We start from the raw sequence: 461,373 nt of genomic DNA on the forward strand, positions 1-461,373 counted from the left end.
GCGAAAAGCTTTTGACCCTCGTCGATGACAGCGGGAGAACTTAAGTCAGTGCTTGCATTTGCAGTACCGGTGCTGAAGGCAGCATAAGCGCCACCGGTTGCAACGAGACCAATCAGAATCAAGGCAACGGAAGCAAGTGGGCCGCGACGTCCTTGACGAGCAGATTGTGCAGACTTCTTGTTAAACATGAACTATTTCCGTCCGTTAATTACTTGAGTACGTAGATGACAAGGAACAGGCCAATCCAAACAACGTCAACGAAGTGCCAGTAGTAGGAGACAACAATTGCGCTTGTGGCTTCTTTGTGACCAAAGTTTTTGACGGCAAATGCGCGACCAATGACCAAGAGGAAGGCGATTAGACCACCGGTTACGTGGAGTCCGTGGAAACCTGTGGTGAGGTAAAAGGCTGTTCCGTAAGCATTTCCGTTGAGCGTAATTCCTTCGCTCACAAGCACGGCGTATTCATAAACCTGACCGGTTACGAAGATCGCTCCGAGAACATACGTGAGGAAGAACCACTCGACCATTCCCCATTGTGAAAGTTTCCATCCAGTTGAACGTGGCTGCATACGTTCTGCAGCAAAAACACCAAATTGTGCGGTTACAGATGAGAGAACCAGGATGATTGTGTTCGTCAAGGAGTAGGGAAAGTTGAGAACTTCAGACCCTGCAGCCCACTGTTCTGGGGCTGCAGTGCGCAAAGTGAAGTAAATCGCGAACAAGCCAGCGAAGAACATAACTTCGCTACCAAGCCAAACGATTGTTCCAACCGCAACAGGGTTGGGTCTGCTCACAGTTGGAGTAATAGATGCTGAGTTCATAGTGGCTGCTGTCACCTTTCTATTATGGCGGAAATGACAAGTGGCGTGGGCCCAATCGACGACCGCCACGCTGTACAAGTAGCCTGTTACCTATGAGCGAAAACTACTCGTGGCCACAAATCCTCACTTCACTTCTTGATGGCACTGATTTGACCATTTCTGAAGCGGAATGGGCAATGAACCAGATCATCACTGGAAATGCAACAAATGCCCAAATTGCTGGATTTTTGATTGCATTGCGCTCCAAAGGTGAAGCGGTACACGAGCTAGTTGGATTCCGCGACGCTGTTCTTTCTAATGCCCTGGAACTACCTGTGCCTGCAATGGCTCTAGACATCGTTGGTACGGGCGGAGATCGTCACAACACAGTGAACATTTCTAGTTCAGCAGCCATTGTCTGTTCTGCAGCAGGTGTTCCAGTGGTTAAGCATGGAAATCGTGCAGCAAGTAGTGCCTCTGGTTCCTCAGATGTTCTATCTGAACTCGGAATTAATCTTGCTCTTTCCAATACCCAAGTGGCTGAGGTATTAGACAAAGTCGGAATCACTTTTGCGTACGCTGCAGCATTCCATCCAGGATTCCGGCACGTTGCAGAAGCGCGACGTGATTTAGGTGTACCGACAATCTTCAATATCCTTGGTCCCTTGTGTAACCCTGCACGTCCGGAAGCATCTGCTGTAGGAGTTGCCCATTTGGATAGGGTTCCCCTGATTACTGGAGTTTTTCGCACCCGTGATGCAACAGCTCTTGTCTTCCGCGGCGATGATGGTCTCGATGAGCTGACGACCACCGGTCACAGTCACATCTGGGAAATATCACGGGGCCAAATTGTTGAGCACGACCTCGACCCGTCCGATCTCGGTATCCCACGCGCCCGTCTTGAGGACATTCGAGGTGGTGAACCCAGTTACAACGGACAGGTGCTCAAGAATACTTTTGCAGGAGAAACAGGACCAGTGAGAGACATCGTGTTGCTGAACGCGGCAGCTGGCTTAGTTTCCTATGAGCTTGCCCAAGATTCGTCTCAGGTTCTGCGACCCATCGCTGAAAGACTTCACGAAAAAATGGAGATTGCAGCACAAGCAATTGATTCAGGTGCTGCGATTTCCAAACTCAACGACTGGGTTCAGGCAACACAAATTTAATTCTGGGGAGAGTCAATGTCTACCCAATTAAGACTCTTTTCTACTGCCTTATTCCACACTCGCAGGAGACGCGATCTCTCTTCCTCCGAGAATCTAGGTTCCCACCTAGTCTGTTCTTGCCACAGGGCTCGAAGTTCAGCTGTGCTCTGCCAATAGCCAACTGCTAAACCAGCGGCATAGGCAGCTCCTAGTGCGGTTGTTTCTGCGATGACCGGTCTGACGACAGGAACGCCCAGAATGTCTGCTTGGAATTGCATTAACAAATTGTTCGCAATCATTCCGCCATCAACTCGTACTTCTCTGAGTGGAAGACCTGTATCCGCATTGGTCGCATCAAGAACTTCTCGAGTCTGGAATGCAACTTCTTCCAAAGCTGCACGTGCAATATGTGCTTTGTTGACGTAGCGGGTAAGTCCGACAATGACTCCACGCGCGTCAGGCCTCCAGTGTGGGGCGAATAAACCACTAAACGCGGGAACAAAATATGCGCCCCCGTTGTCTTCAACGCTTGCAGCCAATTCCTCGATTTCACTTGCACTCGAGATTATGCCGAGGTTGTCACGCAACCATTGAACCAGCGACCCGGTTACCGCTATTGAGCCCTCTAAAGCGTAATTGGCAGGTTGTTCTCCCAACTTATAAGCAACAGTGGTGAGAAGACCATTACGTGAATGCACAATGTCGTGCCCGGTATTAAAAATCAGAAAATTACCAGTTCCGTAAGTGTTCTTAGCTTCTCCAGAGGAAAACGCTGCTTGGCCAAAAGTAGCTGCTTGCTGATCCCCAAGAATTCCCGATACAGGCACACCAGGAAGAACCTCGTGTGCAAGCCCATATATTTCTGAGGAGGATCTTATTTCAGGCAATATTTCTTGCGGAATATCAAAGAAACTTAGTAATTCCGCATCCCATTCAAGGGTGTGAAGGTTCATCAACAGCGTCCGAGAAGCATTAGTGACATCAGTTGCATGGACGCCGGTGAGATTCCAGAGCAACCAAGAATCGATAGTGCCAAACGCGAGCTTGTTTTGCGCCGCTAATTTACGAGCAAGAGGCACATTCTCAAAAATCCACATAATTTTCGTGGCAGAGAAATAGGAAGCTAGAGGCAATCCCGTTTTTTCTTTGAGCTTATTGAAATCAAAAGAACCATCAGCATTTGCGGCTAGACGATCAACTAATTGTTGAGTTCTCGTGTCTTGCCAGACAATCGCGTTGTAGAGCGGGTGGCCAGTTTCTTTATCCCAAATAACTGTTGTTTCACGCTGGTTTGCAATACCAATCGCGCGGATCTGCTCCGGTTTTACCCCTGCATCTTCTACAGCAAGCTCAATGACCTTTTTTGTATTTGCCCAAATTTCCTTGGGGTCGTGCTCCACCCATCCACTGTGAGGAAAGATTTGAGTCGTCTCTAACTGTCCCGTGCCGCATTTATTACCCATGCGATCGAAAACTATTGCTCGTGTACTGGTCGTTCCGTTGTCAATGGCAAGAACATAAGAGTCACTCATGGCTGAAAACTATCAGTAAAGACTGTAAATTACTGATTTTTTTGTGGCTCTAAAGGCTTTGCTGCACCTGCGAAAAAAACCGCACAAGCTACAAATAAAGCGAGTAAATAGAACATGTTGAGAAGTCCCCACGCCTGACCGATAAATCCCAAAAGGGGAGGACCTACTAAAAACGCTGCATAACCAAAAGCAGTAACGGTTGCTACACGTTGAGATGAATTTTCTCCGTCTGCTGCAGCAGAAATAAACAAAGGGAATCCCAGAGCTACGCCCGCACCCCACAGGGCAGCTCCTAGCCAAGCAAAATAGATTGTGGGGGAGAGAATGACAAGCAAAATTCCGATAACGCCAGCTGTTCCCAACACGCGCAATGCGAATACTCGTCCAAATCGATCCACTAAACGACCGCCAGAGAATCGAGTAACAACCATGGCTAAAGTCATGATTGCAAATGTGATGCCTGCAGTCGTTGTATCAAGACCATAGTCGTCTACAACTGACAAAGCTAACCAGTCATTCGAGCCACCTTCGGCAAGTGATAACCCCATGATTCCAAGACCGAGAAATACTATTCGTTTGGACAGCACGACCGGTTCACGATGTGCTTGTTTCTCGCTGTTGGAAATATGGGTTCGCCCCGTGGATAGGGGAAGATTCCTGTAGGTAAACCATGCAATCGCTGTTGTAATTACTGCAATGACAATCATTTGGATAACCAGGGAGAAATTCGTGACGATGGCCAAGGTCCCTATGCCAGCTCCGGCGAGTGCACCCAAACTATAGGCACCATGAAGCTGGGGAAGTAGGCTTTTACCACGAAGTTTTTCTAGTTCTGCACCCTCGACGTTGATGCCGACATCTCCGATACCGTATCCCAATCCGGCGATAAGGCCACCGAAAGCAACACCAACAGATGATTCTTCAATCAAGGAGAGTGCTTGAACAACTTGGCCAATGCCTAGGGTTGTAAAGCCAACTACCACTGCGGTGCGAGCACCAAATCTTGCAACGAATCGGCCAGAGGCAATGAGTGCAGTCATTGCCCCTATAGAGCCGGCAAAAAGAACCCATCCCAAAATTGATGTAGAAACATCAATGAAACTTCGAACATCTGGCAGTCTGACTAGCCAGGAAGCACCGCCGACACCGAAAACAAAAAAATATAAAAACAGAATGATTGCTTGCGCGCGCAATGATTTACCATCTGGAACGACAGTGTTCATAGTAGTATTTAACCACATCTATCGACGCGCGTCGACAATTGAATGGGTCCTTGTTGCTGAATTGAAGAACATACCTGAAAGCAGAAGCAAGAATGGAACGAGGAATGCGGTAAACAGACCCGCAACCTGACCAATAAAGCCCAGAAGTGGGGGACCAGCTATACCCGATGTGTTACTCGCAATTACGAGGACCCCAACACGTGTGCCAGCCAATCGTGGATCTTCTGAAACTGCAGAGACGCACAGGGGGAAACCAATTGAATTGCCAAGGCCCCACAAAGCAGCTCCAACCAGGGGCAGTGCAATCCAACCAGTTAAAATCACAATCAGAATTCCCAGCGCGGTTATTGCGGCAAATGCAAGCAGGGCCTTAGAGCGTCCTAACTTGTCAACTATCGGGCCGCCCGAAAGGCGTCCTACTGCCATTGCTCCAGCAAAAACAGTGTAAGAAGCCGTAGCAATCGCCGCTGAAAGTCCAGCATCCACAAGTGCGATTGGGAGCCAGGTACTTGCTGTTCCCTCTGCAAGATTAAACCCAATCACAATAAAAGCAACCATAAGAGTCTGTGGTTCACGCCAAACCCGACGACGATCTCGGGCCGTTGCTATTGTCTGAATTTCTTCAGTATTCATATCTGCATGAACATGCTTTCCAGAGTTTTGGGGAAGTGGGATGCAGACAATAAGGGTGACAATTAGAACGAGAGCAGACATTCCTAAGAAATTTGTAAAGACGCTGATTCCCGCGACAATTGCCAGTGTTCCGATAGCGCCACCAAGCAATGAACCAAGACTGAAAGCTCCATGGAGGGAGGGGAGGAGGCTTTTTGTTGATTCACGGTCAACATTTGCACCCTCAATATTGATTGCGAGGCCACCAGAGCCGCCAGATAGGCCCACTAGAACAATCGCAATAGTGGACAGGGGAAGCAATCCCAATTCTGCAAAGAAGCCTAGAGCTGCTAGAAATACTGCTCCTGCTGAGTATGCGCAAATGAGGACAATTCTTGTCCCAAATCTGGCAATGATAGGACCGCTAATAAGCAAGCCAGAAAGTGAACCTAATGCCATTGCGAGAGAAAATAAACCCATCTGGGCTGTATCCAATTTCAATAACTTTTGAATTTCTGGAGTTCTGCTGACCCAGGTAGAGAAATACAGACCTTGGACGCCGAAGGCTGCGAATGTTAGCCAGTACCAAGTTCTGCCTGAGATTCTCTGTTTGCTCACCTCTATAGCGTAGGGGATGTAGAAATTGAAATATGAACTGACATAATGTGTATTATCCGTTATATTCAGGTTTTTGTGTTCTCATGAACCAACACCAAAAACAGTGGCGGAACTACTGCAGTATGAGCCAAATTTAAAATTTTGTCCGCTGAGCCCAGCTATCAATACAGAAATATGGCTTGTTTGCTGATTCAATTTTCAAACTGACATCAATTTATGTTGATAGGTAGAAACACCTGTTGTGCTCAAATTCAGCGAGGAATGCCAACTGTGTTCCTCATGCGGCTTTATAGTGTGAAGGCGCTTATCGCAAAATTAAGGAGAAAAATGTCTACCCCAACCCCAGATCTTCAGGGTTTTGCCTTCTATGGAGACGGCCACGAAAACTCTAAGCAAGCAGTAAAAGTGATTCAAACTGGTCTTTGGATCGGTGCAGTTCTAGCCGGTTTATTTGGAGGCATGATCCTCGCTTGGCCTGGTGCGACACTTTTAGTCATAGCGGTATTGCTTGGTTTGTACTTCCTTATCCGAGGACTTGTACGCCTCGTGGTCGGAATTTTTGCACCGGGTCTCACCGCTGGTGGACGCGTTCTCAGTATCGTTCTTGGAATTCTTCTTATTGTTGTGGGTATCTTCGCAATGAGAAACCCAGGAACATCGCTTGAGTTGCTTGGAATTCTGATAGGTCTTTCTTGGATCCTCGATGGAATCGCGACCCTTATCGAATCTGGTCGTGCTGCTTCCCGTGGTTTCGCAATCTTTGCAGGAATTATCGGCATTGTTGCTGGTATCGTCATGCTCTTTGTGCCACTCGGTGGAGTCGCCGTTTTGACTATGGTTGCGGGAATCTTCTTGATTGCACTTGCAGTTGTTCAGGTCATTGGAGCAATCGTTATTGGTGTCCAGGCCAAAAAGGCTGGAATTTAGAAAATATCGAATAGGAAAGGCCCTGGTTTATTCCAGGGCCTTTCTGTTTATTTCAGTGAAATTGCTTGATCTATGAGCTCAAACAGGGGTTCTGGTGAATATTGTTCCCCTGATGAGGCCAACTCAGGTTTAGTCCACCAGCGAATGTCAGTTATGTCTACAAACTCGTTTTCCATCCAGTTGTCATTAACTGGCTGGAAAGATTCTGTGTGAACAACAAAGAACTCACTGTAGGTGGTCTGAACATGTCCATCACTGAAAACTGATTCACTACTGATAGACCAAATTGGTTCGCCCACACTATCAATGCGTAAACCTGTCTCTTCATAGAGTTCACGTCTAGCACCATCTGCATGACTCTCGTGGTCCTCTACTCCCCCACCTGGAGTAATCCAACGAGTTCTGGGTATAAGTAGATTTGGAGAATGCGTTTTGAACAAGAGGAAACGATCCTCGGGATCAAGCAAGATAACGCGAGAAACGCGCCTGTGTGCAGGTCTTGACATGATTATTCAGCGACGAAAGAACTGACATCTCCAACGAGTCTGGTGTTATCAGCGGGAACGGGCTCAACTGCTGCGAGAGCAACTTCAGCGGCAAATTCGCTGACGTTGTAAAGCTTTCCGGCTGATTCCTTTCGAGCATTAATTGCGCCTGGATTAGCTCGTTCCAGCAACGTAGCAGTAATTGTGCCTTCAATCATGTCGCCAGAAACTACCGTAAAACCGATTCCACGCTCTTCTAGCAACGGAATCATCTCTCGGAGGGCATCCTCTCCGGCGCGCTTAGAAAGCGCAACAGGAAGATACTCATCCATAGTTGGAGTAGTACGAATGAAGTGTGCTTGATGGCTAGTCACGAACACCACGCGAGCCCCATCTGCAAGGACATTCAGTGCTTCAGTTAGAAGATTCACTTGAGAATCACGGTTGAGTTTCATTGCGTAATCCTCGCCCATGCCAGCCTCCATACCTCCGGAGGCATTCATGACGAGGATATCTAGCCCGCCAAAAGCTTCTTGTGCTTGAGCAAACATTGCGGCGACAGACTCTCTGTCAGTCAAATCTGCTCCAACGGCAATAGCCTCTCCCCCGTTGGCATTGATTGCATCAACAATTTTTTGAGCACGTGCTTCTTTGTTTCGGAAGTTAACAACTACCTTTGCACCGGCTTCAGCAAAATAGTTGACAGTATCGGCACCAATACCACGGGAAGAACCGGTAACAAGGGCACGTTTTCCAGCAAGTGAACCAGGTGCAAGAGGATTAGACACGCAAGACTCCTTTATAAATACTCAAATAGCAGACTAGCAAGCATCTGGAATGTTAGCCTCGAGCCGTGCACGCATATTCACAGCTTCCAAGTCCCTGCATTTTGGCGCATCAAGGTCTGTGGCAGACGTCCACACCGAACACACTCGAGGCATTCTCGCGAGCGATTGAATTCGGTGCTGACGTTATCGAGACAGATGCACACTCCTCGAAGGAAGGAATTGCAATCCTGTTTCACGATGACATGTTCAATGGCAAGAACATCAACAAATTCAGTATGGATGAACTTCCTGATTTTGTTCCAACTTTGGACGCTGCTCTGACGTCATTTCCAGAAACTCTCTTCAATATCGATATCAAGTCTTCAGATGCAGAAGATGCAGTTGCACGAACAGTCGCTAAACGCAATGCGCAGAAAAGAGTACTCATTACCTCATTTAGCGCACGGCGAAGGAAACGAACAATAGAACTAGTTCCGGGGGTAGCTCAGTCCCCTGCCCTGGCTGAGATGCTTCGCACAGTTTTATGGTCATCACTGGGTGCACGCAAGCGAGCAATAAAGATTCTGAAACAATTTGATGCCGTTCAAATCCCAGCCAACGCATACGGAATCAATTTGGTTTCGCCAAAAATGATGAAGATTTATCGTGAAGCCCAAGTTCTGGTTCATGTGTGGACAATTAACGACCCTCAAGAAATGAAAAAGTTATTTTCTATCGGTATTGACGGCATTGTGACGGATAGAACTGATCTGGCACAGGAAGTTCGACGTACCTATTTCGACAAATGATCCTTAATTGCCTGAGCTAACGCCAACGAAATCAATGGAGTAGATGCAATTTCTTCCACCGTAGCTTTTCTCAGTTGCGACACAGAGCCAAAAGTTTTCAGTACCGATTTGACCTTTGCAGGTCCCATGCCAGGGACTTCAGTGAGAATTGTAGAGATGTCACGTTTGCGGGTTGAACGTTGAAAAGTAATTGCAAACCGATGTGCCTCATCGCGTAACTGTTGCAACAGAAACAACGCTTCAGAATTTCTTGGAAGTATGGTTGGGAATTTGTCATCTGGCAACCATAGTTCTTCAAGCCGCTTTGCTAGACCCACCACAGGAATGTCTGTAATTCCCGCCTCTTTGAGGGCAAGTGCGGCCGCTTTAGCTTGTGGAGCAGCTCCGTCGACAAGAAATAATCCAGGGGGATAAGAAAAGCTCGACCGCGATGTTGCTTCTTCCTTGCTTTCGACTAAATATGCTGCCCTTCTTGCGAGCACTTGGTTCATCGCATCGGTATCGTCCCGTGCTTGAGCAATGCTGAATTTGCGGTAATCGCTCTTCTTTGGCAGACCATCTTCAAAAACAACCATGCTTGCAACAATTTTCGTGCCACCAAGATGAGAAATATCGAAACACTCGATTCGCAAAGGTGAATCTTTCAGTCCTAGGGCAAGTTGAATGTCCCCCAAAGCTTTAGTGCGTGAGACGTAATCGTTGCGCCGCTTAGTTTTGTAGAGAACAAGTGACTGTTGAGCGTTGAAAGAGACAGTGCTTGCCAAAGCCGCTATGTCCCCTCGCTGTGCTTGCTTCAGTTTGACAGAAGTCTGTCGAGAATTTTGAATACGTTCATGTCTGATGTTTGTAAGCCATGATGTTATTGCTTCAGCGTCCTCTGGTATTCCAGGAACATAGATGGATCTGGGCGGAACTAGTTCTGATTCATATGCAGTTCGAAGCATATTATCGATGAGCTCATCTGAGTTCACATCAAGTTCTGTGTCAACATTCCATGAATGTACACCACGAATACGGCCTTCTCGAACAATAAACATCTGGACTGCGGCTGAGAGTTCATCTTGCGCAATGCCAAAAATGTCAGCATCTACTTCGTCGCTAAGAACTACGGCACTCTTTGAAGCAACTGTTTCTAATGCGACAATGTTGTCACGAAATTTCGCTGCTAACTCATAGTCCTGCTCTTTAGAGGCACGCTCCATTTTGTCGCGCAATTCCATGATGTATTCAGAATTCTTACCGGTCATGAAGTTGGCAAAATCTAAAGCTAATGATCGATGTTCTTCTGGAGTTATCCGTCCGGCACACGGAGCGGCACAACGCCCAATATCACCCAAAAGACATGGGCGCTGAGCTCTCTCTGCTTTCTTATAGACGCCTTCAGAGCATGTGCGTACAGGAAAAACCGGAAGTAACAAATCAAGTGTCTCTCTGATTGCCCATGTTTTTGTGTACGGCCCAAAATATCGAGCATGTGGAATCTTTTTTGTACGCGTAACCATCACACGCGGAATTTTCTCACCAAGTGTTATCGCCAAATAGGGATAACTCTTGTCGTCTTTAAATTGAATATTGAAAGGTGGATCAAACTCTTTGATCCAGGTGAATTCCAGTTGAAGTGCTTCAAATTCAGTTGAGACTATCGTCCATTCAACTTTGTGTGCAGAGGTGACCATACGTCGCGTACGTTCATGAAGTGTGTTCAGCGGTGCAAAGTAACTTGTGAGACGAGCGCGTAGATTTTTGGCTTTGCCGACGTACAGCACACGACCATTACTATCCTGGAAGCGATAAACGCCAGGATTGGTAGGGATGTCACCCGTTTTGGGGCGGTATGGGACTGTGTCGGCCATAGACTTACTTCACTGCAATGATCTCTCTGAGGAAGATTCCCGTGTGACTGCGCGTGTTTGCAGCTACCTCTTCTGGCGTTCCTTCAGCAATAATCTCGCCACCACCAGATCCACCCTCAGGGCCCAAATCGATGATCCAGTCTGCACTCTTGATGACATCGAGGTTGTGTTCGATGACTATCACGGTGTTCCCTTTGTCCACAAGAGAGTTCAGCACAAGGAGAAGTTTACGAACATCTTCAAAATGCAAACCAGTGGTGGGTTCGTCGAGAACGTAAATACTTCTTCCGTTACTACGTTTTTGCAGTTCTGTGGCTAATTTGACGCGTTGAGCCTCTCCACCTGAGAGCGTTGTTGCACTTTGACCCAAACGGACGTATCCCAAGCCGACATCTACGAGAGTCTGGAGATAGCGATGTATTGAAGAAATGGGCTCGAAGAACTCAGCTGCTTCTGCAATGGGCATATCGAGTACTTCAGAAATGTTTTTTCCTTTGTAACGTACTTGCAGCGTTTCACGGTTGTAACGTTTGCCGTGACAGACCTCACAATCGACATACACATCGGGAAGAAAATTCATCTCAATCTTGAGCGTGCCATCACCAGCACAGGCTTCACAGCGCCCCCCTTTGACGTTGAAGCTAAACCGTCCCTGTTGATAACCGCGGGTCTTTGACTCAGTTGTTTCTGCAAAAAGATTACGAATCTTGTCAAAAACGCCAGTGTATGTGGCTGGGTTTGAACGTGGGGTCCGACCAATAGGGTTCTGGTCCACGTGGATTACTTTGTCGAGATGTTCCAGACCAGTGACACGTGTGTGCTTGCCAGCAACGGTGCGAGCACCGTTGAGTTTATTCGCGAGCACCTTGTAGAGAATGTCATTGACGAGGGAAGATTTTCCAGAACCTGATACACCTGTTACTGCGGTAAGTGTTCCAAGCGGAAATGTTGCAGTGACATTCTTGAGATTGTTCGCCTTTGCACCAACTACTGTCAATGCACGATCCTTATTATGAGGCCTTCTGGTTTTAGGAATTTCTATCTGAACCCGTCCGGATACATAGTCCGACGTGATTGATTTGGTGTTCTTAAGTAGGGATTCGTAATCGCCAGAATGAACCACTTGCCCACCATTGACGCCTGCTCCTGGACCAATATCGACAATCCAGTCGGCGGTGTGAATTGTGTCCTCATCATGTTCGACAACTATGAGGGTATTACCTAGATCACGGAGCTTGATGAGAGTCTCTATCAATCGACGATTGTCTCTCTGATGCAGTCCGATAGAGGGTTCATCGAGGACATAAAGTACTCCAGTTAGACCAGACCCAATCTGTGTTGCCAGACGGATTCTTTGTGCCTCTCCCCCAGATAATGATCCGGCGGAACGGGAAAGATTGAGGTAGTTCAAACCAACTTCAATGAGAAAGTTCAAACGTGCACGTATTTCTCGGAGCACTTGAGCAGCGATCATCGCATCTCGGTCATTCAAGGTGAGCGAATCCATAAAGGCACGTGCCTCCGACAACGGAAGCTCAGTGAGGTCAGAGATAGACAACCCATTGATTTTGACTGCTAACACTTCAGGCTTCAACCTTTGGCCGTTGCATTCAAGACAGGGAACTTCACGCAAATATTCAGCCCATCGAGCACGTTGAATATCGGTTTCAGCTTGCAGGTATTGGCGTTCGATGTAGGGAACTACGCCTTCAAAGCCTGAACTGTATTGGACTTCGCGCCCATATCTGTTCTTCCACTTCACCCGTACGCTGAAGTTGTTGCCATTCATGACAGCTTCACGGATTTCTTCATCGAGTTCTTGCCAGGGAGTATTCAGCGAGAACTCTAAATCGTTTGCCAACCCCAACAGGAGTTTTTCATAGTACTGAAACAATCCCTTTCCTTGGGTCGCCCAGGGGATAATGACTCCTTCATTAATTGAGAGGTTTGGATCTCCCAGAAGTAGTTCTTCATCGACTGACATCTTTGTCCCCAGACCAGAACAAGCAGGACAAGCTCCAAAAGGGGAATTGAAGGAGAAAGTCCGAGGTTCAATCTCTGCAAGTTGGATGGGATGCGCATTGGGGCATGAGAGTTTCTCACTGAACGATTGCCACGCCGATTCTCCCTCTTGATCCACGAAGTTAATATCGACGGTTCCATTTGTCAGCTTGAGGGCTGTTTCCAAAGAGTCTGTTAGGCGGTTAAGAATGTCTGGACCGGAAACCAGACGGTCAATCACGACGGAAATATCGTGCTTGTAACTTTTCTTCAAGGCAGGTGCCTCGCTCAGCTGAATGACCTTACCGTCAACTATCACCCGAGAATAACCACTGGCAGTAAGTTCAGTGAACAGGTCAACGAATTCACCTTTTTTCTGCGACACGACTGGTGCAACAACCTGATATCTAGTGCCCTCTGGCAGATCCATTAATTGATCTGCAATCTGCTGCACAGTCTGAGATTGAATGATTTCGCCGCACTCAGGACAGTGCGGCACACCAATGCGTGCCCAGAGAAGGCGCATATAGTCATAAATTTCGGTAATGGTACCTACTGTTGAGCGAGGGTTCCGATTAGTGGACTTTTGATCGATTGAAACGGCAGGTGAAAGACCTTCGATGAAATCAACATCGGGACGGTCTACCTGGCCCAAAAACTGTCGTGCATAAGCAGATAATGACTCAACATAACGACGTTGTCCTTCGGCAAAAATGGTGTCGAAAGCTAAAGAAGATTTGCCAGAACCAGAAAGACCTGTGAATACAACTAAAGAATCACGAGGAATTTCGAGGTCAACGTTTTGAAGGTTGTGTACTCGAGCCCCCTTCACACTCAGATGAGAATGAGTAGTCATAGATTTAGGCATGGCCAGCTTCCTTCATGATTCGAAGCTCACGTTTGAGCTCTGAAAGTTCATCCCTTAAACGAGCTGCGAGTTCGAATTTAAGTTCAGCTGCAGCTATGAGCATTTGCTCATTGAGATCAAGAATGATGTTTTCTAATTCTTCGGCACCCTCAGAACCAATGAGACGAGTGTGTGAACTAGGTGCAGGAGTTGATGCGGTTCCCCGCTTAGATTTCTTTGTTGTCTCTGAAAGAAGCTCAGCTGTATCTGCTTCCTCACGCTGAAGCATTGCTGTAATGTCCGCAATCTTCTTCCTGAGAGGTTGTGGATCAATACCGTTAGCGTTGTTGTAGGCAATTTGTTTTTCACGTCGGCGCGTTGTCTCTTCAATCGCTTGCTGCATTGATTTAGTTACCACGTCTGCGTACATGTGGACTTCACCTGAGACGTTTCGTGCTGCACGACCAATTGTTTGAATTAGGGAGGTAGCTGATCTGAGGAAACCTTCTTTATCTGCATCCAAAATAGCTACAAGTGAAACCTCCGGGAGATCAAGTCCTTCTCGCAGTAAGTTGATTCCAACCAACACGTCAAAGACACCTTGACGGAGTTCTGTCAGAAGTTCAACGCGCCGAAGTGTGTCGACATCCGAGTGGAGGTAGCGGACACGCACACCTGCTTCTGTGAGGAAGTCTGTGAGTTCTTCAGCCATCTTTTTTGTCAACGTGGTCACCAACACACGCTCATCTTTAGCGGCACGAACTCGGATTTGTTCAAGAAGATCATCGATTTGACCACGGGAGGGTTTGATGACAATTTGCGGGTCGACTAGACCTGTAGGGCGAATGATTTGTTCGACAACACCGTCTGCAATCCCCAATTCATATTTGCCAGGTGTTGCTGAAAGATAAACAGTTTGCCCAACACGCTCTTTGAATTCGTCAAAACGAAGAGGCCTGTTATCAAGTGCTGATGGAAGACGAAATCCGTGTTCAACTAGAGTTCTTTTCCTTGACGCATCGCCTTCATGCATTGCACCAATTTGTGGAACTGTGACGTGTGACTCATCAATGACACAAAGAAAATCATCAGGAAAATAGTCCAAAAGACACTGAGGAGCCTCTCCTGGCTCTCGTACATCAATATGGCGTGAATAGTTTTCGATTCCGGAACAAAATCCAATCTGTTCCATCATTTCAAGATCAAAAGTAGTACGCATTCGCAGACGCTGAGCTTCAAGAAGCTTATTTTGCTTCTCGAGTTCAGCAACGCGATCTTCCATCTCTTCTCTGATGGTGATGATTGCCCGTTTCATAATGTCTTCACTGGCCACGTAGTGGGAAGCAGGAAAGACGGAAACCATGTCGAGCTTTTCTACGACATCGCCAGTCAACGGATGAAGACTGTAGAGAGCTTCAATCTCATCTCCGAACATTTCTATGCGAACAGCAAGTTCCTCGTACATAGGAATAATTTCGATGGTGTCACCACGAACCCTAAAATTACCTCGAGAGAAATCAATATCATTGCGTGCGTATTGCATTGAAACAAATTGGCGCAGGATCGCATCACGTTGAATCCGCTCACCGACCTGAAGAGTGATCATTGCTTCGAGGTATTCCTGAGGCGCACCCAGGCCATAAATGCAGGACACAGTTGAGACAACGACAACATCTCTGCGTGTCAATAATGAATTCGTAGTTGAGTGTCTCAGCCTTTCAACTTCAGCATTGATAGAACTATCTTTTTCGATGAATGTATCTGTCTGGGGAACATACGCTTCTGGCTGGTAGTAGTCGTAGTAGGACACAAAATATTCGACGGCGTTTTCAGGTAGTAGTTCACGGAACTCAGTGGCAAGCTGAGCTGCCAGAGTTTTGTTGTGAGCGAGTATCAATGTGGGACGTTGAACAGCTTCTACTAACCAGGCGGTCGTAGCAGATTTTCCAGTACCAGTTGCTCCCAGGAGCACGACATCGGTCTCACCTGCATTGATGCGGTTTGCTAATTCAGAAATCGCAGCAGGTTGGTCTCCACTCGGTGAATACTCACTTACGACCTTGAAAGGCTTCTCAGATCGTCTAGGTTCCACTCCCCTATTCTACTTTCGTTAGCTCCTGCCAGAGTGCGTCAACTTGATTGTATGTATGGAGTAGATCACCGCTTGTATCAATAACGTGATTGGCTAATCGAAGACGCTCTTCCTCGGTAGCTTGTGACTGAATTCGCGCAAGGGCTTCTGATTCAAGCATTCCACGGTGTTCCATCAACCTCTCAACGCGAACATGTTCAGGAGCTGAAGCGACGACGATGGCGTCGAAAGTGTAAGAGTTATCGCTCTCAACAAGTAACGGTACATCGTAGACAACAATCGAATCTTGTGGAGCTTGAGAAATCAAGAGGGCAGTTCTTTCACGAACAGCAGGATGAACAATTGCGTTCAGTTTTCTCAGCGCTTCAGCGTCGGTAAAGACAATATCCCCCAAGGCGCCTCTATTGAGACTTCCATCCTCAGTGAGAATATCAACGCCAAATAGTTTTACAAGTTGGGCAAGTGCCGTAGATCCAGGTTCAACGACTTCGCGGGCCACCTGATCGGCGTCGATGACATGAGCACCATGTTCTGCTAAACGGCGGGCAATAGTTGACTTTCCTGAACCTATACCGCCGGTGAGGCCAATGAGCTTCATATTTCCATGTTAACCACTTATGGGTGAGGCCATGTGGCCTCACCCATAAGTAGACACAACTATTAGTTGTTTGCGAGCTTTTCGCGAAGAGCCGCTAGAGACTCGTCATCGGCAAGAGTACCTGCGGATTCTGCTTCACTGGAAAATGATGTGCTTTCTACAGCTGGTGCAGGTGCGTCAGGAATGTTTGCCTCTGCTTCAAGGGTTGCCTTGACCTGAGTCTTGTGGAGTTCCCAGCGTGCCTGAGCTGCTGCGTAGTCCAGTTCCCACTTCTCGCGAGCGGCATCAAAGCCTTCACGCCATTCGTTGGTCTCTGGGTCGAAGCCTTCTGGGTACTTGTAGTTGCCGTTTTCGTCATACTCAGTGAGCATGCCGTAGAGGGCGGGATCAAACTCAGTACCTTCGGGGTCAACACCCTCGTTTGCCTGCTTGAGGCTGAGCGAGATGCGACGGCGTTCGAGATCGATGTCGATGACCTTGACAAAGACGTCGTCTCCAACAGAAACAACCTGCTCTGCGAGTTCGACATGCTTCCCAGAGAGTTCCGAGATGTGAACAAGGCCTTCGATACCGTCTGCGACGCGAACGAATGCACCAAATGGAACAAGCTTGGTGACTTTACCGGGAGCAACCTGACCGATTGCGTGGGTGCGGGCAAATACCTGCCATGGGTCTTCCTGAGTTGCCTTGAGCGAGAGCGATACACGCTCGCGGTCCATGTCAACCTCGAGAATTTCGACGGTAACTTCCTGGCCAACTTCAACAACTTCAGAAGCGTGCTCGATGTGCTTCCAAGAGAGCTCAGAAACGTGGACGAGACCGTCAACGCCACCGAGGTCAACGAATGCACCGAAGTTGACGATCGACGATACGACACCCTTGCGGATCTGACCCTTCTGAAGGTTAACCAGGAAGGTGCTGCGGCTTTCGGACTGTGTCTGCTCAAGGAGTGCACGGCGAGAAAGAACAACGTTGTTACGGTTCTTGTCCAGCTCAAGAATCTTGGCTTCGATGTCCTGTCCGAGATAAGGGGTCAGGTCGCGAACGCGACGAAGCTCGATGAGAGACGCAGGAAGGAATCCACGCAGACCGATGTCTACGATCAGACCACCCTTAACAACTTCGATAACAGAACCGGTAACGATGCCGTCTGCGTCCTTAATCTTTTCAACATCTCCCCATGCACGCTCGTACTGTGCGCGTTTCTTGGAGAGGATAAGACGACCTTCTTTGTCTTCCTTCTGAAGAACAAGTGCCTCTACAGTGTCGCCAACCTTGACGACCTCGGAAGGGTCAATGTCGTGCTTAATGGAAAGTTCGCGGGAAGGAATAACACCTTCGGTCTTGTAGCCAACGTCAAGGAGAACCTCGTCGCGATCTACCTTGACAACGGTTCCTTCAATGAGGTCACCATCGTTGAAAAACTTGAGTGTCTTTTCGACAGCGGCGAGGAAGTCCTCAGCAGAACCGATGTCGTTGATTGCAACCTGAGTGGCTGCTTTCTTTGCTACAAGCGTCATGTAAAACGTGCTCCAGTATTTATTTAATTCGGGCCTTGAGACACAGCAAGCTGATTCAATTGTCTTTTGGGCAGACGGATAGGGCGCACAAATGTGCAATCATTAGATTACTGGACTAGAGACTTCCGCGCAAACTCGCGGAAAGATGACTAGTGGGCTGCTGCGTTCCAATTGTGTCCAAGACCGATTTGAACGTCGAGGGGAACACTCAATTTGGCTGCGTGGGACATTCTGTCAACAACTATCTTTTCAACTTGTTCACGTTCAGATTCCACAATTTCTAGCACTAATTCATCATGAACTTGAAGCAGGAGTTGAGATTTCAGATTTAATGCTTCAAGATCTTGTTCAATTCCAATCATTGCAATCTTCATGATGTCTGCAGCTGTTCCCTGCATCGGTGCGTTGAGCGCGGCGCGTTCTGCGTTGTCGCGCAGTACACGATTGGGGCTTGTAAGATCAGGAAAAGGTCTTCTGCGCCCAAAAAGTGTTTGCGTGTAGCCCTGAGCTCGTGCTTCTTCTACAACGCTTCTGAGGTAATCACGCACTCCCCCGAATCGTTGGAAGTAATCCGCCATCAGTTTCTTGGCGGCACTGTTGTCAATACCTAGCTGCCTGGCTAAACCGAAGGCGCTGAGGCCATATGCCAGGCCGTAGCTCATTGCCTTGACCTGGCTCCTCATATCTGAAGTGACATCGGCTGGTCGTACGCCGAAAACTCTCGCGCCAACAAAGCGGTGTAAGTCTTCCCCTGAAATAAAGGCTTCGATGAGGCCCTCATCTTCAGAAAAATGCGCCATGATACGCATTTCGATTTGTGAATAGTCAGCCGTAAATAGAGTGTCGAAACCGTCTCCAACTTCAAACGCTTCGCGAATACGGCGACCGTCGGCGGTACGTATAGGAATATTTTGAAGATTGGGGTTCGCCGAAGAAAGTCGCCCAGTACTGGTTCCTGTTTGGCCATATGTGGTGTGAATACGTCCGTCTGGGCCAATTGCTTGGATTAGGGTTTCAACTATTTGTTTGAGCTTGGTGACATCACGATGTTCTAATAGCAAACCTAAGAATGGATGCGGGTTTGTAGCTTGAAGGTCGGCTAATGCAGTGGCATCGGTGGTGTATCCCGTTTTTGTAGCACGTGTTTTTGGCATGCCTAGCTGATCAAACAACACTTCTTGCAATTGTTTTGGTGACGCAAGGTTAACTTCGCGGCCAATAACTGCAAATGCCTCTTGTTTGGCTTTTTCAGCACGATCACCAAGTTCACGTGAAAGATTTTCCAGTTTTGCTTTGTTCACGGTAATGCCACGAAGTTCCATGGCTGCCAAAGTTGTCAACGTTGGAAGCTCAATCTCCAAAAACAATGCAAGTGTTGCCGCATCCATAACCGAACGAATAGCCTCATCGATTCGACGAATAAACCACGCTCGGCCCGCAACGTCTAGTGCTGAATCATCAGGAACAAGTTGATTTGGGTCAGGCTCGGGCAAAATTTCGTTGAGATATAACTTTGCTAAATCGCCAAGTTCTCGTTTTGAGGAATCTGGCCTCAAAACCCAATCGGCAATTTCTGTGTCGAAGCCAAGGCTCTCAAAAACGACCCCTGCTGCAAATAGCGTCTTGAGTTGTTCTTTAGCACCATGAAAAATCTTGGGAGTCGGTGATGCCAGCCAATCTATCAAGGGTTGAATATCAGCGAGCACTGGGGACCAAGGAACGAGAACAGTTTCATTCTCAGTGGCTAGACCGACTGAGGCAATTCCAGAGGCATACACCTCAACTTCAACAGCAATACCTTGTGGCGACGAATCTGATGCGCGGTGGAGCCATGCAGCAAGTTCTTCATCAAGTATCTGTTGGGAACGCGGAGGTATTGCATCGTTTATAGGCGACGAAGGAGTCACCGGAGAAAGAGCTGGTTGGCTGTTCTGAGATGGTGTAACTGGCGAAGCTTGACGTGGCGTACCGTCTGTTTCTCCAGCAAGAGTCAACACTCTTGTGAGTAAGGATTTGAATTCCAAGCGACCGAACACGTCTTTAACAGCTTCAACATCAAAGGGTTGACGTTCTAAATCTGCTGGACCAACTGGGAGGTCGACATCGCTAACAAGTCTGTTGAGCTTTCGATTTCTGATGGCGTTGTCTTTGTACTCTCTGAGACTTTCGCCGACTTTGCCACCAATCTCGTCTGCGCGCCGAAGAATTTCATCTAAAGAGCCATACTCGTTGATCCACTTAACCGCAGTCTTTTCGCCAACCTTGGGGACACCAGGCAAGTTATCGCTGGTTTCCCCGACCAGGGCAGCAATCTCTGGGTATTGGTGAGGTTGGATTCCATAGCGCTCAAACACTTTTGTAGCGTCATATCGTGTGAGTTCTGAAACCCCCTGCTTGGAGGGATAGAGCAAGGTGACGTTGTCATCAATGAGCTGAATAGTGTCACGATCGCCGGAGACGACAAGAACTTTATAGTTCTGAGCAGAACCTTGAGCAGCCAGAGTTGCCAAAATATCATCAGCTTCGAAGTCTTCTTTGGTGAGTGTTGTGATCCCCATTGCGTGAAGTGCGTCTTGAAGGAGTGGAACCTGACCAATAAATTCTGGTGGCGTTTCACCACGTGTTCCTTTGTATTCGGGGTATTCCCGGGTGCGAAAAGAGAATCGTGAGATGTCGAAAGCTACTGCTAAATGTGTTGGCTTCTCTTTGGCCAACAGATTAAGCATCATCGAAATGAAACCATGAATAGCGTTTGTGTGTTGACCGTCTGCGGTTTTGAAACTGTCTACTGGAAGAGCATAAAAGGCCCTAAAAGCGAGGGAATGACCATCTATAACCATCAAGGTAGGCTGAGCTGTATTCGACACGTGCCCAGCCTACACAGCGGGCAAGACCTATTCAGGAGGAAACCGGATGTCAGCTGAATACGTTCGTCCCCCCGTTCTCAACCTTGAACAGTTCAGAGGTTTCTCTGCAGGACCATTGTGGGAAAAAATGGATATTCAGCTTCACGAACTCTCTCCCGAATACGCCGTAGCCACAATGCCGGTTGCTGGTAATACACAATCCGTTGGAATACTTCATGGTGGTGCCTACGTGGTTATTGGAGAAGGTTTAGGTTCGATTTGCGCAAATATGTTTGCCGGCGAAGGGCGAGTAGCGGTAGGTATTGAAGTAAACGCAACTCATACAGGGAGTGCGCGTGAAGGCTATGTGATTGCGACCTGCCGGGCACTTCACTTGGGAAGAACCCTTACTACTCACGAAATTGTTTGCACTGATCAAGAAGGCCGCAGGTTATCGACTGTCCGATTGACCAACTTCATCAAAGATAAAAAGTAACTACTTCGTTTTTTTGTTGTCGGACCCAAGTTGCTCAACGATAGTGATGGCAACGTCTTTCATTGTCAGTCGACGGTCCATTGAGGCCTTTTGAATCCAGCGAAAAGCTTCTGGTTCTGTAAGTCCCATTTTTTCGTTGAGAATTCCCTTTGCAATATCCACAATTTTGCGCGTTTCAAAGCGCTCAGATAGATCTGCTACTTCGTTTTCTAGAGCAACTATTTGCGCCCAACGAGAGAGTGCAATTTCTACAGCAGGAAGGAGATCGTTGGGAGTGAATGGCTTGACGACATAGGCTAATGCCCCAGCTTCTGTTGCACGCTCTACGAGTTCTTTCTGGCTAAATGCCGTCAGCAGCACAACGGGAGCAATGTGTTCTTTGTTGAGCTGATCTGCAGCTGAAATACCGTCCAACTTAGGCATTTTCACATCCATGACGACCAAATCTGGACGGAGTTCCTTTGCTAGCGCTACTGCAGCTTCGCCATCCCCTGCTTCGCCGACCACATCAAACCCGTTATCTCGAAGTGTTTCGACAATATCCATACGGATAAGTGACTCATCTTCTGCAACAACAACTCGACGTTTCGTGGGAGTTTGGATTTCTTGGTCAGCCATGACTCAAGCCTAGGATATTCTTATAGATGTTAAGAGCCGAATTGGCGGAATGGCAGACGCGGAGCACTCAAAATGCTTTGTCTTCGGACGTGTGGGTTCAAGTCCCACATTCGGCACAAACAAGAAAAGCCCCTCATATGAGGGGCTTTTCTGATGTGTTCTAGAGGTTTTCGTATGCGGGAGCTGCTGCGTTACGCGCATCTCCAACTTTGTGAACACGAAGGTCGTTTGTAGAGCCTGCGATTCCGGGAGGGGATCCCGCAATAACGACGACCTTGTCACCGGCTTCAGCCAGCCCTTCACCGAGAAGGAGGTCATCAACCTGACCGAACATCTGGTCTGTGTGAGTTACTGCATCCACCAAGTAAGACTTGACGCCCCACGTCAGAGCCATGCGGCGACGAATGTGTTCATGAGGGGTAAGAACAATCATGGGGATGTCTGAACGAAGACGAGCCATACGACGAGCTGAATCACCAGACTCGGTAAATACACATAGATACTTCGCATCAACGAATTCAGCAACTTCCTTTGCTGCCAAGGTAATCGCTCCACCCTGGGTGCGAGGCTTGGTGCCAAGCTCAGGAATACGCTCAATACCGTGGTCTTCAGTTGACTCGATGATGCGAGCCATGGTGGCAACAGTAATCGTGGGAAATTCACCAACACTAGTTTCGCCAGAGAGCATGACAGCGTCAGTTCCATCCAGCACAGCATTTGCACAGTCAGAAGCTTCAGCACGTGTCGGACGTGGGCTAGAAATCATGGATTCGAGCACCTGAGTTGCCACGATGACGGGCTTTGCCCAACGACGAGCGAGTTCAACGGCACGCTTCTGGACGATGGGAACTGCTTCCAGAGGAAGCTCAACACCAAGGTCACCACGAGCTACCATGATGGCGTCAAAAGCATCAACAATTTCTTCTAAGTTATCGACAGCCTGAGGCTTTTCAACCTTGGCAATAACAGGAAGGCGAACGCCTTCCTCGTCCATGATTTCGTGAACACGTTTGATGTCAGCAGCATCACGAACAAAGCTCAACGCGATGAAATCCGCGCCCAAGCGAAGACCCCAACGAAGGTCTGCTTCGTCCTTGTCAGAAAGAGCAGGAACGTTCACAGCAACACCGGGAAGGTTGATTCCCTTGTTGTTGGAAACAGGTCCAGGAACCTCAACAACAGTGGTCACTACGGTTCCATCGGTCTCCAGAACGCGGAGGGTGACTTTACCGTCATCAATGAGGAGAGGATCACCAGGCTTGACGTCCTGAGGGAGACCCTTAAACGTGGTGGAGCTGATTTCTTTGTTACCAACGATGTCTTCAATGGTTATCTTGAAGATGTCGCCTTCAGCAAGATCGTAGGGACCACCTTCGAACTTGCCAAGACGAATCTTGGGACCCTGGAGATCAACCAGGACAGCTACGGGCTTGCCTACATCTGCAGCGGCCTTGCGAACGTTGCGGTAAACCTCTTCGTGAACATCGTAGGAACCATGCGAGAGGTTCATACGTGCCACGTCAACACCAGCTTCGATGATTGACTTCAGGCTTTCATAGCTAGAAGTTGCTGGACCTAAGGTCGCAACGATTTTGGCGCGTCTCATGAAATGTCTCTTTCGTTTCAGTGGTGCCAGGTCGCAGGAGGGAGGTGCGACTGTTTTTATCGTACTAAACCGCGAAGCCGCGGTCTGTGGGTGCTACCGGAGCTGGAAGCAACGTTTCACCTTCAAGGTAGCGGTCAACTGCTGCTGCAGCTGCGCGACCCTCTGCGATTGCCCAGACAATCAGTGATTGTCCGCGCCCAGCATCTCCAGCTACAAAAACGCCAGGTTCAGCTGTTGCATAGTGTTCATCACGGTTGATGTTGCCACGCTGGTTGAGGCTTACGCCGAGTTCTGAGGTGGCGATGTCACCTTCAGGGCCTGTAAATCCAAGCGCAAGCAGGACCAAATCTGCTGGGATTTCACGTTCAGTTCCTGCCTTAGGAACACGGGCTCCGTCAAGGAATTCAGTTTCAGCAACGCGAACTGCGCGAACATTACCGTCCTTGTCACCTAAGAACTCAACTGTGGAGACTAAGTACTCGCGTGTGCCACCCTCTTCGTGCGCACTTGCGACTTCGAAAAGGTTCGGGAAAGTTGGCCATGGCTGAGAATCAGGGCGCTCAGTCGGTGGTTGCTTCCCAATGGCCAAGTTGGTCACAGAAGCTGCCTGATGGCGGTGAGCGGTACCAATGCAGTCAGCACCCGTGTCACCACCACCGAGAATGACAACATGCTTGCCTTGTGCGTGAATCTGGTTGGGAACATCCAGACCATCAACTGCACGGTTGGATTGTGCAAGGTACTCCATAGCAAAGTGAACTCCGTTGAGGTCACGGCCTGGAATAGGAAGGTCACGAGGAACCATGGCACCGGTAGCAACGACGACGGCGTCATAACGCTTGCGCAGGTCTTCCCACGAAATGTCTGTGCCAATGTTGACTCCTGGACGGAAACGAGTACCTTCCGCTTCCATTTGGGCAAGACGACGATCGATGTGGATCTTTTCCATCTTGAAGTCTGGAATACCGTAGCGAAGGAGACCACCGATCTTTTCGTCACGTTCATACACGGCAACAGTGTGACCTGCGCGGGTGAGCTGCTGCGCAGCAGCAAGACCTGCAGGGCCCGAACCAACAACAGCAACAGTTTTACCTGAAAGGCGTTCTGGAATAAGTGGTGTCACCCACCCTTCATCGAAAGCTTTATCGATGATGGATACTTCAACCTGTTTGATCGTCACAGCAGGCTGGTTAATGCTCAGCACACAGGAAGATTCACAGGGCGCAGGACACAGTCGTCCAGTGAATTCTGGGAAGTTATTTGTCGCATGCAGACGATCAATTGCGTCTTTGTCATCTCCGCGCCACGTGAGGTCATTCCATTCGGGAATGAGGTTGCCTAATGGGCAGCCTTGGTGACAGAACGGAATTCCACAATCCATGCAGCGACCTGCTTGACGAACAAGCGTCTCACGATCACCTGCTTCATATACTTCTTTCCAGTCCATAAGGCGGATAGGAACGGGGCGACGTGCAGGAAGTTCACGCTGACGTGTATTCAAAAAACCTTTGGGATCAGCCACCGGTCACCTCCATAATCTTCTGCCAGGTTGCATCCCCGTCTGGATCAATGCCTGAATTTTCAGCATCTTGACGAATTTCGAGAACGGCCGCGTAATCACGTGGAACGACCTTGGTGAAGTCGATTACCGACTTCTCAAAGTTGGCAAGAAGTGCGGCAGCTCGGGGTGAACCGGTCTCAGCGAGATGAGACTCAAGAATGTCCTTAAGGATTTCTGCATCTGCGCTTCCCAAAGTCTCCAAACGAAGCTCACCAGATTCACGCGAATCAGCATTAACCTTGTTGGGGTCTAGGGAGTACACATACGCAATACCACCTGACATACCGGCACCGAGGTTACGGCCGGTTGAACCGAGAATGACTGCCAGACCACCGGTCATGTATTCGAGAGCGTGGTCTCCCACACCTTCAGCAACAGCGGTAGCACCAGAGTTTCGAACTAGGAATCGTTCACCGACAAGTCCACTGATGAAGATAGAGCCACTGGTAGCGCCATAACCAATAACATTTCCAGCGATAACGTTCTCTTCCGGAGCAAAGCTCGCAGAGGGTGAAGGCTTTACAACGATTGAACCGCCCGAAAGCCCCTTACCCACGTAGTCGTTCGAATCTCCTACCAGACGTAGGGTGATTCCTGCGGGAACGAAAGCACCAAAAGACTGGCCAGCTGTTCCCGTTAATGTGATGTCGATAGTGCCATGTGGCAGAGCATCCTGACCAAACTTTTTGGTCAGTTCGTGACCTAGCATGGTTCCCACCGCACGTTCGGTGTTGCGGATAGGAAGCTCAATCGAAACAGGCTTGCCCTCAGACAAAGCTGCACGAGAAAGATTGATGAGCTCGTTGTCAAAGTGTTCTTCGAGTTCGTGGTCTTGTGCTCGTGCACGGATACGAGGTTCATCAGCAAGGAACTTTGGGCCAACTAGGATTGGCTCAAGGTCAAGACCTTCAGACTTCCAGTGTTCGACAGCGTCATTGACGTTTAAGAGATCATTACGGCCAATGATTTCGTCAAGGCTGCGATAGCCCAGCTCTGCAAGGTATTCACGAACTTCCTGGGCGATGAACTCAAAGAAGTTGACCACGAACTCTGGCTTACCCGTGAAGCGTGCACGAAGTTCAGGATTCTGTGTTGCGACACCAACAGGGCAGGTGTCGAGGTGACACACACGCATCATGATGCAGCCAGAGACCACAAGTGGTGCGGTTGCGAAACCAAACTCTTCAGCCCCCAGAAGAGCAGCAACAATAACGTCGCGGCCGGTCTTGAGTTGACCATCTACCTGAACAGAAACACGATCACGCATGCCGTTGAGCATGAGGGTCTGCTGGGCTTCTGCAAGACCTAACTCCCAGGGTGTGCCAGCGTGCTTGAGCGAGTTCAATGGACTCGCACCCGTACCACCGTCATGACCTGAAATGAGAATGACGTCAGCAAGTGCCTTGGATACACCTGCAGCTACGGCACCGATGCCTGACTGGCTCACGAGCTTCACATGCACGCGAGCAGCGGGGTTCGCGCGCTTCACATCGAAGATCAGTTGCTTGAGATCTTCAATGGAGTAGATGTCGTGGTGTGGGGGTGGTGAAATCAACCCAACACCTGCAGTCGCGTGACGTGTGCGCGCGATCCAGGGGTAAACCTTGTTGTTGGGGAGCTGACCACCCTCACCGGGCTTCGCACCCTGAGCCATCTTGATCTGGATGTCATCTGCGTGGGTGAGATACATGCTGGTGACACCAAAACGACCCGAAGCAACCTGCTTGATGGCAGAACGGCGTGTGGGTTCAAGGAGTCGGGCGACGTCCTCTCCGCCCTCACCCGTGTTACTCTTTGCTCCGATGGAGTTCATCGCAATAGCGAGTATTTCGTGGGCCTCAGGAGAAATCGAGCCATAACTCATTGCACCAGTTGAGAATCGCTTGACGATGGATTCAACAGACTCAACCTCATCGAGAGGTACTGGGTTACGCTTGCCTGTTTCAAGCGTGAACAGACCGCGAAGTGTCATCAACTCACGAGTCTGATCGTCCACAAGCTTGGTGTATTCCCGGAAAGTGTCGAAACGACGTTCACGGGTGGAGTGCTGAAGCTTGAACACCGTTTCTGGATTAAACAAGTGCGGCGCACCATCACGACGCCACTGGAACTCGCCACCGGTGGTCAAGCGTTCAGTAGTCAGCGGCGCACCATCAGAAGGATAGGCAGAAGAATGGCGTGCGAGGTTTTCAGCAGCAATAACATCGATTCCTACTCCCCCGAGCTTGCTGTTAGTTCCCGTGAAGTACTGGTCAACAAATTCCTGTGAGAGCCCAACAGCTTCGAAAGTCTGTGCACCGGTGTACGAGGAGACGGTGGAAATACCCATCTTCGACATCACCTTCAGAACACCCTTACCAAGTGCCTTGATAACGTTTTTGGTTGCCTTCTCCGCAGTCACGCCCGTGATGAATTCATCACGGACCAGCTGCTCGCAGGTTTCCATCGCGAGGTAGGGGTTGACTGCAGAGGCACCATAACCCAGCAATACAGCGACGTGGTGAACTTCACGAACATCGCCTGCTTCAACAACAATGCCGACTTTGGTGCGGTTTTCCGTACGAATCAGGTGGTGGTGAACTGTTGAAACCATCATCAGGGATGGAATAGGCGCCATATCTGAGTTTGAATCACGGTCTGAGAGCACGATGAATTTGATGCCCTGAGCAATAGCTTCATCAACTTCTTCACAAAGCTGTGCCAGACGCTTCTCCATGGCACGAGGGCCTTTGTTAACTTTATAGAGACCCTTGAGCTTGATGCCTTCACGGGTGCCGTTCTTTCCGCGAATGTGGAGAACCTTTGCCAGCTGATCGTTATCAATCACAGGGAAATCAAGAACTACCTGTTCGGTGTGCTCGGGACCGGCAGCTAACAGGTTGCGTTCAGGTCCCAGTCCCAGCTTCAGACTGGTCACTACTTCTTCACGGATGGAGTCCAGTGGCGGGTTTGTAACTTGGGCAAACTGCTGAACGAAGTAATCGAAAAGCAAACGTGGTCGAGATGAAAGAACAGCGATAGGAGTATCTGTTCCCATTGCACCAAGAGGTTCGGTACCGGTTTTTGCCATGGGGGCAAGCATGATGCGGAGTTCTTCTTCTGTGTATCCGAAGGTGCGCTGACGGCGAATCACTGAACTACGAGTGTGCGCAATGTGCTCGCGCTCTGGGAGTTCCTCTAGGTCAATACGCGACTGATCAATCCATTGCTGCCAAGGACCAGAAGCGGCAAGTTCACTCTTGATTTCTTCATCAGAGATTATCCGACCAGCAACGGTGTCAACAAGCAACATTTTGCCGGGCTGCAAGCGTCCCTTCTGGACTACTTTTGCGGGGTCAACGTCATAGACACCGATTTCTGAACCCACGACGATGAGGCCATCATCGGTGACAAGGTAACGTCCAGGCCGCAGACCGTTACGGTCAAGAGTTGCACCGACAAGAGAACCGTCAGTAAAGCAGATAGCAGCAGGGCCATCCCAAGGTTCCATCAACGATGAGTGGTATTCATAGAACGCACGTCGGCTGGGGTCCATATCTGGCTGGTTTTCCCATGCCTCGGGAACCATCATCATGATGGCATGAGGAAGTGAACGACCAGCCAATGTGAGAAGTTCTACAACCTCGTCGAAAGACGCGCTGTCCGAAGCACCTGGCGTGCAAATAGGAAGAAGATCCTTCATGTCGCCAAGAAGTTCAGACTCTAGTTGAGACTGTCGGGCACGCATCCAATTTCGGTTTCCTTGAACGGTGTTAATTTCACCGTTGTGGCAGATGAAGCGGAAGGGGTGGGCCAGGGGCCAGGAGGGGAACGTGTTCGTCGAATATCGCGAATGCACCAGTGCAAGTGTGGAAGCGAAACGTGCATCGCTCAAATCTGGATAAAAAGGCTCCAGCTGCAAGGTAGTAACCATACCCTTGTAGACAAGGGTACGAGAGGACAATGATGCGAAATAGATTTCGCATTCGCGTTCAATGCGCTTGCGCAAGCGGTAAATCAAGCGATCAAGCTCTATGCCGGACAAATCTCCAGAAATTGATGTGACGAAAGCCTGTTCAATGGCGGGCATTGCTTCGCGGGCAAGCTTTCCCAAGTTTTCCGGCGCAGTTGGAACAACGCGCCATCCCAATACCTTGAGACCTTCACTGTGTGCAATTTCTGCAAAACGTGCCTGAATAGCAGCCCGATCAGAATCTTTTAGAGGCAGAAAAGCATTACCTACGGCAAAACTTCCTGCAGCGGGGAGGTCGAAATCAACGACCTGACGCAGAAATGCATCAGGAATTTGCGTCAAGATACCGGCCCCATCCCCAGTACCAGCGTCAGAACCCACAGCACCACGATGCTCGAGGTTACGAAGCGAGCTCAGTGCGACATCAATGATGTCGTGTCCAGGAATTCCCCTCAAAGTAGCGACCATGGCTAAACCACAGGCATCCTTCTCAAGGGCGGGGTCATAAAGACCTTGGGCCGCGGGTGCCAAGGAAAAGCGTTGATAGGGAGTCGCTAGCGACATGGAACCCTCCTCTCGAAACAGATAATCGGGAGGGACGACACTGGCCCTAAAGTCATCTTGAATAGTGAAACGCGAGAGCTTGTCGCTCGTGTGAACTCCCGGGCCGCTTGTGGCGGGTTGAAGTGGTGAAGTTACATCGATAACGGGGGCATCTTTACCCGGATCCGAGTGAGATAACTTACTTATCTAACTTTACAGCAGGACCGCCCTCTACGTAGACACTGAGCTCCTTACCAGGATGGCGTCGGTTCTGAATGAAGATAATCACTAGTCCGACAAGAACCGCAAGAAGTGCCGCCCACACGTTAGTTCGGATAGATAAGAACGTTTCGCTCGAATCCAGTCGATATGTCTCAAATACAGAACGCCCAATTCCATACCAAATGAGATAGACACCAAAAGCTTTACCCCAGCGAAGGTAGAGCTTTCGTTCCAGCACAATGATGACAAACGCACCCAAAAGGTTCCACAGAATTTCATAAAGGAACATGGGGTGGAAGAGAGTTCCTTCAGGTAAGCCAGCTGGGAATGCAGGGTTTGTCGATTCAATTTCGAGCCCCCAAGGCAACGTGGTGGGCTGACCGAAGAGTTCGTGGTTGAAATAGTTTCCAAGGCGACCTGCTGATTGTGCGATCAACATCGCAGGGGCAAGGGCATCCGCAAATGACCAGAAGCGAATCCCAGTTTGCTTACATCCAAACCAGGCACCTACTGCACCACCCAAGAGCGATCCGAAGATAGCGTTGCCGCCCTCCCAGATATAAAAAACTTTCAGGAGGTCTGCGCCATCATAAAAGTAGTCAGCTGGGTGAGTGAAGACGTGATAGAAACGTGCACCAATGATTCCTAGCGGCACTGCCCACAAGATGATGTCGAGGACAACACCTCTTTCAGCACCCCGCTTAGTAAGGCGAGCATCTGTAATCCATGTTGCCAGAGCAATGCCGGCAAGAATACACAGCGCATAGATGTGGATGCGCAATGGACCTAACTCAAAATATTGAATTGTGGGGCTTGGAATACTCGTAATTAGGTGCATAATTCCAGCTTAGGTTGGAAAGTGGGCAATGAGTTACTTACCTAAAGCGAGTTCTTCAGCGACTGAACGAAGTGAATCAATACCGCCATCGTTAAGTGACTTGACAAGTGCAGACCCAACTATGGCACCATCGCCGTATGCCAGTACCTCGCTCACTTGAGCACCGTTCGAGATTCCCACACCAACACCTACGTGAGTAGCGCCTACCGAGCGCAGACGTGCAACGAGAGATTTCGCGGCTACATCTACGTCTTGACGTGCTCCTGTAATGCCCATAGTTGAAACTGCATAAACAAATCCTCGACTGTTCTGTACCGCCTGAGCTAGGCGTTCATCTGTGGAGGATGGAGCGGCCAAGAATACGCGATCAAGGTCGTACTTATCAGCGGCTGTTAACCACTCGCCCGCCTCATCTGGGATGAGATCTGGAGTAATCAGACCCGCACCACCTGCGGCAGCCAGATCTGAAGCAAACTTGTCCACACCATATTGAATAACGGGGTTGAAGTAGGTCATCAATAGAACTGGAATATCAACACGAGAGGTGATTTGCTTCACTGCTTCGATAGCTTGGGGCAGTTTAAATCCGTTTGCTAGGGCAACCTGAGTTGCTTCTTGAATGACCAAACCATCCATGACTGGATCTGAGTAAGGAACCCCTAGCTCGAGAATATCTACGCCACTTTCAACTAGTGCTACCGCGGCTTCAATGCTTTCTTGAAGTGTGGGGAATCCAACAGGAAGGTAACCAATCAATACTTTGCCTTTAGCAGAGATAGCTGCTTCAACTTTGGAAGTCATTTTGATCCCCCATCGAGAATGCCAAAATACTTGGCAGCCGTTTCCATGTCTTTGTCTCCACGACCAGAGTTATTCACCAAAATGATTGAGTCGGGACCGAGCTCGTTACCCAACTGCAGGGCGCCAGCAAGCCCATGAGCGGTCTCGATCGCAGGAATGATTCCTTCAGTGCGTGCGAGGAGTCTCAAAGCATCCATTGCCTCTGCATCCGTGATGGGGCGATAGTGTGCTCGACCAATGTCATTCAACCAGGAATGCTCTGGACCAACACCGGGGTAATCCAGGCCCGCAGAGATGGAGTGCGACTCAATGGTCTGTCCATCTTCATCTTGGAGCATGTAGGAACGTGCACCGTGAAGGACACCTGGGCGACCTTTGGTAATGGTTGCAGCATGTTCAGGCGTATCTACACCTCGACCAGCTGCTTCAAAACCGTAGAGACCAACCGAAGGATCATCCAGGAACGCATGGAAGATGCCGATGGCGTTTGAACCACCACCAACACACGCAGCAACTGCAGTTGGAAGTTGTCCGGTGAGTTCAAGCATTTGTTCTCGTGCTTCTTCACCAATGATTTTGTGGAAATCACGAACCATGACGGGGAATGGATGTGGCCCAGCAACGGTACCCAGCAAGTAATGAGTTGTGTCCACGTTGGCAACCCAGTCACGAAGTGCCTCATTGATGGCATCTTTAAGGGTGCGAGAGCCGGTTGTTACAGGGATAACTGTGGCACCGAGTAATCGCATTCGGGCCACATTGAGTGCCTGTCGCTCAGTATCAACTTCACCCATGTAGACAACACATTCGAGCCCAAATAGTGCCGCTGCGGTGGCACTGGCAACACCATGCTGGCCTGCTCCCGTCTCAGCAATAATGCGGCTCTTTCCTAGACGCTTCGCTAAGAGGGCTTGCCCCAAAACATTGTTGATTTTGTGACTGCCAGTGTGATTGAGGTCTTCACGCTTGAGGAAGATTCGAGCCCCTCCGGCGTGCTCTGCAAAACGAGGAACTTCAGTAATGATGGAAGGCCGACCGGTGTAGGTGCGATGAAGATCCGCTAATTCTTGCTGAAAACCGGGGTCACTCTTGGCAAGTTCATACGCGACCGAAAGCTCATCAAGGGCAGCAATGAGAGATTCGGGAACAAAACGTCCACCGTATTCACCGAAGTAAGGACCTAGTTCTTCACGAAGAGCCATTTATACCGCCAGGAAGGATTGGAGGGTTGCTGCAGGATCTGAGGTGACGAGTGCTTCACCTACGAGAACAACATCAGCACCTGCGTCTCGATAATGCTGAACATCTGTTGCGTTTCGTACAGCTGATTCTGCCACTTTGATGACGTCAGATGGAATCTCGCCCACGAGTGATGCAAATAAATCTCTGTCCAACTCAAAAGTGTTGAGATTACGAGCGTTAATTCCAATTAGCTTCGCATCAATATCTAGTGCCCGATGCAGTTCTTCCCGTGAGTGGGTTTCTACCAAAACAGAAAGACCTAGTGAAAGAGCAAACTCGTTAAGTTCTGCCAAAAGTTCTTGATCAAGTGCGGCAACAATAAGCAGAACAATATCCGCTCCGGCAGCTCGAGCTTCGAGGATTTGATACCTCTCCGCAATGAAGTCTTTACGTAAGACCGGGACAGAAACCTCTGCGCGAACGGCACGCAAATCATCGAGAGTTCCTTTGAATTTGCGACCTTCAGTGAGGACACTAATTGTGGATGCTCCATTTGCTGCATAAGTACGCGCAAGGGCAGCAGGATCAGCAATTGGAGAGAGATCTCCTCGTGATGGGCTTGCTCGTTTTACTTCAGCTATGACTTTGATGTGATTGCTAGGTGCAAGAAATTCAAGAGCATTTAGAGCTGGAACCTGAGCAAGGGCTGCTTTTTCAACCTGTTCATATGAAGCATATTCACGACGTGCAGCCGCATCCGCCAATGCGCCAGCTGTTAGGTCGGACAGCATTTAGTAGTGGTGTGTCTTGGGGGTGAACTTAGGACCGTTCACGCCGTATCCAAGCTTTGCCAGCAGGAACCCAAGTCCCCATCCGACAAAAATACCGACGACAGAAGCCCAGACGAGCCATTCAATCGCAAGAAAAAACGCGGTTGTCCCAATGACAAAAAATACCAACATTGAAATTACGGCAGTCCACGCTGCGGGCGAGTGGCCCTCTCCTGGATCAACGATGTCGTTGCTCATGTCACTCCTCAGTATGAAATCTTCACTATTAATTCTAGTTGATGGTTGGGTCGATTCCGTGGCTCAAGGAGTCCCAGGCATCGATATTGAGCGAAGAAGTATCCTCGTTGTTCTGAGCATCGGCTTTTTCACCAGCGTTTTTTGTTGAAATCCTGTTGTTTTTAACATTACGGTCGAACTTTCGACTACCGGTTCCCCATTTGCCCGCAGTGAACATAATCACAATTCCTAGAGGAATGAATAATGATCCTGACACAGCTGCTATACCCGGCCAGGCAGTTGCTGTAGTTGCAATAACAAGAGTTCGCAGGGTGTGAATATCGCTGATGGCACTCAGTGCTGTCAGTTGAGCAGAAGCCGCAAACACAGGATCACTCCAAGCAACAAAACTTACGAGGACAATAAACATTCCCAGGACTACACAAAGCGAACCAAGAATTCGTGTCATCAGAATGGACGACAGTGAGAGGGCTGCTGTAATTGCAAAACCAGCGAGACCCAGCGCGCTCAAACTTGGTGCAGCTATTTGTCCTGATATTGCCAATTCATCAGAGTTCTCCGTGGGAAAAGTAACTTCAAGGAAAAACCAATTTTGTGACCAACAAAGAAGAATCATCGATGACAAAAAGAGGGTAACAAACAATGAGTATGTCTTGAACTTACGAAAGTTCATGATCGTACCTTCTTCAGTTTGTTTGCGATGGCCACAGCTCTTAACGGAGCTGCAGCTTTGTTTTGAGTTTCGAGATATTCGGATTCTGGTATTGAATCCATCACGAGCCCGGCACCTGCTTGGACATATGCTTTGTTGTCTTTGAGGACAACAGTTCGGATAGCAATGGCTAAATCTGCATCACCAGCGAAGTCGAAATATCCAACTACTCCCCCATAAACGCCACGTTGAACTGGTTCGAGGTTATCAATGATTTCAAGAGCTCGGGGTTTAGGTGCACCGCTCAGGGTGCCAGCAGGGAATGTTGCACGAAAAACGTCAACAGGTCCCTTTTCTGAAGCTAGGTTACCTTCAACTGAACTGACGATGTGCATGATGTGCGAGAAACGCTCTACACGCATGAATTCAGTAACTTCAACCGAACCGGCATCACAGACTCGCAAAAGATCATTACGAGCAAGGTCTACGAGCATCAAATGCTCAGAACGTTCCTTCGCATCGGCGAGCAAATCAGTTTCTAACTCGAGATCTTCTTCTGGATTAGCACCACGCGGTCTGGAACCTGCAATCGGGTGCGTAAAGACACGACCATTAGACACCTTGACAAGTGCTTCTGGACTCGACCCCACAATCGAATATGGAATGCCATCTACAGTTTCAAGGGCCAACAAATACATGTAGGGGCTGGGATTCAAGCTCCGGAGAACTCGATACACATCTTCTGGAGAAGCTGAATTATCTGCATCGAAGCGCTGTGAAATAACTACCTGAAAGACATCACCATCAACAATGTGTTTCTTGGAGGTCACTACTGCATCAAGGAATTCTTGTTTGGGAGTGCGAAGACGAGGTTCGGCGATTGTTTCAAGATCAATGTGCGCCAAACCAACGGGCCCTGGCACCGAGAGTCGGTGTTGTAGATCATCTAAACGCGCTTGTGCACTAGTGAATAGTTCTTCAGCTGAAGGTGAATCACCCAAAACAAGAACATTCGAGATCAGAGTGACTGTCCCAAATTTGTGATCGAGAACGATGACCTCGCGAGAAAAACTCAGACCCTGTCGAGGAATAGAAAAATCGGCAGGAGGAGCACTTGGAAGATTTTCTAACTCTCGAATGGCTTCCCACCCGATAAAACCAACGAGTGCACCAGTTAACGGCGGCATCCCCTCAATGTGAGGTGTCTTCCAATGACGGTAGAGAGCATCCAGTGCACTGAGACCAGTGGATGGAATCTCACCACCAAAAGCATCCTGTGAGGAAAGACCAAAATCTTGCCACTGCGGAGTTCCGCCATGATCAGTAATGACTCCGTAGCTTGATATTCCCACGAAGGAGAATCTGGACCAAATACCGCCCTGTTCTGCAGATTCGAGCAGGAACGAACCAGGTACTCCTGATGCAAGCTTGCGATAAATACTGATGGGTGTTTCTGCATCAGCAAAAAGTGAGCGAGTGACAGGAATTACTTTGTGCCCCTCAGCAAGCAATGAACTGAATGCGTTCAAGTTGGTGTCATGCGTAGCCATTACTCCCCCTGTCCAGTCACGGAGGATTCAACGTCGACGACTGCTGGAACGTCATAGTCTTCGAAGCAGGAGCGGGAACCGGTGTGGCAGGCTGCACCACGCTGTTCAACACCAATGAGTAAAGTATCGGCATCACAGTCGTGGTGAACTGAACGAACGAACTGAGCGTGACCACTGGTGTCACCTTTTCGCCAAAATTCCTGACGGGATCGAGACCAGAAGGTGACGCGCCCCTCAGACAGTGTTCTGCGCACGGCCTCAGCATTCATGTAACCAAGCATCAACACATCATTGTTTTCAACATCTTGAATGATGGCGGGGATCAAACCCTGAGAGTCATACTTCAAGCTGGATGGATCGAAAGCTGACATCTATCGCACCTCAAATCCATCGTTTTTCAAGACTGACTTTACTTCTCCAATAGTGACAACTTTTGAGTGAAAAATACTTGCCGCAAGCGCAGCATCTGCTCCAGAGAGAATAGCTGGGGGAAAATCTTCTGCAGAACCGGCGCCTCCACTGGCAATGACGGGAACAGTACTGATCTCCCTTATCGCAGAGATTAATTCGAGGTCGAAACCATCCTGTGTTCCGTCTGCATCAATTGAATTCACGAGAAGCTCACCAGCGCCGCGATTAATTGCTTCTCTCGCCCATTCAAGCGCGTCAATGTCTGTGAGTTCACGACCACCATGGGTCGTTACAACGAAACCGGAGGGAGTAGACGAAGAACGGGTGATGTCCAAGGACAAAACGAGTACTTGTGCACCATAACGGCCTGAGATTTCGTCCACCAACTCAGGTCGTCGGATGGCAGCGCTGTTCACGCCGACCTTGTCTGCACCGTGAGCCAGTAATTGGGCAACATCTTGAACGGTTCGAATACCGCCGCCAACAGTGAGGGGAATAAAAACTTCGTCTGCAGTGCGTGCAACGACGTCAAACATGGTGGAACGGTTTTCAACCGTTGCCTTAACGTCGAGAAATGTAATCTCATCTGCACCTTGCTCGTAGTAGTACCGTGCGAGTTCAACTGGATCTCCCTGGTCTTTGAGGTTCAAGAAGTTGACACCTTTGACTACTCGACCATCAGCTACGTCGAGGCAGGGAATAATGCGAACAGATACAGACATGGTTACAGACGTGCAGCATGAATCGCAGAGACAAGAATAGCTCGAGCACCCAGGTCATACAGCTTGTCCATGACGTCATTACGATCCGAACGGGGAACCATGACGCGCACAGCAACCCATTCTGGGTCGTGCAGTGGACTTACAGTGGGTGACTCAATACCGGGTGCAATCGCACAAGCGGCATCAAGATACTTCTTTGGAACGTCATAATCCATCAGTACGTATTGTTTAGCTACGAGAACGCCCTGTAAACGACGCATCAGTGTACTGATTCCCTCGATGGATGCATCGCGACTAATCAACACCGCAGTGGACTCAAGGATGACAGGGCCAAAAATGTCTAAGCCCGCCTTTCGCAGAGTTGACCCAGTCGATACAACATCGGCAACAGCGTCTGCGACACCTAAGCGAACAGCCGATTCAACAGCACCGTCCAACTTGACCAGGTGGGACTGCACACCTGCTTGTGCCAGGAATGAGCCAACGAGGCCTGGGTAGCTGGTCGCTACTCGCTTACCTGCCAGATCTGCGAGATCAGCAAAACATCCTGCAGGACCTGCAAAACGGAAGGTGGAGTCGCCAAATGAAAGTTCTGCTATTTCTTTAGCTTCAGAGTGGGAATCTAGAAGGAGATCACGCCCAGTAATACCCACATCAAGAGCCCCTGAACCAACATATGTAGCGATATCTCGTGGACGGAGATAGAAGAACTCAACCCCGTTACGGGTATCGGAATAGTGGAGATCCCTAGGATCTTTTCGACCGGTATAACCGGCTTCGTAGAGCATTTCTGCTGAAACTTCAGCGAGTGAACCTTTATTTGGAATAGCTATGCGCAACATGTGAATAAACCTTTGTGAAGTGGGAATGAGACTCAGCGATTAGAGATGATGGTTGACCTCGTCGAGAGTGATGCCTTTGGCAATCATCAAAACCTGCACATGGTAGAGAAGTTGAGAAATTTCTTCGGCAGTTGCCTCGTGAGATTCGTATTCAGCAGCCATCCAGACTTCAGCTGCTTCTTCCACGATTTTCTTACCAATAGCGTGAACGCCAGCATCAAGTTCCGCGACAGTGCGCGAACCTTCTGGTCGCTCTACTGCCTTGGCGGAGAGCTCAGAGAAGAGGGAATCAAAGGATTTCACCCCTTAAGGCTACCCTGCTTGAACTAGTGTTTGTGCGCAGTGAGAGCTGCAGCACGCAATCCTGCGATGGCCTGTTCAGGATTTCCCGAGTTATAGACACTAGAACCAGCCACAAAAGTATCTGCACCGGCTTCAGCAGCAATCACGATGGTGTCCAGAGTGATGCCACCGTCTACTTGAAGCCAAACATCCAAACCTGTTTTCTTACGTGCCTCATTGAGCAACCCAAGCTTAGGCATAACGTCAGGGATAAACGATTGACCACCAAAACCCGGTTCAACCGTCATCACGAGTATTTGATCAAATTCCGACATCAGTTCCAGATATGGCTCAACCTGAGTCCCAGGTTTCACCGCTAAACCGGCACGGGCACCAATTTCCCGCAAACGGCGCGCTACCGCAACGGGATTGTCTGTGGACTCGGCATGGAAGGTCACCGAATACGCTCCTAGTTCTGCATAGCCGGGTGCCCACCGTTCAGGGTTGTCAATCATGAGATGAACGTCAAGAGGAATGGGGGAAACATCATGGATTCGACCGACCATCTGAGGACCAAAAGTGAGGTTAGGAACAAAATGATTGTCCATCACATCGACATGTGCCAAATCAGCTGTCGCAATGGCACCGAGGTCTCGCTCCATGTTAACGAAGTCAGCAGAAAGAATACTGGGATTGATCCGAATGGTCATGTTCTCACCCTATTCCGACTTGGTTAGAAGTGAGATGAACATGGCGTCTGTCCCATGTCGATGGGGCCACAGCTGAACAGAAAGCGTGTCCCCAGCAATATCCATTTGTTCCATTGCTATATCCGACAAAACGGCGCGCGCATCTAGTTCTGTAACATTCTGATTCTTTCGAAAGGCACCTTCGACTATTGCTCTTGTTTCCGCAAGATGAGGAGAACATGTGACATAGGCAAGTACTCCCCCAGGCTTGAGTGTGTGAAGGGCGCTTGTGAGAAGTTGTGCTTGGAGAGCGGTGAGATCACCAACGTCTCTTGGAGATTTTCTCCATCTGGCCTCGGGGCGACGACGCAGAGCACCCAAGCCCGTGCAAGGGGCATCAAGAAGAATACGGTCATAGGTATTCGGCTGATCCAGTCCAATATCAACACCGTCTCCGGTTACTACGTCGACGTCAGGAAGTATGGCTAAGGCTTTACGAACCAGGTCTGCACGTGCAGGAATAACTTCATTGGCAGTGAGGATTGCGCCACCAAGTGTTGCCTCTGCTGCTAAAAGCGCAGCTTTACCTCCAGGGCCAGCACACATATCGAGCCACTTCTCCCCTGCTGTGATGTCGTGGTGACGAGAGAGCACAAGTGCTGCAAGTTGAGAACCTTCATCTTGAACGCGAACGACACCTTCGCGCACACGAGCAAATCGTGTGGGGTCACCACCAGTATTCAGTGACATTCCCAAAGGAGAGTAGCGGGTGGGTTCACCTTCAACGTCATCGTTGGTATCAACAAAACCTGGAAGCTCAACCAGTGTTACACGAGGATTGACATTGTCACTTGAGAGAAGTTTCTCAATTTCCTCGCCCCTGCCCTCTGCCTCCAGGCTCTGCTTGAGGGCACGAACAATCCACACAGGATGCGAATACAGTGCTCCAAGTTGTTCGTCAGCATTCGAGATGTCTTTGGTGATGAACTCTTGCCAGTCTTCAAGATCGTGACGACTTATTCGGCGAAGTACTGCGTTGACAAAGCCAACCGCCCCTAATGAAGCCTTATGTTCAGCAAGGTTTACGCTTTCATCAACTGCCGCATGTTGTGAGACACGCATATTGAGAAGCTGATGAGCTCCCATACGAAGAATGTTCAAGACAGTGAGATCAATGGTGTCAATATCTCGTGCTGCTGCATTAGCAATCACGCGGTCATAAAACCCTTGCATGCGCAATGTGCCATAGGTGAGTTCTGTAGCTAGGCCAGCATCATTTGAACTGAGCCCATACTCTTTGATCTTTGCGGGCAAAGCCAGATTCGCATAGGCGTCGTCAATATCTACGGCCATGAGAACTTCAAAAGCGACCAAACGTGATGGGGTAACAGGTCTCGAACGTCTCGGTCCTTTTGTGTGTGGTCTTTTGTCGTTGCTCACGAAACGTGTACTACTTCCTGCCTGAGGCCACGGAACCAGTCCATGGCAGACATTGCTTGTTTACCTGCGGGTTGAACGCTGAGCAGTTCGACTGAACCAGCAGCACAACCCAGATAGAGCTTTTGTGAAACTGAAGAGATGGTGGAAGGGTTTATTGCTGAATCTGATCCCAAACGTGCATCAATAATCTTTATGCGCTCTTCGCCCATCATCACAAAAGCACCAGGTTCTGGGGTGACTCCTCTGAATTGGTTATAGACCACGACAGAATCAGAGGCGAGATGAAGGTGTCCATCTTCTGAAGAGAGTTTTCTTGCGAAGGTTGACTCTCCCCGCTGAGGCATACGTTGCGCATTTCCTGAATTGAGTGAATCCACGACATCCAGCACCTGCTGTGCACCAAGAACCGAGAGCCGCGTCAGCAACTCTCCCGCAGTTTCGTCTGGAAGAATTGGCCACTCTCGGGTCTCAAACACATCACCAGCATCAAGTTCTTCAACAAGGTGAAAGACAGAAGAACCAGCATGAGTTGCCCCTGAAATCACCTGCCACTGAACAGGTGCAGCACCTCGCCAATGAGGTAAGGAAGAGAAGTGAAGGTTGATCCAGCCCTTTTTTACTGAATCTAGAGTTCGCTGAGGTAGTAGAGCACCGTAAGCGACGACGACACCTAAATCGGCATTGCATTCATCGATGGATTTCTGTACCTCTTCATCTATTCGATTGGCGTAGATAACTGGAATGCCTTGAGCAATTGCAACCTGTGCAACCTGAGAGGGAGTAAGGATTCGTTTGCGGCCTTGAGGTGCATCAGGGCGTGTCAACACAGCAACAACTTCGAAATCACTTCTGAGAAGAGCTTCTAAAGTGGGAACAGCAGCTTCGGGGGTGCCTGCGAAAATGATCTTCACAACACCCACCTCACAGGAGACAACATTTAGAGCGAGTCGATATCGGGATCGTCGAAACGCACTCTCAGTCTAAGCACTCGAGCAGCTCGGTCCGAATAAGAAGGCTTCTTTGAGCGAGTGGCGGATGAAATAACGGCTGCTCGAAGATTGGTTGCAAGTTTTTCGCCATCCTTATATTCAAAGAAGATGAGCGCGCGCGATGATCCATCTACTTGACTTACTGGACCGAGAACACGATGTCCTGCAAGTGGAGGGATTTCATCACAGGTTGTCCGAACCATCTCTACAGATCCAGAAACAGAAACTACACGCACAGCTGGGGGCAGGTGTAGTTCCATTCGATCTGCTAATTCATGTGCCGCCCATCGAACCTGAGCAGACTCTAGGAGTGTCTGACCGAGAACTTGTCCAGCACCGTTGATGAAAACAGTGGCATCAGACTTGGCCAGTGCAATGGTGTTGCTCCAATTACGTAGGACATCTTCATCCACACGAAATGCTTCTCTGCCTCTGAGGCGTTCACCGTCCAAGAGCAAGATAGCTGCATAACCGCCCTCGGCAAGAGGTTCCGCACCAGGGGTCGCAACGATTATTGCTGGCTGCTCTGGAACGGAAGTGATGATGTGCTGGCCGTCCGCAACAATGACTTTCACTCCGGGGAATGCTCGACCTATTTCATCAGAAGTTCGCTCTGTACCTGCAGCTATAGGACGAAGTTGCGTTCCTGCACAACCGTCACATGTCCATGCAGCGTTGAGATTGCCACACCAACGACAACTGGGAGAAGAATTGCGGTGTGCAAGATGCAAAGGTCCATGGCATGAAGCACAGGTTGCTCTCTCCTTGCACGCGCTACACACAAGCGCCGGCGAAAATCCGGGACTTGCAACTTGTACAAGCACTGGGCCACGTTCTAGGGCTTTCTTTGCGCCCAACCATGCCGCACCAGGAATTCGTGAAGGGGAGGTTCCTTCCTCAAGATTGGCATCTGTGAGAACAATCTCAGGCTGCGCAACTTCGTCAACTGGTGCTTCAGTGAAGAATCCCAATTTAACGAGCCTCTGGGTTTCCAAAGATCGTGTGTGAGAGGCAAAAAGCAGAGAACATCCAGATAGTGACTGGCGAACTAAGGACACATCACGTGCATGTGCATACGGACCAAGAGGTTCCTCAAAGTTGTGGTCTCCGTCATCCCATACAACGAGGAGTCCTAGATTATGAGCTGGAGCCAGTGTTGCTGATCTGTTTCCCAGAATGATGAGTGGTTCTTGGGTGAGAGACCGGAGGTAATTGACGTATCTCTGTTGGCCAGAAAGCTTGGCGTCAACTCGAATGAAATGCTTTTCCAGTCCCGCCACAACACAAGCCTGTTCAAGCTTTTCTATATCTCTAAAGTCCGGAACTGCAATAACTGTACTAAAGCCTTTAGCAAGCTGTTCAGCCGCAAGTGCAACGAAAAGTTTCACCCAATTTGATGAGGTCAGTCCCGAGGAGACCTCAAGCCTGGGTGGCACTTTGAGTGCAAATCTCGAACCAAAAGGGATATGAAGCGGGTTGAATTCTTCAGGTTTGGAAGGAATGTCACCACTGAAATCATTGGGCTTGAAAGGTTCTGCGAGAAAAGCCTTTTCCGCTCGAACATAACGGGCCGGAATGATCAAACGAAGAACATCCATGGCAGATCCGGCTTGTCGATCCGCTATTTTGCGAGCCAATTGAAGAGTGTCAGGCTTCAACAGCGTGACGGGAGAAATGACGTTTTCAATGAACTGAAGATCACCGGTGAATTCTGGTTTCTCGCTGATTGCGGTGACATACGCATCTGAAAACCGAGCACCAGATCTCAGAGGAACAGAGACTTTTGAACCCACACGAACTTCGCCCTTGAGAGCCTCGGGAATGCGATATTCAAAAACGTGGTCAAGCTGAGGTAAGGAGGTGTCTAGCAACACAGTCGCAAACCCAGGTTGAGAGTTCACGTATTACAGACCAGCCAAACGTCGAAGTTCATCAACCTTGTCGAGCTTTTCCCAGGTAAAGTCGGGAAGTTCGCGGCCAAAGTGACCGTAAGCAGCTGTCTGACGATAGATCGGACGAAGAAGATCTAATTCACGAATGATGCCAGCAGGGCTGAGATCAAACGTGTTTCGAATTGCCTTGATAATTACGGCGTCATCAACCTTGCCCGTCCCAAATGTCTCAACATAGAGTCCAACTGGCTGTGCAACACCAATGGCATACGCAATTTGCACTTCAAGTTTTTCTGCAAATCCCGCAGCTACGGCATTCTTAGCGACATGGCGCATTGCGTAGGCCGCCGAACGGTCTACCTTTGAAGGATCTTTTCCAGAGAAAGCACCCCCACCATGGCGACTTGCCCCTCCATAGGTATCCACGATGATTTTACGGCCAGTCAGACCAGCATCACCTTTGGGGCCGCCAATTTCAAACTTTCCCATAGGGTTGACCATGAATTTAGTATCAGCAGAGTTGAACCCAGCATCGGCAAGAACTGGGCGAATGATCTGTTCAATCACATCTGAACGCAGGATTTCTAGGGACTCATCTTCCTGGGGCGAATGTTGTGTTGAAACAACGACAGTCTCAATGGTTCGAGGAATGATTCCTTCATAACCAACAGTGACCTGAGTTTTTCCATCAGGACGAAGATAACCGAGCTGTCCGCTCTTGCGTGCTTCGGTCAAGCGTTCAGCAATGCGATGTGAGAGATAAATCGGCAAGGGCATTAACTGTGCAGTTTCTGTGGTGGCATATCCAAACATGATGCCCTGGTCGCCAGCACCCTGTTCCTCTTGACCAAATACAAGGTTCGCGATGTCCGGCGACTGTTGGCCGATAGAAACAGAAACACCACAGCTATCACCGTCAAAACCAATATCTGAGGAGATGTAGCCGATGTCCTTCACCACATTACGGACGATTTCAGGGATTTCTGCATAGCCTTCGGTTGTTACCTCACCGGCAACGTGGACCAGACCAGTAGTAACAAGGGTTTCAACCGCTACTCGACTGCCCCTGTCCTGTTCAAGCAGATTATCCAGAATGCTGTCTGAAATCTGGTCACAAATCTTGTCGGGGTGACCTTCGGTGACTGATTCGGAAGTAAATAGTCGTAAAGCGCTCATGGCGATTAGTCCTCTCGTACGTAGACGTTGGATTGTGCCACGCGAATTACGCGTTGTGGAATGGCGATGTTGCGATGCAATCGAGAATAGTGTCCGCTACAGACATCTTGGATCCGGTTGCAGTATCCAGAATATCGCCACCAGCAGCTAGGACGGTGACGGTGTTACTTTCTGTTCCGAAACCTTGTTCCCAGTCGACCTGATTGAGGACCAATAAATCGCACCCCTTACGGGCTAGTTTTTCCTGACCGATTCGAATCAGCTCTGTTTCTGTTGCTGTTTCTGCTGCAAAACCAACAATGATTTGCTGTGTTGATTTGGACGAAACCAATTCTTTGAGGATGTCTGGATTTTCAACCAGTGTGAGGTGAAGCTCTCCCCCGTTGTCAGCTTTCTTCAATTTCGAACCAGAGACAGAATCCATGCGATAGTCAGAAACAGCCGCTGCCATGATGACAACGTCAAAATCAGCTGACATTGACATCACTTTTGCATGCATCTCTGCAGCAGTGGAAACAGTAACAAGAGAGACACCAGCAGGGGCTTCAACTTCGAGATGAGCTGCTACGAGAGTGACCTCAGCACCACGGTTCGTTGCACGTTCAGCGAGTGCAACTGCCTGTTTACCCGAAGAGCGATTTCCAATGTAACGAACAGGATCGAGTGGCTCACGCGTACCACCGCCGGTAATCAAGATTCGCTTACCAAGGAGGTCATGATGGGCCTCTCCAGAAACAGCCTCATAAGCTTCCCTGACGATGTCTTCAGGTTCACACATTCGTCCAGGGCCAGAATCTGAACCTGTGAGTTGTCCCACACCAGGGCCAACTACGACAACCCCACGAGAGCGCAAAATGGAGATATTCGCCTGAGTTGCAGTGTTTTCCCACATCTCTGTGTGCATTGCAGGAGCAACAACGAGTGGGCCGCGACGAGCGAGAACGGTATTTCCCAGAAGATCTGGAGCTAATCCAGCTGCAAACTGGGCAAGTGTGTTCGCTGTTGCCGGAGCGACGACGATGACATCTGCTTGCTGACCCAAGGCAACATGGCGAACTTGTGCAACATCGTCATACAAACCCACGTGTACGGGGTTACGACTGAGTGCTTCAAGCGTAGGGCGACCCACAAATTGCAGTGCAGCTTCGGTTGCAATCACATCAACATGGTGTCCGTCTTTGACGAACTCGCGAACGACAGAAACTGCCTTATACGCAGCAATGCCGCCGGTAATCCCGACGACAATGCGTAATGGTGTGCGCGACACTTCAGGTGTCGTTTCGAGAGTTAGGCCGAAAGTGGACGAGCGATCAGCTTGTCTTCGTTGATTTCATGCAGAGCAACGGAGAGTGGCTTGTCGTCAATATTGGAGTCAACGAGGGGGCCGACGTTGTCGAAGAGGCTTCCTTCGTGCAGGTCAGAGTAGTAATCGTTGATTTGGCGAGCACGCTTAGATGCGAAGATAACCAGTGCGTACTTTGATTCAACCTTCGAGAGCAGGTCGTCGATTGGTGGGTTGATGATGCCTTCGAGCTTGGTAGCCATTTTTACTCCTTGATAAGTCCCATTAAGTCTACGACCTGTTGGGCAGCTTCGGTGACGTCTCGGTTAATGATCCGAACGTCAAACTCATCTTTTGCAGCAAGTTCGCCGTATGCGGTTTCTAATCTGCGTTGAATTTCTTCTTCAGATTCAGTTCCACGTTCACGCAAACGTCGAACAAGTTCATCCCAATCGGGAGGCAATAAGAAGACAAGTCGTGCCTCCGGCATAGTTTCGCGAATCTGCCTAGCCCCCTGTAGATCGATCTCCAAAAGCACACTTCTGCCCTGAGACAGTGCATTCTCTATAGGTCCACGAGGTGTTCCGTATTTGTGTTGACCGTGGACTTCCGCCCATTCCAGGAGTGTTTCTGAATAAATCATGGCGTCGAATTCTCCATGATCGATGAAGTAGTAGTTCACTCCATCTATTTCTCCTGGGCGAGGATCGCGCGTGGTTGCAGAGATGGAAAGATGAACTTGTGGATGATTCCGCACAATGTGGCTCACAACTGTTCCTTTGCCCACACCAGAAGGACCTACCAGAACAACAGCTTTCGGCGCCCAAGATTCGTTACGTTTTGCTTGGTAAGAAAGAATCCATTTACGCAATCCTGCACGCTGATGCTTTCCCAACCCCCCGAGGCGTTTTCGTGGAGAGATATCTAACTCTTCAAGAATGCGAGGAATTTTATTCACCCCAACACCGCGCAATGATTTCAAGAAATCCGTGACCCGGATAGTTGCTTCCGAAGAGGAAGGATCAATCGTGGCAACAACAAAAACGTCTAACGCAGATCTGCGGCCCTCAAAAACATCTGCCTTGATTGCAGCACGTTTGCGACGTGCCACGACTCCCGCCTGCGCTGCAGCGCGGCGGTCGACCTCAGGCATGACGTTAGGCAAGGGCGGAAGCAACCTCTCCTGCGCGACGAGTGACTGATTCAACTACGCCCTCACGCCCAGCTGAAAGCACACTTCTCGTTTCTGACACAATCAAGTTTGTCGAGAGGTTTCCGAACAAACTCTTGGCATCCTCTACGCGAGCACCCTGGAAACCGAAACCCGGTGCTAGTACAGGCAAGGCTGGATAGTCATCAGACTGAATACCCAAGCTGGGAAGGTTGAGAGTTGCACCTAGAACTGCACCGACAGAGTTGTGTGGCGTCGCTTCTGTTGCCCACCTGGCAACGTCACTCAACATGGCAGCCGCGACGGTCTTACCCTGATGAACACCTTGGGTTACCTGTGCAGTCTGCAACAGTGCTGCTTCCGGGTTACTGGTCGCGGCAAGAATAAAGACACCCTTATTGTTCGAGAGGGCATAGTCAACAGTCTGAGAAAGTGCACCTGAACCCAAGTAGGGGCTGACAGTAATGGCATCAGATTCCAGATTCCATCCAGGTGTCAGCCATGCTTGCGCATAGGCCTCCATGGTGCTGCCAATATCACCACGCTTGCAGTCTGAGATGACTAACAAGCCAGCTTCACGCGCTCGACGAATGATGTATTCGAGTGCTTCCATGCCTTTGGCGCCATGACGTTCATAGAAGGCAACCTGAGGCTTGATAATGCCCACATGTCCAACACAAGCATCAATGACACGAAGGGAAAATTCGCGCAGGCTCACAAAGGTGTCGTCAAACTCCCACTCGTTGAGCAGGAACGGGTGTGGATCAATCCCCACACACAAGTGCCCAAACTGCTGGAAAGCAGCTTGGAGACGGTCTCCGAAACCTAGTTCATTCATACGATAGCCAAAGCCTCACGACGCTTGATGGCGTATTCCTGCAAACTACACACATCAAAACCTTCGCGGATTGTGTCGATAGATGCAACAGCAGCACTGACCTGAGCCATGTTGGTAAACAATGGCTTATCGGCAGCAATAGCTGAAGCACGAATCTCGTAACCATCAGCGCGAGCGGCTGAGCCACTTGGAGTGTTGATAACGATATCGACCTCGTCACGGTTAATGAGTTCCACAATGGTGTCATCACCGAGCTTTGCGCTGACCTTTCCAATAACTGTTGTAGGAATACCGTTGCGCTGAAGAATTTCTGCCGTGCCTTCGGTCGCCACAATGGTGAAGCCTAGTTGCGAGAATCGAAGTGCAGGCAAGATGATGTTGCGCTTGTCACGATCGGCAACTGAGATAAATACAGTTCCCGATGAAGGCAAACCACCATATGCGCCAGCCTGAGCCTTTGCAAAGGCAATGGGGAAGTTCACATCCATACCCATAACTTCACCAGTTGAGCGCATTTCTGGGCCGAGTAGGGAGTCCACAACCTTACCTTCAAGAGTGCGGAAACGCTTGAACGGAAGCACAGCTTCCTTCACCGCGATGGGTGCATCCATAGGAACAACAGAGCCATCTTGAACCGGAAGCAGACCCTCAGTGATTAGATCCCGAATACTCTCCCCCACCATGATGCGGCTCGCTGCCTTGGCCAGTGGAATACCCAAAGCTTTTGAGACGAAGGGAACAGTACGAGAAGCACGTGGGTTAGCTTCAAGGACGTAGAGAACTCCTGCACCAATCGCGAACTGAACGTTGATCAGACCCTTGACGCCGATTCCCTTGGCAATAGCCAAGGTTGCTTCACGAACGCGGTCGACATCCTTCTTGCCCAAAGAAATGGGTGGAAGAGTACAGGCAGAGTCACCAGAGTGAACACCAGCTTCTTCAATGTGTTCCATCACACCGCCGACATAGAGTTGTTCTCCGTCATAAAGTGCATCTACGTCAATTTCGATGGCGTCATCGAGGAAGCGATCGACCAATAGTGGTGAATCTGGACCAACAATGGCTTGGCCATCGATGCGCACGAAGTAATCGCGAAGAGTGGCGGTATCGAAGACAATCTCCATACCGCGTCCCCCGAGCACATACGACGGACGCACAAGAACGGGATAGCCGATTTCCTCTGCAACCTTCACTGCACCTTCAACATCTGTTGCGGTTCCATTTCGAGGAGCAAGCAGGTTAGCTGCGTCCAAGATACGGCTGAATTCACCACGCTCTTCGGCAAGGTCGATAGCTTCTGGTGTGGTTCCCAAAATGGGCACACCTGCAGCCTTGAGACCCTTTGCGAGACCAAGAGCGGTTTGACCACCGAGTTGAACAACAACTCCGACAAGTTCACCCGACTGACTCTCTGCATGAATAACCTCGAGAACATCTTCCAAAGTGAGGGGCTCGAAGTAAAGGCGATCACTGGTGTCATAGTCGGTTGAAACGGTCTCGGGGTTGCAATTGATCATGATGGTTTCATAACCAGCATCTGAGAGCGCAAATGATGCGTGGACACAGGAGTAGTCAAACTCAACACCCTGGCCGATACGGTTCGGGCCAGAGCCGAGAATTACGACCTTTTTTCGATCACTCGGCATCACCTCTGTCTCGAGGTCATAGCTTGAGTAGTGATATGGGGTGAGGGCCGGAAACTCTCCAGCACACGTGTCCACAGTCTTGAAAACAGGGCGAATATTGAGGGCGTGACGCTGGTTGCGCACCTCTTGCTCGTTCAGACCGCGAAGCTCTGCAATTTGAGCATCTGAGAAACCGAAGTCCTTGGCGTAGCGAATGACAAATGCATCTAGAGAAGGCGCTGCCTGCACTTCAGCAGCAACTTCATTGATCAAGATAATCTGGTCAATGAACCATGGGTCAATCTTGGTTGCATCAAAGACCTGTTCCAGAGTTGCACCCTTACGAAGTGCCTGCTGAACAGTCACAATACGTCCGTCAGTAGGAATCTTGGAGATAGTAAGCAGTTCATCAACAGAACGGGTTTCCTCACCCCAGTGGAAGGAGCTTCCACGTTTCTCCAACGAACGCAATGCCTTCTGCAATGCTGTGGCATAGTTGCGACCGATAGCCATTGCCTCACCAACAGACTTCATGGTGGTGGTCAATGTCGCATCTGCTGCAGGGAACTTTTCGAACGCAAAGCGAGGAACCTTCACCACGACATAGTCAAGGGTTGGCTCAAAGGAAGCAGGAGTCACCTTGGTGATGTCGTTGGGGATTTCATCGAGGCGATATCCGATAGCCAACTTCGCAGCAATCTTGGCAATAGGGAATCCTGTTGCCTTTGATGCCAGGGCTGAGGAGCGAGAAACACGAGGGTTCATCTCGATCACAATGACACGGCCATCCTTGGGATCGATGGCGAACTGAATGTTACAACCACCCGTGTCCACGCCTACGAGACGAATGATTTCAATACCGATATCACGCAAGTTCTGGTACTCACGGTCCGTAAGTGTAAGAGCAGGTGCAACAGTGATGGAGTCACCGGTGTGAACACCAACGGGGTCAACGTTCTCAATCGAACAGACTACAACAGTGTTGTCGGCGGTGTCGCGCATCAGCTCGAGTTCGTATTCTTTCCATCCCAAGATGCTCTCTTCGAGGAGAACTTCACTGGTTGGGCTGGAATGAAGGCCATCACCAGCGATGCGGATGAGATCTTCCTCGTTGTAAGCGAAACCTGAACCCAACCCTCCCATAGTGAAGGACGGACGAACAACGAGTGGGTAACCCAAATCCTTAGCTGCTTCGATGCATTCTTCAAGAGTGTGTGCGATGTAGGACTTTGCAACATCAGCGCCAGAGGCAAGAACTAGGTCCTTGAAAATTTGGCGGTCTTCACCCTTACGGATGGCTTCAACCTTGGCGCCGATGAGCTCAACACCGTGGCGCTCAAGTGCTCCATTTTCGTGGAGAGAAATTGCAGCATTGAGAGCTGTCTGACCACCAAGGGTGGGCAGAATTGCATCTGGCTTTTCCTTAATGATGATTGCTTCAATGACCTCAGGCGTGATGGGCTCAACGTAGGTGGCATCAGCGAAGTCGGGGTCCGTCATGATGGTGGCAGGATTCGAGTTAACCAGGATTACTCGAATACCCTCTTCACGTAGCACACGGCATGCCTGTGTACCTGAGTAGTCAAACTCACAAGCTTGACCGATCACAATAGGACCGGAACCAATAACGAGGACGGAGTTGATGTCTGGACGACGTGGCATTAGTTCGATGCTCCCGAGATAGTAGAGGATGCGAGGACCATGTCGCGGAAACGGTCAAAGAGATAGTTGCTGTCATGAGGTCCCGATGCAGCTTCTGGGTGGTACTGGACAGAGAAAGCATTGATATCTAGGCAACGCAAGCCTTCAACAACCTGGTCGTTCAGGCTGTAGTGGCTTACCTCGACGCGGCCGAATCCAGCTGGAGAGTCAAGAACCCCCTCAATGGGAGCATCCACGGCGAAACCATGGTTCTGGCTGGTGATTTCAACTCGACCTGTTGCCTTGTCCAAAACAGGCTGGTTGATACCTCGGTGTCCGAACGGTAGTTTGTATGTGCTGAAGCCAAGCGCGCGTCCTAACAACTGGTTGCCAAAGCAGATACCGAAAAACGGGATTCCAGCCTTCAGAACGGTTCTTAAGAGTTCAACATGTTTATCACTTGCTGCTGGGTCGCCAGGGCCGTTGGAAAAGAACAAAGCGGAGGGCTTCATGGCAAGAATCTGTTCAGCAGTCACGGTCTGTGGCAGGACATGAGCATCGAATCCGCGCTCGGCGATGTAGTTGACAGTAGAGGTCTTGACACCGAGGTCAAGGATTGCAACAGAACCGATCTTCTCCCCCACTGCAGGAACGACATATTCTTCCTGAGTTGAGACCTGGGCAGAAAGATTCTTTCCAGCCATCTGGTCAGCTTCGAGGACCTTAGCGAGTTGAATATCAGCAGACTCGGCCGCAGCTGCTCCAGAGAAGATTCCCGCGCGCATAGCTCCCTTTGATCGGATGTGACGAGTAACTGCACGGGTGTCGATGCCTTGAATACCGACGATGCCTTCGTGTTCAAGGTCGTTATCGAGGCTTCGTTCTGCACGAAAGTTTGAAACAATGCGTGACGCATCTCGAACGGCATAACCGGCGACCCAGATACGACGAGACTCCATATCCTTATCGTTCATGCCCGTGTTGCCGATGTGTGGGGCGGTCATCAGCACAATCTGACCTGCATACGAAGGGTCGGTTAGTGTCTCCTGGTAACCAGACATGCCTGTAGCAAAGACGATTTCACCGAAGGTGGCTCCTTCAGCGCCATAAGCACGTCCTTCGTAACGTGAACCGTCCTCGAGTACTAATACGGCATTGGGGGTCGTGAGACTCACGAGGCTACCTCTTTCGATGTGGCGTTGGGGAAACTGGTGGTCAGTGCGTTCTCGCATGCGAGACGAACCTCAGGAATGGAGAATCGGAAGAAGGATGTGAACTCTACGAGTTCTTGCGTGGTGGTGTCCCACGCAGACCATGAGATCGCGGTCAGTCCGTCTTTCTCAACTGCCTTGTCGATGGCAACCTGTGTGCGGTGAATCTGAAGGATTTGGGCTGCAGGGATAAAAGTAGGCTTTTCACCACGAGGAGCAATGGTCACACCATCACGACTGACCAATATATGAGCATCGGCTCGAAAGGATAATCCTGGCAAGGTCACTCGCTGGAGAGGATCCACGGCAAGAGTCGTTGCGACATAGAGACCAGAGAATTCTGCAGGAGCGTTGCTGTGGTTAACCACGGAAGCACCAGGGACTACAACCTGAAAACGTGCGTCGCGAGCTACTCTCTTGCGCCATGAAAAAGTCATCCCTGTAATTGCCAGTACGACAAGTGCAAGTACGAGTACTGTGACGATTATGTTATCCACGTGCCACCAACTCTGCATGTGCAGCTACGGTCTCTGCATCTAAGACATGTCGCTCTGTCGCGGTGAGGTATCCCTGGTGGATGGTTGCTACAACTTGACCTGCAAGCTCGATACCGAGGTATGGAGTGTTGTGAGAAAGGCCTGCCAAATCTTCAACACTGAAGTTGCGGCGCGTAGATGGATCAACAAGTACAAGTTCAGCCTGAATACCTGGCTCAATCTTCTGCCCGTGTGTCGTGAGACCACCGATACGAGCAGGGGCTTCTGACATCACTCGCGACACCTCTGCCCAGCCGATTAAGCCGGTTTCAACCATCGTTGTTTGGACAACGGCCAGAGCAGATTCGAGACCAACCATGCCAAAAGCTGCAGCGCCCCATTCGCAATCCTTGCTCTCAACTGGGTGTGGAGCATGGTCAGTAGCGACAATGTCAATGGTTCCGTCAGCAAGGGCTTCACGCAGTGCCATCACATCTTCAGCGCGACGCAGAGGCGGGTTTACCTTGAAGCGAGCGTCATAACTTTCAGCACGTTCGTCCGTCAGGAGCAAATGGTGAGGTGTGACTTCAGCGGTGACATTAATTCCACGCTTCTTTGCCCAGCGAATGACATCGACAGAACCCGCCGTAGAGAGGTGGCAGATGTGTAGACGAGAGTCAGTATGTTCGGCCAGGAGAACGTCGCGAGCAATGATGGATTCTTCAGCAACTGCTGGCCAGCCTGCCAAACCGAGGCGAGCGGAAACCTCACTTTCGTTCATCTGTGCGTCAACGGTGAGGCGTGGTTCTTGCGCGTGTTGAGCAATAACGCCGCCAAATGTCTTCACATACTCAAGTGCACGTCGCATGATGAGTGGGTCAAAGACACACTTTCCGTCATCGGAGAATACGCGGACTGCTGCGCGTGAGTTAGCCATGGCTCCTAACTCAGCAAGCTGCTGGCCCTCCAGGCCTTTCGTAACTGCACCAATAGGGCGTACGGTTGCATATCCGGCTTCATCACCTAGCCGAAGCACCTGTTCAACGACACCTGCGGTGTCCGCAACTGGAAGTGTGTTTGCCATGGCAAAGACGGACGTGAATCCACCCAGTGCCGCAGCTTGTGTACCTGTAAGTACTGTTTCTGACTGCTCGTATCCAGGCTCACGAAGGTGAGTGTGGAGATCAACCAAACCGGGAAGCACGATGAGACCTTCAGCATCAATCTTCGTCGCAGAGACAGAGCTGAGGCCTTTGCCGACAGCAGTTACGCGAGTCCCTTCAACCAAGATGTCTGCCCGAGAACCATCTGGGAGGGTCGTTCCAGTGATGAGTAAATCTGGATTAGTCATGAGTTACCTCTCGTTCACCGGTGAGAACCATATATAGCGCTGCCATGCGCACAGAGACACCATTGGCAACCTGTTCTAACACTGTTGATTGTGGGGAGTCCGCTGCTACAGAGCTAATTTCTAGGCCGCGGTTCATGGGGCCGGGGTGCATCACCATTGTTTTTGCTGGAAGTGAGAAGAACCGCTCCTGGGTGAGTCCCCACATATTCGAGTATTCGCGCTCGTTGGGGAAGAAAGCATCGTGCATGCGTTCTTGCTGGATACGCAACATCATGACAACGTCAGGTTTGCTCTGAGCAAAGGCGTCGTCGAGGTCGTAACTCACCGACACTGGCCAGGTGTCGACTGCGTGAGGCAGAAGTGTGGGTGGAGCCACGAGTTGCACCTCTGCACCAAGTGTTTGCAACAGCCACACGTTAGACCGCGCCACGCGAGAGTGCAGGATATCCCCCACGATTGTCACTTTGATGCCGTCGAGACCCTTACCGCGTGAAGAGGCACCATGTATACGCTTGCGCATGGTGAAGGCATCAAGAAGTGCCTGTGTAGGGTGTTCGTGGGTACCATCTCCAGCGTTGATGACGGGAGCATCAATCCAGCCGCTTTGAGCAAGTACTTGTGGAGCTCCTGATGCGCCGTGACGAATGACGACCGCATCAATTCCCATTGCTGCCAGGGTTTGAGTTGTGTCCTTGAGGCTTTCGCCCTTAGACACGCTTGAACCTTTTGCTGCAAAATTAATGACATCTGCAGAGAGTCGCTTCTCAGCAGCTTCGAATGAGATTCTGGTGCGAGTGGAATCCTCGAAAAAGAGATTTACCACCGTTTTTCCACGCAATGCAGGAAGTTTTTTGACCTCCCGGTCGTTGACTGCTGACATATCTTCAGCAATATCGAGGAGCTGAATAGTGTCTTCACGTGAGACATCGCGAGTACTCAGGAGATGTTTCAAGCGCTCATCACCTCTTCGATTTCTACGCCATCTTCACCGTCATGTTCCACAAGACGAACATTGATGCGCTCGCCGTGTGCAGAGGGAAGGTTCTTACCAACGAAATCAGCACGTATGGGAAGTTCTCTGTGTCCACGATCTGCAAGCACTGCCAAACGAACGACTTTAGGGCGCCCGAGGTCAGTGAGAGCATCTAGTGCCGCTCGAACAGTGCGGCCACTATAAAGGACATCATCGACCAAGACGACTGTCGCATCATCTATGCTCACGGGGACTTCTGTGGGCGCTGTGGAACGGGTGGGTTGCTGATAGAGGTCGTCACGATACATCGTGACGTCCAAAGACCCAACGGGAACTGAATTACCGGGAACGATGGATTCGAGAATAGACGCAAGGCGATGTGCGAGAGTAACACCCCGTGTAGGAATGCCAAGAAGGATCAGTGACTGTACGCCTCGATTCGATTCGAGGATTTCGTGAGCAATCCGCGTCAGTGCGCGTTGCATGTCAGTCGCCTGCATGATGGTTCGTGCAGTCATTCTGACCTCCTTCCCCGCCTCTCTGGACGGAAATTAAAGGATGTCTAATAGTCTTAGTGTATCAGTTTGCCGTGGAAGCGATAGTAGCTAACAAACCATTTACAAATCCGGCAGATTCGTCCGTTGATAAGGTTTTGGCAGCTTCAACAGCTTCATCAACAGCGACTGCCGCTGGAACGTCAGTGTTGTAAAGAATTTCCCACACAGCGATGCGAACTATGGCACGATCAACCGCAGGCATACGCTCTAAAGACCAACCACGGGAATAGGTTTCAATGGTTTCGTCGATTTCCACACCGTGGTCAATGACACCGTCGATGATTTCGCGAGCGTAGAGCCACGAAGTTGCACGATCGGGTTCGTTTGCTGCTCTTTCTGCTTCCGCTTCAAGAGCTTCTGTCAGTGAGATATCTCTCACATCAGCAGAAAAGAGCACATCCAGTGCGCGCTTACGCGCTTTTGTTCGTGCGCTCATGAATTAGTCGTTTACGCGACCCTGGTAGGAACCATCGCGCGTGTCAACCTTCACCTTGGTGCCGATTTCCAAGAACAGTGGGACCTGGATTTCTAGACCTGTTTCAACTGTCGCAGGCTTGTTGCCACCGGTCGAGCGGTCACCCTGCAGACCAGGCTCGGTGTAGGTGATTTCGAGAACAACTGTTGCGGGGAGGTCAACATAAAGTGGAGAACCTTCATGCAACGCAATTTGAACATCCTGGTTTTCCAGCATGTAGTTTTTTGCATCTCCGACAACTGCAGCTGAAACAGGAAGCTGTTCGTAGTTGTCTTTATCCATGAAAACATACTCGTTGCCATCGTTGTAAAGGTATTGGAAGTCGCGACGATCAACATTTGTGATGTCAATCTTTGTGCCAGCGTTGTAGGTCTTGTCGACGACTTTGCCAGTCATGAGGTTCTTCATCTTGGTGCGGACGAAAGCACCGCCCTTACCAGGCTTTACATGCTGAAACTCGATGATGGTCCAAAGTGCACCATCGATGTTGAGAACGATTCCGTTCTTTATGTCAGCAGTCGTTGCCATGAGTAATCCTTAAGATGTGAGTAAACGCGGTTGGGCGCTTAGTTTTCAGCGCCCAAAAGACAATTCTATGTCTGGACTGAAGGGTAGAACGAAACCTCAGAAATTAACGGGTGAGTTGTGTGAGCGCTAGACGGTAGGAATCAAAACCAAATCCAGCAATGACGCCTGTTGAAACTGCGGAAATAACACTGTTATGGCGGAAAGCTTCACGAGCATGAGGATTGGAAATATGAACCTCAATAAGCGGGATACCCGCACTAGTTACCATTGAAACTGCATCTCGCAATGCATATGAGTAGTGGGTGAACGCGGCGGGATTCAAAATAACCGGTGTGCGGGTGTCCGCTGCTTCATAAAGCCATGACATGAGTTCTGGCTCAGAGTCTGTTTGGCGCACATCAACTTCAACACGTGGTGCGTCAGAAGCAAGTACCTTGCGTAAATCATCAAGATTTTGAGAACCATAAACTTCTGGCTCTCTGGTTCCCAGACGACCAAGGTTGGGTCCGTTCAGTACGAGTATTCTTGCCATGAAGTTAGACTAACGAAATTATTCCGAGAGCTCTTGGTATGCGGTGTAGAGAATTGACGTGTCTGGCACGTTCAAAACAGTTGGTTGGGCTATGTCTCTGAGAACAACAAAACGCAACATTGAGCCACGAGCCTTTTTATCCCGTTTCATCGTGCCCAAGAGATGTTCCCAGGCCTCAGATTTGTATGTCGTTGGCAAAGTTAGAGATTCGAGAATCTTCTTTTGTCTATCAACGACAGAATCAGGAAGGTTCTGGGTCATACGAGAGAGTTCAGCGGCAAACATCATTCCGATACTTATAGCTGCGCCATGGCGCCATGTGTAGCGTTCTGCATGTTCAATGGCATGGCCTAACGTGTGACCGTAATTGAGAATTTCTCGTTGCCCCTGTTCAGTGAAGTCTTCTGATACGACGCGGGCTTTAACTCCTACAGACAATTCAATGAGCCGCTGAAACTCTTGCGATGCAGGATCTGTTGCCCGGTCAATATCTGCCTCAAGGATTGTCAGTATCTCTTCGTCTGCGATGAAGCCACACTTGACGATTTCTGCAAAGCCTGCCAGCAACTCATTCCGGGGAAGATTTTCAAGAACATCAAGATCGCAGACAACAGCGTGTGGGGCATAAAAGGCGCCCACCAAATTTTTACCCTCAGTTGTGTTAATTCCCGTCTTGCCGCCTACAGAGGCGTCGACCATTGCAAGAACAGTAGTTGGTATGTGAATGAGCTTTACGCCACGTAACCAGGTAGCAGCAACGAAGCCCGCAAGATCTGTAACAGCACCACCGCCCAAACCGATAATGGCGTCAGACCGAGTGAAATCGGCTTGTCCAAGAATTTGCCAGCAAAAAGCAGCCACTTCAACCCGCTTCGCATTTTCAGCATCCGGGACTTCAGCTAACAGTACTTCTCTATCTACAAGTAAGTCTTCACGTAGTTTGGCAGCAACAGCCCCCAAAGTTGGCGGGTGAATAATGAGAACTTTGTGGACTGCAGTCCCAAGAATTGGTCCCAAGAAAGTCTCAGCATCGGAAAGCATGCCACGACCAATATTGACCACATACTCTCCGCCGCCAGTTACAGTAATTTGCGAAACAGTCAAGACAAGCTACTTTCTCGTGGGTATCCTGCACGAATCCATTCTGATACCCGGTGGGCAACACCGTCCAAATCACCAGCTGAGGTATCGAGAGTTAGCCAAGCAAGATCTTGGTAAATCGGCATACGTTCAGAAACTAGTTTTTTCCATGCAGAAATACCATCTCGAAGTAAGGGACGTTTTGGGTCCAAAATTCGGTCAGCTACAGCACCTTCGCTTACAGTGAGAAGAACGACAGGTACTCTTTTCAGTTCATTTTGGGTATCGGCGTTGAGAACTGCACCCCCACCTAAACTCACTATTGCTTCCTCTTGAAGTGCATTTTTGACAGCGGCGCGTTCGTAACCCCTAAATTTTTCTTCCCCTTGATGGTCAAAAATGTCAGAGATTTGTCCGTATTGTGCAACAACGAGTTTGTCTGTATCTATGCGAGGAACGTTCAGTTCTAACGCAACACGTTTCGCTACTTTTGATTTACCGGAAGCAGGAGGACCGATAAATACAGCGAGTGGGATAGCCATATTGGCTACTTAGCTACAACCGTGTGTACTGAAGAAGGAATATTTGCGAGATATCCCTCTAGGTTGCGCTTTGTTTCAGAAATGTTATCGCCACCAAACTTTTCCAAAACTGCGTTGGCCAAAGTCAAAGCAACCATCGCCTCTGCAACAACACCTGCTGCAGGAACAGCACACACGTCGGAACGCTGATGATGTGCTGGTGCAGCTTCACCAGTTGACGTATCTATTGTGCGAAGAGCGTGTGGAACTGTAGCAATTGGTTTCATTCCTGCACGAACTCGCAGGACTGTTCCAGTGCTCATTCCGCCTTCAATACCTCCGGCGCGATCTGTTTCTCTCAATATTCCCGCTTCGGAAGCAAAGAGTTCATCGTGAGCTACCGAGCCACGACGTCTGGTCGTTTCGAATCCGTCACCGACTTCAACACCCTTGATGGCTTGAATTCCCATCAAGGCAGCAGCTAGTTGCGAATCCAAGCGCCTATCCCAGTGCACATGTGATCCAAGCCCTGGAGGAAGACCATATGCAAGAACCTCGACGACGCCACCAATGGTGTCTCCGTCCTTGTGAGCCTGATCTACCTCGGCATACATCAGCGCACTAGTTTCCTTATCGAAACAGCGCAGTTCATCGGCGTCGAGTGTGGCAACATCTTTTGCTCGTGGGAGCGGTTTACCTTCTGGAACAGAAACCGGACCGATCGCGATGGTGTGGCTGACGAGAGAAATTCCAAGTTCGGAAAGAAAAGACCGAGCAACCGCACCGAGCGCTACACGAGCTGCAGTCTCACGAGCACTTGCTCGTTCAAGAATGGGACGAGATTCGTCAAAATCATACTTTTGCATTCCGACAAGATCTGCATGTCCGGGACGTGGACGAGTAAGGGCGGCGCCTCTTCCGGATTGCAAAACAGCTGGATCTACTGGCGCGGGATTCATGACATCGACCCATTTGGGCCATTCACTGTTTCCTACCCGTAAGGCAATAGGACCGCCCAGGGTTTTGCCATGACGGACTCCCCCAGAAATGGACAATTCATCCTGCTCAAACTTCATTCGAGCGCCACGGCCGTAGCCCAGTCGACGTCGCTGTAGGTCAGCTTGGATATCTTCAGCAAGTACGGGCACACCAGCAGGAAGACCCTCAAGTATTGCAACTAGTTCTGGGCCGTGAGATTCACCTGCAGTAAGCCATCTAAGCATGTTTCAATTTTGTCACAGTCAAGGAGAAGTATTGACCGACTTGTTCCTAGCTTCAGAGTGAAACCGATTCAAACATTGCTCTTTTCACTGATTCTTCGTTTGGCAGCTTCACAAATGGATTTCCCTGAACAAATATCCTCACCTGTATCAGGGCCTGGTGTGCAAGCATCCGCAGGCCACTGATAACCTCTCCACCAGAGCTAGCCCATTCAGTCCCACGCCGGCTTGGCCAAGGGCTGTATGCCACATCAAGTAGCGCAGCATGTGGGGTACGGGAAAGGTGTTGAAGAGACTGGTCGACTTCACCTGGCAGAGTAGAAATGGCTAAATTCACAGGAGATACTGTCTCAATTTTCGACAGAGGAGTTACCGAAACATTTACACCTGATCGTTGACCGACTTGTTCAAGATGGAACGCTTTTTGTGGGGTGCGTGCAATGACAGAAACATGTTCAGCCCCCAATTCTGCAGCCGCTACAACAGCGGATGAGGCCGTTGCGCCGCTTCCAATAACAGCAACGTGGCGAGCCGAAACGACCCCCACGTCATGACTGGCATTAACAATTCCAGAAACATCTGTATTGAAACCGTGTGTTGTGCATTGCCCAGAAGAGTGGTCGAACAACAACGTATTCACTGACTGTGTCTGTTCAGAAATGAGATCAATGTCATCAGCTATTTCGAGCGCTGCTGTTTTATGCGGCATGGTAACCGATAAGCCCCTGAGCGTGTCATCGGTTGAATCAATAAACTTGCTCAATTCTCCGGGTTGAACATCAACTGCCAGGTACTTCCAGTCAAGACCAAGTTCCTGGTAAGCGGCTTGGTGAAGTACTGGTGAGAGTGAGTGACCAATTGGATGACCAACGACAGCCAGGGTCGTTATGGATGTCATGACTTATTTCACTGCATTCGGGTTGTCGCGACGCCATTGCAAGTATTGTTCGACAGCCGCATCGTGCTCAGCAGAAGTTTCTGAGAAAACTGTCTCTCCAGTGGTGAGATTAACAGTCACAAAGAACAACCAGGGACCATCCGCTGGGCGATAGGCAGCGTCGATTGCAAGAGCCCCAGGGTTTGAAATTGGCCCAATCGGAAGCCCGGGAAGAACCCGAGTGTTGTATGGGTTTGTTGTGTCATCCAGAGCTGCTTGTGTGATGTCTAGGCAAGCAATTCCGGTTAAGCCCGCTCCGTAGCAAGTCGTAACGTCTGAACCGAGAACTTCACCGATATCTAAACGGTTGTGAAATACCCGGGAAACTTTGTAAGCATCTCCCTCAATGGGGCCACTTTCTCGCTGAATGATGGAAGCGAGTCGGATAACATCCCAACGCTCTTCAACTGGCACACCAACTTCATCGAGAGTTGCAATTGCTTTATCCACGAGTGTGTGCAGAACTGTATCCGCAGTTACACCGGGTGAAAAAGTATAGGTAGCAGGGAAAAGGAAACCTTCAAGATTGGATGCTTCGGCGGGAACATTGAAGTTGGAAGGAGTAGCCCCAGCAGATTCAAAATCTGCGAGAGGAATTCCTAGCTCTTCTGAAAGAATTTTGTAAACGTTCTTCAGCGTTGTTCCTTCAGGAATTGTTGCTTTAAGCTCGACTCTGTTTGCCGGGTCTTGGAGCGCATCGAGAGCTGACTGTGCTGACATCTCTTTCTTGAGTTTGTAAACACCAGGAATAAAGACAATCTCTGGTTGCTCTAAAAGTAATGAGTAGAAAGCATCGAAACTTTTAGTGACGCCAGATTCCACGAGATTACTTGCGATGGCATCGCCATATTCGCCTTCACTAATGGTAAAGAGAACTTCACCTTGGCCGCTACCGGCGTAATCGTCCTGTTCGGAGCCTAGAATCCCAGCAGCAAACAAGCCACCAATGACAGCGCCAACCAGGGCAAATAATGCCAAGAAAGATCCAACAACAACAAAGATCTTCTTTGACTTATTCATTGATTGTCCTTCAGATAAGTGTTGTGGCACAGAAACACCCTTATGTGATCTATGTCGTGGACTCATTCCAGAAGTTTTCTCTTCCACAGTCCATCCCAACTTTGTAGCAATCTACCTTTTGAGAGTACACAACCTTTTCAGGCTTGCTCTGGAAACTCGCTGAGAGCCTTACCAGCCAGTTGTCCCGTTGATCGTTCGGAATCCAGGGCTTGTTGCAAAATCAGAACTGCAGCAACTTGGTCAATAACAGGGCGTGATTTTTTCTGATTTTTACCAACGGCTTTCATTGCCGAATGCGCAGATACAGTTGTCAATCTCTCGTCTATCAACCTAACTGGAATCTTTGTAACAGACGCTATTGCTCGCGCAACTTCAAGTGCATCATTAGTCGATGCAGTGTGTTCTCCAGATAATGAGAGTGGCAATCCAATAACAATCTCGAAAACCGAAATCTCTTCAAGAATCATTGAGAGTCTGTGCAGGTAATCTGAGTTTCTCTCCAGAGTTTCATAAGGTGTTGCCAACAGGCCATCTTTGTCGCTGCGAGCAATGCCTATTCGAACTGTGCCAACGTCTATTCCAAGACGAACACCTTCACGCATTAGAGAGATCGTAACTCCGCGAGAACAGCATCCAGAGCCGTCGGGAGCTGACCGGTATTGGCACCTCCGCCTTGAGCAAGGTCGTCTCTACCGCCGCCACCGCCACCGAGAACACCGGCAGCCAATTTGGCTAAAGCGCCTGCTTTAGCACCTTTGTCACGCGCCGCTTCGGTAGTAGCAACGATGACAACAGGCTTGTCCTCAACGACTGCACCAAGAGCAATTACTGTGTTAGTTGATTGAACTTTCTCGCGGACTCCAGTGACCAAATTGCGCAAATCATCCACTGAAGCAACCCCTGAAACACTCTCAACAATTGCCGTGACATTACCCGCGGGAGCGGCGGCATTGACCAGAGCGGGAATCTGTTCACGCACGGCTGCTGCCTCGAATTCAGCGATTTTGCGCTCTGCTGCTTTCAAGCTCGTCATCAGATCTGCAACACGAGTGATGACCTGATCGCGTGGCGCTTTGAGCGAAGAACTGAGTTCGTGCACGATTGCACGTTCAGCGGCGAGAGACTTGAAAGCGTCAGCGCCAACAAGTGCTTCTACACGGCGGTTGGATGATCCGACAGAGGATTCACTGATCAAGTTGATCAGCCCAACTTGTGAAGAGTGAGAAACATGGGTGCCAGCACACAACTCCCGTGACCATGGGCCGCCGATGTCCACCATACGCACGGTTTCACCGTATTTCTCACCAAAGAGGGCCATTGCGCCCATCTTTTTAGCTTCTTCTAAGGCCATTTCTCGAGTAACGACGTCGTAATCTGCCAAAATTGCTTTGTTTGCAATCTCTTCAATTTCTGTCTTCGTTTCAGAAGACAATGCATCGTTCCAGGAGAAGTCAAAGCGCATGTATCCAGCTTTATTCAACGATCCCGCCTGGTGAGCTGTTTCGCCGAGTACTTCGCGAAGAGCAGCGTGGACGAGGTGGGTTGCCGAATGTGCAGCAGCAGCTGCAGCTCGGTAGTTCTTGTCAACAACCGTAGTTGCGGCAGCACCAGCATTAACCTGGCCACTGCGTACCTCAACTGTGTGAGAAACAAGTCCCTTAACTGGTTTCTGAACGTCGAGAACTTCAAGATCAAACCCGTCACCAATGATGGAACCTGCGTCTGAAACCTGACCACCAGATTCAGCATAAAGTGAGGTGGCGCCAACAATAACTTCGACAACATCACCAGCGGATGCGCTCTGAACAGGCAGACCGTCCTTGAGGAGACCCAAGATGCTGGTTTCTGTTTCGAGATCGGTATAACCGGTGAAGACAGTCTCGCCCTTTGCCCGAAGGTCGGTGTAGATCGACAGGTCTGCAAGGATCGACTTCTTTGCTTTCGCGTCAGCTTTAGCTCGTGTTCGCTGATCAAGCATTAGTTTGTCAAAAGCGGCGCGGTCAACACTCAAACCTGCTTCTTCAGCCATTTCAAGAGTGAGGTCAATGGGGAAACCAAAGGTGTCATGAAGGAGGAACGCAGTATCTCCAGCAAGTGCTTTAGCACCTGACTTCTTGGTCTCAGAAACAGCAGTATCCAGAATGGTTGTTCCGGAAGCCAGGGTCTTTAGGAATGTCTCTTCTTCACCGTAGGCAATTTGAGAAATTCGAGCGTATTCACTCTCCACATCCGGATATGCCGCCTTCATAGCATCGCGTGAAGCAGTGAACAACTCCGGGAAGGTTGCTGCATCAACACCCAGTAGACGCATCGCTCGAACGGAACGACGCAGCAGTCGGCGCAAAATATAGCCGCGGCCCTCGTTGGATGCTTGAACCCCATCAGCCATGAGCATCAAGGCTGAGCGGACATGGTCAGCTACAACACGCAAACGAACGTCGTTTTCTTGGTTGGCACCGTAAGTGACACCTGCTAAATCTGCAGCACGGTCAAGCACAGGGCGAACCTGATCAATTTCATACAGGTTTTCAACACCCTGTTTGAGGAAAGCAACGCGCTCCAGCCCCATGCCAGTGTCAATGTTCTTATTGGGAAGTTCGCCTAAAATTTCAAACTCGGTCTTACTGGTTCCTTCACCACGCAAGTACTGCATGAATACGAGGTTCCATATTTCGATGTAGCGATCTTCATCGGCAACTGGGCCTCCTTCGATGCCGTAGGCAGGACCGCGGTCAAAGTAAATTTCTGAACATGGTCCAGCTGGACCAGGTTGACCAGTGGACCAATAGTTGTCTTCCTTGCCACGACGTTGAATGCGTTCATCTGGCAGGCCAGCGGTCTTCTTCCAGAACCCGATGGCTTCATCATCATCTTCGTAGACAGTTACCCAGAGGTCCCTCTCAGCAAAACCAAGACCACCATCTGCTTCAGAAGTTGTCAGGAGCTCCCATGCATATTCAATTGCCTGTTCTTTGAAATAGTCGCCAAAAGAGAAGTTACCGTTCATTTGGAAGAACGTGCCGTGGCGAGTAGTTTTACCTACTTCTTCAATGTCCAGAGTACGTATGCACTTCTGAACACTTGTTGCGCGTGGGTATGGGGGTGGAACAACTCCCGAGAGATAGGGAATAAACGGAACCATTCCTGCAACGGTAAAAAGAAGGGTGGGATCGTCGCTCACGAGGGATGCTGAAGGCACAACTGTGTGACCACGGGCAGCAAAAAAATCAAGCCATCTCTGGCGAATCTCAGCAGTCTGCATGATTAATTGTTGCGGTTTGCGCGAAGTTCAGCTTCACGCTCTTTATAGCCGTCGACGAGAGCATCAGTGAAGTCACGAGTTTTTGCATCAAGATTGGCAAAGAAAGCCCTACCCTGCTCTGTTTCGTTCACCTTGTGGGCGACGATAAAGCCAGCAACTAAGCCGATAATGAGCCAAAAAAATTGCTTCATGATTTCTCCAGAGAACTTACGCACATGCTGAAAACCTAGTCTATGCGAGCAAAGGTCGAGAGTTAAACGCAGAAGGGTGTTGATCCAAAGACCAACACCCTTCGAGAAGGTTTGTCTAGCGGGCTGCGTAGTACTCAACAACCAACTGAACGTCACAAGTGACGGGGACTTCTGAACGCTTGGGGCGGCGCACCAAAGTTGCGTGAAGCTTATCAAGTTCAACATCGAGGTAAGCAGGTACCGGAGGAAGAACTTCAGCGTGACCACCAGCTGCAGCAACCTGCAAGGGCTCAAGAACCTCAGAGCGTGGCTTAACATGGATGAGCTGTCCAGGCTTTACGCGGAAAGATGGGCGGTCAACCAGCTGACCGTCAACGAGAATGTGACGGTGCACAACAAGCTGACGAGCCTGAGCAGTGGTACGTGCAAAACCTGCACGCAAAACGAGTGCGTCAAGACGCATTTCGAGAAGCTCAACCAGGTTTTCACCAGTCAAACCCTGGGTCTTGCGAGCTTCTTGGAAGACATTGCGAAGTTGAGCTTCACGGATACCGTACTGAGCGCGTAGACGCTGCTTCTCACGCAGACGAACTGCGTAGTCAGAGTCAGCCTTGCGCTTGGTGCGGCCGTGCTCACCTGGGGCGTATGGACGCTTTTCCAGGTACTTTGCTGCCTTAGGAGTCAGTGCGATGCCGAGGGCACGCGAAAGACGAGTTTTGCTGCGGGTACGTGACTTAGTAGACACAATTTCCTTTTCGATTGAACAAACAAAATGAACACGCCAAAAATGGCGAAAATCGAGGGATTTGCCACGGTGCCCGGCTACAGGGCGATCCAATTCTTTCGCTACTGTGTTGCAGCCGCGCTACACAGTCGAAATAGACGTCTAAAGACTATCACGAGATTTAGTCTGCGGAGAATCCCGCCTGGTGATTGCTCGGAGTTTTTCAAGACGAGCACGAATATCACGTTCACTGCCGTGTTCAGTAGGGTCATAGTAAATACGACCCATCAACGAATCTGGCAGGTATTGCTGCTGTACAACTCCAAGAGGATTGTCATGAGGATATATATATCCCTTACCGTGACCTAGTTTCTTCGCTCCTGGATAGTGAGAATCACGCAGATGGTTGGGAACAACACCGGTTTTCCCGGCATTGACGTCACTAAGAGCAGCATCGATTGCTAGGTATGCAGCATTTGATTTAGGTGCCGTAGCCAAATACACCGTCGCTTCAGCTAAAGGAATACGGCCTTCTGGCATTCCAATGAAAGCCACAGCGTCCGCCGCTGCAGTGGCGACACTCAGTGCATGAGGATCGGCTAAACCGATATCTTCTGAAGCAGATATGACCAGCCGACGAGCAATAAATCGAGGGTCCTCCCCCGCTGCAATCATTCGAGCCAGGTAATGAATAGCTGCGTCAGGGTCTGATCCACGAATTGACTTAATGAATGCACTGATGACGTCGTAATGTTCATCACCATTGCGGTCATATCTCAACAGAGCACTGTCCACTGCAGCTGCTACGTGTTCGGCGGAAATATTGAGTTGTTTCGACTTCTTTTTTGACGTTTGCTGAGCGATAGAAGCGGCTGCTTCTAAAGAAGTGAGCACACGACGTGCATCCCCCGAAGCAAAACGAATTATCGCCTGCGAGGCATCATCTTCGAGAAGAAATTTGTTATTGAGACCATAAGGTTCCGAAAGTGCTCGCTCAATTAATGAAAATAATGCTTCATCGGTCAACGGTTCAAGACGGAGAAGTAAAGAACGAGAGAGTAATGGTGTCACAACACTGAAAGAGGGGTTCTCTGTAGTAGCAGCAATGAGGGTAACCCAGCCGTTTTCAACTCCTGGTAGGAGAGCGTCTTGTTGCGCCTTGCTAAATCGATGAATTTCGTCGAGAAAGAGAAGAGTTCTCACCCCATAGAGGTCACGTTGATTTTGTGCCTCGTCCATTACTAAACGGACATCTTTAACACCGGCTGTTACCGCTGAGAGTTCAACACAGCGCCTGTCAGAAGATGCCGCAATAGCGTGGGCCAGTGAAGTCTTCCCCGTACCGGGTGGACCCCACAGAATAACTGAAACTGAACTAGTGGACCCAGGTTGAGCTAAAGCATGAAGCGGGGACCCTGCTGTCATTAATTTTTCTTGACCTGCAATCTCAGCTAAGTTTCGTGGTCTCATCCGAACCGCAAGAGGGGCAGTGTTTCCGCCGAGTGTCGATTCGCCTTGAGCCATACTCACAGATTAGCGTTGACACCTATGGCACAGAAGAATGAAAACCGCGTATCTAAAGATGTTTTGAACAGAGCAAAAACGTATGAAGAGCGTAAAGCGGCACACGAAAAGGCACTTCAGAAGAAAAGGCGCATTCAGAAAACTGCAGTCTGGTCTTCTGCACTCGTTGTTGTCCTGGCATTAGGACTTGGGATTTTCTCTGCAGTCTTTACAACACTTAACCCAGCACCTCTTCCCACCGCATCAGAGACAGGAGTATCTGCACCTGATCCCACGTTGAGCGAAAATCGTACATGGACAGGTTCAATGAATGTAGCTGGTGTACCTATCACTTTTGAACTCGATGGGGCCGCATCGCCTCAGGCAGTTGCTAGCACCGTTTCCCTTGTGAACAGTGGCTTCTATGAAGGGATAAGTTGCCACCGCCTCACAACCGAAGGCATTTACGTGCTTCAATGTGGAGACCCTAACGGGGATGGTTCTGGCGGACCAGGCTACAGCTATGGGCCAGTAGAAAATGCTCCAACAGATGATTTCTATCCCGCCGGAACAATTGCAATGGCTCGCCAGGGCGGCAACGGTTCTTCAATGGGTAGTCAATTCTTTATTGTGTACCAAGACAGCACTATCCCCAGCGATGACGCCGGTGGGTATACCGTGATTGGTCGAATTACTTCCGGACTTCCAGAACTCATCTCAACGGTGACAAGTCAGGGAACGGAAAATGGTGGTACCGATGGGAAACCGAAGGTTCCTGTGACCATTACATCAATATCTGTACAGTAACGACAATGTTGAAACGTGACTCAGTGACATAGGCTTTAAGCTCACGTTCTTTATTCACAACTTGAGGTAGAAAAAATATGTCTGAAAAGACACAAGTACGCGTTGATTCTGATGGCAACGTTTATGTTGTTGAGGGTTCCAACGAACGGCTGGTTGGTCAATACCCAGATGTATCTGCCGAAGAGGCAATTGCCTACTTTGAACGTAAATTCAATGACACAAATTCCGCGCTCGTTCTTCTCGAGCAACGTGCTAAAAATGGTGCATCAGCCTCAGAAATTGCCGAAAGCATTTCTAAAATTTCTGAACAAATTGACGCACGGGCAGGAATTGGAAACTACGACGCACTAGCTGAACGTGCCAACAAACTCTCAGCATCTTTAGATGAGCTTTCTGCTGCTGAAAAAGAAAAGCACGTCGAGGCTCTTGAGAAGGCTAAAGCCGAACGTGAAGCTATCGTCTCTGAAATGGAAAAGCTAGCAGCCATTGATTCCCAAAAAATTCAATGGAAACAAACCACAAAAAAGGTTGATGAACTTTTTGCCCAGTGGCAGTCGGCGCAAAAATCAGGACCCCGCCTTAGCAAGACAGAAGCAAATGAGCTCTGGAAGCGCTTCCGAGATGCTCGTCATCAACTCGACCAGCACCGTCGAGCATTCTTTGCTGAATTAGATGCGAAAAACAAAAGCGCAAAATCCGCTAAAGAAGAACTCATTTCACAAGCTGAAGCACTCGTTGCTGATGGCAAGGGAAATGTTACTGCTTACCGATCTTTGCTAGATAAATGGAAACTAGCCCCACGTGCTGGCAAAAAGATAGATGATGCACTCTGGTCACGATTCAAGGCCGCAGGTGATGCCATTTATGCTGCAAAGAAGTCAGCTGATGAGGCGGAGGATGAATCATTCGCTGGCAACCTTGAGGTCAAACTTGCATTACTCGTTGAAGCTGAAACACTTCTCACAGCTACCGATCGCGTGGAGGCTCGTTCGAAACTCAATGCAATTCAAAAAAAGTGGGATGCAGCAGGGAAAGTTCCTCGCGCACAATTTAAGAGCACAGAAGACCGCATGCGGAAAGTCGAACAAGCAGTTCGGGCCTTGGAAGACACTCACTGGAATGCTTCCAATCCTGAAAAAATTGCTCGATCTGAAGGTCTCGCCGGACAAATTCAAGACAAAATCGCAACTCTTGAGTCTGAGCTTGTATCTGCAAAAAACGAAAAGAACACAGCAAAAATTGCCGATTTAGAAGCAGCGATAAAGACTCAAAAAGAGTGGCTCGCTGTTCTCTCCAAATAGTTTCCACAATTTGAATTGTTTCTCGTAGTTGTTGTTCAGAATAAACAACAATGTGCGAATGGAACTTGCTGTAAATACATTCGAATATTCGCCTGCTGAACTTTCCAGTTTCAGACTTGATGGTGAAATTATTGGCGACTTTCTCGTAGATAGCTCACTCGATTGGCTGGATAAAAGTCAGAGTGTGTTAGCTCAGGAAAACGTCCCGATGGTACTTACTAGTTTTGCGGCGTCATGGGCATTGGGAATTGGGATGAAACCTCAACGTCCAACAGCAAGCGTGGTTGGACCGCACAGGCTACGAGAGGCACAGAACATCGAAATATGTATTGAAGAACGAACTTTAGCCTCGCATCATTACTGGATTGAGGGAAAGAGTGGAGTTACAACACCACTTCGAACTATTTCAGATTTACTTCGATGTCCAGTTCAAGACTGGTTTCGCGCCAAAAAACTCGTATCTGAGCTCATTACGCATTATCAGTTGTCTATAGGAGACATCGAGATGTTTATTCATGAAAGAGGGATCATTCCGCATAAACAAGTGGCACTTCACAGAGTACGGGAGATAAATTATCCCTCGGATACGCGGTAAACATCGTAAACAGCATCAATGCGTCGAACAGCGTTCAAGACACGATCAAGATGCGTAACGTCGCTCATTTCAAAAACAAAACGGCTTAACGCTAAGCGATCTTGCGACGTGCTGACCGTCGCAGAAAGTATGTTGACATGATGTTCTGAAAGAACACGGGTAACATCTGAGAGCAAACCAGAACGGTCTAAAGCCTCAATTTGAATTTGTACGAGGAATACGCTCTTCGACGAAGGTGACCATTCGACCTCAATCATCCGTTCAGGTTCGTTGAGCATATTCTGCACATTGTGGCAACTCGTTTGATGAACAGAAACCCCCTGGCCGCGTGTAACAAAACCAGAAATCGCATCTCCAGGAACAGGGGTGCAGCACTTGGCCAGTTTGACCAAAATATCTGGCGCCCCCCTCACCAACACTCCAGAGTCGCTGTGCAGTAGCGGTTTTGAGGGTCCGCGTGTGGGGAAAACAAATTCGACTTCTTCCGTGTCTCCATCTTCATGGATGCTGGAAAGAATCTTTTCAATCACAGACTGAGTTGAAACGTGACCTTCCCCAACAGCTGCATAGAGCATCGAAACATCTTCATAGCGAAGAGTACTGGCTACTTCTGCTAGAGAATCTTGTGTCATGAGCTTCTGCAGTGGAAGATTTTGTTTGCGCATTGCTCGCGCAATGGCATCCTTGCCTTGCTCTATAGCTTCATCACGGCGTTCCTTTGTGAACCACTGTTTGATCTTGTTACGTGTCCGCGTGCTCTGAACAAAGTTCAACCAGTCCTTACTCGGACCTGCATCTGGGTTCTTTGAAGTAAGAATTTCGATCACATCGCCGCTAGAAAGTTTGCTTTCAAGCGGAACGAGTCGGCCGTTGACTTTGGCGCCCATCGTCCTGTGGCCAATTTCCGTGTGTACAGCATATGCAAAGTCGATAGGAGTTGCACCTGAAGGAAGGCCGATCACACGGCCTTTGGGAGTGAATACATAAACCTCTTTGGCGCCAATTTCAAAACGTAGAGAATCAAGGAACTCGCCTGGATCCTCTGTTTCTGCTTGCCAGTCTGAAATGTGTGCAAGCCAAGCCATATCTGTGTCCTGAACCGATAGCTTGTCATCACTCTTTCCAGTGGCCATTCGGTCTTTGTACATCCAATGTGCGGCTACACCGAACTCAGCACGATGATGCATTTCAGGTGTACGTATCTGGATCTCCACCGGACGTCCCTTGGGCCCCATGACAGTGGTGTGCAGAGATTGGTACAGGTTGAATTTAGGAGTTGCGATGTAGTCCTTGAAACGACCAGGAATGGGATTCCACCTGGCATGTATGGAACCCAAAATTCCATAACAGTCGCGAACGCTATTGACGATTACTCTGATACCAACGAGATCGTAAATTTCATCAAATTCGCGACCTCGAAGCACCATCTTTTGATAGATCGAATAAAACTGCTTTGGGCGCCCCTTGACTTCACCACGAATACGAGCAGCCTTGAGGTCTTGTTCAACGTCCCTGATCACAGACTGGACAAAAGACTCTCTTTCGGGAGTTCGTTGAGCGACGAGATTCTCAATTTCTTGATAGATCTTGGGGTGGAGCACTGCAAATGAGAGATCTTCGAGTTCCCATTTCAATGTTTGGATTCCCAAACGGTGAGCGAGAGGGGTATAAATTTCCAGTGTTTCCCGAGCTTTACGCTGGGCCGACTCGACGGGCATAAATCCCCATGTGCGAGCATTGTGAAGTCGGTCTGCCAGCTTGATAACCAGAACGCGAATATCCTTGGACATCGCCACGATCATTTTGCGAACTGTCTCTGCTTGGGCGCTGTCACCATATTTCACTTTGTCGAGCTTTGTTACCCCATCGACCAACATGGCGACTTCAGCACCAAACTGTTCCCTGCACTGTTCAAGGGTGTAGTCCGTGTCTTCAACAGTGTCGTGCAGCAAAGCAGCAATAACTGTTTTGGGCCCAATTCCCAATTCCGCAAGTATCTGGGCAACTGCTACCGGATGGGTGATGTATGGCTCACCAGAGCGACGTATTTGGCCTTCGTGAGCCTGATAAGCAACTTGGTATGCTTCCTCAAGTTGTAGAACATCAGTACGTGGATGGTGTTGTCTAACAGTTTTGACTAGACGTTCAAAACCACCTGTTGGCTGTGCCTTGCTAAATATTCGAGGCACAAGGCGTCTCAGTGATACTGAACTTGTTGTATCAACCATAGCGCCTCCCTGAAGTTTCTATTATCTCGGGAAAACCTGAGAACTATGCTGAAGTTTTGGACTGTTCAGCAAGTACCTTCTTGTCATACTTTTTGATTGCTGGCTCATTTTGACGCATCTGCACATACAGTGGCGTTGCCAAGAAAATTGTGGAGTAGGTTCCCACAAAAATACCAATCAGCAATGCAAGTGAAATATCACGGAGGGTACCTGCACCGAGAACAAAGGCGCCGATGAAAAGAATTGCGGCTACAGGCAATGCTGCTACGACGGAAGTATTGATTGAGCGAACCAAAGTTTGATTAACAGCAAGATTCACTTGGTTAGCAAACGTCAATGACGCTTCTTTGGTGGATCCTTGAGTATTTTCGCGAATCTTGTCGAAGACAACAACGGTGTCGTAAAGGGAATAGCCCAATATTGTCAACAAACCAATCACTGCACCAGGTGTTACTTCGAACCCGGTAATGCCGTAAATTCCAGCAGTAATCACCAGGTCATGAACAAGAGCAACAATGGCGACAAAGGACATCTTCCAGGTGCGGAAGTAAAGTGCCATTACAAGAGAAGCAAGTACGAGGAAAACTAAGAGACCGCGAATAGCTTGCGTCGTGATGTCAGAACCCCAACTAGCCCCGATATATGAGCTTGTGACGTTGCTAATTGGTACTGCGTAAGCATCTGCCAAATTGACTCGAATTTCACGGTTCTGTTCAGCAGTGAGCTGTTCAGTCTGAACACGAATGTTTGAATCCCCCAAAGTTGACACTTTAGGAACCATGTTGGGTTCGACTTCTTGGACGGCCAGAGTAGCTTTCGTTTGCGACATATCTGTCACATCAGAAACAACGAATTCACTTCCACCGGTGAATTCAATACCAAAGTTAAAACCACCCTTGAGAATGGGCCCAATGATGCTGACGAGAATCAGCACTGCAGAGATTGTGTACCATATCTTGCGCTTGCCAACGATGTTAAATGAACGTTCGCCTGTGTAGAGGTCATTACCGAACTGAGTAAAACTAGCCATTAGTTGTCCTCCTTCGTTTCAGAGGATTGTTGCGCTTTACGTTCGGCAATTGTTTGACGCTTCAGTGCTTCTTTAGAAGACTTAGCGAGCTTTTCAGAAGAGACACGTTGAGCAGGAGCAAATTGTGCACGCCCGCGATACGTGGCTCCCAAAGCCGAAGGATTCAGGCCGGAGAAGGTGCTACCACCGTTGAAAAATCTCGTTTGTCCCATGAGCTGAAGCATGGGGTGGGTGAACAGGGCAACTACGAAAAGATCAACGATTGTTGTCAAACCTAACGTCAACGCAAAACCACGTACGTTTCCAACAGCGAGAATGAACAGAATGACTGCCGCAAGGAAGTTCACGGTGTCGCTCGCAACAATGGTTCGTAATGCGCGCTTCCACCCAGCTTCGATAGCAGATTCAAGTCCACGTCCGTCACGTAGCTCATCTCGAATTCTTTCAAAGTACACAATAAACGAGTCAGCCGTGATTCCGATGGCAACAATCAGACCTGCAACACCTGCGAGAGAGAGTCGATACCCCTCACGCCACGACAAAATAGTGACAAGAAGGTAAGTCAACAGTGCCGCTACAGCCAACGAAGCAACAGTTACCAAACCCAGAGCGCGGTATTGGATCAGTGAATAAAGAACAACCAGAATGAGTCCTATAGCTCCGGCTAATAGACCGCTCATCAATTGAGTAGAACCCAGTGTCGCTGAAATTGTTTCGGAAGATTGAACCTGGAAACCGATGGGAAGAGCGCCATATTTCAGCTGATCAGCAAGAGTTTTTGAGCTCTCTTGCGTGAAGCCACCAGTAATTTGAGCGCTACCAGTAGTAATTGCAGCGTTTGTAGAAGGAGCTGTAAGCACACGTCCGTCAAGAACAATAGCGAATTGATTTTGAGAACCGGTAAGACCAAAAAGACGGGTTGTCACATCACCAAACGCCTTGGTGCCTTTGTCATTGAAGGAGAGATCTACTGCCCACTGGCCCGTACTAGCTCCCGTTGAAGATGTCACCATGCCAGAGGAAGCATCAGAGATATCGGCGCCCGAAACTTCAACCGGTCCCAATAAATACTTCACTGTGTTTGTGAAGTCACAAGTAATCAATGGCTGGTCTTCGGGAGCTGTGCTTGCAGCCTGAATATTTTCATCCGTGCACTCGAATTGCTCATACTGTGCCTGAAGAGCTGGGGTAATCCAATTCAGATCGCTTCCATTTGAGGGGGCAACAGCAGGAACAGAAGACAGATTTGGGTCAATCGGCCCCTGTGGAACGGGGGTAGCAGTTCCATCTGCTCCAACAACTGAAGTTGTCGGTGCACCGGCGATTAATACTGCGCGGAAATCGAGCTTTGCTGAGGCTTCAATACGAGCCAAGGTTGCGTCATCAGGTTGTCCAGGGATTGAAACAACAATGTTTTGATTTCCCTGTGTATTGATTTCCGCTTCAGAAACGCCCGCGGAGTCAATTCGTTGGCGAATGATGGCAACTGCCTGTGCCATTTGTTCTTCAGATACCTTCTGGCCGCTTTCGAGTTTGGGAGCGAGAACAATCTGTGTACCACCCTCAAGATCGAGAGCTAACTTAGGGGTCCATGAGCCCCCGCCCCAGATAACACCAGCAGCGTTAATTCCGACCAAGCCGGCAATCAGAACAAGAAGCCACGTAAGAGACCGAAGTGCCTTACGCGTAGTTTGGGAACGCGCCATTACTTTTTGTTATTAGGCTTACGCTCACCAAATTGAGGATCAATTTCGAGAGAACCAGCTTCTGCCTCTGGGTCCAGAGCAAGTTTGGTGATGTCTGCGCCGATAGATTCGCCAGCGGTTGGAGCGACAGCAGCGTTTTCAACAACGCGTGCGATTGCTTGGCGGTGAAGCTTCAGTGTGTTTTTCGGAGAAGTCTCGAGAACAACAATGTTCTCTGCGTCATCGATGGACTTAATGGTTCCGTAAACACCAAAAGTGGTCATCACGTGTGCCCCTGGAACCACGGTCTTCTGAAGCTCTTCAGCAGCTTTCTTTCGCTTTTGTCCATTGCGGAACATGAAGAAAACCAAAACGGCCAACACAGCCATCATGAATAATGTCATGGGATCCATGAAAAAGTCCTTAGGGAATCAAAACCGATGCAGATACATCTCTAACGAGTATAGGTCACAGAAGCTAAGGGTTTATTGAGGGAGGAGTCAGACCCAAATGGGCCCATCCTTGAGAAGTAGCAATGCGTCCACGATGGGTACGACTCATGAGTCCTTCTCGAATAAGAAATGGCTCGACTGTGGCCTCAATCGTTTCTGATTCTTCACCGATTGAAATTGCAAGAGAATTCACACCCACCGGCCCCCCATTGAAGCGTTCAACGAGAGCTGAAAGCACGGAGCGGTCTAGACGATCGAGTCCACGTTCATCAACGTCATAAAGAGCTAATGCACGTTCTACAGCGTGTGCAGCATCTTCACCTGCATGAACGGTCATGTAATCACGAACTCGACGTAACAGGCGGTTAGCGATTCGTGGTGTTCCCCTGCTTCGACGTGCAATTTCGAGTAGAGCTGTTTCTGGAATGTCGATTGATAACAGTTGAGCTGAGCGTGTGAGAACTGTCTTGAGTTCTTCGACCTCATAAAACTCAAGATGAGCAGTAAACCCAAAACGGTCCCTCAGCGGACTCGCTAGAAGTCCAGTTCTCGTGGTCGCGCCTACGAGTGTAAATGGGGGTAAATCAAGAGGAATTGAAGATGCCCCCACCCCTTTTCCAACCATGATGTCAATGCGAAAGTCTTCCATGGCGAGATACAGCATCTCTTCTGCAGATCGTGCCATGCGGTGTATTTCATCAATGAAAAGAACTTCACCAGGAACAAGCGAAGAAAGCAATGCTGCTAAGTCGCCTGCATGGCTAATGGCGGGGCCACTAGACATGCGTAGCGAGCGACCAGATTCATGCGCAACAATCATGGCAAGCGTAGTTTTACCTAAGCCAGGTGGTCCAGACAACAGGATGTGGTCTGGTGTTCGAAAATCCATCTCAGCAGCCTGAAGAAGCAAACCGAGTTGACTGACAACTTTTTGTTGTCCAACAAATTCAGATAGTGATTGAGGGCGAAGTGCACCTTCAAAATCCCGTTCACCGTCGTTGAGTGGTTGACCAGAAGTCACAGTGTCGCCAGACATTTACTTTTTCCCTGCCAAGAGAGCCAGCGCTTCTTTGAGGAGAACTGAAGATGATGAACGGTCTACGGAAGTGCCTGAGAGGCTTTGTAATGCTTCTTGGGCTATTTTTTCGTTCCAGCCCAGACCTACCAAAGCATTGAGAACAACTGCTTCCGCTTCCGTGGATGGGTGAGGCGAGGTGAAAGCATTTGAAGAATGTGCCAAGGAACTGATCTTTCCGGCGAGTTGAACAATAATCAGTTTTGCTGTTTTGGGACCAATCCCAGAAACTTTTTTGAAAGCTGCATCATTCTCATCAACAACAGCTGTCAATATTTCTACTGGAGATAACTCAGAAAGAATAGCCAAAGCAGATCGTGGGCCTACACCAGAGACAGAAAGTAATACTTCAAAAATTTCTGTGCTTTCGGGAGACTCAAATCCATATAAGGTCATCGAGTCTTCACGAACCACAAGTGAGGTGAAAAAGACATTTCTCTCCCCCACTGACAAAGTTCTCTTGTGTCCTAAGGTGATGTTTACGAGATAACCGACACCGTTGACATCGACGATGCAGGTTTGGTCTCGCACAGCCGTAACTGTGCCACTGAGAGAGGCAATCACGTGCTCAGCATAGAGCGGTTATCCTCGTTTTTTAGACTGACGCTCCGCCTCACGCCAACGTTGCTGAGCTGGAGTGAGTGCACCCTGAGGAACAGTCAGTGAACCGCCACGCCACGCGTTACAAATTGCCAAAGCCAGTGCGTCAGTGGCATCGGGAAGAAGTTTGCCTTCAGGCAAGACCAAAAGTCTCCCCACCATCGAAGCGACCTGAACCTTGTTTGCTCGGCCTGTTCCTGTGATTGATGCTTTTACTTCACTGGGAGTGTGAAGATCCACAGGAATACCTCGCTGTGCCGCTTCGAGAAAAGCCACAGCGCTGGCTTGTGCAGTTCCCATCACCGTCCGAAGGTTGTGCTGCGCGAAAACCCGTTCAACAGCAATTCTTTGGGGTTCATATTTATCAATTAGTTCCGCTAATCCCCTTTGTAAGAGAAGAAGGCGCTCCGGTAAATCGAGTTGTTTATCAGTGGCAAGCACCGAAACATGAACGAGGGATACTGAACGGTCTGCTTTCGCATCAATCACGCCCACGCCACAACGGGTGAGTCCCGGATCAACTCCGAGAATTCGCAAGTTAGTCCTGCTCTAATTCTGCAAGAACAGATTCGCTCAAATCGAAATTGCTGAAGACATTTTGAACGTCATCAGAGTCTTCAAGTGCGTCAATGAGCTTAAACACTTTCCGGGCCGTGTCAGAATCAATTTCCACTTCAAGATTGGGGACAAACTCTGCATCAGCAGAGTCATAATCGATGTTGGCAGCCTGTAATGCTTCGCGCACCGCAACGAGGTCTTGAGGCTCAGAAATGATTTCAAATGATCCGTTGTGACTAGATACATCCTCGGCACCGGCATCGAGTACTGCAGCAAGGATGGTGTCTTCATCTACTCCAGCCTGCGCTGAAACTCTGATCACGCCTTTACGGCTGAAGTTATAGGCGACAGAACCAGGATCTGCCATGTTGCCGCCATTACGGCTCATTGCAGTGCGAACCTCTGCCGCGGCACGGTTTTTGTTATCCGTCAGACATTCAATGAGTAGGGCTACACCATTAGGACCGTAGCCTTCATACATGATGGTGGTGTATTCAACTGAGTCACCAGTCAGGCCCGCACCACGCTTGATAGCGCGGTCAATGTTGTCGTTAGGAACGCTTGTTTTTTTAGCTTTCTGAACTGCATCAACAAGGGTTGGGTTTCCAGAAAGATCAGCGCCACCAAGTTTTGCTGCAACTTCAATGTTCTTGATGAGCTTCGCAAACGACTTTGCGCGACGGGCATCAATAACAGCTTTTTTGTGCTTAGTGGTAGCCCACTTGGAATGTCCAGACATGCCTTAAATCTTAGCTTTCTTCTTTTCAACGTATTGAGATACGCGCCCAAGGAAATATTCATGAACACGAGTATCGCCGTTGACTTCCGGATGGAATGAAATTCCTAGTAAGTTCCCTTGTTCAACTGCGACGATTCGACCGTCATGAAGTTGTGAGATGACACGAACTCCTTCACCAACACGTTCAACGATTGGAGCACGAATAAATGTGGCAGGAATGAGTTCTTCCGAAACGCCTGGCATTGTCAAATCAACCTCAAAGGAATCAACTTGGGTGCCAAAAGCGTTACGTCGAACATCCACATGAAGGCCGCCTAGAGATTCTTGCTCAATGATGGCGTCGACAATGTTGTCTGCCATCATGATTAATCCAGCACATGTTCCAAAAACCGGGAGACCATCCGCTATTGCAGCCCGTAGGGGCTGCTGCATTCCAAATTGACGTACCAGTTTGTCCATCACACTGGATTCACCGCCAGGAATAACAAGTGCATCTACCGAAGAAAGCTCCTCCGGCCGACGAACTTTGATGACCTGTGCACCCAATGCACAAAGCACCTGCATATGCTCACGGACATCACCTTGGAAGGCGAGAACTCCTACTCGGAGATGGGAATATTTACCAGCCACGTTCAGCGAGTCGATGTGGAGCAGGAATGTCTGCGACATTGATGCCGACCATAGCTTCGCCCAAACCACGAGAAGTTTCAACAATAACCTTGGGGTCATCGAAGAAAGCCGCAGCCTTAACAATCGCCTTGGCGCGAGCAGCTGGGTCTCCCGACTTGAATATTCCAGATCCGACGAATACACCATCAGCACCGAGTTGAAGCATCATTGCTGCGTCAGCAGGGGTAGCGACACCGCCTGCGGTGAATAGTGGAACAGGAAGCTTGCCTGTGGAAGCAACCTCAACAACGAGGTCGTAGGGTGCCTGAAGTTCCTTAGCAGCAACATAGAGCTCATCTTTGGCCAAAGAAGAAAGCCAGCGAAGTTCAGCATTGATTTTACGAATGTGCTTTGTTGCCTCGGAAACGTCACCTGTTCCGGCTTCACCCTTCGAACGAATCATTGCGGCACCTTCATTAACTCGACGAAGAGCTTCGCCGAGATTAGTCGCACCGCACACAAATGGAACGTCAAAAGCCCACTTATCAATGTGGTTGACGTAGTCAGCAGGGCTCAATACTTCAGACTCGTCGATAAAGTCAACATTTAGCTCGGCAAGAACTTGCGCTTCAACAAAGTGACCGATGCGAGCTTTAGCCATCACCGGAATGCTAACAGCGGCCTGGATGCCCTCAATCAAATCAGGATCACTCATGCGAGCTACGCCGCCCTGAGCGCGAATATCGGCGGGTACACGTTCGAGAGCCATCACCGCAATAGCTCCAGCATCTTCCGCGATGCGAGCTTGTTCAGCGGTGACTACGTCCATGATGACGCCACCCTTGAGCTGTTCTGCAAGACCACGCTTAACACGGGTGCTACCAGTAAGTGGAGTGTTGTTCTTTTCAGTCATTTTTCGCTTCTCTTGAGTGGAGGATCTGTTAGAAGTTTAGTTCTGTTCACGCCAAGCTGCTGCGACCGCTGATCGGACATCTCCGAGTAGTGCAGTTATCGCTTTACTCTTGGCAATGATGGGAAAGAAATTTGAGTCCGTAGCCCATCGTGGCACTACGTGTTGGTGAAGATGATCGGCAATTCCGGCACCAGCAACTCGGCCTTGGTTCATGCCAATGTTGTAACCGTCATTGCGAGCAACTTTTTTCAAAACTCGCATTGCTTCCTGAGTCAGACTAGCGATTTCTGCCGTTTCTTCAACAGTGGCTTCGTCATACATTGCAACGTGACGATAGGGACAAACCAGAAGGTGTCCACTGTTGTATGGGTATAAATTCAGCAAAACAAAGGCGTGAGTGCCCCGGTGAACAATAAGAGCCTCTTCATCCGACATTTCCGGTGCAAGGCAAAAAGGGCAGTCATCTTGCGATGGTTGCTGGCCATTTTCGATATATGCCAAACGATGTGGTGTCCACAAACGTTGAAATTCGTCAGGCACAGCCCCAAAAGTAGAAGCTGAACGAAGGTCTACCCCCTCGAACTCTTCTGCTCGGTAATGATTCATAGGTCCTCTGCACTCATTACCTGACGGTGGTCACGTACGGCGGTAACAAGAAGATCAATGGCTTCTGCGACCGGGATGCCGTTTCGCTGGCTTCCGTCTCGGAAACGGAAACTCACTGCACCATTTGCCCTGTCTTCTTCACCAGCAATGATTTGAACCGGAATTTTTTGTGCAGCAGCATTACGAATCTTCTTTTGCATTCGGTCATCGCTGGCATCAAGTTGAACACGGAGCCCTTCAGCTTTGAGCTGGCCAAGAACACTTGAGAGGTACTCCTCGTATTCTTCTGCAACAGCAATACCGACGGCCTGTACAGGCGCCAACCAGAGTGGGAAAGCGCCGGCGTAGTGCTCAGTGAGTACACCGAAGAAACGTTCTATAGATCCAAACAAAGCTCGGTGAATCATGACAGGACGATGGCGGTTTCCGTCAGAACCTGTATATTCCAAATCGAAACGTTCCGGCAGGTTGAAGTCCAGTTGGATGGTCGACATCTGCCAGGTGCGACCTATCGCGTCACGTGCCTGAACAGAAATCTTGGGTCCATAGAAAGCAGCACCGCCTGGATCTGGGACTAAGGTCAAACCTGAATCTTCTGCGACTTGTCGCAACGTCTCGGTGGCTTCGTCCCAGATAGCGTCATCACCGACATACTTCTTGGGGTCCTTGGTAGAGAGCTCAAGGTAGAAGTCATCAAGGCCGTAGTCACGTAGCAAGGACAGCACGAAGTTGAGAACATTTGTGAGTTCTTCTTTCATGTTCTCGCGGGTAGTAAAGATGTGAGCATCGTCCTGAGTCATTCCGCGAACACGAGTGAGACCGTGAACCACACCAGATTTCTCATAGCGATACACAGAACCAAACTCGAACAATCGTAAAGGCAGTTCACGGTAGCTCTTGGAGCGTGACTTGAAGATCAAAATGTGGAATGGACAGTTCATTGGTTTGAGGTAGTAATCAACGCCTTGTCGAGTAACTTCACCTGCCTCATTGCGAATTTCATCCAATTTCATGGGCGGGAACATTCCATCCGCGTACCAATCCAAGTGCCCGCTGGTTTCAAACAGGTTCGACTTGGTGATGTGTGGAGAATAGACAAACTCGTATCCGCCTTCTTCGTGGCGACGACGAGAGTAGTCCTCCATGGTTCGGCGAATCACACCACCCTTGGGATGAAATACAGGCAAACCCGAACCAATTTCTTCGGGAAAACTAAATAGGTCAAGTTCATTTCCCAGGCGACGGTGGTCACGTTTGGCAGCTTCTTCTAGACGTTCTTGGTATGCACGAAGATCTGCTTTTGAGGGCCAAGCGGTGCCATAAACACGCTGGAGTTGAGGGTTGTTTTCTGAACCTCTCCAGTAAGCAGCTGCCAACCGGGTAAGAGCAAAACCATCACCAATCATGCGGGTATTTGGAACGTGTGGCCCACGGCATAGATCCTTCCACACGGTCTCCCCCGTGGATGGATCAACATTGTCGTAGATGGTCAGTTCTGTTCCGCCAACTTCAACACTCTCGTTGTCGTCTCCTGTATTACCGCCTTTGAGACCGATGAGTTCTAGTTTGTATGGCTCAGAGGCAAGTTCTGCTCGAGCTTCATCTTCGGTGACAACTCGGCGCATGAAGCGCTGTCCTGAACGGACGATGCGAGACATCGCCTTTTCTAAGGACTTCATGTCTTCTGGTGTGAATGCTTCCTCGACATCGAAGTCGTAGTAGAAACCGTCTGTGACGGGTGGTCCAATGCCCAATTTTGCTGTGGGGTTCACGTTCTGAACCGCTTGGGCGAGAACGTGGGCAGCTGAGTGTCGAAGAATGTTGAGTCCGTCTGCGGAATCAACATATACGGGTTCAACTTCATCTCCTGGCTGCAAGATATGAGCTAGGTCACGTAGCTCACCGTTGACGCGCATTGCAACAATGCTGCGGTCCGTGTAGAGCGCGAAGCCATCACTGGAAGCTTGAACGGTGAGTGAACCGGAAACGTCAGACACGAAGTGGACTCCTCTAATAACTTTCTCGACTTACAGCCTAGCCAAAAGAAAAACCCCCGGAAATCCGGGGGTTTTCAGTGAGCGATACTGGGATCGAACCAGCGACCTCTTCCGTGTCAGGGAAGCGCGCTACCGCTGCGCCAATCGCTCAAAGCCATGTCCGAAAACGTGGTTTTGGAGGTGGATACCGGATTCGAACCGGTGTGGACGGCTTTGCAGGCCGCTGCCTATCCTCTCGGCCAATCCACCGTAGGTGGTTACCCACGCTAACAATGAGTCGGCCGTAGGACTGACCACACTCGAGCGGATGACGAGATTCGAACTCGCGACCCTAACCTTGGCAAGGTTATGCGCTACCACTGCGCCACATCCGCGTTGCACTCTATTGAGTACCTTGGAACTTTATCGAGAAGTTAGCGTGAACGCAAAACCTGACACGAATTTTTTAGTAGTCGTAACTCTCTTCACCGTGCATGACGAGGTCAATACCAGCAAGCTCATCTTCATTTTTGACCCGGAATCCGATGGTCTTGTCAATCACCCAACCAATTGCAAACGAAAGAGTAAATGAATAGATCAGAACGCTAAATGCTGCGATAGCTTGCTTCCCAAGTTGGTCGAATGAACCCGAGTAAATAAGTCCAACTTCACTGGCAAAGAATCCGAGGAACAAGGTTCCAATCACCCCACCGACGAGGTGAATTCCCACAACATCGAGAGAGTCATCGAAGCCAAAAGTAAATTTGAGTTCAACCGCAAGTGCACACAAGACACCGGTGAGCACTCCCAGAACGAGTGCCCAGCTCGGGGTGAGGTAGGCGCAGGAAGGTGTAATCGCAACAAGACCTGCTACAGCACCTGAGGCTGCACCGACTGAGGTTGCCTTTCCATCCTTAATTCGTTCGACAATCAGCCATCCGATAATGCCGGCTGCCCCTGCTGCCATAGTGTTAATCAATGCAATGGCAGCAACACCATCTGCGGCAATCGCAGAGCCAGCATTGAAACCAAACCAACCAAACCACAGCAGACCGGCACCCAAGAGTACGAATGGTACGTTGTGGGGCTTATGAACACCCTTTGCGAAACCAATTCGTTTTCCAAGCACTAAAGCAAGTGCCAGCGCAGCGGCACCAGAGTTGATTTCGACTGCTGTTCCGCCTGCGAAGTCAAGGGCACCAACGTTGTAGACCAACCATCCACCACTGGTTATTTCACCGTCTTCAACAGTGAAATTAAAGATCCATGAGGCTACAGGGAAGTAGACAATGGTTACCCACACACCGGCAAACACCATCCATGCACCAAATTTTGCACGGTCAGCGATCGCTCCAGAAATGAGCGCAACAGTAATCATCGCGAATGTGGCTTGGAAAGCGGCAAAAACAAGGGGAGGGACTGTTGCCCCGTCTGGAACTTCGATGAGATTTTCTAATCCCATGTGAGCTAAGTCGATGTTGAATACACCGGGGATTCCGTAGGTTGCAGGTCCCCCTAAGGCGGGAAATGCGATGGCGTAGCCATAGATAATCCACAAAACGCCAACGATAGCCATCGAACCAAAACTGAGCATCATCATGCTGATGACGCTCTTTGCACGGACAAGACCGCCATAGAAGAACGCAAGTGCTGGTGTCATCATCAAGACCAGCGCGGTGCAAATAATCAGAAAAGCGGTATTACCTGTATCCATGAAAACCTCCAGAGGAGATTCTTTGGCATACGCGTTTCAGATATGAAGCGTTTATGTTTCGAACATATTAATCGTGTCTAGGCCCTGCAGAAAACTACAGGGCCTAGCACGCGGCGTGATGAGACTAATTCAAGGTTTATGCCTCCTGAAGCGCATAACCCTCTTCGCCGTGGACAATTGTGTCGATACCAGCGAGCTCGTCCTCGTTTTTGATTCGGAAGCCCATGGTCTTCTCGATGATTGTTCCGATGATGTAACTGAGAACGAACGAGAAGATCAGTACGGTAAAGGCGGCAATAGCCTGCTTTCCGAGTTGTTCGAATGAACCAGAGAAGAAGAATCCAACTTCGGTTGCGAAGAACCCGAGGAACAAGGTTCCGATCAAACCACCCACAAGGTGAATACCGACAACATCCAGAGAGTCATCGAACCCGAAAGTAAATTTGAGCTCAATAGCAAGGGCGCACACAGCACCAGCGATGAGACCCAACAGAATTGCCCACATTGGTGTCAGGTTTGCACATGCAGGAGTGATTGCGACCAAACCAGCAACAGCACCGGAAGCAGCGCCTACTGACGTGGCCTTACCTTCCTTGATGCGCTCAATGAGCAACCATCCCAGGACAGCTGCTGCGGGTGCAGCGATCGTGTTGATGAATGCAAGGGAGGCGACTCCATCCGCTGCGAGTTCTGATCCTGCATTGAATCCGAACCAGCCAAACCAGAGCAATCCCGCACCGAGAAGAACAAGTGGCACATTGTGAGGCTTTGCAACACCCTTCGCGAAACCAATTCTCTTGCCCAAAACAAGTGCCAATGCAAGGGCTGCAGCTCCAGCGTTGATGTGAACAGCCGTGCCACCTGCAAAGTCGATTGCACCTAGGTTGTAGGCAATCCAACCACCGTCAACAATCTTGCCGTCCACGATAGTGAAGTTGAAAACCCAGGAAGCTACTGGGAAGTAAACAATTGTTGCCCAAATACCGGCGAATACAAGCCAAGCACCAAACTTTGCTCGGTCAGCGATCGAACCGCTAATTAGAGCAACAGTGATGATTGCAAAAGTGGCCTGGAATGCCGCGAAGGCCAAGGGCGGGAATGCTGCACCCTCGGGAGTTTCTAATAAGCCTTCAAGGCCGATGTATGCGGTATCGATACCGATGATTCCATCTATGCCATAAAACGTCGATGAGCCTTCATTGGCGAATGCGATGGAGTATCCATAGATAACCCATAAGACACCAATCAGCGCAAGAGAGCCAAAGCTCAACATCATCATGCTGACGACACTCTTTGCCTTGACAAGACCGCCATAGAAGAACGCCAGGGCGGGAGTCATCAGGAGTACGAGTGCTGCACTGATGAGCACGAAGGCGGTGTTGCCTTGATCCATTTCAACCTCTTTCACGAATGGTGACGGATAGTTCACCGTCTCTATTCATGAGTGTGAATGAGGTTCGTTACCGCAGGTATTCTTCGAGGTGACGTCAGTGTTACAAATAATGAGGTTGTGTTTCAAACAGATTTCTAAAGTTAGAAATTGGTCAAGGCAATGAGACGTGAAACGCAACGAAGATACTTCTTGCGATATCCACCATTGACCATGTCACCACCAAACACATCAGAAATTGGTGTACCTGAAGCGATGATAGGGATTTGAGCGTCATACACACGGTCGATGAAAGCGACTAAACGAAGAGCGTCGGTCTGCCCCATAATGACGTGAACATCTTCAAGGACTATGGCGTCTACGTTGTCCAAAAGGCGAACATAGACAGAAGGGTGCACAGTTGCAAGGTGAGCCAGCAGAGCATCAAAGCGGTCAACCGTCACGGTGGCACCTGCTGCGCGTTGTTCCGAAATGTAAGCCGCTACCTCTTGAGGTGAGGAAACTCGCGATACACCTTCAGCAGCACGTTGGCGATAGTCAGTACCGTCAATGCGAATCGTCCTGAAGTTTGAAGCAAGAGCTTGAATTTCTCTCAGGAAGTCTGCGGCGGCAAAACGCCCCTCACCCAATGCCGCGGGAGGAGTGTTGCTTGTTGCTGCTACACGCGTTCCGCCAGCTACCAATTCCCCTAGCATTCGCGTCATCATCATCGTGTCGCCGGGATCGTCCAGTTCAAATTCGTCTATACAAATTAAACTGGCTCCCTTGAGCGCTTCAACCGCTTTGACATAGCCCAGTGCACCCACAAGCGAGGTGTATTGCAAAAATGTTCCAAAATACTTTTTTCCGGACGCAGAATTCCATGCTGCTGCCAGCAAGTGGGTTTTGCCAACACCAAAACCTCCGTCAAGGTAAACGCCGGGAGGCTGTTCCTCAGTTTTCTTGTTTCGACTAAAGAGCTTTGCCTGCTTGAGAACTGCAGTGTTTCTTCTGGCAAATTCTTCAAGAATGGTGCGTGCTTCTTCTTGCGAGGGATACTCAGGGTTAGGAATGTAATTGTCGAAGCGCGCCTGCGTGAATTGTGGAGGAGGAACCAGGCTGCTGACTATTGCACCCGCATCAAGTGTTGGGTGTAATTCAACAAGGGACTGCACAGAAGTCATTTTCCTGAAATATTCCTCAACATAAGCACAAAATCGGGGGTGTGGGGTTGGCACATAACGAATCTCTACGTAGTCTCGAAGGTGCAGCACAAGCCTATTGCGTATCCAGAGCAATGCTTGGTGTCATGAAATCAAACCTGAGTGAAAAGTGGAGCCATGAGCGTACCTATTGATTCGTCTGAAAAGTTTGCAGAATACGCACATCCTGAAGCCATTGTGAGCACTCAATGGTTAGAGGAAAACCTAGGTAATCCTCAACTTGTCGTTGTCGAATCCGATGAAGATGTTCTGCTCTACGAAATTGGTCACATCCCTGGAGCAGTGAAAATTGACTGGCATACCGATCTCAATGACCCCGTGCTTCGAGACTATGTCCAGGGCCCACAGTTTGCTGAATTACTCAGCTCAAAGGGTATCTCTCGGGACACAACGGTAGTGATTTATGGGGACAAAAGTAATTGGTGGGCAGCTTATGCCCTTTGGGTATTTAAACTTTTTGGACACGAAGACGTTCGCCTCCTTGATGGAGGACGTGACAAATGGATTGCTGAAGGTCGCGACCTAACAAAGGAACAGCCAGAAATTTCACCAAGTACTTATCCAATTGTGGAACGCAACGATGCTCCTATTCGCGCTTATCTTGCCGACACTCTTGCACACATTGGTAAGCCAATGATTGATGTACGAAGCCCTGAAGAATACTCAGGTGAACGTACTCACATGCCTGCATACCCAGAAGAAGGTGCACTTCGTGGCGGTCACATTCCTGGTGCCGCAAGCGTCCCTTGGGCGAAGGCTGCAAACGAAGACGGAACGTTTAAATCACGTCAGGAACTCGAACAGCTTTACCTAGTAGAGGCAGGCCTCAAGCCAGGAGATGACGTCATCGCCTACTGCCGAATTGGTGAGCGTTCTAGTCACACCTGGTTTGTACTGAACTACCTCCTTGGCTTTACCGGTGTTCGTAATTACGACGGATCGTGGACTGAATGGGGTTCTGCCGTTCGAGTTCCCATTGTCAAAGGCACTGAACCCGGTGTGTTAGTCGGCTAATTACTCGAGTGCAGAGGGATTATCTCTGTGCATAACTGAGATGATGGAAGCATCATGACTGAACTTCCACAGGCACTCGCTCAAACTCAAGAAGATTTCCTTGACCTTGGTGACAAGGACAAAATTCAACTCCTCATTGAGTTCGCAGAGGAACTTCCTGATTTACCACCTGAATATCAGGATCACCCTGAGCTTCTTGAAAAAGTCGAGGAATGTCAGTCTCCTGTTTATATCTTTGTTGACGTTCACGATGGCCGCGTGGATGTGCACGCAACAGCGCCAGAACAAGCACCAACCACTCGAGGGTTTGCCAGCATCCTGGTGCAAGGACTGACGGGCCTGACAGTGCAAGAAGCATTGGACATTCCCGATGATTTCCCCAGCACTCTTGGACTTAACGCACTCATTTCCCCACTTCGTGTGCGCGGGATGACTGGCATGTTGTGGCGTATGAAACGTCAAATTCGAGAGAAATCCGTTTAGAAACATGGTTGAGAGTTCCACGCTTACCGATGTACAACTTTCACAAATATATGCGTGGCCCTCATCTCTGACTTTTCGTCTCAACATGCTAGTTGGGCCAACTGGAACAACCACCGGAGATGACGGGACATCAGTAAGCCTGACCTCTGCACAGGACCGGAGAATCCTTCGACTTATTCGTGAGGACGCAGACGTAGTGTTACTGGGAGCAGAATCAGTCAGAAAAGAAGGGTGGTTCTTCCCACCAGGTGGGCGCATGATCGTTTTGAGTAAGTCAGGAAATATCCCTTTAGAAACTTGCCCACACCCGGAGAGATTGTTTATTGCACACAGCTTGAGCTCTGCACTTCATAATTTGCGTAAAAACGAACACAAGATCCTTTGTGAGGGAGGCCTCACTACCGCAGAACTTTTACATCACAACGCATTTTTTGACGAGATAGCGTTGACATTTCGACATGAAGATTCCTCAGCTCCTGAATTTATTGATTTCTCTGAGTATCAACTTCTCTCAGAACTATCTGAGAAATCAACTGAGATGACATTCCGTTTTTGGCGGCGAGCCGCTAAGCCGCACTAATTCGCGAACTTTAGGGTCGTATATGTGACCACAAATCAGAATGCTCCTGAAGAATTTCAACGCGCAGTAAAGAGCATTTCTTCCGTCGCATTTCGAGAAGAACTTACAGTTCGGGTCATTGATTCTCCATCGGGAGTTGCGCCATACAGCTATGCTCTCGCAGCAGATGTTCTCATTGCCGAGCATGAACACGAATCCCAACATGGCACAGGACGTTTTATCCTCCTTTACGACCCAGAAGAACCCGAATCTTGGGGCGGTGCTTTCCGTGTAGTCGCATATGCCCAAGCCCCATTAGAAGCCGACATTGGACTTGACCCGTTCTTAGCCAATGTTGCTTGGTCATGGTTGGTCGATGCCCTCGCAACACGCAAGGCCAAATACTTCAATCCTTCTGGCACAGCTACTCGAATCCTTTCGACAGGTTTTGGTGAGCTTGAAGATGCCGGTGATGGTGCGCAAATCGAACTTCGGGCCTCGTGGTCTCCTGCCTCCTCAGAAATGGGTGATCAAGCAGATGCATGGGGTGAACTTCTGTGCATGCTTGCCGGCTTACCTCCCACAGCAGAAGCTGTCAGTTTGACTGCACGCCGCAGGGAGCGTGGTTAGGGTTCACGTCATCGCTTCACCTGAAGATTTTCTCGCCGCGTGCGAAGTGATTTCTCAAGGAACTGGCCCAATCGCCATCGATGCGGAACGGGCATCTGGATTTACCTACTCGCAACGTGCATATCTCATCCAAGTTCATCGTCGCGAAGCAGGAACGTTTTTATTTGACCCTCCAGCAATTGGGGACATGTCAGAGTTATTTCGACGAAATGACACAGAAGAATGGGTTCTCCATGCAGCCAGTCAGGATCTGGCGTGTTTGCGAGAAGTAGGAATTGCTCCGCAACGTATTTTTGATACGGAACTCTCTGCGCGCTTGTTGGGTCTTGATCGGGTAGGACTGGGTTCTGTTATTGAAGAATTATTGGGCGTCCATTTGGCTAAGGAACATAGCGCTGCTGATTGGTCGACCAGACCGCTACCAGAGCCTTGGTTGACCTATGCGGCACAAGATGTTGAATTACTCGTCGACCTGAGAGACGAAATCGAAAAACTGCTCATCGAGTCCAACAAACTCAGTTGGGCTCACGAAGAGTTTCAAGCAACGCTCGATAAACCTGAGAAAGTAATCAGCACAGAGCCCTGGAGAAAAATTTCAGGTCTTCATACCCTTCGCTCCCCCAGGCAACTTGCTGTTGCACGGGCGCTCTGGAATGCAAGGGATTATGTTGCACAGACGAAAGACATTTCACCGGGTCGGCTCATTCCAGATAGCTCGATTGTGGCCGCAAGCAAACGAACTTTTTCCAATAAGGGTGAACTTGCAGCGTGTAAAGAATTCAATGGTCGGGCAAGCCGCAGCTTGCTCGAGGTGTGGTGGGAAGCTGTGCTTAGAGGGAATGCTGACGAAAACCTTCCTGCAATGCGCATTCCCTCTGACACCATTCCCCCCCCACGTGCATGGGCTGATAAACGTCCCGATGCTTTAGAACGCCTGAATACGGCAAAGGAAAAACTGAGCGCCCGGGCTGAGGAACTGAGTATGCCTACTGAAAACCTCCTCACTCCAAGTATTTTGCGTGAACTTGCTTGGGCACCACCTTCCACAATTACTGTCGTCAGCATTAGTGCTGGACTGAAAAAATTGGGCGCCAGGGCATGGCAGATTGCTGAAACCTGCGCTCTGATCTCTAATGCTTTTGTGGAAGCCGACCAAAAATTTAACCTCGAACCCCAAGAATCTTCGTAGGGACTCACAGCTGGGTTTCACAGCTGAATCCCACGAATTAGCATCAAGATAGCAACGAGGCATCGAGAGGACATCATGACCGCCGGAAAACGTGTTGTATTTGTCGACGGAGTTCGCACCCCGTTTGGTCGCGCAGGCGAAAAAGGTATTTTTTGGCAGACTCGTGCAGACGACCTCATCGTGAAAGCAATGATGGGATTGCTTGAGCGTAATCCACTGCTTCCGACCGAAGAAATAGATGATGTTGCGATTGCCGCTACCACTCAGCAAGGCGACCAAGGCCTCACCCTCGGAAGAACGGCAGGAATCTTGGCAGGTCTCCCTCGCCATGTTCCAGGGTTTGCCATTGACCGCATGTGTGCAGGCGCGATGACAGCAGTCACCACGACAGCAGGAGGAATCGCAATGGGTTCCTATGACCTAGTCCTTGCTGGTGGTGTCGAACATATGGGCCGCCATCCCATGGGATTCAATGCCGATCCGAATCCTCGATTCTTGGCAGAAAAACTCGTCAGTGCTGATGCATTGAACATGGGAGCAACTGCAGAGCGACTTCATGACAGGTTCCCACATCTCACTAAAGAACGTGCCGATGCGTACGCATTACGTTCTCAACAAAAAGTTGCGGCAGCCTACGCTGCTGGATTCATCCAACCTGATTTGATTCCCGTCTCTGCTAAAACTGCTGAGGGATGGACACTAGCCACTGTCGACGAAGCTCCACGTCCAGAGACAACAATGGAGGGACTCGCAGGCCTGAAGACACCATTCAGACCTCATGGTCGTGTGACCGCAGGAAATGCAAGTGGCCTCAACGACGGAGCAACAATCTGCCTACTAGCCAGTGAAGAAGCGGCAGAACGCTATAACCTCGGCATCAAAATGTCGATGGTCTCTTTTGCTTTTGCTGGCGTTGAACCTGAAGTGATGGGAATTGGCCCCGTTCCTTCTACAGAAAAGGCCCTTCGCAAAGCAGGTCTGACTATTGACCAAATTGGCCTGTTTGAAGTGAATGAAGCCTTCGCAGTTCAAGTATTGGCGTTTCTCGATCATTTTGGCATCTCTGATGATGACCCTCGGGTCAACGAATATGGTGGCGCCATTGCTTTAGGTCACCCATTGGCTAGCAGCGGGGTTCGACTAATGATTCAATTGGCGCACCAATTTGAACGTCACCCTGAAGTCAGATATGGCATAACCACAATGTGTATTGGACTTGGACAAGGTGGAACTGTTATTTGGGAAAACCCACACTGGAATGGTGCAAAGTAATGACGAACTACGACAGCATTGATTTTTCAGACCTCATTGCTCTGAGCACTGAAGAGGTTGTTACTCACAGCTACTCTCAGGACATCACCCTTTCCAGCGGCAAAGTCATCGCATTGGTGACTCTTGATAATGGAATGGACTACAAGCGTCCGAACACTCTTGGCCCTCAAGGGCTACTCGAGCTAGATCGACTTCTTGTCTCGCTCAGTGATCGCGCCGCTGCAGGAGAAATTGACGCTGTTGCTGTGACCGGCAAAGAATTCATCTTGGCAGCAGGGGCTGACCTCAGCAGAGTGAGTGATGTGCCGAGTAAAGAAATGGCCGTTAAGCTCGCGCAACTAGGCCACAGAACTCTTGGCCGGTTGGGTGAACTGGGAGTGCCTTCTTTCGTCTTCATCAATGGCTTAGCGCTCGGTGGAGGCCTTGAAGTGGCACTCAACGCCTCATACCGCACAGTCGATGCAACGGTGGGTGCAATTGCGTTGCCTGAAGTATTTCTTGGCTTAATTCCCGGATGGGGCGGCGCTTATCTTCTTCCTAATTTGATCGGTATAGAGAATGCACTCAAAGTCATCATCGAAAACCCTCTGAAGAACAATCGAATGCTCAAAGCTACTGATGCTTACGAGCTTGGAATTGCTGACGCCATGTTTGGTTCAGCACGATTCCTGGAAGAGTCCTTGCAGTGGGCAGATGCTGTGCTTAATGGTCATGAGGTACACCGCCCACACCAACCTGGCAAAGTTGAACGTCTTGCTAAGTGGAACTTGGCAGTCAACATTGCGCGAAAGAGTGTGGAAGAAAAGCTGGGAACCGTTGCCGCAGCGCCTTATGTCGCTCTTGACCTTCTTGAACAGGCTCGAAAAGTTGATAAAGAAGCAGCCTTCGCTCGAGAAGACGAAGCTATTGCGTCACTTATTGTTGGTGACCAGTTCCAAGCATCAATGTATGCATTCGATTTGGTTCAAAAACGTGCCAAGAAGCCAGCAGGAGCACCTGATCCAAAGCTTGCACGCCCGGTTGGCAAAGTGGGTGTTATTGGGGCTGGATTAATGGCCCGACAGTTTGCGCTTCTATTCGTGCGCAAGCTCAAAGTGCCTGTGGTACTCACTGACATCAACCAAAACAAACTCGACGAAGCTCTGACTTACATCCGTGCGGAAATTCAGTCCATGCATGACAAGGGTCGCATCTCCTCCGATGAGAATAAACGACTTCAGGCGCTTGTGAGCGGAACGACCAATCCTGCTGCTTTCTGTGACGCTGATTGGGTCATTGAAGCAGTATTTGAAGAACTTTCGGTGAAACAAGACGTCTTTGCGAATATCGAGCAATACGTAACAGAGGACGCCATTCTGGCGACAAACACCTCCAGCTTGTCTGTCAACGAAATCGGCGCGAAATTGAAGCACCCTGAACGATTAGTTGGCTTCCACTTTTTCAACCCTGTTGCGATAATGCCTTTGATTGAGGTTGTGAATGCCCCACAGACAAACGAGGTAGCACTGGCCACCGCGATGGACACGGCCAAGAAACTAGGAAAAACAGCGGTCATCACAGCTGACTCCCCTGGTTTCGTCGTGAATCGCTTACTTGCTCGACTACTGGGTGAAGCAATGCATGCAGTGGATACCGGCACACCTTTCAAAACTGTGGATGAGTCTGTCGCATCGTTCGGAATGCCGATGGCACCGTTTGAACTTCTAGACCTTGTTGGGCTGAAGGTAGGAGCACATGTTCTAGACACCCACCATGCAGCATTCCCTGATCGTTTTTTCCGAAGTGACAATCTTCACAAGCTAGCTGAACATGGATCCATCATTGTTCGTGGCCGCACCGGCAAAATCACGGGTTATGACCGTGGCGCAGAAGCAATCGTCAAGGGTGGCACTTCACCCATGACCGCGGATCAAATCCGTCAGCGTATCGAAGATGGTCTAGCAGATGAAATACACCGCATGTTGGAAGAAAAGGTCGTCAGTGCGGCCCAGGACATTGATTTGTGCATGATTATGGGCGCAGGATGGCCATTCCAGATGGGTGGTGCAACACCGTTCCTTGACCGTATTGGCGCTAGTCAGCGCGTCTTTGGAGCTACCTTCCACAATCCGATGATTGCAGGACCTAAAAACTAAACGTTTTTGTCCTGGAATGTTTCAGAAACTGCGCTTTCGTCAGGTAATGGGCGTGCAACAGGTATCTTGCTGCCAAGAACTTGAGCGACAACATCTCGTGCGATGTCCTGTGCGGTGAGCCCCGCATCGGCCAAAATTTCATTCCTGCTCGCGTGATCAAGGAATTCATCTGGCAATCCCAGCTCGTCAACCGCAGTGTCTACACCAGCGCTTCGTAGTTCCTGCCTGATACGTGTTCCGATTCCTCCAACACGAACACCATCTTCTAAGGAAATCACGAGACGGTGGTCGCGAGCCATGTCAATTATGCTTTCAGGAACTGGAACAATCCAACGTGGGTCAACAACTGTTGCTCCAATACCCTGTTGAGCAAGACGATCAGCAACGTCCAGACCAAGTTGGGCGAAAGTTCCAATGGCAACAATGAGGACATCTTTGTGTGGTGCTTCGCGTAAGACATCTACACCGTCAACGCAGCGACGAACAGCTTCGATGTCGCGTGAAACAGACCCTTTAGGGAATCGGATGACAGTAGGCCCATCTCCGATAGAAATTGCCTCTGTAAGTTCCTCGCGCAGGCGTGCAGCATCACGAGGTGCCGCTAATCGGATGTGTGGGACAACTTGAAGTATGGACAAATCCCAGACTCCGTGGTGACTAGGCCCATCTGGACCGGTGACACCTGCTCGGTCAAGCACAAAAGTTACTCCTGCTTTATGTAGGGCAACGTCCATCAGCACTTGGTCAAACGCACGGTTAATGAACGTGGCATAAACCGCCACGACTGGATGCAGGCCGCCAAAGGCTAGTCCTGCCGCGGATGCAACAGCATGCTGTTCAGCAATACCAACATCAATAACTCGGTCAGGGAAGCGTTCGAGGAGCTTGTGAAGGCCCGTAGGTCGCAACATCGCCGCAGTGATGCCAACAATGCTGTCGTTGGTTTCAGCTAGCGAGACAAGTTCATCACCAAAGATATCCGTCCACCCAACAGCTGAGGATGTAGAGATAGATTTTCCTGTGACGGGATCAATCTGACCGACTGCGTGGAATTGATCGTCGATATCTCGTTGAGCAGGTTCGTAGCCCTTACCTTTTTGGGTAATTGCGTGAACAATGACAGGAGCTCCATAGTTCTTAGCCTGAGTGAGAGCCGATTCCATTGCCTTGACATCGTGGCCGTTGACGGGGCCGAGATATTTGATGTCGAGATTGGCATAAAGGTCTTGATTGTTGGTGAACCTAGAGAGAAAACCGTGAACACCGCCACGAACACCACGATAAAAAGCACGCGCGTAGGGGCCCATGCTGGCAAACATGCGACTACTCGTGAAGTGGAGATTGCGATAACTCTTTCGGGTTCGAACTTTGTCGAGGTATCGAGCCATTCCTCCAATAGTGGGAGCGTAACTGCGGCCGTTATCATTCACGATGATGACAAGATTGCGTGCGTTGTCATGGCTGATGTTATTCAGAGCTTCCCACGTCATACCACCCGTCAGAGCGCCATCACCCACAACAGCGACGACGTGCCGATCATCTTGACCAGTCATGTTGAACGCACGAGAGATGCCATCTGCCCAGGACAGAGAGCTTGATGCATGAGAACTTTCAACGATGTCATGAACAGATTCAGAACGTTGTGGATATCCGGCTAAGCCACCCTTTTCACGGAGTTTGGAAAAGTCCTGACGTCCGGTGAGGAGTTTGTGCACATAAGACTGATGTCCTGTGTCAAAAACAATGGAGTCTTTGGGTGAGTCAAAGACACGGTGAATAGCAATGGTGAGCTCGACTACACCAAGGTTCGGCCCGAGGTGCCCGCCGGAGCGGGCAACCTCTCGGACCAAAAACTCTCTAATTTCGGCAGAGAGTTGAACGAGTTCCTCTTGGCTCAGTCGATCGAGGTCCCGGGGACCGTGAACTGTTTCAAGAATTGCCATGGCTCGAGTCTATGAGGAAACGAACCAGTTTGTGCTGAGAATTCGTCGACTAAGCGACGAGCGAACGCAGCACGTACTGAAGGATTCCACCATTACGGTAGTAGTCAGCTTCACCAGGGGTGTCGATGCGAACTACAGCGTCAAATTCGATGGTTTCCTTACCTGCAGGTGAGTTATCTGAAGGAGCGGCAGTTACACGGACAGTCTTAGGCGTAACGCCCTTATTGAGTTCCTCAACACCACTGATTGACACAATTTCAGTTCCATCGAGGCCCAAAGATTGCCAGCTTTGCCCAGCAGGGAACTGCAAAGGAAGGACACCCATGCCGATGAGGTTTGAACGGTGAATACGCTCGAAGCTCTCAGTAATGACCGCCTTCACGCCCAGAAGAGCCGTTCCCTTAGCAGCCCAGTCTCGGGATGAACCAGAACCGTATTCCTTGCCACCGAAGATGACAAGAGGAGTTCCAGCTGCCTGGTAGTTGGCGCTGGCGTCGTAGATGAAGGACTGAGGACCATCGGGCTGAGTAAAGTCTCGAGTGTAACCACCTTCAACACCATCGAGAAGCTGGTTCTTCAGACGAATGTTGGCGAATGTTCCTCGAATCATCACCTCGTGGTTTCCACGGCGCGAGCCGTAAGAGTTGTAATCAGCGCGAGCTACACCGTGCTGGTCGAGGTAGACAGCAGCTGGCGTACCAGCCTTAATGTTTCCAGCAGGCGAAATGTGGTCAGTGGTAACCGAGTCGCCTAGGGTTGCCAAAACGCGTGCTCCGGCAATGTCGGTAACCGGTGTGGTTTCCTTTTTCATTCCCTCGAAATAAGGAGGTTTGCGCACATAAGTGGACTTCTCATCCCAGTCGAAGGTCGCACCGGTTGGAGTGGGGAGGTTACGCCAGCGCTCATCACCGTTGAAAACAGACGAGTACTCGTGGTCAAACATGGCCGTGTCAATGGACTCGCCAATAACCTTTTCAACCTCTGCAGTCTCTGGCCAGATGTCCTTGAGGAATACGGGGTTGCCATCAGAACCAGTTCCTAGAGCATCCTTTTCAAAGTCGAAGTCCATCGAACCAGCTAGTGCGTAGGCAATGACCAAGGGAGGGCTTGCCAGGTAGTTCATCTTCACATCGGGGCTGATACGACCTTCAAAGTTTCGGTTACCTGAAAGCACAGCGGTCACAGCGAGGTCGTTGTGGTTAATGGCAGTGGAAATCTCTTCTTTGAGCGGGCCTGAGTTTCCAATGCATGTCATGCAGCCATAACCAACAGGGTAGAACCCGAGCTCGTCGAGATACGGCGTAACACCGGCTTTCTCGTAGTAGTCGGTGACAACCTTGGATCCAGGAGACAGGGTGGTCTTCACCCAAGGCTTGGTCTTAAGGCCCTTCTTCACCGCGTTGCGTGCGAGAAGTCCAGCAGCAAGCATGACCGAGGGGTTTGAAGTGTTGGTGCAGGAAGTGATAGCTGCGATGGTAACAGCACCATTCTTCAGCTCGAATTCTTCTCCCCCATCAACGCTGACTTTGACAGCGTCACCGTGGGTGTAGTTCTTGACGTCCTCATTGAACTGCTTCTGCGCCTTGGAGAGTTCAATACGGTCCTGCGGACGCTTGGGGCCCGAGATCGAGGGAACTACAGTTGAGAGGTCAAGTTCCATGTACTCAGAGAAGTTGGGCTCGTTGCTAGGGTCGAACCAAAGCCCTTGAGCCTTAGAGTACGCCTCAACAAGAGCAACCTGCTCTTCAGAGCGGCCGGTCAGTCGCAGGTAGTCCAAAGTGACATCGTCAACGGGGAACATTGCTGCGGTAGAACCGAACTCAGGACTCATGTTTCCGATAGTTGCTCGGTTAGCCAAAGGAACTGAGGAAACACCGGGTCCGTAGAATTCAACGAATTTGCCAACGACACCGTGCTTACGGAGCATTTCGGTGATGGTCAACACCACGTCGGTAGCGGTTACACCAGTGGGAATGGAACCTGAAAGCTTGAAACCGACAACCTTAGGAATGAGCATGGAGACGGGCTGACCGAGCATAGCTGCCTCAGCCTCAATACCGCCGACACCCCAGCCGAGAACACCCAAACCGTTGACCATGGTGGTGTGAGAGTCAGTACCAACGCAAGTATCAGGGTATGCCTGAAGAATGCCAGCAACTTCACGAGCCATAGTGACACGAGCCAAGTATTCAATGTTGACCTGATGGACGATACCTGTTCCAGGGGGAACAACCTTAAAGTCATCAAACGCGGTCTGACCCCAGCGCAGGAACTGGTAACGCTCACCGTTGCGCTCATATTCGATTTCAACGTTCTGCTCGAGAGCATCGGCTGTTCCATAGAGGTCTGCAATAACCGAGTGGTCAATGACCAGTTCAGCAGGTGCAAGAGGATTGATCTTGGTTGGATCACCACCGAGCTCGGTCACTGCCTCGCGCATTGTGGCAAGGTCTACAACACAAGGAACACCTGTGAAGTCCTGCATGATCACGCGTGCAGGGGTGAATTGAATTTCTGTGTCTGGCTCAGCAGAGGGAACCCAGTTCCCTAAAGCCTTGATCTGCTCTGCTGTAACGTTGGCGCCATCTTCAGTACGCAAAAGGTTTTCAAGAAGTACCTTAAGGCTGTAGGGCAACTTGTCATGACCCTGTACGGAGTCGAGGCGGAAAATCTCATAGGACTTTCCAGAAACCTCGAGTGTGCTCTTGGCTCCAAAGCTGTTTACTGCCGACACGTGCTGCTCCTCCGTTGGGCGTTTGACGCAGGTGAAAATGGTGTGTTGCTCAATCAGAAACAAAAGTCTCTTGATATCAAGATATATCTTATCCTGACATTTTGTCACTACGTTCTATGAACTTGAGGTTTTTTCACGGTAGAGCGAACGAACGATGAGCCATGTCAGTGCGAGAACAGGAACATAAAGCGGAAGACCGAGAAGTAGTTTTGCGGTAGCCAAACCTTCAACGTTGCCAGCAAGATACAGCGGATACTGAACGATAAGCCTCAGTGCGAACATGCCAAACCAGATGGCTGTAACTGCGCTGTAGACACGCAAATGATGCTTATTCTTTCGCCAAGAAAAACCTTCGCCACGAATCAGACCAACTGCAACACCGATAATCGGCCATGTAGCAAGGATCGAAACCAATAACACGACTGAATATGCCGCATTAGTGAAGAGCCCAGGGACGAAATTATCTTCAGGTCGATTAGTCAATAGAGCCAAGACTGCAGAAACGACCACACCAGCTAAACCAACCAGAGCCTGGGTAACAGCTTGTCTGCGAATCAATCGATATGCAGTGAATAAGACTGAGACGGCCACAGAGATTCCGATCGCGAGCCAAGGATCGCGAGTTATTGCTAAAACGACGACAAAAATAAGACCAGGAACAACTGTCTCAACAATTCCTAGCCATCCGCCCATTGCGGCCCACAGTGGATGTTTGCCCTCTCCAGCCCCTTCAGGATTCAGAGCAATTGAAGAAAGACCTGATTTTCCGGCCATCGTTAGGCGCCTGTAGGTGTAGCACCAGAGGCTTGTTCAGGAACACGAAGCGGCAGTAATTCACGAGGTGGAACTGGCTGTTGTCCACGAACAACAACAATGTCTCGGAAGAGTTCAATCATTGTTGCCCTCTTGTCTGTTTCCACAGCAGCAGGTCCAGCAATCACACCGCGAAGGAACCAGCGTGGCCCATCCACACCAATGAAGCACACATCTTGGAAGACTTGCTTGCCCTCAACCATCGCAGGAACGCGAGTCAACAAATCTGGACCAATTTCGGTCAGTCCCTCTGTAACCGAACCACCTTGAGCTGCAATCTGCTCAGAGAGTTGGTGACGTACTTCGTGCCACAAACCACCAGAGCGCGTGGAGGCAAAAACCTGAACTTGGAGGGTTGAGCCCTGAAAATCAAGAGCAACCGCAATAACACGACCGGTTCCATCTTCGACCTCAAGTCGGAGATTAAGTCCCTCACGAGGGATGAGCTTGATAGAACCAAGATCAACATATGGGCGAACGCCACTAACTTCAGATTCGTCAAAAGGTCCCAGCGTGCTTCTATCTGTCGGAGCACTTTTTGCTTCAGAAATTGATTCACTCATTGGGCTTGTTCCGTTCTGTGAGCAATTCCGGTAGATCCGAAACCAGACTCGCCGCGTTCACTTTCCGGCAGTTTGTCAACCGGAATAAAACGAGCTTGGACCACTGGCATCACAATCATTTGGGCAATGCGATCACCCTTGTTTATCGTAAATGGCTCACGCAGGTCGGTATTGAGCAACGTTACTTTGAGCTCGCCGCGGTATCCCGCATCAACTGTTCCCGGTGAATTAACTACGGTAATTCCGTGTTTTGCGGCCAATCCAGAACGAGGAACAACAAACACAACAAACCCAGCAGGAAGTGCAATTGAGACTCCTGTGGCAACAGTTGCTCGCTCTCCAGGATGCAGAAATAAATTTTCCGCAGAGGATAAATCTGCTCCTGCGTCTCCGGGATGAGAGTAAGTGGGGATGGTCTCAGCATTAATGAGAACTTCAATTGTTTGGTCCACGTGTCGAGGGTAGCCCAGATTTAGTGGTCGAATAGATGTATGACATCGTTTCGTGAAGTTTTACGACCATCTGCGTGGATGTATTTTGCAGCCACATTCATGATCCCCACCGTAATTTTGGTGTGTGCGCCTTTCAACCTCACCCTGGGCGTCATCCTTTCGGTGGTCATCTATCTCGCAATTGTCATCCCTATGTTCGCTCTGTCACCGGTTATTGAGCTGAACGATAAGGAGCTGAGAGTTGGTAAAGCTCACATTTCTCGCGAATTTATTGGCAGCGTAAGCGCATACTCAGGCAACTATGCCGTTGCTGCACGAGGCCCAGAACTCGATGCCCGAGCCTGGATTTTTCTTCGCGGGTGGATCAATCCTGTAGTCCGCGTAGACATTAACGATCCTGGAGACCCCACTCCCTACTGGCTCTTTTCTACGCGCAAGCCAGAGCAACTCGTTGCCGCCTTACGAGCAGGACGCAAGCAATAAAAAATAATGGCCGGCAATCATGCCGGCCATTACCAATACAGTTCCTAGAAGGCACATTCCTTACAAACAGGGCCTAATTTTTCTTCGTGATCTACCTGAGAACGGTGCTTGACAAGGAAACAACTCACGCAGGTGAATTCATCGTCCTGTGGGGGTAGAACAACAACATCAAGCTCGAGGTCTGAGAGATCTGCACCTGCAAGCTCAAAACCACCAGGGTTATCTGCATCCTCACCGTCAACAGCGCCAGAAAGCTTGTCCGGCACGCGTTCCTTGAGCGCTTCAATGGACTCGGTGTCGTCATTGTCAGTTTTGCGAGGTGCGTCGTAATCAGTAGCCATCTTTATGTTCCAAATCGTCACGTCACCGGCTCAAAAATACGCCGGCGCGGACAGTTTGCCTGATTGTGGCCAGAAATACAAAATCTTCTTAGGCGTGTTGCTTCTCACACAGCCAATTAGGTCGGCACGCGCAGAAGTTAAGGAGAAGAAATGTATTTTCGTGGAATTCTCTTCTCATACACTTTTGCCCAAGGAGCTAGCAAATATGCGTGAACTGAAAGTCATCGATGTCGATGGTGCAGATCTCATCATTGCTGACGACGAGGGTGAGGAGTACCGGGTAACGGTTGACGAAACCTCGTTACGCCGTCTACGTCACTCGCGCGCCACTGTTGAAGGCCCACGCGTCTCCCCCAAGGACATTCAGGCACATCTTCGTGCAGGTCTCTCCAATGAAGAGATTTCAGCGCTCACTGGGGCCAGCCTTGATTTGATTCAACGTTTTGAAACTCCCGTACTTGCTGAACGCGAATTCATCATTTCTTCTGCACTCGCTGTTCCCACCCAGGACACAGTTTCAACAGATACCGGCAATCTCAGTTCCGCCTTTGGCTCAGTGATTACTCAACGCCTCCACAGCCTCGGAGCATCCTCTGAGCGTTGGGCAACCTGGAAAGAAGAGTCTGGTAACTGGATTATCAAACTCGAGTTCACAGCAAACGGAATCGACCACGATGCAAGGTGGTCTTTCGAATCCCGAAAGCGAACCCTAAGCCCCGTCAACAGTGACGCCTCTACCTTGTCTCAAAAAGGTGACCTCTCCAGTGGTTTGATACCGAAGCTTCGTGCAGTGGCGGTGGATACTTCGGCGCTCGAAGTTACTCAACCCCTCACCCCAACAGTTGAAGCACAAGTTTCTGCTGCCCCTGTTGTGTCAGCGCAGGAGGAGGCTGCAGCTGATTCGCGTGAACACAGCCCCACTGCAGATCTTTTGGAAGCACTTCGTAAGCGTCGCAATGAACGCGAATCAACCCCTGCATGGCTCAAAGACGAGGTCTCTGCAAGCACGGATGCCCAGGAGAGCATCGCGCAAGAAGACACCATTATTTCTGGCGTTACAGTCGAATTGGATTCGACTTTGACTTTCACTGAACCTTTTGAAGTATCCGCGCCTGAGGATGAACCCTCACACGCAAACGACTCAAAGCCTGTGAACAAAACCGGACGGCCCACGATGCCGTCCTGGGACGACATCGTCTTTGGCACACGATCTGACGATGACCCCGCTTAGTTGCGAGCAAAACCTGCAAGTTTGATGGCAGGAATGTGCATCTCGCTATCCGAAATTCCCCCGTGCTGCCCGACCATGGAACGTCCTTTTAGCGTGGTATCGCGATCGTCATAAAACACAACGTTCTTGTTTGACAAAACAAATATGTCACCTGCACGAGGGGCAACTTCTTTACTGAATTCAGGAATTAGTCCTGATTCAATAATCTGTTCCTGGGTAAGTACCCAGGCATTCGCGTCTAATTCTTTTTGCCACTGAGCAATGAATTCTGTTTTGTCCTCCGGCGATAGAGAATCCGCAAAATACAACTGGGGGCAACGTGGTTCACCGCCAATTGAAACAATGCTGTCAATATGCGAAGAGTTGTTGCCTAGTAGAAGGTGTTTAGATTGCGGAATGTCAATCACTCCATGATCTGCGGTGACAAACAACCCAACATCGCTAGGCAGTTGGGCAGTAAGTGCCAAGATAGCCGCATCTACATCCTCGAGCGCAGTGGCCCACTCTTGCGAATCCACCCCTTTTTTGTGCGCAATCTCATCGAGCTCAGAAATATAGACAACACCTAACCGGGATGAACGGTCAGCGATCATGGTCAATGACTGCGCCATACGGTCAACAAGAGCATTTGCAGGAACATAGTTGGCACCTTGGTAAATCACACTCGTCAATGTGGAATCAGCAAACCTGGAGTGTCCAACCACGACTGAGGAGCACCCCTGTTTGGCCGCATGAACAAATAACGGTTTAGCTTTGAGCCAGTGTTGTGGGTTCTCAATCGTATTGAGACCTGAGAGTTGATTAATGAGATCGCCGCTTTCAGGATTTCGTATCTGATAACCGAGCATGCCATGAACGCCAGGAAGCACTCCTGTAGTGAAGGACGCTAGTGCCGCAGCAGTGGTACTTGGAAAAACGGTTTCTAACGGATCCGATTCCATCGCTGCCTGAGCCAGAAATCTTGCATGACCACGAGCATTAAGAAGATTGTGAAGACCTAAACCGTCTATCACGACGACGATAGCTGAACGAACAGGAGGTAAATGCAGTGAGTTTTCGAATCCGCTGAGTCCCATGCTGGAAAAGCAACTTGGCAAAACCTCGGCAAGGCTCAACAGGCCGGAATTGCGCGTCGGTAGCATATTGGACATCGAGGTCAGTCTGCCATAGTTCCCCTACAAGGTGCGGAAAATCCTCTCGAGTACAACGGAAGTATTGAGTATGTCCCCCAACTCCAAGCAGCACGATTCTGTTGAGCGCATTGAAGAGATTGATGTCTCGATAGAGATGCGGGATTCCTTCCTTGAATATGCCTATTCCGTTATTTACTCCCGTGCATTGCCAGATGCCCGAGACGGGCTCAAGCCCGTCCAACGTCGCATCTTGTTCATGATGAACGAAATGGGGCTCCGCCCTGACAAGGGGCACGTAAAATCAGCGCGTGTAGTTGGTGAAGTTATGGGAAAGCTTCACCCACACGGTGACGCATCCATTTACGATGCTCTCGTGCGCTTGGCCCAAGATTTCTCCTTGCGTCTTCCACTTATTGATGGGCATGGCAACTTTGGTTCTCTGGACGACGGACCTGCTGCGGCGCGTTATACAGAAGCGCGTCTGGCTCCCTCCGCTTTGGCAATGACGGCCAATTTGGATGAAAACGTAGTTGATTTTGTCCCCAACTATGACAATCAATTTCAACAACCTGATGTACTCCCCGCAGCGTATCCAAATCTGCTTGTTAACGGCGCTAGTGGAATTGCGGTTGGTATGGCTACCAACATGGCGCCACATAACCTCATCGAAGTTATTGAAGCGTCAATCCACCTTCTGAAGAACCCACAGGCAACTTTGGATGAATTGATGGCTTTTGTTCCAGGGCCAGATCTTCCCTCCGGTGGCATCATCATGGGTTTGGATGGTATCCGTGAGGCCTACGAAACAGGTCGAGGAAGTTTCAAAACTCGCGCCAGGGTAACCATTGGAAGCGTTTCCGCACGAAAAATGGGAATTACCGTTACTGAATTGCCTTATTTGGTTGGACCCGAGAAGGTCATTGACAAAATCAAAGACGGTGTGACGAGTAAGAAGCTCAACGGAATTTCAAATGTGATTGACCTCACAGATCGCCATCACGGCCTCAAGCTTGTGATTGAAATCAAAACAGGCTTTGACCCCGAAGCAGTACTTGAACAGCTCTACAGGTACACCCCGCTCGAAGATTCGTTCAGTATCAACAATGTTGCGCTTGTTGATGGTGGGCCCCACACTTTGGGGCTGCGTGAGATGTTATCGGTCTATGTTTCCCATAGGAAATCGGTTGTTGAACGTCGTTCGCAATTCCGTTTGGCAAAGCGTCAAGACAGGCTTCATCTAGTTGATGGCTTGCTCATCGCAATTATGGATATCGATGAGGTTATTCAACTCATTCGGCAAAGCGATGACACTGATCAGGCACGTCAGCGCCTCATTGAGGTATTCGAACTTTCTGTGGCTCAAGCAGATTACATTCTCGAATTACGCCTGCGCCGCCTGACCAAATTTTCTCGCGTTGAGTTAGAGGCAGAAGCGGATGAGCTTCGTAAAGAAATAGCTGCCCTCGAAGAAATTCTTTCTTCCGAAAAAATGTTGATTGATGTTGTAGTTCAGGAGCTTTCAGAAACAGCTAAGACTTTGGGCACACCACGCCGGACGGTGTTATCAACATCTACAATCATTCCGGCGACTACGACTGCGCGTGCAGCTGCACGAGAGCCCGAAGCTCTCCAGCTGGAAGACACACCGTGTCGAGTACTACTTTCCAGCACAGGCAAGCTTGTACGAGTTGATCTTGCGGATGCTGACGAGCGCATTACTCAAGGAACCCATCGCACAGCAAACGATGGAATCCGATCTGATGTGCTCACTTCACGCAGAGGTTTTATTGGTGCCGTAACAAACACCGGTCGACTTCTGCAGTTCTCCCCCGTCTCACTTCCCGGGGTACCAGCATCCAGTGTTTCCCTTTCAGCTGCTGTCAACAGCTCCGACTACATTGAGCTTGAATCACAAGAACACATCGTCGGGTTAGTGCCCTTGGGCACTGCCGATGTCTTCGCCTTAGGTACGAGTCACGGTGTAGTTAAGCGTATTCAAGGTGAAGCTTTCCCAGCTAAATCAGGAAATTCCATCATTGCGCTGAAAGACACAGATCAGGTTGTGGGAATTTGTGTAGCCTCTGATTCTTCAGAGTTAGTTTTTGTTACTTCTGACGCTCAACTTTTACGCTTTGGCGCTGACAACGTACGCCCTCAGGGTTCAACAGCTGGCGGTATGGCAGGTATTCGGCTATCTGACAATGCGCGTGTAATTTATTTCACCGCAGTAAATGCTCAGGACGCACAGGTGGTCACCATCTCTGCGACGCCCAACACTCTGTTAGGAACAGATGCGGGGCGAGCGAAAATCTCTCTGCTAGCAGATTTCCCCCAAAAGGGTCGTGGCACCGGAGGTGTTCGTGCTCAAACCCTCCTTAAGGGCGAAGACTCCCTCGCAATTGCCTGGGTCGGGGTTGGATCTCCACGAGCAAACTCTCTCGATGGAATGCCTCGTGAGTTGCCTGGGGATATTTCTAAGCGGGATGCTTCGGGAACACTGCTCGAAGCAGATATTGCATATATCGGATCAGCAGTCAGTGACTAACTAGACGTCAATTCGGTCACGAGATAAGCCGGATGAACCTTCGATGATGAAATCTCGTCGTGGGCCAACATCGTTTCCCATCAACAGTTCAAAGACTGTATCTGCCATTGCAGCATCCTCAACACCCACGCGACGGAGTGTTCTTGCAGAACGATCCATGGTTGTTGTTGCAAGTTGATCTGCATCCATTTCACCCAGGCCTTTGTAACGCTGGATAGGTTCCTGATAGCGTTTGCCTGCCTTTGCCAGACCGGCCAAAACTGATTGCAGCTCAGTTTCAGAATAGGTGTAAATCGTTTCGTTCGGCTTAGTTCCTGGGTTGATCACGACAACTCTGTGGAGTGGAGGAACAGCAGCGAAAACGCGACCGGCTTCGATCAGAGGCCTCATGTAACGGAAAAACAGCGTCAGGAGAAGTGTTCGAATATGAGCGCCATCCACATCTGCGTCAGACATCAATATGATCTTGCCGTAGCGTGCCGAATCTAGATCAAAACTGCGTCCAGAACCCGCACCAATAACCTGGATAATCGAAGCGCATTCAGTGTTATTGAGCATGTCGGAAACTGATGCTTTTTGAACGTTGAGGATCTTTCCACGAATGGGCAATAAAGCTTGATATTCGCTATTGCGCGCAAGTTTCGCAGTTCCTAACGCAGAGTCACCCTCAACTATGAACAGCTCTGATTGCTCAACATCATTACTGCGGCAATCAACTAACTTTGCGGGAAGGCTTGACGTTTCCAGTGCATTCTTTCGACGCTGAGTTTCCTTGTGAGTGCGAGCCGAAATGCGACTCTTCATCTCAGAAACAATCTTTTCCAACAACAACGCAGATTGAGTTTTGTCATCACGTTTTGTCGAAGTAAGTCGTGCAGAAAGCTGCTTGTTCACAACAGAGGAAACAATGGCTTTGACTGCCGGCGTCCCCAAAACTTCCTTGGTTTGACCTTCAAACTGTGGTTCAGGAAGCCGAACGGTGACGACAGCTGTGAGACCAGCAAGGACATCATCTTTTTCGACCTTGTCATTACCAGCTTTGAGCTTGCGAGAATTAGCTTCGACCTGGGAACGAATGACTTTCAGGAGTGCTTGCTCAAAACCTTGCTGGTGAGTACCGCCCTTGGGTGTAGAAATAATGTTCACAAAAGTCTGCAGCTCGGTTTCGTATCCAGTGCCCCAACGTAAAGCAATATCTACGCCACAGGTACGCTCAACCTCTGAGAGCGCCATGTTGCCATCCGGGCCAAGTACTGGAACGGTTTCTGTGAACTGTCCTTCACCAGTGAGCCTCCAAATGTCAGTGACCGCTGCATCTGGGGCGAGATATTCAACAAACTCGCTAATTCCACCGTTGTAAGAAAAACGTGATTCGAGTATTTCTGGGCCACGCGCATCAACGATGTGCATTTCAAGACCAGGCACTAAAAAGGCAGTTTGACGTGCGCGCGCTTCCAAGTCTTCAGTTTGGAAAGTAGCTCCAGGAGTGAAAATCTGTCGATCCGCCCAGTAGCGAACTCGTGTACCTGTCACACCTTTAGCAACCTTGCCTTTTATTGTCAGAGAACTGCCGTCCTCAAAAGGGGTGAAGGGATTTGAGGGCGAGATACCTGTGCTGTCATCAAAAATGCCCGGTTCTCCACGACGAAAAGACATACTCCATGTCTTTCCATCACGATCTACTTCAACATCGAGCCTTTCAGATAGCGCATTCACTACTGACGCGCCAACACCATGCAATCCACCAGAAGCCGCATAGGATCCTGATCCAAACTTCCCACCTGCGTGGAGTTTGGTAAAGACAACCTCAACACCTGTAAGACCTGTTTTGGGCTCAACGTCGACAGGAATTCCACGCGCCTTGTCACGAACTTCAACGCTGGAATCAGAGTGAAGCTGAATTTCGATGGACTTACCGAAGCCACCTAAAGCCTCGTCAACAGAGTTGTCGATAATTTCCCACAGACAGTGCATCAATCCACGAGAGTCTGTTGTACCTATATACATTCCAGGACGCTTACGAACCGCCTCTAACCCTTCAAGTACGGATAAATGGCGAGCGGAATACTCAGATGAACTCACACGACTCCTCAATAACAATGTGACGCACTTGAACAGTAGTTTGCTGGCAAGCAAAAACATTGATGCCACGACGAGCATTGCTATACGCGGTCAGCGAAATGCCCTGCCATTCCAGCGTTTTTTTCAGAACTTCATGGTTATATGTGGTTAGTACTTCATAAGGAGGAGCCACCATGACTACAGCAACTACTGAACCCAGTGAAGTTGCTTCTGAGCTAACAAGCCTGGACCGTTGTGACAGCTGTGGCGCACAGGCATATGTTCGTGCAACGATGCCTGCTGGTGGAGTACTGCTGTTTTGTGCGCACCATGCAACTAAACACCGTGAAAAACTCACTGGTTTGGGAGCACAGTGGCACGATGAAACAGCCAAACTGCATGCGTCTAACGACCGTTCAATCTAAGAACCTAAATGAAAATGGCCCGGAAATTTCCGGGCCATTTCTGTAACATAAGCGATTTATTCGAGGTAATCACGCAGTGACTGAGAACGAGATGGGTGGCGTAATTTCGCCATCGTCTTTGATTCAATCTGGCGGATTCGCTCACGGGTGACTCCGAAGGTGTCACCAATTTGATCGAGGGTTTTAGGAATTCCGTCACCGAGACCAAAGCGCATACGAATAACCCCAGCTTCGCGCTCAGAAAGTGAATCAAGAAGAGACTCGAGCTGCTTTTGAAGCATCGTGAATCCAACAGCGTCAGCGGGAACAACTGCTTCGGTATCTTCAATGAGGTCGCCAAACTCACTATCTCCATCTTCACCCAGTGGCGTGTGAAGAGAAATGGGCTCACGCCCGTACTTCTGAACCTCGACAACCTTCTCAGGAGTCATATCTAATTCGCGCGAGAGTTCTTCAGGAGTTGGTTCTCGGCCAAGATCTTGAAGCATTTGACGCTGGACACGAGCAAGCTTGTTAATTACTTCAACCATGTGGACAGGAATACGAATGGTTCTGGCCTGGTCCGCCATTGCGCGGGTGATTGCTTGACGAATCCACCAGGTTGCATAAGTGGAGAACTTGAAACCCTTGGTGTAGTCAAACTTCTCAACAGCACGAATCAAACCTAGGTTTCCCTCTTGAATGAGGTCTAAGAATTGCATTCCACGGCCGGTGTAACGCTTGGCCAGCGATACAACTAGACGGAGATTTGCGCCCAACAAGTGGCTCTTTGCGCGCTGTCCGTCACGTGCAACCCAGCGAAGTTCGCGTTCGAGCTGCTTGGGAAGATTCTTTTTGGTTGCGAGGCGGTCTTCAGCGAAGAGTCCCGCTTCGATGCGCAGTGCTAGTTCAACCTCTTCGACTGCATTGAGAAGAGGGACTTTACCAATTTGCTTGAGGTAGTCCTTAACCGGATCAGCTGTAGCACCGGTGATGGCTGTTGAAATTACAGGAATGTCATCGTCATCATCAGCCATCGACAGCACGATTGCACCGGTAGGCAATGGCTCTTCTGTTACGGCTGGACGGTTTGGCTTTTCTTCGTCATCTTCGAGAACATCATCCTCAACGACTTCGACAACAACTGCTTCGATCACAACGTCGTCGTCTAGCTCTTCTGCATCGACTTCGTCTTCAGCATCCTCGTCAGCTGCTTTAGCTTTACCGCGGCTCTTCTTGGGTGCGATTACAGCTGGAGCTTCCTCCTCGGCAAGAAGAGCGTTTGCCATTTTCTCTAACTCTGCTTTAGTCGGCTTCTTTGCTTTTGCTGCAGGCTTAGCTTCTTCAACTGGCTGAGACTTTGCAGCCCCTGCAGAGACTTTCGGCGCAGTAGCCTGAGGTGCAGATTTGGCAACTGGTGCTTTGTCCGCTGTTTTTGCTGCAGGAGTTTTGGTTGCTGCAGTAGCGCTGTTAGCGGTTGACTTTGAAGCAGCTTGGGTCTCTGTCTTGGCAACAGGCTTTGCAGCAGCTTTAGCGGCGGGTGCTTTTGCGGGAGTTTTAGCTGAAGTTGCTTTTGGGGCAGCTTTCGCGGGTGCTTTAGCAGCTGCCTTTGCAGGCGCTTTAGCAGCGGTTTGCTTTGCAGTAGCTTTCACTGGTGCTTTAGGAGTGGAAGCTTTAGCAGCAGGCGCTTTGGCTGTGGGTGCTTTAACAGAGGCCTTAGCAGGAGTCTTGGCAGGTGTTGCAGGAACTGTTTTCTTCGCGGCAGGAGCCTTCACTGATGCAGTACTTTCTGAGGCAGGCTCGACAACAGCGTTTTTGGACTTCCCAAATAACGACGCAATCAGCGACTTTGGTTTGGGGTTTGTCTTTTCTGTTGCCATGAGCAGTGCTCTCCTGTTCGGGGGCATAACTTGGACCCTTGTCAAGTCCCTCGGAGAGGGGATGACTGGGTCCTGCATCTATTATCGCATGTCTCCAGGCTCTTCTGAACCACGGCGGTATGCCAAGAATTCTTCGAGTTCAGCAGCAATCTCATCTGCAGTTGGCAACTCTCCTTCGACATCTGTTAACGGAGAGCGAACTCCGTTTTCTTTCATATATGAGTCGTACCGCTGCTCGAGAGTGTGAACAAGTTTGCTGAGTTCCTCATTTGTTTCAACTTGTTCATCGATTTTTGAGATGAATTCACGACCTTCTTCGCGCAATTGGTCTGTGGGAAAAATAAGTCCTGTTGACGAACTGACGCTTTCGAGGGCAGTCAATGCCGCTGAGGGAAATTCAGTATCTGCAAGGTAGTGCGGAATGAGCAGAACGAATCCCACAACTTCTTGCTCTGACTCTTGCAGTCTGTATTCCACCAAATGCATGGCATTTGCCGGAACTTGAGTGTGTGGCTTCCAGACCGAATATTGGTCAATGAGGTCTCCCCGATTACCACTGACCGTAGTTCCAATAGGTCGGGTGTGTGGAACAGGCATTGGAATTGCATGAACCCAAGTGGTGTGAGAAATGTTGAAACGCTCCACAAAAGACAAAACTTGGCGGCTAAAAGCTTCCCATTTGAAGTCTGGTTCATAGCCCGCTAGCAAGATAAATGGACGATTAATTTCGTCGTTTACCAAATAGAAGGCTAATCGTGGTGGCTCAAACCCTGTGAGATGGTCTTGGTCAAAATAGATGGTTGGGCGCCTGGCGCGGTAATCGAGAAGTTCGTCAGGATCAAACTCAGCAATGAGTTGTGAATCCATGGTGTCGACTATGTAGTCAGTAAACGCCGTAACTGCTGAACCAGAATCAGCAAAACCAGTTAATCCTGCAACAAGTGGAAGACCATGTGGAATGAGCTCTTCATCCATTTTGAAGTGAAGAAGTTGAAAATGCTCAGGCATGGTTACATTCTACGTTTGCGCCAAGTCTTCTCCGTCCACGCGTGGGACAAACACTTCTGCTCGTCAACTACATAGTCTGATTTTGTGAATAAACCCTCTTGTGTGCTCGTTAACAAACCTTCTTCAGGATCAGTGGTTGTGGTGGGAGCATCCGTTTCCAAGAAAACAATCTCACTCTCTGGTTCGTATTCATCAAGTACGCTCGCATCCCTGAGTGCGCCACTAGGAATTACTGGCGAAGCAGATACTTTGACGCGTGTGGTTGACCCCACCAATCCCAAACGTGTTCTTGCCATTGTGGGCATAGGCCCCACTCCTCTGTCGCCACATGCACTGCGCAATGCAGCTGCCGTAGCCTCACGACGCTTGGCCGATAGCTCAAAGATCACTTTTGACTTTGGGGCAGAGTCAGAGGAGGACATTGAGGCTATCGCCGAAGGAGCTCTTTTAGGTTCCTACAGCTACCAGAAATACAAAAGTTCCTCCTCAAGCTCATACAAACTGGAACGTATTGAGATCATCGCGCCCAAGAAATTAACTCCAGCTCTCTCACGCAGTGAAATAACTGCTTCATCGGTTGCTTTAGTCAAAGATCTTGTGAATACTCCCGCGAATGACCTCTACCCCGCTAGCTTTGCAACAGCTGCCCAAGAAGCAATCAAGGGTTTGCCAATTAAGGCCACAATCTGGGATGAAAAGGCCCTCGCAAAAGATGGATTTGGGGGAATTCTTGGAGTGGGTCAGGGTTCATCACGTCCACCCCGCTTGATGAAACTTGAATACTCACCTCGTCAAGCACAAAACAAAATAGCTCTGGTCGGTAAGGGTATAACTTTCGACACCGGTGGACTATCGCTCAAATCCGGTGCCGGCATGATCGGCATGAAATATGACATGACAGGTGCCGCTACAGTGCTTGCTGTCATTCGTGCTGCAGCTCAGCTCAAACTCAAAGTACAAATCACAGCATGGTTGTGTCTTGCAGAAAACATGCCTTCAGGGACTGCTACCCGACCCAATGATGTCCTAACTATTCGTGGCGGAAAAACTGTTGAGGTACTCAACACTGATGCTGAGGGCAGGCTTGTTCTAGCTGACGGTCTTGCTGCGGCCAGTGAAGAAAAGCCCGACCTCATTGTTGACGTGGCCACTTTAACCGGTGCAGCTACAACCGCTCTGGGAACGAGGTATACCGGTGCAATGGGAGATGAGAAATCAATTTCCCACCTCGTGGAACTCGGCAAAGCAGTAGGCGAAACCTTCTGGCACATGCCATTACCGGAAGAAATCCGCGCATACCTGAATTCAGACATTGCAGACCTTGCAAACATCAAACAGGGAAACACCGCTGCAGGAATGCTCGTGGGAGCAACATTCCTCCAGCAATTTATTGGTAAAACTTCCGACAAGGATGATGCACAACTCATACCGTGGATTCACCTGGATATCGCAAACACAGCAAACAACTCCGGGGCCCCATTTGGTGTTGTTGCATCAGGTCCCACAGGTGTTGCCGTGCGCACGCTGATCAAGCTCTCTGAGAGTTTTGCTACGGCGTAGTAGTCTCTATGAGGTTAACTTCCTCGAAGTTCCAGAGTTTTATCGTTCCTCATCGAACACAAAATCCCCCTCTCTAAAGGAAAAGAATCTTGGCTGAACTCAACTTTGATCTCGTAGTCCTCGGTGGCGGTAGCGGTGGTTACTCCGCCGCAATTCGCGCAGCTGAACTCGGAATGTCTGTTGCTCTGATTGAGAAAAACAAGCTTGGGGGCACCTGCCTTCACGTCGGTTGTATCCCTACTAAGGCCATGCTGCACGCTGCTGAGGTTGCTGATAACGCACGTGAAGCACACGAATGTGGCATCAATGCGACATTCGCTGGTGTAGACATGGACCGTGTCAACGCTTTCCGTGAGGACATCATCACCAAGAAGTTCAAGGGACTCGGCGGTCTCATCAAGGCACGCGGTATCACCGTTATCGAGGGCGAAGGTCGTCTTGTTTCACCCAACAGCGTTGCTGTTGGTGCTGACACCATCGTTGGAAAAAACATTGTTCTTGCCACCGGTTCTTACTCCAAATCACTTCCCGGTCTTGAAATCGGTGGCCGCGTTATCACCAGTGAGCACGCCCTTCAGATGAACTATGTGCCCAACAAGGTTGCCATTCTTGGTGGCGGTGTTATTGGTGTTGAGTTCGCCTCTGTATGGAAGAGCTTTGGTTCTGAGGTCGTCATCATTGAAGGTCTACCTCACCTTGTTCCCAACGAAGAAGAGAGCATTTCCAAGGCTCTTGAGCGTGCCTACCGCAAACGCGGAATCGACTACAAGCTCGGAGTTCGCTTCCAAGGTGTCACTCAAAATGATTCTGGCGTTGTTGTCACCCTTGAAAGTGGCGAAACCGTCGAAGCTGACCTTCTCCTTGTCGCAGTGGGTCGTGGACCTGCAACCGCCGGCTGTGGTTTCGAAGAAGTCGGCATCACCATGGACCGTGGTTACGTCATCACCAACGAACGACTTGCCACCAACATCCCTGGCGTTTACGCAGTTGGTGACATCGTGCCTGGCCTTCAGTTAGCACACCGTGGTTACCAGCAGGGCTTCTTCGTTGCAGAAGAAATCGCTGGCCTTAACCCTGTTGTCATCAGTGACACCAACATTCCCAAGGTCACCTATTGCGAGCCTGAAATTGCATCAGTTGGACTCACTGAGGCAAAAGCTGCAGAACAGTATGGTGCGGACAAGATTGCTGCCTACGACTACAACCTTGCTGGCAACGGTAAGAGCGAAATCTTGGGAACTGCAGGTTCTGTGAAGGTAGTTCGCCTGGTAGATGGCCCCGTAGTCGGGGTTCACATGATTGGTGCTCGCGTTGGCGAACTGATCGGTGAGGCTCAGTTGGTTGTCAACTGGGAAGCACACCCAGAAGACATAGCTCCACTTCTTCACGCTCACCCAACTCAGAACGAGTCTTTGGGTGAAGCATTCTTGTATCTAGCAGGCAAGCCACTACACACCCTGTAGACCACCCACTAAGCATTAGTAAGCTAAAAGCAACAGCTAACGAGGAGATTCATTCCATGAGCGAGTCAGTAAGCCTTCCCGCACTCGGCGAAAGCGTCACCGAGGGTACCGTTACGAGGTGGCTCAAAAACGTCGGAGACCGCGTAGAGGTTGACGAACCCTTACTTGAAGTCTCTACCGACAAGGTAGACACTGAGATTCCTTCACCTATCTCAGGTGTTGTAGAGGCCATTCTTGTCCAGGAAGATGAGACAGTTGCCGTTGGTACTGTCCTGGCGCACATCGGTGATGGCTCTGGCTCAGCAGCTCCTGCAGCTCCTGCGGCAGAGGCACCTGCAGCAGAACCAGTAGCTGTTCCTGTTGAAGCTCCCGCCCCTGCTGCAGCTCCAGTTGTTGAAGCACCTGTTGCAGCTGCCCCTCCGGTTGTTCAGGCACCTGTTGTAGCTCCCCCAGTTGTTACACCTCCGGTTGTGGCACCTCCTGTAGTGAGCACCCCTGTGGTTGCGCCTGCAGCATCAGCTGCACCCGCAGGAGGACACGCCAGCAATGCCGGTTATGTAACACCTATCGTTCGCAAGCTTGCTAATGAGAACGGTGTTGACCTGAACAGCATTGTTGGTACTGGAATCGGTGGCCGCATCCGCAAGGAAGATGTTCTTTCTGCAAGAAGCGGCTCTGCTCCAGCTGCAAAGACACGCACTCCACTTGAAGTTTCTCCACTTCGTGGAACCACAGTTCCCATGTCACGACTTCGCAAGGTTGTTGCTGAGCGTGCAGTTATTTCGATGCAAAGTACTGCTCAACTCACCAGTGTTGTTGAAGTCGATGTGACTCGCATCGCCGAGCTTCGTCAGCGCGTACAGTCACAATTTGTTGCTGCGACCGGTGGCAAGCTCAGCTTCATGCCGTTCTTTGCTCTCGCAGCAACTGAAGCCCTGAAGGCATTCCCCATTATCAACGCAACGGTTGAGGGCGACAACATCGTCTACCCCGGTTACGAGAACGTTTCCATCGCCGTTGACACCGAGCGTGGCTTGTTGACACCTGTTGTGAAGAATGCAGGCGAGCTCAACATTGCTCAGTACTCTATGGCAATTGCAGATGTTGCTCTTCGTACCCGAGAGAACAAACTGCAGCCAGATGAGCTTGCGGGTGGAACTTTCACGCTGACAAACACTGGTTCACGTGGAGCCCTGTTCGACACACCCGTAGTCTTCTTACCTCAACTAGCAATTCTGGGAACTGGTGTCGTCACCAAGCGCCCAGTGGTAATCCAAGCCGATGGTCAGGAAGTTATCGCAATTCGTTCAATGGTCTACTTGGCGCTGTCTTACGACCACCGCATCATCGATGGTGCAGACGCAGCACGATTCCTAGGTGCAATCAAGGAACGTTTGGAAGAGGGAGCGTTCGAAGCAGATCTCGGCATCTAGTTTCACTGGGGATCAAACACCTCACGTATTCGCCACGTTGCTCCTGTCTTTTGCAGAAGCAACGTGGCGAATGTCGTTAACTCCTCGTTTGTGCGAAGTGACACTTCGACCAAAACAACTTCCCCGCTTTGACTTACCACAGTTGCATGAAGATCTTCAGAGGTAACCCCTTCAGGGATTGTAAGTTGGGACAAACTTCCGCCCCGAACAAAGTCGAGGGCAGCTTGTGTCGGATCCTGGATATTTTCATCTGCTGATGGGGAGCTGGGCGTATGCGTTGGAATGTGTTCAGTTGAAGGCTGATTTCCGGGCATGAAAACTATGCCAGTAACAATCAACGACGAGACAAGTCCTAGGAAAAACAAGACACGTTTGTTTTTTGCTAAGGGTGCGACTTTCGCAATAAAGTTCACATCCCTGATAGTTTCATTGCCTTCGCTAGGCAGCTTTGCTTCATGTTGGACGGGGTCAAAGCTTCGAGGGAGCAAAGAAAATTCTTGTTCGAGTGTTTTGCCTTTCAGTGTTTGTGCAGTTGTTGCGCTTTCTTCGCAGGTTGATATCCAAACGATCTCACCATCAGAGCTACGTCCCACATCTGTTGCTTCCAATTTTTGAACGCAAATAGATAACTCATGTTCTACCTGCTCACCATTTATCTGGGCGATACCAACAATGGAATTAACTGACACATCAGCCCTATCGACCTGATAACCGACAAAGTACTTTCGTTCAAAGTGTGGGGACATAAACTCAGCTTTGATCATTCAATCAACGTAGTTATTCAGCTCCCAAAAACTGGTGGAAAGCACTGCGCTACGGGGGTTGTGGAGGATTGGCCTGAACTCAACCCTGTAGGATTTAAGCCATGTTGGAAGTTGATGTTCTCGGCTTAGGTGACCATGCGGTCCCCTATCGCGAAGCCTGGGAAAAGCAACGTGATGTTCATCGTCAAGTAGTCTCTGGCGAGCGTCCAAACACCCTACTCCTTCTGGAACATCAGTCTGTTTACACAGCTGGAAAACGAACAGAAGATTCTGAACGTCCAACTAATGGAACTGAAGTCATCGATGTAGATCGCGGCGGAAAAATCACCTGGCACGGCCCAGGGCAGCTGGTGGGCTACCCCATTACTCGCCTTCAAGAACCCATGGATGTGGTTGCCTACGTGCGCACTATTGAATCTTTGCTCATCGATGTATGTGCACGATTTGGCGTCACAGGAGAGCGTGTCGAAGGACGCTCTGGGGTCTGGGTCAATCGCGGATTGACCCACGACAAAGTTGCCGCTATTGGCATACGAATCAGCGAAGGTGTGTCCATGCACGGCTTCGCCATCAACTGCAACAACTCGCTTCAGGCATATGAAAACATCGTGGCATGTGGCATTCGTGATGCTGGCGCCACAACACTGAGCCAGATTTCTGGGAACGATATCTCCCCTTCGGATGTTGTCCCAGTTGTAACAGATCTTTTTACCCACTATTTTGAGGACTCCCATGTCAGCTGACGGCCGCAAACTGTTGCGCCTTGAGGTTCGCAATAGCGCAACCCCGATAGAGAAAAAGCCCGAATGGATTCGCACAAAAGCCAAGATGGGGCCGGAGTATCAAGCACTGCAAAAACTCGTCAAGAGTGAAGACTTGCACACCGTCTGTCAAGAAGCAGGTTGTCCCAACATTTACGAATGCTGGGAAGATCGCGAAGCGACTTTCCTCATTGGCGGATCTCAGTGCACCCGTCGTTGCGATTTCTGTCAGATTGATACTGGTAAGCCTGATGCTTTTGATCGAGATGAGCCTCGACGTGTTGGTGAATCAGTCGCACAAATGAATCTTCGCTACGCCACCGTTACAGGAGTAGCACGCGATGATCTTGAAGATGAAGGTGCCTGGCTGTACGCCGAAACCATTCGCCAAATTCACGCACAAAACCCCAATACGGGTGTCGAGATTTTGGTTCCAGATTTCTCTGGAAATCCAGAACATTTAGGTAAAGTTTTCGAAGCAGCACCGGAAGTTTTCGCTCACAATGTAGAAACTGTTCCTCGCATTTTTAAGCGTGTACGTCCTGCCTTCACCTACGAACGCTCCTTAGACGTTCTGAACCAGGGTCGCAACGCCGGAATGATTACCAAGTCCAACCTCATCCTGGGAATGGGCGAAACTCGTGAAGAAGTCAGCCAAGCCTTACAAGATCTGTATGACGCCGGTACAGACATCATCACCATCACCCAGTATTTGCGTCCTAGTGCACGTCATATGCCCGTAGACCGTTGGGTTCACCCAGAAGAGTTTGTTGAGCTCAAAGACGAGGCAGAGGGAATCGGGTACCTCGGCGTTCTCTCTGGGCCACTTGTTCGCTCCTCATACCGCGCAGGTCGACTCTACGCGCAGTCCATGCGGGCAAAGGGTCGTGAGATTCCCGAAAGCCTCAGCCACTTGGCAGACGCTGAATTAGGTTTCTCACAAGCCGTCTAAATCACATCCACCTCGTGGTTGGTCCACCAACCTCTGCAAGATAGGTATTCTTTTCACCATGGCACGCACAAAAAAGCCCAAAGGCCCTTCACGCATTAAGCAAATGTGGCAGGTCTTCCAAATGACCCGCCGCTACGACAAGAGCGTAGTTCCACTGATATTGCTCGCATTCTTCGCCCCCACCGCAATTGGAACCGGTGCAGGTATCGCTCTGAGCAATGGAAACATCTTCATCCTGGTGTTGTGGATACTCATCGGCGTGATGACGGGTGTGCTTGTTGGCATGATTGTCCTGGGGCGTCGCGCCGAGCGTGCTGCCTACTCACAAATAGAAGGCCAGCCAGGAGCAGTTGGAGCGGTATTAAAGTCTGCACAGCGACGCAGTTGGATTGGCGAAGAGACACCCGTTGCCATCAACCCCAAGACTAAAGATGCGATCTATCGTGCAGTTGGTCGCGGTGGTGTTGTCCTGATTGCTGAAGGCCCCATAGCTCGTACACAGCGACTCGTTGATGATGAGCGTCGTAAGACCGCCAAGGTTCTGCCCAACGTTCCCATTACAGTGCTCACGGTCGGTCCTGACGAAACTTCAGTCAAGCTGTACAAACTTGGTTGGCAAATGACAAAAATCAAGCATGCATTGACCAAGAATGAAGTTCGTATTGTGGCTAACCGTTTGTCGTCATTAGGAACAAACGTTCCTATCCCCAAGGGAATCGACCCATTCAAAGTGCGCCCATCTCGCGCACGCTAAGAAAAGCATTCCAGTGAAGCCCGCATCGCGGGCTTCACTGCGTTAACTGGATTTCAGAAGAATCGTTCCAGCGATCTTGTCGTGAAAACCTCGTTGATCTGAATCCCACACCAAGGCAGGAACTACCAACGCCAGCAGCACACTGCGCACGATAGGACGCCACCAGTCGAGTGCACCGCCCGAAATGTTCACTAGATACAAGCGGAAAATGCGGTGCCCCATACTTCCTCCAATAAACCAGATGCCAAGTATTTGGAGTACGACAAAAACTCCCAATAACTGCAATTGACCTGCTGCTGAAGAAGATAAGGTCAAATAGTCTTTTCCGGTTACCAGCATCAAAACAAGCGCTGAAATAACCCAGTCCAGAGTAATTGCGAGTAGGCGACGACCTACACGTGCTACTGATTGTGGACCAGATTCAGGTAAACCCAGCCTTTCCCCCGGGTAGGAACTCAGGGGGATGTTGTTGTCCTTATTTCCTGGACCTGAATGAGAAGTCATATGCCAAAGTTTACGGTCGTTGAGCTTGTAACATGAATGAAACAATTGCGATACAGCACTGCAACGCCAGACTCATACATTTAAGTCATCGCTACACACACGTAGTAACGCTATATCCATCAAATTTGGAGCACATAAAGCATGTTCAAAGATTCCTCCGAGGTTCTCAAGTTCATCAAGGACACTGACGTTAAGTTCCTTGATATCCGTTTCACCGATTTGCCCGGTGTCCAGCAGCACTTCAACATTCCTGCCTCAACCGTGGATGAAGAATTCTTCACCGTAGGCCAAATGTTTGATGGCTCTTCTATTCGCGGCTTTGCTTCGATTCACGAGTCCGACATGCAGCTCATTCCAGACCCCACCACCTGCTACATCGATGAGTTCCGTACTGAACGCACTCTTGTGATGCTCTTTGACATCTACAACCCACGTACTGGTGAGATCTACCACCGTGACCCCCGTCAGGTTGCTAAAAAGGCAGAGAAGTACCTGGCATCCACTGGAATCGCAGATACAGCATTTTTCGCTCCTGAAGCTGAATTTTTCATCTTTGATGACGTGCGCTACGAAGTAAACCAGCAAACTTCCTTCTACAAAATCGACTCTTCTGAGGCTCCCTGGAACTCTGGCAAGAAGATTGAAGGCGGAAACCTCGCTAACACCACTCCCTACAAGGGTGGCTACTTCCCCGTCTCCCCCGTTGACCAGCACGCTGATCTCCGCGATGACATCTGCCTCAAGCTCATGAACGCAGGCCTTATTCTTGAGCGCAGCCACCACGAGGTTGGAACTGCAGGTCAGGGTGAAATCAACTACCGATTCGACACCATGGTGCGCGCAGCTGATGACATCCTGAAATTCAAGTACATTGTGAAGAACACCGCTAATGAGTGGGGCAAGACAGCAACATTCATGCCTAAGCCTCTCTTCGGTGACAACGGTTCAGGTATGCACACCCACCAGTCGCTGTGGAACGACGGCAAGCCTCTGTTCTACGACGAGAACGGGTACGGCGGTCTTTCAGACATCGCACGTTGGTACATCGGTGGACTGCTCAAGCACGCAGGTGCTGTGCTTGCATTCACCAACCCAACCGTGAACTCCTACCACCGCTTGGTTCCTGGCTACGAAGCTCCTGTAAACCTTGTTTACTCCGCTGGTAACCGTTCAGCTGCGATTCGTATCCCCTTGACCGGTAACAACCCTAAGGCAAAGCGCATCGAGTTCCGTGCACCAGATGCGTCAGGTAACCCTTACCTTGCATTCGCCGCACAGATGATGGCTGGACTTGATGGAATCAAGAACCGCATCGAACCTCACGAGCCTGTTGACAAGGACCTCTACGAATTGCCCCCCGAGGAAGCAAAGAACATTCCTCAGGTTCCTGGCTCTCTCGAAGATGCTCTTGTTGCACTCGAAAATGACCACGAATTCCTGCTCGCAGGCAACGTGTTCACTAAGGACCTCATCGACACCTGGATTTCGTACAAGCGTGATAACGAAATCAAGCCACTGTCGCTTCGTCCCCACCCCTTCGAGTTCGAGCTCTACTACGGCGTTTAGTCCAAACAGAGAAAACTCTCAGAATGCCGCTCCTTCGGGGGCGGCATTCTTGGTTTCTAAGAAAAATCAAAAAACACGCGTTCTACAACCTGGCGAGATCGCCGAGTAATGGAAAGGTAATCCTCTTCGAGGCGGCTTGCGGATCCTGGCGGATAATTCAATAGTCGGGCAATGCCTTCTAGGTCTCGAGTGTCTTGGGGCAGCACGTCGGTAGCTTTATCGGCCCAAATAGTAATTCCAGACCTCACCCGTGAAGCAAATATCCATGCCTCGATGAGCTTTGAGGCATCATCTTGTGAAATGAGTTGTTCTTCGGCGGCAACCCGAAGTGCACTGACCGAAGAGGTGGTCTGCAATTGGGGGAACTGATGTGCATACTGAAGTTGGAGTAATTGGACCGTCCACTCAACATCACTCAGTGATCCACGACCTAATTTCACATGACGTGAAGGATCAGCGCCCTGTGGCAAACGTTCTGCCTCCACGCGCGCTTTGATACGCCTTATTTCGCGGACATCATCGATGCTGATTTCCGCGGGATAACGAACACTGTTGATCAGCTCCATCATGTCTGATTGAAGTTGTTCAGGACCGAGAACGGCGCGTGCTCGCAACAAGGCTTGCGCTTCCCACATTAGAGACCATCGCGCGTAGTATGCGGCGTAGGAGTCCAGAGAACGCGCAATGGCTCCATTCTTTCCCTCGGGGCGGAGATCCGTATCAATGTCGAATGGCAGTCTTGGGTCTTCTGCTAGCTCCTTAATTCGAAGAATGATCCGTTCAGCACGTTTCTGGGCCACCTCCCCGTCACACTCTGGTGTACCGCGATAAACATAAATCACGTCAGCATCGCTATCGAAGCCGAGTTCTTGCCCTCCGTAACGCCCCATCGCAATCACGACAAACTCTGGATTGTGCTGAGATTCCCGCAGTGCGATGCCTAAGTATCCGCTTAACGCAGCGGTAGTGACGTCACTGAGGCCTTGGCTTATCTGGTCAATGGTGAGGACGTTGAGAATTCCGCCAATTGCTAAACGTAATACTTCACGGCGACGCATTGATCGCACAGCTTTACGGGCGGCTTCATCGTCCTCGTGGTGGCGGGCCAAGATTGATAGCACTTCCGCACTAAGTACTTCTTCCGTGGTCGGCTGCAATTCTTCATCACCATCAAACCAGGCTGCTGATTCAGGTATGAGTTCCATCAGATCGGAGACGTAACGTGACCCGCTGAGGACTTGTGTGAGGCGTTGTGCCGCACCTGCAGAATCTCGCAGCATACGAAGGAACCAGTGCGACTCTCCTAATTGTTCACTCAGCAATCGGAAACTCAACAGGCCATGATCTGGATTTGCGCCTTCGGAAAGCCATTGCAACATGACCGGAAGTAATGCGCGTTGAATCGCTGCACGTCTGGAGACACCAGATGTGAGTGCGGCTATGTGTTTCAGTGACCCCCTTGGATCTCTGAATCCAATAGCAGCAAGACGAGCTTCAGCTTGGTCACTCGTGAGCTGGTGAGTTTCTTCAGGCAGCTTCGCTACTGCAGCAAGCAAGGGCCGGTAGAAGAGACGCTCATGGAGTTCACGGACTTCGAGTTTGGTTTGTTGCCAATTGGCGACAACTTCTGCGGCCGTGTTCCACAAGCCAGTAGCTCGAGCTAATACACGCTGTTCTGCTTCATCTCGGGGCATGAGGTGTGTTCGAGTCAGATCTCGTAATTGCATGCGATGTTCTAACAAACGCAAGAACCGATAATCAGCTGCAAAGCTTTGTGCTTCGTCTCGACCGACATAACCAGCCTGTGACAGGCGTTGGAGCGACTCTAGGGTGCCACGAGTGTGAACAGTGTCATCAACAAGGCCGTGTACGAGTTGGAGTAATTGAACAGTAAATTCAATATCCCGAAGGCCACCTGGACCGAGTTTGATTTGATACTCCACATCGTCACCAGGAATATTCTCGGTGACTCTTTCGCGCATGCGCTGTACTTGTTCGACAAAGTTTGACCGGTTTGCACTTGACCAAACCTTAGGTGCAACGCTTGCAATGTATTGCTCTCCCAGTTCTAGACTGCCAGCCAGCGGTCTTGCTTTGAGGAGAGCCTGGAATTCCCAGTCTTTCGCCCAACGGTCGTAGTAGGCCATATGTGACTCGAGAGTTCGAACAAGAGCACCGTCCTTACCCTCCGGACGCAAGTTGGCATCTACTTCCCACAAGCCAGGTTCTTTGGAAACTTCATAGATGCTTCGAGCGGTGTGCTGAGCCAGACGTGTAGCAATGGTCAACGCCTGGTCTGTTGACAAAGCTGCCTCGTCACGTGAGCGGGCAACATAAATGACATCGACATCGCTGAGATAGTTCAGTTCTCGAGCACCGCACTTACCCATACCGATGATGGCCAGATCAACAAGAGCAACCTCATCGGCACTGAACTGCCCGGCTACTTCAGCCCGAGCTACAGCAAGGCCAGCTTCCAATGCTGCTCCTGCAATATCTGACAGTGCGCCAGTGATGACCTCAATTTGTGAAAGCGGGTCTTTATGGTTGAGGTCCCAGAGCGCAATAGCCAGCAAGTGTTCCCGGTAGCGAATACGCAGTGCATCGCGTGCTTGATCTGCCGTAAGCCCTGCAATTGATTTGGTGGCTTGAACACTGTCTAACAGAGAAGCCCGAAGCTTTTCCTGATCCCCAGGTAGCTGGGGTTCTTTCAAAAAGACATTCAGGGTTTGCGGATGTCTCTCAATAAACTCTGCAAGCCCACGAGAACCACCCAAGATGTTTAGTAAGCGAGTGGTGGCTTCTTCTTGCCTCAGAATCTTCTTCAGCACAGTCGAAGCAGAATGAGTTTGTCCAAGCCGGACAAGCCAGGTTAATGCTCTATCGGGATCAGCGCTTGAAGAAACTGCTGAAAGAATGAGCTCAGGTTGCGCACCTGTGATTGCAACCACCGAGTCGACGCACTCCAACGCTTCACTGAGTTCAGTGAAACCAGCCTTTGCGAGCTGAGTGCGCGACAGTGCCACAAGAAGCGAAAAAGTTAAAGAGTTTCGAGGTTGGAACGCAGCTCGAAATTCGTGACCTGGTTGCGGTAATCTGCCCACTCCTGACGCTTGTTTCGCAGAACATAGTCAAACACTTTAGATCCCAGCGTCTCGGCTACGAGCTCAGACTCCTCCATCAAGCTGATGGCATTGTTCAAGCTAGAAGGAAGTGGTTTGTACCCCAGCGCTTTACGCTCAGTGTCCGTGAGCTCCCAGGCGTTCTCTTCAGCTTCTGCTGGAAGATCCATGCTTTCCTCGATGCCCTTCAGGCCCGCGGCGAGGAGCACAGAGTAGGCAAGGTAGGGGTTCGCTGCAGAGTCGATAGCGCGATATTCGATACGAGCGCTTTGACCCTTTCCGGGTTTGTAGACAGGTACACGAACCAGTGCAGAACGGTTGTTGTGGCCCCAGTTTGCAAACGCAGGAGCCTCACCGCCACCCCAAAGACGCTTGTACGAGTTGACGTACTGGTTAGTGACCGCAGTAATTTCAGGGGCATAGTGCAACAGACCGGCAATAAACTGACGCCCCACCTTGGAGAGTTGGTGCTTAGCGCCTGCTTCGAAGAAGGCGTTGTTATCGCCCTCAAATAAGGACATGTGAGTGTGCATACCACTACCTGGGTGTTCAGCAAATGGCTTGGGCATGAACGTTGCATAAACGCCCTGTTCCATAGCAACTTCCTTGATAACGGTTCTGAAGGTCATGATGTTATCTGCGGTGGTCAAGGCATCTGCGTAGCGGAGGTCAATTTCATTTTGTCCAGGACCAGCTTCATGGTGACTGAACTCAACTGAAATACCAATGTCTTCAAGCATCCGTACAGACCGGCGACGGAAATCGTGTGCCGTGCCGCCGGGCACATTGTCAAAGTAGCCGGCGTGGTCAATGGGTTGAGCACCGCCATTTGCCCAGTCGGAATCTTTCAGGAGGTAAAACTCGATTTCAGGGTGTGTATAGAACGTAAACCCACGTTCTGCAGCTTTTGCAAGCGTGCGTTTGAGTACATTTCGTGGGTCTGAGACTGCAGGCTGCCCATCAGGGGTGTTAATGTCACAGAACATTCGGGCAGTAGGGTCGATTTCTCCACGCCAGGGCAAGATCTGGAAGGTTGAGGGATCTGGGTGTGCAAGGACGTCAGCCTCATAGGCGCGAGTCAGTCCTTCGATAGCAGACCCGTCTATACCGACACCTTCAGCAAAGGCACCTTCGACTTCAGCAGGCGCAACAGCAACAGACTTGAGGGTACCGTTCACGTCAGTGAACCACAGTCGAACGAACTTAACACCGCGCTCTTCAATAGTGCGCAATACGAAGTCTTGTTGCTTGTCCATGAGAACCCTTTCCTATCGCTACTAGGCTACTTGTTATGCCGATTCTTCGCTTGGCTCTTGCCCAGACAAACCCTCGTTTAGGGGATTTTTCTCACAATTCTTTACACATTGTTAACACAGTGAGGCAGGCCTACGATCACGGAGCCGATCTGGTTGCTTTCGGAGAAATGGTGCTGACTGGGTACCCCATCGAAGATCTTGCGACCCGACCGGATTTCTTAAATGAATCATGGGTTGTTTTGCAACGCGTTGCCAAAGACATTGCTGATGCAGGCGCCGGCAGCATTCCTGTCCTCGTGGGCTTCCCCCACGGCCCAGTTGATGATGTAGAGCATTCAGCCCACTCCCCTTCAGCTATCGCACACAACTCGGTCGCGGTGTTGCAAGATGGCAGAGTTATCGGAATTTATAACAAGCACCACTTACCCAACTACTCAGTGTTCGATGAATACAGAATCTTTCGTCCTGGCCACAATGCAGTAGTCGTGCACGTTGCCGGAGCAGATATTGCTTTAGCTATTTGTGAGGATATTTGGCGGGAAGGCGGACCTGTAGCTGCTATTGCAGAGGTAAAACCGAGCCTATTGCTGGTGATGAACGGTTCACCCTTTGAGCGAGAAAAGGACGAAGTTCGCCTACCTCTGGTCCAACGTCGCGCAGAACACATCAATGCTCCTGTTGTCTACCTCAACATCGTGGGAGGTCAAGACGATCTCGTCTTCGATGGTGGCAGCTTTGTAACAAACTCTTCAGGAAAACTATTGGCGCGTGCCCACCAATTCGTTGAACAAACCATCGTGATGGATATCGATCTGAAGGAATCTTCCAGTCATGGCGCTCAGCTTGGCCCTGGTGTTGCTGTTATAGATGCAGGAAATGGTCACCCACACCGTGCATCACGAACACCTGTTGAGGCAGAAATAGCTCCCCAACTTGAAATCAACGAGCAAATCTGGGACGCACTTGTTTTGGGCATGCGTGACTATGTGGAAAAGAACGGCTTCAGCTCGGTCATTTTGGGTCTTTCTGGAGGGATAGATTCTGCGGTGTGTGCAGCACTCGCTGTGGATGCAATCGGACCCGAGCGGGTCTTTGGCGTATCCATGCCCAGTCGATATTCCAGTGATCATTCACGCTCTGACGCTGATGACCTCGCAGAGCGTTTAGGAATCCACATCCGCACTGAACCTATTGCCGATCTTGTCTTCCCCGTAGAACAACAGCTTGACCTCGAGGGAATTTCAGCCGAGAACCTCCAAGCACGAATTCGCGGAATCATTTTGATGGGCTTGAGTAATGCCGAAGGTCACCTGGTGCTCACCACAGGTAATAAGACAGAGATTGCTGTCGGATACAGCACCATTTATGGAGACAGCGTGGGAGGCTTTGCCCCCATCCGTGATGTCCCCAAAACCTTGGTGTGGGAATTGGCAAAGTGGCGCAATGAACACGCTCGAAAAAAAGGCCTCATTGCGCCCATTCCAGAGAATTCCATTACTAAACCGCCCTCGGCAGAATTGCGCCCAGGGCAGGTCGATCAAGACACCCTGCCAGAATATGAGGTTCTGGATGCCATTCTCGATGCGTACATCACTGAACGCGTAGGACGAGATGTCATCATCGGGCGCGGGTTTGAGCCAAACATGGTCGATCGTGTGATCACTTTGGTAGACCGCGCGGAGTGGAAGAGACGCCAAGGCGCTATTGGCCCAAAAATTTCTCAGATGGCCTTTGGGCGAGATAGGCGGCTGCCCGTCACTTTCACCCGTAACTAGACTGAATCTATGAGTGTTCACCCAGATCCCACCTCAGAAGCTGTCCTGAAGCGTGTTCGCACGCGTCATTTTGCCCAAGCTAAAGCTAACGGCATCAAAATTACTGGGCTGACGAGCTATGACACTTTGACCGCCCAGATCTTCGATGAAGCAGGGATAGATTTCCTGCTTGTCGGTGACTCGGCAGGAAACACTGTCCTGGGATATGACTCGACCCTTCCTGTGACGGTGGATGAACTCATCCCATTGACGCGCGCGGTTGCGCTGTCAGCTAAGCGTGCATTCGTGATTGCAGATATGCCTTTTGGGTCCTATGAGGAAGGCCCTGAACACGCACTGCGCACGGCAATGCGGTTCATGAAAGAAACACATGCTCACGCGGTCAAACTCGAAGGTGGAGTTCGTAGCTCTGATCAAATTCGCCGCATCGTGGAATCCGGCATCCCCGTCATGGGCCACGTTGGATTTACGCCTCAGAGTGAGCACGGCTTGGGCGGCCATATGATTCAAGGTCGCGGTGAGGCAGCTGACCGTGTATTCGCAGACGCCCAGGCAGTTGAAGCAGCCGGTGCATTCGCTGTAGTTCTTGAGATGATTCCTGCGGAGCTCGCAGCGCGCATCACAGCAGAGTTAAGTATTCCCACCATCAGCGTTGGTGCTGGTGCCCACACAGACGGACAGCTTTTAGTCTGGACAGACTTTGCAGGCATGAACACTGGACGCGTTCCCAAGTTTGTTAAGCAATACGCTCAGCTTGGTACTGTCCTCAGCGAGGCAGCAGCGGCCTTCAAAGCAGATGTGGAATCAGGTACCTATCCAGGGCCCGAACACAGCTACCAGGACGACTAACTAGTTGCCTTCGCGTTCGGCGCGCTCTTCAGCTTCCCAACGCTCACTGTTTTCACGCAGTTTTTCCATTGCGTGCTCTGCTTCATGTGCTGTCTCGAAAGGGCCAACGCGCTCAGACGAGGGCGACAGGTAGCCTTTTTCAACAGACTTGGTGTGCAGGTTGTACCAGAACATTTCACTTGGCTTCTCAGACATAAACTTAACCTTATGCCTAGAGATGCCACAGGGGTTCTTATCCCCGGAGTTTTGAGTCCAGAACGTCACGTTCCCTCAAACATTATTCGGCCTCCCTATGTTGGAAAAACCACGCCACCAGCCCACACAACAGGTGATGTGTATGACGCTGAAACGATTGAGAAAATTCGTCGCGCTGGAAAAATTTCTTCCCAAGCATTAGATCTGATTGGTTCTGTTATCAAGCCAGGAATGACGACAGATGAGATAGACCAAATCGGTCATGACTATGTCATCAGTCACGGCGCTTATCCTTCAACCCTGGGATATCGCGGATATCCCAAATCGTTGTGTACCAGTGTGAACGAAGTTATTTGTCATGGCATCCCTGATGACACCGTTATTCAAGAAGGAGATCTCGTCAATGTGGACATTACGAGTTATCTTGAAGGCGTCCATGGCGACACAAACAGAACATTTATCGTCGGTGAAACCTCACCTGAGGTTCGAGATCTTGTCGAACGAACCCACGAGGCGCTCAACCGCGGCATCAAGGCTGTTGCTCCGGGGCGCGAGGTCAATGTCATCGGCAGAGCAATTGAGTCCTATGCCAAACGCTTTGGTTACGGCGTTGTCAGGGACTTCACTGGTCATGGTGTGGGAACAAGTTTCCACTCCGGTTTGATCATCCCCCACTATGACTCTTCTCCGCTCTACAACGACATTATGGAAGTAGGCATGGTCTTCACCATAGAACCCATGCTCACCTTGGGAACCCATGAGTGGGATATGTGGGCAGATGATTGGACGGTCACAACCAAAGACAAGTCCTGGACTGCCCAGTTTGAACACACTCTCGTTGTCACCGAGACTGGTGCAGATATCTTGACCCTGTCCTAACCACGATTGATAAGGAATTCATGAACGCGCGCGCAATCGGTATCGATATTGGTGGAACTGGCATCAAGGGTGGATTGGTTGATGTTGATTCCGGAGAAATCATTGGGGAACGCATCCGGGTCGCTACGCCTGTCGGAGGTGAGCCTGAAGATATAGCTCGCGTTGTCAAGGATGTCGTTGAACAGCTCAATGTGGGCGAAGATGTTCCGGTTGGAATTTGTTTCCCCAGCTCCATTCGTCACGGTGTTACCACACTTGCAGCCAATATTTCCAAGCGATGGATTGGATTTGAAGCAGAGAAGTTTTTTGAAGAACAACTTGGACGCAACATTCACTTTGTGAACGATGCTGACGCTGCAGGCTATGCCGAAGTTGTCTATGGGGCGGCCAAGGACCAAGAAGGGCTAGTCATCATGACAACCTTAGGCACCGGCATCGGTGGAGCAATGATCTATAACGGCGTCTTGATCCCTAATGCTGAACTGGGGCATCTCGAAATTGACGGAGTAGACGCTGAGAAGCGTGCTGCGGGGGTTATACGTGAACGTGAGGGCCTTACCTACGAGGAATGGGCACAGCGCCTTCAGCGCTACTACAGCCACGTTGAGATGTTGTTCTCCCCCGAGCTCTTCATTGTTGGTGGAGGTATTTCGAAAAGCCACGAACAGTTCTTGCCCCTACTGAACCTGCGCACACCCATAGTTCCAGCCAAGCTACTCAACAAAGCAGGCATTATGGGTGCCGCAAAGTTGGCTTACGATTTAGCCGAATAGGAGAATGGGCCGGCTAATACGCCGGGTTCTGTCGGTTTCCCGTGACGGCCATCTATCTCGAAATTACGTTGCCGCAATTTTCTAGCGGTCTACCCGAGAACTCAGCGAGTAGCTTCACCGTTCTCTGTCTGACCTTGCTCCGGGCGAGGTTTACCTAGCCAGTCTGGTCACCCAGGCTGCTGGTGGTCTCTTACACCACCGTTTCATCCTTACCGCCGGCGAACCGGAGGCGGTTTACTTTCTGTTGCACTATTCTCGCGGGTTACCCCGGGTGGGTGTTACCCACCGCCCTACTCTGTGGAGCCCGGACGTTCCTCGGTGATGAAGGAAACTTCACCAACGCGACCGTCTTGCCGACCCATTCTTCTTCAGCTTTCAGTCTAGGACAGTACTTCAGGCCTGAAAAGAATCGCGAATATCCATTGATTTATTGGCTGCAGCATCAGCCAACGCATTTTGTAGTCGTGGAACCCATTCGTAGGTGACAGCCCTGTTACCAATAACCTCGCGAGCTTGTGCTGCCATTTGCGCCATATCAGGATGTTTTATCTTCCAACGGCCAGTCATTTGCTCAACAACTAGCTTGGAGTCCATGCGAACGTGGACGAGAGCACCTGGGTCGATTTCGTAGGCGCGAATCAAACCGGCAAGTAATCCGTTGTATTCCGCAACATTGTTGGTAGCAACGCCGACGTACGCCCCGACAGTGGCAAGAACCTGCTGGCTTTCGCCATCAATAACTACCGCTCCACCAGCAGCAATTCCGGGGTTACCCCGAGAGCCCCCATCTGCCTCAATAATGAGTTGACGTGGCATGTTACAGACCAGACTCATTAGTTCGCACGAGAATGCAGGAGCTGTCTGGGCAGATCACAACATCATCGGGTGCGGCAGCACGAATAGCATCGAGATCTGTGGAAGTAAGTTCAACCCCACTACCACCGGTGACGCGTCGGGTGAGTAAAGCTGCTCCGATGCCATAACGAGCGCGTTGGCGTTCATACAGCTCAATCAGATCTGCAGGAAGTGACTGCGCCAACGCTGCTCTTTCACTTGAAACTTGAGCAATCTCGCGGTCATATTCTGCTTCTTTGCTGGCAATAGCTGCGGCCAGCTCGCTTCGCTGAGCATCCAGTGCATCACGCTGGGCAATGACGGAAGCAACTTCAGCCTCGGCATCTTCAACATTTTGCATCACAACAAGCTCAGCATCTTCAAGGTTTGATTTGCGAGTTGCTAGTGAAGCGAGCTCTGCTTCGAGCGCTTGAACTTCCTTTGCTGACACGGCACCGCTTTCACGTTGTTTGTCTTTTGCGATGCGCTCATCCACAACGCGTACGTCATCTTCGATTCGAGATAGTTCAACCTTTGCGTCATCGAGCACACCTTGGGCAGCAATGAGTTCCTGAGAAAACTCACGCAACCGAGTCTGAAGTTCCGCCAACTCTTTCTGCTCGGCAATATGTGCACTAGCATGTGTCAGTTGGGCAATGCGGTTGTCCTGCTCCTGCAGTGTGAGCAGAGCTAACTGATTTTCGGGGCTTGCTTTCACTGGAACTTCTCTCTTGAACTGTGTGGGGAGCGATACTTCTACTGTACGACGAGGAAATCCCAGGGGTCTGTTCTCACATCCGAGACTTCTATGTGAATATTCGGAAATGCTTTCTTCAATTGCGCACCGGCGACATCAAGCCATAACCATTCAGCAGCCCAATGTGAAATATCAATCAGCGCAGGGCCTGACCCAAGAAGTGCTTGTTCGCGGAATTCTTGTGCTGGGTGGTGACGTAAATCTGAGGTGATGTACACATCAGAACTGAGCACTAAGTGGTTAGAAAGCAAAGAATCTCCTGCTCCACCGCAGAGCGAAATGGTGGAAACCTCTTGATCAAAATTTCCCGAAACCTTTACTCCACCAGCAGTGTGAGGAAGCACAGTTGCTAGATGTTGAGCTAGAGCACCTAGGGTCATAGGAGAAGAAAGCTCACCGGTGCGACCAATGCCAGTTCCTACCTCACTGGAGGCAACTAATGGCTTCAGGTTACTCAACCCTATTCGCTGAGCTATAACATCGGAGACCCCGTCAGTGACCACGTCTGCGTTTGTGTGTGCTGCGAGCAACGCAACACCAGAGCGAATGAGCTTCGAAACCAAATGCCCCTTATAGCGATCCTCAGCTACGGAGGTTACAGAGCGCATCAACAACGGGTGGTGGGTGAGTAACAGGTCTGCATTGATGTCACAGGCTTGAGTGACAGTTTCGGAGACTGCGTCGACTGCGAGAAGAATCCGTGTGACTTCTTGATTGAGGGAACCAACCACAAGTCCCGGTGCATCCCACTCCTCTGCGCCAGATAGAGGCCACAGTGTGTGGGCATAGTCAACAACTTCTCGAAGGGTGGTCACGATTCGAGCCTAGTCGTCAGAATTCGCTCCGAAAACGAGTTCATCAAAAGTCGGACGTGGTGCAAATGAACTCAGTGGGTTATTTGAGCGAACGCGAGGAACCTCAGTTTCCGCAACAACATCCACTTCAAGAACTTCTTCAACTACTTCTTCCACAACAGGGACGGAGTACTCAACAGGTGGCGCCTCTTGAACCGGAGAAATGAGAACAGGAGGAGCAACGACAGGGACTGGTTGGCTCACTAAGACTTCACCAAACATCTGTGGAATGGGTTCGGGACCGGCGGTTTCTGCAATAGTGGTAGCAACGACTAGCCCGTCGACACTGATCTCGGAGAGAATACGTTCGGCAATCACCTGAGCATCTTCGACGACGTCTTCAACGAGGACATCTTCCACCACTACGTGATCATCAATCACAGCTGCCGTGACAGTTTCCTCAGCAATGTAGGTGATGGGCTGAGTGTGTTCCAGGGTTGATTCGTCAACCACGGGCTGAAACTGCTCGACGACCGTTTCTTGAACGACGACAACCTCGGAAGTGTCCTCCAAGAGAGCGCCAAAAAGCTCATCAATGCCGGTGTCTTCGGCCTCTTCCGCCACGTCAACCTCAGGACCAGGGCTCTCCACAAATGGGCTAGGGGTAACCTCAACTTGCTCAGTGGGAGGAACTGGTGTTTGCGCTGCTGGCGCAGTGCCTCGCATGAGGCGCATCTGCTCTTCTAGCAAGTGAGCGAGCTCCTCGTCAGAGTGGGGTTGAAATGATGGCTGTTGTTCTTCAGACACGATCGCACCTCCTCAGACGACAGGGGGAAATCCCCTCAAAGCACCCTACTTGAACTCAGTAGGTTTTCCTAAAACCTCGAACCCGGGTGTTGAAAAAATAGAAAAAGCGCCACTTTTCAGTGACGCTCTTTCGCACGAGTGGGCCCTACCGGGCTCGAACCGATGACATCCACGGTGTAAACGTGGCGCTCTACCAACTGAGCTAAAGGCCCGTGCAGAAAACCATATTACAGGTTTTCCACCAGCTCTTTGTACGCTGCCAAATCACGAGGAGCTCCGGGCTCAGTAACGAACTGGCCTGCGAGGTTTCCGTCTTTATCAATTACGAAAGTTCCCCGGTTTGCAAAACCTTTGTCTTCGAGGAAGACGCCGTACTTTGATGCAACTGCGCCGTGTGGCCACATATCAGAAAGAAGAGAGAAGTCGTAGTTTTCTTTTTCTGCAAAAACTCGCAGCGTGGGGCTGGAATCAACAGAGATGGCAAGCAGTTCAACATTGTTGTTGTTAAAAACTGAAATGTTGTCACGCAGTTCACACAGTTCGCCCGTGCAAATGCCAGTGAAAGCAAGAGGATAGAAAACCACTACGACGGGTTTCACCCCACGGAACTGTGAGAGGGAAATTTCCTCGCCAAATTGATTCTTCAGTGTGAAATCTGGTGCGGGTGCTCCTACGGTGAGGGCCATCTCAATACTCCTGTGGTTTGTGGACTGTAGATAGAACAATCCTAAATGTGTTGTGGCTTGTCTCTGCCACCAAGTTAATGTCTAGGGCTTGCTCTCGATAGAGTGTTACACAGCATTCTGTTTGTAATCCAGGCAATGCACTCCCTCCCCTAAATGCATAGGCATGATCTGCCTAAAGAAAGAGGTTGTTGTGACGGTTAACGACCAAGATCCATATTCGGTCACTAACTATGACGCAGATCCCCAAGAAACTGCCGAATGGAAAGAATCTCTTGATGCAGTAGTCGAGGCTCAGGGACACGAACGTGGTCGCGAGATCATGCTCAGCCTCTTGCGTCGCTCCAAGGAGCTTCACCTGGGCGTCCCCATGGTTCCGACAACCGATTACCTCAATACCATTGCCCCTGAGAATGAACCAGCGTTCCCCGGCGATGAAGAAACAGAACGTCGTTACCGCGCCTGGATTCGCTGGAACGCCGCCATGATTGTGCACCGCGCACAGCGTCCAGGTATTGGTGTGGGTGGCCACATCTCGAGCTACGCCTCCTCTTCTTCGCTCTACGAAGTGGGCTTCAACCACTTCTTCCGCGGTCAAGATCACCCCGGTGGTGGAGACCAAATCTTTGTGCAGGGGCACGCATCCCCCGGTGTGTACGCCCGTGCATTCCTTGAGGGACGCCTGAACGAAAACCAACTTGATGGTTTCCGCCAGGAAAAGTCTCACGCCGGCGGAGGACTATCCTCGTACCCACACCCTCGCCTGATGCCTGATTTCTGGCAATTCCCCACCGTGTCGATGGGTCTTGGCCCAATCAACGCGATTTACCAGGCACAACTCAATCGTTACCTCACCAACCGTGGCATCAAGGATGCTTCTGACCAGCAGGTCTGGGCATTCCTGGGTGATGGTGAAATGGACGAGGTCGAATCACGCGGACAGCTTCAGGTAGCTGCCAACGAAGGACTCGACAACCTCAACTTCGTCATCAACTGCAACTTGCAGCGTCTCGATGGTCCCGTGCGTGGTAACGGAAAGATCATTCAGGAACTCGAAAGCTTCTTCCGTGGTGCTGGATGGAACGTCATTAAGGTCATCTGGGGTCGTGAATGGGATTCACTTCTGGCAAACGACCATGATGGTGCCCTGCGCACACTGATGAACGTCACTCCTGATGGTGACTTCCAGACCTACAAGACTGAAGATGGTGCCTTTGTTCGCGAGAACTTCTTTGCTCGAGACCCACGCGCACTCAAGCTGGTAGAACACATGAGCGACGACGACGTCTGGAAGCTCAAGCGCGGTGGCCACGACTACAACAAGGTTTACGCTGCATTCAAGGCTGCTTCCGAGCATAAGGGTCAACCCACCGTCATCCTGGCTCACACCATCAAGGGATACGGCCTAGGTAAGCACTTCGAAGGTCGAAACGCGACCCACCAGATGAAGAAAATGAAGCTTGACGATCTCAAGCTCATGCGTGACTTCCTTAAGATCCCGATCAGCGATGCGGTTCTTGAGGAAAACCCCTACATGCCTCCCTACTACAAGCCTGAGGAACATGACCCCAGCCTGCAGTACATGCATGAACGTCGTCGTGAACTCGGTGGATACCTTCCAGAGCGTCGCACGAAGTACACACAAATACCCCTGCCTGAGCCAAAGACTTACGAAATTGCGGCAAAGGGTTCCGGTGTGCAAGAGGTGGCCACCACGATGGGATTTGTGCGCCTCCTCAAGGACATGATCAAGGACAAGGAATTTGGTCCTCGCATCGTGCCCATCATCCCTGACGAGGCTCGTACCTTCGGTATGGATGCATTCTTCCCCAACGCAAAGATATACAACCCCAACGGTCAGCACTACATGTCCGTGGACCGTGATCTTCTTCTTGCTTACAAGGAAGACCCTGCAGGAACCATCATTCACGTAGGTATTAATGAGGCTGGTGCTCTTGCCGCATTCACTGCAGTGGGTAGCTCGTATTCCACACAGGGTGAAATACTCATTCCGATCTACGTCTTCTACTCGATGTTTGGATTCCAGCGCACAGGAGATGCCTTGTGGCTCGCGGGTGACCAGATGGTCCGAGGCTTTGTAATCGGCGCAACTGCAGGTCGCACCACACTGACCGGTGAGGGCCTCCAGCACGCTGACGGGCACTCTCCGATTCTTGCTGCGACAAACCCCGCAGTGGTGACCTACGATCCTGCCTACACTTACGAAATCGGACACATCATGCGTGATGGTTTGCAGCGTATGTATGGCGGAACACATCCCGACCCCAACGTAATGTACTACCTCACGGTGTACAACGAGCCCATCGTTCAGCCAGTTGAGCCAGAAGGTCTTGACGTTGAAGGTGTTCTGCGCGGCATCTATCGTTTGCAAGAAAACGACATGCCCGGAACCAAGGCTCAAATCTTGGCTTCTGGTGTGGCTGTTCCCTGGGCTCTTGAAGCGCAGAAGCTGCTTGCTGAAGACTGGAACATCTCTGCTGATGTGTGGTCCGTCACCTCGTGGAGTGAGCTTCGCCGAGACGGTGTTGCCGCAGACCACTTCAACATGATGAATCCAGAGTCCCCAGCACAGGTGCCCTACGTTACCCAGAAGCTCTCTGGTGCCGAAGGTCCATTCGTTGCTGTCACTGATTACAACCACATGGTTCCGGACATGATTCGCCCCTATGTTCCAGGTGAGTATGCAACCTTGGGTGCTGATGGGTTCGGATTCAGTGACACCCGTGCTGCTGCGCGTCGTTTCTTCACCATTGATGGCCCTTCCATTGTGGTTCGCACTCTCGAGCAGCTTGCCAAGCAGGGCAAGGTTGATCACGGTCTGATTCGCCAGGCCATTGAGAAGTACCGTCTCTATGACGTCACAGCAGGTACAACCGGATCTGCTGGCGGCGAAAGCTAACAACACAGCCATGGCTGCACAACGGAGCAAAGCAGAAACACTTGCTTGGCTCAGGACAATATCTGGAGAGCTTTCCACCTTGACGGTGAAAAGGCTTGAGGACACCCTTCCGTGGTACCGGGACATGCCCCCTGGACGTCGTTCTGCTGTTGGCCTTGTCGCACAAAACGGTATTACTTCCTTCATTACCTGGTTCGATGACCCCTCAACCACGCCGTGGATTGCATCAGATGTGTTTGGTGGAGCTCCACGTGAGTTGTTGCGTTCAGTAACCCTGCAACAAACTCTCCAACTCATTCGTTGCACCGTGGAAGTCGTGGAAGAACGCATCAAAGGACACGGCGAGGAGTTGCGCGAAGCAATCTTGTTGTATTCGCGTGAGATCGCTTTCGCAGCGGCTGATGTTTATGCCCGCGCAGCAGAAGCACGTGGTCTGTGGGATGCTCGCCTGGAGGCTCTCGTGGTCGACAGTATTCTCTCGGGAGAATATGATGACGAATTGCCCAGCAGAATTGCAGCCCTGGGCTGGCAAGGCCGCGGTGAAGTGTGTGTTGTTGTGGGCCGCTCCCCTCGCATTCTGGACGTGGACCGACTGCGTCGAACTGCCCGCCACCTTCATGCAGACATTCTCATTGGAGTGCAGGGAAACCGTCTGGTTGTTGTCATTGGTCGTGCTGAGCCATTAGAGGACGACAAAGAACATTCCACGATGAGCTTTATGGAAATTACAAAACACCTCGAAGAGGATTTTGGTGAAGGCCACTTAGTGGTGGGGCCTGAAGTTCCCTCACTGGTTGATGCAGTCACCTCCGCACGTGCGGCACTTGCCGGATATTCCGTCGCGAGCTCATGGCGCGGAGCAACCAGACCAATCGCTGCAGATGATTTACTTCCAGAACGCGCACTTGCCGGTGATCCTCTGGCCCGCGCAACCCTCATCGAGCGAATTTACCTGCCTCTGAGTGATCAGTCTGCGGAACTACTCACCACGTTGCAGAGCTACTTAGACAATGGCCGCAGCCTCGAAGCAACTGCACGTGACCTATTCGTTCACCCCAACACGGTCCGTTACCGCCTCAAGCGCGTAACTGAAGTGATTGGTTGGGATGCTACTGGTCCTCGAGAGGCAATGATTTTGCAGTGTGCTCTAATTTTGGGTTCCATTAAAGGACCAGTACCTAAGCAGCGTAAAGCACAAAGAAATCTCCCCTGAACTAGTTTCGGTCGTGTCAAATCTCTCAAAATGTAGAGACTCGACAACGATTCTCGCGATAGTGTGTCGATGAGTGCACAGAAATTAGCACCAATGATTGGAAGACTTTACAGGTGATAGTTGTTGTCTGCCCTGGTCAGGGCTCTCAGACTCCCGGATTCCTTGAACCCTGGATTAATGATCCTCAAGCCAAAGCTCTTCTTGAAACCCTCTCTGATGCAGCAGATGTCGATTTGGTCAAACATGGAACCGTCAGTGACGCCGACACCATTCGTGACACGTCCATCGCACAGCCACTGATTGTTGCCGCTGGAATCCTGACCCTAGATGCACTTTCCGAAAGTGACCACCTCGCAAAGACCTCGGGTATTGCAGGTCACTCTGTGGGCGAATTCACTGCAGCTGCTGGTGCAGGAGTCCTGGACGCAACAGATGCTGTTCGTTTGGTTGGAATTCGCGGACGCGCCATGGCTGATGCTGCCGCGCTCATCCCTACCGGTATGAGCGCAGTTATTGGCGGTGAGGAATCTGAGATTCTGGCAAAGCTTGACCAACTAGGACTTTTCCCCGCTAATTACAACGGCGGCGGACAGCTAGTGGTTGCTGGCGAACTCTCCGCACTAGCGACACTCGCAGAGGAGCCACCTGCAGGTACACGAGTGATTCCTTTACAGGTCGCCGGTGCTTTCCACACCAGCTACATGCTCGATGCCGTGGAGACCCTGCGCGAAGCTGCTACAGAAGTGAACACTAATGACCCCATCAAAAAGCTGTGGACCAACAAGGATGGTTCTGTCGTGACCAAAGGTGATACTTTTCGCGACCTTCTAGTCGGGCAAGTATCTTCCCCCGTCCGTTGGGACAAGTGCATGGATAGTTTCGCCGCAGCTGGCGTAAGCGGAATTATCGAAATTGCACCTGCAGGGGCATTGGTTGGTCTAGCCAAGCGTGCACTCAAAGGCGTTCCCACCGTGGCCATTAAGACTCCCGAAGATCTTGTGGCAGCCCGCGAACTGATTGACTCTGTCGCCTAAGCGGCCAGAGAAAGAAAGTACCCATCATGACTCACGTGAATCTCAAACAGTCCGAAGGCGCCAAATACTCACGCATTTATGCCATGGGAGCAGCGCGTGGCGACCTCACAGTAACGAATGACGACATTGCTGGCCCCATCGACTCCAGTGATGAATGGATTCGCCAGCGCACAGGTGTGATCACCCGCAAACGTGCCTCTGCAGGAATCACTGCAGCAGACTTAGCTACCCAAGCTGCAAATGAGGCTATTTCCAAGGCAGGAATTAAGCCAGAAGAAATTGATGTGGTACTCATCTCCACCATCAGCAACTCAGTTCAAACCCCCTCCATGGCTGCACTCGTGGCTGACCGGATTGGGGCAAACCCGGCTGCAGCCTACGACATTTCAGCAGCATGCGCGGGATACACCTACGGTATTGCCCAGGCAGACTCTTTTGTCCGCTCAGGTTTAGCAAAGTATGTGCTCGTCATCGGTGCTGAGAAGCTCAGCGAAATCATTGAGCCCACAGACCGCACCATCAGCTTCTTGCTCGGTGACGGAGCAGGTGCTGCTGTGATTGGACCTAGCGACTTCCCCGGTATTTCGAAGAGCGTCTGGGGGTCCGACGGCTCCAAGTGGGATGCAGTGGGCATGGACCACACCCTGATTGAATACCGCGACGGACACGGTGAAGTCGCATGGCCAACACTGCGCCAAGAAGGACAAACGGTGTTCCGCTGGGCAGTGTGGGAAATGGCGAAGGTCGCACAAAAAGCTCTCGAGGAAGCTGGAATCACGAGCGATCAGCTTTCGGCGTTTATCCCCCACCAGGCAAACATGCGCATCATCGACGAATTCGCTAAGCAGCTGAAATTACCGGAATCAGTTGTGATTGCTCGGGACATTGAAACAACAGGAAACACTTCTGCAGCATCAATCCCGCTTGCAACGCATCGCCTGCTTGAAGAACACCCTGAACTCAGCGGTGGCCTTGCCCTTGAAATCGGCTTCGGTGCCGGTCTCGTATATGGCGCACAGGTCGTCGTTCTGCCGTAAATGCCTCAATTGGCCGGTAAACTAAACCAGTCAAACGAACCCCCAACAAGGAGATAACAATGGCACTGTCCACCGAAGAAGTACTTGCAGGTCTGGCTGAGCTCGTTAACGACGAAACCGGCATTGCAACCGAAACGGTACAGCTGGACAAGTCTTTCACCGACGACCTCGACATTGACTCGATCTCGATGATGACCATCGTCGTGAACGCAGAAGAGAAGTTCGACGTAAAGATCCCCGACGAGGAAGTAAAGAACCTCAAGACCGTCGGTGACGCAGTTAACTTCATCGTTTCTGCATCTTAAGGAATTCGTAAGCGAGGGTCGGTAACGAAAGTTCCGGCCCTCCTTACAATCCTCCAGCTTTCCCCTCTTCCCACAGAAAGACTGAACTTATGAGTAAGAAGATTGTCGTCACCGGTATCGGTACCACGTCTCCTTTGGCCGGCAATGCCCCAGAGACCTGGGCAGCTCTTCTTGCTGGTAAGTCTGGCGCTCGCTCACTCGAACAAGAGTGGGTTGAGAAGTGGGATATCCCCATCACTTTTGCGGCACAAGCTGCCATCCCTGCAGAGGAAATCCTTGAACGCGTCGAGACCAAGCGCCTTGACCCTTCCTCTCAGTTTGCGCTTATTGTAGGCCGTGAAGCTTGGTTAGATGCCGGAAGCCCCGAAGTTGACCCTGGTCGCCTCGCTGTTGACTGGTCTACCGGTATCGGCGGAGTGTGGACTCTCCTCGACGCATGGGACACCCTGCGCGAAAAGGGACCACGTCGCGTTCTGCCCATGACTGTTCCGATGCTGATGCCTAATGGACCTGGAGCAGCTATCGGTATGGACCTGCACGCTCGTGCAGGTGTGCGCACCGTCGTTTCTGCTTGCGCCTCCAGCACCGAAGCCATCGCCAACGCCTATGAACACCTTCAGGCTGGTCTAGCTGATGTCATCATCGCCGGTGGTTCTGAGGCTGCCATCCACCCACTCCCTATTGCCTCGTTCGCTGCTATGCAGGCACTGTCCAAGCGCAATGATGATCCTGCTGGCGCTTCTCGACCCTACGACGTCAACCGTGACGGTTTCGTGCTCGGAGAAGGTGCAGCTGCATTGGTTCTTGAAACAGAAGAACACGCACTTGCTCGGGGAGCAAAGATTTACGCCGAGGTTGCTGGAGGAGCTGTAACTTCTGACGCGTATCACATCACCGCACCAGACCCCGAGGGTTCCGCGGCTGCTCGCGCCATGATTCAAGCCATCGAACAAGCAGGCGCCAGTATCGAAGATGTTGTTCACATCAACGCCCACGCCACATCAACACCTGTTGGTGACATCGCCGAATACAATGCTCTGCGTCGTGTATTCGGTGACCACCTGGACAATATTGCTGTGTCTGCTACGAAGTCGTCTACAGGTCACCTTCTCGGTGGTGCTGGAGCTATTGAGGCAATGTTTACTGTCTTAGCTCTTCACAACAGAACCGCTCCCCCCACCATCAACTTGGAAAACCAGGATCCTGAAATCAAGCTCGATGTTGTCACGAGTCCTCGTGAACTTCCTTCCGGCGACATCGTTGCTATTAGTAACTCCTTTGGTTTTGGAGGCCACAACGCGGTTGTTGCGTTCCGCAGCTACAACTAACCCTTTCACCAAGAATGCCCCTGCAAATGCAGGGGCATTCTTCGTTTGACGCTAACCAACTTGATGGAGCCAGCGCACCGGAGCAATATCTGAGGCATATCGGAAGGTGTCTAATTCTGCATCCCATGCTTCACCCAGGGACCTTGAAATACCAGTTCTCAAGAGATCGGCATCGTTTCCGGCGAAATCCAACACAGCTCGAAGCCTGTTTTCGGTAATTACCATGTTCCCTGCAGCATCAACGGGTGAATGAAAGATTCCCAAGCTTGGAGTGTGGCACCAACGACCACCATCAATTCCTGGAGCGGCATCTTCTGTGACCTCAAAACGCAGCTGTTCCCACCCCAAGAGTTCGGACGCGATTTTGCTTGCTGATCCCACAGGACCTTGCCACGCGTATTCGGCACGCTGTGAACCAGGGAGTATGGGTTGAGGACTCCACGACAATGTGATTCCTTTACCCAAGACACGACTAATAGCCCACTCCACATGTGGGCTCAACGCGCGAGGCGAGGAGTGGACATAAACCACTCCTGTCGACACTGCAGTCATCTCATCATCCTTTTCTACTGTGGTGCGTCTTCCCCTACGACCACACAGATGAGAGTTATTGATTGTGTATCTCACGCTTATTTTGTTGTGACACTAGTGTGACACAGCTAACTTCGGCATAACAACAAGGGTTTATTCCCTCACAGCGAGTTTTCAGCTTCTGTTCACTCAGTAGAGTGTTTTTATGGCTGTTCGCGAAGCACTACTCGGGATCCTTACTCTGGGACCGGCATATGGTCTTCAGTTGCATGCTGAGCTTGGCGCACGCGCTCCACACCGCGCCAAGACCAATGTGGGACAGGTGTACGGCACTTTAGATCGCCTCACCTCGGCCGGTCTCGTGATGCACCATGGACTCACCGAAGACGGCCTTCCGCTCTACGCCTTGACAGATTCTGGTCGCGATGAGGCAAACAACTGGCTCTGTGGAGCTACTGTGACATCACTGCCAGAATGGGCAGATCTTCAAGACATGGTGCTCATTAGCTCCAGCGTGCATAAAGTTCACGCAACCGCCTTAATTCAGAACCTAAAGAGCTACCTCAGAAACGATGAAGAGGAGACAGACATTACTCCTGCACGTCGGCTCCATGCCAAGGCCACAGTTCGTTACCACGAAGCCGTAACGAACTGGCTTGCAGACGTAAGCGCCTCAGACGTGCAAGAACAACCCCACTACAGCCTCGGTCGTCCAAAGCGTGGACGCCCTGCAAAAGTTAGTGCAGGAGCTCGCCAGCTTTATTGAGCACATTTTTCTCCCCAGCCTCAACTGCAAAGGGGAAACGGTTCTCTTCCGGTGGCATAGGACAGTTGAAGTTGTAGCTAAATGCACACGGAGGAAGGTAGGCGCGGTTGAAGTCCAAGGTGATCGTGCCATCAGGGTTTGGTGCAACCATAAGGAAGCGGCCCACACTGTAGGTCACCGGCCCCGAGGTGGCGTCCGAGAACACAATCATGAGCGCCCGACCTTCTTTGAAGGCAGAGGGCGCATATTCCACACCGTCGACAGTGAAACGGATGTCTCCGGGGATGACCTTATCTCGTCCAGCACCTTGATCTTTAAGATGTGACACCTCTACGGCACGACCACCCTCAATAGGAGTGAAAGTTCCGGTTATGACCCAGTCAGGGTTGTAATCAAAAGCATCAATAGAGCCGAAGTTCTGGAGGTCTTCAGAGTTACTGTCCCAGACTCTCAGCGCATATTTGCCATCTTCGCCCTTGATAACAGTTCCAGTTTTTGTCTCGTCAAAAACGATGGTGGAAGCAGATTCAGAATCTTTACCTGTCACAACAACTGTTCCATCAACGAGAACCCCGTCAACAAAGATGTTGTCAGAAGCAGATGCAGTCAGCTGAATACCTTGTCCCCCCTCAGGAAGAGCAGACCAAAGACCGTTGACACCCCAAATGCTCTCGCTCTCCCCCGGAGCACCATAGAACCACTGGGTATTCACCAAAGCGAGTGAGCCCTGTGGCAATAAAGCCATCTCATGGCGTCGACTGCGGAAGAAGGCATAGGCGTCTTCAGGAGTTTGCGGGTTTACGGCGGCGATATCTGCAGGCACAAATCCCAGATTAGTTTGTTGCAGCTTTGCTGGGCTGTCACCACACCAGGATTGTGGCCTCTGAGCCCAATAGCCGATTTATTTGCCATCAAGGGGAATCTGAAGATTGAGTTGAACACCACCTGGAACACTCTCTAGCAAATAGTCCAATGCAACACTAGTGATGAATGCTGATCCTAAGCCTGAAGTATTTTCTGAACTCAGTGGTGTTCCGTTATTTCTCAAGACCACGTTCAAAATCCCCGTATTGGGCATAGTCAACTGTGCTGTTATTTTTGTCGCCGCACCATGTTTAAGGGAATTGTTTTGAAATTCACTCAGGACATCTTCCAAGACACCTAAACCAACAAAATCATTTTCAATAACACGCAACGTCTCGGGCGAAACAGATACATCCATCGTGATGAGACCTGCCCAGTTGCTGTTAATGCGCTCAACTACTGCTTTTAGTGTCCTGTTTCTCGAATGATATTCACCAAAATTGATACTGCGGGAAATCAATTCTCTAATTTCTGGCAATGAATTGTTTGCTGTCTTCTCGCCTCGATCTAGAGCTGCCTTAAGTTTGAGCGCAGCTGCGAGCAGTGTTGCTTGAACATCGTTGTGCAATGTCAAAGCGAGGCTTTTCTGATCGAACCATAGCTCGGATTGAATGCGAGCATTTTGCCAGGCTAATTCTTCGTTTATCTGCTTGATTTCATCAAGCATTTCGAGCCGAGCAGATCTCATTCCGGCCGATGAGGCCATGAGCCACCCCAAAACAGCACCCAAAACTAATCCATAAAATATCGTTTCGAGGGTAAAACCTGTCTGATTAGTGGTTTGTTCCAGAGCTACTTGTGCAAAAAACAAAGCTGGAGCTGCATAAACGACAGAGATAAGTAAAAAGCGAGTAATCAAATTCATTGAGGCCAAATGAGGTGAGAGATACCTTCTGGCCAACTCAACAGAGCCAAAAATCAGTCCGAGGGACAGAAGCCATAAGCCGGTATAGCTCAGATCAAAATTCACTATCAACGAAGGGAATGAAAGTAATGCTGCCATGGAAAAGTAAAGCCCCGGCCTAAAGGGCGCTACGAGAGAACTTCGTCGAATTACTGTCATGAGAGAAATTCGAGGCGGTTTTGAAGTTGAGGTGTCCGGAGAAAGATTCAACGGATTTTCGAATAACTGATGACTCAGAGGTCTGACGGTTTCTTCGGCAACCACGTAAAGATTCTGAATAATTTTTAGATATTCAGGAGATGTTTTTTCAGTCTCGGTCAAGACACTGCGCAATGCCTTTTCGAGTTGTTCACGTGTTATGCCGACTAGTTGGTCTCGAGCACGAATAAGGTTTTCCGTCGAGGTCTCAACAATTAATTGGAGTTGGACTCGTCGGGTATATAAATCTTTATAAGCATTTCGATAAGAAGCAGAATCGTTGACGACCGTCGATACCAACGCGAAAATCACGAGTCCCGATGTCAGCGCGGCTACAACTCTGAAATCCCATTGTGGGTTCGTCGTCAGCCCAAGCCCTTCTGCAAAAACTTGGATTAGAACTGCACGTAACAGCTCTGTAGTGGCGTATAAAAACCCAATCGAAAAAGTGCGAAGGCTACCTAACTGCCCTGCCACACGATTGATAATCCAGCCCAATACCGTAAAGTACACTCCTGCGCACATCAGTGCAGCAAATGAAATTCGCCAAATAATGATTCGAGTATCTGAGCTTTCTTGAATCCCAGTGCTACCGATATTTAGAGACAGGAGAAGTAGTAAAGGCCAAACGATTTTGGGTGAAGTGGCTTCTCTTCCGCCGAATCTAAATCGTCTGTTTTTGAGTTCAGACCGCTGAAAATATTCGTCTATTACCGCAGTTTTAGTCACTAAATGCTCGTGAAAGAGTTGAAGGCCGAGTTGTGTCCTGCAAAAACTCCAAAACTGCGGCTACACGTGCATTCTTCCCTTCAGGAATACCGAGTGCGTCATAAATAGCGATGAGGTGGTTGCCTACAGAGTTAACTGCTATTCCCAAACTGGTCGCGATGGTTTGATTGCTGTCTCCGCGGGCTACCGCACGAAGCACTTCAAATTGTCGGTTCGTCAACGAGGAAACGCCGGTTCCTGGACGAGCCTGCGAACGGTTCACCAAGGACGGATCAATAACAGTTTCACCACGAGAAGTTGCCCGAATGGCGGAAGCTAAAGAATCTATAGACTTCGTCGCACTCTTGGTGAGGTAGCTCCACCCTTGTCTCTCCTGTTTCGGTAGACCAAGGATGAGCTCGAGCATGTCCCTATCAGAGAGCAGGACCACGCCGAGATGAGGATTAAGGCGACGCATAGTAATTCCGAGACCAACACCGTTTCCATCTGGAAGCTCAATGTCGAGGATAACCACGTCAAGATTTTCAGGCTGAAACCACTTTTTAGCTTCAGCGACATTGTCGGCAGTCGCGACAATTTCGAGATCCTCAACCTGCTCTAAGGCAGAACTCATGAGCTGCAGAAAGAGACTATGGTCTTCCACAATTCCTATACGTAAAGGCTTCATTGAATTCACGCTCTTAGTATCCGCTATTGGTTGAGGGACTTTTCCCTAGTTTTGGATATTCTGACCAAACAAAAAAGAAACAATTATATTTACTCTCTAACAATGTTAGCCCCTATTTTTCGGGGAAAAATATACTAATTGTTTACTTTTTGACGGGGCCACACAGAGCAGAAACTGTCAATTCGGTAGCAAGGTTGTTCCAGGCCTGACCAGAGCATTGGGCGGGATCAATTTCATAAACAAGACGACCATTAACCATTCCGGTGTACCACACGGAAAAAGCCATTGTGTCTAGTTCAGGCAAGACCCAGCCTCGTTCCTGTGCAAAGTTCAAAGCCGAACTCAATAAGTCATGTGATTTTCGCTGTGCTGCAGCGACCGCACTCTTGAGCTTTGGTCTCGACATTGCACTACCCAAAACATCGGCCCGGACTGCCCGAGTTGAATAGCGATCATCGGAAAAAACTAATGCAGTCACTTCACGTATGACAGCAATGAATTCTTCTATATTTGAACAATTCCGCACTTGTTCGTCGAAAACTTGAGTTAATTCCAATAATCCTCTGGTGTAACGAAATGCTTGTGCTTCTTCAACCAGTCCATCGCGATTGCCAAAAAAATGGTAAACCGACGGCACTTTTACCCCAGCCATGGCAGCTACATCACGTATCTTCAGTTCCTTGATTCCAGCGCTATCAATGACATCCACCGCTGCCTTTAATAGGCGATCATGAGTTCTTAGGTTGTCTGTCATTGTTCAATGCTACAAGCGTGAATTAACTGAAGGAGGATGTGGAATCCACCGAAATACCACCTATCGGTCACTATGAGAGAAGTATTCAGACTTCTCTCACAGTGCTTTAGGTAGAGTAAATATTAGGCTTCGAACAATATGGAGGACACATGTCTGACGAAAGCAAATGCCCCTACATGGGTGGAACTTCCAGCTCAACTGGAACCTCAAACAATAATTGGTGGCCTAACCAGCTGAATTTGGATTCGCTGACCCACAACTCCCCTAAGTCTGACCCTATGGACTCAGACTTTGACTACGCCACAGAGTTCAAAAGCTTGGATTTGGCAGCAGTCAAGAAAGATATTTACGCGCTGATGACCTCGTCACAAGACTGGTGGCCTGCTGACTATGGTCACTACGGCCCCTTCTTTATCCGTATGGCGTGGCACAGTGCTGGCACCTACCGTATCAGTGACGGTCGCGGAGGCGCGGGCCAGGGCCTCCAGCGCTTTGCACCATTGAACAGCTGGCCAGATAACGTCAACCTTGACAAGGCACGACGCTTGCTGTGGCCCGTGAAGAAGAAGTACGGCAAGAAGCTCAGCTGGGCTGACCTCATGATTCTTGCTGGTAACTGTGCTATCGAAGACATGGGTCTGAAGACTTTTGGCTTCGGCGGTGGACGTGCTGACGTCTGGGAAGCAGATGACACCTACTGGGGCCCTGAAGCTGAATGGCTCGCTAACAAGCGTTACAGCGGTGAACGAGACTTAGAGAACCCCCTCGCTGCAGTTCAGATGGGTCTGATTTACGTCAACCCTGAAGGCCCAGACGGCAACCCTGACATCCTTGCTTCTGCACGAGACATTCGTGAAACCTTCGCCCGGATGGCGATGGATGACGAAGAAACTGTTGCCCTAATCGCCGGTGGTCACACTTTCGGTAAGGCTCACGGAGCTGCTGATGCAGATAAGTATGTTGGCCCCGAACCTGAGGGAGCCCCAATCGAAGAGCAGGGACTTGGCTGGAAGAACAGCTTTGGAACTGGCAACGGTGCTGACACCATTTCCTCTGGTCTCGAAGGTGCATGGACTCCCAATCCCACCAAGTGGGACAATGGCTACTTCGAAACCCTTTTTGGTTACGAATGGGTCATGACAAAGAGTCCAGCTGGCGCAATTCAGTGGGTTCCTTCTGACGAGTCAGCTGCCTCAGTGGTTCCTGATGCACACATTCAAGGAAAGACACACGCTCCAGTTATGTTCACCACTGACTTGGCACTGCGTACTGACCCTGCATACGAGAAGATCTCGCGTCATTTCCTGGAGAACCCCGATGCCTTTGCGGATGCTTTTGCCCGCGCATGGTTCAAGCTCACTCACCGTGACATGGGACCCATCTCGAGGTACCTTGGACCCGAGGTTCCTGCAGAGCAGCTCATCTGGCAGGACCCTGTTCCTGCGGTTGATCACCCTCTGGTTTCTGATGCAGATGTTGCAGAAATCAAAAAGCAGGTGCTTGCTTCCGGTCTCAGTGTTTCTCAGCTGGTTTTCGTCGCATGGGCTTCTGCCTCCAGCTATCGCAACAGTGACAAGCGCGGCGGGGCCAACGGTGCCCGTATTCGCCTCGAGCCACAGCGCAACTGGGCCGCAAATGACCCACAAGCACTCGCTCCTATCTTGGCGAAGCTGGAATCCCTGCAGAGTGATCTGGCCGCAGCAGGCAAGAAGATCTCGCTTGCGGACCTCATCGTTTTGGCTGGTTCCGCAGCAGTTGAAAAGGCAGCAGCAGATGCTGGTGTGAACGTCACTGTTCCTTTCCACCCTGGTCGCACTGACGCAACTCAGGAGCAAACAGACGTCAACTCCTTCGCTGTTTTGGAGCCGGTAGCTGATGGTTTCCGCAACTACGCAAGCAAGGGCCACGGTCCAGTTGCTGAGCGTTTGTTGGTTGATCGCGCTAACCAACTCAACCTCACCGCACCAGAAATGACTGTTCTGGTGGGAGGTTTACGTGTGCTTGGAGCCAACACCGGTGGTTCAACTGTCGGGGTATTCACCAAAACTCCTGGTGTACTCACGAATGACTTCTTCGTGAATCTGCTAGAACTTGGCAACACCTGGCACCCGCAGTCCGGCGACACCGGCCTCTTTGACGCTCGCGACAATGCCACCGGCGCTGCAAAGTGGACCGGAAGCCGCGCAGATCTCGTATTCGGTTCGAACTCGATTCTGCGTGCTCTTGCAGAGGTTTATGCAAGCGACGACGCCAAGACCAAGTTTGTCAACGACTTCGTTGCCGCCTGGGTCAAGGTCATGGAGAATGATCGTTTCGATCTAGCCTAAGAACCAATCAAGAAAGGGACCCCATCACGGGGTCCCTTTTTTTGTAGGGCGGACGGGACTTGAACCCGTGACCGACGGATTATGAGTCCGCTGCTCTAACCGGCTGAGCTACCGCCCCTTGTGAGCCGATAGTAAAAGTTTAGTCGTCTGTGAGCTCTGGGTCTGGATCTACAACTTCTTCGCCACGATACAGCGCTTCGAAGGTGTCCAGCGTGCGAGTGATGTCGTGACCGCGAATGAACTTGAGAGAGTTATTCTTCATACGAAGTAGCTCATCATCATCCGCGGTGAGAACTTTCACGAGCTTGTCTCTTAAATCTTCGACGTTGTTGGGCTCGAACAGGTAACCGTTTTCACCGTCGTGAACAAGGTGAGGCAGGGCCATTGCGTCCGCACCAACGATAGGAAGTGCGGTGGCCATTGCTTCCATTGTGGCGATGGACTGCAGCTCAGCAATGGACGGCATTGCAAAAACTTTTGCCCTGGTGAGAGCGGCTTTGAGCTCATCATCACTGACATAGCCTGAGAAAAAGACTTTGTCATCAAGACCCAAGTGCTTGACCTGTTGCTTCATTTGCTGAAGCAGGTCTCCACCGCCGACGAATTCCAAAGTTGCATTGAGCTCGGGGGGAAGTTGGGTAAATGCTTTGAGGAGAACATCGAGCTTCTTTTCACCGGTGATGCGACCAACGAAAAGGATGCGGTTCTCCCCCTTGGTGTCGAAGTTAGGTGTGTAGTGGTGCGCGTTAATTCCACACGAAATGGCATGGACATCAGTGAGGTGCGTGTACTCCTCGAGGAAGTTGGCAGCGCGACGTGTAGGTGTCGTGACAGCCTCAGCGCGGCTAAAAGTTCTGTAAGCAGCCTTCCAGACCAAACGAATAACGCTCTTCTGGGTGGATTTTGGTAAAAGCGTGAATTGCATCATGTTTTCAGGCATGAAGTGGTTTGTGCCAATAATGCGAATTCCTCGAAGCTGAGCTTCTTTAGTCAATCCGCCACCAACAATGAGATGGGATTGAAAATGCACGACATCAGGTTTGAAACTGTCCAAGATTCGCGCGCTGTTGTGACGTACACGCCAAGGAAGCATGTAGCGAAGCCAGTCGTGTGGATACCAACGCCAGCTCTTGATGCGATACATCATCATGGGTTGGCCTTCATGGGTTTCAACCCATGTTCCAGACTTTCGTCCAGCCGCCGGAGCCATTACTCGAACGTCGTGACCGCGTTCGACCAAGCCTGCAGCCAACCGCTCCGCAAACTTTGCAGCGCCATTAACGTTTGGGCCGAATGTGTCACATCCAATGAGGATGCGTAATGGTTTCGGCATAGTGCCTTTAGTCTACGGACTTAGCCTTCTTGATCGCTTCTTTCGCGCCGTGTGCCGCTGCATTGACCTTCGCCTTGGACTCGGCTTTTGCGCTCTGGAATCCCGCTTTTGCCTCTTTACTCGCTGCTGAAACAGGATCATGTGCGTCAGGGTGATATTTCGCTAGAAGGAAGACACCGATGATGGCCAGAACGCCCGCCAGTACATAGCTGACTATGGCCCAACCTGGTGCCTGTGAGGCTTCATCGAGAATCAAAATACCAATGGCTACAGCAACGATCGGATCAATCACAGTAAGCCCTGCAATTACGAGATCAGGAGGGCCTGTTTGATAAGCATTTTGCACAAACAGAGCACCCAGTACTGTCGCTGCAAGCAGGGCAGCCAAGCATGCCCACGTCAGCCAGTCTGTTGCACCGTGAATCACACTTGTTATGACTACCTTTGCAAGGGTTGCCACGAAACCGTAGAGCACACCGGCTCCTACGATGTAATACAAGGCTGAAAGATGCTTGCGGTAAATCAGGAACAGCACACCAAAGATAGCGAGGACAACAATTAATATGACCAGGATTTCAGCCAGGTCAGCTGAAGTCATCGGCGCATTGATTGCTGTAAAGGCTGCGATGGAAACGAAAATACCGATACCGCCGACCGAGAGAGCAATAGCAACAATCGATTGTGTATTCAGTTTTGTTTTCGTCACGCGGGCGTTGAGCACCGCCGTGATAACAAGTGCAACGGCACCAATGGGTTGAACCACAATCAATGGCGAGAAGCCCAGCGAAATGAGCTGGAAAATAATGGCAGCGCCTAAGAAAACTGTGCCGGTTAGCCACGAAGGTCGCTTAAACAGTGCAACAAGCTGCTTGAGATTGAGCGCAGACTTTTCGTCTTCTCCATCGCCGACTTTGTTAACACCGCGGTGCTGCAACTGAGCACCCACCGACATGAGGATGGCGCCCACGAGAGCAAAAGGAATACCGATAAGTTGAGCCGGCTCAAACGAAACCTGTGCAAGATCAGTGAGGTCGTTGAGCTGCATACCTCCACGCTAGCGTGGACTCTTGCAAATAAGCTGAAGGCATGACCGTACTGCCCATTGTGATTTCTGGTGATCCTGCATTGCACAAACCTGCCGAACCCGTCACCGTGTTTGATAGCGAACTGGAAACCTTGGTTGCCGACATGTTCGAAACCATGGATGCCGCCCCAGGAGTTGGTCTGGCAGCACCACAGGTGGGCGTGAGCCTTCAGGTGTTTGTCTATGACTACCCAGAGGATGATGGCACTCCACGCCGTGGCGTAGCCATCAACCCTGAACTCTACATTTCCCCTGTAGAGATCCGTGACACCACTGATGCTGATGAGGAGGGCTGTCTCTCCTTTCCTGGGGAACGGTTCCCTTTAGTTAGGGCTGACAAGGCGCTACTTCGTGCCAGGAACCTTTCAGGCATCCCTTTTGAAATCGAGTGCGAGGGTTGGTTTGCGCGGATAATGCAACACGAATACGACCACTTGTTGGGGTATTTATACCTGGACCGTTTGGACTACGAATTCAATAAGCAAGCCAGCAAAATTGAACGCAAAAAAGGGTGGGGTAAACCTGGTAAATCGTGGATGCCCGGAGTAGATAATCTCGAAGGCTAAGCCATCCAGCCCAGATTACGCAGCACGACAGCCACCACTCCGGCAATTGCAACCACAATGATGAAGGGCACCCGGAAACTAAACAGGATTGCCGCCAGGATGACCGCAGGAACCCGAGCATCGAACACGACTGCTTGTCCTGCACCCAAGGTTTGAACGGCAACAAGTGCTGCCAGCATGGCCACAGTCAACAGGTTTGTAATTCTGGTGAAAGTGGGCTTCTCCAAAAGCCGTTGCGGAATGATGTAGCCGATGTATTTCACTGCAAAAGAAAGTACTGATGCGGCGATAACTGTTGTCCACAGTGTCATGGCTTCACCTGCCCATGATCTGGGTGATAGCCAGGCGTATCCCCTGGTTCTGGCAAGTCATCAGGCTGAGTTGTCTGGGCATCTGCAGCTGGTTCTCGATGTAACCAGTTTGTCAAGCCAAAAACCACAGCAACCACCGCGGCAGCGAGTACCGGTACCCCCGGTAGGGTCAACGGGATGAGGAATGCTGCCAAAACCGCCGAAACCATTGCTACAGCGGCTGCCTGGAGTTGTTGCAATCGTGGCCACAACAACCCAACAAAGGCAGCTGCTGCAACTGCATCGAGTCCGAAACGGCTGACATCGCCAACTAAATTGCCTAACAGGGCACCGGCAAAAGTTGCTAGATTCCAGCCGATATATATCGCTATCCCGGTTGCCCAAAATCCGATGCGCTGCGCGCTTTTCTCCTCTTGCGCTATCGCCACAGCAGTTGATTCATCAATAGTGATTTGTGCGGCTGCCAGACGTTTCCAGAATGGAACCTCCCCCACAATCGGAGCGACCCTCATAGAGTAAATGCCGTTGCGAAGTGCAAGGAACGTGCTGGAAGCGACCGCAGGAATTCCTGCGCTTGCTCCTCCGGTGGCAAGAATGCCAATCACAGCAAACTGTGACCCACCAGAAAACAGAACAAGACTGAGGAAACAGGTTTGCCAAATGTCTAAGCCCGCGGCGACACTCAAGGCCCCGAAAGAGACACCATAAGCAGCAACCGCGATACCGACAGAAATACCAGTTCTCAAGGCACGCTTTTCAGCGACAGTAAATGCCACAGTGCCTCCAGTTTTTGCCGACACCCACAGCTTATGCGGTCTGTGAGAAGTAAAAAGCCCCTGGTCGTGGAGGACCAGGGGCTTAGCTCCCCGACATGGACTCGAACCATGAACCTACGCATTAACAGTGCGTTGCTCTGCCAATTGAGCTATCGGGGATTGCTGTGAGGCGTATTTATATTACCCCAAATCTGAGGTGGCAAAAAACCGTCACAGAGAAGCTGAATTTAGTATCCGGCCTCGGTATCAACAACTCCCACGAATGGCTCACCTGAAAGGAAAGCGGCAACGTTGGTAGAGATTCGATCCGCTAATAAGGGTGCTGTCATGTCTGGAGTGTCGGCCATATGCGGCGTAATCAACACGTTTCGTGCACTCCACAATGGGTGTCCATCTGGCAGAGGTTCGGGCTCGGTTACATCCATGGCAGCACCGAGAATACGCTCCTGGTTCAGCGCTTCAATCAGTGCTGCCGAGTCAACTAAAGGGCCTCGCGCAATATTGACGAGCACTGCGCTGGGTTTCATCAGCGCCAACTCTTGCGCTCCTATGAGGTGTGTGGTGTCGGGTGTGAGTGCAGCGGCAATAATGACAACGTCAGATTCAGGGAGAACTTTCTTCAGCCGGTCTGTCGTCACCGTGCTGAATGCACCTGGAACTTGGCCTGCAGAACGACGAACTATGGTGATCCGAACATCAAAAGGCTGCAAAAGGCGAATGAGTTCACGGGCGATGCCTCCGGCACCAATAATGGTGACGTTCTTCCGATAGAGCGAGATACCTTTGGGGACAGCATCCCAACTTTGAGCCCGCGCTCTGCGTGGGAACAGTCGCATCAAAGCCAAGGTCATCCCCAGTGCGTGTTCTGCGACAGGCTGCGCATAAGAGCCCTTCGCACTTGTGAAAACGAGACCAGGTCTGGCAGACGCCGCTAATACATCCGAATATGCATCTACACCTGCCCACGGCAGTTGGACCCAAGTCAATTGTGGGTTAGATGCAAGAACTTCTCCCAGCTCGGCTGATTTCTTATAGGAGAGCCAAATCAAACCCCGAGTTTTCTCATTGAGTTCAGTTATGACTCCACCGGCGTCACTGACTGCAGAGCGAAAGACTTCACTGCCACCACGGGTGGAATCATCGTGAGATTCAGGAAGCACAGCAATCGGTCCAGATTCAACACGTGGAGCTGCAACTGAAGCACGTTCATCTCCGAGGACAGCAGCATGCTGTGGAATTACACACACGCAATCTTTCTGACGAATTTTCATCGACTAGTCCTCACGCAGTTGTCGGCGTTTGGTTTCTAATTCCAATAGTTCACGTTGAATCTCGCGACTGACTTCACCCTGGTCAACACTGGTTCGCTGCAAACGCCCAACAAGTTCAGATTTGCGACGAACCAGGTCACGCTCAATGAGAGAAACAACCACGCCACGACAATAGGTCTGGGTTTGGTCCTCGTTTTTTTGAGGCAGTGGGGCCACAGCAAGTTGAGTTACCAATGGCTTGAAGTCCTGAGGAAGATCGTTCTGGATCCGATCCAGCCAGGTCTCCCCACCCAACTCGTTGACGTTTGCTCCGATTGCATCTCGAACGGTGGCCAAATTGGGGTCAAGGATGGCTGATTGAACTGCATCCGTTGCAAGGTCACTGCCAACCAATTCGGGAAATTGAATCAGAGCCATCAATGCTTCTCGTTCAAGACGCGTTGACGGATCATTTTTGAGCTCAAAGACGCGGGGACCTTCGGGGGCACTCTCTGCGAAAGCTTCTGGTTGCTCAGAACCAGCCGGAACAGGTCGTGCTGTGGGAGTTCCGGCATAACCGGTGCGCGCACCCTCAGACGTCGTCTGCATACCTTTTGATCGTGAGGCTTTAACCGCATTAGAGACAGCAACCTGCGCCTCTGACACGTCAACACCCGTCAAGCGCGCAAGTTCTCGCGTGTAACCCGGACGAAGCGCAGAGTCTCTGATATCTGCCACCACGGGTGCTGCCTCACGCAGTGCGGCAACACGACCCTCGACAGTGTCGAGGTTGTAGTTACTGAGCATTTGCCTAATGACAAACTCAAACATGGGGATTTTCGAATCCATCAAGTCCCGCACAGCCTGCTCACCTTGAGCAAGACGCAGATCGCAGGGGTCGAGGCCATCTGGGGCGACGGCGACAAAGGTTTGAGCAGCAAATCGTTGTTCTTCAGCAAAAGCACGCAGTGCTGCTTTCTGCCCTGCAGCATCAGGGTCGAACGTGAAAATCACTTCACCTAGACCTGAGTCATCGCCCATGATGCGGCGAATGAGTTTGATGTGATCTACACCGAAACTCGTTCCGCAGGTGGCTACTGCAGTGGTTACGCCAGATAGGTGTGCAGCCATCACGTCGGTATACCCCTCCACCACAACAACACGACGCGACTTAGAAACGTCTCGTTTGGCAAGATCTAAACCATAAAGCACCTGTTGCTTGTGATAGACCGGAGTCTCTGGGGTATTCAAATATTTAGGACCCTGGTCATCGTCAAAGAGTTTGCGCGCGCCAAAACCAATCGTTTGACCGGTGACATCACGAATAGGCCAGATCACTCGGCCGCGGAAGCGGTCATAAACACCTTTGTCCCCCTGCGAGAGCAACCCCGCCTGCAACATTTCTTCTTCCGTGAAGCCTTTGGTCTTGAGGTGATCACGAAGCTCGTTCCACGCTTTGGGAGCGAAGCCAATACCAAAACGTTCAGCGGCTGCTTTATCGAAACCGCGCTCTCCTAAGAACTTTCGCCCTGCTGCAGCACCTGGTGTGGCTAACTGCGCAACATAAAACTCTGCAGCCGCGGTATTGGCTGCCAAAATGCGAGTTCTGTTGCCTGCCTCTTGAGACTTTCCTGAACCCTCTTCATAGTGAAGTTCAAAGTTGATGCGCTGTGCCAAGCGTTCAATGGATTCAGTGAAGCTGAGATGGTCCATTTTCTGCACGAAAGTGTAGACATCTCCTGATTCACCGCACCCAAAGCAGTGAAAGTATCCCACCGTGGGGCGCACGTGAAAGCTGGGTGAGCGTTCATCATGGAAAGGACACAGACCCTTCATGGAACCCACACCTGCAGATTTTAAGCTCACATAATCACCAATGACATCAGCAATGTTGACACGTTGCTTGAGTTCTTCTACATCTGCTTGACGAATACGGCCGGCCATTAGGACACCACCGTCACAGTGTTGTTTCCCCCACACAGCCGGTTGTGCAAGGCGAATGCAGATTGATCGGTCAAGCTCGCGACCTGGTCAATCACGATGCGGCGGCGCACCGCCTCATCGGTTGTAGCGTTCCAGTCGTCGGCGAAGTGACGGTCCATTACTTCTGGCCCACGCTCATATAGGGCGTTGCACAAATCTGTGAGCACTTCGCGCTGCTGAGTGTAGACAGGCTGGCGTGAATTAGTGGTCATCACAAAAGCGGCAACGATTCCCTTGAGCACAGCAATCTCTGCACGTACCTCATCGGGAACTATCACATTTCCACCAAAACGCACCAAGCTCTGCTGAGAATACGCCTCTCGAGTGGCATGAACAGCTGCGTGAGCAAAACGACCAATGAGTTGGCTCGTGAGGTTTTTTAGTTTGGCTTGGGCAATACGCGAGCCATCCCAGGTGTCCACCCACACATCCAAATTATCGAGTCGATCAAAGGCAGCGATGAGCTCATCGTGAGAGAACTCACCCCCAATCCACTCAAACATGGAGTCCACCAGTTCATCATGGTTTACTCGAGCACCGAGCTCTCCCGCATCCACATAGCCATTGAAAATGGCATCTTCAAAGTCATGCACGGAATAGGCAATGTCATCACTGAGATCCATAACCTGAGCCTCTATGCAACGCTGTTTATCCGGTGCATCCGCGCGCATCCACGCGAAGACATCAAAATCATCGGCATAGAAACCAAACTTTGCCCGACCAGTTGGATCAATAACTGCCTGTTGTTCAGGCCAGGGGTATTTTGTGCTGGCATCAAGACTTGCGCGCGTGAGGTTGAGCCCAAAACTGCGTCCATCAGTTCCGAAAACTTTTGGCTCCAGGCGAGTCAACAAACGCAGAGTTTGTGCATTTCCTTCGAAGCCCCCAATGTCTAAACTCCAGGAGTTCAACGCCTTTTCACCGTTGTGACCAAATGGTGGGTGACCTATGTCGTGAGCCAAACTCGCAGTATCAACAACGTCCGGATCTAGTCGAAGACGGCCAGCGATTTCCCGGCCAACCTGTGCCACCTCCAGCGAGTGCGTGAGGCGGTTTCTGGCAAAATCTAATCCTGCCGTAGGACTGAGGACCTGGGTCTTAGCAGAGAGTCTGCGCAGTGCGCTGGAGTGAAGCAAACGGGCACGATCTCGGGCAAAATCAGAGCGACGAGAGGAGTGGGTTTCCTTCAACATTCGTTCAGCATCAAACTCTGAATAACCGGCCGTCACGGTTGGTATGGTTGCCGTTTCAACGTGGTGGTCTGACATTAGCCACCACTCGCATCGATTTCAGCATGGGCAACAACAGCTTTTTCCGCGTCGCTAAGCTCCTGAGATTCCAGCCATCTATCTGGCAAAGAAGGTCGCTTCGGAGTCCCTTGACGACCGCGCTGACCTTCAGCATCCGCTCCCGGATAGGGCGTAGACCAATCAAGCTGGCCGAGCAGATCATCGAGGTGTTGCAAGCTGGTGACTTGAGCCAGTTGAGAACGAACATCTCCCCCAACCGGGTACCCTTTGAAATACCAGGCCATGTGTTTGCGGATGTCACGGCAGGCATGCTCTTCTGAATCAAAGAACTCAATTAAGAGCTCAAGGTGACGGCGCAAAGTGGTTGCAACATATCCCAGTGTGGGTTCAATTCTGTTGCCAGGTTTTTGGAGTCCCGCACGCTCGCGGAACGCAGCGTCTAATTCGGCGAAAAGCCAGGGACGCCCCAGGCAGCCACGCCCAACAACGACTCCGTCACAGCCGGTTTCATCCATCATTCGAAGAGCATCTTCGGCAGACCAAATGTCTCCGTTACCTAGAACAGGAATACTTGTCACGGCTTGCTTGAGTTCACCGATTGCATTCCAGTCAGCATGCCCCGAATAAAACTCGGAGGCTGTTCTCCCGTGCAAAGCAATAGCGGCAACCCCTGCCCCCTCTGCTGCTTTACCAGCTTCAATAAACGTGAGGTGGTCAGCATCGATGCCTTTTCGTATCTTGATGGTCAGTGGAATATCACCAGCAGCCTTAACTGCTTCTTCGACAATCTCCCGGAACAAGTCTTTTTTCCAAGGCAATGCCGAACCACCACCCTTACGAGTGACTTTTGGGACAGGACAACCAAAATTGAGATCAATGTGGTCTGCACGGTCTTCAGCCACAAGCATGGTGACAGCTTCACGGACCGTTTTTGGCGCCACTCCATATAGCTGGATGGAACGGATTTCTTCACTGGGGTGTGTTTGGATCAAGTGCATCGATCCAGGCGTACGCTCTACCAGAGCCCGCGAAGTGATCATCTCGGAGACAAAAATTCCTGAACCTTGCTCACGACACAGCCGACGGTAGGCCATGTTGGTAATGCCAGCCATAGGTGCGAGCACGACAGGAACTTCGGCCTGAATGGGCCCAATGTTCAAATTGCCCGCCCGGGCACCTGTCTTCACACTCGTCATCGTCATTTCTCCTGTGAAACAAGTATCCCATGTTGCACACCGGGACTGTAGCTCAAATGAAAGACTTAGGCCCTGTTTTCTGAAGCTTCATTCAGTGCAGCAGCGAATGTTGCCGCATCCTGCGCACCAGAGATTCCATATTTGCCATCAATGACATAAAACGGCACACCATTGATGCCATATTCCCGAGCTTGCGCCATGTCTGCCTTCACTGAAGAGAGATACTCTTCAGCATCCAAACTACGCAACACATCCTGCTCGTCTAAACCAATCTCGCCAGCTAGCTTTGCTAAATTTTCGCTCTTGCCTACATGCTCACCATCGATGAAATAAGCCTTGAGGAGGCGTTCTTTCATCTCATGTTGTTTGCCGTGTGCTTTGGCGTAATGCAACACCTCGTGAGCTTTGATGGTGTTGGTTTGGTGAACAGCGTCATAGTTGTAGTGAAGACCCACACTTTCGGCTATTCCAGTAACTCGCTCAAGCATGTGGTGTACTTGCTCAACGGGAATGCCTTTGCGCTCACTCAGATACTGAACTGGATCTCCCTCATAATCCACCGGTGTATCTGGTGCTAACTCGAAGGAGTGGTACTCCACCTCGACAGGCTTTCCATAGAGCTTGGCACCTGCTTCAAACTTTCGTTTTCCGATGTAACACCAGGGGCACTGTACATCAGACCAAATATCAACCTTGATGGGTTCGGTCATGAATAATCCTTTGCAACGAGCTCAATAATTGTTTGTGCGGCAGTTGCTGGTTGAGGGCGCACGGCGTGAACCAAGGCAGCTATCTGCTCAGTGCGTTCGGGCAGGGTTCCAGCTTGTGCCTCAGAAATGGCCTGTTCAACCTGTTCCATGGTGTGGACTTTCACAGTGGTAGCTTCAGCAATCTTGCCCAAAGGTGAAAACTCCCAGTGATCGGGTTTCTCCCAGAAAATTGCTGGTTTTCCCGTCACTAATGGATATTCCCCAATGAATGACACACCGTCAGTGACCATAGCATCCGAGGCAAGCAGAATGCTTGTAATCGGTGCACCTAAATCAGTAAACGTGTTGGGCAAAGCGTCCCACTTCGAGCGCCACTGATCCAACTCATCCTGAGTCATGATGTCGCGGTCTGTGAGCGTTCCAAAGAGGAATGGGTGCGGCCGGAAAACGATATCCATTTCAGGATGTGTTCTGGCAAACGCAAGCATAGGTTCGCATTCGTCACTGAAGTGACCGAAGTTCAGCCATCCTTGGTCATAACTATGGTGGGGAGCCCACAGGAGCCTAAAGGGCTGCTGAGTTGGTTGTAGCTCACGATGAATTGGCCACACAGGCTCAACCGTGTCCTTCGCAGCGAGCAGAGCATCAATCTTGGGAGTTCCCGTCAGGAAGGCATTCTGGCGGCCTTCTCTATCAAAAGCAGCTTTGGTGTCTTTATCTTGAAGGAAGACCATGTGTGAGAGTTGATGCGTGGGCTGAATGTACTGATGAGGAGCGACACCCTCCTGACCAGGCTCTTGCACTAACGAGGTGGAGAAGTAAGGAACGTAACAGACCTTCGTAAACTCAACAAGGTGTTCAATCTGGTAGTACTTCTTGTAATTGCGTTGCCAGGGGTAGTTCAAGAACACATAGTCAGGAGCTAGCTCTTTGAGCCTGGCAAGTCCGTCCTTGCTTTTCTTGAATTTGAAACGTTCGTGAGAAATACCTTGAGCATCAAGGTAGGCACTCATTTTCTTCTCATCGCGAAACTTGTCGTAACCGGTGAGTTTCCGAGGAATTGTCACCACAATGGGTTCAAAACGTGGGTCGGCTAACATTCCTCGATACACAGCATCGAGAGCATCCCAGGCTTCAAAATAGAAGACGAAAAAAACCACGCGTATCGGTCGGCTCATGCCTCGACTTTATGCGCTGAATACTGAGAATGTGCCCTATTTCGCGCTGGGCTTATCTACTGCTCCACCGAAGCGTCGATCTCGACCGATGTATTGCTCAATGGCATCCCACAAATCCGTTCGAGAGAAGGCTGGCCACAGTTGGTTGAGAAACACCATCTCGGCGTATGCAGACTGCCACAGTAGGAAGTTGGAGGTGCGCTGTTCCCCACTAGATCGCACAAAAAGGTCCACATCTGGCATATCGGGTATGTAGAGATTTTTCGCAATGAACTTCTCTGTCACCTTGGAAGGATTGATTTTTCCAGAGGCTACATCTGCCGAAATTTTACGAACTGCATCAGCGATTTCGGTGCGGCCACCATAATTCACGCACATGGTCAAAGTGAGGGTTTTGTTTTTCTTGGTCAGTTCTTCAGCAAACTGAAGTTCCTCTATGACGGAAGGCCACAACTTGGGTTTACGCCCAGCCCAACGCACCCGGACATCCCACTCATTGAGTTGATCTCGACGACGGTGCAGAACATCACGGTTAAAGCCCATCAGAAAGCGAACTTCTTCCGGTGATCTCTTCCAGTTTTCTGTACTGAATGCATACACGCTCAGATGCTTCACCCCTGCTTGAATAGCCCCGGCAACAACATCAAGAAGTGCTGCTTCTCCTGCCTTGTGCCCCTCAACACGAGTCAGACCTTGCTGATTTGCCCAACGGCCATTACCGTCCATCACGATGGCAACGTGATGCGGGACAGAGCCTGCCGGGAACGAGGGCGGATAGATTCCAGTCCAGTCCACAGGCCTGTACTCGACTGCGTCTTTGTGCGTGTAGGGCTTACTCATCGTGCTACATGCTCCAAAGATCGAAGCGTCCGTTCCAAGTGCCACTGGGTATAGGCAGAAACAAGGGCGCTGGCATTACTCCAGTATTCAACAGGTACTGCCTCTGCGACATCCCACTCGCCACGAACCAGAGCATCGAGGAGAAGAACTACCTGCGGCACGATGTGTGCAGACCCGGGAGGTGCACACTGCGTGCAAACCATTCCACCGAGTTGAACGATGAAGCTTTCATGAGGGCCTTCAGCACCACATTTGGCACAGCCATCAAAACTAGGAGCCCAACCAGCCATGCTCAATGCACGAAGCAAATATGAATCAAGAGTTAATTCAGTGGGGTGTTCCTGACGAGACAAGGAACGCAAAGCCCCAATCAGCAAGAGATATTGCTGTGAGGAGCTTTCAAGCTCAGTAACTTTGTCCGCTGTTTCGACCATGACATTGGCCGCCGTGAAGCGAGCATAGTCATCCACGATGTCTGCTCCGTAGGAGGCAATAGTTTCTGCTTGCTGAATCGTGTCCAGGCTTCGACCTTGATAAAACTGGATATCCGCGACCATAAATGGCTCCAAGCGGGCTCCAAATTTGGAGGAAGTTCTCCGAACGCCTTTAGCCACTGCACGAACTTTGCCACGCGTTTTTGTCAGCAGCGTCACTATTCGATCAGCTTCACCGAGTTTGTGCGTGCGCAACACCACGCCCTCGTCGCGGTATAGCGGCATTAGAGATCCCGCGGAGTTTCGATGGGGCCAGTCAAATCAGTAGGGCGCACCAGTTTCGGGTTGCGCAATGACTTCAACATGCGCTGTTCAGGCAAGGACCAGCCAAAACGCACTGCGAGCAATCTCAGAATTGTTGTCACAGCGACGCTGAGTGGAACACTCACTTCCAAACCAATGTTTGCTTCGTTACACAACAGCAAAGCAATCGATCCCGCCGCTGCAGCAATGGCATAGAGCGATCCCACATGCATGACAGAAATAGGCATATTGAGAAGTAAATCTCGGATAAAACCACCGCCGACAGCGGTAATGACGCCCACAAAAAGGGCTGGAACGAAAGGCAACCCTGACACGAGCGCAGCAGTCGTGCCCAACGCGCCAAACAAACCAAGTGCCAAGGCATCCAACGCCGTAATGAGCCAGTCGACTCTGCGGATCAGGCGTGCAAGCAACATTCCCAACAACGCTGCAACGACAGCAACGATGATGTACCAGTTCTCAGTGAGAGCGATAGGCAAACGATTGAGCAGGATATCTCGAAGGAATCCACCACCTAGACCAGTAGCGATACCGATAACGGCGATACCAAAGAGATCGAGCCTACGGTCGCGAAAACCAGAAGCATAGATCGCACCCTGAAGGCTACCAACGCCAATAGCGAGCGCATTTACCCATCCGGGCACATCTAGAGGCTCAGCAATCAACACAACTACAGGCTACGCCCAAGACACCTCAGCACTACAACTACTTCCCGAACGTTGGAGAAAAAGACTGTAACTTAGGTGAACTCTTCAACAAATGAAAGACGGAGGCACTTAGCCAACTTGATTAACAGTCAGGATGGTTGCTGGGATGTTGGGAACGTTGTACGCGCTGTTCAAGCTTGTCCCACCGTCAATGACGACTCCAGTGCCGCTAGAGACAATCATGATGGCGAAGTAATCACCTGGTACGGCGTTGACAAAATAATTTAAGACCGCGACATTTTTCTCAGAGTCAGCTGCAGTTCCAAGAATGTAATCCGTTGAGGATTCGCTCATCCACTGTGCTTGTGAAATCCCATTCTTAGATAGCCAAATAGTGACGTTTCTGCGGCCATTACTGTTGTTTTTTAATTGCGAGGAAAACATGATGTTGTATTTTCCTGCGTTGGCAAAAGTTACCTTGTAACCATCAACAACACTGACTCCCTGCGCAAAATCAGTTGTTGAGAGTTCAATTGGTGCAACAACTCCCTGTGTCAAGTTTTGATCTGGAAAATGGTAGAAGCTTCCATAAGCTCCGAATCCACCTGCTGGACCCTGAATACCTTGGATTCCCTGGATTCCTTGAATACCCTGTGGTCCGGTTGCCCCAGTGGGGCCGGGCGAACCTGACGGACCAATCGGTCCGGCAGGCCCTTGTGGACCTGCATCTCCAGCAGTACACACCCCAGGAATTCCTTGCTGGCCGGTTGCCCCGACTAGGGAATCAAGGAAGTCTTGTGTAGTTCCCGTGTTCCCAAGGGATAACCACAATTGATAGGCGCTCAGGCCATTAAGACCGTTAAGTCCATCAGCGCCGGCAATGGAATTTAAAAAATCTTCTGGAGTTCCGGAGTTCCCACCATCCAGCCACAATTGATACGCGCTTGCACCGGGTGCACCGGGTGCACCCGGTGCACCCGGTTCGCCATTAACACCGTCTGCACCGATGTAGCCATCTTCGCCTTTTTCTCCAACAAGTGCGTCAAAAAAGTCTTGCAGCGATCCTGTGTTCCCCTGGGTAATCCACAGTTCGTATGCACTAAGTCCTGTGGTGACAGCGCGTTCGCAGGAGTCAGCAGAAGTGGGAATCACATCTGGTGTTTGGTTGCTGCACGAAGAAAGCAACACAGCAGAAACCAGTGCACTCGTAATGAGTGATAACTGAGTTCTTTTCTTTTTCATCAAACCCCCTGAACATTCGTCACAATACTCCTCATGGCGCAATAGTTCAGCTGAATTCGAGTTAGGCAAGCTCCACAAGGTCTGCGTATTCCTTGTTCCAGTGATCTTCAATTCCATCTGGAAGGATCAGGACTCTCTCAGGATTCAACGCCTCTACAGCACCTGGGTCGTGAGAGACCAAGACCACGGATCCTTTATAGGTCGCTAGTGCGCCCAATATCTCTTCACGAGAGACTGGGTCGAGGTTGTTGGTTGGCTCATCAAGTAACAAGACGTTTGCGCTCGAGACAACAAGCATGGCCAATGCCAAGCGTGTCTTTTCACCACCGGAGAGAACACCGGCTGGTTTGAGAACATCATCACCAGTGAATAGGAAAGAACCCAGAACTTTGCGGCATTCGGTTTCAGTCATGTGAGAAGCGGCAGAAACCATGTTTTGCAGGACTGAATCTTGAACTCGGAGAGTTTCATGCTCCTGGGCGTAGTAACCGACCTTGAGTCCATGGCCTTCAATCACGTGCCCGGTGTCTGGCTTATCCACCCCTGCCAGAATGCGCAGCAGCGTAGTTTTACCTGCACCATTGAAACCCAGGATTACCACTCGTGATCCACGGTCTATAGCTAGATCTACTGCCGTGAAGATTTCCAAGGACCCATACGATCTCGAAAGGTCTTCCGCCATAAGCGGGGTCTTTCCACAAGGAGCTGGATCAGGGAATCGCAATTTCGCAACCTTGTCGCTTTGACGCACTTCGTCCAAGCCAGCAAGCAGGGTTTCAGCTCGACGTGCCATCTGCTTTGCCGCTACCGCTCCCGAGGCTCGCGCACCCATCTTTGCTGCTTGTGCCTGCAGTGTAGAAGCTTTTTGTTCTGCATTGGCACGCTCTCGCTTACGGCGTTGCTCATCTTGTTCGCGCTGCTTCTGGTAGTTCTTCCAGTTCATGTTGTAGATATCAATGACTTGGCGATTAGCATCAAGATAGAAGACTCGGTTGACCGTTTCGCCCACCAGCTCCACATCGTGGCTGATGATGATTAGTCCCCCCTGATATCCCTTGAGAAATTCGCGAAGCCAGACGACTGAATCTGCATCCAAGTGGTTGGTCGGTTCATCCAAGAGCATCGTGTCTGCCCCTGAAAACAAAATTCGTGCGAGTTCGATTCGTCTACGTTGACCACCCGACAGAGTCTTGAGAGGTTGATCGAGGATGCGGTCAGGCAATTGCAGGTTGGATGCAATCGACGCAGCCTCTGCCTCAGCCGCATAGCCTCCCAAGGCATCGAAACGGTCAGCTAATTCGCCGTATTTGCGCATTGCTTCCGCGGCAACTTTTTCACTAGAGTCACCCATCAGGAGACTGTTCTCAGCCATACCCTGAACTAACGAGCCCAGGCCGCGCGCATTAAGAATGCGGGTTCGAGCTAGCTCTTCAGGATCGCCGGAGCGGGGGTCTTGAGGGAGATAACCAATCTCACCTGAAATCTCTATGGTTCCCTCAGCTGGCTGCAAGTCGCCTGCGAGTGTTTTCGTCAAAGTGGTTTTACCAGCACCGTTACGGCCGACCAAGCCAATCTTGTCACCGTGTGAGACGCGGAAAGAAACTTCCGACATGAGCACTCGGGCGCCTACGCGCAGCTCAAGGTCTTGGACATTGAGCACAGGCTTTTCCCGATTCTTTGTTACTTCTATCTAAGCCAAGTGGCTTCTACTCCCCTAGTATATTTCTATGTCGAACATCACTCTTGCTGCCTCACGCCCAGTTCTCGCTGACCGCCTTGGTGCGCGCAGCATCGCAACCGACATCGCTTTCATTGCTGCAGGTGCCGCACTGACTGCTGGTGCCGCTCAGATTGTTATCCCGATGTGGCCTGTTCCTATCACCGGACAGACTTTTGCTGTGCTGTTCGTCGGCGCAACCCTCGGCTCATTACGCGGCGCACTTTCCATGCTTCTCTACATCGGCCTTGGTGTTGCAGGTCTCCCTGTCTTCGCGGAGGGTGGCGCAGGCCTGGCTAAGGTACTTGGCCCCACCGGCGGATACATGATTGGCTTTGTTCTTGCTGCCGCCCTTGTTGGTTGGTTGGCACAGCGCGAATGGGACCGAAAAGTTCTTGGCACCATCGGCGCGTTCCTAGCTGGAACCGTTGTGATTTACGCGGTTGGTCTGCCCTGGCTTTCTGTTGCCCTCGGTCAGCTGGGATACCCCAACGACCTTTCCGCAACCTTGCAGGCAGGTCTTTACCCCTTCATTCCTGGAGACATCCTCAAAGCACTGATCGCAGGTGGACTTCTGCCATTCGCTTGGAAGCTCGTCAACCGCGCCAAGTAATCGAATTACAAAACGAAGGCCCCCGACATTATCGGGGGCCTTCGCTTTTCAATACAGGTGAAATGTCGCAGGGGTGCGACGAACACATCAACCTGTAAGTCTGTGCGCGAGTACGCCACATGATTACAGCAGAGAATCTAATGCTTGCGCAAGGTCTTCAATAAGATCATCGATGTCTTCGATTCCCACACTGATGCGAACCAGGTTTGATGGAACCTCAAGTGCAGTTCCTTCAACGGAATGATGTGTCATTAACCCAGGGTGTTCAATCAGTGATTCCACTCCTCCGAGAGAGGGAGCAAGAGTAAAGAGCTTGGTGCGAGTAAGCAGTGTTGTGGCAGCTGCTTCTCCCCCAACAAGCTGTATGGACATCATGCCGCCGAATGCAGACATTTGCCGAGATGCAATTTCGTGACCTGGGTGAGAACTCAAACCCGGATAGAGAATGTGTTCTACAGCTGCATGACCTTCAAAACGTTGAGCCAAGGCGAGAGCGTTCTCTGAGTGGCGCTCCATGCGGATACCGAGGGTTTTGATACCGCGCATGGTCAGATAGGCATCAAAAGGTGAGGAGATAGCACCCATCCAGTTTTGAATCTGGGCTACCTTCTCAGCAAGTTCTGCATCCTTGAGAACGATGGCACCGCCGACAACATCGCTGTGACCGCCGAGGTACTTTGTTGTGGAGTGCAATACGACATCTGCGCCTAGTTCAAATGGGCGCTGCAGAGCTGGGGTGGCAAAAGTGTTGTCGACAAGTACAAGTGCACCATGACGATGTGAAATCGCAGCAACTGCCTCGATATCAACAACACTCATCAGTGGGTTGGTGGGGGTCTCGATACGAACAACCTGGGGTTTCGTGGACGCAATGAGGTCTTCTACCTGGGTAAGGTCAGCAAAATCAATGGTTGAGTGACCAATGCCGAGAGGTCCATACACTTGCGCTATCGCGCGATACGAACCACCGTAGGCATCATTACCTAGAACAATGTGATCACCAGGCTTGAGAACTGATCTGAAGAAGGCATCTTCTGCCGCCATGCCGCTGGCAAAAGAATAGGCAAGCAATCCACCTTCCAGCGAGGCTAGATTTTGTTGTAGCGCTGTGCGCGTGGGGTTATCACATCGTGAATACTCGAAACCGTTGAGTGGAGTTCCAGGAACGTCCTGTTCGAAGGTTGAAGACAGATAAATCGGAGGAACAACTGCCCCTGTGGTGGGGTCGGGAGTTTGACCTGCGTGAATCGATCTGGTGTTAAAACCCTGTGCCATGTTCTTTAGGCTACGCCGGCTTGATTACTTGTGGAAAATTTCTTCCCAGAAATGTTACGACGCAACAAGGCGGGCAAATCTAGATTGAGAAACCCAATGCGCGCATCATGTCGCGGCCATCATCAGTAATCTTCTCTGGACCCCATGGTGGCATCCACACCCAGTTGATGCGGAAAGCTTCAACAACACCATCTAGTGCTTCAGCCGTTTGCTCTTCAATGACATCAGTCAGAGGGCATCCAGCACTGGTGAGAGTCATGTGGATAATCAGTGCATCGTTTTCGTCATCCCACTTGAGGTCATAAATCAAGCCCAGGTCAACGATGTTGATGCCCAGTTCAGGGTCCATTACCTCTTTGAGCGCATCAATGCATTGGTTATAGCGCTCGTCGGAGAGTTCAGAGGACATTGTTACGCAATCTCGAGGTAGCGGTCGTAGCCCTCGTTCTCGAGGCGTTCTGCCAGTTCGGGGCCACCTTCTTCGGCAACTTTACCGTTGACAAATACGTGGACAAACTGTGGCTTGATGTAGCGGAGAATGCGGGTGTAGTGCGTGATGAGCAGAACACCAAGGTTATTGTTTTCCTTGGCACGGTTCACGCCTTCAGAAACAATCTTCAAAGCGTCAACGTCAAGACCGGAGTCTGTTTCGTCCAGTACAGCAAACTTTGGCTTGAGAAGTTCAAGCTGAAGAATTTCGTGGCGCTTCTTTTCTCCGCCAGAGAATCCTTCATTGACGTTGCGCTCAGAGAAACTGGCATCCATACGAAGGTTTGCCATTGCTTCACGCACATCCTTTATCCAGGTGCGCAGAGCAGGTGTTTCACCGTCAATGGCGGTTTTTGCCGTACGAAGGAAGTTGGTGACGGTGACGCCTGGAATCTCGACGGGGTACTGCATAGCCAGGAAGAGACCTGCCTTGGCACGCTCGTCAACACTCATCTCAAGAACATCTTCACCGTCGAGGGTGATGGACCCACTATCCACGGTGTACTTAGGGTGGCCAGCAATTGTGTAGGCAAGAGTGGATTTACCCGAACCGTTAGGACCCATGATGGCGTGGGTTTCACCGGAATTGATCTCTAAGTTGACGCCACGCAGAATCTGCTTGGTGCCCTGTTCGGTCTCCACGCTGACGTGCAGGTCGGTGATCTTCAGAGTTGACATGACTTAGATCTCTTTCGTAACGGTGGGGTCAATAAATACTTCGCCGTCAATTACTTCAACGACAAAAACTGGGACAGGTTCGTAAGCGGGCAACGTCAGTGGCTTGCCAGTGGTGAGCTCAAATTTGGAACCGTGAGCCCAACATTCCAGAGTGTTGTCCTCAACGAAACCTTCAGCCAAGGAAATATCTCCGTGTGTGCAGGTATCACCGATGGCATGAATATCTCCAGCGGAGTCCAAGACGAGTGCAATAGGAATTCCCCCCACAACAACGCGCTTTGCCTGATCTTGAACAAGCTCAGACACGGCACAAACTTTTTCAGCAGCCATCGCTAAACACCAGCCTCCAGCTTGTTGTTGAGGTATTCCTCAATACGTTCTTCCAATGCAGGGACCTCAAGCTGTTGAACAATCTCGTTCAAGAATCCACGGACTACCAGGCGGCGTGCATCTGCTTCGCTGATCCCACGAGATTGGAGGTAGAACAGCTGTTCGTCGTCGAAACGTCCTGTAGCGGAAGCGTGACCAGCGCCAGCAATATCCCCGGTTTCAATTTCGAGGTTAGGGATCGAATCCGCACGGGTTCCTTCAGTGAGAACCAAGTTGCGGTTTTGCTCGTATGAGTCAGTTCCTAAAGCCCTGTTACCAATCAGGACGTCACCAATCCACACGGTGCGAGCACCCTTCCCTTGCAGCGCTCCCTTGTAGTTGACACGGCTCTTGGACTGAGGCGCATCATGGTTGACATAAACCTGCTGCTCAATGTGCTGTCCAGCATCAGCGAAGTAGACACCGTTGAGGACAACGGAAGAGCCAGCATCCGCCAAAATGGCGGAGGGATTGACTCGAATGACATCACCGCTCAGGGAGACAAGTGTGTGCTTGAGCTCAGCATCTTTGCCGATAGAAGCAAAGTGGCTACCCAAGTGTAAGGCGTCGTCGTTCCACTCTTGAACGGAGACGAGGTTCAGACGAGAACCCTCGCCGAGAACTACTTCCAGGTTTTCAACTAAACGAGCATCACCTGAGTTTTGCAGGATGACGGTTGCCTGTGCATGTGGAGCTGTAGTGATCAGAATGTGGGCTGCACGAGGTGTAGTTCCTAGCCCTTCACGCGTAATGGTGATTTCGCTGTGTTCTTCTGAGGTAGCCGAAATGAGTAGAACTTCCCCAGCAGCCTTCCAAGCGTTGGCGGAAGCCTTGTCCTCAGGCATGCCTGCAGCGCCCACACGAGCATCGCTGGAAGAAATCCAGGAGACCTCGAAACCAGCAACCTCTGGAGCGCTGTAGGGGAAACGTGAACCGTCGAGTGGGCCTGAAATTAGCTCCTGCAGCTTAGCTACGGGAGAGAATTTCCAATCCAATTCGCGTCCGGTAACCGTTTCAAAATCTTCTGGGTTGGTCGATTTTGGGCGCGCGGAACGGATTTGTACGGGGATGCTCATTACTAGCCCACCGAGCCTTCCATGCCGAGTTCAATCAGCTTGTTCAGTTCCAGGGCATATTCCATGGGAAGTTCACGGGAGATGGGCTCGATAAAACCACGAACAATCATGGCCATAGCCTCGTCCTCAGCCATACCTCTACTCATCAGGTAAAAGAGCTGGTCTTCACTGACTTTAGAGACGGTTGCTTCGTGGCCTAGCTGAACATCATCAACACGGATATCAATTGCTGGGTAGGTGTCAGATCGGGAGATGGTGTCTACCAGAAGAGCATCACATCGGACAGTGTTGGCCGAGTTGTGCGCGTTCGCATCCATACGAATTTCACCGCGGTAACCGGCACGTCCCCCGCCACGAGCAATGGACTTGGAGACAATGGAGCTCTGGGTATTGGGAGCCATGTGAATCATCTTGGCGCCGGCGTCTTGGTGCTGCCCAGGGCCAGCAAATGCGACAGAAAGGGTCTCGCCCTTAGCACCCTCACCCACGAGGTAGACCGAGGGATACTTCATGGTGACCTTGGAGCCGATGTTGCCGTCAATCCACTCCATGGTTGCACCCTCGTGCGCAATGGCACGCTTGGTTACCAGGTTGTAGACGTTGTTGGACCAGTTCTGGATGGTGGTGTACCGAACGCGAGCATTCTTCTTGACCACGATTTCGACAACTGCTGAGTGAAGGGAGTCGCTCTTGTAGATGGGTGCAGTACATCCTTCGATGTAGTGAACGTAACTTCCTTCATCAGCGATGATGAGCGTGCGCTCAAATTGACCCATGTTCTCCGTGTTAATGCGGAAATATGCCTGAAGAGGAATCTCAACATGGACTCCGGGTGGAACATAGACGAAAGAACCACCCGACCACACAGCTGTGTTCAGCGCAGCAAACTTGTTATCTCCGGCAGGAATGACAGTGCCGAAGTATTCTTCGAAAAATTCAGGGTGCTCTTTCAGAGCAGTATCGGTGTCCATGAAGATGACACCCTGGCGCTCGAGCTCTTCGTTGATCTGGTGGTAGACCACTTCAGATTCATACTGTGCTGCAACACCCGCAACCAAACGCTGACGTTCAGCCTCAGGGATACCGAGCTTCTCGTAGGTGTCTTTGATTTCGTCGGGGAGATCCTCCCAGGTTTGAGCCTGACGTTCCGTTGACCGGACAAAATACTTGATGTTGTCGAAGTGAATTTCAGACAGGTCAGCGCCCCAGTTAGGCATGGGCTTACGACCGAACATTTCGTATGCCTTGAGGCGAGTCTTGAGCATCCACTCTGGCTCGTTCTTGAGGCCAGAGATGTCTTTGACAACGTCCTCGTTGATACCGCGGCGAGCGCTGGCACCTGCGGCGTCCTTATCGTGCCAACCGAATTCGTACTGGCCAATGCCCTCAAGTTCGGGCCGGTCGATCAGGATGTCTGACATGGCTCTCTTTCTGACGAATCTAGACTTAAGAAGAGAACAGAAACATTGGCGCAAAACATCGCGTCAATCTCGCTTGTTCTCGCCCTCGAGTTATCGGCTTTCGCTCGATTTCAACTAACGAACTTAGCCTAGCCTTAGTTCATTGGATTAGACAGGGTAAATGCGTTCTTCTTCAGCGAACAACATCAAACAGAGTAGGTATATTCCCACGTGAGTAAATTCGTGAATTGGTTCCCCACTTCCGTTGACCGCAAGGTTCGTATTGCGGCATGGGCAACTTTTGTTGCACAAACACTCATTGTGGTCACCGGTGGCGCTGTTCGGTTGACCGCAAGTGGTTTAGGCTGCCCGACCTGGCCTAAGTGCACGGAAGATTCTTTTGTCTCCACTCCAGAAATGGGTATTCACGGAGTAATTGAATTTGGTAACCGCCTTCTCACATTTGCTTTGGTCATCATTGCCGTCATTACTTTCGCGCTGATTTTCCGCATGCGTAAAAACCGTCGAGATCTGTTCTGGCTAGCTCTCGTGATTGGTTTGGGTATTCCTGCCCAAGCAATCATCGGCGGTATTTCAGTTCTCACCCAGCTCGACCCCTATGTTGTTGGGTTGCACTTTGTGGTGTCTATCGTGATGGTGGCTCTTTCAACCATGTTGGTGTACCGCGTTTATCACGGTAATGCCCCTCGCACCTGGGTCATTGAACCATCGAGTTCAAAGATTCCACTGATTGTGTGGTTGGTTGCAGTTTTTCAAATAATCACGATCATCTTTGGAATTTTGACGACAGGATCTGGACCTCACGCTGGTGATGCAGATGCACGCAGGAACGGGCTCAATGGAGAAATCCTGCAACATCTGCACTCATACCCTGCCTACACCGCTGTCGCACTCACCCTGTTGGCCATCGTGATGGCCTCTCGAGCTCGATTATTTGCTCTGCGTCATTCCTTGATTCTGCTCATCATCCTCAACGGGGTGCAGATCACTGTAGGAATCATCCAGTCTCGAACCGGACTACCTCCGTTGTTGGTGGGTATCCACATGTTGCTAGCTTGCCTGGTTAGTGCTGCTAGTACGTATGTGCTTTTGAAGCTACGAAAGGTTGCCTAGAACGGCAACAGTGCATCGATGGCTACAGCTAGGAAGATAACCGACAGGTAGCCATTTGAAAAGTGGAACAAACGCATTGGCTTGGGGTCTATCTGGCGCAAGGCTCGTGAATAAAGCAGGTGGCTCTCCACAATGAACCATGCACCCGCCACAAAAGCAACAGCGGTATAGGTCCAACCCATCTCTGCTACCGGCACAAGTAAAAGCGTGGCAGCAACGGTTGCCCAAGCGTAGAGCACGATTTGGAGGCCAACTGTAACGCGGCCACGCACCACAGTGAGCATAGGTACATTCGCATTTTTGTAGTCGTCGCGGTATCGCCAAGAAAGTGGCCAATAGTGCGGTGGTGTCCACAAGAAAATGATGAGGAACAAAATCACCGGAGCCCAGGACAGTGAGCCTGTTACCGCTGCCCAGCCAATCAGTACTGGGAATCCCCCCGCTGCACCTCCCCAGACAATGTTTTGTGGAGTTCGGCGCTTGAGCACGAGGCTATAAACAATGACATAGAAAGCTATTGCTGAGACGGAAAGCGATGCTGCGAGCAGGTTGGTAAAGAGCAAGAACCATACAGTGGAAATAACTGCAAGGGCCCACGAGAAAATGAGGGCTTGTCGGTCAGTGATTTCGCCTGTGACGAGTGGGCGCCCTTTGGTGCGATTCATCAAACGATCGATATCGCGATCGATATAGCAATTGAACGACCCTGCCGAACCGGCACTCATCATTCCACCGATCAGTACAGCAAGAACCAGCCACAAGTTGGGGACGCCTTCTTGGGCCAAGAACATTGTGGGAATTGTCACTGCTAATAGCAGTTCCATCACCCGAGGTTTTGTCAGTGAAACGTAGGCAGCAACTGTGCGCTTAAAGCCGACCGTGGACACAGCAGTGGTGCCTGATTCGGAAGCGTTCATGAGTCCTCAGAGAAGTTGGGCCTTGGTGTCCAAGTCTACGGGAGGTAACGCTGTGTCATTTGGCACGTTCCCCGAGGGCGTAAGCCCAGCAGTGCCTATACTTAGAGGAGCCGTTATTCGGCGTGTGTGGCCTATTTTTCCGGCCATCGTAATTTTCTCCCTCACCTCCCCTCACGGAAAAACGGAAGGCCGATAAAAAACATGGCGCAGCTCGACTGGTCCGATTTAGATAACAAGGCAGTTGACACCGCGCGTGTTCTTGCCGCAGACGCAGTCGAGAAGGTGGGTAACGGTCACCCTGGAACCGCTATGAGCCTCGCACCGGCCGCCTACTTGCTATGGAACAAGGTCATGCGTCGCGACCCACTTGATGACCAGTGGATTGGCCGCGACCGTTTCATTCTTTCCGTGGGCCACTCTTCGCTCACTCAGTACGTTCAGCTGTACTTGAACGGTTACGGCCTCGAGCTCGATGACCTCAAGGCTTTGCGCACCTGGGGCTCACTGACCCCTGGTCACCCCGAATATGGCCACACCAAGGGTGTGGAAATCACCACCGGCCCCCTCGGACAAGGCCTCGCTTCCGCTGTTGGCTTTGCTTACGCTTCTCGCTTCGAACGTGGTCTATTTGACCCCAATGCAGCACCAGGAACTAGCCCTTTTGACCATTTTGTCTATGTCATTGCTGGCGACGGCGACCTACAAGAAGGTGTCACCGCTGAAGCGTCCTCGCTTGCTGGCCACCAGCAGTTGGGTAACCTCATCGCGATCTACGACTCCAATCAGATTTCGATTGAAGATGACACCACCATTGCGTTCACCGAAGACGTGGCCAAGCGTTATGAGTCCTATGACTGGCATGTCCAGACTGTGGACTGGAAGAAGACCGGTGTCTATGTTGAAGACGTCGCTGCCCTCAATGATGCTATTGAGGCAGCTAAGGCTGTGACTGACAAGCCTTCGCTCATCATTCTCAAGACCATCATTGGTTGGCCAAGCCCAAAGAAGCAGAACACTGGAAAGATCCACGGTTCTGCACTCGGTGAAGATGAGCTCAAAGGCCTCAAGGAAGTTCTTGGGTTTGATCCCGAGCAAAGCTTCCAGGTAGCTGACGAAGTCTTAGAGCACACCCGCAAGGCTGTGGCCAAGGGAGCTGCTGAACGCGCTGAATGGCAGAAGAGCTTTGACGCGTGGGCTGCAGCTAACCCTGAGAACAAGAAACTTCTTGACCGCCTCGAAGCAGGCCAGCTTCCTGAAGGTGTTGAAGCGGCTCTGCCTGTCTTCGAAGGTGGCACCGAGGTCTCTACCCGTGCCGCTTCGGGCAAGGTACTCAATGCTCTAGGTTCCGTGATTCCTGAACTCTGGGGGGGATCTGCTGACTTGGCAGAGTCCAACAACACCACCCTTGAAGGAGCAAAGTCCTTCGTTCCTGCTCAGTGGTCAACCCACGAGTGGACAGGTCACAACTACGGTCGCGTTCTTCATTTCGGTATCCGCGAACACGCCATGGGCGCAATTCTGAACGGTATAGCCCTTCACGGTAAGACCCGCGCTTATGGCGGAACCTTCCTCATCTTCAGTGACTACATGCGCCCCGCAGTGCGCCTAGCAGCACTCATGAAAGTCCCTTCGATCTTTGTGTGGACACATGACTCGGTTGCTCTCGGTGAAGACGGGCCCACCCACCAGCCCATTGAGCAGCTCGCCACTCTGCGCGCTATACCTGAGTTAGATGTAGTTCGCCCCGCAGATGCGAACGAAGTTGCCTATGCCTGGAAGACGATCTTGGAGCGTCGAAACGGGCCTGCAGGTATTGCTCTGACTCGTCAGAACATCCCCGTGTTCACCCGCGGAGAGGGCGTTGCAACTGGTGACACTTTCGCTCACGCTCGTGAAACAGCAAAGGGCGCCTACATTCTCGCTGACGCACCAAACGGCAAGCCTGATGTGATCTTCATCGCCACCGGTTCTGAAGTTCAACTTGCAGTAGCAGCTCGAGAACAACTTGCCGGCGAAGGAATCCATGCTCGTGTGGTTTCGGTCCCCTGCCTCGAATGGTTCTATGAGCAGCCTGCGGCATACCAAGAGAGTGTTCTTCCTGCGGCAGTGAAGGCACGCGTCTCCATCGAGGCCGGTCTGTCGCTGACCTGGGACAAGATCGTCGGCTCCGCTGGTCGTAGCGTTTCCATCGAACACTTCGGCGCATCGGCTGATTACAAGACCTTGTTCACCAAGTTTGGCATTACCACTGAAGCCGCTGTCGCCGCCGCAAAAGAAACTCTTGCTGCCCAGAAATGATCCACCCGGGGTCAAGAACAACCTTTCTGGCCCCGTATTACAACTTCAAATTTGACCACCCATCAAGGAGAATCCAGGTTCATGTCGAACTCCCCCACCGCACAACTGTCCGCAGCCGGCGTCAGCATTTGGCTCGATGATCTCTCTCGGGAGCGCATCACCTCTGGCAACCTCCAAGCACTTATTGCTGAAAAGAACGTCGTGGGTGTGACCACTAACCCCACCATTTTTGCTGGTGCACTTACCAATGGTGAAAGCTATGCAGCTCAGGTGAAGCAGCTAGCTGCTGCGGGAGCAGACGCAGAAGCTGCAGTCTTTGAGATCACCACCGACGATGTTGCAGATGCCTGCGACATCTTCCGGGGTGTATTCGACGCAACCAACGGTGTGGATGGTCGTGTCTCTATTGAGGTTTCTCCCACTCTTGCTCACGATGCTCCAGGCACCGTTGAGGAAGCAAAGCGTCTGTGGGCAAAGGTCAACAAGCCCAACGCGTTAATCAAAATTCCAGCAACCCTTGCCGGCTTGGATGCCATTACTGACGTGATTGGCGCGGGCATCTCGGTGAACGTCACCCTGATCTTCTCGCTGGAGCGCTACGAAGCAGTTATCAAGGCTTACCTTGCAGGTCTGGAGAAAGCGAAAGCTAACGGACACGACCTTTCCCGGATACACTCTGTATCTTCCTTCTTTGTTTCCCGCGTAGATACTGAGGTGGACAACCGCCTCAACGCCATTGGCACTCCTGAAGCTCTAGCTCTCAAGTCCAAGGCAGGCCTGGCTAATGCACGCCTGGCTTATGAGCTTTATGAAGCACAGTTCAACACACCACAGGCAGTTTCTTTACTTGCAGACGGCGCCAACGCGCAACGCCCACTCTGGGCCTCTACAGGTGTGAAAGATCCTGCTCTTCCCGACACTCTCTACGTCACCGAGTTGGTCGCTGCTGGCATCGTCAACACCATGCCCGAGAAAACTCTTCAGGCAACATTTGACCACGGAGTCATCACCGGTGACACCATCACAACCAATTACGCCGATGCCAAGGCAGTCTTTGCAGCACTGGCTGCAGCTGGCATTGACTTTGATGACGTCACGAATGTCCTTGAATCAGAGGGTGTCTCTAAATTCATCATCTCCTGGGGCGAACTCCTCGAGACCGTCAACACCGCACTAGCAGGAGCATAAATGTCTTTTCGCATCAAAGTATCCGGAGCAGCAGAAGCTGCTGTTGAAAAGCACGTCCCTCAGCTCGTTTCAGACATGGTCGCTTCGAGCATCACCGCTCAGGACCCAGCGCTCTGGGGTGCCGCAGCAGAAGCTGAATCTGCGATTCGCTTGGGATGGACAGAATCAGTTGCAATCTCACGCCCTCTCGTTGCAGAGATTGAAGCATTACGTGATGAATTGCGCGAAAAAGGTGTCAACCACATTGTCCTTGGTGGTATGGGAGGCTCCTCACTCGCACCTGAAGTAATTACCGCCACGATGCAGGCCGAGTTGACCGTTTTAGATTCAACCGAACCAGGCCAGATTCAAGCAGCAATTACTGATCGTCTTGAAACCACTGCAGTAGTTATTTCCAGTAAGTCTGGTGGAACCGTTGAAACAGATAGCCAGAAACGTATTTATGAAGCAGCGTTTGCTGCGGTGGGCATTGATCCACTCGAGCGGATCATTGTTGTAACTGACCCAGGTTCACCGCTTGATAAGTCTGCTCGTGAAGCGGGATATCGTGTCTTCAATGCTGACCCTAACGTGGGTGGACGCTTCTCTGCACTGACCGCTTTTGGCCTTGTTCCTTCCGGACTTGCTGGTGTGGACATCACCGAACTACTTAACGAAGCAGAGGCTATCTCTATCGACCTCGCTGTTGACCAGCCTGAGAACCCAGGTTTGATTTTGGGTGCTGCCATCGCGGGAACTTCTCCCCTGAAAAACAAGCTTGCCCTGGTCACAGACGGGACACACCTCGTTGGTTTCCCCGATTGGGCCGAGCAGCTCATTGCTGAATCAACAGGTAAGGAAGGAACGGGAATCCTTCCTGTTGTTCTGGATGTTGTCTCTCCTGAACTGAGTGCTGGATATGAAGATGTTCAAGTGCTTCGTCTAGTCGATGATGCTCACGAATTCCACCTGCTCAAGCACGACCGCCACGAGGGTGAAATCCTCGTCTCGGGAACCTTAGGCGCCATGTTCCTTGTTTTCGAATATGCAACCGCTGTTGCAGGTCGCCTGTTGGCCATCAACCCCTTTGACCAGCCTGATGTGGAGTCAGCAAAGGTTGCTGCTCGTGCGTTGTTGGATAACCGCCCTGCACCCACTGCCCCACTGTTCACCGACAAAGGCATCGAAGTTCGTGCTCATGGCGATCTGGGAGATGCTCACACTGTTCGTGAAGCGATTACTGCGGTGCTCAAGCAATTGCCCAGTGATGGCTATGTTGCTATTCAGGCCTACATTGACCGCGTGAACTTCCCCGAGGTACACGGCGTTCGTGATCTTGTTGCCGCCCGTGCTGGTCGCCCTGTCACCTTCGGTTGGGGGCCTCGCTTCCTGCACTCCACAGGGCAGTTCCACAAGGGTGGTCCCGCCGTTGGTGTGTTCATTCAAATCTTGCAGAAGCCTGCAGGTGATGTCGTTATTCCTGAGCGCCCCTTTACATTTGGTGAATTGATCGCTGCTCAGGCGGCAGGTGATGCAGCTGTTTTGGCAGAACATGGTCGTCCCGTACTCACGCTCACATTGACGAACCCCGCCACTGAACTCGAACACCTGTTCGCAGCCTTCAACTAAAGAGGAAACCATGTCACCTGTTGACATCACGGCCGATCACAACCCACTTCGAGTTGCCGAAGACCGCCGACTCAACCGCATTGCTGGACCGTGTGGTCTTGTCTTGTTCGGCGTTACTGGCGACTTAGCGCGCAAGAAGCTCATGCCTGCGGTCTATGACCTCGCAAACCGAGGTTTATTACCTCCTGGGTTTGCCTTGGTCGGTTTTGCTCGTCGCGACTGGGTCGATCAAGACTTTGCACAGGTCGTGCATGACTCCGTGAAGCAATATGCGCGTACGGAATTCCGTGAAGATGTGTGGCAGCAGCTGGCAAAGGGTATTCGCTTTGTTCAAGGTGAATTCAACGATGACAAGGCCTTTGAACGTCTGAAAAAAACAATCGCAGAGCTCGACGAGAAACGCGGAACCATGGGTAACCATGCGTTCTATCTTTCAGTTCCTCCACGCTCCTTCCCCGAGGTAGTTTCTCAGCTTAAGCGTGCAGGGCTTGCAGATGAGGTTGAGGGTCAATGGCGTCGCGTCGTCATTGAAAAGCCATTTGGTTCAGATTTGAAGACAGCTCGTGAGCTCAATGACGTCGTGGAATCTGTCTTCCCAGCGGATTCTATTTTCCGCATTGACCACTACCTCGGTAAAGAAACAGTTCAAAACATCCTTGCTTTGCGTTTTGCCAACCAACTGTTTGAACCACTGTGGAATGCTGAGCATGTTGACCATGTCCAAATCACCATGGCTGAGGATATTGGCGTGGGTGGTCGTGCCGGTTACTACGACGGTATTGGCGCAGCTCGCGACGTCATTCAAAACCACCTCTTACAGTTACTTGCTCTGACCGCCATGGAAGAACCCATATCTTTCGATGCAGAAGACTTAAGGGCTGAGAAAGAGAAAGTTCTTGCTGCTGTTCGCTTACCAGAAAACCTGGCGCACTCAACCGCTCGTGGTCAGTATGCCAGTGGCTGGCAGGGTGGTGAAGAAGTAGTTGGCTTCCTCGATGAGGAAGGCATGAACCCCAAATCTGTGACAGAAACTTATGCGGCAATGAGGCTGGATATTGGAACGCGACGCTGGGCGGGTGTCCCCTTCTATCTGCGAGCAGGTAAGCGCCTGGGGCGTCGCGTGACAGAAATCGCTGTCGTATTCAAGCGTGCGCCGCAATACTTGTTTGCCGACCACCAAACCTCTGCACTGGGCCAGAATGCGTTGGTTATTCGTGTGCAGCCTGATGAGGGTGTCACGATTCGTTTTGGCTCGAAAGTCCCGGGTGCGGGCATGCAAGTACGTGACGTAACTATGGACTTTGGTTATGGTCATGCATTTACAGAGGCAAGTCCTGAAGCATATGAGCGCCTCATTTTAGATGTGCTGCTAGGTGAACCGCCACTTTTCCCACGTCACGAAGAGGTGGAATTGAGCTGGAAAATTCTTGACCCCATCGAAGAATTCTGGGCAACCCAGGGCCAACCTGAGCAATATGCCCCTGGAACGTGGGGACCTGCCTCAGCCGATGAATTGATGGCCCGTGACGGCCGTGTTTGGAGACGTCCATGATCCTCGAACTTCCTGACACAACAACGGCAAAGGTTGCTAAAGAACTCGTGAACCTTCGCGAAGAAGGCGGTGCGGTTGCTCTTGGCCGCGTTCTGACTCTCCTGATTTCTACCACTCTCGGTGAAGAAGAAGTTGCCATTGCTGCTGCAAATGAAGCATCCCGTGAGCACCCTATGCGCGTCATCGTGCTCTCAGTCATCGAACCGGAACATTCCATTTCTAATCGCTTGGATGCTGAAGTTCGTGTTGGCGGCGACGCTGGTGCCAGCGAAGTTATCGTGCTCCGCGCATACGGCAAGGTCGGTTCTGACCAACAAGGTTTGGTTACTGGGCTGCTCCTACCAGACACTCCTGTTGTTGCGTGGTGGCCTGGGGCAGCACCAAAGAAGGTTTCTGAATCGGCGCTGGGCAAAATTGCACAGTGTCGCATCACCGACTCTGCCGCTCAATCAGAACCTCTGCAGGCTCTTAATGATTTGTCCAGAACGTATTCACCCGGTGATGCTGACTTTGCATGGACAAGGCTAACTCTGTGGCGTACACAACTGGCTGCGGTTCTTGATCAGCCACCGTATGAGCCCATCATTGAGGCTCATGTCACGTCCACGCCAGATTTCCCTGCAGCAAAAATGCTTGCAGCCTGGCTGCAACTCCAACTTCAAGTTCCCGTCACCTGTGATCTCACTCACACTGGTTTGAATTGGCGAGGGATTCACGGCGTTCGCCTGGTGCGCAAATCTGGCGACATCGAACTCACTCGCGTTGAGCCGACAACAGCTCGCCTGAAACAACCAGATCAACCCAATCACGACATTTCCATGCCACTGCGAAGCCTGCGTGACTGTCTCGCAGAGGAGCTGCGCCGCTTGGACCCCGATGAAGTTTATGGGCGCGTGGTCACTGAAGGTCTCCCCCAAATCAAAATGGTGACCACGTGAGTGAAGAAACCACGCTTGAGGCATATGCCGATAAGCAAGAACTCATTGACAACATCGACGAAATCTTCGAAGAATCGGTCAAAGATCTTCTTCTGCAACAAGAGAGCGTCCACGTTGTCCTCACTGGAGGAACTGTCGGTATTGCTCTGCTGGAAAACATTGATCCCACCCACAAATTGGATTGGAAAAGAATCCACCTATGGTGGGGAGATGAACGTTTTGTCCCTGCGGGCCACCCCGACCGCAATGAGGGCCAAGCAACAGCTGCTCTGATTCACCGCTTGCCCATCCCAGAGGAGAATGTTCACCGCATGCCTGCTTCGGATGCAGGCTTGACGCTGGATGAAGCAGTGGATTCCTACGACGACGAGCTCGCACGATTCTGGCCTGAGCTTCCTGAGTTCGACATCACCTTCTTGGGAGTTGGGCCCGATGCCCACATCGCGAGTTTGTTTCCAGGTCTTGAAGGTATTGAGATCGATGACCGCGCTGTGATTGCGGTGCGTAATTCTCCTAAACCACCAGCAGAACGCATCAGCCTAACGCTTCCTGCTCTCAATAACTCTAAATTCGTCTGGGTTGTCGCCTCCGGAGCTGACAAAGCAGATGCCATCTATGCCGCGTTTACCTCTGAAAGCGCCTCAGAAGCGCCCGTGAGCGCCGTTGAGGGCAAAGAGGAAACTGTGTTCTTTACCGACGAAGCAGCTGCTTCTCGATTGATTGACGAAGACGAATAGTCGCGTTTCTTCTCAACTTATGCAAAGAACCCCCACTCATGCGAGTGGGGGTTTTTGGGCTGAAAACTACTTGGTAGGCTTCACCGTTCCGCGACGAACGCGAAGTTGGTGGAGAGCATCCTCAAGAATCTGCTCAGCCTCTTCTTCTGTGCGACGTTCCTTCACGTAGGCAAGATGAGTTTTGTAGGGCTCAAGCTTTGCCAGCTCGGGTGGGTTTTCCTTGTCGCGACCAGCTGGGAGCCCAGACTGTGGGCAATCAATAATCTCTGGAATTTCTTCCTCGGGAAGATTTGCCGCGAAATAACGAACAGTCTCGTTACCGAGCGCATCCCAGTAAGAAATTGCGATGCGTTCTGCGTGAATACCGTGATCTTGTTCACCCATGGGTCCCGCGCCGACGCGCGATCCACGAATTGCACTACCGCCAGATGCCATTGTTATGCTCCCTGGAACTTAGTAATGAGGCCGAGAAGGACGATGCACGTAATCCACACCAGCCCCAAAATGATGGTCAAACGATTGAGGTTGCGTTCTGCAACTCCGGAGGATCCGAGAGTTGAGCTCATACCGCCACCAAACATGTCTGAGACACCTCCACCGCGACCCTTGTGAAGAAGGATCAGCAGAGTGAGGAGCAGGCTGGTAAGAGCAAGCAGTACCTGCAAAACAATCTCGAGAATTAGCATATGTAAAGTCTACCCGACTAAATTACGTGCTTTTGGAATCGAGCAATGCTCGAGAACTCAGCAACATCAAGGCTTGCGCCACCGACGAGTGCACCATCAATGTTGGGCTGACGCATGAATCCGGCAATGTTGTTGGCCTTTACTGAGCCACCGTAAAGAATACGTGTGCGCTGTGCAGCAGCGTCGCCGAGAACTTCACCGAGAGCTACGCGAAGAGCTGCGCAAACTGCTTCCGCCTGCTCTTCGGTTGCAACCTTGCCAGTACCGATGGCCCAGACAGGCTCATAAGCAATCACAATGTCAGCATCCTGAGAAACACCCTCGAGCGCCTTCTTCAGCTGTGCGACAGGAACAGCAGAAGGACCGAACTCTTCAAGTTCTGCCTCGGTTTCACCAATACAGAGGACAGGAACAACACCGTGCTTGAGAGCAGCCTTGACCTTGTTTCCCACGATCTCATCAGTTTCACCGTGGTACTGACGACGCTCAGAGTGACCAATAATGACGTAGGAGCAACCCAGTGCCTTGAGGAATCCCCCAGGGATTTCGCCAGTGTATGCGCCCGAGTCGTGCATGGACACGTCCTGTGCACCGTACGCAAGCTCGAGCTTGTCTGCTTCAACTAAGTTCTGCACAGAGCGAATGTCGGTAAAGGGCGGGAAGACAGACACCTCAACGTCGGTGTACTTGTGACCGGCATCCTTGAGAGTCCAAGCCAGCTTCTGTACGAAGGCGATTGCCTGGAGGTGATCCAGGTTCATCTTCCAGTTGCCCGCGATGAGCGGGGTACGAGTGTTTACCATCCAAGGACCTCCAGGCCAGGTAGACGCTTGCCCTCGAGGAATTCGAGGCTAGCTCCACCACCGGTTGAAATGTGACCGAACTGGTCATCTGTGAAACCAAGAATGCGCACAGCAGCAGCTGAGTCACCGCCACCGACAACGCTGAGGCCGTCGACTTCGGTTAGTGCCTGAGCAATTGCGCGGGTGCCTTCAGAAAAGGCAGGAATTTCAAACACGCCGGCAGGGCCGTTCCAGAACACTGTCTTGGAAGCTTTGATCTGGTCGGTAAATGCTTTACCAGTCGCAGGTCCAATGTCGAGTCCCATACCGGTTGCGCCGAAAACAGTGTCTTCGAGAGCATCTGCCGAAGCAACAACGTGCTCTGCATCAGCACCAAACTTGCTCGCCATCACGATGTCTGTGGGAAGAATAATCTTCACGCCACGTGCTTCGGCATCGGCGATGTAGCCGCGGACGGTGTCGAGCTGGTCAACCTCGAGCAAACTGGCACCGACCTTGTAACCCTGTGCAGCAAGGAAGGTAAATACCATTCCTCCGCCAACCAGGATCGTGTCAACGCGCGGAAGCAAGTGAGAAATCACACCGAGCTTGTCAGAAACCTTCGAACCACCAAGGACAACGGTGTAGGGGCGCTCAGGGTTTTCAGTCAGGCGGTCGAGAACCTCGAGTTCAGTCTCGATGAGCAGACCTGCTGCGCTGGGAACCAGCTTGGCCAGGTCATAGACCGAAGCCTGCTTGCGGTGAACGACGCCAAAACCGTCAGAGACGAGCACGTCACCAAGCTCGGCAAGCTGTGCAGCGAATGCGCCACGCTCAGCTTCGTCCTTGGAAGTCTCCCCTGGGTTAAATCGCAGGTTCTCTAGGACAGCAATCTGGCCATCAGCCAGTGTAGAAACAGTTGCCGTTGCGGACTCACCTACCGTGTCGGCGGCGAAGGCAACGGGCTTGCCGAGCAATTCACCCAGGCGAATGGCGGCAGGTTCGAGGCTGTACTTAGCCTCGGGAGCTCCGTCAGGGCGCCCGAGGTGGCTCATCACCACAACACGGGCTCCCTGATCGAGCAGAGCGGTCAATGTTGGCAGCGACGCACGAATACGTCCGTCGTCAGTAATCACACCGTCCTTCAGCGGAACATTAAGGTCACAGCGGACCAAAACGCGCTTGCCAGCAAGCGAACCGAGTGAGGAAAGGGTGCGAAGTGCCATATTGAATTACTTTCTTTAGAGCTTGGCGCCGACGTACTCTGTCAGGTCAACCAGACGGTTGGAGTAACCCCACTCGTTGTCGTACCAGCTGGAGATCTTGACCTGGTTACCCAGAACACGTAACAGACCAGCATCGAAGATTGACGAATGTGGGTCAGTCACGATGTCGCTCGAGACAATCTCGTCCTCGGTGTACTTCAGAATGCCCTTGAGGTGGCCTTCCGCAGCAGCCTTGAATGCAGCCTTGACCTGATCTTCAGTCACTGGCTTCTCTACCTGAATCGTGAGGTCAGTGATCGAACCGGTTGGAACGGGAACTCGCAGTGCGAAACCGTCGAGCTTGCCGTTGAGTTCAGGCAGAACCTTACCGATGGTCTTTGCAGCACCAGTGGAGGAAGGAACGATGTTGATTGCTGCAGCGCGTGCGCGGCGCAGGTCAGAGTGAGGGCCATCCTGGAGGTTCTGGTCAGCGGTGTACGCGTGAACAGTGGTCATCAAACCGGTGATGATGCCGAACTCCTTATCAAATACCTGCACGAGTGGTGCGAGGCAGTTGGTGGTGCAGGACGCGTTCGAGATGACGTGATCGTTAGCAGCGTCATATTTCTCGTTGTTGACACCCATCACAAAGGTAGGAATGTCATTGCCGGTGGGAGGAGCTGAAATCAGAACCTTCTTTGCACCAGCTGCAATGTGCTTCTCGGCGTTTGCACGGTCAGTGAAACGACCGGTGGACTCGATGACTACGTCAACACCGAGCTTGCCCCAGCCGAGGTCAGCAGGGTCGCGCTCTGCGAGAACCTTGATCTTCTTGCCGTTAACAATGATGTTCTCGGCGTCGTGTGAAACTTCAGCGTCCAGACGACCGGTTACCGAATCATACTTCAACAGGTGTGCGAGCACCTTGGTGTCGGTGAGGTCGTTCACAGCGACAATTTCAATGTCAGCGCCCTGTGCGAGTGCAGCACGGAAATAGTTACGTCCAATACGGCCGAAACCGTTGATTCCAACTTTGACAGTCACTTCGTCTCCAAGTGATGTTAGGGAGCATGTTGCTCCAAGGGTGGTGAGGGTGGAGGGAGGGTATTACTTTGATGAAAAATCAGTAGGAACGGGTGCCCCGAAAAGTTTCGAGACACCCGTTGTCAACTACTAAGAGAATAGCAGGACGCTGGATGCGCCCTTGCGAGCGGCGTCAAAACGCGCCGATACGTCTGACCAGTTGATGATGTTCCAGAACGCTGTGACATAGTCGCCCTTCACGTTCTTGTAATCCAAGTAGAAGGCGTGCTCCCACATGTCGAGCATGAGCAGAGGAATAGTTCCAGCTGCAATGTTGCCCTGCTGGTCATACAGCTGCTCAATAATGAGGTTCTTGCCCAGTGCATCCCAAGCCAAGAATGCCCAGCCAGAGCCCTGAAGGCCAAGTGCTACCGCGTTGAACTGCGCCTTGAAAGCGTCGAATGAACCGAAGTACTCATCAATGGCAGCAGAGAGTTCACCTGTGGGGCGCTCTTCAGAACCTGGTGTGAGGTTCTTCCAGAAGATGGAGTGGTTAGTGTGACCACCCAAGTGGAATGCGAGGTCCTTCTGGAGCTTGTTGATGTTGGCAAAGTCGTTCTTCTCGCGAGCCTCTGCGAGCTTCTCAAGTGCAGTGTTTGCGCCATCAACGTAGGCCTTGTGGTGCTTGCTGTGGTGCAGCTCCATGATGGTTGCACTGATGTGAGGTGCGAGAGCTGAATAGTCATAATCCAGTTCGGGCAGTGTGTAATTAGCCACAGGTGTTCTCCTTAGAACGTGAGGTGGGGGTCTTACTGGTGTTAACCGTCTCGGCAATTATTTTATTGCCGATGAGGAAAGTTAATTCTGGGAATTTAGGCGTCAATATCTTCAGGAACAGCAGATTCAGTTCCGGGTACGCCCAACTCTTGTGCTCGTTTGTCGGCCATAGCCAACAGTCGACGGATACGTCCGGCAACGGCATCCTTTGTCATTGGTGGGTCTGCATGGTGACCCAACTCATCCAAACTTGCATCTCGGAAGTTTAAGCGAAGCTCACCTGCATACTTGAGGTGTTCAGGAATGTCATCACCAAGCAGCTCCAATGCACGCTCCACGCGCGCGCAGGCGGCAACGGCTGCCTGCGCAGAGCGACGAAGGTTCGCGTCATCAAAATTGACGAGGCGGTTTGCTGTGGCACGCACCTCGCGGCGCTGTCGTAACTCTTCCCAGTTCTTGACTGTTTCGGTCGCCCCCATAATGGTGAGCACGGACGAGATTGCCTCATCTTCACGAATGACCACACGGTGCACACCACGCACTTCACGAGCTTTGGCAGCAAATTGAAGACGGTTGGCAGCCCCAACGAGGGCCATGGCGGACTCATTCGTGGGACAGACGATTTCGAGTGCAGCGGAGCGACCTGGGTCCGTCAAGGACCCGGCCGCGAGGAAAGCTCCACGCCATATTGCGGAAAGATCTTCCAAGTTGCCTGTGGTGAGTTTATTGGGAAGACCACGAATGGGGCGACGACGCGCATCGAGCAAACCAGTTTGACGAGCAAGTGTTTCCCCGTCAAGTACGCGAACAAGGTAGCTGGGGGCATTCTTTCCACCCGAGCTAGGGGTGAGGCGCCCTTCGGAGCGGACACCGTAAATTTCAGCCAAATCCTTGCGAACCCGAGTTGCGAGCTCTTGAGAATCCAACTCTGCCTCAACCGCGATTCGTCCTGAGATGGTATGCAAGCCCCCAGCAAAACGAAGGATTGTCGCCAACTCTGCAGTGCGCACACTAGTCTTGCCAGCGCCCACGGTGATGAGTTCTTGTTTGACGTTCTCAGTTAAGCCCATGTCCCCTAATTCCTTCGTGTTGCTCAAAATCGCGTAGTGGTGATTGCCGCTATTCGCGGCCAAAGTCTCGGTGTTTAACTCGCACAACGACCCCTGGAAGCTTTTCCAGATGCTTGGCGAGCTCTTCGGTCAACGCGACCGAGCGGTGCTTGCCACCAGTACAGCCAATGGCGATTGTTACGTGGCGTTTGTTCTCTCGCTGATAACCCGCAAATACTGGGGCTAAAGCAGCCGCATAGGTTTCAACAAACTCGCGTGCGCCAGGCTGACTCAAGACATAGTCAGAGACATCCTTATCCATGCCGGTATTTCCGCGTAATTCAGGAATCCAGAATGGGTTGGGCAAGAATCTGCCATCCGCAATGAGATCAGCATCAGATGGAGTTCCGTACTTGAAGCCGAAACTCATCAGATTCACTCGAACACCGGCAGTTTCTTCTTGAGCAAACTGTTCCGTGATGAGTGTGGAGAGCTGGTGAATGTTCAAATCGCTCGTATCAATGACGATGTCACTGAACTCACGCAATGCTGTCATCCGGGAACGCTCAGCTGTGATGCCATCGATGATGGTGCCATCACCCTGGAGGGGGTGGGGCCTTCGCACAGACTCAAAACGTCGAACGAGTGACGCATCGGTAGCGTCCAAGAACAAAACTCGGACAACCGTTGCTGCCGGCATCGACTGAATGATTTCTTGAAGATTTTCAAAGAAATCACGACCGCGTACATCCACCACGGCAGCAATCTTGGGCAGGTTTTCACCTGCTTTGTCTGCGAGTTCAACAAGTGGGCGAAGCATCTGCGGGGGCAAGTTATCGACGACGTACCAATCAAGATCTTCCAGGGCATTTGCCACTGTCGATCGACCTGCGCCAGACATTCCGGTGACGATGAGAACTTCCTGCTTATTGCGGGATAGTTCAGGCATGATCACTTCCTTGATTTCCGGGGCGTGTTACGGCGTGTCGTACCAGACTAACCATAAGCGACACGCCGGGAAACTCTGAAGCCTCAAACCTTGGGGCAGAAGTTGAAGGTTAGCCTGCTGCAAGCACGTCAAGCGCATGCTGAAGGTCTGCGGGATACGGTGAAACAAACTCGACATATTGCCCCGTTGAGGGGTGAATAAATCCAAGTTTGTGGGCATGCAACCATTGCCTAGTCAGCCCTAATCGTGCGCTGAGAGTGGGATCTGCCCCATACAACGCATCTCCCACACACGGATGCCGCTGTGCTGCCATATGAACTCTAATTTGATGGGTTCGGCCGGTTTCAAGTTTGATTTCCAGGAGGGAGGCAAACGGAAATGCTTCCAAAGTTGTGTAATGGGTCACTGCGTGTTTGCCATCACTGGTGACGGCAAACTTCCAGTCCGAGCGGGGATGGCGCCCGATAGGCGCATCAATGGTACCCGCCAAGGGGTCTGGATGTCCCTGAACGACGGCGTGATATATCTTGTTGACTTCGCGGTCATGAAAGGCGTGTTTGAGCGCGCTGTAGGCCTTCTCGCTTTTTGCAACAACCATCAAACCTGAAGTACCAACATCGAGTCGATGGACAATTCCTGCTCGTTCAGCAGCCCCAGAGGTGGAAATGGTGAAACCCGAGGCGGCAAGAGCACCCAGGACTGTTGGTCCATCCCAGCTTGCAGCCGGGTGTGCGGCGACTCCGACAGGCTTATCCACGACAACGATGTCGTCATCGTCATAGACAATGGAGAAGTCAGGAACCATCATGGGAACTATTTCAGGTCCGCGTTTTTCTTCCCACGAGACAGTCAAAGTGGCCTCTGCGCGAAGCTTGTCCGATTTGCCCAGAGTGACACCGTTTTGCTCTACGCCCCCTGCTTCTGCAATCTCTGCCGCCTGAGTTCGTGAAAATCCGAAGAGTCTGGCCAGACCTGCATCGACCCGTACACCGTCGAGGCCGTCGGGAACTGGTGTGGATCTAGTTTCCACCAGCTCCACCTGCTCCGCCGTCGCCAAGGCCACCCAGACCAGTTAGACCCCCCTGCAATGTGACAGTAGGGTTTGAACCTATGGGTGTCTCGTTTTTGTTCTTTTTGCGAGGATCTCTTGTTCCATCGATGTGAATTCCAGACAGGGTCAGAATGACGAGCAAACACATGCTGGAAACGATGGCAATGTCTGCGATGTTATAAATCGCAGGCATCATCCAGGGGGTGTAAATAAAGTCAATAACGAGCCCGTGCCCGAATTCGACCACACCCTCGGCATTTTGTTGGGTTAGCCGGTCAGTCAGGTTTCCGAGAGTGCCACCCAATAAAAGACCAAATACGACTGCCCACGCTATTGAGCGATTTTTGCGTGCGAACACAATAATGACAATCGTGACAATGGCAGCAAGGATGGAAAAAATCCACGTACTGCCCGACGCAATCGAGAAAGCTGCCCCGGGGTTTCTGACGAAGTAGAACTGTAGGAAATCTCCCACAACAGGATTGCTCACACCCTCAGGCAGGGTGTTTTTGACCCAAAACTTACTCAGTTGATCTGCAAGGTAGACAACAACGGCGCAGACGCCCAGTAGGGTCAGAACAGCCCACACGGGCCGCTTAACCGCCACGATTAGTTCTTGGGAGTGGTTCCAGCTGTATTGAGCTCGTCAAGCTCCACCAGCTGGCTGGAGATGTAACTGCGCAACTTCTCGCGGTATTCCTTTTCGAAGCTGGACAGCTCTGCGATTTCACCTTTGAGCTTGGATTTATCTGCCTCGAGAGCCGAAAGCTGCGACTTGACCGTCGCTTCTGCCTCTGAAACCAGTCGGGTAGCAGTTTCATGACCCTCAGCGATGAGTGCGTCACGCTTCTCCACACCTTCACGCACGTGCTCTTCGTGCAAGCGACGAGCAAGCGTCAGGAGGTCATTAGCACTTGCTGTTGCACTGGAGTCATCGACAACAACAGGGGCAGGGGTAGCAACAGGCTTTGCTGGTGCAGCGGATTCTCCACCTTCAAGGCGAGCTTCTGCTGCCTCGAGCTTCGAACGGAGATCTTCGTTCTCAGCACCTAAGCGGCGCAATTCAACGACGATTTCATCAAGAAAATCGTCAACCTCGTCCTGGTCATATCCTTCACGGAACTTGGTCTGTTGAAAGCGCTTGTTTACTACGTCTTCTGGCAGTAATGCCATGGGGTGCCATCCTCTTAGTGAGAGCTACAAAAAATGGTTATCTCAGGTGATAACTCACTAACGCTATCAAAATACTCAACAGCGGTGGAACCGGAGAGAAAAATTACCCGATTTTCCTAGAGAATCATCAGATACTCGGCGATGTACATCGCAACTATGGCCGCCAGCATGACGACTGTCCATCCAAAATCTAGGGCAACCGCTCCAAAGCTGACTGGTTTAACCCATCGACGAACCAGATTCATGGGGGGATCAGTGAGTGTGTAAATCACGCCGCTGAGAACCAGCACGAAAGAGGGAGGTCGCCATCCTGGCTTGAAGGCTCGAATAAAGTCGAGAATCAGTCGTCCCCACATGGCAAAAACAAAGACCAAGAGGGCGTAATACAGGACTAAACCAACGAGACCAATAACGGACATCTCTACTCCTCAGCCACGCTGGTGGCGTGAGCTTATTCGCCGAAGAAAGTGGTGTCTACTTCAGCGGTTTCTGCTGCTGCATCACCAGACACGGCAACGTGTGCGGGTGAAAGCAGGAATACCTTGCTGGTAACACGTTCAATCTTGCCGTAGAGACCCTGGGAAAGACCTGAAGCAAAATCAATCAGGCGACGAGCATCAGTCTCGGTCATCTGCGAGAGGTTCATGATAACGGGAACACCTTCGCGGAAGTTTTCTGCGATGACCTTGGCATCGGAGTACTGCTTGGGGTGTACGGTGACAATTTCATTCATGTCGCTAGCTGCCTGGTTCTTTGCGGTGTTACGGCGAAGGGGGGTTACCTGCGCACGACCAGCGGAGACAGGGGCTACCTGAGGTGCTGCAGCGTAGGCAGGTGCATCGTAGGTCGTCTCCTCATCAGCGAGACCGAGATAGACCATGGTCTTCTTGAGTGGATTGGCCATTGAGTTACCTCCAGGTAATAAAAAATCGTCTAATTGAGATTAACCGGCAATGGGCCTGTTCCCGGTGATTGCCGAACCAATGCGAAGGTGTGTCGCACCTTCGGCAATTGCCGCGGCATAGTCATGAGACATCCCCGCAGAGATGAAGCTCGCTTGCGGGATGACCGTTTGCACGCGTTCAGAGGCGGCTTTCACTCGAGCAAAAGCAACGCGAGGTTCTTCATCCAGAGGAGCCACTGCCATGACTCCCAAAAGATTGAGGCTGGGTTGAGCCGCAACCAGTTCAGCAAGTTCAACCACATCTGCGGGTTGAACTCCCCCGCGTCCAGGGTCTTGGGTGAGGTTGAGCTGAACAAAGCAGTCCAAAACCTCAACGGCATTGTTTTCTGGAAGTCCCTCAGGGGTCATTACAGCATTCGCCAAAGCATTTACCAAGCTTGGACGATCAACTGAATGGAGCACTTCAGCGTATTTGCGCACAGCTCGTGCTTTGTTTGATTGCAACTGGCCTATGAAGTGCCACGTGAGATCCAGATGTGCAAGCTCAGCAACTTTAGCTTCAGCCTCTTGGTGCCTATTTTCTCCGACATTGCGCACACCAAGGTCATAAAGATCGCGAACTAACTGCGCAGGATGGAACTTCGTCACCACAATCGTGGTGATGTCATCTACGTTGCGCCCTGCTGCGCATGCAGCATCCGCAATGCCCTCATTGACGAGCGCTACACGTTCGCCAAGCGTCGTATCCACTACTTCAGGAAGTCGGGGATGTCGAGGTCGTCATCCTCGTCAACGTAGGAAGGTGTGACGCTCACGTGGCTGGTTGTTGCAGGGGTCGTCATAACAGCGGCGAGTTCGTCATCCGCAAAAACACCGGTTGTTGAGGAAACAATCGGGGTCTCTGCGTAGATGCTTTCACCTGCAGGGAGGACTGATCCAGTGTCGGTGGAGGTGAACGCACGACGTGGCATTGGCTTGTGGGTGGGTTCACCACCATCAAAACCAGCGGCGATAACCGTGACGCGAACTTCATCACCAAGGGTGTCATCGATGACAGCACCAAAGATGATGTTCGCCTCAGGGTGTACGGCCTCGCCGACCAGTGCAGCAGCGTCATTGATCTCGAAGAGACCAAGGTTGGATCCACCCTGAATGGATAGAAGCACACCACGCGCTCCTTCAATACTGGCCTCAAGCAGGGGTGAGGCTACGGCCAGCTCGGCTGCCTTGATCGCGCGGTCTGCACCGCGCGAGGAGCCGATTCCCATCAGGGCAGATCCAGCGCCCTGCATTACCGACTTCACGTCTGCGAAGTCGAGGTTGATGAGACCTGGGGTGGTGATGAGGTCTGTAATTCCTTGGACACCAGCAAGCAAAACCTGGTCTGCTGTGGCGAAAGCTTCTTGTACCGAGATGCTGCGGTCGCTGATTTCGAGGAGGCGATCGTTGGGAACAACAATGAGAGTGTCAACCTCGGCGCGCAGAGCAGCAACACCGGTGTCTGCCTGAGCCGCGCGACGCTTACCTTCGAAACCGAATGGCTTGGTCACAACACCAATGGTCAGGGCGCCAATGGACTTGGCAATCTTGGCGACAACTGGAGCAGCACCTGTTCCAGTTCCACCACCCTCACCTGCGGTGACGAAAACCATGTCAGCACCGGCCAGTGCTTCCTCAATTTCTTCGGCGTGATCTTCGGCGGCTTTGCGGCCAACTTCGGGGTCAGCACCTGCGCCGAGGCCACGGGTCAGTTCTCGACCAATATCGAGTTTGACGTCAGCTTCGCTGAGGAGAAGTGCTTGAGCATCGGTGTTGACTGCGATGAATTCAACACCCTTGAGGCCCAGCTCAATCATGCGGTTTACTGCGTTGACACCGCCACCACCGACGCCGACCACCTTGATGACGGCGAGGTAATTCTGATTCATTGACACGTTATGGCCTCCGCTAGAACCCTAAAGTTCAAGTCGAACCTTAAAGTTATGCTCAGTATGCATTTCTTGATTTGAGAGTAGGTCGAAGCACTCCACTCCCTAGTGCGACACGCCTAGAGAGTCTCAGATCAGAGAAAAGTTTTAACGCACAACCGCTGTCTTGGGTGAGGAAACGTCGTACTCACTGACAGAGCCAACTGGGTTCAGCGTCAATAGCTGAGAGAGAACTCGGTTCTTCATTGCCGCGTTTTCAGGACCACCCCAGAAGACGCGGGCTCCCCCGGTCAAAATGAGTGTGACATCATCCGTGGTGTTGGCAATGACCTCGTCAAGCTGGCCAGCTAATCCTGCTGGCAAAGAATTAATCACATCGATAGCCGCGGCGAAACCCTTGGATCGCGCGGAGTCACCTTCCACCGTGAACAGTGGCAAGCCAGGAACGCGCTCAGGGGTTTCCTCGATGACCACCCCCGCAGGGTCGACCATGATGAAACCATTAGGCGAGGGCAGGTACCCAACTGGGGCTCGTTCAACAACTTTCACCACCAGGGTGTGTGGTGGCACAGCGACGGTGGAGTAGCTCTTGACCAGGGGTTGCGCTTCGACCGCCTTGCGCACGGCACCCATATCTACCAAAGGCAGTGGCTTGTTGAGTTCAGGCTGGAGGGAGGCAATGATTTGATCTGCAGGAACCCGGGTTGCCCCCTCAACCACAATATTTTGGAGCGCCAGTATGGGCGTAAACATTCCCACGGCCACAAAGATCAAGATGGCGACGAAAGAACCAGCGATGGAAGCCCACACAATCCGTCGACGACGTAAATGGGCAGTGAAGCGTCGAACTTCGTCACGTTCAAACGCTTTGCGAGCCTTAACAGCTTCTTTGAGCTTGCGCCTAGCCTCGAGCGCTTCTTGCTGTGAGGCAGTGAGTTTGCGTGCGGCTTTCGTAGTGCGTGAGGCGGAGGTATCTAATTGTGCAGAGTTGGATTTCGACCGCGCAGGTGCACCAACGGGCCTGAGAGTGCCCTGAACGCGACTGCCGGTTGACGCTGTAGCGGCTGGGGAAGGAGGTCGTGTGCTGCTGCGCGATTGCGAGGCAGCTGAAGACTCTTTTTGTTTTTTGAGATCGGCCTTGTTCTGCTTGCGTTCAGCGCGAGAAGGTCGTGCCGAAGTACCTTTTTGTGCACGGGTAGGCGGTTGAGGTTTCGCTGGCTGTGGTGCAGCTTGTGAACTGTGCTGAGGCCGAGACTGAGGTGTCCCTGGCGGTCCTTGTGGCCGTTTCATGAGCTAGCTTGTAGCTTCGAGTGAAGCCAAAATCTGAGGAATGATGCGGTACACATCGCCACACCCCAACGTGATGACGTAGTCACCAGGTCGCGCGATGCGGGCAATGTGATCAGCTGCTTCTTGCCAATCGGCGATAAAAGCAACCTTGCTTTGGTCCGAGAATTTTTCTGAAACGAGGGCTCCCGTTACGCCCGGCACAGGGTCCTCACGTGCCCCGTAGACATCAAGAACAACCGTGAGGTCAGCATCTGCTTCGAGAGTCTGAGCAAACTCTCCACAAAAATGTTGAGTGCGGCTGTAGAGGTGAGGTTGATGCACCGCAATTACACGACCTTCACCCACAACGGTTCGTGCTGCAGTGAGAACCGCATTCACTTCAGTGTGGTGGTGAGCATAGTCGTCATACACACTTACTCCCCTGCGCACCCCGTGAAGCTCGAAACGACGTTCGGTGCCCCCAAATTCAGAGATTCCCGCTAGAGAAGACGCAGGGTCAAAACCCAGACCGACGAGGGTAGCAAAAGCACCTGCCGCGTTGAGGGCATTGTGGCGGCCTGGAACCTTGAGCTGAGTGGTGTATTTGGTTCCCAAGTACTCAACAGTGAATGTCACGCCACCGGTGGTGGTATCAATGTGTGCCAGTCGGACGTCGGCCGAAGCGGCCTCTCCGAAAGTCATAACAGCAGGGCCTGAAATCTTGCTCCCCACGCGAACAGCTCCTGGATCATCGCTCGAGATGACAACCAGCTCATGCGCGGCAGAAGCAAAGTCAACAAATGCCTGATCAAAAGCTTCAAGAGAACCGTAATGATCCAGGTGATCTGCATCAACATTAGTGATTAATGCCACGGCAGTGTCATAGAGCAAGAAGGAGCCATCCGACTCATCTGCCTCAATGACGAAAAGCTCCCCCTCGCCAAAGGCAGAGCTCAATCCATAAGACTGAACTACTCCGCCGTTAACGAAACTGGGGTCTGCGCCTAACTCCCGCAAACCGGTCACAATCATTCCAGTTGACGTGGTTTTTCCGTGGGCACCAGCAACAGAAACTAATCTGGATCCCCGAGTGAGCCATTCCAAGGCCTGTGAGCGATGCAAGATCGTCAGGCCGCGTTCTTGAGCCAGAACATACTCTGGGTTGTCTTGCCACAACGCGCCAGTGACAACCAAAGTTTGTGCATCGCCGAGGTTGGCAGCGTTGTGGCCAATGTGAACCTCAACCCCCAGTTCACGAAGTGTCTGAATATGCGAAGAATCTCTCACATCAGTGCCAGTTACCGTGATGCCGTTTGCCAGAAAGAGCCGAGCTATGCCGCTCATCCCTGAGCCACCGATGCCCACCATGTGCACGGTCCCCAAATCTTCTGGGGCGACAACTTTAGGGTCTGGCTTAATCACGGGTCACTCTTTCGATCGCACACGCGAAAAACGCGCTGACTACCGTTATAACGTAGAAAGCTGGGCCTAAGCCGATGACAGGGCGGCATCGATGAGATTGATCATGCGCGCAGTCCCGTCTCGCATTCCCACACGGGCAGCAGCATGAGCCATCTGCTCTAAACGTGCTTCATCCCGCATCAGAGGCACAAGGTTCTGACGTATCCATTCCGGAGTGAATTTGTCATCCTTAACGAGAATTCCCCCACCAGCGTGAACGACTCCTGCGGCGTTGAACTGTTGCTCTCCATTACCAACGGGATAAGGCACATACACCGCTGGTATGCCCAACGCAGAGAGCTCAGAGACGGTTGCAGAACCGGCTCTGGAAACTACGAGTTGCGCCGCAGCTAGGGCAAGGTCCATTCGGTCGCAGTAGTTCACAACGACATAACCAGGAATCTGTGGCAGCACCTCAGGTTTGTTTTGGCCAAGAATGTGAAGAACTTGATAGCCCGCGTCGACGAGCTGTTGAGCGGAGGCGGCAATTGCAGTGTTGATAGACCTCGCTCCCAGAGAACCACTGGTGACAACCAAGACTGGACGATGATGCTCCAAGCCAAAATAAGCGAGTGCTGCTGATCGCTGAGCTGGAATATCCAACGTCTCAATTTCCTTGCGCAGCGGGGTACCCACCGTCACTGCATGTGGCAGTGGAGTTCCCTCAAAGGTCACGCCTACAAACCGTGTGGATCTTGCTCCCCAGCGGTTGGCCAAACCCGGCTTGGCATTTGCTTCATGAATGACGTAGGGGATGCGAGTCTTCTTCGCTGCAGCATACGCAGGAGCGGCCGCATAGCCCCCCACCCCAATAACAACATCAACCTTGCGCTGGGTAATCACATCAACAACGGTGGCTACTGCTGTGGGCCAGCCGGCAAGAAATATCCGAGAACTCGAAAGGAAATGACGAGCGCGCGGAAAAGGGATTCGGGGAATCGTAATGAGTTCATATCCTCGAGACGGAACGAGTTGTGCCTCTAGACCCTCCGCTGTTCCCACACAGATAATGGTGGCCTCTGGCTCACGCGTTCTGAGCGCATCAGCGATAGCGAGCATGGGGTTGACATGCCCTGCAGTCCCCCCACCAGCTAAGAGATAGGTGGTCATCTGCGGCGCCCTAAAGGTTTCTTAATCGGCTTTTCTTCTCTGGTAAACGATAAGACAACACCGATGGCTAGCAAGGTCATGACCAAAGCCGAACCACCCGAACTGAGCAAAGGAAGAGGCACCCCGAGAACCGGAAGCAGTCCCACAACAACACCAATGTTGACGAATGCCTGGCCAACAATCCAGATCATGATTCCGCCGGTAGTGATTCGAACAAGTGGGTCTTTCGCACTTCGAATAATGCGTGTGAATGTCACTGCCATCACAACAAACAACACGATGATCAGCAAAGCACCGATTAGCCCCAGCTCTTCACCAATGATGGCAAAGATGTAGTCATTATCTGCTGCTGGTAGCCAGGACCATTTTGCTTTGGATTGGCCAAGGCCCACGCCAAAAATTCCTCCGTTAGCTAGAGCCCATTTACCGTGCAGGGGCTGCCAGCAGGCATTGGTGTAGTCGGTGCAGTTCTCACTGAGGAAGGACATTATTCGGTTCATACGGTTAGGGCTTGTGACAACGTAAAACGCCACTACAGCAGTCACAGCAACTGTCGGGAGGATAATGACCCGATCTGCGACCCCAGAGAAGGCTATACACCCCATGATGATGGCAAAGATGATGATCGTCGTTCCCAAGTCTCCGCCGAGCAAAACAAAGAATGCAACGCCATATACCGGGAAAATCGAGAGGAAAATGCGGAAGCTGTATGGTCCCACGCGATTGATAATTTCTGGAAGATTGACGCCCAGCCATATCGCAACGGTAAGTTTGATAAATTCTGAGGGCTGTACCTGAATACCGATATCAACCCAGTTACGGTTACCACCAGATTCAACACCCAGTGGCGTGAATACCAGCAGCTGAAGAGCACCAGAAGCAATGAGCACTAACAATGCCCATCTGCGATAGATCTCAAGAGGGAACCTACTCACAAACAACATCAACGGAATAGCAATGATTGCGGAACCAGCTTGCTTGAAGAAACTGCCAAAAAACCCGCCCTGAGTCAGGAACGAATCAACCGCTGATGCCGAAAGCACCATGATCAAACCGATAAGAACCGTCAGCAGTGTCACACCAGCTAGCCAATAAAAGTTCGGAGACTCAGCCCTGAATTGTTGACCTAGGTTGAAGCGTGTGGCCAACAGGCCTTTGGCAGCAGGCGCAGAATGCGGAGGGGACTGCCGGGATCGAACAGGAGCAGAAGCAGGCCTTCGGCCCTGAGGGTTAGTGCGAGGCGGATTCGCCATCCGCCTCACCTCCCAGGTTTGCTTTCACGGCCTCGGCGAACATTCGTCCCCGTTCGGCATAATCCGTAAATTGGTCCATCGAAGCTGCAGCAGGAGCCAAAAGGACAACATCGCCCGATTGTGCAAGTTCTGCGGCTAAGGTCACAGCCGTAACCATGACATCACTAGTGTCCGCTGACTCCACCTCGCGAACGCTCACCCCAGGCGCGTGTCGCTCGAATGCTGAGATAACCTCGGAACGGTCAACCCCAATAACAACTGCGCCTCGCAAGCGATCGGCATGTTGGGCTACAAGCTCATCTATATTGACGCCTTTGAGTAATCCACCAACGATCCAGACAATGGAGTTGTTTGCCGCCAACGATGCCGAAGCCGCGTGAGGATTAGTTGCTTTGGAGTCATCAATCCAGGTAATGCCGTCTTGGACAGCAACAATTTCAATCCTGTGAGCATCCAGACGAAAGCTCTTGAGAGCTTCTGAAATAGCTTCAACAGGAACTCCGAAGGATCTAGCTAGGGCACTGGCAGCTAGGACGTTGGCAACGATGTGAGGGGAGCCCAAACCACGCGCTTCTAGCTCTGAGACGGTAGTAATTTCTAATGCAGTGTTGTGTCGCTCATCTAAGAATGCTCGGTCACACAAGATTCCGTCCACGATGCCAAAATCACTGCGGCCTGGTGCGCCGAGATCAAATCCAATAGCCCGAGCACCCTCTTGAACATCTGCGTTTTCAACCATGCGCTCGGTCTGTCTGTCTGCTTTGTTATAGACACAGGCAACCTGTGTTCCCTCAAAGATGCGGGCTTTAGCGGCAACATATGCTTCTAGCGAGCCATGCCAATCTAAGTGATCGTCAGCGATGTTCAGCACTGCAGCGGCATAGGGCTGAACCTTCTGCATCCAGTGAAGCTGATAACTAGAAAGTTCAACAACGAAGACGTCAAAGCCCTGAGGGTCTCGAACTGCATCCAGAACAGGAACACCAATGTTGCCGCAGGGTGCAACCCGATATCCGGCTGTGGCCAACATTGCGGAGGTGAGTTGGACTGTGGTCGTTTTTCCGTTGGTTCCCGTCACGGCAATCCATGGCGCCGGAGTGCCAACTTTGTCCCGAACGCGCCACGCTAATTCGATATCTCCCCAGATAGGGATGTTTCGGGAGGAGGCCCACTGCAAAATCGGGTGGTCGGGATGATACCCAGGTGAGACCACGAAAAGCTCAGGGGCAAACTCACTGAGCTCATCTGGAATAGCACCGTCGACAGGCTCATGAACAAATGTCCCACCGATAACTTCAAGCATTTTCAGTCGAAGTTCATCAGCTTGTTGCGCACTAACCATTACCTGAGCACCCAGTTCAGACAGTGTGTCCGCCACCGAAAAACCGGTGACTCCCAGGCCCAAAACAGCCACGCGCAGTCCAGCCCAATTGGAGTGCCAGCTTGTGAGCTGAGAAAGATCTCGTTGTTCAGACATCACAAAAGCTTTATTGGGTCAGCCACTCGAGGTAGAACATACCAACACCGGCAATCACAAACAGAGCGGAAATAATCCAGAATCGAACGACGACGGTAACTTCAGGCCAGCCCTTGAGTTCAAAGTGATGATGGATGGGCGACATCAAGAAGATGCGCTTTCCCCTGGTGAGCTTGAAGTATCCGCGTTGGACAATCACTGAGCCTGTGTCAATGACAAAAAGACCAGCAAGGATAACCAGGAGAAGTTCGGTTTGGCTCAGAATAGCCAATGCAGCTAATGCGCCACCCAGTGCCATGGACCCGGTATCTCCGAGGAAGATTTGTGCAGGAGAGGTGTTCCACCACAAGAATCCAATCAAACCTCCGACAATGGCAGCTGCCACAATGGCCAAATCCAGAGGATCACGGACGTCATAACACTTATATGCAACCTGAGGGTCTAGTCGTGACGAGAAACATGACTGGTTTTGCTGCCAGAAGTTCATGATGACGAAAGAACCGATTGTGAAGATTGAAGCACCCGTGGCTAATCCATCTAAACCGTCTGTCAGGTTCACCGCATTAGATGTGCTGGTCACAATCAAAATAATCCAGACCAAGAACAGGAAGATTCCCAAACCGGCACCCAGCGCAGCAAAATCAAGATTGGTATCGCGAATAAACGAGATACTCATGGAGGCTGGAGTGATGCCATTTTCGTCAGGGAAATTAATGGCAAGCAGGGCAAAAATGACCGCAACAATGATTTGGCCCACAACCTTTGGCCAGCCGCTTAGACCGAGGGAGCGTCGTTTGTGAGTTTTGATGAAGTCGTCAATAAATCCAACGAGGCCCAAGCCGGTCATCATCAACAAGACCAAAATGGCGGGAAGCTCAACACTGTGACCGGTGAGGGGTGTTGCTATGAAGTACGAAACAAGAACACCAACGATGACGACAATGCCACCCATTGTGGGGGTTCCTTTTTTAGCGTGGTGCGCATCCGGGCCACCATCGCTGATGAACTGACCCCAGCCAATTTTGCGAAACAACCGAATAAACACCGGCGTCATGAGCAGGGTGAAGATAAGTGAGAGTGCACCGGCTAGAAGTAGGGTACTCACGCGTAGGCCTCTCCTAATCGATCTCCTAAGAACCGGAGCTTCGCCGAGTTAGACGATTTCACCAGAACTATGTCTCCTGCGCGAAGCAGGCTCGATAGGTAATCGTAGGCCTCATCAGGGGTTGAGAAGAACTTCGACTCACCATCCCACGAACCCTCGTTGATGGCAGAAATATGAAGTCTGCGTGCCCCATCACCGACAACGACGAGTTGATCGATACCTAAACGAACAATGAGCAAGGCAAGCTTGTCTTGTTCTTCACCGGAAAACTCGCCCAGTTCGGCCATTTCACCCAGCACAGCAATAGTGCGGTTCTCGTCTGTCGCAATCTGTCGCAACGTCTTTATTGCAGCTGCCATCGAGTCTGGACTGGCGTTATAGGCATCGTTAATGATGACAACGTCATCATTGCCTAGAACTTGCATTCTCCAACGTTCAGCTTGCGTTACTGACTCGAGGCTGGTCGCGATGTAATCCAGGGGGAACCCTAATTCCACTACAACAGCAGCTGCCGCTGCCGCATTCATGACGTGGTGCTCTCCCAAGACAGAAAATGCAACGTGAGTAAGTTCTCCCGAGCTCAGACACAGATCGAACTGCGTGCCTTGCATACTCGAAGTCACATTCTCCACGCGGACGGTAGCATGTGCGGCATAACCAAATGTTCGCACTGCTCCCGGGGCGGCAGAGGCCATTGACATCACGCGGTGGTCATCAGCATTCAATATTGCGACGCCCTGAGGCCCCAATGCTTCTACGATTTCTCGTTTGGCAACAACAGTGGTCTCTACACCGCCAAATTCTCCTGCGTGTGCAAGCCCAATCATCAGGACAACGCTGATATCAGGTTGCACCATATCGGTTAGCAGCTTAATGTTGCCTGGACCACTAGCTCCCATCTCCAGGATCAGATACTCGGTGTCTTCGCGCACCTGCAACATCGTGATGGGTGCGCCCACTTCATTGTTGAAGGATGCGCGCGGAAAAACGGTCTGACCTTTGCCACTACACAGGGAAGCAACAAGATTCTTCGTGGTGGTTTTTCCGTTAGAACCAGTTATGGCAACAACTTTGAGTTTGCCCAGGGAACGAACGCGGGCAACCACCTCACGAGCAAGTGCGCCCAGTGCGACTACGGCGTTGCTAACAACAATCTGAGGAATAGAAACCTCAACGGTGTGCTCCACGATTGCCAAGCTGGCACCGTTTTCGAGTGCAGCCGCAACGAAGAGGTGCCCGTCTGTCTCTTCCCCGGGCTTAGCAATAAAGATGTCACCAGGAGTTATCAAGCGAGAGTCTGTGTCGGCAACACCACTGATAACGGTGTTTTCAGTAGCGCCAGAGTCTCCCAGGTAAAGCTCACCGTCAATAGCGAGTGCTATGTCAGCAAGGGTGAGTTCAATCATGTTCTTATTCTGGTGCTTAGAAGCGCACAGCAAGCGCAGGAGATGCAGAAGTTGAAGGTTGAATTCGATATTCCTTGATGACCTGAGCCATCACGTCTCGAAATACCGGTGGGGACGCCATGAATGTGTTTCCATCTGGATAGGCAATCACTACGTAGACAACGTATTGCGGATCATCGGCGGGAATAAGACCCGCGTTGGAGACGATGTATTTCTCGCCATATTTTCCACTGCCGTCAGACTGCTGTGCTGTACCCGTCTTGAGTGCACTGCGATAGCCCGGAATTTGCACCACGGAGGTGAGGGCGCCCTGGGTGACCACGTTTTCTAACATGTCTAAAGTGGTGCGGGCTGCTTCAGGTGAGACAACCTGTGTTCCCTTTGATTGCTCAGGCTTGACCACGGTTCCATCTGCTTTGACGCACTCTTCGACAAGCGAGGCAGGTAAATGCACTCCCCCGTTGCCAAGAGTTTGATACGCCCCTGCAACCTGAACTGCGGTGGTAGCTAAGCCTTGGCCAAACATGGTGTTGTAGGTGGTTTGGTTGTCCCACTCTTCGTAGGGATGCAAAATACCGCCGGACTCACCAGGAAAGTTCACCGCTGAGGTCTCGCCAAAACCAAAAGCACGGAGATAGTCGTAGCGGGTTTTCGCATCAAGCGCTTGGCCTAGTTGCGTAATCCCGGTGTTAGAGGATTCTTGAAGAACACCTGTAAGCGTCAACGGCCAGGAACCGTGGGGCACAGCATCGTTGACTTTCGCTCCGTTAGGGAATGTGAGGGCGTATGGAGCAATTACTTGAGTTGAAGGATCTGCGGCGCCGGAGTTGATTAATCCAGCAGCGGTGAGTGCCTTAATCGTTGAGCCCGGTTCGTAGGGAGAGGTAAAGGCGCGAGAACCTCGAGCACTCTCGTCAGAACCATTGACGTTATTGGGATCAACGGTGGGATAGTCCGCAACAGTCAGCAGCTTTCCTGTTTTGACCTCTTGAACGATAACGATTCCCCACTGGGCGTTGGTTTCAGTTACACGCTTGGCCAACACCTGCTGGGAGTACCACTGCAGGTCAGAGTTGATGGTCAGTTTGAGACTTCCACCGTTTTCTGCAGCAACACTGGTGACAGTGCTGCCAGGAATGCGAATTCCATCAGCACCGCGCTGATATACCTCTTCCCCATTGGTGCCGGCGAGACAGTCGTTCTGAGCTAGTTCGAGTCCTGCCTGCGGCTGTCCGTCTTGACCTACATAACCAAGCAGGTTTCCGCCCACAGCTCCTGCAGGATAAGTACGCCCGGGTGCCTGTTCAAAAAACAGCCACGGTATCTCCAGGGCATAGAGTGCTCGGAAAGTATCGACATCAACAGCTTTTTTGATGTACGCAAAGTCAGACTTGGGGTTTTGTGCCAGAGCATCTGCAATGATCTTGAGAATTTCCTCTGGCTTTTGACCAGTGATGGTTCCAATCTCAATAGCGGCCTGCTGCGGCGTGATGGTGACCTCAGAACGGTCAGTTTGGCGAAGGAAATCTTTGGCATTCTTGGGGGAAACCGTGATGTTGTAACGCAGAACGCTTTCAGCCATCACTGTCCCCTTGGCATCAGTAATCGTTCCGCGTTTCGCCAACACAGTGGAAGGAATAGAGCGCTTCCCTACCGATTCTTCGTTATATGCAGAAGCTCTGATGACTTGAATATCAACAAGTTTGATGACGAACAAACCCACAAATATCACGACGAAGAGCATGACGAGGAATGCTCTAAATCGGATGGGGTTTCGCTTCACTGATATTCCTTAGCAGGGGCGTAATCGCGACCTGTAATTAGTGGGTTGCGATGCCTGGCAGTCCGTTTGTCAAAGCTACTGGACCGGCAGGGACAGCTGCCGCAGGCGCGCTGTCAGTTACTGGGGCAACCTTGGCAGCTTCGGCAGCAGCCTTCTTTGCTGCTTCTGCTTTAGCTTCAGATTCTTTCTGAGTAACCAGTGAGACTTCTGAGAGCAAAGAGTTTGGAATTGCTCCGGCTGCAGACCCTGCAATCACTCCAGCATTGGCAGCAGCGGGAACAGGTGTCCCGAGAACTGCTCCGTCAGAAATACGAAGATACACGGGAGTGTTATTGATCACCATGCCCAATGCTTCCGCATTGGCTGCAAGATTTTGGGGTGACGAAAGCCGATCTAGATCTTGATTCATGGTTTGGTAGGTGCGAGAAAGCTCTTTATTCGACTGCTGTAAGGACGCAATCTCATAGGCACCTGCAGAAACAGCCACAGAAAGAAGAAGTTGAGCGACAATGATGCCAAAAACAACTCCCATGCTGACCAGAGCGTAAAAGACTCGTGGTCGGGCTTTGCGCTGAGCCCGGGTTGCCACAACCTGTATGGAGGGACGCCACTGAGCTGCCGAGGAGAGAGTGGAACGAGCCTTGAGTGCCAAGTTGCCCTGGGTTGTGGTTGTTGATGATTTACGAGCCTGGTTCGCCCGTGAGGAAACCTGCGGACGAGTCTGCGGACGGTTCATCCGAGTGGAGTTGACGGAGCTCATGCCGCCTCCTTGATTCGTTCGGCTGCACGCAATCGCACAGGTGTGGCACGAGGATTACGAAGCTTTTCTTCATCACTGGCTAGTTCGGCACCGCGAACAAGCAAACGTAGCTCTGGTTTGTGCTGTTCAAGCTCGACGGGAAGCCCCACAGGTGCCGAAGAGGAAGCAGCGGTTTGGAAAAAACCTTTGACAATGCGGTCTTCGAGTGACTGGTAGGACATCACCACGATGCGACCACCGAGGGCAAGTTTGCTCAGCGCTGCAGGAATCGCTCGTTCTAGGACGGAAAGTTCTTGGTTGACCTCAATGCGGAGCGCTTGAAAGATACGCTTGGCGGGGTGTCCCGCGTGAGAAAGGGCTGCGGGGGTGGCAGCAGTGAGAATGTGCACAAGTTGGCCAGAGCGCGTAATGGGCTCCACCTCACGCTGCGTAACGATAGCTCTGGCATAGCGAGCAGATAGTTTTTCATCACCGTATTTGTGGAATATGGTTCGAAGTTCCTGCTCACTGTAGGTAGCAATCACCTCAGCTGCTGTCAAACCCTCTGACTGGTTCATACGCATATCCAGTGGGGCATCTTGTGCGTAAGCAAATCCGCGTTCGGGACGATCGAGTTGCAATGAAGAAACACCGAGGTCAAAGAGAATTCCGTCGACGGCTGAGATGCCCAATTCATCCAACGCCTCTGCGATGCCGTCATACACAGTGTGAACAAGGTGAACACGGTCACCAAAGCGAGAAAGGCGCTCACCGGCTATTGCGAGTGCATCTGTGTCTCGGTCTAGTCCAACAAGGGTGAGTTCGGGGAAACGAGCGAGAAAAGCTTCCGAGTGTCCGCCCATTCCCAAAGTGGCATCTACGAGGACCGCACCTGGCTTCTCCAAGGCAGGAGCTAGTAGTTCAACGCAACGCTCGAGAAGGACGGGGGTGTGGATCTGATTGAGTTCCATAACAATTGAGGCCCGAGCCTTAGATTCTGGTTCCCCTCCAGATCAACCTGCTTCCGGGGAAGTGGATTCAGGGTGATACGGCTGGGAGCCGGAATCTAAGGATTAGAAAAGACCAGGAATCACCTCCTCCGTGGTGTTGGAGAAAGCTTCTTCGTGTGAAGAGAGGTATGCATTCCAGGCGTCGGTGTCCCAGATTTCAACACGGTTACCGGCACCAATGACGGTGAGGTCGCGATCAAGTCCTGCGTACTGGCGCAGGTTTGCCGGAAGAGTGATGCGGTTTTGGCTATCTGGCGTTTCCGCGCTTGCTCCGGAAAGGAATACACGGAGGAAGTCTCGAGCTGACTTGCTGGTCACGGGAGCCTGTCGAATCTTCTCGTGAAGGTCGTTGAACTCAGCAGCGCTGAAAACGTACAAACAGTTTTCTTGACCGCGGGTGACAACAATTCCTTCGGCTAATTCGTTGCGGAATTTAGCGGGAAGGATGACGCGCCCCTTGTCGTCGAGTTTGGGTGAGTGGGTTCCGAGGAACATCTGCGTCACCCCCTTTCACAACCGGCCTTGTGGTGATTTCTCCACTTTACTCCACTTTCAACCACATATGTTAAAAATTTGCACAAATTTGCGGTCGGCGTGTCGATACTTCCGCTAATTTACAGGGTTTAAGTAAGTGGAGGGAAATGGAGCAATGGGGATTAATTGAGAGCAGCATTGAGAAACAAAAAAGCCGCCATTTCTGGCGGCTTAGTGTGAAGCTACGTAGATATTACAAACGGCCGTTGTCTCGCTCGTCCCAGCGCTGTTCCATGCGCTTGATGAAGGATGATCCGGAAGACTTTTGTGAACGCGTGCTTGTTGATGGTGCTGGAGCAGGCTCTCCAGGGCGAGACGCAACAAGGACCCCAGCGAACATCGCGGCAAAACCTGCGATACCAATGAAAACGTTCTGGAGCATGACACCAGCAATCAACCCGCCCAGACCGGCGAGCGCAATAATTACTCCCAGGATGATGGCACGGTAGTTCGGCCGCGGCATTCCAACGAACGAGGTTGAGGTGACATCTGCATCGTGGCCATAGAGATTGCGTTCCATTTCATCAAGTAGGCGCTGCTCATGCTCAGATAAGGGCATTGTGACCTCCTCAAGTTTTTCGAAATGGTGGTGCGGATTCCAAGTGTACCCCCGCTGGCCTAGATAGGCTAGGCGCATGCGTGACCAGGACACTTGGGTTGAGCGAGTCAATGCTCGAATCGAGCACTTCATCACTGACCGTGAATCTATTGTGCTTGAGGTTTCACCCGATTTGAAACCATTTATTGAGTTTTCACGGCTCTTTCTCAGCGGCGGAAAACGTTTCCGCGCACGCTGTGCACTCCTGGGCTACGGTACACAACATGACCAGACCCCTGAAAATGTCATCGATGTCGCAAGCGCGCTTGAAATCTTTCATGCTGCAGCCTTAGTCCACGACGACATCATGGATAAGTCTGATACTCGTCGTGGAGCACCTTCAGCGCATCGTCGTTTTGAGTCTTTACATCAGCAATCAGGTTGGGCAGGCACTGGGGATGACTTTGGGACATCCTCGGCGCTTCTACTAGGTGATCTGTTGCTGGCATTTAGTGATGAACTGTTTTCACAGGGACTATCGGCATCAGGAAACATTACTGCAGCCCAAGCCTCTCGGCGCGAATTTGACCGAATGAGAATTGATGTCACGGCGGGGCAATATCTCGACATTGTCGAAGAGCGAGCATGGCCTGTGGTCGACAAACTTGATGCCCTCACTCGAGCTCAACGGGTTGTCGTATATAAGTCAGCCAAATACTCAATCGAAGCCCCCTTGGTTATTGGGGCCGCCTTGGGCGGCGCTAGCATCCAGCAGCTGACGTCTTTGCGTGAAATTGGCCTACCCCTGGGTATAGCTTTCCAGTTACGTGATGATCTTCTTGGAGTTTTTGGTGACCCAGCCGTAACGGGTAAGCCAGCTGGAGATGACCTTCGCGAAGGTAAACGAACCGTGCTGATTGCCTTAGCACAACAGGAACTTACCTCTACTGCCATCCGACTGATGGATGAACTTCTCGGCGATGAATCCCTTGATGGCAAGCAGATTGCTACGCTGCAGGCCACCCTTACCAACACAGGGGCAGTGGACAAACTTGAAGCAATCATTGAGGAACAAGTTGCACTTGCCCGCTCGGTTATTGCACAAGCAGGTTTCAATCAGGATGCAACCACAGGGTTACTCAATCTTGCCGAGTTAGTTTCTCAGCGCTCTGCTTAGGGTTGCCCTAGAGAAGTGCTTGAGCAACTCGGCGCACTTCTGCCTTACGTCCAGCCTTGAGTGCATTTACTGGTGAAGTTCCCAGAGATTCTTCATCTGTGATGAGCCACGTGACAAGTTCGTCACCGTCGAAACCGCAATCACGCAATAAAACGATTGTTCCTTGAAGCGGATGAAGCGGCTCGCCCTCGTGAATGAAGTCAGAGGGCACTTTGAGAACTCCATCAACTCGCGTTGCAGCCAACACATTGTCTTCGAGCATGCGACGCACATTGCTTTGGGTAACACCAAGCAGTTCGACGAGATCTGGAACGGTGAGCCATTGAGTTTCGGGGTGTTCTTGAGCTTTAACCACAACACAAGAGTGCCACAGGTCGCGCAGGAGAACGAACTGAGGCCTTTTTTCGACACGCCGAATTCACTCACACTTAACCTTCAAGTTAAGGTAAAGACTTAGCCAATCTTTTAATGGGGAGAGGAGCGTGCACATGGCTGAACATACCTATCGTTCAAACCACGAAACGCTTTCTTCCTCGACCCCTCGTAAAGCTAAGAAATTCAGGAAAATAGCTGCTATCCCCGTCGCCATTGCGACCGCGACAAGCATGCTTTTCACTGTCCAATCTGCCCAAGCAGATCAGCTCCCCAAAATTGAGAAGCTTCCCAAAGCAAAAGCAGACCTCCCCCACACGCACAGAGTTACCCATGTCACTCCCGCTACTTTGCGCTCAGACAAATACACCGTTGCGGAGGGCGACACAGTTCGAAGTATTGCTCAAGCACACGCCATCTCCTCGGCTGAATTACTTGCCGCAAACGGCCTGAGCTGGAAAACCATGATTTTTGCCGGCCAACAGCTAAACATTCCAGCATCTTCCAGCGGAACAGAAACGGCAGAAGTTGGCGAAAGCATAATTCGTCACTCGGTCATATCAGGGGAAACCTTGGAAGCAATCGCACGCAACTACAACGTTCAACCTCGAGCAATCATGACCGCGAACGGCCTTGACCGCTCTAGTCGGCTTGTTGTTGGTCAACGTCTCGTCATTCCAGATGCGCAACTGATGAGTAGCCTGCCTGCTGCAGCAAGCGCATAAATCCCGACCACATAACGGTGTTTCACAGCGTTTTACCACTGCTGGCTACATAGACTTTCGTTGTGACTACTGCCTCAGAAGACCCCATGATCGGTCGTCTCATCGACGGCAGGTATCAAGTCAAGTCACGTATTGCCCGCGGAGGCATGGCCACCGTTTATCTGGCTACAGATTTGCGTCTGGAACGTCGCGTAGCCGTCAAAATCATGCACGGGCATCTCGCAGATGACAGCGCATTCAAAGCTCGCTTCGTTCAAGAAGCCCGCTCTGCAGCTCGGCTAGCACACCCCAATGTTGTTAACGTTTTCGATCAGGGACAAGATTCTGAGATGGCCTATCTGGTCATGGAATACCTCCCTGGGATTACACTGCGAGATCTCCTCAAGGACTATGGCAAGCTCACTCCTGAACAAACCGTTGACATTATGGATGCCGTCCTCCGGGGGCTAGCTGCAGCTCACGAATCAGGCATAGTTCACCGAGACCTCAAACCTGAAAACGTACTATTGGCCGATGACGGCCGTATCAAACTGGGTGATTTTGGTTTAGCCCGTGCAACGACAGCAAATACTGCCTCCGGACAGGCCCTACTAGGAACTATCGCGTACCTCTCCCCCGAACTTCTCACTCGCGGGGTGGCAGATGCACGAAGTGACATCTATGCCATCGGCATCATGATGTACGAGATGCTCACCGGCGAACAACCCTTCAAAGGCGAGCAGCCCATGGCTGTGGCATACCAGCACGCCAATGACAAAGTACCAGCACCCTCCTCTGCCAACCCGGCAATCCCTGTCGAACTTGATGAGATTGTTGCCTGGGCAACAACACGGTCGCCTGAGGGGCGCCCAGAGAACGCCGGAGTTCTTCTCGATAAACTGCTCCAAGCCGAAAAGGTCATTCGGACTGGTTCCTCCTACCAAGACCTCTCGACACAGCAGACCATGGTCATGCCTGCCGGAATCTTGGCCACCGCTGACGACGAGACAAAAGTATTCTCCACAGGCGCGCTTGCCGGCTTGAACCGCAAAGCAGCCACTGATGATCCTGTGGGCTCCCTCAAAGAGGTTTCGGATTCACGGAGAGTACGTGGCTTTTGGATTTTTGGCATCACGATTGTGTTAGCGATACTCGGCGCTACTGCCGGTTGGTTCTTTAGCGTCGGTCCAGGCTCACTCGCTTCAGTACCTGCCGTTGCAGGTATGGCGCCGGCCGATGCCCGAAAGATTGTCGAAGAAGCTGGATTCACAACCGCGCTTGTAGAGGCGAACGACTCCACAGTCCCTGCAGGCAAAGTTATTGGAACTGATCCCCCAGAGAATACTTCTGTCACCAAAGGCTCTGAGATCAAGGTCATTGTTTCCTTAGGACCCAAGATCATTGACACTCCAGCTTTTGCTGGGATGACAGAAGCAGATGCTACAAAACAGGCCAAAGAACTGGGATTGAAACCAAAGACAGCCTCCAAACAGTTCTCTGCAGATGTTGCTGCAGGAAGCGTCATTGCAGCTCTGGATGCTGCAGGTGCCCCGCTTCCTGCAAAATACCCAGCCGGCTCGGAAGTTCAGTTTGTTGTCTCCTTGGGTGCTATTCCTCAAGTAGCAGGTTTGAGCGTGACTGACGCTACCAAAGCACTCACCGATGTTGGTCTAGTTGTTGGAGCCAGCTCTGAGGAATTCAGTGACAGCGTCCCCGCAGGAACTGTCATCTCTCTCTCAGTTCCCGAAGGTGTGGTCACCACGGGAACGAACGTGACCCTCATCGTCTCTAAAGGACCTGACCTGGTTCAAGTGCCCAATGTTTCTGCCGGAAGCATGGACTTCAATGAGGCGATTTCCAAGCTTCAGTCCGCAGGATTTACCTATTCCACAGATGTCGATCCTGCTTTGTTCTCAAAGCGCACAGTGAAGACACAAACACCTGCAGCAGGAACCATGGCTAAGCGTGGTTCGAACGTGTTCATCTCGTTCTAAGAAAGGGCCCTAAGCCGAAGGCTTGGTTGCAATACTGACGATCTTGGGCGCTCGAACAATCACGTTCACAATCTCGCGGCCTTCTAGAGCTCTGACTACTCCAGGAAGTTCCCGAGCTTGAGTCTCCAGATCTGCTTCTGCAATATCTGGAGAAACTTCAAGACGGTCTCGAACTTTGCCATCAACCTGAACGACACAGGTCACAGAGTCTTCCACCAAGAGTGCAGCATCTGCTTCTGGCCACACTGCGTGGGCAACAGTGGGCTGGTGCCCTAATGCAGCCCACATATCCTCGGCGGTATAGGGCGCGTAGAGATCCAACATCATGGCAATAGTCTCTGCGGATTCACGAACAGCCGGATCAGCGGCTCCCACACCTGAGTCAATAGCCTTACGGGTTACATTGACGTGTTCCATCAGTCGCGCAACCAGAACATTGAACTTAAAGCTTTCAACAAGACCTGGCGCTTCTGCTAGCAGGTGGTGCGTTGCCTTTCGCAAAGCAACATCACCTGTAGAGAAATCAACTCCGGGGGCGCTGGCAACATCTTGTGCAATACGCCATGCGCGAGCCAAGAAGCGGTTAGAAGCAGCAGGTGAAACATCTGCCCAGTCGATGTCGTCCTCAGGAGGACCAGCAAACGCCATAGTCAAACGAACGGCGTCAACGCCATGCTCCTCAAGCTGCTCTGAGAGCTTGACAATATTGCCCTTGGACTTGCTCATTGCTGAGCCTTCCATCAAGACCATGCCCTGGTTGAGGAGGTTAGTGAAGGGCTCTTCAAAGTCGATATAACCAAGGTCAAAGAGTACCTTGGTGATGAAACGCGCATAGAGCAGGTGCAAAATGGCGTGGGTCACACCGCCAACATATTGGTCGACAGGAGCCCACTTCTTAGCCAGTTCGGGATCAAAGGCCTGCGTGTCATCGTGAGGGGAAAGGAAGCGTAAGAAATACCACGAGCTATCGACAAAGGTGTCCATCGTGTCCGGGTCACGACGTGCAGGTGAACCGTCTAGTGGGCTGGGGACGTTCACCCAGTCTTCAGCTGCCCCCAGAGGCGAGGAGCCCTTGGGCTGTAAGTTCAAGCCTTCTGTGGGGGGAAGAACAACAGGGAGCTGGTCTTCTGGAACAGGAATCTCGGTGCCATCTTCAGCGTGAATAATCGGGATTGGGGTTCCCCAGTAACGCTGTCGAGAAATCAGCCAGTCACGCAGACGGAAGTTCTTAGCAGCCTTACCCGTACCACGCTCGGCGAGGATTTCAATTGCTTTCGCTATTGCTTCTTTTTTGGTCAAGCCGTTAAGTTCAGCAGAGTTGATGAGTTTGCCCTCACCACCGGTAGCAATACCGGTCACAGCTGGGTTGTTGTCAATGACGTTGCCATCTTCATCAGTTCCTGCAGGGACATCGACGACAATCTTGATGGGCAGGTCATATGCTCGGGCAAAGTCCAAGTCGCGCTGGTCATGCGCAGGGACGGCCATAACAGCGCCATGTCCGTAGTCCGCGAGCACGTAATCTGCAGCCCAAATAGGCAAACGCTCTCCGTTGACTGGGTTGACGGCATATCGACCTAAGAAAACACCGGTCTTGGGGCGATCGGTAGCCTGACGTTCAATTTCTGTCGCCTTTTGAACTTCAGTGAGGTATTCCTCGAAGGCTGCTTGAATCTCTGGTGGTGCACCGGCTGCAAGCTCAGAAGCAAGGTCCGCATCTGGAGCTACAACCATGAAGGTTGCACCGTGAAGAGTATCTGGACGCGTCGTGAACACAGTTACCGGGTTGTCGCGGCCTTCGATAACAAAATCCACATCCGCACCAATAGAGCGACCGATCCAGTTTCGCTGCATGGTGAGTACTTTTGCTGGCCATTGTCCTTCGAGAGTGTCAAGGTCATCCAGTAAGCGATCTGCGTAGTCGGTGATACGGAAGTACCACTGAGTGAGTTTCTTCTTGACCACAATCGCGCCAGAACGCTCGGAGGTACCATCAGGAAGAACCTGCTCGTTAGCCAGAACGGTCTGGTCCACAGGATCCCAGTTAACCCAACTGTCTTTGCGGTATGCCAAACCCTTTTTGTACATCTGCAGAAACAGCCACTGGTTCCACTTGTAATACTCGGGGTCTGAAGTATGGATAACACGAGACCAATCAAAACTCGTTGCGTAGCGACGCATCGAGCGCTTCTGCTGGTCGATGTTGTCATACGTCCAGGTCACAGGGTTGAGTCCGCGTTTGATTGCAGCGTTCTCCGCAGGGAGCCCAAAGGAGTCCCATCCAATTGGGTGCAATACGTTGTGGTCACGGTGACGCCAGTAACGGGCAATCACGTCACCCAGGGCATATGCCTCTGCGTGCCCCATGTGCAGGTCACCAGAAGGGTAAGGGAACATGTCTAGGACATATTTGCGTGGGCGTTCATCAGTGGGGTCGTCAGAGCGAAACGGCTCGATTTTGTCCCAGATAGGAAGCCATTTTTCTTGTATTTCCGCGAAGTTATAGGTCGCGCCCTCGTTCTCAGACATCCCTCTAAGAATACCGGTTTGAATCGACCCCTAATGCCTTCAACAGCGGAGTTATCTTGATTCTGGTCTCTTCCAGCTCTGCGTCAGGAATTGAACCACTGGTTATTCCCCCACCTGTGCCAATCATTGCTCCCTGGTCCGTCAGAACAATGCTCCGAATAACCATGGCAAAGTTGGCAGCGCCATCAATCCCCAAGTAACCAAAGGCGCCTGAATAGATGCCTCGAGGACCTTGTTCCAAGTGATGAAGCAAGGTCATTGCGCTGATTTTGGGGGCACCCGTCATCGATCCTGCAGGGAATGACGCCTCCAGAGCATCAATAGCGGTCATTCCCGGGGACAACTGCGCGGTGACGGTGGAGACAAGCTGATGCACATTTTCATAGCTCTCAACGGTCAAAAGCTCCTCAACTGTGACTGTTCCCAGTTGAGCAACTTTGCCAATATCATTACGCATCAAGTCAACAATCATCAGATTTTCAGCGCGTTCTTTTTCGCTAGTCACGAGCTCTTCCGCGAGCGCAGCATCATCATCAGAATTATGTCCACGCTTGCGGGTTCCCTTGATGGGTTTAGTCGTGATTTTGCCTGCTGTATCAACGGTGAGGAAAACTTCGGGACTACTCGAAAGTAATGCGACATCCTCAAAAACAAGGATTCCCCCATGGTGGCTGGGGTTTTCTTGGCGTAGTGAGAGATAAACCTGTGTGGGATTAAATGTCCCCGAAACTAGGGCCTGGTTAGTCAAGCAAAGCTGGTACGCATCTCCTGCAGTGATGGCATCCAAACATTCTTGAACCATCTGCTTATAGCGATCTGGCTGGTGTCGCCACACCACGCTTCGGTCAGAGCTTATGTCAGCTTCCTTGTGTGGTTTGGGTTGTGCGATGAGGTGTTGAATCTCTACACACTTCTGGAGGGCCTGTTCTTCGTTGCCAAGATAAAGAAGATCAACTACCTGGCGAGAATGATCAAATTCAAGCGCCCAGTCCAGGTAAACGAAATAGGCATCGGGGGTTAGAGAATCTGCCGTTGGAACACCTGCAGTATGGGAAGCAAGCTCATAACCTAACCAACCGACCCAGCCCAGAGCAAAACCGTTTTCTGCGGCGACAGTGGTGTCCCACACGAAATCTCCTGCAAGCTCACTTCTGAGCCGTTCAAAGATGGTGACCTCACCATGGGTGACATTTTCCTTCAGAACTTGTGAGGTGGGAAGAGAGATGTAAGACAGTCCAGTGGTTGCGTCAGGCCCGGCATCAAGCCAAATTGACCGAGGCTCGTCCGATGAAAGAGCACGATAGACCTCAGCAGGATCAACCCACTTGTGCAGCGGCACTCGCCGTAAACGTTCGGTCACCGTACTAGCCTAGGGCTGTGGATGTCTTACGTTTGCGCTGGAATGGCTCTGTACTCGTGGATATCACTGGGGCGCCTGAAATACCCCTCTATGTCGGAGATTCATTCTTTCTGGAAGACGGGAAGGTTGTTGGTTACCAGCGCCATCTTGAACGCTTCATCTCCTCCTCGCAACGTCAAGGTTTGGTTCGCTCGGTGGATACTTTTCTGGAAAAGGTCACTGCAACGCTTCCTCGGGAGGGGAGCTGGTTTCCACGTATAGATCTCACCGAGCGCGGAGAGCTCGAGTTGTGGATACGGCCAGCTCCACCACGAAAAGAAACTATTGTCCTCACAACCTCAGCAACGGATCCACGGCGTGAACCAACAATCAAAGGGCCTGATATCCCTGCTTTGAACGAAATACGCGTTCAGGCAGAAGAACAAGGTGCTGATGACGCAGTCATTCTCGATGCGCAGGGACGAATTGTTGATGGTTCAACCACCTGCCTTGTCTGGGTAGAAGGAGAAAGGGTAGTTATTCCCCCGTTAGAAGCTTTACGAGTCGACAGCATTACCGTGAGTATCCTCAAAGACTTTCTTCGAGCCCAAGGCACCTCTGTCGAGGAACGATGGGCAACACCTGCCGATATTCAAGGATGCGAGCTGTATGCGCTCAATGCACTTCACGGCATACGTTCAGCTCTTTCTTGGGTTAATGGTCCAACATTAAGAGTGAATCATGAGCGCCTGAACCAGTGGCGCAATATTTATGCTGGCCAAACTGAAAAACTTCCGGTGACCTCATGAATGACATCATCAACTACCTGCTCGCTTTAGTTGCATCCATAGACCCGGTAACCAGAACGCTTTTAGCTTCTTTCCTCATCATGTTGGAAACTTCCTTCCTGGTGGGGCTTGTGATTCCGGGTGACACGGTTGTCATCATTTCTTCAACAGCAATTAGCTCCTTTCCGGAATACATTTTCATGGTCGTCATGGTCATCATTGGATCGCTCACAGGTGAAACCATTGGTTTCTTTGTCGGAAAGTATTTTGGCCCACATATTCGTCGAAGCTGGCTTGGCAAAAAGATAGGTCACCATCGTTGGGAACAGGCCGAAAACTACATCGACCGACGTGGTGGGATTGCTGTGTTTGTCAGCAGGTTTTTACCCATCCTGCATTCGATGGTGCCGCTGACCGTAGGCATGACACGAATGACCTATAAGAAATTCATCGCCTGGACGAGTGCTTCCTGCACAATTTGGGCCGTGGTCTATGTCACTCTGGCCGCAGTGCTCAAAGATCAATATGAGGCCTTTGCCGCTAAGTATGACTGGGCTGGCTTCTTATTCTTAGGTATTGTCGTCGTCATCATCATTGGGTTTGCCCTGATCAAGAAACGAATCGAAAAGAGCCAAGAGCGCTACATGGACGAGCCTGGAGATCACGACCCTCGCACGGTCGAGAATCCTCTCGGTTCCTAATTCATGGCAAACTGAACGACGTGAAGCGCAAAAAACCCTCGACCGCAGCAGAGCTGACTCAAGATGTCATGCACCGCGCAGCACGCATCGAGGACCGTTTTCACGCCTACCGGGAAAAGCGCGCCCGCAGGCGCGGTTATGCTGTCACAGTCGTCCCCTACCCCGGATATGGCACAACCGAATGGGTTCGTGTTCTCTGTCGTGTACTTCTTACGAGAAACCCTCGACCTGGTTCGCGTGCAGCAAAGAAAATGCAAAAACGTTCTGAAAGCGTCAGAGGCTGGCGTTCTTTCACTTCTGTTCCCATCAATGAAGTTAGTGTGAACATTGCCATCAATGGCTACGAAACAACAGTCTCAGCAGACCGTGGCGGTGTCGTAGATGTACGGCTTCCTATGAAACTTTCCCCCGGTGAGCACATCGTCAAGATTCATTCCGAAGATTCTGAGATTGCAGAAGCAACAATTTATGTCATCTCACCCACAGCTTCAGTAGGTTTGGTCTGTGACGTCGACGACACCGTCATGGTGACAGCACTTCCACGGCCTTTCTTGGCTGCCTGGAACTCCTTTGTGTTGGACGAACACGCCCGTGTCCCAACTCCTGGAATGGCTGTCTTTCTCTCCCGTGTAGCTCATATTCAAGACGGCATGCCTGTGGTTTATCTCTCAACCGGTGCTTGGAATGTGGCTCCGACCTTACGCAGATTCCTTGGCCGTAACTTATATCCGCAAGGAACACTGCTTCTGACGGACTGGGGCCCCACTCATGATCGGATGTTTCGCTCAGGGCGCCAACACAAAGAAACACAACTTCGCCGGCTGGCTTCAGAATTTCCTCATGTTCAATGGATTCTTGTCGGAGATGATGGCCAGCATGACGAGTCCATTTATGCCGCTTTCGAAAAAGATGTTCCTTCCAGTGTGAGAGCTGTTGCAATACGCCAGCTCTCCAACGGTGAAGCAGTTCTTGCCGGAGGTCGAAAGAAAGCTGAAGAACACAGCAAAGCAGGGAATGCACCGTGGGTCTACGCCCCAGACGGTGCTGGCTTAGCAGCACAATTCAAAGAATTAGGGATTCTGCCAGACTAAGCAGAGATAAATTCCTCAAACTGAGGCAAATCTGACTTTTTGACACGGGCATGAATGAGTGTTCCCTCTTCGCGATATTCAGTTGACTCAATCACTGCTTTAGCGTGAAGGGCAGAAACAACGTCTCCTCTGTCATAGGGAATAACGAGAACAACCGGAACATCAGGTGTTGGAATTCGGTCGGCAATCTTCTGAAGAACTTCATTAATGCCTTCCCCGGTCCGGGCTGAAGCAAAAAGCGCGGAGGGTTCTAGTCCACGAAGGAGAAGCCTGGTGTTGTCATCAATGAGGTCAGATTTATTGAAAACAATCTGCTCAGGGATGTCGGAAGCTCCAGCTTCACCAATGACGTCCCTGACTGTCCGAATTTGTGAAGCAGGATCTGGGTGGGACGCGTCAACGACGTGAATGATCAGGTCAGCATCAGCTACCTCTTCGATCGTGGAACGAAAGGCTTCAACGAGTTGGTGAGGAAGATTTCGGACAAAGCCCACAGTGTCAACGAGAGTGTAATTTCTCCCGTCAGCAGTTTTTGCTTGGCGAACAGTCGCATCCAAGGTGGCAAATAAGGCATTCTCAACGAGCACACCCGCTCGTGTAATGCGATTGAGAAGTGAAGATTTACCGGCATTGGTGTAGCCGGCGATGGCTACAGATGGAATGGCGTTGCGTTTACGGTTTGCTCGCTTGGTATCACGAGCGGGTTTCATCGCGGCAATCTGCTTACGCAATTTAGCCATGCGTGTGTTGATTCGACGTCGATCTAGCTCGATCTTGGTTTCACCAGGACCACGAGAACCCATACCTGCCCCAGCGCTACCGACCTGACCACCGGCCTGGCGAGACATCGATTCACCCCAACCACGCAACCGCGGGAGCATGTACTGCATTTGGGCCAATTCGACCTGAGCTTTACCCTCTCGGCTTTTGGCGTGCTGGCTAAAAATATCCAAAATGACGGCAGTTCGGTCAATGACTTTGACCTTTACTTCGTCTTCCAAAGCACGACGCTGAGAAGGTGCAAGCTCAGTATCTGCCACGACAGTGTCGGCCCCGAGTGCAGCAACGAGATCTCTCAGTTCTTGAGTTTTTCCTCGACCTAAATATGTTGCAGGATCTGGCATTGGGCGCATTTGGATGACACCGTCAAGCACGCGCGCACCTGCTGTTTCGCACAAAGCCGCAAGTTCACGCAGAGAGTTTTCACCATCCTCCGTTTGACCTTTGGGATACACCCCGATGAGGACAACGTTTTCAAGCCGAACCTGACGATATTCAACCTCAGTGACATCTTCGAGTTCAGTAGAGAGACCTTGAACTCGGCGCAGCGAAATACGGTCTGCTAAATCCTGTTGTTGGCCGTCAAAAGAATCATCATGCGTTAAAGAAACATCATCGCTCAAAGCCTGCGCCCGGCCAGAAGAAAAGACGGAAACACGTGCAGGATTTTTAGCACTGGCGCGAGCAAGCACGCGCTCTACGATTTCATCGGAGGATTCACTACTCATTACCTCCAAGATAGCGCTCAATGCTGGGTATTTACCCCAGGGCTGTGGTTAGGATGTGAGCATGAGCACACAGACTTGCCCACACTGTGGGGCCGCGCTTGTGCCTATCGTCTATGGCTTTCCAGCACCAGATGCTTTTGAGCAGGTCGCCAGGGGCGAAATTGTTCTCGGTGGCTGCATGATGTACCCGGGAGCGCCCGACGATGGCTGCCCCACAAAGGGATGTGCTGGCCCGGAACTCTTACCCGAAAAGGTGTAAGCAAGTACACTTGGAACACGGTCTGCGTCCTTACGTGGGCTTTTTCTTTGAGGAGTACTTGTGTCTGTACCAACGCCTAAACCAGCTTCATCCAAACTTCCCTGGATCATTGTCAGCGCGCTTGCCGCCGTCATTGTGATTGCATTGGTTGTTTTTGTTGCAGTGTCTAACTCGACCCCCAAACCAGAGCCCACAAACACTGGCATTCCCACCGTGACCCCAACTCCTCACCCCACCGCAACTCCAACTAAAACTCCCACCCCGACGGTGACCCCAACTCCGACGCCAACCCCCACACCCACAAAAACATCAAGCCCAACTCCTAGTCCCACCGTGACTCCGGTATCAACTTGGGCAGAAAAAACCTATGGAACTTTCTCTCCCGTTAGTCGCCTCAACCAAACCGGAACAAAAGTAGTCGACTTCGGAAACAACATCACTGCTGGTCTGGTCAAGATTGATACCACCAACCTCAGCAACGACTCCTTTACTGTTGAAGTTCTTGCAACCGACAACACGACAGTTATCGACACTCTCGTGGTCAGCGAAGATTCCTACACCGGCACCACAGCTTTTGGTTTGGTTGCGACTGCAGGACAAACCCCAGGCGCTTTGAAAATTACAACCAATCAGAATGTCACTTGGTCTGTTCTGATCTCCCCGATTTCAAGTGCTACACAGGGCCCGCTCGCCATGTCAACTGACACGCAGAATGACACGGTTTACCTCTACGGTGGCGGTGCTGCAACACTGCACGCACAAACCTTCACGCCTAGCCAAGGCATTGTTGTCACCCAATACTTTGGTCCTTCCACATCTGCTCTCACGTTGGTGAACTCCCCCACCATGGTTGACCAGCGTGGGCCGATTTCTGCTGGACCTTCAGTTGTCACTATCCAGGCCAACGGGTCCTGGAATGTGACTGTCGGCTAGTTTTCTCACCAGTAGCCTGTTGATATGACCGAAAAGAAGACCGAACACTACTTTTCGGCACAACCAGCTGGTGATTTTGCTGCGACAGAAATCAAAGTTCGTCTCGCGCACGGTGATTACACCGTTGAGACGGCTGGTGGCATATTTAGCCCAGATCATATTGATGCTGGGACGGAACAGCTGCTGTACAGCGTTCCAAAGCCACCTCATGCCGGTAATTTTCTCGACATTGGGTGTGGATGGGGCCCGCTTGCCCTGACGTTGGCTCTTGAAGCGCCTGCGGCACATATCTACGCCGTTGATGTCAATCAGCGTGCACTTGAGCTGACAAGACGCAATGCAGAACGTTTGAACCTCGATAACATCACCACCTCAACGCCGGATGAGATAGATCCCCAGCTCAGTTTTGATCTGATGTGGTCAAATCCCCCAATTCGGGTTGGCAAAGCTGAATTACATGCCATTATGTGCACCTGGCTTCCTCGCCTGAACATCGGTGGTCAGGCTTATCTGGTCGTAGCAAAACACCTTGGAGCCGACTCATTTGAGAAGTGGCTCAGCAGCGAATTTGCTTCAACCCACAGCGCTACACGCGAGGACACTCGAAAAGGATTTCGCATCATTAACGTGACGCGCGTCTCCTAAGGAATTTGGGGCAACTGGAGGTCAACTGTTGCCCCCAAGATTGCACACCGCGCTGAGATTCCTACGCCGGAGGCAACCAAGGCACTCACGTCAGGTTGGTTCCCATCCACAATGGATTGAACCTGTGACTTCAAACCGGTGAGTGATTCTTTGAGTTGCTGATCTGTTGCTCCAGAAAGCACCTGATCGAGTTGACTGGGAACGCTCACAATCGCTGCTGGCAAACCGAGAATATCTCCACTGCTAAATGCTGCGTTGAGAGTTTCCCACGTTGTACTCACAGACTCACAGGCTGCTGTGTTCGCGGCTTTATCGTTTGCATCAAAACTTGGAATTTGATTACAGCCCGTCAACGCAAGTGAAGCAACAATGACGGTTGTTCCTAAATGGACGGATTTATGCAAGTTCAACAACTCCCGTGTAAACAAGTTCGGCAGGTCCAGACAAAGCGACGTGTTCGCCTTCCTCAGTAGGGAACATACGTACCGCAAGCGTTCCTCCGGGAACATCAACCTTCCAGTTATGGGGGGCTCCTTCACCAGCCCAGTGGCGGGTTGCCAGGGCTGCAGCCACAACTCCAGTTCCACACGAGAGGGTCTCCCCGGAGCCACGTTCGTGAACTCGCATACGGATATGGCCGACACCATCTTTGACCAGCGGGTCACGAGGAACAACCAGTTCCACATTTGCACCTTCAGGAAGTGCTGGTTCTAAACGTGGAGCATGCGAAAGATCTGCCGTATCGAGCTCAGTATCATCAGCAAAAGCCGCAATGACGTGAGGGTTGCCCACGCTAATTCCCAGACCAGGCCTTGCGACGGGAACACCGTCAACTTTGACGACTGGTTCACCGCCAGCAAAACTCCAGCGCCCCATGTCAACTTGAAAGCTGGCACCTTGGGCGGTGAGATCACGGACCCCTGCGCGCGTGCCAATGGCCAGAGTTTCGCCGGGATTAATCGCGGTCAGGCCGGTTTCAAGAAGATATTTGGCAAAAACACGTATCCCGTTTCCACACATTTCACTCAGAGAACCATCTGAGTTGTAGTAATCCATAAACCACTCAGCTGCTGCATCTTCTTCCAGCGCTGCTGAACCAGCAGGATCTGAAACAATCTGTCCAGGCTCATGTTTGCGATTGAGTTTGCTACTTTTCACGGCACGAATCACGCCGTCTGCACCAATTCCAAAGTGTCGGTCACACAGTGCAGCTATCTGACTTGGAGTCAGCGGTAGTTCACCCTCAGGGTCGGTGTAGAGCACAAAGTCATTACCTGTGCCGTGACCTTTGGTGAAATGGAGCGAAATAGCCATGTGTTCAGTTTAAGTGTGAATCCTGTGAAGAACTTCACGAACGTTGTGAGGATTACCAGCAGGCAGCCACACGATGTCTGCATATCGCTTGAACCAACTCACTTGTCTGCGAGCATATCTGCGTGTAATGCTCTGTGTTTCTGTGATTGCTTCTTCCTGGGTCATTTCACCAGCTAGCTGAGCTAAAGCTTGGGCATACCCTATGGCGCGACGAGCAGTTATCCCTTGTTCGATCCCTTGGGGAATCAAACTTTCAACCTCATCGAGTAACCCTTCTTCCCACATTTTCTCGACACGAGCATCAAGTCGTTGAACGAGGACATCGCGGTCCTCTGCTAACCCGAAAATTACTGTGGGCTTCCAATATCGAGTTTCCTCAGGCAATGTGCCCAACGATGCAGTACTACCTGTGACCTCAAGGACTTCCAAAGCCCTGATCACTCGACGTGAATTCTGAGGATCAATGCGCTCAGCTGCTTCGGGAGCCATCTCTTTCAGGCGAGCAAAGAGTGGCTTGATGCCCTCTCGCTCAAATTCACGCTCAAGCTCTTGACGAACCTGGTCATCATGTCCGGGGAACTCGAAATCAAACAGGACACTGCTGACATACAGACCCGATCCCCCAACGAGAATGGGAATGCTTCCACGAGAGTGGATCTCTTCAATAATGTGACGAGCTTGTTGTTGATAATCGGCAACTGCCGCTTCTGTCGTGACACTCAACACGTCAAACATATGATGAGGAATCCCCTCACGCTGTGTTTCAGGAAGCTTGGCAGTCCCAATATTCATCCCAACATAAAGCTGCATTGCGTCTGCATTTACAACTTCAGCAATGTGACCCTGCTCGGCGAGAGCGTGCGCCACATCTAATGAAAGTTCGGTTTTTCCGGTTCCGGTTGCGCCCACAATCGCGATGATTTGGGTGTTGGCTGTCACCCTAACGCTGCCCGTCTTCGACGTCGTAAATAGGTGTGGTTGAGACGCGAAAAGTGGGCATACCTAAACCGACAACAGGAATAGAAGTTGAACCCAGGTTCCTCGCACCACCGGTTGAGGGAACTCCACAACTTTCCGCTTGTTCACGATCCCATGCGTCACCAGCAATTGTGCGACGAACCTTGACGGGTGCTCCGGAAGGATCATCTGCGAGAAGGTGGAAGGGAGCTGCTTCAGTAATTGTGACCGTGACAACATCACCAGGGCGCGGGATTTCACTTCCTGGGGTCACCTCAAAGTGCACTAAACGTGAATCTTCTGCACGACCACTCATCCGCTCTGTAGCAGCGTCCTTGCGACCTTCCCCGTTTGCTACAAGGACGTGCACTTCGCGACCAATTTGCTTCTTGTTTTCTTGCCATGCAATGTCATTTTGAAGTTCAACTAGTCGCTCATAGCGCTCTTGAACAACAGCTTTAGGAACTTGGTTGTCCATATCTGCAGCCGGTGTTCCGGGACGCTTGGAGTATTGGAAAGTGAATGCGGTTGCGAAACGTGCTTCACGAACCACGCGAAGTGTTTCTTCAAAATCTTCATCGGTTTCTCCAGGGAAACCGACAATGATGTCCGTGCTGATGGCCGCATGAGGCATCGCTTCACGAACACGTTGCAAGATACCCAAAAACTTGTCACTTCGATAGCTGCGGCGCATGGCTTTCAAAATGGCATCTGAGCCAGATTGCAAAGGCATGTGGAGCTGAGGCATGACGTTGTGTGTTTCTGCCATTGCAGCAATCACATCATCAGTAAAGGCAGCAGGGTGAGGGCTTGTGAAACGCACTCGTTCTAAGCCGTCAATCTCTCCACATGCCCGAAGCAGCTTGGCAAAAGCTCCCTTGTCACCAAACTCAACACCATACGTGTTGACGTTTTGGCCCAGCAAGGTTACTTCAATGGCGCCTTGGTCAACTAAGGCCTTGACCTCGTTGAGTACTTCACCTGGACGCCGGTCGCGTTCTTTGCCGCGCAAGCTTGGCACGATGCAGAAAGTGCATGTGTTGTTGCATCCAACAGAAATGGATACCCACCCCGAATACGTAGAGTCACGCTTAGTAGGAAGTGTTGATGGGAAGGTTTCGAGAGATTCCAGAATTTCCAGTTCAGCCTTGTTGTTGTGGCGTGAGCGCTCCAATAAGCCAGGCAGTGAGCCCATATTGTGGGTACCAAAGACAACATCAACCCAGGGCGCTTTTTTGAGAACGAGAGCTTGATCTTTTTGAGCAAGACACCCGCCTACTGCGATCTGTAACCCCTTGTGCTTCTCCTTGACACGAGCTAAGTGTCCGAGGTTTCCATAGAGCTTGTTATCCGCGTTTTCCCGCACAGCACAGGTGTTGATGACAACGACATCAGGTTGTGGCGAGCTGGCGCTTCGTTTGAGGTCAGGATTAGCTTCCGCTTCGGCAGCTAGATCAAACTTGATGTACCCAGCGGCTTCCATAGCCCCAGCAAGGCGTTCACTATCGTGAACGTTCATCTGGCAGCCAAATGTTCGTACCTCATAGGTACGCCGACGACCAGATTCATCAACTGCCGCCTCTGAGGCGGGGATGAATGTGGGAGCTTCACTCGGACTGGACATAGGAGTCCAGTTTACTTTGCCGAGTTTGGTCCCATGTAATGGGACCACAGAGCTGCAAGTCCCCAGAGAACTCCAACATATCCAGCTGCGTAGCTGGCAAACATCCAGGGTGTAGCGACCTCTGAAGGAAGTACGGCTGCAACGACACCAAGCACAACACACAGCACGCCGCAGATAATCACAGCAACAACGTTTCGCTTTGTGGCTTTTATACGTGCAGCTTGTTGTTTGGGCGTAAGAGGTTTAGCAGGAGTTTCAGCTTGTTCTTCTGGAGTGGGATCAAACATAGTTTCTACTTCCTGCGGCGATAGCCCCATGTGATGTACACGATGATGACAAGTAATGCGGCAACGACCCATAGGGGCTGTTGAGAATGTCATTGAGCACTCTTGAAAGCTTAGGACCTAGAACTCAAAGCTTCTTTACACGCCGCACGAACGATGTCTCCGGAATATCCCCGCCTACTGAGAAAACCAACCAATCGGCGTTCTGCCGTAACGTCGTCAAGTCGTGAAAATTGGCGAACTCTCTGTACGGCAAGTTCAGTTGCTTTGTGTAATTCATCATCATCATTGATAGATTCCACGGCAGCGCTGATCAGTGCAGTTGAGATTCCTCGTTGACGTAACTCTCTGATAATTACGCTTTTACTTTTACCTTTGCGCTCGCTCAGTCGTGAAACAAGCTCATACGCTAATCGTTCATCGTTGAGATAGTTCAAACGCTCGCATTTTGCTACCAATTCGGCCGCATCCGCTTCAGGGGCATCCTTACTGGCGAGCCACTGTTGAACCTCAAACACAGACAGATCCTGGGAGTTGAGTTTTCTGAGCAAACTCTGCTCCAGCGCATCAAGATCCAAACCTGCTGCAGAAACTTCTTCTATTTCTTCAGCGTCTGTAAACAAAACTGTGCTCAAACGAGAGACCCCTTCAGGAATATCGTGTGAGTTAGCCGTTGCCTCACCTGCAGTCACAGATGAGGCAACGGGCTGATTCTGTTCTGGGTCAACCCAGGGTAAGAATGTGACGTTTGTCACGAAACTCAGGCTCCCTTGCGGACCTCTTCAACTGCCTCGAAGTCTGGTTCGACCTCTGTCGCAGTTGCGGCTGCTTCAACAGCAGCAGCTTCCGCTGCCGCAGCACCAACTCCGAGCTTTGCAAGAATCTTCTGTTCGATCTCTAGAGCCACGGCAGGGTTTTCAATAAGGAAGTTACGTGAATTTTCTTTACCCTGACCAAGCTGGTCTGCTTCGTAGGTGTACCACGCTCCAGACTTCTTCACGATTCCCTGATCGACACCAAAGTCCAAAAGGCTTCCTTCACGAGAGATACCAGTCCCGTAAAGAATGTCGAATTCAGCCTGCTTGAAGGGCGGGGCCATCTTGTTCTTAACGACCTTGACGCGAGTGCGGTTACCGACGGCATCGGTACCATCCTTGAGGGTTTCAATGCGGCGAATGTCCAGACGCACAGAAGCATAGAACTTCAATGCCTTACCACCAGCAGTAGTTTCTGGGCTTCCGAAGAACACACCAATCTTCTCGCGTAGCTGGTTGATGAAAATCATGGTGGTGTTGGTGGAGTTCAATCCACCGGTGAGCTTACGCAACGCCTGAGACATCAAACGTGCCTGCAGACCAACGTGAGAGTCTCCCATTTCACCTTCAATTTCAGCGCGAGGAACCAAAGCCGCGACAGAGTCAATGACAATGAGATCAATAGATCCTGAGCGGACGAGCATGTCTGCAATCTCAAGTGCTTGTTCACCAGTATCAGGCTGAGAAACAAGAAGAGCATCGATATCAACACCAAGCTTCTTGGCATATTCAGGGTCGAGTGCATGTTCAGCGTCGATAAATGCGGCGATGCCACCCTGCTTCTGCACATTAGCAATAGCGTGGAGTGTCAGTGTGGTTTTACCCGATGACTCTGGACCGTAAATCTCGACGATACGGCCACGAGGAAGTCCCCCGATACCGAGAGCAACATCAAGTGCGATTGATCCTGTCGGAATCACCTCGACGGGAGCGCGTTCGTCGCTTCCCAGGCGCATGACGGAACCTTTACCGAACTGGCGGTCGATTTGGGCTAGTGCTGTTTCTAGTGCTTTTTCGCGGTCAGCGGCGGATGCCATGGCCGTCTCCTTTACATATCGAGGGTGATTCGCCTATCGGCTGTCGTGCTACTCCTCCGCTACCGACCGGCCGGTGAAGGCGGGGCGGGCGCTGCGGGGCGCTTACGACAAGGCGGATGCTCCTATTCGGACGTATCTCACCGTAGAAGTAGCCACGGACATTGACTGCCTGCAGCGCTTCTTCGGGGATAACACGTGCAAATAAGTGCATGTGTAGGAGACTAGCCGTTTTCGAATACATATTCGAACAAATATCGGCGTGTTGGAAATTACTTCTTTGGCTCAGGTAAGCCGACTCCATACCACCGTGACTCGGGAACGTCAGCCGCTTTGACAAGTGCGAGCCATACAGAACGGGCAGGAATACCTTTACGCAAAGCCTCCGCAGAGGTAAGTGAACCCAGTTCAGACAAAACCAAGTCATTGACGAGGACACGTCCGTATGCCTCACCGAACTCGTCTGAGACGGCGCGCCAAAATTCGCTGAGGCGCAAAATACTTCTAGCGAGTAGCTACGAAATCGTTGACGAACTCGTCCGGAACAGTGTCAGGGATTGCGCGCATAGGCTCAATACCTTCAATGACTGCTAAACGATCGCCCACTTCACGCATAATTTGTGAAATTGGAGTGTCGAGAGCATCTGCCACAGCAGCAAGAATCTCAGAACTCGCTTCCTTTTGCCCGCGTTCGACCTCACTCAGATACCCAAGTGCAACGCTAGCCTTGCTCGCAACCTGTCGCAGTGTGCGACCTTTCTGCAAGCGGTAGTCGCGCAGAACATCGCCGATTTCCTGTCGAACAAGAATCATGGTGCCTCCCTACGCTGGTGAACCTGTCGGTTCCTCTTCATCTACATCACTATGTTAGTCACTCAAACCTGAAAACAAGATGTGAGTCTTCTTGTATCAACTTAAGTTACTCGAGATTTATTCCCGAGAATGACACCTAATTGATGTGCCTTGCAAGAAGTGCGAGTGCAGCTTGAACGGTGAGTGCGCGGATTTCATTTCTTGTGCCCTCAAAATGGTGTTCTTCAACTGTTTCGCTCCCCTGCCCCACGCAGGCAATGAAGACAGTCCCCACCTCGGCACCGCCTTGCGAATCTGGTCCAGCAACCCCGGTAGTTGCGAGCCCGATGTCTGCCGAAAGTTTGTTTGCAATACCGACAGCCATCAGTTTGGCGACTTTCGAGTCAACGGGACCACGTTGCTCAAGAAGAGCACTGTCAATGCCTAACAACTCATGTTTAAGATCAGTCGCGTAGGCAACAATTCCACCGCGAAAGACAGCAGATGCGCCGGGAACTTCGGTGAGACGAGCTGCAAGCAGGCCACCGGTCAAGGATTCGGCAACAGCAACAGTCATTCCTCGTTGGGTGAGGCGCTGGATCAGCTCAGAGGTCATGACTAGTCCTTTTTTGTGGCAAGTTTCTTTGTTTGCCTTCGGGCATCAAGAAGATAGTCGATACCCGTCCAAACGGTGATGATGGTGGCTACAGACATCAAGATTGTGTTCAACACATCAGCTGCAGTGCCCATAAATATCTGAAGGGGAAGCAACGCGCAGGTAATGGCAACAAACTGAGTAATTGTCTTGAATTTACCGCCACGAGAAGCAGGGATGACATGATCACTGAGCACAGCAAATCGATAGACCGTAATGCCAATTTCGCGAAGCAGAATCAAGCCGGTGACCCACCAAGGAAGTTCACCGAGTATCGACAGTGTAATGAGGGCGCCGCCGGTCAGTACTTTGTCAGCAATAGGGTCAAGAAGCTTCCCGAAATCGCTGACTACGTTGTATTTACGAGCTAGGTAGCCATCAATTCCATCTGTTGCCATGCCTAAAACAAAAAGTCCGGCACCCCACCAACGCAAAGGCGAGTTCAGGTCATCACCTGCTGTCAGGAGCATCCCAATAAAGACTGGCGCAAAAAAGATGCGAACAATGGTGATGATGTTTGGTACGTGCTTCATAGCTTCAGGCTAGTCCCGGCCTGTGAGTTGCCATGCGTCTTCATTGCCGTCATCCCCATCAACTTCCTCATGACCCGACGTCATGGATGCAACGGGATCATGCCCGTAAGGGTCTTCAGAAGCCATCACAGTGATGTTTCCCGTGGGAGCAACTACAGTGGGAACATCTTCTCCGCGGAGAGTGGCGAGAACACCAGCAAGTTGTTCCTGAGAAACTAGAACATCTCGAGCTTTGGACCCTTCAGAAGGACCAACGATTCCCCGACTTTCCATCAGATCCATCAAGCGTCCAGCTTTGGCGAAACCAACACGTAGTTTGCGTTGCAGCATCGATGTCGAACCAAACTGCGTGGAGACGACAAGTTCAACAGCTTGAAGCAGTACGTCTAAGTCATCACCGATGTCTGCATCGATTTCTTTGCGCTCTGCTGCTGCGGCAACATCCTGACGATATTCAGGTCGTGCTTGTCTAGTGACATGGGTGACAACTTTATGGATTTCCTCTTCCGAGACCCATGCACCCTGAACCCGAATGGGCTTATTGGCGCCCATGGGTAGGAAGAGAGCGTCACCTTGCCCGATGAGCTTGTCAGCGCCCGGTTGGTCGAGAATAACGCGCGAATCTGTAACGCTCGTTACCGCAAATGCTAGACGCGAGGGAACATTGGCCTTAATCAAACCGGTAACCACATCTACCGAGGGTCGCTGGGTTGCCAACACCAAGTGAATTCCGGAAGCACGTGCAAGTTGAGTAATTCGCACCACGGAATCTTCGACATCTCGAGGAGCAACCATCATCAGGTCCGCGAGCTCATCAACAACGACGAGGAGATAAGGATAAGGACGCAGTTCTCTCTCACTGCCAGGGGGCAGCACGATGTCATTATTGATAACAGCCCGGTTGAAATCATCGATGTGACGGAACCCAAAACTTGCCAGGTCGTCATAACGCATATCCATCTCTTTTACGACCCACTGAAGAGCTTCTGCAGCTTTTTTGGGGTTTGTAATGATGGGGGTAATCAGGTGTGGAACACCGGCATAGGGCGCTAACTCGACGCGTTTGGGATCTACAAGAACCATGCGTACTTCTGCGGGAGTTGAGCGCATCAGGATGCTGGTAATCATGGAGTTAACGAAGCTTGACTTACCAGAACCGGTTGAACCTGCGACAAGAAGGTGGGGCATTTTGGCCAGGTTCGCTACGACGAAGCCGCCCTCAACGTCTTTACCCACGCCAATAGTCATGGGGTGCTCACTAGAAGAGGAAGCGTTAGAGCGCAGTACGTCACCCAAAGTGACGATTTCTCTGTCTGTATTTGGAATCTCAATACCGATGGCACTCTTGCCGGGAATCGGCGAGAGGATGCGTACCTCATTAGAAGCAACGGCATAGGAGAGATTCTTCGACAGCGCAGTGACGCGTTCGACCTTCACGCCAGGCCCAAGTTCAATTTCGTAGCGTGTCACTGTTGGTCCACGGCTAAATCCGGTAACGGTGGCGTCTACTGCGAATTGTTTAAGTACTTCTGTGATTGCCCTGACAGCCTCATCATTCGCTGCAGAACGAGTCTTTGCAGGGGCTCCTGCGGACAGTGAATTGGCGGGAGGTAGGCGGTACACGGCAGGTGGCGCCTTGGGAGCGGAAACACGAGGGACAACAGATTCATCAACACCAGCCTCTTCAGCCGTTGCGGCAACAATCGCTACCGGAGCTGTAGAAACGTTGTCCTGAGAAGCTACAGATTCAGGATCTGTGACGACCTCTCCTGTATGGAATGCGCGCACTGCTTCTTCTGCGTTGGCTAATTCTTCAATGATGTCCACGTCTGAGATCTCGCGGGTGGCGGCTAAATCAACTGCATGTGCCGCAGGATCAGTTATCACCGGTGTATCAAAAGCTGCTTCGGTTTCACGCTTGCTCGCGTTTCTGCGCCACCACGGCAACGAGGACGCCTCAACTGGATCAAGCTCGAGAATCTCAATTGAGCCAGTTTCTTTGCTTTCAGCCCCAGCATGTGAACCAAAAAGATACTCATACAGTTCACGTAAACGAGCACCGATGCGGTTTGGTGGAGTCTTGGTGATGATCAGTAGTGACAGCACAATGAGCGCAATCATCACAGCAACAGCACCTACCGGAGTGATGATGAGAGCTAATGGAGCCGCGATGACCCAGCCCAATACGCCGCCTGCATCAGCGAGGGCTGCAATTCCTTGAGAAGGGTCTGGTTGGCCACCGAAAATTTGTGCCAAACCAGAGGATGCCATCAGGAGCAGGAATACGCCAACACCGATGCGGTTGTTGTCATTGACCGAGCTTGGGTGACGAAATAGCCACATTGCCATCAGCAGCATCACTACCGGAAGGGCATAGGCAATCCGGCCAAATAAACCACCAAATGTCCAGTCGTTGATGGTTTGAGCAATCTCATTGTTGGGCAGAAACCACTGCGTAATGGCACCAATAACCGCTAAAACAACGAGCGTGAAAGGCACGCCATCACGACGTTCTTCTTTAGAAAACTTTTCAGGTCCTAGCATGCGTGCGGCACCACCAGCAAGATGAGCCATGCTCATCCAAAGCCACGCGATTCCGGTGTACTGGCTTCCTCCGTTAGAGGACGTTGATCGACTTCCGGATGCAGGCTGAGACTTCTTGCTGCTCGAGGCACGCGAACGAGAGCCACCACTACTGCGACCACGCGATTGAGAGCCTGAAGCCATGCCTTCAAAACTACGCGAGGGCACCGACTTTCCCCTGTATTACAGGCGAGTGTTCAGATATACGAATGGCCTGTAATCACATGAATTACAGGCTATTCGAACGGAGGGAGGGAACCCCTTATTCTGTGATCCAGGCTGTGGCGTTGCCGGGTAGCTTGCCATCAACCAGGGGTGCACTAGTGAGTTGAACCGTGCCCGCAGGAAGAGCGATTGGCTTCTTCCCGAAGTTTGTAATGTTGTGCCAACCGTTTTCCCGCTTGAAGTGCACAACCTTGCGCTTACTAGGAACCCATTCAAGAGTTTCAGTGCTCAACAGTTGCTTTCTAAGCTTCAATGCGGCGCGGTAGAGCTTCAATGTGGAGTCCTCTTGAGTTTCTTCAAACTCAACGGAGTAACCACCGAACCACGTGGGTTGGGGCAGATGTGCACCAGCAGAACCGAATCCGAAAGAACTTCCCGTCTTTTCCCATGGCAATGGAACTCGGCAACCGTCTCGACCCTTGCGGACTCCCCCATCACGAAGCCAGATGGGGTCTTGCAAACTGTCAGTTGGAAGGTCTGCTACCTCAAATAAACCAAGCTCTTCACCTTGGTATAAGTACGTGCTGCCGGGCAAAGCTAACAAAAGCATGGTAGCTGCACGGGCACGCGAAAGACCTAACCCGAGATCAAGTTCTGGAGTTTTCCCGCCTGAAAGTAGCCACTTTTCAAAATCAGTCTTTTTGGGAAGTCCATATCTACTGGCGTGACGAACAACATCATGGTTTGAGAGAACCCATGTAGAGGAGGATCCTGATTTTTCCGAGAGATCAAGGTTGAAGGTAATGCTCTTCTTGAATTTCTTAGCGGACCAAGGAGCGACCAGTAGATCGAAATTGAATGCTTGGCCCAACGTCTCTGGACTTGCATAGCGAGGTCGACGCTCAGCCGGAACCCAGGCCTCAGCAACAGCTACACGAGGTGGGTTGTAGGAGTTAAATATTTCACGCCATCCTCGATAAATGTCGATGACGTCATCCCTGTCAAACAAATGGTGGGAACCGTCGAGAGGGATGTGTTCAACCCCATAATTTTCGAAATGGGGGTAGGGCTCAGACATGTCCTTCTTCAGTGCATGCGCCACATCGATGCGGAATCCGTCTACACCGCGGTCAGACCAAAAACGCATGGTTTTCTTAAAGTCCTCGATGACCTCTTCGTTATCCCAGTTGAAGTCGGGTTGCTCTGGAGCAAAGAGGTGAAGGTACCACTGACCTGGAGTTCCATCGGGGTTGGTTGTTCGCGTCCATCCTCGTGGCCCAAAGTGCGAAGGCCAGTCGTTGGGAGGAAGCTCTCCATTTTCACCTTTGCCGTCGCGGAAAATATAGCGATCGCGAGCTGCAGATCCAGGTTCAGAGGCAAGAGCCTCCTGGAACCACACATGAAGATCAGACGAGTGGTTGGGGACGACATCAACAAAAACTCGAATATCGCGATCATGGTAGGCCTTTATCATCGCGTCGAAGTCATCAAGGTTTCCTAGTTTGGGGTCAACGTCTCGGTAATCCGCAACATCGTATCCGCCGTCTGCTAGTGCAGAAGGGTAAAAGGGGCTCAACCAGATAGCGTCAATACCGAGTTCCGCAAGGTAATCAGCTTTGGATGTAATTCCCTGAATGTCTCCGAGGCCATCTCCGTTGGAGTCCTTGAACGATCGTGGGTATACCTGGTACACCACTGCTTGACGCCACCAGTTCTCATCTCCGGCGAGGAAAACTGAATCTGACATATGAACTACTTTCCATTGAAAACACGAGCAAAAACCGATGTAATAGCAAACTATCGACGCGCGTCGATATTATCGAGGATACTTGATGAAACGCATTGAATCACAATCCTTTGACACACAGTTTCGGATTTATTTTTCACCCCTGCCCAGCATAGAAAGAAAATGCATATGATCTCGCGAGAACATGAATGGATTTGGGACTCGTGGTACGTCGTCGAAGATGAAACGCTCCATGCTTTTTATCTCATGGCACCAAAATCCCTCGGAAATCCAGACCTGAGACACATCAATGCGAGGGTGGGGCATTCCATTTCACACGATGGGTATTCCTGGATTCACCTTCCTGAAGCACTTGGACCAACCCTCGGTGAAAGCTTTGACAACCAAGCCATTTGGACCGGAAGCATTGTCAAACACAACAACAATTGGCACATGTTCTATACCGGTATCAACACCAGCACTAAAGAAAGACAGCAAGCTCTCGGACACGCTGTTTCTGATGACCTGACAACGTGGAAACGAGTCAGCGACTCCCCCATACTCTCGGCTGCCGCTCCGTATGCACTTCTGGGCAATGACAGAGATGGCGCAGAGCACTTCCGTGATCCTTGGGTCTTTTTCCACGACGATTTCTGGCACATGCTCATCACAGCAAGTGACGAAGATGGCTGGGGCACAGTGGCTCATGCAACTTCTCCGGATTTAGAAACCTGGCAGCTCAAAGAGCCACTGATTGCAGATAGTCAATTTAGACAGTGTGAAGTGACTGAAACCATCCAGATAGATGGCGAATGGTTCCTCTTTTTCTGCATGGGGCCTCGCGATGTGGAACGCCCAGGGATCGCACAAGGTTTCGGAACTTATTGCGTTCCAGCTGCAGGACCATTAGGTCCTTTCGACTTAGATCGAACAACCCTTGTTGCAGATGAAATCTATGCTGCCCGGGTGGTCGAGTTTAAGGGCGAGTGGTTACTTCTTGGCTTTGGCGACACAGGTAACCCCGGAGGATTTACCGGCGTGATCTGTGACCCGATCAAGCTCGAACGCTCATCCGAAGGATTGATTCATCGCATAGGTTGATGCCAGATGGAGAATGGGCCCCAGCGACTGATGTCACTGGGGCCCATTCTCGTGTGCACTGAACTTACTTCACTGCACCTGCAGAGATACCTGAAATGATTCTCTTCTGCATGAGGAAGTAGAAAATCAGAATCGGAATGATGGATAGCAGAAGACCTGCCATGGCAAGACCGTAGTCTGAGGTGTACTTTCCATAGAAGACGAAAGTACGCAGCGGAAGAGTCTTCTGGTCGGAATCAATCAAAACTACTGAAGGCAAGAGGAAGTCGTTCCACACCCACAAAGCGTTGATGATGGCAACCGTTGCCGTGACAGGTCCCAACATAGGGAAGATGATCTTCCTAAATGTTTTGAACGGAGAAGCACCATCAATAGCTGCGGCTTCATCAAGTTCGTAGGGGATGTTCGAAATAAACCCGTGATACAAAAAGGTGGATAACGCGACACCAAAGCCCACATAGAAGAATGCGATGGTTATTTGGTTTCCGGGAAGGTTCAAGCCGCGCTCTCCGAAAAGACCAACGAATGGAATCATCAGTGCTTGGAAGGGCACAATCATCGATGCCACCAGAACGAGGAAAGTGATCGCAGAAAACTTAGTCTTTGAGCGTGAAAGGTAATAGGCCAACATCGACGAGGTGATGATGATGGCAATAACACTGATGATTGTAATGATCAATGAGTTGGTTAGAGCTTGCCAGTAGCCCATCTTCTTGATGGCATCAGTGAAGTTTTCCCACTGCCACTCAACTGGAAGAGAGAGAGGGTCATTGAGTACCGCACGCTTTTCCTTTGCGGAGTTAAGAACCACCAAGAGGAAGGGGAATGCATAAATTACAGCCAGCACACTGGCGAAGATGAAGAAAAAGATATTAATTCGTTTTGCGCGTTTCATCGCTGGACCTCCATCCTCTTAGAAATGACGACTTGTGTGAGAGCGGCAATCGCGATGACAACGAACATGATGATTGCTTGGGACTGCCCAGCAGTGAAGTTTCCGTAGCCGAAAGCTTCACGGAACACATGAAGCGAGATCAGCTCTGTGGTTCGGTATGGTCCGCCACCGGTCAACGCAAGGTTGAGGTCATATGCCATAAATGCGTTACGGATGGTGAGGAACAGCGAGATGGTGAAGGCCTGAGCCATCAGGGGAAGCTTGATGTAATACAAGGTCTGCGCGTTGCTTGCTCCATCAATAAAGGATGCCTCAAGAACATCTTTTTCGATGCTCATCAACGCTGTGACGTAAATGATCATCATGTAACCGGACATCTGCCACACGGTCACAATGACCATCGCCCAAAATGCTGTGGTTGTATCCAGTAGCCAGTTCTTTTCAAAAATGGGAATACCAGATGCTTTGGCCATAACTGGAAGGGCTTGACCGAAAATAAATTGCCAAATCAAACCGAGGATAACTCCACCGATAAGGTTTGGCACAAAGAATGTGGTGCGCAGGACGTTGACACCGCGCAGAGGAATTGTCACCAGCAGAGCAAGACCGAAAGCTACGACGTTAACAAGAACGAGGGAAGCAGCCACATAGGCAATAGTCAAGCTGAGGGACGCCCAGAATGATTCGTTTTGGAAGGACTGGATGTAGTTGTCGAAACCGACGAACTTCGTGACATCGAAGCCGTTCCAGTCAGTGAAGCTGAAGTAAAGTCCGCGAGTGAAAGGGACTACAAGTACGAGGGTGAAGATGGCCAGCGGGATCAGTGCAAACACTGCAAAACGCTTGATTTCTTCTGTACGTCTTCTCATCTTCATTGACCTTAGCTGTGAGGGCGAGTTGCCCGGGGCCCTAAGGCCCCGGGCAACTCTTTTACCACTGTTGTTAGATTAGGGGATTCCTAATCAGAGAAGAAGTGTTACTTCTTCCAGGCTGCTTCGAGCTCTGCAGCGAATGCAGCGCGGTCGATCTGGCCATCGTAGTACTTCTGAGCTGCAGCACCGTATGCGTCCTGCAGACCAGCTGGGTAAGCGCTGTTGACCCACTGCAGAGTCTTACCTGCAGCGATGTACTTAGCGATTTCCTGTGCCATGTAAGTAGCTGGCTCAACTTCGAAGCCCTCGTAAACGGGGATGAAGTTCATGCCGTCCTTCTCAACTGGACCAGCCCAGAATGCCTGACCCTCAGGAGTGGTGAGGAACCAGGTCAGTACAGCAATAGCGGACTTCTGCTGCGCTTCGGTGGACTGCTCGGTGTCGATCATGATGTAGAAAGGAACACCAACGGAGATGTTCTCGTTCGCAGCCGAACCAGCGTTGTCGTTGATTGGCAAAGGCATGATGCCGAATTCACCATCAGGAGTGGTGGTGAGGAGGTTTGGCTCTGCCCAGTTACCCATGAACCAGAAAGCGGTCTGACCGGTTGCAAGGTTCTCAACAGCGACATCGTAGTCAGAGTCAGCGATGGTTGCGGTGTCAATGGTGTTTGCCTTCAGAAGATCGAAGGTGTCCAGCCAGTTGATGAATGCAGGGTCATCCATGAGTGACTTACCACCAGCGGTGAGCTCGTCAAGAACAGCAAGCTGTCCTTCAGCGGTCTCAGCTGCGTTTGCGTGGTAAACGTTGGTGAGGTGAGCACCCAGTGACCACCACAGACCGGAGAAGTGCATTGGCGAAACACCAGTTGCTTCAACAGCTGCGAATGCGTTAGCAAGGTCAGAGCGGGTCTTGATTGCTGCGGGGTCTACACCAGCTGCGTCAAGAACTGCCTTGTTGTAGAGAAGACCGAAAGCTTCAGCAGTAACGGGGATACCGACCTGCTTGCCATCGATGTTTGCTACGTCAAGGGTTCCAGGAGCTGCGAGCTCAGCCAGAGGCTGACCGGTCCAGTCCATAACCTTGTCTGCCATGTCAGGAAGTTCCTGAAGAGCAGTCATGATGGTTGGTGCTTCACCAGCTTCGTACATGGTGGTGACGGTCTGGAGGAATGGCTGGTCAGGAGACTCAACGATGGTTACGGTGGTGCAATCGGTGTTAGTTGCGTTGTAGGTGTCGATTGCGTTGGTGAACTGGTCCTGGATCTCAACCTTGATGGTTCCAAGCCATGTGATGTCGGTTACTTCCTTGCAGTCCGCAAAGTTTGGGTTGCTGGAATCGCTTGTTGCACATCCGCTCAGCATGAGGGAGGCGGCAACAGCAGTAACAGCAATACCGGCAACGGCTGCTTTCTTACGGCTAAAAACTGCCATAGTTTTTTCCTTTCGTAGCGAAGGGGTTTACGGCCTCAATCCCCCGAAGGGTTTCTCTCGCTTTCACGAGTGGTGAGTAAGACCGTGTACTTTCCTTCTTCTGTGATTACCTATCTCATTGGTGGCCTTGCGGTCACGCAACATCATTGGTGCTTCTAGGTTCGACGCGCGTCGTCGACGCGCGTCGATAAAGACAAATCTATCGCGTCTTGCTGAGCTCTGTCTACAAATTTTGGGCAATTTCTTGATTTGTAACCAAAATGTGATTCTGCGGTTGTCAGCGAGAAGGCGAAGCCGTGCTTCCGCGATCAACAAAGTGGGGGGCAGACAAGTGTTGAAGAACTGATTTGGTATCCCCGTTCAGACGTGCAACTAAATACTGTCCGGCCATTCGGCCTAAATCCTTACCCTCCACACCAATGGTGCTTTGAGCAGGAACGGTGAGGTTTGCAGCAATTTCCGAAAGACCCAGAGACATGATGGACATGTCGCGAGGAATCTCGAAGCCAGCAGTCGCGATCACCTCGAGCGCACCAATCATGGCTGGTTCGTTAAAGCCAATAACTGCCGTCACTTCTGGGTGTTCTTCGAGGAGTTCTGTCATCGCTGCACGACCAGATCGAATCGTCGCTGGCATGTGCTTCATGTGCATGTTGATACCAGCCCGTCGAGCTTCTTCAGTCAAACCTGACTCTGTTCTGACTGCAGGACCATATCCAGCAGCCACCAACTCATCACCAATACCAATGAAACCGATGTGCTTATGCCCCAGATCCCCCAGGTGTCTGATTGCCATGGGTCCCCACTGTGAAAAGTCAGCGTCTACGTAGGTCAAATTATCTGAATGATCTGTTCTACCGATGAGGCAAAAAGGCATTCCTGCCTGCTCCAGCACGTCAACGCGAGGGTCATCGGCGCGGACCTCCATCAGGAGAACACCCTCAACAAGTCCCTGATTGACAATCTTCGTCAGAGAATCAATGTCTTCCACCGCATTGGGCCACAGCAGAAGTTGATAACCCTCTTCAGAAACCGCCTCATTAGCAGCTTGAACATATTCGAAGTCAGTCTCATTAAATCCACGCTCACCGACGGGAAAGAGCAAAGCAAGAATTCCAGATTTTTTTCCTGCGAGCGCCTGAGCCATGGCGTTGGGAACATAACCGAGTTCTTCCATCGCGGCAAAAATGCGTTCTCTCGTTTGCTCACCGATGGGCCTGACACCAGTCAGCGCGTAACTCACAGTGCTCTCCGAAACACCAGCTAGACGCGCAACGTCTGCACGGGTTGCCTGCTTTGGCTTGACGGGTGTTGACATGTCAACAGCATAAACCTTGTCGTCGACACGCGTCGACTACTTATTCGATGAATTACGCCTCAATGACAAGTGGAATAATCATGGGGCGGCGTCGATAGCTCTTGGACACCCACTGACCAACAGTTCGTCGAATGACCTGCTGCAAAGAATGCGTGTCACGGACACCGTTATGCGCTGCCTCTTGGAGTGCCTTGGCAATAGCGGGCTTGATCTCATCAAAGACAGCATCATCTTCTGCGAAGCCCTTGGCGTGAATCTCAGGCCCAACAATGATCTTGCCCGTGGCAGGATCCACCACCACGATGATGGAGATAAATCCCTCCTCGGCAAGAATGCGACGGTCCTTGAGATCGTTATCGGTAATCTCGCCCACGCTGGATCCATCGACATAGACATAGCCGATGTCGAGCTGCCCAACTACTCGAGCGATTCCTTCCTTGAGGTCAATGACTGTTCCGTCTTCGCCCAGGATGGTGCGATGCGCATCAACACCAGAATCAATAGCGAGGTTGGCGTTGGCAACCAGGTGACGGTATTCGCCATGAACAGGAAAAACATTCTTTGGCTGAAGGATGTTGTAGCAGTAAAGCAACTCCCCCGCTGCTGCGTGACCTGAAACATGCACTTTGGCATTGCCTTTATGAACAACTTTGGCGCCTAGCTTAGTCAGGCCGTCAATGACCCGGAATACCGCATTCTCATTGCCGGGAATCAAACTCGACGCAAGGATCACCGTATCCCCTGGGCCCACCTCAATCTGATGTTCCAGGTTTGCCATACGAGCTAAGACCGCCATGGGCTCACCCTGTGAACCAGTGGACATATAGACCAAGCGGTCATCGGGAAGCTCTGCTGCCTTTTTGGCATCGATGATGGTTCCTTCCGGAACTTCCAGGTAGCCCAGCTCTGCCGCGATGCCCATGTTGCGCACCATTGAACGCCCCATCAAAACAACATGTCGACCGTTTGCCACCGCAGCATCAATAACCTGCTGCACACGGTGGACATGAGAGGAGAAGCTAGCCACGATAACACGGCGCTTTGAACGATGAATCACACTCTCCAAAACAGGACCAATGTCACGTTCTAGTGGGGTGAATCCGGGGACATCCGCATTCGTCGAGTCTGGGAGGAACAGATCAACACCTTCTTCACCGAGACGCGCAAATGCACGAAGGTCTGTCAGGCGACCATCAAGGGGAAGTTGATCCATCTTGAAGTCGCCTGTGTGAAGAACAAGTCCAGCTTCTGAACGAATAGCGACAGCAAGCGCATCGGGGATGGAGTGATTGACCGCAACAAATTCGAGTTCATAGGGACCGAACTGCTCCCTATCCCCCTCCTTAACCTGAAGCGTATATGGCTGAATGCGGTGCTCTTTGAGTTTCGCTTCAATCAACGCAAGCGTCAGGCCAGAGCCCACCAAAGGAATGTCGTTTTTCAAACGCAAAAGATAAGGAACAGCACCAATGTGGTCCTCATGCCCATGCGTGAGAACAATGGCAAGGATGTCATCCATCCGGTCTCGGATGTAGCTGAAGTCGGGGAGGATGAGGTCCACACCTGGCTGGGTCTCTTCAGGGAAAAGAACACCGCAATCAACAACGAGAAGCTTCCCGTTGAGCTCATAGACAGTCATGTTGCGACCGATTTCACCCACTCCACCGAGTGGGACTACGCGCAGCGTTCCGGGTTCTAAAGCAGGTGGGTCAAATAATTCGTTAGGCATATTCCTCTTACGAGTGTGAGTCAGTTAAGACTCGTATTCACGCCCTGGCGGTTGCCCTGACGAGTGTGGCGCTACCGTGTAGTGCCGGCGATTTTGGGCAATGCTCCGCCTGCGGCGGCATTGCGATCTGGACGGAAGTTAGAGAAATCAACGCCCTCAATTGCTCCAACGAGAGCAATCTCGTCTTCAATCTTTGCTGCTTCCCACTCTTCAGGACCAACAAGTGGCAGACGAACACGGGGACTACCAATTCTGCCCAAACCGTGGAGAACATATTTAGCGGCAACAGTGCCAGGCACGTGTGTCATGATGGCGCGAACCAGAGGCTCCAATGCCATGTGTTGCTGCGTTGCTGAAGTGAGGTCACCGCGATTGACCGCATCCACTATTGCACGGTAGGGAGCCGGGGCGACGTTGGCTGTGACACCAATCAAGCCGGAAGCTCCGATAGCCATGTGCGGTAAAACGTTGGCGTCATCGCCCGAGAAGTACAACAGGTCTGTCTGGTTGAGCACACGGCTGACCTCACTGAAGTCCCCCTTGGCATCTTTGACTGCAACGATGTTGGGGTGCTTGGCCAAACGCAGAATTGTTTCGTACTGAATCTGGATACCTGCACGACCAGGGATGTCATACATGATGAAGGGCAGGTCAGTTGCATCCGCCACCATACGGAAGTGGGTGAGGACACCAGCTTGTGTGGGCTTGTTGTAATAGGGCGTGACAGCCATGATGCCGTCAGCACCAGCCTTGGCGCTCTTCTTTGCTAGTTCTATGGCGTGCGCTGTCTCATTTGAGGGACCACCCATAATGATCTTGGCGCGATTTCCAGCAACCTTCTTGCCAACCTCAACCAGCTTGACCTTTTCATCGTCGGTCAACGTGCTGGTTTCACCGGTGGTACCGGTGACAACAATGCCGTCGGCGCCGTTGGAAACAACACTGTCGATATGTTTTTCAACATCGTTCCAGTCGACTTCACCGTCTGCGGTGAAGGGAGTTACGAGCGCGACAAGGACCTGTCCGAAGGGGTTTTCTGCTGTAGCCACAAATTAAGCGTATCGCTGGAGCTGATTAGGGCGAAACACGGCCGTGCTCATTGAACGCCTCATAGGTCAGCGGCATGAGCTTTGCCCACTCGTCTTCCATCTTTTCAGCAACCATTTCAATCTCTCGCTGAGGGAAGGAAGGAAAGTGCGTTCCTTCTCGCTTAGTGCGCAACGAAAGGAAGTTCATCAACGAACGAGCGTTCATGGTGACGTACATCGAAGAGTATGTCGCTACCGGCAGAACGCCACGTGCGACCTCACGAGCGATACCTGCTTCGAGCATGCGCTCGTACTCTTGGTAGGCCACAGTGACGGCATGAATAGTTGCTTCACGGGTGAGGGCAGCTTGTTCTGCAGTCCCGGGAACAAAGTCATACGCACCTGGTTTACCGACCTGAATGAGGTTACGGTCTGGGGCTGGAACATAAAACACAGGGTTCAGCTCACGGTAACGAGCAGACTCTTCGTTGTATGAGGCAATGCGGTGACGCATGAACTCACGGAAGACGAAGATAGGAGCCTGCACATAAAAAGTCATCGAGTTGTGTTCAAAAGGAGAGCCGTGGCGATCACGCATCAGGTAGTTGATAAGACCCTTGTCGCGCTTCTCATCCTCTGCACGTGACTCAGGAGTGTGCATGGACTCTTCGAGAGTCTGCTCCCCCTGGGTCGATACACGTGCCGCAAAAAGCACATCAGAGTCATGGGCACTCGAGCGCACCAATTCAACAGTTACATCTGAACGAAATTCAATCTCAGCCACGGATAAAACCTTACCCGTCGTCACGTTACGTCATACTCGGCACGACGAAGATAAAGAGAAATAGTCTTTAACCACCATGGATCTCTCACTCATTCTGCTGCTGATCGGCGGACTCATTGTGGTCTCGACCGCAATAGGTTTTCTCGTCAAAGCAACTGAGGGGCGTGCCAAAAAACAAGATGGCTTGACCCGAGTCAACCCTGCGAACCTGGGTGAAGGTATCCAATTTGGAAAAATCGGAACCCTTCTCCAATTCAGCTCTGAATTTTGTACAAAGTGCCCAGGAACACGTAAATACCTGACTCAGGTCGCATCCCAATACCCGGGTGTTACTCATGTGGATGTAGACCTCACACACCGGCAAGATCTCGCTCAACAATTCAATATTCTCCAAACCCCGACAACCTTCATCCTCGATGACAGTGGTGCTATCGCCGCTCGCATTGGAGGATCCCCCAGACCTGAGGCAGTAATCTCTGCCTTAGAAATCGCAATCAAGAGAGAGCACGACAGCTATGTCATCTAAGAAGCCCAACCCGCTGGCAGCTCAGCCTGGAACCCGAGGCATCGATCCACGTGGCCCCCGCTTTGGTGCCACCCTCACCCTCATCACGCTCACCATAGAGCTCATTGTGTTACTGGCTAACCCCACCGCCCTTTCTGCGAGCAATTCTGTATTCCAAAATCTCTTCACTCCGGCCGGTTTACTGCTTGCGTACATCACCGTCATTTTTGCCATTGGTGCGTTTGGCGGTATTTCCAAGCACCCCTACGGCTCTATCTTCAAAGCTTTGGTTCGACCTCGTCTTTCCGCACCCGAGGAACTTGAAGACCCCAAGCCACCAACATTCGCCCAACTTATTGGTTTCATCATTTCGCTGGCAGGTCTGGTCTTCGCAGTGCTCGGGATTACTACCGGCGCAGTAATTGCCGTTGCCTTTGCCTTTATCGCGGCATTCTTGAACTCGGTGTTTGGTTACTGCCTGGGATGCCAAATCTATGTTCTGCTCGTTCGCGCAGGTATCGTGGGACGCGGAGGCGCATCCGCGTAACTCGAAATATATTCGAGCCACGGCCGCCTTCTCAAGGAGGTTGTGGTGGCTCGTGCGTTAACGGTTCTCATCGCTGGTGGGTCAGGGATGATTGGCTCAGCTCTTTCAGTGCTATTGCAGGAACAAGGTCACGTTGTTTGCCATCTCTCGCGAAATCCCTCCAGCTCCGCTTCCAGTGTTCAGTCATTTTCCTGGGCTCCTGGGGCGGATCCTTTGGACTTAGACCAGCTAGCACAAGGCATCGGAAAACCCATTGATGTGATTGTCAATCTGGCAGGATCAACCATCAGCAAAATGCCGTGGACAGCCACACGCAAGAAAATAATTCTCGACTCTCGCATTGCATCGACGAGCACCATTGTGGACGCGATTGCCCGAGCTCAATACAAACCCGAGGTGCTGATTAACGGCTCTGCTGTCGGATTTTATGGAGACCGCGACAACGAGATTTTGACTGAATCTTCTTCACAAGGGGTTGGTTTCCTCGCTGAAGTTGTTGCCAAGTGGGAAGAAGCAGCGATGCCGGCAACACAACACACTCGAGTTGTCTTGGCTCGAACTGGGCTTGTCCTCGGTGACCATGGAGCTTTAGGCCCTTTGAAACTCATCACAAAATTCTTTGCATCCGGCCCACTAGCCGGCGGCAAGGACTGGTGGCCGTGGATCAGCTTGGAGGACGAAGTCCGCGCGCTGGCATTTTTGATTGACCACGATGTCACTGGCCCGGTCAATCTCGTTGGCCCTGAATCTGCAACCTCTGCGACCGTCATGAAAGAGCTTGCCCATCAACTCAAACGGCCATTCTGGCTACCAGCGCCTGGCTTCGCCATTTCGCTACTGTTAGGTCAAGCAGGTCGTGAACTTCTTCTCTCCAGCCAACATATTGTTCCAGAGGTTCTGTTAAGTTCTGGTTTCAGCTTCACTGATCAGACAATTTCTGAGGGTGTGCGCTCAGCTCTGAGATAACGTGGAGGTATGGGTGTACGCATCGAAAAAATTGACCTGCCCGGTATTGGTGTTCGACACGACGTCGTAACTCAAGAGGGACAACGCATCGGGGTATTGAGTTACCGAGATGGTAACCGTGAGGTTGCCCTCTACGATCCAGAAGATCCCGACGCCATCTTGGGCTCTGTGGAACTCACTGGCGATGAAGCGGCAGCACTATCTGACCTCCTCGGTCACGCAGCACTTCTGAGCCAACTCTCTGGATTGGGTGGCGGCACGATAGGGCTATATACCGAACAGCTCATGCTTCCTGCAGATTCCAGATTCCTCGATCGTCCTCTTGGAGATACTCAAGCCCGAACCAGAACTGGAACCTCCATTGTTGCCATCCTGCGTGGCAAAGATGTGATTGCCTCACCTACTCCTGCAGAAATTCTGCGACTAGATGACCTCATCGTTGCCGTAGGAACCCGCGAAGGTTTGGACAAACTGGACTCATTGCTCGCACACAGCCAGGTATAGCCCATGCACGACGAAACCTGGATGCTGATTGAGGTTGGAGCTTTGCTCCTTGGCCTCAGTCTGCTCGGTCGCGTCGCAATCAGGTTCGGCCAATCCCCCATCCCGCTGTATATGACAGCAGGGTTAATTTTTGGTTCTGGCGGAATACTTCCTCTTCATGCCAGCAACGACTTCTTAAGCTCAGGCGCTGAGCTAGGCGTTGTCTTGTTACTTGTCATGCTTGGTTTGGAATATTCACCTGCTGAACTTGTGGGCAACCTCAAATCCTCCGCACGAGCCGGAGTATGGGATGCCTTACTCAATGCCATCCCTGGTGCATTATTTGCCCTTATATTGGGCTGGGGCCCCGTTGCCGCACTGGCCATGGCTGGAGTCACGTGGGTTTCTTCCTCCGGGGTTATCGCCAAAGTATTGAGAGATCTCGGACGTCTGGGTAACCGTGAGACGCCGATTGTGCTGTCAGTGTTGGTTCTAGAAGACCTAGCCATGGCGTTCTATCTGCCGATCTTGTCCGCCGTTGTGGTCGGGGCTAGTTTGGCTCAGGGTGCGATTACAGTCGCAATTGCTGTCGGCTCTGTTTCCATTGTCTTGTTCCTTGCAGTTCGCCAAGGTAAGAAGCTCTCTCGCATCTTTCACGCCGAACAACCAGAATCACTGTTGCTTGGTGTTTTGGGGCTCACAATGTTGGTGGCCGGACTTGCCGCCGCTGTTCAGGTTTCCGCAGCTGTTGGCGCGTTCCTGGTTGGTATTGCCCTCTCAGGACAGGTTGCACACAATGCAGAAAAACTTCTAGCACCACTGCGTGATCTTTTTGCCGCTATCTTCTTTGTCTTTTTTGGCCTGACCACAAACCCTGCAGACATCCCACAAGTTTTCATTCCTGCTTTGATTTTGGCCATCATCACGATGTCGACCAAGGTTGCGACCGGTTACCTGGCAGCAAAGAGCGCAGGAATTGGTCGCCCAGGTCGCTGGCGTACCGGTGTGGCTCTCATGCCGCGTGGAGAATTCACGGTGATCATCGCTGGTCTTGCTGTCTCTGCTGGTGTTCAGCCACTGATTGCGCCCATGGCGGCAACCTATATGCTCATCACGGTGATATCTGGCCCAGTACTTGCCAGAATCACCGACACAGCTTGGTTCAAGCAGCGCATGAAGCTTGCCGCTAAGCGCGAGGGTGCGCTTGCTGGTAGCTCGAAGTAAGTCGCTCCATAGAGACGTGAGTATATATCTGGGTTGTTCCCATACTCGCGTGACCGAGCATTTCCTGAACTATTCGCAAATCAGCGCCGCCATCTAAGAGGTGAGTCGCTGCGGTATGCCTGAGAGCATGGGGGCCGGCAGGCCCTGAACCGCTTAGAGGTTCCAGTAATGATGCGACGAGCCCATAGACAGCTCGGGTGCTCAACCGAGCACCTCGGGCCCCAACAAAAAAAGCTGAGGTTGCTGCTTTACCTTCCACCAGGATTGTGCGCGCGCGAAGAAGATAGTCCGATAATGCAATAGCTGCAGGATTACCAAAAGGAACAACGCGCTCCTTTGAACCTTTACCCAAGACTCGAACTGTCAGCCGATCTAAATCGATATCCCCCAGATTCAACCCAACCAGTTCTGATACACGAAGACCTGATGCATATAGAAGCTCCACAATTGCCAGATCACGCAACGCAACCGGCTCTCCATCAGCAGCATTACTGGTGAGGACGTCAAAGACGTCCTGCAGTTGGGGTTGTGAAATAACGCGAGGAAGAGACTGGTCGGCTTTTGGAGATTTCAGGCGTGATGCTGGATCTGTTTCCAGGAAACCCTGTCGCCTGAGCCACTGTGTGAAGCTTCGAGCACTGGCTGTGCGCCTGGCCAATGTTGTCTTCGACAACCCTGCCTGAGCAGACTCATAGAGCCAATCTCTTAAGAAAGCGAGAGTGACATCGGAGACAGCTTCGCGATTTTTGCGTTCAGCAAATGAGCTGAGATCTTTCAAGTCTGAGGAATACGCCTTGATGGTGTGCTCCGAATAGCCGCGTTCAGCACTGAGGTACTGCATGAAGCCATCCAGAGCACTGTCGATACGCATAGCTCAAGAATGCCTCATTCAACCTCATCGAGCATGTCAGCTGGCGGAGTGTGCTGTGGAAGTAATTCACACATCTCAGCTGCTGTTGTCACGCAGATGGCGTCGTATTCACGAAGCAGGCGATGACATCCAGCCGAGGAGGCGCTCGTGACAGGTCCCGGCACGACTCCCAGTGGCCGATTGAGGGTGGCCGCATGGTTTGCCGTGTTCAAGGAACCAGAACGCCATCCTGCCTCCATAACAACCGTGGCTTGGGTCGAAGCAGCAATAAGCCGGTTTCGTAAGAGGAACCGCCACTTGGTTGGCGAGTACCCACAGGGTGACTCTGCAAGAACAAGACCACTTTCGATGATCCTGCTCAGAAGTGCATCATGTCCGCTGGGATAGAACCGATCAACACCCCCGGCGAGAAAGGCCATCGTGGTTCCTCCCACTGCCAAAGCGGAACGATGCGCCATGCCGTCAATGCCATAGGCAGCGCCAGAAACGATGGCTATGTCCTGTTGCGCAAGAGTGGAAACCGTTTCCATCGTGACATGCTCGCCATATCCCGTTGATGCCCGTGCGCCGACAACCCCTAGCGATCGAGCGAATTTGCTTAGGGCATCACGATTCCCCCTCGCCCACAGAGCCAGGGGTGCGTGAGCCGCTAAATCATCAAAACCTCGTGGCCAATCCTCATCTTCTGGGGTGAGGAGAAATGCACCAAAATGTCCAGCATGGACAACTGCATTGAGTGCATCTCTCGAGCTCAATCGGGGTATCCACCGCTGTAAGCCTTCAGCGATGTCTTCAACGAGGTCCGCGAACTCTTGCTGGAACTCAATTCGAGATTGAACGATACGGGCAATCTCATAGGCTGTGCGGCATTGTATGAGCAGTTCAATTGAGTCTTGTGCTCCCACAGCACTAACAAGCAGGCCGGCAACTCTGTCCCCTGCTTCTGTGAGGGTGCCCCACACTGCTCGAGCAAAGGACGTGGCAAAATCACTGCTTCCTGAATCTTGTTGTCGAACAGGTTTCATGTATTCGGTAACGGCAGATTCAGGTAGTCCGCAAATTGTTGTCATGATGACCTCCGAAGAGAATCAACCATGGAGGCACCATCAGGAAGAGAACAACATTGTCTTCTGTTGACGAAACTTCTCTGAGTGTTGTTGTTGAGAACTATTCGTCGAGTGCGAGTTCTTTAGGTAGTTCAAACTCTTTGGATGAGAGTTCCTCTACGTTGACATCTTTGAATGTCAGTACCCGAACGCTTTTGACGAAGCGATCTGCACGGTAAACGTCCCACACCCACACGTCAGTCATCGTGAGCTCGAAATAGAAGTCGTGTTCTGCATCAATGCGCTTTACATCAACTTCGTTGGCTAGATAAAAGCGGCGTTCTGTCTCGATGACATAAGAAAATTGCCCTACAACGTCACGATATTCGCGATAGAGCGCCAGTTCGGCCTCGCGGTCGTAGTCATCGAAGTCTTCTTCATCCATGGTGAATCAATCCTATGATGTTTTTACTTCACCCAACTTGCGCGGTGATATGGGGTGAGGCCTCTCGTTTTGATGGCTTCCATGTGCACTGCAGCACCGTAGCCTTTATTTGACGCCCAGCCATACTCAGGATGTTCACTATCCAGAGAAACCATCAATTCGTCACGAGTCACTTTGGCAACAATTGATGCAGCAGAAACTACTGCACAATCCTGATCTGCTTTCACCCTCGTGACGACAGGAAGTTTGCTGCTTAAAGCGGGGTTGAGCCAATCGTGCGAACCATCCAACAAGACTGTGGCCTCCCCCACAGAAACACCGTCATGGTGAAGCATCGTCAGTGCTCGTTTTGCCGCTAGTCCCAAACAAGCAGTGATCCCCAGCTCATCAATCTCAAGCGCAGATGCTTCGCCAACGGCAGTGGGCGCCCAGGCCTGAACTTCAGGAAAGAGTGCAGTGCGCTTCTTTGCAGAAACGAGTTTTGAGTCACGCAGTCCCGAGGGAAACTCTGTAACTGAAGGGCCAATGGCACACACCCCCACCATGACTGGTCCTGCCATTGCTCCACGGCCGACCTCATCTATCCCGATAATCAGCCTGGCTCCAGAAGCAAACATTTCCGCCTCGACACGAAGGGATGGTTCAACTGGCATCTGATCTACTGCGCTGCTGGGGCCGGTGGAACATCGGCAAAGACTTCAGGATAGTTCGACAACCATTCCCAGCGACTCATTGGCCAGCTCAGGACAAAAGCTCGACCGACAACGTGATCGATACCTACAAAACCTTTGCTGGGGGTTTCCGTGTTATACCGGGAATCTTTTGAGTTGTAGCGGTTATCACCCATGACAAACAAGGAATGAGCTGGAACAGTTACATTGAAGTCGATGGCCGAGGCACGTGTTTCACCCGGTGGGATGGTGATGTAGGGCTCCGAGATGGGGACACCATTGACAATGATCTGTCCCTCAGCAGTGCAGCACTGCACCGTGTCACCAGGCATACCAATAACCCGTTTGATCAAGTGATCGTTACTATCTGGCGAAGCTAAACCGAAAAGTGACAGCACCCACTCCACGCCGGCCTGAGTTGGGCTGACCTCAACAGGCGGCCTTGCTGGTAGCCAGCCCCCTGGGTCTTTGAAAACGACAATGTCACCGTGTTCAACACTGACAACCTGGGGAACAAGCTCATTCACAATAACCCGGTCGTCAATCATCAGAGTCTGTTCCATCGAAGCTGAAGGAATGAAGAATGAGCGAATGAGAAAGGTTTTCACAACGAATGAGACCACGATGGCGATACCAAATATCACCAAGACATCGCGGACAAAAAACAACACTGAACGCCAGAAATGGCGCGTTTGTGTTGTGGTGTCTGTCATCTGGTCAGTTCTCCCCTGCAGGTCAAGTCTAGGTTGCTGATTCCGTCAAAAGCCTGTGTGGCGTGTGTGAAACTCCCAAAAGAGGCAAAAAGATAACCCCCACTGGGTGGGGGTTATCGTGATGAAGATTTTAGAAGTCGCGCTTCTCTTTGATTTTCGCCTTCTTACCGCGCAGGTTACGCAGGTAGTACAGCTTGGCGCGACGAACGTCACCGCGAGATACGACCTCGATGTGGTCAATAACTGGCGAGTGCACGGGGAACTTACGCTCCACACCAACCTGGAATGAAACCTTACGAACCGTGAAAGTTTCGCGAACGCCCTCACCGGAACGACCGATAACAACACCCTGGAATACCTGGATACGAGAGCGGTTACCTTCGATGATGTTTACGTGAACCTTTACAGTGTCACCGGCGCGGAACTCTGGAATGTCGCTACGCAACGATGGTGCGTCTACAGCGTCAAGAATGTGCATGATGTATCTCAATCTGTACAAGCCACAGGTCTCATACGTGAATGATGAAAAGAGAGTGTGCTGTGATGAAAGTTTCAGTGCCCCCTGTGGCAGGGTGAAACCAACGGCACAAGTGATAATTCTGCCAGAAATTTACTCAGGAAGTAAATCGGGCCGAATCCGCTTGGTGCGCTCCAGCTGTTGTTCGTGCCGCCATGCAGCAATAGCTGCATGGTTTCCCGACAGTAATACTTGAGGAACTTCGAGATCGCGCCATACAGCAGGCTTGGTATAGCTGGGATATTCCAGCAACCCATCCTCGTGACTTTCTTCAACAAGAGAGTCCGGATTGCCCACAACACCTGGTATGAGACGTCCAATCGCCTCAATCATGGCTAGAGATGCCACTTCCCCGCCGTTGAGAACATAATCTCCCAACGAAATGGGGCGCACTGTCATTCGGGTAGCAAAGTGGTCACTGACACGCTGGTCGATACCCTCGTATCGCCCACAGGCAAAGATGAGTTGTTCTTCCTGAGAAAGTTCTTTTGCTACTACTTGCGTAAAGGGCTCCCCCGCAGGTGAAGGAACAATCAAAACAGGACGCTGCGAGCTATCTGGATCAGCCAGAATGGCGTCCAGAGTGTCACCCCAGGGCTCTGGCTTCATCACCATGCCAGCGCCTCCGCCATAGGGAGTGTCATCGACGGTTCGGTGCTTATCTGTTGTCACGTCACGTAGATCATGCACGTGCGTTTGGAGGAGGCCAGACTGCCGAGCTTTACCCAGGAGCGACACATCCAAGGTTGCGAAGAACTCAGGGAAAATTGTGACGATATCAATGCGCATTAGGCCTCGCGGGAATCCTCAGGGAGATTGTCGTCTTCATCATCGGGAAGTTCTTCAAACAAGCCTCCCGGTGGAGTGAGAGTCACGATCCCTTTCTCGATATCCACTTCAGGAACAATTGCCTTCACAAAAGGAACCATGACTTCGCCCTGAGCGGTTTTGACTACGAGGAGGTCCTGGGCGGGCAGATGGTCAACACGAGCAATAGTGCCAACCTCGATACCATCACGAACAGCCTTCAAACCAGTGAGCTGGTGGTCGTACCAGGCTTCTGGTTCTTCAGGAAGAACAGAACTGTCGTGTTCTACCCACAAGATTGCTTTGATGAGAGACTCGGCAGCTGTGCGATCGGGCACATCTTTGAAAAAAGCTACGGGGTGTGAGTTGTACCAACGGAGTTCACTGAGCTCAATAGTTTTCCCGTGCCAGGGTGACTCTTCAGGAACCTGAAGTGAGAAAACAGCTCCTGGAACAAAGCGCTTCTCAGGTTCGTCAGTGTACAGCTCAACTTTGATTGCGCCTTTGAGGCCGTGAGCCTTTGTCAGACGCCCGACGCGAAGTTGGGTCTGCCTGGGTTCAGTGGTCACGTTAGGCGTCAGTGTCGACGACGTCGACACGAACCTTGCGACCATCAGCTAGGGCGTTCACAACTGTGCGAAGAGCCTTAGCAGTGCGGCCAGAACGGCCGATAACGCGGCCAAGGTCCTCGGGGTTCACATGAACCTCGAGGACCTCACCACGATTGTTTGAACGCACAGCAACTTCAACGTCATCAGGGTGTTCAACGATTCCCTTGACGAGGTGCTTGACTGCTGATGCGAGCATGTGTGTTAGGCCTGTTCCTCGCCAGCTGCTTCTTCGGCAGCCTCAACAATTTCCTCAGCCTCGGCAACAACCTCAGCTGCTGCCTCTTCGACGACAGCCTCGGCTACTGCTTCTTCAGTAACTTCTTCAGCTACTGCTTCAATAACGGCTTCCTCAGCTGCGGCCTCTACGACGGCTTCTTCAGCAGCTTCAACAGCTGCCTCTTCCTTCTTAGGTGCCTTTTCAGTCTTAGGAACGAGTACTGGCTTCTTCTTGGTGTCGACAACGAAGGCAGCCTTGGGCTCAGCAACCTTGATGGTGCTCTTTGCATTCTTGTCGCCCTTGAAGATTCCCCAGTCACCGGAGAGCTTCAGAAGTGCTTCAACCTGCTCGGTTGGCTGTGCGCCAACGGAGAGCCAGTACTGAGCACGCTCTGAGTTAACTTCGATGAAAGAAGGGTTCTCAGTGGGGTGGTACTTACCGATCTCCTCAATAACACGACCGTCACGCTTTGTGCGTGAGTCTGCTACGACGATGCGGTAGTAAGGCGCACGGATTTTTCCGAGGCGCTTCAAACGGATTTTGACAGCCACAATTCTCCTGTGAGTGATGTGTAGTGGATGAACTGACGACCGTGAGCGTGGGGGCACACTCGGTACAAGCTCTAGGGATTCAAGACATATCTGATTAGAGGGTCGGATATGAATCAAACTCGACTTCCTATTCTGGCAGATTGTGGCGTTGTATTGCTAATCGTTACGCCCGGTTCGGCGAGCTCTTCCGCTTTCGTGTCACCATGAACCAAGCGAAACATCTGTTTAGCGTTATTCAATGTCTGGGTTGGGGTGCACTAGTGAACGTTTCTTTTGCACCTTCAGCACGCTCAACCGTTGGTATCGAATGGGAAATCGCACTGATTGATAAGCAATCAGGGGAATTGCAGAATGTCGCCGACAAGGTGCTTGGAGAGCTCTACGGCCCCGATTTCTCGGCGCATCCCTTCATCACAGGTGAATTACTGATGAACACCGTTGAGCTGGTTTCTGACGTGCACAATACCGTGGGCGGTGCTGTTCAGGATCTACGAGGACAACTTGCTGAAGTCCGACACGTTACAGACCCACTCGACATTGACTTGATTTGCTCGGGAAGTCACCCCTTTGCACAGTGGCAGGAACAGGTGGTCTCTAACAAGGCCCGATATCACAAGCTGATTGAGCGAACTCAGTGGTGGGGTCGCAACATGATGATTTGGGGAATCCATGTTCACGTTGGCATTGAAGATAAGTCAAAAGTTTTCCCCCTCCTCAACGCACTTTTGTCCTACTATCCACACCTGCAAGCACTATCTGCTTCAAGTCCGTTTTGGGCTGGCGAGGCTACCGGCTATGCCTCTAATCGTGCTTTGATGTTTCAGCAGCTCCCTACCGCGGGACTCCCCTATGACCTCCCCAACTGGGAATCATTCGAACACTATGTGGATGACCTCACTCGCACTGGAATCATTGATGTGGTCTCTGAGGTGCGCTGGGACGTTCGCCCTGCCCCCAAATGGGGCACGATTGAGTTCCGCGCCTGTGACGGCCTTTCCACTGCGGAAGAAATCGGCGCGGTAGCTGCGTTAACGCAGTCACTGACCGAATGGTTCTCTGCCAAACTCGACGCTGGTAAAGAACTCCCCCACCTCAAGCCATGGTTCGTGCGTGAAAACAAGTGGCGCTCTGCCCGTTATGGCCTTGATGCAACAATCATCATCGATAATCGCGGCACAGAAGTGCCTGTGCGAGAACACATTCATGCTCTACTGAGCCAGCTGCATCCGACAGCTGAAAAGTTGGGATGTGCCCAGGAACTCGAACATATCAACTTAATTCTGGGGAAAGGCGCCAGCTATCAGCGCCAACTTGCCGTCTTTGAAGAAACTAAAGGTGATTTGCGGGATGTGACACTCTCGTTAGCTCGCGAATTGCGCAACGGGCTGTCGTAGAGTTTTCACGTGTGTCGACTCCTCGGTTATGCTGCTCCGGTGCCTCGAACGGTGGCATCTGTGCTTGGTGGCGCCCAGTCGCGAGTCTTTCTTGACATGGCAAAACTTCACCGTGACGGCTGGGGTTCATCCTGGATTGATGAATCCGGTGACGTGGAGCTCGAATCGGTCAAACAAAACAGCTCTGGGTTGGAAGATCAGCAGCTTCTCGACGCCCTAAGTCGTTTTTCAGCCAAGGCCAAAATCATTCACCTCCGCCTGGCAACAGGTGGCATGGCCTGCGAGCCAGAAAACACCCACCCGTTTGTTTCAGGCAACATTTCTTTTGCTCACAACGGTTCTTTCCCTGACCTCGCCGTCGTGGAGGAGATGCTCTCTCCCAGCGTGAAGGCGGGAATCAAGGGCGATACCGATAGCGAACGCTATTTCGGCCTGATTCAAACCTATAGAGAGCATGGAAGTACGCTCTCCAAAGCAGCACAGAAAGCTGCAGGCATGCTGCGTTCGCTTTTCCCCACATCAAGCCTGAATGCGCTGGTTCTCTCCGAAACGCAGCTCATTGCCGTGCATGCATCATCGGGAGCCCCGAGCCCCATCGAAGAGTTCGACAAGCGCGGTATCGACAAGAGCACCTTGCCAGCAGACCACGATGATTCCTACTACCTCATGCGCATGAAACAGCGCGTAGATGGAACCATCGTCTTTGCCTCCAGTGGCTTAGATATTGACGACTGGGAACCACTGGAACACGACAGTGTCACCACCGTGGATCTGAAAACTTTGAAGTTTGAAACAGTCTCGATCTAGCGTTCGAGCTTCTTTGCACTGATCACACCCGTGTCAAAGCCCAGCAGGTGCAATCCACCGTGGAAACGGGCGTGCTCCACCTTGATACAGCGGTCCATCACCACAGTGAGGCCCTTTTCCTCACCATAACGAGCAGCTTCTTCGTTATAGATACCAAGCTGAACCCAGATGGTCTTTGCCCCAATTGCCACAACATCATCGATAACTGAAGGGATGTCGCTGCCCCTGCGGAAAACGTCCACAATGTCTGGAACTTCAGGCAGCGATGCAAGGTCTGGATAGACCTTCTCCCCCAAGATTTCGTCAGCGTTGGGGTTGACGAAATAGACCCGAAAATCACTGGAAGAAAGGAGATATGTCCCCACGAAATAGCTCGATCGAGAAGGGTTGGGAGATGCTCCCACAATCGCAACCGACTGAGCATTATTGAGAATACGCTGGCGCGCTTTAGCATCCGGACCAACCCAGGTGCGCTGCGACTTGAGCAACTTAGCAAGTGGTGAATTGGCAGGCAATTCACAACTGAGGCCATTAGCAAGCTGCGCGTTGATTACTTCTGCCATTATTTGCCCTCCACAGCCTTGGTTAATGCCTGATCGAGGTCATAGATGATGTCTTCAACATCTTCGATGCCCACAGACAAGCGAACGATGCCGGGTAGAACACCTGCATCCAGCAGCTGCTGATCGGTGAGCTGAGCGTGTGTCGTTGATGCAGGGTGAATCACCAGAGTCTTTGCATCACCAATGTTGGCCACATGGCTAGCAAGTTCAACAGATTCGATGAACTTTCTGCCAACTTCACGGCCACCCTTGACGGAGAAGCTAAAGACAGAGCCGGGACCCAGGGGCAAGTACTTTAACCCACGCTCATAATGCTGGTGGCTGGGCAGACCTGCCCAGTTCACAAACTCAATACGACTGTCCTGAGCCAACCAGTTTGCAACTTCGCGAGCATTGTCGATGTGAGCTTGCATCCGATATGGAAGCGTCTCAACACCTTGCGCGAGTAAGAAGGCAGAATGCGCAGAAAGTACAGGCCCAATGTCGCGAAGCTGTTCCGCACGCAGACGGGTCAAGAAGGCATATTCGCCGAAGTTGCCACCCCAGGTCAAACCACCGTAGGAGGGAACTGGCTCGTCAAAGAGGGGGAATTTGTCGGTGTTCCAATCGAACCGACCTGACTCCACAACAACACCACCCAGCGTCGTTCCATGGCCACCCAAGAACTTGGTTGCCGAGTGAATAACCACGTCCGCACCCCATTCAATGGGGCGGCAGAGGTAAGGAGTCGCAATGGTGGAGTCAATGATCAAGGGGATGCCGTGAGAATGAGCAACTTCAGCAAGTCCCTCGATGTCCGCGATCTCACCAGAAGGGTTTGCCACCGTCTCGGCATAGATCAATTTGGTCGCTGGAGTAATCGCGGCTGCGTAGTCTTCAGGGTTAGCCGACTGCACAAAAGTGGTTTCCACACCGAAGCGGCGCAGGGTGATATCAAGCTGTGTAATGGATCCGCCGTAGAGGTTGGCGGATGAAACGATGTGATCTCCTTGCCCAACTAGTGAAGCAAAGGTGATGTACTGCGCCGAGAGCCCACTGGCAGTCGCGACGGCGCCGAGACCACCCTCCAGACTGGCAACGCGTTCTTCGAAGGAGGCCACCGTTGGATTGGAGACGCGGGAGTAGATGTTCCCATATTTTTGCAAAGCAAAACGCGCAGCGGCATCAGACGTGTCATCAAAAACGAATGCGCTGGTCTGATAAATCGGAAGAGCCCGGGCACCCGTGGTTGAGTCAGGTATATTCCCTGCGTGGATAGAGCGGGTTTTGAACCCGTATTCGCGATCTGCCATAGCACCAAGATTATGGAAGTCACAGAGTTGGCGCACACCACGAATGTCATACTGCGTCACACGAGAAAGTGATGGTGTTCAGCCTCGGGCAGAATGTTGCTATGGAACAAACTCGCTACCAAGTTCGGTTTGACTGGGCCGCCGCTGGCGCCCATGCCATTGGCACAAATGCAGATGTCATCGTCTGGGTCGATGCCATTACCGAACCCGGAAGCGACGTCGATCTGAAGACTCTCCCCCAGGGTCCCGTTGTTGTTTTCACAGATCTCACTTCGGCACACGCAGTGGCACAGTGGGTAATTGACCTGCAGGTGAAACTAGCTAAACGCATCTTGATTGCGGTCGTTGCTGCAGGCTCAACTCGTGATGGACAGCTTCGGGTGACGACAGAGGACCTCCTAGCAGCAGGTGCTGTAGTAGACCAACTTGCTGCGCTGGGCTTGGATGCAACATCCCCCGAAGCTGCTGCGGCTGAGGCTGCCTACCGTGGCCTCTCCCGGGCTACCTCACACCTTCTTACTGCTGTGACCACAACAGCAAAAACTAAACCCACTTCAGAACAACTAAAGGTAAACCCTCAACTCACGGTTGATGACGTGAAGGTTCTCAGAAGCTAGAGAATTAGTTCTCTTGAGCCTCGAAGTTCAACGAAATCGAGTTCATGCAGTAACGATCGCCTGTAGGTGTACCAAAGCCATCGGGGAAGACGTGACCGAGGTGAGAGCCACACTTGGCACACAACACTTCGGTTCGCTCGATGCCCAGAGAGTGATCTGGGCGAAGCTCCACTGCATCTGGTCGAACGGATTCATAAAATGAGGGCCAGCCACAGCCTGAGTCAAACTTGGTGCCGGCAGTGAAGAGTTCGTTGCCACAGGCTTTGCAGGTGTAGATTCCGGCACGATCTTCATCGAGAAGCTCTCCAGACCATGCACGCTCTGTCGCTGCTTGGCGAAGTACTGCGTATTCTTCAGCAGAAAGCTCTGCTTTCCACTGCTCGTCGTCTTTTTCTACCTCGTATGCCATGAGCTCATTCTAAAGGAGTTGCCTGAAGGAGCATTAAGCCCAGCGACGAACAGCCCATTTCTCAAACAAACCCAACAATGCGTCTGTTGTTTTACCAAAGACGGCAAGCAAGATAATCGCAAGGATCACTCTGTCCGTGCGGCCATTGTTTTGGGAATCTAGGAGTAAGAATCCAAGTCCCGCCGAGGATGCAATCAATTCCGCGGCAACCAGGAAGAGCCAAGATTGAGCTAAAGCAAGACGCAAACCAGAAATAACCGAAGGAACTACTGCAGGTAATTGCACAGTTTTAAATAGTTGATAGCCAGATAAACCGAATGCGCGACCGGCTTCCACTAATTGCTTATCTACGTGACGAAGCGCCGCGGCAACTGTTGTGTAGACAGGAAAGAATGCGCCTATAGCAATCAGCGTAACTTTGGATTCTTCGCCGATCTTCAACCACAGAAGCAGTAGCGGAACCCAAGCTAAGGATGGGACAGCGCGAATTGCGCCAAATGTGGAGCCAAAGAAGTAGTCCCACACTTTGGCGAGACCAACAATGGCTCCGAAGATCAATCCGAGTGTTGCGCCGATACTGAAGCCGAGCAGTACGCGTTGGACAGAGATACCAATGTATGGCCCCAGCTGCCCACGTTGAATGAGGTCAATAAATGCCTGCCACACCATTACTGGTGAGGGAAGCTGCCCAACGGTGAAAACACCCATCATGGTCGTAATTTGCCACAGCAACAAAATTGCCAGAGGCAATATAGAGCTGATGAGGATTCGACCAGCACGTGTAGACGTCAGAGGAGCACGACGAACTGATCCCCCACCCTTGTGGACATTCTTCCCCCGAGTCTGTGCTCTGGGTGTGGAATCAGTCGTCGTGCTCATGCTTGATTTTCCTTAGTGAAACTCTGACTTACTTTGCTTCTGCGGCTTCAGTAGCCTTCACGTCAATTTCCTTGTAGGACTTCTTGATGAATTTGGTGTCGTACAGAGTCTTGAGAGCGTCATCGACCTGCGCCTGGGTAGCTACGTCACCGTTAGCAACAAAGACCTTGCCAATTCCCTTGAGGAGCTTGGTCTGCTTCTTTCCAGGAATGGGATTGATATCGATGAGTGTGCGCTCCGTGATGACCTTCTTTGCAACGGGTACTGATAAACCAGATGCCGCGGCAAGAACTGCGTAGGTAGCATCAGGGTTAGCAATTGCGTACTGACGTGCCTGCTCGTAGACGTTAGTCACAATCTGAGCAACATCAGGCTTGTCTGCGATGAAAGATTCCGTGGCGTTGAGGAAGCCATAGCTGTTGAACTCCACGTTGCGGTAAATCAACTGAGCACCTTCGGTTTCTGCTCCAGCAAGGATGGGGTCAAGACCTGCCCATGCGTCAACTGAACCGTTGAACAGTGCAGTCTTACCATCTGCGTGAGCGAGGTTTTCAATGGTCACTGTTGCTGGGTCAACACCAGCTTCTTCGAGTGCCTGGAGCAGGAAGAAGTAGGTGTCGGTGCCCTTTCGAGCAGCAACCTTCTTGCCTTCCAAATCAGCTACGTCCTTGATCTTGGAGTCTGGTCCAACAGCAAGAGCTACCCATTCAGGCTGGGTGTAGATTTCGATGGTTTTGATAGGTGAGCCGTTCGCACGTGCGAGAAGCGCGGCAGAACCAGCAATAGATCCAACATCGAGAGCACCAGCAAGAAGCTTTGCGTTGGCGTCAGCAGAGGACAATGACTGAACCCAGTTGACCTTGATTCCTGTTTCAGCGAGTTCTTCTTCCAACCAGCCATAGTTCTTGATCAGGAGAGACAGTGGGTTGTAGGTTGCAAAGTCGATGTTGAGGGTTTCACCGGTACGGTCAACAACCGCAGCAGCTTCTTCAGTGACGACAGGCTTGGGCTCACTAGCGCAGCCAGTCAGCACGAGAGCAAGTGTTGCAATGCTGGCTGTGACAGAAGCGAGTAGGGATTTTTTCTTCATGATGTGTTTCGTATCTTTCGGATGTAGGTAATGAACAAAGAAGAATTAGATGCTGAAGGTGCTTGTCGTGTGACGATCGACACCCAGGCCGCCAAGCAGTTGAGCTCGGAGTTCAGCTAGTTCTGCGGAGCCACGGTCGCGAGGTCGGCCACCAGGAACTTTCACCAGTTCCGTAATGGTCGCACCGGGCTCCTCGGGCATTCGTCCCAACAAAATAATGCGATCGGCTAATTGGAGGGCTTCGTCAACATCGTGCGTGACCAACAGCACTGTCGTGGGTTCTGCCTCGTGTATGTCAAGAAGTAGATCTTGCATTTTGAGCCTGGTGAGCGCATCAAGTGCGCCAAAAGGTTCATCCAAGAGGAGCACTCCAGGGTTGCGAGCGAGGGCGCGTGCCAGTGACGCTCGCTGAGCCATGCCACCAGAAATTTCCCTCGGGCGTAGATGTGAGGAGGGCGCTAAACCGACGAGTTCAAGTAGTTCAGCAACCCGTTTCTCTCCTGAATCTTTGTCGAGACCATGTGGAAGCCCCAATGCGACATTTTGTGCAACGGTTCGCCACGGAAGTAAACGGGGTTCCTGGAAGGCAAAAGCACAACGAGGATCAATGCCCTCCACTGGGGCCCCATCGATGCTGACATTTCCTGTATATCCAGTGTCCAGCCCGGCAGTGATGCGAAGCAAAGTTGATTTACCGCAGCCACTTGCGCCAAGAATGGCAACGAGTTCTCCCGGCTCAACTGTGATGTTGATGTCTCGGAGTACTGAGGGAGTCTCAGCGGAATCCTTGCGACGAGAGTTCGCCACCTCAAAACTGCGGCCGACCCCCTCAAAGAGCACTTCAAATGCCGTGTTGGTCACGGCATGAGATGAGGAAAGGTTGGAGGGCATGTGTTTCACAGTAGGGAGAACACAAGGATGGCTGCGAATTGAAAAGAAACGTGACGTAACTGAGTTACGTCAGATTACGTAGAGAACAAAAAATCCCCGTATTTGCGGGGATTTATTGTGAGTAATTCTTTATATTTTTAGCCTTTGCCCAACATTTTCTGCAAAGCTTCGAGCTCTTCTGGAGTGGGGCCATCGTTACCTGATGGCTTGGGGAAACCAAAGCCTGCTCCCCCACCTGGTTTTGATGCGGCAGCAGCTAATGCAGCGTTTTCTGCAGCACGCTTAGCCGGGTTTCCAGACTTAGAACCCTTCTTCTTTGCTTGCTGCTTTTTGCCACCGTGACCCATTGCTCCCATGGGGCCCATTCCAGGGATCTGTGGAACTCCACCCTTGGCAACAGTCTTCATCATCTTGGCTGCTTGCTCGAAGCGATTAACCAAAGCATTCACATCAGTGACGGTCATGCCAGAACCCTTGGCAATACGCAGACGACGTGAACCATTAAGCAGCTTGGTGTTCTGACGCTCTGCCTTAGTCATCGACTGAATGATGGCTTCGGTGCGAACGAGCTCACGTTCATCGAAGTTATCGAGCTGTTCCTTCATGGCGCCTGCGCCAGGAAGCATGCCGAGCATTTTCTTCATCGAGCCCATGTTCTTGAGCTGCTGCATCTGCTTGAGGAAGTCCTCAAGGGTGAACGAGTCTGTTGCGAACTTCTCTTGAAGTTGCGCTGCCTCTTTCTCATCAAAAGCTTCTTGAGCCTGCTCAATCAGGGTGAGGATGTCACCTAGGTCAAGAATGCGGCTGGCCATACGATCTGGATAGAACGGCTCGAAGTCATCGAGACTTTCACCGGTTGAAGCAAAAAGAATGGGGCGTCCTGTTTCTGAGACAACAGACAGCGCAGCACCACCACGGGCATCACCATCGAGCTTGGAAAGGACAACACCGGTGAAATCAACACCGTCCTGAAATGCTTGTGCGGTGGCAACAGCATCCTGACCAATCATGGCATCAATGACGAACAGAACCTCGTCAGGGCTAGTTGCCTTGCGAATATCTGCAGCTTGCTTCATCAATTCAGCATCGACGCCCAATCGACCAGCTGTGTCAATGATGACAACGTCGTACTGCTTGTCGTTGGCGAACTTGATTGAATCCTTGGCGACCTTGACCGGGTCTCCCACACCATTTCCTGGCTCCGGTGAGTACACAGCCACGCCAGCATTCTTGGCAACAACTTCGAGCTGCTGAACGGCGTTTGGGCGCTGAAGGTCACAGGCCACCAGCAGTGGCGTGTGCTTATCCTTGGCGAGGTATTTCGCTAACTTTCCAGCCAGGGTGGTCTTACCGGCACCCTGCAAACCAGCAAGCATGATGATGGTTGGTGGTTTCTTGGCGAATTCCAGTCGACGCTGTGCGCCACCAAGAATCGCAACCAGTTCCTCGTTCACAATCTGAACAACCTGCTGCGCAGGGTTCAAAGCTTTGTTCACTTCATCGCTGAGGGCACGTTCACGAACGTCGTTAGTGAACTTCTTGACAACGTTCAAAGAGACGTCTGCGTCTAACATGGCACGACGAATCTCACGAAGTGTGCCATCAACATCAGCAGGAGAAAGTTTTCCCTTGCCACGAAGGTTTTTCAGCGACTCAGTTAGTCGCGAAGAGAGAGTTCCAAAGGTTGCCATAACCCCTCTAGCCTAGCCAACGAGCTGAGCTGCGAAGGCATGTGGCGTGAAGCCCATCAAGTCATTGATACCTTCACCATTACCAACCAGCTTCACAGGAATACCAGTGCGTTCTTGAACCGCCAGCACAAAACCACCCTTGGCGGAGCCATCCAGTTTAGTGAGCACCAAACCGGTTACCCCTGCGTGCTCAAGAAATGCTTCTGCTTGAGATAGTCCGTTTTGGCCAGTTGTGGCATCGAGCACGAGTAAAACTTCAGAGATGGGAGCCTGTTTTTCAATAACACGACGGATTTTGGATAGCTCATCCATCAGTCCGCTCTTTGTTTGTAAACGACCTGCGGTATCGATGATGACTATCTCGGTGCCGTGGTTGATGGCCCATTCAACGGATTGGTATGCCACCGCTGAAGGATCCTGACCCTCTATTTGTGGCCTGACGACATCAACGCCCGCACGCTGTGCCCAGGTGGCCAATTGGTCCACTGCTGCAGCGCGGAAGGTATCTGCTGCTCCAACGACAACAGATTTGCCTGCGTTGGCGATGTACTTGGCTACTTTTCCAATGGTGGTGGTTTTTCCCACACCATTGACGCCAACAACCAAAATGACAGCAGGACGTTCACTGAGCTTGAGGGTCGTGTCGAACTTGTTCAAGCGGTCTTCAATAGCTTCACGTAGTAAACGAACAAAGTCATCAGGATCACTCGTGTTGTACTTGGCCACGTTGGCACGCATGACGTCAATGAGTTCTTCGGTGATGTCTGGGCCGAAATCGGCGCCAAGGAGAGTCTCCTCAAGTTCTTCCCACGTGTTCTCATCGATGGTGACTCGACGGGAAACCTTGGCAGTAGTCTTTGCTGCTGCCTTTTCTTTGGGAGTCTTGGTCACAACCTCAGGCTGAGGTTCCTCAACGACAGAAGGCTCTGAGGTTGCATCTTCTTCAACAATTTCTGGGGCAAGCTCTGGGGCTGGTTCGGGCACAGTGACTGTCTCAGGCTCAGGCACAGGCTCAGGCTCAACTGCAACAGGTTCTTCGACAGGAACTGTGGGCGCAGGCTCAGCGACTAAATCTGGTTCAGCGTGCTGCTTTGGTGCAGATTTTTTGACCGGAGCTGGTTGTTCTTCCTGAGGAGGTTTTACCTCAGCAACAGATTCAACAACTGGCTCAAGCTCCCGTTCGACCTCATCGTTACGAGGCAAAGAAGGGACATCATCGAAAATGTCCTCATCGGGTTCAGCTGATTCTGTTGCACGCCCAAAGAGACCTTTGAGCTTTGCACCTAATGACCAGCGTGATTTTTCTGCCATAGATACAGCGTATTAGGGACCTTGCAGATAGTTTGCCACGACGTGAGGTACGTAGGGACGAACATCTCCACCTAGTGAAGCCACCTGGCGAACCAGTGAACTCGAAACATAGGAGTGGCCTGGTTCAGGCATCAGGAAAACTGTTTCAATTCCCGCAAGGTTTCTGTTGACCATGGCCATAGGGGTCTCGTATGTGATGTCTGTTTGTGTGCGAATGCCCTTAATCAGAACAGTTGCACCGACATCTGAGCAGTAGTCCACGAGCAGACCCATGCTCCACGAAGCCACAAGGACATTTTCACCAAGTGCTGCTTCTTCAATAGCTTCTTCGATGAGCGTTACGCGCTGGGCGATGGGCAGAAGTGCGTGCTTGTCGGGGTTATGCACCACAACCACGTGTACTTCGTCAAAAAGCTTCGTGGCACGAGCAATGACATCGAGGTGCCCCAGTGTGATGGGGTCAAATGAACCAGGGACTACGGCGATCCTGCGCATGTCTCCAGCCTACGCATCTTGGCAAGCACTGGTGAGTTAATTCCTAGTTTTTGTCCAAGAAATCGCGTTCACTTTCACTGAGCCGACGTGCAATTGCTTCTTTGAGGATCACATGTTGTGAGAAATCAGGATCATGTTCAATGATTTGTGCGGCTTCTTGGCGGGCTTGTGCAATAAGGTCCCCATCTCGTGCCGCGCGCAGCAACCTCAACGAAGACCGACCACCTGACTGGTTAGTACCCAGGACATTACCTTCGCTGCGCAGCTCCAAATCAATGCGGGCTAATTCAAATCCATCGAGCGTGCTTGCAACGGCTTCCACACGTTCATGGGCTGTTGTGCCAGGTTGTGCGTGAGTGACAAAAAGTGCCAGCCCCGGTACTCCTCCGCGGCCAACACGACCACGTAATTGGTGTAACTGAGAAACTCCGAACCTGTCAGCATCGAGAACCACCATGGTTGAAGCGTTAGGCACATCAACTCCGACCTCAATCACCGTGGTGGCCACAATGAGATCTATCTCCCCCGCCGAAAATGCCTGCATAACAGCATCTTTATCTTCACTGCTCATTCGCCCGTGAAGCTGAGCAATCCGCCGTTTACCCAACAGGGGATGTTCAGTAAGCAAAGCAGCAACTGCTTCCACTGATGCCTTGGGTGGCGTTTCACCATCGGACTCTCGTTCTTGATCTTCGATGAGAGCATCAGGATCTTCCTCGGGTGCTCCAGAGGCATCAATTGCTGGGCACACCACAAATGCTTGTCTTCCTGAGGCAATCTCTTCCTCGACACGTTCCCAGACTCGCGTTATCCAATTTGGGTGTTCTGCCAGATACACAGCATGGCTCGTGATGCCCGCGCGGCCTTCGGGCAGTCCTGCAATCACGGAAACATCGAGGTCACCAAATACTGTCATGGCCACGGTTCGTGGAATAGGCGTTGCCGTGAGAACCAACACGTGAGGAGTGAGGTCACTTTTCAGACGCAATGCTTGACGTTGTTCAACACCAAAACGGTGTTGTTCGTCCACGACAACCAAGCCCAGGTCGAAGAATTCGACCTTGTCGCTCAGCAGTGCGTGTGTTCCAATCACAATACGCGCTTGCCCGGAGACTGCGCGTAGTAAAGCCTGTCGTTTGGCGGCGGCTGGAAGTTGCCCCGTGAGCAACGTCGGCATCACTGAAGCGGCAAGATCTGGGCCCAGCATGGTAACAATCGAGCGTAAATGTTGTGCGGCTAACACCTCCGTTGGAGCTAATAATGCGGCCTGGCCACCGCTGTCAGCCACCTGCAACATAGCCCGCAAAGCAACCAGTGTTTTTCCTGACCCAACCTCTCCTTGAACGAGTCGGTTCATGGGGTGTGACGAGGACATATCCTCAGAAATTTCCTCACCGGTTTTTTGCTGGTCAGGGGTGAGGGTGAACGGCAGCCTTGCATCCAGCTGGTCAAGATATCCCCCGGCGCGGTGCGGCCGAGGTGTTGCAGCTTGCTCTTGTGCCTGTGCACGTTGTTCCAAGAGTGTGGCCTGAAGGATGAAGGCTTCGTGGAATCTCAACGTTTCACGAGCGAGCTTCCAGTCAGTATCAATCTCGGGTTGATGAATCTTTATCACTGCTTCACTCAACGGCAGCAGCGACCTCTTGGCGCGAACAACTTCCGGCACTGGATCAGAAACCACGGCGCCCTTGCGCAGAGGCTCTAGCACCAGATTTATCATTTTGGCTATTTGCCAACTTGCTAGTGTGCTCGTTGCTGGATAGATCGGAATAGGTAGCAATGCCCATCTCGCTGCTTCGCTCTGTGAGGATTCAGGATTTTCTAGTGCATCAAAGAGCTCGTAATCAGGGTGCGCAAGTTGTAATGCACCTCGATAGGTGCCCACTTTCCCGGCAAAAATTCCCCGGACGCCCGGCTTGAGGTCTTTTGCACGCCAGGCTTGGTTGAAGAAGGTCAGTGTCATGATGCCACCAGAGCGACCATCAGTAATACGCACCTCCAATAGCGACCCTCGGCGAGCGCGCATGGGCCGCTCTCGTACATCAAGAACCTCAGCGACAATCGTGACGTTCTCATTCAGTGGCACATCAGTGATTGCCGTGAGCTCTCCGCGGCGGGCATATCGCCTGGGATAGTGAGAGAGGAATTCTCCGACGGTGTGAAAACCAAATGCCTTCTTGAGGGCTGTTGCATTCTTAGATCCCAGAATGGGCTCCAGCTGCGCATCAAGCAAAGCATCAGAATGTGGCATAGACCTCAGTCTATGTTTGGCCTGTGACTATGTCTGGTAGAGCCAGTGGATAGTCGTTTCTCCATACGCCTTGCTTTTTTCAAGGCTTAATCCCTCTGGTATTTCTGGCACACCGCTTCGTGTACTGCGCTCCAGAACAACATCAGCATCAGAGGCAAGTAAAGGAATGAGGTGCCTCAAGACTTCCGTTATTTCTTCGTTGCTGAGCTCATAGGGTGGGTCAATAAACACTATGTCGAATGACTGCCCAGTAAAGGTCGAAAGAAAGCTCATGACAGATGCCAGATGAACACTGCAAGCGGAGCTGGGAAGCTTGCCTGAGGAACGAATGAGTTCGGCATTAGCTTTAAGCAACGCCCCTGCTTGGTGATTTTTCTCCACCATAACGACTTGGCTTGCCCCACGGCTGAGTGCTTCTAGAGCGAGTGCACCAGAACCTGCGTAGAGATCCAAAACTTGGGCTTGTGTGATGAGGTCTTTTGATTCCAACGCGGAAAAGATTGCTTCTCGAACACGATCACTGGTGGGACGTGTGCCTGTTTTGGAAACCTTCAACTCTCGTGAACCGGCAAATCCTGAAATGATTCGCGTCATGAGAGTTCACCATTCCAACCTTTGAAAGGGTTCCATCCATTTTCTGCAATTGCTGCCCCGCCCATGCTCACATGAGGGGATTCACCGGTTGCACAGGCTCGAACCACGCCAAGGGCATCGAATCCCGGGGGTAATGGAAGTTCAGCTGGGAAGGTCACGATTAAGGCATGATCTTCACCGCCAAAAAGCATTGCTTGTCGGGCATGAGAGGCATCAACCCCAACCTCAATTGCCAGGCGAGAAGCGAGCCCATCGATAACTGCTTCGTCGAGTTCAATGACGACATTGCTTGCATGAGCAATGCGACCAGCGTCCATCACTAACGAGTCAGACACATCCATGGCCGCTCGTGCCCCAGCAACTGCAACAGCCTTTCCCTGTGAGATGGGCGGCCAGGGGGCTAGTTGTGCAGCTCGCAGAAGAGGATGAACATCTTGTGTTCCAGCAAATAGCTCTTCTAGGCCAAGCCCTGCAAGACCCAAGCGTCCGCACACGGCGACGACATCTCCGGGTTGTGCTGATGAGCGCAGTAAGGGCTCTCGTCCCTCTAAATCGCCAAAGGCGCTCACACTGATGACAACCACACTCGAGACGGACAAGTCTCCCCCGACCACACCGCATCCCGGTGCTAGCTCGAGGCACGCGTCATAGAATCCGTCGGCTACAGCTTCGAGGAATGAGACATTCGTTTCTGGCGGAGCAGCGATGGACACGACGAGCCCCGTGGGGACCGCCCCCATGGCTGCCACATCAGCAAGATTGGTTGCTGCAGCTTTGATACCTAACTGATGGGGAGTTGACCACTCCAGCCGGAAGTCAGGGCCTTGAACCATCATGTCGGTGGTGATCACAAACCGAGAATCAGGGGCGCGCATGACAGCACAATCGTCGCCTGGTCCAACGATGGTGAAATCTGAGTGAGGCAGTCTGGGGAAAATACTCGCCAAAATTGCCGACTCGGGCATTTGGCCAAGGGTCGCATTCTCAGGAAAATCTCTCACCCTCTCACGGTAGCCTGAAGAAGATGAATATTCGCATTCGACCCCTCGGGTTTGTCACAGTTGCCGCCATTATTGGGCTGGGTTTAACTAGCTGCGCCGGAGTGGTCCCCATGAAACCTGCCGAGGATTCTAACAATCCTGAATGCGCCAACGTGACGGTGCGTTTGCCTGACACAGTCTCTGAGCTAACAAAGCGGGAAACTAATGCACAAGCCACAGGCGCTTGGGGCACCCCCGCAGCAGTTCTGCTCACCTGTGGAGTGACAGTACCCGGCCCCACAACCTTGCCGTGTGTATCCATCAATGACGTGGACTGGATTGAGGATGACAGTCAAGCACCCTTATATCGGTACACAACCTATGGTCGTACCCCCGCGGTTGAGGTCGTAATTGACTCAGAGGCTGTAAGTGGAACAACGACTCTTGTGGACTTAGGTCCCGCAGTGAGCGTGCTTCCACAAACCTCTCAGTGCACCGACATCACGGATGTTTTCTCAGAGTAGGAATTAGTCTTCCGCATGATGCGCGAGTGCAACCTGAATAAGTTCATCAATCAGTTCTGAATAACTGAGCCCCGTTTCTTGCCAGCACCTCGGGAACATCGAGATGGGCGTAAAACCGGGCATCGTGTTGATCTCATTCAGAACGTAACCTGTTTCGGTGAGGAAGAAGTCCACCCGCGCCAAACCTGCGCCACCGATTGCTTCAAAGGCACGAATGCTCAAACGCTGGAGCTCAGAAAGCTCGTCTGCGCTCAACTGCGCGGGGCAGACTAAATCAATTCCTTCAGCGCCAAGATATTTTGCTTCAAAGTCATAAAAGTCTCGCCCAGAGACAACTATTTCTCCAGCGACGGAAGCACGCGTTGGCTCACCTGGCATTCCTTGGAGAACTGCGCACTCGACCTCTCGACCAACAATTCCAGCTTCTATCAAAACGTGATCGTCTTCCAGGAATGCCTCATCCATGGCCTGAGCAAACTCGTTCCAGTTGGATACCTTGCCCACTCCCACGCTCGAACCAGCCCGGGCAGGTTTAACGAAAACAGGTAATGGCATTTGTTCCGCCATGGCCCGAATAGCTTGAGGACGTTTATGCCAGTCATAACGCTTGATGGTTCGCCAGGGAGCTACCTCGATGCCAGCGGCTTGCAAGACAGTCTTCGTGAAGTGCTTATCCATACCCAAGCTCGAAGCTAAAACCCCTGAGCCCACGTATGGAAGGCCATACAACTCGAGCATGCCCTGAATGGTTCCGTCTTCACCAAAAGGTCCATGCAAAATTGGGAATACAACGTCGACGTTGCCGAGAGAACGATCTGCCCCATCCCCCGAGAGCCATAATTCGTTTGTATGAGCAGAATCAGGCCAGATAATGCGGGTGCCATTATCTTCAACTTCTGGAAGCTGGCCAGGGATGAGAACGTAATCATCGGGGTTAGCACTGGCTAAAGTGAAAGCTCCATCACGGGTAATCCCGATTGGTAGCACGTCGTAGCGATCACGGTCAATCGCTTGAAGAACTCCCCGGGCTGTCGCGCAACTGATTGAATGCTCGCTTGAGCGCCCCCCAAACAACACCGCCACCACGAGTTTGGTAGTCATCGAGGCTCCTTTCGCCCTGAGGCTCATCCGTATCAGTAGTGAGGTGAGGTGCAATGTCCTTCGGGTCGAGCGTACCGGCCAATACCTGACTGACCTGCTCGACGATAGGCATGTCGACTTCACGCGCACGTGCCAAGGTCAACACAGGTGCAACTGAAGCAAGCCCTTCTGCCGTTTGCTGCATTTGGTTTGTCACCTCTTTGAGGGTGTATCCCTGACCGAGCAGACGTCCTGCGGTGTTGTTTCGTGACAACGGAGATTCGCAGGTTGCGATGAGGTCACCCAGGCCGGCCAGACCTGCAAGGGTTTCTGGCTGAGCACCATAGGCAACAGCAAAATCCGTCATTTCTGCCAAACCACGTGTGATGATCGAGGCTTTGGTGTTATCTCCATAGCCAACTCCATCCACAATGCCCACCGCAACGGCAATCAGGTTTTTGAGTACCCCACCAAATTCGGTTCCGGGCACATCAGTGTTGACAAAACAACGGAAGTAACGGTTAGAGACTGTTTGTGCGACCACGCTTGCAGTGTCGAGAGACTCACTGGAAATAACAGCTGCTGTGGGTTGCTCCTTAGCAATTTCAAGTGCCAAGTTAGGCCCTGATGCAACTGCAATCAAGTCTGGGCTAATGGGCAGCTCTTCGGCAATGACCTCGCTCATGCGCAGACCAGTCTTCTTCTCCACGCCTTTCATGAGGGAGATTACAATTTGGTCATCACGCAAGAGCGGTGCCAGTTGCACAAGGTTTTCCCGTAGCGTCTGACTAGGGACGCAGAGGTATACCTGTTCTGCTTGATTGACTGCTGCTGCCATCGAGCTCGTGGCGACAAGATTCGAAGGAAGTCGAATACCACGCAAATAGTCGCTGTTGCGATGGGTTTCATTGATATCTGCGGCGAGGTCGTCGCGGCGTGCCCAGAGCATCACATCATTGCCGCTATCAGCAAGGATCTTGGCAAATGTGGTTCCCCAACTGCCAGCACCGAGTACAGCAACTTTACGTGCGGGAGGAGTTAGTGGTTTCTTACTCAAAACCGCCCCGTCTCACTCTGGTTGTGATCTGCTGGGTTCCAGCGAACTTCTGGTGCTTTCTCACCACGTAAGTCTTCCAGTAAAGCAGTGATGGCGTCCATCACCTTGGTAGTAGCTTCGGTGAGAGTTTTGTTATCCAAAGGCTTTCCCACGAATTCACTGAGGTCAACGGGGTCTCCAACTTTGACATCGATAGTGTGACGAGGAAACACATTCAATTTGTTGGAGTATCGCGCCATGAGTTGTTGGGTGCCCCAGTGCGCTACCGGAATGATCGGGATATCAAGTTCTAGAGCGAGGCGGACAGCGCCACTTTTTCCACGCATAGGCCACATATCAGGATCTCTGGTCAGAGAGCCTTCTGGATAAACAATGACGGTGCGTTCTTTGGCAACAAGTTCTTTCGCCGCGTTAAGTGCTGCAGAACTGCGAGTAGATCCCCCACGTTCAACGGGAATCTGGCCAGACTTTAACAAAATCCAACCCAGTACAGGAATTTTCAAGATGCTTGCTTTGGCCATAAATCGTGGCAAGCGTCCGAGATACCAGGTAGCTGTGCCGATGACGACCGGATCAATGTTGGAGTAGTGATTGGGCGTGATGATTGCTGCGCCGGTTTGAGGCATTTTTTCGCGGTCATGAAACCGAAATTTCACCATCAAGCCCATGAGCGGAAGGGCAAAGAGGGCAAAAAGCCAAAAGATAGATGGCTTGCTGCGTTCACTCACGAGAGGTTACTCGCCCTCGATAACGAAGTCGGCGCCGAGTTGGCGCAGCTTGGTAATGAAGTCACCATATCCACGGCTGATGATTCCCACATTGCTCACTCGTGATGTTCCCTTCGCCGTGAGAGCAGCGATGAGGTGGCTAAAGCCGCCGCGCAGGTCCGGAACTTCAATATCTGCGCCGTGAAGTTCAGTTGGTCCAGAAATGACTGCTGAGTGTAGGAAGTTCCGTTGACCAAAACGACACGGGTGACCGCCCAAACATTCGCTGTGCAGTTGGATGTTGGCGCCCATCTTGACGAGGGCATCAACAAAACCAAAGCGCTGTTCGTAGACCGTCTCATGCACGATAGAGACACCATTAGCTTTCGTCAGCGCCACTACCAAGGGCTGCTGCCAGTCGGTCATAAAGCCGGGGTGAACGTCAGTCTCGACAACCACTGGCTTCAGCTCTCCGCCTGGGTGATAGAAACGAATACCGTCATCGTGAATTTCAAACGCACCACCAACCTTGCGGAATATGTTGAGGAAGGTCAACATTTCTGCCTGCTGAGCTCCGCCAACGAAAACATCTCCGCCTGTGGCTAGGGCTGCTGAGGCCCAGCTTGCTGCTTCGTTGCGGTCAAACAATGCTCGGTGGGTATACCCCTGGAGCTTGTCCACACCCTCAATTCGAATGACACGGTCGGTATCGACAGAGATGATGGCGCCCATCTTTTGCAGGATGTTGATGAGGTCCATGATTTCTGGCTCAATGGCTGCGCCAGAAAGCTCAGTCTTTCCCTTAGCACGAACAGCGGTAAGGAGAACTTGCTCGGTGGCTCCAACGCTGGGGTAGGGCAAAGAAATCTTGGTTCCAGTGAGACCATCTGGCGCAGTCATACGGATACCAGTTGGCAATTTCTCAATAACAGCTCCGAAACTACCAAGCACTTCTAAGTGGTAGTCAATGGGGCGGTCTCCAATACGGCAACCTCCCAAATCTGGGATGAAAGCTTCGCCAAGACGGTGCAGTAATGGACCACAGAACAAGATCGGAATACGGCTAGAGCCAGCGTGCGCATCAATATCCGTCATATGCGCAGATTCAACACCCGCAGGATCAAGAAGAAGAATGCCTTCTGCAACGTTGTGCTCAACTTTGACGCCGTGAACTTCAAGCAGTCCCTTGACTACACGCACATCGCTAATGTCAGGAACATCGCGCAATTCGCTGGGGCTCTCCCCCAGCAACGCAGCAACCATGGCCTTGGTGACAAGGTTTTTTGCACCCTTGACCTCAATACGACCGGTGAGAGGAGATCCACCATTAATCGTGATGGTGTCCCCAGAGAGGCCTACACGCGCGCCTGCGGCTCTCGCATCATTTGCAACAGTGTTCATGCATGCCTCGCAGGAAGGGTCCTTGGGCGCCAAGATTCACGGCGCGCTTCAAAATCATTGATGGCTTGTTCGTTACGCAAGGTTAGCGCGATGTCGTCTAGACCTTCGAGCAAACGCCACCGAATGTAATCATCAACCTCGAACGGAACAACGAGATCACCGAGAGTTGCTTTCTTCTCCACCAAGTCAACTGTGAGTTCTACACCGGGTTGATCCTCGAGGGCTGCCCAGAGTTTTTCACAGTCAGACTCTGAAATTACACCGGTCAGCAAACCTTGCTTTCCAGAGTTTCCACGAAAGATGTCAGCAAATTTGGGTGCCAACACAGCGTCGAAACCATAATCACGCAGCGCCCACACAGCGTGTTCGCGAGAAGAGCCGGTGCCGAAGTCAGGACCTGCAACCAGGACTTTAGCTCCTTGATACTCAGGTTGGTTCAAAATGAATTCTGGATCTTGACGCCAGTTTGCAAAGAGTGCGTCATCAAAACCTGTCTTGGTGACACGCTTGAGGTAGACAGCAGGGATGATTTGGTCGGTGTCCACGGCACTTCGACGAAGTGGAACACCAACACCGGTCACAGAAGTAAATTTCTCCATGGTTAGCCTTCCACGTCTGAGGGGCTTGAGAGCGTGCCACGAATTGCGGTGGCAGCAGCAACCAATGGCGATACGAGGTGGGTGCGACCACCTTTACCTTGGCGGCCTTCAAAGTTACGGTTCGATGTCGAGGCACAACGCTCCCCAACCGCGAGTTGATCTGGGTTCATGCCCAAACACATTGAGCAGCCAGCGAAGCGCCACTCTGCTCCAAAGTCGGTAATGATTTTGTCGAGACCTTCAGCTTCTGCTTCTAAACGAACTCGGGCAGAACCAGGAACAACCATCACTCGAACGCCGTCGGCTTTCTTCTTGCCCTTGATGACGGACGCAAAAGCGCGAAGGTCTTCTATACGTCCGTTAGTGCATGACCCCATGAAGACTGCATCGACAGGAATATCTTTGAGTTTTGTGCCCGGGGTGAGGGCCATGTATTCCAGTGCACGCTGTGCAGCAATGCGCTCGTTGGGATCTGAGAAATCATCTGGCGAGGGAACAACGCCACTCAGTGATGCACCCTGACCAGGGTTAGTACCCCAGGTAACAAAAGGCTCGAGTTCATCCGCGTTGAGAGTGACCTCTGCATCAAAGACAGCACCTTCGTCTGTGGGCAGCGTCTTCCAATAAGCAACGGCTTCATCCCAGTCAGCACCTTGTGGAGCGTGAGGACGACCTTCCAGGTAGTCAAAAGTGGTCTGATCGGGGGCAATCATTCCTGCACGAGCTCCTGCCTCAATGGACATGTTGCAGATAGTCATTCGTGCTTCCATCGAAAGAGCTTCAATCGCGGAACCCCGATATTCAAGAACGTAACCTTGCCCACCGTTGGCACCAATTTTGGCGATGACAGCCAGGATGATGTCTTTAGCGGTGACACCAGGTTTGAGTGTTCCCTCCACGTTGATGGCCATGGTTTTGAAAGGTTTCAGTGGAAGTGTCTGAGTAGCGAGAACGTGCTCAACCTCGCTCGTGCCGATTCCAAATGCCATAGCCCCAAAGGCGCCGTGAGTGGAAGTGTGTGAGTCGCCACAGACAACTGTGATTCCTGGCATTGTCAAACCAAGTTGTGGCCCGACGACGTGAACGATTCCTTGCTCCACATCACCGAGTGAGTGCAGTCGGACACCGAATTCTTCGGCATTGTTTCGCAGGGTTTGAATCTGGACCCGGCTGGTTTCATCCGCGATGGGCTTATCGATATCCAGGGTAGGAGTGTTGTGATCCTCTGTTGCGATGGTGAGATCGAGACGACGCACAGGTCGACCTGCCTGACGCAGGCCATCAAACGCTTGTGGGCTAGTAACTTCGTGTAGCAGGTGAAGGTCGATGTAAATCAGATCGGGGGTGCCGTCTTCACCCTTTACGACCAAGTGGTCATCCCACACTTTTTCCGCGAGAGTTCTAGGTTTGTTCACCTTGTAATTCTACTTCGAACCGGTGGTTACCTTGTTCTCGGCAGCTTCAACCCTACGCATCTTGATCACGCTGGCAATCGTGGCGACAGCCATTGCTGACACGATAACCAGAAGTGAGGTGACCGTGCTGATTTCTGGCGCCCATGCGATGGGTTCTCCCCCGTTGACGAAGGGTAATTCGTTGACGTGCATAGCGTGAAGAACCAGCTTGACACCGATGAATCCCAGAATGAAAGCGATTCCGTATTTGAGGTATTCCAGCTTGTCGAGGAGGCCACCGAGCAAGAAGTAGAGCTGGCGTAGGCCCATCAAAGCAAAGACATTAGCTGCAAAGACAAGGAATGGGCTGGTTGTGATACCAAAAATCGCAGGAATGGAGTCGAAGGCGAAAATAACATCCGTGATGGCAATGGTAATAAACACCACAATCATGGGGGTGAACATCTTTTTGCCGTTGTGGACGGTACGAATCTTTGCGCCGTCATACTCCGGGGACATCGAGATGCGCTTGCGAAGGAACGCAATAAGTTTGCTTTCGGTTTCTTCCTCGTCTTCATGGGAACGGAAAGCTTGGTGCCATGCGGTGTACAGCAAGAAACCACCGAAGATGTAGAAAATCCAGGAGAAGTTCTCGATGAGGGCAGCGCCTAAAACAATGAAGATAGCGCGCAAGACCAGCGCCATGATGATTCCCACCATGAGCACTTCCTGCTGATACTTCTTTGGCACTGCAAAACGGCTCATGATGATCACAAAGACAAAGAGGTTATCGATGCTCAGGCTGTATTCGGTCAGCCAACCAGCATAGAACTGACCTGCATGTTCAGCATCTCCTATCGCGAGAATGGCCACACCAAACAGAACGGCAAGCAGAGCATAGAAGCCGACCCACAGAGACGCTTCGCGCATGGAGGGAACGTGGGGTCGTTTGAAAATGATGAGAAGGTCAGCAATCAAAATTGCCGTCAAGACAATCAGCGAACCAATTTCAAACCACGCGGGGAGAGCACCATCCATAGTGCTATAAGGCTACAGGGGCTTTCGGATTGAGATGTACCTCACAGAAAACAAAACCCCCACCCGAAGGTGAGGGTTTTGTAATTGTGACCCCAGCGGGATTCGAACCCGCGTTACCGCCGTGAGAGGGCGGCGTACTAGGCCGCTATACGATGGGGCCGTTGCGACCTGTCAATAATGCCACACATGGCCGTTTGCCACATAATCCGTTGGGTGAATTAGAGAAGGATTCGCACTGCAGAAGGCACAACGTCCACCTCTACAGGCAATGGCCACACCCGCTCCCCATCGGCATAAGCAACGATGCCTTCTGCATCAATTCTCACCTGTGTGCCCTGTTGGATGCTGACCTCAGGTTCTGTGATGTGTGTTCCAGCAAAAACACGAGGAAACAGTCTCAGGAATCGCACTTTCGACAGCGGTTTCAAAACAAAAACATCCAGCAGGCCATCCTCCATGCTTGCCTGTGGTGCCACCTTCATACCGCCACCCATACTTGTGTTGTTTGCCACAGAAATAAGCATGGCTTTCTGAGTAGTTGAAACACCATCAATAGTGATGCTGTAATCCACCGGCCTGAAAGCAAACAACTCGCGCAAGAGGGCGATGATGTAACGACTTTTGCCTTGTGGCCTTTTCATTGTGTTTGCCCGCTCATTCACTACTGCATCAAATCCTGCAGAAAGTATGCTGGCAAACCAGCGAACCTGCGTTCCATCACTCGAGGTGACACGCCCCAGATCCAATCGTTGCGGTTCACGTGAGAGAGAATCAAGAAGCCTGTTTACCGCGGCGGGTATGTCTCCTATGGGAAGACCAAGACCTCGCGCTAAATCATTGCCCGTTCCCGCTGGGATAACACCGAAGGGAATAGATGTTTGTGCAACAGCATTGACGGCAAGTGACACCATGCCATCCCCACCAACCACAACGAGGGCGTCAGGAGTCAACGCCAGTGCTCGATTGACCTTTCCATTGAGTAAGTGAAAGTCCTCGGCTCGAAGCTCGGTCACCTCATAACCTGCATATTCAAGAGCAGAAACAGTTGCAGCTCCAGCACCAGCATGGGCGCCAAATGACGCAGTGGGGTTTATTGCCACAACAATGGGGCCTTGGCCAAGTTTCACCTTTTGATTATGTCGCTAAAAACACAGATGCCCACTCCGGAATCGGAATGGGCATCTGTGTTTGAGCTATTTAGTCACCCTTGCGGTTGAGCATAACCCGGTAGGTCAAACCAGCCAGTGCTGCACCCGCAAGAGGAGCCACGATGAATACCCACAACTGTGACATCGGGAATGCGCCACCGTAGACAGCGGTTGCCAGAGAACGGGCTGGGTTAACCGAGGTGTTGCTGATGGGAATAGTCACAATGTGAATAAGTGTCAGGGTGAGACCAATTGCCAAGGGAGCAAATCCCACGACGGCAAGCTTGTGAGTGGTTCCGAGAACAACCCAGACAAGCAGTGCGGTAAAGAAAACTTCAGCAAGGATGACCGCCGTGAGACCAAATCCACCGGGGGAACCTTCACCATAACCGTTGGACGCAAAACCTGCCTCAGTGGACATCAAAAGGAATCCCAGAGGGCCATCGGTAGCAATGAGATAGATCAACGTGGTTGCAAGCAAGCCACCAACTATCTGAGCCAGAACATAGGCAGGCACGTCTTTCCAGGGCATGCGTTGAGCGAAAGCCAACCCAACGCTCACAGCAGGATTGAAGTGCGCCCCAGAGATGCGGCCAACTGAATAGGCAGCAGCCAAAACCGCAATACCGACGGCTAAAGCGACACCAAGAATGCCAACCCCGTTGGTGTCTTCATGGAATCCTGCAGCAAAAATAGCGGCACCAATAAGGCCCAATACGAGAACAAATGTTCCCCAGATTTCAGCAAGAACACGTGCAGTCATGCTGTGTTCTTCGACGTCTACTTTTTCAGACATGTATTTCCTCGATTCGAAAGCGGATGTGCTTTCCCACGATAGGTGTCACCTGTTTATGTCGATCAAAACACGCCATCTAAGCTGTGAATTGAACTCAATCGAGTGCGTTTTTGAGGTATTTATCCCTCAATTTTTGTCAGGAATTAACGAGAAAAACCCCCGCATAAGCGAGGGTTTGACTTGCTGGGGTACCTGGACTCGAACCAAGAACAAAGGTACCAGAAACCTTCGTGTTGCCAATTACACCATACCCCACCGGGCCTGGGCTAAGCCCTGAACCGACTCCCTAGCCTAACCCACGAGGGCCACGCTAAACAAACTCGGCAAGGCTAGCGTTCGTTGAAACGAACCAGACGTTCAATAGTGTCTTTCTTGCCCAAAATCTCCATTGATTCAAACAGCGGAGGAGAAATGCGACGTCCCGAAATCGCTGTTCTCAATGGACCAAAGGCATTACGTGGTTTGAGTTCTAAACCTTCGATCAGCGCTTCATTGAGAGAAGCCTGAATCGTGTCGTGCGTGAACTCTGACTCAGGAATGAGCTCAAGAACATTCACCGATGCAGCGACAATTTCACCGGAATTCTCTGGAAGGCCTTTGAGTGCATCCTCCGCATAGTTAATCTGCGTTGCGGGAGTGAATAAGAACTCGAGCAAATCGGGTGCTTCACTCAACACGTTCATTCGTGTTTGGACTAAAGGGGCAGCCAAAGAAAGAATCTTCAGCTGCTCCTCTGTGGGGTTATTGCTGAGTACGTTGCCTGCTTGCAGATAGGGAACCATGCGAGCGGTGAAGTCCTCCACAGAAAGCAGTCGAATGTGGTCGCCATTGATAGCGTCCGCCTTTTTCTGATCAAAACGCGCAGGGTTGGGGTTGACATTCACCACGTCAAAGGCCTTCACCATCTCCTGGATGGTGAAAACGTCACGATCGTGAGACAGAGACCATCCCAAGAGAGCAAGGTAGTTGATGAGACCTTCAGGGATGAAACCACGGTCACGGTGGTGGAACAGGTTTGCTTCCGGATCACGCTTGGAAAGTTTCTTATTTCCCTCCCCCATGACATAAGGCAAGTGACCAAAACGTGGGATGTGGGTGGTGAATCCTGCATCGATGAGTGCGTGATACAGCGCAATCTGCCTAGGAGTTGACGAGAGCAGATCTTCACCACGCAGAACGTGCGTGACCTGCATGATGGCGTCATCTACGGGGTTGACCAGCGTATAGAGGGGGTCACCGTTGGGACGAACTACGACAAAGTCAGGAAAAGACCCAGCCGGGAAGGTGATTTCTCCGCGAACCAAGTCATCAAAAGTGATGTCCTCGTCTGGCACGCGAACACGCAGTGCAGGCAGGCGACCTTCAGCGCGGTAAGCAGCCTTTTGTTCTTCGGTGAGGTCGCGATCAAAGTTGTCATAGCCAACCTTGGGGTCTTTGCCAGCGGCGATATTGCGCGCTTCAATCTCTTCGGGAGTGGAGAAGCTCTCATAAACACGGCCGGTTGCCTTGAGCTTCTCAATGACTTCTTTGTAAATGTCCGATCGCTGAGACTGGCGGTAGGGCCCGTGAGGTCCGCCCACATTTATGCCTTCATCCCAGTCCAAGTTCAACCAGGTGAGCGCATCAATGATTTGCTCATAGCTTTCTTCCGAGTCGCGGGCAGCGTCAGTATCTTCGATGCGGAAAATAAACTTTCCACCAGTGTGACGCGCATAAGCCCAGTTAAACAGGGCAGTACGCACAAGACCAACGTGAGGAGTTCCCGTCGGCGAGGGGCAAAAGCGAACGCGGACATCACTTCCGGTGGCCGTGGAGAATGGGTAATTGGTTGTCATGCGTCGAGCCTGGTCATCCATCCGTGACGGTCAGGAAGTCTTCCATACTGGATGTCGGTCAGTTCCTTACGCAAGCTCATCGTGAGCTCCCCAGCTGGAGCATTTGGATTTCCTACAGAGAGGCCATCTGCGCCAATGAGTTGACCGATAGGAGTAATTACCGCTGCAGTGCCACAAGCAAACACTTCCGCAATCTGACCTGAGGCAACGCCTTCCTTCCATTCGGAGATGGGTACGGTGCGTTCTTCAACCTCGAGACCACGATCGCGTGCCAAAGTAATAACACTTTCACGGGTAATTCCCTCAAGAATTGTTCCAGTGAGTTTCGGAGTCACAATCTTGCCATCCTTGTGGACGAAGAAGACGTTCATTCCACCGAGTTCTTCCACGTTAGTGTGAGTTTCTGAATCAAGGAAAAGAACCTGAGCACATCCGTTTTCATAAGCCTCAACCTGAGCAAGTAGCGATGACGCATAGTTTCCACCACACTTTGCTGCACCGGTTCCGCCTTTACCCGCGCGGGAATATTCAGTGGTGAGCCAAATCTTCACAGGGGCAACACCCTGAGCAAAGTAAGCACCCGCAGGAGAAGCAATGAGGTAGTAGCCAACCTTGTGCGCAGCACGAACACCCAGGAAGGTTTCGTTGGCAATCATGAACGGACGCAGATACAGGCTAGTCTCAGGCGCAGAGGGCACCCACTTGCCATCAACAGCTATGAGTTGCTTGATTGATTCAATGAAATCGGGAACTGAAAGTTCTGGCAAAGCCATCCGGCGCGCTGACCGCTGTAGACGCAGAGCGTTCGCTTCGGGACGGAAAGTCCAAATGGAGTCATCGGCGTGACGGTATGCCTTGAGCCCTTCGAAGATTTCTTGACCGTAGTGCAGAACAGATGCTGCAGGGTCGAGGGTAAGTGGACCATAGGGCTGGACATGCGCGTTGTGCCACCCCTGTTCAATGGTCCAGTCTATGGAGACCATGTGGTCGGTGAAGTGCTTACCAAAACCGGGGTCAGCAAGAATTTCCTCACGCGCAGCCTCAGCTCGTGCCGACGTTGAGGGTGTGAGTGCGAAGTTCAGCGGAAACGACGACGTTTCAGTGCTCATGATCTTCCCTTACTTTCTAGGACAGTCGGGCAACAATAGCGTCGCCGATGTCTCTGGTTTGACGAATGGCAGTCCCACGTTCTGAGAGGTCAGCTGCCACGGCATCATTGATGCGGGCAGCGGCCTCGGAGTATCCAAAGTGATCAAGCATGAGAGCAACGGAGAGAATTGCAGCTGTGGGATCTGCTTTTTGCTGACCAGCAATGTCCGGAGCTGAGCCGTGTACTGGTTCAAACATGCTGGGGAACGCGTTGGTGGGGTTAATGTTTCCGCTGGCGGCCAGACCGATACCACCACTAATTGCGGCTGCCAGATCGGTGAGAATATCTCCGAACAGATTGTCGGTGACGATGACGTCGAAACGTGAAGGGTCCGTGACAAAGAAGATCGTGGCAGCATCGATGTGCAGGTAGTCCACGTCAACCTGAGGGTATTCGGTAGCCACAGCGTTGACGATGCGACTCCATAGTGAGCCGGCGTTCACCAAGACATTTGTCTTGTGGACCAGGGTGAGCTTTTTGCGATCACGCTGAGCGGCCAACTCAAACGCATAGCGCACGACACGCTCGACACCGTGTGCAGTGTTGACAGATAGTTCGTTGGCAATTTCGAATTCGGTGCCCTGACGCAAAGCCCCGCCGTTGCCCACATACGGACCTTCGGTGCCTTCACGAACGACAACAAAGTCAACTACTCCAGGGTTCGCCAGTGGGCTGGTCACTCCGGGGAAAATCGTCGTAGGACGCAGGTTCACGTAGTGGTCAAGGCTAAAGCGGAGTTTAAGCAACAGGCCACGTTCAATAATCCCGGCGGGAATACGGGGATCTCCAGGCTTACCACCGACAGCTCCGAGCAAAATAGCTTCGTGCTGTGAAATGGCAGCAAGATCCTCATCGTTGAGAACATCACCGGTTTCGAGGTAGCGGTCAGCACCAAGAGAGAAATGAGACTTTTCAACGACAAGGTCAAACTGTGACGCAACAACATCTAGCACTTTGACCGCTTCGGCAATAACTTCTGGGCCGATGCCGTCCCCGGGGATAACTGCGAGCTTGAGTGTGCGTGACATGAGACTTCCTTGAGCAGAAATGATAATTAGTCGGTGATGTCTACTTCGAGCATGACATCTGCATCGATGGCAACGCGAACCTTTTCAAGCAATGACGCTGGAACAGGTGAATCAACGGTGAGGACGGAGAGTGCTTTACCACCTAGGTTTTGACGGGCAATCTGCATACCTGCGATGTTGATCTTGGCGTCGCCGAATTCTTTGCCATAAACGGCAACAATTCCGGGACGGTCGATGTATTGCATCACGATCAGGTGATCATCGATGGGGACATCGACCTCGTAACCGTTGATTTCAACAACTTTCTCAACCTGCTTGATACCGGCGAGAGTTCCGGAGACTGAAACCTGGGTTCCGTCACTGAGCGCGCCACGTATGGTGAGCATGGTTCGGTATTCCGGAGATTCTTCTTCACGTAATTCTCGAACTTCGATTCCGCGCTGCTCTGCAAGCAGTGGTGCGTTCACGTAGGACACACTTTCGCTGACCACGTTAGTGAAAATACCCTTGAGTGCAGCAAGCTTGAGAACCGAGGTATCAAACTGTGTGATTTCACCACGCACCTCAATATCGACAGAAGTCAGCGGGCTGGTGTGAGCCAAACCAGAGAAGACTTGACCAAGCTTCTCCACCAGCGGAATCGCAGGGCGAACATACGGATCGATGACTCCCCCAGCAACGTTGACCGCATCGGGGACAAGCTCGCCGCTGAGTGCTAAGCGAACAGACTTAGCAACAGAAATTCCGGCTTTTTCTTGTGCTTCATCTGTTGAAGCGCCCAAGTGTGGAGTCGTGATGACGTTGGGTAAACCTAACAGTGGTGAACCAGTTGGAGGTTCAGAGACAAAGACGTCCAAACCAGCACCAGCAATCACGTTGTTGGTGAGTGCTTCGTAGAGGGCATCCTCGTCAATGAGTCCACCACGCGCCACGTTAATGACATAGGCAGTGGACTTCATAGCAGCGAGCTGTGCCTTGCCGATCATGCCTGTGGTTTCAGGAGTTTTAGGCATGTGGATGGTGATGAAGTCAGCAGTTTCAATCAGCTCATCTAACGAGAGCAGTTGAACACCGAGTTGCTGTGCGCGGGCAGAGGTGACGTAGGGGTCATAAGCGACAACCTTGGTTCCAAACGCCTGCATGCGAGCTGCAATGAGAGCACCAATACGCCCCAGGCCAATGATTCCAATGGTCTTCTCATAGAGTTCGGTTCCAGTGAAGGCGCTGCGCTTCCACTTGCCTTCAGCCAATGCTGCGTGCGCAGCTGGAATGTGACGAGCCAAGCTGAGAATGTGTCCGCAGGTCAACTCTGCGGCAGAAATGATGTTGGACGTAGGAGCGTTAACCACCATGACACCGGCTGCGGTAGCTCCCTTGATGTCAACGTTGTCGAGACCGACACCTGCTCGAGCAATGACCTTGAGGTTAGGGGCCGCAGCAAGAACTTCGGCGTCAACCTGGGTTGCCGAGCGAACCAAAATTGCATTGGCGGCGTGAACAGCTTCTAAGAGTGCTGGACGATCCGTTCCGTCAACAACACGGACGTCAAAGTCTGGCCCGAGAGCTTCGATTGTTGCAGGAGAAAGTTCTTCGGCAATGAGAACAACAGGCTTTGACACGAGAAATGGTTCCTTAACTAACTTTTCGCACGAGAAGACTCAAGTCTACCCGAGCACTTTCGGGCGAAATTGCCCTAACTAACACTGAAAATGAGGAAAGCGTTGGTGCCCAACACGAGGTCTACACCGATCACTGCTGAGACACTCAAGGCCACAATGAAAATAACAAAACTGGGCAGCAGCTTCTGTTTTCTGGAGACCCACAACGCCAGAAAAAACAACGTAAGGGGTGCGAGAATTCCGAGGATGATGGCACACCAACCAAAGACGCTCAGCCCGATACCCAAACTGAAACTTTGCGAAAGCACACCAAAGAAGTTGCCAATGCCTTCCCACACGTCATAGGCAAAGAACAGGGCAAAAACAGCAACCAGGATCCACCCGGCGATACCACGACGAATTTTCTGTTCCATCACTAACCTGCCCAAGCAAGGTAGGGCCAAGGAATGAGTACAAACGCTCCAAGGAGCAAGAACACCATGCGCTTTATCACCGAGCTGTTCTGCCCGAGATAGAGGACGGCAGCAAACCACAGCGAAGGTGCTGCAACTGCAAGCCACAGTCCCAGCACAAACATGCTGTTTCCCAGTGGGTCAGCTATTTGCGTGGGATTACGCAACGCGGTGATCAACCATGCAACGCTGTACAACAGATAAACGCCGCCGAAGATACCAAACCCAACCAGAGCAATCGAGCTCATACCGGTCTGAACATTGTCGACTGAGCCTTCTGTTGGCTCATTGGTTGAAGAATTAACAGAAGAAGCGCCGCGTGCATCACCTTTGGCACTCTGTGGTGCCCCAGTGACCAGGCGATCTTCATCGCCTGCCCAACTGAGGGCATCATCTTCATGAGTACTCATGTGTGACGCGCGCGGCGCATCCTCTCTGTTGCTAATGACTAGCGGGCTGCAGAACCCTCGGTGTAGTCCTTGTCCTGGGGGCGCCATGCGAAGAGTTCACGCAGCTTGCGACCAGTTGCCTCGATGGGGTGAGAAGCACCCTTTTCGCGAAGGGCGAGGAACTCGGGAGCTCCAGCATCCTGGTCGTTGATGAAGCGGGTTGCGAATGCGCCGTTTTGGATGTCTGCGAGAACTTCCTTCATGTGCTCCTTGACCGAGGGGTCAATCACGCGCGGACCGGAAACGTAGTCACCGAACTCTGCTGTGTCAGAAACTGACCAACGCTGCTTGGCGATGCCACCTTCCCACATCAGGTCCACGATGAGCTTGAGTTCGTGCAAAACCTCAAAGTAGGCGATCTCTGGCTGGTAGCCAGCCTCAACGAGAGTCTCAAAGCCGTACATGACAAGCTGCGAAGCACCACCGCAGAGAACTGCCTGCTCACCAAAGAGGTCAGTCTCAGTTTCTTCGGTGAAGGTGGTCTTGATACCACCGGCACGCAGGCCACCGATTGCCTTGGAGTAGGACCATGCGGTCTCCCAGGCGTTTCCGGTTGCATCGTTTTCAACAGCAACGATCACAGGAACACCACGGCCGGCAAGGTACTCACGGCGTACAGTGTGACCTGGGCCCTTCGGCGCGACGAGAGCAACATCCACGTTTGAAGGAGCGGTGATGTATCCGTAACGGATGTTGAAACCGTGACCGAAGATGAGGGTCTTTCCTGCAGAGAGGTTTGGAGCAATGTCATCTGCGTACAAGTGACGCTGAACCTGGTCTGGTGCGAGGATGACGATGACGTCACCCCATGCTGCAGCCTCAGCAGTAGTCATTACCTTGAGGCCTGCTTCTTCTGCTTTAGCAATTGACTTTGAGTTAGCTTTCAGACCAACCACTACGTCAACGCCCGAATCGTGAAGGTTGAGTGCGTGTGCATGGCCCTGAGAGCCGTAACCGATGACGGCAACCTTCTTGCTCTTGATGAGCTCGAGGTCAGCATCCTTGTCGTAGTGAATTTCAGTCACTTTGTCATTTCTCCTTGTTTGTAGGTTTCGAAAATCTATACATCGTTAGTTTTTGAACACACGCTCGGTGATGGATTTACTTCCACGACCAATCGCAATCGCACCAGACTGTGCAATCTCTTTGATTCCATAGGGCTCTAGTACCTTGAGGAAAGCTGAAATCTTGGCACCGTTACCGGTGACTTCAATCACCAGGGCATCATTTGCCACATCAACAACACGAGCACGGAAGAGCGTCACTGCCTCCAGAACCTGCGAACGAGTTGAGTTATCAACACGAACCTTAATCAACATGTGATCGCGCATGACGGACTGTTCTGGATCCAGTTCAACAATCTTGATGACGTTGATGAGTTTGTTGAGTTGCTTGGTGATTTGCTCCAGCGGAAGGTTCTCAACGTCCACCACAACGGTGATGCGCGAGAGGCCTTCAATTTCGCTGTGACCTACCGCAAGGGATTCAATGTTGAATCCGCGACGAGCAAACAAACCCGCAACTCGAGTCAATAGACCTGGCTTGTCCTCAACAAGGAGGCTTAGAACGTGGGTACTCATAGTCTTTCCTCCCCTTATTCGTCGGTATCCCACGTCGGAGCGTGGTCTCTGGCGTATTGGACATAGCTGTTACTGACTCCCTGGGGAACCATTGGCCACACCATCGAATCTGCACTGACGACAAAGTCAATCACCACAGGACGGTCGTTAGTCTCAAGAGCGAGTTTGATGGCAGCGTCGATTTCTTCTTCCCTGGTAACGCGAATTCCCAGTGCACCGTATGCATCAGCAAGCTTGACGAAATCTGGAACACGAATGGTGTCATGACCGGTGTTCAAGTCAGTGTTGGAGTAACGACCGTCATAGAAAAGGGTCTGCCACTGGCGAACCATCCCCAAGGAGGAGTTGTTGATGACCGCAACTTTGATGGGGATGTTGTTGATAGTGCAGGTAGCCAATTCTTGGTTGGTCATCTGGAAGCAACCATCACCATCGATTGCCCAGACCACACGATCAGGCTCACCCACCTTGGCCCCCATAGCTGCAGGCACGGAATAACCCATGGTTCCTGCACCACCGGAGTTCAACCACGCATTGGGGCGCTCATATTTGATGAACTGGGCAGCCCACATTTGGTGCTGTCCAACACCAGAGGTGTAAATAGCTTCAGGGCCAGAAAGCTCGCCAATACGGGTGATGATGTGCTGAGGGGCCAACAGGCCGTCAGTGGGCTCCGCATAGCCAAGAGGGTACTCTTCACGCAGTGAATTCAGGGTGCTCCACCACTCACTGAAATCAGCTTTCTTCGCTCCAGGGGTGTCTTTGTAGACCTCAATGAGGTCAGCAATAACATCCTTGAGATCTCCCACGATGGGAACTTCTGCAGCACGAATCTTTCCGATTTCTGCAGGATCAATATCTACGTGAATAACTTTGGCATTTGGCGCAAATAGTGAGGCTTTACCGGTCACACGGTCATCAAAACGCGCACCCAGAGTAATCAACAAATCAGCATCCTGTAATGCAAGAACAGCAGGAACTGTTCCGTGCATACCAGGCATACCGAGGTTGTTTTCGTGGCTGTCAGGGAATGCACCTCGAGCCATCAGCGTGGTAACTACTGGTGCACCCACAAGGTTCACAAGCTCAAGTAGCTCAGCGGAAGCACCTGAGCGGATAATTCCACCACCGACATAGAAGACGGGCTTCTTAGCTTCAACGATGAGATCAGCAGCGGCCTGAATCTGCTTGCCGTGTGCCTTAGTTACCGGACGGTAACCAGGAAGGTCAATGCTGGGTGGCCAGATAAAGGGCACTATTGCCTGTTGTGCATCTTTTGTGATGTCGACTAGGACTGGGCCAGGACGTCCAGTGGATGCAATGTGGTAGGCCGCAGCAATCGTGGCAGGGATATCTTCAGCCTTGGTGACCAAGAAAGAGTGCTTGGTAATGGGCATCGTGATTCCCACAATGTCTGCCTCTTGGAAAGCATCGGTGCCCATCAGGTGAGAGAAAACCTGACCGGTAATCGCCAATAGCGGAACAGAGTCCATATAGGCATCTGCAATCGCGGTCACCAGGTTTGTAGCACCCGGACCAGAAGTCGCGATACAGACACCTGTTTTTCCGGTTGCCGATGCGTACCCCTGTGCTGCGTGACCAGCACCTTGCTCGTGACGAACCAGAATGTGGCGAAGCTTCTTCGAATCCATCAGTGGGTCATAGACCGGCAGAATGGCGCCACCGGGCAAACCAAATACATCTGTAACTCCCAGGAGCTCCAGTGATCGAACAACAGCTTCTGCACCAGTCATTTCAGGCGCGGTAGAGGAAGCGCTAGGCGCGGATGTGGGGAGTGATTCCGTAGACATCGTGAATCCCTTAATGTGAGAAAGCGAAAAGTGATCGGGCGTCGTTACCCAGTAATCGCACCCTCTGATGCGGAATGAACCAGCTTGGAGTACTTTGCAAGCACACCTCTGGTGTAACGCGGAGGGAGCGGAGCCCAGCCGATTCGGCGAGCTTCGAGCTCTGATTCGTCGACGAGTAAGTCGAGCGTCCGAGCTGCGATATCGACCCGTATGAGATCACCATCGCGCACGAGGGCAACGGGTCCACCGTCAACTGCCTCGGGAGCTATATGGCCGATACACAGTCCGGTTGTGCCGCCTGAGAATCGTCCGTCTGTCAATAGTAGAACATCTTTACCCAGTCCCGCACCCTTGATGGCAGCGGTGATGGCGAGCATCTCACGCATACCGGGGCCACCCTTAGGACCTTCATAGCGGATGAGAACGATGTCACCCTTTTTGATGCTGCCTTCGGTGAGGGCATCCATTGCGGCGCGTTCACGCTCAAATACGCGGGCAGGGCCTTCAAATACGTCCAGATCAAACCCCGCGGTCTTCACCACAGCGCCTTCAGGAGCAAGTGTTCCGTGCAGAATCGAAATTCCACCGGTGGCGTGAATGGGATTATCTAGCGTGCGGATAACTTCACCATCTAGTGGCATGAGATTCATCTCTTCGAGATTTTCAGCCAATGTTTTTCCGGTGACGGTGAGGGCATCGCCGTGCATCAAACCTGCATCAAGAAGTGCCTTCATCACGACAGGGACACCACCAACACGGTCCACATCGTTCATAACGTACTGACCAAACGGCTTAAGGTCACCAATGTGGGGAACCTTGTCAGCAATCTTGTTGAAGTCATCCAGGGTGAGATCAACGTCAGCTTCACGTGCAATAGCAAGCAAGTGAAGAATGGCGTTGGTCGATCCACCAAAAGCCATCAAAACGGCGATAGCGTTTTCGAACGCTTTTCTGGTCATAATGTCGCGCGCAGTGATTCCCTGGCGAATTAGGTTGACGACTGCTTCACCCGAACGGTGTGCGTAGTAGTCACGGCGACGGTCTGCACTCGGAGGAGCTGCGGAACCTGGCAGGCTCATACCGAGCGCTTCAGCGATGGATGCCATCGTGTTAGCGGTGTACATACCGCCACACGCACCCTCACCGGGGCAGATAGCTCGCTCAATACGATCGAGGTCTTCTTCGCTCATTGTGCCGGCCTTGCAGGCACCCACGGCCTCAAAAGCGTCGATAATGGTGACGTTCTTTTCAGTGCCGTCAGAAAGACGAACCCAACCAGGGGCAATAGAACCTGCGTAGAGGAAGACTGAGGCCAGATCCAAACGGGCAGCAGCCATCAACATGCCTGGAAGTGACTTGTCACAACCAGCCAAAAGAACAGAACCGTCGAGGCGCTCTGCCTGCATCACGGTTTCCACAGAGTCAGCGATGACCTCGCGTGAAACCAGCGAGAAGTGCATTCCCTCGTGGCCCATGGAAATACCATCTGAAACCGAAACTGTTCCGAATTGGAGTGGGTATCCACCGCCGGAGTGAACGCCTTCCTTACAGGCCTGCGCGAGTCTGTCCAGGCTGAGATTGCAGGGAGTGATTTCATTCCACGAGCTGGCAACACCAATCTGTGGTTTGCTCCAGTCTTCATCTCCCATACCGACAGCACGAAGCATTCCTCGAGAGGCGGCTTTTTCAATACCGTCTGTGACGTCGCGACTACGTGGTTTCATGTCGTTTTCTGGCATAGCTCTCAGTCTACGGCCTTCACAGGCGGAGAAAATTCCCGCTCAATACTCCCGGTTAATTCCCAGCCCTTATGGTGAGAACTCCCCCACAGCACCCAGCTTGGGCAACTAGGCTGGAACAAATGATTCAAGTTGGAATGAGCGCTTCCTGCGTATACCCCCTGGCCTGTGAAGATGGCTTTCGATTTGCGAACCTCGCCGGCTATGACGGGGTGGAAGTAATGGTCACGCGCGAACCCGTAACTCAAAGTGTCGATGGCCTCAAGAAGCTCATCGACACCTACGAGATGCCTGTGCTTTCTATCCACGCCCCCGTTTTGCTCCTCACCCACTTTGTCTGGGGCCGTGATCCTCAAATCAAGCTCGAAAAGTCTGCTGAATTAGCTGCAAACGTCGGTGCCAGCACGGTTGTGGTTCACCCGCCTTTCCGCTGGCAATCCACGTATGCGGATAAGTTTTTGGACATCGTTCGCCAAACTAGCGAGAACACAGGCATCACTATTGCGGTCGAAAACATGTTTCCCTGGAAGGTTCGAAACTCGCAGATGCAGGCCTACGCACCGGGACCAGACCCTCGTGAACTTGACTGTGATGCCATTACTCTCGATTTTTCTCACGCGGCACTCTCGGGCCACGACAGCATGGAACTCACGTTGGAATACGGCGAGCGCTTGCGCCATGTACACCTCACTGATGGTTCTGCGGCAGCAGATGACAACCGTATTTTCGATGAACACCTGCTACCTGGTTACGGCAAACAGCCGGTTGCAGAGGTCTTGCAACATCTGGCGGCCCAGGAATGGGATGGCCACGTGGTTGCTGAGGTCAATACCCGCAAAGCCAAGTCGGAGGAAGAACGACTGAGCCTGCTGGTTGAAACCCTCGATTTTGCCCGCTTGCATTTAGGACAGACTGTTTCACTATGACCGCAACACCCCGTAGCCTGAACCTCGCTGAGGTTGACTCGGCATGGGGCCACCAGGTCCTTGAAGGTAACCGCCTCGTTCAAGACTCTCGCCACATCGAGCCCGGTGATGTGTTCGTTGCTATGGGAAGCACAGGAACGTCAGGTCATGGGTTTATTGAGCAAGCCATTAGTAACGGGGCCAACGCCCTTGTCGTGGATCAGCAATGGAGCAAGGAAGCACTTGAAATTGCTCAGCGTGTTCAGTTTTCCGGCGAGGTCATCTCTGTTCCTCACCTCTGGATGGAACTACCTAGGATTTCTGATGCTTTTTGGGGCTTTCCTTCACAACATCTGACCATCGTGGGGGTAACCGGTACGAACGGGAAAACCTCTGTCGTTCAGCTCCTGGTTCAGGCCTGGCATCATTTGGGACTGCACTGTGCAAGCATTGGCACACTTGGCGTGGGTATTCATGGTCAGAAACTGCGTTCTACCGGCTTAACAACACCTTCAGTCAGCCAAGTGCATGAAATCTTGGCTTCTTTTGTTGACGCCGGGGTAACTCATGTGGGCATCGAGGTGAGCTCACACGCTCTCGAACAAGACCGCGTCGGGGCAGTTCGTTTCGCACAGGTAGCGTTTACCAATTTGACCCGTGACCACCTTGATTTCCATGGCACGATGGAAGCCTATGCTGCAGCCAAGGAGAAGATCTTTGATCTAGCTGGCACGCCTGCAGCGGTTCTCAACATCGATGATGCCTACGGCGAAAAGATGTTCAACACTTACCTGCCCACTCGCGCTGTGCTCGGTGTGAGCTCTACCGCACATCCTCAGGCTTCTATCACGGCCCACAACGTCCAGCTCGCTGCGAGCGGTTTAGCATGCGACATCGAGTTCGAGGGAGAAATTGCCTCTGTGTCGAGCTCGCTGGTGGGCAGATTTAACGTAGACAACCTGCTGCTGACCTCAGGCATTTTGCTTTCCGAAGGATTCACGTCGCACCAGATCGTAGACGTGCTTCCACAGTTAACTCCCGTTTTTGGCCGTATGAACAAGATTCAGCCCACACCGGACTCCCCCTTAGTCATCATCGATTACGCACACACTCCTGACGCTTTAGAGCAGGGCTTAGCTGCATTGGCCGATTACAACTTCACCCGCATCATCACCGTGTTTGGGTGCACAGGCGACCGAGATGCTGGCAAGCGCCCCGAGATGGCATCCATTGCCGAACGCGCATCCGATCTCGTGATTGTCACTGATGATGATGTTCACCACGAGGATGGCGACAAGATTGTTGCAGACATTCGTGCAGGATTTCGCAATCCCACCGCCGTAATTGAACGCCGTGATCGTGGCGAGGCCCTCCACTATGCAATTTCTCACGCCACCACTGGTGATGTAGTGTTCATTGCCGGGAAAGGCCACGAAGAATATTTAGTCATCGGGGATGACCTAGTTCCCTTCAGCGACACAGCAGTGGCTGAAGAATTGCTTGCACGCAAAGCAGCTGGAAAACTTTAGCGAGTTTCTGCTGACTTTCTCCAGCGAATGCCTGCCGCAATAAAGCCATCTAAATCCCCGTCAAAAACATGCGTGGGGTTATTGACTTCATATTCAGAACGCAAATCTTTGACCATTTGGTAGGGCGCGAGAACATAGCTGCGCATTTGGTCTCCCCAACTAGCTGTGATGTTTCCAGCAAGCTCTTTCTTTTTTGCGTTTTCTTCTTCACGCTGCAGCAATAACAAACGCGAGGTGAGCACGCGCATAGCTGCGGCACGGTTTTGAATTTGGCTCTTCTCGTTCTGGCAGCTCACTACGATTCCGGTTGGCAAGTGCGTAATGCGCACCGCAGAATCGGTGGTGTTGACAGACTGGCCACCGGGACCGCTGGAACGGAAAACATCAACGCGAATATCGTTTTCAGGAATCTCAATCGCTGCAGACTCAGGCATTAAGGGCACGACTTCAACAGCGGCAAAAGAAGTTTGTCGTTTACCGGCCGAGTTGAATGGGCTCATTCGCACCAAACGGTGTGTTCCTGCTTCGACAGACAAGGTTCCAAACGCGTAGGGCGCATCTACTTCGAACGTTGCAGATTTGATGCCGGCTTCTTCGGCGTAGCTGGTGTCAAGGACGTTGACGGTGTAGTTGTGCTTCTCTGCCCAGCGCAGATACATTCGCAGTAGCATTTCTGCGAAGTCTGCAGCATCCACTCCCCCGGCACCTGAACGGATGGTGACTACTGCAGGATAAGAGTCATATTCACCATTGAGCAGAGTCTGAACTTCAAGCTCACCCAAAACTGCAGTAATGGATTCCAGTTCAGCCTGTGCTTCTTTGGCCGAGTCTTCGTCACCAGCTTCGTTGGCCAATTCGACCAAAACTTCCAGATCATCCAGGCGTGAGGTAATGCTGTTGAGCTTGTTGAGTTCTGCTTGGCGGTGGCTGAGTTCACTTGTGATTTTTTGGGCATACGCGGTGTCATCCCATAAATCTGGGGCTTCCGCTAACTCACTCAATCGAGCAATTTCAGCGTTCAACCGATCAACATCAACGACAGCGGTGATATCGGCAAAAGTCGAGCGCAGTGCACGAATATTCTCGGTGAGGTCTAGATCAAGCATTATGTCTCCAGCCTACCTGCCGAGTCCTGGGCGTAGGCTTGAACCAGTTATGACTTCTTCCGGTGCCCCATTTCAGCTGCGTCAAGCAGCACTTCCGGTCTACCTTCCCACACTGTTATTTGCTGCCGGTGAAGCGGCGTTCATCCCTATCGTTCCGGTTATTGCTCACAATGTTGGCGCTAATCTTGCAACAGCTGGTTTGGTTGCGGGGATGCTCACCCTCGGCATTGTTACCGGTGATATCCCTAGCGGATGGATTATTTCCCGCATCGGCGAACGCATGGCCATGTTGTGGTCCACCCTCGTGGCGCTGCTGGGAACAGCACTAGCTCTTGCTGCAACAACACCCCTCATTCTTGGGGCTGGAATTTTCCTGATTGGTTTAGCAACCAGCGCATTCGCGCTGGCTAGACACGCATTTCTGACGAGCTTTGTGCCGCTGAATTATCGCGCCCGTGCCCTCTCAACGTTGGGAGGAATGTTTCGCGCAGGAGCGGTGATGGGTCCCTTCCTCTCGGCAGGAGTTCTTGCCCTGACACATAATCCGCTGGCTGCCTTTTGGTTGATGGCAGCATTCACTCTCTCTGCGGGTGCGGTCTTGCTGTTCATGCCAGATCCTGAAAAAACATTCGGACAGGTAATCAGAATTAAGGATGAATCTGGGGTTTCTCTTACTCCTGGGGAATTCGAAGTCGAAAAAGAAACTCACGGCCTCATGGCCACCATTATCAGGAACAAAGCTGTGCTCGCAAAGCTGGGTGTTGCTTCTGCCTTGGTCATGGCTTTGCGTTCGGGCCGTGCCGTGATTTTCCCATTATGGGCAGTCAGTATCGGAATCAAAGATTCGGACACGGCGTTGATAATTGGTTTAGCAACCGCGGTTGATTTCGCTTTGTTCTTTACCAGCGGTCAGATTATGGACAAGTGGGGACGTCTTGCTTCCATCGTCCCCTCCATGATCATCATGTCGGTGGCTTTACTCGTCTTAGCGCCCACGCATGATTTGCCCACCAACGTGTTGTGGTTTGTCATCACGATTTTCTTATTCGCCATTGGTAACGGTATCGGTTCAGGCATTTTGTTGACCCTAGCTTCAGACCTCGCCAACAAAGACAACCCAGCACCCTTTTTGGGCGCATGGCGTTTCATCACCGATTCCGGGGCAGCACTAGCCCCTTTAGGTATTTCTGCACTCACGGCAGCACTGTCACTAGCAGTGGCGTCTGCCGTGACCGGTGTTGCCGGGCTTATCGGCGTTGTGCTGATGTTGGTTTATGTTCCGAAGTATTTACCTCGAAAAAAGAACCTAGTTCCCCGAGGCTGACAATGCTCGGCTGAGTGCATCAGTCAACGCAGCATCTGCCGCACCGTAGGCAGCCCAGTCTCCAGATACTCGAGCAGCTTCACGGTCTGTGAGGGCCTTCTGAGCATCTTGAAGTGCCTTGGTCAATTCGGGGTTTGCCGTGCTACCGCCAGAACCGCCCGCAGGGTCGTTCTCTGGTGGTTGTGCGCCCTCGTTAGTGGGTTGGTCAACGCCCGCATTGCCACCAAAGAGAACATCGAGAGCTTCTGGCAGGGTGTCCTCGAAGGCGATTTGGTCACCGAAAGCAACAAGAATCTTCTTCAACAGCGGGTAGCTCGTGTTACCGGTGGACTGAACATAGACCGGCTGGACATAGAGCAGACCGCCACCAACAGGCAGTGTCAGCAGGTTTCCCTTGAGCACATTGGTCGAACCCTGTGACAACAGGTTCAATTCCTTCGACACGTCAGGGTCAGCATTGAAGTTGTTCTGAACCTGCCCAGGACCTGGGACGGTAACGACCTTAGGAAGTGTCAGCAAGCGAAGCTTTCCATACTCCTCTGATTTCTTACCTGCCTCAGTTCCCGCATCGGAGTTGGCAACAAGGTAGCCCGTCAGTACGTTACGACTGGAGGTACCGGTTGCCTTCGGAATAAAGGTGGAGTAAATCGAGTATGCAGGAGCTTCCGCACCTGGAACCTTCATAGTCAGGTAGTAGGGCGACTGATACTTGGTTGCATCTGTTGCCGCGGTGGGATCGTTGGGAGTAACCCATGCGTCATCACCCGAGTAGAAGGAGCCTGGGTCAGTCACGTGGTACTGCCCCAAAATGGAGCGCTGTGCTTTGAACAGGTCCGTGGGGTATCGAACATGGCTCATCAGATCAGCAGACATCTCACTGATCGGCTTGATGTTGGAGGGGTAGATCTTCTGCCATGTCTTCAACACAGCATCTTCTTCATCCCACGCATACAGCGTGACTGAACCATCGTAAGCATCCACTGTTGCTTTGACCGAGTTTCGGATGTAGTTCACGTTATCGAGCACAAACGCACTTGCGGGTTGTGGCTGGTCACTGATGGCAGCCGAGAGGCTTTCCATCTTGGAGTATGGGTAGTTTGCGCTCGTGGTGTATCCGTCAATTACCCACAGAATACGACCATCAGCCACTGTGGGGTACGGATCGCTATCGAGGGTGAGATAGGGAGCTACCTTCTGAACTCGCTCACGAGGGTCGCGGTCATAAATGATTTGTGAATCATTCGTGACAGCGTCAGAAAGCAGAATCTCTTCGCTTTGGAACTTCAGTGCGTAAACAAGACGGTTGAATACATTTTCTAACTTGGGTCCGCCATCGCCAGCGAAGGTGTTATAGACCTGCTCGTTTTCTTCACTAGATGCTGGGTAGTCAAGTTCAACTGGCTTAGTGCTAGAGGTTCCACCCACGATGGAATACAGCGGAGAGTTCTCGCCGAAGTAAATTCGAGGCTCAAACTCGCCAAGCTCACCGGTTGAAGGAATACCGGCTTGCAGGAAGACGGGCTGTCCGTCAGTAGAACGTTCTGTTCCGTAGGCAGCTACGAGGCCGTAACCATGGGTGTACACCAGGGTGTTGTTGTACCAACTCTGGTTACTTCCCACCCCAGCCTGGTTGAGCTCGCGGACAGCTACTACAGAGTCTTGGGACTTCCCATCGATGGTATAGCGGTCAACATCGAGCTCTCCTGCGAATGCGTAGTACTGCTTGAACTGCTCGAGCTGGGCAAAAGATGCACTCACAAGTGCAGGGTCAATGATGCGGATACTAGCTGTGGTCTCTGCATCTGCACGCAAGGCTCCGGGAGTTGCGTCAGTGGTGGCGTTGTAAGGAGATGCATCTATATCTGCAACCCCATACGCTTCACGTGTGAGTTCAATGTTTCGGGCTATGTAGGGAGCTTCCAAGCTTCGCTCGGAAGGGTCAACAACAAATCGCTGCATCACCCAGGGGTAACCCATGGTGAGGACGAGACCGGCAATAACGAGCATTGCAGTGCCAATCAGAGACAAACGCCAACGACCGGTAAAAGCGGTAACAATGAAGAGCAAGGCAACCAACAGCGCAATCAGCGAGAGGATCTGAAGACCAGGGATGGTTGCGTTCACATCTGTGTATCCAGCGCCCGTGATCAAACCGGTGTCGTTGTTCAAGGTGGCATATTGATCAAGCCAAATGCTCACACCCTGAAGAGCGATGTAGATTGCGGCAGTGATAGCCAACTGAATACGGGCTGCCTTGGCCACCCGTAGCTCGCGACGAACAATCGCAATCGAGCCATACACATAGTTAGTAATCAGTGCGGCCAATCCACACAGCAACACAATCGCTGAGAACAAGGAAACAACTGCTCTGAAGAAGGGCAGATCAAAGAGGTAGAACGAAATGTCCATCTTGAACTGCGGATCTACAGTTCCCGTGGGGACAGCATTGAACCAGAGCATTGCCAAAGGCCAGCGGGTCGCCGTGGACAGACCGGCGAAAACACCTAACAGAGCGGGAACAACCCAGGTCAGCAGTTTTCGCAAGGGTTCAATGACGTCCTGATAGCGATCCAACTGAGAATTCAAACGCGCATAAACAGGACGACTTCTATAGGCAATTTCAATCGAGAGCCATACTGGTACCGCCATGGCAATAAACCCGGCAACAAAGAAACCGGCGGCAGCAAACCATTGCGTAGTGAGAACGTTGAGGAAGCCCAGCTGGTCGAACCAGAGGATATCTGCATAGACACTGGCGAACGCGAAGAACACCACGAGCAGTACCACCAAAATACCGACGGTGATCGCTACAGGTCCCCGGTTACCCAGGCGTCGTACTGAAGACGTTGATGCATTACTCACGAAGTAACCTCACTCATTGTTGTGGACTCAATTCTGGCATGTGGGGAACATGTTCATTTCAGCATTCATGGCCGTTGCCTTATCCCCGTGCATTTCGATGAAGTTGATGACGTTGATTGCTTCATTCAGTGTGGAAACCGCAAAAACACTGACTCCGTTAGGAACGTGACCAACTACTTCGTCACAGTTATCAACCGGCGCCAAGAAGTAGTCGGCTCCAGCTTTATGGGCACCATATAGCTTTTGGCGAATACCACCAATGGGGCCCACATTTCCTTGGGCATCAATGGTTCCCGTTCCAGCAAAGTGATTTCCTGCGGTCATCTCATCTGGGGTGAGTTTGTCTATGATTCCCAGCGCAAACATCATTCCGGCGCTGGGGCCACCAACATCATCTAGACGGATTTTGACCTCAAAGGGGAAGTCATATTGTGCTGTGGCACCGATTCCTAACACCGTATTGCCATCCACATCGATGGGGGTTACCTGGGCTTCTTGAGCTGCTCCATTGCGAAGGAAATTAACAGTGCCAGGCGTTTGCGTTCCGTTTTCTTTGAGCAGTTCACGCAGCTGTGGAACGCTTTCGACTGCGGTGCCATTGAACGTGGTGATGACATCACCAATTGACAGCACATCCTTGGCTGGTGATTGATCGGTAAATCCAAGAACTTCAACACCCACGATGACGTCATATCCCAGATTGGTCAAAGCTGCAGCAATAGCGTCCTGCTGTGAATTCACCATCTGTGCGGTGTTGGAAGCTTCTCGTTCTTCTTTGGTTTCTTGTTTGGGGAAAATGGCATCCAGGGGAACTACCGCTTTTGCTGGATCGAACCATGCGGCGGCAACTTCAATCCAGGACGGAGTTTGTTCCGGATTACCGAGTACCGAAACAGTGAGAAGGTCTAGTTCACCAGGGGTGGGGTATGTTTCAGCACCGTCGATGGTGATCAATGGAATTTTGATCTTCTTATCTTCATTGTCAGGATCAGGAATGGAGACAGCGCCCAAGGTGTCAAACCAAGGCCCGGGCTGTTCAATCACGTAGGCAGAAGGTACAGCAGCCAGTCCTACAGCTAAAACAAGAGAGCCGACGAGAAACGTGACACCGAGTGTCCGTCGGCGTTGGGCTTGAGTTTTGTGTGGTTTATGGCCGTTTTCAGGCAACCCTTGCTCGTCTGCATGGAAGAGTGTCACAGCTGTGGATCCCTTTCCAAGTAGCAAACGGTGAACTACAACAAGCGTGGCAGTTAATGCTGTGTATTTCCCCCATGTTCGCGCCCAGCGCACGCGTTTTCTGCAGAAATTCAGAGGAAAAACAGGAACCGGGGTTTAGCGTTGAAATACCAAGCAGAAGGATGGGCCATGGCGGACGATAACGAACGCACTCCTGAGGATGAATTCCGCGACATGATTCGGGATATTCTCTCTGGGAAAGAGGGCGTAGACGCGAGCCAGTTGGCAGCTGCCGCAGGCCTTCCCAATGATCCAGCCAGCCTGGCCAACATCATGCAGCAATTTCAAGCAGCAATGAATGCAAGTGCATCCGGTGACGGAATTAACTGGAACATGGCGATGGAGCAAGCTAAATCTCATGCCCTGTCCACCGTGAAGCCTGTCACAGCAATACAACGAGCTGAAATAGACCAAGCTTTTCACGTAGCAAACCTGTGGCTCGCTGAAGCCACCAGCATTTCAGATTTGAGCTCCACACCAGCATTAATTTCACGACTGGAGTGGATTGAGCAAACCATGCCACTGTGGACGCAACTTGCTGAGCCTGTTGCAAACAGCATCTCCAACGCGTTGACCAGTGTCCTCACTGATCAAGCACCTGAAGAGATGAAAGGCATGATTGCGGGGGCATCCCAGCTCATGAAACAAATCGGTGGCACTCTCTTTGCTATGCAGTTAGGCCATGTAGTTGGTCAACTCTCTACAGAAGTTGTTTCTGGTGGAGACGTCGGCATTCCACTACTCGATGAGGGTCAAGCTGCCTTGCTGCCCCAGAACATGGATGAATTTGGTGCGGGCTTAGATATCCCTATGGATCAAGTTCATCTCTATCTTGCTGTCCGAGAACTGGCTCATGCGAGACTCTTCCGTCACGCCCGTTGGCTGCGACTGAATCTGATTTCCTCGATTCAAGATTTTGCTCGAGGCATCACCATTGATCTCTCACGCGTAGAAGACATTGCAGGAAACTTTGATCCGCAACATCCCGATGAGCTCAAAGAAGCTCTCTCCAGCGGTGCACTGATTCCACCGAAGTCTGAAGAACAGCTAGCTGCCCTGAGTCGACTTGAAACACAACTAGCTTTGATCGAGGGCTGGGTCGATGTAGTGACCTCCTCGGCGACGACACGTCTACCACGTGCAAGTGCACTCGCCGAGACCGTTCGTCGCCGCCGTGCATCGGGAGGCCCTGCAGAATCTGCCTTTGCAACACTGGTTGGCTTGGAGCTTCGCCCCAGACGTCTGCGTGAAGCAACAATGTTGTGGCAACAGGTCACTGATGCTGTGGGAGCAGAAGCTCGCGATGCCCTGTGGTCTCACCCTGACATGATGCCTACCGCGGAAGACCTCGATAACCCTGCTGCGTTGATTGCACGAATGGAAGCATCCGCTCGTGGCGAGGTTGCAGAGCCGGACGACATGGACCGCGCTCTGGCTGATTTATTGGATGGAAATATCCCACCTGTGGATGATTCGCAACAGTGATTGAGTTTTTGCAGCATTCTTCGCTGCATGTACAAACTTAATTCTGATCTGCCTTTGTTGTGGCGCACACCTACCTCATTTCAAATAGGCACCTCCCCCGCTGAGGTAGTTGTGGAACGGGTTTATCCCGGCGAAGAAAGATTCCTTGCTGCTTTGCAGGCAGGAATCAGCGACGCTTCACTGGATGCTGTGGCTGAAGAGTGCGGGCTAAGTAAAGAGCAAGCTGACTCTTTTCTTTCACGGCTCAGTCCAGCGTTAGGAAGCAACGCGCACCAATCTAGTTTGCGGATCGCACTGGATGGATCTGGCCCCTTCGTTGACAGCTTGGGTCTGATACTGATTGGGATGGGGCATCGAGTTATTCGTGCCAGTGCGCTCACGGCAGGAAAATGTGAGTTGGCCATTGTGGTGGGAGATTTTGTGCTGGAGCCTCACCGAACCAGCGACTGGCTGCGCAGAGAGATTCCTCACCTGCCAATTGTTCTTGGCGATCGCACCGTTGATATCGGTCCGGTTATATCTCCTCGTCATCCAGAACCCCAACACAGTCCCTGTTATCACTGCATAGAACTGCACAGGCAAGACAGCGATAGCTCCTGGGTCGCTATCGCCTCTCAGCTCATCGGTGTCCGTTCGCCTGTGCAGAATCCCCTGGTGTGTTCAGAAGTAGCAAGCATGGTCAGCAGATGGATACGTAACCCTGAACGTGAAAGCCTCAGAAGCAATCAGATTCTCACACTGGCTGCCAGTACTGGAGAAATCAGAACTAGGGAGTATTTACTGCACCCAGATTGTGCATGCCAAGCTCTGCCACGAAACGTGATCGTTCTCGATTCGTTGCACGACCAGTACCCTGCTGTGCCCACGACAGCGAAAGCTGCCTCCTAGCTCGAGTAATTGCTACGTAAAGAAGTCTGCGCTCCTCGGCAATAGCCTCAAGGTTGTGAGCATAGCTAATTGGAAAGAGGCCTTCAGAAAGCCCAATAACGTGAACACTGTCCCACTCCAAGCCCTTCGCGGAGTGCACTGACGCCAAGGTAACAGCGTGCAGGGTGGGTTCATGCTTGGCAGCTTGACGGGCAAGAAGTTCATCGGTGAATGCGCGGAAGGTTGTTCCCGCGGGCGCTTCATCTGCCATCACCATGAGGGCATTGAGAGCCTCCCACTTCGACCGTGCTGCACCGGTGGTTTGGGGAGCCTCTTGGCTCCACCCCACCGAACGCAGCACATCGCTTACTGACTTGAACAGCGGCTCACCCACAACAGAAACTGATGCACCACGTAAGGCAAGAATGGCTTGCTTAACTTCAGGCAGGTCATAAAAGCGTTGAGCACCATGAACAGTTGTGCTGATTCCCAAATCAGACAGGGCCTGTTCGAGAGCAACAGCCTGAACGTTGATGCGGTACAACACCGCTATGTCTTCAGGTTTGGTTCCTGCCGCAATCTCAGTGGCAATCTTGTTTGCCACAGCCCGAGCCTCTGCCGCATCGTTGGGGTAGGCCGACAGAGTGGGCGTGCTTCCGCCTTGTTGTGCTGCCGTAAGAGTAAGAGCGCCTGGGCGATCGCGCATCAGCGCGTTCGCTATTGAAACTATGGGAGCAGTGGATCGATAGTTGGTTTCCAACTTCACCACCTGAGCATCGGGGAATCTCGCGCCAAAGCCCAACAGGTAATCGCTGGTGGCACCGGTGAAGGAATAAATGGTCTGGCTTGCATCCCCGACTACGCAGACATCACGATGTTCTCCTAACCACAGATCGAGTAAGTGGTGCTGCAAAGGTGAGACGTCCTGATATTCATCTACGACAAAAAAGCGGTATCGCTCGCGCACCTCCATCGCAGCCGCCGCTTCTGTTTCAAGCAAGCCTGCTGTCAGAAGCAGCACATCTTCCATATCAATCTGTCCACGAGAATCCTTAAGATCCTCATAGCCACTCATCACCGCGAGAACGTCGGCGATGGCGAGGTTGCCTGGCATCGCTCGAGAATAGGCCTTCTTTTCATAGCTAGAGAGGTTGAGATTGCTGGTTTTTCGCCATTCAACTTCGGAGGCCAAATCTCGAAGGGTTGCTGTATCAAGTTTCAACCCAAGTTTGGTGGCCACCTCTGCAAGCGGCCTCGATTTTGATTCAAAAACTTGAGGCGCATCTCCCCCAACAAACTTGGGCCAAAAGTGACCCAGTTGACGCAGCGCTGCGGCGTGAAAAGTTTGTGCCTGAACTGGGCCTGCCCCTAATTGGCGCAACCGTGTTCTCATTTCACCGGCAGCGCGATTGGTGAAGGTCAGAGCTAAAACCCGGTCAGGTGAATAGGTTCCGGTTGCGATTGCATAGGCAATACGGTGCGTAATGGCGCGGGTTTTTCCTGTACCAGCCCCGGCAAGAACACAGACAGGACCCCGTAGCTCCTCGGCGACGACACGCTGATCATTATCGAGGCCTGCCAGAAGTTCTTCAGCGCTTGAGACAGAGTTTTCTCTCATGACGATGTGCCTCGCCATGTGGCTGTCTGATCTAGAGGATGTCCAAGCCACTCTTCAATGATGACCCGGGCAATAGCAACGGGCCCAGGAAGAACAATCTCATCGAGACTTCCCACAAGCTCTTCTCGGGTGAACCACCTGAGGTGAAGGATCTCCTCACCGTCGGCGACGAGAGCATCAGGATCAACACCTGGTGCGACCTGGGCGCGGAAGCCGAGCATAAGGGATTGAGGAAACGGCCACGGCTGTGAGCCTAAGTATGTGGGGTTGACTACCTTCAACCCAGATTCTTCAAAAACTTCACGAATAACTGCAGCTTCCAATGATTCCCCTGGCTCCACAAAACCAGCGAGTAAAGAAAATCTATTTGGCTCCCACAGCGCATTATTGCCTAAAAGCAAACGATCTTTATCGTCTGTGACCATCACTATCACGGCGGGGTCGGTGCGAGGGAAGACTTGATGCGACGGGTCGTCATGATGATGCAACACCCAGCCAGCTTGAGCGGCAACAATATCCTGGCCGCTTTTTGGTGAGAACTTGTGTGACGCATGCCAGTTGATCAATGCCAAGCCTTGGGTGAACAATCCAGCATCTAAATCACTGAGTTCATGACCGAGAGTTTTGAGATCTCCCCATTGGGTTTCCTGAGACGATAATTCCTCTGCACGAACCGCGTCTAATGCGAGGGCAAAATAGGCTGTTTCGCCTTCTTGTTCGGCAATTCCCAAGAAGAGCAGCTCAGCGGAAGAGACACCACATCGCTGAATAACTTCAGTTGCGGAGAATCTCGCCAGGGAATTGCTCTGAACGAGAGCCTTACCCTGACTAAATACAACAACCCGAGATGAATCGTTTTCCAGCAAAGAATTCAGCGCCTGAGCGTCAGCACGAAGCTCTGCGCGGCGATTAATGGCATGACGAGAGAGCGAAAGTCGTTGCTTAAACTCGTCAGTCATGGTGCTCATTTGCAGGATTTGTCGGGCAATGGATGCGTGGCGTTAGGGGCCACAAGCTCATCCTCGAATTAGCCTGTATTTCATGGCCAGATCTCATATCACTCTAGCGGCGTTGGCTACGGCTGCTGTGCCCGGTTTTGACCCCGTACAAGCCCAAGCTTTCTCCACAGGAATGCATGGTGATTTTTTTGCCGCCATCGTCACTGACGCAGCAGGCCGTGAGCTCATCGTTCGTGTCCCAAACTCTGCTGAGGCAGAGGCTCAATTGGGTGCTGAAAAGTATGCGCTCGAGACAATGACCGCTGGTATCCGCTCTCGTTTGAGCTTTGATGTTCCCACCTTGGTCGGCCGCGCACCGTTGGGCAAAACCTTTGGGCTTGTTTTTGAATTCCTGCATGGAGACCAGTTGACCCTGTCCGATTTCACACCAGAAACGGGCCTGCCAACTTCTATTGGAACCGCGATTGCCTCTATTCACTCGCTGCCGACACACTTTGTTTCAGATGCAGGCTTGCCGACCTTTAGTGCGCAGGAGGTTCAGCGCCAGACTCGTGAGCTCGTTTCTAGAGCACAAGCCACCGCTCTCCTACCAGCTGCCCTGTCAGCCCGTTGGCAAGAGGCAGTTGATGATTCTTCGCTGTGGATGTTTGATCCCACCGTAATTCATGGCTCACTCGGTGCTGATTCCTTTATTGCAGGAACAGACTCAGTCGCTGGTGTTCTTGGTTGGGCTGCACTGCGTGTTGGCGACCCTGCTGCAGATATGCATTGGATCATTAACGCACCCATCGAGGCACAAAACATTGCTTTTGATTCCTATGGCGACTCTCGCCATTCATTGGTCGACCCTAAGCTGCGCCAACGTGCAACTCTTTACTCAGAGCTGGAACTAGCCAAATGGCTACTCCACGGTGTGGAACAAAAGAGCCCAGAGATCGTTGACGACGCCATTGATATGCTTGATCGTCTTGTTGACAGCGTCCACCAGGAGAACACAAACGCAATTGGAACTGACACTGCTCCTGTGTTGACCGTCACCGAGGTTGTTGAGTTACTGGATGAAACTCCTGGGGATGCCGCATCTGGTCGCTATCGCGGCATGGAACCCGTCACGGATGACCAGCGTTCTTCCAATTCACTCTCCGAGTAAATCCGTTCAGGCCTGACGACAGTGTCTTCAGCAACGAAGTAAAAGACTGCATCTATATTTTCTGGAGCCACACCTGACCAGCGTGAGTAAGCCATGCGATAGAGAGCTAACTGGAACTGCTTGAGTTCCAGGTCGGCGGCATCTTTGGGTGCTTTGCCTGTCTTCCAATCCACGATTTCGAAGCGCTTCCCGTTCGAACCTTCAACCTCATAGATTGCATCAATCTTGCAAATGATGATGCTGTTTCCGAAGGGGACGTTCACCTCTAATTCCACGGCAACAGGTTTGCGATGAGCCCATTGTGATTGCTCAAAAATACGCTTGAGCTGGGCTAAGGTCTGCTCATCATGCGTAACACGTGAGAGTTCATCAACACCATCGAGTTCAAACTCTGTTGCGTCAACAAGATCTGGCAGAGAACTCGTGACCGAACGCTGTTCTACCCAGGAGTGAAAGAGGGTTCCCAAGCTTGTTGCCCGGTAGGGACGCTCTGGCAATGGTCTACGTAATAATGTGGCTACTGCTTCAGGGTTTTCAATGAAGTCCTTAAACCGCGAAGCAGGAATACGTTCTGGAAGCGGAATGTCGGCATCTGCAGTGGTTTTGCGGTCACGTTCGGTAAGCAGAAGCTCAATCTCCGAATCCCATGGTGTGGGAGCTGCAGGATTCGCCACATACACTGCCTCAGCGGCCCTCATCACAACATCACGGCGAGAACCCAGAGGATCTAACGGCCAGACAACAGTCTCTTCATCGTCGCCCAGAGGGTTAACTTCATTCCCAGGGGCTACAGGAAGCTCGCGACCAAAGATGCCGGCAGCAGCCAACTCCTGGAGGAAGATTCCTGGAGGTCGTGGGGCGACTTGTCTAGCCCAGAAAGATGCCGATAGCAGTAAGGAGTGCTTGGCTCGCGTCAGCGCCACATAGGCCAATCTGCGCTGTTCGTCGTCATAGCGAACCCGGACTTCTTCTACGAAAGCCTCATAGCTTTCACCCAGCTCAACCTGGGTTGTGGCAGAGCGCCAGTCAAAGACCGGAAGGTGCATTGCATCTCCGCGAAACGGGAAAGGCAACCGTCCAAAACCGAGCCAGTTTTCAGCACGGGTACGATTACCTGGGAGTTCGTCTTTGACCATGCGTGGAATGGCTACCACGTCCCACTCCAGGCCCTTAGCGCCGTGAATAGTCATGATCTGGACTGTTCCCGGCTCAGCAGGTGCTGATTGCGGACTAAGGCGTTCGCGACGTTCTGCTTCTTTGAGCCAACTCAGGAATCCACCAAGAGTGGCTCTGTCTTCACCGTTGACATATGCACTCAGCGGCTCCATAAATGCTTCGAGGCTTGAGAGAGCAGTTGCCGCAGACTCGTTCGCTACCGCTTCGATATCGAGGAGTAATTCTTGTTGCACAATAGTGACCAGCTCACGCAGATCGACACCCACGCGGCGACGCAACCGAGCTATCTGTTCCCCTGCCTGCTTGAGTCGAGTTCTTCCCATGACAGAGAGTTTCTCGAGTGCAGTGTGTGACTCTGGCGCACTGACGACGAAGTCCAGAGCATCAACCAAAGAGGCACCATCTTCGGAGACCACTGAGTTGCGCAATGCAGTGCGAACTTCCTCAGTGAGGCGCTGTTGACGATGATCACGCTCACTCATCCATTTCGAGATCTCACTCAACCCCACGATGTCCTTGGGTGCTATTGCCCAACGTGCACCCGTGAGCAGACGAATGAGCTCTGAATCTGCGGTGGCATCGTGGAGCACGCGCAATGTGCAGACAAGATCAACGATGACAGGTTCATCAAGTAATCCCCCAAGCCCGACCACGTGATAAGGAACCTCGTGCTCATCGAGTGCTCGTTTGAACGGCTCTATGCCTTTGAGTGAGCGACAGAGCATCGCTGAGGTGGTTTCTTCGCTAACGCGTTCCTTCAACCACTGTGCAACGGCATCTGCTTCGTCATAAATAGTTTCGGTAACACTGAGTTCAACCTCCCCCTGTGGTGCGTCAGGTTTAGCTCGAAGCTGTTCGACGGAAACCTGTGTCTTGGCGCTCAATGGACTGACCAACACATTTGCTGCTGCCAGGACACCCACAGGGTTTCGCCAACTCGTTGACAGCGAATAGGTTCTGGTGTTCTCAACACCAGCGCCAAAAGCAGCACCAAACTGTTCGATATTGTCAGCTGACGCTCCACGCCAACCATAAATGGACTGGTGGGGGTCACCCACGGCCATCACAGGAGTCTGAGCAAAAAGAAAACTCAAGAGCTTGGTCTGAACAACAGAGGTGTCTTGATATTCATCGAGCAGAACAACCTTGAATTGGCTGCGGAAATCTGCAACAACGCTGTCAAAGCGGTGACAGATTTCCAGCGCCAATGCGACCTGATCACTGTATTCGATCAGGCCCTGGCGTCGTTTAGCCTCTGAGAATTGAACCGCGAGGTCGACCAGAACAGGAAGGGTTGTTCCCACTTCACGCGCTTTGACCCAGGCGTCAACAGCTGCACTCTTGCGGCTCCCGGGAACGTCTAAGGGCATGTTGACGGTGTGCTCATCCAGAGACCGAGCAAAGGACACAATCTCTGCAGGATCCGCCACATTGTCAGCTATGGCGCGAGATAAGCGCAGGATGGCTTCGGTGAGCACATCCAGGCTCTTGTCGAGGTCAGAGAGGACCTCACCGGTTCCCTCCCGGGCGATTGAACGAGCAAGCTGCCATGCAGCTGCCTCCCCGAGGACAGTGGCATCAGGGTCACGGCCAATGAGTAGTGCGTATTGCGAATAGATCCGATTGGCGAAGGAGTTGTAGGTTGTCACGGTCGCTTGATCAAGCTCGTCCATATCGAGGGGCACGATCTTCTCAGAGACTAGCTTGGCAACACGCTTGCGAATACGTTCGCCGAGCTCACCAGCTGCCTTTCGGGTGAAGGTCATGCCGAGGATTTCATTGACGCTAACCTTGCCATTAGCGATGAGCCACACCACACGGTTCGCCATTGTTTCTGTCTTGCCACTACCAGCACCAGCAATAACCAGTGCTGGCTCAAGTGGTGACTCAATGATTGCTTGCTGTTCTTCTGTGGGAGGGAGCTGCCCTAAACGTTCGGCAAGCTCGAGAGCACTTATCTGGAATTCACTCATGATGCCGACACCGCCGCAGTGGTGTGAATACGGAATTCGTATCTGGTGTGAGGCTTGCCACGCTCTTCTTCAATCACGATGGGGGCAGTGAATTCGTTCCTTGCCATGCCTTCGGCAGCTTTCTCAATACGCTCACGGATTTTCTGAAGTTCGGCCTCGTCATAGGGCTTTTGTTCCATGGCTTTATAGAGCTTGCCCTTGGTGCCGTTGGTGACGTAAATAAGCTTGGCTCCGCCATTAGGTGAGCCTTCAGGAACATCTTTGAGTGCACCCTCGGTCAGTGCCAATTGATAACAGGCGAGCTGGGCATGCTCTGGCAGGTCTTTCACGCGGGGTTCGTATTTGCCTGTCTTCAGATCCACAATGACGACGTGGCCAACAGCATCCTGTTCAATCCGGTCGATGTACCCACGCAGGGTGGCATTACCCAGTTCTAGAGTGAAACCGCCCTCGGTGGCGAGCAGGGTCTTGCCCTCATTCCTAAAATTCTGTAAATATTCGGATACAGCCGCCACCATTTTGCGAACACGCCGCTTTTCTCCCGTGCTGAGCCATTCGGCATCAAAGGAGAGCTCATGCCAGCGCGCATCCACTGCTGCCCAGAGTGAATCAGCGTCGATGGGCTGCCCCTCAGCGCTGGCATCTTCCATCACCTTGTGAACGATGGTGCCAATCCCCTGAGCTGAACTCGAGGTTCTTCCGACGACGGATTCGATAAACCACGCAAGCTGGTTTTGTTCCCAGGTTTCCAATTTGGAGGGGGAAACAGATACCGAGTTTCCCTCAACACTCAAGTCAACCAATGGCGCGCTCGTGGAAGGCTCCCGCAGGCCATACCAATCCGTGGGTGCCGCACCGGGAATCTCAGCAGCTGAGAGCTTGGCCAGTGCACTAGCTAACTGAGCACTGCGCTCAGAAGACTCACCACGACGCAAAGAGAGGGTCAGTGCCCGACGCAGGGAACCGACCAGTCCTCGCAGATTAAGGGGGTATTCCTTAAGCCCATTGCGCTGGGGGTTCTGAACTTCCTCAGAATCCACACCCACAACTGATTCAACTCTGCGCAGAAATGGCGAGGGCAGAGTGTCATCATTTGCCGTTGCGGTCAGGATGACAGATTGCTTCGCCCTGGAGAGAGCCAGGGCAAACATGCGTAGTTCATCATCGAGCACTTCTTTGCGGGATGCTGCAAAGTCAATTTTCACTCCGACAGAGTCACCGAGAAGATCTTGGGCGTGAAGTAAGGAACCTCGTGGACGCAGATTAGGCCATAGGTTCTCTTGAACCGCAGCAATAGCCACAACTTCAAACTCGGCACCAATCAATGCAGATGGCGTGCACACCACAACAGCATCGGCCTGCGCTTGCGGCGCCAAAGTGTCTTCAGGAACATCAGCCTCGAGCAATTCAGCAATAAAGTCGGCAGCTGGTCGATCTGGATATCGTTCGACATAGCGTTTAGCTGAGGTGAATAACGCCATTACACCATCGAGATTGCGATTGGCATCGTCAGCAATGAGCCCAGCACTGAGCGCTTCAGTACCCCAGGTTTTGGCCAGACCGCTGCGTTCCCACGTGGTCCACAGCAGTTCCTCAATGGAATTACCGTGAGCGATCTGAGCTCGAAGAATCTGAAGAGTCTCCGAAAACCGTGCAGCACGACGTGCGGGAGCGAAGTCGAGAGTGACCAAATCTGCTGGGTTTTCTAGCGCAGCAATAAGGAGTTCTTCACCTGTGCGCACTCCACCTGAGGCAAGTTCGTCGTGGCGCAGGGCCAAGCGAAGCCTCCTAAGTTCCAGCACTGTGAGGCCCACCATCGGCGAAGTCAGCAAATCATTGGCGACATGAGGAGTAATTTCCATACGCCCCATCGCCACTGCAATTGCCGCAATGAGATTTAGAGCTGCAGGGTGTTCCTTCAATGAACGTTCTGACAACAATGTTCTAGTGGGAACCTCAGCAACAGCCAAAGCCCTGGCAACCTGGGGAACAAGTGAGCTGGTGCGCACAACCACGGCCATCTGGGACCACGGTGTTGACCCCAAGATGTGGCGTTCACGCAACTGACGAGCGATAGCCGTGGTTTCGGTTACTCGAGAACTGCGTTCCAGAACCTGCACAGGAGAGGAAACGGCATCTTCAACGACAGAGAGTGCCTTACGTTGAGCGCCCGCTTCTGCAGAACCCATCTGTGTCATCTTGCTCACGGCAGCGCGAATCTGTGGACCGTGTCGGTAAACACAATCTAAAACTAATGACTGTGCACGTTCTGATGGAATTCCTAGTTCAACCGCAAATCTTCCAAGGAAATTGGGCACCGCACCACGGAACGTGGTTGAGGTGATGTCAGGGTCTCCAAAGACGGTCACGGGAACACCTCTGCGAGCAAAAGCCTGGAGCATGCGCACTGCACCGTAGGTCAACTCCTGAGCATCGTCGACCACTACAAGCTCCACGTCGGGCATCACAGTTGAGTTGGCGAGCGCGTTGGCACCGATGGCCAAGATTTCAGAGGAATCGAAGGATTCTGTTCTAAATCCCGCGATGACTTCTCTGTATTCGGTCCAGAATGCGGCAGCTGCGACCCATTCGGGATGTTCGCGTGTAACTCCCTGAGAACGGAGGTCTTCGGGAGTCCAGCCCATCTCTGTGCTGCGAGCAAAAAGGTCACGTAATTCGCTGCGGAATGCCCGTCGCTGTCGAACTTCAGGTACAAGTGGGTTTGGCCAGACTGGGCCAGAGCCATCTTCGATGTGGCCAAGGAGTAATTCAGCGATGATGCTGTCCTGTTCACTACCGGTGAGCATTCGAGGTGCTGCTTGTCCTGTGGAGAGCGCATGCTCTTGGGCAAGTGCAAAAGCGAGAGAACCCGGAGTACGAGCAAGGGCGCCATTGGTTGCCAAACCCAGGCGCAAACCGAGAGAGTTTCTCAAACGTCCGGCAGCCACACGGTTTGGAGTAAGCACGACGATGTTGTCAGGGTTTGTTCCCGCCGCCACGCGTGTAGCGATGAATTCGGCAAGAACAGTTGTCTTCCCAGTACCTGGTGCTCCCAGGACGACAGCAGATTGATTTGTTGGAAGAGCGAGAACCTGAGCCTGCGAGGCATCGGGGACAAAAAGGCGTGCAGGGGCAATTTCACGCTGCACAAACCCCATCTTCGCCACATCCCTAAGCTACTGGGAACCACGGACAATCTCGGCGTAAACAAGCCGAAGTAATGCGATTGAGAATTAGTCTGCTGCGTGAATTGCTGCTTGCTTTTCCCACTCGTTCATCAAGTGGGCAATCGCGTCATGAAAACGTTGCGTAGGCACACCGGGAGTAATGTCGCCAAAGTAGTGTTTGCACCATCGGGCTAAGCGCTCTTGGGCTGCAGGATCGTGTTCAATCACATCAATCTGGGAGACAATATTTCCGGCAGCTTCAGCATCCAGCCATTCACAATCGCTGAGATATCCACCCTCATCAATTTCTGCAGCGGTGTTGACTGGTCGGGTAATGATCAGTGGTTTTCCTGCAGCCAAACGGTCATAAACCATTGCTGAAATATCGACGACGGCCATATCGGCAACTGAGAGCTGCCACCCCAGTTCAGCTCCCTCATCAATGATGTGCTTGGCCTGAGGGTCATGTGAGTTAGCTCTGCGCAGAAGTGATTTGATCTGATCGTTTGCTTGACCGTATTCAAAGTCGACTGCTCCACTTCGAGGGTGCGGGCGATAAATCACACGATGACGGCCTGTGGCAATGAGGGCTTCGATCAGAGCAAGGCCGTGAGATTGGATAGAACCATAGGCGGCCGCCGGGCGGTCTCCCTCCCAGGTCGGGGCATACAAGATAACCTGACGCTCATCGGGATCAAACGGAATAGCCCCGGTATAGTGATCTGCTTGCGGACGGCCAATAGCAATGGCGCGCTTGTCAAAGTCGTAATCCCACAGCACGCGACCCAAGCGTTCTCGTGCTGCATCGCCAGCAATCAGGCTGTAGTCGTAGGCCTTGAACTGATTGGTGGTCATATACATCTTGTCGGATTCGCCGTGATTGATGAACACATGCCACCGCTGACCGTATCTGAACATTTGGAAGTTACGCGCGTTCTGATTCACGTAAAGAATGACACGCAAATCCTGGTCCGCAATGAACTCTTCGAGATCAATCACGGTTCGCACATACGCCACGGGAACCGGTGATTCGTCCAACATTTTCAGAGCCCCGAGAGTATTCCTGCTCAAGATCACCACGGGCCATGTCTTGGCCAGAACCTCTAGCGGTTTGTACCACTGACGTACCTGATAGAGGTTAACTTCTCCGTCGGCAAAGTAGACACCTACTTTGAACTTACCGGGGGTAAATTCGGGCTGCTGCGCTAACTTACGCGCAAGTTCTTTGCGTCGTAATCGACCCTGAACAGCATTGCTGAGCAATGTTGCCGCAGAGCGCGCATCTTGAAACAAACCCATACGTTAAACCTAACCTGCCAATTGGGTGAATTAGAGAATGGGGAAACGACCAGCACGGGTCATCCGCCACACCGTGAACCATCGCATCCCCACGCGACCACCAGGGTTGGTGCGCCAACCTTCACCCCAGCCGCTCAACCATGCTCCTAAGCCTTGGCCACGCTGACGAAATGAACGTACCAGCTGAACCCCGGTCCAGGAGAGAACGTAGAAGGGAACAAGAGCCCACGGAAGATTACGTTTGGCAAGCCACACACGGTTGCGAGCATTGAGGCGGTAGTAGGTGGAGTGCCGCGTGGGACTGGTCACTGGATGATGAACGACTAGTTCACCGCAGTACCAGACCTTCTTTCCCGCATTCCAGGTGCGCCAAGCCAACTCGATACCCTCATGGGCATAAAAGTAGGGATCTCCCCATCCGCCAATTTGGTCAAAAACCCGTCGTGGCATCACCACTGCTGCTTCCAGCACCGAAAACACGTAACTGGACTGTTTGGGGTCTCCCTTACGCAGCCGAGGAATCCAGCGAGTGGGGGTTTGTTCACCACTGGGATCAGTTATTCGGGGCTGTATCAAACCCAAGTCTGGATCTGCCCTGAAAAGCGAGAGTGCGTTATGAAGAAAAAGTCCGTCCGCAAGTTCAGCGTCATCATCGAGGAAGAAGATGTATTCCCCGCTCACCTGTCGTGCTCCGGCGTTACGGCCTGCAGGAATACCCACATTTTCTGGGAGGAAAATTCCTCGGACGCCCCCGGGGAGGAATTCGGGACGGCATCCGTTTCCGACCACCACAACATCCAGCTCAACAAGTCGTTGGGCAAGCACACTGCGCACAGCGCGGCGCAACTCTTCTGGACGTTCGCCCATCGTGAGCACCACGACGCCCACCTTAGGTCTGGCGCCGAAGTTTGTGCGTCTAAGCAGCCCTGACACGTGAGCTCGTCATAATGGCGATGAAGTGACCGATAATTGCAAGAATCGACAACGGTAGGAGTACTGCAACCAAGATTTGACTGATCAGCAGCTGCCCTACGAAGATTCCAACCAGCGCAGCGACGAAAGCAATAATGGTCAGCTCAACCGAGTGATAGATCCGGTGGAATGGAACAAAACGTGCCATTCTGCGCAATTTGGCTACGACACCTGGAAGTGGTGCATTCGCCCCTTTGGCGTCGGCCAATTTGGGTAAATTAGACATCGCTCTGGCAACCCGAACCAAATCGTTGAGCACCTTGTTCAACACAATCACGATGGACAGGAAAGCCCCCAGTGCAACCCACATCCAGTCGATGGGACGGCTTCCATCAGCAAATCCTGCCGCACGCAGACCAAGAGCAAGAGGAATCAATGCCTCGGTTGTGTAGTGACCCACGGCATCAAGGAAATGACCGGCGGGGCTCTTGGTCTTTCGCCACCTCGCAACTTCTCCGTCACAGCAGTCAATGAGCATCTGCAACTGTCCGAGGATGAGCGCCAGAACAGGACCCCATATCCCAGGAATGAGTAAAGCAGCAGCAGTGGCCCAGCCGGTAAAGATCATCAGGCCAGTAACACCATTGGCTGAAATGGAAGTCTTGAGCAACATCCACGTGACATAGGGAGATAGGTCACGTAGGTACAGGTGAGCAACCCAGTGCTCTGCGTTAGCTCGTGTGCGAACTTCGGGCGGCTGAGTAACCTCGCGCAGCTGAGCTAAAGAGGTGGGTTTCTCCACGTTCTTACCTTCCGCTTTTGCCGGCGATATTCGAGGTGAGTCTGGTGTAACTCATGATGAAACCTACACCCCATGCGAAGTGAATGCAGGGAAGTACGAGGGGAAACCACAGCATTGCCCGTGCCCCTATGCCGCGTCCATAAACCAGAGTTGAAAGAACAACAAAGGCAACATAAACACCGGGAACGACCCAGCCAAGATCAAAACCTAATAGACCAGCAAGAATTCCTAGGATGGTCGCCATAACCATGACCGGCGGAACAAAGTAGCGCAGGCCGCTTCCATATCGACGGGAAAGTTCACCGCGCCATAAGCCGGTGGAATACATCTGCTTCAGCAGCGCTTTCACAGAGGTACGTGGACGATAAACCACCTTGAGTTTGGGTGTAAACCACACCAGCCCACCAGCATCACGGAATCGGCGGTTGAGTTCCCAGTCTTGACCGCGGCGAATTTCTTCGTTGAACATACCCACAGTGAGCAGGCTCTCCCGATTGAAAACACCCAAGTAAACAGTGTCAACTGGGCCTTCTTTTCCCCCAACGTGAAAGGGTGTTCCCCCCAGACCGACTTTGGTGTCATACGCCCTGGCAACTGCCTTTTCAAAAGGTGTGGTTCCCTGGGCGTCCATGATGCCGCCGACGTTATCTGCCTGAGTGCGCAACAGGGTCTCCACGGCGATGCTGGCGTAGTCCTTGGGTAAGACAGAGTGAGCGTCAACCCGAATCACGATGGGGTATTGCGAGGCTTTAATCGCCAGATTCATTCCCACAGGTGTTGCCGCTGCTGGATTGTCGACGAATTGAATACGTGAGTCTTCAGCACACATCTGCGCCACGAGCTCGTTGGTGCCATCTGTGCTGGGTCCTAACGCAAGGGTGACTTCCATCGGTCCTGCATAGTCCTGCTCCAGCAAGCTCTGCACGGCAGCACGAATGTGGGTGACCTCGTTGAGTACAGGCATGACATAAGAAACACCCGGCAGAGGGGTGGCTGGGATGGGCGCTGAGCCAAGAGCAGACATGGGGTCCTTTGAATGAAGGCCGAGTTCTAGAGTATCAAGACCTCGGCCTTCTATGCCCTTAGCTGAGGGTGCCGAGCTGCACCTTCAGCGTCTGAGTCTTACCGCCCCGGTTCACCACGACGGTCGCGTCGGAGCCACCTGGAGCGTAACGAACCTGAGCGGTGAGATCATTTGCATCTGTTATGCGAACACCATTGAACTGGGTCACAATGTCTCCAGCCTTGATGCCACCCTTCTGAGCTGCACCGCCATCAACTACTTCCTCGATGTAGGCGCCAACCGCGGTACTTCCATCCTTGGCAGCAGCATCAGAGACCTGGGCTCCCAGAAGGCCATGAGAGGCCTTCTGGTTTTCAATTAATTCAGTGGATACACGCTTGGCCAAGTTAGAAGGCAGAGCAAAGCCCACGCCGATGCTTCCAGCCTCGCTTCCTCCGGCACTTGCAATGGCGACGTTAATTCCAATCAAACGTCCCTTGGAATCAAGCAAAGCGCCCCCAGAGTTTCCAGGGTTGATTGCTGCGTCAGTTTGAATAACGGGAATAGAAATAGCTGCACTCTGGGACTGCCCCTGGGAGGGAGTTAGGCCTTGGCCAAAGTCAAAATTGAAAGGGTTGTCGCTGCCACCCGAGTTTCCTGAATCAGATCCTGAAGAATCAGGAGCTGCAGAACTTGCAACCTGAATGGAGCGGTTGAGTGCAGAAACAATACCTGTCGTAACCGTTCCTGCCAGACCCAGTGGAGCGCCGAGCGCAATGGTCAAATCTCCCACATTAAGTTTGCTGGAATCAGCCCATTCAATAGGAATGAATGGACCGGTTCCCTTGATTTTCAGAACTGCCATGTCCACAGTGGGGTCAGTTCCGACGATGGTCGCGGGATAGATGTTGCCCTCGTTGTCCTGCACAGTAATGTCAGCAGTATTCGACGCTCCATCCAACGTCACCACGTGGTTATTGGTGAGGACATAGCCCTCTTCATTCAAGATCACGCCAGAACCCGTTCCAGCCCCAGCATCACCAGTAACAGAAATAGTGACGACGCTCGGTGAGGCCTTGGCAGCAACCGCGGTAACCGCATTGACGTCATCGGTGTCATTGATAGTGATGCCCTGGACGGCAGAAGGAGTTGCGGTTGTGGAGTTTTGACCGGTAAAGAAAACAGCTGCTCCTGCACCCGCGATACCTCCGACGAGAGCGGCAGCTACCGCAACAGCAACGAGGGGCAGAGCTTTGTTTTGCTTGCCAGCTTGTACTCGTGCAGGGCCAACAAAGGTCTCAGGAATCACCTGCTCCGGCACAGGAGAGGCCGGAGGTGGGGTTGTCCCTTCTCCTACTTTGGGGAAGAAATACTCTGGAACACCTTTATCGTTGTTCTCGGTCATGCGAGAAACTCCTTTCACGTCCCATCAGCATTACCTATCAATCTGTGGGATTGCTATGCCCTGGCTGAGTGTTGTCTGAGTGTTTGCTCAGCGCAAAGAAGGCACTGGAATGCGTCTCTAGGCTAACAGTGACTTCATACCCAGATAATGTTTACGTTCTGATTCCCTCAGTTTTTCAATGGCATATCTCAACATTGTTCGAGGCATTGTTGCCGCATATTTATCGAGAAAGACTCGCAAGACTTTCTCGTCTCGGATAGCCACTTCGCGAAGCATCCACCCTGTTGCTTTGTGAATGAGGTCATGAGTATCAGTGAGCAACATCTCACACAGTGTCACAGTGGGATGGAAAATTCCCTGTCTGATCAACGCCGAGGTAAACATCACAGCACTTCGTCGCTCCCAGAGATTCTCTGAAGAAGCGAGCTCAATCAGCAGATCCATGTAATTGTCAATTGAAGTCAGATATCCGCCAACATACGGAGCACAGGAATCAACTAAGTCCCAGTTATTGACTTTTCCTTGAGCTACCAGCGAGAGATAAACATCAAAGAGCTCACCTTGCTGGACAATACTTTTTGATCTCTTGAACTGGCCAGCCAACAACTGAACAGCACACAAACGATGTTCATGGATGGGTGATTGCGCCAACTCCACAATCTCCGCAGGTGATAGATCACGAAAATTCTTTCCCACCTCACGAACGACAGGGACACGAACACCGATAAATACATCACCCTCGCCATACTCCCCCGGGCCGGTTTTGAAATAGCGCTGTGAGTGCTGGGCAATGACAGGGTCAGCATGGCTTTGTAACTCATCAATAAGGGAGAGGACTTGAGGGCTGAAGCTTGTCACACCCTCACGTTAGTGCACCGAACTAGCGACAGGTTTGAGAACCACGAGCATTATTGCAGTCCCGTGCAGCGAGGACAGTATCCGCACTCTGCACAGTAGTTACCAATGCCGTGGCAGCGCTGGATACTTCACCTGAAACCGGAATCCACGCACCCCCACCAATTCGATATTCTGCTCCATATCGGACAACAACAGTGGTGGTGAAGCTCCCCTCTTGCCGATAGATATGGCTTGTCGCCGTAGGAGAAAACTCTCGCACTCCCAGCGCATCCCATCGTGCTCCGGGAACAGCTGTGCTGTTTGTTGAACCATCGCCGTAGTTCCAGTCATATGCATGAGGTGTAAACCTCACTTCAGCACTGCGGCCAAACAAACTGCCACCGACCACGTGTGTGGATGCCCCCGCAATGAAGTTGGTATCAAGATTCACAACAGTCCATCCACGTGGTTGAGAAACAAGTGAAGCTTGCTGAGGAACAAAGTTTGCCAGGTCTTCTAGCGTGATGGGGTCAAAGCTTGCGGGAGTAACTGCCGGAGGTTTCGGCTGAGACTTACAGCTGGCTACCGTTGCTAATCGAGCCATGCAGTTGAAAGTAATAGTTCCGTTGGGATAGTAGGGAACCTGCTTTCCACTTCGGGTTGGTGTATTACTACCCGAAGGAGTCACAACCTCAGTACTTCCGCCTGGAGTTGAAGATCGTGACCACACGTCAACGGTGTTGTTTTTTATTTGGGCGCCACTGCAACTTCCCACAAAAGAAGCAGCTGACGAACATCCAGTGTTTGCCGCGAAAGCTACCTGGTTAGCCGCTAGCGAAAACAATAAAGTGATCAACGGCACTAACAGAAATTTTCGCCGGTCCATGTCTCACTCGAATTGATAATCAACTTCTTTTGGTCCAGCACTTTGAAAGAAACGAGAAGAGGCAATCTTTCTAGACGATCAGATAGGTCAACCTCAGATTCATCCGCATTTAGAACTTTCGTCTGTGAGTGATCAACGCACAAATAGACAGAAATTTCAATTGAATTGGATTCTTGTAAATGCATTGAATCAAAGGAAGAACTACCTGTTCCTCGCCAGCCATTCGCTTGAAAAACACTAAATCCTTCTGACTCCTGGTCGAACATTGATGGAGAAACCAATTCCTTCATTGGCTCTGGCTTATTCCCTCCATCAGCAAGGATCTGATCAGAAACAGATAGATACTCCGCATATGCGGCTTGTGCCGCTGAAAGTGCTTCCTCATCCGAGGCAAAAGCCGGAGCTTGTTCAACCGCTGAGGAAGTTGGAATTGGCTCGGATGCCGTGGTTGAACACCCAACAAGAGTGAGCGATGCAATAGATATCGCAAGAACAGGTATGAAACGCATTCTGAGAACCTACAGATTAAGAATCAGGTGGTTCCTGAGTTATCCACACCACAAGTTAAACGAAAGTGGGGAGAGCCATTGGCTCTCCCCACTTATGGTTTTTTTGACTAGCCGCCGAAAGCTGCAGTCAATGGTGCTGAGAGGAAATACAGCACGAATCCTGCTGCAACGATCCACAGGATAGGGTGAATTTCTTTACCCTTACCCGCGAATGCGCGAACGACCACCCAGGTGATAAAGCCAATACCAATACCGTTTGCGATGGAGTAGGTGAAAGGCATCATGATGATGGTCAAGAAGGCAGGGAACGAAATGCTCCAGTCCTTCCAGTCAATGTCAACAACCTGAGACATCATGAGGGCACCAACGATAACCAGTGCAGCAGCACCAACCTCGATGGGGACAACAGAAGTCAGAGGTGCGAAGAACATTGCAACGAGGAACAGCACACCGGTGACAATGTTAGCCAGACCGGTGCGAGCACCGCCGGCAATACCCGAAGCAGACTCGATGTAAACAGTGTTGGAAGAGGTTGAGGTGAATCCACCGACAACAGCACCAGCACCTTCAACAACCAGTGCGGACTTCAGACGTGGGAAGTTTCCATCCTTGTCAGCAAGGCCAGCCTGCTTTGACAGGCCGGTCATGGTTCCCATTGCGTCGAAGAAGTTCGAGAACACGAGGGTGAAGATGAGCATGATCGCAGCAAGTGCACCAATGCGCTCAAACGATCCGAACAGATCTACTTCACCGATTGTGGAGAAGTCTGGAACAGCAAAGATGCTGGTAGGCAGACCAGGAATGGTGGTGTCCCAACCGAAGGGGGTTACGAACTCACCGTTAACGAACTTTCCACCAACCTTGAAGATTGACTCCGCAATAATCGCGATGATGGTTGTTGAGATCAAACCAATCAGGATTGCTGCACGAACGCGTAGAGCCATCAGAACGGCAATGGTGAGAACACCAATGATGAAGATGGTGGTGGGAAGACCAATTCCGTGATCAGTTCCAACTCCAAGTCCAACAGGAACAGGACCTGCGTCGGTGCGACGAACAAGACCACCGTCGACTAGACCGATAAATGCGATGAACAGACCAATACCAACTGTGATTGCGGTCTTCAGTGCTGGAGGGACTGCGGTGAAAATCATGGTTCGAAGACCCGTCACGGCGAGAATCAAGATGATGATACCGTCGATGACGACCAGACCCATGGCCTCCTGCCAGGTGACATCCTTCACAATGGTGACCGCGAGGAATGAGTTAATACCCAGTCCGGCGGCGATGGCGAATGGCAAACGAGCCACAAAACCAAACGCGATGGTCATCAAACCAGCAGCCAAAGCTGTTGCACTGGCTACTGCCTGCGGTGCAAATTCAAATGCTTCTGCGGATCCGCCGCCGATGACGTTGCCGTTAACGTCAGGGCTGAATGCCAAGATGATGGGGTTCAGGATGATGATGTAAACCATCGTCATGAAGATGACGAGACCGCCACGGAATTCGGTACCAATTGTGGACCCACGCTTGGTGATTTCGAAATAGCGATCGAGTGTTGCTGCGAAGCCAGACTTCGGCTTCTCGGTGGTCGACGACGACAAACCGTTCTCCTTTTTGAAGTAGGGATGAGGGAACTACAGCCTTCACACTATCGTGGCTGAGAATTTGCCTAGAGTTTTTTCCCGGCAAGTCTTAACCACTACTTGAGGTGAATTTTCTTGAGACTGGCACTACATGTGGTGCTTGGCGACCTGACGTAGTCTTGATACATGAGCACCCTGCGCACCCCAAACGGCATAGATCTTGAAGCACAAGGGATTACTCCTGATCGACAACTGCCTTCACGCGCTCACCGTAAAGTCGTCGCCATAGACGGATATGACTTAGCCACGATTCGAATCGATGCAGTTGGGCCAGTTCGTGGCACCGCTGTCTTAGTACCGGGGTACACCAGTAATGCAGACACCTTCAATTGCATTTTGGAGCCTTTATCCCGACGCGGGTACAACGTTGTTTCTTTTTCACAACGCGGACAACACCTCTCTCGAGGACCCAACGATGTCCATGAGTATTCACTGCAAAGACTTGGCGCAGATATTCACGAGCTCATCACCGCAATGAACTTGGGGCCACGCGTTCACCTCGTGGGCCACAGTTTCGGTGGTGTTGTGTCCATCGAGGCAGTACTTCACAACCCCGATGCTTTTGAAAGCTTGACCATGTGGAACTCTGGCCCTGAATGTATGGGTGGCGATATTGAATCCCAGCGCCGCGCTCTACTGGAATATGGCCCCCGTGCTTTTTATCTCTCCACACGCATTGCTGCCGGCTTAGACCCTGATGCAGATATCAAGGGTGAACTAAACGTAGTTGAGCAGTACTACTACGACCGTTTGATGGGAACCAACCCAGCTCAACTTGAAGCCGGGATCACCATCCTGGCGAACCAAGTCAACAAGACTGCGCAGCTCAAGGCCACCGGCGTTCCCGTGCTGGTCTCCCACGGTGCCAACGATGACGCGTGGCCAATCCCGATGCAACGCGAAATGGCTGAAGAACTTGAGGCTGACTACTGGGTTATCGCACATGCCGGACATTCTGCTCACGCAGATCGTTCCCACACATCTGCCGAGTTACTCGCCACCTTCTGGGACGAACACTTACGCTAAACCAGTTCGTGAATGACCAAGCTAACTAAGAAGCCGAAGGTGACAAGCAAACCAGTGTAGTTGTGTGCTTTGCGGAAAGCCTCAGGAATCATGGTGTCAGTAACCATGGCCAACATTGCTCCAGCAGCAAGTGAGGTAATAAAGCCCGTTGTTTCTGCGGAGGCATCCGCCAAGATTGTGAAGCCAAGCAAGCTGGATACTGCAGCCGCAATCGCAATGCCTCCCCATAACGTAAAAACATACCGAGCCGATTTCCCAGCGGACTTAAACTCAGCCGTGCTGGATAGACCTTCGGGGAAGTTCGATATGGCAACCGCAATAAGGATAGGGATGCTGACCCCTTGACCACCCACCATTGACAGTCCAAGGACCATAGATTCGGGAACGCCGTCAAGCAACGCACCTATGGCAATTCCTGTGCCTGTTCCGGGGTGTTCTCCTGTGCCTCGACGGTTACGTGCATTGCGATAATCAAGCCAAATATTGGCAAATACGTAGATGAGTGCACCCACGGCAAAGCCAGAAATGGTGGGCCACACGCCAGCTTCCGTTATTGCTTCACCGACAAGGTCAAAGGCAAGTGCAGAAATCAAAACCCCCGCACCAAAAGCCATAATGCTCACAACGACCTTGCTCGGCACCCTGACATACCAGGCAACAAGGGCGCCCACGAAGAGCATTCCGCCGGCAAATAAACCGGCGAGCGCGGCGGTGAGCCATTCAAACATGACTACAGGCTATGCGTATTGAGATTCGATTGCACGTGTCAGGATGTGCACGAGAGCATCAAGCTGAATGGAGTCTTGTGAACCAGGCTCAAGCTCTTCGCCCTCCAGCGCGCGGGCCGCGAGGCCGCGCTTGCTATCGATGAGTTCTGCGATCTTCGCGTCGATTGTTTGTGCAGCGATGATACGCCAAGCGGTAACAGGCATTTCTTGACCAATACGGTGAACGCGGTCTATTGCCTGGGTCTGCTCTGCTGCAGTCCACGACAATTCAGCCAACACCACGTTGGAGGAGGCCTGCAGATTCAATCCAACCCCGGCAGCAGTGAGAGAACACACGGCAACCTGGACAGAATCATCCTTGTTGAAAGCATCAATTGCTTCTTGGCGTGCAGCAGTGGACTGGTCCCCACGAATCGAGACGGATTTAATTCCCTGAGCTGCAAACGCGCGTTCTGCCGTGTCCATGACATCGATGTGCTTGGCAAAAAAGACCACCTTGCCCACTGAGCGAGCAAGCTGGGCGGCATAGTCGGAGGCAAGTCCGGCCTTGGCCTGACCAATCTTGCGAACCATGGTGAAGACGTTATCTCCGGTCTTCTGTCCCTTGGACTCATCAAGTTCTTGCTGCGCCACCATGCGGATCAGTTCAGCCGTTGAGCCACGGAAGTTGCCCGAGACGGTCAAGCGCTTGTAACGCTCAAGCAAACGGTGAGCCAGCTCTGCCTCGGCAGCCTTGATGGAGTTACCCAGCTCATCATCGAGTTCAACAGGGAGATCAACCACACGCTTAGCTGGAAGATCTTTCGCCACGTCAATCTTGCGACGGCGAACAATACCCATGGAGATGACTGTCTCTCGTGCTGCAGCATAGAAGCCTTGATCTGCTGGGGTGAGACCTGTCGCTTCAAGTTTGGCGGTGAGTTCAGCCGAAGGCTTTTCTCCCTCTATCCACCCGAGGAACTTCCAGATAGCCCGGAAGTCATCAATATCGTTGATCAGAGGCGTACCTGTCAGAGCAATGCGCAGTGGATTGTGGCCAGGAGTGCGTGCCACGATGCGCTCTGACAGAGCCAACACGTGCTTGGAACGCTGTGAGGTTAGGTTCTTGATGAAGTGTGCCTCATCAACAACCATTCCTTTGAAGCCCATCTGACCAATCCACGATAGGTGGCGGTCAAGAACTTCGTAGTTCACGATAAACACATCTGCAAAAGCATCAACATCGGTACCATCACCGTGAATCACAGTGGCTTTGCGACCAGGGATCCACCGCTCAACTTCACGAGCCCAGTTCATTTTCACCACATTGGGCACGATGGCCAACAGTGGGAAAGCGTTTGCCATGGAGGCAGCAATCAAACTTTGTGCCGTCTTTCCCAAACCAGGCTCATCGGCGAGCAGGAATGTACGGTGACCTTCTCGCACACTTTCGATAAAGCGAATCTGGTGGGGCATGAGTTCACGCCCGGGAGGCGAGTAACGATCAAATTTGGGAACCTTGGGCATGTTCATGCAGGCAGAACCCCCACCTGCACCTGTTTCAAATGACTTGAACAAGGGACCCAACAATTCCCAGTTCGATAAACGAAGAACTGGAATAGATCCGGTGGAAACCTTGCTGAAATCAGGTTCCAGGAAAGGATTTGATTTCAAGCGAGCTTTCACAGACTGAGGAAGGACCTGCTTCTCTGCAAGTTCTGGAGCAAACTCTTCAACAGGCTTTGGAACCTCAGTGGTAATGATGAGATCTTCAGGGTTGATCTCTGCACCAGATTCAACAAGCCAGTCCCGGCGCATTTTCTGCGCCACAGGACTGGTGGCGTGGTCTACTTCAAGTAGTTGAATGAGCGAGGTGTCGCGCGCAGCAGTCTTTGCCAAAATGGTGGCCACACCATCAAGGCGTTTGAGTTGTTCTGCACGTGCTGAATCAGTGAGGCTGGTGTCAGCTTTGACACGTGCACGCTCTTCGCGCACGAGAAAAGCGATGACTTGAAACTTGGTGCGGTTGGTTGGTCCAACCTTCTTCCCTGTTTGTGCCTTAGCCTCAACTTCACGAACCTTGCGAGCGAGGATAGGGATTAACCCAGAATTATCCAGGGTGTTACGACGAGTGCCTGTGCGGGCCACATTGTCTCCATGACTTAAGAAACGACAGCAATACGGCGAGATTTCGCTGGTGTATTGCCCCAAACTGCACCTGTCAGAGATTTCGTCACGCATCACGCGTTAGCGCCGGCGACGAGAGAAGTCTGGTGGTACGAAAGTTAGTCTACTACTTCCCTGAAGGTGTCTTGATCATGAAGCCACCGAGAAAGAACACGGCAGCCGCAGCAACCTGGAGAAGCATCCACCACTGAATTCCTGGAGTGATGCCGTCCGTGAGACGGTAGACCGGATTCCAATAGATGGCGATGGCAACAAAAAGGGGCGTGAACAGCCAGCGTTTGCTATTGATGGACTGCCACGAGAATACGGCCAATATTGCTGCCAAAATACTCACCACAAAAAGCACGGTGATGTACCAATCTGTTCCGTAAACCCCCATGCCAATAAACATGGCGATGACTCCGGCTAAACCGGGAACTATTCCCGGGCGAATGAGCTCAGGCTCAGCAGACTTTTTTGCCATGTATAGAAGTTTATCTGCGTCTAAACCGGCTTGCTTCGGGGCAGTCGAATGGATCTCGGGCAGCCAATCCAACCTCGTTGAGGTAGGCCACCACAATTGCGTATGAACGCATAAGCGAAGTTTCAGCGTAGGGAACTCCCTCGCGAGCGCAGTGCTCACGTACGATCATGCGTGCTTTTTTCAAGTGAGGTCGGGCCATGCTGGGGAAAAGGTGGTGTTCAATTTGGTAGTTCAGGCCACCCATGAAGGCAGTCGCACCGAAACCTTTAATGTTGCGCGAGGTCATGACCTGTTTGGTCATGAAGTCAACCTTGTTTTCTTTTGGAATCTGGGGCATTCCCTTGTGGTTAGGGGCAAACGATGCTCCCATGTAGACGCCAAAAACCGCGAGTTGAACACCGAGGAAAGCAAATGCCATCCCCAGAGGAAGAAACCAGAACACGACGGCCACATACGCGGTAAGTCGCAGGGCAATCAAGGAGAGTTCGATAGCGCGACCTTCGAGGCGCCCTTTGCTAAATAAAGTGCCGATAGAGCGCACATGCAAGTTGATGCCTTCAAGCGTGAGCAGGGGAAAGAATAAGTATCCCTGGCGCTGTGTAATCCACTTCAACAGGCCCTTCTGCTTGGCTGCATCTGTTTCCTGAAACGAGATTGTGTCCCACTCAATATCCGGGTCTTTACCCACCGTGTTGGGGTTGATGTGGTGTTTGGTGTGTTTATTCATCCACCAGGCATAGGAAATTCCCACCACACCAGAAGCCAATATGCGCCCGGTCCAGTCATTGGCTTTACCTGATTTGAAAACCTGACGGTGTGACGCTTCATGGGTGATGAAAGCTATTTGTGTCAGCAAGATACCCAGCCCTGCTGCAATGAGAAGTTGGAACCACGATTGCCCTATCAACACGAACCCCGTGATGAGTCCAGCCATGGCCAAAGTGAGCCCAGCAGCAAGCAACATATAGAACGTCCTCGAACGCTCCATGAGCCCTGCGGCAGTGACTGCCTTCATCAGTGAGGCGTAACTGTTGGTTACCGGCTGGGAGTTGGGATTACGGGTTTTCGTTGAACGAATAGGTCCGAGGATAGAACTAAGTGTCATATCGCCACTTCTGTAAGTCAGGTCGACTTCACAGCCGGCGAGGTATTGCGTTGAGCAGTTAGTTCAATCTAACGTGCAAACCTGCGAAGTCGCAGTGAATTGAGCACAACGAACAAACTTGAGAACGCCATTGCTGCTCCCGCAAGCATGGGATTGAGGAATCCCAGCATTGCCAGCGGTATTGCTGCGACGTTATAGGCGAATGCCCAAAAGAGATTTCCGTAAATGATCCGCAGTGTTTTGCGCGAGAGCGAAAGCGCATCTGCGGCAGCAGTGAGCGTTCCACGAATCAACGTGATGTCGCTTGCGGCGATTGCAACATCTGTTCCTGTCCCCATAGCTATGCCAAGATCCGACTGAGCTAGCGCAGCGGCGTCGTTGACGCCGTCACCAATCATGGCCACTGCTCCGCCACGCTGTTGGAAATCAGCAATAACCTGCAACTTGCTCTCTGGGGTCGCTCCTGCGATGACACGCGAAATACCGACCTGTGCCGCTATATGGTGAGCGGCGTCTTCGTGATCGCCTGTCAACAGGATTGTTTCAAGCCCCATTTGATTGATGCGGGTAATCGCTGCAGCAGAATCGTCTTTGATGGTGTCTGCAACTGCCACAATGGCCTGCACAGTTCCATCCCAGCCAGCTAACACTGTGGTTGCTCCGGTGTGTTGTGCGGTCTTCAGCTGAACGGATTGAGACTCTGAAAGCACCAGCTGGTTTTCTGCCATCCAGTCTTGTGTTCCCACAAAAACTGTCACTCCCTCGATAACACCGGTGACACCCTGGCCTGCCACAGAGGAAAATCCTGACACTTCAGGAAGCTTGAGCCCTTCTGCCGCGGCCACAATGGCATGAGCAATGGGGTGTTCCGAATAAGTTTCGAGAGCTGCAATGATACTCAGAACCTCTTGAGATGAACCTGTTGTTTCAATGCTGGTGACACTCATCTGGCCAGTGGTGACGGTCCCGGTTTTATCCAAGACAACTGTCTTGATTCGGGCAGAACTTTCTATCGCATCAGGACCAGAAATGATGATTCCCATTTGGGCGGCTCGTCCGGTTCCTACCAGCAGTGCAACCGGTGTAGCCAAACCGAGAGCACAGGGACAGGCAATAACCAAGACAGCTATAGCTGCCGTGAAGCCCACGGTCACGGGGGCCCCAGCAATCCACCATCCCAAGATGGTGAGCGCTGCCAAACCGATCACGATGGGGACAAAGACGGCAGAAATTCGGTCAGCAAGCTTTTGAACTGCAGCTTTATGTAGTTGTGCATCCTCAACAAGTGTCGCAAGCTGAGCCATCCGGGTGTTGTGTCCAACCTGGGTTGCTCGGACGGTGAGTCGACCATCCAAGACGATTGTTGAGCCAGTAACGGCGGTTTCTGGACTTTTATCTACGGGAAGAGACTCACCGGTGAGTGAGCTCTCATCAACGGCAGCTTGCCCGTTAACGACCTCACCATCGGTGGCGATAATCTCACCTGGCTTGACAATGAATATGTCACCCACGGCTAACTGCTCTGCAGGAATTCTCTTCTCAACCCCGTCAACGAGGATGGTCGCTTCAGTAGCTTTGAGCTCACTCAATGCGCGCAGTGCGGCACTGGCACTGCGCTGCGAGCGCTCTTCTAAGAAGCGCCCCAAAAGCAAGAACGTAGTGACGCCAGCTGCCGCTTCAAAGTAGATGTTGTGTGTGGGGTCCACCTGCCAGGCAAAGAGCTCCAGGGTGTGATGCATCCCTACCATGCCCGCCGCACCAAAAAAGAGCGCATAAACCGACCAGAAGTAGGCGGCGAAGGTTCCCATCGTGATGAGGGTATCCATCGTAAGAATGCCATGACGCAAGTTCAAAAAAGTTGAACGGTGGAATGGCCAGCCGCAGAAAAAAACCACAGGGGTGGTCAGTAACAGAGAAATCCATTGCCAGTAACTAAATTGCCATGCGGGAACCATTGCCAACACAATGACGGGAACCGACAGAACGATGGCGATGACCAGTCTTTCCAGAAGTGAAATCTTTCCCGGCTTACTGTCATCTTCGTGATGACTGTGACTGTGCTGATCTGAAGCAGGAAGGGTTGCCGTGTAGCCAATTTTGCTAACCTGCTTGACTAAATCTTCCGCGCTTACACCTTCCGGATATTCCACTTTGGCGCTGTTTGTCGCCAAATTAACGGCGGCGTGAACACCAGGAAGTTCACCCAGGCTTTTTTCAACACGAGAAACACAGCTGGAACAGGTCATTCCTTCGATACCCAGAACAACGGTGGAGGTGGTCTTCTCAGCCATAGCTTCTTCTTTCCTCACAACCATTAACGCTCTGTGTTTTCAGAATATTCCTGTTTAAGCCAAGATGGCCGCCTCAGTTGAGGCGGCCATCTAAAGCGAACTCCTAGTTGGTTGTTGCGGGTGCTGGAGTTGTGGTGGGGTAACCCTCAGGAATGATGTCGTTACCATTTGCATCATGCTCGTGAGGAACATTTCCTGGCATCGAGCCATCTGCTTCAAGTCCACCCTGTTCTCCGCCAGCCATACCAGCCTGTGGTCCGTGGCCACGCTTACCTTCGTGACCGCCGCGGGGTCCGTCACCGTCGCGGTCGCCATCCATGTGGCCGCCATTTCCAGGGAGCTGACCTGTAACACCTTCTGCCATACCAACAGCGGGACGGTTGTTGTGATCAATCACATTCGCTACCGCCATTCCGCCACCAAATACACCGGCCAGAAGAACAACTCCTGCTGCCGAGATACCGACAATGGCTCCGGTTCCGAGACGACGCTTGCGTCCTTCTTCAATGGGAGTCACGTTCTCAGCCTGCTCTGCAGTTGCTTCAGGTGCAGCGGGGGTGAATTCTGCTGGTGTTTCTACGTTGTCGTTGTTGTCGTTCTTGGGCATCTGCATGCCTCCTTCGTTTCGTGTTGTGTGTTCTGCTGAGGGGTTGGGATCCTCTGGCCGTGGGGCCGATAAGTACACACTGCACACGCTCCCTATGAGGACGCTATGAAACAGTTAAGGATGAGCACAGAGTTTTATTGAGCAGTTCGCTTTTCATATCTTTTGACTGCCGCTGCGGTGATTTTGTCTGCCATACCGTTGAAAATGATTCCGTGTGCAGGCAGAATCGACAGCCAATACAGCCTGCCGCCCAAGCCACGCGGGAAGAAAATGGCGCGTTGGAGATAGCGAGAAGAACCATCTGGTTGCGCTTCAGCGCTGAGTTCTAGCCAGGCCAATCCAGGAACTTTCATCTCTGCACGCAAACGCAAAAAGCGACCATGGTCGATCCGCTCCACACGCCACCAGTCGACCGACTCCCCCACCCGAAGTTTTTCTGGGTTGCTGCGTCCACGTCGCAAACCGACACCGCCAACGAGCTTGTCGGCAAAACCTCGAGCAGCCCACGCGATAGGAAGGGAATACCAGCCGTTCTCGCCACCGATTCCTTCGATGATTGCCCATAAGTCTTCTACTGGTGCCGCACAGTCACGCTCTTTAATGTCGAGATAGACCCGGTGACCAGCCCATTCAGGGTCTGAGGGTAAGGGGTCACTGGGTGCACCGTAGACACTAGCGTTTTGCCAGCTTGTCTCAATGTCTCCTTCTTGCATCTTGCCCAGGGCAAGATGCACAGCTCGACGGTAAGGCACGAGGCCCTCTGCTGGGGGCGGGATGATCTGGTCAACATCATGCTCATTCATGATGCAGTCATGCTGAAGCGACGCAATGATGGGGACTGCGAGCGCTCTGGGGATCGGGGTAACCAAGTTCACCCACTGACTAGCTAAGTAGGGAGTGAGCACAGGAAGGCGCAAAATGGCGCGTTCTTTCATACCTGCTTCGAGGGCGTAACCGTTCATCATGTCCGAATACTTCAGTACATCGGGACCACCAATATCCAGTGTCCTGTTTACACTCGGTGGCAAATCGGCTGCCTTGATGAGGTAGTACATAACATCCCGCACAGCGATTGGCTGAATGAGATTACCCACCCACTTTGGTGCCGTCATCACCGGGAGAACATCCGTGAGGTGACGAATCATTTCAAAACTGGTTGAACCCGAACCAATAATTACACCGGCTTGCAGTGCAACCGTGGGAACTCCTGATGCCAGGAGTATTTCTCCCACCTCAGCTCGAGAGCGCAGGTGCTTAGACAGCTCACCTTTGGAGGGGTGCAATCCACCCAAGTAAACAATTCTTTTGACACCGCCCTCTTTGGCAGCACGGGCTACGTTGTGTGCACCGGTGATTTCTTTCGACTCAAAATCACCCTTCTCTCCCATGGCATGCACGAGGTAATAGAGGACGTCAATGTTCTTGCATGCCTCGGTAACAATCTCTCCATCAAGAAGATTGCCCTCGACAATGTCTACCTGCGGGCGCCAAGGAACATCTTTGAGTTTGTCGGCAATACGAACCAGAACACGAACAGAGAAACCTGCCTCGAGGAGCCTGGGAACCAAACGTCCACCGATGTATCCGGTTGCACCGGTAACGAGCGCGCGTTTTTTTGCCATGTGCTGACTCTACGCCTGTGTATTGGTACCGTCATAGAGGGAGGGAGTCCGCGTGCACACGAACAAACGTATCTGGCTTGTCATTGGCCTCGTTTGCTTATTTGTGTTAGTCGTGGGCTCCATTGCAAGTTCGGTAAATGCCGTACGTTCAATGCAAACTGCAGTCACTGTGGATTCTCTGGAGCAAGCCTTAGAGGCCAGTCCCTCTCCCATCGGTATTGCCGTCCCCACAGAAACTCCCACAGCGCCAGCAACCGTCTCCCCCGATCTGACTCAGTCGTCCTCGTCATCCACCTCTGTTTTTGTCGCGATGCTTGCTGAACTTCCCCAAGACGATTCACCGAGTTCTCACACCGGATATGACCGCGACTATTTCAATGCCTGGATTGATGCTGATGGGGATGGCTGTAATACCCGTGCTGAAGTGTTAATGATGGAGTCACAAACTACTGTCTCCACCCGCGGGCGTTGTACCGTCACCACTGGTTCGTGGGTCTCGGTCTATGACGGTGCTCTGTTGACCGAAGCAGGCAGTCTCGACATTGACCACTTCGTGCCTTTGAATGAGGCATGGCTCTCTGGCGCCTATGCCTGGGATAGTGCCACTCGGGTCCAGTTTGGTAATGACCTTGGCTACGGCCCTTCACTGGTGGCAGTGACGGCAAGTTCCAACAGATCGAAAAGTGATCAAGATCCGGCGAGGTGGATGCCGCCAGCACGAGGATACTTTTGTGATTATGCCGCCACCTGGGTTGCGGTGAAGTGGCGTTGGAGCTTGAGCGTGGACTCCCTAGAACGTATGGCGTTGCAATCTGTTCTGAGCGGGTGTACCTCGGTCTCCGTTGAGATTCCTCAGAAAGCCACCGTTACGGCAGGCGCTGCCCCGCAACCGGTTGCTCCAATCTCAGACGGCGCGCTTGACCCGAACTATGGCACGTGCTCACTTGCGCAAGCATACGGCGCGGGCCCCTATGTGCAGGGTATTGATCCCGAATATGAGTGGTACCGCGATAGGGACAAAGACGGCGTGGTCTGCGAGTAACCAAGATAAGAGCCCGACCTCAATCGAGGTCGAGCTCTTTGCGCTGTGTTTATGCTTACTTGCCGCCGCAGCACGCGCCGCCGCAGCAGCCGCCCTCTTCTCCGCCACCTACGGTTGCGGAAGGGGTCTCAAGCTTGATGTTTGCGGTTGCCATATGGTCTCCTTTGTTGAAGGGCGACCGTCGGGGCTATCGAGCCTGACCGGTCGAGGTCTGTATTAAGTGTGCGCCTGTTTTGCTTTCAGGTCAATGTGGGAGCGGGGTATGTCGCCCAGAGCGTAATTAGCTGTGCGAACTTCCCATTTCCAACATGACGACTCCGACGATGATAAGCGCAAGCCCAATGAAACCCCAGACATTGATGGTTTCCTTGAACAAAAAGATTCCCATGATGGCAACGAGAGCAGTGCCACATCCTGCCCAGATGCCATAGGCCACACCCATGCTGAGACCTTTGGAGAGCCCCAACCCCAGTGCAATAAATGCGCCCAGATATCCCACGATGACGAAAATGGTGGGCACAAGCTTGGTAAAACCTTCACTCATTTTCAGCGAAATAGTGCCAATCACTTCGCTGACGATGGCAAGGGCGAGTAAAAGATACGCAACAACCATGTGTGTAGCTTAACTCGCCCCGTGAATACGGCGGCTAAGTTCCTGGGCTGTTGTCTTGATTTCGGGAAGGAGTTGTTCAACTCGCAACTGGAGATCTTCTTCGGTTGCGGAAACAGGAACGGGGTAGGTCACCGCAATAGCTGCAGCTGGCCAGCCGAGGTGGTCTTTGACCACCACACCGACGGAGGCTAGACCATCAGTGATTTCGCTGCGTTCAGTGGAATAGCCCTGTTGGGCGGCCTGGGTCACCAGCGCTTTGAGTTCACGATAGCTTTGAGGTCCAGCCAAGCCCAGTTCTTCTCGTTGAGTAAAAACAACGGGATCAGAATAAAGCGCTCGTAATTGTGCCGGTGGTAATGCTGAAAGCAGAGCACGGCCGGACGCCGTGAGGTGTGCAGGAAGTCTCACTCCGACGTCTGTGATGAGTGAGGGTCGTCTGGCTGCACGCTCTTCGACGACGTAGAGAACATCGGTTCCGTGCAGAACAGCTAGGTGTGCAGACTCCCCGATATGGTCGACCAGTTTGGCCAACAAGGGTGCGCCTAATCGGGTCAAAGGTTGCTGCCTCGAATAGGAGGAGGAGAGCTCAAAGGCAGCTGGCCCTAAACCATAACGGCGCTCTTCAGGGATGTGGAGGGCAAAGCCACGCTCGGTGAGCACCGTCAAGATTTGATACACGGATGACCGCGGTAAAGATAGTGCAGTCGCAATAGTTTGAGCAGGAACTGGTCCTCTTTGGTGGGCAAGAAACTCCAAAATACGCAGGGTCGAATCGGCTGCGGGAACTTTACTCACAACCCCAGTATGCCTTGTCTGTGATATCAGACACAAGGGGTGTTTTAGGCGTATTTATCGCAATCTTTTCGGTGTGAAATCAGTACATGAGTTCTGTAACTGTGGGCACTGGTGCCGTATCAATAGACGATGTCGTTGCTGTTGCGCGATATGACGCACAGATTGTGCTCGATGAAAAGGCGCTCGAAGGGGTTGCCCAGTCTCGCGCCGTTATCGATGCCTTGGCCTCTGACCCTAACCCGCACTACGGCATCTCCACCGGTTTCGGTGCACTGGCAACCACCTTTATTGAGTCCGACCGCCGAGCTCAACTCCAGGCGTCACTTGTGCGCTCCCATGCAGCAGGTTCTGGGTCGGAGGTAGAGCGTGAAGTAATTCGCGCACTGATGCTTCTTCGCCTGTCCACACTGATGACCGGCCGCACCGGTGTGCGACCCATCGTTGCTCAGTCCTATGCAGCACTCATTAACGCCGGAATAACTCCCGTGGTTCGCGAATATGGCTCCCTCGGCTGTTCGGGCGACCTTGCGCCCCTGTCCCACTGTGCTTTAGCAACGATGGGCGAAGGTGATGTGCGCAACGCAGAGGGCATTTTGATGCCTGCATCTCAAGCGCTCTCAGAGGCAGGCATCACTGCTCTCAAGCTGGAAGAAAAAGAAGGCCTTGCCCTGATCAATGGCACGGATGGCATGCTCGGCATGCTCGCACTGGCCATTACAGATCTCAAGATGCTCATGACAGCTGTTGATATTTCTGCAGCGATGACCATCGAAGGATTGATGGGGACCGACAAGGTCTTTGCCGCCGATTTACACGCTCTGCGCCCCCAGGTAGGCCAAGGACAATCTGCAACCAACCTACGTAACATCTTGGCCGATTCACCCATCGTGCACTCGCATGCAGGGCCTGAAGATGGTCGAGTGCAGGATGCCTACTCACTGCGTTGCTCGCCCCAAGTTCACGGTGGGGCTCGGGACACCATCGCTCACGCAGAACTCGTAGCCAACCGAGAACTTGCCTCAGCAATAGACAACCCTGTACTCACCGTTGATGGCCGTGTAGAAAGCAACGGAAACTTCCACGGTGCACCGGTTGCCTATGTATTGGACTTCCTCGCCATCGTTGCCGCAGATGTCGCGTCGATGAGTGAGCGCCGTACCGACCGCTTCCTGGACCGCTCACGCAATCAAGGATTGCCTCCCTTCCTCGCTCACGAAGTGGGTGTGGACTCAGGCCTCATGATTGCTCAATACACGGCGGCAGGTTTGGTCTCAGAAATGAAGAGGTTGGCAGTTCCTGCCTCGGCAGACTCCATCCCCTCCAGTGCTATGCAAGAAGACCACGTCTCAATGGGCTGGCATGCTGGACGCAAACTCCGCAAAGCAGTTGATGCACTCTCACGCGTCATTGCAATTGAACTCATGACCGCCTCACGCGGTATTGACCTGCGTGCTCCGTTGCAACCCAGCCCAGTTACTGGTGCTGTCATCGCAGAACTCCGCAATAACGGGGTTGCTGGCCCGGGTGCAGACCGTTTCCTCTCCCCCGAGATTGAAACTGCAGCTGAGCTCACCCTTTCTGGCCGTGTCACAGCCGTAGCTCAAGCTGCCGCAACTACCCCACTGATCTAAACACTCGAGAACAAGCCCAAGGAGACCCTCATGACCACAGGACCTCGTACCGTCCGTGCCGCACGCGGCAACACACTCACCGCCAAGAGCTGGCAGACCGAAGCCCCCCTGCGCATGCTCATGAACAACCTTGACCCTGAGGTTGCTGAACACCCCGAAAAGCTCGTTGTGTATGGAGGCACCGGTAAAGCTGCCCGCACCTGGGAAGCATATGACGCCATCGTGCGCACCCTCGAAACTCTCGACTCTGATGAAACCCTCTTGGTTCAGTCCGGAAAACCTGTCGGTGTATTCCGCACCAACGAGTGGGCTCCTCGTGTGCTCATTGCCAACTCCAACCTCGTTGGTGACTGGGCAAACTGGCCAGAATTTCGCCGCCTCGAGGCCGAAGGCCTCACCATGTACGGTCAGATGACCGCTGGTTCCTGGATCTACATCGGAACCCAGGGCATATTGCAGGGAACCTACGAAACTTTCGGCGCTGTTGCCCGTCAACATTTTGGTGGAACTCTCGCTGGAACTCTCACCCTCACCGGTGGCTGCGGTGGTATGGGTGGTGCACAGCCACTGGCCGTCACTATGAACGATGGTGTTGTGCTCATCGTTGATGTCGACGCTACCCGTCTCCAACGTCGTGTCGAACACGGTTACCTGGATGAGATGACCCATGACCTCGACGACGCGATTGCTCGTGTTCTGGCAGCTAAGGAGTCCAAGACCCCGTTGTCGGTCGGAATTGTTGGCAATGCAGCTGATGTCTTCACTGAGTTACTAGAACGCAAAGTTCCAATCGACATTGTGACGGACCAAACAAGTGCACATGACCCCCTCTCCTACCTTCCTGAAGGTGTTTCGGTTGAGGAATGGCACAAGAAGGCAGAACAGGATGCTGCCTGGTTTACCGAACACTCTCGTGCCGCGATGGCGAAGCAGGTCAAAGCCATGGTTGAGTTCCAGGATGCTGGAGCCATTGTCTTCGACTACGGAAACTCTATCCGTGCAGAGGCCAAGCTCGGTGGTTATGACCGCGCCTTTGATTTCCCCGGCTTCGTGCCCGCCTATATTCGCCCACTTTTTTGTGAAGGTAACGGGCCATTCCGCTGGGCTGCCCTCTCTGGTGACCCTGAAGACATTGCCAAAACCGACAAAGCAATCATGGAACTCTTCCCCGAGAATGAACACCTCAAGCGATGGATCACCAAGGCAGGCGAAAAGGTTCACTTCGAAGGTTTGCCTGCCCGCATTTGCTGGCTGGGGTATAAAGAACGTCACCTGGCAGGTTTGAAGTTCAACGAAATGGTTGCTTCTGGTGAACTCTCTGCCCCAATCGTTATTGGCCGTGACCACCTCGACTCTGGTTCAGTTGCTTCTCCCTACCGTGAAACCGAAGCCATGAAAGACGGCTCCGATGCGATCGCTGACTGGCCTTTGCTCAACGCCCTGCTCAACACAGCATCAGGTGCAACGTGGGTTTCACTGCACCATGGTGGTGGTGTTGGTATTGGCCGCTCAATCCACTGTGGTCAAGTCACTGTTGCCGATGGAACCGAACTGGCCGCCCAGAAACTCGAACGCGTTCTCACCAATGACCCCGGTACCGGTGTAATGCGCCACGTTGATGCTGGTTACGAGCGAGCCGAAGAGGTCGCACGTGAGCGCGGTCTGCGTGTTCCCATGTGGGAAAACTAAAGGCAAGTAAGCTCACCATCATGTCTCGCACGCTTTTTACGAACATCGGTTTGCTCGTGACGAACAACCCGAAAGAAGCGGCACGTGCCGGCGGAACGGACTCCCCTACCGGGGAGATCCGGGACGCCGCCATGATTGTTGAGAGTGGTCTTGTGGCGTGGGTTGGCAAGGCCGCGGATGCCGAAACCGGTGGCGGTTTCGATATTGATGCTGTGGTCAATGTGCATGGAAACACCCTGATTCCCGGGTTTGTCGATTCCCACTCTCACCTCGTTTTTGCCGGGGATCGCTCTGCAGAGTTTGCCGCCCGCATGGAGGGAACACCGTATGCTGCAGGCGGAATACGTTCAACCGTTGCGGCAACACGTGCTGCCACCGAAGAGAGTTTGCGCGAGCACCTTGCCGCGTTGGTTAAAGAAATGCATTCGCAGGGCACCACGACCATCGAAATCAAGTCCGGATACGGACTAGATGTAACAACAGAAGAACGTTTGGTTCGCTTAGCTAGAGAATTCACGGAGGAAGTTACCTTCTTAGGCGCGCATGTTGTTCCTGCAGAGTTTGCTGATTCCCGTGATGAGTATGTTGAGCTTGTGACGGGCGAAATGCTTTCAGCGTGTGCACCACATTCAAAGTGGATTGATGTCTTTTGTGAACATGGTGCTTTCACGGTGGAGGAAACAAGGCGTATCTTGACTGCCGGAATAGCAGCTGGGCTCCAACCCCGCGTGCACGCGTCACAACTTGGCCCCGGTGAAGGTGTTGCCTTAGCGGTTGAACTAGGCGCTGCCTCTGTAGATCACTGCACCTATCTCACCGAAGAAGATGTAGTAGCCCTAGCAGACTCCAGTACAGTTGCCACATTGCTTCCTGGCGTGGAGTTCTCAACCAAACAGCCCTACCCTTCAGGCCGAGCACTGATTGATGCGGGAGTGAGCGTTGCCCTGTCCACAGACTGCAATCCAGGGTCCAGCTTCACTTCGTCTATGCCTTTTTGTATAGCTGTTGCGGTGCGAGAAATGGGCATGAGTCCAGCAGAAGCCCTGTGGGCCTCCACCGCAGGAGGAGCCCAGGCTCTGCGTCGGGGTGATGTAGGCAAACTCTCACAAGGAATGCGCGCAGACATTGCCGAAATCACCGCACCAAGCTACATCCACCTTGCCTATCGTCCCGGAGTGCCCCAAATTGGGCGCGTGTGGAAAGACGGAGAACTTATCGCTGGCTAACGCCGGCAACCGCCTCCAATACACACAATGCCGCAAGGCGAACAGTTCTGCCGTCTGGCGTATCAGTGGTGGCATCAATTTCGGTCAGGTCTAGTGATCGAACCTGAGGGAAAGCAGCTGCGAGGCGGGCAATCTGGCGCAGTTCATAGGCACTGATTCCGCCAGGGACACTGGCGGGGCATGCCGGGGCAACGGATCGATCACACACGTCCACATCCAGGTCAACATGCACTGGACCGCCTGCAGCACCGGCAATAGCGAGCGCTTCGCTCATGATTTCTGACAGAGGTCGTCTGGCAAGTTCATCACGGTGAATTACCGTAATACCTAGCTCATGAGCCCTGCGAGCATAGGCAACTGAGTTTGCATAGTCTTGAATGCCAATTTGCACAATTCGTTGAGGATTCAGGCCCGCCTCAATCAGCCTGCGCACAGGAGAGCCATTGCTCACCCCATCACGCAGGTCATAGTGAGCATCTAGTGTGATCAAACCAGCGGTGGAAAGGTCACTTCCCCACGCGCCCAGCGCAGCAGCTACTGTGACAGAATTATCGCCACCGAGAGCAATCACCAATTCAGACGCTTTAGCGGCATCGGCCATCATCGCAATCGTTCGTGCTTCACCTGCAGGAGAATCAGGGTCGGCAACATTGCCAAAATCTGCCACGGTGAGCTCTTCAAGATCCACAATCTCGGGATTATTTCGCACGCCCTTCTCGGGCAGACCTCGATCTTGCATGAGCGCAGGAGAGTAGCGAAACAGTGCAGAACGTATCGCGTCAGGGGTTTCGTGAGCATTAGTTGCACTCAACGAAGTCTGTGATGCAGGAACACCGACGAGGGAAACATCAATACGGGATCCCGCGGCCAATTCAGAAGGCGCTGGCCAACCACCGGCTCGAGGCCAGAGAGGGTCGTGAGACAAGCCAGCAGGTTTATTCATTGTCAGCAGCTTTCGCGGCTTTCTGGCCTTGAACTCCGGCGAAAATAACTCCCACCAGTAAAGCTCCCAGAGCAACCTGAACCAGATACATCTGGAACTGTGATGGCAAGAATAAGGCAACAATCATCAACGTTGCATTAGCCAAAGCGGTATCTCGCATGATCGGGTAGGCCACCACGTGAGCGGCCAACCACGTTTTCTCATTCTTGCGAGTAGCTTTTGTGCGGATACCTGCCCACGCATTAGGCACAACCTTGCCGGATGCAGCACGCGCCACGACAACGTAAAGAATCACATCCGCCACGAGCGAAAGTGCAACGGTGAGGTACAAAGTGCCGGAATCCATAGCTCTAGGCTACTTTGTCTCGCGCCTTATTGCGGGTTCGAAAGGTCGATGGTTTCGCCATGCTCGGGTGCCCGAACATTCCATTTCAATTCAGACGCAATCCTGAAGCGCATCCGGTCTGCAGCATCGATTTCACCATGGGTGACATACGTCATTTTCGGAGCACGTGGAGCGGTGTGCATCCATTGCACCAGCTCATCCGCATCTGCGTGGCCTGACATACTCTCAAGCTGAATCACCTGGGCACGAATGGGCACATCACGGCCGTGAATACGCAGTGAGGTCGCCCCCTCAGCCAACAGTGCCCCCCGAGTTCCTCCTGCCTGATATCCAGAAATAAGTATGAGGTTGTTGGGGTCATCACCAAAAGCAACAAGGTGATGCAACACTCGACCACCGGTCATCATGCCGGACGCCGCAATGATGATCATGGGTCCGTGACGCTCGTTGAGTTTCTTCGATTCTTCTACGGTGCCGACCATGTGGGCGACGTCATAGACGGCCTCAAATTCGTCAGCAGGAATCGTGTGCTCATCTTGATGATTGTGATACATCCGTGTCGCACTAGCCGCCATAGGGCTGTTGACGTAGATCGGGACGCGAGGAATCTCGCCTCGGTCCATCAATCGCCAGATATGTAACATCAGGCCCTGAGTTCTTCCCACCGCAAAAGCAGGGATGACGACGACACCGCCACGTTCAAGCGTGGGCTTGAGTGCAGGGCCAAGTTCTTTCTCGGGGTCGATGTTGGGGTGGCTGCGATTACCGTACGTAGATTCGGTAATGAGAATGTCCGCACCCTCAAAAGGACGAGGGGGCTTCATCAGTGGATCATGCTGACGGCCCATATCTCCCGTGAAATGCAGGGTGGTTCCTGCAACCTTGATGTGCAATTGGGATGCACCTAGAATGTGGCCGGCCGGAAGGAAAGTTGCCTTCACGCCTGGGGCAACCTCGAGCTCTTTATCAAACTCTGCAGTTCGGAACTGCGACAGGGCTTGTTCTACATCTTGCACCGTGTAGAGGGGCTTGGGTGGGTTGTGTTTGGAATACCCCTTCTTGGCAGCATGTGCTGCCTCTTCCTCCAAAAGGTGGGCGCTATCTGGAAGCAAAATGGAACACAGCTCTGCGGTTCCTGTTGTGGCGATGATCTTTCCACGGAAACCATCACGCACGAGCGCGGGAACATATCCCGAATGGTCTAAGTGTGCGTGGGTAAGCAAGACCACATCGATAGTGTCGGGCGGAACTGGGAAGGGTTCGCGATTACGCTCGCGCAAAGACTTGTATCCCTGGAACAGGCCACAATCGACCAGAATGCGTTTGCCACCGGTTTCAATCAGGTACTTACTTCCGGTGACCGTCTCAGTTCCCCCGAGGAAGCGCAGTGTGTGTTCAGGCTTTGTCATAACTTTCACACTACGCCTGTGCCACTGACCGTGGTCGGTGGGTCTTCCGGAGCGTGGTAAAGTTGAACTACCGACGCGGGGTGGAGCAGCTCGGTAGCTCGCTGGGCTCATAACCCAGAGGTCGCAGGTTCAAATCCTGTCCCCGCAACAAAAAGAGAAAGCCCTTTCTTGATTGGAAGGGCTTTCTTATTTTTCAAGCCGGGTATCGTGGAAGCGTGACCAGAAGCCACTACACCCTCAATGAAGACCTCCAGCTCGCCCTGCAACTAGCTGATGCCGCTGACGAGATTTCTCGCGCTCGCTATCTCGCTCTCGATCTCGAGGTCACGACAAAGCCCGATAAGACTCCAGTCACGGATGCGGATCGTGCTGTAGAAAAAGCCATAATCGACATTCTCGCTCGCGAGCGAGGATCTGATTACATGCTGGGCGAAGAGTTCGGCGAACAAAAAGGAACTGTTTCTGAACGCCCCACTGCGACAGCAGATCACCCTCACCGCCAATGGATTATTGACCCTATAGACGGTACTTCAAACTTTTTACGTGGTGTTCCTGTCTGGGCAACTCTGATTGCGTTGGCTATCGATGGAGAACCAGTACTGGGTGTGGTGAGTGCACCAGCTTTGGGCAAACGCTGGTGGGGCTCACAAGGTAATGGTGCGTGGGTTGATGAATCTCACGACCCTCTGGCAAACATTCCCCTTCCCGATGATCTCGCCAATGTTCTCGAGCAACCTATGGTTGCCGTGGCAGAACCGCGCCGTCTTGAAGTTTCAGGAGTATCCAAGCTTGCTGATGCCAGCATCAGCTATAACTCCTTGCAACAGTGGGATCAAGCTGGTTACCTAGACGAACTAGTTGGCCTCAGCAGAAAAGTATGGCGAACCCGGGCGTATGGCGACATGTGGTCCTACATGATGGTTGCCGAGGGCATTGTGGACGTGGCGGGAGAATTTGATCTTAAGCCCTATGACATGGCTGCCTTGATGCCCATCGTGACAGAAGCTGGCGGGACCTTCACCTCGATTGACGGTCACGCAGATGTGTGGCACGGGAGCGCTTTAGCAACGAATGGCGCTCTTCATGCCGCCGTGCTTGCTGAATTAGCTCGCTAGTTTTCCTTCAGCTTCCAACCGAGCAATTCGGGCACGAGCAGCATCCTCTGAAGTAGACGAGGGTCCCAAGAGTGAACGAAGCATCTTCAAGATCACTCCGGTGAGCCACGATGCTGGCCACCACGGTTTCTTCAGACCCAAAATCTGACGGTATTCCTCAGGAATGCTTTCGACAGCACCGGCAAACATGATGCGATAGAACGGCATCATGCTGCGACGTAGCGGTGGCTTACGCAAGAAAGCAATCGTTTCCTCTACGCGCTCATCGTGTTTGAGAACGCCATCGGTATTGAACTTGTGCAAGGCCGCAATGAGTTCCTTTTCTGATCGCGGAGGGTTAGCTACACCAACGAGCTCTCCTGCGATGGACCACTCGGAAACATACTGGTCGGCACCACCCGGGATGGGATCTCCCCAGGCCTGATGACAGCCCAAGAAAGCGTCAGTGAATACCACATGTACCCAATACAACAGCTCTGGATCTCCAGCAGAATATGAGCGTTCAACACCCTGCGCATCGATGTAGGTGCCCTTGACGCGATCGTGGAACTTAGCCACCCGGGAGGATTCGTGTTCAGCAAGTGCGGTGTCACCGAAGGTGACCGTGATGAGCCACTGAATAGTCCCAGCCAGACGCCCCAACGGGTCTTCTTTATAGCGTGACCAGTCGTGAACTCCGGCCATGGCTCCAGGGTGCAAGGTTTGCATCAGCAGGGCACGAATACCGGCAACCATGGTTGGCATGCCACCGTGCACTGCCCACGATGCTGATCTTGGGCCAAAGAAGCCGACATCGTCGCCTTGTTCAATGTTCTTCACCCAATAGGGAGTGCCTTGGGTATCCCCGGAGAAAGTTTCCAGCAGATGCGAACGGATACTTTCGCTAAACCTACTCATGCCTCGAGCTTGGAGTTGCTGTCGAGTTTGTGCCAGGTGCGGTTGTGGTACACCAGCGGGTGTGCAGAACTTGCGTCCAGTTCAGCACTTCCTGCCTCAGGGGTTTTCGCTTCCAGAGCTTCAATCAAAAACACGGTGGAATTTCCCGCTTTGAGCTTGTTCACTGTTCGGCCTCGAATCCACGCATGCGCCTCGGAATAGACAGTTTCTCCCGTGGGGAGCCGCTCAGTAGGAATGTCTTGGGGAAAACGGTTAGCTCCGCTTGTTGCGGCAAGTTTGGCCAAATGAAGCTGGTCTGCACCCAAGAGGTGAACCACGACCGTTTCAGCTTCAGTGATGATAGGCGTTGCCGAGGATTGCGCAGATGCAGAGAAGACCAAGAGTGGTGGTTCTGCACTCACCGAAAACACACTGGTGACTGTCATCGCGACAGGACCGTTGCCCGCATCTGCGGTGACAATTGCTACACCAGCAGGGTGGTTGCGGAAAGCCAGCTTGAACTCATCAGCTGAGAGCACCTCAACATCGTGAGGTGGATCGATAATGCCGTCGTGAATAATCGGCAAGTTCTCTGAGGGCATACTGTGAGTCATCGTTTCTCCATTGTTTCACTGTTCACACAGAGCTAGCCTGTGAATATGAGCCTCAACGACATTGCCTTGACCACTCTTGATGGAAAACCCACAACCTTCGGAGCTTATTCCGACAAAGTTGTGTTGGTAGTGAATGTTGCATCCCGTTGTGGACTTTCACCCCAATACCAGCAGCTCGAGGAACTTCAAGAGAAGTATGGCTCGCGCGGATTTACTGTACTGGGAGTGCCTTCTAACCAGTTTTTGCAGGAGTTGAAGACCAGCGACGATATCGCTCAATACTGTTCCACCACCTGGGGTGTGACCTTCCCCATGACAGAAAAGGTCAGTGTCAACGGACGTAAACGCCACCCGCTTTATGTTGAGCTTGTCAAGGCTAAGGATGCATCTGGCAAAGCAGGTCCAGTGATGTGGAACTTTGAAAAATTCCTCGTTCTTCCTTCTGGCGAGATTAAGCGCTTCCGCCCCACAACCAAACCCGATGACCCTGCCATCATTGCGGCCATCGAAGCCGCGTTGCCCCAGTAGGAAATCACTAACTTAACAGGTGAGCCCCCGAGCATTGCTCGGGGGCTCACCAGCGTTTTAGGAGAAGAATTACATCTTCTCCGCTTCAGGGTCTTTCACACCTTCTTCGACGATGCCCTTTGCAAGAAGTGCCAAACGACGCTCTTCAAGACGACGTTCGAACTCCTTCTGACCAGCAGCAATGAAGTCCGCATCCAGTGGGTAGTTCTCAACACGAGGCTTACCGTGATACTTGGTGACATATGCGTCAAGTTCGGGACCGGACTCCCAAGAGGTGATCAGACAGTAACGAGGCTCATCACCCTGGTGCCATACGGCGTGCCAGAAGCGTTGAGTGTCAACAATCAGCTGGGCACCTGCAGGAAGAGGAATACGAATCTCGGTCGAAGGGTCCAAACGGTCTTCGCGCAAAATCATCATCGAGTCTGGGTTGTCCGAGAGGTTAAAGAAGCCACGAACAATCCAGCCGGTTCCGTCTGGGTTGAGACGGTTGTTGTCGTCCTGGTGCATGTTGTACAGGGCGTCAGAGTACTTGTTGGGCTGAAGCTCAATCACGCGGCAACGGCCAACGTTGGCTCCGGGCTCTTGCGCACGCTTGGTGAGGATAGGTGCCTTGGCAACCTGAGAATCAATCCACACACCGTCTTTGTCGGTGCGGGGAGGAGTGTGGTTCCAGAAACCATTGCACTCAATCTCACCAAAGGCAGAAGCCAATGGAGCGAAACGAGTAACACCGGAGGACTTCCAATCGACATACTCAATGTCGAGCCATTCCTTCGGGTCAGCAGCCTGGTCGTAGCTGTCGAGAACGACATAACCAGTTTCTTCGAATGCCTTGAGGCGGTTGTATCCCATGGGGTGGGTCCCTTTCGTAACGAGCGCACACGTTTTTATACGCTCAACTCAGCCCAAAGTACCACTTGAGAAGCCTCGAAATGCAGCCACACACCGGCGTATTTTTAGCGAAATGAGGCCCCGGGCTTCACGAGCGAAGAAGGCGACCTCCGGTAACCTTGGCTTATGCCTCCGAAGAAGAAACCAGTCGTTACCATTCTGGTTCCCATGTACAACGAGGAACTGGTTCTTCCCCTTCTTTTCGATGAGCTCAACCGGGTAACCGGCGGCATCAGAGACTGTGATTTTGTCTACCTTTTTGTCGATGATGGATCAAAAGATGCATCTGTGAGCATTGTGAAAAACTACGCCTCCCAGGATTCCCGTGTTCGCTTTCTTGCCTTGAGTAGAAACTTCGGCAAGGAAAAGGCTCTGCTGGCAGGCTTCGACCATGTCCACTCTGATGCGGTAATCGTTATTGATGCCGACCTGCAGGATCCCCCTGAACTCATCCCCGAAATGATTGCTTTGTGGAAGCAGGGCTACCAAGACGTCTATGCCAAGCGCATTAACCGTCGTGGGGAAACCTGGATGAAAAAAGTCACCTCCAGGATGTATTACCGTCTACTTCAAACAACCACGCGGATTGAGATTCAGCCAGATACCGGTGACTTCCGTCTGCTTGACCGAGCGTGCATCGATGCTCTCAAGCAATTTAGAGAAACCGAGCGCAACACCAAAGCACTGTTCTCTTGGATAGGTTTCCGCAAGTACGCCATCGAATATGACCGTGCTCCGCGGGCAGCGGGAAAAACCAAGTTTAACTACTTCCGCCTGATTAACCTTGCCATCGACGGACTCACCTCCTTCACAACCACTCCTTTGCGCGTAGCAGGGGTTCTCGGATTCTTAGTCTCACTGATTGCATTTATCTACTTGCTGCAAGTGATTATCAAAAACATCATCTATGGCCCTGATGTCTCTGGTTATCCCTCAACCATGGCAACCATCTTGTTCTTAGGTGGAGTGCAACTGATGTCTCTGGGCATCATTGGTGAATACATTGGCAAGATTTTCAATGAGACTAAGAACCGTCCCACCTACCTAGTGGGAGAGAACAACCTCAACACTGAGCCTGCTCGCGGTTCACGTAAAAAGTGAAGAAGTCCACAAAACCGCTGAGGTTTATTCTTGTTGGCATTGCCAACACGGCGATTGATTTCATCGTTTTATTGAGCTTGACCGCCGTTGGGTTGCCTCTCGTGGCGGCAAACTTCATCTCCACCAGCGTCGCACTGACATTTAGCTTCTTCGCTAACCGGACCTTCACGTTCGGCTCTACTGGGAAAAAGCGGTCCCAGGCCCTACGCTTCTTGCTCGTTACCCTGGTGGGATTGTGGGTGTTGCAACCCATCGTCTTAGTTCTGGCTGTACCTGTTTTGGAAGGCATGCTCGCGCGTGAAGCGAGCATCGTGGTGGCCAAATTGTTTGCCACCGTCGTTTCGATGGTCTGGAATTACCTTCTCTATGATTCGCTTGTCTTTAGAAAACCTCAGCGCTAGGGCTGACCCCCTCTAGGAATGTAAGGACCTTGTGAGCACCTCAACCTCCAACTGGACAACATCTAAGTTTGTTGAGTTTTTCACGCACTCTCCCTTGCGTTTTTGGATCACGCTTATCGCTGTTTTTTCTCTGGGACGTTTGGCTACCTGGGGCTACCCTTTCGATAGTGACCACTGGATCTTCTACTACGTCGGACACAACTGGATTGTTGATGGTGGACAACTTTATGTTGATGCCTGGGATCACAAACCACCGCTGATATTCCTCTACAACGGCGTCATGGCAGCCCTTTTGGGCGACAACATCGTTTTACACCGCCTCTGGTTCACGCTCTTTGCCATCGTGGACACGGTGCTGTTCTACTTTGTTATCAAACGTTTTATGCCCCAACTTTTGGCAACTATTCGCTCCAGCATTGATCCCAACCGCGCAATCCAGCTCACCCTGTTGCTCTATGTCTTCATTCGCAACCTGTCCCAGTTTGCCTCCAATGGAAACACGACTGAAAACCTTGGCCTGATTTTCCTCCTGGCCATGATTTTGTGTTACCTCAAGTTCTCTGACAACCGCTCCTGGGGTTGGATTGCTCTCGCAGGTTTGTTTGCCGCGAACCTGTTCTGGGTCAAAGGCAACCTCATCTTGCTCGGTGGAGTCGTCGGGCTTCTGCTACTGATTCATGGTTGGAAGAAACCACACTTGGTCTGGCATGTCATTGCCTTTATCGCGCCAATCCTCATCGTGTCAGCTCTCTGGCTGGGATACTTTGCTGTCCAGGGAAACTTCCACGACTTTATGGTGGCGTCTTTCTCCTTCTCAGCGAAATACGCCTCCAGCGCCTGGGCAGGAAAAGTCAGTGCCAACATTCTGCTGATCGTGATTACCGCAGCAATGCTTCTACCTGCACTAATTTTCTTTGCGGTTTTCTTACGCGATGTGAAAACCCAGTACCGTACTCAGGCATACCAAGTTACTGGGCTGTCGATGTTGGTCGGCCTGGCTTTGATAGCAGCGGTTGGCTCGTTCTATAGCTATTACCTGTTGATCATCATGCCGTTCATCACCATCGTGATGATGTACGGATTATTCAGAATGACGTCCTTTACGAAGGTCAGCAAAGTCCTTCTGACCCTGATTTTCATCGGGACAATTGCGGTCAATGGCCTAATTTCTCTACGTTTCTTGGTCAACAACTACACCGGTGTGACCAAGCAGGAAGCCATCGAATATACCCAAGCAGCTCAGTATGTGAACGAACACACTCAGCCAGGTGAGAAGGTCTTTGCTTATGACTATGGTGCGACCTTCTATGAACTAGCTGGCCGGCAATCTGCCAGCAGATTCATTTCAGCAAGCCACCTCTTGCTCGATTACCGAGATAACTTTGGATTCGGTTTCAACGACATTTTCCTGACAGAGTTGGAAGAAAGTCAGCCTCGCTACATTGTTCTCAATGACCGCTCTACTGACCTGTATTTCACGAACGAACCTGTGGCGAACTACATCACCGAAAACTACGAACCGGTGAAGAAGTTTGGTCAGATTGAAGTACTGCAACGGAAGTAGACATTGACAATCTGGTCCTTCAGATACTTCCTGAAGTGAGCGAACAACAAGAGCAAAAACGCTGTGTTGAAATTGATGAGTGCACAACACACTTGTTGATGACTCCCGCACCACAAATGCCCAGAGTCACTCACTTTTAGACGATATTGTCGGCATTTCTGCTTCCGCCCTCCTCGCCTCCGTCGGGGTATTTCTGATGGACAGTGGCCACGTAGTTACCGGCGGTATCGCTGGTCTGGCCCTGCTGATCAGCTATGCCACACCATTTTCTTTCAGTGTGGTCTGGATTGTGGCGAGCATTCCTTTTCTTCCCTTAGCTGTCTGGAAAAAAGGGTGGAACTTCACGCTGCGCAGCCTCGTCGCAATTGTCTTAGTTTCACTGTTTACTCAACTCACAGCCATGAACTTAGGCCCCCTAGATATTGATCCGCTATTCGGTGCAGTTGTCGGCAACGTGGTGGCCAGTATTGGTGTCTTAGGACTATTCCGCCACCGATCATCTTTGGGTGGCTTTAACGTTGTTGCCCTCATTGCTCAAGAACAATATGGCTGGCGAGCAGGGTATGTTCAGCTGGTCATTGATTTAGCCATCGTGGCAGGTGCCTTCTTTGTCGCCTCACCTGTGATTGTGCTCTACTCGGCTGTGGGCGCTTTTGTTTTCAACTTCATCCTCGCGCTGAACCACCGTGAAGGTCGCTATAACGGTTAGCTTTCCCTGGGGTTTTGGGGAGTGGGAAGCGTGAGTTGATAAAAAGCCAGATCTAGCCAGCGGCCAAACTTGTATCCCACCTCGGGAAGGGTTCCTACGTGCACAAACCCTAATTGGGTGTGTAAGTGAATACTTGCCGTGTTCGAAGCGTCAATGCCTCCGAGCATGACGTGGAATTCCAGCTTCGTCGCGGTATCAATAAGTAGCTGCAAGAGTTGTTTACCGAGGCCTTGCCGACGGAAATCTTTGTGAACATACACCGAATGTTCCACGGTGTACTTATTAGCGGGGAAGGGCCTAAAGCTTCCCAAACTGCCAAAACCCATCAGCACACCCTCGTCATCGACCAAACCGATGACGGGATATTTACCTGCCTTTTTTCCCTCAAACCAAGTGACCATGTTTGCCTGTGTGCGCGGTTCATAATCGAACAGCGCAGTTGAGTTCACAATTGCATCATTGAGAATCTCACGAATGGCCTCACCGTGTTCTTCGAGTGTGCAGTCAACGATTGTGTAGGAAGCCATAGGGCAATTGAAACAGAAAAAGCCCTGCGTTGCAGGGCTTCCTCACTCCTCACAGCGCATGATGTGCCATTCACAAATGGTGGAGATGGGGGGAATTGAACCCCCGTCCACTGCTGGGATTGTGAGTCTTCTACGGGTGTAGCTGATTAGAGGCGTTCTACTTGGCTCCGACCTTTGTTACCAGCATCTAAGTCGACGAGCCCAGTCTGAGTAAGAGTCCCACAGTGCCCTCAGGCATAACACTGCAGCTAGTTCCCTAGATGACGCCAGAACACGGATCGGGATCTAGTCCGGTCTGACGGACTTCAGGCTCGCTTAGGCAGCGAGGGCGAAGTCGGCGCGCTTAGATTTGGCACCTATATTTTGCACAGAGCGTTTACGAGATAACTGTGCATCCTCGACCCGCTTCTCTCTCGCTCGCAGGCAATGTCGAATCCGATCATCCCCATGAGAGTGCGTAGTCACATCATGCGCTGTTGAGTTGTGAAAAACGAGTCAAGCTCGCTCTAGCGCGTAATTGTTGCGCAGTTGAAGTGTACAACGCACACCTGACAATAAATATTCCCGTGGGCTGTGAGTTTTACTCACCCAAGTGTTTGCGGGCAGAGATAGCTCTATCTGCCTCGCGCTTGTCTTGGCGTTCACGCAGAGTCTGACGCTTGTCGTATTCCTTTTTACCCTTAGCCAAAGCAAGTTCAACTTTGGCCCGACCATCGTTGAAATAGAGCGAGAGAGGAATGAGGGTGTAACCACCCTCCTTCACCTTGCTAGCGAGCTTGGTGATCTCCTGCTTGTGCATCAGGAGCTTACGCTTACGCCTAGGTGTGTGGTTGTTCCAGGTTCCCTGGTGATATTCCGGGATGTGCACAGCATCAAGCCATGCTTCGCCATTTTCAATAAAGGCGTAACCATCGGTCAGCGATGCACGGCCTTGGCGCAGAGACTTTACTTCTGTCCCCCACAAAACCAAGCCGCACTCATAGGTGTCAATGATGTTGTAATCGTGGCGAGCCTTACGGTTGGTGGCAACAACCTTCTGACCTTTTTCTTTCGGCATTGCACACCTCCTTCAAGCTTCCTGCGCAAAGTCCTAGTTTACGCGCCCAATGCAGGGACTAAATCTTGAGGTAGCGGGTGATAGCGAAGTTGGCAGAGATCGCTGCCAATAGGGATCCCACGACCACCAAGATGGGCACGACAAAGAATGCCTCACTGAGTCCCACAAAGGAAGTCAGCGGAATGTTGATGGCCAAGTAACCCTGAACGAAGAAGTGAACGAGGGCGATAATGGCGCCACCGGCCAAAATCGACCCCACCAACGCAGCAAACACACCTTCCAAAATGAACGGGGTTTGAATAAAGCGGTTCGAAGCACCCACTAAACGCATAATGCCCAGTTCACGGCGCCGCGAGAAGGCAGAAAGGCGAATAGTTGTTGCAATCAGAAGTACAGCAGCAATCAGCATCAACCCAGCAACACCAATGGCGGTGTAGCTCGCGGAGTTGAGAATGGAAAAAATCTGATCTAGGTAACTGCGCTGATCGGTCACTGCTTCAACACCCTTTTGAGCAGATAATGCTTCTACTAATACAGCAGATTGCGAAGGATCTTTGAGGTTTACCCAAAAAGTTTCATTGAGCTGTTCCGGGGTGACATACTCTGCAACAGGGTTGTCCTTGAACTGTTCCTGGAAGTTCGCGTAAGCCTGCTCGTGATCTTCGAAGTAGTACTTGTCAATAAATGGGGACAACGTATCTGAAGAGAGAGTTTCTTCCACTGCTTTAACTTCAGCCTCAGTAGCTGCTCCATCAATACAGTTCTCGCCGGCTGAGACATCAGTACAGAGGTACACAGCAACCTGCGCCTTGTCGTACCAATAGTTCTTCATCTGACCAATCTGCATTTGCAGCAAGATTGCCGTACCAACAAAAGTCAGCGAAATAAACGTCACCAATATGACCGAAACCACCATGGAGAAGTTCCGGCGGAGACCATTAGCGACCTCTGCCCAGACCAGTGCAAACCTCATCGAACAGGCCCCACATTCTGGTCATCGTTGCCAGATTTCTTTGCACGCTGTTGTGCTTGGATACGCAAACGTTCTGTCAAAGGTAAGGAGTTGAGATCGACACCGGGTTTCGTCAGTGATTCTGTTTGCTCCGTAGCGGAAGTATCGGCAAAAGCAGGAGGGTCAAGACGGGGAATTGGCCGCGAATCATTCATGCCAAAAAGTTCGTTCAAATCACCCAGGTCATCAATCTCACCGGTGTCATAGGCACTAGGAATCTCAGGAACAGCATCCATGGTGATGTCATCGACAGGATCAAAGACCGGAGTGGGAACAACAATGTCGGTTGTCTCAATAATGTGAGGCTGTTGCGATTCAGTGATGATGCCTTGAGGACGCGTCGTTGCCGCCATCGCAGCTGCGGCAGCAGCTGTGTGGTCACCAGTGGAGTTGATGGTGGCGTCAGCACCCACAATGGGCAGGGCTGCCGTGTTTCCATATCCAGATTCACGTTCATCACGAACAATTTGACCTGCGACAAGTTCAATCACGCGCTTTTGCATGCGGTCGACGAAGTCCGCCGCATGTGTCGCCATCACAATGGTGGTTCCGCCAGCATTAATGCGTTCCAGCAAAGCCATAATTCCTGCACTAGTAGCGGGGTCAAGGTTACCTGTGGGCTCATCAGCCAGAAGCAGTGCAGGCTTGTTCACAATGGCGCGTGCAATCGCAACGCGCTGCTGCTCACCACCAGATAGTTCGTGCGGATAACGCTGCGCTTTTCCAGCAAGGCCGACCATCTTGAGAACATCGGGAACAGCTTCTTGAATGAAACCTCGTGACTTACCAATTACCTGCAAAGTGAATGCGACGTTGTCAAAAACGGTCTTGTTGGGAAGCAGACGGAAGTCTTGGAAAACCACTCCCAAGTTCCTTCGGAAGTAGGGAACCTTTCGGCTGGAAATCGACCCCAGGTCCTGACCGAGAACATGAATAGAGCCAGAGTTTGGCTTATCTTCTTTGATCATCAAACGCAGGCAGGAAGACTTACCTGAACCTGAAGCACCAACGAGGAAGACGAACTCGCCGCGCTGAATCTCAAAATCAACCCCGTTGAGGGCAGGACGAGAGGAACCCGCGTATTTTTTGGTGACCGAATTAAAACGAATCATGACGTATTGAGCCTAGGCGGGGCACCTGTGAAAACAACCGAAAGGAGCAGGCGTGCCGACGAACCGGTAACCTTGAGACATGCGCAAGTTTTTATTCAATGCCAGTGTGCTCGGTGCCCTCTTTGGCGGCTTTACCGCACTGCGTGCCACTCTGCGCGGCCCTCGCGACTGGCGTTTGATTCTTGTGTGGCTGGGATGGGGTATTTCTGTTGCCCTTGCCGTGGCTGATGTGGTGAAGGAAAGCCAGCAGGAGCAGCTCGAAAACGAGCCCTACGACTTCTAAACATGATTTCGACTCCCCTCAAGGGTGCTGACCCTCACGAGTATGACCACTCCCACCCCGATCTCTCAGGTGGGTGGCTCCGAGCTTCCGTTTTCGGTGCCATGGACGGACTTGTTTCCAACATCGCCCTGATTGCCGGAATCGGCGCCGCAGGAGCTAGCCCTCAAACAGTTGTCCTCACTGGTGCTGCTGGTTTGGTGGCCGGTGCGTTCTCGATGGCTTTGGGCGAATATGCCTCAGTTAAAACTTCGAATGAACAAGTTGATTCAGAACTTGAGATTGAGCGCCAAGCTCATGCACGAAACCCTCAAGGTGAGGAAAACGAGTTAGTACTCAACTTTATTGAAATGGGAATGACTGAGAAGACCGCTCAGTTTGCAGCTTCAGAAGTTCACCAAAACTCCGAACAGGCCGCGCGCATTCACATCACTCAAGAGTTGGGTGTCGATCCAGACTCTAAACCATCGCCGTGGATTGCAGCGATGTCTTCTTTTGCAATGTTTGCGGCCGGGGCATTTATTCCTTTGATTCCTTATGCCCTTGGATTTGAATTACTGTGGCTGGGTCTAGCAACTGGTGGAGTGGGACTTCTGGTTGCTGGTGGTATCGCTGCTCGGTTTACCCGAAAGTCCTGGTGGAAGAGTGCCTTGCGCCAACTCTTCTTTGGAGCAATAGCAGTAACTGCAACGTATCTAGTTGGTTCACTACTAGGCGTTGGTGCCGCTTAGTTTTTTTCGAACCAACAAAATTCCAATTCCAATGAGGCCAAGACCGCCAGTGGCGAATAGGAATATTTCCGGAGCTGAATCAGCTCCCGTGGTTGCCAAACCAGAATTGTTTTCTGTGGCTGGTGCAGGCGTCGCTGAAGCAGTTGGCTGTGGGCTATTGATAGCAGTGATTGAAATGAAAGAGGCTTCCAGCCAAGTCGTAGTCAATGTTCCGCCAGTACCGTTGGAGCCAGCAATGCCGTTGACTCCGGGGATGCCAGGCGCGCCAGGCATAGGGAATCCCATATTCATTCCAGCACCGCCAGGAGCTCCTCCAGTTCCACCTGTTCCTCCAAGGCCGGGTAAGACTTCGTAGATCGTGACCGAGCTAATGCTCAACACAGAAGATAGGCCGTCTCCACCAGAGGTTCCGCTAGTACCTCCAGCCCCAGATGCACCGTCGGTGCCATTTGTTCCTGCGATACCACTGCTTCCAACAACGAATCTCAATGATTGAACTGAGCCAGAATTATTCGTGTAGGTAAAATCAGCCTTGGCTCCAGAACCACCCAAACCACCAGTCCCGCCTTGACCGCCAATTCCGCCGGTTGCTCCCAGGTTTAAGCCTTGACCACCGACCCCGCCGTTTCCACCCGCTCCGCCGTTTCCAGCTTTCATCACAAATGAGATGGTCTGACCAGCATCGAGAGTGCATGTCAATGAACCCGAGTTGATTACTTGAACCGAACAAGGTTGTGCGGGTGCAGCAACGCTGGGCGTAGCGGTGAAAGTCATCACAATGGTCGCACAAATTGCAGCTACTGAGATTGAATTTCTAGTGATTTTCAGCACGTGAAGACACCTATCCTTTGAGGTTCTAGTAAGTGCACAAGACAAATCCTCGTTATAAAACACCTTAGTTGCTGTTTGAATCCGGAATTGGGAAAACTCATAATTTACCCATCAGATTTTCATAGCCCAGACATAGGAAATCTTCTTAGCGTGGACACCATGAAGAAAATTACCCTCGCAACAACCGGTTCCCTCCTGACTGTCCTTGCCTTAGCAGGATGCTCCACTTCGGCAACGCTGGACACAAGCTCTGCAACAACTGCTGTCTCGGCCCCCACGGCATCAATCTCAACGGTTGACACCTCCGGCAACGCTGTCACCTGTGAAGGAAAAATCTCTGCATCTCCATCTGTCACAGAAGGCCCCTATTACAAAGCTGGTGACTTCGTCCGATCTGACATCTCAGAAGGACAAGCTGGACTTCCGATGACGTTGACGCTAACCGTCGTCGATACGAATTGCAACCCAGTTCCCAATGCACGTGTCGATATCTGGCACGCCAACGCTCAAGGTCAGTATTCAGGGGTTACGGACCCCAAGGAAGGTTGTGCTGATTGTGGAGATAAGACCTTCCTTCGTGGCACTCAAACAACGAGTGAACAAGGGCAAGTCACATTCCAGACGATTTTTCCTGGATGGTATCCGGGAAGAACCGTGCACATACACGTCAAAATTTGGGAAAACGGTTCTGAAGTTCTCACTACGCAACTCTTCGTGACCAAAGCAGATGCAGATACAGCTTTTGCAACTGCCGGATACAAGGGTGAGCAAAATACAACCAACGAACAGGACAGAATTGCTCAGCAGCTGGGATCACAAATTTCAAACCTCATGTTCACCAACAATTTCAGAGGCAGCACCGTGAGCTCACAAGCTCAGATTGTGCTCCCCTAGTCCAATCATTCTGACCGCCTCTTCCAGGGAAACAAAAAGACCACCTAGCAAGAGGTGGTCTGAATGTTTGTGCACCCCCCGGGACTTGAACCCGGAACCCACTGATTAAGAGTCAGTTGCTCTGCCAATTGAGCTAGAGGTGCAGTTGGTTCGAAATTGTGTTCCGAACCGAAAGACAACATTATCAGCACTGAGCGCGCTGGTCGAATTGAGTAAGTTATGCCTTTCGTTCGGTGCCACTACACGCAGAGTGTTTTGTTTGCCATTACGTGGAAACCATCGGTTTCAACCAATGAAATTACGAAATCCGTATTATTTCCTGAAAAATACTTTCGATTTCGTCATTGGAATAGATAAAGTAGTGGAGTACTCACCCAACGAGGGGTGAGCTCGATTCAGGAGATCCCATGAAGGTCGCAGTACCAACCGAAATCAAGAACAACGAGTTCCGCGTTGCAATTACCCCCGCAGGCGTTCACGAACTTGTTGGTAACGGACACGAAGTCCTCGTTCAGTCTGGAGCTGGCATCGGCTCCTCGATCACAGACGAGGCGTACAAAGCAGCTGGCGCAAAAATTGTTGCTACCGCTGAAGAAGTTTGGGCAGCGGCTGATGTTCTGCTCAAGGTTAAGGAACCTATCGCTAGCGAATACAAGTACTTCCGTGAGGGACTCGTACTGTTCACCTACCTCCACCTTGCTGCTGAGCCTGAGCTCACCAAGGCATTGGTTGACTCCAAAGTCACCGCTATTGCTTACGAAACCGTTCAGCTTCCTACCCGCCAGCTTCCCCTTCTTGCTCCAATGAGTGAAGTTGCAGGCCGTCTTGCTCCGATCCTGGGCGCGAACGTCATGCTCAAGCCCAACGGCGGTCCCGGCCTCCTTGTTCCCGGCGTTCCGGGAACCCACCCTGCAAAGGTTGTTGTTCTTGGCGGTGGTGTTGCTGGAACCAACGCTGTTCAAGTTGCAGCAGGTATGGGCGCAGAAGTGACCGTTCTTGACACCAACCTCTTCCGCCTGCGTGAGCTCGATGCACTGTATGACGGCCGCATCAAGACCATCGCGTCGAACTCCTTCGAAATTGAGAAGGCATGTCTTGAAGCCGACATGGTCATTGGTTCTGTCCTGATCCCCGGCGCGAAGGCCCCCAAGCTCGTCAGCAATGACTTGGTCAAGCGCATGAAGCCAGGCAGTGTTCTCGTTGACATCGCTGTTGATCAGGGAGGCTGCTTCGCAGACACCCACCCAACCACTCACGCAGAGCCCACCTTCCAGGTGCACAACTCTCTGTTCTACTGCGTAGCCAACATGCCTGGTGCTGTGCCCAACACCTCCACCTACGCTTTGACGAACGCAACCCTGCCCTACCTGCGCTCCATTGCAAACAATGGATGGCATGCAGCTCTCAAGGCAGACCTCTCGCTGCGTCTAGGTCTGAACACCCACGCTGGTGCTGTGACCAATGCTCCTGTGGCAACTGCTGTAGGCATGGAATACAGCGACGTGGACGATATCTTCGCCTAAGTTCTCAACACTGCCCTCGTGGTGGAGCCATCAGCTTCAACCACGAGGGCAGTGTCGTTTTCGGTATGAGGGAATAACCCTGATTTGAGACGTAATCCGCGTATCTCGCTTGGTGAGCATCCGTCCAGAATGAGAAGTCCTGCTTCGCATATTTCGGTGAGTTGAGCGTGGTTCAGCATCCATTCATCCGGGGTGCCAATGAGTATGGGAGAGCGTGCGGAAGAAGAGACGGCCAACGCCGACTTAAGTGCACTCACCCGATCACCGTATGCATTGGTCAAATGACTGATGAGGGAAGTTTTGCGGTGAGTAATCACTGCATACGAACGATTTTCTTCACAAATCATTTCTCCCCACTGACCAGACTCAGGCTGAAGATCACTTACGTGAAAGAGCTGAATTTGATGCCCTCGCCAAAGGCCACGACCCGGCTCAGATGCACCGAGGAGCTGTAGTCGCACCGGGAACAAATCCACGAGTGCGTGAGTGCCGCGTGGGTGATCTTTGGTCCCGATAACGAAAACTGCGTTGCGTTGGGGTGCTAGCCGGACACATCTCGTCAGTGAAGCAAGAAACTGCTCACGATGTTCGAGACCGAAACAATCGAGGAGATGATCAAGATCTTCAATGAATACCTTTGTTCCTTCTCGCAGCAGAGACTCTGACTCCTCAACGACAGCGTCCCAGGCTATCTCGCTATCGCGCAGTAACAAGCCACCTAATTGATAGTGCAATGAGGCCACTGCGCAGCTCACCCCTGAACGTGCAAGACCACTAATGAGCAGGTTGCCGTCGTGGTGAGGGATGTACGGGGTCCAGTCCTGGGCTTGATGTTCTGGGATATCGAGTATCCCCAGCCAGGCAGAGTTTTCAAGAGGAGCCGGCATCTCGGAGGATGCAATCACTCGCGGCAGCTCTGGCTTCCACGGCACATGCTGTTCCCACAACGAATTCTCATCAAGCCAGCATCGAGACATTCTCAAGACTGCATGGAGGTCTTCATCACTTGTTTTGGCCGCCTGGAATTCAGTCAGCGAAAGACCTGTTCCCTGGATGAAGGCGCGACCTGGAATATGTGGCAATTGATAAGCATCCTCTACTCCAAGTAATCCATGAGAATCTGCTTTTTCGGAAACACGAAAACATACTCGAAGTGAACAGTTGGCCAAAATGGCATCGTTGATGACTCCCCCGGTTCGTTGGCTTGAGAGGATGAGATGCATCCCGAGGGAGCGTCCCCTCGACGCCACATCAACAAACAAAGCTGCACACTCGGCGAATGACTCCGTGAGCACTCGATACTCGTCCACCACAATGAGCAAGCGAGAAAGCTCTACCTCAACTGGTAGATCTGAGATATCTGCAACACCCGCCTCCGCCAAGACATGCTCTCGGTGACGAATCTCTGCCTGAAGCGAGGAGATAGCTCGGCGGGTTTGTTGAGGACTGAGGTCAGTGAGAACACTTGTGACGTGCGGAAGGTCTTTCACACGTGAAAAGCCTGCGCCACCTTTGTAATCAATCAACAGGAGAGAAAGTCGTTGTGGGGAATACATCGAGGCAAGTGTCAGCATCCATGAGAGCAAGAACTCTGTTTTCCCTGAGCCTGTCATTCCTGCAATAACGGCGTGAGGCCCTGCATGAACCAAATCCAGAAACAGTGGAAAGTCATGTTTTCTCCCGACACAGGCCAGCAAGGAATCTCGTGATTGCTCCCATTGCTTTGAGGTATTGATCACTGAAGGAACAGAACTTGGAATGGTTATCACCGGAGCATGTCGAGCCTGAGCTGCCTCACTCTCGGCGCGAAGTAGCGTAATGATTCGATTGGACTCTGCTCGGGTCAACAAATCAACCTGAAGCTCCTCATCACGAACAACTGGGTCCACCACATCACGAAGGACGGCTCTGCCTCGGTTAATGCTAAGGAGATATCGAACACCACTGGGCAACACCTCAGTTGTGTTCACGCGGTGAAGGATTACGTCAGCAGGCTGCTGATTCGAACTTGTGAATTGGTCGAGTTCCGGCTCATCACCAACGCTCCAGCCGACCTTGGTTGCTTCAGAGATTCCCCACGTCCACAACAGCTGGAAATACATAGCCCGCAAGGCTGACCGCGCCTCCACATCATCGCCACAGACAGCAATCCCTAATTGAGCATCAATCACTAGTGGTTTCCCCTCACGAAACGCAAGCCCAATCCGAATGAGGCGCTGGGTTCCCTCTGGCTGTGCAGAAGCAGCCCAGGCAGGTCTGAGATTGTTGGTAGGTAAAGCCCACTGGCTGGCTGCCGGATATTTCAGAATGAGTTCATCCCGCTCAGCTTGGCGCTGCTCGTGCTTTCGAGCACGTTGAGTTATTTCTTCCTCGTCATCATGTTCCTGTTTGAGTTTTTCTGACTTTCTGACCTGAAGTTTGCCGTCAGCAAACTGGGCCAGCGCCATGATGGGCCCCAGAAGTGCAAAAAGCAGGGTGTAGGCAGAGCCTGTTACCAACCAGAGAATGACACTTGTGACGATGGGCGCAATGAGGGCAAAGATAGGAACACGCATTCAAGCACTTCAGCACATCAGTGCTGGCTCGATTTTCCATTCACCCCCGCGTGGGGATAACTCGACCTAGGTAATGGTGAGGTGGAGATCTCCAATATCCACGCGTGTGCCTCGAACGACTGTGTAACGAGTCCCAGGCTGGGCTCGCCGGGGAACTACGCCGGGCTCACGAATAATCGACCCGTTACCACTGTTACGGTCGCTGATCCACAGTTCATCACCCTCAACACCAAACTCTAGATGTGTTTTGGAGACCGACCGGCCCGGATCAGTCACAACAATGAGGTGCTCAAATTCTTCGCCCTCAGCTGGTTGGGGCATGCGTCCAAGAAGGGCGCTCTGGGTGATGTCAACACTTTCACCGGTTGCAAGAGTAACGGTGAACGAACTCACAGATGCGAGCTCAGCCTCGGTAGCAAAACGGGGCGGTTCAACAACTGCTACTGGTGGTGCATCAAAAAGCTCTGACAGGTCATTACCATCAATACGTTCCACAATGTTGGTTGAAGTGGTGACAGAGTCTGGTTCTGCGGCAGGAATGAAAGACTCTGATGGCGGGATGGATGCCTCAGGTTCACGAGGTTGCACCACGGGAACACTCTGTGTTCTCGCCAACGAACTTCCACATTCACCACAAAACAGCGCACCGGCTGGCAACGCACTGTGACAAACCTCACACTCCATACTGTGATGTTACCTGCGCTTGGGAAGCCAGCTGGTCAAGCGTGCCCAGGGAATGTTGAAAGAACGCAGGGAAATTCGTGCTTGGAAACGTTGCCATCTGGTGCGTTCTCGAGCAATTTCGTTACTGAGTAGATCAACTTCTGCCCACGCACTACGTGCTTCAGTCTCACTCACTTTTTCACCTGAATACTGAGCTGTGTCTGCAAGAACAGCAACCGTTGTTGCTGTGTGAATTCCTGTTTCTTTAGCAATTTCCTGACGAGTATGTGATGTTTGCGTTCTCGTGCCGTTATCCACAAGCACATCCCGGAGTTCATCCCAGGCACCCAAGACTTGTTCCTGGCTTGTAGAAGCTGTAAGTCTCTTGTTCCGTCTTCTGCGTTTGAGGAACACGATAGCCAGCAATGGTGAGGCCAGAATGCCCAGCCAAAGCAGCGTCCACGCAACACCTGAGATGATGGCCAGAACGGTCTGCAAGACAGGGTCTATTGTGTTGGGCTGTTCTTCCTGCGCCGCTTCGGCAGAGGCGCTGTCGTTGAGTTGAGGTTCTTCTTGAGCCGGAGGGTCAGCAGCAGTTTGTGGGAATGCCACCTCAGTTGGATCTTGTGGCTGCTCGTCCGGAATGGGACGCTCAGCCGGATTGGTGTTGATAGCAACCCATCCCTGATTTGTAGAAACTTCAATCCACGCAGTCATATCTGAACCAGTGAAAGTCAGCGCTGTCTGTGCACTGGATCCTTCGGGGGCGATGAAGCCCATCACGACCCGTGCGGGGAAACCAAGTTGGGTCGCAATCAACGCGGCAGCAGTGGAGTATTGCTCTGCATCGCCAACCATGGGAGTTGCTGCAAACAAGGCTGCTATGCGGTTGGCGCCGTGACCTGACGCACTAGGGACTTCCCCTGGTCGGCCGTGACTGATATATCCCTCAGCCATGAGTGCTGTCAGGGAAGCTTGTAAGCGCTCACCCGCTGAGGTTTTCCCCTTGGTAGTAGTGGCAACGAAAGCATCGAGACCGTCCGGAATGATCTCTGGTGCCGGAACGATGGCATCCCCAGGTTTGAGTGACGCAAGGGAATCAACGCCTAGCAAATCTCCCTCGTGAGCAATAGAGGTGTAACTGTCGCCAGGGGCCAAACCTGTTAGAAGAGCTCCTGTTTGAGATGGGCGACTGTAGTAAAAACTATCTGTCAGACTGCGAGCATTCGAGCCGGTAAATGTGAGTGTGCCGAGTGCACCTGGCAGGGGTACCCATGGTCCTGTGAGTTGTTCAATGGTGATTTCAGCAGAGATTTTTTGCCCTGAGGAAGAATCAACTGGTAGCGAACCAGGAATTTTCGTGAAGTCCGCGGCAACACCACCGACCGAATACAGCACTCCGGTGTAGTTATCTAGCGTGGCCAGAGAAAGACGTTGACCAGCTTCCAAACCTGTCACGGTCAACATTTCTGCAGATAGCTGGTCTCCAGTGACGTAGTTTCGATACTCCGAGAGCGGGCTGGTGTCATCTTGGAGAACAAAAGGCTGTTCAATTTCAGTGCGCCACACACTGCGATTTGTAATGGGAACTACAACAACAATGGCAGATGCGACAACTGCTGCCAGAACCACAACACCAAGAGACCTCAACCCTGTCCTTGGGCTTGTACCTCGGCCAGCTGCAAACCACAGCGCAACAAGGATAAAGACGCCAACAGTGACCACAATGCTGGCAAAGCTTCTGCTTGGACCTAACCAAATAGAGGCTCCCAGGGTCAGTAACGGGACCACAGCTGCCCAGTTCGAGCGTGCCCGGTTAAGTGGGAGACGAAGCGATAACACCGTGGCGAGCACAACGCCACACAGCGACAAAATAAATGCGGGAACTAAAAGTGCCTCATAAGATCCCACGGGAGGCATGACAGTGACAAGCTGCTTCCAGGAAAGCACAACCTCGGTTATGAGAGAAAGTTCACCTTGGAGCGTGGGAAGAATTCCCACAAGGGCCTGGCTGGGAATGGCAACAGGAACACCAACGAGTAAATAAATCCCGACCGTTGCCATGACGGTTGCGAGAACCGACCATGATCTACGCGAAGAAAGCAGAGCAATAAGAGCTCCGAGTACCCCACCAACAACCACAGCGACAATAAACGCAGGCGTTTGATAGACCGGCCATAACGGAACCAGTGAGACCATTACTGCGAGAGCGAGAAAGAGTGCTCTCATGCCAGTGTCATCCTTTTACCCAACAACTGCTGAACGTCATCGAGACGGCCGATAGAAGCCACCGTGAGGCGCCCCATGCGGCGCGTGTGCGGGGAAGATTCCGGTGCACAGCTCAAAATCACAACCTCAACTCCTGCGGGGAAAGCAATTGAGGCAGAGTGAAGGGTCTTGGACTCAAGAGTTGGACCAGTCACCACAAAGACTATTGAGACATCTGCAGCTTGAACAGAAGCTAGACGTGAAAGCTCAACAATGTTGGGGCTTCCTTCTTGCAGATGAACTCCTGAAAGTTCATCAAGCAGACGATCCTTTGAGACAGTTGACAATCCTCGGACACGATTAGCCGCAGGTCGATCAGCGCGGCGGCGGGAAGCTAACTCGCGTGCGGCTTCACGCAGTGCGCTGAGTCGCCCCGTGGGTTGCGGCCTAGCATCAGCGCTCACCAACACGGAAAGATCTCGAGTGTCTCGAATAGCCCGCACACCCAAGGACGCAGCCGTGCTGACGGCGAGTTCAAAATCATCATCACCTGCATAAGCAGCCGGGTCAGTATCCAACGCAATCATCAGATGGGAGCGACGAGTTTGCTCAAACTGTCGGACCATGAACTGCCCAGTTTTTGCGGTGGATTTCCAGTGAATATTGCGGCGATCATCACCTGGAACATATTCACGCAAAGCGTGAAAGGACAGGTCACTATCGGTGAGATCTTTCGTGGGATTTCCTTCAAGATCACGAACAAAACCTGTGCTCATACTCAATAAGCCGATAGTGCGTGGGTGAATGAAGAGCGTGCGTGATTCGCCGTGCACGACCTCGCGAGATACCAACCCCAGTGGGTCTTGACGCACAACACGGGCAGGACCGACCTGTACCATGCCACGGTGTTCAGTCGGAATAGGTAACGAGATGTCTTCATGAGCACTCTTCCGAAGACGCCCCACCTGGGTTTCAACCTGAGAGTCTCCCACCGGAACAAAAACTTCTAAGCCCATGAGGGAGTGCGAGGTGGGGTTGCGAACACTGACAATAAGTTGAGCGTCATCTCCGACGACGACGCGTTCATGCGCAAGATGAAAAGAAACCTCGTGGGCATGGCGAAAAAGTGCATATAAGGATGCGAAGCCGAAGGTAACGATACCTGCAACACCTAAGCCAATAAGTTCAATCCAGCCCTGCGAAGCACCAAAAATAAGGCAGAGTAAGGCTGCAACAGCCCAACCCCACCCTCTGATGGTGACTACGCGAAGAAACATTATGCGGCAGGTGCTCCCACGGGAAGATCAATCAAAATCTTGCCCACAACATTGTTCGCGGTCACACCATCGAACTCTGCTTCAGGATCCAGCACGAGGCGGTGTGAAAGAACAGAGTCGGCGAGCGCTTTGACATCATCAGGAATGACAAAGTGTCGTCCTTGGGATGCAGCGTGGACACGTGAGGCAGCAATGAGTGCCAGCGCACCACGAACCGAAGCACCCAGGCGCACCTCGGGGGCGAAACGAGTTGCTTCGACGATTCGTGAAACGTAGTCGTTGATTTCGGCATCTACATGAACAGTCTTAGCTAACTCAATAAGTTTGACCACCATCTCAGCAGGAACGACTCCGTCGAGTTCTCCTGATTTTTTCTTGGCGGAGCCTTCCAAAATTTGCATGGTGGATGCGTGGTCTGGGTATCCCAACGAGGCTTTCATCAGGAAGCGGTCGAGCTGCGCCTCAGGTAAGCGGTAGGTTCCTGCTTGTTCAATCGGGTTCTGAGTGGCAATAACCATGAAAGGTTCCCCGGTGGAGTGTGTCACACCATCAACGGTGACGTGATGTTCTTCCATGACTTCCAAGAGTGCTGACTGGGTTTTTGGGCTGGCGCGGTTGATTTCGTCAGCGAGGACAATATTGGAGAAGATGGGGCCTTTGTGGAATTCAAAGGCGCCTTTTTTCTGGTCAAAAATGCTCACACCGGTGATGTCACCGGGGAGAAGGTCCGGGGTGAACTGAATACGCGAGTGGGATCCTTGGACACTTTGAGCCATGGCGCGAGCTAGGGAGGTCTTTCCTGTGCCGGGGTAGTCCTCCAGGAGGAGGTGCCCACCGCTGAGCATCGCGGTGAAGGCGAGGCGAACTGTCCGGTTCTTGCCCAGGAGTACCTGTTCCACGTTTTCGACTAGTTTGTCGAAGACTTTCTGGAACCCGGCTGCTTGTTCGGGTTTCATGCTCATGGTGTGCCTTTCGGTGGGACGGGTGACATTTAGGGTGTGGGAGTTGGAATATCTACAGTCATTGCTGAACTGGGTGCACTGCAGTTGGACGCTGACAAACAAGCCCTTATCACTACATTCTGACCTGCACCAGGTGTGATGCCATTGGAGGCATAGCGACTTGAATCAAATTCAGCGCTAACAAAGTCAGCACTCACAGCTGTGAGTTCCAGCCAGTTCGAATTACCGACCTTGAGCTGGTAACTCACACTGCCAACAGGGGCGGGTGTAATCGATAGCCCAGAAACTTTCAACAGAAAGGCTGTGTTCGGGTCTAAGTTCGCACCACAGTTTGCTGACGTCCCTGTGGCAGGTGCGATCACACAATCAACAGAGGTAAACGTTGGTGAAGCAATAACTTCAACCTGGGTCACCGTTGCAGAACATCCAAAGTCATTCACGGCAATGACGGCAATGAAGTAGGTTCCCGGTGCTTTATCGCCATCGGAACCCTGTAGTGAACCCGAAGCGGGGTGTGTTGCGTAGTCGCTCGGACAACCTGCTGAAAGACTTCCCACTCGGGTGACGTAATAGCGCAGCGCACCGGCAGAGCCAGCTGCCGTTGCTGGATTCCACGTGAGGGTTGTTGCACCAGAGATACTGTTGCTCACCGAAGTGATGGTGACTTGGGAGGGTGCACCTGGTGCTGTGAAGTTTCCTGAGTCAGTCGAATTCCAGTTTGTCGTTTGCGCACTGTTCTTCGCCGTCACCCTCGCGAAATAGCTGAAACCAGGCGTCACCGGAATATTGGCCAGTGAGGTTTGATTTGCATCTATGTTGAAGGTGGACCGTGGGCTTCCGTTTTCAAAGAAAACCACCTCATATCCAGTTACAAGGCTGCCCCCAGCAGGTGTCGTGACTGCAGTCCAGGAAATTGTGGCAAGGCCCTGTTGTCCTGTTACAGCAGAAATGTTCACAGAGGCTGGACCTGCCGGAATAACATCGGCGCTCAAGGGCTCACTCCAACTGCTCACCAGTGAGGTGCCGATGGCGTTGGTTGCACTGACCGTAAAACGGAATCGCTGCCCGGTGGGCAAACCATCTAGGGAACACACAGTCGAGGTGCATTCTTTGCGGTATCCCGCATCACTTTCAACCGTGTATTTCGTTATTGGTGAATTGTTAGCGGCAGGTGCTTGCCAGGACAGGGTGAGGTTTCCTGAGACAAATCCAGCTGCGCGCGTGGGTGCTTGAGGCGCTGAAGGAACGTCTTGCACCGAAATGTTGATCACTCCCCAGACATAACGGTCTGGGTCGTTGGTGGCATCTGCCACCTCATACTCCAGCGTGGTGTCGCTGGGATCAGCGTTGGCAGAGACGGTGACCGTCAGCGTCGATTTATCCGCTGAGGGCGTCACCGTTACACCCGGAGGAATGTTGCCATTGTTGAGGCCTCGCACGGCAAGAACCTTGAGTGGCTGTCCCGGGAATGGATTGGTTGCTTGATCGTTGGCCAAGACATCTACAGTTTGGGTTTCTCCACGCTTGGCCACAATGCTGTCGGTAGCAGGAATGGCAAGGGGTCTGGTTGAGGGCACAATTCTGACAAGGATTTGTCCTGGTGAACCCTCAGTGACCTTGTCTTTGACAGTGACGGTGAGGGGAACGGTCTTTCCCTTGACCGCATCATCGCTTGCTTTGAGAGTGAGGGTTTGGCCACTGAGCGTGGCGGTGACACCGGAGCCATCGCCACTGACGGTGTATTCAAGTTCGTCTTGGTCATCAATATAGGGGTATCTGGTCACGCGAACGAGATCCAGTGTCTTTTCTTGACCAGGTTCTAGGTCAATGTTGGCCCCCAGCATGACTGGTGGCATGTTTTCTCGTGGTGTCACCGTAATCGGCAACACGATGGTAGCGGTGTGTGCTCCGGGTGAGGTTGCGGAGTCACCATCGGTGACCTCGAAGGAGATGGATGCTGGACCAAAATAACGGTCTTCGCTGGTGTAGGTCAGGGTGGTGTCATTGATCACCAGGCGTGAACCGTCAGCATGCGTTGCACGCACGCTGTTGCTATCGGTGAGCTTGACGGTTTTGCCCAAAGCAGCAATGACATAGTCATTGATGTTTATCCGCAGAGGTTGTTCACTGACCACGGTCAGAGGCTTGACGCCTTTCTTACGTTGCGGCAAAGCATCATCAGTTCCGGGAACCCAAATAAACGCTGTGGAACTGATGGCGGGATCTTCCGGATGCGCAACAGTAAAGGGAATGATTTGTGAGGTTTCTTGAACCTGAACACGAACAGTGTTACTAGAGATAACCCGGGCTGTCGATCCATATCCACTCACAATTGTGGGACGCAGCGCAGATACGGGGCCGTCAGCAAAGAAAGCATTCTTGAGCACGTTCACGTCAACAGAGGATTGGTCCAAAATATCTGACAGGCTCACCACAGCATCCGAGATAACGGGGCGCGAAAGCGGAGCCTGCGTCTGCACATCCACGGTGATGAAGTTGGAAGCAGAACCTGCAAGATCATTTTCAATCTCATAGACAAGGCCATAACGACCTGGTGTCATCGGCGCAGTAATCTTGACAAGATCTCCCACAATTTCTGCGGTAACAGAATCATCCTGAGCAGTCACAGATACGAGAGTCAGCGGACGACCATCTGGATCGCTGTCATTTTGTAGCGCACGAACGTAGACGGTGTAACCAGGGCGCGCCGTGACCGTATCTGCTATTGCAATCGGGTTGCGCCCACCAGCAAGCGGCTCAGCAATACCCACGCGGATTAATGCGTTGGCTTGAGCTCCCAATGCATCAACGACGGAATAACTGAACGTGTCGGTTCCGGTGGCATAGGCAGATGCCTCGTACTCTATCCAGTCGCTTCCCACAGCAGCAATGGATCCTTTTTCGGGATTGGTATCTAAACCAACAAATTGAACAGAGTCACCATCAGGGTCAATACCCACCAACGGAATAGGAATTCTCACTGTTTGCCCCGACATGGCCCGGGCAGTCACGGTGCGTGGGGTGGGCGCTTGATTGGTGTCTTGGTCAATCGCGCGCACAGAGATTGTTACCGTTCCGCTGGCCCATTGACCATTATCTGCATTTACCCGGTACACCGCCGAGTACGTTCCGGGGTTACTACCTGCTAAGAATCTCAACTGGTTGCCCGAGGTAAACAGCAGACCTGCACCGGAGGGTACGTCTTGATCCAGCTGGGCTGCAAGGGTGAGCTGGCCGCCGTCCGGGTGAATGTCATTCGCGAGTACCGGGATAGTTATGACATCGCCAACGCGCACGGCAACAACATCGGGGACAGCAACCGGTGCTTGGGCCATGGTGGGGGCGGGTGTTTGCACCACCGTCACGGTGCCCTCACTTTGGGAAACACCGTTGCTGATGCGGTATCCGAAAGCCACTGCCGCATCGAGAGGTTTGGTGAGGGTGACGCGAAGAATGCGATGATCCACCACTTCAACTTGAATGCCTGAATCCACAGGAATGTTCGTCACACCCGTAACGACGAGAACACCGCCAGATGGATCGCGGTCGGTTGCTGTGACATCCACTGTCCGGGTCTGCTGCAGGGGAACATACACAGCATGCGCCGCAGTGATCGGCTGTGCAGAAACTTCCGGAGGGTCAATCACGTCAATGCGCACTAACCCAGACCCAGTGACGTCACCATCGGTGACGGCATAGGTGACATAGGTTGATCCGGTGCGTGAGGCAGTGACCGAGAAGGAGAAGTCAGCAAAGTCGGGAACGATATCCAATCCCGGTACTGCTGGAACACCGGTCAAACTCAACACCCCAGAACCACCGCGCACATGAGGTGACGGGTTGATAGTGATGGGTTGTCCCACGATGGCAATAACTGCGAAGGCATCGGCAACGATGGGGACTTGTCCAGGTGCTCGAACATTGATTTGAACAGCACCAAACCCAGAGGCTCGGCCATCAGAGATCTCGAGAGCTACCTGCTTAAGTCCACCGCCACCGCGGCCTGAGTCAGTGAAGGCTACTCGGCCTGCTGGGGTGTAAGAGAGGGAATCGGGGGCGTCCACGGTCGCCGAGGCCACAAAGATGGCGTCCCCGTCTGGATCAATCCAGTCTTCCAACACGTTGACGATAACCTGGCCACCTGTTGCCACGTTGGTTCGGGTTGGACGTGCTTGAACAGGCGGTGAGTTCTCGCTCTCTGGACGGATGTTGAGTGTGACGGTGGCAGAGGCCTGTCCACCGCGACCATCGGAGATGCTGTAGTCAAACTGTGTTGATCCAGAGGCATCTGGTGCCAAACGCACCATGACTTGGCTGCGGTCAGCATTGATATAGATCTCCCCCAGCGCTGCTGGAATGGAGGTAACAGTATCAATGACCAGAGCATCACCATTGGGGTCATAGTCATTGAGTAAAACCGGAAGCGAGGTCACTCGGCCCGGGCGCGCACCTAAATCATCATCGACGGCTACTGGTGGTTGCGGATCTTTAGCAAACTCTGGGGCATCAGCATTATTTGTTTGAACAACCTGCTGCTCAAGTGCTTGCTGTTCGAGCAAAGTATCCCAATTGTTGATCAGTCTGACCCCGCCCTGAACAGCCCAGACCAATCCGTTGAGCGCATCATTGAGGGCAACAACCTGGTCGCTGACACGGAAGACCAACTCAGCACTGCCGGCCATAGATTCCGCATTCTCAGTGGATTCTTCTGCAACACCACACTTCGACCACACCGTTCCACCCGACCATGCAGCATAGGCACACTCACCGTGGATGACCGCTGATGCCGGACGACCCTGAGCTGAAGCAACAGAGCTGAAAACTTCACCACTATCAAGATTGATGGCGGCAAGGCCTGCGGTGTGAGAAATCAGTATCGAGGACGAACCAGAAACGGAGGTGATCCGGTTTCCTGATGCTTCAATACCTCGTGCGCTGGGCTGTTGAAGAACTGATTGCCCCACATCAAAAGAAGCAGAGCCGAGGTCGATGACTCGGCCTTGGGTGTAGAGGGTTGCAGTTTGCTGATCCAGCACCGCCCAGCGTTCCCCGATAAGAGTGGCCTGTACCTTTCCCGCGGTGAGCTCAGCATCGAGTTGTTGGATGTCTGATGTAACAGAACTAGTGGTGTTGATTGTGGATACCGTTCCCAAGGAAGCGCTAACCCCAACAAGGTAACCCGCGCTGGAAACTGCCACAACAGAATCTGCTCCAACGGTGAAGTTTGCTGGCTGAGTTTTCGCGTCGAAATTAGACAGGGTTGCTGCGGGCAACACCCATACATCTCCGGTTGCTGGTGCGTGCAAGATGATGTTGTCTCCGGCGAGCGCAGCATAGGTGACATCTTGTGGAAGTGGAATGCTTTCGGCGACCTCACCGGTGGCCTGATCGACAATATCCAGTGACCTGGTTGCCTCGTTGATAAGGAACACGTGCGAACTGTTTTGAACCAGGTCCATTTGTGTGGAGTCGGTGGTGAGCACAGTGTTGAGTTCGAACACTTTTGTGTTGGCTCTACCGATTGCTTGTTTATCCCCGTTGGTCACCCATACAGCACCGTCGTCGAGATTGACGCGCTGTGCTTGGTAACCAGTTGCCAGGATTGAACCGATAACCAACATGGACAGTGCCACAAGAGAGGCGGTCCATTTGAGCACTGTTCGCCTGCGCAGACTCATTCCCCGCAGTGTGGCAAACCAACGACGAAGCATGGTTATTGCGCCACCACAATCACAATGGCGGTGATAACTGCAATCAGCGCAGCTGCCGAACCGAGCACGCTCCACAAGAGTCGACGTCGCCGTTTACTAGCAACAAAGGCTAGTTCATCACGTTGCGCAGGTGTTCCGCTGTATCCGGCGCGACGCCAACTGGGGTTGGCATGGGCATCAAGTGGGGCGAGCATGGTGCGGTCATTCTCGTTGATAACGATGGCGTTGGATCCCCATTCGTCTCCGACAACATCGAGAGGTGTTTGGGCTAATCCCATACTGGTTTCAACCTGTTGGAGTTCACGCGCAAATTCCACCGCAGAGTGTTGCCTGTCTATGGGGTTTTTACTCAGTGCTTTGAGTAGCAACGCCTGGAGTTGCGGTGGAACATCATCGCGGCCAATCGGTTGTGGTTTGGATTTGAGAATGCGGCCAGCTAGGTGTCCTGGTGAATTGTCTTTCCCAGGAACTTCGAAGGGGCTGCGACCAGCCAGCAAAGAGTAGACCGTTGCACCCAGAGCCCAGATTTCTGAGGCAGTGGTGCCCGTGGTGGTTTCTCTGATTACTTCAGGTGCTGACCAGGGAACAGACAGGCCGACTGCTGTTGTGTTATCTCCTTGATAGACCGAGGAAGCAATACCAAAGTCACTCAAGACAGGGTGACCGTACGCGGTGATGAGAATGTTCCCTGGCTTAATATCTCGATGCAGGACGTTAGCGCGGTGTGCGGTTTCTAACGCTGCAGCGATTTTGATTCCGGTACGTAGTGCTTCTGCCACAGGGAGAGTTTCAGCACGAAAACGTTCACCGTATCCAGAGTTACAGACCTCGGTGACCAGATAAGGCCTGCCATCTGAGCTCACGCCTGCCTCGAAAACACTCAAGATGGCTGGGTGGGTGCTCAGTTGTGACATCAGCTGAGCTTCCGATTGGAACATGTCACGAACGCGGGGGTTGACTACTTCAGGGAGCAACACTTTGATGGCAACATTGCGCCTGGGCAATTGCTGTTCATACAAAAAGACGTCAGCAAATCCGCCCGAGCCCAATACTCGAACAAAGGTGAAGCCCGAGAGCACGGGTGCGGTTGAAGGTAGACGCCTAGCCATGTGGTCCACCTTCCCCCAACACCGACGGTGTTGGTGTGCTCAACGCAAATAACGCCGTAAATTCAGCGCACTTGAAGTTTAAGCAGGTGAAACTGTGGATTCGGTGTGCCCCACCGTGACTGCCATAACGTCGATGACGATGAGGGTGACGTTATCGCGACCGCTATTTGTCAAAGCAGCGTTCATGAGCTCCGTTACTGCGTCTTCAACCGTCGGTGCAGCTGAGAGAAAATGCTCGATGCCGACATCGGTCAGTTCCTTTGTCAGCCCATCAGAACACAGAAGTAAACGCATGCCTGGAATAACGGGAAGTGCAACATAGTCGGGAATTGGTTCGTCGATGATGCCCACAGCACGTGTGATCACATTGGCGTGAGGGTGGTAGTCGGCTTCTTCTTTGGTGATGGTGCCTGCATCAACCAGCTGCTGCACCACCGAGTGATCGACGGTGACCTGTTCGAAAGTCTCGCCCATCTTCACGTACACACGTGAGTCACCAATGTTGAAGATTGCCCATTGCAGTTGATCTGCTTCCTGCACCAATGCCGCACCGGTGACCGTAGTTCCAGCGCCCTGCTGTTCTTCGGTCAAACGAGAACGCAAATCCGTCACCGATAGTGCTAACGCCATTTCGAGGGCGTCCAAATCAGCAAAGCCTGACTTTTCGAGACCAGCAATGCGCTGCACAACCGCGTCACTGGCCACATCGCCTGCGCTGTGACCTCCCATGCCATCAGCAACAGCAAAGACGGGGCAGGCAATCGCGTAGGAGTCTTCATTGTTGGCACGGTGGTTTCCCACATCTGTTCCTGCAGCCCACGCAAGCGTGACGGATGCCCCGGTACTCAGGTCGACAACAGTCGTCCCAGTTGAGTTCTGGCCAAGGGCAGTCACAGAAAGTTCTCCAAGATTGGGGCGTTACCCGTTCCTTAAACGGTTAGCCAAGAACTTCAATTCTATTACCGTCTCCAAGGTCCACGATTGCGCCAACACTCAAGGCCATGGAATCCCCGGGCGCGAGCAAGACGGTTGGGTGAGATGGAATGATGATGCGTGTTCCATTTGTAGAGCGTAAATCAGTCACAACCACCACATCCCCCTGCATTTCCAAGCGGGCGTGGGTGGAGGAAACAATTCCGTCCGGTGAGGAAAGAACGGCCAGTGTCACGCTTTGCTCTGATCGCACAGGCACCACAGGGAGCCTGCCAAAGATTACCGGCTTCGTCAGCGACCACTTTGTTCCATTGATATGACGCAGGGAGAACTGCGAATGAATATCTTCTTGTTGCTCAGGCTGGTCTTCAGGTTCCTCGTCGATGTTCTCCAGATCTCCAAGCAGTTGCTTCACACCCACAGACGTATCGAGCAGGGAACCGATGAGTGTGTTGTATTGGCCTGTGGTGGACTCTGGAATCACCGTCTCATCTGAAGTAATTACCGTGTCATCTTCCGACGGAATGACCGCGCCAACGATGGTGGCATCATCACCGGTCACCGCGTCGATGACTGTGCTTTCAATAACCTCAACCGAGCCAACAATTGTTTCATCAATGGGAACCCGAATAACGGTGTCATCATCAGGATTATCGGGGATGACGGTGTCATCATCTGGGGTGATGTGGGTGTTCTCGTCAGGGTTATTCATCATGTGTAATATCCCTCACTCGCGTCAGGACGCTTGTGCGTTCTCCGGAGCTGACACACGCTGTCCCACTACGGCAGAGACACCGTCTTGGCGCATAGACACACCATAGAGCGCATCAGCAATTTCCATGGTGCGCTTTTGGTGTGTAATCACGATGAGCTGGCTAGAGTTGCGCAAATCTTCAAAAATAGCCAACAGTCGACCCAGGTTGGCATCGTCCAATGCTGCCTCGACCTCATCCATGATGTAGAACGGCGAGGGGCGTGCCTTAAAAATTGCAACCAGCAATGCCACAGCTGCCAGAGATCGTTCACCACCGGAGAGCAGACTCAAACGGTCAATCTTCTTACCCGCTGGTTTGACCATCACCTCAATACCGGTAGTTAACAGGTCATCTGGGTTGGTGAGGTTGATGCTTCCAGAACCTCCGGGGAAAAGGATGGGGAATACTTCAGCAAAAGCAGCCTGAGTGTCTTCAAACGCTGTTTGGAAAACCGTCTGCATCGTGTTGTCGACTTCTTCGATGATGGTCATCAAGTCTTTACGCGTGTTGGTCAGGTCTGTGAGCTGCTCAGTGAGGAAAGTGTGGCGCTGTTCGAGGGCGGCGAACTCTTCCAATGCCAGTGGGTTCACGCGGCCTAGCTGGCCAAGCTTGCGTTCAGCCTTTTCAAGACGAGATTGTTGCTCAGCGCGGACATAGGGCTTTGTTTCTGGTTCAGCATCTGCTGGAGCATCGGCATCAAGAGCAACCAGGATGGGAACTTCGGGTCCATATTCCGCGATAAGGACATCTTCGACCAGACCAAGTTCGTTTCCGGCGCGCTCAAGGAGTGCAGAGAGCTGCATTTTCTTTTCATAGATCTGCAGTTCGAGAACGTGCACGTTTTCGGTAATCGAGTGCAGGCGCTCACGTAACTGCGATTCTTCCTGACGCAAGGAAATGAGTTCCTGATTTTGGGCAGCACGGTCGGCTTCACGCTGCGCGAGAACAACGCGGGCTTCAGAAACTGAACGGTCAACTGAATCGAGAACAGCGGGAAGAGACTCGGCGACCCCTGCCGCTGCATCAATTTGGCGCTTGCGAATGACAGCACGACGTGCGGCTTCTTCAGCTGCGGCACGGTCTGCTTCGAGCTGCTGACGCAACCCTTCCACACGCAGTTCTTCCGCACGCACACGCTCACGTGCTGTTTCAAGTTCCAAACGGGCTTGAACTTCTTGTTCACGAACCTGCTCGAGTTCAGCAAAGAGCTCATCACGAGCAGAAACGTCCAATATAGGTCTGGGTCTGGACTCCACAGCATCCAGCTCGGTACTGGCACGGTGTGCATTGTGTTCTGCTTCCTCAACGGAGGCGGCAGCAAGCGCAAGTGAAGCGCTCAAACGTTCAGATTCAGCTGTTGCCGCTTCCACCTGCACGCGAGCACGGTTGAGTGCTTCGGAACGGGCGGCAAGTTGTGAATCGTATTCGCGCAGTGCAGCCAGTGCAGCTGTGGAGCGTTCCTTGGCTACCTGGGCCACACCACGTTGATCAGCGAGCTCAAGGCGAGCCTGATCAATCAAGCCAATGACCTCGTCAAGGCGCTGTTGAGCTGAATCACGCTCAGAAACCAATTCGATACGACTTTGCTTCGAGCCTGATCCCCCGCGCAATACGAAGCGGGTGAGAACTTCACCGGCTTGGGTAATGACGGTGATGTTGGAGTCAGCTGCGTCCAGACCCTTCTTCCATGCTTGTCGTGCTGTCTCAAGATCATCGGCAATGACAGTGGATGCCAAGAGTGCGAGTACACCAGCTGGGCCAGAAACGACCTTGCTAGCTGGAATAACTCCGGAAATCTCTGGAAGTTTTATGGGGGTTGTGCTCTGCTGTGCTGCAACGACAATTTCAACACGGCCGAGATCATCCCGGTCAACGTTCGCCAGTGCAGAAATTGCGGCATCCATGTCATCAGCGAGAACAGCATCCGAGAGTGAACCCAGCCCGGCAGCAATAGCCGCCTCGTAACCTGATTTCACCTGGATGTGTTCTGCAACTAATCCTTGAATGCCTGACAGCTTGGCTTTCACCAGAGCAGATGAACCATCTTTTTGATCCAGAGCCATGGAGAGGGCACCAGTGCGAGCTTGTAAGGCATCGCGTTCACGTTCCAGGGTGTGAAGTTCATCACGTAACCGGTCAATGGTGCTCTCTGCATCAACCACAGCAGCTTGAGCGGCTTCATAGGTTTCGTTGAGCCCTGTTTCTCCGGCCGTAGTATCAGCGGAATCTGCTTCCACCTGTGCAAGGTGTTGCTCAGCGGTGGCGCGACGTTCTGTAGCCGCATCGAGAGCATTTTGCTGACGCAACACTTCACCACGAACGGCGGCTAGAGCAGAATCTGCGGCTTCTTTCTTACCGCGCAAACTGGTTAGTTCCAGATCGTGCTGAGAGACCAGAGCTGACTGTGCTGAAATTTGCTCATCAATGGAGTCGAGCTTTTCGCGCGCGACAACAGTCGCCTGCTGGGATGCCTGCCATGCTGCTTCGGCAGCAGTGACGATGCCTCGCATAACCTCAACTTCAGACTCAGCGCCCTCAATCATGGCCTGGTTGACGCCAGAGCCCAAAGGTTGCTGATCAGTGTCTGCACCAAGGAGAGCTAAACGCTGGTTAGCCAAGTTATAGAGACCACGCAGACGTTCTTGAATGGATTCCAAAGCAAAGACGGTTTTGCGGGCGGACTCTACATCGTCTGCACTCTGGTCCGCTTCTAGACGTCGCACGCGCAGCATGGTGCGCTCAAGCTGTTCTTGCAGCACGATGCGTTCACTGTGACGCTCTGACTCGGTCTTGTTGTGTGCATCGAGTGTGGTGCGCAACTGAACAACATCGTCAGCCAGGATACGTGCTCGTGCATCACGAACTTCTGCCTGGATGCTTTGTGCTTCGCGGGCAATCTCTGCCTGGTGTCCTAGTGGCTTCAGTTGGCGGCGAACCTCAGTTGCGAGGTCAGTGAGGCGGGTGAGGTTTGCCTGCATTGCTTCAAGCTTGCGCACTGTTTTTTCTTTACGACGACGGTGCTTGAGGATTCCGGCAGCTTCCTCAATGAAGCCACGGCGATCTTCTGGGCTTGCCTGGAGCACGTTATCGAGTCGTCCTTGGCCGACGATGACGTGCATCTCACGACCGAGGCCTGAGTCCGAAAGGAGTTCTTGAACATCAAGCAGTCGGCAGTTTTCGCCGTTGATCGCATATTCACTCGAACCGTTGCGAAACAGGGTTCGGCTAATTGTTACTTCTGTGTATTCGATGGGCAGGGCACCATCGGAGTTGTCGATGGTGAGCAGAACCTCAGCGCGGCCTAGGGGGCCGCGTGTGGAGGTTCCCGCAAAGATAACGTCTTCCATCTTGCCGCCACGCAGCGTCTTTGCGCCCTGCTCACCCATGACCCAGGCGAGTGCGTCAACCACGTTGGATTTACCGGAACCATTCGGGCCAACGACACAGGTGACACCGGGTTCAAAGGCAAAAGTGGTCGGTTGGGCGAACGACTTAAAGCCTTTGAGCGTCAGGCTTTTTAGATACACGTCGTTTGGCTCCCACTATCAGCAGTGCACACGCACTAGCTAACAAATTTACTGGATATAAAAGCCAGAAAAAACCACAGGTTTAGTGGTCGTCTTCGAGTTCTTTCCGAATCGAATCAGAAGCCTGTTGCAGCACCTCTACTAAACGAGGAATATCCATGTGGGTCAGGTGGGCAACGATACCCAAAGCAGCGACGCACCGCCCACCGCGCAAGATGGGAACAGCAACGGAACCATTGCCTGCGGTGCTTTCTTGGCGCGCAATGGCATAACCACGGTTTTTGGTTTCAACCAGTTCTGCCTTGAGTTTGACCGGATCCACGATCGAGTAGGGAGTGGTGCGAGTCAGCGGCCTGCTGAGGTATTTTTCAATAGCTTCATTGCTTTGCCATGCCAATAACACTTTGCCCACACCGGTGGTGTGGAGTGGAAGGTGACCACCAGCACGCGAGGCGGTGTGCACTGAGCGTTCTCCACCAATACGGTCAACGTAGAGTGCCTGGCCTCGGTCAAGCACAGCCAATGTAATGTTTTCTCCCGTTTCTTCATAGAGACGAGCCAACGTGGGAAGTGCGCGATGACGCAGCTGATCACTCACCGGTGCAAGCTGGCCTATGGACCACACGCGTGTTCCAATGCGGTAGCGACGGTCTGATCCTCGAACGAGGAATCCACCGGCGACGAGTTCTGCCACCACGCGGTGTGTAGAGGACATCGGTAGAAGAGATTTTTCGGACAGTTCCGACAGTGTCAGCGCGCGACGACGCTCGTTGAAACACCCCAGAACAGCGATACCGCGACCAATAGAAGAGATTGGTGCACCGGCAGTTGTACGTGCTGGACTCATGAAATATCTGCCCTTTCAGGCTATGAAAAAGAAGGTTCCAATGACCGGAACTCTACTCCTCATTTATCTCGATATCAAGATATTTGAGAATATTTATGAATTTCTTCCCCGAGCAGCAACTTTCCACGTGTCCACAAGTTCACCGCGATCAAAGACATACACCTGATCAGCAAGATTCACGGTATTACAGACGTGGTTAGGAATCACGGAAAGAACATCGCCTCGAGTTGGCACCTGCCCCTTCGGAAATTCAATCGTGGCGTGATGTTCTGACAGCGCCACAATTCTGGCCTCTGGGTTACCCAGGACTCGCCCGTAACCTGTCGCATACCCTGCACGGTCAGCAGCTAAAGCTTTGCCACCGGCATCGACAATGACCCGATTTCCGCGAATGCTCACCACAGTGGCTCGAACAGTCAATGCAACGTGATCCCAGTCACAACTTCCCAGTTCAAGCTGTTGAGCGTCGTTGAATACATAAACTCCAGGCCTTTGTTCTGTGATGACGTGAACATCAGCCGATGCTAGAGAAGGAGTGGAGCCTCCACTGAGGATGAGGTTTTCACATAACCCCGCTGCCTCAAGATGTGATTTGGCTTGCTCCAGTGCACGAGCTTCGTCTTGAGCTGCGGGGCTTAGTGCCCCCGGCCCATAACTATGCCCAGGGAAAGTAAAGGCTCCAGAAATAGTGAGGCCCAGTTCGAGCAATCCAGAAACTAATTCAGTGACCCCCTCAGGAGCGATACCGCTGCGATGATGACCACAGTCAACTTCAATCATGAACTCGATGAGTGGCGCTCGTCCGCCAAGAAGTTCTTTCATTTGTTGGCCTGATTCGACCGAATCAATACCCATTCGGATGGTCGCACGATCCAAGAGTGAATCCAGTCGCTGGGCCTTTCTAGGAGTCAGCCACACGGGATAGGCAATAAACACATCCGTGAATCCTGCATCCACGAATATTTCAGCTTCGCCAATCGTTGCAACGGTGATACCTAAAACACCTGCAGCGTGTTGCATGCGAGCAATCTCAATAATTTTGTGTGTTTTCACATGGGGTCGAAGTGCGTATCCTCGCTGCCTCGCAGATTCGGCTGCTCGAGAAATATTCGCCTGAAGAATTTCTAGATCAACAGCTATGAAAGGTGTCTCAGGCATATCAAGGCTCATACCCAGAGCCTACTTTTTCTGACAGCGAGGACAGAAGTGAGAACCCCGATTCATGAAGGAAACTTTCTTGATGGGAGTACCACATCGAGGGCAGGGTTTCCCCTGCTGTCCGTAAGCATTCAAACTGTGTGCAAAGTAACCCGATTGGCCGTTGACGTTGACATACTGGGCGTCAAAACTGGTTCCTCCCTCCGCCAAGGCTTTATTTAGAACCTTTCGGACCTCGAGCAACAGTTCTTGTGCTTTAGCTTTACTCAACGCGTCGGCATTTCGTTCGCCGTGAATCTTCGCTGCCCACAACGACTCATCTGCGTAGATGTTCCCCACACCGCTGATGAGAGTCTGATCCAGCAATGCACGCTTAACCCCTGTGCTCTTCTTCCTCAGGCGAGAAATGAACAACTCGTCATCAAAGAAAGAGTCAAGTGGGTCTAAGGCAATGTGTGCCGCCTGAGCCGGAACTAGTCCGGAAGGTTGTTCCACGAGTTCATCTACGGCCATCGACCCAAAGATGCGCTGGTCAACAAAGTTGACTAGCAACTTTCCGTGCTCAGGATGTGTAATTCCATATTGAATACGCAAATGTCGATCAGGTTCTGCAGCTGGATCCCGGAGTAAAACTTGTCCGCTCATTCCGAGGTGCGTAACGAGCGCATCGCCAGAATCCAGAGGAAACCACATGAACTTTCCCCGACGCTCGGCAGAAAGAACAGTTGCCCCCTGCAACATACCCACGAAATCTCCACGCCGGGCATCGTGTCGTTTCAGAGATCGTGGGTCAACAACCTGAACAGAATCAATGCGAGCACCAACAAGTGCTGGTTCTAAACCAGCGCGCACAACCTCAACTTCGGGAAGTTCAGGCATGAATTCAGGAGGCGTTCTCGCTCAGAGTGGCCCATGCACTTAGTGCTGCCGCCATCTCCGCATGCTTCTTACTTGTTCCCGTTCCTGTCGCCTCGACCAGCGTGCCGACTACAACGGTTGCAGTGAAGACACGAGCGTGATCTGGGCCATCGGCCTCGACCGAGTACTGGGGAACATCGGAACCGAGCTTGGCAGCAATTTCTTGCAGACTGGTTTTGGGGTCCATAGCGGCACCAAAACGTTCTGGATTCTTCAGTAGTGGTTCAATCAACCTCAGAACAAGATCATTCGCAGCCTCGGGGCCTTCAGTGAGATAGGCGGCACCAAATAGTGCTTCAACGGTGTCTGCCAGGATGGAATCTTTGTTGCGTCCACCCGTGAGTTCTTCGCCGTTGCCTAAGCGAATGTAGTTGCCAAGATTAATGCTGCGAGCAACCTCTGCAAGTGCAATCGTAGAAACCAGTGATGCTCGTCTCTTCGCCAACTCCCCTTCAACTAAATCAGGGTGAGTGCGATACAGCATCACGGTAACGGCTTGCCCTAATACTGCATCACCGAGGAACTCTAAACGTTCGTTGTGGGCGATGCCCCCGTGCTCATACGCAAAAGAACGATGCGTCAAGGCAAGCTCATAGAGCTCCCCGTCAAGGGGTATGCCAAGAGAACTCGAGAGACCCGAGATATCGGTCAGATGACCAGAAGCAGGAGAGCTCATGCTCACTCGCCTAAAGTATGTGACTAAACGTCAGCTACCTTGCGGCCCTTGTACTCCATGAAGAGTGGGGTGCCAGCAGAGTCTTCAACAACCTTTGCGCGGTGAGGCAGGCTGTAGGTTACTTTGCCGGAAGCGTCAACGCTCTTGACGAGGGTGGCGGCTTCAGCCTTCCACTGTGAACGGCGCATGCGAGTGCTTGCTCGCGACATTTTCCGCTTGGGAACAGCCATGGCTATCTCTTCTCTTCTTACTTAATTCTGTGAACCGGTGCTTGTGCCACCGTTGTCTTCGGAAGCAGTCAACTGGCTAAGCGCAGCCCATCTCGGGTCAATCGTCTTAGTCAGCGTGGTATCCAGCGGTTCGGCCAAACGTTCACCAGTCTCAGGATCGAGACCAGCACAGTCTGGGCGACATACCGGCTGGAACGGAAGTGCGAGCACGACCGCTTCCCTGACTAGAGGTTCAAGATCCACGTGGTCGTCGTGAACCTCATAATCAAATGCTTCGTCTACAGAATACGCGAAAAGTTCCTGAAATTCGAGTTCGAGGTCTTCCTCGATGGGCTCCAGGCACCTTCCACACTCTCCAAATGCTGTTGTTTCTATCTCAGCCGTGACCAAAATGCCGTCACCAAGGGATTCCAAACGCAGGTCCAAGTGGATATTTTCACCGGCAGGGACGCTGATAATTCCTTCGCCCATTTTTTCGGGAGCCACAACGTCGAGCTCCCGCTCACGGTGCTCACCGGGGCGGTGCATGAGGTCATGGACCTCAATGGTGAATGGGGTTTTGACGAATTTGCTCACACAAAGATTCTACGCTGAGCACCGTTACAGCCTCGCCACCAAGCATTTCCATCTCGGTTCGCACAGTGTTTCAATCCCACATAAACTAAAGAGGTAACACTCGCGGGAGTGGTGAAATTGGTATACACGCCAGATTTAGGTTCTGGTGCCGAGAGGCGTGAGGGTTCAAGTCCCTTCTCCCGTACAAAAGCTCCACCCCTTACGCTGTGCAAGAAAGAGTATTCATGCTCCACGCTGCTGCTTTAGATAGCCAAATGAGTGACCTGCTCAGCCACGTCGGAGTGGTCATCTTTTACCTCGTTGTCTGGGGCCTCGTTTTTGCGGGAACTGGTCTCTTCGTGGGAGCATTTATCCCTTTCATTACTGGCGACTCTCTCCTTTTTGCAGCAGGGCTGATCACCGCAGCCAATGAGAATCTCAACATTTGGATTCTTGCTCTGGGTGTGGGAATTGCTGCGTTCATCGGGGATCAGGTGGGCTTTATCTTGGGCAGGCACCTGGGCCGCCCGTATCTGGATAAAAAGAGTGGTCCGCGCATGAAACGCATCATTGCCCGGGTCGAGAAGTTTTACTACGCCTACGGCTGGTGGTCAGTCGTCATTGCCCGATTTATTCCCTGGGCTCGCGTCTTTGTCCCCTGGGTTGCCGGCATTGGCAACATGAACTACTTCAAGTTTTTGACCAGTAATTTTGTGGGCGCTGTTGCCTGGGGTGTTGGACTCACTCTCGTTGGATACTTTGCGGCGAGCATTCCTGGGGTCAAGGCTGCCGCCTATGTGATTGCGGGATTCTTTATTCTTGCTTCCATCATTTTCAGCATTCGCACGTGGATTGCGGAGCGTCGTGACCGCCAACAGGATTCTGCGAATTAGCTGAGAGCTAGCCAAGAACACTACCTATAGTCTTAACGCATTATGCATACAGCGCTGATTCCCTTCTTGGATCCTGAAAATCTCATCGCCGGCTTCGGCGCCTATGCACTCTTAGGCGTTGCCTTCATCGTCTTTGCAGAGACTGGTTTGCTTGTTGGCTTTCTACTGCCCGGTGACACCCTCCTTTTCATGACTGGTGTTCTCGCCGTGAATGAATCGTTCTTCGGTGTGAATATCTTCTGGGTGTGTGCCGCAATTTCTTTTGCCGCATTCGTCGGTGGTGAAGTGGGCTACTTTATTGGCCATAAGTTTGGGCCGAGTATTTTCGAAAAGAAAGAAAGTGGCTTCTTCAGCACGAAAAACGTCGAGCGAACCAACGCATTTTTCACACGTTATGGCGGGCTAGCCGTGATCATGGCTCGCTTTGTTCCCGTGGTTCGCACCTTTGCCCCGGTGGCCGCTGGTGTCGGCAAAATGAACTACAAGAAATACACCCTCTACAACCTCATTGGCGCCATCATCTGGGGAACAGGTCTCACCTTTGCAGGTTGGCTAGTTGCCACTCTCATCCCACCTGTTGCTGTTTTCGTGACCAACTACATCGACGTTGTGCTCATTGGTGTAGTTGTCATTGTTCTCATTCCCAGCATCTATCACTACATCCAAGCCGTTGTGAAAGCCCGTCGCGCCAAGGCCGAAGAGGCTCACAAGCACAACCCTGTGACACACACCGTCTCACATGAAGAGGCAGAGAAGCTGGCCCTGAAGCCTGAAGTTTTCAACCAAAAGCATGACGGTCAGCACGAAGCAGACCCTACAAAGTAGTCATGACTGACACGTCAGTTCTTCGGCTTACTGCTTTCTCCGATGACCCCGAGGGTGGAAACCCGGCAGGTGTCGTTCTCGATGCAAGTGAGCTCTCTACAGAGCAGATGCAGAGCATCGCCGCAGATGTGGGATATTCCGAAACTGCGTTTCTGATCCCCCACACTGATGTGGAGAACAGCTACCAAATTCGTTACTTCACCCCCGCTGCAGAAGTTGCTTTTTGTGGACACGCGACCATCGCATCCGGTGTGGTTCTAGGCCGTGAATATGGTGACGGCGTCTACGAACTGAGTACCCAAGCTGGACCGGTTGAGGTTGATGTAACCGTTGCCGGAGAGAACGTGGTGGCAACGCTAACCTCTCCCCCCACCACGCTGGCTCCACTAGACCCAGACCTTGTCTATGACCTACTTGATGCCCTCGATTGGGATGAGACGGCTCTTGATTCTCGATTCACGCCTGCTGTGGGATTTAGTGGAAACCACCACCCCATCTTGGTACTCGACAGCCGTGAAACCCTTGCATCAATGGATTATGACTTTGATGTTTTAGCTCAGCTCATGAAAGAGCATGATTGGACAACCATCCAATTGGTTTACCCGGAGGAAGGTGACCCCCACGGCCGGCGTTGGCATTCACGCAATCCTGCTCCCTCTGTAGGAATCTATGAGGATCCTGCAACAGGATCTGCAGCAGCGGCCCTTGGCGCATACTTTCGCGAAACTGGTGTCTATGGCGTTGGTGACCACATCACCATTTTTCAAGGCGACGATATGGGGCGCCCCAGTTCCATCATGCTCACCATCGGTGGTTCACGCATGAAAATTTCGGGCACCGCCACCGATATTCTCTAGCTAGCCCAACACCGTTCGTGCTGTTGCGGTAACAGAAATGTTGATACCGTCAGGCATAAACATAGACACCACTGGCGGATGCCAGGTTTTACGCAGCGTCACTTCTGAGCTGACCCCATCGGGAGTTCGCGCAGAAACAAGCTGAACGCCCACGCTATCTGCCTTGGGAATGATGCTGAGATAGTTCTGCGCCTGAGCTTTGACTGCTGTATCCGTCAAGGAAACCCGAGCGACACCATCAACCAGTTGCACATCATCAAGGTTGAATGCTTCAGCAGAGATAAGTGCAGCACCATCCGCAACGGTGAATAGTCTCTTGCGCTCGATATATAGGCTCGTTGCTGCCATCGTTCCCACAATCACAGCTAAACCAATCAATCCGGCAAAGATAATCAAGATGAGGCTTGAACCTTCTTCTGAAGAAAGCGTTCTGTTTTCAATCCGTTGCATCAGCGCACTCCATGAAAACGTGAGACAACCTGGCTCGCTTGTGAGCTAATCGGCACGACGGCTGCCTGGTCCAAATTCAACACGGCAGGAACCATCGGCAGTGGGACATTCACCTTCACGCCAATGCTGACAAGCGAACCCGGAGTGAGACAGCCACCGTTTGTTTGCGTGCACGTGATTGTGACGTTGGCTTGTGAGGAATCTAGACCATAATCCGCAAGAGCAAAATCTATGGCTTGCTGCGCCCGAGCAACAGCAACATCAGGGTTGGGGGATTCCACATAAACCCTGGCTGCCTGTCTGGCAGCACCCTCAGTAGCAAGAGTTGCTCCCTGGACAGCAGAAACTGCGAGCACGAGATAGACCAAGGGGATCAGCAACAACATCCCCGCGGTGATGAACTCCAGTGAAGCTGAACCCTCCTCGCCGCGCAAACTAGTTATGTACTTCTTTCGCAGCATGACCACTCACCTCCAGCGATGTTGCCGGTCCCCAGAGCCCAATCATGGGCAAGGGTGCTTGCACTGTGATGACTGTTGCCGGAGCACCCAGCCAGTTTTCTTCATGCGTACTGACGTTGGTGGCATATTGCTCTCCAACGGCGGTGGTGATGAGATCTCGTGTGCGTTGCACACCCTCAGCAGGTGTCGAATCAATGAGTGCGCCCCATCGCGCTCCTTCCGAAGCAGCATCTTGCAACGTGTTTTTCACATGCAATACCAGGCCCAGCTGCAGCACGCCCAATGTCAGAAAGGTCAGCAAAATACCGACGAGGACGAACTCAACAACTGCCGAGCCACTGTCATCACTGGCAACCTGACGAAGACGTGCACTCATGATGAAACCTAGAAACTCACCACGCGAGAAATAGCTTGATCAAAAACGGTTCCTAGCGCAGGGGCAGCAATCGCCCAGATAGCAACAACCAGACCAGCCGTCATCAAAGTGATGAGAACCCAACCAGGAACATCGCCTTGCTCGTCGTGCAGACGAGCATTCACATTATGAGCAATGTTCTTGAGTACTTTTATCATTTCTTTCTTCTTTCTTTATTTGCCGGATTAGAAACCGGATTGGATAACGAGCAAACCAGGGAACACCGCAAAGATGATGGTCACCGGCAATATCAAAAACACCAGCGGAACGAGCATGGCAACCTCTTTCTGGCCAGCACTTTCGAGCAAACGTCGCTTGGCATCCTCACGTGCATCAACTGCATGGGCCTGCAGGACTGCCGACACCGGTGTTCCCCGGTTGAGAGCTCCCAAAATCTGTTCAATTCCGCGAGATAGTGCGGGAATACGCAGTTTTCGGCTCAGATTCTGAAGTGCGGTTGCCAAGGGAATACCCAATTGAACGTCCAAGACAACTACACGGAATTCATCCGTGACATCACCATGACCAATAGTGGCCATGCGTGAAAGAGCATCGGGTAAACCTTCACCGGCAGACAAACTCAAAGATAAAAATTCCCAGACTGCAGGGAGCTGTGCTTCGATGCGCTTCACACGAGATTTTGCTGCATAGCCAAGCAAATAGCGCACGCCAAAGAACCCCACCATCGCGCCCAGGATTGGGACGAGAACATAGGCAATAGCGACCGGTTGAACCCACAGTGCTACGCCTGCATCCAGTAGAAGGCCAGCAGCTGCACCCCACAGTCCCCACGTAATTTGACGGGCACGGAATTCGGAAACGCTCAGGAGTGAACCTGCCCGGGCAAGTTCACATTCGAGCCCATCAACCGGGCCAGCAAAGCGCTCGGTCAAGGTTTCGAGCGTGTGCCGTACGTTGCGCAGTCCAAAATCAAAGCGTGGAAACGGTGCAGCACTGTGCGCGGTGACGTCTGCATATGCCTGGGGAGAAATGTCTGCCACCAGGTGAGCTACTCGACGTTGCAGTGAGGGACTGCGGAAGCTGGGCAAAGTAGTGAGAATAATCCACGCGCCCAATCCTGCGATAGCGCCGAGGGCAATCCCCCACGCACCTAATGAACTCATGCCAACCACCGCTTTTCGTCCGGCAAATAACCCACAGCAGTCATGATTTTGTATGCCAACAAACTGACGGCTAAGCCGACAAGAATTACAACTACCCCGGCAGCCGAGTTATATGCCTGAGCAGCCTCAGGCCTGGTGGACAGGAGCAGCATCACAATCCATGGCGCCATCACGCCAATACGTGCAGCCAACCTAATCCATCCTTGTCGCGCCTCTACTTCCTGGCGCAAAGCAGATTCAGCTCGCAGGTGTGATCCAAGTGAGCCGAGCACTGTCGTGATCTCGGTGCCACCGAGTTCACGACCTAACCTCAACGTTTCGATAATGCGATCGCCGTTGGGATTGGCCCACCGTGCCTTTAGATCAAGGGCTGCGAGCTCGAAGTTGCCAGAAACCTTGTAGTCCTGGGCAAACAATGCTGCTGGAACGCTCACTGCCTTTGAAGAAAACCCTGCCAATGAGATGACAGCATCCGGAATGTTTGATCCGGAGCGAATGGCAGAAATCAGCGCATCCACAACATCGGGCCATTGATTTCGCAATATCCTTTTTGCACGTGCCCTCCTGCTGGCGGCAAACATCCACGGAAGAGATGCTGCCGTGAATGCAATCACCATGCTGAGGGCAGAAACACCAGTTACTGCCCAGGAGATTGCTCCTCCAATAACAGCTAAAACAGCTGCTAGCGCAACGATGACGGAAGGCTTCATCCCCAGCTGCAGAGCAGTCTCGTTCACAGAAATACTCAAGCGCGATGTGTGCGAACCGGATGTGAGGCGTTCTTTTCTCGGCCATAAAAGGCCTGAGATCATGAGAAAGATTCCGATGCCCGCTGTGGCTCCTAAGAATATTCCAAGAATTTCGTGTGATGAGAGTCTCATGCCGCATCCAACACAATTCGTGGGTTGAGATTAGTCAATTCGAACTTGTCGAGACGAGCAGGTGCATCTCCGGTTGCAACCAGGACATCCTCACGGAGTTCAAAAATTGTTGTCGTTTCAATCTCCCCGCCAACAATGCGCCCCGTTGGAGCGATGATTTCGCTCACGCGGCGACGCCCGAATCTATCCAGCTCACAGTGCACAACAACATCAATGCAGCTGGCGACAGTGGGAACAACAAAGCTGGCATCGATGTTACGACCAGCTAGCAACGGAAGCGTGCAGAGCTTTGTTAGTGCATCGTGTGCACTGTTGGCGTGAAGAGAACATGCACCAGGTAATCCACTATTGAGAGCAATGAGCAGGTCTAAACTCTCTGCTTCGCGCACCTCACCCACTACAAGACGATCAGGGCGCATACGCAGTGCTTCTTTGATTAACCGGCGCAGAGTTATCTCACCGGTGCCCTCCAGGCTTGCCTGACGACATTGCATGGCAACACAGTCACGAGCACCGAAGTTGAGCTCAAAGGTCTCCTCGACGGTAATGATGCGCTCGTTTTCGCGCGAGCTGCGCAGGAGGGCATTGAGCATTGTCGTCTTGCCTGCTTGGGTGGCTCCGCACACAAGAATGTTCTGCCGCGCAAGAACACTCATTCGCAAGAATTCCGCAGCTTGACGCGTAAGTGAACCACCCTCAACAAGGTCGCTCAGATGCCGGACACTATGAGAGAACTTTCGAATGTTCACTGCCCAATGCTGAGAAGTAATGTCTGGGATAGTCACGTGCAAACGGGAACCATCAGGAAGTGAGGCATCCACGAACGGAGACGACATGTCGACCCGACGCCCTGAGGTTTGCAACATTCGTTCAACGAGATCGCGAACCTGCACGTCCGTCATGCTCAAATCAGTGAGTTCAGCAACTCCATTTCGAGCGACGAACACCTGTGTAGGTGAGTTAATCCAGATCTCTTCAATAGATTCGTCATCAAGGAAGGGTTGCAATGGACCTAATCCGGCCAGTTCTGCCATGGCCAAGCTGTGGAGCTCAGCATCAGTGAGTGGCTCCCCTGAATTGTGGACTCCGTCGCGAACTATCTCGTTACGTAATAACTTTTCAAGATCGTTTGTAGAGGTCGCCCCGGCGGCAGCTGAGTCATGTGCCTTGGCACGAACTGCACCAACGATGCGGGAAATGGAATCGGACATTCAGATAGCATGCCCGTTTCAGTTATTCGCCTGCAGGAGTTATCCACATCTCTGCACTTGACAAGAACACGCTCTGTTTATTGGGGCGACTGAGCAGCCTTACCCAAACAACGGTGATGTATTTCAAAACTGGAATGGGGCAGGCAAATACCAACAGTTGAATCAACAGAGTTTCTGAACAACCCCAGAAACCACCAGGTTGAGCTCTGCAGGCCAGTCCTCGGTGGCAAGTTCACCCGGTTCCAGAATTAAATTCTTTGTTGCTGCCCAAGAAATGAGTTGCTCAACACTCTCGAGCGAAGACGTGACCGCGGCATCCTTCGCAAGGGCGCGAACAAACTCGCCCTTGCCCTTCTTGTTGAAGTGGTTCAGCGCACGCAACTGACCGTTTTCTCCTTTGGTTACCACGCGCAGATAAACAGTGTTCTTTGCAGGAGCAAGCGGGGTGAGAGCTGAATAGCCTTCAGAGCGCAAATCAAGAACCAATTGAGGCGTTTCCTGGAGCATTTTCGCTAAGGCCTTGGTGCCTGCCTCAGCCCACGCTTTCTTGAGGCTTCCAGCGGCTAAAGTGGGCAATTTGGAGTCAAAAGAGAGTCGATATGCAGGAATGAGATCAAGCGCTTTCACGGGCCCGAGGAGAGCTGACTGAATAAGGACATGTTCACCCAGGAAGTCACGAGCCTCTGCAGAAAGATTAATCGCTCCGAGCCCGTCATAGAGCACCCCGGTGTAACGATCAATAGCCGGCATGGTTGGTGAGGTCTTGACCGTTTTATTGCGGTCAACCTCGCCCATTTGCTTGGGACTGAGCTTGAGTACTTCTGCGCATTCCTTGGGCTTACGTGCCAAAGACACCGTGGCAGCGACCACACGCTTACGAATGGCGTTCAGCTCAGGGAAAGACAGAGCTGATTCAGCAAGGAGCTGCTCCAATGGAGCACCCTCTCCCCCGTCACGCTTCGTTTCTGAGGGCGGCAACAAAATCAACATGAGTGTCCCTTAAGTGCAAACACCCGCAGGAAGAGTGACTCTTCGACCGCGGGCATTAGCGTGTGTGAGGTTGAGCGTTAGCTAACCAATTCTGCGGCAGAGGCAACAACGGAAACGTTGTTATTTTCAACCGAAAGGAAACCACCCTCTGCGTTAGCGGTGATTTTCGAGCCATCTTCCGTGGTGACACGAACTTCACCGCCGGCAAGAATTGCCAGCATAGGTTCGTGACCGGGGAGAATACCGATCTCGCCTTCGCTGGTCTTGGCAACAACCATGCTGGCTGCGCCAGACCAGACTTCCTGGTCGGCAGCTACGACGCTGACCTGGAGGAGAGAAGAAGTAGCCATGATTAGCTGTTTTCCTTCTGGATCTTTGCCCACTGCTCTTCAACATCGGAGATAGCACCCACGTTGAAGAAGGCCTGCTCTGCAACGTGGTCAAAGTCACCACGAGCGATAGCGTCGAAGGACTCAATGGTGTCCTTGAGTGGAACGGTCGAACCTTCAACACCGGTGAACTTCTTCGCCATGTAGGTGTTCTGAGACAGGAACTGCTGGATGCGGCGTGCGCGGGCAACAGTGATCTTGTCTTCTTCGGAGAGCTCGTCAACACCCAAAATCGCGATGATTTCCTGGAGTTCCTTGTTCTTCTGCAGAATCGCCTTGACGGTGGTTGCAACACGGTAGTGGTCCTCACCTAAGTAGCGAGGGTCCATGATGCGCGAGGTCGAGGTCAGTGGGTCCACAGCTGGGTAGAGACCCTTCGATGCAATTTCGCGAGAAAGCTCGGTGGTTGCATCGAGGTGAGCGAATGTGGTCGCTGGAGCGGGGTCGGTGTAGTCATCCGCAGGAACGTAAATAGCCTGCAGCGAGGTAATCGAGTGACCACGGGTTGAGGTAATGCGCTCCTGGAGGATACCCATTTCGTCAGCCAGGTTGGGCTGGTAACCCACAGCAGAAGGCATACGTCCGAGAAGAGTCGAAACCTCAGAACCTGCCTGGGTGAAACGGAAGATGTTGTCGATGAACAACAGCACGTCCTGCTTCTGAACGTCACGGAAGTATTCCGCCATGGTCAGAGCAGACAGTGCGACGCGAAGACGGGTTCCTGGGGGCTCATCCATCTGACCGAAGACGAGGGCGGTCTTATCGAAGACGCCAGCTTCTTCCATTTCGTGGATAAGGTCGTTACCTTCACGGGTACGCTCACCCACACCGGCGAATACCGATACACCACCGTGGTCCTGAGCTACACGCTGAATCATTTCCTGGATCAGAACGGTTTTACCCACACCGGCACCACCGAACAGACCGATCTTTCCACCCTGAACGTAGGGGGTCAGCAGGTCAATAACCTTGATACCGGTTTCAAACAGCTGAGTCTTGGACTCCAGCTGGTCGAATGCAGGTGGGGTGCGGTGGATAGGCCAGCGCTCTTTGATCTCAATCTTTTCGCCAGGCGCAGCGTTGAGGATGTCACCGGTAACGTTGAACACCTTACCCTTGGTGACGTCACCAACAGGCACGGAGATAGGAGCACCGGTGTCGGTGACTTCCTGACCACGCACGAGGCCGTCGGTGGGCTTGAGCGCAATAGCGCGAACCAGGTCGTCACCGAGGTGCTGAGCAACCTCAAGCACAAGCTTGGTTGACTCGGAACCGATGGTGACGGTGGTCTCAAGGGCGTTGTAGATGCCGGGGATCGAGTCGTGTGGGAACTCGATGTCGACAACGGGACCGGTAACGCGGGCGATGCGACCGACTGCGGTCTTCGCCTTGGTTGCCTTAGGAGCTGCTGCCTTTTTTGCAGGTGCTGCCTTTGCGGTGGTCTTAGCCTTAGTAGCTGGTGCTGCTGCCATTGCTCTTCTTCTCTCTTACCTGGTTTGGGAAGTCTGTGTTACTTGGCGGACGACAAGGCGTCGGCGCCACCAACGATTTCGGAAATTTGCTGCGTGATCTCGGACTGACGAGCGTTGTTCGCCAGACGGGTGTAGTCGCGGATGAGTTTGTCAGCGTTATCGCTGGCGGACTTCATCGCACGCTGACGGCTGGCGTGTTCGGACGCAGCCGACTGAAGCATGGCGTTGAAGATGCGGCTCTCAATGTATACCGGGAGGAGAGCATCCAGAACCTTGTCTGCTTCAGGCTCGAATTCGTAAAGAGGCAATACCTCATTTTCTCCGGGCTCGTCCACACCTTCAACAACTTCCAAGGGAAGCATGCGAACGACGTGGGGAACCTGAGAAACCATGGACACGAAGCGGTTGTAGACAACGTGAATCTCGTCGACGCCGCCGTCTTCGTAGTCGCGCATAAAGCTTTCGAGAACGGTGCTTGCAATCTCCTGAGCGGTCTCGAAGACAGGCTGGTCAGTGCCACCGGTCCAAACCCGCTCAGCAGGACGCTGGCGGAAGGAGAAGTAGGCGTTTGCCTTACGACCAACGAGGAAGTAGACAACTTCCTTGCCCTGTTCGCGCAGCAGTTCTGCCAGCTGCTCAGATTCACGCAAAACCTGGGAGCTGAAAGCACCAGCAAGACCACGGTCAGAAGTGAGGATCACGATCGCAGCGCGACGAATCTGCTCAGGCTCGGTGGTGAGCACGTGGGACACGTTGGAGTACGTGGCCACAGCAGATACCGCACGAGTAATCGCACGTGAGTATGGCGTGGACTGCATCACGCGTGCCTGCGCTTTTTGAATACGCGAGGCAGAGATCAGCTCCATTGCACGCGTGATCTTCTTGGTCGTCTGGGCAGAACGAATTTTCTGCCTATAGACCCGAAGTTGCGCTCCCATGTCTCTCCTGAGGTTTCTCTAAAGGTGGTTGATATCTAGAAGACGCTTAGCGCTTCTTCTTGACGATCTTTTCCTGGTTGACGTCGTCTTCATCGATAGCGGTGAACTCTTCGTTGCCCACGGAGGACAGTGAAGAACCGTCGCCAGCCTGGAATTCCTTCTTGAAGGCAACAACAGCCTTCTCGAGGTCTTCCACAGTCTTGTCATCGAGCACGTTGGTCTCGCGCAGAGTGGTCAGAACCTTGGTCTTGCGACCGAGGTAATCGAGGAATTCACGCTCAAAGCGCAGGATGTCCTCAACAGGGACTTCATCCAGCTTGCCAGTGGTTCCTGCCCAGATGGAGACAACCTGGTCTTCAACGGGGTAGGGGGTGTACTGAGGCTGCTTGAGAAGCTCGGTCAGACGCGCACCACGAGCCAGCTGACGACGGCTTGCAGCGTCAAGGTCGGATGCGAACATCGCGAATGCCTCGAGTGAGCGGTACTGGGCCAGTTCGAGCTTTAAGGTACCGGAGACCTTCTTGATCGACTTGACCTGAGCGTCACCACCCACACGGGAAACGGAGATACCTACGTCAACCGCTGGACGCTGGTTCGCGTTGAACAGGTCGGACTGCAGGAAGATCTGGCCGTCGGTGATCGAAATCACGTTGGTGGGGATGTATGCCGAAACGTCGTTGGCCTTGGTCTCGATGATAGGAAGACCAGTCATCGAACCTGCACCGAGCTCGTCGGAGAGCTTTGCACAACGCTCGAGCAGACGGGAGTGTAAGTAGAACACGTCACCGGGGTATGCTTCGCGTCCTGGTGGGCGACGCAGAAGCAGGGACACGGCACGGTAAGCCTCTGCCTGCTTGGAGAGGTCATCGAAAATGATGAGTACGTGCTTGCCGCCGTACATCCAGTGCTGACCAATGGCAGAACCGGTGTAGGGAGCAAGGTACTTGAAACCTGCGGGGTCTGATGCAGGAGCAGCCACGATGGTGGTGTACTCCATTGCGCCAGCGTCTTCCAATGCGCCCTTTACAGCAGCAATGGTGGAACCCTTCTGGCCGATTGCAACGTAGATGCAGCGAACCTGCTTGTTGACGTCGCCGGATTCCCAGTTAGCCTTCTGGTTGATGATGGTGTCGATCGCGATCGCGGTCTTACCGGTCTGACGGTCACCAATGATGAGCTGGCGCTGTCCACGTCCAACAGGGATCATGGCGTCAATAGCCTTGATACCGGTCTGCATGGGCTCGTGCACCGACTTACGCTGCATCACGCCAGGAGCCTGAAGCTCGAGTGCACGACGGCCTTCAACCTTCTTGATGTCGCCGAGACCATCGATGGGGTTACCCAGTGGGTCAACCACGCGACCGAGGTAGCCTTCGCCAACAGGAACGGAGAGAACCTCGCCAGTGCGGGTAACTTCCATACCTTCAACGATGCCGGTGAACTCACCGAGGACAACAACACCAATCTCGTTCTCGTCGAGGTTCAGTGCCAGGCCGAGGGTGCCATCTTCGAAGCGGATGAGCTCGTTCGCCATCACACCGGGCAGACCCTCAACGTGGGCAATACCGTCGGCTGCGTCGATGACGTGGCCAACCTCGGTCTTCGAAGCCTTGGTGGGCTTGTAGGAAGAAACGAAGTCCTTGAGAGCGTCGCGGATCTCGTTGGGGCTGATCGTGAGTTCTGCCATTGTGTTTTCCTTGTCTGGTTCAGCCGGTTGGCTGAGAGGGTTTGGTGAAGTCTTTCCTTGAGCTATCCAGCGAGCTGGAGTCGCAGTTCTTGAATACGGGACGAAACGGAGCCATCGATCACGTCATCGCCAACCTGCACGCGCAGGCCACCGATGATTGCGGGATCAATGACAAGGTTGATGTTGAGCTCGCGTCCGTAAACCTTGGCCAGAGTCTTACTCAGGCTGGTCAACTGCGCTGGCGCAATCGGTTGTGCGCTGGTCACGGTGGCAATGGAAGCACCTGCCTGATCCGCAACAACATCTGCTGCGTAGGAGAGCAGGGCACCGATGCGGCGACCACGGGGCTGCTGAACAAGCGAGGAGACGATAGCAATCGTTGCTGCCGATGCCTTGCCCTTGAGCAGTTTCACAACAAGTGCTGCTTTAGCCTGGGGGTCACCAAGTTTCGATCCGAGACTGAGCTCGAGTTCTGCGTCGCTCGACACGGCACGAGAGAACGCGAACAGCTCAGCGTCAACGGATTCATTCTTCTTGGCTCCCGACACAGCAGCACGGATAGCGATTTCTTCGACACCGGCCAACAGGTCTTCCTGGTTGGACCAGCGGTAGGAGACAATCTGTCCCAGCAGTTTGGAGGAGGTTGCATCCAGTCCCTTGCCGAAGACTTTGCTCAATAGAGCGGTCTTGTCAGCAGTGGGAACGGCAGGGTCTGCAAGAACGGCGCGCAATTGGGCAGACTCTGCAAGGGCACGACCTGCAGCAAAGAGCTGTTCGCCCAATGCCAGGTTTGCCTTTGCTCCCAAACCAGCAAGTGCTGCCTTGGAGCTGTCGATTGCGTGTCTGCTTGCGCTACCCATTACTTAGCTGCCTTCTCCGACTTTTCTAGATCTGCGAGGAAGCGGTCAACCAATGCCTTGGACTTCTTGTCGTCGGTGAGTGCTTCACCGATAACGCCCGAGGCGAGGTCGATAGCCATGGTTCCCACTTCAGACTTGAGGGAAACCAGAGCGCTCTGGCGCTCTGCCTCAATCTGTGCCTTAGCGGTCGCGGTTACACGAGCTGCCTCAACAGTGGCGGTTTCCTTGGCTTCGGCAACAATCTTGACGCCGTCTGCGCGAGCAGCGTCACGAATCTTGCCAGCTTCTACACGTGCATCAGCAAGCTGAGCGGTGTACTTTGCCAGTGCCTCTTCTGCTTCCTTCTGTGCAGCATCTGCCTTCTCGATGTTGCCTTCAATGGCAGAACTCCGAGCTTCCAGCATGGCTGAAACGTTGGGCAGAATCTTCTTCCAGAAGAAGATCAGGATGACGGCAAAGATAATCGCCGACCATACGAGGTCGTACGTCGCGGGTAGAAGAGGGTTTGGTGCCTCTTCTGCTGCAACGATGAGTGCCTGAAGCATGTTGTCTCCGTGTCGAAAGAGCGGAATGTGACTAGTTGGTGAAGATGAAGTAGGTAGCGATACCGATGAAGGCAAGTGCCTCGGTAAATGCGATACCCAGGTACATCAGAACCTGGAGACGACCTGCGAGCTCAGGCTGGCGAGCAACCGACTCGATGGTCTTTCCTACGACGATACCTACGCCGATAGCGGGGCCAATGGCTGCGAGACCGTAGCCGACGGTGGCAATGTTGCCGTTGATTTCGGCGAGAACCGATGTTGCGTCCACGAGTGTTTCCTTCCGTGTTGTCGTCTGAAGCGGATGCTTCAGCCGTTAGTGTTCCTCAGCCAGCGCGAGCTGGATGTAGACCGTTGTAAGCAGGGTAAAGACGTATGCCTGCAGCACAGCTACCAACATCTCAAAGAGAGTGAAGATGAAGCCGAAAGCAAACGTTCCGATTCCGAACAGCTTCCAGAAGCCGTCCATTTCGAAGAAGAAGAACCAGGTTGCCGAGAAGGCCAGTACCAGCAGGAGGTGACCAGCAACCATGTTCATCAACAGACGAAGAGCGAGAGTAATCGGACGCAGGATGAAGATCGAGAAGAATTCGATCGGGGTCACGATTACATAAATAGGCCAAGGCACACCTGGTGGGAACAAGGAAGCCTTGAGGAAGGTCAGCGGGTGCTTCTTCAAACCTGCGTAGACGAAGGCGACATAGGCAACGACGGCCAAAACCAGTGGCAAACCAATGGTGGAGGTTCCGGCAATGTTAAAGCCAGGAATAATTCCCGGAATGTTCATAGCCAGAACAGTGAAGAAGATGGCGGTCAGAAGAGGAAGGAAGCGCTTAGCGTCTTTCTTGCCAAGAAGATCTTCTGCGATGTTGACACGCACAACGTCCAGCGCCATTTCAGCCAGCGACTGAGGTTTGGAGGGAACAATCTTGAGGTTACGAGTTGCTAGGGCGAAGAACGTGATGAGCACAGCAGCCATGATGAAGCGCACCAGAATGATGCGGTTGATCTCAAAAGGCGTGCCGTCAAAGAAGATGACCGGCGGGAAGAATTCGTAGATCGATGGCCCGTGAAAGCTCGGAGCGTCCTCTGTGGAGGCGATGAGCTTGGTTACAGCGTTTACTAGCAGCGCTATCTCCTGTTTCGGGGCGTGGAGCTTCTGCTCTCGCGTCGACGAACATGCGGTGTCCCCCAGCAGTGCAATCTCGTTTGGCTTCGTTGTCGAAACGTGACTGATTGTTCCGCAGTTGGTGCGAGGGATTACTCAAGACTTTACAGGCAAAAACGGCTGCTGAGCCAATCCCCACGACACTTACCGGTCAGCGGAAAGAGTTTCTTGCAAGCCTTCCCAACTCCCCCACAAACACGGGCAAGAACAAACCCCAGACAATGTCTGGGGTTTGGCACAAAAGCGGTGTAAAGACGGTTATTTCAGATCTGAAACATAGGGCATGCGGGTCTTCATCACAACCACCACATCCACCACGAGAGAGGCGATGACTCCGGCAATCAAGGACAGGAACAATGCCGTGGGATCAATCCACGGCTGATCGCGCAGCGAGATGGCGGCAACGATGAATGCCACAAACTTCAGAAGCCATGCCCCCAACACAATGGCAAAAAATGCCACAATGTCGTACCGGACGGCAATGAGGATACTCAGCGCGGTAATTCCAAGGAACACTCCGGCCATGGCTGCCCCAATGACAGCGCTCCACGCGGCTGTTGGTCCAGCGACGAGCAGGCCAATGACTCCGCCCACCACTGCTATCGCTGCGGCGAAAGCGAAGCCATAGGCCAAGGTTCGCTTGAGTACGGGAACAGAACTGGGAATTACCCTCCCAGCAGAGCTGGCAGAAGCAGGAGTTGTCGCATCAGGATTAGTCATCGTTGTTAGACCCTAGTTCTCTTTCTCATTAGCAAATTTTGGCGTGGCACTCTTACCGCGCTTGACGATTCCGTCACCTAAATCAATCTGTCCTGTAGCACCGGCAATAACCTCTTCTGCTGGGACAGGAATCTCATCCTCAAACTTGTTACTGGCAGCATCTAGAGGGTCATACTCGGCTAAGACAGCATCGTTTTTGAGCGACTGAATTGCCACTTCTGCTTTTTGGCGTCTGGTCAGCGGCAGCACCGTCAACACGGTGCTGAGGATTGTTCCCACAATCAAGAACACGATGGCGATGGCATAGGGCTTCACAATAAAGAACAACAAGAAGCCAATCGAGACCACAGCAGTCCAGGTGTAGAGAATGAGCACTGCTTGCAGGTGGGAGTGCCCCATATCCAGAAGGCGGTGGTGCAAATGTTTACGGTCAGCCGTAAAAGGAGACTTGCCCGCACTCACTCGTCGCAACACAGCCAGTGAGAAATCAACCAGTGGCAACAGCAAGATGGCAAAGGGAAGCATGATGGGCAAGAACGCAGGCAGCAGCTGAGACTTACCCAAACCGGTTTCCGTAAACGCGCTGGGATCAATCTGACCGGTAACGGCAATAGCACCCACTGCCATAAGTAGCCCTACCAGCATGGAACCAGCATCACCCATGAACAAGCGCGCCTTATGCCAGTTGAAGGGCAAGAACCCTGCACACGCTCCGACAAGAACAGCGGCAATCAACGAGGCGAGGTTGAAGTAGTTGGAGGGGCTTGTCTCGCGAGCTAATAAGTAGCTATAGATCAAGAACACCCCGTTCGAAATTAACGAGACACCGGCTACCAAACCGTCAAGGCCATCAATGAAGTTGACCGCGTTCATGACAAGCACGATCACGAAGATGGTGAGCAGGAAAGACATCGTGGGTGACCCCACTGTGATGCCGCCGATAGGCAAGGACAGAATTTGCACTCCCTGCCAGGCAACCAAAGCCGCAATACCTAACTGAGCCGCAAGCTTGATAGTCCAGTCCAAATCCCACAGATCATCGAGCACACCCACCAGAACAATCAAGAAAGCTGCGCCCATAATGGCCAACACAGGCCCTGGCTGGGCAAAGATAACGTGGAAGAAATCAATCTGGCTTGCCACGATGAAGGCAACCAAAATTCCAAGGAACATGGCCACGCCACCCAAACGAGGGGTGGGAGTGGTGTGAACATCGCGCTCACGAATCTTGGGATAAAGCTTGTATTTCAGACTCAGACGCCTAATGGCAAAAGAGAACCCAAACGTCACTAGTGCGGTGGCAAAAGCCATCAGTGCAAGCATCACCATAAGAGTTAGCCCACCACGTCTGTCGATGGTTCGAGAGCATCACCGATGACCTCGCGTAGCTGCGCAGCAGAAATCACACCGTCGCGCAGAATACGAATGCCACCTTCGCCACGAGAAAGCGCCGTTGCATCCACAATGGTGGAGGCTAAACCGGCGGTCGCTTCCCCCCCATCCAAATACACCTCAACGCGTGCACCCAACTGGTCATGAGCACCCTGGGCGGTAATCGCTGCAGGCTGTCCCGTGAGGTTCGCTGAGGACACTGCCAATGGTCCAGTCTCGGCAAGAAGTTCCAAAGCAACCGGGTGTGAAGGAACACGCACAGCAACCGTTCCGTTGGTGTCTCCTAAGTCCCAGGCCAAGGAAGGCTGTGCTTCCAAGATGATTGTCAGACCGCCTGGCCAAAAAGCATCCACCAGAGCTCGTACCTCATCGGGGATGTTGTGGGCCAAACCATCCATCGTTGCCACCGACGGCATCAGCACTGGTGGTGGTGATTGTCGACCGCGCCCCTTTGCCTCCAGGAGCAATTGAACTGCTTCAGGGCTGAACGCATTTGCCCCGACACCGTAAACGGTGTCAGTGGGCAAGACGACGAGTTGACCTTTGGCAACGGCTTGCCTAGCAAGCCGTGTTCCGGTCATGAGCTCAGCGTTATCTGAGCAGTCGTAGATGCGTGACATAACCCACCCAGTTTAGAGGGGAAGAGCTTTGCACACCCTTAGAGCGGCTGAACCAGATCGCGCAACACGTCACGGGGACCATTGCTTACCCGGAAGTAACGACCGGTAAAAACCTGTCCCAGAACGGGGACCCAGCGAATCACACGATTCTTGGGATATGCAGAACGAGCTTCTTGGAACTTCTGTGCTGAACTGATGAGCTGCAACGCACGTGCATTTGCACCAAGCTCTGGTGCGCGCTGAGCCAAACTCGTGATCCGGCTCAACAGACGAGCGTTCCGCTGCGTTCCCTCGGCCCGCAATTTGGCCATGCGCGTTGCCATGGTGTTCTTTTTCACCCCGATTTGATTCGACGAATGTTGCCGATAGGAAATCAGAGGCCCGGTCACACCAAACTTCTCACCACCGATTGCTGCCACCATGGCTAGCCATTCGTCATGAACCCAGCCCTCAGGGAAGGGGGCTGCCTTCTCGAACACTGTTCGCGAGAAGGCTGCGGTTGCTCCGGTGACAATATTGCGCTTGATCAAAACGTTCACAGGTTCAGACGTGATGCCTTCACGTTCTGAATTCTTTAGTGCGAGAGCCTCGAACAGGGTGTGTCCGAGAGGTGCACCTTCACCGTCGATGAGCTCAGCATCCCCGAATACAAACCCTGCACCTGCATCCATCAGCGCTGCGCCGGTTTCTAGTCGTGTGGGGAGCCACAGATCGTCTTGATCTGCCAGGAAGATGTAGGGCTTGGTTGTTGCTGCAATAGCTTGCTCAAAATTCTTGGTGACGCCCAGTGAAGCTTTGTTCTGCAGGACGGTGAGTTTGATTCTGCCCAGAATGGTTTTGTGCTCAACAAGCTTTTCCCACGTTTGCTTCAGCAGTGCAACAGTGCCATCTGTTGACCCATCATCAGAAACAATGATTTCTGCAGGGAGCAGTGTTTGGGTAGCCATGGTCTCTAACTGGGCTGCGATGTAGTGGGCACCGTTGAAGGTGCACATCGCCACCGAGATGTTCGGTGATATTGCCACAGTGAACTCCCCTTGCTTGAGCTAGCCCAGAAAGGCCAGTTTACGGGCGAGTAGCCGTTGTATAGCGGTCACGGCCAACCAAATCGCGATGTGTCGCAGTAGCTCGCCAGCCATCAGCACTGAGAATGCTGCGAATATCAGCACCTTGAAGCTCGCCATGCTCAAGCATGAGCTGAGCTCCAGGACGGCCAAGAATGAGGCCAACGCGGGAGACTTCCCGCACTACATCCAGCCCGTCTTCACCGCCATAGAGCGCAAGGGAAGGGTCAAAGAGGCGAACCTCTGGATCTCTGGGGATTGCGTCAACAGGAATATAGGGAGGGTTCGACACAACCACAGCGACAGTTCCCTCGAGCTCGGGGTAGATAGACAAGAGTTCATCCCCGGCTAGATCTCCAGGAACTAAGTGAGCATTAGCACCACCGAGTGCTGAGAAGTTCTTACTTGTCCACGGCAATGCGTCCGGACTTTTCTCCACGGCATATATGTGGGCATGGGGAACTTCCGTTGCCATCGCTAGCGCGATCGCGCCAGAGCCTGTTCCTAAGTCCACTGCTGTGGGAGAAGGTTCAGCCAGCGAACGCAAAGCATCGATGGCCATCCCGGCTAATTGTTCAGTTTCAGGCCTAGGAACAAATACTCCAGGGCCCACGGAGAGCGTGAGGGATCTAAACCATGCCACACCCAAAATGTGTTGCAGTGGTTCGCGACCGGCACGACGCTCAACGAGCTGTCTTATCAGGAGCGCTGATTCTCCAGGAACTGTGAACCCTGTCACCACTTTGGAGGCGAGTTCGCCGCGGCTGAAACTGAGAACGTGAGCAATAAGAAGTTCTGCGTCAACCTCTGCATCAGGCACTCCAACTGCGCTGAGAGTCGATATTGCCCACTGACGAAGGTCAGTGACAGCAATATCGTCAGCGTGTGCAGAAAGGGTCATGATGTCTTCGAACGTAACAGAACTAGGAAGATTGCGTGGACGTGCCACATAATCAGAGAACGCTTTAGTACTACCCCAACAAGAGAAACAGGTTCATCGTGGCTCGTCTATATGACAACATCACTGACGTTACCGGGAACACCCCCCTGGTACGTATCAACCGTTTGACCGAAGGCGCTGGTGCCACGGTTTACGCCAAGCTCGAGTTCTACAACCCCGGCAACTCCGTCAAGGACCGCCTGGGTAAGGCCATCATTGACGCTGCAGAGAAGTCTGGTGCGCTCAAGCCCGGTGGAACCATCGTGGAAGGAACCTCCGGAAACACCGGTATTGCTCTTGCCCTTGTTGGTGCCGCTCGCGGCTACAAGGTCATCTTGACTATGCCTGAGACCATGAGTATCGAGCGCCGCGTGCTCGTTCGTGCATACGGCGCCGAAGTCGTCCTCACTCCTGGTTCTGAAGGTATGCGCGGTGCGGTATCTCGCGCTGAAGAAATCGTTGCCAACACTCCTGGCGCCATTCTTGCTCGCCAGTTTGAGAACGAGGCAAACCCTGCAATTCACCGTGCCACCACTGCTGAAGAGGTCTGGGCTGACACCGACGGTAAGGTTGACATCTTCATGGCAGGTGTCGGTACCGGTGGAACTATCACCGGAACCGGTCAGCGCTTGAAGGAACTCAACCCAGACATTCAGATCATCGCTGTTGAGCCTGAAGAGTCCCCCATTCTCAACGGTGGAGCACCAGGTCCTCACAAGATCCAGGGAATTGGTGCAAACTTCGTTCCCCCCATCTTGGACACCACCGTCTATGACGAGGTCTTTGATGTGAACTTCGAACAGTCCCTCGAGACGGCACGTCGTCTCGCAGCTGAAGAAGGCATCCTTGCCGGTATCTCCACCGGTGCGATCTTCTACGCAGCTAACGAGGTTGCCCGCCGTCCAGAAAACGCTGGCAAGACCATCGTGGCTATCGTATGTGACTACGGCGAGCGCTATGTATCCACTGCGCTGTGGGAGCCTTTCAAGGACTAATTCCCTCAATGCATCAACAATGCCCACCTTTTCAGGTGGGCATTGTTCGTGGTCAAGGGAATACAGAGAACTTCGGTAGCCTTGTAAGTCTTATGCTCAACATCCGTGAAGACATCGCTAATGCGCGATCCCATGACCCCGCTGCACGTTCAGCGTTTGAAACATGGGTGGTTGCCTCTGGTCTTCACGCCGTTTGGGCACACCGCTGGCACCACTGGTTATGGAATCACGGTTTCAAGTTCATTGCCCGGGTGGGGTCCCAATGGACGAGATTCTGGACAGGTATTGAGATCCATCCAGGTGCCTCTATTGGCCGTCGTTTCTTTATTGATCACGGCATGGGTGTTGTGATTGGCGAGACCGCTGAAATCGGTGATGACGTCATGATGTATCACGGCGTCACTCTTGGTGGGCGTTCTCTGGAGCACGGTAAGCGTCACCCCACCATTGAAAACAACGTCACCATCGGTGCTGGTGCAAAGATTCTGGGGCCCATTACTGTTGGCCACAACAGCGCTATTGGCGCAAATGCCGTGGTTGTCAAAGACGTCCCTGCAGATTCGCAGGTTGTCGGTATTCCAGGTGTTGCACGCCCGCGCAACGGCATGGTTGCTGTACCCGGAGAAGCTGTCGACGACAGCGGACGTTCTTGGGTTGACCCAGCGATGTTTATCTAGGCTCGGATTATCTAAGCTCTAGCAGCTTCCAGAGAATACTTCGCTATCTTTTTCTCATCTTCGAGTGAGATGTTCAATGCTCGGTGAATATTGACCCACTTAGTCCAGGCGTAAGCAGGGTTAACAAGCAACCACTTGAGCTTTTGCACAAAGTTATAGTCGCGATCTCGCACGATACGTGAAGTCGAAACCAGAATGTCTCTCACTGCGCGAAGTTTTGCTTGAATCCACGACAGAGACTGGCGGCCTTGTCCCACTCTGCGCATGCCCAACGTTTCGTCAAAAATACGCTTGCCATATTCGGAGAAGGTCACATCATTGGAGTGCTCAACAATGGCTGTTGCTGCATATGCTTTGCGATAGCCGGCTTTGAGGAGATCTTGTGCGAAAGCCATATCTTCGGAATAGTTCACATCACGGTAAGCAATGACGTTGAGCAGGAAGTCTCGACGTGTTGCCGAGTTCACATCTGAATAGAACAGTTCACCAGGTGTGAGTTCATGAGCCTTATTGAGAGAACCATCAATAACGGTCGTTTCACCGTCAGGGCCGCAGGCCCTGAATACTCCCTCTATTTCATACTTGAGCAATGGTGAGCAATTGCTTCGAGCGATGTGCTTTCCCACAACCCCAACACAGTTGAGCCCAGCAGGATCCAAGGGGGCTGTGATGTTGGTGAGCCAATTGGAATCGGCAGGAATAGCGTCATGACTGAGATAAGCAATGTTGGTACCCCGAGCTAATTTGGCCGCCAAGTTCCGAGTTTTGCCATGGCCAAATTCTGAGCCTGGAATCTCAACAAATCTCACCGTTGGGTGGGCCGCAATGATGTCTAATGTGGAATCGCTCGAGCCAGAGTCAATGATGAGAATCTCGAAGGTGCCCGCAAAGTTTTGCTTTTCAACGGAGTTGAGTAGCTGGTCAAGATACTTCTCCCCGTTGAATGTGGGAATGAACACGGTTGCGTCAACCGCTTGTGTACTTTCTGGACCGACGAGGGGCATTACTTCTTTTTCTTCTTCAGGCCCAGGGTTGCATTGAAAACTGACACGACGACCTCACCGGGGCCCGCCCAGCTGCCACCCTCCATAGCCTTGGCAATTTTGCGAGAGTGAGACACCTGATTTTTATTGTCAACAGCAGCAATTAGATGTTCTGCCATACGCCCAGGTGACATTGCCACGAAGTCAATGCCTGGATTGTTGTTGAGAGAAATTCTGGTGTTATCAGCATCGTTGACCACGGGGACGACGCCACAAGCCATTACTTCTAATGGAAGTAAAGAGACCGATGTCAGCGAAATAAGCAAGGCAGAAGCACAGCGGTTATACAGAGCTGGTAATTCAGAAACATCGAGTGTTCCGTGATTGACGAAAGGGAAGTTCAGCCCCGCATGGGACATATCCCAGCCGGCAATGTTGATCACAATTTCTGGACGGCGGCGGTGGACTTCTTCTAAAACCAAAAGGCCAAATTCTGTGCCGCGACGAGCAGTGGTTGGCCGTGCATAAAAGAAAATCTCATCCCGACGCTCATCATTGGTCCGGGTGTATCTCGACGAATCCACCTGGTAGTCATAAAAGGCACATGGCATGCCTCCAGCCTGGGTGACCTTTCCAGCAAGCCAAGGGCCACACGCAATGCCCTGGTAGCCCAAGCGGTATGAGTTTTCTGCGACCACATAATCTGGCCCAGCAGGAAAGAAAAATGGTTCAAAATCTTGAACCCAATACAACCGAGGCACGTTACGGTCATATCTCCATGCCGCATAAGCGGTTGGCCAGTCTGACGCAACAATTGCATCAAAATCCCCAGTGATTCCTTCTTGAGGATCATAAAGACGATAGCTCGCTTTGAGTTCGGGATATCCGCTGTTGGTCTTGAGCATCGCCTTGATGCCTTCAAGACTCACTTTGGGATATTTCGATGCTGAATATATAAACAATGTGATGTCATAACCGGCATCTTCGAGATATTTCATAAACCGGTATGCGTTTTGGTGTCCGCCGGACGATCTGCCGGGAGGGGAAATGACCCAGGCAAGTTGTGGCCGGCCGGTCTCTGAAACAAGTGGCTCTGGAGCAAAGCAACGCTGTTGAGTCCAGTCAACTGCAATAACATCCTGCGGAAAAACTTGAGCCAAAGGTTTTTCAGTAAAGCGGTTGGAACGCGTGTTGAGCCATTTAGCACCACGCCACGCTGTTGAGCGCACACCCTCATATTTGAGCATGTCTTTCGCTCGTGTGAAAACCGACATAAAAATCCTTACTGGAAGGATTTCATCGTATCGAGGACGCGGTTCACCTGCTCGTCTGACATCCCGGGCCACAACGGCAATCGAACTAAACGTTCCGAGAAAGCATTGGTTTTTTCCATGGATCCATGAGTGCGTCCATATTTGATTCCTGCTGGGCTGGAGTGCAAAGGAACATAGTGGAATGTTCCAATAACCCCGTCTGTGCGTAAATGATCCAGCAGTGCATCACGTTTTTCTAGAGATTGCATGACAACAAAGAAAACGTGGGCTGCATGAACGCCATCTGCTGGAGACATCAACATCGCAGAATTGTCGTTAGCCCAGGATTCCAATTCGTTTTTGTAGGTATTCCAGATTGCAAAACGGCGCTCTTGAATGGTGTCAAACTCATCCAGTTGAGCATCAAGAACAGCAGCGTTGAGCTCGGAGGGCAAGAAGCTGGAGCCCCATTCCACCCAGGTGTACTTATCTACCTGTCCACGCAAAAACTTGGAACGGTTTGTTCCCTTCTCGCGCATGATTTCGGCAGCTTCAACGAGAGTAGGGTCATTGATCAGTAGCGCCCCACCTTCACCGCAATGCACATTCTTGGTGTCGTGAAAACTCTGAATAGCAACAGAACCGATAGTTCCCAATCGGCCATATTTGGACGACACGGCTAAACCGTGAGCATTGTCCTCAATGACAGGGATGTTGTGTTGACGTGAAAGATCCATGATTGCATCCATGTCAACAGGCACACCCCCGTAATGCATCACAGAGATTGCTTTAGTTTTTGGAGTAATGGCTGCTTCCACCAACGCGGGGTCAATGTTCCCAGAATGTCCTTCAATATCGACAAAAACTGGTGTTCCACCTGCTGCAACGATAGATGTTGCTCCCGAGGAAAACGTAAAGCTGGGAAGAATGACTTCGTCGCCTTCTGTGATTCCCAACAATCGAATTGCCATCTCTAATGCGGCTGTTCCCGAGGTTGTCAACAGCACTGTCGGAGAACCTGTCAGTTCAACAAGTTTGGTTGAAGCAGACTTCGTAAATGGTCCGTCACCGTGAACATGGTCAGAGTTGATTACCCGAGCAAGATTTTCAGGAGCCCGAGGAGCACGACAAGGCACAGAAAAAAGAATGGGCGCTACAGAACCACTCATTACTTCACCTCGTTCGTAAGGCCCACAGGCTAGACGTCCAGTTTAGAGCTTCATAGCAAGCTCATAGAAGTCTTTAGTTTTGGTCGCCCAAAGCCGCCAGGCGCGATTCTTCATCCGCGGTAATGCAGGACTGAATCACCGGCTCTAAAGCCCCATCCATCACTCGGTCCAGGTCATAGGACTTGTACCCGGTGCGGTGGTCCGCAATTCGGTTTTCTGGGAAGTTGTAGGTACGAATACGTTCTGAGCGGTCCACAGTACGGATCTGCTCTTTACGCGCCGCACTAGCTTCTGCAGCTGCTTCTTCCTGTTGGCGAGCAAGAATACGAGCACGCAGCACACGCATACCTGCTTCACGGTTCTGCAGCTGGCTCTTTTCGTTCTGCATCGAGACCACGATTCCAGTGGGAAGGTGAGTAATGCGTACGGCAGAGTCAGTGGTGTTCACAGACTGACCACCAGGGCCTGAAGAGCGATAAACATCGATCTTCAGATCATTCTGGTTGATCTGTACCTCTTCAGGTTCATCCACTTCAGGGAAGACGAGAACACCGGCAGCAGAGGTGTGAATACGGCCTTGAGACTCAGTGGCTGGCACGCGCTGCACGCGGTGAACGCCACCTTCAAACTTGAGGTGTGCCCAGACGCCCTGTGCAGGGTCGTTCGAGTTGCCCTTAATGGCAACTTGAACGTCCTTGTACCCACCAAGATCAGACTCGGTCTTATCGAGAACTTCTGTCTTCCAGCCTTTGGATTCGGCATAGTGGAGGTACATGCGCAGAAGGTCAGCAACAAAGAGCTGGCTTTCGGCACCACCTTCACCACCCTTGATTTCCATGATGACGTCACGGCCATCATCTGGGTCACGTGGAATGAGCAAACGACGAAGCTTCTCCTGAGCTCCAGGTATGGCTTCCTCGAGGGCAGGAATTTCCGCTGCGAACGCTTCATCTTCCTTGGCTAATTCCTTAGCGGCAGCGAGATCATCTTCCAAACCAGTGAGCTGTTCATAGGCAGCCTTGATTTGACTTAGTTCTGCATAACGGCGGTTGAGCTTCTTCGAACGTGCAGCGTCAGCGTGCACGGCCGGGTCGGAGAGCTGAACCTGCAGCTCTTCGTACTCGGCGAGAAGGCCTTGTACTGAAGACAGCATGGATTAGTCCTCCTTGGAAGCAGAACCTGCGTTGGACTTCTGCATCAGCATCAAGAACTCAACGTTGGTTGCAGTTTCCTTGAGCTTGCCCACGACGCTTTCAAGCGCCTGCTGCTGGTCCAGACCAGCAAGGGCGCGGCGAAGCTTCCAGGTGACCTTGACTTCGTCAGCACCCATGAGCATTTCTTCGCGGCGGGTTCCAGATGCGTTGACATCAACTGAAGGGAAGATGCGCTTGTCAGCAAGTGCACGTGAGAGGCGCAGCTCCATGTTGCCAGTTCCCTTGAACTCTTCGAAGATGACTTCGTCCATCTTCGACCCGGTCTCAACGAGCGCAGAAGCAATGATGGTCAAGGATCCGCCGTTTTCAATGTTGCGTGCAGCACCAAAGAACTTCTTGGGTGGGTACAACGCAGCCGCATCAACACCACCAGAGAGAATACGACCTGATGCAGGAGCTGCCAGGTTGTATGCGCGTCCCAGGCGGGTAATGGAGTCAAGCAGAACAACAACATCCTGGCCGAGCTCGACGAGGCGCTTTGCGCGCTCGATAGCGAGCTCTGCCACCATGGTGTGGTCTTCTGCAGGACGGTCGAACGTTGAGGCAATAACTTCACCCTTGACGCTGCGTTCCATGTCGGTAACTTCCTCAGGACGCTCGTCAACCAGAACAACCATGAGGTGAACCTCGGGGTTGTTCTGAGCGATTGCGTTAGCAATCTGCTGCATAACGATGGTCTTGCCAGCCTTGGGTGGGGCAACAATCAGACCACGCTGTCCCTTACCAATGGGAGAAACCAAGTCGATAATGCGACCAGTGATCTTGGAAGATTCGGTCTCCAGGCGCATACGCTCTTGTGGGTAAAGAGGAGTCAAGGACTGGAAGTCAACGCGCGTTGCTGCTTCTTCAATGGTCTGGCCATTGATGGAATCAATCTTGACGAGTGCGTTGTACTTCTGACGACCAAAGCCTTCGCCTTCACGTGGCTGCTTGATAGCACCAATAATGGCGTCCCCCTTGCGAAGGTTGTACTTCTTGACCTGTCCAAGTGAGACATAGACGTCGTTGTTGCCAGGAAGGTATCCGGAAGTACGCACGAATGCATAGTTATCCAGTACGTCCAAGATGCCTGCAATAGGAATCAGGACATCGTCTTCGAGAATTTCTGGTTCTACCTCGTCGCCCATGCGGCCACCGCGGCGGCGGTCACGTTGACGGTTGTTACGGCCGTTGCGGTCGTAACGATCGTTGCGTTCTTCACCCTCAGATTCGGGTCCGTTGTTGCGGGGGTTTTCTCCCTCTACACGGTCGTTACGGTCACGACGGTTGCGGTTGCGGTTACGGTTACGGTTTGGGCGATCGCCGTCGGTGTTATCGCTGTCGCCAGCTCCCTCAGTGGAACCAGAGTTCTGCTCGGCATCACCGGTATTCTCGGCTGCTTCTGTGTTGCGACCTCGGCCACGTCCACGACGTGGGCCAGCCTCGCTTGCTTCTGCAGGTGAATCTGCTTCAGGTGCTGACGTTTCAGCTGCCTCAACAGCCTTCTTTGAGGGGCGTCCGCGTCCGCGGCGTGGTGCTTCCTCAGCGCTTGCCTGCAACGCAGGGGCAAGCGCAGGAACACCAGCGTCGCCGGCGTTGACGTGCTGTGAGGCACTGACAGACACTGCGCCAGAAACTGCGTCAGCAGATGACACGGGGGCAGTTACTGTTGCGCGGCGTGAAGTGCGCTTACGGGGTGCAGCTTCTGCTGCGGGGGTTTCTTCGAATGAGTTCTCAGACATGAGCTCTCCTTTGTATTTATGTATCTAGCACCCTGTTCTTTTTGCCCACAACTCTGAAGAGTTGGAGCAAAGAAATGGTGCTGAATGTGTGAAGTTCGAAACCGAACTGGGGAATGCTCCGGGAAGTGTGTTACGTGATGACGTATCTTCAACCGGTGCATCAGCAGTCTAGCAGGGCTTGCTGTGCCAGTTCTCACGAAAAGACTCTGTGTGCCCTTGTAGTCTGGACAGCGGATAAATCTTATGAGCCCAAAACTTTCTGCCCCCGCTGATGTAGCCATTATTACTGTGAGCTACAACTCCAGTGCGCAGTTGGCGGATTTCTTAGCAAGTGCCATCCGATCTGTTGCCTCCCCCAGCCAAATCACTGTGGTAGATAACAACTCAGCAGACATTGACATCACTCAAAAACTGGCAAACAAGCTGGGAGTCAATCTCCTCAAACTTGAAAAAAATGTGGGCTACGGTGCAGCGGTCAACAAGGCAGTTCCCTCGCTTAAACCACACCTCACAACCCTGCTGGTGTGCAACCCAGACAGTGAGCTCAACGTCGCAGCAGTCCAGAGACTCTCTGAAGATGTTATGGACCAGAAAGTGGGCGTGGCTGGGCCGCGCATTTTCAATGAAGACGGAAGCGTTTATCCCTCTGCAAGAAACATCCCCTCCATTCGCAATGGCGTAGGCCATGCTTTATTTGCCAATATCTGGCTGAGTAACCCTTGGACAAAGAATTACCTCTCTGAAGCACACCTCCAAGATTCAACCGTTCAGGCCGGATGGGTTTCAGGCGCGTGTTTGGCTATTCGTCGTGAGCTCTTTGAAAGAGTCGGCGGCTTCGATGACCACTACTTCATGTACTTCGAGGATGTAGACCTCGGTTATCGCCTCGGCAAGCTAGGGTTTACAAACCTGTATGTCCCAGAGGTTTCAATCAAGCACATAGGTGGGGAAAGTACCAAAGCCACTAAGAAGACCATGCTTCGCATTCACCATGAAAGCGCTATGCGCTTTATTCAGGTGAAGTACGAAGGAATCTTGTGGGCACCGGTCCGAGGAATCATCAGGATTGGCTTGAAGCTGCGCTTCTGGCTGCAAGCACGTAAAGCAACGACCTAATCACTATTTCGCAGGAACGACAGTTGCCCCGGCAAAATCTACTGCCAGCATGAGCGCGTTCCAGGGTGTCTCTTCATGTTGTGAAACGAGCTGAGCTGCTTCAACACGTTGAGCAGGATCTGAACACAGCACCAAAATTGATGGACCTGCTCCAGAGACAACCGCTGCGAAGCCGTTGTCGCGAAGCACCTTAACCAGTGCACTTGTTTGAGGCATTGCTTCTGCGCGGTAGTCCTGGTGGAGTTTGTCCTCTGTTGCCTCAAAGAGAAGCTCAGGACTTTGTGTGAGTGCTGCAACTAAAAGTGATGAGCGGGACACATTGAAAATGGCATCCTCGTGAGGAACGCTTTCAGGCTGGAGCGAACGAGCGTGCTTTGTCGACATAGTGAACGATGGCACCAACACCAGCGGAGAAACTCCACGGTGAACGAGCAAACGCTTGCAACGTGGGCCCTCTTCTGTGGTCCACGCAATAGTGAGCCCTCCAAAGAGTGCAGGAGCTACATTGTCAGGGTGGCCTTCGAGTTCTGTGGCAAGGCGAAGCAGTGTGTCTTCATCGAATACAGCAATTCCCTCAAGCAAACCTTTTGCCGCAAGGAGGCCAGAAACAATTGCCGCACTGGAGGACCCCATACCTCGTGAATGGGCAATCTTGTTGTGAGCTACCAGGTCAAGGCCTGGCATTGCCACGCCCGCATGCGCGAAAGCGTGAGCAATGGACTGCACAACAAGATTAGAAGAATCAGTAGCCACAGGAGCTGCGGAGTCAGCAGAACCTTCGCCGATTACCTCAACTGTTGCCCCGGTCTTTGGACGAACGACGACATCTAGCTGGTCGTAGTAGCCCAGGGCAAGACCAAGGGTGTCAAAACCAGGTCCTAGGTTTGCAGATGTAGCCGGTACGCGGACAGTAACTGCCCTGCCTACCGGCACCTGCATGGACCCAGCGGACATTAGTGTGCGGCGCCCTTGACCAGTCCGAGGACGCCAGCGACCTCTTCGGTACTCACGGGAACAACGGTAGGAGTGACCTCAGTGCCGTCTGCCTTCTTGAGTGCCCACAGTGGGTCCTTCAGACCGTGACCGGTCACGGTCAGGACCACGGTGGAACCAGCAGGAATGTGGCCATTCTCAGCACGCTCAAGCAAACCTGCAACTGAGATTGCAGATGCGGGCTCAACGAAAATGCCCACCTCTGCAGAAAGAATGCGCTGCGCAGCAAGAATTCCCGCGTCATCGATGGCCCCGAAGTAGCCCTTGCTGGTGTCGCGAGCGCCCAGAGCGAACTCCCACGAAGCGGGGTTACCAATACGAATAGCGCTCGCAATAGTTTCAGGGTTCTTCACGGGGTGGCCAAGAACAATCGGGGCAGACCCTGCAGCTTGGAAACCAAACATGCGCGGAAGCTTGGTCGCAGCACCGCGTTCGAGTTCTTCGCTGTAACCACGGAAGTACGCGGTGTAGTTACCGGCGTTACCGACAGGAACAAAGTGGAAGTCTGGGGCATCTCCGAGAACTTCAACAACCTCAAATGCAGCGGTCTTCTGGCCTTCGATACGGTCAGGGTTCACCGAGTTCACTAGGTGAACGGGATAGTTCTCTGCAAGGTCACGGGCAATATCGAGGCAGTCATCGAAGTTACCTTCGATCTGAATAATCTCTGCGTTGTGTGCTACAGCCTGGCTGAGCTTGCCCATCGAGATCTTGCCCTCAGGAATGAGAACTGCCGCCGAGATTCCTGCGTGAGTTGCATAGGCAGCAGCAGAAGCACTGGTGTTACCGGTTGACGCACAAATAACAGCCTTGGCGCCATGTTCAACAGCCTTAGAAATAGCCATGGTCATACCGCGGTCCTTGAATGAACCCGTGGGGTTCATTCCTTCATACTTCACGAAGACACGAGCACCTGTGCGAGCAGAGAGAGCCTTAGCTTCAATCAGTGGAGTGCCACCCTCCCCCAGGGTAATGATGGGGGTTGCGTCAGAAATGTTGAGGCGGTCTGCATACTCTGGCAGAACTCCGCGCCACTGATGTGCCAACTTAGGCTCCTTCAACTCGTAGAACCGAAACCACTGAGCTCACGGCATCCAACTGCGCAAGAGCGGAAACGGTGGCCGCTAAATCAGACTCAAGAGCTGCGTGCGTGCCAATAACTAGCGTAGCCGTCGGAGCAGCCTCTCCAGACACCGCCTCGCTGCCGAAGGTTCCCTGCTCTACCAATTCAACGGAAACACCGTGCTGTCCAAAGACATCAGCGACAGAGGCAAGAACACCCGGGCGATCAAAGACAGAAAGCGTCACGTGATAACGGGTCGTAATGGCGCTGATAGGCAACGCGGGCAAATTGGCGTTCGTGGAAGCACCCAAGCCAGGACCACCAATAATGTGGCGACGCGCAGCAGAGACAAGGTCGCCTAACACCGCAGATGCAGTCTCTTGCCCACCAGCTCCAGCACCATAGAACATCAACGAGCCGGCAGCTTCGGCTTCAACAAAGACAGCATTATTTGCTTTGTGGACCGATGCAAGTGGGTGCTCACGAGAAATGAGAGCTGGGTAGACACGTGCTGAAACTGCTTCTTCGCCAGTTTCGGGATCGGTCAAACGTTCACAAATAGCCAATAGTTTGACAACATATCCAGCCTTTTTGGCCAGTTCCACCGTCTTACCCGTGACCTCACGAATTCCTTCGCGGTAAACCTTCTCCAAAGGAATTGTGGTGTGGAAAGCCAAGCTGGCAAGAATTGACGCTTTTTGTGCTGCATCAAACGCGTCAATATCTGCAGTGGGGTCTGCCTCGGCATAACCTAACTCAGTAGCAACAGCGAGTGCGTCCTCGAAAGAAACACCTTCGGTATCCATCTTGTCCAAGATGTAGTTGGTGGTTCCATTGACAATTCCCATAATGCGCTTGACGCGGTCTCCGGCAAGGCTTTCGCGAAGCGGACGAATAATGGGGATTGCTCCAGCAACAGCGGCTTCGAAGTAGAGCTGAGCGCCAACGCGCTCAGCGGCTTCGAACAACTCAGTTCCGTGAGTTGCAAGCAGTGCTTTGTTGGCGGTAACGACATCTGCGCCTGAGTTGATTGCTTGAAGAATATAGCTGCGGGCAGGCTCCAGGCCACCCATGACTTCAATCACAATGTCGGCACCTAAGATGAGGGACTCTGCATCAGTGGTGAAGAGTTCCTTGGGTAGATCTGCTGAACGTGGTGAATCAAGGTTGCGCACAGCGATTCCGGTTAACTCAAGACTTGCTCCGACACGAGAAGCAAACTCTTCCTTGTGTTCAAGTAGAAGCCGGGCTACTTGAGCACCAACGGTTCCACCGCCGAGCAATGCCACACGTACGTTGCGGTATTCGATCATGTGTTTACCTTTCGGATAACGCCCATATCGCGCGCTAACAAATCTTCTTCTGTTTCACCGCGAACAATAACACGGGCAACACCATCTTTGACGGCAACTACTGGTGGCCTAGTGAGGTAGTTGTAATTGCTCGAAAGTGACCAGCAATACGCACCTGTTGCAGGTATTGCAAGTAAATCACCAGGCTTAACGTCCCCAGGAAGATAATCTGCATAAACCAGAATGTCTCCGGATTCACAGTGCTTTCCGGCAATGCGCACCAATGCTGGTTCTGCATCTGATACTCGGTTCGCGATGCGAACCGAGTAATCAGCTCCATATAGAGCGGGGCGTGCGTTATCGCTCATTCCGCCGTCAACACTGACATATTTGCGGATAGCGAATTTTCCTGTGGGAGCACCGTTGTCGTCTACGACGTCAACTGAAACATCTTTGACAGTGCCCACTTCATACAAAGTGAAGGTAGACGTTCCAATCACTGCTCGACCTGGTTCAACACAGATAACCGGAATATCAATACCCAAGCGAGAACATTCAGCAGAGACCACAGAAGCAATTTCTTGAGCAATCTCTTCAATGGAGGTTGGCTTATCTGCAGGTGTGTAGGCAATACCAAAACCACCACCGAGGTTGAGCTCAGGCACTGGCCCTCCCTTGAGGAGTTCTGCATGAAGAGCCAGCAAACGTGCTGCTGATTCAGCAAAGCCGTCGGTGCCAAATATTTGGGAGCCGATGTGGCAGTGCAGGCCGACAAATTCCAGAGACTCGTGTGAACGAATTTCGGCCACCAAATCAGGGGCATCAGAGATAGTGACACCAAACTTCTGATCTTCATGTGCGGTGGCCAAAAAGCTGTGGGTGTGTGCGTGAACACCACTGTTGACGCGAAGGCGAACTCGTTGCTTCTTGCCAGCACGTCGAGCAGCATCTGCGATGCGACCAATTTCAATGAAGGAATCAATAACGATAGTTCCCACACCCACGTCGACTGCACGTTCGATCTCTGCTTGGGATTTGTTGTTTCCGTGAAGACCAACGCGGGAAGGATCAATTCCTGCAGCGAGCGCAACAGCAAGTTCTCCCCCACTGGCGACATCGACGTTGAGACCAGCCTCGGCAACCCAGCGAACAACTTCAGTGCACAGGAATGCTTTACCTGCGTAATAAACCTTGGCGCGTGTTCCAATTGCAGTGAAGACCAATTCAAAGGCGTTTCTTACTTCAACAGCTCTATTTCGAGCGTGTGCTTCGTCAATGACATAAAGCGGGGTTCCAAAATCTTGAGCCAATGTAGAAACATGTGCTCCAGCAACAAGTACTTCACCAGCACTGTTCCTGGTAACTGAAGAAGCCCAAACACCATCAACCAGCTCGTTGGCATCAACGTCAGCATTAAGCCACGTTGGTGCAAGCGGGTGAGAAGCCACAAGTAAACCTCGGGTGAAGTGAAGCAGAGAAATTCAACGAACAGAACCGGCTTGGTTCCTCATGACTTTCTTTGAGAGAGGGCCAAGTCACTTCTAATTCTATCTCCAGTGTTGACTGCTAGAGATATGACGGCAGTGTTCGCCTGATGCCCTCGTTTAGGTTCACAAACTTTTCGACATCAACAATTTCTGCAAGCCTGCTGATATTTGGTGCGCGGCGTAGGACACTTCCTACCGGAGCGTCAAAGTTTTTGACTTCTCCGCTCCAACCTGCTTCTTCCATGATGATCTGAGCTAAATCAATCATGTTGATCTCATTAGGTGAACCGATATTGACAACCTCACCGACAGCGTTGTTAGCGACAGCAATAACACTGTCTATAGCGTCATCGATGTAAATGAAGCTTCTGGTGTTATTTGCTCCGTATAGTTCAAAAACACCATTTTTCCCACGTTCGATGAAATCAGGGATGACGTGGTGGATACCCATGTTTGGCCCGTAAGCATTATGGAAACGACCAACAACTGCTGGCGTGCCCAGTTCGACTGCTGCAGCAAAAACTGCTATTTCGCCGTGAAGTTTGGATCCACCATATGACCAGCGAACTTCTTTGGGATCTTGAATTCCCAGAGGAACATCCTCTTTGGTTGGTACTTCCCAACCAAACTTGGTTATGGAACTTGCATATGCTTCGGAAGAACCTGCATAGAAGAAGAACTCCAGTGGGTCACGACCGTAACGTTCTAATAGTGTGATTGTTGGAATAGTTGAATGACGAACTACTTTCCATGGATCGCTGTAAAACTTTTGCGTACCGTTGAGTGCAGCCATATGGTACACACCGTCAACTGAGGGAAGCGTGGAAACAAATTCTTCGTTTGTCAGATCACCACGTAGGACTTCAATTCCGTCTATAGCTTCTAGTTCCACCATTCGTGATTGTGAACCAACTTGCAGTTCAACATCCACCGCAACAACAGAATGTCCCTGCTCTGCAAGTTTTTTTACCAGATAAAAACCTAGAAAACCACCCGAACCTGATACTAAATATTTAGACAAGTGCGTCCTTTACATCGATAATTTTTCGCCCTAGGGGAATGAGGCGATTTCCCATTGAAGTGATCCGTTCGGCATCGAGTTGATTCCACAAATCAACAAACACGCGCCCTGGTTGTTCATTGCGTTCTAGTGCGGAATAAAACTCTTCGCTCGAAAAAAAACGATGATTTGTTTGAATCAACACAACATCGGATTTCAAAGCTTCATCGAGCTCGTCGAAATGAATCCCCATTTTCTGAGCGTCTGTCACAGAAACCAATGGGTCCCAGCCAGCCACATCAGTGACAGAGTATTTCGATTTCATAGCTTGAGCGAAGTCACCAGCTAATGACCCACGTGTGTCAGAAGTTGCTGGCCTGCCCTTAAATGCCAACCCAAGAATCGACACTTTGGGTGTGTGAGAGTTCATATCCGGGAGTAAGGAATTTACAACATGAGAAACAATGAATTCATTAGTTTTACGCCCTTGCATTGCTAGCGGAACCTCAACACCAAGCACATCAGCAGAATTGGAAAGAATGTACGCATCCTTTTCCAAACACGGACCAGCTACTGGCCCAGGTAACGCCACATTCATTCGGTCATAACCGTAATTACATGCACGCACTACGTCGTAAACATCTACACCGGACTGATCCGCAAAGTAGGCAAGTTCATTGGCGAACGCAAAAGAAACGTCGCGGAAAGTGTTACTCGCAAGTTTGGCTAACTCTGCAGCTTCCGCAGAATGCACAGGAACAATCTCAACACCCAAACGTGCAAACAATTCAGACGCCAGCTGTGTGGAATTCTCATCAATTCCACCCACAATTTGAGGCAACGAAGAAAGCTCAGCTAAGGCTTTGCCCTCAATGGTCCTTTCAGGAGCCATCGCGACAGCATATTTTTTCCCGGAATCCTTCAATATTGGTTCAGCGATAGTGCGTGTAGTACCGACACGAACTGTGGAACGCAGAACAGTCAATGCTCCATCAGGCATAACATCAGCAACGGCAGAAACTGCAGATTTCAAGTCCTCTAAATACACACTGCCGTTCTTAACCGGAGTGCCAACAGTAATCACATAAGAATCCGCAACCGGCGTCCCATCCTCCAAGGAAAAAGGCACCAATTTCCCCCGGGAAACAACAGCCTGAATAGCCTCATCAAGACCAAATTCATGGAAAGGAGATTGCCCAGAAGCAATGAGATCAACAACATCCTGACTACGCTCTGAACCTGCAACACGCAGCCCCGCAGAAGCTAAAGCAGTAGCCAAAGTCAAGCCAACATAACCCAAACCAACAACACAGACATCAAATGGATCACTCAAATTTTGCATGTGCTTAACGACCTCGTTTCAATGATTTGAATAGGTTTGATAGTTTTCTTAGAGGCAAGGTCCATCTCCAGGAATTGCTTTGTAAAACCTCTTGCAATACAAATGAGCTGTTTTTTTCTGATTGAAGTTTGATATTCAACTCTTCATTGAGTTTCTGTAGGTTGTCTAGCTCAGTTTTCAAGTTCTCAATCGATTGCTCATGAATGGCTAGACGTTCTTGGCAGCTAAATTCGCTTTGTCGAATAAATCCGTCGAAAATATTCGGCGGAAATCGGAAGAGGTCCAATAAATCCTTGTGCCGCCTATCTAAATAGAAGCGGTTTAGTCCATCTTCATAAACAAATAAATAATCATTCTGAAGCAGTATTTGTTCTGATTCGAAGTAGGTATCGATTTGAGTCATTGGGTAGGTTGCTTCAATAAGAACTATCCATGGGCGAAATCGGTTCCAATCGTTACCACTTAAAACTTTTGATTCATAACCCTCGACGTCAACCTTAAGGAAATGTATTTCCAGAATGTTTTCAATTGAAGAGAACAATTGAGACAGTGTCTCGCATTCAACTTGAATTTCTGTGTACCCGATCCCAGAAGACCCGTGCGTTTGTGCTACGGACTCATCAAGGGTAGATAAGCCTGAATTATCAAGGATCTTAAGGGTTGAAAACCCTGGTTCGTCTGAAATAGCAATACATCTGTTTATGTCTTCAACACGACTTGATAAAAACTCCGCGAACGCTTGTGGGTTTGGCTCTACATTGACACCTCTCCAACCAGAGTCGTAAAAGTATTTGGTTACCGAATCGATATGTGGAGACCAAGCACCAATGTCGACGTAAAATCCTCTCTCGACAGTTGAAAGAGCCCTAGCAAGGATTACATCTTCGAAATTTTGGGCGTAAGAAATCACGTTCAGCCCCCTGATATTTCAAATGATAATTTTGTGATTTCACTCAATGTACCATTTATGGGATATTTGAAACGAAAAGTATTTCTTGGGGGGAAAATGAAAAAGGTCTTGTACGACTTAAGTATTGGTCACAGAACCATGGGGTTCTCGGGCATTCCACAGGATTCTCGAGTGCTATTTCAAACTTTATCTAAATGTGGTGAATTCGAAACCACGGGGCTGGTTTTGCCTTCTGTGACAAGATTTCTCGAGGACAAAAATCTTTCTGCAGTCGCGAAACAAGCACTTCTTCTTGCAGATGGTCTAAACGAACCAGGGATTTCACTTGACGCTTCAGTAATTGAGAAATTACTCAAAAGACATGGCCAAAAATACAGAACATATGTGAGGTCATTCTGGAGCTCAAGAGGCGTTGAAAAACTTGATAAACAGCTCAACGACGTGGTGTGGCGAAATTATTTCCAGTCGACTCTTCCACCTAACGAATTCGAAAATATATTAAATCACCAATTCAAATTCACCTTCATGGGGCGAGATCAAACAGTATTTAGGACTCTCAACAATTTTTCATCACCAAAACTAAATACTAAAGGCTTTGACTATTTCATTACTCAGGATTCATTAACCATAAATTTGAACCCTCAAACCAAACATATAGTTCGCTATCACGATGGACTACCAGTGTTAGCTGCCGATACGATGCACGCGCTTAACACTAGATTGCATGCAAAAAATTTAAGCAGAGCAAAAAGCGATTCAATATACGTTTGTAACTCTCCCAGCGCATTATCGGATTTGAATATTCTTGAACCTCGACTTGCTGAAAATGCCGTCGTGATTCCATACACTTTGCCTGATCTTCCGGATTTTTCTGGAAATCTTGAGATCGCAGTCGCAGACATAATGACAATGAGGGAATCAGAATTTAGCCGTAGGGTTCGAGGCACCTCAAAGGACAAAAAACCGGTTTCAGTTTCAAAACCTTACATTATGTCGCTTGCCACCATTGAACCCAGAAAAAACTACGAAACACTTATTCATGCTTGGCGTCGTCTACGACACAAGACGGGAATTGACGTCAATCTCATGATTGTTGGAAAACCTGGATGGAAATATGAAAAAACGCTCATTGCAATGGAGCCATTTGTGCGTGAGGGTGAACTTATTCACCTTGAAAGCGTGGCACAGTCTGAGTTAGTGCCTCTCTACCGCAAAGCTGCAATGTTTGTCTTTCCCTCAATGGGAGAAGGCTTTGGCCTCCCCCCTATTGAAGCTATGCGTTGTGGAACTCCTACACTTATGAGCGATATTCCTGCGCATAGATATTCGGGAGGTAGCGGAGCAAGGTTTTTCAACCCCTACGATGTCGAAGAACTTTCGATACTAATGGAACGCGTACTAAGTTCCAATGCTTTTGCTCGAGAACTCGAGGATGATGCCAAAAGAAATAGCAACAGATTCACTGACGAAAACAATATCCCCCTCTGGAACGAGTTACTCAAGTAGATGTCTCTACTACCCTTATCAATATCGACTCTTATAGAGAGATATATCCTTGAACTGTGACTATTAACGAACTAGGTATTCGCGGCTCCTACAAAATTGAAAATACTATTTATGCTGATTTAAGGGGGTCTTTTGCGGAGTGGTTCCGTGCGGATTATTTCAATGAGGCCACGGGTAGAGAACTTGACTTGAAGCAAGGAAACATTTCTGTATCCAAAAAAGGTGTAGTCAGAGGAATACACTTTGCCGATGTCCCACCAGGGCAAGCAAAATACGTAACTTGTCCTTATGGTTCAATAATCGACTTCATTGTTGATATTCGTGTGGGTTCTCCGACCTTCGGGCAATGGGAAGCTGTAGAAGTAAATTCAAAGCTCAGAAATGCTGTTTTCCTTAGTGAAGGCTTAGGGCATGCTTTTGTTTCTCTTCAGGACGAAACAGTAGTGAGCTACCTAGTTACTGACACTTTCAAGCCTGATCGTGAACATGGGATCAATCCTCTTGACCCGGATCTCAATATTGACTTTGGGTTACCTACTGAACAACTTCTTTTTTCTGAGAAAGATAAAGAAGCACCATCGCTGAAGGATGCGTTGAATGCGGGCTTGCTTCCAAAGTGGCTTGGTTGAATTAAACCGGATATCGAAACCAGCTTCAGATAGGTTCCGATAAACTGGATTTATCCACATTGTTAGGGGAAGTTGTTGCGCGGCATTATCTTGGCCGGTGGGTCTGGAACCAGACTCTGGCCTATTACCAAGGGCATTTCTAAACAACTAATGCCCATCTATGACAAGCCGATGGTTTACTACCCCCTCTCAACTTTGATGATGGCTGGTATCCGTGAAGTTCTCGTCATCACAACACCTGAATATCATGACCAGTTCAAAGCACTACTGGGTGACGGTTCTTCACTGGGGATGTCACTTGAGTATGCGGTACAGCCTTCACCTGACGGATTAGCCCAAGCATTTATCATCGGCGAAGATTTTATTGGAGATGAGAGTGTTGCACTCGTTCTAGGCGACAACATTTTCCATGGAGCTGGTTTAGGAACTTCGCTCTCAGACAACACTGACGTGGATGGCGGTTTGATTTTTGCCTACCATGTCTCAGATCCCACAAGCTATGGCGTCGTTGAATTCGACTCAGAGTTGCGTGCGGTGTCTATCGAAGAGAAACCCAAAAACCCGAAGAGTAATTATGCTGTTCCAGGTTTGTACTTCTACGACAATGACGTAATTAGCATTGCGCACAGCATCAAGCCAAGTGCCCGGGGTGAGCTCGAAATTAGTTCGATTAATGCTCATTACCTAAAAATGAACAGACTTAGTGTTCAGGTTCTTGATCGTGGAACAGCTTGGTTGGATACTGGAACCTTTGAATCAATGATGCAAGCTTCGGAATATGTACGTGTCATTGAGGATCGCCAAGGCTTCAAAATAGGATGCATTGAAGAAATAGCTTGGAGAAATGGCTGGATTACAACCAGCCAACTTGAAGAATTGGCGGCACCATTGATCAAAAGTGGATATGGACAATATCTTCAGCAGCTCACTGAAACTTACAGTGCACTGTGAGTGAGTCGACGCCCCTGGCCTCTGGGAAATCTGTATCCAATTTTGTATCCATCTCACAGGCGCTTAACGGTCACAACAACTCGCTAGGAATTATTCGCCTCATTCTTGCCAGCCTGGTTATTGTTGATCACGCCTTTCCTCTTGGCGGGTTTGGAAAAGATCCATTCTGGGCTCTTACGCGCGGACAAGCCTCACTAGGCAGTCTTGCAGTGGCAGGGTTTTTTGCGGTCAGTGGTTATCTGATTGCAAAAAGCGGAATGTCAGGTGACGTTGTTCAATTCATGTGGCGTAGGACAATTCGAATTTTTCCTGCCTATTGGTTAGTACTTCTCGTAACTGCATTCCTCGTTGCACCCATGATCTGGGTTGCAGGAGGTCAACAACTTCTCGATTATTTTTCTTTTGCTCCCAACGGACCCGTTTACTACTTCACAGCTAACTGGACTTTGAGCATTGGTACTTACGGCATTTATGACCTTCTAGCGGCAACAACTCCGTATGGAAGAGAAGTAGGTGCCAGCGCCTTCAACGGTTCGTTGTGGACCTTGATTTATGAGTGGCGTGCATACTTAATCATTGCTGCTCTTGTTGCCTTCGGCTTACTGACACGGGCACGCCTAATCGTGCCCATGCTTGCTATTTTCTTTTTTATTCTGCAGTTATTGGCAGCTCTGAACTGGGACATAGTGGTCGCGCTAGTGCCAACATTTATGGCTGATCAATACATGATTACCTTAGGTTTTACCTTCTTAGTGGGATCAGTGTTTGCCGTCTATTCCAAGCAGGTAGTTTTTGACGACCGCTTAGGAATCTTCACTGGCCTGCTCGCTCTAGCCACACTGCGCTTTGGTGGTTTCTCCACAATGGGAACAATCGCTGCTGTGTATTTCATCCTTTATCTTGCTGCTCGGCTACCCAAATCGTTCCAATGGATCGGCCAAAAGAATGATTACTCCTATGGCGTTTACATTTATGGCTTCTTAGTCCAACAGGTACTTGCCTTCATGGGTGTATATCAATGGGGTTTCTTCCCCTATGTGATTCTTTCATGGATTGTCACAATGGGTTGTGCGTGGCTAAGTTGGCACATTCTTGAAAAACATGCACTTTCTCTCAAGGACTGGGGCCCTGGACGGGGTGTTCGCTTCTGGTACGAGCGCATTCGAAACGGCAAAAAGTAATGAATCTAGGAAATGTTCTTGTAACTGGCGGAGCAGGTTTCATTGGGTGCGCACTGTCAAACCAATTGGCAATGCATGCCGAAAGGTGGGTCGTTCTCGACTCACTTCACCCACAAGTCCATGAAAACCAAGTGAGACCAACAGCATTGCATGAAAGTGCAGAGCTGATTATTGGTGACGTCGTCGATGAAAAGATTTGGGAAAATATCTTTGACGATTTTGCCCCAGACCTAGTGATACATCTTGCTGCGGAAACCGGGACAGCACAGTCAATGTATGAGTCAAGCCGTCATGCGCTTGTCAACGTTGTCGGTACAACTAGGTTGATGGATGCTTTTGGGAAAGCTCAGATTTTTCCACAACAGGTTATTTTGACGAGTAGTCGTGCTGTCTATGGAGAAGGACGGTGGCAAACGTCTGATGGTATAGCAGAATACCCAGGTATCAGATCTAAACAACAACTTGAATCCGGGCAATGGGACTTTTCAGAATTAAGCCCAGTTCCTTCCGCAGCACAAGAAACATGGCCGCACCCCACAAGTGTCTATGGCTCAACAAAACTTGATCAAGAACATTTGCTTTCTTCTTGGGGCGCAGCAAACAATGTGCCCATCACAATCTTAAGATTGCAAAATGTTTACGGGCCGGGCCAGTCCTTGTCGAATCCCTATACGGGAATTGTTTCCTTGTTCTCTCAACTGGCGAGAAATGGAAAATCAATTCCCCTTTATGAAGATGGAAATATAGTTCGTGATTTTGTGCTGATCGATGATGTCGTGTCTGCGCTTGTTGCAGCCTCCCAACTTCAACAAAAGGAAGCAGTCTTAACCTGTGATGTTGGTTCGGGTGTGCCCACAACTATTTCTAAAGTGGCAACGTGGCTGAGTGACTTCTACGACGCTAAGCCACCCCACGTAACAGGTCAATTTAGGGAGGGTGATGTTAGATACGCAGCTTGCAACATCGACCCCACGATCCAGCTTCTTGGCTGGAAGCCGCATCACAACCTAGAAGAGGGGCTACTCAAGCTTCAACAATGGCTTCAAGATGAGTTATCAGCCAAGGGGTTATGAAGTGCCAGTTTCGTTGGCTGTTCAGACAGTAATTTATCAAAATGAGTTTCCTGCTTTAGTTCGAGCTTTTCGAGCAGTAGTCCATTCTGCGCAAAGAGCGAAACAAAAAAAGGAAATTGAAAATTGGGTTGTTCGCTGGGGTGACTGTTCACCCGAAGAGACGATCCCTCAGTCAGATATCAAATCACTCCAAGAATTAGCCGCAAATGCGGGCGGTGGTTTTGAATACCTTTTCTTTGGAGAAAACTTAGGTTCTGCCGAAGGACATAACGTTCTAGCTGAAAACTCAGAAGAAGACCTCCTGCTTATTCTGAATCCAGACGCTGAAGTATCTCCTACATGTATCGAAAAACTGACTGCAACTCTCAAAGAACGTGTGGGCTCTGTCGAGGCTAGACAACTACCTTTAGAACACCCAAAAAACTACGACCCAAAGTCGCTGGAAACTGCCTGGTCCTCGACTGCTTGTCTACTTACACGTAAATCTGCGTTTGATCAGGTACAAGGTTTTGATAGTAAAACTTTCTTTCTTTATTGCGACGATGTTGATTACAGTTGGCAATTAAAACTAAAGGGTTGGAAAGTTTTGTACCAGCCCAGCGCGACAGTTTTTCACGACAAACGTCTTGGACTTGGCGGGGAGTGGCTTGCCACCTCGTCAGAAGCCTATTTCTCTGCGGAGGCAGCTTTATTGCTTGCCTATAAGTACTCAAGGCCTGATTTGGTCAAACATTTGACCAAATTGTTTGCCAAGGGATCCGCTGAACAACGCCAAGCACTCAATGAGTTTAAACTCCGAGAAAAATCAGGAACACTTCCGAAACCAGTTGATGGTAAGCATGAAGTTGCTCAATTTATCGAGGGGAATTATGCGAAACATCGCTTCTGATTCTTCACAACCGCTATTTCAAGAATTTCTTAGTGGGATGACAGCACACGTTCATGAACCCATTGAATCTTTGATGGGCACAATTCTTGATGTCAAAAACAAGTCGGCTGTCACAGGTGACAAACCGTTCCTAACGATTTTGATGAGAACACAGGGTCGACGACTCAACGCATTTTCGGATGTTCTCACGTCTCTCTATGGACAAACTTCACAAGATTTTGCTGTTTTGTTGCTGGAACATGATGTTACTGACGAAATTCATCAACAACTTGAGGAAGTAATCAACCAGTTTCCTGAAGATTTTTCAGAACGAATCCGGCAAGTAAGAGTTGAGGGTGGGGGGCGTGCTAGACCGCTCAATGTAGGAATCGAATTAGTAAATAGTTCCTATATTGCTGCTCTAGACGATGACGATATTGTTTTTGCTCACTGGGTTGAAGAATTTAAGAAGGGTGCTCTCCTTTCCCCTGGCACAATGATTAGAACAATTTGCGCGGTACAAAAAGTTGAGATTGAAGAATGGTCTGACCAATCCTCCGGTTTTCGCGCAATATCGTGGCCGGAGATTCCTTACGCGATTGAGTATTCGCAACTAGATCATTTGAGAGTAAACCACTCGCCATTTATGTCTGTGGCATTTCCAACTGCGTTTTTCTCTATTCTGGGAAATAGATTTGATGAAGAACTAGCCGTTTGCGAAGACTGGGACATGATCCTTCGAGCTGGAAGTATCTGTGGAGTGCATCAGCAAAATGCTCTTACAGCGATTTATCGAAATTGGGTAGGCGTCGAAACTTCCTACACAGAACACTCTGAAAACCAATGGAGAAAATCTGAGCAGAGGGTCATTGAAAAGTTGAACCTCACTCCCTATGTTTTTCAGACCGGAACAATTAATGAGCTAAGAAAATTGGCAATTCTCCATCATGAAATAAGTGCTGAAGGCTCATATGGCTTCATGTTCAAAGATGGGGTGCTTAGGCGTCCATTTAGAGTGTTTATTCGGCTCATTTCACCCTTTATTCGCATCGCAGTTAGGGCAAGAAACTTGCTCAGGCGATTAAAGGCAAAATTAAAGTAAATTCGACACTCAGTCGATTAACAGCTTGCTAATCAGTTTCATTAGTAGCATTAACCTTAAACTGGGGGTTGAAGGTATTGCGATGAAGAAATTATTTGCACTTCTGACAAGCGTCGTGACGCTTGCAGGATTGTTGCTTGCATTTTCTCCAACTTCCAAAGCCGAAGCTGCAGTGGCGAATCAGTTTAATCCTGGCTACATCATCAGCGATCAAAACTTTTTTGACGGCAATTCAATGTCCCCTATGGACGTAGCTAGGTTTATTGACTCCAAATCTGGGGTTTGCCGCGCAGGCTATACCTGTTTGAAAGATTATCTGCAGGCAGTGCCTAACATGCGCGCGGAGGCGGGTTTGTGTAATGGTTACACTGCACATCCACTCCAGAGTGCAGCTGAAATTATTTCTCGAGTTGCTGCAAGCTGTGGCGTAAGTGCCAAAGTTCTTCTGGTTCTTCTTCAGAAGGAACAAAGCCTCATTACTGACACATGGCCAGTTGCAAGCCAGTACGCTCGCGCCACAGGATTTGCCTGTCCAGATACAGCACCGTGCGACCCTAGTTTTGGCGGTTTCTTTTACCAGGTTTATAACGCTGCTCGTCAGATGAGAAATTACGGCCTCGCTCCTGAACGTTGGAACTACAGAGCTGGTCAGATTAATACAATTCTTTTCCACCCAAATAGGGATTGTGGATCTTCTAATATCTTTATTCAAAACAGAGCAACAGCCGCCCTGTATAACTACACTCCATATCAGCCAAATGCCGCGGCTCTCAACAATCTGTACGGTACTGGCGATGCTTGTTCTGCTTATGGAAATAGAAACTTTTGGCGTCTCTACACAGACTGGTTCGGGCCAACTACCGCACCCCTGGGAACGCCCGAGGGTGACATTTCAGTTAGTGCAAATTCCTCTGGGATACAACTCAGTGGTTGGGCAGTAGACCCTGATGCTCCCACAGCAAGCGTTGCAATTGCAGTTCAGATCGGAACGGTTTGGAGACAGGTTATCGCTAACTCAGCCGGCAACGACCTGAGCGCAAACTACCCGGGCGCCGGTCCAAACCATGCTGTGAACGCGACTTTGCCATTTGACTCTGGCACCTATGTTGTTTGTCTATATCTTGTCAACGCTGGGGGCTCAGGTGGAATGGGCAGCACTGGTTGTAGGTCAGTCACCGTGCCAGTTGCACCTGCCCCAATTGTTACTGTGGAATCTGTTACTTCCACTGCTGGAAGAATCCAAGTAAATGGTTGGGCTGTCAATACAGATTCTCCAACCACTGGTGTCAACATCGCGATAAACATTGGTTCCCGATGGATTCAAGCTACAGGTGGACAACCAAACTCTGCAGCCCCTGGTCAAGTGTCTGGGGCAGGATCAAACCAAGGATTCACGGCACAGTTCGATGCACCTCCTGGCCAACAAACATTCTGCATCTGGGCAAATAAGTCCAATGGTTCCGCCACGATGGTCGGTTGTAGAACCGTTTTGGTTGCTGAGGCGAGACCTGCTGCCGGTGCAATAGAGACGGTTACTGTTAATGGAAACTCAGTAACAATCTCAGGGTGGGCAGTCTGGCCTGATTCTCCGTCGACATCTGTGCATCTTGCCGCAAATGTTGGCTCCTCATGGACTCCGATTTCTGCAAATCAAAATAATCCCGCAGCAAATACTGCATATCCCGGGGTTGGTAATTCACATGGCTTCACGGTCAATCTCACAGCACCGTCGGGTAGCCAGTCAATTTGTATTTGGACAACAAATCCCAATTCGGGTCCGACTATTTTGGGATGTAGGACAGTCGTAGTAGGCGCATCTACCGCTGGTGTACTAGCTGCAGTGGAATCTGTGACGCCTGGACCTGGTCAAGTCAATTTCAGTGGGTGGGCAGTTTGGCCATCGTCAGACTCTACTGTTGTGCGGGTTGCTGCAAACATTGGTTCAAGATGGTATCCAATTGATGCAAACCAAAACAGCACAACAATTCAACAATCTGTGCCGGGAGTTTCTGCACAACATGGATTCTCAGGTTCAATCCCGCTACCAGCAGGAACACACCAGGTGTGTTTCTGGGCAGCACAACCAAATGCACCCGCAAAATTCCTAGAGTGTAGATCTGTGGTTGTTCCTGAAGCCAACGCCACTATTGGCGAACTAAACAACATTTCTGGCGGCGCAGGAGGCATCCACTTCGATGGTTGGGCAGTAATGCCTTCGTCACCAACTTCACAGGTGAGAATCGCCATCAATGTAGGAAGCCAATGGTTCCCAACTGACACAGGTGTTGCAAATTCACTCGCACCTTCTCGAGTATCTGGTGCGGGGCCAAATCAGGGATACAATGCTCTGATGCCAATGCCACCTGGAACATACGAAGCCTGTGTCTGGGCTGCAGGTGTAACTAGGGCAGTAGTGCTTGGATGTAGCACTGTCACCGTTCTTCCCACACCGGCACTGTCTTCAATGCTCACCGAATTTACGCCTGTAAGCGGTGGGATACGCGTCAGTGGATGGGCAGTCTGGCCAAATCAACCAACGCAGAGTGTCAATGTCGCAGCCAACATCGGCTCTTCCTGGACCTCAATTCCTCGCGGTTTGAGCAATCCTCTTGTTCCAGGGTTTGTGCTTAATGCAGGACAAAACCAAGGATTTTCTGGGGTGATTCCTGCAGCCAGAGGCGAACAAACTATTTGTATTTGGGCCTCTAACGTTTCTGGTCCAGCGTCAAATATTGGCTGTCGGACAGTCAACGTGCCGTAGTCTTGAAGTAGGTGCGAAGATTTTTCTCATTCGCACTCCGCATTTAGGACTAGCGTGAACAGTTTGAAGATACAGAACGTTCTTTTTCTAACCTCCGACCCTATCGGCTCACGTATGTCAGGACCTGGAATTAGGTCAGTTTGTCTTGCACAAGCATTGAAGGATCATGGATTCAATGTTCAAATAGCTACAACTGGAACTTGTAGCGCCATCGAAAACATTCCTTCAGTACACGTTGACAAAAACGATTCTCGCAATTTTTCAGAATTGGAGAATTGGGCCGATGCAATAGTTTTCCAAGCTCTCGGTTTTGAGGAATTTCCTAATCTACGTAAGTCCCGCAAGTTCTTGGTTGCAGATGCATACGCTCCAGTTGTTTTTGAGAATTTGGCACGTTTAGAAAAACAACATGGAAGCTTAGCTAATTTTGCAATTTCGGAAGCATCCCGAATTCAGCGTGAGCTGATTTATCGCAGTGATTTACTTTTGTGCGCAAATCAAAATCAAAGAAATTTCTATCTAGGAGTTCTCTCAGGTATTACTTCCATAGACTCAGTTCAATATGCAGCTAACCCCAATCTCGAAAGCCGAGTTTTGATCGTTCCTTTTGGTTTGAGTAGGGAACTTCCAAAACATCGTTCCCAAGTAATTAAGGGACGAGTCACTGGAATTGGGGAACAAGACAAAGTTGTTCTGTGGTCTGGCGGACTTTATGAGTGGTTTGATATTGAAAACCTCGTTAGGGCCTTTGGTTTGATTTCTCAATCGAATTCCTCAGTGAAGCTCTTTTTCATGGGTGGACGTCACCCTAATTCTGATATTCCGGATATGCCCGTAGTAATGAGAGCAAAACAGCTTGCTCGTCAATTAGGCATTTTGGACAAGAGTGTGTTCTTTAACGATTCCTGGGTCGAATATGAAGAGCGAGCTAGTTACTTACTAGAAGCTGACTTAGGGATAACAACACATTTTGACACTCTCGAGACGACTTTCTCATTCCGCACGAGGATGCTCGACTACATTTGGGCAGGATTGCCAGTTGTTTCTACTGAAGGTGACTTTTTTTCAGATCAAATCAAACGTCTGAATTTGGGTAAAGTAGCTGATTTCGAGAGTCCAGAACAAATTGCTGATTCAATACTCGGACTACTCAACGATAACGACGAGTATTTTCAAGCTAAAAGTCATATCGAAAAGCTAAAGAATGATTTTTATTGGGACAAGGTGGCTGCACCACTAATTAGTGCACTTGAAAATGCTCCTTCGCCAAGGGTAAAGAGAGATAAGCGATACCTATTGCTTCCGTTGAGAAGCAATTCAGTAATCAACAAGTTCAAGCCAGCAATTCTGCACTCACGAGAAATTTTGCGTACAGAGGGGCTTTCCTCTTTGCTGAAAAAAGTCTGGCAAACAATTGTTAAGTAAGTTTAGGGTTTTTGTCTTTTCAGATTTTGGGCTTCTGGTCACGGCAACCGGACTAGCGGGAGTACTTGGATATGTGCTCAATATTTTGGTTAAACGAGAAGTTTCTGATTCTTCTTTTGTCGAGTTCGCTATTTTCTGGGGCGCGCTCTATTTAGGAATTGGACTCCTTTCGGGAATCCAGCAAGAAGTCACAAGATCCTCAAGTCGAAATGAGGGAGATCAAACTTCAAAAAACCCGCGTGGAGCACGCCCGTTTCACGTTGCTTTAGCAACCATCGGATTAATTGCTGTTGTTCTTGCTGTTATTTCTTTAGTGGTACTTCCTCATCATTATTTCGGTCCTCCAAATTTGGAAAGTGGCCTCATTTTATTTTGTGGACTTTCCGGATACGCGATTGTGGCGCTGATATCAGGCTTGCTTTACGGAGCAAACAACGCGGTCAAAGTAGTTGCCCTGATGATTGTTTCTGATGTTTTACTCAGGCTCATCTTTGTCGGAAGTGTGGCAACATTTGGCTACGATGCCATCGCTATGGAAGTAGCGATATGTCTGCCTTTCATTCTTGTTCCAGCGTTTGTATTCCCAATAACAAGGAAGTACATTTCCAAGAATTTTGCCTTTGACGTTTCATTGGGAAAATTCTTCATCAACTCCATCCAAACAATGGCTGCCGCGGGTGCCATGTCTTTATTGATAAGTGGGTTCCCGCTAGTCATTAGAGAGTTGTATTTCGAAGTACAAAAAGAGCAGCTTGCATCAATAATTTTTGTTGTGACACTTGCCAGAGCTCCATTAATCGTTATTGCGATGTCATTGCAGAGCTACTTAATTGCAAAGATTAGAAAAAACTCTGACTTCATCAGTCGGCTTCGACTAATTTCATTGGGAGTATTTATTGCTTCCCTGATTCTCGGCGCACTTCTAAGTGTTTTTGGAAATCAAGTCTTTTCATATGTTGCTAATCAGGAAATCCAGATTAACGGCCTCATTTACCTAGCTGTAGGAATCTCATCGGGCATGGTTGCTGTGCTTTTTGTTATTGGGGCAAAACTACTTGCCGAAGATGCTCATTTTCGTTATCTCTGCATGTGGTTAGTAACAGTTATTGTTACCCTCGCTTTTTTGTTCTTTGAATTAGAACCTGGTTTCCTTTTATCCCTAGTATTGATTGCCCCGCCATTAGTGGGGCTATTGGTAGGAACCATGCCAGGGATTACAAAAAGAAAAAACAAGGTCAATCAATAAATTGATTGAGGCTTAAATGCGAGAACTTATTCTTTACGTTCCGGTTTTTTCATTTCAATAATCGCGATTCTTTCTGCAAGTTTTCTTGTTTTTTCTTCAAGCTTTGTTAGTTCTGAACTGTTTTGAAGGCTGACGAAAAACAAAATTGCAATGCTTGTAAAGAACACAAGGTTTATGGGAACAGTTATTCCCAAAAGTTCAGATAGCCAATCGAGGGTCTTCGGGAAAATTCCTGCCACTAGTGCGAGAAATCCGGCGATCATCCACCAAATTGCGTGTCTTTCCCTCAAAGAATTCCTTCGAAGAAGAACAACAACGGCAATAATCACGAGTAAAGCGGAGGATATCCCAAAAACATAACTCACCTTTGATCTCCTCCAGATGCATCGACAATGGGATGAGGTTTTCTACTCATCGCGAAAAGTAACGCTACTAATGCCCTAAATAAATAAATGGCAGATTTCACTGGATTTGCGGATGCGACACCAGCCTGCCGCGCATGCATTGATACAGGAATTTGGCTTATCTTGAGCCCTGATTGTGCCGCGACCACGAGTGCTTCAATTGTGTCGCCCAAATACTCCGCAGGGTAATTTTTGCTGAACAATTTGATTGCTCGGGGGCCTAAAGCCTTGAATCCTGATGTTGTATCAGTTAGTTTACTTCCCGCGATACGAGAAATATTTGCAGCCAAAATTTGCATGACCCATTTCCTTGGGCCAGAAACTTGGTAATCGCCTTTTCCTGCAAATCGAGCCCCAATCACGATGTCGCTGAATTCTAAAGCAGACAAGAGTTCTGGGATGTTTACTGGGTCATGTTGCCCGTCAGCATCAACCTGTACAGCGGCCTCATAATTGTTTTCAACTGCATAGACAAACCCTGTTCTCATTGCACCGCCGACGCCTAAGTTAAAGGGCAATGTCGCCACATTTGCTCCAGCGTTAAGTGAGACTTCCTCAGTGTTGTCACTTGAACCGTCATTAACTACAAGTACGTCGTATTCATGCGGTAATTGGAGAATTTTCTCAATAACTTTGCCAACTGATGCCGATTCATTCCAAGCAGGAATGATAATTAAGGTCTTTGTGTTTCTCGGCACTTTACAAGAGTACTGACAGTTGTTGCTTAAGACATAAATATATGCCTGAGAAGATTTCGAGCCCCTTTGGTGTTTCGAGTTAGCAATGCGCCTGGTAACTCCCCAAGTGCGTTGAATCTAGACAGCAAGTGCCATTTGGCTGCCCTTGCAGACTTTTTCCACCCTCTTTGTAATGCTCTGTTTTGAGCTTCACTGAAGAGTATTGACTCTTGAACAAATTTGGATCCATCTATCCCAGTAGCACCGGAAAGACTTTGCTTATGCCTCCTGTAGCAAAACGAGATTTCGCTATCGACCAGAATGGCTTTATTTGATTCGACCAAGTTCAGAATCATTGACAGGTCTTGAACAATGTTGAGGTCAGTACGAAACCTCATGGATCCAAAGGAAGAAACTCGCCAAAGAATCGAGGGGAAATACGTCCAGTTTCCTTTGAGTAGTCCTACGTGAGCTTGTTCTCCTGAAACCATTCTGTGACCAGAAATAGGCCATGGACCAATTATTTTCTTCACTCGGTCTGCTAATCCATTGTGCTGATGCCCGTTTTCATCAATCACCACAACCCGCGGTTGAATGACAGCAACGTTCGGGGATGCTTCTTCAATCAATTGTTTGGATCGCTCAACAAAGTTAGGCAAAAGTAAATCATCGCATCCCATCAGCATTATGAACTCAGAAGACGAGATGTCTATTGCTTGGTTGTAATTCTTGCTGGGAAGAAGATTTGTTGTGTTTCGCATATATGAAATACGAGAGTCATTGAGACTTACGACCCATTTGCCTGGTTCCAGATCTGGATAGCAATCATCCAGGATGGTTAGCGTCCATTCAGGGTCTGTTTGTGCAATTACGCTTTCTACTGCCAGCCTGAAGTGTTCGGGATTACCGTAGAAAGGCATAAAGATTTGAAGACGCACAGGTTAAACTTATCGCTACGGGCAAGTGCCCTTTCACATCACTATTCACAAGTCCTTTTCAGGGATATCGCAGAGAAAGCCCAAAGAATTGATACGCGTAGGTTTTGACGACCAAATATTCATAGCTCAATCTCGTGGCGGTATCTCCAAGTATTTTGTGGAGATCATTCAGAGGCTCCCAAAGTACGGTGTTGAACCAATTTTGCTTTGCGAAGAAACACGAAACTCTCACTTAGCTGAGTCCGGGCTAGTGCCTCGAGCTAAACAAGACTCAAATCTCAAAAGCAGGCTTCGAGGATATTTGTGGCGTCTAACCGGAAACCCAAGATACAAAGGTCCTCTTATTGAAACCGTTGATGTCATTCACCATACTTTCACGAACGGAGCATATTTAGGTCTTGGCCACAAGCCCAGTGTCGTCACGATTTATGACATGATTCCTGAGGTTTATCCTGAATATTTTCCGACAGGAAATCCGCATTTTGCCAAAAAGAAGTTTGCTCAAAAATGTGATGTTCTGATTTCTATTTCAGAATCTACAACTAATGACATGTTGAAGTTCTACGGAGACAACCTCAGGTCCAAAACTATGGTTGTTCCTTTTGGAGTGGGCGAACAATTTCTCTCACCACATCCTGAGGTTGAGATGCCTGAATTGCCAGAAAAATATCTTCTATTTGTCGGAGTCCGAAGAGGATACAAGCACTTCAAAACTGCTTTTTTGGCTTTCGAGCAAATGGCGAAAAAAGATCCCGAACTTTGTTTTGTCGTCATTGGAGGCGGACGCTATTCGGATGAAGAAAGAAAGATGGTACAAACATCGCCATTCGTGGAACGAGTATTTCATTTCAACCCCTCTGATGAACAAATGCCAGAGTTTTATCGGCGAGCAAAGTGTTTTGTATTCCCATCTGTTTATGAGGGCTTTGGTCTGCCAACTCTCGAATCCCTAGCGAGTGGAACGCCTGTAGTTCTAGCAGATGCATCCTGCAGTAGGGAAGTTGGCGGTGATCTCGCTATTTATTGTGAACCTGGAGATGTGCAATCCCTGATTGATAGCGTCGAGAAAGCAACTTCGATTGATTGGATGAACAGAATAAAACGCGATGGACCCGCAAGAGCCAAAGAATTCACATGGGATTTTGTAGCGGAAGAAACAGCGAAAATTTATAAAAATCTTGTTCAAAAGACAAAATGATTTCAGTAGCGTTATGCACATATAACGGTGAGAAGTTTCTTACTGCTCAATTAGAGAGCATCAAGAGACAGACACTTTTGCCAGATGAAATCATCTTCGGTGATGATGGATCTACAGACAATACTCTGTCTCTGCTGACAGAGTACAAGGTCCATTTCGAAGAATTAGGTATAAAGACATCTATACTCCCGCCTTCTGGTGCTGCACATATTGTTACTAATTTTGAACGAACATTACAGGCAACTCAGGGTGGCATTATTTTCTTGTCCGACCAAGATGATGTATGGCATGAGGACAGAATTTCTCAATCAGTATTTATGTTGGAAAACAATCCAGAATTACTTCTTCTTCACGGCGATGCTGAGTTAATTGATAAACATGGACATAAACTTGCCCAAACTCTTTTCGAGAAATTGAAGTATTCTCATTTGCTTCAGAATGAAGCTAATTCAGGAGCAGCGTTTGATCTTTTGCTCCAAAGGAATTTGGTTACTGGTGCAACCGCTGTAATTCGACGTGAGTTGCTCTCTGATTCAATTCCTTTTTCACAGCATTGGCTGCATGATGAATGGCTTGCAATAATTGCCGCCGCAAAAAATGGTTATTTTGTAGTTCAGGATGAGTTGATTAGCTACAGATTGCATGACGATAATTCTGTTGGGCTTCAAAAAAGGTCGATACGTGGTTTGCTTGCCTTCTTTTTCGCGTCGCGAAGAGGAAGGTACGAACAACTCATTGACAGGCTGAGTGAAGTCGAAATGCTGGCTCAGCATAAAGATTTCAAGAATGATCACGTTGAAAAACTTCGACGTGCAATTGAGTTCAACATCAGTCGAAAGTCATATCCAAAGCAGAGACTGTTTCGTTTTCCTCAAATTTGGAAACAGGCAGAAAATGGGAATTACAGAGACTTTTGTGCTAGGCCTGTTGTTGAGATGCTTCGAGATTTTCTCCAGTCTGCGTAATTTTGCGCTAATGTACCTTGTCCGGTTGAGACACATTTCGCTGAAATTCTGAGGCAGCAATCCAGAAAAAAACCAGCGAACAAATAGAGCCCACTAGCCAAACACTAAATGCAGAAATTGGGACATTCCACCACCAGCCATCAGCGGTTTGTAAGTCCCAGGATGGGTTAGAAATTCCACTGATATATCTGTCCATGTTCAGATGAAGGGAGATGCAAAAAGCTAGCGCCAAGCCATAAAAGATGATTATTTTTTGTGCGAAATTGATGGAAAAAGCGGTTGATTTTGTCAGTGGGACAAGAGAAATGGCAACGAGCAGAATGACAAGTGGGTAAATGTATCTTGGTTGCACGTAGGCACCCACCGCTGCATTTGATTTCTGTAAGACATACAACGGGATGGCAAATAGCAGAGCCAAAACAGCTAGAGAGACCAGATTCTTTCGTTTATTTGTTGTTGTCATTCCTTGGAAAATAACGATGCAAGAAATAATTAGCCCAATTCCCCAAACCATGGGTGGCATCACGGTGTCTAACCATCCCAATCCCCAACTTCCAAAAACCCCGGTTATCAGGGAGGGCATATTGAGGATGTTGAATAACAAAAGGTTGAAGCCTGAATGCTTTGTTGCTGAGGCAGTTTGATCGCTGAGACCTTCGGTCGTAACCGATGCTTGGCCAGTTGAAAGGAAAATGAATACTGCTGCAGTAAAGAAGAACACAAAAAGCCCAAAAGTAGGAATCCTGTACTTCCTCAATGGCGGATAAAGAACCAAACTGCTAAGGACAGCAATAGCAGCGAATATTGCGCCGTCTCCGCGGGAGCCGACCAACATAGTGAAGCAAATCACAGAAAGTACAACTGTAGCTATTGCACGTTTTGAGGACACTTCTTGTGCCAAAGAAGCAAGGAGAAAGAAAAACATACCTATGCTGATGACGGCCCATGAACTTGGGTTAGTACTTGGAATAAGAAAAAAGCCAAGAGGAACTAAAGTACAGGCGTATGTCAGAAGGAGCGGAGACCTAAATTTTCTCGACACCACTATAAATGTCAGTGAAAAGAGAATTGTGAATATGGCTGCATTTACCAACCTCATCATGACTACAGATACCTGAAGATGATCTGAAGCCAAAAGTCCCAAGGTTGCATAAAAGAGTGGGGGGTATAACCCCGTGGTGTTGAGTCTTTCTGTCTCATAAAGCAGTTCAGGATTTATCGCAAGATTGTTATCTTGGCAGGTCGCATTGGATTCTGGGTTGTAGGCGTAACAGATTGAATGCGCAAGGGCCAAGGGCACCATTCTTGAGTTTTCACTTGAGCCAGGTTCACATAATCCGTTCCGAATGCCGTCTCCACACCAAATGCTCGCAAGGTGAAAATCATCATCAGGACTTGAGCCCACTGGTGAAGCGACAGACCATGCTGCCAGAGCGAGAAATAATCCGACAATCCCTACGAAGACTTTATATTTGCTCAAAGTTGTAAACCTTTGAGAAAAATTAGTGCGGGGAACTATGGATTTATCGCTGTTCTGCTGCATATAACTCATCTAGCATTTTGAGACCCTGGCGAGTTTTTCCAACAAATTTGAGCTCACCATGATGGAGCAGTGCAACCCTGTCACAAAAACTCTTGATCTGTTCCGAAGAATGACTAACAAGGACGATTGTTCTCCCTTGTTTTTGGAACTCTCGCATTCTTTCAAAACATTTTTCTTGAAATGGTTGATCTCCGACAGCAAGCACTTCATCAATAATGAGCAGATCTGGGTCGGAATGGACGGCAACGCTGAACGCAAGTCTCACGTACATTCCAGAGGAATAAAACTTAACAGGGGTATCAATAAATTCTTCTATTCCAGAAAAATCAATGATGGATTCAAGGTGCTTCTCAATTTCTAATCGAGAAAGACCCATGAGAGACCCATTGAGATAAATGTTTTGTCTACCGGTCAAGTCAGGGTGAAAACCTGTACCAAGCTCGAGAAGTGCAGCTATCCTTCCTCGTCTGCGGACGACGCCAGTTGTGGGATAGAGAATTCCACCAATGACCTTGAGCAGGGTACTTTTCCCGGAACCGTTGTGTCCTACAAGCCCTAAAGATTCACCAACTGAAATATCAAAAGAGACATCTCTCAGCGCGTAAAAATCTTCTTTATGGCTTTGTGACAAGCGAAAATTGAGAAGGCGCTCTTTGAGGGATTTTTCTTTGTGTATGACAAATCTTTTTGAGACATTTTCTAGTTCAACGATGTGTGCCACTGATCAAATCTCCTGTGCAAAGTTTCGTTCAAATTTGCGAAATACAGACTGGCCAATCAGTACAAACACAACACCGATAGCGCACATGATCCACAGTCGCCAAACCAAGTGCTCAGGAAAGTTGGATAAATCGTTCGTGCCTTGAGCCCAAAGTGCTCTTTGGAACCCCAGTATCGAAATAGTCACAGGGTTTGCCAAGTAGAGATTCAATAAAAAATCATTTTGTATGGCTTGAACAACAAATTTGTACGAGTAAACAATTGGGGAAAGCCAGAACAAAATTGAAAGAGATACATCGACCAAATGTTGGAGATCCCGGATGAACACATTAATTGACGAAATCAGATAGGCGGTTCCGGTCCCGAACAAAATCAAAATAGCCGTCGAAGGGAACAAGAGCCAAAATTGAGGAAACTCAGGTAGTTGTTGCACAAGAAGTATTGCAATTCCTAGTACTAAGAACTGAATGAAAAAATAAACAAAACTTGACCCGACCACACTCAGCGGGAAGATAATCCTGGGAATATGAATTTTTTTGATAATGCCAGCGTTACCCAAAATTGCTTGGCTGCTTTGGGATGCTACATCGCTGAAAAAAGACCATGCGGTTAGGCCGATTAGCACAAAGATGGCAAATCCAGGAATCGATCTTGACGCGCCTAAGAACTCACCAATTGCAACAAAATAAATGAGTAATTGAGTAATTGGCTTCGCCAGGCTCCAAACAATACCTAAGGCTGAACCTTTGTATCTTGCTCGGAGCTCTTTATCAATGAGTAACCAGATCAAGCCCCTTTGCGAATATGCTTCGAGAAATGGGCTCAAAAGAAACGAAAAAAAACCTTGTCTTATGCCTGTTTCTTGCCAAGTAAGACCTGAGATATATTCATCACGAGCTTTCACCGTCATTGAATCTCCGTGCTATCTCGTTTTCATTTCAGTAATCATTTCATAATGTGCGATTTATGTTGAAGTCACACTGTGCCCTCGAGAGGATTCGAACCTCCGACCTTTGGTACCGGAAACCAATGCTCTATCCCCTGAGCTACGAGGGCCTAATTGAGGTTATCAGCCAATGTAGTTTCATGAGATTAGTTCAACTTAGTTAGAGCATTACTAAGCGGCTTGAGTAAGTCCTCTGGAGTTTGCGCCCAAGGGGCACTTGCGCTCAACCAGTAGCCATTTCCAAGGATCTCTAATGTTCCACCACTAGATCCCGAAACAAACAAACCAACAAAGGGACTTGAAATGGAATCTGAGGAAATTTGTGAGGATTCGGCTTCTCGATTTTGCTTAAACGCGTCAAACGATTCGGAATCAAATTTGGCAAGAGAAATAGTGAATGAATCTCCACTTGACAGATTGATGTAAGTACAGGAAATTCCTTTGTAGTCTGTAGCAAGTTTTGCTAATGAACCGGGTTGTGGGGAAAAACTGAGGTCTAAAGAATAACTTGGGTTGTAATTGTAAAGATCCTCGTTACTTATCAGAGTGGAACAGTCCATTCCTGTGTTCACTCCCACGATTCCTTCTTCAACAGGAAGCGAAGTACTTTGAGATGTTGGAGTCGTTGCGACTTTAGACGAAACAGGCGCAACAGGTTCTGTTTCAGAGGCTGCACAAGCAGTTAAGAATGATGAAATGATGACAACCGACAAACCGCAGACTGCCAACTTTGGATTTATGGACATAACCATAAATCAAACCTATTCCTGCGAGACTTTTATTGTTGAAGGCGCGTCGAACAGTCATTTATTGGTATCCCCCAAGCCCTAAACTGTCAGAATATGACTCCGCAAGATTTACAACTTGAAATGTTGGAACGAATTAAGCAGTATGCACAGTCAAATGATTTTGATTGTGATGGCATTGATGCTTCATTTGTGACTATTGAACGCCCAAAAAATCGTGAACACGGTGATTGGGCATCTAGCGTTTCCCTCAAATTAGCAAAGCCTTGGGGAGTCAATCCCCGCGAACTTGCAGAAATACTGGCCCAGGAACTCTTGAATGTTCAGGGTATTGAATCTGCTGAAGTGGCGGGTCCTGGTTTCATCAATATGCGTCTCAGCGCTGCATCTGCTGGTGCGTTGGTCAAGACAATTGTTGAACAAGGCCCAGGTTACGGCCAGGGTTCGCTTTACAAAGACGTCAAACTCAATCTTGAGTTTGTCTCCGCTAACCCAACAGGCCCCATACATATGGGTGGGACTCGTTGGGCAGCAGTTGGGGACTCTCTTGCCCGTGTTCTTGAGGCTGTAGGCGGTGAAGTCACGCGTGAGTATTACTTCAATGATCATGGTGCACAGATTGACCGATTCTCTCGAAGCTTGATTGCCGCATACCTTGGAGAACCAGCTCCCGAGGATGGCTACGGTGGTGAATACATTCATGACATCGCTTCCCGAGTGGTTGCAGCATACGGGAACGACCTGACTGTTCTTCCTCGTGAAGAAATGCAGGAAGTTTTCCGTTCTATCGGTGTTGAACTCATGTTCGGCGAAATCAAAGCCAGCTTGCACGAGTTTGGCGTGGACTTTGATGTGTACTTCCACGAGGACTCTCTGCACGAGTCCCGAGCTGTAGAACGAGCTGTTGAGCGTCTTCGTAAACTTGGGCATATCTTTGAACAAGATGGTGCAACGTGGCTGCGCACCACAGAATTTGGTGACGACAAAGATCGCGTCATTATCAAGAGTGATGGTCAAGCCGCCTATATCGCTGGAGATCTTGCTTACTACCTTGATAAGCGAGAGCGCGGCTTTGATCGCAACATCATTATGTTGGGTGCTGACCACCATGGTTATGTTGCTCGCATGATGGCAATGTGTGCAGCATTTGGTGACGAACCAGGTGTGAACTTGGAAATCATGATTGGCCAGATGGTCAATCTGGTTCGTGACGGTCAGCCCATGCGCATGAGTAAGCGTGCTGGAACCATCGTGACGCTAGAAGACTTAGTCGAAGCGGTTGGTGTAGATGCTGGTCGCTATGCACTTGTTCGCAGCTCGAGCGATTCCCAGTTAGATATTGACCTTGATCTCCTCGGAAAAAAGACCAATGACAATCCTGTCTTTTATGTCCAATATGCACATGCTCGCACCTGTGCTGTTGGGCGTAATGCAGAAGCATCTGGAGTTTGCAGAGAAGATGGTTTTGCTCCTGAACTTCTCAACCATGAAGCAGAATCCCAGCTGCTTGGCGCGCTTCAAGAGTTTCCAAGAATTGTTACTCAAGCAGCAGAATTGAGAGAACCTCACCGTGTTGCCCGCTATATCGAAGAAGTAGCTGGGTACTACCACCGCTGGTATGACAAGTGCCGGGTAATTCCTCAGGCTGATGAGGAAGTAACGGATTTACATAGAACACGACTGTGGCTCAATGATGCAACAGGCCAAGTTCTTCGAAACGGCTTGGGCCTTTTGGGTGTTTCGGCCCCAGAGCGTATGTAGATTATCTGACGTTCTAGAGTAGATTGTTTCTGTTTATGTGTATTGAGGATTGCCAATGACGAATTTGCCAAACAATAAGTTTGATGTCTGTGTTGTTGGTTTGGGTTATGTTGGCTTGACTTTGGCTACTGCTTTAGCTTCTGCGGGGCTGCGTGTTGCAGGTTCAGAGCGTAGTCAGGATGTTGTTGATCTCATTGCTTCTGGGCAATCTCCTTTCCATGAATTTGGTCTTGATGAGGCTATTCAGGCTGTTGTTTCCCGGGGGAAATTGGTGCCTTTTTCCTTGGAGGATGGGACGCCGGTTGCGGATTCTTATGTGATTACTGTTGGCACTCCGGTTAAGAACGGCAGTGTGTATTTAGAGGACTTGAAATCTGCAGTTTCTGCCGTTGCTGATGTTATGCCTGATGGAGCATTGACTGTTCTGCGTTCCACAGTTCGTGTCGGTACTACACGCACTATCGCTGAACCAATATTGAAGGATTCCGGGAAAAAATATGCTGTCGCGATGGCTCCTGAAAGGACCATTGAGGGCAAAGCCTTAGCTGAGCTTTCTTCGTTGCCTCAAATTGTGGGTGGAATTGATGAGAATTCCACACAGCTGGCGTCTGAATTGTTTGCACGTTTGGGTGTTGAGATTGTTCCTGTGCATTCTGCGGAAGCTGCAGAGTTAGCCAAACTTGCGAGTAACACTTTCCGCGACGTTTCTTTTGCGTTCGCCAATGAACTTGCCTACTTTGCGGATCAGTCCGGTGTAGATGTTTACGACGTAGTGCGTGCATGTAATTACGGTTATGACCGAATGAATGTGGCGTTACCTGGGCCAGTAGCTGGTCCGTGTTTGGAAAAGGATGCGTACATTCTTTCCAATTCTGCTGATGTGCTTGGTGTTGAGGTTCCGCTAGCAATGCAAGGGCGTAAAACTAATGAATTCATTGTTTCTCATGTTGTAAATTCCTTACTCCCGGATATGAACTCTCACACACCCAAAGTGTCGATTCTTGGGTTGGCATTTAAGGGCAGGCCAGCAACTTCTGACACACGTGGGTCATTAGCTGGTGACTTCGCTCAAGCTATGAAATCGAAATACTCTGTCACTGATGTGGCTGGCTGGGACCCATTGGTTTCTGTGACAGACGCTCAGAAAATGGGGATTCATTTCGACGAGCTCGATGAAGCTTTGAAATCCGATGTTGTGTTGATTCAAACAAATCATCGTTTTTTTTCGAGCGAAGAGTTTTATTCCGCACTAGAACGCAATGAACAACCAGGGCGCGTGTTTGTTGATTTGTGGAATCAACTCGATGCCGAACGGATCACTTCAATGGGAAATCGCCTCATTCCCCTAGGGCGAAAAATTATCGATGTAAAGGACGCACTTGTCTAAATATTTAGTATCAGGTTCGGGTGGTTTTCTAGGTTTTTATCTGGTAAAAAAACTTGCAGAGCAGGGACATTCTGTTGTTGCGGTGGATGTTGAACTGCAAGTTGGTTCACAATCACGAATGGTGGAACTAGAAGCTATAGACGGAATTGAAGTCCTACGTGGTGATCTGACAAACGAAGAATTTGTTTCCACGCTTCCCTCAGTTGACGGTGTGTACCATATGGCTGCACTCAACGGTACGCAAAAGTTTTACAGCGATCCATGGAAAGTAGTTCGTCATTCAACTATTCCAACAATCACACTATTAGAACGTTACGGTCGTGACCCACTGGAGTTCTTCTTCTATGCAGGTTCTTCCGAAGCATATGCAAGTTCCATAACCAAGTTTGGTTGGGAAGTACCAACCAAAGAGGATGTTCCTCTGGGAATTCAAGATCCCAAAGAAGTTCGCTGGTCATATGGTGGATCCAAACTTCACGGCGAAATAGCAGTTTTTGCTGCAGCAGTCGAACTGGGCACGCCAGCAGTTGTTGGTCGTTTCCATAATGCTTACGGGCCAAACATGGGTATCCACCACGTCATCCCTGATTTCATCGAACGTGGGAAAAATGGTGTTTTTGAACTATACGGAGCAAATAACACCAGAAGCTTCATTTACATCGATGACGCTATAGACAGTGTTATTGCTGTCGCTAACAACGCTGTCGGTGAGGTTGTCAATATCGGTTCACCTAATGAGATCAACATGATTGATTTAGCTCAGATCATCATGGAAGAAGCAGGTTGGAGCGGAGAAGTCAAAAACTTTGACGCTCCGGTAGGAAGTGTCCTACGCCGCGCACCAAATATCAGCAGGCTTGCAGAAATTGTTGATGTCGAAAAGTTTGTGAACCTAAACGAGGGCATCAGGCGAACACTGCCGTCATATCTATAAAACAAAGATATTGAAACAGATTAACTCTCTAAAGAGGTTGCGGAAATGCGAGTTAATCTCTGGATATCTGGCCAACAACCCTCACTGATTCCCTGCCTCTCAGGAAAAGCACCAAAGTCCAGCGCAATTGTTAGATTGTGCTCTATGTGAAACTGCTCTAAACGTTCACGCAATGTCATGACTTTTCCTGAACCTATATTCAGCACGCCTGTTGAGTCATTGATGGCAGAGACAATTGCAATTTTTCGGCCAAGTTCTTCGACATCAATGAAATCAAATTTCGTAGTTCCCAACGTGAGGGGCATTGTTTTCTCACCAGCAGCATCAAGCTGCAACATCTTGGTAAATACTGAATGATTTCGCGTATCATCCCCAAGAATGTAGTAGCACCTGAGCCATAAGTACTCGACACCGTTTCTTTCACATAATTCTGCAAGCGAAAGTCGGAGAGCATTTTTTGCTATTCCGTATTGGTTTTGCGGGTTGGGAACTGCGTCCTCTCCAACTAGGCCTGTTTGAGGACCAAGCTCGTGCATTGTGCCTAAACCCACAACTTTTTTCAAACCGAGATTAATGCAGGACCGAACGAAATTGAAGTGATCTGAAAGATGCCCCATATGAGCATCAGAAGTGTGTACAAAGCCGTCTTGCCAAGCCAAATGTATAAGCGTTGCCCCATGAACAATGGAAGCGTATTTTTCCATGTCGAGTTGCCATAAATCAGATTCAATGATGACCACATCACCGGTGAAGTTGACTTTAGAAGAATCACGAAGAACCGCAAACACTTCGTGACCTTGCTCAGCCAAAGTAGTCACAACATAGCGACCGATATAGCCAGCCGAACCAGTCACGATGAACTTAGACAAAATTTTAACTTTCAAAAAAGGTGGATGCAGGTCCTGTAGCTTCAAACCCGATTATGTTTCTAGCTTACCCACGGCACCTTCTAGATTTTTTGTGCAAGAAATCATTTACTACAGAAAAATCTCTAAAACTTCGGGCGCCTGGCACCAAGTACTTTTTTTCAATTGGGTTAGGCTTGAACTTGTGGGTTCTTGTACGTCTCTACAAGAAAATAGACCAAAACAATCAACGGAGAGTGGGCGACTTTAGCTGTGTCGAACCAGACGGAGAATGGCGGAGCGGCCGAAGAATTCGGCGCTAATGAATGGATGGTCGAAGAGCTTTATGAGCGCTTCGTCGTAGACAAAAACTCAGTTGACCCGACATGGTGGCCAACCCTTGAGAAATACGCTGCAAAGTCCGGTTTCAACTCCCCCGCTACTCCAGCTCCAGCTCCAGCACAAACTCAAGCACCTGCACCAACCCCTACGGCAGGAACTGAGACCCAACCTGTAGCGACCACAACCTCTCGACCCGCACAATCAGCTCCAATTCCTGCAGACGCACCAGTTATTGCTCAGGACTTCTCCGCCGCAGAATCCGAAGAAGAAGACGTCGTCACCATTCTTAAGGGCATGCCAAAGACCTTGGCAGCCAACATGGACCAGTCATTGACTGTCCCCACCGCTACAAGCGTTCGTGCAATACCCGCCAAACTTCTCATAGATAACCGCATTGTTATCAACAACCACCTCAAGCGCACACGTGGTGGCAAGGTTTCCTTCACGCACATTATTGGCTGGGCTTTGGTTCAAGCCCTCAAGGCTTTCCCCAGCCAGAATGTCTACTACGACGAAATAGACGGCAAGCCAGCACTTGTTTCCCCTGCTCACGTAACCCTCGGTCTTGCTGTTGATGTTCCAAAACCAGATGGCACACGTGCACTCATGGTTCCGGGCATCAAGCGTGCAGACACCATGACGTTCGGTGAGTTCCTCGCCGCTTATGAAGATCTCGTTGTCAAAGCTCGTACCAACAAGCTCGCTGCAGATGACTTCAAGGGAATCACAGTATCCCTCACGAACCCAGGTGGCATCGGAACTGTCCATTCTGTTCCTCGCCTCATGAAGGGACAGGGTTGCATTATTGGTGCGGGTGCCCTTGACTACCCTGCTGAATTCCAAGGCGCCAGTGAAGAAACACTCATTGACCTTGCAGTGAGCAAGGTTCTGACTTTGACCAGCACCTATGACCACAGGGTCATCCAAGGTGCTGGTTCAGGTGAATTCCTGAAGATCGTGCACGAGCTGCTTATCGGTCAACGGAATTTCTACGAAGACATCTTTGCTGCACTTCGTATTCCTTATGTGCCCATCCACTGGAGCACAGATGTCAGCGTGAACCTCGGTTCCGCCATCGACAAGACGGCACGTGTTCAAGAACTCATTAACGCATACCGTGTGCGCGGCCATCTCATGGCAGACATTGATCCACTCGAGTACAAGCAGCGCACTCACCCTGACCTGGAAATCGAAACCCACGGGCTCACTTTCTGGGATCTTGACCGTGAATTCGTCACAGGCGGTATTGGTGGAACTCGCACCGCTCCCCTACGCAAGATTCTTGGCATCCTACGCGACTCTTATTGCCGCACAGTGGGTCTGGAATACATGCACATTCAGGACCCTGAACAGCGCAAGTGGATTCAGGAAAAGGTCGAGCGCCCTTACGAAAAGCCTGGCCACGATGAGCAAATGCGTATTCTTGGCAAGCTCAACGAGGCAGAAGCCTTCGAAACCTTCCTTCAGACGAAATACGTAGGACAGAAACGTTTCAGCCTCGAAGGTGGAGAGTCTGTCATTCCACTTCTGGATGAAATCCTCCAGGATGCTGCAACTGCAGAACTCGATGGTGTGGGCATCGGAATGGCTCACCGTGGTCGCCTCAATGTTCTCACCAACATCGCTGGCAAAACCTATGGCCAAATCTTCCGCGAGTTTGAGGGAACCCAGGACCCCAAGAGTGTTCAAGGCTCAGGAGATGTGAAGTACCACTTGGGTACAGAAGGAATCTTTACCTCTGCAGAGGGGAAGACCATTCCAGTTTCCTTGGCTGCTAACCCTTCACACCTTGAGACTGTGAACACAGTTCTCCAGGGCATCGTCCGCGCAAAGCAGGACCTCAAGCCCATTGGAACTTTTACCACCTTGCCTATCCTCATTCACGGTGACGCCGCTATGGCCGGTCAGGGTGTCGTTCTTGAGGGCCTCCAGATGTCGCAACTGCGCGGCTACCGCATTGGTGGAACTGTTCACATTGTGATCAACAACCAGGTTGGTTTCACCACACTTCCAGAAGCATCACGCACCTCTGTCTATGCAACAGACGTCGCCAAGACAATCCAAGCTCCCATTTGGCACGTCAACGGAGATGACCCAGAAGCGGTTGCCCGTGTTGGCCGCTTGGCATTCGAATTCCGTCAGCGCTTCAACAAGGACGTTGTCATTGACCTCGTGTGCTACCGCCGCCGTGGTCACAACGAAGGTGACGACCCTTCGATGACTCAGCCACTGATGTACAACCTCATCGAGGCAAAGCGCTCCGTTCGTCGCCTCTACACCGAGGCTTTGGTCGGTCGTGGTGACATCACTCAGGAAGAGTTCGACAAAGCACAAGCTGACTTCCAGGCACAGCTGGAAACTGCATTTGCGGAAACCCACGCCGCCCAGACTGGAACTCACACAACAGTGGGAGCCAATGACACCGTCACTGGTGGAGCTTTGCTTAGTAACGAAGTTCTCACCCCAGCAACAACAGGCGTAGATATCTCTGTGATTCACCGAATCGGTGACGCATTCAACAACGTTCCTGAAGGCTTTACTGTTCACAGCAAGCTTCAGCAGCTACTTGCCAAGCGCCTTGAGATGAGCCGCAATGGTGACATCGACTGGGGCTTCGGAGAACTCCTTGCCTTCGGATCAATTCTCCTTGAAGGCAAGCCCGTACGTTTGACGGGTCAGGATGTTCGCCGCGGAACCTTCGTTCAGCGTCACGCTGTATTCCATGACCGTGAAAACGGTCAAGAATGGCTGCCACTTCTAAATCTGAGCGAGAACCAGGGACGCTTCTGGATTTATGACTCCCTTCTAAGTGAATATGCCGTACTCGGATATGAATACGGCTACTCAGTTCAGCGTGAAGATGCTCTGGTACTGTGGGAAGCGCAGTTTGGTGACTTCGCAGACGGTGCACAAACTGTAATCGACGAATACATCTCCTCATCTGAGCAGAAGTGGGGACAGCGTTCCTCTGTTGTCATGCTTCTTCCTCACGGTTATGAAGGACAGGGTCCTGACCACTCTTCTGCACGCATTGAGCGCTTCCTGCAGCTCTGTGCTGAAGACAACATGATTGTTGCTCGTCCTTCTACACCTGCTTCCTACTTCCACCTGCTTCGCCGCCAGGCATACTCACAACCACGCAAGCCACTGATTGTGTTCACTCCTAAGGCAATGCTCCGCTTACGAGGCGCATCAAGCAACGTTGAAGATTTCACGAGCGGTGTCTTCGAACCTGTTCTTGATGACCCACGCCAGCTTGACCGCAATGCTGTCAAACGCGTGATCCTGACTGCTGGTAAGCCCTACCACGACCTCGTCGCTGAGCTGGAGAAAGCTCCGAACCCCGACATTGCAGTGGTTCGCCTTGAGCAGTTCTATCCTGCACCGATGCAGCAGCTCAATGCAGTGCTTGCAACCTACCCCAACGCTGAATTGGTGTGGTTCCAGGACGAGCCTGCAAACCAGGGCGCTTGGCCTTTCATGTTGCTAGAGGTCTCACCTAAGCTCGAAGGCCGAGTTCTGCGAAACGTTTCGCGACCTGCATCTGCCTCACCAGCAGTAGGTTCTGCAAAGCGTCACGCAGTTGAAGCAGCTGAGATTCTTCAACGCGCACTTTCCTTGAGCTAAGCGTTAACTGAAGTGGCCCACAAGTTTCAGCTTGTGGGCCACTTTTGTTTGTAGGACTAATGCTTTTGCATACTCCTGAGCTTGATTAAAACCTCTTGCTTTAGATCTTCAGGCGCAGTCTCCTCACAAGCCCGTTTCACAGCTTCAGTGAGGACAACACCGACTCGGTGTTCATCTGCACAATCAGGGCAGTTTTCCATGTGCTCACGAATATCTGCTGCTTCTTCACTGCAAAGTTCATTGTGGAGGTATTCTTCAAGGTCCTTTTTGGCCTTCTCGCAACCGCAGTCACCCATTATTTTTCCTTTCCGAAACCTTGTTCGCGTGCATAGTCAGCTAATTGTTCTCTGAGGAGTTTTCTTCCTCGATGAAGTCTGCTCATCACTGTTCCCGTTGGCGTGTCCATGATGTCTGCAACTTCTTGATAGGAATACCCTTCAACATCAACCAAATACACCGCAGCTCTGAAATCCTCTGGGAGTGCCTGCAGGGCATCTTTGATGGCACTAGCAGGCAAGTGATCAATGGCTTCTGCTTCAGCAGAACGACTTGATGTGGCCGTTCTACTTTCCGCATCCCCAAGTTGCCAATCTTCTAATTCTTCGAGTGGCGAGTAATAAGGCTGGTTCTGTTGCTTGCGGTATTGGTTGATGTAGGTATTTTCCAGAATGCGGTGCAGCCACGCTTTGATATTTGTTCCCTGCTGGAACTGATCAAAAGCGGCAAACGCTTTGAGATAGGTTTCTTGCACTAAATCGTTGGCATCAGCTGAATTGCCAGTCTTGCGCATGGCATGCGCATAAAGCTTGTCAATGTGCTCCATTGCTTGCTCTTCAAAGAGTTGGCTACGGGCGGAGGCTGCAGAAGTCATTACTAACAAGCCTACGCCTGCCCGCTTTTCTAACAGCACTGTTGCCATAGTGAGCACTCCTAACTAATCCTCGATAACCTAGAACAGATGCAGACAACTCCTTATTCCCGGCCTGAATTTGACCCTTACGGGTCAAATGATGTTCCCGAGGACACAACCGCGCACTGGAAAGCCCCTCTAGCTTCGTCAGCGGTTGTTGGGTCACTGCAAATCCCAGGTTCGAAGTCACTGACAAACCGTGAGCTTGTTCTCGCTGCTCTTGCGGACGGGCCTTCAATCATTCATCGCCCACTGCATTCTCGCGACAGCAGACTCATGATTGAAGCTCTCAGGTCACTTGGAACAACTATTGAAGAGGTCCCTGGCGATGGGGCTTTCGGCCCAGATTGGAAGATCACCCCAGGTGAACTCACCGGCTCAACAACAATCGATTGCGGTCTCGCCGGAACAGTCATGAGGTTTATGCCACCAGTTGCTTCTCTTGCGCTGGGCCCAACAACTTTTGATGGCGATGAGGGTGCCCGCAGACGCCCCATGGCAACCACAATCTCCTCTCTTAAAGCACTGGGCGTTGATGTTGCTGATGAGGGTCGTGGCTCTTTGCCATTTACTGTTCACGGAACAGGATCAGTTACTGGGGGCAAGCTCACCATTGATGCGTCCAGTTCTAGCCAGTTTGTTTCAGGTTTACTTCTCTCAGCGACTCGCTTTGACCAAGGACTAGACCTCAGACATTCCGGCGAACGCCTTCCCAGTCTCCCCCACATCGAAATGACTCTCGAAGTGCTCCACAAGCGAGGTGTTCAGGTAGAGAATCCCGAGGTTGGCCATTGGATTGTGAAGCCTGGCCCTATCTCCGCGCTCGATATTCAGATCGAACCTGACCTCTCCAACACTGCACCATTCCTTGCTGCTGCGGTTGTGACCGGCGGAAGCGTCACCATTTCTGGCTGGCCTGAACACACTACTCAGGTGGGTAATGACTTGCTCGAAATACTGCCACTCTTTGGTGCAGAGGTTACGCAGGAAGGTGACAAAGTCACAGTCTCTGGAAATGTTGATGCTTCAGGCAAACCCTTCATTTCTGGCATCACACTCGATCTCACTACAGGCGGGGAATTAGCGCCAGCTATTGTCTCAATAGCTGCATTAGCCTCTAGCCCCAGCGCTATCAACGGCATTGGCCACATTCGCCACCATGAGACGGACCGTCTGGCAGCCTTGGCAACAGAGATCAACAAGCTTGGCGGCAAAGTGACTGAGCTTGAAGACGGCCTGCATATTGAACCAGCTCAGCTGCATGGTGGGGTGTGGCACAGCTATGAGGACCACCGCATGGCAACCTCAGGAGCCATTATTGGCCTCGTGGTTCCAGGTGTTGAGGTAGAAAACATTGCGACAACCTCCAAGACACTTCCTGAGTTCCCTGAGTTATGGTCGAGTCTTGTGGAGCCACAACGGCCATGAGTTGGTGGAACTCCGACTCTGATGAAAGCTCACTAGGTGAGCAATATGACGAATCCGATATTCGGATACGACCCAACCCCAAAGCAAACAAACCCCGTACAAAAACTCGTCCAGATCATGCTGACGCTGTTCAAGGCATGGTCACTGGTGTTGATAGAGGCCGATACGCCGTACTCATCAATGAGATATCTGTGACGTGCTCTCGAGCTCGTGAGTTGAGCAAAAACGCGATTGTCGTGGGAGACATTGTCAATGTTGTTGGAGATGTGACAGGTAGCCCTGGATCACTTGCACGTATTGTTCGCGTAGAACCCAGGAAAACAGTACTTCGACGAAGCGCTGATGACACAGACGAAGTTGAACGCGTCATTGTTGCGAACGCAGATCAGTTACTCATCGTTATTGCCGCAGCAAACCCTGAACCACGAGTTCGCTTGGTTGATAGGTATCTCGTAGCAGCATTTGATGCAGGAATTACTCCCCTATTGGTCGTCACAAAGTGTGACACACACGACCCCAGCGAATTCCTCGCTAACTTTGAAGGCTTGAATATACCCATCTTCCTAAGCGGTACTGACCAAGTTCCAGTTGAAGATCTTCAAAAGTGTTTGGTGGGACACACCACTGTGGCAGTCGGGCACTCTGGCGTTGGAAAGTCAACATTGGTCAATGTTCTAGTCCCCGATGCTAAACGTGCGACGGGTCACGTGAATGAAGTAACTGGTCGCGGTCGTCACACATCCAGTTCAAGCATTTGCTTCAAACTTGAAACGCCCTTTGGGAATGGCTGGATCATTGATACGCCAGGAGTGCGCTCCTTTGGTTTGGGCCATGTAAACACGGCTAACGTTTTGGGTGCGTTTCCGGATCTTCTAGAAATCGCACAAAACTGCCCGAGGGGATGTTCGCACTCTGCAGATTCACCCGACTGTGATTTAGATAGTGCGCTGAGTAACGGTACTAATCCAGCCCAAATTGGCAGGCTTGATTCTTTCAGGCGACTCGTGGTTTCAATGAGCTAAGAACTGAAATCTAGTGACCCTTTGATGCATAGAAGGCTTCAGTGGCGTCCTTGGTCGGTGCCCACCATGCTTCATTGTGTTTGTACCACTCAATTGTTGAAGCGATTCCTGATTCAAAGTCAGCATGAGAAGGCTTCCAGCCCAGCTCAGTTCGTAGCCTGGTGGAGTCAATAGCGTAGCGAAGGTCGTGGCCAGCTCGATCGGTTACGTGGTCATATGCATCGGCGGGCTGACCCATCGTGGTGAGGATAAGTTCAACAACCTCTTTGTTGTTCTTTTCTCCGTCAGCACCGATGAGGTAGGTCTCTCCGATGACACCTTTATCAACAATCGTCATAACTGCGCTGGAATGGTCGTCTGCGTGAATCCAGTCCCGGACGTTCTCGCCTGCGCCATAGAGCTTTGGGCGAATTCCGCGAATCACGTTCGTGATCTGACGAGGAATGAACTTCTCAACGTGTTGGTAGGGCCCGTAGTTGTTAGAACAGTTGGAGATTGTTGCGCGAACGCCAAAAGAGCGAACCCATGCACGAACCAGGAGATCACTTCCTGCCTTAGTGGAGGAGTAGGGGCTCGAAGGGTTATAAGGAGTTGATTCGCTGAACCGTTCGGGGTCATCGAGCTCTAAATCTCCATAAACCTCATCTGTGGAGATGTGGTGAAGTCTGGTGTCGTACTTACGGGCTGCTTCCAGCAGTGTGTAAGTACCAATGATGTTGGTCTCAAGGAAAGGACGTGGGTTGTCCAGGGAGTTGTCGTTGTGAGACTCTGCAGCGTAGTGGACCACTGTGTCGTGTTTACTAAATAGCTGGTCTACGAGCTCAGCATCCCGGATATCGCCGTGCACAAAGTTGAACCTGTTGGAAGGAAGGTTTTCCAAAGATGCCTTGTTACCTGCATAAGTGAGGGCATCGAGAACAGTAACTTCATGGTCGGTGTTGTCCAAGAGGTAGTGCACAAAGTTTGAACCAATAAAACCTGCACCACCAGTGACCAGAATCTTGCTCACAACAACACCTCAACAAACTAACTTCAATGTGAATCACCAGTTTATCTGGCTTGTCAGCAGTAGCAGAGATTCTCTGTGCCTTATACGCTGGAGGCATGAGCACACGACTTGAAGCTGGACAAACTGCACCCTCCTTTACCCTGCCTGACCAGGATGGCAAATCTGTCAGCCTGAGCGACTTTGCAGGGAAGAAAGTTATCCTCTACTTCTATCCTGCCGCGTCCACACCTGGCTGCACCAAGCAAGCTTGTGATTTCCGCGACAACCTAGATCTACTTGCAAACAAGGGCTATGTCGTTCTTGGAGTTTCAAAAGACCCACTGTCGAAGCTCAAAAAGTTTGAGGCTAATGAAAGTTTGACCTTCCCCCTCCTGAGTGATCCCGAACTTTCGGTTCACAATGCATACGGAACTTATGGCGAGAAGTCCATGTATGGAAAGACCGTTATGGGTGTCATCCGTTCCACTTTTGTTATTGATGCGTCAGGAAATATTGAGCTTGCTCTGTATAACGTTAAAGCGACGGGACACGTTGCTTCTTTGATGTCAAAACTAGGCCTGTAATCACAAATAAGTCATACTTATAGCAACACTCATCTTCACGACTTAGAGGTCTGATATCTGATGTCCAAAGACATCGTTGGTTACGAAACACAACTTGCAGAATCCATTCGCGCATTCCGCAAGTCAAGAGGTTTGTCTCAGGCAGACCTTGCCCAAAAAGCGGGCCTTGACAGAAAAACTATCAACAGGATTGAAAACGGGCATTATTCACCCACCATGTCGAATTTTTTCAATATCTCCAAAGCTCTTGACGTTGAACCACAAGATCTCCTAACACCAACTGTCTGTACCTCAAGCTAATTTCACTAATTAAGTTGACTTTGCTCCGTCCGGGACAAAGAAACGATATATTAGTGAGACAGTCATGGTACAAAATATGGGGGAATCGGTGGGCATTACGTCCATTCTTGAAACGTTGGATAGCGCAGGATGTGGCTACACAATCGACTCATTCAAAGTCGGCCCATTTCAAGAACGTGCGATTCAATGGGTAGCAGCTAGGCCAATTCTTTTTGGGGAAGAACAGGCCTGGCCCCCTATTTCCGAACCCCTCGAAGAGCTTCCTGAAAGTCACATGCTTGAGTTAGGGCTGAGTAACTCACATGGAAAAGTCAAAGAGTGCCCTTTCCAGCCACACTTGTGCCCTGGGGAACATTTGGTTGCCAGTGGCGTTGGAGTAGTTAGAAGTTAGAGCTTTTCTTCACGTGACGATCGGACGATAACGATCATTACCAGGACGATCGTCAGAATTGAAAGCGTGGCAAGAGTCCACCCCACTGATTGCCACTCGGATATTCCTGGAATAAACGATGTTGCAGCCGCAAATTGCAATATTTGCCAGGTAACAATTGCGCCCTTGGTCCAAGCTTGCTCTCTGAAAGTTCCAATAGAGGCGATGGCAAGTCCTAGGGCAATAAGCAAAGTGATTGCAAAAATAACTATTGCCCCGGCAACGTTAGAAACTTCTTGCACAAACAATTGAGAAAAGAAATAAAGGGCGCCTGCAAGAACAAATAATGATTCCAAACCAACCAACGATGCAAGCAGAATGACTAGGGCCCTACTTTTGGCATTTTTACCACGCTGAGGGTCCAAATTGGTGGGTTTTTCTCCCGAATTCATCTGAATTGCCTATTTTCTCTGAAAAAAGTCTTGACCTTAACTTGAAGGCGTGTCACCATTATCTAAGTCGATAAGTCCCCACGTCGAGGTGGGCAAGACATTTTCGCTCTGAAAATGGCCTTGGGACTGACTATCGACAGCCATTCGAATCAAGTCCGAATGTTCTTTTGTCTTTTTTAGCATGCCCACAAACAAGGAGTACCATCATGGATTGGCGTAACGACGCAGCTTGCCTCACGGTTGACCCAGAGCTGTTCTTTCCCGTAGGCAACACCGGCCCAGCTGTCGACCAGATCGACAAGGCGAAGGTCGTCTGCTCACGCTGCACCGTCACCGAAATGTGCCTCCAGTATGCGCTCGAGACCGGTCAGGACTCTGGTGTGTGGGGTGGACTCAGCGAAGACGAGCGCCGCGCACTCAAGCGCCGCGCAGCACGTGCACGTCGCGCAAGCTAATTAACTCTTCACAATATGCTCACAAGCTCAATGCTTGTGAGCATATTTATTTAAGTGACTTTTGGAGCATCACGGTTCCAAGCCAACGGTCAAACTTGAAACCAACGCGCCCCATCCGCCCTATTTCTTTGAAACCAAAATCCTTATGAAGTTTGAGCGAAGCTTCGGCTCCACCGTCAGCTATCACGGCAATCATTTCCTTGAGGCCAACCTGTTCAGAACGTGAAATCAGTTCTTTCATGAGAGCTTTGCCTAAGCCTTTTCTCGTGGATGCTGCCCGGAGATAGACAGAATTCTCTACAGTGAACCGGTAAGCACGCTTTTGCTTCCAGGGCGTAACCAGCGCATAGCCAAGGACTTGTTGTCCCGGAGACACGGCAACAATAAATGGCATGTTGAGCTTCTGAAGATAGGCAAACTTTTTCTTCCACGCCGTCAAGCTCATTTTGTTTTCATCGAAAGTCACCACGGAGTTCATGACGTAGTAGTTATAGATTTCCTGAATGTCAGGAAGGTCGGACTCTCGGGCTTCTCTGATTTCAAAAGAGAAAGGCGCCTCAGGCTCCGGCTTCTTTTGAAGATGCCGTGGCAACTGCCGCGGTTTGAGATATTCCTCTGGAAGCACGTGCCCAGCCTAACCGACTAGAACAACGCTGAATAGCTTGGCAACGCCCAATTGATGGGCGTCTGGCCAAGCTCTTCAAGAGCTTTATTGACTTTGCTGAATGGCCGAGATCCGAAGAATCCTCGCGAAGCAGACAACGGGCTCGGGTGAACAGATTCAATAAGTACTGATTTGTCCAGATAATGCTTTGCAGATATCGCGTCGTTGCCCCATAAGACTGCGACGAGTGACTTATCTTTTCTGTTATTGAGAGTAGATAAAGCTTGTGCCGTGACTTCTTCCCACCCAATTCCGCGAAGAGACCCGGCTGTACCGGATTCAACCGTGAGGACTCTGTTCAAGAGCATGACGCCCTGCTCAAACCAGGGTGTGAGGTCACCATTGGATGGTTGGGGGCACCCAATATCCGTTTGTAGTTCCGTGAATATGTTCCTCAAGCTTCGAGGCAGTTGGCGTTGTTTTGGAGAGACCGAGAAAGACAACCCAACCGCATCTCCTGGCGTTGGGTAAGGGTCTTGCCCAAGGATCACAACCCTGACTTCATAGAAAGGAATTGTGAACGCACGCATGACTTTGCGTGGCTTCGGAAAGATAGTTTTCCCTTGATCTAGCTCTCGTGTAAGTCGTGATTGGATCTCAACAAGAACTGGTTGGACAGGCTGAAGTGGCTCAACCCAACTCTGATGAATAAGCCCTGATTGTGCTAATTCCTCAAGATTGAGGCTGAGAGTCATCTTTGTGTTCTGAAGAATGCCCCGAATGGGAATTTTGGTGAGCTTGGTGATCAAGACTTCGCTTGTGAACGCTCTGAACTTTCTCGGTGAGGTAAGAAATAACTGTGGCCGTCGTAGCACCTACGATGATCATGCCACCGAGCATGAGCAATGAGGCATAAATGCGGCCAAAGATGGTGACGGGAACCATGTCGCCATAGCCCACAGTCGTAATGGTTTCGATTGCCCACCAGACTGCATCACCGTAGCTGGTGATGCTGGCTCCTGGTGCTCTACGTTCTGCCCCGTAAACAGCGAGTGACAAAACGTAGATATACATCAGTGCAAACGAAGCTGCATAGGCGACCAAACGAGCTCTGACGGAGGATCCCTGCTTTCCTCTAAACCAACGCAGTCGCGATAAATACATCAAAAGAAGGAAAGGTCTCGTGAAAGGGATTGCCATAGAAATGAGGTCAATGACGTTGCGCTTAAAGAAGACCCGCTTATCGTTCGACAGCGTGAGACGAACGAAATAGTCAATGATGAACGTAATCCAGATAACTCCCAGCATTACAAGGATGTACTTGTCTATTCCCTGGGTGAATACCTCATCGTTGAGAATCAGGACGGAGTATCCCAAGAGAAAAATAAACGACAAAAAGATAAAAGGAAGCGTGGTGTATTTCTCCCACGTAATCTCTTTTGGACTCCGTGTGTCTTCCACCAACATGCCGTCTGCGTTCATTACCAGTGGCTTGGGACTCTTTTCCATAGTTCTAGGCTAGTAAATATGAGCACACAACGGGTCGCGTTATGGGATAACGCCCGATTTGGTGCCATTGCCCTCATGGTTGCTGGTCACACTCTCACCAAGATGGTGGGAGAAAATGATGCCGCATTTACTCTTTATGTCTTCATCTATGCCTTCCACGTCCCCGTGCTTGTGGCGGTTTCTGGTTACTTCACCAAGGGAACAGCACCAGATGACAACAGAATCAGATCAGTCTTTACAGACATCCTTGTTCCGTATCTCATCTTTGAAGTCATTTGGTCAGTAGTCCTGTTTCTCTACAACGGCAGCTTCCGTCTGGACGTCACTCGAGCGTCATGGACTTTATGGTTCTTGCTTGCGTTAGCAATTTGGCGGATTATTCTGCCCTATCTTGTTGCATTGAAATATCCCTTGCTGATTAGCATCGTGATCTCAATCGCAGCAGGTTACTTCCCTATTGATCAAACTTTCTCAGCAGCCCGCGTGCTGGGTTTCTTGCCTTTCTTTGTTTTTGGCTGGCAGCTGCGCCAATGGAATCTCGGCGAGCGCTGGATTGCTCTTGGTTCTCAGTCAGTCATTCGCTGGCGCCTGGCAGCAACGACGTTCATGTTGGCCGTTGCCGTTGCTATTTCGATAAGCGTTCCATTTTGGCGGGAAGTGCAGATTCGTAGCTTCATTACCTATGACGCAGGCTATTCGTCATTTGGCTACGACCAGTGGTGGTCCGGCGCTGTGCGCCTTGCCGCCATGGTTGTAGCAGCCGGCATGATTATGGCTTTCCTCATTCTGATTCCTCGGGAACAGACCTGGTTTACCCAGTTCGGGCAAGCGACGATGTATGTCTACTTACTGCACACTTTTGTGCTTTACCCACTTCGTGAATATGGCGTCCTTGATGGCGAGCGCCCCTTCTGGTACATCTTGCTTGCTGTCGTTCTCTCTTTTGGTTTGACCGTTGCGTTGTCGACAAAACCGGTGGTCAAACTGTTCAAACCTCTGGTTCAACCCAACCTCAATTGGCTCTTTGTTACACCCCGTGACGCTTCCCGTTGAGTAGCTTTCTTTCTGGGCGTAACGTCAAAGCAAGTTTTGATTACCCAAATAAGGAGCACACCATGAGCGACAACCAAGCCAACTGGAAGTTTGAAACCAAGCAGATTCACTCTGGAGCACAGCCAGATCCAGTGACTAACGCTCGTGCTACCCCGATTTACCAAACCACTTCTTACGTGTTCAACAACGCCGAGCACGCTAAGAACCTCTTTGCTTTGGCAGAGTTTGGAAACATCTACACCCGCATCCAGAACCCTACTCAGGATGTTGTGGAGCAGCGTGTAGCTGCTCTCGAAGGCGGAACCGCAGCACTTCTTGTTTCTTCAGGCCAGGCCGCAGAAACTTTCGCAGTGCTCAACATTGCCGAGGCTGGCGACCACATTGTTTCTTCCAGCTCCATCTACGGTGGAACCTACAACCTGTTTAAGTACACCCTGGCCAAGCTCGGTATTGAAGTAACCTTCGTTGAAAACCAAGATGATGCTGACGAGTGGCGTGCTGCCGTTCGCCCCAACACCAAGCTTTTCTTCGGTGAAACCATCGGTAATCCCCGTATCAACATCTTGGACATCGGACTTGTTTCCAAAGTTGCTCACGAAGCTGGTGTTCCTCTCATTGTGGACAACACCATCGCTACCCCCTACCTGATCCGTCCTCTCCAGCACGGAGCTGACATTGTTGTACACTCCGCAACCAAGTTCCTAGGCGGTCACGGAACAGTCATCGGCGGAATCATTGTTGACGGCGGAAAGTTTGAATGGTCTAAGAACGTTGAGAAGTTCCCTGGCCTGACAGAACCTGACCCCTCTTACCACGGTGCAAGTTACACAACCGTACTTGGCGATTCGATTGCGTACATCATCAAGGCACGTGTCCAGTTGCTGCGTGACCTTGGTTCATCTATTGCTCCTGCAAGCGCATGGCAAATAATCCAAGGAATTGAAACCTTGAGCCTGCGTATTGAACGTCACGTTGAAAATGCGACCGCTATTGCTCAGTGGTTAGAAGCACACCCCCAGGTTGCTTCCGTGAACTACGCAGCATTGCCTTCAAGCCCGTGGTACACCGCAGCAAACCGCTATGCCCCCAAGGGCGTTGGTGCTGTGCTCTCCTTTGAACTCAAGGGAGGAGTTGAAGCAGGTAAGGCATTTGTTGACAACTTGGATCTCTTTAGCCACCTCGCAAATATCGGTGATGTTCGCTCATTGGTGATCCACCCAGCATCTACAACCCACTCACAGCTCACTCCAGAACAGCAGCTCACCACTGGTGTGACTCCTGGATTGGTTCGCCTTTCAGTTGGACTTGAGAACATCGACGACCTCAAGGCAGACCTCGAAAAGGGTCTGGCCGCTGCGGCTTCGATTTGAGTAGGAACGTATCTTGACGAATCCGCAGCTTAGATTCACCAGCCGTGAATAGCCAGAACAAGTCAAAAGCTTGCTAGCGTTACTATCTTGAGGGCTGACATATTCAGCTATCCATAGAGCTGAATTCGAGAGGCAGTCTTGGCAATTTCCACTAGTTTTCGTTTGTGGGCTTCCCTACTTGTAGTTGTGCTTTCAATAGTGGGATTTCAATTGTCAATTCTCACTACATCTATGTTGTTTGTGCTCAGTTTTGCAGTCTTGACTTTTCTTTACGCCAAGAGATTGGGGTTGGTTCTTTCCGGTACTACAGCATTCCTAATGTTGGGGTCAACTGTTCTTGTTTCAGGACTGCTAGGTACATTTATCCAAACACAATACGTCCAAACAATTGCAGTTTCATTGTGTCTGGTGACTTTTGTCGCAATTGGAATTGAGTTTGCAACTCAATCAAAGGCGATTGAAATAACAGCTGTCCTAGGTTGGGGAAGAGCCCAAACAACTTCTCTTATTGGGCCTCTCTTTTTTGTCATTTCTTTCCTAGCTTCAAGGTTTTTGCCGCAGGGTAACAAATTTGCCTGGGTAATGAATAATGACGCAGTCAATAACATCCTCATGGTCAGGGACTTAACAAATGACGGCGGCATACTCATCGGCGATGGAGGAAATCCTGTCCCCTTTACCACTTCCTTACTCTCAATATTTCTGGTTCAGCCAAATACCGACTACGAAAAACATGGAAATCTCATGGCTGATGTCCTCGGAATGCAGATGTATTGGCTCTTCACTGGAATTCTTCTCGGGTTAGCTGCTGGTCTGCTGGCAGCAGAGATTTCCCGGCGTCAGAACCTTTCCCAGAAATGGCAGATTCTTTCTGCTGGAGTTGCTTCCTTTGCTACAACAATGTGGTTCATTGTTGGATATCCGATTGAATACGGTTTTCTTAATGCTGCGCTGGGGCTGGCACTTCTTTTGGTTGCCACACTCGCTTTTCAATTCCAGGATGAGCAGCCTGCTGCAGTTCTTGGTGTTTTATTTCTGTCATCTCTACTCATCATTGCTACATGGACGCCAACAGTGATATTTATTCTTGCGTTCATAGCGATTGTTGTTGTCAGACAGAGAAAAACCATTTTTGTGCCAGATTTATCTGTTCTGTTTACTTGGGGTTTCCCAATGGTCATCACAATAGCTTTTGGCCTAGTTATTACAATCCCAAGTTTTATAAGGACCTCTTCGCTTTTGTCTTCTCCAGGGGGCGTTGAACATATACCGACTGCGATGTTGTGGCTAATTCCACTCTGCTTGGTATTGATTAGCCTGGTTGTATTTGGACCGAAGTCATACAAATTTATTGCATACTCCTCTGTGGGTATTGCCCAACTTATTGCAGTGAATGGACTTCTATTTCTCAATCGAAACTTAGACGACCCTTGGACCTATTACCCATTCAAGATGCTCTGGTTTGGCTCGGCATTCATTTGCCTAATTATCATTCCAATCGTGTTTGTATTCATAAGTAAACAGAAGCAAAAAATACTGCGTTACTCTCTTGCTTCGCTCTTTACATTCACCTTGTTGCTAGCACTCAACTGGTCGATTCCAAAACCCTCGACATTTGCTTTGAAAGATATATCTTCGATTTTCTTTTCCCCTCAAGGGGAGCTGTTTAATGATGAAGTCGCAACTCTAATGTTTAGGGACGACAACGAATCCCTCGTTGTTTATTGGATTTCGCGACGTGGCGATCAAGCTAGTGCTCTGAATTTTTGGAATATTTCGAATTGGGCCAATTCATTAAAACCGGATGTTTATGACATTCGATACCTTGCCTACTATTTGCCGCCAACAGACCCAAGACTGCTCTGCGACTTGGCTAGTTTGGCCAAAACTGAGCTAAAGGTTGTTTCCTCTGATGATGATTTACAGTCGGGCTTAGACGACTTTTGTCCTGATTTGCCCATTTCCATATCACGCGGCTAATTCCCCTGCAATTACTCTAAATAGCTGGGGTAGTCTCTTCACATGGTTGAAACGTTGATTGAAGTTGATGACCATGGTCACATTCGGCATTTGCAACTCAACCGTGCCGAAAAAATGAATGCCGCCAATCGGCAGATGCTCTCCGAGCTTTCTCTTGCCTACGCTGAGGCAGACCGTGACGACAATGTTCGGGTTGTTGTGGTCTCTGCCGCGGGTGAGCATTTCACAGCAGGTCTAGATCTTGCAGATGTGTTGGGAACTGCAAATGAGTCAGGACTTCAGCTCACACCAGCTGGAGGGATAGACCCCTGGGGTATCACCACTGAGCCCATTTCAAAGCCTGTGGTTCTGGCAGTTCAAGGAACCTGTCTCACTCTCGGCGTTGAACTCATTTTGGCTTCAGAACTTTCTGTTGCCGACGAGACAACAGTTTTTGGGCAACTGGAAGTCACGCGCGGAATCATGCCTTTTGGCGGTGCGACCACGCGCTTTCCTGCTCGGGTTGGGTGGGCTAACGCGTCTCGGTATTTACTCACTGGTGAAACGTTCAATGCTGAGGAAGCACTGCGTATTGGCCTCATTAATGAAGTTGTGCCTCGGGGCACTCAAGTTGAACGCGCACTGGAGCTTGCTACTCTCATTGCTGATCAGGCTCCCCTTGCTATTCAAGCAACACTGCGCAATGCTCGAATGGCTCG

General features: G+C 51.3%; 425 protein-coding genes, 13 tRNA genes, 2 other RNA genes and 1 pseudogene (2 of these 441 only partly in view). 119 read left to right on the top strand and 322 right to left on the bottom strand.

Annotated elements, in window-relative coordinates; all coding sequences use genetic code 11:
• Together AURUGA1_RS03985 and AURUGA1_RS03990 are read right to left on the bottom strand one after the other, a co-directional pair.
• A protein-coding gene (locus tag AURUGA1_RS03985) for a c-type cytochrome (RefSeq protein ID WP_114128972.1) crosses the window boundary here: on the bottom strand, positions 1-188 show its start. Its footprint begins 613 nt before the window's first position; the window shows 188 of its 801 coding nt (coding positions 1-188); its start codon is at positions 186-188; its stop codon lies beyond the left edge, outside the window.
• A gap of 20 nt (positions 189-208) precedes the next feature.
• A complete protein-coding gene (locus AURUGA1_RS03990; protein WP_096381156.1) occupies positions 209-838 on the bottom strand; it encodes a heme-copper oxidase subunit III in 630 nt (209 codons plus the stop codon).
• Between the two features lie 77 nt (positions 839-915).
• Between AURUGA1_RS03990 and trpD the strand changes: the two genes are divergently transcribed.
• Positions 916-1,968, top strand: a complete 1,053-nt coding sequence (gene trpD, locus AURUGA1_RS03995; protein ID WP_114128973.1) for an anthranilate phosphoribosyltransferase — start codon at positions 916-918, stop codon at positions 1,966-1,968.
• On the opposite strand, the gene glpK is transcribed toward trpD, so the two are convergent.
• Genes glpK through AURUGA1_RS04010 form a run of 3 tightly spaced genes read right to left on the bottom strand, consistent with a single transcriptional unit; the run spans position 1,965 to position 5,932 of the window.
• Positions 1,965-3,479 (bottom strand): glycerol kinase GlpK, encoded by a 1,515-nt coding sequence (gene glpK, locus AURUGA1_RS04000; RefSeq protein ID WP_114128974.1) that lies wholly within the window; start codon positions 3,477-3,479, stop codon positions 1,965-1,967. The genes trpD and glpK overlap by 4 nt on opposite strands.
• Positions 3,480-3,508: 29 nt before the next feature.
• Positions 3,509-4,702, bottom strand: coding sequence for an MFS transporter (locus AURUGA1_RS04005; RefSeq protein ID WP_162784053.1), 1,194 nt, complete (start codon positions 4,700-4,702; stop codon positions 3,509-3,511).
• 18 nt (positions 4,703-4,720) lie between these two features.
• Positions 4,721-5,932 (bottom strand): MFS transporter, encoded by a 1,212-nt coding sequence (locus tag AURUGA1_RS04010; protein WP_162784054.1) that lies wholly within the window; start codon positions 5,930-5,932, stop codon positions 4,721-4,723.
• A gap of 327 nt (positions 5,933-6,259) precedes the next feature.
• On the opposite strand from AURUGA1_RS04010, the gene AURUGA1_RS04015 reads away from it, so the two are divergent.
• Positions 6,260-6,859, top strand: coding sequence for an HdeD family acid-resistance protein (locus AURUGA1_RS04015; protein ID WP_162784055.1), 600 nt, complete (start codon positions 6,260-6,262; stop codon positions 6,857-6,859).
• A 47-nt stretch (positions 6,860-6,906) separates the two neighbouring features.
• Here the strand turns inward: AURUGA1_RS04015 and AURUGA1_RS04020 are convergent, their stop codons facing one another.
• Together AURUGA1_RS04020 and AURUGA1_RS04025 are read right to left on the bottom strand one after the other, a co-directional pair.
• A complete protein-coding gene (locus AURUGA1_RS04020; RefSeq protein ID WP_114128978.1) occupies positions 6,907-7,365 on the bottom strand; it encodes an NUDIX hydrolase in 459 nt (152 codons plus the stop codon).
• 2 nt (positions 7,366-7,367) lie between these two features.
• Complete coding sequence (locus AURUGA1_RS04025) at positions 7,368-8,132, bottom strand: SDR family oxidoreductase (protein ID WP_114128979.1); 765 nt, start codon at positions 8,130-8,132, stop codon at positions 7,368-7,370.
• A 65-nt stretch (positions 8,133-8,197) separates the two neighbouring features.
• On the opposite strand from AURUGA1_RS04025, the gene AURUGA1_RS04030 reads away from it, so the two are divergent.
• On the top strand, positions 8,198-8,920 hold the full coding sequence (locus AURUGA1_RS04030) for a glycerophosphodiester phosphodiesterase family protein (RefSeq protein ID WP_114128980.1): 723 nt from the start codon (positions 8,198-8,200) through the stop codon (positions 8,918-8,920).
• On the opposite strand, the gene uvrC is transcribed toward AURUGA1_RS04030, so the two are convergent.
• From uvrC to polA, 6 genes are all read right to left on the bottom strand, one after another.
• Complete coding sequence (gene uvrC / locus AURUGA1_RS04035) at positions 8,905-10,773, bottom strand: excinuclease ABC subunit UvrC (protein WP_114128981.1); 1,869 nt, start codon at positions 10,771-10,773, stop codon at positions 8,905-8,907. The two genes, AURUGA1_RS04030 and uvrC, sit on opposite strands and share 16 nt — an antisense overlap.
• Before the next feature lie 4 nt (positions 10,774-10,777).
• Positions 10,778-13,630 carry an excinuclease ABC subunit UvrA gene (gene uvrA, locus AURUGA1_RS04040; RefSeq protein WP_205214631.1) on the bottom strand — a complete coding sequence of 951 codons (2,853 nt, stop codon included), beginning with the start codon at positions 13,628-13,630 and terminating at the stop codon, positions 10,778-10,780.
• Positions 13,631-13,634: 4 nt separating this feature from the next.
• Positions 13,635-15,713 carry an excinuclease ABC subunit UvrB gene (gene uvrB / locus AURUGA1_RS04045; protein ID WP_114128983.1) on the bottom strand — a complete coding sequence of 693 codons (2,079 nt, stop codon included), beginning with the start codon at positions 15,711-15,713 and terminating at the stop codon, positions 13,635-13,637.
• Positions 15,714-15,717: 4 nt separating this feature from the next.
• Positions 15,718-16,311 carry a dephospho-CoA kinase gene (gene coaE / locus AURUGA1_RS04050; RefSeq protein WP_114128984.1) on the bottom strand — a complete coding sequence of 198 codons (594 nt, stop codon included), beginning with the start codon at positions 16,309-16,311 and terminating at the stop codon, positions 15,718-15,720.
• 62 nt (positions 16,312-16,373) lie between these two features.
• Positions 16,374-17,831, bottom strand: coding sequence for a 30S ribosomal protein S1 (rpsA, locus tag AURUGA1_RS04055; RefSeq protein WP_114128985.1), 1,458 nt, complete (start codon positions 17,829-17,831; stop codon positions 16,374-16,376).
• A gap of 149 nt (positions 17,832-17,980) precedes the next feature.
• Positions 17,981-20,698: a DNA polymerase I gene (gene polA / locus AURUGA1_RS04060; RefSeq protein ID WP_114128986.1), complete on the bottom strand. Its 2,718-nt coding sequence runs from the start codon at positions 20,696-20,698 to the stop codon at positions 17,981-17,983.
• Between the two features lie 127 nt (positions 20,699-20,825).
• On the opposite strand from polA, the gene AURUGA1_RS04065 reads away from it, so the two are divergent.
• A complete protein-coding gene (locus AURUGA1_RS04065) occupies positions 20,826-21,173 on the top strand; it encodes a PaaI family thioesterase (RefSeq protein ID WP_240187407.1) in 348 nt (115 codons plus the stop codon).
• Here AURUGA1_RS04065 and AURUGA1_RS04070 read toward each other — a convergent pair whose 3' ends face one another.
• Positions 21,174-21,791 (bottom strand): ANTAR domain-containing response regulator, encoded by a 618-nt coding sequence (locus AURUGA1_RS04070; RefSeq protein WP_114128988.1) that lies wholly within the window; start codon positions 21,789-21,791, stop codon positions 21,174-21,176.
• A gap of 35 nt (positions 21,792-21,826) precedes the next feature.
• Between AURUGA1_RS04070 and AURUGA1_RS04075 the strand changes: the two genes are divergently transcribed.
• Positions 21,827-21,907: transfer RNA gene (locus AURUGA1_RS04075), tRNA-Leu, on the top strand.
• A 44-nt stretch (positions 21,908-21,951) separates the two neighbouring features.
• On the opposite strand, the gene pyk is transcribed toward AURUGA1_RS04075, so the two are convergent.
• The 42 genes from pyk to AURUGA1_RS04285 all read right to left on the bottom strand — a co-directional run bounded on the left by pyk (position 21,952) and on the right by AURUGA1_RS04285 (position 67,308).
• On the bottom strand, positions 21,952-23,397 hold the full coding sequence (pyk, locus tag AURUGA1_RS04080; RefSeq protein ID WP_114128989.1) for a pyruvate kinase: 1,446 nt from the start codon (positions 23,395-23,397) through the stop codon (positions 21,952-21,954).
• Between the two features lie 64 nt (positions 23,398-23,461).
• Positions 23,462-24,919: a glutamate synthase subunit beta gene (locus AURUGA1_RS04085; protein WP_114128990.1), complete on the bottom strand. Its 1,458-nt coding sequence runs from the start codon at positions 24,917-24,919 to the stop codon at positions 23,462-23,464.
• On the bottom strand, positions 24,912-29,474 hold the full coding sequence (gene gltB / locus AURUGA1_RS04090; protein WP_114128991.1) for a glutamate synthase large subunit: 4,563 nt from the start codon (positions 29,472-29,474) through the stop codon (positions 24,912-24,914). Before gltB ends, AURUGA1_RS04085 begins: the two co-directional genes overlap by 8 nt.
• Before the next feature lie 178 nt (positions 29,475-29,652).
• Positions 29,653-30,513 (bottom strand): prolipoprotein diacylglyceryl transferase, encoded by an 861-nt coding sequence (gene lgt, locus AURUGA1_RS04095; RefSeq protein WP_114128992.1) that lies wholly within the window; start codon positions 30,511-30,513, stop codon positions 29,653-29,655.
• Positions 30,514-30,546: 33 nt separating this feature from the next.
• On the bottom strand, positions 30,547-31,314 hold the full coding sequence (gene trpA / locus AURUGA1_RS04100) for a tryptophan synthase subunit alpha (RefSeq protein WP_114128993.1): 768 nt from the start codon (positions 31,312-31,314) through the stop codon (positions 30,547-30,549).
• Entirely contained in the window at positions 31,311-32,516 is a 1,206-nt protein-coding gene (gene trpB, locus AURUGA1_RS04105; protein WP_114128994.1) for a tryptophan synthase subunit beta, read from the bottom strand. The genes trpA and trpB overlap by 4 nt, the downstream gene beginning before the upstream one ends.
• Positions 32,517-33,287, bottom strand: coding sequence for an indole-3-glycerol phosphate synthase TrpC (trpC, locus tag AURUGA1_RS04110; protein ID WP_114128995.1), 771 nt, complete (start codon positions 33,285-33,287; stop codon positions 32,517-32,519).
• Entirely contained in the window at positions 33,288-33,524 is a 237-nt protein-coding gene (locus AURUGA1_RS04115; RefSeq protein WP_114128996.1) for a DUF6704 family protein, read from the bottom strand.
• A 34-nt stretch (positions 33,525-33,558) separates the two neighbouring features.
• A complete protein-coding gene (locus AURUGA1_RS04120; RefSeq protein WP_114128997.1) occupies positions 33,559-34,197 on the bottom strand; it encodes a Trp biosynthesis-associated membrane protein in 639 nt (212 codons plus the stop codon).
• Entirely contained in the window at positions 34,194-35,726 is a 1,533-nt protein-coding gene (locus AURUGA1_RS04125) for a chorismate-binding protein (protein ID WP_114128998.1), read from the bottom strand. The genes AURUGA1_RS04120 and AURUGA1_RS04125 overlap by 4 nt, the downstream gene beginning before the upstream one ends.
• A complete protein-coding gene (hisI, locus tag AURUGA1_RS04130; protein ID WP_114128999.1) occupies positions 35,726-36,097 on the bottom strand; it encodes a phosphoribosyl-AMP cyclohydrolase in 372 nt (123 codons plus the stop codon). Before hisI ends, AURUGA1_RS04125 begins: the two co-directional genes overlap by 1 nt.
• Entirely contained in the window at positions 36,098-36,859 is a 762-nt protein-coding gene (gene hisF / locus AURUGA1_RS04135; protein WP_114129000.1) for an imidazole glycerol phosphate synthase subunit HisF, read from the bottom strand.
• A gap of 2 nt (positions 36,860-36,861) precedes the next feature.
• The gene (gene hisG / locus AURUGA1_RS04140; protein WP_114129001.1) at positions 36,862-37,701 is read right to left on the bottom strand and encodes an ATP phosphoribosyltransferase; all 840 of its coding nucleotides are present in this window, start codon (positions 37,699-37,701) and stop codon (positions 36,862-36,864) included.
• Between the two features lie 39 nt (positions 37,702-37,740).
• Positions 37,741-38,004, bottom strand: a complete 264-nt coding sequence (locus AURUGA1_RS04145; protein WP_114129002.1) for a phosphoribosyl-ATP diphosphatase — start codon at positions 38,002-38,004, stop codon at positions 37,741-37,743.
• A gap of 23 nt (positions 38,005-38,027) precedes the next feature.
• On the bottom strand, positions 38,028-38,693 hold the full coding sequence (gene rpe / locus AURUGA1_RS04150; protein WP_114129003.1) for a ribulose-phosphate 3-epimerase: 666 nt from the start codon (positions 38,691-38,693) through the stop codon (positions 38,028-38,030).
• Positions 38,694-38,702: 9 nt separating this feature from the next.
• A complete protein-coding gene (locus AURUGA1_RS04155) occupies positions 38,703-40,112 on the bottom strand; it encodes an RsmB/NOP family class I SAM-dependent RNA methyltransferase (protein ID WP_256372947.1) in 1,410 nt (469 codons plus the stop codon).
• Positions 40,109-41,023 carry a methionyl-tRNA formyltransferase gene (gene fmt, locus AURUGA1_RS04160; RefSeq protein ID WP_114129716.1) on the bottom strand — a complete coding sequence of 305 codons (915 nt, stop codon included), beginning with the start codon at positions 41,021-41,023 and terminating at the stop codon, positions 40,109-40,111. Before fmt ends, AURUGA1_RS04155 begins: the two co-directional genes overlap by 4 nt.
• Positions 41,024-41,049: 26 nt before the next feature.
• Entirely contained in the window at positions 41,050-43,002 is a 1,953-nt protein-coding gene (locus AURUGA1_RS04165; protein ID WP_114129005.1) for a primosomal protein N', read from the bottom strand.
• 3 nt (positions 43,003-43,005) lie between these two features.
• Positions 43,006-44,169 carry a methionine adenosyltransferase gene (gene metK, locus AURUGA1_RS04170; RefSeq protein ID WP_114129006.1) on the bottom strand — a complete coding sequence of 388 codons (1,164 nt, stop codon included), beginning with the start codon at positions 44,167-44,169 and terminating at the stop codon, positions 43,006-43,008.
• Positions 44,170-44,215: 46 nt separating this feature from the next.
• Positions 44,216-45,436 carry a bifunctional phosphopantothenoylcysteine decarboxylase/phosphopantothenate--cysteine ligase CoaBC gene (gene coaBC / locus AURUGA1_RS04175; RefSeq protein WP_114129007.1) on the bottom strand — a complete coding sequence of 407 codons (1,221 nt, stop codon included), beginning with the start codon at positions 45,434-45,436 and terminating at the stop codon, positions 44,216-44,218.
• Positions 45,437-45,456: 20 nt separating this feature from the next.
• Positions 45,457-45,714: a DNA-directed RNA polymerase subunit omega gene (gene rpoZ / locus AURUGA1_RS04180; RefSeq protein ID WP_114129008.1), complete on the bottom strand. Its 258-nt coding sequence runs from the start codon at positions 45,712-45,714 to the stop codon at positions 45,457-45,459.
• 2 nt (positions 45,715-45,716) lie between these two features.
• Entirely contained in the window at positions 45,717-46,604 is an 888-nt protein-coding gene (gene gmk, locus AURUGA1_RS04185; protein WP_114129009.1) for a guanylate kinase, read from the bottom strand.
• 4 nt (positions 46,605-46,608) lie between these two features.
• Positions 46,609-47,460 (bottom strand): orotidine-5'-phosphate decarboxylase, encoded by an 852-nt coding sequence (gene pyrF / locus AURUGA1_RS04190; RefSeq protein ID WP_114129010.1) that lies wholly within the window; start codon positions 47,458-47,460, stop codon positions 46,609-46,611.
• Entirely contained in the window at positions 47,457-50,747 is a 3,291-nt protein-coding gene (gene carB, locus AURUGA1_RS04195) for a carbamoyl-phosphate synthase large subunit (protein ID WP_114129011.1), read from the bottom strand. Before carB ends, pyrF begins: the two co-directional genes overlap by 4 nt.
• Complete coding sequence (gene carA / locus AURUGA1_RS04200) at positions 50,747-51,901, bottom strand: glutamine-hydrolyzing carbamoyl-phosphate synthase small subunit (protein ID WP_240187338.1); 1,155 nt, start codon at positions 51,899-51,901, stop codon at positions 50,747-50,749. Before carA ends, carB begins: the two co-directional genes overlap by 1 nt.
• A complete protein-coding gene (locus AURUGA1_RS04205) occupies positions 51,898-52,434 on the bottom strand; it encodes a hypothetical protein (protein ID WP_114129013.1) in 537 nt (178 codons plus the stop codon). Before AURUGA1_RS04205 ends, carA begins: the two co-directional genes overlap by 4 nt.
• Positions 52,427-53,764, bottom strand: a complete 1,338-nt coding sequence (locus AURUGA1_RS04210; RefSeq protein ID WP_114129014.1) for a dihydroorotase — start codon at positions 53,762-53,764, stop codon at positions 52,427-52,429. The genes AURUGA1_RS04205 and AURUGA1_RS04210 overlap by 8 nt, the downstream gene beginning before the upstream one ends.
• Complete coding sequence (locus AURUGA1_RS04215; RefSeq protein ID WP_114129015.1) at positions 53,757-54,716, bottom strand: aspartate carbamoyltransferase catalytic subunit; 960 nt, start codon at positions 54,714-54,716, stop codon at positions 53,757-53,759. The genes AURUGA1_RS04210 and AURUGA1_RS04215 overlap by 8 nt, the downstream gene beginning before the upstream one ends.
• The gene (gene pyrR / locus AURUGA1_RS04220) at positions 54,713-55,255 is read right to left on the bottom strand and encodes a bifunctional pyr operon transcriptional regulator/uracil phosphoribosyltransferase PyrR (RefSeq protein WP_114129016.1); all 543 of its coding nucleotides are present in this window, start codon (positions 55,253-55,255) and stop codon (positions 54,713-54,715) included. The genes AURUGA1_RS04215 and pyrR overlap by 4 nt, the downstream gene beginning before the upstream one ends.
• A gap of 61 nt (positions 55,256-55,316) precedes the next feature.
• Positions 55,317-55,730, bottom strand: a complete 414-nt coding sequence (gene nusB / locus AURUGA1_RS04225) for a transcription antitermination factor NusB (RefSeq protein WP_114129017.1) — start codon at positions 55,728-55,730, stop codon at positions 55,317-55,319.
• Between the two features lie 3 nt (positions 55,731-55,733).
• Positions 55,734-56,297, bottom strand: coding sequence for an elongation factor P (gene efp / locus AURUGA1_RS04230; protein WP_096381045.1), 564 nt, complete (start codon positions 56,295-56,297; stop codon positions 55,734-55,736).
• A 103-nt stretch (positions 56,298-56,400) separates the two neighbouring features.
• A complete protein-coding gene (gene aroQ, locus AURUGA1_RS04235) occupies positions 56,401-56,829 on the bottom strand; it encodes a type II 3-dehydroquinate dehydratase (protein WP_114129018.1) in 429 nt (142 codons plus the stop codon).
• A gap of 18 nt (positions 56,830-56,847) precedes the next feature.
• Positions 56,848-57,933 (bottom strand): 3-dehydroquinate synthase, encoded by a 1,086-nt coding sequence (gene aroB / locus AURUGA1_RS04240; RefSeq protein ID WP_114129019.1) that lies wholly within the window; start codon positions 57,931-57,933, stop codon positions 56,848-56,850.
• On the bottom strand, positions 57,930-58,451 hold the full coding sequence (locus tag AURUGA1_RS04245) for a shikimate kinase (protein WP_114129020.1): 522 nt from the start codon (positions 58,449-58,451) through the stop codon (positions 57,930-57,932). The genes aroB and AURUGA1_RS04245 overlap by 4 nt, the downstream gene beginning before the upstream one ends.
• 5 nt (positions 58,452-58,456) lie before the next feature.
• Positions 58,457-59,653 (bottom strand): chorismate synthase, encoded by a 1,197-nt coding sequence (gene aroC, locus AURUGA1_RS04250; protein WP_114129021.1) that lies wholly within the window; start codon positions 59,651-59,653, stop codon positions 58,457-58,459.
• Between the two features lie 52 nt (positions 59,654-59,705).
• Positions 59,706-60,548 (bottom strand): shikimate dehydrogenase, encoded by an 843-nt coding sequence (locus AURUGA1_RS04255; RefSeq protein WP_114129022.1) that lies wholly within the window; start codon positions 60,546-60,548, stop codon positions 59,706-59,708.
• Positions 60,549-60,551: 3 nt separating this feature from the next.
• Positions 60,552-61,607, bottom strand: coding sequence for an endolytic transglycosylase MltG (gene mltG, locus AURUGA1_RS04260; RefSeq protein WP_162784056.1), 1,056 nt, complete (start codon positions 61,605-61,607; stop codon positions 60,552-60,554).
• A gap of 137 nt (positions 61,608-61,744) precedes the next feature.
• Entirely contained in the window at positions 61,745-62,209 is a 465-nt protein-coding gene (gene ruvX, locus AURUGA1_RS04265) for a Holliday junction resolvase RuvX (RefSeq protein WP_114129024.1), read from the bottom strand.
• Positions 62,209-64,869: an alanine--tRNA ligase gene (gene alaS / locus AURUGA1_RS04270; protein ID WP_114129025.1), complete on the bottom strand. Its 2,661-nt coding sequence runs from the start codon at positions 64,867-64,869 to the stop codon at positions 62,209-62,211. Before alaS ends, ruvX begins: the two co-directional genes overlap by 1 nt.
• 2 nt (positions 64,870-64,871) lie before the next feature.
• A complete protein-coding gene (locus tag AURUGA1_RS04275; protein ID WP_114129026.1) occupies positions 64,872-65,060 on the bottom strand; it encodes a hypothetical protein in 189 nt (62 codons plus the stop codon).
• A 115-nt stretch (positions 65,061-65,175) separates the two neighbouring features.
• Positions 65,176-65,805: a 30S ribosomal protein S4 gene (gene rpsD, locus AURUGA1_RS04280; RefSeq protein WP_114129027.1), complete on the bottom strand. Its 630-nt coding sequence runs from the start codon at positions 65,803-65,805 to the stop codon at positions 65,176-65,178.
• A gap of 141 nt (positions 65,806-65,946) precedes the next feature.
• Positions 65,947-67,308, bottom strand: a complete 1,362-nt coding sequence (locus AURUGA1_RS04285) for a replication-associated recombination protein A (protein WP_114129028.1) — start codon at positions 67,306-67,308, stop codon at positions 65,947-65,949.
• A 24-nt stretch (positions 67,309-67,332) separates the two neighbouring features.
• On the opposite strand from AURUGA1_RS04285, the gene AURUGA1_RS04290 reads away from it, so the two are divergent.
• From AURUGA1_RS04290 to AURUGA1_RS04300, 3 genes are all read left to right on the top strand, one after another.
• Positions 67,333-68,094, top strand: coding sequence for a peptidylprolyl isomerase (locus AURUGA1_RS04290; RefSeq protein WP_114129029.1), 762 nt, complete (start codon positions 67,333-67,335; stop codon positions 68,092-68,094).
• A gap of 77 nt (positions 68,095-68,171) precedes the next feature.
• Positions 68,172-69,395, top strand: a complete 1,224-nt coding sequence (locus tag AURUGA1_RS04295; RefSeq protein WP_114129030.1) for a DUF349 domain-containing protein — start codon at positions 68,172-68,174, stop codon at positions 69,393-69,395.
• 58 nt (positions 69,396-69,453) lie between these two features.
• Entirely contained in the window at positions 69,454-69,990 is a 537-nt protein-coding gene (locus tag AURUGA1_RS04300) for a hypothetical protein (protein WP_114129031.1), read from the top strand.
• Here AURUGA1_RS04300 and AURUGA1_RS04305 read toward each other — a convergent pair.
• The 18 genes from AURUGA1_RS04305 to zapE all read right to left on the bottom strand — a co-directional run bounded on the left by AURUGA1_RS04305 (position 69,969) and on the right by zapE (position 86,728).
• The gene (locus AURUGA1_RS04305) at positions 69,969-72,218 is read right to left on the bottom strand and encodes a bifunctional (p)ppGpp synthetase/guanosine-3',5'-bis(diphosphate) 3'-pyrophosphohydrolase (protein WP_114129032.1); all 2,250 of its coding nucleotides are present in this window, start codon (positions 72,216-72,218) and stop codon (positions 69,969-69,971) included. The genes AURUGA1_RS04300 and AURUGA1_RS04305 overlap by 22 nt on opposite strands.
• A 43-nt stretch (positions 72,219-72,261) precedes the next feature.
• Entirely contained in the window at positions 72,262-73,248 is a 987-nt protein-coding gene (gene secF / locus AURUGA1_RS04310; RefSeq protein ID WP_114129033.1) for a protein translocase subunit SecF, read from the bottom strand.
• Positions 73,248-74,954, bottom strand: coding sequence for a protein translocase subunit SecD (gene secD / locus AURUGA1_RS04315; protein WP_114129034.1), 1,707 nt, complete (start codon positions 74,952-74,954; stop codon positions 73,248-73,250). Before secD ends, secF begins: the two co-directional genes overlap by 1 nt.
• Entirely contained in the window at positions 74,954-75,346 is a 393-nt protein-coding gene (gene yajC, locus AURUGA1_RS04320; protein ID WP_114129035.1) for a preprotein translocase subunit YajC, read from the bottom strand. Before yajC ends, secD begins: the two co-directional genes overlap by 1 nt.
• A gap of 64 nt (positions 75,347-75,410) precedes the next feature.
• Complete coding sequence (gene ruvB, locus AURUGA1_RS04325; protein ID WP_114129036.1) at positions 75,411-76,421, bottom strand: Holliday junction branch migration DNA helicase RuvB; 1,011 nt, start codon at positions 76,419-76,421, stop codon at positions 75,411-75,413.
• Positions 76,422-77,024: a Holliday junction branch migration protein RuvA gene (ruvA, locus tag AURUGA1_RS04330; RefSeq protein ID WP_114129037.1), complete on the bottom strand. Its 603-nt coding sequence runs from the start codon at positions 77,022-77,024 to the stop codon at positions 76,422-76,424.
• 18 nt (positions 77,025-77,042) lie between these two features.
• Positions 77,043-77,597, bottom strand: a complete 555-nt coding sequence (gene ruvC, locus AURUGA1_RS04335) for a crossover junction endodeoxyribonuclease RuvC (RefSeq protein WP_114129038.1) — start codon at positions 77,595-77,597, stop codon at positions 77,043-77,045.
• A gap of 1 nt (position 77,598) precedes the next feature.
• Positions 77,599-78,357 carry a YebC/PmpR family DNA-binding transcriptional regulator gene (locus AURUGA1_RS04340; RefSeq protein WP_114129039.1) on the bottom strand — a complete coding sequence of 253 codons (759 nt, stop codon included), beginning with the start codon at positions 78,355-78,357 and terminating at the stop codon, positions 77,599-77,601.
• Positions 78,358-78,360: 3 nt separating this feature from the next.
• Complete coding sequence (gene pdxT / locus AURUGA1_RS04345) at positions 78,361-79,026, bottom strand: pyridoxal 5'-phosphate synthase glutaminase subunit PdxT (protein WP_114129040.1); 666 nt, start codon at positions 79,024-79,026, stop codon at positions 78,361-78,363.
• A complete protein-coding gene (pdxS, locus tag AURUGA1_RS04350; protein ID WP_114129041.1) occupies positions 78,977-79,879 on the bottom strand; it encodes a pyridoxal 5'-phosphate synthase lyase subunit PdxS in 903 nt (300 codons plus the stop codon). Before pdxS ends, pdxT begins: the two co-directional genes overlap by 50 nt.
• Before the next feature lie 36 nt (positions 79,880-79,915).
• Positions 79,916-80,485 carry an HIT domain-containing protein gene (locus tag AURUGA1_RS04355; protein WP_114129042.1) on the bottom strand — a complete coding sequence of 190 codons (570 nt, stop codon included), beginning with the start codon at positions 80,483-80,485 and terminating at the stop codon, positions 79,916-79,918.
• A complete protein-coding gene (thrS, locus tag AURUGA1_RS04360; protein WP_114129717.1) occupies positions 80,482-82,401 on the bottom strand; it encodes a threonine--tRNA ligase in 1,920 nt (639 codons plus the stop codon). Before thrS ends, AURUGA1_RS04355 begins: the two co-directional genes overlap by 4 nt.
• Positions 82,402-82,560: 159 nt before the next feature.
• Positions 82,561-82,632 (bottom strand) — tRNA-Val (locus AURUGA1_RS04365).
• A 25-nt stretch (positions 82,633-82,657) separates the two neighbouring features.
• Positions 82,658-82,731 (bottom strand) — tRNA-Cys (locus AURUGA1_RS04370).
• A 53-nt stretch (positions 82,732-82,784) separates the two neighbouring features.
• Positions 82,785-82,856: transfer RNA gene (locus AURUGA1_RS04375), tRNA-Gly, on the bottom strand.
• Between the two features lie 71 nt (positions 82,857-82,927).
• Positions 82,928-84,175, bottom strand: coding sequence for an ammonium transporter (locus AURUGA1_RS04380; protein WP_114129043.1), 1,248 nt, complete (start codon positions 84,173-84,175; stop codon positions 82,928-82,930).
• 136 nt (positions 84,176-84,311) lie between these two features.
• Positions 84,312-85,568 carry an ammonium transporter gene (locus AURUGA1_RS04385; RefSeq protein WP_114129044.1) on the bottom strand — a complete coding sequence of 419 codons (1,257 nt, stop codon included), beginning with the start codon at positions 85,566-85,568 and terminating at the stop codon, positions 84,312-84,314.
• 140 nt (positions 85,569-85,708) lie between these two features.
• The gene (zapE, locus tag AURUGA1_RS04390) at positions 85,709-86,728 is read right to left on the bottom strand and encodes a cell division protein ZapE (RefSeq protein WP_114129045.1); all 1,020 of its coding nucleotides are present in this window, start codon (positions 86,726-86,728) and stop codon (positions 85,709-85,711) included.
• 156 nt (positions 86,729-86,884) lie between these two features.
• Between zapE and AURUGA1_RS04395 the strand changes: the two genes are divergently transcribed.
• The 7 genes from AURUGA1_RS04395 (at position 86,885) to AURUGA1_RS04425 (ending at position 94,049) form a co-directional block, all read left to right on the top strand.
• Positions 86,885-87,781 (top strand): sulfurtransferase, encoded by an 897-nt coding sequence (locus AURUGA1_RS04395; RefSeq protein WP_114129046.1) that lies wholly within the window; start codon positions 86,885-86,887, stop codon positions 87,779-87,781.
• A 54-nt stretch (positions 87,782-87,835) separates the two neighbouring features.
• Positions 87,836-88,264, top strand: a complete 429-nt coding sequence (locus AURUGA1_RS04400; protein ID WP_114129047.1) for a SufE family protein — start codon at positions 87,836-87,838, stop codon at positions 88,262-88,264.
• Positions 88,265-88,268: 4 nt separating this feature from the next.
• Positions 88,269-88,844, top strand: coding sequence for a dihydrofolate reductase family protein (locus AURUGA1_RS04405; protein WP_114129048.1), 576 nt, complete (start codon positions 88,269-88,271; stop codon positions 88,842-88,844).
• Positions 88,845-88,868: 24 nt separating this feature from the next.
• A complete protein-coding gene (locus AURUGA1_RS04410) occupies positions 88,869-89,453 on the top strand; it encodes a DUF3000 domain-containing protein (protein ID WP_114129049.1) in 585 nt (194 codons plus the stop codon).
• On the top strand, positions 89,446-90,642 hold the full coding sequence (locus tag AURUGA1_RS04415; RefSeq protein WP_114129050.1) for an HRDC domain-containing protein: 1,197 nt from the start codon (positions 89,446-89,448) through the stop codon (positions 90,640-90,642). Before AURUGA1_RS04410 ends, AURUGA1_RS04415 begins: the two co-directional genes overlap by 8 nt.
• Before the next feature lie 75 nt (positions 90,643-90,717).
• Complete coding sequence (locus tag AURUGA1_RS04420; protein ID WP_114129051.1) at positions 90,718-91,914, top strand: thiolase family protein; 1,197 nt, start codon at positions 90,718-90,720, stop codon at positions 91,912-91,914.
• Positions 91,914-94,049, top strand: coding sequence for a 3-hydroxyacyl-CoA dehydrogenase NAD-binding domain-containing protein (locus AURUGA1_RS04425; protein WP_114129052.1), 2,136 nt, complete (start codon positions 91,914-91,916; stop codon positions 94,047-94,049). Before AURUGA1_RS04420 ends, AURUGA1_RS04425 begins: the two co-directional genes overlap by 1 nt.
• Here AURUGA1_RS04425 and dxs read toward each other — a convergent pair.
• The 5 genes from dxs to dut all read right to left on the bottom strand — a co-directional run bounded on the left by dxs (position 94,046) and on the right by dut (position 100,554).
• On the bottom strand, positions 94,046-95,992 hold the full coding sequence (gene dxs / locus AURUGA1_RS04430; protein ID WP_114129053.1) for a 1-deoxy-D-xylulose-5-phosphate synthase: 1,947 nt from the start codon (positions 95,990-95,992) through the stop codon (positions 94,046-94,048). The two genes, AURUGA1_RS04425 and dxs, sit on opposite strands and share 4 nt — an antisense overlap.
• A gap of 49 nt (positions 95,993-96,041) precedes the next feature.
• Positions 96,042-98,726, bottom strand: a complete 2,685-nt coding sequence (gene acnA, locus AURUGA1_RS04435; protein WP_114129718.1) for an aconitate hydratase AcnA — start codon at positions 98,724-98,726, stop codon at positions 96,042-96,044.
• Between the two features lie 114 nt (positions 98,727-98,840).
• A complete protein-coding gene (locus AURUGA1_RS04440) occupies positions 98,841-99,500 on the bottom strand; it encodes a DUF3159 domain-containing protein (protein ID WP_114129054.1) in 660 nt (219 codons plus the stop codon).
• A gap of 2 nt (positions 99,501-99,502) precedes the next feature.
• On the bottom strand, positions 99,503-100,102 hold the full coding sequence (locus AURUGA1_RS04445; RefSeq protein WP_114129055.1) for a DUF3710 domain-containing protein: 600 nt from the start codon (positions 100,100-100,102) through the stop codon (positions 99,503-99,505).
• Positions 100,099-100,554 (bottom strand): dUTP diphosphatase, encoded by a 456-nt coding sequence (gene dut, locus AURUGA1_RS04450; protein WP_114129056.1) that lies wholly within the window; start codon positions 100,552-100,554, stop codon positions 100,099-100,101. The genes AURUGA1_RS04445 and dut overlap by 4 nt, the downstream gene beginning before the upstream one ends.
• Before the next feature lie 39 nt (positions 100,555-100,593).
• Between dut and AURUGA1_RS04455 the strand changes: the two genes are divergently transcribed.
• Positions 100,594-101,037 (top strand): DUF3093 domain-containing protein, encoded by a 444-nt coding sequence (locus tag AURUGA1_RS04455; protein ID WP_114129057.1) that lies wholly within the window; start codon positions 100,594-100,596, stop codon positions 101,035-101,037.
• Positions 101,038-101,081: 44 nt separating this feature from the next.
• On the opposite strand, the gene AURUGA1_RS04460 is transcribed toward AURUGA1_RS04455, so the two are convergent.
• A complete protein-coding gene (locus AURUGA1_RS04460; protein WP_096380944.1) occupies positions 101,082-101,378 on the bottom strand; it encodes a DUF4193 domain-containing protein in 297 nt (98 codons plus the stop codon).
• 205 nt (positions 101,379-101,583) lie between these two features.
• Here AURUGA1_RS04460 and sepH point away from each other — a divergent pair, with 205 nt between their 5' ends.
• Positions 101,584-102,609 carry a septation protein SepH gene (gene sepH, locus AURUGA1_RS04465; protein WP_162784057.1) on the top strand — a complete coding sequence of 342 codons (1,026 nt, stop codon included), beginning with the start codon at positions 101,584-101,586 and terminating at the stop codon, positions 102,607-102,609.
• Here the strand turns inward: sepH and AURUGA1_RS04470 are convergent.
• On the bottom strand, positions 102,606-103,760 hold the full coding sequence (locus tag AURUGA1_RS04470; protein WP_114129058.1) for an alkaline phosphatase family protein: 1,155 nt from the start codon (positions 103,758-103,760) through the stop codon (positions 102,606-102,608). The genes sepH and AURUGA1_RS04470 overlap by 4 nt on opposite strands.
• A gap of 70 nt (positions 103,761-103,830) precedes the next feature.
• Here AURUGA1_RS04470 and AURUGA1_RS04475 point away from each other — a divergent pair, with 70 nt between their 5' ends.
• A complete protein-coding gene (locus tag AURUGA1_RS04475; RefSeq protein WP_240187339.1) occupies positions 103,831-106,287 on the top strand; it encodes a DNA topoisomerase (ATP-hydrolyzing) subunit A in 2,457 nt (818 codons plus the stop codon).
• On the opposite strand, the gene AURUGA1_RS04480 is transcribed toward AURUGA1_RS04475, so the two are convergent.
• A complete protein-coding gene (locus AURUGA1_RS04480) occupies positions 106,288-108,369 on the bottom strand; it encodes a type IIA DNA topoisomerase subunit B (protein ID WP_114129059.1) in 2,082 nt (693 codons plus the stop codon).
• A gap of 173 nt (positions 108,370-108,542) precedes the next feature.
• Between AURUGA1_RS04480 and AURUGA1_RS04490 the strand changes: the two genes are divergently transcribed.
• Positions 108,543-108,773, top strand: a complete 231-nt coding sequence (locus tag AURUGA1_RS04490) for a hypothetical protein (RefSeq protein ID WP_096380928.1) — start codon at positions 108,543-108,545, stop codon at positions 108,771-108,773.
• 56 nt (positions 108,774-108,829) lie between these two features.
• On the opposite strand, the gene AURUGA1_RS04495 is transcribed toward AURUGA1_RS04490, so the two are convergent.
• Together AURUGA1_RS04495 and AURUGA1_RS04500 are read right to left on the bottom strand one after the other, a co-directional pair.
• The gene (locus tag AURUGA1_RS04495; RefSeq protein WP_240187409.1) at positions 108,830-110,404 is read right to left on the bottom strand and encodes an RNA polymerase sigma factor; all 1,575 of its coding nucleotides are present in this window, start codon (positions 110,402-110,404) and stop codon (positions 108,830-108,832) included.
• Positions 110,405-110,713: 309 nt separating this feature from the next.
• Positions 110,714-111,640 carry a proteasome assembly chaperone family protein gene (locus AURUGA1_RS04500; RefSeq protein WP_114129061.1) on the bottom strand — a complete coding sequence of 309 codons (927 nt, stop codon included), beginning with the start codon at positions 111,638-111,640 and terminating at the stop codon, positions 110,714-110,716.
• An 84-nt stretch (positions 111,641-111,724) separates the two neighbouring features.
• On the opposite strand from AURUGA1_RS04500, the gene AURUGA1_RS04505 reads away from it, so the two are divergent.
• The 3 genes from AURUGA1_RS04505 to AURUGA1_RS04515 all read left to right on the top strand — a co-directional run bounded on the left by AURUGA1_RS04505 (position 111,725) and on the right by AURUGA1_RS04515 (position 116,096).
• Positions 111,725-113,200, top strand: coding sequence for a leucyl aminopeptidase (locus AURUGA1_RS04505; RefSeq protein ID WP_114129062.1), 1,476 nt, complete (start codon positions 111,725-111,727; stop codon positions 113,198-113,200).
• 89 nt (positions 113,201-113,289) lie between these two features.
• Positions 113,290-114,663 carry a dihydrolipoyl dehydrogenase gene (lpdA, locus tag AURUGA1_RS04510; RefSeq protein WP_114129063.1) on the top strand — a complete coding sequence of 458 codons (1,374 nt, stop codon included), beginning with the start codon at positions 113,290-113,292 and terminating at the stop codon, positions 114,661-114,663.
• 56 nt (positions 114,664-114,719) lie between these two features.
• Positions 114,720-116,096: a 2-oxo acid dehydrogenase subunit E2 gene (locus AURUGA1_RS04515; RefSeq protein ID WP_114129064.1), complete on the top strand. Its 1,377-nt coding sequence runs from the start codon at positions 114,720-114,722 to the stop codon at positions 116,094-116,096.
• A 2-nt stretch (positions 116,097-116,098) separates the two neighbouring features.
• Here AURUGA1_RS04515 and AURUGA1_RS04520 read toward each other — a convergent pair whose 3' ends face one another.
• Positions 116,099-116,860, bottom strand: a complete 762-nt coding sequence (locus AURUGA1_RS04520; RefSeq protein WP_114129065.1) for a hypothetical protein — start codon at positions 116,858-116,860, stop codon at positions 116,099-116,101.
• Between the two features lie 101 nt (positions 116,861-116,961).
• Here AURUGA1_RS04520 and lipB point away from each other — a divergent pair, with 101 nt between their 5' ends.
• The 3 genes from lipB to AURUGA1_RS04535 are packed head-to-tail and all read left to right on the top strand — an operon-like array spanning position 116,962 to position 119,327.
• On the top strand, positions 116,962-117,603 hold the full coding sequence (lipB, locus tag AURUGA1_RS04525; RefSeq protein WP_114129066.1) for a lipoyl(octanoyl) transferase LipB: 642 nt from the start codon (positions 116,962-116,964) through the stop codon (positions 117,601-117,603).
• Positions 117,593-118,573 (top strand): lipoyl synthase, encoded by a 981-nt coding sequence (gene lipA, locus AURUGA1_RS04530; protein ID WP_114129067.1) that lies wholly within the window; start codon positions 117,593-117,595, stop codon positions 118,571-118,573. Before lipB ends, lipA begins: the two co-directional genes overlap by 11 nt.
• Before the next feature lie 58 nt (positions 118,574-118,631).
• On the top strand, positions 118,632-119,327 hold the full coding sequence (locus AURUGA1_RS04535) for a DUF4191 domain-containing protein (RefSeq protein WP_114129068.1): 696 nt from the start codon (positions 118,632-118,634) through the stop codon (positions 119,325-119,327).
• Between the two features lie 42 nt (positions 119,328-119,369).
• Here the strand turns inward: AURUGA1_RS04535 and AURUGA1_RS04540 are convergent, their stop codons facing one another.
• The gene (locus AURUGA1_RS04540) at positions 119,370-119,831 is read right to left on the bottom strand and encodes an RDD family protein (protein ID WP_114129069.1); all 462 of its coding nucleotides are present in this window, start codon (positions 119,829-119,831) and stop codon (positions 119,370-119,372) included.
• A gap of 141 nt (positions 119,832-119,972) precedes the next feature.
• Between AURUGA1_RS04540 and glnA the strand changes: the two genes are divergently transcribed.
• Positions 119,973-121,397 carry a type I glutamate--ammonia ligase gene (gene glnA / locus AURUGA1_RS04545; RefSeq protein ID WP_114129070.1) on the top strand — a complete coding sequence of 475 codons (1,425 nt, stop codon included), beginning with the start codon at positions 119,973-119,975 and terminating at the stop codon, positions 121,395-121,397.
• A gap of 56 nt (positions 121,398-121,453) precedes the next feature.
• On the opposite strand, the gene AURUGA1_RS04550 is transcribed toward glnA, so the two are convergent.
• Complete coding sequence (locus AURUGA1_RS04550) at positions 121,454-124,423, bottom strand: bifunctional [glutamine synthetase] adenylyltransferase/[glutamine synthetase]-adenylyl-L-tyrosine phosphorylase (RefSeq protein WP_114129071.1); 2,970 nt, start codon at positions 124,421-124,423, stop codon at positions 121,454-121,456.
• A 14-nt stretch (positions 124,424-124,437) separates the two neighbouring features.
• Positions 124,438-125,775, bottom strand: a complete 1,338-nt coding sequence (locus AURUGA1_RS04555; protein WP_114129072.1) for a glutamine synthetase family protein — start codon at positions 125,773-125,775, stop codon at positions 124,438-124,440.
• A gap of 35 nt (positions 125,776-125,810) precedes the next feature.
• Between AURUGA1_RS04555 and AURUGA1_RS04560 the strand changes: the two genes are divergently transcribed.
• Positions 125,811-127,550 carry an NAD+ synthase gene (locus AURUGA1_RS04560; protein WP_114129073.1) on the top strand — a complete coding sequence of 580 codons (1,740 nt, stop codon included), beginning with the start codon at positions 125,811-125,813 and terminating at the stop codon, positions 127,548-127,550.
• Positions 127,551-127,559: 9 nt separating this feature from the next.
• On the top strand, positions 127,560-128,399 hold the full coding sequence (gene panB / locus AURUGA1_RS04565; RefSeq protein ID WP_114129074.1) for a 3-methyl-2-oxobutanoate hydroxymethyltransferase: 840 nt from the start codon (positions 127,560-127,562) through the stop codon (positions 128,397-128,399).
• Here panB and AURUGA1_RS04570 read toward each other — a convergent pair whose 3' ends face one another.
• Positions 128,400-128,594: a hypothetical protein gene (locus AURUGA1_RS04570; RefSeq protein ID WP_096380896.1), complete on the bottom strand. Its 195-nt coding sequence runs from the start codon at positions 128,592-128,594 to the stop codon at positions 128,400-128,402.
• Between the two features lie 12 nt (positions 128,595-128,606).
• Between AURUGA1_RS04570 and map the strand changes: the two genes are divergently transcribed.
• Both map and ppgK read left to right on the top strand, forming a co-directional pair.
• Positions 128,607-129,473: a type I methionyl aminopeptidase gene (map, locus tag AURUGA1_RS04575; RefSeq protein WP_114129075.1), complete on the top strand. Its 867-nt coding sequence runs from the start codon at positions 128,607-128,609 to the stop codon at positions 129,471-129,473.
• Positions 129,474-129,493: 20 nt separating this feature from the next.
• Positions 129,494-130,246 carry a polyphosphate--glucose phosphotransferase gene (gene ppgK, locus AURUGA1_RS04580; RefSeq protein WP_114129076.1) on the top strand — a complete coding sequence of 251 codons (753 nt, stop codon included), beginning with the start codon at positions 129,494-129,496 and terminating at the stop codon, positions 130,244-130,246.
• A 1-nt stretch (position 130,247) separates the two neighbouring features.
• Here ppgK and rnpB read toward each other — a convergent pair.
• The 7 genes from rnpB to AURUGA1_RS04615 form a co-directional block, all read right to left on the bottom strand.
• Positions 130,248-130,607, bottom strand: an RNA gene (rnpB, locus tag AURUGA1_RS04585) — RNase P RNA component class A.
• Positions 130,608-130,639: 32 nt separating this feature from the next.
• On the bottom strand, positions 130,640-131,062 hold the full coding sequence (locus AURUGA1_RS04590; protein WP_114129077.1) for a reverse transcriptase-like protein: 423 nt from the start codon (positions 131,060-131,062) through the stop codon (positions 130,640-130,642).
• Between the two features lies 1 nt (position 131,063).
• Positions 131,064-131,798 (bottom strand): zinc ribbon domain-containing protein, encoded by a 735-nt coding sequence (locus AURUGA1_RS04595; RefSeq protein ID WP_114129078.1) that lies wholly within the window; start codon positions 131,796-131,798, stop codon positions 131,064-131,066.
• 38 nt (positions 131,799-131,836) lie between these two features.
• Complete coding sequence (locus AURUGA1_RS04600) at positions 131,837-132,655, bottom strand: Nif3-like dinuclear metal center hexameric protein (RefSeq protein WP_114129079.1); 819 nt, start codon at positions 132,653-132,655, stop codon at positions 131,837-131,839.
• A gap of 6 nt (positions 132,656-132,661) precedes the next feature.
• Positions 132,662-133,438: a hypothetical protein gene (locus AURUGA1_RS04605; RefSeq protein ID WP_114129080.1), complete on the bottom strand. Its 777-nt coding sequence runs from the start codon at positions 133,436-133,438 to the stop codon at positions 132,662-132,664.
• A 139-nt stretch (positions 133,439-133,577) separates the two neighbouring features.
• Positions 133,578-133,650: transfer RNA gene (locus AURUGA1_RS04610), tRNA-Val, on the bottom strand.
• Positions 133,651-133,665: 15 nt separating this feature from the next.
• Complete coding sequence (locus AURUGA1_RS04615) at positions 133,666-134,124, bottom strand: peroxiredoxin (protein WP_114129081.1); 459 nt, start codon at positions 134,122-134,124, stop codon at positions 133,666-133,668.
• A 190-nt stretch (positions 134,125-134,314) separates the two neighbouring features.
• On the opposite strand from AURUGA1_RS04615, the gene aceE reads away from it, so the two are divergent.
• The 6 genes from aceE to AURUGA1_RS04645 all read left to right on the top strand — a co-directional run bounded on the left by aceE (position 134,315) and on the right by AURUGA1_RS04645 (position 141,958).
• Positions 134,315-137,041 (top strand): pyruvate dehydrogenase (acetyl-transferring), homodimeric type, encoded by a 2,727-nt coding sequence (gene aceE / locus AURUGA1_RS04620; protein WP_205214634.1) that lies wholly within the window; start codon positions 134,315-134,317, stop codon positions 137,039-137,041.
• A gap of 10 nt (positions 137,042-137,051) precedes the next feature.
• Complete coding sequence (locus AURUGA1_RS04625; RefSeq protein WP_096383404.1) at positions 137,052-138,254, top strand: CdaR family transcriptional regulator; 1,203 nt, start codon at positions 137,052-137,054, stop codon at positions 138,252-138,254.
• 113 nt (positions 138,255-138,367) lie between these two features.
• Positions 138,368-139,288 (top strand): ACP S-malonyltransferase, encoded by a 921-nt coding sequence (locus AURUGA1_RS04630; protein WP_114129083.1) that lies wholly within the window; start codon positions 138,368-138,370, stop codon positions 139,286-139,288.
• Between the two features lie 26 nt (positions 139,289-139,314).
• Positions 139,315-140,325 (top strand): beta-ketoacyl-ACP synthase III, encoded by a 1,011-nt coding sequence (locus AURUGA1_RS04635; RefSeq protein ID WP_114129084.1) that lies wholly within the window; start codon positions 139,315-139,317, stop codon positions 140,323-140,325.
• Between the two features lie 59 nt (positions 140,326-140,384).
• Positions 140,385-140,630: an acyl carrier protein gene (locus AURUGA1_RS04640; RefSeq protein ID WP_096380871.1), complete on the top strand. Its 246-nt coding sequence runs from the start codon at positions 140,385-140,387 to the stop codon at positions 140,628-140,630.
• 89 nt (positions 140,631-140,719) lie between these two features.
• Entirely contained in the window at positions 140,720-141,958 is a 1,239-nt protein-coding gene (locus AURUGA1_RS04645; RefSeq protein WP_114129085.1) for a beta-ketoacyl synthase, read from the top strand.
• A 51-nt stretch (positions 141,959-142,009) separates the two neighbouring features.
• Here AURUGA1_RS04645 and AURUGA1_RS04650 read toward each other — a convergent pair whose 3' ends face one another.
• The gene (locus tag AURUGA1_RS04650; protein WP_114129086.1) at positions 142,010-142,510 is read right to left on the bottom strand and encodes a DUF3145 domain-containing protein; all 501 of its coding nucleotides are present in this window, start codon (positions 142,508-142,510) and stop codon (positions 142,010-142,012) included.
• A gap of 184 nt (positions 142,511-142,694) precedes the next feature.
• On the opposite strand from AURUGA1_RS04650, the gene AURUGA1_RS04655 reads away from it, so the two are divergent.
• Positions 142,695-143,255, top strand: coding sequence for a PadR family transcriptional regulator (locus AURUGA1_RS04655; RefSeq protein ID WP_114129087.1), 561 nt, complete (start codon positions 142,695-142,697; stop codon positions 143,253-143,255).
• Here the strand turns inward: AURUGA1_RS04655 and AURUGA1_RS04660 are convergent.
• From AURUGA1_RS04660 to AURUGA1_RS04675, 4 genes are all read right to left on the bottom strand, one after another.
• Positions 143,227-144,078, bottom strand: coding sequence for a DUF1684 domain-containing protein (locus AURUGA1_RS04660; RefSeq protein WP_240187340.1), 852 nt, complete (start codon positions 144,076-144,078; stop codon positions 143,227-143,229). The two genes, AURUGA1_RS04655 and AURUGA1_RS04660, sit on opposite strands and share 29 nt — an antisense overlap.
• Before the next feature lie 78 nt (positions 144,079-144,156).
• Entirely contained in the window at positions 144,157-145,950 is a 1,794-nt protein-coding gene (locus AURUGA1_RS08060) for a hypothetical protein (RefSeq protein ID WP_162784058.1), read from the bottom strand.
• Complete coding sequence (locus tag AURUGA1_RS04670) at positions 145,943-146,617, bottom strand: response regulator transcription factor (RefSeq protein WP_114129089.1); 675 nt, start codon at positions 146,615-146,617, stop codon at positions 145,943-145,945. The genes AURUGA1_RS08060 and AURUGA1_RS04670 overlap by 8 nt, the downstream gene beginning before the upstream one ends.
• Positions 146,618-146,759: 142 nt before the next feature.
• Positions 146,760-147,371, bottom strand: coding sequence for a TetR/AcrR family transcriptional regulator (locus AURUGA1_RS04675; RefSeq protein WP_114129090.1), 612 nt, complete (start codon positions 147,369-147,371; stop codon positions 146,760-146,762).
• A gap of 149 nt (positions 147,372-147,520) precedes the next feature.
• Between AURUGA1_RS04675 and katG the strand changes: the two genes are divergently transcribed.
• A complete protein-coding gene (katG, locus tag AURUGA1_RS04680; RefSeq protein ID WP_114129091.1) occupies positions 147,521-149,698 on the top strand; it encodes a catalase/peroxidase HPI in 2,178 nt (725 codons plus the stop codon).
• A 44-nt stretch (positions 149,699-149,742) separates the two neighbouring features.
• Here the strand turns inward: katG and AURUGA1_RS04685 are convergent.
• The 3 genes from AURUGA1_RS04685 to AURUGA1_RS04695 all read right to left on the bottom strand — a co-directional run bounded on the left by AURUGA1_RS04685 (position 149,743) and on the right by AURUGA1_RS04695 (position 152,076).
• Positions 149,743-149,816 (bottom strand) — tRNA-Ile (locus AURUGA1_RS04685).
• Positions 149,817-149,837: 21 nt separating this feature from the next.
• Positions 149,838-151,031, bottom strand: coding sequence for a glycosyltransferase (locus AURUGA1_RS04690; RefSeq protein ID WP_114129092.1), 1,194 nt, complete (start codon positions 151,029-151,031; stop codon positions 149,838-149,840).
• 7 nt (positions 151,032-151,038) lie between these two features.
• Positions 151,039-152,076, bottom strand: a complete 1,038-nt coding sequence (locus AURUGA1_RS04695) for a DMT family transporter (RefSeq protein ID WP_114129093.1) — start codon at positions 152,074-152,076, stop codon at positions 151,039-151,041.
• A 41-nt stretch (positions 152,077-152,117) separates the two neighbouring features.
• Here AURUGA1_RS04695 and def point away from each other — a divergent pair, with 41 nt between their 5' ends.
• Positions 152,118-152,681: a peptide deformylase gene (def, locus tag AURUGA1_RS04700; RefSeq protein WP_114129094.1), complete on the top strand. Its 564-nt coding sequence runs from the start codon at positions 152,118-152,120 to the stop codon at positions 152,679-152,681.
• On the opposite strand, the gene AURUGA1_RS04705 is transcribed toward def, so the two are convergent.
• The 14 genes from AURUGA1_RS04705 to AURUGA1_RS04770 form a co-directional block, all read right to left on the bottom strand.
• Positions 152,678-152,992: an AzlD domain-containing protein gene (locus AURUGA1_RS04705; RefSeq protein ID WP_096380843.1), complete on the bottom strand. Its 315-nt coding sequence runs from the start codon at positions 152,990-152,992 to the stop codon at positions 152,678-152,680. The two genes, def and AURUGA1_RS04705, sit on opposite strands and share 4 nt — an antisense overlap.
• Complete coding sequence (locus AURUGA1_RS04710; RefSeq protein ID WP_114129095.1) at positions 152,989-153,768, bottom strand: AzlC family ABC transporter permease; 780 nt, start codon at positions 153,766-153,768, stop codon at positions 152,989-152,991. Before AURUGA1_RS04710 ends, AURUGA1_RS04705 begins: the two co-directional genes overlap by 4 nt.
• Positions 153,769-153,854: 86 nt before the next feature.
• Positions 153,855-153,927: transfer RNA gene (locus AURUGA1_RS04715), tRNA-Asn, on the bottom strand.
• A gap of 68 nt (positions 153,928-153,995) precedes the next feature.
• Positions 153,996-155,039 carry a D-isomer specific 2-hydroxyacid dehydrogenase family protein gene (locus tag AURUGA1_RS04720; RefSeq protein WP_114129096.1) on the bottom strand — a complete coding sequence of 348 codons (1,044 nt, stop codon included), beginning with the start codon at positions 155,037-155,039 and terminating at the stop codon, positions 153,996-153,998.
• A 3-nt stretch (positions 155,040-155,042) separates the two neighbouring features.
• Entirely contained in the window at positions 155,043-156,962 is a 1,920-nt protein-coding gene (gene dnaG / locus AURUGA1_RS04725; protein ID WP_114129097.1) for a DNA primase, read from the bottom strand.
• Positions 156,962-158,269 carry a deoxyguanosinetriphosphate triphosphohydrolase gene (locus AURUGA1_RS04730; protein ID WP_114129098.1) on the bottom strand — a complete coding sequence of 436 codons (1,308 nt, stop codon included), beginning with the start codon at positions 158,267-158,269 and terminating at the stop codon, positions 156,962-156,964. Before AURUGA1_RS04730 ends, dnaG begins: the two co-directional genes overlap by 1 nt.
• Complete coding sequence (gene dusB, locus AURUGA1_RS04735; RefSeq protein WP_114129099.1) at positions 158,269-159,453, bottom strand: tRNA dihydrouridine synthase DusB; 1,185 nt, start codon at positions 159,451-159,453, stop codon at positions 158,269-158,271. The genes AURUGA1_RS04730 and dusB overlap by 1 nt, the downstream gene beginning before the upstream one ends.
• 59 nt (positions 159,454-159,512) lie before the next feature.
• On the bottom strand, positions 159,513-160,157 hold the full coding sequence (locus AURUGA1_RS04740; RefSeq protein ID WP_114129100.1) for a DsbA family protein: 645 nt from the start codon (positions 160,155-160,157) through the stop codon (positions 159,513-159,515).
• The gene (locus AURUGA1_RS04745; protein ID WP_162784060.1) at positions 160,154-161,335 is read right to left on the bottom strand and encodes a hypothetical protein; all 1,182 of its coding nucleotides are present in this window, start codon (positions 161,333-161,335) and stop codon (positions 160,154-160,156) included. Before AURUGA1_RS04745 ends, AURUGA1_RS04740 begins: the two co-directional genes overlap by 4 nt.
• 36 nt (positions 161,336-161,371) lie before the next feature.
• Positions 161,372-162,175, bottom strand: a complete 804-nt coding sequence (locus AURUGA1_RS04750) for an isoprenyl transferase (RefSeq protein ID WP_114129102.1) — start codon at positions 162,173-162,175, stop codon at positions 161,372-161,374.
• Positions 162,172-162,894, bottom strand: a complete 723-nt coding sequence (gene recO / locus AURUGA1_RS04755; protein ID WP_114129103.1) for a DNA repair protein RecO — start codon at positions 162,892-162,894, stop codon at positions 162,172-162,174. The genes AURUGA1_RS04750 and recO overlap by 4 nt, the downstream gene beginning before the upstream one ends.
• On the bottom strand, positions 162,894-163,601 hold the full coding sequence (locus tag AURUGA1_RS04760; protein ID WP_371412351.1) for a trimeric intracellular cation channel family protein: 708 nt from the start codon (positions 163,599-163,601) through the stop codon (positions 162,894-162,896). The genes recO and AURUGA1_RS04760 overlap by 1 nt, the downstream gene beginning before the upstream one ends.
• A gap of 108 nt (positions 163,602-163,709) precedes the next feature.
• Positions 163,710-164,822, bottom strand: coding sequence for a collagen-like protein (locus AURUGA1_RS08065; protein ID WP_162784061.1), 1,113 nt, complete (start codon positions 164,820-164,822; stop codon positions 163,710-163,712).
• 61 nt (positions 164,823-164,883) lie between these two features.
• A complete protein-coding gene (locus AURUGA1_RS04770; protein WP_114129104.1) occupies positions 164,884-166,482 on the bottom strand; it encodes an ABC-F family ATP-binding cassette domain-containing protein in 1,599 nt (532 codons plus the stop codon).
• A 67-nt stretch (positions 166,483-166,549) separates the two neighbouring features.
• Between AURUGA1_RS04770 and AURUGA1_RS04775 the strand changes: the two genes are divergently transcribed.
• A complete protein-coding gene (locus AURUGA1_RS04775) occupies positions 166,550-167,152 on the top strand; it encodes a biotin transporter BioY (RefSeq protein WP_096380819.1) in 603 nt (200 codons plus the stop codon).
• Between the two features lie 123 nt (positions 167,153-167,275).
• Here the strand turns inward: AURUGA1_RS04775 and AURUGA1_RS04780 are convergent, their stop codons facing one another.
• From AURUGA1_RS04780 to sufB, 6 genes are all read right to left on the bottom strand, one after another.
• Positions 167,276-168,427 carry a cystathionine gamma-synthase gene (locus AURUGA1_RS04780; RefSeq protein ID WP_114129105.1) on the bottom strand — a complete coding sequence of 384 codons (1,152 nt, stop codon included), beginning with the start codon at positions 168,425-168,427 and terminating at the stop codon, positions 167,276-167,278.
• 79 nt (positions 168,428-168,506) lie between these two features.
• Positions 168,507-168,836 carry a metal-sulfur cluster assembly factor gene (locus AURUGA1_RS04785; RefSeq protein WP_096380815.1) on the bottom strand — a complete coding sequence of 110 codons (330 nt, stop codon included), beginning with the start codon at positions 168,834-168,836 and terminating at the stop codon, positions 168,507-168,509.
• A gap of 2 nt (positions 168,837-168,838) precedes the next feature.
• Positions 168,839-169,594, bottom strand: coding sequence for a Fe-S cluster assembly ATPase SufC (sufC, locus tag AURUGA1_RS04790; protein ID WP_096380813.1), 756 nt, complete (start codon positions 169,592-169,594; stop codon positions 168,839-168,841).
• A 3-nt stretch (positions 169,595-169,597) separates the two neighbouring features.
• Complete coding sequence (locus tag AURUGA1_RS04795; protein WP_114129106.1) at positions 169,598-169,924, bottom strand: non-heme iron oxygenase ferredoxin subunit; 327 nt, start codon at positions 169,922-169,924, stop codon at positions 169,598-169,600.
• Positions 169,925-169,926: 2 nt separating this feature from the next.
• Positions 169,927-171,039, bottom strand: coding sequence for a Fe-S cluster assembly protein SufD (gene sufD / locus AURUGA1_RS04800; protein WP_114129107.1), 1,113 nt, complete (start codon positions 171,037-171,039; stop codon positions 169,927-169,929).
• A gap of 2 nt (positions 171,040-171,041) precedes the next feature.
• Positions 171,042-172,460: a Fe-S cluster assembly protein SufB gene (gene sufB / locus AURUGA1_RS04805; RefSeq protein ID WP_096380806.1), complete on the bottom strand. Its 1,419-nt coding sequence runs from the start codon at positions 172,458-172,460 to the stop codon at positions 171,042-171,044.
• A 210-nt stretch (positions 172,461-172,670) separates the two neighbouring features.
• On the opposite strand from sufB, the gene AURUGA1_RS04810 reads away from it, so the two are divergent.
• Positions 172,671-173,573, top strand: a complete 903-nt coding sequence (locus AURUGA1_RS04810; protein ID WP_114129108.1) for a heme A synthase — start codon at positions 172,671-172,673, stop codon at positions 173,571-173,573.
• Here AURUGA1_RS04810 and AURUGA1_RS04815 read toward each other — a convergent pair.
• Positions 173,570-174,490 carry a heme o synthase gene (locus AURUGA1_RS04815; protein WP_114129109.1) on the bottom strand — a complete coding sequence of 307 codons (921 nt, stop codon included), beginning with the start codon at positions 174,488-174,490 and terminating at the stop codon, positions 173,570-173,572. The two genes, AURUGA1_RS04810 and AURUGA1_RS04815, sit on opposite strands and share 4 nt — an antisense overlap.
• Before the next feature lie 201 nt (positions 174,491-174,691).
• On the opposite strand from AURUGA1_RS04815, the gene tkt reads away from it, so the two are divergent.
• The 6 genes from tkt to pgl all read left to right on the top strand — a co-directional run bounded on the left by tkt (position 174,692) and on the right by pgl (position 182,811).
• The gene (gene tkt, locus AURUGA1_RS04820; protein ID WP_114129110.1) at positions 174,692-176,788 is read left to right on the top strand and encodes a transketolase; all 2,097 of its coding nucleotides are present in this window, start codon (positions 174,692-174,694) and stop codon (positions 176,786-176,788) included.
• Positions 176,789-176,869: 81 nt separating this feature from the next.
• On the top strand, positions 176,870-177,976 hold the full coding sequence (tal, locus tag AURUGA1_RS04825; RefSeq protein WP_114129111.1) for a transaldolase: 1,107 nt from the start codon (positions 176,870-176,872) through the stop codon (positions 177,974-177,976).
• The gene (locus AURUGA1_RS04830) at positions 177,977-179,584 is read left to right on the top strand and encodes a glucose-6-phosphate isomerase (RefSeq protein WP_114129112.1); all 1,608 of its coding nucleotides are present in this window, start codon (positions 177,977-177,979) and stop codon (positions 179,582-179,584) included.
• A 10-nt stretch (positions 179,585-179,594) separates the two neighbouring features.
• Complete coding sequence (gene zwf, locus AURUGA1_RS04835; protein WP_114129113.1) at positions 179,595-181,136, top strand: glucose-6-phosphate dehydrogenase; 1,542 nt, start codon at positions 179,595-179,597, stop codon at positions 181,134-181,136.
• Entirely contained in the window at positions 181,133-182,074 is a 942-nt protein-coding gene (locus AURUGA1_RS04840; protein WP_114129114.1) for a glucose-6-phosphate dehydrogenase assembly protein OpcA, read from the top strand. The genes zwf and AURUGA1_RS04840 overlap by 4 nt, the downstream gene beginning before the upstream one ends.
• Positions 182,071-182,811 (top strand): 6-phosphogluconolactonase, encoded by a 741-nt coding sequence (pgl, locus tag AURUGA1_RS04845; RefSeq protein WP_114129115.1) that lies wholly within the window; start codon positions 182,071-182,073, stop codon positions 182,809-182,811. Before AURUGA1_RS04840 ends, pgl begins: the two co-directional genes overlap by 4 nt.
• Positions 182,812-182,877: 66 nt before the next feature.
• Here the strand turns inward: pgl and AURUGA1_RS04850 are convergent, their stop codons facing one another.
• The 27 genes from AURUGA1_RS04850 to AURUGA1_RS04980 form a co-directional block, all read right to left on the bottom strand.
• Positions 182,878-183,246 carry an RNA polymerase-binding protein RbpA gene (locus AURUGA1_RS04850; protein ID WP_096380787.1) on the bottom strand — a complete coding sequence of 123 codons (369 nt, stop codon included), beginning with the start codon at positions 183,244-183,246 and terminating at the stop codon, positions 182,878-182,880.
• A gap of 2 nt (positions 183,247-183,248) precedes the next feature.
• Entirely contained in the window at positions 183,249-183,497 is a 249-nt protein-coding gene (gene secG, locus AURUGA1_RS04855; RefSeq protein WP_114129116.1) for a preprotein translocase subunit SecG, read from the bottom strand.
• 17 nt (positions 183,498-183,514) lie between these two features.
• Positions 183,515-184,300 (bottom strand): triose-phosphate isomerase, encoded by a 786-nt coding sequence (gene tpiA, locus AURUGA1_RS04860; RefSeq protein WP_114129117.1) that lies wholly within the window; start codon positions 184,298-184,300, stop codon positions 183,515-183,517.
• Positions 184,294-185,505 carry a phosphoglycerate kinase gene (pgk, locus tag AURUGA1_RS04865; protein ID WP_114129118.1) on the bottom strand — a complete coding sequence of 404 codons (1,212 nt, stop codon included), beginning with the start codon at positions 185,503-185,505 and terminating at the stop codon, positions 184,294-184,296. The genes tpiA and pgk overlap by 7 nt, the downstream gene beginning before the upstream one ends.
• A 15-nt stretch (positions 185,506-185,520) precedes the next feature.
• Positions 185,521-186,528, bottom strand: coding sequence for a type I glyceraldehyde-3-phosphate dehydrogenase (gene gap, locus AURUGA1_RS04870; protein ID WP_114129119.1), 1,008 nt, complete (start codon positions 186,526-186,528; stop codon positions 185,521-185,523).
• A gap of 129 nt (positions 186,529-186,657) precedes the next feature.
• Positions 186,658-187,284: a superoxide dismutase gene (locus AURUGA1_RS04875; protein ID WP_114129120.1), complete on the bottom strand. Its 627-nt coding sequence runs from the start codon at positions 187,282-187,284 to the stop codon at positions 186,658-186,660.
• A gap of 95 nt (positions 187,285-187,379) precedes the next feature.
• Complete coding sequence (gene whiA, locus AURUGA1_RS04880; protein ID WP_114129121.1) at positions 187,380-188,354, bottom strand: DNA-binding protein WhiA; 975 nt, start codon at positions 188,352-188,354, stop codon at positions 187,380-187,382.
• A gap of 49 nt (positions 188,355-188,403) precedes the next feature.
• On the bottom strand, positions 188,404-189,282 hold the full coding sequence (gene rapZ / locus AURUGA1_RS04885) for an RNase adapter RapZ (protein ID WP_114129122.1): 879 nt from the start codon (positions 189,280-189,282) through the stop codon (positions 188,404-188,406).
• A 109-nt stretch (positions 189,283-189,391) separates the two neighbouring features.
• Entirely contained in the window at positions 189,392-190,312 is a 921-nt protein-coding gene (locus AURUGA1_RS04890; RefSeq protein WP_114129723.1) for an RluA family pseudouridine synthase, read from the bottom strand.
• Entirely contained in the window at positions 190,302-190,940 is a 639-nt protein-coding gene (gene lspA / locus AURUGA1_RS04895) for a signal peptidase II (protein WP_240187341.1), read from the bottom strand. Before lspA ends, AURUGA1_RS04890 begins: the two co-directional genes overlap by 11 nt.
• A gap of 2 nt (positions 190,941-190,942) precedes the next feature.
• Positions 190,943-191,506, bottom strand: a complete 564-nt coding sequence (locus AURUGA1_RS04900) for a DivIVA domain-containing protein (protein WP_114129124.1) — start codon at positions 191,504-191,506, stop codon at positions 190,943-190,945.
• Between the two features lie 116 nt (positions 191,507-191,622).
• The gene (locus AURUGA1_RS04905; protein ID WP_114129125.1) at positions 191,623-191,925 is read right to left on the bottom strand and encodes a YggT family protein; all 303 of its coding nucleotides are present in this window, start codon (positions 191,923-191,925) and stop codon (positions 191,623-191,625) included.
• A 32-nt stretch (positions 191,926-191,957) separates the two neighbouring features.
• Positions 191,958-192,410 (bottom strand): cell division protein SepF, encoded by a 453-nt coding sequence (locus AURUGA1_RS04910; protein ID WP_096380761.1) that lies wholly within the window; start codon positions 192,408-192,410, stop codon positions 191,958-191,960.
• Positions 192,411-192,449: 39 nt separating this feature from the next.
• The gene (locus AURUGA1_RS04915; protein ID WP_114129126.1) at positions 192,450-193,160 is read right to left on the bottom strand and encodes a YggS family pyridoxal phosphate-dependent enzyme; all 711 of its coding nucleotides are present in this window, start codon (positions 193,158-193,160) and stop codon (positions 192,450-192,452) included.
• Positions 193,160-194,344 carry a cell division protein FtsZ gene (gene ftsZ / locus AURUGA1_RS04920; protein ID WP_096380756.1) on the bottom strand — a complete coding sequence of 395 codons (1,185 nt, stop codon included), beginning with the start codon at positions 194,342-194,344 and terminating at the stop codon, positions 193,160-193,162. The genes AURUGA1_RS04915 and ftsZ overlap by 1 nt, the downstream gene beginning before the upstream one ends.
• A 141-nt stretch (positions 194,345-194,485) precedes the next feature.
• On the bottom strand, positions 194,486-195,628 hold the full coding sequence (locus AURUGA1_RS04925) for an FtsQ-type POTRA domain-containing protein (RefSeq protein WP_114129127.1): 1,143 nt from the start codon (positions 195,626-195,628) through the stop codon (positions 194,486-194,488).
• A 3-nt stretch (positions 195,629-195,631) separates the two neighbouring features.
• Positions 195,632-197,029 carry a UDP-N-acetylmuramate--L-alanine ligase gene (gene murC / locus AURUGA1_RS04930; RefSeq protein WP_114129128.1) on the bottom strand — a complete coding sequence of 466 codons (1,398 nt, stop codon included), beginning with the start codon at positions 197,027-197,029 and terminating at the stop codon, positions 195,632-195,634.
• Between the two features lie 66 nt (positions 197,030-197,095).
• On the bottom strand, positions 197,096-198,178 hold the full coding sequence (locus AURUGA1_RS04935) for a glycosyltransferase (RefSeq protein ID WP_114129129.1): 1,083 nt from the start codon (positions 198,176-198,178) through the stop codon (positions 197,096-197,098).
• A complete protein-coding gene (locus AURUGA1_RS04940; protein ID WP_114129130.1) occupies positions 198,175-199,431 on the bottom strand; it encodes an FtsW/RodA/SpoVE family cell cycle protein in 1,257 nt (418 codons plus the stop codon). Before AURUGA1_RS04940 ends, AURUGA1_RS04935 begins: the two co-directional genes overlap by 4 nt.
• Positions 199,409-200,908: a UDP-N-acetylmuramoyl-L-alanine--D-glutamate ligase gene (gene murD / locus AURUGA1_RS04945; RefSeq protein WP_114129131.1), complete on the bottom strand. Its 1,500-nt coding sequence runs from the start codon at positions 200,906-200,908 to the stop codon at positions 199,409-199,411. Before murD ends, AURUGA1_RS04940 begins: the two co-directional genes overlap by 23 nt.
• Positions 200,909-200,918: 10 nt before the next feature.
• Positions 200,919-202,013: a phospho-N-acetylmuramoyl-pentapeptide-transferase gene (gene mraY / locus AURUGA1_RS04950; RefSeq protein ID WP_114129132.1), complete on the bottom strand. Its 1,095-nt coding sequence runs from the start codon at positions 202,011-202,013 to the stop codon at positions 200,919-200,921.
• Entirely contained in the window at positions 202,010-203,419 is a 1,410-nt protein-coding gene (murF, locus tag AURUGA1_RS04955) for a UDP-N-acetylmuramoyl-tripeptide--D-alanyl-D-alanine ligase (protein WP_114129133.1), read from the bottom strand. The genes mraY and murF overlap by 4 nt, the downstream gene beginning before the upstream one ends.
• Before the next feature lie 16 nt (positions 203,420-203,435).
• Positions 203,436-205,202, bottom strand: coding sequence for a penicillin-binding protein 2 (locus tag AURUGA1_RS04960; RefSeq protein WP_240187342.1), 1,767 nt, complete (start codon positions 205,200-205,202; stop codon positions 203,436-203,438).
• Positions 205,203-205,239: 37 nt separating this feature from the next.
• On the bottom strand, positions 205,240-205,962 hold the full coding sequence (locus AURUGA1_RS04965) for a hypothetical protein (protein ID WP_114129134.1): 723 nt from the start codon (positions 205,960-205,962) through the stop codon (positions 205,240-205,242).
• Positions 205,959-206,912 (bottom strand): 16S rRNA (cytosine(1402)-N(4))-methyltransferase RsmH, encoded by a 954-nt coding sequence (rsmH, locus tag AURUGA1_RS04970; RefSeq protein ID WP_114129135.1) that lies wholly within the window; start codon positions 206,910-206,912, stop codon positions 205,959-205,961. Before rsmH ends, AURUGA1_RS04965 begins: the two co-directional genes overlap by 4 nt.
• A gap of 102 nt (positions 206,913-207,014) precedes the next feature.
• Positions 207,015-207,446, bottom strand: coding sequence for a division/cell wall cluster transcriptional repressor MraZ (mraZ, locus tag AURUGA1_RS04975; protein ID WP_114129136.1), 432 nt, complete (start codon positions 207,444-207,446; stop codon positions 207,015-207,017).
• 232 nt (positions 207,447-207,678) lie between these two features.
• Positions 207,679-208,044, bottom strand: a complete 366-nt coding sequence (locus tag AURUGA1_RS04980; RefSeq protein WP_114129137.1) for a DUF3040 domain-containing protein — start codon at positions 208,042-208,044, stop codon at positions 207,679-207,681.
• A 76-nt stretch (positions 208,045-208,120) separates the two neighbouring features.
• Between AURUGA1_RS04980 and AURUGA1_RS04985 the strand changes: the two genes are divergently transcribed.
• Entirely contained in the window at positions 208,121-209,200 is a 1,080-nt protein-coding gene (locus AURUGA1_RS04985) for a polyprenyl synthetase family protein (protein WP_114129138.1), read from the top strand.
• Between the two features lie 7 nt (positions 209,201-209,207).
• Here AURUGA1_RS04985 and AURUGA1_RS04990 read toward each other — a convergent pair whose 3' ends face one another.
• Entirely contained in the window at positions 209,208-209,555 is a 348-nt protein-coding gene (locus AURUGA1_RS04990) for an Rv2175c family DNA-binding protein (RefSeq protein WP_114129139.1), read from the bottom strand.
• A gap of 133 nt (positions 209,556-209,688) precedes the next feature.
• Between AURUGA1_RS04990 and AURUGA1_RS04995 the strand changes: the two genes are divergently transcribed.
• Positions 209,689-210,297: a LysM domain-containing protein gene (locus AURUGA1_RS04995; RefSeq protein ID WP_114129140.1), complete on the top strand. Its 609-nt coding sequence runs from the start codon at positions 209,689-209,691 to the stop codon at positions 210,295-210,297.
• 62 nt (positions 210,298-210,359) lie between these two features.
• A complete protein-coding gene (pknB, locus tag AURUGA1_RS05000) occupies positions 210,360-212,270 on the top strand; it encodes a Stk1 family PASTA domain-containing Ser/Thr kinase (RefSeq protein ID WP_114129141.1) in 1,911 nt (636 codons plus the stop codon).
• A 9-nt stretch (positions 212,271-212,279) separates the two neighbouring features.
• On the opposite strand, the gene leuS is transcribed toward pknB, so the two are convergent.
• Both leuS and AURUGA1_RS05010 read right to left on the bottom strand, forming a co-directional pair.
• Complete coding sequence (leuS, locus tag AURUGA1_RS05005; RefSeq protein ID WP_114129142.1) at positions 212,280-214,799, bottom strand: leucine--tRNA ligase; 2,520 nt, start codon at positions 214,797-214,799, stop codon at positions 212,280-212,282.
• A gap of 4 nt (positions 214,800-214,803) precedes the next feature.
• On the bottom strand, positions 214,804-216,159 hold the full coding sequence (locus AURUGA1_RS05010; protein WP_114129143.1) for an anthranilate synthase component I family protein: 1,356 nt from the start codon (positions 216,157-216,159) through the stop codon (positions 214,804-214,806).
• A gap of 17 nt (positions 216,160-216,176) precedes the next feature.
• On the opposite strand from AURUGA1_RS05010, the gene AURUGA1_RS05015 reads away from it, so the two are divergent.
• From AURUGA1_RS05015 to AURUGA1_RS05025, 3 genes are read left to right on the top strand one after another with little or no spacing between them, the layout of a single operon-like run.
• On the top strand, positions 216,177-216,947 hold the full coding sequence (locus tag AURUGA1_RS05015) for an aminotransferase class IV (RefSeq protein ID WP_114129144.1): 771 nt from the start codon (positions 216,177-216,179) through the stop codon (positions 216,945-216,947).
• Positions 216,944-217,627, top strand: coding sequence for a DedA family protein (locus AURUGA1_RS05020; RefSeq protein ID WP_114129145.1), 684 nt, complete (start codon positions 216,944-216,946; stop codon positions 217,625-217,627). The genes AURUGA1_RS05015 and AURUGA1_RS05020 overlap by 4 nt, the downstream gene beginning before the upstream one ends.
• A 20-nt stretch (positions 217,628-217,647) precedes the next feature.
• Entirely contained in the window at positions 217,648-218,718 is a 1,071-nt protein-coding gene (locus tag AURUGA1_RS05025; protein WP_371412352.1) for an App1 family protein, read from the top strand.
• Here AURUGA1_RS05025 and hflX read toward each other — a convergent pair.
• A complete protein-coding gene (hflX, locus tag AURUGA1_RS05030) occupies positions 218,715-220,226 on the bottom strand; it encodes a GTPase HflX (RefSeq protein WP_114129146.1) in 1,512 nt (503 codons plus the stop codon). The genes AURUGA1_RS05025 and hflX overlap by 4 nt on opposite strands.
• A 61-nt stretch (positions 220,227-220,287) precedes the next feature.
• Here hflX and AURUGA1_RS08070 point away from each other — a divergent pair, with 61 nt between their 5' ends.
• Genes AURUGA1_RS08070 through AURUGA1_RS05045 form a run of 3 tightly spaced genes read left to right on the top strand, consistent with a single transcriptional unit; the run spans position 220,288 to position 222,063 of the window.
• Complete coding sequence (locus AURUGA1_RS08070) at positions 220,288-220,485, top strand: hypothetical protein (protein ID WP_162784062.1); 198 nt, start codon at positions 220,288-220,290, stop codon at positions 220,483-220,485.
• 60 nt (positions 220,486-220,545) lie between these two features.
• Positions 220,546-221,418: a hypothetical protein gene (locus AURUGA1_RS05040; protein WP_162784006.1), complete on the top strand. Its 873-nt coding sequence runs from the start codon at positions 220,546-220,548 to the stop codon at positions 221,416-221,418.
• Positions 221,419-221,442: 24 nt separating this feature from the next.
• A complete protein-coding gene (locus AURUGA1_RS05045; RefSeq protein WP_114129149.1) occupies positions 221,443-222,063 on the top strand; it encodes a class I SAM-dependent methyltransferase in 621 nt (206 codons plus the stop codon).
• Here AURUGA1_RS05045 and AURUGA1_RS05050 read toward each other — a convergent pair.
• From AURUGA1_RS05050 to AURUGA1_RS05110, 13 genes are all read right to left on the bottom strand, one after another.
• Positions 222,060-222,467 (bottom strand): hypothetical protein, encoded by a 408-nt coding sequence (locus AURUGA1_RS05050; protein WP_162784063.1) that lies wholly within the window; start codon positions 222,465-222,467, stop codon positions 222,060-222,062. The genes AURUGA1_RS05045 and AURUGA1_RS05050 overlap by 4 nt on opposite strands.
• A complete protein-coding gene (gene dapF / locus AURUGA1_RS05055) occupies positions 222,460-223,377 on the bottom strand; it encodes a diaminopimelate epimerase (protein WP_114129151.1) in 918 nt (305 codons plus the stop codon). Before dapF ends, AURUGA1_RS05050 begins: the two co-directional genes overlap by 8 nt.
• 9 nt (positions 223,378-223,386) lie before the next feature.
• A complete protein-coding gene (miaA, locus tag AURUGA1_RS05060; protein ID WP_114129152.1) occupies positions 223,387-224,316 on the bottom strand; it encodes a tRNA (adenosine(37)-N6)-dimethylallyltransferase MiaA in 930 nt (309 codons plus the stop codon).
• Between the two features lies 1 nt (position 224,317).
• A complete protein-coding gene (gene miaB / locus AURUGA1_RS05065; protein ID WP_114129153.1) occupies positions 224,318-225,958 on the bottom strand; it encodes a tRNA (N6-isopentenyl adenosine(37)-C2)-methylthiotransferase MiaB in 1,641 nt (546 codons plus the stop codon).
• Positions 225,959-225,969: 11 nt separating this feature from the next.
• Complete coding sequence (locus tag AURUGA1_RS05070; RefSeq protein ID WP_114129154.1) at positions 225,970-226,245, bottom strand: hypothetical protein; 276 nt, start codon at positions 226,243-226,245, stop codon at positions 225,970-225,972.
• 110 nt (positions 226,246-226,355) lie between these two features.
• Entirely contained in the window at positions 226,356-226,997 is a 642-nt protein-coding gene (locus AURUGA1_RS05075; RefSeq protein WP_162784064.1) for a regulatory protein RecX, read from the bottom strand.
• 5 nt (positions 226,998-227,002) lie between these two features.
• Positions 227,003-228,094: a recombinase RecA gene (recA, locus tag AURUGA1_RS05080; protein WP_114129156.1), complete on the bottom strand. Its 1,092-nt coding sequence runs from the start codon at positions 228,092-228,094 to the stop codon at positions 227,003-227,005.
• 269 nt (positions 228,095-228,363) lie between these two features.
• A complete protein-coding gene (locus tag AURUGA1_RS05085; protein WP_114129157.1) occupies positions 228,364-228,588 on the bottom strand; it encodes a DUF3046 domain-containing protein in 225 nt (74 codons plus the stop codon).
• Positions 228,589-228,595: 7 nt separating this feature from the next.
• Positions 228,596-228,904, bottom strand: coding sequence for a helix-turn-helix domain-containing protein (locus AURUGA1_RS05090; protein ID WP_096380689.1), 309 nt, complete (start codon positions 228,902-228,904; stop codon positions 228,596-228,598).
• A 136-nt stretch (positions 228,905-229,040) separates the two neighbouring features.
• Positions 229,041-229,499, bottom strand: a complete 459-nt coding sequence (locus AURUGA1_RS05095) for a CinA family protein (protein WP_114129158.1) — start codon at positions 229,497-229,499, stop codon at positions 229,041-229,043.
• A gap of 2 nt (positions 229,500-229,501) precedes the next feature.
• On the bottom strand, positions 229,502-230,071 hold the full coding sequence (gene pgsA / locus AURUGA1_RS05100; protein WP_114129159.1) for a CDP-diacylglycerol--glycerol-3-phosphate 3-phosphatidyltransferase: 570 nt from the start codon (positions 230,069-230,071) through the stop codon (positions 229,502-229,504).
• A 9-nt stretch (positions 230,072-230,080) separates the two neighbouring features.
• Positions 230,081-232,798 carry a DNA translocase FtsK gene (locus AURUGA1_RS05105; RefSeq protein ID WP_114129160.1) on the bottom strand — a complete coding sequence of 906 codons (2,718 nt, stop codon included), beginning with the start codon at positions 232,796-232,798 and terminating at the stop codon, positions 230,081-230,083.
• A 118-nt stretch (positions 232,799-232,916) separates the two neighbouring features.
• A complete protein-coding gene (locus AURUGA1_RS05110; protein WP_114129161.1) occupies positions 232,917-234,566 on the bottom strand; it encodes a glycoside hydrolase family 13 protein in 1,650 nt (549 codons plus the stop codon).
• A 162-nt stretch (positions 234,567-234,728) separates the two neighbouring features.
• Here AURUGA1_RS05110 and AURUGA1_RS05115 point away from each other — a divergent pair, with 162 nt between their 5' ends.
• Positions 234,729-235,646 carry a hypothetical protein gene (locus AURUGA1_RS05115; RefSeq protein WP_114129162.1) on the top strand — a complete coding sequence of 306 codons (918 nt, stop codon included), beginning with the start codon at positions 234,729-234,731 and terminating at the stop codon, positions 235,644-235,646.
• A gap of 64 nt (positions 235,647-235,710) precedes the next feature.
• Here the strand turns inward: AURUGA1_RS05115 and AURUGA1_RS05120 are convergent, their stop codons facing one another.
• The 7 genes from AURUGA1_RS05120 to thyX form a co-directional block, all read right to left on the bottom strand.
• Entirely contained in the window at positions 235,711-236,541 is an 831-nt protein-coding gene (locus tag AURUGA1_RS05120) for a carbohydrate ABC transporter permease (protein WP_114129163.1), read from the bottom strand.
• The gene (locus tag AURUGA1_RS05125; RefSeq protein ID WP_205214635.1) at positions 236,538-237,410 is read right to left on the bottom strand and encodes a carbohydrate ABC transporter permease; all 873 of its coding nucleotides are present in this window, start codon (positions 237,408-237,410) and stop codon (positions 236,538-236,540) included. The genes AURUGA1_RS05120 and AURUGA1_RS05125 overlap by 4 nt, the downstream gene beginning before the upstream one ends.
• A 107-nt stretch (positions 237,411-237,517) precedes the next feature.
• A complete protein-coding gene (locus AURUGA1_RS05130; protein WP_114129165.1) occupies positions 237,518-238,846 on the bottom strand; it encodes an ABC transporter substrate-binding protein in 1,329 nt (442 codons plus the stop codon).
• A 277-nt stretch (positions 238,847-239,123) separates the two neighbouring features.
• On the bottom strand, positions 239,124-240,164 hold the full coding sequence (locus AURUGA1_RS05135; RefSeq protein WP_114129166.1) for a LacI family DNA-binding transcriptional regulator: 1,041 nt from the start codon (positions 240,162-240,164) through the stop codon (positions 239,124-239,126).
• A 52-nt stretch (positions 240,165-240,216) separates the two neighbouring features.
• Positions 240,217-241,893 (bottom strand): ribonuclease J, encoded by a 1,677-nt coding sequence (locus AURUGA1_RS05140; RefSeq protein ID WP_114129167.1) that lies wholly within the window; start codon positions 241,891-241,893, stop codon positions 240,217-240,219.
• A gap of 71 nt (positions 241,894-241,964) precedes the next feature.
• Complete coding sequence (dapA, locus tag AURUGA1_RS05145; protein WP_114129168.1) at positions 241,965-242,942, bottom strand: 4-hydroxy-tetrahydrodipicolinate synthase; 978 nt, start codon at positions 242,940-242,942, stop codon at positions 241,965-241,967.
• A gap of 25 nt (positions 242,943-242,967) precedes the next feature.
• Complete coding sequence (gene thyX, locus AURUGA1_RS05150) at positions 242,968-243,705, bottom strand: FAD-dependent thymidylate synthase (RefSeq protein ID WP_114129169.1); 738 nt, start codon at positions 243,703-243,705, stop codon at positions 242,968-242,970.
• Between the two features lie 76 nt (positions 243,706-243,781).
• Between thyX and AURUGA1_RS05155 the strand changes: the two genes are divergently transcribed.
• From AURUGA1_RS05155 to AURUGA1_RS05175, 5 genes are read left to right on the top strand one after another with little or no spacing between them, the layout of a single operon-like run.
• Positions 243,782-244,231: a thioredoxin family protein gene (locus tag AURUGA1_RS05155; RefSeq protein WP_114129170.1), complete on the top strand. Its 450-nt coding sequence runs from the start codon at positions 243,782-243,784 to the stop codon at positions 244,229-244,231.
• Complete coding sequence (locus AURUGA1_RS05160; protein WP_114129171.1) at positions 244,221-244,757, top strand: DUF4395 domain-containing protein; 537 nt, start codon at positions 244,221-244,223, stop codon at positions 244,755-244,757. The genes AURUGA1_RS05155 and AURUGA1_RS05160 overlap by 11 nt, the downstream gene beginning before the upstream one ends.
• 45 nt (positions 244,758-244,802) lie before the next feature.
• A complete protein-coding gene (locus AURUGA1_RS05165; protein ID WP_114129172.1) occupies positions 244,803-245,723 on the top strand; it encodes a TIGR01777 family oxidoreductase in 921 nt (306 codons plus the stop codon).
• A gap of 9 nt (positions 245,724-245,732) precedes the next feature.
• A complete protein-coding gene (locus AURUGA1_RS05170; RefSeq protein WP_114129173.1) occupies positions 245,733-246,227 on the top strand; it encodes a cation:proton antiporter regulatory subunit in 495 nt (164 codons plus the stop codon).
• Between the two features lie 3 nt (positions 246,228-246,230).
• A complete protein-coding gene (locus AURUGA1_RS05175) occupies positions 246,231-247,430 on the top strand; it encodes a cation:proton antiporter (protein ID WP_114129174.1) in 1,200 nt (399 codons plus the stop codon).
• Here the strand turns inward: AURUGA1_RS05175 and AURUGA1_RS05180 are convergent.
• The 10 genes and pseudogenes from AURUGA1_RS05180 to rpsP all read right to left on the bottom strand — a co-directional run.
• Positions 247,393-248,301 carry a tyrosine recombinase XerC gene (locus AURUGA1_RS05180; RefSeq protein WP_114129175.1) on the bottom strand — a complete coding sequence of 303 codons (909 nt, stop codon included), beginning with the start codon at positions 248,299-248,301 and terminating at the stop codon, positions 247,393-247,395. The genes AURUGA1_RS05175 and AURUGA1_RS05180 overlap by 38 nt on opposite strands.
• A 14-nt stretch (positions 248,302-248,315) precedes the next feature.
• Positions 248,316-249,371, bottom strand: a complete 1,056-nt coding sequence (gene dprA / locus AURUGA1_RS05185; protein ID WP_114129176.1) for a DNA-processing protein DprA — start codon at positions 249,369-249,371, stop codon at positions 248,316-248,318.
• A gap of 97 nt (positions 249,372-249,468) precedes the next feature.
• A complete protein-coding gene (locus tag AURUGA1_RS05190; RefSeq protein ID WP_096380642.1) occupies positions 249,469-249,792 on the bottom strand; it encodes a DUF2469 domain-containing protein in 324 nt (107 codons plus the stop codon).
• A gap of 23 nt (positions 249,793-249,815) precedes the next feature.
• Positions 249,816-250,445 carry a ribonuclease HII gene (locus AURUGA1_RS05195; protein ID WP_114129177.1) on the bottom strand — a complete coding sequence of 210 codons (630 nt, stop codon included), beginning with the start codon at positions 250,443-250,445 and terminating at the stop codon, positions 249,816-249,818.
• Positions 250,446-250,450: 5 nt separating this feature from the next.
• Entirely contained in the window at positions 250,451-251,176 is a 726-nt protein-coding gene (lepB, locus tag AURUGA1_RS05200; RefSeq protein WP_114129178.1) for a signal peptidase I, read from the bottom strand.
• 130 nt (positions 251,177-251,306) lie between these two features.
• Entirely contained in the window at positions 251,307-251,654 is a 348-nt protein-coding gene (gene rplS, locus AURUGA1_RS05205) for a 50S ribosomal protein L19 (protein WP_096380636.1), read from the bottom strand.
• A 132-nt stretch (positions 251,655-251,786) separates the two neighbouring features.
• Positions 251,787-252,482, bottom strand: a complete 696-nt coding sequence (gene trmD, locus AURUGA1_RS05210) for a tRNA (guanosine(37)-N1)-methyltransferase TrmD (protein ID WP_114129179.1) — start codon at positions 252,480-252,482, stop codon at positions 251,787-251,789.
• Entirely contained in the window at positions 252,482-253,114 is a 633-nt protein-coding gene (gene rimM / locus AURUGA1_RS05215) for a ribosome maturation factor RimM (RefSeq protein WP_114129180.1), read from the bottom strand. Before rimM ends, trmD begins: the two co-directional genes overlap by 1 nt.
• The gene (locus AURUGA1_RS05220; RefSeq protein ID WP_096380627.1) at positions 253,071-253,307 is read right to left on the bottom strand and encodes an RNA-binding protein; all 237 of its coding nucleotides are present in this window, start codon (positions 253,305-253,307) and stop codon (positions 253,071-253,073) included. Before AURUGA1_RS05220 ends, rimM begins: the two co-directional genes overlap by 44 nt.
• 152 nt (positions 253,308-253,459) lie before the next feature.
• Positions 253,460-253,879, bottom strand: a pseudogene (gene rpsP / locus AURUGA1_RS05225) (30S ribosomal protein S16); the annotation flags it as partial.
• Between the two features lie 260 nt (positions 253,880-254,139).
• Here rpsP and AURUGA1_RS05230 point away from each other — a divergent pair.
• A complete protein-coding gene (locus tag AURUGA1_RS05230; protein ID WP_114129182.1) occupies positions 254,140-255,273 on the top strand; it encodes a glutamate--cysteine ligase in 1,134 nt (377 codons plus the stop codon).
• Between the two features lie 9 nt (positions 255,274-255,282).
• Positions 255,283-256,080 carry a class II glutamine amidotransferase gene (locus AURUGA1_RS05235; RefSeq protein ID WP_114129183.1) on the top strand — a complete coding sequence of 266 codons (798 nt, stop codon included), beginning with the start codon at positions 255,283-255,285 and terminating at the stop codon, positions 256,078-256,080.
• Here the strand turns inward: AURUGA1_RS05235 and AURUGA1_RS05240 are convergent.
• Both AURUGA1_RS05240 and AURUGA1_RS05245 read right to left on the bottom strand, forming a co-directional pair.
• Entirely contained in the window at positions 256,077-256,643 is a 567-nt protein-coding gene (locus AURUGA1_RS05240; RefSeq protein WP_114129184.1) for a CoA-binding protein, read from the bottom strand. The two genes, AURUGA1_RS05235 and AURUGA1_RS05240, sit on opposite strands and share 4 nt — an antisense overlap.
• Complete coding sequence (locus AURUGA1_RS05245) at positions 256,643-257,935, bottom strand: O-acetylhomoserine aminocarboxypropyltransferase/cysteine synthase family protein (protein WP_114129726.1); 1,293 nt, start codon at positions 257,933-257,935, stop codon at positions 256,643-256,645. The genes AURUGA1_RS05240 and AURUGA1_RS05245 overlap by 1 nt, the downstream gene beginning before the upstream one ends.
• Positions 257,936-258,036: 101 nt before the next feature.
• Between AURUGA1_RS05245 and AURUGA1_RS05250 the strand changes: the two genes are divergently transcribed.
• Positions 258,037-258,552, top strand: coding sequence for a 2-phosphosulfolactate phosphatase (locus AURUGA1_RS05250; protein ID WP_162784065.1), 516 nt, complete (start codon positions 258,037-258,039; stop codon positions 258,550-258,552).
• A 4-nt stretch (positions 258,553-258,556) separates the two neighbouring features.
• Here the strand turns inward: AURUGA1_RS05250 and msrB are convergent, their stop codons facing one another.
• The 10 genes from msrB to thiL form a co-directional block, all read right to left on the bottom strand.
• The gene (gene msrB / locus AURUGA1_RS05255; RefSeq protein WP_114129186.1) at positions 258,557-258,961 is read right to left on the bottom strand and encodes a peptide-methionine (R)-S-oxide reductase MsrB; all 405 of its coding nucleotides are present in this window, start codon (positions 258,959-258,961) and stop codon (positions 258,557-258,559) included.
• A 33-nt stretch (positions 258,962-258,994) separates the two neighbouring features.
• Positions 258,995-259,840 (bottom strand): ABC transporter permease, encoded by an 846-nt coding sequence (locus AURUGA1_RS05260; RefSeq protein WP_114129187.1) that lies wholly within the window; start codon positions 259,838-259,840, stop codon positions 258,995-258,997.
• A 28-nt stretch (positions 259,841-259,868) separates the two neighbouring features.
• Complete coding sequence (locus AURUGA1_RS05265; protein WP_205214636.1) at positions 259,869-260,930, bottom strand: aliphatic sulfonate ABC transporter substrate-binding protein; 1,062 nt, start codon at positions 260,928-260,930, stop codon at positions 259,869-259,871.
• A gap of 45 nt (positions 260,931-260,975) precedes the next feature.
• The gene (locus AURUGA1_RS05270) at positions 260,976-261,821 is read right to left on the bottom strand and encodes an ABC transporter ATP-binding protein (protein ID WP_114129189.1); all 846 of its coding nucleotides are present in this window, start codon (positions 261,819-261,821) and stop codon (positions 260,976-260,978) included.
• A 137-nt stretch (positions 261,822-261,958) separates the two neighbouring features.
• Positions 261,959-263,512: a signal recognition particle protein gene (gene ffh, locus AURUGA1_RS05275; RefSeq protein ID WP_114129190.1), complete on the bottom strand. Its 1,554-nt coding sequence runs from the start codon at positions 263,510-263,512 to the stop codon at positions 261,959-261,961.
• A 12-nt stretch (positions 263,513-263,524) separates the two neighbouring features.
• The gene (ftsY, locus tag AURUGA1_RS05280) at positions 263,525-264,403 is read right to left on the bottom strand and encodes a signal recognition particle-docking protein FtsY (protein WP_114129727.1); all 879 of its coding nucleotides are present in this window, start codon (positions 264,401-264,403) and stop codon (positions 263,525-263,527) included.
• Positions 264,404-264,835: 432 nt separating this feature from the next.
• On the bottom strand, positions 264,836-265,318 hold the full coding sequence (gene coaD, locus AURUGA1_RS05285) for a pantetheine-phosphate adenylyltransferase (protein WP_114129191.1): 483 nt from the start codon (positions 265,316-265,318) through the stop codon (positions 264,836-264,838).
• Between the two features lie 43 nt (positions 265,319-265,361).
• Positions 265,362-267,569 carry an ATP-dependent DNA helicase RecG gene (locus AURUGA1_RS05290; protein ID WP_114129192.1) on the bottom strand — a complete coding sequence of 736 codons (2,208 nt, stop codon included), beginning with the start codon at positions 267,567-267,569 and terminating at the stop codon, positions 265,362-265,364.
• A 27-nt stretch (positions 267,570-267,596) separates the two neighbouring features.
• Positions 267,597-268,163 (bottom strand): 16S rRNA (guanine(966)-N(2))-methyltransferase RsmD, encoded by a 567-nt coding sequence (gene rsmD, locus AURUGA1_RS05295; RefSeq protein WP_114129193.1) that lies wholly within the window; start codon positions 268,161-268,163, stop codon positions 267,597-267,599.
• Complete coding sequence (gene thiL, locus AURUGA1_RS05300; RefSeq protein WP_240187344.1) at positions 268,160-269,164, bottom strand: thiamine-phosphate kinase; 1,005 nt, start codon at positions 269,162-269,164, stop codon at positions 268,160-268,162. Before thiL ends, rsmD begins: the two co-directional genes overlap by 4 nt.
• Before the next feature lie 23 nt (positions 269,165-269,187).
• Between thiL and AURUGA1_RS05305 the strand changes: the two genes are divergently transcribed.
• Positions 269,188-269,667, top strand: coding sequence for a DUF3515 domain-containing protein (locus tag AURUGA1_RS05305; protein ID WP_240187345.1), 480 nt, complete (start codon positions 269,188-269,190; stop codon positions 269,665-269,667).
• Between the two features lie 3 nt (positions 269,668-269,670).
• On the opposite strand, the gene AURUGA1_RS05310 is transcribed toward AURUGA1_RS05305, so the two are convergent.
• From AURUGA1_RS05310 to ilvD, 21 genes are all read right to left on the bottom strand, one after another.
• Entirely contained in the window at positions 269,671-270,768 is a 1,098-nt protein-coding gene (locus AURUGA1_RS05310; protein WP_114129195.1) for a D-alanine--D-alanine ligase family protein, read from the bottom strand.
• Positions 270,671-271,804 (bottom strand): NAD(P)H-dependent glycerol-3-phosphate dehydrogenase, encoded by a 1,134-nt coding sequence (locus AURUGA1_RS05315; protein WP_114129196.1) that lies wholly within the window; start codon positions 271,802-271,804, stop codon positions 270,671-270,673. The genes AURUGA1_RS05310 and AURUGA1_RS05315 overlap by 98 nt, the downstream gene beginning before the upstream one ends.
• Complete coding sequence (locus tag AURUGA1_RS05320) at positions 271,801-272,532, bottom strand: 1-acyl-sn-glycerol-3-phosphate acyltransferase (protein WP_240187346.1); 732 nt, start codon at positions 272,530-272,532, stop codon at positions 271,801-271,803. The genes AURUGA1_RS05315 and AURUGA1_RS05320 overlap by 4 nt, the downstream gene beginning before the upstream one ends.
• Positions 272,533-272,538: 6 nt before the next feature.
• Positions 272,539-273,912 (bottom strand): UDP-N-acetylglucosamine 1-carboxyvinyltransferase, encoded by a 1,374-nt coding sequence (gene murA, locus AURUGA1_RS05325; protein WP_114129197.1) that lies wholly within the window; start codon positions 273,910-273,912, stop codon positions 272,539-272,541.
• Positions 273,909-274,511, bottom strand: a complete 603-nt coding sequence (gene leuD / locus AURUGA1_RS05330; protein ID WP_114129198.1) for a 3-isopropylmalate dehydratase small subunit — start codon at positions 274,509-274,511, stop codon at positions 273,909-273,911. Before leuD ends, murA begins: the two co-directional genes overlap by 4 nt.
• 2 nt (positions 274,512-274,513) lie before the next feature.
• On the bottom strand, positions 274,514-275,926 hold the full coding sequence (gene leuC / locus AURUGA1_RS05335) for a 3-isopropylmalate dehydratase large subunit (protein WP_114129199.1): 1,413 nt from the start codon (positions 275,924-275,926) through the stop codon (positions 274,514-274,516).
• A 9-nt stretch (positions 275,927-275,935) separates the two neighbouring features.
• Positions 275,936-276,943, bottom strand: coding sequence for a TerC family protein (locus AURUGA1_RS05340; RefSeq protein WP_114129200.1), 1,008 nt, complete (start codon positions 276,941-276,943; stop codon positions 275,936-275,938).
• Between the two features lie 87 nt (positions 276,944-277,030).
• A tRNA-Glu gene (locus AURUGA1_RS05345) sits at positions 277,031-277,103 on the bottom strand.
• A gap of 58 nt (positions 277,104-277,161) precedes the next feature.
• Complete coding sequence (locus tag AURUGA1_RS05350) at positions 277,162-278,070, bottom strand: YegS/Rv2252/BmrU family lipid kinase (RefSeq protein WP_114129201.1); 909 nt, start codon at positions 278,068-278,070, stop codon at positions 277,162-277,164.
• 70 nt (positions 278,071-278,140) lie between these two features.
• Complete coding sequence (gene aqpZ / locus AURUGA1_RS05355) at positions 278,141-278,887, bottom strand: aquaporin Z (RefSeq protein WP_240187347.1); 747 nt, start codon at positions 278,885-278,887, stop codon at positions 278,141-278,143.
• Between the two features lie 183 nt (positions 278,888-279,070).
• Positions 279,071-279,142, bottom strand: a tRNA-Gln gene (locus tag AURUGA1_RS05360).
• A gap of 74 nt (positions 279,143-279,216) precedes the next feature.
• Positions 279,217-280,722, bottom strand: coding sequence for a glutamate--tRNA ligase (gene gltX / locus AURUGA1_RS05365; RefSeq protein ID WP_114129731.1), 1,506 nt, complete (start codon positions 280,720-280,722; stop codon positions 279,217-279,219).
• The gene (locus tag AURUGA1_RS05370) at positions 280,719-281,831 is read right to left on the bottom strand and encodes a branched-chain amino acid aminotransferase (protein WP_114129202.1); all 1,113 of its coding nucleotides are present in this window, start codon (positions 281,829-281,831) and stop codon (positions 280,719-280,721) included. Before AURUGA1_RS05370 ends, gltX begins: the two co-directional genes overlap by 4 nt.
• 16 nt (positions 281,832-281,847) lie before the next feature.
• Positions 281,848-282,900 (bottom strand): 3-isopropylmalate dehydrogenase, encoded by a 1,053-nt coding sequence (locus AURUGA1_RS05375; RefSeq protein ID WP_114129203.1) that lies wholly within the window; start codon positions 282,898-282,900, stop codon positions 281,848-281,850.
• A gap of 26 nt (positions 282,901-282,926) precedes the next feature.
• Positions 282,927-284,519, bottom strand: a complete 1,593-nt coding sequence (gene serA / locus AURUGA1_RS05380) for a phosphoglycerate dehydrogenase (protein ID WP_114129204.1) — start codon at positions 284,517-284,519, stop codon at positions 282,927-282,929.
• Positions 284,520-284,593: 74 nt separating this feature from the next.
• The gene (locus tag AURUGA1_RS05385) at positions 284,594-284,932 is read right to left on the bottom strand and encodes a hypothetical protein (protein WP_114129205.1); all 339 of its coding nucleotides are present in this window, start codon (positions 284,930-284,932) and stop codon (positions 284,594-284,596) included.
• Between the two features lie 2 nt (positions 284,933-284,934).
• Positions 284,935-285,381 carry a hypothetical protein gene (locus tag AURUGA1_RS05390; protein ID WP_114129206.1) on the bottom strand — a complete coding sequence of 149 codons (447 nt, stop codon included), beginning with the start codon at positions 285,379-285,381 and terminating at the stop codon, positions 284,935-284,937.
• Positions 285,382-285,419: 38 nt separating this feature from the next.
• Positions 285,420-286,445 carry a ketol-acid reductoisomerase gene (gene ilvC / locus AURUGA1_RS05395; protein ID WP_096380560.1) on the bottom strand — a complete coding sequence of 342 codons (1,026 nt, stop codon included), beginning with the start codon at positions 286,443-286,445 and terminating at the stop codon, positions 285,420-285,422.
• A 45-nt stretch (positions 286,446-286,490) separates the two neighbouring features.
• Entirely contained in the window at positions 286,491-287,000 is a 510-nt protein-coding gene (gene ilvN / locus AURUGA1_RS05400) for an acetolactate synthase small subunit (protein ID WP_114129207.1), read from the bottom strand.
• Between the two features lie 14 nt (positions 287,001-287,014).
• A complete protein-coding gene (locus AURUGA1_RS05405) occupies positions 287,015-288,811 on the bottom strand; it encodes an acetolactate synthase large subunit (protein WP_114129208.1) in 1,797 nt (598 codons plus the stop codon).
• 44 nt (positions 288,812-288,855) lie between these two features.
• A complete protein-coding gene (ilvD, locus tag AURUGA1_RS05410; RefSeq protein WP_114129209.1) occupies positions 288,856-290,550 on the bottom strand; it encodes a dihydroxy-acid dehydratase in 1,695 nt (564 codons plus the stop codon).
• A gap of 122 nt (positions 290,551-290,672) precedes the next feature.
• On the opposite strand from ilvD, the gene AURUGA1_RS05415 reads away from it, so the two are divergent.
• Complete coding sequence (locus AURUGA1_RS05415) at positions 290,673-291,476, top strand: sugar phosphate isomerase/epimerase (RefSeq protein ID WP_096380551.1); 804 nt, start codon at positions 290,673-290,675, stop codon at positions 291,474-291,476.
• A complete protein-coding gene (locus AURUGA1_RS05420; protein ID WP_114129210.1) occupies positions 291,473-292,984 on the top strand; it encodes a UDP-N-acetylmuramoyl-L-alanyl-D-glutamate--2,6-diaminopimelate ligase in 1,512 nt (503 codons plus the stop codon). The genes AURUGA1_RS05415 and AURUGA1_RS05420 overlap by 4 nt, the downstream gene beginning before the upstream one ends.
• On the opposite strand, the gene prfB is transcribed toward AURUGA1_RS05420, so the two are convergent.
• Positions 292,981-294,090 carry a peptide chain release factor 2 gene (prfB, locus tag AURUGA1_RS05425; RefSeq protein ID WP_114129211.1) on the bottom strand — a complete coding sequence of 370 codons (1,110 nt, stop codon included), beginning with the start codon at positions 294,088-294,090 and terminating at the stop codon, positions 292,981-292,983. The two genes, AURUGA1_RS05420 and prfB, sit on opposite strands and share 4 nt — an antisense overlap.
• A 49-nt stretch (positions 294,091-294,139) precedes the next feature.
• Here prfB and AURUGA1_RS05430 point away from each other — a divergent pair, with 49 nt between their 5' ends.
• Complete coding sequence (locus AURUGA1_RS05430; protein WP_114129212.1) at positions 294,140-295,414, top strand: MFS transporter; 1,275 nt, start codon at positions 294,140-294,142, stop codon at positions 295,412-295,414.
• Here AURUGA1_RS05430 and AURUGA1_RS05435 read toward each other — a convergent pair.
• Entirely contained in the window at positions 295,397-298,276 is a 2,880-nt protein-coding gene (locus AURUGA1_RS05435; RefSeq protein ID WP_240187348.1) for a UPF0182 family protein, read from the bottom strand. The genes AURUGA1_RS05430 and AURUGA1_RS05435 overlap by 18 nt on opposite strands.
• A 27-nt stretch (positions 298,277-298,303) precedes the next feature.
• On the bottom strand, positions 298,304-299,566 hold the full coding sequence (locus AURUGA1_RS05440; protein WP_240187349.1) for a PDZ domain-containing protein: 1,263 nt from the start codon (positions 299,564-299,566) through the stop codon (positions 298,304-298,306).
• Positions 299,567-299,641: 75 nt separating this feature from the next.
• Here AURUGA1_RS05440 and AURUGA1_RS05445 point away from each other — a divergent pair, with 75 nt between their 5' ends.
• Positions 299,642-300,997: a zinc-dependent metalloprotease gene (locus AURUGA1_RS05445; RefSeq protein ID WP_114129734.1), complete on the top strand. Its 1,356-nt coding sequence runs from the start codon at positions 299,642-299,644 to the stop codon at positions 300,995-300,997.
• 766 nt (positions 300,998-301,763) lie between these two features.
• Here the strand turns inward: AURUGA1_RS05445 and AURUGA1_RS05455 are convergent.
• Positions 301,764-303,500 carry an ATP-dependent helicase gene (locus tag AURUGA1_RS05455; protein ID WP_240187350.1) on the bottom strand — a complete coding sequence of 579 codons (1,737 nt, stop codon included), beginning with the start codon at positions 303,498-303,500 and terminating at the stop codon, positions 301,764-301,766.
• A complete protein-coding gene (gene nudC / locus AURUGA1_RS05460; protein ID WP_114129214.1) occupies positions 303,479-304,441 on the bottom strand; it encodes an NAD(+) diphosphatase in 963 nt (320 codons plus the stop codon). The genes AURUGA1_RS05455 and nudC overlap by 22 nt, the downstream gene beginning before the upstream one ends.
• Before the next feature lie 82 nt (positions 304,442-304,523).
• Between nudC and AURUGA1_RS05465 the strand changes: the two genes are divergently transcribed.
• Positions 304,524-305,591: a phosphotransferase gene (locus tag AURUGA1_RS05465; protein ID WP_114129215.1), complete on the top strand. Its 1,068-nt coding sequence runs from the start codon at positions 304,524-304,526 to the stop codon at positions 305,589-305,591.
• Here the strand turns inward: AURUGA1_RS05465 and AURUGA1_RS05470 are convergent.
• The 11 genes from AURUGA1_RS05470 to AURUGA1_RS05520 form a co-directional block, all read right to left on the bottom strand.
• Entirely contained in the window at positions 305,531-308,740 is a 3,210-nt protein-coding gene (locus AURUGA1_RS05470) for an ATP-dependent DNA helicase (RefSeq protein ID WP_114129216.1), read from the bottom strand. The two genes, AURUGA1_RS05465 and AURUGA1_RS05470, sit on opposite strands and share 61 nt — an antisense overlap.
• Positions 308,737-311,898 (bottom strand): ATP-dependent DNA helicase, encoded by a 3,162-nt coding sequence (locus AURUGA1_RS05475; protein WP_114129217.1) that lies wholly within the window; start codon positions 311,896-311,898, stop codon positions 308,737-308,739. Before AURUGA1_RS05475 ends, AURUGA1_RS05470 begins: the two co-directional genes overlap by 4 nt.
• Before the next feature lie 75 nt (positions 311,899-311,973).
• Positions 311,974-313,206, bottom strand: a complete 1,233-nt coding sequence (locus AURUGA1_RS05480) for a hypothetical protein (RefSeq protein ID WP_114129218.1) — start codon at positions 313,204-313,206, stop codon at positions 311,974-311,976.
• Positions 313,207-313,236: 30 nt separating this feature from the next.
• Positions 313,237-314,130 (bottom strand): glycosyltransferase family 2 protein, encoded by an 894-nt coding sequence (locus AURUGA1_RS05485; RefSeq protein ID WP_371412370.1) that lies wholly within the window; start codon positions 314,128-314,130, stop codon positions 313,237-313,239.
• Positions 314,123-314,920 carry a CDP-alcohol phosphatidyltransferase family protein gene (locus tag AURUGA1_RS05490; protein ID WP_114129219.1) on the bottom strand — a complete coding sequence of 266 codons (798 nt, stop codon included), beginning with the start codon at positions 314,918-314,920 and terminating at the stop codon, positions 314,123-314,125. The genes AURUGA1_RS05485 and AURUGA1_RS05490 overlap by 8 nt, the downstream gene beginning before the upstream one ends.
• A gap of 4 nt (positions 314,921-314,924) precedes the next feature.
• Positions 314,925-315,944, bottom strand: a complete 1,020-nt coding sequence (locus AURUGA1_RS05495) for a glycosyltransferase family 2 protein (protein ID WP_114129220.1) — start codon at positions 315,942-315,944, stop codon at positions 314,925-314,927.
• 58 nt (positions 315,945-316,002) lie between these two features.
• Positions 316,003-317,328 (bottom strand): S1C family serine protease, encoded by a 1,326-nt coding sequence (locus AURUGA1_RS05500; RefSeq protein ID WP_114129221.1) that lies wholly within the window; start codon positions 317,326-317,328, stop codon positions 316,003-316,005.
• A 117-nt stretch (positions 317,329-317,445) separates the two neighbouring features.
• Positions 317,446-318,186 (bottom strand): DNA alkylation repair protein, encoded by a 741-nt coding sequence (locus tag AURUGA1_RS05505; RefSeq protein WP_205214638.1) that lies wholly within the window; start codon positions 318,184-318,186, stop codon positions 317,446-317,448.
• A 22-nt stretch (positions 318,187-318,208) separates the two neighbouring features.
• Positions 318,209-319,027, bottom strand: a complete 819-nt coding sequence (locus tag AURUGA1_RS05510; protein ID WP_162784067.1) for a hypothetical protein — start codon at positions 319,025-319,027, stop codon at positions 318,209-318,211.
• The gene (locus AURUGA1_RS05515) at positions 319,027-319,560 is read right to left on the bottom strand and encodes a hypothetical protein (protein ID WP_114129223.1); all 534 of its coding nucleotides are present in this window, start codon (positions 319,558-319,560) and stop codon (positions 319,027-319,029) included. The genes AURUGA1_RS05510 and AURUGA1_RS05515 overlap by 1 nt, the downstream gene beginning before the upstream one ends.
• A gap of 107 nt (positions 319,561-319,667) precedes the next feature.
• Positions 319,668-321,164, bottom strand: coding sequence for an NCS2 family permease (locus AURUGA1_RS05520; RefSeq protein WP_114129224.1), 1,497 nt, complete (start codon positions 321,162-321,164; stop codon positions 319,668-319,670).
• A 168-nt stretch (positions 321,165-321,332) separates the two neighbouring features.
• Here AURUGA1_RS05520 and AURUGA1_RS05525 point away from each other — a divergent pair, with 168 nt between their 5' ends.
• Positions 321,333-322,232, top strand: coding sequence for an alpha/beta fold hydrolase (locus AURUGA1_RS05525; RefSeq protein WP_114129225.1), 900 nt, complete (start codon positions 321,333-321,335; stop codon positions 322,230-322,232).
• Here AURUGA1_RS05525 and AURUGA1_RS05530 read toward each other — a convergent pair.
• From AURUGA1_RS05530 to AURUGA1_RS05560, 7 genes are all read right to left on the bottom strand, one after another.
• Positions 322,229-322,960, bottom strand: a complete 732-nt coding sequence (locus AURUGA1_RS05530) for a ZIP family metal transporter (RefSeq protein ID WP_114129226.1) — start codon at positions 322,958-322,960, stop codon at positions 322,229-322,231. The two genes, AURUGA1_RS05525 and AURUGA1_RS05530, sit on opposite strands and share 4 nt — an antisense overlap.
• A gap of 9 nt (positions 322,961-322,969) precedes the next feature.
• On the bottom strand, positions 322,970-325,087 hold the full coding sequence (locus AURUGA1_RS05535; RefSeq protein ID WP_240187351.1) for a DEAD/DEAH box helicase: 2,118 nt from the start codon (positions 325,085-325,087) through the stop codon (positions 322,970-322,972).
• A gap of 145 nt (positions 325,088-325,232) precedes the next feature.
• The gene (locus AURUGA1_RS05540) at positions 325,233-325,589 is read right to left on the bottom strand and encodes a DUF6804 family protein (RefSeq protein WP_114129228.1); all 357 of its coding nucleotides are present in this window, start codon (positions 325,587-325,589) and stop codon (positions 325,233-325,235) included.
• A 10-nt stretch (positions 325,590-325,599) separates the two neighbouring features.
• The gene (locus AURUGA1_RS05545) at positions 325,600-326,694 is read right to left on the bottom strand and encodes an acyl-CoA desaturase (protein WP_114129229.1); all 1,095 of its coding nucleotides are present in this window, start codon (positions 326,692-326,694) and stop codon (positions 325,600-325,602) included.
• A gap of 68 nt (positions 326,695-326,762) precedes the next feature.
• Positions 326,763-328,985 carry a cation-translocating P-type ATPase gene (locus AURUGA1_RS05550; protein WP_114129738.1) on the bottom strand — a complete coding sequence of 741 codons (2,223 nt, stop codon included), beginning with the start codon at positions 328,983-328,985 and terminating at the stop codon, positions 326,763-326,765.
• A gap of 103 nt (positions 328,986-329,088) precedes the next feature.
• On the bottom strand, positions 329,089-329,598 hold the full coding sequence (locus AURUGA1_RS05555; protein ID WP_114129230.1) for a hypothetical protein: 510 nt from the start codon (positions 329,596-329,598) through the stop codon (positions 329,089-329,091).
• 128 nt (positions 329,599-329,726) lie between these two features.
• Positions 329,727-331,214, bottom strand: coding sequence for an SDR family oxidoreductase (locus AURUGA1_RS05560; protein WP_114129231.1), 1,488 nt, complete (start codon positions 331,212-331,214; stop codon positions 329,727-329,729).
• A gap of 52 nt (positions 331,215-331,266) precedes the next feature.
• On the opposite strand from AURUGA1_RS05560, the gene AURUGA1_RS05565 reads away from it, so the two are divergent.
• On the top strand, positions 331,267-332,256 hold the full coding sequence (locus AURUGA1_RS05565) for an excalibur calcium-binding domain-containing protein (RefSeq protein ID WP_114129232.1): 990 nt from the start codon (positions 331,267-331,269) through the stop codon (positions 332,254-332,256).
• 280 nt (positions 332,257-332,536) lie between these two features.
• Here the strand turns inward: AURUGA1_RS05565 and AURUGA1_RS05570 are convergent, their stop codons facing one another.
• Both AURUGA1_RS05570 and AURUGA1_RS05575 read right to left on the bottom strand, forming a co-directional pair.
• The gene (locus AURUGA1_RS05570) at positions 332,537-332,869 is read right to left on the bottom strand and encodes a multidrug efflux SMR transporter (protein WP_114129233.1); all 333 of its coding nucleotides are present in this window, start codon (positions 332,867-332,869) and stop codon (positions 332,537-332,539) included.
• 9 nt (positions 332,870-332,878) lie between these two features.
• Positions 332,879-333,664, bottom strand: a complete 786-nt coding sequence (locus AURUGA1_RS05575; RefSeq protein ID WP_114129234.1) for an IclR family transcriptional regulator — start codon at positions 333,662-333,664, stop codon at positions 332,879-332,881.
• An 86-nt stretch (positions 333,665-333,750) separates the two neighbouring features.
• Between AURUGA1_RS05575 and hutH the strand changes: the two genes are divergently transcribed.
• The 3 genes from hutH to hutI are packed head-to-tail and all read left to right on the top strand — an operon-like array spanning position 333,751 to position 338,210.
• Positions 333,751-335,295, top strand: coding sequence for a histidine ammonia-lyase (gene hutH / locus AURUGA1_RS05580; protein WP_114129235.1), 1,545 nt, complete (start codon positions 333,751-333,753; stop codon positions 335,293-335,295).
• Between the two features lie 30 nt (positions 335,296-335,325).
• Positions 335,326-336,984 (top strand): urocanate hydratase, encoded by a 1,659-nt coding sequence (hutU, locus tag AURUGA1_RS05585; protein ID WP_114129236.1) that lies wholly within the window; start codon positions 335,326-335,328, stop codon positions 336,982-336,984.
• Between the two features lie 20 nt (positions 336,985-337,004).
• A complete protein-coding gene (gene hutI / locus AURUGA1_RS05590; protein WP_114129739.1) occupies positions 337,005-338,210 on the top strand; it encodes an imidazolonepropionase in 1,206 nt (401 codons plus the stop codon).
• Here the strand turns inward: hutI and AURUGA1_RS05595 are convergent.
• Genes AURUGA1_RS05595 through AURUGA1_RS05605 form a run of 3 tightly spaced genes read right to left on the bottom strand, consistent with a single transcriptional unit; the run spans position 338,197 to position 340,908 of the window.
• A complete protein-coding gene (locus AURUGA1_RS05595; RefSeq protein WP_114129237.1) occupies positions 338,197-339,153 on the bottom strand; it encodes an arginase family protein in 957 nt (318 codons plus the stop codon). The two genes, hutI and AURUGA1_RS05595, sit on opposite strands and share 14 nt — an antisense overlap.
• The gene (locus AURUGA1_RS05600) at positions 339,146-339,499 is read right to left on the bottom strand and encodes an SdpI family protein (RefSeq protein WP_114129238.1); all 354 of its coding nucleotides are present in this window, start codon (positions 339,497-339,499) and stop codon (positions 339,146-339,148) included. Before AURUGA1_RS05600 ends, AURUGA1_RS05595 begins: the two co-directional genes overlap by 8 nt.
• Before the next feature lie 26 nt (positions 339,500-339,525).
• Complete coding sequence (locus AURUGA1_RS05605; protein WP_114129239.1) at positions 339,526-340,908, bottom strand: MBL fold metallo-hydrolase RNA specificity domain-containing protein; 1,383 nt, start codon at positions 340,906-340,908, stop codon at positions 339,526-339,528.
• A 74-nt stretch (positions 340,909-340,982) separates the two neighbouring features.
• Between AURUGA1_RS05605 and AURUGA1_RS05610 the strand changes: the two genes are divergently transcribed.
• Both AURUGA1_RS05610 and AURUGA1_RS05615 read left to right on the top strand, forming a co-directional pair.
• Positions 340,983-341,056 (top strand) — tRNA-Met (locus AURUGA1_RS05610).
• 67 nt (positions 341,057-341,123) lie between these two features.
• Positions 341,124-342,023 (top strand): inositol monophosphatase family protein, encoded by a 900-nt coding sequence (locus AURUGA1_RS05615; RefSeq protein WP_114129240.1) that lies wholly within the window; start codon positions 341,124-341,126, stop codon positions 342,021-342,023.
• Here the strand turns inward: AURUGA1_RS05615 and AURUGA1_RS05620 are convergent.
• Together AURUGA1_RS05620 and AURUGA1_RS05625 are read right to left on the bottom strand one after the other, a co-directional pair.
• Positions 342,012-342,920, bottom strand: a complete 909-nt coding sequence (locus AURUGA1_RS05620) for an oxygenase MpaB family protein (RefSeq protein ID WP_114129241.1) — start codon at positions 342,918-342,920, stop codon at positions 342,012-342,014. The genes AURUGA1_RS05615 and AURUGA1_RS05620 overlap by 12 nt on opposite strands.
• Positions 342,917-343,513, bottom strand: coding sequence for a flavin reductase family protein (locus AURUGA1_RS05625; protein ID WP_240187352.1), 597 nt, complete (start codon positions 343,511-343,513; stop codon positions 342,917-342,919). Before AURUGA1_RS05625 ends, AURUGA1_RS05620 begins: the two co-directional genes overlap by 4 nt.
• A 45-nt stretch (positions 343,514-343,558) precedes the next feature.
• On the opposite strand from AURUGA1_RS05625, the gene AURUGA1_RS05630 reads away from it, so the two are divergent.
• Positions 343,559-344,041 (top strand): glutathione peroxidase, encoded by a 483-nt coding sequence (locus tag AURUGA1_RS05630; RefSeq protein WP_114129242.1) that lies wholly within the window; start codon positions 343,559-343,561, stop codon positions 344,039-344,041.
• Positions 344,042-344,110: 69 nt separating this feature from the next.
• On the opposite strand, the gene AURUGA1_RS05635 is transcribed toward AURUGA1_RS05630, so the two are convergent.
• Positions 344,111-344,896: a hypothetical protein gene (locus AURUGA1_RS05635; RefSeq protein ID WP_114129243.1), complete on the bottom strand. Its 786-nt coding sequence runs from the start codon at positions 344,894-344,896 to the stop codon at positions 344,111-344,113.
• A gap of 165 nt (positions 344,897-345,061) precedes the next feature.
• Between AURUGA1_RS05635 and AURUGA1_RS05640 the strand changes: the two genes are divergently transcribed.
• From AURUGA1_RS05640 to AURUGA1_RS05655, 4 genes are all read left to right on the top strand, one after another.
• Complete coding sequence (locus AURUGA1_RS05640) at positions 345,062-346,036, top strand: glycosyltransferase family 2 protein (protein WP_114129244.1); 975 nt, start codon at positions 345,062-345,064, stop codon at positions 346,034-346,036.
• Complete coding sequence (locus AURUGA1_RS05645; protein WP_114129245.1) at positions 346,033-346,437, top strand: GtrA family protein; 405 nt, start codon at positions 346,033-346,035, stop codon at positions 346,435-346,437. The genes AURUGA1_RS05640 and AURUGA1_RS05645 overlap by 4 nt, the downstream gene beginning before the upstream one ends.
• A gap of 31 nt (positions 346,438-346,468) precedes the next feature.
• Positions 346,469-348,001 carry a glycosyltransferase family 39 protein gene (locus AURUGA1_RS05650; RefSeq protein WP_114129246.1) on the top strand — a complete coding sequence of 511 codons (1,533 nt, stop codon included), beginning with the start codon at positions 346,469-346,471 and terminating at the stop codon, positions 347,999-348,001.
• A 79-nt stretch (positions 348,002-348,080) separates the two neighbouring features.
• Entirely contained in the window at positions 348,081-348,710 is a 630-nt protein-coding gene (locus AURUGA1_RS05655; RefSeq protein WP_114129247.1) for a YitT family protein, read from the top strand.
• Here the strand turns inward: AURUGA1_RS05655 and AURUGA1_RS05660 are convergent.
• The 5 genes from AURUGA1_RS05660 to ftsE form a co-directional block, all read right to left on the bottom strand.
• Positions 348,707-349,237, bottom strand: a complete 531-nt coding sequence (locus AURUGA1_RS05660) for a GNAT family N-acetyltransferase (RefSeq protein WP_114129248.1) — start codon at positions 349,235-349,237, stop codon at positions 348,707-348,709. The two genes, AURUGA1_RS05655 and AURUGA1_RS05660, sit on opposite strands and share 4 nt — an antisense overlap.
• 77 nt (positions 349,238-349,314) lie before the next feature.
• Positions 349,315-349,684: a transfer-messenger RNA gene (gene ssrA, locus AURUGA1_RS05665) on the bottom strand.
• Between the two features lie 133 nt (positions 349,685-349,817).
• A complete protein-coding gene (gene smpB, locus AURUGA1_RS05670; protein ID WP_114129249.1) occupies positions 349,818-350,294 on the bottom strand; it encodes an SsrA-binding protein SmpB in 477 nt (158 codons plus the stop codon).
• Between the two features lie 58 nt (positions 350,295-350,352).
• Complete coding sequence (gene ftsX / locus AURUGA1_RS05675) at positions 350,353-351,267, bottom strand: permease-like cell division protein FtsX (RefSeq protein WP_114129250.1); 915 nt, start codon at positions 351,265-351,267, stop codon at positions 350,353-350,355.
• Positions 351,264-352,418, bottom strand: a complete 1,155-nt coding sequence (gene ftsE, locus AURUGA1_RS05680) for a cell division ATP-binding protein FtsE (RefSeq protein ID WP_114129251.1) — start codon at positions 352,416-352,418, stop codon at positions 351,264-351,266. The genes ftsX and ftsE overlap by 4 nt, the downstream gene beginning before the upstream one ends.
• 79 nt (positions 352,419-352,497) lie before the next feature.
• Here ftsE and AURUGA1_RS05685 point away from each other — a divergent pair, with 79 nt between their 5' ends.
• Positions 352,498-352,701, top strand: a complete 204-nt coding sequence (locus tag AURUGA1_RS05685; RefSeq protein WP_114129252.1) for a hypothetical protein — start codon at positions 352,498-352,500, stop codon at positions 352,699-352,701.
• A gap of 2 nt (positions 352,702-352,703) precedes the next feature.
• Positions 352,704-353,429: a VIT1/CCC1 transporter family protein gene (locus AURUGA1_RS05690; protein WP_114129253.1), complete on the top strand. Its 726-nt coding sequence runs from the start codon at positions 352,704-352,706 to the stop codon at positions 353,427-353,429.
• On the opposite strand, the gene AURUGA1_RS05695 is transcribed toward AURUGA1_RS05690, so the two are convergent.
• Positions 353,409-354,260 (bottom strand): hypothetical protein, encoded by an 852-nt coding sequence (locus AURUGA1_RS05695; RefSeq protein WP_114129254.1) that lies wholly within the window; start codon positions 354,258-354,260, stop codon positions 353,409-353,411. The two genes, AURUGA1_RS05690 and AURUGA1_RS05695, sit on opposite strands and share 21 nt — an antisense overlap.
• Positions 354,261-354,419: 159 nt before the next feature.
• Between AURUGA1_RS05695 and AURUGA1_RS05700 the strand changes: the two genes are divergently transcribed.
• The gene (locus AURUGA1_RS05700; RefSeq protein ID WP_162784068.1) at positions 354,420-355,154 is read left to right on the top strand and encodes an intradiol ring-cleavage dioxygenase; all 735 of its coding nucleotides are present in this window, start codon (positions 354,420-354,422) and stop codon (positions 355,152-355,154) included.
• Positions 355,155-355,224: 70 nt separating this feature from the next.
• Here the strand turns inward: AURUGA1_RS05700 and AURUGA1_RS05705 are convergent.
• Positions 355,225-355,297, bottom strand: a tRNA-Lys gene (locus tag AURUGA1_RS05705).
• A 264-nt stretch (positions 355,298-355,561) separates the two neighbouring features.
• Between AURUGA1_RS05705 and ald the strand changes: the two genes are divergently transcribed.
• Positions 355,562-356,677 carry an alanine dehydrogenase gene (ald, locus tag AURUGA1_RS05710; RefSeq protein WP_114129256.1) on the top strand — a complete coding sequence of 372 codons (1,116 nt, stop codon included), beginning with the start codon at positions 355,562-355,564 and terminating at the stop codon, positions 356,675-356,677.
• On the opposite strand, the gene AURUGA1_RS05715 is transcribed toward ald, so the two are convergent.
• The 16 genes from AURUGA1_RS05715 to AURUGA1_RS05790 form a co-directional block, all read right to left on the bottom strand.
• A complete protein-coding gene (locus tag AURUGA1_RS05715; protein WP_114129257.1) occupies positions 356,674-359,232 on the bottom strand; it encodes an FtsK/SpoIIIE domain-containing protein in 2,559 nt (852 codons plus the stop codon). The genes ald and AURUGA1_RS05715 overlap by 4 nt on opposite strands.
• Positions 359,233-359,298: 66 nt before the next feature.
• Positions 359,299-359,823 (bottom strand): hypothetical protein, encoded by a 525-nt coding sequence (locus AURUGA1_RS05720; protein ID WP_114129258.1) that lies wholly within the window; start codon positions 359,821-359,823, stop codon positions 359,299-359,301.
• A gap of 102 nt (positions 359,824-359,925) precedes the next feature.
• Positions 359,926-362,124, bottom strand: a complete 2,199-nt coding sequence (locus AURUGA1_RS05725; protein WP_114129259.1) for a transglutaminase-like domain-containing protein — start codon at positions 362,122-362,124, stop codon at positions 359,926-359,928.
• On the bottom strand, positions 362,121-363,380 hold the full coding sequence (locus AURUGA1_RS05730) for a DUF58 domain-containing protein (RefSeq protein WP_114129260.1): 1,260 nt from the start codon (positions 363,378-363,380) through the stop codon (positions 362,121-362,123). Before AURUGA1_RS05730 ends, AURUGA1_RS05725 begins: the two co-directional genes overlap by 4 nt.
• The gene (locus tag AURUGA1_RS05735; protein ID WP_114129261.1) at positions 363,380-364,342 is read right to left on the bottom strand and encodes a MoxR family ATPase; all 963 of its coding nucleotides are present in this window, start codon (positions 364,340-364,342) and stop codon (positions 363,380-363,382) included. Before AURUGA1_RS05735 ends, AURUGA1_RS05730 begins: the two co-directional genes overlap by 1 nt.
• A 29-nt stretch (positions 364,343-364,371) precedes the next feature.
• Positions 364,372-370,053 (bottom strand): Ig-like domain-containing protein, encoded by a 5,682-nt coding sequence (locus AURUGA1_RS05740; RefSeq protein ID WP_114129262.1) that lies wholly within the window; start codon positions 370,051-370,053, stop codon positions 364,372-364,374.
• A gap of 2 nt (positions 370,054-370,055) precedes the next feature.
• Complete coding sequence (locus AURUGA1_RS05745; RefSeq protein WP_114129263.1) at positions 370,056-371,162, bottom strand: serine/threonine-protein kinase; 1,107 nt, start codon at positions 371,160-371,162, stop codon at positions 370,056-370,058.
• Between the two features lie 78 nt (positions 371,163-371,240).
• Positions 371,241-372,056 (bottom strand): PP2C family serine/threonine-protein phosphatase, encoded by an 816-nt coding sequence (locus AURUGA1_RS05750; RefSeq protein WP_114129264.1) that lies wholly within the window; start codon positions 372,054-372,056, stop codon positions 371,241-371,243.
• A gap of 43 nt (positions 372,057-372,099) precedes the next feature.
• The gene (locus AURUGA1_RS05755) at positions 372,100-372,810 is read right to left on the bottom strand and encodes an FHA domain-containing protein (RefSeq protein ID WP_114129265.1); all 711 of its coding nucleotides are present in this window, start codon (positions 372,808-372,810) and stop codon (positions 372,100-372,102) included.
• Positions 372,811-372,831: 21 nt separating this feature from the next.
• Entirely contained in the window at positions 372,832-376,377 is a 3,546-nt protein-coding gene (smc, locus tag AURUGA1_RS05760) for a chromosome segregation protein SMC (protein ID WP_114129266.1), read from the bottom strand.
• Positions 376,378-376,459: 82 nt separating this feature from the next.
• Complete coding sequence (locus AURUGA1_RS05765) at positions 376,460-377,224, bottom strand: IclR family transcriptional regulator (protein ID WP_114129267.1); 765 nt, start codon at positions 377,222-377,224, stop codon at positions 376,460-376,462.
• 93 nt (positions 377,225-377,317) lie between these two features.
• The gene (locus AURUGA1_RS05770) at positions 377,318-378,394 is read right to left on the bottom strand and encodes an alanine racemase (RefSeq protein ID WP_114129268.1); all 1,077 of its coding nucleotides are present in this window, start codon (positions 378,392-378,394) and stop codon (positions 377,318-377,320) included.
• A gap of 9 nt (positions 378,395-378,403) precedes the next feature.
• Positions 378,404-379,261, bottom strand: a complete 858-nt coding sequence (gene mutM, locus AURUGA1_RS05775) for a bifunctional DNA-formamidopyrimidine glycosylase/DNA-(apurinic or apyrimidinic site) lyase (RefSeq protein WP_114129269.1) — start codon at positions 379,259-379,261, stop codon at positions 378,404-378,406.
• 4 nt (positions 379,262-379,265) lie between these two features.
• Positions 379,266-379,976 carry a ribonuclease III gene (gene rnc / locus AURUGA1_RS05780; RefSeq protein ID WP_114129270.1) on the bottom strand — a complete coding sequence of 237 codons (711 nt, stop codon included), beginning with the start codon at positions 379,974-379,976 and terminating at the stop codon, positions 379,266-379,268.
• Between the two features lie 23 nt (positions 379,977-379,999).
• Positions 380,000-380,206: a 50S ribosomal protein L32 gene (gene rpmF, locus AURUGA1_RS05785; protein WP_096380403.1), complete on the bottom strand. Its 207-nt coding sequence runs from the start codon at positions 380,204-380,206 to the stop codon at positions 380,000-380,002.
• Between the two features lie 21 nt (positions 380,207-380,227).
• Complete coding sequence (locus AURUGA1_RS05790) at positions 380,228-380,782, bottom strand: DUF177 domain-containing protein (protein WP_240187353.1); 555 nt, start codon at positions 380,780-380,782, stop codon at positions 380,228-380,230.
• A 102-nt stretch (positions 380,783-380,884) separates the two neighbouring features.
• Here AURUGA1_RS05790 and AURUGA1_RS05795 point away from each other — a divergent pair.
• From AURUGA1_RS05795 to AURUGA1_RS05810, 4 genes are all read left to right on the top strand, one after another.
• Positions 380,885-380,966 (top strand) — tRNA-Leu (locus tag AURUGA1_RS05795).
• Between the two features lie 40 nt (positions 380,967-381,006).
• Positions 381,007-381,654, top strand: coding sequence for a DedA family protein (locus tag AURUGA1_RS05800; protein WP_114129271.1), 648 nt, complete (start codon positions 381,007-381,009; stop codon positions 381,652-381,654).
• Between the two features lie 42 nt (positions 381,655-381,696).
• The gene (locus AURUGA1_RS05805; protein WP_114129272.1) at positions 381,697-382,479 is read left to right on the top strand and encodes a DedA family protein; all 783 of its coding nucleotides are present in this window, start codon (positions 381,697-381,699) and stop codon (positions 382,477-382,479) included.
• Between the two features lie 2 nt (positions 382,480-382,481).
• Positions 382,482-383,336 (top strand): PhzF family phenazine biosynthesis protein, encoded by an 855-nt coding sequence (locus AURUGA1_RS05810; RefSeq protein WP_114129273.1) that lies wholly within the window; start codon positions 382,482-382,484, stop codon positions 383,334-383,336.
• Here AURUGA1_RS05810 and AURUGA1_RS05815 read toward each other — a convergent pair whose 3' ends face one another.
• The 21 genes from AURUGA1_RS05815 to prmC form a co-directional block, all read right to left on the bottom strand.
• Positions 383,337-383,786, bottom strand: a complete 450-nt coding sequence (locus AURUGA1_RS05815; protein WP_114129274.1) for a pilus assembly protein TadG-related protein — start codon at positions 383,784-383,786, stop codon at positions 383,337-383,339. It abuts the gene before it with no gap.
• Complete coding sequence (locus tag AURUGA1_RS05820; protein WP_162784069.1) at positions 383,786-384,247, bottom strand: hypothetical protein; 462 nt, start codon at positions 384,245-384,247, stop codon at positions 383,786-383,788. Before AURUGA1_RS05820 ends, AURUGA1_RS05815 begins: the two co-directional genes overlap by 1 nt.
• Positions 384,222-384,623 (bottom strand): TadE/TadG family type IV pilus assembly protein, encoded by a 402-nt coding sequence (locus AURUGA1_RS05825; protein ID WP_114129276.1) that lies wholly within the window; start codon positions 384,621-384,623, stop codon positions 384,222-384,224. The genes AURUGA1_RS05820 and AURUGA1_RS05825 overlap by 26 nt, the downstream gene beginning before the upstream one ends.
• An 8-nt stretch (positions 384,624-384,631) precedes the next feature.
• Positions 384,632-384,820, bottom strand: a complete 189-nt coding sequence (locus AURUGA1_RS05830) for a hypothetical protein (RefSeq protein ID WP_114129277.1) — start codon at positions 384,818-384,820, stop codon at positions 384,632-384,634.
• A 27-nt stretch (positions 384,821-384,847) separates the two neighbouring features.
• Entirely contained in the window at positions 384,848-385,786 is a 939-nt protein-coding gene (locus AURUGA1_RS05835; RefSeq protein ID WP_114129278.1) for a type II secretion system F family protein, read from the bottom strand.
• Positions 385,783-386,523: a type II secretion system F family protein gene (locus AURUGA1_RS05840; RefSeq protein WP_162784070.1), complete on the bottom strand. Its 741-nt coding sequence runs from the start codon at positions 386,521-386,523 to the stop codon at positions 385,783-385,785. Before AURUGA1_RS05840 ends, AURUGA1_RS05835 begins: the two co-directional genes overlap by 4 nt.
• Before the next feature lie 140 nt (positions 386,524-386,663).
• Entirely contained in the window at positions 386,664-387,878 is a 1,215-nt protein-coding gene (locus AURUGA1_RS05845; RefSeq protein WP_114129280.1) for a CpaF family protein, read from the bottom strand.
• Positions 387,879-388,040: 162 nt separating this feature from the next.
• Complete coding sequence (locus AURUGA1_RS05850; RefSeq protein WP_114129281.1) at positions 388,041-388,868, bottom strand: YaaA family protein; 828 nt, start codon at positions 388,866-388,868, stop codon at positions 388,041-388,043.
• Between the two features lie 77 nt (positions 388,869-388,945).
• Positions 388,946-389,218: a F0F1 ATP synthase subunit epsilon gene (locus tag AURUGA1_RS05855; RefSeq protein WP_114129282.1), complete on the bottom strand. Its 273-nt coding sequence runs from the start codon at positions 389,216-389,218 to the stop codon at positions 388,946-388,948.
• A 2-nt stretch (positions 389,219-389,220) separates the two neighbouring features.
• Entirely contained in the window at positions 389,221-390,729 is a 1,509-nt protein-coding gene (gene atpD, locus AURUGA1_RS05860; protein ID WP_172418224.1) for a F0F1 ATP synthase subunit beta, read from the bottom strand.
• A 38-nt stretch (positions 390,730-390,767) separates the two neighbouring features.
• Positions 390,768-391,667: a F0F1 ATP synthase subunit gamma gene (locus AURUGA1_RS05865; protein ID WP_114129283.1), complete on the bottom strand. Its 900-nt coding sequence runs from the start codon at positions 391,665-391,667 to the stop codon at positions 390,768-390,770.
• A gap of 46 nt (positions 391,668-391,713) precedes the next feature.
• Positions 391,714-393,354 (bottom strand): F0F1 ATP synthase subunit alpha, encoded by a 1,641-nt coding sequence (gene atpA / locus AURUGA1_RS05870; protein WP_114129284.1) that lies wholly within the window; start codon positions 393,352-393,354, stop codon positions 391,714-391,716.
• Between the two features lie 62 nt (positions 393,355-393,416).
• Positions 393,417-394,214 carry a F0F1 ATP synthase subunit delta gene (locus AURUGA1_RS05875; RefSeq protein WP_114129285.1) on the bottom strand — a complete coding sequence of 266 codons (798 nt, stop codon included), beginning with the start codon at positions 394,212-394,214 and terminating at the stop codon, positions 393,417-393,419.
• Positions 394,214-394,759: a F0F1 ATP synthase subunit B gene (locus tag AURUGA1_RS05880; RefSeq protein ID WP_114129286.1), complete on the bottom strand. Its 546-nt coding sequence runs from the start codon at positions 394,757-394,759 to the stop codon at positions 394,214-394,216. The genes AURUGA1_RS05875 and AURUGA1_RS05880 overlap by 1 nt, the downstream gene beginning before the upstream one ends.
• 31 nt (positions 394,760-394,790) lie before the next feature.
• Positions 394,791-395,027, bottom strand: coding sequence for an ATP synthase F0 subunit C (atpE, locus tag AURUGA1_RS05885; protein ID WP_096380363.1), 237 nt, complete (start codon positions 395,025-395,027; stop codon positions 394,791-394,793).
• A gap of 45 nt (positions 395,028-395,072) precedes the next feature.
• Positions 395,073-395,891, bottom strand: a complete 819-nt coding sequence (gene atpB / locus AURUGA1_RS05890) for a F0F1 ATP synthase subunit A (RefSeq protein WP_240187412.1) — start codon at positions 395,889-395,891, stop codon at positions 395,073-395,075.
• Positions 395,892-396,182: 291 nt separating this feature from the next.
• Positions 396,183-396,644 carry a hypothetical protein gene (locus tag AURUGA1_RS05895; protein ID WP_114129288.1) on the bottom strand — a complete coding sequence of 154 codons (462 nt, stop codon included), beginning with the start codon at positions 396,642-396,644 and terminating at the stop codon, positions 396,183-396,185.
• Positions 396,645-396,656: 12 nt separating this feature from the next.
• Positions 396,657-397,973 carry an MraY family glycosyltransferase gene (locus AURUGA1_RS05900; protein WP_114129289.1) on the bottom strand — a complete coding sequence of 439 codons (1,317 nt, stop codon included), beginning with the start codon at positions 397,971-397,973 and terminating at the stop codon, positions 396,657-396,659.
• 5 nt (positions 397,974-397,978) lie between these two features.
• The gene (locus AURUGA1_RS05905) at positions 397,979-398,656 is read right to left on the bottom strand and encodes an L-threonylcarbamoyladenylate synthase (protein WP_114129290.1); all 678 of its coding nucleotides are present in this window, start codon (positions 398,654-398,656) and stop codon (positions 397,979-397,981) included.
• Positions 398,657-398,694: 38 nt separating this feature from the next.
• Positions 398,695-399,681 (bottom strand): glycosyltransferase family 2 protein, encoded by a 987-nt coding sequence (locus AURUGA1_RS05910; RefSeq protein WP_162784071.1) that lies wholly within the window; start codon positions 399,679-399,681, stop codon positions 398,695-398,697.
• A 40-nt stretch (positions 399,682-399,721) separates the two neighbouring features.
• The gene (gene prmC, locus AURUGA1_RS05915) at positions 399,722-400,621 is read right to left on the bottom strand and encodes a peptide chain release factor N(5)-glutamine methyltransferase (protein WP_114129742.1); all 900 of its coding nucleotides are present in this window, start codon (positions 400,619-400,621) and stop codon (positions 399,722-399,724) included.
• 98 nt (positions 400,622-400,719) lie between these two features.
• Between prmC and cysK the strand changes: the two genes are divergently transcribed.
• Both cysK and epsC read left to right on the top strand, forming a co-directional pair.
• The gene (cysK, locus tag AURUGA1_RS05920; RefSeq protein WP_114129292.1) at positions 400,720-401,655 is read left to right on the top strand and encodes a cysteine synthase A; all 936 of its coding nucleotides are present in this window, start codon (positions 400,720-400,722) and stop codon (positions 401,653-401,655) included.
• Positions 401,656-401,747: 92 nt separating this feature from the next.
• A complete protein-coding gene (epsC, locus tag AURUGA1_RS05925) occupies positions 401,748-402,332 on the top strand; it encodes a serine O-acetyltransferase EpsC (protein WP_205214639.1) in 585 nt (194 codons plus the stop codon).
• 11 nt (positions 402,333-402,343) lie between these two features.
• On the opposite strand, the gene AURUGA1_RS05930 is transcribed toward epsC, so the two are convergent.
• From AURUGA1_RS05930 to rho, 5 genes are all read right to left on the bottom strand, one after another.
• Entirely contained in the window at positions 402,344-403,336 is a 993-nt protein-coding gene (locus AURUGA1_RS05930; protein WP_114129294.1) for a glycosyltransferase family 2 protein, read from the bottom strand.
• Positions 403,336-404,589, bottom strand: a complete 1,254-nt coding sequence (locus AURUGA1_RS05935; protein WP_114129295.1) for a glycosyltransferase family 1 protein — start codon at positions 404,587-404,589, stop codon at positions 403,336-403,338. The genes AURUGA1_RS05930 and AURUGA1_RS05935 overlap by 1 nt, the downstream gene beginning before the upstream one ends.
• Positions 404,590-404,597: 8 nt before the next feature.
• Positions 404,598-405,737, bottom strand: coding sequence for a dTDP-4-amino-4,6-dideoxygalactose transaminase (rffA, locus tag AURUGA1_RS05940; protein ID WP_114129296.1), 1,140 nt, complete (start codon positions 405,735-405,737; stop codon positions 404,598-404,600).
• A 73-nt stretch (positions 405,738-405,810) separates the two neighbouring features.
• The gene (gene prfA, locus AURUGA1_RS05945; protein ID WP_114129297.1) at positions 405,811-406,890 is read right to left on the bottom strand and encodes a peptide chain release factor 1; all 1,080 of its coding nucleotides are present in this window, start codon (positions 406,888-406,890) and stop codon (positions 405,811-405,813) included.
• A 3-nt stretch (positions 406,891-406,893) separates the two neighbouring features.
• Complete coding sequence (rho, locus tag AURUGA1_RS05950; protein WP_114129298.1) at positions 406,894-408,672, bottom strand: transcription termination factor Rho; 1,779 nt, start codon at positions 408,670-408,672, stop codon at positions 406,894-406,896.
• Positions 408,673-408,915: 243 nt separating this feature from the next.
• Here rho and AURUGA1_RS05955 point away from each other — a divergent pair, with 243 nt between their 5' ends.
• Positions 408,916-409,788: a glycosyltransferase family 2 protein gene (locus AURUGA1_RS05955; protein WP_114129299.1), complete on the top strand. Its 873-nt coding sequence runs from the start codon at positions 408,916-408,918 to the stop codon at positions 409,786-409,788.
• A gap of 3 nt (positions 409,789-409,791) precedes the next feature.
• Here AURUGA1_RS05955 and thrB read toward each other — a convergent pair whose 3' ends face one another.
• From thrB to AURUGA1_RS05990, 7 genes are all read right to left on the bottom strand, one after another.
• Positions 409,792-410,742 carry a homoserine kinase gene (gene thrB / locus AURUGA1_RS05960; protein WP_114129300.1) on the bottom strand — a complete coding sequence of 317 codons (951 nt, stop codon included), beginning with the start codon at positions 410,740-410,742 and terminating at the stop codon, positions 409,792-409,794.
• Entirely contained in the window at positions 410,742-411,827 is a 1,086-nt protein-coding gene (gene thrC, locus AURUGA1_RS05965; protein WP_114129301.1) for a threonine synthase, read from the bottom strand. Before thrC ends, thrB begins: the two co-directional genes overlap by 1 nt.
• 1 nt (position 411,828) lies before the next feature.
• A complete protein-coding gene (locus AURUGA1_RS05970) occupies positions 411,829-413,157 on the bottom strand; it encodes a homoserine dehydrogenase (protein ID WP_114129302.1) in 1,329 nt (442 codons plus the stop codon).
• Positions 413,154-414,584: a diaminopimelate decarboxylase gene (gene lysA / locus AURUGA1_RS05975; protein WP_114129303.1), complete on the bottom strand. Its 1,431-nt coding sequence runs from the start codon at positions 414,582-414,584 to the stop codon at positions 413,154-413,156. Before lysA ends, AURUGA1_RS05970 begins: the two co-directional genes overlap by 4 nt.
• 118 nt (positions 414,585-414,702) lie before the next feature.
• Positions 414,703-415,644, bottom strand: coding sequence for an NAD(P)-dependent oxidoreductase (locus tag AURUGA1_RS05980; protein ID WP_114129304.1), 942 nt, complete (start codon positions 415,642-415,644; stop codon positions 414,703-414,705).
• Entirely contained in the window at positions 415,637-416,956 is a 1,320-nt protein-coding gene (locus tag AURUGA1_RS05985) for a nucleotide sugar dehydrogenase (RefSeq protein WP_162784072.1), read from the bottom strand. Before AURUGA1_RS05985 ends, AURUGA1_RS05980 begins: the two co-directional genes overlap by 8 nt.
• Before the next feature lie 13 nt (positions 416,957-416,969).
• Entirely contained in the window at positions 416,970-417,875 is a 906-nt protein-coding gene (locus AURUGA1_RS05990; RefSeq protein ID WP_162784073.1) for an FkbM family methyltransferase, read from the bottom strand.
• A gap of 33 nt (positions 417,876-417,908) precedes the next feature.
• On the opposite strand from AURUGA1_RS05990, the gene AURUGA1_RS05995 reads away from it, so the two are divergent.
• The 10 genes from AURUGA1_RS05995 to AURUGA1_RS06040 all read left to right on the top strand — a co-directional run bounded on the left by AURUGA1_RS05995 (position 417,909) and on the right by AURUGA1_RS06040 (position 430,617).
• Positions 417,909-419,381, top strand: a complete 1,473-nt coding sequence (locus tag AURUGA1_RS05995; protein ID WP_162784074.1) for a glycosyltransferase family 1 protein — start codon at positions 417,909-417,911, stop codon at positions 419,379-419,381.
• 56 nt (positions 419,382-419,437) lie between these two features.
• Positions 419,438-420,010 carry a dTDP-4-dehydrorhamnose 3,5-epimerase family protein gene (locus tag AURUGA1_RS06000; protein ID WP_114129308.1) on the top strand — a complete coding sequence of 191 codons (573 nt, stop codon included), beginning with the start codon at positions 419,438-419,440 and terminating at the stop codon, positions 420,008-420,010.
• A gap of 75 nt (positions 420,011-420,085) precedes the next feature.
• A complete protein-coding gene (gene rfbA, locus AURUGA1_RS06005) occupies positions 420,086-420,961 on the top strand; it encodes a glucose-1-phosphate thymidylyltransferase RfbA (RefSeq protein WP_114129309.1) in 876 nt (291 codons plus the stop codon).
• Positions 420,958-422,142, top strand: coding sequence for an acyltransferase (locus AURUGA1_RS06010; RefSeq protein WP_114129310.1), 1,185 nt, complete (start codon positions 420,958-420,960; stop codon positions 422,140-422,142). Before rfbA ends, AURUGA1_RS06010 begins: the two co-directional genes overlap by 4 nt.
• Positions 422,142-423,215 (top strand): NAD(P)-dependent oxidoreductase, encoded by a 1,074-nt coding sequence (locus AURUGA1_RS06015; RefSeq protein WP_114129311.1) that lies wholly within the window; start codon positions 422,142-422,144, stop codon positions 423,213-423,215. Before AURUGA1_RS06010 ends, AURUGA1_RS06015 begins: the two co-directional genes overlap by 1 nt.
• Positions 423,190-424,104, top strand: a complete 915-nt coding sequence (locus tag AURUGA1_RS06020) for a glycosyltransferase family 2 protein (protein ID WP_114129312.1) — start codon at positions 423,190-423,192, stop codon at positions 424,102-424,104. The genes AURUGA1_RS06015 and AURUGA1_RS06020 overlap by 26 nt, the downstream gene beginning before the upstream one ends.
• The gene (locus tag AURUGA1_RS06025; RefSeq protein ID WP_162784075.1) at positions 424,085-425,185 is read left to right on the top strand and encodes a glycosyltransferase family A protein; all 1,101 of its coding nucleotides are present in this window, start codon (positions 424,085-424,087) and stop codon (positions 425,183-425,185) included. Before AURUGA1_RS06020 ends, AURUGA1_RS06025 begins: the two co-directional genes overlap by 20 nt.
• An 82-nt stretch (positions 425,186-425,267) precedes the next feature.
• A complete protein-coding gene (locus AURUGA1_RS06030) occupies positions 425,268-427,946 on the top strand; it encodes a hypothetical protein (RefSeq protein WP_114129314.1) in 2,679 nt (892 codons plus the stop codon).
• Between the two features lie 54 nt (positions 427,947-428,000).
• Complete coding sequence (locus tag AURUGA1_RS06035; RefSeq protein WP_114129315.1) at positions 428,001-429,371, top strand: glycosyltransferase family 4 protein; 1,371 nt, start codon at positions 428,001-428,003, stop codon at positions 429,369-429,371.
• A gap of 73 nt (positions 429,372-429,444) precedes the next feature.
• The gene (locus AURUGA1_RS06040) at positions 429,445-430,617 is read left to right on the top strand and encodes a hypothetical protein (RefSeq protein ID WP_114129316.1); all 1,173 of its coding nucleotides are present in this window, start codon (positions 429,445-429,447) and stop codon (positions 430,615-430,617) included.
• A 26-nt stretch (positions 430,618-430,643) separates the two neighbouring features.
• On the opposite strand, the gene AURUGA1_RS06045 is transcribed toward AURUGA1_RS06040, so the two are convergent.
• Genes AURUGA1_RS06045 through AURUGA1_RS06055 form a run of 3 tightly spaced genes read right to left on the bottom strand, consistent with a single transcriptional unit; the run spans position 430,644 to position 432,636 of the window.
• A complete protein-coding gene (locus tag AURUGA1_RS06045; RefSeq protein ID WP_114129317.1) occupies positions 430,644-430,982 on the bottom strand; it encodes a DUF2304 domain-containing protein in 339 nt (112 codons plus the stop codon).
• The gene (locus tag AURUGA1_RS06050) at positions 430,979-431,719 is read right to left on the bottom strand and encodes a glycosyltransferase family 2 protein (RefSeq protein WP_114129318.1); all 741 of its coding nucleotides are present in this window, start codon (positions 431,717-431,719) and stop codon (positions 430,979-430,981) included. Before AURUGA1_RS06050 ends, AURUGA1_RS06045 begins: the two co-directional genes overlap by 4 nt.
• Positions 431,720-431,745: 26 nt before the next feature.
• Positions 431,746-432,636: a glycosyltransferase gene (locus AURUGA1_RS06055; RefSeq protein WP_114129319.1), complete on the bottom strand. Its 891-nt coding sequence runs from the start codon at positions 432,634-432,636 to the stop codon at positions 431,746-431,748.
• A 25-nt stretch (positions 432,637-432,661) separates the two neighbouring features.
• Between AURUGA1_RS06055 and AURUGA1_RS06060 the strand changes: the two genes are divergently transcribed.
• On the top strand, positions 432,662-433,834 hold the full coding sequence (locus tag AURUGA1_RS06060) for a glycosyltransferase family 1 protein (protein ID WP_114129320.1): 1,173 nt from the start codon (positions 432,662-432,664) through the stop codon (positions 433,832-433,834).
• Complete coding sequence (locus tag AURUGA1_RS06065; RefSeq protein ID WP_114129321.1) at positions 433,831-434,799, top strand: glycosyltransferase; 969 nt, start codon at positions 433,831-433,833, stop codon at positions 434,797-434,799. Before AURUGA1_RS06060 ends, AURUGA1_RS06065 begins: the two co-directional genes overlap by 4 nt.
• 7 nt (positions 434,800-434,806) lie before the next feature.
• Here the strand turns inward: AURUGA1_RS06065 and AURUGA1_RS06070 are convergent, their stop codons facing one another.
• The 5 genes from AURUGA1_RS06070 to AURUGA1_RS06090 all read right to left on the bottom strand — a co-directional run bounded on the left by AURUGA1_RS06070 (position 434,807) and on the right by AURUGA1_RS06090 (position 438,760).
• Positions 434,807-436,342, bottom strand: coding sequence for a DUF2142 domain-containing protein (locus tag AURUGA1_RS06070; RefSeq protein WP_162784076.1), 1,536 nt, complete (start codon positions 436,340-436,342; stop codon positions 434,807-434,809).
• Positions 436,323-437,063 carry an ABC transporter ATP-binding protein gene (locus AURUGA1_RS06075; RefSeq protein ID WP_114129323.1) on the bottom strand — a complete coding sequence of 247 codons (741 nt, stop codon included), beginning with the start codon at positions 437,061-437,063 and terminating at the stop codon, positions 436,323-436,325. The genes AURUGA1_RS06070 and AURUGA1_RS06075 overlap by 20 nt, the downstream gene beginning before the upstream one ends.
• 3 nt (positions 437,064-437,066) lie before the next feature.
• On the bottom strand, positions 437,067-437,972 hold the full coding sequence (locus AURUGA1_RS06080) for an ABC transporter permease (protein WP_114129324.1): 906 nt from the start codon (positions 437,970-437,972) through the stop codon (positions 437,067-437,069).
• Between the two features lie 73 nt (positions 437,973-438,045).
• A tRNA-Arg gene (locus AURUGA1_RS06085) sits at positions 438,046-438,118 on the bottom strand.
• Positions 438,119-438,154: 36 nt separating this feature from the next.
• Positions 438,155-438,760 carry a hypothetical protein gene (locus tag AURUGA1_RS06090; RefSeq protein WP_114129325.1) on the bottom strand — a complete coding sequence of 202 codons (606 nt, stop codon included), beginning with the start codon at positions 438,758-438,760 and terminating at the stop codon, positions 438,155-438,157.
• A 90-nt stretch (positions 438,761-438,850) separates the two neighbouring features.
• On the opposite strand from AURUGA1_RS06090, the gene argS reads away from it, so the two are divergent.
• From argS to AURUGA1_RS06105, 3 genes are read left to right on the top strand one after another with little or no spacing between them, the layout of a single operon-like run.
• Positions 438,851-440,515 (top strand): arginine--tRNA ligase, encoded by a 1,665-nt coding sequence (gene argS / locus AURUGA1_RS06095; protein WP_114129326.1) that lies wholly within the window; start codon positions 438,851-438,853, stop codon positions 440,513-440,515.
• 55 nt (positions 440,516-440,570) lie between these two features.
• Positions 440,571-441,902, top strand: coding sequence for a nucleotide sugar dehydrogenase (locus AURUGA1_RS06100; RefSeq protein WP_114129327.1), 1,332 nt, complete (start codon positions 440,571-440,573; stop codon positions 441,900-441,902).
• Positions 441,895-442,836, top strand: a complete 942-nt coding sequence (locus AURUGA1_RS06105) for an NAD(P)-dependent oxidoreductase (protein ID WP_114129304.1) — start codon at positions 441,895-441,897, stop codon at positions 442,834-442,836. The genes AURUGA1_RS06100 and AURUGA1_RS06105 overlap by 8 nt, the downstream gene beginning before the upstream one ends.
• 20 nt (positions 442,837-442,856) lie before the next feature.
• Here the strand turns inward: AURUGA1_RS06105 and AURUGA1_RS06110 are convergent, their stop codons facing one another.
• Complete coding sequence (locus AURUGA1_RS06110) at positions 442,857-443,705, bottom strand: NAD(P)-dependent oxidoreductase (RefSeq protein ID WP_162784077.1); 849 nt, start codon at positions 443,703-443,705, stop codon at positions 442,857-442,859.
• Between the two features lie 306 nt (positions 443,706-444,011).
• Between AURUGA1_RS06110 and AURUGA1_RS06115 the strand changes: the two genes are divergently transcribed.
• Positions 444,012-447,650 (top strand): multifunctional oxoglutarate decarboxylase/oxoglutarate dehydrogenase thiamine pyrophosphate-binding subunit/dihydrolipoyllysine-residue succinyltransferase subunit, encoded by a 3,639-nt coding sequence (locus AURUGA1_RS06115; protein WP_114129743.1) that lies wholly within the window; start codon positions 444,012-444,014, stop codon positions 447,648-447,650.
• A 56-nt stretch (positions 447,651-447,706) separates the two neighbouring features.
• Here the strand turns inward: AURUGA1_RS06115 and AURUGA1_RS06120 are convergent, their stop codons facing one another.
• Both AURUGA1_RS06120 and AURUGA1_RS06125 read right to left on the bottom strand, forming a co-directional pair.
• Positions 447,707-447,946 carry an anti-sigma factor gene (locus AURUGA1_RS06120; RefSeq protein WP_114129329.1) on the bottom strand — a complete coding sequence of 80 codons (240 nt, stop codon included), beginning with the start codon at positions 447,944-447,946 and terminating at the stop codon, positions 447,707-447,709.
• Positions 447,946-448,521, bottom strand: a complete 576-nt coding sequence (locus tag AURUGA1_RS06125) for a sigma-70 family RNA polymerase sigma factor (RefSeq protein WP_240187416.1) — start codon at positions 448,519-448,521, stop codon at positions 447,946-447,948. The genes AURUGA1_RS06120 and AURUGA1_RS06125 overlap by 1 nt, the downstream gene beginning before the upstream one ends.
• A gap of 87 nt (positions 448,522-448,608) precedes the next feature.
• Between AURUGA1_RS06125 and aroA the strand changes: the two genes are divergently transcribed.
• Together aroA and rsgA are read left to right on the top strand one after the other, a co-directional pair.
• Positions 448,609-449,988 (top strand): 3-phosphoshikimate 1-carboxyvinyltransferase, encoded by a 1,380-nt coding sequence (aroA, locus tag AURUGA1_RS06130; RefSeq protein WP_114129331.1) that lies wholly within the window; start codon positions 448,609-448,611, stop codon positions 449,986-449,988.
• A complete protein-coding gene (rsgA, locus tag AURUGA1_RS06135) occupies positions 449,985-451,010 on the top strand; it encodes a ribosome small subunit-dependent GTPase A (protein WP_114129332.1) in 1,026 nt (341 codons plus the stop codon). Before aroA ends, rsgA begins: the two co-directional genes overlap by 4 nt.
• Before the next feature lie 10 nt (positions 451,011-451,020).
• On the opposite strand, the gene rfbB is transcribed toward rsgA, so the two are convergent.
• The gene (gene rfbB / locus AURUGA1_RS06140; RefSeq protein WP_114129333.1) at positions 451,021-452,019 is read right to left on the bottom strand and encodes a dTDP-glucose 4,6-dehydratase; all 999 of its coding nucleotides are present in this window, start codon (positions 452,017-452,019) and stop codon (positions 451,021-451,023) included.
• Positions 452,020-452,114: 95 nt separating this feature from the next.
• On the opposite strand from rfbB, the gene bcp reads away from it, so the two are divergent.
• Entirely contained in the window at positions 452,115-452,582 is a 468-nt protein-coding gene (gene bcp, locus AURUGA1_RS06145) for a thioredoxin-dependent thiol peroxidase (protein ID WP_114129334.1), read from the top strand.
• A 60-nt stretch (positions 452,583-452,642) separates the two neighbouring features.
• Entirely contained in the window at positions 452,643-452,882 is a 240-nt protein-coding gene (locus tag AURUGA1_RS06150) for a helix-turn-helix transcriptional regulator (protein ID WP_114129335.1), read from the top strand.
• A 387-nt stretch (positions 452,883-453,269) separates the two neighbouring features.
• Here AURUGA1_RS06150 and AURUGA1_RS06160 read toward each other — a convergent pair whose 3' ends face one another.
• Positions 453,270-453,704 carry a hypothetical protein gene (locus tag AURUGA1_RS06160; RefSeq protein ID WP_114129337.1) on the bottom strand — a complete coding sequence of 145 codons (435 nt, stop codon included), beginning with the start codon at positions 453,702-453,704 and terminating at the stop codon, positions 453,270-453,272.
• Between the two features lie 206 nt (positions 453,705-453,910).
• Here AURUGA1_RS06160 and AURUGA1_RS06165 point away from each other — a divergent pair, with 206 nt between their 5' ends.
• A complete protein-coding gene (locus tag AURUGA1_RS06165; protein ID WP_096380259.1) occupies positions 453,911-454,159 on the top strand; it encodes a WhiB family transcriptional regulator in 249 nt (82 codons plus the stop codon).
• Between the two features lie 46 nt (positions 454,160-454,205).
• Here AURUGA1_RS06165 and AURUGA1_RS06170 read toward each other — a convergent pair whose 3' ends face one another.
• Genes AURUGA1_RS06170 through AURUGA1_RS06180 form a run of 3 tightly spaced genes read right to left on the bottom strand, consistent with a single transcriptional unit; the run spans position 454,206 to position 456,272 of the window.
• Positions 454,206-454,784: a GNAT family N-acetyltransferase gene (locus AURUGA1_RS06170; RefSeq protein WP_114129338.1), complete on the bottom strand. Its 579-nt coding sequence runs from the start codon at positions 454,782-454,784 to the stop codon at positions 454,206-454,208.
• 17 nt (positions 454,785-454,801) lie between these two features.
• Positions 454,802-455,518 carry a uracil-DNA glycosylase gene (locus AURUGA1_RS06175; protein ID WP_114129339.1) on the bottom strand — a complete coding sequence of 239 codons (717 nt, stop codon included), beginning with the start codon at positions 455,516-455,518 and terminating at the stop codon, positions 454,802-454,804.
• Positions 455,496-456,272, bottom strand: coding sequence for a potassium channel family protein (locus AURUGA1_RS06180; RefSeq protein ID WP_114129340.1), 777 nt, complete (start codon positions 456,270-456,272; stop codon positions 455,496-455,498). The genes AURUGA1_RS06175 and AURUGA1_RS06180 overlap by 23 nt, the downstream gene beginning before the upstream one ends.
• A gap of 18 nt (positions 456,273-456,290) precedes the next feature.
• Here AURUGA1_RS06180 and AURUGA1_RS06185 point away from each other — a divergent pair, with 18 nt between their 5' ends.
• The 4 genes from AURUGA1_RS06185 to AURUGA1_RS06200 all read left to right on the top strand — a co-directional run.
• Positions 456,291-457,325 carry an acyltransferase family protein gene (locus tag AURUGA1_RS06185; RefSeq protein WP_114129341.1) on the top strand — a complete coding sequence of 345 codons (1,035 nt, stop codon included), beginning with the start codon at positions 456,291-456,293 and terminating at the stop codon, positions 457,323-457,325.
• A 62-nt stretch (positions 457,326-457,387) separates the two neighbouring features.
• The gene (locus AURUGA1_RS06190) at positions 457,388-458,695 is read left to right on the top strand and encodes a bifunctional o-acetylhomoserine/o-acetylserine sulfhydrylase (RefSeq protein WP_114129342.1); all 1,308 of its coding nucleotides are present in this window, start codon (positions 457,388-457,390) and stop codon (positions 458,693-458,695) included.
• A 138-nt stretch (positions 458,696-458,833) separates the two neighbouring features.
• On the top strand, positions 458,834-460,675 hold the full coding sequence (locus AURUGA1_RS06195; RefSeq protein ID WP_162784078.1) for a hypothetical protein: 1,842 nt from the start codon (positions 458,834-458,836) through the stop codon (positions 460,673-460,675).
• A gap of 42 nt (positions 460,676-460,717) precedes the next feature.
• Positions 460,718-461,373: the 5' portion of a crotonase/enoyl-CoA hydratase family protein gene (locus AURUGA1_RS06200; RefSeq protein WP_114129344.1), read on the top strand. Its footprint extends 130 nt past the window's final position; the window shows 656 of its 786 coding nt (coding positions 1-656); its start codon is at positions 460,718-460,720; its stop codon lies off the right edge, out of view.

It is taken from the genome of Aurantimicrobium sp. MWH-Uga1, assembly GCF_003325955.1.
Classification (GTDB): domain Bacteria; phylum Actinomycetota; class Actinomycetes; order Actinomycetales; family Microbacteriaceae; genus Aurantimicrobium.

What these genes read in the sequence shown, in the direction of transcription:
- trpD (WP_114128973.1), top strand. Translation starts at nt 916, where the DNA reads ATGAGCGAAAACTACTCGTGGCCACAAATCCTCACTTCACTTCTTGAT.
- glpK (WP_114128974.1), bottom strand. Translation starts at nt 3,479, where the DNA reads ATGAGTGACTCTTATGTTCTTGCCATTGACAACGGAACGACCAGTACA.
- AURUGA1_RS04005 (WP_162784053.1), bottom strand. Translation starts at nt 4,702, where the DNA reads ATGAACACTGTCGTTCCAGATGGTAAATCATTGCGCGCGCAAGCAATC.
- AURUGA1_RS04015 (WP_162784055.1), top strand. Translation starts at nt 6,260, where the DNA reads ATGTCTACCCCAACCCCAGATCTTCAGGGTTTTGCCTTCTATGGAGAC.
- AURUGA1_RS04020 (WP_114128978.1), bottom strand. Translation starts at nt 7,365, where the DNA reads ATGTCAAGACCTGCACACAGGCGCGTTTCTCGCGTTATCTTGCTTGAT.
- uvrC (WP_114128981.1), bottom strand. Translation starts at nt 10,773, where the DNA reads ATGGCCGACACAGTCCCATACCGCCCCAAAACGGGTGACATCCCTACC.
- uvrA (WP_205214631.1), bottom strand. Translation starts at nt 13,630, where the DNA reads ATGACTACTCATTCTCATCTGAGTGTGAAGGGGGCTCGAGTACACAAC.
- coaE (WP_114128984.1), bottom strand. Translation starts at nt 16,311, where the DNA reads ATGAAGCTCATTGGCCTCACCGGCGGTATAGGTTCAGGAAAGTCAACT.
- rpsA (WP_114128985.1), bottom strand. Translation starts at nt 17,831, where the DNA reads ATGACGCTTGTAGCAAAGAAAGCAGCCACTCAGGTTGCAATCAACGAC.
- AURUGA1_RS04065 (WP_240187407.1), top strand. Translation starts at nt 20,826, where the DNA reads ATGGATATTCAGCTTCACGAACTCTCTCCCGAATACGCCGTAGCCACA.
- AURUGA1_RS04070 (WP_114128988.1), bottom strand. Translation starts at nt 21,791, where the DNA reads ATGGCTGACCAAGAAATCCAAACTCCCACGAAACGTCGAGTTGTTGTT.
- pyk (WP_114128989.1), bottom strand. Translation starts at nt 23,397, where the DNA reads ATGAGACGCGCCAAAATCGTTGCGACCTTAGGTCCAGCAACTTCTAGC.
- gltB (WP_114128991.1), bottom strand. Translation starts at nt 29,474, where the DNA reads ATGTCGCTAGCGACTCCCTATCAACGCTTTTCCTTGGCACCCGCGGCC.
- lgt (WP_114128992.1), bottom strand. Translation starts at nt 30,513, where the DNA reads ATGCACCTAATTACGAGTATTCCAAGCCCCACAATTCAATATTTTGAG.
- trpA (WP_114128993.1), bottom strand. Translation starts at nt 31,314, where the DNA reads ATGACTTCCAAAGTTGAAGCAGCTATCTCTGCTAAAGGCAAAGTATTG.
- trpB (WP_114128994.1), bottom strand. Translation starts at nt 32,516, where the DNA reads ATGGCTCTTCGTGAAGAACTAGGTCCTTACTTCGGTGAATACGGTGGA.
- trpC (WP_114128995.1), bottom strand. Translation starts at nt 33,287, where the DNA reads ATGCTGTCCGACCTAACAGCTGGCGCATTGGCGGATGCGGCTGCACGT.
- AURUGA1_RS04115 (WP_114128996.1), bottom strand. Translation starts at nt 33,524, where the DNA reads ATGAGCAACGACATCGTTGATCCAGGAGAGGGCCACTCGCCCGCAGCG.
- AURUGA1_RS04120 (WP_114128997.1), bottom strand. Translation starts at nt 34,197, where the DNA reads ATGAACTTTCGTAAGTTCAAGACATACTCATTGTTTGTTACCCTCTTT.
- AURUGA1_RS04125 (WP_114128998.1), bottom strand. Translation starts at nt 35,726, where the DNA reads ATGGCTACGCATGACACCAACTTGAACGCATTCAGTTCATTGCTTGCT.
- hisI (WP_114128999.1), bottom strand. Translation starts at nt 36,097, where the DNA reads ATGTCAGCTTTCGATCCATCCAGCTTGAAGTATGACTCTCAGGGTTTG.
- hisF (WP_114129000.1), bottom strand. Translation starts at nt 36,859, where the DNA reads ATGTCTGTATCTGTTCGCATTATTCCCTGCCTCGACGTAGCTGATGGT.
- hisG (WP_114129001.1), bottom strand. Translation starts at nt 37,701, where the DNA reads ATGTTGCGCATAGCTATTCCAAATAAAGGTTCACTCGCTGAAGTTTCA.
- rpe (WP_114129003.1), bottom strand. Translation starts at nt 38,693, where the DNA reads ATGACCATTCGGATCAATCCCAGTATTCTTTCTGCTGACTTCGTTAAC.
- metK (WP_114129006.1), bottom strand. Translation starts at nt 44,169, where the DNA reads ATGAGCGCTTTACGACTATTTACTTCCGAATCAGTCACCGAAGGTCAC.
- rpoZ (WP_114129008.1), bottom strand. Translation starts at nt 45,714, where the DNA reads ATGGCTACCAAGCTCGAAGGCATCATCAACCCACCAATCGACGACCTG.
- gmk (WP_114129009.1), bottom strand. Translation starts at nt 46,604, where the DNA reads ATGCCTGAGGTCGACCGCCGCGCTGCAGCGCAGGCGGGAGTCGTGGCA.
- pyrF (WP_114129010.1), bottom strand. Translation starts at nt 47,460, where the DNA reads ATGAATGAACTAGGTTTCGGAGACCGTCTCCAAGCTGCTTTCCAGCAG.
- carB (WP_114129011.1), bottom strand. Translation starts at nt 50,747, where the DNA reads ATGCCACGTCGTCCAGACATCAACTCCGTCCTCGTTATTGGTTCCGGT.
- AURUGA1_RS04210 (WP_114129014.1), bottom strand. Translation starts at nt 53,764, where the DNA reads ATGACTAATCCAGATTTACTCATCACTGGAACGACCCTCCCAGATGGT.
- pyrR (WP_114129016.1), bottom strand. Translation starts at nt 55,255, where the DNA reads ATGACTGCACGAACCATCATGCAGGCGACTGACATGCAACGCGCACTG.
- nusB (WP_114129017.1), bottom strand. Translation starts at nt 55,730, where the DNA reads ATGAGCGCACGAACAAAAGCGCGTAAGCGCGCACTGGATGTGCTCTTT.
- efp (WP_096381045.1), bottom strand. Translation starts at nt 56,297, where the DNA reads ATGGCAACGACTGCTGACATAAAGAACGGAATCGTTCTCAACATCGAT.
- aroQ (WP_114129018.1), bottom strand. Translation starts at nt 56,829, where the DNA reads ATGGCAAGAATACTCGTACTGAACGGACCCAACCTTGGTCGTCTGGGA.
- AURUGA1_RS04245 (WP_114129020.1), bottom strand. Translation starts at nt 58,451, where the DNA reads ATGGCTATCCCACTCGCTGTATTTATCGGTCCTCCTGCTTCCGGTAAA.
- aroC (WP_114129021.1), bottom strand. Translation starts at nt 59,653, where the DNA reads ATGCTTAGATGGCTTACTGCAGGTGAATCTCACGGCCCAGAACTAGTT.
- AURUGA1_RS04255 (WP_114129022.1), bottom strand. Translation starts at nt 60,548, where the DNA reads ATGACATCCATAACGACCCTGGCTGTCGTTGGTCATCCAATTGGTCAC.
- mltG (WP_162784056.1), bottom strand. Translation starts at nt 61,607, where the DNA reads ATGAATAAGTCAAAGAAGATCTTTGTTGTTGTTGGATCTTTCTTGGCA.
- ruvX (WP_114129024.1), bottom strand. Translation starts at nt 62,209, where the DNA reads ATGCGTGAAGGTGTTCGTCTTGGAATAGACGTTGGCACAGTTCGAATA.
- alaS (WP_114129025.1), bottom strand. Translation starts at nt 64,869, where the DNA reads ATGCAGACTGCTGAGATTCGCCAGAGATGGCTTGATTTTTTTGCTGCC.
- AURUGA1_RS04275 (WP_114129026.1), bottom strand. Translation starts at nt 65,060, where the DNA reads ATGAAGCAATTTTTTTGGCTCATTATCGGCTTAGTTGCTGGCTTTATC.
- AURUGA1_RS04285 (WP_114129028.1), bottom strand. Translation starts at nt 67,308, where the DNA reads ATGGCTCAAGGCGAATCGACACTCGGCGGAAACACTGCCCCTCTTGCG.
- AURUGA1_RS04290 (WP_114129029.1), top strand. Translation starts at nt 67,333, where the DNA reads ATGGCACAGAAGAATGAAAACCGCGTATCTAAAGATGTTTTGAACAGA.
- AURUGA1_RS04295 (WP_114129030.1), top strand. Translation starts at nt 68,172, where the DNA reads ATGTCTGAAAAGACACAAGTACGCGTTGATTCTGATGGCAACGTTTAT.
- AURUGA1_RS04300 (WP_114129031.1), top strand. Translation starts at nt 69,454, where the DNA reads ATGGAACTTGCTGTAAATACATTCGAATATTCGCCTGCTGAACTTTCC.
- AURUGA1_RS04305 (WP_114129032.1), bottom strand. Translation starts at nt 72,218, where the DNA reads ATGGTTGATACAACAAGTTCAGTATCACTGAGACGCCTTGTGCCTCGA.
- secF (WP_114129033.1), bottom strand. Translation starts at nt 73,248, where the DNA reads ATGGCTAGTTTTACTCAGTTCGGTAATGACCTCTACACAGGCGAACGT.
- secD (WP_114129034.1), bottom strand. Translation starts at nt 74,954, where the DNA reads ATGGCGCGTTCCCAAACTACGCGTAAGGCACTTCGGTCTCTTACGTGG.
- yajC (WP_114129035.1), bottom strand. Translation starts at nt 75,346, where the DNA reads ATGGATCCCATGACATTATTCATGATGGCTGTGTTGGCCGTTTTGGTT.
- ruvB (WP_114129036.1), bottom strand. Translation starts at nt 76,421, where the DNA reads ATGTCTGGCGACACTGTGACTTCTGGTCAACCACTCAACGACGGTGAA.
- AURUGA1_RS04340 (WP_114129039.1), bottom strand. Translation starts at nt 78,357, where the DNA reads ATGTCTGGACATTCCAAGTGGGCTACCACTAAGCACAAAAAAGCTGTT.
- pdxT (WP_114129040.1), bottom strand. Translation starts at nt 79,026, where the DNA reads ATGTCGCAGACATTCCTGCTCCACATCGACTCGCTGAACGTGGCTGGT.
- pdxS (WP_114129041.1), bottom strand. Translation starts at nt 79,879, where the DNA reads ATGACTGAAAAGAACAACACTCCACTTACTGGTAGCACCCGTGTTAAG.
- AURUGA1_RS04355 (WP_114129042.1), bottom strand. Translation starts at nt 80,485, where the DNA reads ATGAATCATTACCGAGCAGAAGAGTTCGAGGGGGTAGACCTTCGTTCA.
- thrS (WP_114129717.1), bottom strand. Translation starts at nt 82,401, where the DNA reads ATGCGCGTCAACGGTGAGCTACGTGACCTAGCTCATATCTTGCAGCCA.
- AURUGA1_RS04380 (WP_114129043.1), bottom strand. Translation starts at nt 84,175, where the DNA reads ATGGATACAGGTAATACCGCTTTTCTGATTATTTGCACCGCGCTGGTC.
- AURUGA1_RS04385 (WP_114129044.1), bottom strand. Translation starts at nt 85,568, where the DNA reads ATGGATCAAGGCAACACCGCCTTCGTGCTCATCAGTGCAGCACTCGTA.
- zapE (WP_114129045.1), bottom strand. Translation starts at nt 86,728, where the DNA reads ATGACTTCTGTGCAGTCCCTTGTTGAATTACACCCAACACTTGATGCG.
- AURUGA1_RS04395 (WP_114129046.1), top strand. Translation starts at nt 86,885, where the DNA reads ATGAGCGTACCTATTGATTCGTCTGAAAAGTTTGCAGAATACGCACAT.
- AURUGA1_RS04400 (WP_114129047.1), top strand. Translation starts at nt 87,836, where the DNA reads ATGACTGAACTTCCACAGGCACTCGCTCAAACTCAAGAAGATTTCCTT.
- AURUGA1_RS04405 (WP_114129048.1), top strand. Translation starts at nt 88,269, where the DNA reads ATGGTTGAGAGTTCCACGCTTACCGATGTACAACTTTCACAAATATAT.
- AURUGA1_RS04420 (WP_114129051.1), top strand. Translation starts at nt 90,718, where the DNA reads ATGACCGCCGGAAAACGTGTTGTATTTGTCGACGGAGTTCGCACCCCG.
- AURUGA1_RS04425 (WP_114129052.1), top strand. Translation starts at nt 91,914, where the DNA reads ATGACGAACTACGACAGCATTGATTTTTCAGACCTCATTGCTCTGAGC.
- dxs (WP_114129053.1), bottom strand. Translation starts at nt 95,992, where the DNA reads ATGGCAATTCTTGAAACAGTTCACGGTCCCCGGGACCTCGATCGACTG.
- AURUGA1_RS04440 (WP_114129054.1), bottom strand. Translation starts at nt 99,500, where the DNA reads ATGGCCGGAAAATCAGGTCTTTCTTCAATTGCTCTGAATCCTGAAGGG.
- AURUGA1_RS04445 (WP_114129055.1), bottom strand. Translation starts at nt 100,102, where the DNA reads ATGAGTGAATCAATTTCTGAAGCAAAAAGTGCTCCGACAGATAGAAGC.
- AURUGA1_RS04455 (WP_114129057.1), top strand. Translation starts at nt 100,594, where the DNA reads ATGACATCGTTTCGTGAAGTTTTACGACCATCTGCGTGGATGTATTTT.
- AURUGA1_RS04460 (WP_096380944.1), bottom strand. Translation starts at nt 101,378, where the DNA reads ATGGCTACTGATTACGACGCACCTCGCAAAACTGACAATGACGACACC.
- sepH (WP_162784057.1), top strand. Translation starts at nt 101,584, where the DNA reads ATGCGTGAACTGAAAGTCATCGATGTCGATGGTGCAGATCTCATCATT.
- AURUGA1_RS04470 (WP_114129058.1), bottom strand. Translation starts at nt 103,760, where the DNA reads ATGTCCAATATGCTACCGACGCGCAATTCCGGCCTGTTGAGCCTTGCC.
- AURUGA1_RS04475 (WP_240187339.1), top strand. Translation starts at nt 103,831, where the DNA reads ATGTCCCCCAACTCCAAGCAGCACGATTCTGTTGAGCGCATTGAAGAG.
- AURUGA1_RS04490 (WP_096380928.1), top strand. Translation starts at nt 108,543, where the DNA reads ATGACTACAGCAACTACTGAACCCAGTGAAGTTGCTTCTGAGCTAACA.
- AURUGA1_RS04500 (WP_114129061.1), bottom strand. Translation starts at nt 111,640, where the DNA reads ATGCCTGAGCATTTTCAACTTCTTCACTTCAAAATGGATGAAGAGCTC.
- AURUGA1_RS04515 (WP_114129064.1), top strand. Translation starts at nt 114,720, where the DNA reads ATGAGCGAGTCAGTAAGCCTTCCCGCACTCGGCGAAAGCGTCACCGAG.
- AURUGA1_RS04520 (WP_114129065.1), bottom strand. Translation starts at nt 116,860, where the DNA reads ATGATCAAAGCTGAGTTTATGTCCCCACACTTTGAACGAAAGTACTTT.
- lipB (WP_114129066.1), top strand. Translation starts at nt 116,962, where the DNA reads ATGTTGGAAGTTGATGTTCTCGGCTTAGGTGACCATGCGGTCCCCTAT.
- lipA (WP_114129067.1), top strand. Translation starts at nt 117,593, where the DNA reads ATGTCAGCTGACGGCCGCAAACTGTTGCGCCTTGAGGTTCGCAATAGC.
- AURUGA1_RS04535 (WP_114129068.1), top strand. Translation starts at nt 118,632, where the DNA reads ATGGCACGCACAAAAAAGCCCAAAGGCCCTTCACGCATTAAGCAAATG.
- AURUGA1_RS04540 (WP_114129069.1), bottom strand. Translation starts at nt 119,831, where the DNA reads ATGACTTCTCATTCAGGTCCAGGAAATAAGGACAACAACATCCCCCTG.
- glnA (WP_114129070.1), top strand. Translation starts at nt 119,973, where the DNA reads ATGTTCAAAGATTCCTCCGAGGTTCTCAAGTTCATCAAGGACACTGAC.
- AURUGA1_RS04555 (WP_114129072.1), bottom strand. Translation starts at nt 125,775, where the DNA reads ATGGACAAGCAACAAGACTTCGTATTGCGCACTATTGAAGAGCGCGGT.
- AURUGA1_RS04560 (WP_114129073.1), top strand. Translation starts at nt 125,811, where the DNA reads ATGCCGATTCTTCGCTTGGCTCTTGCCCAGACAAACCCTCGTTTAGGG.
- panB (WP_114129074.1), top strand. Translation starts at nt 127,560, where the DNA reads ATGAGTGTTCACCCAGATCCCACCTCAGAAGCTGTCCTGAAGCGTGTT.
- AURUGA1_RS04570 (WP_096380896.1), bottom strand. Translation starts at nt 128,594, where the DNA reads ATGTCTGAGAAGCCAAGTGAAATGTTCTGGTACAACCTGCACACCAAG.
- map (WP_114129075.1), top strand. Translation starts at nt 128,607, where the DNA reads ATGCCTAGAGATGCCACAGGGGTTCTTATCCCCGGAGTTTTGAGTCCA.
- ppgK (WP_114129076.1), top strand. Translation starts at nt 129,494, where the DNA reads ATGAACGCGCGCGCAATCGGTATCGATATTGGTGGAACTGGCATCAAG.
- AURUGA1_RS04590 (WP_114129077.1), bottom strand. Translation starts at nt 131,062, where the DNA reads ATGCCACGTCAACTCATTATTGAGGCAGATGGGGGCTCTCGGGGTAAC.
- AURUGA1_RS04615 (WP_114129081.1), bottom strand. Translation starts at nt 134,124, where the DNA reads ATGGCCCTCACCGTAGGAGCACCCGCACCAGATTTCACACTGAAGAAT.
- AURUGA1_RS04625 (WP_096383404.1), top strand. Translation starts at nt 137,052, where the DNA reads ATGGCTGCACAACGGAGCAAAGCAGAAACACTTGCTTGGCTCAGGACA.
- AURUGA1_RS04635 (WP_114129084.1), top strand. Translation starts at nt 139,315, where the DNA reads ATGACTCACGTGAATCTCAAACAGTCCGAAGGCGCCAAATACTCACGC.
- AURUGA1_RS04640 (WP_096380871.1), top strand. Translation starts at nt 140,385, where the DNA reads ATGGCACTGTCCACCGAAGAAGTACTTGCAGGTCTGGCTGAGCTCGTT.
- AURUGA1_RS04645 (WP_114129085.1), top strand. Translation starts at nt 140,720, where the DNA reads ATGAGTAAGAAGATTGTCGTCACCGGTATCGGTACCACGTCTCCTTTG.
- AURUGA1_RS04650 (WP_114129086.1), bottom strand. Translation starts at nt 142,510, where the DNA reads ATGACTGCAGTGTCGACAGGAGTGGTTTATGTCCACTCCTCGCCTCGC.
- AURUGA1_RS04655 (WP_114129087.1), top strand. Translation starts at nt 142,695, where the DNA reads ATGGCTGTTCGCGAAGCACTACTCGGGATCCTTACTCTGGGACCGGCA.
- AURUGA1_RS04670 (WP_114129089.1), bottom strand. Translation starts at nt 146,617, where the DNA reads ATGAAGCCTTTACGTATAGGAATTGTGGAAGACCATAGTCTCTTTCTG.
- AURUGA1_RS04675 (WP_114129090.1), bottom strand. Translation starts at nt 147,371, where the DNA reads ATGACAGACAACCTAAGAACTCATGATCGCCTATTAAAGGCAGCGGTG.
- katG (WP_114129091.1), top strand. Translation starts at nt 147,521, where the DNA reads ATGTCTGACGAAAGCAAATGCCCCTACATGGGTGGAACTTCCAGCTCA.
- AURUGA1_RS04690 (WP_114129092.1), bottom strand. Translation starts at nt 151,031, where the DNA reads ATGCCGAAACCATTACGCATCCTCATTGGATGTGACACATTCGGCCCA.
- AURUGA1_RS04695 (WP_114129093.1), bottom strand. Translation starts at nt 152,076, where the DNA reads ATGCAGCTCAACGACCTCACTGATCTTGCACAGGTTTCGTTTGAGCCG.
- def (WP_114129094.1), top strand. Translation starts at nt 152,118, where the DNA reads ATGACCGTACTGCCCATTGTGATTTCTGGTGATCCTGCATTGCACAAA.
- AURUGA1_RS04705 (WP_096380843.1), bottom strand. Translation starts at nt 152,992, where the DNA reads ATGACACTGTGGACAACAGTTATCGCCGCATCAGTACTTTCTTTTGCA.
- AURUGA1_RS04720 (WP_114129096.1), bottom strand. Translation starts at nt 155,039, where the DNA reads ATGAAAATTCGTCAGAAAGATTGCGTGTGTGTAATTCCACAGCATGCT.
- dnaG (WP_114129097.1), bottom strand. Translation starts at nt 156,962, where the DNA reads ATGGCCGGCCGTATTCGTCAAGCAGATGTAGAAGAACTCAAGCAACGT.
- AURUGA1_RS04730 (WP_114129098.1), bottom strand. Translation starts at nt 158,269, where the DNA reads ATGTCAGACCACCACGTTGAAACGGCAACCATACCAACCGTGACGGCC.
- dusB (WP_114129099.1), bottom strand. Translation starts at nt 159,453, where the DNA reads ATGACGATGACGAGTGTGAAGACAGGTGCCCGGGCGGGCAATTTGAAC.
- AURUGA1_RS04740 (WP_114129100.1), bottom strand. Translation starts at nt 160,157, where the DNA reads ATGACCGAACCCATCAAGGTTGATATTTGGTCTGATGTACAGTGCCCC.
- AURUGA1_RS04745 (WP_162784060.1), bottom strand. Translation starts at nt 161,335, where the DNA reads ATGAGCCGACCGATACGCGTGGTTTTTTTCGTCTTCTATTTTGAAGCC.
- AURUGA1_RS04750 (WP_114129102.1), bottom strand. Translation starts at nt 162,175, where the DNA reads ATGAGTAAGCCCTACACGCACAAAGACGCAGTCGAGTACAGGCCTGTG.
- recO (WP_114129103.1), bottom strand. Translation starts at nt 162,894, where the DNA reads ATGCCGCTATACCGCGACGAGGGCGTGGTGTTGCGCACGCACAAACTC.
- AURUGA1_RS08065 (WP_162784061.1), bottom strand. Translation starts at nt 164,822, where the DNA reads ATGAAAAAGAAAAGAACTCAGTTATCACTCATTACGAGTGCACTGGTT.
- AURUGA1_RS04775 (WP_096380819.1), top strand. Translation starts at nt 166,550, where the DNA reads ATGTCGAACATCACTCTTGCTGCCTCACGCCCAGTTCTCGCTGACCGC.
- AURUGA1_RS04780 (WP_114129105.1), bottom strand. Translation starts at nt 168,427, where the DNA reads ATGGCACAGGGTTTTAACACCAGATCGATTCACGCAGGTCAAACTCCC.
- AURUGA1_RS04785 (WP_096380815.1), bottom strand. Translation starts at nt 168,836, where the DNA reads ATGTCCTCTGAACTCTCCGACGAGCGCTATAACCAATGCATTGATGCG.
- sufC (WP_096380813.1), bottom strand. Translation starts at nt 169,594, where the DNA reads ATGTCAACTCTGAAGATCACCGACCTGCACGTCAGCGTGGAGACCGAA.
- AURUGA1_RS04795 (WP_114129106.1), bottom strand. Translation starts at nt 169,924, where the DNA reads ATGGCTGCTGAAAAAGTTTGTGCCGTGTCTGAGCTTGTTCAAGATCAG.
- sufD (WP_114129107.1), bottom strand. Translation starts at nt 171,039, where the DNA reads ATGAGCATCCCCGTACAAATCCGTTCCGCGCGCCCAAAATCGACCAAC.
- sufB (WP_096380806.1), bottom strand. Translation starts at nt 172,460, where the DNA reads ATGTCAGACATCCTGATCGACCGGCCCGAACTTGAGGGCATTGGCCAG.
- AURUGA1_RS04815 (WP_114129109.1), bottom strand. Translation starts at nt 174,490, where the DNA reads ATGAACGCTTCCGAATCAGGCACCACTGCTGTGTCCACGGTCGGCTTT.
- tkt (WP_114129110.1), top strand. Translation starts at nt 174,692, where the DNA reads ATGGCGCAGCTCGACTGGTCCGATTTAGATAACAAGGCAGTTGACACC.
- tal (WP_114129111.1), top strand. Translation starts at nt 176,870, where the DNA reads ATGTCGAACTCCCCCACCGCACAACTGTCCGCAGCCGGCGTCAGCATT.
- AURUGA1_RS04830 (WP_114129112.1), top strand. Translation starts at nt 177,977, where the DNA reads ATGTCTTTTCGCATCAAAGTATCCGGAGCAGCAGAAGCTGCTGTTGAA.
- zwf (WP_114129113.1), top strand. Translation starts at nt 179,595, where the DNA reads ATGTCACCTGTTGACATCACGGCCGATCACAACCCACTTCGAGTTGCC.
- AURUGA1_RS04840 (WP_114129114.1), top strand. Translation starts at nt 181,133, where the DNA reads ATGATCCTCGAACTTCCTGACACAACAACGGCAAAGGTTGCTAAAGAA.
- AURUGA1_RS04850 (WP_096380787.1), bottom strand. Translation starts at nt 183,246, where the DNA reads ATGGCATCTGGCGGTAGTGCAATTCGTGGATCGCGCGTCGGCGCGGGA.
- secG (WP_114129116.1), bottom strand. Translation starts at nt 183,497, where the DNA reads ATGCTAATTCTCGAGATTGTTTTGCAGGTACTGCTTGCTCTTACCAGC.
- tpiA (WP_114129117.1), bottom strand. Translation starts at nt 184,300, where the DNA reads ATGGTAAACACTCGTACCCCGCTCATCGCGGGCAACTGGAAGATGAAC.
- pgk (WP_114129118.1), bottom strand. Translation starts at nt 185,505, where the DNA reads ATGGCACTTCGCACCCTTTCCTCACTCGGTTCGCTTGCTGGCAAGCGC.
- whiA (WP_114129121.1), bottom strand. Translation starts at nt 188,354, where the DNA reads ATGGGCTTAACTGAGAACGTCAAACAAGAACTCATCACCGTGGGCGCT.
- rapZ (WP_114129122.1), bottom strand. Translation starts at nt 189,282, where the DNA reads ATGCCTGAACTATCCCGCAATAAGCAGGAAGTTCTCATCGTCACCGGA.
- AURUGA1_RS04900 (WP_114129124.1), bottom strand. Translation starts at nt 191,506, where the DNA reads ATGGCATTACTGCCAGAAGACGTAGTAAACAAGCGCTTTCAACAGACC.
- AURUGA1_RS04905 (WP_114129125.1), bottom strand. Translation starts at nt 191,925, where the DNA reads ATGTCCGTTATTGGTCTCGTTGGTTTAGTCCTGTATTACGCCCTCTTG.
- AURUGA1_RS04910 (WP_096380761.1), bottom strand. Translation starts at nt 192,410, where the DNA reads ATGGCCAATCCACTCAAGAAGACCATGGTCTATCTCGGTCTCGCTGAT.
- AURUGA1_RS04925 (WP_114129127.1), bottom strand. Translation starts at nt 195,628, where the DNA reads ATGAAACGGCCACAAGGACCGCCAGGGACACCTCAGTCTCGGCCTCAG.
- AURUGA1_RS04935 (WP_114129129.1), bottom strand. Translation starts at nt 198,178, where the DNA reads ATGACCACCTATCTCTTAGCTGGTGGGGGGACTGCAGGGCATGTCAAC.
- AURUGA1_RS04940 (WP_114129130.1), bottom strand. Translation starts at nt 199,431, where the DNA reads ATGGCGAATCCGCCTCGCACTAACCCTCAGGGCCGAAGGCCTGCTTCT.
- murD (WP_114129131.1), bottom strand. Translation starts at nt 200,908, where the DNA reads ATGTCTGAACAACGAGATCTTTCTCAGCTCACAAGCTGGCACTCCAAT.
- murF (WP_114129133.1), bottom strand. Translation starts at nt 203,419, where the DNA reads ATGATTGAACTCACCCTTGCTGACATAGCACTCGCTATTGACGGTGAG.
- AURUGA1_RS04965 (WP_114129134.1), bottom strand. Translation starts at nt 205,962, where the DNA reads ATGAGCTCCGTCAACTCCACTCGGATGAACCGTCCGCAGACTCGTCCG.
- rsmH (WP_114129135.1), bottom strand. Translation starts at nt 206,912, where the DNA reads ATGGAACTCAATCAGATCCACACCCCCGTCCTTCTCGAGCGTTGCGTT.
- mraZ (WP_114129136.1), bottom strand. Translation starts at nt 207,446, where the DNA reads ATGTTCCTCGGAACCCACTCACCCAAACTCGACGACAAGGGGCGCGTC.
- AURUGA1_RS04980 (WP_114129137.1), bottom strand. Translation starts at nt 208,044, where the DNA reads ATGCCCTTATCTGAGCATGAGCAGCGCCTACTTGATGAAATGGAACGC.
- AURUGA1_RS04985 (WP_114129138.1), top strand. Translation starts at nt 208,121, where the DNA reads ATGCGTGACCAGGACACTTGGGTTGAGCGAGTCAATGCTCGAATCGAG.
- AURUGA1_RS04995 (WP_114129140.1), top strand. Translation starts at nt 209,689, where the DNA reads ATGGCTGAACATACCTATCGTTCAAACCACGAAACGCTTTCTTCCTCG.
- leuS (WP_114129142.1), bottom strand. Translation starts at nt 214,799, where the DNA reads ATGTCTGAGAACGAGGGCGCGACCTATAACTTCGCGGAAATACAAGAA.
- AURUGA1_RS05020 (WP_114129145.1), top strand. Translation starts at nt 216,944, where the DNA reads ATGAATGACATCATCAACTACCTGCTCGCTTTAGTTGCATCCATAGAC.
- hflX (WP_114129146.1), bottom strand. Translation starts at nt 220,226, where the DNA reads ATGAGTAGTGAATCCTCCGATGAAATCGTAGAGCGCGTGCTTGCTCGC.
- AURUGA1_RS08070 (WP_162784062.1), top strand. Translation starts at nt 220,288, where the DNA reads ATGAGCACACAGACTTGCCCACACTGTGGGGCCGCGCTTGTGCCTATC.
- AURUGA1_RS05045 (WP_114129149.1), top strand. Translation starts at nt 221,443, where the DNA reads ATGACCGAAAAGAAGACCGAACACTACTTTTCGGCACAACCAGCTGGT.
- dapF (WP_114129151.1), bottom strand. Translation starts at nt 223,377, where the DNA reads ATGGCTATTTCGCTCCATTTCACCAAAGGTCACGGCACAGGTAATGAC.
- miaB (WP_114129153.1), bottom strand. Translation starts at nt 225,958, where the DNA reads ATGTCCAGTCCGAGTGAAGCTCCCACATTCATCCCCGCCTCAGAGGCG.
- AURUGA1_RS05070 (WP_114129154.1), bottom strand. Translation starts at nt 226,245, where the DNA reads ATGTTTGATCCCACTCCAGAAGAACAAGCTGAAACTCCTGCTAAACCT.
- recA (WP_114129156.1), bottom strand. Translation starts at nt 228,094, where the DNA reads ATGGCATCCGCCGCTGACCGCGAAAAAGCACTAGAAACAGCACTAGCC.
- AURUGA1_RS05090 (WP_096380689.1), bottom strand. Translation starts at nt 228,904, where the DNA reads ATGATTCTTGTTCGACAGGAAATCGGCGATGTTCTGCGCGACTACCGC.
- AURUGA1_RS05095 (WP_114129158.1), bottom strand. Translation starts at nt 229,499, where the DNA reads ATGACCTCTGAGCTGATCCAGCGCCTCACCCAACGAGGAATGACTGTT.
- pgsA (WP_114129159.1), bottom strand. Translation starts at nt 230,071, where the DNA reads ATGAAGCACGTACCAAACATCATCACCATTGTTCGCATCTTTTTTGCG.
- AURUGA1_RS05105 (WP_114129160.1), bottom strand. Translation starts at nt 232,798, where the DNA reads ATGGCTTCAGGCTCTCAATCGCGTGGTCGCAGTAGTGGTGGCTCTCGT.
- AURUGA1_RS05110 (WP_114129161.1), bottom strand. Translation starts at nt 234,566, where the DNA reads ATGTCAGATTCAGTTTTCCTCGCCGGAGATGAGAACTGGTGGCGTCAA.
- AURUGA1_RS05115 (WP_114129162.1), top strand. Translation starts at nt 234,729, where the DNA reads ATGCATATGATCTCGCGAGAACATGAATGGATTTGGGACTCGTGGTAC.
- AURUGA1_RS05120 (WP_114129163.1), bottom strand. Translation starts at nt 236,541, where the DNA reads ATGAAACGCGCAAAACGAATTAATATCTTTTTCTTCATCTTCGCCAGT.
- AURUGA1_RS05125 (WP_205214635.1), bottom strand. Translation starts at nt 237,410, where the DNA reads ATGAGAAGACGTACAGAAGAAATCAAGCGTTTTGCAGTGTTTGCACTG.
- AURUGA1_RS05130 (WP_114129165.1), bottom strand. Translation starts at nt 238,846, where the DNA reads ATGGCAGTTTTTAGCCGTAAGAAAGCAGCCGTTGCCGGTATTGCTGTT.
- AURUGA1_RS05135 (WP_114129166.1), bottom strand. Translation starts at nt 240,164, where the DNA reads ATGTCAACACCCGTCAAGCCAAAGCAGGCAACCCGTGCAGACGTTGCG.
- AURUGA1_RS05140 (WP_114129167.1), bottom strand. Translation starts at nt 241,893, where the DNA reads ATGCCTAACGAATTATTTGACCCACCTGCTTTAGAACCCGGAACGCTG.
- AURUGA1_RS05155 (WP_114129170.1), top strand. Translation starts at nt 243,782, where the DNA reads ATGGATCTCTCACTCATTCTGCTGCTGATCGGCGGACTCATTGTGGTC.
- AURUGA1_RS05160 (WP_114129171.1), top strand. Translation starts at nt 244,221, where the DNA reads ATGTCATCTAAGAAGCCCAACCCGCTGGCAGCTCAGCCTGGAACCCGA.
- AURUGA1_RS05170 (WP_114129173.1), top strand. Translation starts at nt 245,733, where the DNA reads ATGGGTGTACGCATCGAAAAAATTGACCTGCCCGGTATTGGTGTTCGA.
- AURUGA1_RS05175 (WP_114129174.1), top strand. Translation starts at nt 246,231, where the DNA reads ATGCACGACGAAACCTGGATGCTGATTGAGGTTGGAGCTTTGCTCCTT.
- AURUGA1_RS05180 (WP_114129175.1), bottom strand. Translation starts at nt 248,301, where the DNA reads ATGCGTATCGACAGTGCTCTGGATGGCTTCATGCAGTACCTCAGTGCT.
- dprA (WP_114129176.1), bottom strand. Translation starts at nt 249,371, where the DNA reads ATGACAACAATTTGCGGACTACCTGAATCTGCCGTTACCGAATACATG.
- AURUGA1_RS05190 (WP_096380642.1), bottom strand. Translation starts at nt 249,792, where the DNA reads ATGGATGAAGAAGACTTCGATGACTACGACCGCGAGGCCGAACTGGCG.
- AURUGA1_RS05195 (WP_114129177.1), bottom strand. Translation starts at nt 250,445, where the DNA reads ATGCCAGTTGAACCATCCCTTCGTGTCGAGGCGGAAATGTTTGCTTCT.
- lepB (WP_114129178.1), bottom strand. Translation starts at nt 251,176, where the DNA reads ATGACAGACACCACAACACAAACGCGCCATTTCTGGCGTTCAGTGTTG.
- rplS (WP_096380636.1), bottom strand. Translation starts at nt 251,654, where the DNA reads ATGCACATTCTTGACGCTGTAGACGCACCATCGTTGCGTAGCGACATT.
- trmD (WP_114129179.1), bottom strand. Translation starts at nt 252,482, where the DNA reads ATGCGCATTGATATCGTCACAATTTTCCCTGAGTTCTTCGCAACCTTG.
- rimM (WP_114129180.1), bottom strand. Translation starts at nt 253,114, where the DNA reads ATGGTCGCAAGGTTCGTGTCGACGTCGTCGACACTGACGCCTAACGTG.
- AURUGA1_RS05220 (WP_096380627.1), bottom strand. Translation starts at nt 253,307, where the DNA reads ATGCTCGCATCAGCAGTCAAGCACCTCGTCAAGGGAATCGTTGAACAC.
- AURUGA1_RS05240 (WP_114129184.1), bottom strand. Translation starts at nt 256,643, where the DNA reads ATGGCAGAAGTAATCAACGCGCAGCTTGCTAATGGCCTCAGTTGTGAA.
- AURUGA1_RS05245 (WP_114129726.1), bottom strand. Translation starts at nt 257,935, where the DNA reads ATGGCAGATCGCGAATACGGGTTCAAAACCCGCTCTATCCACGCAGGG.
- AURUGA1_RS05250 (WP_162784065.1), top strand. Translation starts at nt 258,037, where the DNA reads ATGGAACAAACTCGCTACCAAGTTCGGTTTGACTGGGCCGCCGCTGGC.
- msrB (WP_114129186.1), bottom strand. Translation starts at nt 258,961, where the DNA reads ATGGCATACGAGGTAGAAAAAGACGACGAGCAGTGGAAAGCAGAGCTT.
- AURUGA1_RS05260 (WP_114129187.1), bottom strand. Translation starts at nt 259,840, where the DNA reads ATGAGCACGACGACTGATTCCACACCCAGAGCACAGACTCGGGGGAAG.
- AURUGA1_RS05265 (WP_205214636.1), bottom strand. Translation starts at nt 260,930, where the DNA reads ATGAAGAAAAAATCCCTACTCGCTTCTGTCACAGCCAGCATTGCAACA.
- AURUGA1_RS05270 (WP_114129189.1), bottom strand. Translation starts at nt 261,821, where the DNA reads ATGCCCTCCAACCTTTCCTCATCTCATGCCGTGACCAACACGGCATTT.
- ffh (WP_114129190.1), bottom strand. Translation starts at nt 263,512, where the DNA reads ATGGCAACCTTTGGAACTCTCTCTTCGCGACTAACTGAGTCGCTGAAA.
- coaD (WP_114129191.1), bottom strand. Translation starts at nt 265,318, where the DNA reads ATGCGCAGGATCGCCGTAGTCCCTGGTTCATTTGACCCCATCACACTG.
- AURUGA1_RS05290 (WP_114129192.1), bottom strand. Translation starts at nt 267,569, where the DNA reads ATGCCACATTCTGATGCTTTGCTTGATGCGCAGCTGGAGCCCATTCTG.
- rsmD (WP_114129193.1), bottom strand. Translation starts at nt 268,163, where the DNA reads ATGACGCGAATCATTTCAGGATTTGCCGGTTCACGAGAGTTGAAGGTT.
- AURUGA1_RS05305 (WP_240187345.1), top strand. Translation starts at nt 269,188, where the DNA reads ATGAATATTCGCATTCGACCCCTCGGGTTTGTCACAGTTGCCGCCATT.
- AURUGA1_RS05310 (WP_114129195.1), bottom strand. Translation starts at nt 270,768, where the DNA reads ATGACTACCAAACTCGTGGTGGCGGTGTTGTTTGGGGGGCGCTCAAGC.
- murA (WP_114129197.1), bottom strand. Translation starts at nt 273,912, where the DNA reads ATGAACACTGTTGCAAATGATGCGAGAGCCGCAGGCGCGCGTGTAGGC.
- leuD (WP_114129198.1), bottom strand. Translation starts at nt 274,511, where the DNA reads ATGGAGAAATTTACTTCTGTGACCGGTGTTGGTGTTCCACTTCGTCGA.
- AURUGA1_RS05340 (WP_114129200.1), bottom strand. Translation starts at nt 276,943, where the DNA reads ATGGATGGTGCTCTCCCCGCGTGGTTTGAAATTGGTTCGCTGATTGTC.
- aqpZ (WP_240187347.1), bottom strand. Translation starts at nt 278,887, where the DNA reads ATGTCTGAAAAAGTAGACGTCGAAGAACACAGCATGACTGCACGTGTT.
- gltX (WP_114129731.1), bottom strand. Translation starts at nt 280,722, where the DNA reads ATGACAACCAATTACCCATTCTCCACGGCCACCGGAAGTGATGTCCGC.
- AURUGA1_RS05370 (WP_114129202.1), bottom strand. Translation starts at nt 281,831, where the DNA reads ATGAGCACTGAAACGTCGTCGTTTCCGCTGAACTTCGCACTCACACCC.
- AURUGA1_RS05375 (WP_114129203.1), bottom strand. Translation starts at nt 282,900, where the DNA reads ATGTCACGCACACTCAAGCTCGCAGTTATCCCCGGGGACGGCATCGGC.
- AURUGA1_RS05385 (WP_114129205.1), bottom strand. Translation starts at nt 284,932, where the DNA reads ATGGAACAGAAAATTCGTCGTGGTATCGCCGGGTGGATCCTGGTTGCT.
- AURUGA1_RS05390 (WP_114129206.1), bottom strand. Translation starts at nt 285,381, where the DNA reads ATGAGTACTCATGAAGATGATGCCCTCAGTTGGGCAGGCGATGAAGAT.
- ilvN (WP_114129207.1), bottom strand. Translation starts at nt 287,000, where the DNA reads ATGAGTACCCACGTTCTAAGCCTCCTTGTTGAGGACAAGCCAGGTCTA.
- AURUGA1_RS05405 (WP_114129208.1), bottom strand. Translation starts at nt 288,811, where the DNA reads ATGTCTACGGAATCACTCCCCACATCCGCGCCTAGCGCTTCCTCTACC.
- ilvD (WP_114129209.1), bottom strand. Translation starts at nt 290,550, where the DNA reads ATGCCAGAAAACGACATGAAACCACGTAGTCGCGACGTCACAGACGGT.
- AURUGA1_RS05415 (WP_096380551.1), top strand. Translation starts at nt 290,673, where the DNA reads ATGATTCAAGTTGGAATGAGCGCTTCCTGCGTATACCCCCTGGCCTGT.
- AURUGA1_RS05420 (WP_114129210.1), top strand. Translation starts at nt 291,473, where the DNA reads ATGACCGCAACACCCCGTAGCCTGAACCTCGCTGAGGTTGACTCGGCA.
- prfB (WP_114129211.1), bottom strand. Translation starts at nt 294,090, where the DNA reads ATGCTTGATCTAGACCTCACCGAGAATATTCGTGCACTGCGCTCGACT.
- AURUGA1_RS05430 (WP_114129212.1), top strand. Translation starts at nt 294,140, where the DNA reads ATGACTTCTTCCGGTGCCCCATTTCAGCTGCGTCAAGCAGCACTTCCG.
- AURUGA1_RS05445 (WP_114129734.1), top strand. Translation starts at nt 299,642, where the DNA reads ATGGCGGACGATAACGAACGCACTCCTGAGGATGAATTCCGCGACATG.
- AURUGA1_RS05455 (WP_240187350.1), bottom strand. Translation starts at nt 303,500, where the DNA reads ATGGCGAGGCACATCGTCATGAGAGAAAACTCTGTCTCAAGCGCTGAA.
- nudC (WP_114129214.1), bottom strand. Translation starts at nt 304,441, where the DNA reads ATGACTGACGAGTTTAAGCAACGACTTTCGCTCTCTCGTCATGCCATT.
- AURUGA1_RS05465 (WP_114129215.1), top strand. Translation starts at nt 304,524, where the DNA reads ATGGCCAGATCTCATATCACTCTAGCGGCGTTGGCTACGGCTGCTGTG.
- AURUGA1_RS05470 (WP_114129216.1), bottom strand. Translation starts at nt 308,740, where the DNA reads ATGAGTGAATTCCAGATAAGTGCTCTCGAGCTTGCCGAACGTTTAGGG.
- AURUGA1_RS05475 (WP_114129217.1), bottom strand. Translation starts at nt 311,898, where the DNA reads ATGGGGTTTGTGCAGCGTGAAATTGCCCCTGCACGCCTTTTTGTCCCC.
- AURUGA1_RS05480 (WP_114129218.1), bottom strand. Translation starts at nt 313,206, where the DNA reads ATGGGTTTGTTTCAAGATGCGCGCTCTGCGGCAACATTGCTCAGCAAT.
- AURUGA1_RS05495 (WP_114129220.1), bottom strand. Translation starts at nt 315,944, where the DNA reads ATGTCTGCTCTTGGCTCAGCGCCCATCCCAGCCACCCCTCTGCCGGGT.
- AURUGA1_RS05500 (WP_114129221.1), bottom strand. Translation starts at nt 317,328, where the DNA reads ATGACCGAGAACAACGATAAAGGTGTTCCAGAGTATTTCTTCCCCAAA.
- AURUGA1_RS05515 (WP_114129223.1), bottom strand. Translation starts at nt 319,560, where the DNA reads ATGCGTTTCATACCTGTTCTTGCGATATCTATTGCATCGCTCACTCTT.
- AURUGA1_RS05525 (WP_114129225.1), top strand. Translation starts at nt 321,333, where the DNA reads ATGAGCACCCTGCGCACCCCAAACGGCATAGATCTTGAAGCACAAGGG.
- AURUGA1_RS05530 (WP_114129226.1), bottom strand. Translation starts at nt 322,960, where the DNA reads ATGTTTGAATGGCTCACCGCCGCGCTCGCCGGTTTATTTGCCGGCGGA.
- AURUGA1_RS05540 (WP_114129228.1), bottom strand. Translation starts at nt 325,589, where the DNA reads ATGGCAAAAAAGTCTGCTGAGCCTGAGCTCATTCGCCCGGGAATAGTT.
- AURUGA1_RS05545 (WP_114129229.1), bottom strand. Translation starts at nt 326,694, where the DNA reads ATGACACTTAGTTCTATCCTCGGACCTATTCGTTCAACGAAAACCCGT.
- AURUGA1_RS05550 (WP_114129738.1), bottom strand. Translation starts at nt 328,985, where the DNA reads ATGGCTGAGAAGACCACCTCCACCGTTGTTCTGGGTATCGAAGGAATG.
- AURUGA1_RS05555 (WP_114129230.1), bottom strand. Translation starts at nt 329,598, where the DNA reads ATGCAGATGCCCAAGAACGACAACAACGACAACGTAGAAACACCAGCA.
- AURUGA1_RS05560 (WP_114129231.1), bottom strand. Translation starts at nt 331,214, where the DNA reads ATGGCAAAAAAACGCGCGCTCGTTACCGGTGCAACCGGATACATCGGT.
- AURUGA1_RS05570 (WP_114129233.1), bottom strand. Translation starts at nt 332,869, where the DNA reads ATGGTTGTTGCGTATCTTTTACTCGCCCTTGCCATCGTCAGCGAAGTG.
- hutH (WP_114129235.1), top strand. Translation starts at nt 333,751, where the DNA reads ATGAGTTCTGTAACTGTGGGCACTGGTGCCGTATCAATAGACGATGTC.
- hutU (WP_114129236.1), top strand. Translation starts at nt 335,326, where the DNA reads ATGACCACAGGACCTCGTACCGTCCGTGCCGCACGCGGCAACACACTC.
- hutI (WP_114129739.1), top strand. Translation starts at nt 337,005, where the DNA reads ATGTCTCGCACGCTTTTTACGAACATCGGTTTGCTCGTGACGAACAAC.
- AURUGA1_RS05595 (WP_114129237.1), bottom strand. Translation starts at nt 339,153, where the DNA reads ATGAATAAACCTGCTGGCTTGTCTCACGACCCTCTCTGGCCTCGAGCC.
- AURUGA1_RS05600 (WP_114129238.1), bottom strand. Translation starts at nt 339,499, where the DNA reads ATGGATTCCGGCACTTTGTACCTCACCGTTGCACTTTCGCTCGTGGCG.
- AURUGA1_RS05605 (WP_114129239.1), bottom strand. Translation starts at nt 340,908, where the DNA reads ATGACAAAGCCTGAACACACACTGCGCTTCCTCGGGGGAACTGAGACG.
- AURUGA1_RS05620 (WP_114129241.1), bottom strand. Translation starts at nt 342,920, where the DNA reads ATGAGTAGGTTTAGCGAAAGTATCCGTTCGCATCTGCTGGAAACTTTC.
- AURUGA1_RS05625 (WP_240187352.1), bottom strand. Translation starts at nt 343,513, where the DNA reads ATGACTCACAGTATGCCCTCAGAGAACTTGCCGATTATTCACGACGGC.
- AURUGA1_RS05630 (WP_114129242.1), top strand. Translation starts at nt 343,559, where the DNA reads ATGAGCCTCAACGACATTGCCTTGACCACTCTTGATGGAAAACCCACA.
- AURUGA1_RS05635 (WP_114129243.1), bottom strand. Translation starts at nt 344,896, where the DNA reads ATGGGATACAACCGCCTCAAGGCATTCGAAGAAACTGGTTATGTCGTT.
- AURUGA1_RS05640 (WP_114129244.1), top strand. Translation starts at nt 345,062, where the DNA reads ATGCCTCCGAAGAAGAAACCAGTCGTTACCATTCTGGTTCCCATGTAC.
- AURUGA1_RS05660 (WP_114129248.1), bottom strand. Translation starts at nt 349,237, where the DNA reads ATGGCTTCCTACACAATCGTTGACTGCACACTCGAAGAACACGGTGAG.
- smpB (WP_114129249.1), bottom strand. Translation starts at nt 350,294, where the DNA reads ATGCCGAAAGAAAAAGGTCAGAAGGTTGTTGCCACCAACCGTAAGGCT.
- ftsX (WP_114129250.1), bottom strand. Translation starts at nt 351,267, where the DNA reads ATGAGGTTTGCACTGGTCTGGGCAGAGGTCGCTAATGGTCTCCGCCGG.
- ftsE (WP_114129251.1), bottom strand. Translation starts at nt 352,418, where the DNA reads ATGATTCGTTTTAATTCGGTCACCAAAAAATACGCGGGTTCCTCTCGT.
- AURUGA1_RS05685 (WP_114129252.1), top strand. Translation starts at nt 352,498, where the DNA reads ATGCGCAAGTTTTTATTCAATGCCAGTGTGCTCGGTGCCCTCTTTGGC.
- AURUGA1_RS05690 (WP_114129253.1), top strand. Translation starts at nt 352,704, where the DNA reads ATGATTTCGACTCCCCTCAAGGGTGCTGACCCTCACGAGTATGACCAC.
- AURUGA1_RS05700 (WP_162784068.1), top strand. Translation starts at nt 354,420, where the DNA reads ATGAAGAAAATTACCCTCGCAACAACCGGTTCCCTCCTGACTGTCCTT.
- ald (WP_114129256.1), top strand. Translation starts at nt 355,562, where the DNA reads ATGAAGGTCGCAGTACCAACCGAAATCAAGAACAACGAGTTCCGCGTT.
- AURUGA1_RS05715 (WP_114129257.1), bottom strand. Translation starts at nt 359,232, where the DNA reads ATGCGTGTTCCTATCTTTGCCCTCATTGCGCCCATCGTCACAAGTGTC.
- AURUGA1_RS05725 (WP_114129259.1), bottom strand. Translation starts at nt 362,124, where the DNA reads ATGAGAGCACTCTTTCTCGCTCTCGCAGTAATGGTCTCACTGGTTCCG.
- AURUGA1_RS05730 (WP_114129260.1), bottom strand. Translation starts at nt 363,380, where the DNA reads ATGTTTCTTCGCGTAGTCACCATCAGAGGGTGGGGTTGGGCTGTTGCA.
- AURUGA1_RS05735 (WP_114129261.1), bottom strand. Translation starts at nt 364,342, where the DNA reads ATGAGCATGAAACCCGAACAAGCAGCCGGGTTCCAGAAAGTCTTCGAC.
- AURUGA1_RS05740 (WP_114129262.1), bottom strand. Translation starts at nt 370,053, where the DNA reads ATGCTTCGTCGTTGGTTTGCCACACTGCGGGGAATGAGTCTGCGCAGG.
- AURUGA1_RS05745 (WP_114129263.1), bottom strand. Translation starts at nt 371,162, where the DNA reads ATGGCTAGGCGTCTACCTTCAACCGCACCCGTGCTCTCGGGCTTCACC.
- AURUGA1_RS05755 (WP_114129265.1), bottom strand. Translation starts at nt 372,810, where the DNA reads ATGATGAATAACCCTGACGAGAACACCCACATCACCCCAGATGATGAC.
- AURUGA1_RS05765 (WP_114129267.1), bottom strand. Translation starts at nt 377,224, where the DNA reads ATGAGTCCAGCACGTACAACTGCCGGTGCACCAATCTCTTCTATTGGT.
- AURUGA1_RS05770 (WP_114129268.1), bottom strand. Translation starts at nt 378,394, where the DNA reads ATGAGCCTTGATATGCCTGAGACACCTTTCATAGCTGTTGATCTAGAA.
- mutM (WP_114129269.1), bottom strand. Translation starts at nt 379,261, where the DNA reads ATGCCTGAACTTCCCGAAGTTGAGGTTGTGCGCGCTGGTTTAGAACCA.
- rnc (WP_114129270.1), bottom strand. Translation starts at nt 379,976, where the DNA reads ATGAGCTCTCCTGCTTCTGGTCATCTGACCGATATCTCGGGTCTCTCG.
- rpmF (WP_096380403.1), bottom strand. Translation starts at nt 380,206, where the DNA reads ATGGCTGTTCCCAAGCGGAAAATGTCGCGAGCAAGCACTCGCATGCGC.
- AURUGA1_RS05800 (WP_114129271.1), top strand. Translation starts at nt 381,007, where the DNA reads ATGCTCCACGCTGCTGCTTTAGATAGCCAAATGAGTGACCTGCTCAGC.
- AURUGA1_RS05805 (WP_114129272.1), top strand. Translation starts at nt 381,697, where the DNA reads ATGCATACAGCGCTGATTCCCTTCTTGGATCCTGAAAATCTCATCGCC.
- AURUGA1_RS05810 (WP_114129273.1), top strand. Translation starts at nt 382,482, where the DNA reads ATGACTGACACGTCAGTTCTTCGGCTTACTGCTTTCTCCGATGACCCC.
- AURUGA1_RS05815 (WP_114129274.1), bottom strand. Translation starts at nt 383,786, where the DNA reads ATGCAACGGATTGAAAACAGAACGCTTTCTTCAGAAGAAGGTTCAAGC.
- AURUGA1_RS05820 (WP_162784069.1), bottom strand. Translation starts at nt 384,247, where the DNA reads ATGCTGCGAAAGAAGTACATAACTAGTTTGCGCGGCGAGGAGGGTTCA.
- AURUGA1_RS05825 (WP_114129276.1), bottom strand. Translation starts at nt 384,623, where the DNA reads ATGAGTGCACGTCTTCGTCAGGTTGCCAGTGATGACAGTGGCTCGGCA.
- AURUGA1_RS05830 (WP_114129277.1), bottom strand. Translation starts at nt 384,820, where the DNA reads ATGATAAAAGTACTCAAGAACATTGCTCATAATGTGAATGCTCGTCTG.
- AURUGA1_RS05835 (WP_114129278.1), bottom strand. Translation starts at nt 385,786, where the DNA reads ATGAGTTCATTAGGTGCGTGGGGGATTGCCCTCGGCGCTATCGCAGGA.
- AURUGA1_RS05845 (WP_114129280.1), bottom strand. Translation starts at nt 387,878, where the DNA reads ATGTCCGATTCCATTTCCCGCATCGTTGGTGCAGTTCGTGCCAAGGCA.
- AURUGA1_RS05850 (WP_114129281.1), bottom strand. Translation starts at nt 388,868, where the DNA reads ATGTTGATTTTGTTGCCGCCCTCAGAAACGAAGCGTGACGGGGGAGAG.
- AURUGA1_RS05855 (WP_114129282.1), bottom strand. Translation starts at nt 389,218, where the DNA reads ATGGCTACTTCTTCTCTCCTCCAGGTCAGCGTCGTAGCTGCCGACCAG.
- atpD (WP_172418224.1), bottom strand. Translation starts at nt 390,729, where the DNA reads ATGGCAGCAGCACCAGCTACTAAGGCTAAGACCACCGCAAAGGCAGCA.
- AURUGA1_RS05865 (WP_114129283.1), bottom strand. Translation starts at nt 391,667, where the DNA reads ATGGGAGCGCAACTTCGGGTCTATAGGCAGAAAATTCGTTCTGCCCAG.
- atpA (WP_114129284.1), bottom strand. Translation starts at nt 393,354, where the DNA reads ATGGCAGAACTCACGATCAGCCCCAACGAGATCCGCGACGCTCTCAAG.
- AURUGA1_RS05875 (WP_114129285.1), bottom strand. Translation starts at nt 394,214, where the DNA reads ATGGGTAGCGCAAGCAGACACGCAATCGACAGCTCCAAGGCAGCACTT.
- AURUGA1_RS05880 (WP_114129286.1), bottom strand. Translation starts at nt 394,759, where the DNA reads ATGCTTCAGGCACTCATCGTTGCAGCAGAAGAGGCACCAAACCCTCTT.
- AURUGA1_RS05895 (WP_114129288.1), bottom strand. Translation starts at nt 396,644, where the DNA reads ATGACTAATCCTGATGCGACAACTCCTGCTTCTGCCAGCTCTGCTGGG.
- AURUGA1_RS05900 (WP_114129289.1), bottom strand. Translation starts at nt 397,973, where the DNA reads ATGGTGATGCTTGCACTGATGGCTTTTGCCACCGCACTAGTGACGTTT.
- AURUGA1_RS05905 (WP_114129290.1), bottom strand. Translation starts at nt 398,656, where the DNA reads ATGTCACGCATCTACGACTGCTCAGATAACGCTGAGCTCATGACCGGA.
- prmC (WP_114129742.1), bottom strand. Translation starts at nt 400,621, where the DNA reads ATGACCCTTTCTGCACACGCTGACGATATTGCTGTCACTGACCTTCGT.
- epsC (WP_205214639.1), top strand. Translation starts at nt 401,748, where the DNA reads ATGCTCAACATCCGTGAAGACATCGCTAATGCGCGATCCCATGACCCC.
- AURUGA1_RS05930 (WP_114129294.1), bottom strand. Translation starts at nt 403,336, where the DNA reads ATGCCCCTCGTCGGTCCAGAAAGTACACAAGCGGTTGACGCAACCGTG.
- AURUGA1_RS05935 (WP_114129295.1), bottom strand. Translation starts at nt 404,589, where the DNA reads ATGTCGGTTTTCACACGAGCGAAAGACATGCTCAAATATGAGGGTGTG.
- rffA (WP_114129296.1), bottom strand. Translation starts at nt 405,737, where the DNA reads ATGAGTGGTTCTGTAGCGCCCATTCTTTTTTCTGTGCCTTGTCGTGCT.
- prfA (WP_114129297.1), bottom strand. Translation starts at nt 406,890, where the DNA reads ATGCTGTCTTCAGTACAAGGCCTTCTCGCCGAGTACGAAGAGCTGCAG.
- rho (WP_114129298.1), bottom strand. Translation starts at nt 408,672, where the DNA reads ATGTCTGAGAACTCATTCGAAGAAACCCCCGCAGCAGAAGCTGCACCC.
- AURUGA1_RS05955 (WP_114129299.1), top strand. Translation starts at nt 408,916, where the DNA reads ATGAGCCCAAAACTTTCTGCCCCCGCTGATGTAGCCATTATTACTGTG.
- thrB (WP_114129300.1), bottom strand. Translation starts at nt 410,742, where the DNA reads ATGTCCGCTGGGTCCATGCAGGTGCCGGTAGGCAGGGCAGTTACTGTC.
- AURUGA1_RS05970 (WP_114129302.1), bottom strand. Translation starts at nt 413,157, where the DNA reads ATGATCGAATACCGCAACGTACGTGTGGCATTGCTCGGCGGTGGAACC.
- AURUGA1_RS06015 (WP_114129311.1), top strand. Translation starts at nt 422,142, where the DNA reads ATGAATCTAGGAAATGTTCTTGTAACTGGCGGAGCAGGTTTCATTGGG.
- AURUGA1_RS06020 (WP_114129312.1), top strand. Translation starts at nt 423,190, where the DNA reads ATGAGTTATCAGCCAAGGGGTTATGAAGTGCCAGTTTCGTTGGCTGTT.
- AURUGA1_RS06025 (WP_162784075.1), top strand. Translation starts at nt 424,085, where the DNA reads ATGCGAAACATCGCTTCTGATTCTTCACAACCGCTATTTCAAGAATTT.
- AURUGA1_RS06030 (WP_114129314.1), top strand. Translation starts at nt 425,268, where the DNA reads ATGAAGAAATTATTTGCACTTCTGACAAGCGTCGTGACGCTTGCAGGA.
- AURUGA1_RS06065 (WP_114129321.1), top strand. Translation starts at nt 433,831, where the DNA reads ATGATTTCAGTAGCGTTATGCACATATAACGGTGAGAAGTTTCTTACT.
- AURUGA1_RS06070 (WP_162784076.1), bottom strand. Translation starts at nt 436,342, where the DNA reads ATGCAGCAGAACAGCGATAAATCCATAGTTCCCCGCACTAATTTTTCT.
- AURUGA1_RS06080 (WP_114129324.1), bottom strand. Translation starts at nt 437,972, where the DNA reads ATGACGGTGAAAGCTCGTGATGAATATATCTCAGGTCTTACTTGGCAA.
- AURUGA1_RS06090 (WP_114129325.1), bottom strand. Translation starts at nt 438,760, where the DNA reads ATGGTTATGTCCATAAATCCAAAGTTGGCAGTCTGCGGTTTGTCGGTT.
- argS (WP_114129326.1), top strand. Translation starts at nt 438,851, where the DNA reads ATGACTCCGCAAGATTTACAACTTGAAATGTTGGAACGAATTAAGCAG.
- AURUGA1_RS06100 (WP_114129327.1), top strand. Translation starts at nt 440,571, where the DNA reads ATGACGAATTTGCCAAACAATAAGTTTGATGTCTGTGTTGTTGGTTTG.
- AURUGA1_RS06115 (WP_114129743.1), top strand. Translation starts at nt 444,012, where the DNA reads ATGGTCGAAGAGCTTTATGAGCGCTTCGTCGTAGACAAAAACTCAGTT.
- AURUGA1_RS06120 (WP_114129329.1), bottom strand. Translation starts at nt 447,946, where the DNA reads ATGGGTGACTGCGGTTGCGAGAAGGCCAAAAAGGACCTTGAAGAATAC.
- AURUGA1_RS06125 (WP_240187416.1), bottom strand. Translation starts at nt 448,521, where the DNA reads ATGACTTCTGCAGCCTCCGCCCGTAGCCAACTCTTTGAAGAGCAAGCA.
- aroA (WP_114129331.1), top strand. Translation starts at nt 448,609, where the DNA reads ATGCAGACAACTCCTTATTCCCGGCCTGAATTTGACCCTTACGGGTCA.
- rsgA (WP_114129332.1), top strand. Translation starts at nt 449,985, where the DNA reads ATGAGTTGGTGGAACTCCGACTCTGATGAAAGCTCACTAGGTGAGCAA.
- bcp (WP_114129334.1), top strand. Translation starts at nt 452,115, where the DNA reads ATGAGCACACGACTTGAAGCTGGACAAACTGCACCCTCCTTTACCCTG.
- AURUGA1_RS06150 (WP_114129335.1), top strand. Translation starts at nt 452,643, where the DNA reads ATGTCCAAAGACATCGTTGGTTACGAAACACAACTTGCAGAATCCATT.
- AURUGA1_RS06160 (WP_114129337.1), bottom strand. Translation starts at nt 453,704, where the DNA reads ATGAATTCGGGAGAAAAACCCACCAATTTGGACCCTCAGCGTGGTAAA.
- AURUGA1_RS06165 (WP_096380259.1), top strand. Translation starts at nt 453,911, where the DNA reads ATGGATTGGCGTAACGACGCAGCTTGCCTCACGGTTGACCCAGAGCTG.
- AURUGA1_RS06175 (WP_114129339.1), bottom strand. Translation starts at nt 455,518, where the DNA reads ATGACTCTCAGCCTCAATCTTGAGGAATTAGCACAATCAGGGCTTATT.
- AURUGA1_RS06180 (WP_114129340.1), bottom strand. Translation starts at nt 456,272, where the DNA reads ATGGAAAAGAGTCCCAAGCCACTGGTAATGAACGCAGACGGCATGTTG.
- AURUGA1_RS06185 (WP_114129341.1), top strand. Translation starts at nt 456,291, where the DNA reads ATGAGCACACAACGGGTCGCGTTATGGGATAACGCCCGATTTGGTGCC.
- AURUGA1_RS06190 (WP_114129342.1), top strand. Translation starts at nt 457,388, where the DNA reads ATGAGCGACAACCAAGCCAACTGGAAGTTTGAAACCAAGCAGATTCAC.